The 461,373-nt window shown below is 53.5% G+C and carries 406 protein-coding genes, 11 pseudogenes, 1 riboswitch and 1 other annotated feature (1 of these 419 running past the window's edge); of the genes and pseudogenes, 153 read left to right on the top strand and 264 right to left on the bottom strand.

All coding sequences use genetic code 11. The features are described 5' to 3' along the window. Window positions 1–130: 130 nt before the first annotated feature. The 4 genes from DYE26_RS26190 to yiaY all read right to left on the bottom strand — a co-directional run bounded on the left by DYE26_RS26190 (window position 131) and on the right by yiaY (window position 4,022). Window positions 131–406: a hypothetical protein gene (locus DYE26_RS26190; RefSeq protein WP_051985215.1), complete on the bottom strand. Its 276-nt coding sequence runs from the start codon at window positions 404–406 to the stop codon at window positions 131–133. Between the two features lie 140 nt (window positions 407–546). Next, the gene (prmC, locus tag DYE26_RS26185; RefSeq protein ID WP_036619193.1) at window positions 547–1,428 is read right to left on the bottom strand and encodes a peptide chain release factor N(5)-glutamine methyltransferase; all 882 of its coding nucleotides are present in this window, start codon (window positions 1,426–1,428) and stop codon (window positions 547–549) included. A gap of 4 nt (window positions 1,429–1,432) precedes the next feature. Further along, complete coding sequence (gene prfA, locus DYE26_RS26180) at window positions 1,433–2,500, bottom strand: peptide chain release factor 1 (RefSeq protein WP_036619192.1); 1,068 nt, start codon at window positions 2,498–2,500, stop codon at window positions 1,433–1,435. Between the two features lie 388 nt (window positions 2,501–2,888). After that, the gene (gene yiaY / locus DYE26_RS26175; RefSeq protein WP_036627409.1) at window positions 2,889–4,022 is read right to left on the bottom strand and encodes an L-threonine dehydrogenase; all 1,134 of its coding nucleotides are present in this window, start codon (window positions 4,020–4,022) and stop codon (window positions 2,889–2,891) included. Between the two features lie 165 nt (window positions 4,023–4,187). Here yiaY and DYE26_RS26170 point away from each other — a divergent pair, with 165 nt between their 5' ends. After that, the gene (locus DYE26_RS26170) at window positions 4,188–5,069 is read left to right on the top strand and encodes a helix-turn-helix domain-containing protein (RefSeq protein ID WP_036619191.1); all 882 of its coding nucleotides are present in this window, start codon (window positions 4,188–4,190) and stop codon (window positions 5,067–5,069) included. Window positions 5,070–5,163: 94 nt separating this feature from the next. Here DYE26_RS26170 and DYE26_RS26165 read toward each other — a convergent pair whose 3' ends face one another. The 9 genes from DYE26_RS26165 to DYE26_RS34390 all read right to left on the bottom strand — a co-directional run bounded on the left by DYE26_RS26165 (window position 5,164) and on the right by DYE26_RS34390 (window position 13,418). Continuing rightward, window positions 5,164–5,628 (bottom strand): TM2 domain-containing protein, encoded by a 465-nt coding sequence (locus tag DYE26_RS26165; protein WP_051985214.1) that lies wholly within the window; start codon window positions 5,626–5,628, stop codon window positions 5,164–5,166. Then, window positions 5,628–5,972, bottom strand: coding sequence for a TM2 domain-containing protein (locus DYE26_RS26160; RefSeq protein WP_036619190.1), 345 nt, complete (start codon window positions 5,970–5,972; stop codon window positions 5,628–5,630). The genes DYE26_RS26165 and DYE26_RS26160 overlap by 1 nt, the downstream gene beginning before the upstream one ends. A 230-nt stretch (window positions 5,973–6,202) precedes the next feature. Continuing rightward, on the bottom strand, window positions 6,203–7,303 hold the full coding sequence (gene ychF / locus DYE26_RS26155) for a redox-regulated ATPase YchF (protein WP_036619189.1): 1,101 nt from the start codon (window positions 7,301–7,303) through the stop codon (window positions 6,203–6,205). Window positions 7,304–7,610: 307 nt separating this feature from the next. Further along, complete coding sequence (locus DYE26_RS26150; protein ID WP_036619184.1) at window positions 7,611–8,099, bottom strand: GNAT family N-acetyltransferase; 489 nt, start codon at window positions 8,097–8,099, stop codon at window positions 7,611–7,613. A 16-nt stretch (window positions 8,100–8,115) separates the two neighbouring features. Next, window positions 8,116–8,688: an ECF-type riboflavin transporter substrate-binding protein gene (locus DYE26_RS26145; RefSeq protein WP_036619183.1), complete on the bottom strand. Its 573-nt coding sequence runs from the start codon at window positions 8,686–8,688 to the stop codon at window positions 8,116–8,118. A 1,000-nt stretch (window positions 8,689–9,688) separates the two neighbouring features. Continuing rightward, on the bottom strand, window positions 9,689–10,717 hold the full coding sequence (gene fni / locus DYE26_RS26140; RefSeq protein WP_036619182.1) for a type 2 isopentenyl-diphosphate Delta-isomerase: 1,029 nt from the start codon (window positions 10,715–10,717) through the stop codon (window positions 9,689–9,691). Between the two features lie 203 nt (window positions 10,718–10,920). Continuing rightward, a complete protein-coding gene (cls, locus tag DYE26_RS26135) occupies window positions 10,921–12,429 on the bottom strand; it encodes a cardiolipin synthase (protein ID WP_036619181.1) in 1,509 nt (502 codons plus the stop codon). Window positions 12,430–12,724: 295 nt separating this feature from the next. Then, the gene (locus tag DYE26_RS26130; RefSeq protein WP_230877242.1) at window positions 12,725–13,231 is read right to left on the bottom strand and encodes a TorD/DmsD family molecular chaperone; all 507 of its coding nucleotides are present in this window, start codon (window positions 13,229–13,231) and stop codon (window positions 12,725–12,727) included. Window positions 13,232–13,277: 46 nt separating this feature from the next. Next, window positions 13,278–13,418: a hypothetical protein gene (locus DYE26_RS34390; protein WP_230877241.1), complete on the bottom strand. Its 141-nt coding sequence runs from the start codon at window positions 13,416–13,418 to the stop codon at window positions 13,278–13,280. A 477-nt stretch (window positions 13,419–13,895) separates the two neighbouring features. Here DYE26_RS34390 and moaA point away from each other — a divergent pair, with 477 nt between their 5' ends. Continuing rightward, on the top strand, window positions 13,896–14,903 hold the full coding sequence (gene moaA / locus DYE26_RS26125) for a GTP 3',8-cyclase MoaA (protein ID WP_036619179.1): 1,008 nt from the start codon (window positions 13,896–13,898) through the stop codon (window positions 14,901–14,903). Here the strand turns inward: moaA and mobA are convergent. Further along, window positions 14,900–15,547, bottom strand: coding sequence for a molybdenum cofactor guanylyltransferase (gene mobA / locus DYE26_RS26120; RefSeq protein WP_036619177.1), 648 nt, complete (start codon window positions 15,545–15,547; stop codon window positions 14,900–14,902). The genes moaA and mobA overlap by 4 nt on opposite strands. Before the next feature lie 128 nt (window positions 15,548–15,675). Between mobA and DYE26_RS26115 the strand changes: the two genes are divergently transcribed. Continuing rightward, on the top strand, window positions 15,676–16,887 hold the full coding sequence (locus DYE26_RS26115; protein ID WP_115311329.1) for an MFS transporter: 1,212 nt from the start codon (window positions 15,676–15,678) through the stop codon (window positions 16,885–16,887). 236 nt (window positions 16,888–17,123) lie between these two features. Further along, the gene (locus tag DYE26_RS26105) at window positions 17,124–18,104 is read left to right on the top strand and encodes a LacI family DNA-binding transcriptional regulator (protein WP_036619173.1); all 981 of its coding nucleotides are present in this window, start codon (window positions 17,124–17,126) and stop codon (window positions 18,102–18,104) included. Between the two features lie 836 nt (window positions 18,105–18,940). Here the strand turns inward: DYE26_RS26105 and DYE26_RS26100 are convergent. Then, complete coding sequence (locus DYE26_RS26100; RefSeq protein WP_036619172.1) at window positions 18,941–20,629, bottom strand: glutamine--tRNA ligase/YqeY domain fusion protein; 1,689 nt, start codon at window positions 20,627–20,629, stop codon at window positions 18,941–18,943. Window positions 20,630–20,789: 160 nt separating this feature from the next. Between DYE26_RS26100 and DYE26_RS26095 the strand changes: the two genes are divergently transcribed. Continuing rightward, on the top strand, window positions 20,790–21,050 hold the full coding sequence (locus DYE26_RS26095) for a DUF2164 domain-containing protein (protein WP_036619170.1): 261 nt from the start codon (window positions 20,790–20,792) through the stop codon (window positions 21,048–21,050). 88 nt (window positions 21,051–21,138) lie between these two features. On the opposite strand, the gene DYE26_RS26090 is transcribed toward DYE26_RS26095, so the two are convergent. From DYE26_RS26090 to DYE26_RS26000, 20 genes are all read right to left on the bottom strand, one after another. Beyond that, window positions 21,139–21,627 (bottom strand): GNAT family N-acetyltransferase, encoded by a 489-nt coding sequence (locus tag DYE26_RS26090; RefSeq protein ID WP_036619169.1) that lies wholly within the window; start codon window positions 21,625–21,627, stop codon window positions 21,139–21,141. A gap of 85 nt (window positions 21,628–21,712) precedes the next feature. After that, complete coding sequence (locus DYE26_RS26085) at window positions 21,713–22,939, bottom strand: MFS transporter (protein ID WP_036619168.1); 1,227 nt, start codon at window positions 22,937–22,939, stop codon at window positions 21,713–21,715. Window positions 22,940–23,100: 161 nt separating this feature from the next. Then, on the bottom strand, window positions 23,101–25,170 hold the full coding sequence (locus tag DYE26_RS26080) for a molybdopterin-containing oxidoreductase family protein (protein WP_036619167.1): 2,070 nt from the start codon (window positions 25,168–25,170) through the stop codon (window positions 23,101–23,103). A gap of 495 nt (window positions 25,171–25,665) precedes the next feature. After that, complete coding sequence (locus DYE26_RS26075) at window positions 25,666–26,511, bottom strand: formate/nitrite transporter family protein (protein WP_036619166.1); 846 nt, start codon at window positions 26,509–26,511, stop codon at window positions 25,666–25,668. Window positions 26,512–26,810: 299 nt separating this feature from the next. Continuing rightward, window positions 26,811–28,172, bottom strand: coding sequence for an FAD-dependent oxidoreductase (locus tag DYE26_RS26070; RefSeq protein ID WP_036619165.1), 1,362 nt, complete (start codon window positions 28,170–28,172; stop codon window positions 26,811–26,813). A gap of 679 nt (window positions 28,173–28,851) precedes the next feature. After that, window positions 28,852–29,658, bottom strand: a complete 807-nt coding sequence (locus tag DYE26_RS26065) for a hypothetical protein (RefSeq protein ID WP_036627405.1) — start codon at window positions 29,656–29,658, stop codon at window positions 28,852–28,854. 39 nt (window positions 29,659–29,697) lie between these two features. Next, on the bottom strand, window positions 29,698–30,561 hold the full coding sequence (locus DYE26_RS26060) for an ABC transporter ATP-binding protein (RefSeq protein WP_036619164.1): 864 nt from the start codon (window positions 30,559–30,561) through the stop codon (window positions 29,698–29,700). A gap of 394 nt (window positions 30,562–30,955) precedes the next feature. Then, window positions 30,956–31,897: a M15 family metallopeptidase gene (locus DYE26_RS26055; RefSeq protein WP_036619162.1), complete on the bottom strand. Its 942-nt coding sequence runs from the start codon at window positions 31,895–31,897 to the stop codon at window positions 30,956–30,958. Window positions 31,898–32,131: 234 nt separating this feature from the next. Next, on the bottom strand, window positions 32,132–33,553 hold the full coding sequence (locus DYE26_RS26050) for a DEAD/DEAH box helicase (RefSeq protein ID WP_115311328.1): 1,422 nt from the start codon (window positions 33,551–33,553) through the stop codon (window positions 32,132–32,134). Window positions 33,554–33,850: 297 nt separating this feature from the next. Beyond that, complete coding sequence (locus DYE26_RS26045; protein ID WP_036619158.1) at window positions 33,851–35,524, bottom strand: ABC1 kinase family protein; 1,674 nt, start codon at window positions 35,522–35,524, stop codon at window positions 33,851–33,853. 4 nt (window positions 35,525–35,528) lie between these two features. Next, a complete protein-coding gene (locus DYE26_RS26040; RefSeq protein WP_036619157.1) occupies window positions 35,529–35,837 on the bottom strand; it encodes a phasin family protein in 309 nt (102 codons plus the stop codon). Window positions 35,838–35,880: 43 nt separating this feature from the next. Continuing rightward, window positions 35,881–36,708, bottom strand: coding sequence for a uroporphyrinogen-III synthase (locus DYE26_RS26035; RefSeq protein WP_036619154.1), 828 nt, complete (start codon window positions 36,706–36,708; stop codon window positions 35,881–35,883). A gap of 81 nt (window positions 36,709–36,789) precedes the next feature. Continuing rightward, a complete protein-coding gene (locus DYE26_RS26030; protein WP_036619152.1) occupies window positions 36,790–37,863 on the bottom strand; it encodes a GerAB/ArcD/ProY family transporter in 1,074 nt (357 codons plus the stop codon). A gap of 32 nt (window positions 37,864–37,895) precedes the next feature. Further along, window positions 37,896–38,114, bottom strand: a complete 219-nt coding sequence (locus tag DYE26_RS33645; RefSeq protein ID WP_036619150.1) for a hypothetical protein — start codon at window positions 38,112–38,114, stop codon at window positions 37,896–37,898. After that, window positions 38,107–39,306, bottom strand: a complete 1,200-nt coding sequence (locus DYE26_RS26025; RefSeq protein WP_036627402.1) for a Ger(x)C family spore germination protein — start codon at window positions 39,304–39,306, stop codon at window positions 38,107–38,109. Before DYE26_RS26025 ends, DYE26_RS33645 begins: the two co-directional genes overlap by 8 nt. A gap of 5 nt (window positions 39,307–39,311) precedes the next feature. Continuing rightward, window positions 39,312–40,808 (bottom strand): spore germination protein, encoded by a 1,497-nt coding sequence (locus tag DYE26_RS26020; RefSeq protein ID WP_240534083.1) that lies wholly within the window; start codon window positions 40,806–40,808, stop codon window positions 39,312–39,314. A gap of 189 nt (window positions 40,809–40,997) precedes the next feature. Then, a complete protein-coding gene (locus tag DYE26_RS26015) occupies window positions 40,998–42,248 on the bottom strand; it encodes a methyl-accepting chemotaxis protein (RefSeq protein WP_036619147.1) in 1,251 nt (416 codons plus the stop codon). Between the two features lie 169 nt (window positions 42,249–42,417). Next, entirely contained in the window at window positions 42,418–43,236 is an 819-nt protein-coding gene (locus DYE26_RS26010) for a response regulator transcription factor (RefSeq protein WP_082207634.1), read from the bottom strand. Beyond that, window positions 43,212–43,607 carry a Fur family transcriptional regulator gene (locus DYE26_RS26005; protein WP_036619143.1) on the bottom strand — a complete coding sequence of 132 codons (396 nt, stop codon included), beginning with the start codon at window positions 43,605–43,607 and terminating at the stop codon, window positions 43,212–43,214. Before DYE26_RS26005 ends, DYE26_RS26010 begins: the two co-directional genes overlap by 25 nt. Before the next feature lie 346 nt (window positions 43,608–43,953). Next, on the bottom strand, window positions 43,954–44,856 hold the full coding sequence (locus tag DYE26_RS26000) for a transposase (protein WP_115311327.1): 903 nt from the start codon (window positions 44,854–44,856) through the stop codon (window positions 43,954–43,956). 569 nt (window positions 44,857–45,425) lie between these two features. Between DYE26_RS26000 and DYE26_RS25995 the strand changes: the two are divergent. From DYE26_RS25995 to DYE26_RS25970, 6 genes and pseudogenes are all read left to right on the top strand, one after another. Beyond that, window positions 45,426–46,995, top strand: a pseudogene (locus tag DYE26_RS25995) (FAD-dependent oxidoreductase). A gap of 174 nt (window positions 46,996–47,169) precedes the next feature. Beyond that, on the top strand, window positions 47,170–47,496 hold the full coding sequence (locus DYE26_RS25990; protein ID WP_036619136.1) for a PadR family transcriptional regulator: 327 nt from the start codon (window positions 47,170–47,172) through the stop codon (window positions 47,494–47,496). Continuing rightward, window positions 47,493–48,164, top strand: coding sequence for a DUF1700 domain-containing protein (locus tag DYE26_RS25985; RefSeq protein ID WP_036619135.1), 672 nt, complete (start codon window positions 47,493–47,495; stop codon window positions 48,162–48,164). Before DYE26_RS25990 ends, DYE26_RS25985 begins: the two co-directional genes overlap by 4 nt. After that, window positions 48,161–49,117: a DUF4097 family beta strand repeat-containing protein gene (locus tag DYE26_RS25980; protein WP_036619133.1), complete on the top strand. Its 957-nt coding sequence runs from the start codon at window positions 48,161–48,163 to the stop codon at window positions 49,115–49,117. The genes DYE26_RS25985 and DYE26_RS25980 overlap by 4 nt, the downstream gene beginning before the upstream one ends. A gap of 329 nt (window positions 49,118–49,446) precedes the next feature. Continuing rightward, window positions 49,447–51,537, top strand: a complete 2,091-nt coding sequence (gene abc-f, locus DYE26_RS25975; protein ID WP_036619131.1) for a ribosomal protection-like ABC-F family protein — start codon at window positions 49,447–49,449, stop codon at window positions 51,535–51,537. 16 nt (window positions 51,538–51,553) lie between these two features. Beyond that, window positions 51,554–52,219 carry a DNA-3-methyladenine glycosylase family protein gene (locus DYE26_RS25970; protein ID WP_036619130.1) on the top strand — a complete coding sequence of 222 codons (666 nt, stop codon included), beginning with the start codon at window positions 51,554–51,556 and terminating at the stop codon, window positions 52,217–52,219. A 357-nt stretch (window positions 52,220–52,576) separates the two neighbouring features. Here DYE26_RS25970 and DYE26_RS25965 read toward each other — a convergent pair whose 3' ends face one another. Next, on the bottom strand, window positions 52,577–53,029 hold the full coding sequence (locus DYE26_RS25965) for a V4R domain-containing protein (RefSeq protein WP_036619129.1): 453 nt from the start codon (window positions 53,027–53,029) through the stop codon (window positions 52,577–52,579). A gap of 177 nt (window positions 53,030–53,206) precedes the next feature. On the opposite strand from DYE26_RS25965, the gene DYE26_RS25960 reads away from it, so the two are divergent. Further along, a complete protein-coding gene (locus tag DYE26_RS25960) occupies window positions 53,207–54,883 on the top strand; it encodes a sensor histidine kinase (protein ID WP_155619341.1) in 1,677 nt (558 codons plus the stop codon). A gap of 107 nt (window positions 54,884–54,990) precedes the next feature. Here DYE26_RS25960 and DYE26_RS25955 read toward each other — a convergent pair. Beyond that, a pseudogene (locus DYE26_RS25955) lies at window positions 54,991–56,099 on the bottom strand (RNA-guided endonuclease TnpB family protein). Window positions 56,100–56,304: 205 nt separating this feature from the next. Here DYE26_RS25955 and DYE26_RS25950 point away from each other — a divergent pair. Continuing rightward, complete coding sequence (locus DYE26_RS25950) at window positions 56,305–57,030, top strand: LytR/AlgR family response regulator transcription factor (protein ID WP_036619127.1); 726 nt, start codon at window positions 56,305–56,307, stop codon at window positions 57,028–57,030. 120 nt (window positions 57,031–57,150) lie between these two features. Beyond that, window positions 57,151–58,404 (top strand): L-lactate MFS transporter, encoded by a 1,254-nt coding sequence (locus DYE26_RS25945; RefSeq protein WP_036619126.1) that lies wholly within the window; start codon window positions 57,151–57,153, stop codon window positions 58,402–58,404. Between the two features lie 465 nt (window positions 58,405–58,869). Here the strand turns inward: DYE26_RS25945 and DYE26_RS25940 are convergent, their stop codons facing one another. From DYE26_RS25940 to cidR, 6 genes are all read right to left on the bottom strand, one after another. Beyond that, window positions 58,870–60,798: an ABC transporter ATP-binding protein gene (locus tag DYE26_RS25940; protein ID WP_036619125.1), complete on the bottom strand. Its 1,929-nt coding sequence runs from the start codon at window positions 60,796–60,798 to the stop codon at window positions 58,870–58,872. Next, the gene (locus tag DYE26_RS25935; protein WP_036627397.1) at window positions 60,795–62,522 is read right to left on the bottom strand and encodes an ABC transporter ATP-binding protein; all 1,728 of its coding nucleotides are present in this window, start codon (window positions 62,520–62,522) and stop codon (window positions 60,795–60,797) included. The genes DYE26_RS25940 and DYE26_RS25935 overlap by 4 nt, the downstream gene beginning before the upstream one ends. 24 nt (window positions 62,523–62,546) lie before the next feature. Continuing rightward, window positions 62,547–63,011: a MarR family winged helix-turn-helix transcriptional regulator gene (locus DYE26_RS25930; protein ID WP_036619124.1), complete on the bottom strand. Its 465-nt coding sequence runs from the start codon at window positions 63,009–63,011 to the stop codon at window positions 62,547–62,549. Between the two features lie 557 nt (window positions 63,012–63,568). Further along, entirely contained in the window at window positions 63,569–64,327 is a 759-nt protein-coding gene (pdaA, locus tag DYE26_RS25925) for a delta-lactam-biosynthetic de-N-acetylase (protein ID WP_051985819.1), read from the bottom strand. 145 nt (window positions 64,328–64,472) lie between these two features. Beyond that, window positions 64,473–65,885, bottom strand: a complete 1,413-nt coding sequence (gene bcaP, locus DYE26_RS25920) for a branched-chain amino acid transporter BcaP (RefSeq protein ID WP_036619121.1) — start codon at window positions 65,883–65,885, stop codon at window positions 64,473–64,475. Window positions 65,886–66,007: 122 nt separating this feature from the next. Then, window positions 66,008–66,901, bottom strand: coding sequence for a cidABC operon transcriptional activator CidR (gene cidR, locus DYE26_RS25915; protein ID WP_036619120.1), 894 nt, complete (start codon window positions 66,899–66,901; stop codon window positions 66,008–66,010). Window positions 66,902–67,063: 162 nt separating this feature from the next. On the opposite strand from cidR, the gene DYE26_RS25910 reads away from it, so the two are divergent. The 4 genes from DYE26_RS25910 to gdhA all read left to right on the top strand — a co-directional run bounded on the left by DYE26_RS25910 (window position 67,064) and on the right by gdhA (window position 70,684). Further along, a complete protein-coding gene (locus DYE26_RS25910) occupies window positions 67,064–67,435 on the top strand; it encodes a CidA/LrgA family protein (protein ID WP_036627395.1) in 372 nt (123 codons plus the stop codon). After that, window positions 67,432–68,112, top strand: coding sequence for a CidB/LrgB family autolysis modulator (locus tag DYE26_RS25905; protein ID WP_155619337.1), 681 nt, complete (start codon window positions 67,432–67,434; stop codon window positions 68,110–68,112). The genes DYE26_RS25910 and DYE26_RS25905 overlap by 4 nt, the downstream gene beginning before the upstream one ends. Before the next feature lie 243 nt (window positions 68,113–68,355). Beyond that, a complete protein-coding gene (locus tag DYE26_RS25900) occupies window positions 68,356–69,006 on the top strand; it encodes a nitroreductase family protein (RefSeq protein ID WP_036619118.1) in 651 nt (216 codons plus the stop codon). Between the two features lie 304 nt (window positions 69,007–69,310). Next, window positions 69,311–70,684 carry an NADP-specific glutamate dehydrogenase gene (gdhA, locus tag DYE26_RS25895; protein WP_036619117.1) on the top strand — a complete coding sequence of 458 codons (1,374 nt, stop codon included), beginning with the start codon at window positions 69,311–69,313 and terminating at the stop codon, window positions 70,682–70,684. A gap of 72 nt (window positions 70,685–70,756) precedes the next feature. Here gdhA and DYE26_RS25890 read toward each other — a convergent pair whose 3' ends face one another. The 10 genes from DYE26_RS25890 to DYE26_RS25845 all read right to left on the bottom strand — a co-directional run bounded on the left by DYE26_RS25890 (window position 70,757) and on the right by DYE26_RS25845 (window position 83,708). After that, complete coding sequence (locus DYE26_RS25890) at window positions 70,757–71,935, bottom strand: NAD(P)/FAD-dependent oxidoreductase (protein ID WP_036619116.1); 1,179 nt, start codon at window positions 71,933–71,935, stop codon at window positions 70,757–70,759. A 15-nt stretch (window positions 71,936–71,950) separates the two neighbouring features. Next, window positions 71,951–72,394, bottom strand: a complete 444-nt coding sequence (locus DYE26_RS25885) for a DUF1641 domain-containing protein (RefSeq protein ID WP_036619115.1) — start codon at window positions 72,392–72,394, stop codon at window positions 71,951–71,953. A gap of 207 nt (window positions 72,395–72,601) precedes the next feature. Beyond that, on the bottom strand, window positions 72,602–73,513 hold the full coding sequence (gene gltC, locus DYE26_RS25880) for a glutamate biosynthesis transcriptional regulator GltC (protein WP_036619114.1): 912 nt from the start codon (window positions 73,511–73,513) through the stop codon (window positions 72,602–72,604). A gap of 1,249 nt (window positions 73,514–74,762) precedes the next feature. After that, entirely contained in the window at window positions 74,763–76,529 is a 1,767-nt protein-coding gene (gene cydC / locus DYE26_RS25875; protein WP_036619113.1) for a thiol reductant ABC exporter subunit CydC, read from the bottom strand. After that, window positions 76,526–78,262, bottom strand: a complete 1,737-nt coding sequence (gene cydD / locus DYE26_RS25870) for a thiol reductant ABC exporter subunit CydD (protein WP_036619112.1) — start codon at window positions 78,260–78,262, stop codon at window positions 76,526–76,528. Before cydD ends, cydC begins: the two co-directional genes overlap by 4 nt. Continuing rightward, a complete protein-coding gene (cydB, locus tag DYE26_RS25865) occupies window positions 78,262–79,278 on the bottom strand; it encodes a cytochrome d ubiquinol oxidase subunit II (RefSeq protein ID WP_036619110.1) in 1,017 nt (338 codons plus the stop codon). The genes cydD and cydB overlap by 1 nt, the downstream gene beginning before the upstream one ends. Further along, entirely contained in the window at window positions 79,265–80,671 is a 1,407-nt protein-coding gene (locus tag DYE26_RS25860; RefSeq protein ID WP_371861009.1) for a cytochrome ubiquinol oxidase subunit I, read from the bottom strand. Before DYE26_RS25860 ends, cydB begins: the two co-directional genes overlap by 14 nt. 198 nt (window positions 80,672–80,869) lie before the next feature. Beyond that, window positions 80,870–81,244 carry a nitrous oxide-stimulated promoter family protein gene (locus DYE26_RS25855; protein WP_306436767.1) on the bottom strand — a complete coding sequence of 125 codons (375 nt, stop codon included), beginning with the start codon at window positions 81,242–81,244 and terminating at the stop codon, window positions 80,870–80,872. Beyond that, a complete protein-coding gene (locus DYE26_RS25850) occupies window positions 81,241–82,917 on the bottom strand; it encodes an ABC transporter permease (RefSeq protein WP_036619108.1) in 1,677 nt (558 codons plus the stop codon). Before DYE26_RS25850 ends, DYE26_RS25855 begins: the two co-directional genes overlap by 4 nt. A gap of 2 nt (window positions 82,918–82,919) precedes the next feature. Next, the gene (locus DYE26_RS25845) at window positions 82,920–83,708 is read right to left on the bottom strand and encodes an ABC transporter ATP-binding protein (RefSeq protein WP_036619106.1); all 789 of its coding nucleotides are present in this window, start codon (window positions 83,706–83,708) and stop codon (window positions 82,920–82,922) included. Window positions 83,709–84,125: 417 nt separating this feature from the next. Here DYE26_RS25845 and DYE26_RS25840 point away from each other — a divergent pair, with 417 nt between their 5' ends. Both DYE26_RS25840 and DYE26_RS25835 read left to right on the top strand, forming a co-directional pair. Beyond that, complete coding sequence (locus DYE26_RS25840; protein ID WP_082207633.1) at window positions 84,126–84,932, top strand: IclR family transcriptional regulator; 807 nt, start codon at window positions 84,126–84,128, stop codon at window positions 84,930–84,932. Window positions 84,933–84,970: 38 nt separating this feature from the next. After that, window positions 84,971–85,795: an aldo/keto reductase gene (locus tag DYE26_RS25835; RefSeq protein WP_036619104.1), complete on the top strand. Its 825-nt coding sequence runs from the start codon at window positions 84,971–84,973 to the stop codon at window positions 85,793–85,795. A 47-nt stretch (window positions 85,796–85,842) separates the two neighbouring features. Here DYE26_RS25835 and DYE26_RS25830 read toward each other — a convergent pair whose 3' ends face one another. After that, window positions 85,843–87,204, bottom strand: a complete 1,362-nt coding sequence (locus tag DYE26_RS25830) for an ABC transporter substrate-binding protein (RefSeq protein WP_036619102.1) — start codon at window positions 87,202–87,204, stop codon at window positions 85,843–85,845. 28 nt (window positions 87,205–87,232) lie between these two features. After that, the gene (locus tag DYE26_RS25825) at window positions 87,233–89,065 is read right to left on the bottom strand and encodes an ABC transporter ATP-binding protein (RefSeq protein WP_036619100.1); all 1,833 of its coding nucleotides are present in this window, start codon (window positions 89,063–89,065) and stop codon (window positions 87,233–87,235) included. Between the two features lie 513 nt (window positions 89,066–89,578). Here DYE26_RS25825 and DYE26_RS25820 point away from each other — a divergent pair. Genes DYE26_RS25820 through DYE26_RS25810 form a run of 3 tightly spaced genes read left to right on the top strand, consistent with a single transcriptional unit; the run spans window position 89,579 to window position 91,304 of the window. Continuing rightward, a complete protein-coding gene (locus DYE26_RS25820) occupies window positions 89,579–90,088 on the top strand; it encodes a MauE/DoxX family redox-associated membrane protein (protein WP_164815256.1) in 510 nt (169 codons plus the stop codon). Window positions 90,089–90,104: 16 nt separating this feature from the next. Further along, window positions 90,105–90,674, top strand: coding sequence for a hypothetical protein (locus DYE26_RS25815; protein ID WP_036619098.1), 570 nt, complete (start codon window positions 90,105–90,107; stop codon window positions 90,672–90,674). Between the two features lie 48 nt (window positions 90,675–90,722). Then, window positions 90,723–91,304: an RNA polymerase sigma factor gene (locus DYE26_RS25810; RefSeq protein WP_036619096.1), complete on the top strand. Its 582-nt coding sequence runs from the start codon at window positions 90,723–90,725 to the stop codon at window positions 91,302–91,304. 10 nt (window positions 91,305–91,314) lie between these two features. On the opposite strand, the gene DYE26_RS25805 is transcribed toward DYE26_RS25810, so the two are convergent. Next, entirely contained in the window at window positions 91,315–92,712 is a 1,398-nt protein-coding gene (locus DYE26_RS25805) for a transposase (RefSeq protein ID WP_155621591.1), read from the bottom strand. Between the two features lie 392 nt (window positions 92,713–93,104). Between DYE26_RS25805 and DYE26_RS25800 the strand changes: the two genes are divergently transcribed. Further along, window positions 93,105–94,211: a serine hydrolase gene (locus DYE26_RS25800; RefSeq protein WP_127463483.1), complete on the top strand. Its 1,107-nt coding sequence runs from the start codon at window positions 93,105–93,107 to the stop codon at window positions 94,209–94,211. Window positions 94,212–94,257: 46 nt separating this feature from the next. Here DYE26_RS25800 and DYE26_RS25795 read toward each other — a convergent pair whose 3' ends face one another. From DYE26_RS25795 to DYE26_RS25780, 4 genes are all read right to left on the bottom strand, one after another. Continuing rightward, entirely contained in the window at window positions 94,258–95,298 is a 1,041-nt protein-coding gene (locus tag DYE26_RS25795) for a siderophore ABC transporter substrate-binding protein (protein ID WP_036619094.1), read from the bottom strand. 65 nt (window positions 95,299–95,363) lie between these two features. Then, window positions 95,364–96,125 carry an iron ABC transporter ATP-binding protein gene (locus DYE26_RS25790; RefSeq protein ID WP_036619092.1) on the bottom strand — a complete coding sequence of 254 codons (762 nt, stop codon included), beginning with the start codon at window positions 96,123–96,125 and terminating at the stop codon, window positions 95,364–95,366. Further along, entirely contained in the window at window positions 96,122–97,075 is a 954-nt protein-coding gene (locus DYE26_RS25785) for an iron chelate uptake ABC transporter family permease subunit (protein ID WP_036619090.1), read from the bottom strand. Before DYE26_RS25785 ends, DYE26_RS25790 begins: the two co-directional genes overlap by 4 nt. Further along, window positions 97,059–98,018, bottom strand: a complete 960-nt coding sequence (locus tag DYE26_RS25780) for an ABC transporter permease (RefSeq protein ID WP_036619089.1) — start codon at window positions 98,016–98,018, stop codon at window positions 97,059–97,061. The genes DYE26_RS25785 and DYE26_RS25780 overlap by 17 nt, the downstream gene beginning before the upstream one ends. Window positions 98,019–98,230: 212 nt before the next feature. Here DYE26_RS25780 and DYE26_RS25775 point away from each other — a divergent pair, with 212 nt between their 5' ends. Further along, the gene (locus tag DYE26_RS25775) at window positions 98,231–98,359 is read left to right on the top strand and encodes a DUF4023 family protein (RefSeq protein ID WP_036619087.1); all 129 of its coding nucleotides are present in this window, start codon (window positions 98,231–98,233) and stop codon (window positions 98,357–98,359) included. Between the two features lie 816 nt (window positions 98,360–99,175). Here the strand turns inward: DYE26_RS25775 and DYE26_RS33640 are convergent. After that, the gene (locus DYE26_RS33640; protein ID WP_164815302.1) at window positions 99,176–99,352 is read right to left on the bottom strand and encodes a hypothetical protein; all 177 of its coding nucleotides are present in this window, start codon (window positions 99,350–99,352) and stop codon (window positions 99,176–99,178) included. A gap of 181 nt (window positions 99,353–99,533) precedes the next feature. Here DYE26_RS33640 and DYE26_RS25765 point away from each other — a divergent pair, with 181 nt between their 5' ends. Then, entirely contained in the window at window positions 99,534–100,043 is a 510-nt protein-coding gene (locus DYE26_RS25765; RefSeq protein ID WP_082207631.1) for a hypothetical protein, read from the top strand. A gap of 301 nt (window positions 100,044–100,344) precedes the next feature. Here DYE26_RS25765 and DYE26_RS25760 read toward each other — a convergent pair whose 3' ends face one another. The 9 genes and pseudogenes from DYE26_RS25760 to DYE26_RS25720 form a co-directional block, all read right to left on the bottom strand. Then, a complete protein-coding gene (locus tag DYE26_RS25760; protein ID WP_036619085.1) occupies window positions 100,345–101,754 on the bottom strand; it encodes a sensor domain-containing diguanylate cyclase in 1,410 nt (469 codons plus the stop codon). A 224-nt stretch (window positions 101,755–101,978) separates the two neighbouring features. Further along, window positions 101,979–102,503 carry a hypothetical protein gene (locus DYE26_RS25755; RefSeq protein WP_063836292.1) on the bottom strand — a complete coding sequence of 175 codons (525 nt, stop codon included), beginning with the start codon at window positions 102,501–102,503 and terminating at the stop codon, window positions 101,979–101,981. Window positions 102,504–102,738: 235 nt separating this feature from the next. Beyond that, entirely contained in the window at window positions 102,739–104,220 is a 1,482-nt protein-coding gene (locus tag DYE26_RS25750) for an MDR family MFS transporter (protein WP_036619083.1), read from the bottom strand. A 235-nt stretch (window positions 104,221–104,455) separates the two neighbouring features. Beyond that, window positions 104,456–105,025, bottom strand: a complete 570-nt coding sequence (locus tag DYE26_RS25745; protein ID WP_036619081.1) for a TetR/AcrR family transcriptional regulator — start codon at window positions 105,023–105,025, stop codon at window positions 104,456–104,458. Window positions 105,026–105,097: 72 nt separating this feature from the next. Next, a complete protein-coding gene (locus DYE26_RS25740; protein ID WP_036619079.1) occupies window positions 105,098–105,958 on the bottom strand; it encodes a GNAT family N-acetyltransferase in 861 nt (286 codons plus the stop codon). 108 nt (window positions 105,959–106,066) lie between these two features. Next, entirely contained in the window at window positions 106,067–107,044 is a 978-nt protein-coding gene (locus tag DYE26_RS25735; protein ID WP_036619077.1) for an aldo/keto reductase, read from the bottom strand. A gap of 512 nt (window positions 107,045–107,556) precedes the next feature. Continuing rightward, a pseudogene (locus DYE26_RS25730) lies at window positions 107,557–107,895 on the bottom strand (ArsR/SmtB family transcription factor); the annotation flags it as partial. Window positions 107,896–107,897: 2 nt separating this feature from the next. Then, window positions 107,898–108,347, bottom strand: a complete 450-nt coding sequence (locus DYE26_RS25725) for an SRPBCC family protein (protein ID WP_051985209.1) — start codon at window positions 108,345–108,347, stop codon at window positions 107,898–107,900. A gap of 96 nt (window positions 108,348–108,443) precedes the next feature. After that, window positions 108,444–108,932 carry a MarR family winged helix-turn-helix transcriptional regulator gene (locus tag DYE26_RS25720; protein ID WP_036619075.1) on the bottom strand — a complete coding sequence of 163 codons (489 nt, stop codon included), beginning with the start codon at window positions 108,930–108,932 and terminating at the stop codon, window positions 108,444–108,446. A gap of 160 nt (window positions 108,933–109,092) precedes the next feature. Between DYE26_RS25720 and DYE26_RS25715 the strand changes: the two genes are divergently transcribed. After that, on the top strand, window positions 109,093–109,524 hold the full coding sequence (locus DYE26_RS25715) for an SgcJ/EcaC family oxidoreductase (RefSeq protein ID WP_036619073.1): 432 nt from the start codon (window positions 109,093–109,095) through the stop codon (window positions 109,522–109,524). 306 nt (window positions 109,525–109,830) lie between these two features. Here DYE26_RS25715 and DYE26_RS25710 read toward each other — a convergent pair whose 3' ends face one another. The 4 genes from DYE26_RS25710 to DYE26_RS25695 form a co-directional block, all read right to left on the bottom strand. Beyond that, window positions 109,831–111,930 carry an alpha-galactosidase gene (locus tag DYE26_RS25710; RefSeq protein WP_036619072.1) on the bottom strand — a complete coding sequence of 700 codons (2,100 nt, stop codon included), beginning with the start codon at window positions 111,928–111,930 and terminating at the stop codon, window positions 109,831–109,833. Between the two features lie 153 nt (window positions 111,931–112,083). Further along, window positions 112,084–113,409, bottom strand: coding sequence for an ABC transporter substrate-binding protein (locus DYE26_RS25705; protein WP_036619070.1), 1,326 nt, complete (start codon window positions 113,407–113,409; stop codon window positions 112,084–112,086). A gap of 146 nt (window positions 113,410–113,555) precedes the next feature. Continuing rightward, window positions 113,556–115,205 (bottom strand): response regulator, encoded by a 1,650-nt coding sequence (locus DYE26_RS25700; RefSeq protein ID WP_036619069.1) that lies wholly within the window; start codon window positions 115,203–115,205, stop codon window positions 113,556–113,558. Continuing rightward, the gene (locus tag DYE26_RS25695; protein WP_036619067.1) at window positions 115,198–117,027 is read right to left on the bottom strand and encodes a cache domain-containing sensor histidine kinase; all 1,830 of its coding nucleotides are present in this window, start codon (window positions 117,025–117,027) and stop codon (window positions 115,198–115,200) included. The genes DYE26_RS25700 and DYE26_RS25695 overlap by 8 nt, the downstream gene beginning before the upstream one ends. 207 nt (window positions 117,028–117,234) lie before the next feature. Between DYE26_RS25695 and DYE26_RS25690 the strand changes: the two genes are divergently transcribed. The 4 genes from DYE26_RS25690 to DYE26_RS25675 all read left to right on the top strand — a co-directional run bounded on the left by DYE26_RS25690 (window position 117,235) and on the right by DYE26_RS25675 (window position 122,625). Then, a complete protein-coding gene (locus DYE26_RS25690) occupies window positions 117,235–118,122 on the top strand; it encodes a carbohydrate ABC transporter permease (protein ID WP_036619066.1) in 888 nt (295 codons plus the stop codon). Continuing rightward, entirely contained in the window at window positions 118,122–118,952 is an 831-nt protein-coding gene (locus tag DYE26_RS25685; protein WP_036619065.1) for a carbohydrate ABC transporter permease, read from the top strand. Before DYE26_RS25690 ends, DYE26_RS25685 begins: the two co-directional genes overlap by 1 nt. 666 nt (window positions 118,953–119,618) lie before the next feature. Continuing rightward, window positions 119,619–120,737 (top strand): IS110 family RNA-guided transposase, encoded by a 1,119-nt coding sequence (locus DYE26_RS25680; protein WP_036619064.1) that lies wholly within the window; start codon window positions 119,619–119,621, stop codon window positions 120,735–120,737. A gap of 865 nt (window positions 120,738–121,602) precedes the next feature. Next, window positions 121,603–122,625, top strand: coding sequence for an LLM class flavin-dependent oxidoreductase (locus DYE26_RS25675; protein WP_036619063.1), 1,023 nt, complete (start codon window positions 121,603–121,605; stop codon window positions 122,623–122,625). Here DYE26_RS25675 and DYE26_RS25670 read toward each other — a convergent pair. Together DYE26_RS25670 and DYE26_RS25665 are read right to left on the bottom strand one after the other, a co-directional pair. Then, complete coding sequence (locus DYE26_RS25670) at window positions 122,592–124,109, bottom strand: response regulator (RefSeq protein ID WP_036619062.1); 1,518 nt, start codon at window positions 124,107–124,109, stop codon at window positions 122,592–122,594. The genes DYE26_RS25675 and DYE26_RS25670 overlap by 34 nt on opposite strands. A 21-nt stretch (window positions 124,110–124,130) precedes the next feature. Next, window positions 124,131–125,888: a sensor histidine kinase gene (locus tag DYE26_RS25665; RefSeq protein WP_051985208.1), complete on the bottom strand. Its 1,758-nt coding sequence runs from the start codon at window positions 125,886–125,888 to the stop codon at window positions 124,131–124,133. A 216-nt stretch (window positions 125,889–126,104) separates the two neighbouring features. Between DYE26_RS25665 and DYE26_RS25660 the strand changes: the two genes are divergently transcribed. The 3 genes from DYE26_RS25660 (at window position 126,105) to DYE26_RS25650 (ending at window position 129,218) form a co-directional block, all read left to right on the top strand. Continuing rightward, window positions 126,105–127,439, top strand: coding sequence for an ABC transporter substrate-binding protein (locus DYE26_RS25660; RefSeq protein WP_036627372.1), 1,335 nt, complete (start codon window positions 126,105–126,107; stop codon window positions 127,437–127,439). Window positions 127,440–127,515: 76 nt separating this feature from the next. Continuing rightward, a complete protein-coding gene (locus DYE26_RS25655; RefSeq protein ID WP_036619060.1) occupies window positions 127,516–128,388 on the top strand; it encodes a carbohydrate ABC transporter permease in 873 nt (290 codons plus the stop codon). Then, window positions 128,388–129,218 carry a carbohydrate ABC transporter permease gene (locus tag DYE26_RS25650; protein WP_036619059.1) on the top strand — a complete coding sequence of 277 codons (831 nt, stop codon included), beginning with the start codon at window positions 128,388–128,390 and terminating at the stop codon, window positions 129,216–129,218. The genes DYE26_RS25655 and DYE26_RS25650 overlap by 1 nt, the downstream gene beginning before the upstream one ends. Before the next feature lie 130 nt (window positions 129,219–129,348). Here DYE26_RS25650 and asd read toward each other — a convergent pair whose 3' ends face one another. Beyond that, complete coding sequence (gene asd / locus DYE26_RS25645; protein ID WP_082207629.1) at window positions 129,349–130,434, bottom strand: aspartate-semialdehyde dehydrogenase; 1,086 nt, start codon at window positions 130,432–130,434, stop codon at window positions 129,349–129,351. Between the two features lie 115 nt (window positions 130,435–130,549). Then, window positions 130,550–130,813 (bottom strand) — a binding site (T-box leader). A gap of 1,047 nt (window positions 130,814–131,860) precedes the next feature. On the opposite strand from asd, the gene DYE26_RS25640 reads away from it, so the two are divergent. From DYE26_RS25640 to DYE26_RS25625, 4 genes are all read left to right on the top strand, one after another. Next, a complete protein-coding gene (locus DYE26_RS25640) occupies window positions 131,861–132,541 on the top strand; it encodes a GntR family transcriptional regulator (protein ID WP_036619058.1) in 681 nt (226 codons plus the stop codon). Window positions 132,542–132,555: 14 nt separating this feature from the next. Next, the gene (gene uxuA / locus DYE26_RS25635; RefSeq protein ID WP_036619057.1) at window positions 132,556–133,638 is read left to right on the top strand and encodes a mannonate dehydratase; all 1,083 of its coding nucleotides are present in this window, start codon (window positions 132,556–132,558) and stop codon (window positions 133,636–133,638) included. A 13-nt stretch (window positions 133,639–133,651) separates the two neighbouring features. Then, window positions 133,652–134,506 (top strand): SDR family oxidoreductase, encoded by an 855-nt coding sequence (locus tag DYE26_RS25630; RefSeq protein ID WP_036619056.1) that lies wholly within the window; start codon window positions 133,652–133,654, stop codon window positions 134,504–134,506. Between the two features lie 104 nt (window positions 134,507–134,610). Next, a complete protein-coding gene (locus tag DYE26_RS25625; RefSeq protein WP_164815228.1) occupies window positions 134,611–135,525 on the top strand; it encodes a copper amine oxidase N-terminal domain-containing protein in 915 nt (304 codons plus the stop codon). A 99-nt stretch (window positions 135,526–135,624) separates the two neighbouring features. On the opposite strand, the gene DYE26_RS25620 is transcribed toward DYE26_RS25625, so the two are convergent. Further along, window positions 135,625–135,852 (bottom strand): hypothetical protein, encoded by a 228-nt coding sequence (locus tag DYE26_RS25620; RefSeq protein ID WP_051985207.1) that lies wholly within the window; start codon window positions 135,850–135,852, stop codon window positions 135,625–135,627. Between the two features lie 394 nt (window positions 135,853–136,246). Between DYE26_RS25620 and DYE26_RS25615 the strand changes: the two genes are divergently transcribed. After that, window positions 136,247–136,879, top strand: coding sequence for a polysaccharide deacetylase family protein (locus DYE26_RS25615; RefSeq protein WP_036619054.1), 633 nt, complete (start codon window positions 136,247–136,249; stop codon window positions 136,877–136,879). 418 nt (window positions 136,880–137,297) lie between these two features. Here the strand turns inward: DYE26_RS25615 and DYE26_RS34730 are convergent, their stop codons facing one another. Both DYE26_RS34730 and DYE26_RS25610 read right to left on the bottom strand, forming a co-directional pair. Next, the gene (locus DYE26_RS34730; RefSeq protein WP_326044744.1) at window positions 137,298–137,828 is read right to left on the bottom strand and encodes a hypothetical protein; all 531 of its coding nucleotides are present in this window, start codon (window positions 137,826–137,828) and stop codon (window positions 137,298–137,300) included. Next, window positions 137,805–138,731, bottom strand: a pseudogene (locus DYE26_RS25610) (endo-1,4-beta-xylanase); the annotation flags it as partial. The gene DYE26_RS34730 and the pseudogene DYE26_RS25610, both read right to left, overlap by 24 nt. Before the next feature lie 588 nt (window positions 138,732–139,319). Here DYE26_RS25610 and DYE26_RS25605 point away from each other — a divergent pair. Then, on the top strand, window positions 139,320–140,690 hold the full coding sequence (locus DYE26_RS25605) for a right-handed parallel beta-helix repeat-containing protein (RefSeq protein WP_240534081.1): 1,371 nt from the start codon (window positions 139,320–139,322) through the stop codon (window positions 140,688–140,690). Window positions 140,691–140,886: 196 nt separating this feature from the next. Here the strand turns inward: DYE26_RS25605 and DYE26_RS25600 are convergent, their stop codons facing one another. Genes DYE26_RS25600 through nirB form a run of 4 tightly spaced genes read right to left on the bottom strand, consistent with a single transcriptional unit; the run spans window position 140,887 to window position 145,001 of the window. Beyond that, window positions 140,887–141,273, bottom strand: a complete 387-nt coding sequence (locus tag DYE26_RS25600; RefSeq protein WP_051985206.1) for an SAM-dependent methyltransferase — start codon at window positions 141,271–141,273, stop codon at window positions 140,887–140,889. Beyond that, window positions 141,270–142,217 (bottom strand): formate/nitrite transporter family protein, encoded by a 948-nt coding sequence (locus tag DYE26_RS25595; RefSeq protein WP_082207628.1) that lies wholly within the window; start codon window positions 142,215–142,217, stop codon window positions 141,270–141,272. The genes DYE26_RS25600 and DYE26_RS25595 overlap by 4 nt, the downstream gene beginning before the upstream one ends. A gap of 15 nt (window positions 142,218–142,232) precedes the next feature. Beyond that, entirely contained in the window at window positions 142,233–142,547 is a 315-nt protein-coding gene (gene nirD / locus DYE26_RS25590) for a nitrite reductase small subunit NirD (RefSeq protein ID WP_051985205.1), read from the bottom strand. A 21-nt stretch (window positions 142,548–142,568) separates the two neighbouring features. Continuing rightward, a complete protein-coding gene (nirB, locus tag DYE26_RS25585) occupies window positions 142,569–145,001 on the bottom strand; it encodes a nitrite reductase large subunit NirB (RefSeq protein ID WP_036619053.1) in 2,433 nt (810 codons plus the stop codon). A 706-nt stretch (window positions 145,002–145,707) separates the two neighbouring features. Here nirB and DYE26_RS25575 point away from each other — a divergent pair. Then, window positions 145,708–146,313: an ANTAR domain-containing response regulator gene (locus DYE26_RS25575; RefSeq protein ID WP_036619051.1), complete on the top strand. Its 606-nt coding sequence runs from the start codon at window positions 145,708–145,710 to the stop codon at window positions 146,311–146,313. Between the two features lie 309 nt (window positions 146,314–146,622). After that, a complete protein-coding gene (locus tag DYE26_RS25570) occupies window positions 146,623–147,792 on the top strand; it encodes an anthranilate phosphoribosyltransferase (RefSeq protein ID WP_036619049.1) in 1,170 nt (389 codons plus the stop codon). A 555-nt stretch (window positions 147,793–148,347) separates the two neighbouring features. Here DYE26_RS25570 and DYE26_RS25565 read toward each other — a convergent pair. From DYE26_RS25565 to DYE26_RS25535, 7 genes are all read right to left on the bottom strand, one after another. Continuing rightward, window positions 148,348–149,361 (bottom strand): endo-1,4-beta-xylanase, encoded by a 1,014-nt coding sequence (locus DYE26_RS25565; protein ID WP_036619047.1) that lies wholly within the window; start codon window positions 149,359–149,361, stop codon window positions 148,348–148,350. A 240-nt stretch (window positions 149,362–149,601) separates the two neighbouring features. Further along, window positions 149,602–150,561 carry a carbohydrate ABC transporter permease gene (locus tag DYE26_RS25560; RefSeq protein ID WP_051985204.1) on the bottom strand — a complete coding sequence of 320 codons (960 nt, stop codon included), beginning with the start codon at window positions 150,559–150,561 and terminating at the stop codon, window positions 149,602–149,604. A 1-nt stretch (window position 150,562) separates the two neighbouring features. Beyond that, the gene (locus DYE26_RS25555) at window positions 150,563–151,525 is read right to left on the bottom strand and encodes an ABC transporter permease (RefSeq protein ID WP_036619045.1); all 963 of its coding nucleotides are present in this window, start codon (window positions 151,523–151,525) and stop codon (window positions 150,563–150,565) included. Between the two features lie 18 nt (window positions 151,526–151,543). After that, entirely contained in the window at window positions 151,544–153,229 is a 1,686-nt protein-coding gene (locus DYE26_RS25550; protein WP_036619043.1) for an extracellular solute-binding protein, read from the bottom strand. A gap of 129 nt (window positions 153,230–153,358) precedes the next feature. Further along, window positions 153,359–154,930, bottom strand: a complete 1,572-nt coding sequence (locus DYE26_RS25545) for a response regulator (protein WP_036619041.1) — start codon at window positions 154,928–154,930, stop codon at window positions 153,359–153,361. Window positions 154,931–154,932: 2 nt separating this feature from the next. Further along, a complete protein-coding gene (locus DYE26_RS25540) occupies window positions 154,933–156,744 on the bottom strand; it encodes a sensor histidine kinase (protein WP_036619039.1) in 1,812 nt (603 codons plus the stop codon). A gap of 18 nt (window positions 156,745–156,762) precedes the next feature. Next, the gene (locus tag DYE26_RS25535) at window positions 156,763–158,304 is read right to left on the bottom strand and encodes a response regulator transcription factor (protein ID WP_036619037.1); all 1,542 of its coding nucleotides are present in this window, start codon (window positions 158,302–158,304) and stop codon (window positions 156,763–156,765) included. A 241-nt stretch (window positions 158,305–158,545) separates the two neighbouring features. Here DYE26_RS25535 and DYE26_RS25530 point away from each other — a divergent pair, with 241 nt between their 5' ends. Both DYE26_RS25530 and DYE26_RS25525 read left to right on the top strand, forming a co-directional pair. Beyond that, the gene (locus DYE26_RS25530; RefSeq protein ID WP_051985203.1) at window positions 158,546–159,148 is read left to right on the top strand and encodes an RNA polymerase sigma factor; all 603 of its coding nucleotides are present in this window, start codon (window positions 158,546–158,548) and stop codon (window positions 159,146–159,148) included. A 70-nt stretch (window positions 159,149–159,218) separates the two neighbouring features. Further along, window positions 159,219–160,280: a DUF4179 domain-containing protein gene (locus tag DYE26_RS25525; RefSeq protein ID WP_164815227.1), complete on the top strand. Its 1,062-nt coding sequence runs from the start codon at window positions 159,219–159,221 to the stop codon at window positions 160,278–160,280. A gap of 532 nt (window positions 160,281–160,812) precedes the next feature. On the opposite strand, the gene DYE26_RS25520 is transcribed toward DYE26_RS25525, so the two are convergent. The 6 genes from DYE26_RS25520 to DYE26_RS25495 all read right to left on the bottom strand — a co-directional run bounded on the left by DYE26_RS25520 (window position 160,813) and on the right by DYE26_RS25495 (window position 166,078). Continuing rightward, window positions 160,813–161,430, bottom strand: a complete 618-nt coding sequence (locus tag DYE26_RS25520) for an alpha/beta hydrolase (protein ID WP_036619033.1) — start codon at window positions 161,428–161,430, stop codon at window positions 160,813–160,815. Beyond that, window positions 161,427–162,377 carry a ring-cleaving dioxygenase gene (locus DYE26_RS25515; RefSeq protein WP_036619029.1) on the bottom strand — a complete coding sequence of 317 codons (951 nt, stop codon included), beginning with the start codon at window positions 162,375–162,377 and terminating at the stop codon, window positions 161,427–161,429. The genes DYE26_RS25520 and DYE26_RS25515 overlap by 4 nt, the downstream gene beginning before the upstream one ends. A 35-nt stretch (window positions 162,378–162,412) precedes the next feature. Then, on the bottom strand, window positions 162,413–163,045 hold the full coding sequence (locus DYE26_RS25510; protein ID WP_036619024.1) for a nitroreductase family protein: 633 nt from the start codon (window positions 163,043–163,045) through the stop codon (window positions 162,413–162,415). A gap of 202 nt (window positions 163,046–163,247) precedes the next feature. Beyond that, complete coding sequence (locus DYE26_RS25505) at window positions 163,248–163,706, bottom strand: MarR family winged helix-turn-helix transcriptional regulator (RefSeq protein WP_036619021.1); 459 nt, start codon at window positions 163,704–163,706, stop codon at window positions 163,248–163,250. Between the two features lie 435 nt (window positions 163,707–164,141). Further along, window positions 164,142–164,534: a hypothetical protein gene (locus DYE26_RS25500; RefSeq protein WP_036619018.1), complete on the bottom strand. Its 393-nt coding sequence runs from the start codon at window positions 164,532–164,534 to the stop codon at window positions 164,142–164,144. A 74-nt stretch (window positions 164,535–164,608) separates the two neighbouring features. Then, complete coding sequence (locus DYE26_RS25495) at window positions 164,609–166,078, bottom strand: FAD-dependent oxidoreductase (protein ID WP_036619014.1); 1,470 nt, start codon at window positions 166,076–166,078, stop codon at window positions 164,609–164,611. Between the two features lie 258 nt (window positions 166,079–166,336). On the opposite strand from DYE26_RS25495, the gene DYE26_RS25490 reads away from it, so the two are divergent. Beyond that, window positions 166,337–167,539: an MFS transporter gene (locus tag DYE26_RS25490; RefSeq protein ID WP_036619011.1), complete on the top strand. Its 1,203-nt coding sequence runs from the start codon at window positions 166,337–166,339 to the stop codon at window positions 167,537–167,539. A gap of 24 nt (window positions 167,540–167,563) precedes the next feature. Here the strand turns inward: DYE26_RS25490 and DYE26_RS25485 are convergent, their stop codons facing one another. The 9 genes from DYE26_RS25485 to DYE26_RS25445 form a co-directional block, all read right to left on the bottom strand. Further along, window positions 167,564–168,250 (bottom strand): DUF1961 family protein, encoded by a 687-nt coding sequence (locus tag DYE26_RS25485; protein WP_051985816.1) that lies wholly within the window; start codon window positions 168,248–168,250, stop codon window positions 167,564–167,566. Between the two features lie 10 nt (window positions 168,251–168,260). Then, window positions 168,261–170,687, bottom strand: a complete 2,427-nt coding sequence (locus tag DYE26_RS25480; protein WP_036627361.1) for a glycoside hydrolase family 88/105 protein — start codon at window positions 170,685–170,687, stop codon at window positions 168,261–168,263. 7 nt (window positions 170,688–170,694) lie between these two features. Then, the gene (locus DYE26_RS25475; protein ID WP_036627359.1) at window positions 170,695–171,960 is read right to left on the bottom strand and encodes a hypothetical protein; all 1,266 of its coding nucleotides are present in this window, start codon (window positions 171,958–171,960) and stop codon (window positions 170,695–170,697) included. Window positions 171,961–172,831: 871 nt separating this feature from the next. After that, window positions 172,832–173,635: a polysaccharide deacetylase family protein gene (locus DYE26_RS25470; RefSeq protein WP_036627356.1), complete on the bottom strand. Its 804-nt coding sequence runs from the start codon at window positions 173,633–173,635 to the stop codon at window positions 172,832–172,834. Window positions 173,636–173,671: 36 nt separating this feature from the next. After that, on the bottom strand, window positions 173,672–176,707 hold the full coding sequence (locus DYE26_RS25465) for an exo-rhamnogalacturonan lyase family protein (protein ID WP_326067802.1): 3,036 nt from the start codon (window positions 176,705–176,707) through the stop codon (window positions 173,672–173,674). 608 nt (window positions 176,708–177,315) lie between these two features. Next, window positions 177,316–179,613, bottom strand: coding sequence for a helix-turn-helix domain-containing protein (locus DYE26_RS25460; RefSeq protein ID WP_082207626.1), 2,298 nt, complete (start codon window positions 179,611–179,613; stop codon window positions 177,316–177,318). Window positions 179,614–179,797: 184 nt separating this feature from the next. Continuing rightward, the gene (locus DYE26_RS25455) at window positions 179,798–181,381 is read right to left on the bottom strand and encodes an extracellular solute-binding protein (RefSeq protein WP_036619004.1); all 1,584 of its coding nucleotides are present in this window, start codon (window positions 181,379–181,381) and stop codon (window positions 179,798–179,800) included. A gap of 139 nt (window positions 181,382–181,520) precedes the next feature. Continuing rightward, the gene (locus DYE26_RS25450) at window positions 181,521–182,402 is read right to left on the bottom strand and encodes a carbohydrate ABC transporter permease (RefSeq protein WP_036619001.1); all 882 of its coding nucleotides are present in this window, start codon (window positions 182,400–182,402) and stop codon (window positions 181,521–181,523) included. Window positions 182,403–182,417: 15 nt separating this feature from the next. Then, a complete protein-coding gene (locus DYE26_RS25445) occupies window positions 182,418–183,350 on the bottom strand; it encodes an ABC transporter permease (protein WP_051985813.1) in 933 nt (310 codons plus the stop codon). A gap of 551 nt (window positions 183,351–183,901) precedes the next feature. Between DYE26_RS25445 and DYE26_RS25440 the strand changes: the two genes are divergently transcribed. Both DYE26_RS25440 and DYE26_RS25435 read left to right on the top strand, forming a co-directional pair. After that, entirely contained in the window at window positions 183,902–185,902 is a 2,001-nt protein-coding gene (locus DYE26_RS25440; RefSeq protein ID WP_036618998.1) for a beta-galactosidase, read from the top strand. An 89-nt stretch (window positions 185,903–185,991) separates the two neighbouring features. After that, window positions 185,992–186,765, top strand: coding sequence for a sporulation protein (locus tag DYE26_RS25435; protein WP_036618996.1), 774 nt, complete (start codon window positions 185,992–185,994; stop codon window positions 186,763–186,765). 477 nt (window positions 186,766–187,242) lie between these two features. Here DYE26_RS25435 and rlmN read toward each other — a convergent pair whose 3' ends face one another. From rlmN to DYE26_RS25420, 3 genes are all read right to left on the bottom strand, one after another. After that, window positions 187,243–188,301: a dual-specificity RNA methyltransferase RlmN gene (gene rlmN, locus DYE26_RS25430; RefSeq protein ID WP_036618994.1), complete on the bottom strand. Its 1,059-nt coding sequence runs from the start codon at window positions 188,299–188,301 to the stop codon at window positions 187,243–187,245. An 89-nt stretch (window positions 188,302–188,390) separates the two neighbouring features. Beyond that, a complete protein-coding gene (locus DYE26_RS25425; RefSeq protein ID WP_036618992.1) occupies window positions 188,391–189,587 on the bottom strand; it encodes an LL-diaminopimelate aminotransferase in 1,197 nt (398 codons plus the stop codon). Between the two features lie 37 nt (window positions 189,588–189,624). Continuing rightward, window positions 189,625–192,195, bottom strand: a complete 2,571-nt coding sequence (locus DYE26_RS25420; protein ID WP_036618990.1) for a DUF2339 domain-containing protein — start codon at window positions 192,193–192,195, stop codon at window positions 189,625–189,627. A gap of 388 nt (window positions 192,196–192,583) precedes the next feature. Between DYE26_RS25420 and DYE26_RS25415 the strand changes: the two genes are divergently transcribed. From DYE26_RS25415 to DYE26_RS25400, 4 genes are all read left to right on the top strand, one after another. Continuing rightward, window positions 192,584–193,726 (top strand): MGDG synthase family glycosyltransferase, encoded by a 1,143-nt coding sequence (locus DYE26_RS25415; RefSeq protein WP_036618988.1) that lies wholly within the window; start codon window positions 192,584–192,586, stop codon window positions 193,724–193,726. 12 nt (window positions 193,727–193,738) lie between these two features. Continuing rightward, window positions 193,739–194,953 (top strand): MFS transporter, encoded by a 1,215-nt coding sequence (locus DYE26_RS25410; RefSeq protein ID WP_051985202.1) that lies wholly within the window; start codon window positions 193,739–193,741, stop codon window positions 194,951–194,953. Between the two features lie 140 nt (window positions 194,954–195,093). Continuing rightward, entirely contained in the window at window positions 195,094–195,630 is a 537-nt protein-coding gene (locus tag DYE26_RS25405; RefSeq protein ID WP_036618984.1) for a phosphatase PAP2 family protein, read from the top strand. 30 nt (window positions 195,631–195,660) lie between these two features. After that, complete coding sequence (locus DYE26_RS25400; RefSeq protein ID WP_036618981.1) at window positions 195,661–196,254, top strand: YkoP family protein; 594 nt, start codon at window positions 195,661–195,663, stop codon at window positions 196,252–196,254. A 519-nt stretch (window positions 196,255–196,773) separates the two neighbouring features. On the opposite strand, the gene DYE26_RS25395 is transcribed toward DYE26_RS25400, so the two are convergent. The 6 genes from DYE26_RS25395 to DYE26_RS25370 all read right to left on the bottom strand — a co-directional run bounded on the left by DYE26_RS25395 (window position 196,774) and on the right by DYE26_RS25370 (window position 203,260). Then, window positions 196,774–198,117 carry a sn-glycerol-1-phosphate dehydrogenase gene (locus DYE26_RS25395; RefSeq protein WP_036618978.1) on the bottom strand — a complete coding sequence of 448 codons (1,344 nt, stop codon included), beginning with the start codon at window positions 198,115–198,117 and terminating at the stop codon, window positions 196,774–196,776. A 119-nt stretch (window positions 198,118–198,236) separates the two neighbouring features. After that, window positions 198,237–199,022, bottom strand: coding sequence for a glycerophosphodiester phosphodiesterase family protein (locus tag DYE26_RS25390; protein ID WP_036618976.1), 786 nt, complete (start codon window positions 199,020–199,022; stop codon window positions 198,237–198,239). A 35-nt stretch (window positions 199,023–199,057) separates the two neighbouring features. Continuing rightward, complete coding sequence (locus DYE26_RS25385; RefSeq protein ID WP_036618975.1) at window positions 199,058–200,392, bottom strand: ABC transporter substrate-binding protein; 1,335 nt, start codon at window positions 200,390–200,392, stop codon at window positions 199,058–199,060. A 76-nt stretch (window positions 200,393–200,468) separates the two neighbouring features. Next, window positions 200,469–201,287, bottom strand: a complete 819-nt coding sequence (locus DYE26_RS25380) for an ABC transporter permease subunit (RefSeq protein WP_230876966.1) — start codon at window positions 201,285–201,287, stop codon at window positions 200,469–200,471. A gap of 43 nt (window positions 201,288–201,330) precedes the next feature. Continuing rightward, window positions 201,331–202,209, bottom strand: coding sequence for a carbohydrate ABC transporter permease (locus tag DYE26_RS25375; protein ID WP_036627352.1), 879 nt, complete (start codon window positions 202,207–202,209; stop codon window positions 201,331–201,333). After that, complete coding sequence (locus DYE26_RS25370; protein WP_036618973.1) at window positions 202,202–203,260, bottom strand: ABC transporter ATP-binding protein; 1,059 nt, start codon at window positions 203,258–203,260, stop codon at window positions 202,202–202,204. Before DYE26_RS25370 ends, DYE26_RS25375 begins: the two co-directional genes overlap by 8 nt. A gap of 337 nt (window positions 203,261–203,597) precedes the next feature. Between DYE26_RS25370 and DYE26_RS25365 the strand changes: the two genes are divergently transcribed. Beyond that, on the top strand, window positions 203,598–204,359 hold the full coding sequence (locus tag DYE26_RS25365) for a DeoR/GlpR family DNA-binding transcription regulator (protein WP_036618971.1): 762 nt from the start codon (window positions 203,598–203,600) through the stop codon (window positions 204,357–204,359). A gap of 23 nt (window positions 204,360–204,382) precedes the next feature. On the opposite strand, the gene DYE26_RS25360 is transcribed toward DYE26_RS25365, so the two are convergent. Together DYE26_RS25360 and DYE26_RS25355 are read right to left on the bottom strand one after the other, a co-directional pair. After that, a complete protein-coding gene (locus tag DYE26_RS25360) occupies window positions 204,383–205,429 on the bottom strand; it encodes a 2,3-butanediol dehydrogenase (protein ID WP_036618969.1) in 1,047 nt (348 codons plus the stop codon). A 498-nt stretch (window positions 205,430–205,927) separates the two neighbouring features. Then, window positions 205,928–206,566, bottom strand: a complete 639-nt coding sequence (locus tag DYE26_RS25355) for a class I SAM-dependent methyltransferase (protein WP_036618967.1) — start codon at window positions 206,564–206,566, stop codon at window positions 205,928–205,930. Window positions 206,567–206,657: 91 nt separating this feature from the next. On the opposite strand from DYE26_RS25355, the gene DYE26_RS25350 reads away from it, so the two are divergent. Further along, the gene (locus DYE26_RS25350) at window positions 206,658–207,533 is read left to right on the top strand and encodes an LptM family lipoprotein (RefSeq protein WP_036618963.1); all 876 of its coding nucleotides are present in this window, start codon (window positions 206,658–206,660) and stop codon (window positions 207,531–207,533) included. 4 nt (window positions 207,534–207,537) lie between these two features. On the opposite strand, the gene DYE26_RS25345 is transcribed toward DYE26_RS25350, so the two are convergent. Next, window positions 207,538–209,259 (bottom strand): bifunctional metallophosphatase/5'-nucleotidase, encoded by a 1,722-nt coding sequence (locus DYE26_RS25345; RefSeq protein ID WP_240534080.1) that lies wholly within the window; start codon window positions 209,257–209,259, stop codon window positions 207,538–207,540. A 223-nt stretch (window positions 209,260–209,482) separates the two neighbouring features. On the opposite strand from DYE26_RS25345, the gene DYE26_RS25340 reads away from it, so the two are divergent. From DYE26_RS25340 to phnE (DYE26_RS25325), 4 genes are all read left to right on the top strand, one after another. After that, window positions 209,483–210,493 carry a phosphate/phosphite/phosphonate ABC transporter substrate-binding protein gene (locus tag DYE26_RS25340; protein WP_036618960.1) on the top strand — a complete coding sequence of 337 codons (1,011 nt, stop codon included), beginning with the start codon at window positions 209,483–209,485 and terminating at the stop codon, window positions 210,491–210,493. 179 nt (window positions 210,494–210,672) lie between these two features. Further along, window positions 210,673–211,473, top strand: coding sequence for a phosphonate ABC transporter ATP-binding protein (gene phnC, locus DYE26_RS25335; protein ID WP_036618958.1), 801 nt, complete (start codon window positions 210,673–210,675; stop codon window positions 211,471–211,473). Further along, window positions 211,473–212,288, top strand: coding sequence for a phosphonate ABC transporter, permease protein PhnE (gene phnE, locus DYE26_RS25330; protein WP_036618955.1), 816 nt, complete (start codon window positions 211,473–211,475; stop codon window positions 212,286–212,288). Before phnC ends, phnE (DYE26_RS25330) begins: the two co-directional genes overlap by 1 nt. Continuing rightward, window positions 212,285–213,091, top strand: a complete 807-nt coding sequence (gene phnE / locus DYE26_RS25325) for a phosphonate ABC transporter, permease protein PhnE (RefSeq protein ID WP_115311326.1) — start codon at window positions 212,285–212,287, stop codon at window positions 213,089–213,091. The genes phnE (DYE26_RS25330) and phnE (DYE26_RS25325) overlap by 4 nt, the downstream gene beginning before the upstream one ends. 91 nt (window positions 213,092–213,182) lie before the next feature. On the opposite strand, the gene DYE26_RS25320 is transcribed toward phnE (DYE26_RS25325), so the two are convergent. Continuing rightward, window positions 213,183–213,677 carry a glutathione peroxidase gene (locus tag DYE26_RS25320; protein WP_036618950.1) on the bottom strand — a complete coding sequence of 165 codons (495 nt, stop codon included), beginning with the start codon at window positions 213,675–213,677 and terminating at the stop codon, window positions 213,183–213,185. A gap of 241 nt (window positions 213,678–213,918) precedes the next feature. Here DYE26_RS25320 and DYE26_RS25315 point away from each other — a divergent pair, with 241 nt between their 5' ends. The 5 genes from DYE26_RS25315 (at window position 213,919) to DYE26_RS25295 (ending at window position 218,285) form a co-directional block, all read left to right on the top strand. After that, entirely contained in the window at window positions 213,919–214,359 is a 441-nt protein-coding gene (locus DYE26_RS25315; RefSeq protein WP_036618948.1) for a MarR family winged helix-turn-helix transcriptional regulator, read from the top strand. An 83-nt stretch (window positions 214,360–214,442) separates the two neighbouring features. Continuing rightward, window positions 214,443–214,625 carry a hypothetical protein gene (locus tag DYE26_RS25310; RefSeq protein WP_036618947.1) on the top strand — a complete coding sequence of 61 codons (183 nt, stop codon included), beginning with the start codon at window positions 214,443–214,445 and terminating at the stop codon, window positions 214,623–214,625. Window positions 214,626–214,862: 237 nt separating this feature from the next. After that, the gene (locus tag DYE26_RS34600; RefSeq protein WP_036627350.1) at window positions 214,863–215,693 is read left to right on the top strand and encodes an AraC family transcriptional regulator; all 831 of its coding nucleotides are present in this window, start codon (window positions 214,863–214,865) and stop codon (window positions 215,691–215,693) included. A 90-nt stretch (window positions 215,694–215,783) separates the two neighbouring features. After that, window positions 215,784–216,830 (top strand): ABC transporter substrate-binding protein, encoded by a 1,047-nt coding sequence (locus DYE26_RS25300; RefSeq protein WP_051985200.1) that lies wholly within the window; start codon window positions 215,784–215,786, stop codon window positions 216,828–216,830. Window positions 216,831–217,079: 249 nt separating this feature from the next. Next, window positions 217,080–218,285: an MFS transporter gene (locus DYE26_RS25295; RefSeq protein ID WP_036627348.1), complete on the top strand. Its 1,206-nt coding sequence runs from the start codon at window positions 217,080–217,082 to the stop codon at window positions 218,283–218,285. A gap of 759 nt (window positions 218,286–219,044) precedes the next feature. On the opposite strand, the gene DYE26_RS25290 is transcribed toward DYE26_RS25295, so the two are convergent. From DYE26_RS25290 to DYE26_RS34955, 3 genes and pseudogenes are all read right to left on the bottom strand, one after another. Continuing rightward, a complete protein-coding gene (locus tag DYE26_RS25290; RefSeq protein WP_051985198.1) occupies window positions 219,045–220,007 on the bottom strand; it encodes an N-acetylglucosamine kinase in 963 nt (320 codons plus the stop codon). Then, complete coding sequence (locus tag DYE26_RS25285; RefSeq protein WP_051985197.1) at window positions 219,994–220,695, bottom strand: N-acetylmannosamine-6-phosphate 2-epimerase; 702 nt, start codon at window positions 220,693–220,695, stop codon at window positions 219,994–219,996. Before DYE26_RS25285 ends, DYE26_RS25290 begins: the two co-directional genes overlap by 14 nt. Before the next feature lie 240 nt (window positions 220,696–220,935). Next, window positions 220,936–221,158 (bottom strand): annotated as a pseudogene (locus DYE26_RS34955) (IS4 family transposase); the annotation flags it as partial. Between the two features lie 257 nt (window positions 221,159–221,415). Between DYE26_RS34955 and DYE26_RS25275 the strand changes: the two are divergent. Continuing rightward, window positions 221,416–222,318, top strand: coding sequence for a transposase (locus tag DYE26_RS25275; RefSeq protein WP_115311325.1), 903 nt, complete (start codon window positions 221,416–221,418; stop codon window positions 222,316–222,318). A 427-nt stretch (window positions 222,319–222,745) separates the two neighbouring features. Here DYE26_RS25275 and DYE26_RS25270 read toward each other — a convergent pair whose 3' ends face one another. The 14 genes from DYE26_RS25270 to DYE26_RS25205 all read right to left on the bottom strand — a co-directional run bounded on the left by DYE26_RS25270 (window position 222,746) and on the right by DYE26_RS25205 (window position 236,980). Continuing rightward, the gene (locus tag DYE26_RS25270; protein ID WP_036618945.1) at window positions 222,746–223,777 is read right to left on the bottom strand and encodes a LacI family DNA-binding transcriptional regulator; all 1,032 of its coding nucleotides are present in this window, start codon (window positions 223,775–223,777) and stop codon (window positions 222,746–222,748) included. 164 nt (window positions 223,778–223,941) lie between these two features. Further along, complete coding sequence (locus DYE26_RS25265) at window positions 223,942–224,775, bottom strand: carbohydrate ABC transporter permease (protein WP_036618944.1); 834 nt, start codon at window positions 224,773–224,775, stop codon at window positions 223,942–223,944. Continuing rightward, complete coding sequence (locus tag DYE26_RS25260) at window positions 224,775–225,617, bottom strand: carbohydrate ABC transporter permease (protein WP_036618941.1); 843 nt, start codon at window positions 225,615–225,617, stop codon at window positions 224,775–224,777. The genes DYE26_RS25265 and DYE26_RS25260 overlap by 1 nt, the downstream gene beginning before the upstream one ends. An 81-nt stretch (window positions 225,618–225,698) precedes the next feature. Continuing rightward, window positions 225,699–227,078, bottom strand: coding sequence for an ABC transporter substrate-binding protein (locus DYE26_RS25255; protein ID WP_036618937.1), 1,380 nt, complete (start codon window positions 227,076–227,078; stop codon window positions 225,699–225,701). Between the two features lie 295 nt (window positions 227,079–227,373). After that, window positions 227,374–228,390: a potassium channel family protein gene (locus DYE26_RS25250; protein WP_036618934.1), complete on the bottom strand. Its 1,017-nt coding sequence runs from the start codon at window positions 228,388–228,390 to the stop codon at window positions 227,374–227,376. Window positions 228,391–228,416: 26 nt separating this feature from the next. Further along, entirely contained in the window at window positions 228,417–228,809 is a 393-nt protein-coding gene (locus DYE26_RS25245; protein ID WP_036618932.1) for a DUF350 domain-containing protein, read from the bottom strand. Then, entirely contained in the window at window positions 228,806–229,450 is a 645-nt protein-coding gene (locus DYE26_RS25240) for a hypothetical protein (RefSeq protein WP_036618930.1), read from the bottom strand. Before DYE26_RS25240 ends, DYE26_RS25245 begins: the two co-directional genes overlap by 4 nt. Next, complete coding sequence (locus DYE26_RS25235) at window positions 229,451–230,671, bottom strand: glutathionylspermidine synthase family protein (RefSeq protein ID WP_051985812.1); 1,221 nt, start codon at window positions 230,669–230,671, stop codon at window positions 229,451–229,453. Window positions 230,672–230,703: 32 nt separating this feature from the next. Continuing rightward, entirely contained in the window at window positions 230,704–231,444 is a 741-nt protein-coding gene (locus DYE26_RS25230) for a hypothetical protein (RefSeq protein WP_051985811.1), read from the bottom strand. Window positions 231,445–231,508: 64 nt separating this feature from the next. Next, window positions 231,509–231,712, bottom strand: a complete 204-nt coding sequence (locus tag DYE26_RS25225) for a hypothetical protein (RefSeq protein WP_036627339.1) — start codon at window positions 231,710–231,712, stop codon at window positions 231,509–231,511. Between the two features lie 147 nt (window positions 231,713–231,859). Further along, the gene (locus DYE26_RS25220) at window positions 231,860–232,117 is read right to left on the bottom strand and encodes a copper amine oxidase N-terminal domain-containing protein (RefSeq protein WP_036618928.1); all 258 of its coding nucleotides are present in this window, start codon (window positions 232,115–232,117) and stop codon (window positions 231,860–231,862) included. 734 nt (window positions 232,118–232,851) lie between these two features. Beyond that, window positions 232,852–234,273, bottom strand: coding sequence for a hypothetical protein (locus DYE26_RS25215; protein WP_036627338.1), 1,422 nt, complete (start codon window positions 234,271–234,273; stop codon window positions 232,852–232,854). 582 nt (window positions 234,274–234,855) lie between these two features. Beyond that, window positions 234,856–235,068, bottom strand: coding sequence for a hypothetical protein (locus DYE26_RS25210; RefSeq protein ID WP_127463460.1), 213 nt, complete (start codon window positions 235,066–235,068; stop codon window positions 234,856–234,858). Between the two features lie 52 nt (window positions 235,069–235,120). Continuing rightward, window positions 235,121–236,980 carry a sigma-54 interaction domain-containing protein gene (locus DYE26_RS25205; protein WP_036618925.1) on the bottom strand — a complete coding sequence of 620 codons (1,860 nt, stop codon included), beginning with the start codon at window positions 236,978–236,980 and terminating at the stop codon, window positions 235,121–235,123. Between the two features lie 257 nt (window positions 236,981–237,237). Between DYE26_RS25205 and DYE26_RS25200 the strand changes: the two genes are divergently transcribed. The 8 genes from DYE26_RS25200 to DYE26_RS25165 all read left to right on the top strand — a co-directional run bounded on the left by DYE26_RS25200 (window position 237,238) and on the right by DYE26_RS25165 (window position 246,835). Beyond that, the gene (locus DYE26_RS25200; protein ID WP_036618922.1) at window positions 237,238–238,152 is read left to right on the top strand and encodes a proline dehydrogenase family protein; all 915 of its coding nucleotides are present in this window, start codon (window positions 237,238–237,240) and stop codon (window positions 238,150–238,152) included. Window positions 238,153–238,177: 25 nt separating this feature from the next. Beyond that, window positions 238,178–239,755 carry an L-glutamate gamma-semialdehyde dehydrogenase gene (gene pruA / locus DYE26_RS25195; protein ID WP_036618920.1) on the top strand — a complete coding sequence of 526 codons (1,578 nt, stop codon included), beginning with the start codon at window positions 238,178–238,180 and terminating at the stop codon, window positions 239,753–239,755. A 50-nt stretch (window positions 239,756–239,805) separates the two neighbouring features. Then, window positions 239,806–241,068 carry a Glu/Leu/Phe/Val family dehydrogenase gene (locus DYE26_RS25190; protein WP_036618918.1) on the top strand — a complete coding sequence of 421 codons (1,263 nt, stop codon included), beginning with the start codon at window positions 239,806–239,808 and terminating at the stop codon, window positions 241,066–241,068. 2 nt (window positions 241,069–241,070) lie between these two features. Continuing rightward, a complete protein-coding gene (locus tag DYE26_RS25185; RefSeq protein WP_036618915.1) occupies window positions 241,071–242,474 on the top strand; it encodes an NAD-dependent malic enzyme in 1,404 nt (467 codons plus the stop codon). 198 nt (window positions 242,475–242,672) lie between these two features. Further along, window positions 242,673–243,440: a hypothetical protein gene (locus tag DYE26_RS25180; protein ID WP_036618913.1), complete on the top strand. Its 768-nt coding sequence runs from the start codon at window positions 242,673–242,675 to the stop codon at window positions 243,438–243,440. 116 nt (window positions 243,441–243,556) lie between these two features. Beyond that, window positions 243,557–244,324 carry a hypothetical protein gene (locus tag DYE26_RS25175; protein WP_036618910.1) on the top strand — a complete coding sequence of 256 codons (768 nt, stop codon included), beginning with the start codon at window positions 243,557–243,559 and terminating at the stop codon, window positions 244,322–244,324. A 6-nt stretch (window positions 244,325–244,330) separates the two neighbouring features. After that, entirely contained in the window at window positions 244,331–244,525 is a 195-nt protein-coding gene (locus tag DYE26_RS25170; protein WP_036618907.1) for a hypothetical protein, read from the top strand. A 399-nt stretch (window positions 244,526–244,924) separates the two neighbouring features. Further along, window positions 244,925–246,835: an S-layer homology domain-containing protein gene (locus tag DYE26_RS25165; RefSeq protein ID WP_051985195.1), complete on the top strand. Its 1,911-nt coding sequence runs from the start codon at window positions 244,925–244,927 to the stop codon at window positions 246,833–246,835. 78 nt (window positions 246,836–246,913) lie between these two features. On the opposite strand, the gene DYE26_RS25160 is transcribed toward DYE26_RS25165, so the two are convergent. The 6 genes from DYE26_RS25160 to DYE26_RS25135 form a co-directional block, all read right to left on the bottom strand. Then, the gene (locus tag DYE26_RS25160) at window positions 246,914–248,248 is read right to left on the bottom strand and encodes an extracellular solute-binding protein (protein WP_036618904.1); all 1,335 of its coding nucleotides are present in this window, start codon (window positions 248,246–248,248) and stop codon (window positions 246,914–246,916) included. A gap of 71 nt (window positions 248,249–248,319) precedes the next feature. Continuing rightward, window positions 248,320–249,480: an efflux RND transporter periplasmic adaptor subunit gene (locus tag DYE26_RS25155; RefSeq protein ID WP_036618901.1), complete on the bottom strand. Its 1,161-nt coding sequence runs from the start codon at window positions 249,478–249,480 to the stop codon at window positions 248,320–248,322. A gap of 16 nt (window positions 249,481–249,496) precedes the next feature. Further along, a complete protein-coding gene (locus tag DYE26_RS25150) occupies window positions 249,497–250,369 on the bottom strand; it encodes a carbohydrate ABC transporter permease (protein WP_036618898.1) in 873 nt (290 codons plus the stop codon). A 29-nt stretch (window positions 250,370–250,398) separates the two neighbouring features. Next, complete coding sequence (locus DYE26_RS25145; RefSeq protein WP_051985194.1) at window positions 250,399–251,316, bottom strand: carbohydrate ABC transporter permease; 918 nt, start codon at window positions 251,314–251,316, stop codon at window positions 250,399–250,401. Window positions 251,317–251,471: 155 nt separating this feature from the next. Further along, window positions 251,472–252,569, bottom strand: coding sequence for a HAMP domain-containing sensor histidine kinase (locus DYE26_RS25140; RefSeq protein WP_036618896.1), 1,098 nt, complete (start codon window positions 252,567–252,569; stop codon window positions 251,472–251,474). Then, window positions 252,562–253,263 (bottom strand): response regulator transcription factor, encoded by a 702-nt coding sequence (locus DYE26_RS25135; protein WP_036618894.1) that lies wholly within the window; start codon window positions 253,261–253,263, stop codon window positions 252,562–252,564. The genes DYE26_RS25140 and DYE26_RS25135 overlap by 8 nt, the downstream gene beginning before the upstream one ends. A gap of 195 nt (window positions 253,264–253,458) precedes the next feature. Between DYE26_RS25135 and DYE26_RS25130 the strand changes: the two are divergent. The 4 genes and pseudogenes from DYE26_RS25130 to DYE26_RS34950 all read left to right on the top strand — a co-directional run. After that, window positions 253,459–253,623, top strand: a pseudogene (locus DYE26_RS25130) (Tn3 family transposase); the annotation flags it as partial. 113 nt (window positions 253,624–253,736) lie between these two features. Further along, a complete protein-coding gene (locus tag DYE26_RS25125) occupies window positions 253,737–255,125 on the top strand; it encodes a hypothetical protein (RefSeq protein ID WP_036618892.1) in 1,389 nt (462 codons plus the stop codon). Between the two features lie 199 nt (window positions 255,126–255,324). Next, window positions 255,325–255,819 carry an AbrB/MazE/SpoVT family DNA-binding domain-containing protein gene (locus DYE26_RS25120; protein WP_051985193.1) on the top strand — a complete coding sequence of 165 codons (495 nt, stop codon included), beginning with the start codon at window positions 255,325–255,327 and terminating at the stop codon, window positions 255,817–255,819. Between the two features lie 392 nt (window positions 255,820–256,211). Continuing rightward, window positions 256,212–256,384, top strand: a pseudogene (locus DYE26_RS34950) (transposase); the annotation flags it as partial. Window positions 256,385–256,835: 451 nt separating this feature from the next. Here DYE26_RS34950 and DYE26_RS25110 read toward each other — a convergent pair. The 8 genes from DYE26_RS25110 to DYE26_RS25075 all read right to left on the bottom strand — a co-directional run bounded on the left by DYE26_RS25110 (window position 256,836) and on the right by DYE26_RS25075 (window position 267,794). Next, the gene (locus tag DYE26_RS25110) at window positions 256,836–257,396 is read right to left on the bottom strand and encodes a hypothetical protein (RefSeq protein ID WP_036618890.1); all 561 of its coding nucleotides are present in this window, start codon (window positions 257,394–257,396) and stop codon (window positions 256,836–256,838) included. 426 nt (window positions 257,397–257,822) lie between these two features. Then, on the bottom strand, window positions 257,823–258,497 hold the full coding sequence (gene pgmB / locus DYE26_RS25105) for a beta-phosphoglucomutase (RefSeq protein ID WP_036618888.1): 675 nt from the start codon (window positions 258,495–258,497) through the stop codon (window positions 257,823–257,825). Window positions 258,498–258,866: 369 nt separating this feature from the next. Beyond that, a complete protein-coding gene (locus DYE26_RS25100; protein ID WP_036618885.1) occupies window positions 258,867–261,074 on the bottom strand; it encodes an alpha-L-rhamnosidase-related protein in 2,208 nt (735 codons plus the stop codon). Between the two features lie 21 nt (window positions 261,075–261,095). After that, window positions 261,096–261,935, bottom strand: a complete 840-nt coding sequence (locus DYE26_RS25095; RefSeq protein ID WP_036618881.1) for a carbohydrate ABC transporter permease — start codon at window positions 261,933–261,935, stop codon at window positions 261,096–261,098. Window positions 261,936–261,950: 15 nt separating this feature from the next. Further along, window positions 261,951–262,847, bottom strand: a complete 897-nt coding sequence (locus tag DYE26_RS25090; protein WP_036618878.1) for a carbohydrate ABC transporter permease — start codon at window positions 262,845–262,847, stop codon at window positions 261,951–261,953. Between the two features lie 71 nt (window positions 262,848–262,918). Beyond that, window positions 262,919–264,217, bottom strand: a complete 1,299-nt coding sequence (locus DYE26_RS25085) for an ABC transporter substrate-binding protein (protein WP_036618875.1) — start codon at window positions 264,215–264,217, stop codon at window positions 262,919–262,921. Between the two features lie 73 nt (window positions 264,218–264,290). Beyond that, window positions 264,291–266,642 (bottom strand): glycoside hydrolase family 65 protein, encoded by a 2,352-nt coding sequence (locus tag DYE26_RS25080; RefSeq protein WP_036627329.1) that lies wholly within the window; start codon window positions 266,640–266,642, stop codon window positions 264,291–264,293. Window positions 266,643–266,783: 141 nt separating this feature from the next. After that, a complete protein-coding gene (locus tag DYE26_RS25075) occupies window positions 266,784–267,794 on the bottom strand; it encodes a LacI family DNA-binding transcriptional regulator (protein WP_036618872.1) in 1,011 nt (336 codons plus the stop codon). Window positions 267,795–268,036: 242 nt separating this feature from the next. Here DYE26_RS25075 and DYE26_RS33635 point away from each other — a divergent pair, with 242 nt between their 5' ends. The 4 genes from DYE26_RS33635 to DYE26_RS25060 all read left to right on the top strand — a co-directional run bounded on the left by DYE26_RS33635 (window position 268,037) and on the right by DYE26_RS25060 (window position 270,828). Beyond that, window positions 268,037–268,384, top strand: coding sequence for a DUF421 domain-containing protein (locus tag DYE26_RS33635; RefSeq protein WP_051985192.1), 348 nt, complete (start codon window positions 268,037–268,039; stop codon window positions 268,382–268,384). Next, the gene (locus DYE26_RS34945) at window positions 268,270–268,623 is read left to right on the top strand and encodes a YetF domain-containing protein (RefSeq protein WP_371861036.1); all 354 of its coding nucleotides are present in this window, start codon (window positions 268,270–268,272) and stop codon (window positions 268,621–268,623) included. Before DYE26_RS33635 ends, DYE26_RS34945 begins: the two co-directional genes overlap by 115 nt. Before the next feature lie 53 nt (window positions 268,624–268,676). After that, window positions 268,677–269,156 (top strand): DsrE/DsrF/DrsH-like family protein, encoded by a 480-nt coding sequence (locus DYE26_RS25065; RefSeq protein WP_036618869.1) that lies wholly within the window; start codon window positions 268,677–268,679, stop codon window positions 269,154–269,156. A gap of 133 nt (window positions 269,157–269,289) precedes the next feature. Beyond that, complete coding sequence (locus DYE26_RS25060) at window positions 269,290–270,828, top strand: aminotransferase class V-fold PLP-dependent enzyme (protein ID WP_036618865.1); 1,539 nt, start codon at window positions 269,290–269,292, stop codon at window positions 270,826–270,828. 195 nt (window positions 270,829–271,023) lie between these two features. Here DYE26_RS25060 and DYE26_RS25055 read toward each other — a convergent pair whose 3' ends face one another. Further along, window positions 271,024–271,923 (bottom strand): DMT family transporter, encoded by a 900-nt coding sequence (locus tag DYE26_RS25055; protein WP_036618863.1) that lies wholly within the window; start codon window positions 271,921–271,923, stop codon window positions 271,024–271,026. A gap of 692 nt (window positions 271,924–272,615) precedes the next feature. Between DYE26_RS25055 and DYE26_RS25050 the strand changes: the two genes are divergently transcribed. Then, the gene (locus DYE26_RS25050) at window positions 272,616–273,662 is read left to right on the top strand and encodes a hypothetical protein (protein WP_036618860.1); all 1,047 of its coding nucleotides are present in this window, start codon (window positions 272,616–272,618) and stop codon (window positions 273,660–273,662) included. Between the two features lie 89 nt (window positions 273,663–273,751). Here DYE26_RS25050 and aguB read toward each other — a convergent pair whose 3' ends face one another. Together aguB and DYE26_RS25040 are read right to left on the bottom strand one after the other, a co-directional pair. Beyond that, complete coding sequence (gene aguB, locus DYE26_RS25045; protein WP_036618857.1) at window positions 273,752–274,630, bottom strand: N-carbamoylputrescine amidase; 879 nt, start codon at window positions 274,628–274,630, stop codon at window positions 273,752–273,754. A 25-nt stretch (window positions 274,631–274,655) separates the two neighbouring features. Further along, entirely contained in the window at window positions 274,656–275,705 is a 1,050-nt protein-coding gene (locus tag DYE26_RS25040; RefSeq protein ID WP_036627327.1) for an agmatine deiminase family protein, read from the bottom strand. A 307-nt stretch (window positions 275,706–276,012) separates the two neighbouring features. On the opposite strand from DYE26_RS25040, the gene DYE26_RS25030 reads away from it, so the two are divergent. The 5 genes from DYE26_RS25030 to DYE26_RS25005 all read left to right on the top strand — a co-directional run bounded on the left by DYE26_RS25030 (window position 276,013) and on the right by DYE26_RS25005 (window position 282,883). After that, entirely contained in the window at window positions 276,013–277,089 is a 1,077-nt protein-coding gene (locus DYE26_RS25030) for a bifunctional transcriptional activator/DNA repair enzyme AdaA (protein ID WP_036618853.1), read from the top strand. Window positions 277,090–278,060: 971 nt separating this feature from the next. Continuing rightward, window positions 278,061–278,630: a hypothetical protein gene (locus DYE26_RS25025; protein WP_306436801.1), complete on the top strand. Its 570-nt coding sequence runs from the start codon at window positions 278,061–278,063 to the stop codon at window positions 278,628–278,630. Window positions 278,631–279,153: 523 nt separating this feature from the next. Then, complete coding sequence (gene serS / locus DYE26_RS25020; RefSeq protein ID WP_036618847.1) at window positions 279,154–280,440, top strand: serine--tRNA ligase; 1,287 nt, start codon at window positions 279,154–279,156, stop codon at window positions 280,438–280,440. A gap of 70 nt (window positions 280,441–280,510) precedes the next feature. Continuing rightward, window positions 280,511–281,563 (top strand): C40 family peptidase, encoded by a 1,053-nt coding sequence (locus DYE26_RS25015; RefSeq protein WP_036618844.1) that lies wholly within the window; start codon window positions 280,511–280,513, stop codon window positions 281,561–281,563. 570 nt (window positions 281,564–282,133) lie between these two features. Continuing rightward, the gene (locus DYE26_RS25005) at window positions 282,134–282,883 is read left to right on the top strand and encodes a guanylate kinase (protein WP_227872802.1); all 750 of its coding nucleotides are present in this window, start codon (window positions 282,134–282,136) and stop codon (window positions 282,881–282,883) included. Window positions 282,884–282,904: 21 nt separating this feature from the next. Here the strand turns inward: DYE26_RS25005 and DYE26_RS25000 are convergent, their stop codons facing one another. Further along, window positions 282,905–283,600 carry an ArsR/SmtB family transcription factor gene (locus tag DYE26_RS25000; protein WP_036618839.1) on the bottom strand — a complete coding sequence of 232 codons (696 nt, stop codon included), beginning with the start codon at window positions 283,598–283,600 and terminating at the stop codon, window positions 282,905–282,907. A gap of 141 nt (window positions 283,601–283,741) precedes the next feature. Between DYE26_RS25000 and DYE26_RS24995 the strand changes: the two genes are divergently transcribed. Beyond that, window positions 283,742–284,377: a flavin reductase family protein gene (locus DYE26_RS24995; RefSeq protein ID WP_036618838.1), complete on the top strand. Its 636-nt coding sequence runs from the start codon at window positions 283,742–283,744 to the stop codon at window positions 284,375–284,377. 124 nt (window positions 284,378–284,501) lie between these two features. On the opposite strand, the gene DYE26_RS24990 is transcribed toward DYE26_RS24995, so the two are convergent. Both DYE26_RS24990 and DYE26_RS24985 read right to left on the bottom strand, forming a co-directional pair. Continuing rightward, a complete protein-coding gene (locus DYE26_RS24990) occupies window positions 284,502–285,497 on the bottom strand; it encodes a hypothetical protein (protein ID WP_127463465.1) in 996 nt (331 codons plus the stop codon). A gap of 239 nt (window positions 285,498–285,736) precedes the next feature. Beyond that, window positions 285,737–286,798, bottom strand: a complete 1,062-nt coding sequence (locus tag DYE26_RS24985) for an LLM class flavin-dependent oxidoreductase (protein WP_036618833.1) — start codon at window positions 286,796–286,798, stop codon at window positions 285,737–285,739. A 696-nt stretch (window positions 286,799–287,494) separates the two neighbouring features. Here DYE26_RS24985 and DYE26_RS24980 point away from each other — a divergent pair. Beyond that, window positions 287,495–288,523, top strand: coding sequence for a CdaR family transcriptional regulator (locus DYE26_RS24980; protein WP_036618831.1), 1,029 nt, complete (start codon window positions 287,495–287,497; stop codon window positions 288,521–288,523). Window positions 288,524–288,698: 175 nt separating this feature from the next. Here the strand turns inward: DYE26_RS24980 and DYE26_RS24975 are convergent, their stop codons facing one another. The 3 genes from DYE26_RS24975 to DYE26_RS24965 form a co-directional block, all read right to left on the bottom strand. Beyond that, window positions 288,699–289,841 carry a glycerate kinase family protein gene (locus DYE26_RS24975; protein ID WP_036618829.1) on the bottom strand — a complete coding sequence of 381 codons (1,143 nt, stop codon included), beginning with the start codon at window positions 289,839–289,841 and terminating at the stop codon, window positions 288,699–288,701. A gap of 67 nt (window positions 289,842–289,908) precedes the next feature. Then, window positions 289,909–291,204 carry a GntP family permease gene (locus DYE26_RS24970; protein WP_036618826.1) on the bottom strand — a complete coding sequence of 432 codons (1,296 nt, stop codon included), beginning with the start codon at window positions 291,202–291,204 and terminating at the stop codon, window positions 289,909–289,911. Between the two features lie 1,132 nt (window positions 291,205–292,336). Continuing rightward, the gene (locus DYE26_RS24965) at window positions 292,337–293,353 is read right to left on the bottom strand and encodes an SDR family oxidoreductase (RefSeq protein WP_036618823.1); all 1,017 of its coding nucleotides are present in this window, start codon (window positions 293,351–293,353) and stop codon (window positions 292,337–292,339) included. A 278-nt stretch (window positions 293,354–293,631) separates the two neighbouring features. On the opposite strand from DYE26_RS24965, the gene DYE26_RS24960 reads away from it, so the two are divergent. From DYE26_RS24960 to DYE26_RS24950, 3 genes are all read left to right on the top strand, one after another. Further along, window positions 293,632–294,954, top strand: a complete 1,323-nt coding sequence (locus DYE26_RS24960; protein ID WP_082207999.1) for an MATE family efflux transporter — start codon at window positions 293,632–293,634, stop codon at window positions 294,952–294,954. A gap of 111 nt (window positions 294,955–295,065) precedes the next feature. After that, window positions 295,066–296,100 (top strand): phosphatidylglycerol lysyltransferase domain-containing protein, encoded by a 1,035-nt coding sequence (locus DYE26_RS24955; RefSeq protein WP_051985191.1) that lies wholly within the window; start codon window positions 295,066–295,068, stop codon window positions 296,098–296,100. Between the two features lie 538 nt (window positions 296,101–296,638). Continuing rightward, a complete protein-coding gene (locus DYE26_RS24950; RefSeq protein ID WP_051985190.1) occupies window positions 296,639–297,553 on the top strand; it encodes a transposase in 915 nt (304 codons plus the stop codon). A 468-nt stretch (window positions 297,554–298,021) separates the two neighbouring features. Here the strand turns inward: DYE26_RS24950 and DYE26_RS24945 are convergent, their stop codons facing one another. The 8 genes from DYE26_RS24945 to DYE26_RS24910 form a co-directional block, all read right to left on the bottom strand. Then, on the bottom strand, window positions 298,022–298,561 hold the full coding sequence (locus DYE26_RS24945) for an NADPH-dependent FMN reductase (RefSeq protein ID WP_036618814.1): 540 nt from the start codon (window positions 298,559–298,561) through the stop codon (window positions 298,022–298,024). Window positions 298,562–298,760: 199 nt separating this feature from the next. Further along, window positions 298,761–299,633 (bottom strand): M15 family metallopeptidase, encoded by an 873-nt coding sequence (locus DYE26_RS24940; protein WP_036618812.1) that lies wholly within the window; start codon window positions 299,631–299,633, stop codon window positions 298,761–298,763. Window positions 299,634–299,758: 125 nt separating this feature from the next. Then, window positions 299,759–300,694, bottom strand: a complete 936-nt coding sequence (locus DYE26_RS24935; RefSeq protein ID WP_227872819.1) for an alpha/beta fold hydrolase — start codon at window positions 300,692–300,694, stop codon at window positions 299,759–299,761. 132 nt (window positions 300,695–300,826) lie between these two features. Continuing rightward, window positions 300,827–301,603, bottom strand: a complete 777-nt coding sequence (locus DYE26_RS24930) for a TetR family transcriptional regulator (RefSeq protein WP_036618808.1) — start codon at window positions 301,601–301,603, stop codon at window positions 300,827–300,829. A 290-nt stretch (window positions 301,604–301,893) separates the two neighbouring features. Further along, on the bottom strand, window positions 301,894–302,304 hold the full coding sequence (locus tag DYE26_RS24925; protein WP_036618805.1) for a YjdF family protein: 411 nt from the start codon (window positions 302,302–302,304) through the stop codon (window positions 301,894–301,896). 244 nt (window positions 302,305–302,548) lie between these two features. Beyond that, window positions 302,549–303,568, bottom strand: a complete 1,020-nt coding sequence (locus DYE26_RS24920; protein WP_036618803.1) for a cytochrome d ubiquinol oxidase subunit II — start codon at window positions 303,566–303,568, stop codon at window positions 302,549–302,551. Window positions 303,569–303,589: 21 nt separating this feature from the next. Continuing rightward, entirely contained in the window at window positions 303,590–304,915 is a 1,326-nt protein-coding gene (locus DYE26_RS24915) for a cytochrome ubiquinol oxidase subunit I (RefSeq protein ID WP_036618802.1), read from the bottom strand. Window positions 304,916–305,293: 378 nt separating this feature from the next. Next, window positions 305,294–306,256 carry a hypothetical protein gene (locus DYE26_RS24910; RefSeq protein WP_240534078.1) on the bottom strand — a complete coding sequence of 321 codons (963 nt, stop codon included), beginning with the start codon at window positions 306,254–306,256 and terminating at the stop codon, window positions 305,294–305,296. Between the two features lie 233 nt (window positions 306,257–306,489). Here DYE26_RS24910 and DYE26_RS34595 point away from each other — a divergent pair, with 233 nt between their 5' ends. Both DYE26_RS34595 and DYE26_RS34370 read left to right on the top strand, forming a co-directional pair. Further along, window positions 306,490–306,909 carry a GerAB/ArcD/ProY family transporter gene (locus tag DYE26_RS34595; RefSeq protein WP_036618799.1) on the top strand — a complete coding sequence of 140 codons (420 nt, stop codon included), beginning with the start codon at window positions 306,490–306,492 and terminating at the stop codon, window positions 306,907–306,909. After that, a complete protein-coding gene (locus DYE26_RS34370; protein ID WP_255310220.1) occupies window positions 306,849–307,574 on the top strand; it encodes a GerAB/ArcD/ProY family transporter in 726 nt (241 codons plus the stop codon). The genes DYE26_RS34595 and DYE26_RS34370 overlap by 61 nt, the downstream gene beginning before the upstream one ends. An 8-nt stretch (window positions 307,575–307,582) precedes the next feature. On the opposite strand, the gene DYE26_RS24895 is transcribed toward DYE26_RS34370, so the two are convergent. The 4 genes and pseudogenes from DYE26_RS24895 to DYE26_RS24885 form a co-directional block, all read right to left on the bottom strand. Next, window positions 307,583–308,809: a Ger(x)C family spore germination protein gene (locus DYE26_RS24895; protein WP_036618796.1), complete on the bottom strand. Its 1,227-nt coding sequence runs from the start codon at window positions 308,807–308,809 to the stop codon at window positions 307,583–307,585. Further along, window positions 308,806–309,645: pseudogene (locus DYE26_RS24890) on the bottom strand (spore germination protein); the annotation flags it as partial. The pseudogene DYE26_RS24890 and the gene DYE26_RS24895, both read right to left, overlap by 4 nt. After that, the gene (locus DYE26_RS35060) at window positions 309,578–309,835 is read right to left on the bottom strand and encodes a hypothetical protein (protein WP_443093768.1); all 258 of its coding nucleotides are present in this window, start codon (window positions 309,833–309,835) and stop codon (window positions 309,578–309,580) included. The pseudogene DYE26_RS24890 and the gene DYE26_RS35060, both read right to left, overlap by 68 nt. 244 nt (window positions 309,836–310,079) lie before the next feature. Next, window positions 310,080–310,616 carry a hypothetical protein gene (locus DYE26_RS24885; RefSeq protein WP_036618794.1) on the bottom strand — a complete coding sequence of 179 codons (537 nt, stop codon included), beginning with the start codon at window positions 310,614–310,616 and terminating at the stop codon, window positions 310,080–310,082. A 104-nt stretch (window positions 310,617–310,720) separates the two neighbouring features. Here DYE26_RS24885 and DYE26_RS24880 point away from each other — a divergent pair, with 104 nt between their 5' ends. Continuing rightward, complete coding sequence (locus tag DYE26_RS24880; RefSeq protein ID WP_036618792.1) at window positions 310,721–311,635, top strand: phosphatidate cytidylyltransferase; 915 nt, start codon at window positions 310,721–310,723, stop codon at window positions 311,633–311,635. Between the two features lie 10 nt (window positions 311,636–311,645). On the opposite strand, the gene DYE26_RS24875 is transcribed toward DYE26_RS24880, so the two are convergent. The 5 genes from DYE26_RS24875 to DYE26_RS24855 all read right to left on the bottom strand — a co-directional run bounded on the left by DYE26_RS24875 (window position 311,646) and on the right by DYE26_RS24855 (window position 315,773). Next, window positions 311,646–314,030: a GH36-type glycosyl hydrolase domain-containing protein gene (locus tag DYE26_RS24875; RefSeq protein ID WP_036618790.1), complete on the bottom strand. Its 2,385-nt coding sequence runs from the start codon at window positions 314,028–314,030 to the stop codon at window positions 311,646–311,648. A gap of 87 nt (window positions 314,031–314,117) precedes the next feature. Next, window positions 314,118–314,639 carry an Hsp20/alpha crystallin family protein gene (locus tag DYE26_RS24870; RefSeq protein WP_036618787.1) on the bottom strand — a complete coding sequence of 174 codons (522 nt, stop codon included), beginning with the start codon at window positions 314,637–314,639 and terminating at the stop codon, window positions 314,118–314,120. Window positions 314,640–314,658: 19 nt separating this feature from the next. After that, complete coding sequence (locus DYE26_RS24865) at window positions 314,659–314,877, bottom strand: double zinc ribbon domain-containing protein (protein ID WP_036618785.1); 219 nt, start codon at window positions 314,875–314,877, stop codon at window positions 314,659–314,661. Between the two features lie 11 nt (window positions 314,878–314,888). Continuing rightward, window positions 314,889–315,326: a hypothetical protein gene (locus DYE26_RS24860; RefSeq protein WP_124332349.1), complete on the bottom strand. Its 438-nt coding sequence runs from the start codon at window positions 315,324–315,326 to the stop codon at window positions 314,889–314,891. A gap of 198 nt (window positions 315,327–315,524) precedes the next feature. Further along, the gene (locus DYE26_RS24855) at window positions 315,525–315,773 is read right to left on the bottom strand and encodes a hypothetical protein (protein ID WP_051985189.1); all 249 of its coding nucleotides are present in this window, start codon (window positions 315,771–315,773) and stop codon (window positions 315,525–315,527) included. 189 nt (window positions 315,774–315,962) lie between these two features. On the opposite strand from DYE26_RS24855, the gene DYE26_RS24850 reads away from it, so the two are divergent. From DYE26_RS24850 to DYE26_RS24835, 4 genes are read left to right on the top strand one after another with little or no spacing between them, the layout of a single operon-like run. Continuing rightward, window positions 315,963–316,412, top strand: a complete 450-nt coding sequence (locus DYE26_RS24850; protein ID WP_051985188.1) for an Hsp20/alpha crystallin family protein — start codon at window positions 315,963–315,965, stop codon at window positions 316,410–316,412. Continuing rightward, window positions 316,413–316,811 (top strand): hypothetical protein, encoded by a 399-nt coding sequence (locus tag DYE26_RS24845; RefSeq protein ID WP_051985187.1) that lies wholly within the window; start codon window positions 316,413–316,415, stop codon window positions 316,809–316,811. Between the two features lie 11 nt (window positions 316,812–316,822). Then, window positions 316,823–317,026 (top strand): hypothetical protein, encoded by a 204-nt coding sequence (locus DYE26_RS24840; protein ID WP_036618781.1) that lies wholly within the window; start codon window positions 316,823–316,825, stop codon window positions 317,024–317,026. Between the two features lie 2 nt (window positions 317,027–317,028). Continuing rightward, on the top strand, window positions 317,029–317,304 hold the full coding sequence (locus DYE26_RS24835) for a hypothetical protein (RefSeq protein ID WP_051985186.1): 276 nt from the start codon (window positions 317,029–317,031) through the stop codon (window positions 317,302–317,304). 95 nt (window positions 317,305–317,399) lie between these two features. On the opposite strand, the gene DYE26_RS34365 is transcribed toward DYE26_RS24835, so the two are convergent. Together DYE26_RS34365 and DYE26_RS24825 are read right to left on the bottom strand one after the other, a co-directional pair. Beyond that, a complete protein-coding gene (locus DYE26_RS34365) occupies window positions 317,400–317,519 on the bottom strand; it encodes a sporulation protein YjcZ (RefSeq protein WP_082207619.1) in 120 nt (39 codons plus the stop codon). Window positions 317,520–317,556: 37 nt separating this feature from the next. Next, entirely contained in the window at window positions 317,557–317,889 is a 333-nt protein-coding gene (locus DYE26_RS24825; RefSeq protein ID WP_036618779.1) for a hypothetical protein, read from the bottom strand. A 155-nt stretch (window positions 317,890–318,044) separates the two neighbouring features. Here DYE26_RS24825 and DYE26_RS24820 point away from each other — a divergent pair, with 155 nt between their 5' ends. Continuing rightward, the gene (locus tag DYE26_RS24820; protein ID WP_051985185.1) at window positions 318,045–318,767 is read left to right on the top strand and encodes a class I SAM-dependent methyltransferase; all 723 of its coding nucleotides are present in this window, start codon (window positions 318,045–318,047) and stop codon (window positions 318,765–318,767) included. Window positions 318,768–318,828: 61 nt separating this feature from the next. Here the strand turns inward: DYE26_RS24820 and DYE26_RS24815 are convergent, their stop codons facing one another. Then, a complete protein-coding gene (locus DYE26_RS24815; RefSeq protein ID WP_371861024.1) occupies window positions 318,829–320,304 on the bottom strand; it encodes a protein adenylyltransferase SelO in 1,476 nt (491 codons plus the stop codon). Window positions 320,305–320,501: 197 nt separating this feature from the next. Between DYE26_RS24815 and DYE26_RS24810 the strand changes: the two genes are divergently transcribed. Beyond that, the gene (locus tag DYE26_RS24810; protein ID WP_036618775.1) at window positions 320,502–321,239 is read left to right on the top strand and encodes a glycosyltransferase family 2 protein; all 738 of its coding nucleotides are present in this window, start codon (window positions 320,502–320,504) and stop codon (window positions 321,237–321,239) included. A 332-nt stretch (window positions 321,240–321,571) separates the two neighbouring features. Here DYE26_RS24810 and DYE26_RS24800 read toward each other — a convergent pair whose 3' ends face one another. From DYE26_RS24800 to fba, 12 genes are all read right to left on the bottom strand, one after another. After that, window positions 321,572–322,534, bottom strand: coding sequence for a hypothetical protein (locus DYE26_RS24800; protein WP_127463454.1), 963 nt, complete (start codon window positions 322,532–322,534; stop codon window positions 321,572–321,574). 23 nt (window positions 322,535–322,557) lie between these two features. Continuing rightward, window positions 322,558–324,156, bottom strand: coding sequence for a hypothetical protein (locus DYE26_RS24795; RefSeq protein WP_036618772.1), 1,599 nt, complete (start codon window positions 324,154–324,156; stop codon window positions 322,558–322,560). Further along, entirely contained in the window at window positions 324,153–326,462 is a 2,310-nt protein-coding gene (locus tag DYE26_RS24790) for a C40 family peptidase (RefSeq protein WP_051985184.1), read from the bottom strand. Before DYE26_RS24790 ends, DYE26_RS24795 begins: the two co-directional genes overlap by 4 nt. Before the next feature lie 631 nt (window positions 326,463–327,093). Next, window positions 327,094–328,632 carry a right-handed parallel beta-helix repeat-containing protein gene (locus DYE26_RS24785; protein ID WP_036618771.1) on the bottom strand — a complete coding sequence of 513 codons (1,539 nt, stop codon included), beginning with the start codon at window positions 328,630–328,632 and terminating at the stop codon, window positions 327,094–327,096. Between the two features lie 51 nt (window positions 328,633–328,683). Next, complete coding sequence (locus DYE26_RS24780; protein ID WP_115311374.1) at window positions 328,684–329,643, bottom strand: carbohydrate kinase family protein; 960 nt, start codon at window positions 329,641–329,643, stop codon at window positions 328,684–328,686. Continuing rightward, complete coding sequence (gene melA / locus DYE26_RS24775; protein ID WP_036618768.1) at window positions 329,643–330,944, bottom strand: alpha-galactosidase; 1,302 nt, start codon at window positions 330,942–330,944, stop codon at window positions 329,643–329,645. Before melA ends, DYE26_RS24780 begins: the two co-directional genes overlap by 1 nt. Before the next feature lie 18 nt (window positions 330,945–330,962). Further along, on the bottom strand, window positions 330,963–331,787 hold the full coding sequence (locus DYE26_RS24770; RefSeq protein ID WP_036618764.1) for a carbohydrate ABC transporter permease: 825 nt from the start codon (window positions 331,785–331,787) through the stop codon (window positions 330,963–330,965). A gap of 18 nt (window positions 331,788–331,805) precedes the next feature. Next, window positions 331,806–332,741, bottom strand: a complete 936-nt coding sequence (locus tag DYE26_RS24765) for a carbohydrate ABC transporter permease (RefSeq protein ID WP_036618761.1) — start codon at window positions 332,739–332,741, stop codon at window positions 331,806–331,808. A 16-nt stretch (window positions 332,742–332,757) separates the two neighbouring features. Next, the gene (locus DYE26_RS24760) at window positions 332,758–334,050 is read right to left on the bottom strand and encodes an ABC transporter substrate-binding protein (RefSeq protein ID WP_036618758.1); all 1,293 of its coding nucleotides are present in this window, start codon (window positions 334,048–334,050) and stop codon (window positions 332,758–332,760) included. A 261-nt stretch (window positions 334,051–334,311) separates the two neighbouring features. After that, window positions 334,312–335,112, bottom strand: a complete 801-nt coding sequence (locus tag DYE26_RS24755; protein ID WP_036618755.1) for a DeoR/GlpR family DNA-binding transcription regulator — start codon at window positions 335,110–335,112, stop codon at window positions 334,312–334,314. A 412-nt stretch (window positions 335,113–335,524) separates the two neighbouring features. Further along, window positions 335,525–336,454: a 1-phosphofructokinase family hexose kinase gene (locus DYE26_RS24750; RefSeq protein ID WP_051985183.1), complete on the bottom strand. Its 930-nt coding sequence runs from the start codon at window positions 336,452–336,454 to the stop codon at window positions 335,525–335,527. Further along, entirely contained in the window at window positions 336,451–337,419 is a 969-nt protein-coding gene (gene fba / locus DYE26_RS24745; RefSeq protein WP_082207618.1) for a class II fructose-1,6-bisphosphate aldolase, read from the bottom strand. Before fba ends, DYE26_RS24750 begins: the two co-directional genes overlap by 4 nt. A 733-nt stretch (window positions 337,420–338,152) precedes the next feature. Between fba and DYE26_RS24740 the strand changes: the two genes are divergently transcribed. Further along, window positions 338,153–339,199 (top strand): SIS domain-containing protein, encoded by a 1,047-nt coding sequence (locus DYE26_RS24740; protein ID WP_036618752.1) that lies wholly within the window; start codon window positions 338,153–338,155, stop codon window positions 339,197–339,199. 626 nt (window positions 339,200–339,825) lie between these two features. Here the strand turns inward: DYE26_RS24740 and DYE26_RS24735 are convergent. Both DYE26_RS24735 and DYE26_RS24730 read right to left on the bottom strand, forming a co-directional pair. After that, the gene (locus DYE26_RS24735; RefSeq protein ID WP_036618749.1) at window positions 339,826–340,935 is read right to left on the bottom strand and encodes an MBL fold metallo-hydrolase; all 1,110 of its coding nucleotides are present in this window, start codon (window positions 340,933–340,935) and stop codon (window positions 339,826–339,828) included. Between the two features lie 95 nt (window positions 340,936–341,030). Further along, the gene (locus tag DYE26_RS24730; protein ID WP_036618746.1) at window positions 341,031–341,756 is read right to left on the bottom strand and encodes a MerR family DNA-binding transcriptional regulator; all 726 of its coding nucleotides are present in this window, start codon (window positions 341,754–341,756) and stop codon (window positions 341,031–341,033) included. 160 nt (window positions 341,757–341,916) lie between these two features. On the opposite strand from DYE26_RS24730, the gene DYE26_RS24725 reads away from it, so the two are divergent. From DYE26_RS24725 to DYE26_RS24700, 7 genes are all read left to right on the top strand, one after another. Continuing rightward, window positions 341,917–342,801 carry an alpha/beta fold hydrolase gene (locus tag DYE26_RS24725; RefSeq protein WP_036618743.1) on the top strand — a complete coding sequence of 295 codons (885 nt, stop codon included), beginning with the start codon at window positions 341,917–341,919 and terminating at the stop codon, window positions 342,799–342,801. Window positions 342,802–343,100: 299 nt separating this feature from the next. After that, window positions 343,101–345,404 carry a hypothetical protein gene (locus DYE26_RS24720; protein WP_036618739.1) on the top strand — a complete coding sequence of 768 codons (2,304 nt, stop codon included), beginning with the start codon at window positions 343,101–343,103 and terminating at the stop codon, window positions 345,402–345,404. A gap of 18 nt (window positions 345,405–345,422) precedes the next feature. Next, entirely contained in the window at window positions 345,423–345,761 is a 339-nt protein-coding gene (locus DYE26_RS24715) for a hypothetical protein (RefSeq protein ID WP_036618736.1), read from the top strand. Between the two features lie 69 nt (window positions 345,762–345,830). Continuing rightward, window positions 345,831–345,992 (top strand): hypothetical protein, encoded by a 162-nt coding sequence (locus DYE26_RS33945; protein WP_170180931.1) that lies wholly within the window; start codon window positions 345,831–345,833, stop codon window positions 345,990–345,992. Window positions 345,993–346,284: 292 nt separating this feature from the next. Beyond that, on the top strand, window positions 346,285–346,788 hold the full coding sequence (locus DYE26_RS24710) for a hypothetical protein (RefSeq protein ID WP_227872800.1): 504 nt from the start codon (window positions 346,285–346,287) through the stop codon (window positions 346,786–346,788). Window positions 346,789–346,859: 71 nt separating this feature from the next. Next, window positions 346,860–347,078: a hypothetical protein gene (locus tag DYE26_RS24705; RefSeq protein ID WP_036618733.1), complete on the top strand. Its 219-nt coding sequence runs from the start codon at window positions 346,860–346,862 to the stop codon at window positions 347,076–347,078. A gap of 21 nt (window positions 347,079–347,099) precedes the next feature. Next, window positions 347,100–347,450, top strand: coding sequence for a pentapeptide repeat-containing protein (locus tag DYE26_RS24700; RefSeq protein ID WP_164815226.1), 351 nt, complete (start codon window positions 347,100–347,102; stop codon window positions 347,448–347,450). A 493-nt stretch (window positions 347,451–347,943) separates the two neighbouring features. Here DYE26_RS24700 and DYE26_RS34360 read toward each other — a convergent pair whose 3' ends face one another. From DYE26_RS34360 to DYE26_RS24575, 25 genes are all read right to left on the bottom strand, one after another. After that, on the bottom strand, window positions 347,944–348,954 hold the full coding sequence (locus tag DYE26_RS34360; protein WP_036618731.1) for a phage tail protein: 1,011 nt from the start codon (window positions 348,952–348,954) through the stop codon (window positions 347,944–347,946). After that, window positions 348,954–349,241 (bottom strand): hypothetical protein, encoded by a 288-nt coding sequence (locus DYE26_RS24690; RefSeq protein ID WP_036618728.1) that lies wholly within the window; start codon window positions 349,239–349,241, stop codon window positions 348,954–348,956. Before DYE26_RS24690 ends, DYE26_RS34360 begins: the two co-directional genes overlap by 1 nt. After that, window positions 349,238–349,828: a putative phage tail protein gene (locus tag DYE26_RS24685; protein WP_036618726.1), complete on the bottom strand. Its 591-nt coding sequence runs from the start codon at window positions 349,826–349,828 to the stop codon at window positions 349,238–349,240. The genes DYE26_RS24690 and DYE26_RS24685 overlap by 4 nt, the downstream gene beginning before the upstream one ends. Next, a complete protein-coding gene (locus tag DYE26_RS24680) occupies window positions 349,821–350,900 on the bottom strand; it encodes a baseplate J/gp47 family protein (RefSeq protein WP_036618723.1) in 1,080 nt (359 codons plus the stop codon). Before DYE26_RS24680 ends, DYE26_RS24685 begins: the two co-directional genes overlap by 8 nt. Then, on the bottom strand, window positions 350,893–351,297 hold the full coding sequence (locus tag DYE26_RS24675) for a DUF2634 domain-containing protein (RefSeq protein WP_036618721.1): 405 nt from the start codon (window positions 351,295–351,297) through the stop codon (window positions 350,893–350,895). The genes DYE26_RS24680 and DYE26_RS24675 overlap by 8 nt, the downstream gene beginning before the upstream one ends. Further along, window positions 351,294–351,767 carry a DUF2577 domain-containing protein gene (locus DYE26_RS24670; RefSeq protein ID WP_036618719.1) on the bottom strand — a complete coding sequence of 158 codons (474 nt, stop codon included), beginning with the start codon at window positions 351,765–351,767 and terminating at the stop codon, window positions 351,294–351,296. The genes DYE26_RS24675 and DYE26_RS24670 overlap by 4 nt, the downstream gene beginning before the upstream one ends. Then, window positions 351,768–352,751, bottom strand: coding sequence for an XkdQ/YqbQ family protein (locus DYE26_RS24665; protein WP_082207616.1), 984 nt, complete (start codon window positions 352,749–352,751; stop codon window positions 351,768–351,770). Continuing rightward, on the bottom strand, window positions 352,748–353,416 hold the full coding sequence (locus DYE26_RS24660) for a LysM peptidoglycan-binding domain-containing protein (RefSeq protein WP_036618716.1): 669 nt from the start codon (window positions 353,414–353,416) through the stop codon (window positions 352,748–352,750). Before DYE26_RS24660 ends, DYE26_RS24665 begins: the two co-directional genes overlap by 4 nt. Before the next feature lie 12 nt (window positions 353,417–353,428). Then, a complete protein-coding gene (locus DYE26_RS24655) occupies window positions 353,429–355,477 on the bottom strand; it encodes a phage tail family protein (RefSeq protein WP_124332341.1) in 2,049 nt (682 codons plus the stop codon). 192 nt (window positions 355,478–355,669) lie between these two features. After that, the gene (locus DYE26_RS24650) at window positions 355,670–356,089 is read right to left on the bottom strand and encodes a phage tail assembly chaperone (RefSeq protein WP_036618711.1); all 420 of its coding nucleotides are present in this window, start codon (window positions 356,087–356,089) and stop codon (window positions 355,670–355,672) included. A 46-nt stretch (window positions 356,090–356,135) separates the two neighbouring features. Next, on the bottom strand, window positions 356,136–356,612 hold the full coding sequence (locus DYE26_RS24645; protein ID WP_036618709.1) for a phage tail tube protein: 477 nt from the start codon (window positions 356,610–356,612) through the stop codon (window positions 356,136–356,138). 13 nt (window positions 356,613–356,625) lie between these two features. Continuing rightward, a complete protein-coding gene (locus DYE26_RS24640) occupies window positions 356,626–357,954 on the bottom strand; it encodes a phage tail sheath family protein (protein WP_036618706.1) in 1,329 nt (442 codons plus the stop codon). Beyond that, the gene (locus DYE26_RS24635) at window positions 357,947–358,153 is read right to left on the bottom strand and encodes a hypothetical protein (protein WP_036618704.1); all 207 of its coding nucleotides are present in this window, start codon (window positions 358,151–358,153) and stop codon (window positions 357,947–357,949) included. Before DYE26_RS24635 ends, DYE26_RS24640 begins: the two co-directional genes overlap by 8 nt. Then, window positions 358,143–358,586 carry a phage tail terminator family protein gene (locus DYE26_RS24630; protein WP_124332340.1) on the bottom strand — a complete coding sequence of 148 codons (444 nt, stop codon included), beginning with the start codon at window positions 358,584–358,586 and terminating at the stop codon, window positions 358,143–358,145. Before DYE26_RS24630 ends, DYE26_RS24635 begins: the two co-directional genes overlap by 11 nt. Window positions 358,587–359,027: 441 nt before the next feature. Then, window positions 359,028–360,728, bottom strand: coding sequence for an ABC transporter ATP-binding protein (locus tag DYE26_RS24625; RefSeq protein ID WP_051985180.1), 1,701 nt, complete (start codon window positions 360,726–360,728; stop codon window positions 359,028–359,030). A 41-nt stretch (window positions 360,729–360,769) separates the two neighbouring features. Then, window positions 360,770–362,065, bottom strand: coding sequence for a radical SAM/SPASM domain-containing protein (locus DYE26_RS24620; protein WP_036618700.1), 1,296 nt, complete (start codon window positions 362,063–362,065; stop codon window positions 360,770–360,772). Then, complete coding sequence (locus DYE26_RS24615; RefSeq protein WP_063836290.1) at window positions 362,049–363,149, bottom strand: radical SAM/SPASM domain-containing protein; 1,101 nt, start codon at window positions 363,147–363,149, stop codon at window positions 362,049–362,051. Before DYE26_RS24615 ends, DYE26_RS24620 begins: the two co-directional genes overlap by 17 nt. Before the next feature lie 19 nt (window positions 363,150–363,168). After that, window positions 363,169–364,326 carry a radical SAM/SPASM domain-containing protein gene (locus tag DYE26_RS24610; RefSeq protein WP_036618698.1) on the bottom strand — a complete coding sequence of 386 codons (1,158 nt, stop codon included), beginning with the start codon at window positions 364,324–364,326 and terminating at the stop codon, window positions 363,169–363,171. Between the two features lie 134 nt (window positions 364,327–364,460). Next, window positions 364,461–366,857: an ABC transporter permease gene (locus DYE26_RS24605; RefSeq protein WP_036618696.1), complete on the bottom strand. Its 2,397-nt coding sequence runs from the start codon at window positions 366,855–366,857 to the stop codon at window positions 364,461–364,463. Next, window positions 366,845–367,549 carry an ABC transporter ATP-binding protein gene (locus DYE26_RS24600; protein WP_051985178.1) on the bottom strand — a complete coding sequence of 235 codons (705 nt, stop codon included), beginning with the start codon at window positions 367,547–367,549 and terminating at the stop codon, window positions 366,845–366,847. The genes DYE26_RS24605 and DYE26_RS24600 overlap by 13 nt, the downstream gene beginning before the upstream one ends. A 171-nt stretch (window positions 367,550–367,720) precedes the next feature. Next, window positions 367,721–367,867, bottom strand: coding sequence for a pseudouridine synthase (locus DYE26_RS24595; protein WP_115311321.1), 147 nt, complete (start codon window positions 367,865–367,867; stop codon window positions 367,721–367,723). Between the two features lie 146 nt (window positions 367,868–368,013). Continuing rightward, window positions 368,014–369,066 (bottom strand): S8 family serine peptidase, encoded by a 1,053-nt coding sequence (locus DYE26_RS24590; RefSeq protein ID WP_036618694.1) that lies wholly within the window; start codon window positions 369,064–369,066, stop codon window positions 368,014–368,016. A gap of 1 nt (window position 369,067) precedes the next feature. After that, a complete protein-coding gene (locus tag DYE26_RS24585; protein ID WP_036618691.1) occupies window positions 369,068–369,823 on the bottom strand; it encodes a LytR/AlgR family response regulator transcription factor in 756 nt (251 codons plus the stop codon). A gap of 51 nt (window positions 369,824–369,874) precedes the next feature. Then, complete coding sequence (locus tag DYE26_RS24580; protein ID WP_051985177.1) at window positions 369,875–370,582, bottom strand: LytR/AlgR family response regulator transcription factor; 708 nt, start codon at window positions 370,580–370,582, stop codon at window positions 369,875–369,877. Between the two features lie 236 nt (window positions 370,583–370,818). Further along, window positions 370,819–371,817, bottom strand: coding sequence for a copper amine oxidase N-terminal domain-containing protein (locus tag DYE26_RS24575; protein WP_164815225.1), 999 nt, complete (start codon window positions 371,815–371,817; stop codon window positions 370,819–370,821). A gap of 200 nt (window positions 371,818–372,017) precedes the next feature. Between DYE26_RS24575 and DYE26_RS24570 the strand changes: the two genes are divergently transcribed. Then, a complete protein-coding gene (locus DYE26_RS24570) occupies window positions 372,018–372,236 on the top strand; it encodes a hypothetical protein (protein WP_036618689.1) in 219 nt (72 codons plus the stop codon). 319 nt (window positions 372,237–372,555) lie between these two features. Here DYE26_RS24570 and DYE26_RS24565 read toward each other — a convergent pair whose 3' ends face one another. Continuing rightward, on the bottom strand, window positions 372,556–373,965 hold the full coding sequence (locus DYE26_RS24565) for a helix-turn-helix domain-containing protein (RefSeq protein ID WP_036618688.1): 1,410 nt from the start codon (window positions 373,963–373,965) through the stop codon (window positions 372,556–372,558). A gap of 186 nt (window positions 373,966–374,151) precedes the next feature. Between DYE26_RS24565 and DYE26_RS24560 the strand changes: the two genes are divergently transcribed. Next, window positions 374,152–374,496 carry a helix-turn-helix domain-containing protein gene (locus DYE26_RS24560; RefSeq protein WP_036618687.1) on the top strand — a complete coding sequence of 115 codons (345 nt, stop codon included), beginning with the start codon at window positions 374,152–374,154 and terminating at the stop codon, window positions 374,494–374,496. Window positions 374,497–374,603: 107 nt separating this feature from the next. On the opposite strand, the gene DYE26_RS24555 is transcribed toward DYE26_RS24560, so the two are convergent. Together DYE26_RS24555 and DYE26_RS24550 are read right to left on the bottom strand one after the other, a co-directional pair. After that, complete coding sequence (locus tag DYE26_RS24555; protein ID WP_036618685.1) at window positions 374,604–376,193, bottom strand: DUF262 domain-containing protein; 1,590 nt, start codon at window positions 376,191–376,193, stop codon at window positions 374,604–374,606. 135 nt (window positions 376,194–376,328) lie between these two features. Next, on the bottom strand, window positions 376,329–376,691 hold the full coding sequence (locus DYE26_RS24550) for a helix-turn-helix domain-containing protein (RefSeq protein WP_227877070.1): 363 nt from the start codon (window positions 376,689–376,691) through the stop codon (window positions 376,329–376,331). Window positions 376,692–376,854: 163 nt separating this feature from the next. On the opposite strand from DYE26_RS24550, the gene DYE26_RS24545 reads away from it, so the two are divergent. Beyond that, window positions 376,855–377,190 (top strand): hypothetical protein, encoded by a 336-nt coding sequence (locus tag DYE26_RS24545; RefSeq protein WP_036618681.1) that lies wholly within the window; start codon window positions 376,855–376,857, stop codon window positions 377,188–377,190. Between the two features lie 306 nt (window positions 377,191–377,496). Here the strand turns inward: DYE26_RS24545 and DYE26_RS24540 are convergent, their stop codons facing one another. Then, window positions 377,497–378,261, bottom strand: coding sequence for a carbohydrate-binding protein (locus DYE26_RS24540; protein ID WP_036618679.1), 765 nt, complete (start codon window positions 378,259–378,261; stop codon window positions 377,497–377,499). A gap of 322 nt (window positions 378,262–378,583) precedes the next feature. Here DYE26_RS24540 and DYE26_RS24535 point away from each other — a divergent pair, with 322 nt between their 5' ends. After that, window positions 378,584–378,922: a helix-turn-helix domain-containing protein gene (locus DYE26_RS24535; RefSeq protein ID WP_036618677.1), complete on the top strand. Its 339-nt coding sequence runs from the start codon at window positions 378,584–378,586 to the stop codon at window positions 378,920–378,922. 192 nt (window positions 378,923–379,114) lie between these two features. On the opposite strand, the gene DYE26_RS24530 is transcribed toward DYE26_RS24535, so the two are convergent. Next, window positions 379,115–379,468 (bottom strand): helix-turn-helix domain-containing protein, encoded by a 354-nt coding sequence (locus DYE26_RS24530; RefSeq protein WP_227872799.1) that lies wholly within the window; start codon window positions 379,466–379,468, stop codon window positions 379,115–379,117. A 303-nt stretch (window positions 379,469–379,771) separates the two neighbouring features. Here DYE26_RS24530 and imm47 point away from each other — a divergent pair, with 303 nt between their 5' ends. Next, a complete protein-coding gene (gene imm47, locus DYE26_RS24525) occupies window positions 379,772–380,566 on the top strand; it encodes an Imm47 family immunity protein (protein ID WP_036618674.1) in 795 nt (264 codons plus the stop codon). A 16-nt stretch (window positions 380,567–380,582) separates the two neighbouring features. Here imm47 and DYE26_RS24520 read toward each other — a convergent pair whose 3' ends face one another. Genes DYE26_RS24520 through DYE26_RS24510 form a run of 3 tightly spaced genes read right to left on the bottom strand, consistent with a single transcriptional unit; the run spans window position 380,583 to window position 382,172 of the window. Next, complete coding sequence (locus DYE26_RS24520; RefSeq protein WP_036618671.1) at window positions 380,583–381,047, bottom strand: DoxX family protein; 465 nt, start codon at window positions 381,045–381,047, stop codon at window positions 380,583–380,585. 42 nt (window positions 381,048–381,089) lie between these two features. Further along, entirely contained in the window at window positions 381,090–381,551 is a 462-nt protein-coding gene (locus tag DYE26_RS24515) for a DUF2269 family protein (protein WP_036618668.1), read from the bottom strand. Between the two features lie 15 nt (window positions 381,552–381,566). Beyond that, window positions 381,567–382,172 (bottom strand): TetR/AcrR family transcriptional regulator, encoded by a 606-nt coding sequence (locus tag DYE26_RS24510; RefSeq protein WP_036618666.1) that lies wholly within the window; start codon window positions 382,170–382,172, stop codon window positions 381,567–381,569. Window positions 382,173–382,363: 191 nt separating this feature from the next. On the opposite strand from DYE26_RS24510, the gene DYE26_RS24505 reads away from it, so the two are divergent. Further along, entirely contained in the window at window positions 382,364–383,014 is a 651-nt protein-coding gene (locus DYE26_RS24505) for a MerR family transcriptional regulator (protein ID WP_036618664.1), read from the top strand. Window positions 383,015–383,555: 541 nt separating this feature from the next. Here the strand turns inward: DYE26_RS24505 and DYE26_RS24495 are convergent. Together DYE26_RS24495 and DYE26_RS24490 are read right to left on the bottom strand one after the other, a co-directional pair. After that, complete coding sequence (locus DYE26_RS24495) at window positions 383,556–385,313, bottom strand: ATP-dependent nuclease (protein WP_051985175.1); 1,758 nt, start codon at window positions 385,311–385,313, stop codon at window positions 383,556–383,558. 101 nt (window positions 385,314–385,414) lie between these two features. After that, window positions 385,415–386,971: a BCCT family transporter gene (locus DYE26_RS24490; RefSeq protein WP_036618661.1), complete on the bottom strand. Its 1,557-nt coding sequence runs from the start codon at window positions 386,969–386,971 to the stop codon at window positions 385,415–385,417. A gap of 128 nt (window positions 386,972–387,099) precedes the next feature. On the opposite strand from DYE26_RS24490, the gene DYE26_RS24485 reads away from it, so the two are divergent. Further along, window positions 387,100–387,363, top strand: coding sequence for a hypothetical protein (locus DYE26_RS24485; RefSeq protein WP_036618658.1), 264 nt, complete (start codon window positions 387,100–387,102; stop codon window positions 387,361–387,363). 56 nt (window positions 387,364–387,419) lie between these two features. Here DYE26_RS24485 and DYE26_RS24480 read toward each other — a convergent pair whose 3' ends face one another. Beyond that, complete coding sequence (locus tag DYE26_RS24480) at window positions 387,420–387,752, bottom strand: nucleotide pyrophosphohydrolase (RefSeq protein ID WP_036618656.1); 333 nt, start codon at window positions 387,750–387,752, stop codon at window positions 387,420–387,422. A 606-nt stretch (window positions 387,753–388,358) separates the two neighbouring features. Between DYE26_RS24480 and DYE26_RS24475 the strand changes: the two genes are divergently transcribed. Continuing rightward, window positions 388,359–390,653 (top strand): bifunctional 2',3'-cyclic-nucleotide 2'-phosphodiesterase/3'-nucleotidase, encoded by a 2,295-nt coding sequence (locus DYE26_RS24475; protein WP_036627283.1) that lies wholly within the window; start codon window positions 388,359–388,361, stop codon window positions 390,651–390,653. A gap of 97 nt (window positions 390,654–390,750) precedes the next feature. Here the strand turns inward: DYE26_RS24475 and DYE26_RS24470 are convergent, their stop codons facing one another. Next, window positions 390,751–391,239 (bottom strand): pyridoxamine 5'-phosphate oxidase family protein, encoded by a 489-nt coding sequence (locus DYE26_RS24470; RefSeq protein ID WP_036618654.1) that lies wholly within the window; start codon window positions 391,237–391,239, stop codon window positions 390,751–390,753. Window positions 391,240–391,504: 265 nt separating this feature from the next. Between DYE26_RS24470 and DYE26_RS24465 the strand changes: the two genes are divergently transcribed. Continuing rightward, complete coding sequence (locus DYE26_RS24465) at window positions 391,505–392,248, top strand: hypothetical protein (protein WP_051985174.1); 744 nt, start codon at window positions 391,505–391,507, stop codon at window positions 392,246–392,248. A 94-nt stretch (window positions 392,249–392,342) separates the two neighbouring features. Here DYE26_RS24465 and DYE26_RS24460 read toward each other — a convergent pair whose 3' ends face one another. The 8 genes and pseudogenes from DYE26_RS24460 to DYE26_RS24435 form a co-directional block, all read right to left on the bottom strand. Beyond that, window positions 392,343–393,305, bottom strand: coding sequence for a hypothetical protein (locus DYE26_RS24460; protein ID WP_036618648.1), 963 nt, complete (start codon window positions 393,303–393,305; stop codon window positions 392,343–392,345). Window positions 393,306–393,528: 223 nt separating this feature from the next. Further along, complete coding sequence (locus DYE26_RS24455; RefSeq protein WP_036618645.1) at window positions 393,529–394,551, bottom strand: SMI1/KNR4 family protein; 1,023 nt, start codon at window positions 394,549–394,551, stop codon at window positions 393,529–393,531. Window positions 394,552–394,935: 384 nt separating this feature from the next. Beyond that, window positions 394,936–395,766 carry a sugar phosphate isomerase/epimerase family protein gene (locus DYE26_RS24450; protein WP_036618644.1) on the bottom strand — a complete coding sequence of 277 codons (831 nt, stop codon included), beginning with the start codon at window positions 395,764–395,766 and terminating at the stop codon, window positions 394,936–394,938. Between the two features lie 292 nt (window positions 395,767–396,058). Further along, complete coding sequence (locus DYE26_RS34355) at window positions 396,059–397,006, bottom strand: fibronectin type III domain-containing protein (RefSeq protein ID WP_240534207.1); 948 nt, start codon at window positions 397,004–397,006, stop codon at window positions 396,059–396,061. Between the two features lie 27 nt (window positions 397,007–397,033). After that, a pseudogene (locus DYE26_RS24445) lies at window positions 397,034–398,728 on the bottom strand (glycoside hydrolase family 6 protein); the annotation flags it as partial. A 78-nt stretch (window positions 398,729–398,806) separates the two neighbouring features. Further along, a complete protein-coding gene (locus tag DYE26_RS33625; RefSeq protein WP_155619250.1) occupies window positions 398,807–398,944 on the bottom strand; it encodes a hypothetical protein in 138 nt (45 codons plus the stop codon). A 294-nt stretch (window positions 398,945–399,238) separates the two neighbouring features. Further along, a complete protein-coding gene (locus DYE26_RS24440) occupies window positions 399,239–399,895 on the bottom strand; it encodes an urea amidolyase associated protein UAAP2 (protein WP_036627281.1) in 657 nt (218 codons plus the stop codon). 32 nt (window positions 399,896–399,927) lie between these two features. After that, complete coding sequence (locus DYE26_RS24435) at window positions 399,928–400,644, bottom strand: urea amidolyase associated protein UAAP1 (protein WP_036618641.1); 717 nt, start codon at window positions 400,642–400,644, stop codon at window positions 399,928–399,930. 100 nt (window positions 400,645–400,744) lie between these two features. Beyond that, window positions 400,745–400,844: riboswitch (guanidine-I (ykkC/yxkD leader) on the bottom strand. A gap of 455 nt (window positions 400,845–401,299) precedes the next feature. Here DYE26_RS24435 and atzF point away from each other — a divergent pair. From atzF to DYE26_RS24390, 9 genes are all read left to right on the top strand, one after another. Then, window positions 401,300–403,048, top strand: coding sequence for an allophanate hydrolase (gene atzF, locus DYE26_RS24430; protein WP_036618639.1), 1,749 nt, complete (start codon window positions 401,300–401,302; stop codon window positions 403,046–403,048). 31 nt (window positions 403,049–403,079) lie between these two features. Further along, window positions 403,080–404,714 carry a PucR family transcriptional regulator gene (locus DYE26_RS24425; RefSeq protein WP_036618637.1) on the top strand — a complete coding sequence of 545 codons (1,635 nt, stop codon included), beginning with the start codon at window positions 403,080–403,082 and terminating at the stop codon, window positions 404,712–404,714. 29 nt (window positions 404,715–404,743) lie between these two features. Continuing rightward, a complete protein-coding gene (locus tag DYE26_RS24420; RefSeq protein ID WP_036618633.1) occupies window positions 404,744–405,550 on the top strand; it encodes an ABC transporter permease in 807 nt (268 codons plus the stop codon). A gap of 35 nt (window positions 405,551–405,585) precedes the next feature. Further along, complete coding sequence (locus DYE26_RS24415) at window positions 405,586–406,389, top strand: ABC transporter ATP-binding protein (protein ID WP_036618629.1); 804 nt, start codon at window positions 405,586–405,588, stop codon at window positions 406,387–406,389. After that, entirely contained in the window at window positions 406,376–407,749 is a 1,374-nt protein-coding gene (locus DYE26_RS24410) for an MATE family efflux transporter (RefSeq protein ID WP_036618626.1), read from the top strand. The genes DYE26_RS24415 and DYE26_RS24410 overlap by 14 nt, the downstream gene beginning before the upstream one ends. 61 nt (window positions 407,750–407,810) lie before the next feature. Next, the gene (locus tag DYE26_RS24405; RefSeq protein WP_036618623.1) at window positions 407,811–408,920 is read left to right on the top strand and encodes an ABC transporter substrate-binding protein; all 1,110 of its coding nucleotides are present in this window, start codon (window positions 407,811–407,813) and stop codon (window positions 408,918–408,920) included. A 63-nt stretch (window positions 408,921–408,983) separates the two neighbouring features. Continuing rightward, on the top strand, window positions 408,984–409,556 hold the full coding sequence (locus DYE26_RS24400) for a cysteine hydrolase family protein (protein ID WP_036618622.1): 573 nt from the start codon (window positions 408,984–408,986) through the stop codon (window positions 409,554–409,556). 28 nt (window positions 409,557–409,584) lie between these two features. Then, on the top strand, window positions 409,585–410,154 hold the full coding sequence (locus tag DYE26_RS24395; protein ID WP_036618620.1) for a cysteine hydrolase family protein: 570 nt from the start codon (window positions 409,585–409,587) through the stop codon (window positions 410,152–410,154). Window positions 410,155–410,160: 6 nt separating this feature from the next. Further along, the gene (locus DYE26_RS24390; RefSeq protein ID WP_051985173.1) at window positions 410,161–411,696 is read left to right on the top strand and encodes an amidohydrolase; all 1,536 of its coding nucleotides are present in this window, start codon (window positions 410,161–410,163) and stop codon (window positions 411,694–411,696) included. A 464-nt stretch (window positions 411,697–412,160) separates the two neighbouring features. On the opposite strand, the gene DYE26_RS24385 is transcribed toward DYE26_RS24390, so the two are convergent. Then, window positions 412,161–414,479 carry an endo-1,4-beta-xylanase gene (locus tag DYE26_RS24385; RefSeq protein WP_051985172.1) on the bottom strand — a complete coding sequence of 773 codons (2,319 nt, stop codon included), beginning with the start codon at window positions 414,477–414,479 and terminating at the stop codon, window positions 412,161–412,163. A gap of 835 nt (window positions 414,480–415,314) precedes the next feature. Between DYE26_RS24385 and DYE26_RS24380 the strand changes: the two genes are divergently transcribed. Then, complete coding sequence (locus DYE26_RS24380; RefSeq protein ID WP_036618618.1) at window positions 415,315–416,565, top strand: saccharopine dehydrogenase family protein; 1,251 nt, start codon at window positions 415,315–415,317, stop codon at window positions 416,563–416,565. 4 nt (window positions 416,566–416,569) lie between these two features. Continuing rightward, on the top strand, window positions 416,570–417,697 hold the full coding sequence (gene nspC, locus DYE26_RS24375; RefSeq protein ID WP_036618614.1) for a carboxynorspermidine decarboxylase: 1,128 nt from the start codon (window positions 416,570–416,572) through the stop codon (window positions 417,695–417,697). 111 nt (window positions 417,698–417,808) lie between these two features. Here the strand turns inward: nspC and DYE26_RS33200 are convergent, their stop codons facing one another. Then, window positions 417,809–418,051 (bottom strand): hypothetical protein, encoded by a 243-nt coding sequence (locus DYE26_RS33200; RefSeq protein WP_127463430.1) that lies wholly within the window; start codon window positions 418,049–418,051, stop codon window positions 417,809–417,811. Window positions 418,052–418,503: 452 nt separating this feature from the next. Here DYE26_RS33200 and DYE26_RS24370 point away from each other — a divergent pair, with 452 nt between their 5' ends. Beyond that, window positions 418,504–420,018: a phytoene desaturase family protein gene (locus tag DYE26_RS24370; RefSeq protein WP_036618611.1), complete on the top strand. Its 1,515-nt coding sequence runs from the start codon at window positions 418,504–418,506 to the stop codon at window positions 420,016–420,018. A 41-nt stretch (window positions 420,019–420,059) separates the two neighbouring features. Here the strand turns inward: DYE26_RS24370 and DYE26_RS24365 are convergent, their stop codons facing one another. After that, window positions 420,060–420,905, bottom strand: coding sequence for a LysR family transcriptional regulator (locus DYE26_RS24365; RefSeq protein ID WP_036618609.1), 846 nt, complete (start codon window positions 420,903–420,905; stop codon window positions 420,060–420,062). Between the two features lie 125 nt (window positions 420,906–421,030). Here DYE26_RS24365 and DYE26_RS24360 point away from each other — a divergent pair, with 125 nt between their 5' ends. After that, window positions 421,031–422,161, top strand: coding sequence for a Gfo/Idh/MocA family protein (locus DYE26_RS24360; RefSeq protein WP_036618607.1), 1,131 nt, complete (start codon window positions 421,031–421,033; stop codon window positions 422,159–422,161). A 415-nt stretch (window positions 422,162–422,576) separates the two neighbouring features. Here the strand turns inward: DYE26_RS24360 and DYE26_RS24355 are convergent, their stop codons facing one another. The 6 genes from DYE26_RS24355 to pnuC all read right to left on the bottom strand — a co-directional run bounded on the left by DYE26_RS24355 (window position 422,577) and on the right by pnuC (window position 427,894). Then, window positions 422,577–423,695, bottom strand: a complete 1,119-nt coding sequence (locus DYE26_RS24355; protein ID WP_036619064.1) for an IS110 family RNA-guided transposase — start codon at window positions 423,693–423,695, stop codon at window positions 422,577–422,579. A gap of 121 nt (window positions 423,696–423,816) precedes the next feature. Then, window positions 423,817–424,644, bottom strand: a complete 828-nt coding sequence (locus DYE26_RS24350; protein ID WP_036618600.1) for a TIGR02452 family protein — start codon at window positions 424,642–424,644, stop codon at window positions 423,817–423,819. Beyond that, on the bottom strand, window positions 424,641–425,207 hold the full coding sequence (locus tag DYE26_RS24345) for a riboflavin biosynthesis intermediates N-glycosidase (protein WP_036618598.1): 567 nt from the start codon (window positions 425,205–425,207) through the stop codon (window positions 424,641–424,643). Before DYE26_RS24345 ends, DYE26_RS24350 begins: the two co-directional genes overlap by 4 nt. Then, window positions 425,204–426,097 carry an NUDIX hydrolase gene (locus DYE26_RS24340; RefSeq protein ID WP_036618595.1) on the bottom strand — a complete coding sequence of 298 codons (894 nt, stop codon included), beginning with the start codon at window positions 426,095–426,097 and terminating at the stop codon, window positions 425,204–425,206. Before DYE26_RS24340 ends, DYE26_RS24345 begins: the two co-directional genes overlap by 4 nt. Before the next feature lie 115 nt (window positions 426,098–426,212). Further along, window positions 426,213–427,220 (bottom strand): AAA family ATPase, encoded by a 1,008-nt coding sequence (locus tag DYE26_RS24335; protein ID WP_036618592.1) that lies wholly within the window; start codon window positions 427,218–427,220, stop codon window positions 426,213–426,215. Next, window positions 427,217–427,894 (bottom strand): nicotinamide riboside transporter PnuC, encoded by a 678-nt coding sequence (gene pnuC / locus DYE26_RS24330; RefSeq protein WP_036618590.1) that lies wholly within the window; start codon window positions 427,892–427,894, stop codon window positions 427,217–427,219. The genes DYE26_RS24335 and pnuC overlap by 4 nt, the downstream gene beginning before the upstream one ends. Window positions 427,895–428,083: 189 nt before the next feature. Between pnuC and DYE26_RS24325 the strand changes: the two genes are divergently transcribed. Continuing rightward, window positions 428,084–428,803, top strand: coding sequence for a 3-ketoacyl-ACP reductase (locus DYE26_RS24325; RefSeq protein WP_036618581.1), 720 nt, complete (start codon window positions 428,084–428,086; stop codon window positions 428,801–428,803). A 60-nt stretch (window positions 428,804–428,863) separates the two neighbouring features. Here DYE26_RS24325 and DYE26_RS24320 read toward each other — a convergent pair whose 3' ends face one another. Then, window positions 428,864–429,046 (bottom strand): hypothetical protein, encoded by a 183-nt coding sequence (locus DYE26_RS24320; RefSeq protein WP_036618578.1) that lies wholly within the window; start codon window positions 429,044–429,046, stop codon window positions 428,864–428,866. Window positions 429,047–429,353: 307 nt separating this feature from the next. Between DYE26_RS24320 and DYE26_RS34350 the strand changes: the two genes are divergently transcribed. Next, window positions 429,354–429,482, top strand: coding sequence for a YjcZ family sporulation protein (locus DYE26_RS34350; protein WP_227872798.1), 129 nt, complete (start codon window positions 429,354–429,356; stop codon window positions 429,480–429,482). 209 nt (window positions 429,483–429,691) lie between these two features. Here DYE26_RS34350 and DYE26_RS24315 read toward each other — a convergent pair whose 3' ends face one another. Together DYE26_RS24315 and DYE26_RS24310 are read right to left on the bottom strand one after the other, a co-directional pair. Further along, a complete protein-coding gene (locus tag DYE26_RS24315; RefSeq protein ID WP_036618576.1) occupies window positions 429,692–430,171 on the bottom strand; it encodes a hypothetical protein in 480 nt (159 codons plus the stop codon). A gap of 322 nt (window positions 430,172–430,493) precedes the next feature. Then, window positions 430,494–430,985 carry an Hsp20/alpha crystallin family protein gene (locus tag DYE26_RS24310; RefSeq protein WP_036618573.1) on the bottom strand — a complete coding sequence of 164 codons (492 nt, stop codon included), beginning with the start codon at window positions 430,983–430,985 and terminating at the stop codon, window positions 430,494–430,496. Window positions 430,986–431,057: 72 nt separating this feature from the next. Between DYE26_RS24310 and DYE26_RS24305 the strand changes: the two genes are divergently transcribed. The 7 genes from DYE26_RS24305 (at window position 431,058) to DYE26_RS24275 (ending at window position 434,106) form a co-directional block, all read left to right on the top strand. Next, on the top strand, window positions 431,058–431,315 hold the full coding sequence (locus DYE26_RS24305) for a spore germination protein (RefSeq protein WP_036618571.1): 258 nt from the start codon (window positions 431,058–431,060) through the stop codon (window positions 431,313–431,315). 12 nt (window positions 431,316–431,327) lie between these two features. After that, complete coding sequence (locus tag DYE26_RS24300) at window positions 431,328–431,564, top strand: hypothetical protein (RefSeq protein WP_036618569.1); 237 nt, start codon at window positions 431,328–431,330, stop codon at window positions 431,562–431,564. Window positions 431,565–431,784: 220 nt separating this feature from the next. Continuing rightward, window positions 431,785–432,030, top strand: coding sequence for a hypothetical protein (locus tag DYE26_RS24295; protein ID WP_036618566.1), 246 nt, complete (start codon window positions 431,785–431,787; stop codon window positions 432,028–432,030). A 14-nt stretch (window positions 432,031–432,044) separates the two neighbouring features. Further along, complete coding sequence (locus tag DYE26_RS24290; RefSeq protein WP_036618564.1) at window positions 432,045–432,431, top strand: spore coat protein; 387 nt, start codon at window positions 432,045–432,047, stop codon at window positions 432,429–432,431. Then, window positions 432,428–433,564 carry a zinc-dependent alcohol dehydrogenase gene (locus DYE26_RS24285; RefSeq protein ID WP_036618561.1) on the top strand — a complete coding sequence of 379 codons (1,137 nt, stop codon included), beginning with the start codon at window positions 432,428–432,430 and terminating at the stop codon, window positions 433,562–433,564. Before DYE26_RS24290 ends, DYE26_RS24285 begins: the two co-directional genes overlap by 4 nt. Before the next feature lie 30 nt (window positions 433,565–433,594). Beyond that, entirely contained in the window at window positions 433,595–433,813 is a 219-nt protein-coding gene (locus DYE26_RS24280) for a hypothetical protein (protein WP_036618549.1), read from the top strand. Further along, window positions 433,810–434,106: a spore coat protein gene (locus DYE26_RS24275; protein WP_036618546.1), complete on the top strand. Its 297-nt coding sequence runs from the start codon at window positions 433,810–433,812 to the stop codon at window positions 434,104–434,106. The genes DYE26_RS24280 and DYE26_RS24275 overlap by 4 nt, the downstream gene beginning before the upstream one ends. A gap of 94 nt (window positions 434,107–434,200) precedes the next feature. Here the strand turns inward: DYE26_RS24275 and DYE26_RS24270 are convergent, their stop codons facing one another. Genes DYE26_RS24270 through DYE26_RS24260 form a run of 3 tightly spaced genes read right to left on the bottom strand, consistent with a single transcriptional unit; the run spans window position 434,201 to window position 436,459 of the window. Then, window positions 434,201–434,872: a GNAT family N-acetyltransferase gene (locus DYE26_RS24270; protein WP_036618544.1), complete on the bottom strand. Its 672-nt coding sequence runs from the start codon at window positions 434,870–434,872 to the stop codon at window positions 434,201–434,203. A 16-nt stretch (window positions 434,873–434,888) separates the two neighbouring features. Next, window positions 434,889–435,566 (bottom strand): GNAT family N-acetyltransferase, encoded by a 678-nt coding sequence (locus tag DYE26_RS24265; RefSeq protein ID WP_036627276.1) that lies wholly within the window; start codon window positions 435,564–435,566, stop codon window positions 434,889–434,891. Between the two features lie 35 nt (window positions 435,567–435,601). Further along, window positions 435,602–436,459 (bottom strand): carbon-nitrogen hydrolase family protein, encoded by an 858-nt coding sequence (locus DYE26_RS24260; protein WP_036618541.1) that lies wholly within the window; start codon window positions 436,457–436,459, stop codon window positions 435,602–435,604. A gap of 580 nt (window positions 436,460–437,039) precedes the next feature. Here DYE26_RS24260 and DYE26_RS24255 point away from each other — a divergent pair. From DYE26_RS24255 to DYE26_RS24245, 3 genes are all read left to right on the top strand, one after another. After that, window positions 437,040–437,303 (top strand): hypothetical protein, encoded by a 264-nt coding sequence (locus DYE26_RS24255; RefSeq protein WP_036618536.1) that lies wholly within the window; start codon window positions 437,040–437,042, stop codon window positions 437,301–437,303. Window positions 437,304–437,584: 281 nt separating this feature from the next. Then, a complete protein-coding gene (locus DYE26_RS24250) occupies window positions 437,585–438,478 on the top strand; it encodes a LysR family transcriptional regulator (RefSeq protein ID WP_036618535.1) in 894 nt (297 codons plus the stop codon). Between the two features lie 86 nt (window positions 438,479–438,564). Then, a complete protein-coding gene (locus DYE26_RS24245; RefSeq protein WP_036618534.1) occupies window positions 438,565–439,506 on the top strand; it encodes an NAD(P)H-binding protein in 942 nt (313 codons plus the stop codon). Between the two features lie 103 nt (window positions 439,507–439,609). On the opposite strand, the gene DYE26_RS24240 is transcribed toward DYE26_RS24245, so the two are convergent. The 3 genes from DYE26_RS24240 to DYE26_RS24230 all read right to left on the bottom strand — a co-directional run bounded on the left by DYE26_RS24240 (window position 439,610) and on the right by DYE26_RS24230 (window position 443,083). Then, entirely contained in the window at window positions 439,610–440,911 is a 1,302-nt protein-coding gene (locus DYE26_RS24240) for a glycosyltransferase family 2 protein (protein ID WP_036618532.1), read from the bottom strand. Between the two features lie 184 nt (window positions 440,912–441,095). After that, window positions 441,096–441,971, bottom strand: coding sequence for a GGDEF domain-containing protein (locus tag DYE26_RS24235; protein WP_036627275.1), 876 nt, complete (start codon window positions 441,969–441,971; stop codon window positions 441,096–441,098). Between the two features lie 20 nt (window positions 441,972–441,991). Next, on the bottom strand, window positions 441,992–443,083 hold the full coding sequence (locus tag DYE26_RS24230) for a glycosyl hydrolase (RefSeq protein ID WP_036627273.1): 1,092 nt from the start codon (window positions 443,081–443,083) through the stop codon (window positions 441,992–441,994). 658 nt (window positions 443,084–443,741) lie between these two features. On the opposite strand from DYE26_RS24230, the gene DYE26_RS24225 reads away from it, so the two are divergent. From DYE26_RS24225 to DYE26_RS24210, 4 genes are all read left to right on the top strand, one after another. Next, window positions 443,742–444,320 (top strand): sigma-70 family RNA polymerase sigma factor, encoded by a 579-nt coding sequence (locus tag DYE26_RS24225; protein WP_036618527.1) that lies wholly within the window; start codon window positions 443,742–443,744, stop codon window positions 444,318–444,320. Further along, on the top strand, window positions 444,310–445,434 hold the full coding sequence (locus DYE26_RS24220) for a DUF4179 domain-containing protein (RefSeq protein ID WP_036618524.1): 1,125 nt from the start codon (window positions 444,310–444,312) through the stop codon (window positions 445,432–445,434). Before DYE26_RS24225 ends, DYE26_RS24220 begins: the two co-directional genes overlap by 11 nt. 12 nt (window positions 445,435–445,446) lie before the next feature. Beyond that, the gene (locus DYE26_RS24215) at window positions 445,447–446,457 is read left to right on the top strand and encodes a hypothetical protein (protein WP_036618517.1); all 1,011 of its coding nucleotides are present in this window, start codon (window positions 445,447–445,449) and stop codon (window positions 446,455–446,457) included. Window positions 446,458–446,748: 291 nt separating this feature from the next. Beyond that, window positions 446,749–447,486, top strand: coding sequence for a hypothetical protein (locus DYE26_RS24210; protein WP_036618514.1), 738 nt, complete (start codon window positions 446,749–446,751; stop codon window positions 447,484–447,486). Window positions 447,487–447,926: 440 nt separating this feature from the next. Here DYE26_RS24210 and DYE26_RS24205 read toward each other — a convergent pair whose 3' ends face one another. Next, a complete protein-coding gene (locus DYE26_RS24205) occupies window positions 447,927–448,883 on the bottom strand; it encodes a helix-turn-helix transcriptional regulator (RefSeq protein ID WP_036618512.1) in 957 nt (318 codons plus the stop codon). Between the two features lie 107 nt (window positions 448,884–448,990). Between DYE26_RS24205 and DYE26_RS24200 the strand changes: the two genes are divergently transcribed. Next, window positions 448,991–449,701 carry an alpha/beta fold hydrolase gene (locus DYE26_RS24200; protein WP_036618511.1) on the top strand — a complete coding sequence of 237 codons (711 nt, stop codon included), beginning with the start codon at window positions 448,991–448,993 and terminating at the stop codon, window positions 449,699–449,701. Window positions 449,702–450,004: 303 nt separating this feature from the next. On the opposite strand, the gene DYE26_RS24195 is transcribed toward DYE26_RS24200, so the two are convergent. Further along, window positions 450,005–450,535 carry a C40 family peptidase gene (locus DYE26_RS24195; protein ID WP_051985171.1) on the bottom strand — a complete coding sequence of 177 codons (531 nt, stop codon included), beginning with the start codon at window positions 450,533–450,535 and terminating at the stop codon, window positions 450,005–450,007. 305 nt (window positions 450,536–450,840) lie between these two features. Between DYE26_RS24195 and DYE26_RS24190 the strand changes: the two genes are divergently transcribed. The 3 genes from DYE26_RS24190 to DYE26_RS24180 are packed head-to-tail and all read left to right on the top strand — an operon-like array spanning window position 450,841 to window position 452,443. Further along, window positions 450,841–451,323, top strand: a complete 483-nt coding sequence (locus DYE26_RS24190; RefSeq protein ID WP_036618509.1) for a DUF2975 domain-containing protein — start codon at window positions 450,841–450,843, stop codon at window positions 451,321–451,323. Window positions 451,324–451,333: 10 nt separating this feature from the next. Then, window positions 451,334–451,564: a helix-turn-helix domain-containing protein gene (locus DYE26_RS24185; protein ID WP_036627271.1), complete on the top strand. Its 231-nt coding sequence runs from the start codon at window positions 451,334–451,336 to the stop codon at window positions 451,562–451,564. Between the two features lie 15 nt (window positions 451,565–451,579). After that, window positions 451,580–452,443 (top strand): DUF817 domain-containing protein, encoded by an 864-nt coding sequence (locus DYE26_RS24180; protein ID WP_051985170.1) that lies wholly within the window; start codon window positions 451,580–451,582, stop codon window positions 452,441–452,443. Window positions 452,444–453,192: 749 nt separating this feature from the next. Here the strand turns inward: DYE26_RS24180 and DYE26_RS24175 are convergent. Next, window positions 453,193–455,071: pseudogene (locus DYE26_RS24175) on the bottom strand (TerD family protein). 362 nt (window positions 455,072–455,433) lie between these two features. Here DYE26_RS24175 and DYE26_RS24170 point away from each other — a divergent pair. Beyond that, window positions 455,434–455,935: pseudogene (locus DYE26_RS24170) on the top strand (kanamycin nucleotidyltransferase C-terminal domain-containing protein); the annotation flags it as partial. Window positions 455,936–456,009: 74 nt separating this feature from the next. Here the strand turns inward: DYE26_RS24170 and DYE26_RS24165 are convergent. Together DYE26_RS24165 and DYE26_RS24160 are read right to left on the bottom strand one after the other, a co-directional pair. Beyond that, entirely contained in the window at window positions 456,010–456,903 is an 894-nt protein-coding gene (locus DYE26_RS24165; RefSeq protein WP_227872797.1) for a polysaccharide deacetylase family protein, read from the bottom strand. A 103-nt stretch (window positions 456,904–457,006) separates the two neighbouring features. Next, window positions 457,007–457,363 carry a winged helix-turn-helix transcriptional regulator gene (locus DYE26_RS24160; protein ID WP_036618506.1) on the bottom strand — a complete coding sequence of 119 codons (357 nt, stop codon included), beginning with the start codon at window positions 457,361–457,363 and terminating at the stop codon, window positions 457,007–457,009. 171 nt (window positions 457,364–457,534) lie between these two features. Here DYE26_RS24160 and DYE26_RS24155 point away from each other — a divergent pair, with 171 nt between their 5' ends. After that, entirely contained in the window at window positions 457,535–458,131 is a 597-nt protein-coding gene (locus DYE26_RS24155; protein ID WP_036618497.1) for an NAD(P)H oxidoreductase, read from the top strand. Window positions 458,132–458,265: 134 nt separating this feature from the next. After that, window positions 458,266–458,961 (top strand): MIP/aquaporin family protein, encoded by a 696-nt coding sequence (locus tag DYE26_RS24150; RefSeq protein ID WP_036618495.1) that lies wholly within the window; start codon window positions 458,266–458,268, stop codon window positions 458,959–458,961. Window positions 458,962–459,033: 72 nt separating this feature from the next. Here DYE26_RS24150 and DYE26_RS24145 read toward each other — a convergent pair whose 3' ends face one another. After that, window positions 459,034–459,399, bottom strand: a complete 366-nt coding sequence (locus tag DYE26_RS24145; RefSeq protein WP_036618490.1) for a winged helix-turn-helix transcriptional regulator — start codon at window positions 459,397–459,399, stop codon at window positions 459,034–459,036. A 126-nt stretch (window positions 459,400–459,525) separates the two neighbouring features. Here DYE26_RS24145 and DYE26_RS24140 point away from each other — a divergent pair, with 126 nt between their 5' ends. Beyond that, the gene (locus DYE26_RS24140) at window positions 459,526–460,038 is read left to right on the top strand and encodes a dihydrofolate reductase family protein (protein WP_036618489.1); all 513 of its coding nucleotides are present in this window, start codon (window positions 459,526–459,528) and stop codon (window positions 460,036–460,038) included. A 177-nt stretch (window positions 460,039–460,215) separates the two neighbouring features. Here DYE26_RS24140 and DYE26_RS24135 read toward each other — a convergent pair whose 3' ends face one another. Together DYE26_RS24135 and DYE26_RS24130 are read right to left on the bottom strand one after the other, a co-directional pair. Further along, on the bottom strand, window positions 460,216–460,527 hold the full coding sequence (locus DYE26_RS24135) for an S-layer homology domain-containing protein (protein ID WP_036618488.1): 312 nt from the start codon (window positions 460,525–460,527) through the stop codon (window positions 460,216–460,218). Then, window positions 460,524–461,373, bottom strand: the end of a protein-coding gene (locus DYE26_RS24130) for a phosphatase PAP2 family protein (protein ID WP_082207614.1). 1,442 nt of this gene lie beyond the right edge of the window; 850 of the gene's 2,292 nt are visible here — the last part of the coding sequence; the start codon falls outside the window, past its right edge — the gene reads right to left on this strand; the stop codon is at window positions 460,524–460,526. Before DYE26_RS24130 ends, DYE26_RS24135 begins: the two co-directional genes overlap by 4 nt.

Below are 461,373 nucleotides of genomic sequence, written 5' to 3'. Positions count from 1 at the left end.
ACAAATGTTCCCGTGTGCCAATAAAATCCTACATAAGTACTGCGGCGCCTCGCCGCCGATACGCCATAAAACGGGAAAGGGCGCCGGCGATTTGCTCGTCGGCGCCCTCCGGCAGGCGGCGGAGAAGAGATTAGACGTTCGTAATCAGCGACAGCGTACCGGTTGCGGTTTGCAGGGCCAAAATACCGATCGTTTGGATGTTGCCGATGCTTACCGAAAACGTCGTACCGGAAGTGACGGTGGCGACAAAATCGGGAGCGTTGTAGCGGGTGATGCGCAGTTCCACGTCGCCGGTCGTACTAGCTACCGTAACGATCCCGGCAGCCCCCGGAGCGTCCGCGGCCACAAAATACCCCCGGCCGACTCCGGCCGCTTGCGAATAAGGAAACGTTAAAGTGACTGGCATAAATGAGTCCCCTCCTTTTCGTGGTATACCACAATCTATGAAACTACTTTACATGTGGTAGCGACGATTGAAGGAGAAGATTCGCCTTTTTAGCTCGTCTGGCCGGACCGGGCTTCTTCGTTCGTCTCAGCTCGGCCGCCTTAGCCGATCCCGATCACATGGCGGTCGATGCCGGCCAGGTCGGGAATCGTGACGATTTCCCGCCAATGGCCCGCCGCGCGGAGCATGTCCGCGACCGCGGCGGCCTGGCCCAGGCCGAGCTCGAAGCCGATCAGGCGAGGCGGCTTCGGCAGCAGCGCGAGCTGCGCCAGCATGGCCCGGTAGGGCGCCAGCCCGTCCGGACCGCCGTCGAGCGCGCCGCGCGGCTCGTAGTCCCGCACCTCGGGCTGAAGGTGCGGGATGTCCCCCGCCGGAATATACGGCGGGTTCGACACCACGATGTCCAGCGGCTCGCCGGCAAACGGTTCAAGCAGGTTCCCCCGCTTGAACTCCACCGCCAGGCCGAGCCGCCGGACATTGTCCTGCGCCACCGCGAGAGCGTCCGGCGAGATATCGCTCGCCGCGATGCGCCACGCCGGGCGCAGATGGGCCAGGGCAGCGGCGATCGCCCCGCTGCCGGTGCCGATATCGGCGGCGTAAGGCGCGCCGCCGGGCCACAGCGCATCGCCCTCGGCGGCGATGCGCTCGACGAGCAGCTCCGTTTCCGGGCGGGGAATCAGCACGGCCGGCGCGACCTGAAAGGTCAGGCCGTAAAATTCCTGTTCCCCGATAATGTACTGCGCCGGCTCGCCCGCCGCTTTGCGGCGGATAACCTCCTCCCAGGCGTCCTGTTTGTCCGCCGGGAACGGTTCGCGCAGCGCGGCCAAATACGCCGCCCCGGGCAGGCCAAGCACATGCCGCAGCAGCAGCTCGGCATTGGACTCCGGCTCACGCACACCCGCCGCCGCTAAAAAAGAAGAAGCCTCTTTGCGGGCTTCCCAAATGCTGATCGCTCCGGATAACCGATATCCTTCACTGTTCAATCTATTATTCTCCTTTTTCCATCAATTCCGCCTGTTCGGCGATCGTCAGCGCGGACACGATCTCGTCGATCTCGCCGTTCATGACCTGATCCAGCTTGTGCAGAGTCAAGCCGATGCGATGATCCGTGACCCGGCTTTGCGGGAAGTTGTATGTCCGGATCCGCTCGCTGCGGTCCCCGGTGCCGACCTTGCTTTTCCGCTCGCCGGCGTATTTCGCTTCCTCTTCCTGCCGCTTCATGTCGAAGATGCGGGCGCGCAGCACCTGCAGCGCCTTTTCTTTGTTGGAGTTTTGCGATTTGCCGTCCTGGCAGGTCGCCACGATGCCCGTCGGAATATGCGTCACCCGCACGGCCGACTTCGTCGTGTTGACCGATTGGCCGCCGGCGCCGCTGGAACAAAACGTGTCGACGCGGATATCTTTATCCAAAATTTCGATGTCGACGTCCTCGACTTCCGGCAGCACCGCCACCGTCGAGGTCGACGTATGGATCCGTCCGCCGGACTCCGTAGCGGGGATGCGCTGCACGCGATGCGCCCCGCTTTCGTATTTCAGCTTGCTGTACGCGCCGCGGCCGTTGATCATGAAGATGACCTCTTTAAAGCCGCCGAGGTCGCTTTCGTTCATATCCATCAATTCGACGCGCCAGCCCTGAGAATCGGCGTAGCGGGTGTACATGCGGTACAAATCCGCCGCGAACAAGGCCGCTTCGTCTCCGCCTGCGGCGCCGCGGATTTCTACGATTACGTTTTTATCGTCATTCGGGTCCTTGGGCAGCAGTAAAACGCGGATTTTTTCCTCCAAAGCCTGCTGGCGCGCGGTCAGCTCCTCGATTTCCATCTTCACCATTTCGCGCATCTCGTCGTCCAGCTTCTCGGCTTGCAGCGCCTTGGCCGCTTCCAACTCGCCGATTACTTGTTTATATTCGGTGTACGCCTCATAAGCCGGCTGTAAATCCGATTGTTCTTTGGAATAATCCCGCAGTCGCTTTGCGTCATTCGCCACGTCCGGATCGCAGAGCAGCTCGCTCAGCTTCTCGTACCGGTCGGCTAGGGATTGTAGTCGGTCCAACAAGGAAATCACCTCTCTTATCTCACAATTTCCTGAAAAAGCCCGCTTATCCCGCCTTTAGTCAAAGACTATAAAATGGATAAACGACTTTTTATTATATCATATCACAACGAAAATAACCAACCTTAATATCCGCTCCGTCGCACAAAAAAGACGCTTACCAGGATAAACTCCCCGGTGTAAGCGTCCTCGTTTTTCACAAAATATTAATGCAGTAAGCGCCGCCACTACCGCCAATAAGCTACATGCAGCTATCCTTCCTGTAACAATTATCAGTTTATCCGGTCGGATTTTGTCCTTCCGTTTCTTGTCGGTTGCAGCAACTATTAGTACAATGAGTACAAGTGAAAAAAATAACAAGACTCATATTTTTTATATCTAGCATCGGGTCTTACATGGCCTGGGCAAAAATTCCCTTGATTTCTTCATGCGTGGCTTGAACCGGGTTGGTGGCGCCGCAGGCGTCCTTGAGAGCGTTTTCGGCCAAAACGTCGAAATCTTCCGGCTTTACGCCAAGCTCGCGCAGCCCCGAAGGAATGCCGACGCGCCGGGCCAGTTCTTCGATGGCGCGGATAGCGGCATCCGCGCCCGCTTCCGGGCCTAGGCCGTCCACGCGTTTACCGAGCGTGCGCGCAACGTCGCTCAGACGCGCGGCGCATACCTTGGCGTTAAACCGCTCCACATGCGGCAGCAGCACCGCGTTGCACACGCCGTGCGGCAAATCGTAGAAGCCGCCAAGCTGGTGCGCCATGGCGTGCACATAGCCGAGTCCGGCGTTGTTGAACGCCATCCCGGCGAGGAATTCGGCATAAGCCATCCGGTCGCGCGCTTCCGCATCGTTTCCATCGTCATAGGCGCGCGGCAGATAGTCGCGGATCAGCGCGATGGCCTGCAGAGCGCAAGCATCCGTGATCGGCGTCGCGCTGTTCGATACGTAAGCTTCAATCGCGTGGGTCAGCGCATCCATGCCGGTGGCCGCGGTGAGCGATTTCGGCATGGCCATCATCAGGTCGGGATCGTTGACGGCAATGAGCGGGGTCGTATGTTTGTCGACGATCGCCATTTTGATCTGGCGTTTCTCGTCCGTAATAATGCAAAACATCGTCATTTCGCTGGCCGTTCCCGCCGTCGTGTTGACCGCAATCAGCGGCAGCGCCGGACGTTCGGATTTATCCACGCCCTCATAATCCCCGATTTCGCCGCCGTTGGCGGCGACCAGCGCGATCGCTTTGGCGCAATCATGGGGCGATCCGCCGCCAAGCGAAACGACGAAATCGCAATTTTCTCGTTCAAGCAGGGCAAGGCCGTCTTTGACGTTGGAAACGGTCGGGTTGGGCTGAGTCCCGCTGAAAACCGCATGTTGTATCCCGAGCGGTTCAAGAATTTGCGTTACTTTCTCAACCATGCCGATTTTGACCAAAGGCCCGTCGGTCACGATCAGCGCTTTTTCAAAGCCCAATCTGTGAATTTCCTTCCCCAGATCCTCAAGGGCGCCTGAGCCCATCAGGCTCATCGGGGGCATCATGAACTTCGTTTTGTTGGCCACAACAACCACCTCGTCAGATTTTGATTTTTGTCAATAATGTAAGCAGCTTAGGCTTGTCAAACTAAAAATACCGCGCTGCGGCGGATGAAAACTAACGCTTTCTGCGGGAAAATAATCGGAATTTTAAGCTAAAGGGTGATCGGGATGGAAAAATGCCTGCATCGTTTTGATCGTTATGACGAACTGCATTACGGCTTTGAAACCGAGTTCATTCGGATTCTATATTATGACTTGCCCGAGGCTTATGAGGAAAAGTACACTTCCTACGAATGCTCGAAGCTTTGCACGATTCTCGAAGGAAAGAAGGAAGTCGGCATCAACGGGGCCGACCGGTTCGCATACGGGTCCGAAGAGATGATCCTGCTGCCGCCGGGCTCGTCCGTAGAGATGACGATTCAAGCCCCGACCAAAGCGCTGGTCTTCGAGCTGAGCGGGGTGTTGATCGAGCGGGTAAAGGATACGGTCGCGGAAGAGTTCGACCTTACGGAGGATTCCGGGCCGGAAGAGGTCGTGTTGTGCCGGCCGGGGGAGGCCGCCTTGGTTGCGGAAACCGTCGCCCGGATGCGCCGGTATCTAAGATCCGGCCGGGAAGACAACCGGTTCCTGATCGATCTGGCCGCCCAGGAGATGGCTTATCATTTGCTGCGCCGCCAAATCTGCGCCAAGTGCCTGCGCAGTGACAGCAAGCACCCCGTTTTTCGCGCCATCCGGGATATTCGCGAGCATCTGCCGGCCATCCGGCATGTCAAAGATCTCGCCGATAATTACAATATGTCGCACACCCATTTTACGCATATGTTCAAGCGGATCACCGGGCTTACACCCCATGAATATATCACCAATCAGAAAATGATTTTGGCGCGCTCGCTGCTGCAAACGCAAACGGTTACGGAAGTGGCGTACAATTTGAACTACGAAAACATCTCCCACTTTATCGCCCTGTTCAAAAAAAAGTACGGCATCACCCCGAAGCAGTACCAGTTGAATCGGCAAACGCGTACAGGACACGGTCCGAGTTCTTCCTGACGAAAGCCGCAGGAAAATTTGTACAAAAAAAGAAAGACGCCATCCGGCGTCCTTCTTCAAGCTTATTCAATATAAGATTCAAGCTTACGCTCCATCACTTTGTCAGGTCAATTCCGTTCGGCTGCGGCTGTTCCGCATCACCGGGCCGGCCAGCGGACCGGGCCGCGGCGATTTGAGCGATCAGCTGGTTCTCAAGCCGCGCATTCCACTCCCGGACCATCCCCGGAAGCAGGCAAGCGTCTACGATAACCCATACGGTGAGGGCCAGACCAAAAAGAACAACGGGAATCAGGAACACCAGCGATCCCATGCTGTCGGGCGACTCCACGCTTTCGATGCCCGCCGCGATCGCAAACACAAAGTAAAACACAAACGCAAGAACAGACAGGCAGAGCTGGACGATTCCCGTAGCGATTTTTTTCAGATAAAAACGGTGAACGCCCAGATGGCCTACCAGCAGCATGAGATACGCAAGCACCAAAGACTTTTCCCGCTTGTTCATTTCCAGGTTCAGCACAAGCAATTCATTCGTGGACAGATCGTTTTTCGTCAGCGCCATTAGATAGGGTACTCCGGAGATCTGCCGCGGTCATAAAAAATTTTGTCGATCAAACGGTTTTCCACTTCCGCATTGTGTTGTTTTACCCAAGTGTGCACGAGGAACGCGTCAACGATCCACCAGATGGACGTAACGAACATCCCGATAAGCGTAAGCGACAAAATCAACTGGGCTACCGCCGAACCGGTCCGTCCCATATAGAAACGATGACCTCCAAAAATTCCCAGAAAATACCACAGGACATAAGCCACAACCATGTTTTTCCCCTGGGCTTTCACTTCCGATTCAAGAAGCAGCAGCTCCCGGGTGTCCAACTGGCTTTTTCTGGACATCAAGTAATCCATACTCACAAAAAACTCCTCCTAATCGATAAATAAAGCCAAAGCTGACTCCAGTATACTCATAGCTTTTGAGCAAAACAATACAAATTTTTCCCATTTCCGCGCTTAAATCGAAGGACCTAGGTAAATCTTCCTTAAAGACAAATTCGCAGTCTCCTTGCTGCGGAAATTCAAAAAGCCTTCAAATCCGCTTGAACAAGCGACTTGAAGGCTTCCGCCAGCCCGAATTTACATTATACGTTAAAACGGAAATGCATGATGTCTCCGTCCTGAACGACGTAGTCTTTGCCTTCCAGGCGCAGCTGGCCGCGTTCGCGGGCGGCGTTCATCGAACCGGCGGCGACAAGATCCTCATAGGATACGACCTCGGCCCGAATAAAGCCGCGCTCAAAATCGGAGTGGATAACGCCCGCCGCCCCCGGGGCCTTTGTGCCTTTACGGATCGTCCAGGCGCGGACCTCCTGCACGCCGGCGGTGAAGTACGTATACAAGCCGAGCAGCCGGTATGCGGCCTGGATCAGACGGTCCAACCCGGAGGACTTGAGCCCGAGCTCTTCCAGGAACATCGCTTTGTCCTCGCCGTCGAGCTCGGCGATTTCCGCTTCCACCTTGGCGCTGATCGGCACAACTTCGGCGCCTTCCGCCGCGGCGAATTCTTTCACCTGCTGCACATACGGGTTGTTGTCCGCGTCGGCCACACCGTCTTCGCTGACGTTCGCCGCGTACAGCACCGGCTTGACCGTAAGCAGATGCAGATCGCGCACGAGCAGCTTCTCTTCATCCGTAAGCTCCACGCTGCGCGCCGGCTGGTCGTTGTAGAGCGCCTCCTTGATCCGTTCCAGCACCTCGACTTCCTGGGCGTATTGCTTATTGCCGCCTTTCATATTTTTGCGGGCGCGTTCGATTCTTTTTTCCACGCTTTCCACATCGGCCAAAATCAGCTCCAGATTGATTGTCTGGATGTCATTGATCGGGTTGACCTTGCCTTCGACGTGGGTAATATTTTCATCCTCAAAGCAGCGGACGACGTGCACGATCGCATCGACTTCGCGGATGTGGGCCAGGAACTTGTTGCCGAGCCCCTCGCCTTTGCTTGCTCCGCGCACCAGTCCGGCGATATCGACAAATTCAAACGCCGTCGGCACCGTGCGGTTCGGGGTTACCATCTCCGTCAGCTTATCGAGCCGCTCATCCGGCACCTCCACCACGCCGACGTTCGGATCGATCGTGCAAAACGGGTAGTTTGCGGATTCCGCCCCCGCTTGGGTAATCGCGTTAAACAATGTGGATTTTCCGACGTTCGGAAGGCCCACAATGCCAGCCTTTAAAGCCATATTTATGACAACTCCTCATTCATGTAATTGCTCATCTTCCTTCAACCATAGTACCGATACGCCGGAGATATTTCAAGGACATCCCGAAAACCAGCGGTTTGGCGGCATACTCCGTCCAGCCGTACGGCCTGCCGGTTGGGCCTGGCAGTCGATCTGTCGGGACAAGGCTCCGGGCCGTGGCTGCCGGTTGAATCCGGCGTTTAGGCGCTCCGGTCAGGTGTACCGGTCAAACCTGTCAGCCGGACGCTTGCCTAGTTGCCTTTAGTTCGCTGACCGTTTTCCCTTCGCCCAAACTCGTTACCGTCCGTCAGGCCTCGGGTTCCCCCGCCAAAACTTTGGTCATCTGGATGTCCGTCACTTCGTACCCCATCTTCCGGTACAATTCGAAGGCTCTTTGATTGTGGCCAAAGACGTGCAGCGAAATGGTGTCCAGGCCCAGCCGGCGAACCTCTTCTTCCAGCGCGGCCATCGTCCTTTTGCCGTAGCCTTGGCCTTGATGCTCCTCGTAGATCAAAATATCCAAAATAAAAGCGATCCGCCCTTTTTCCTGTTCCATGACGTTAAACCACAGATGCCCGACCGCCTCCCCGCGCGAAGCGTCCCGGACAAGGTACAGGTAGGCGTCCTTCGTATTTGCGCCGTCCGGAAGAAAGCGGCGGAACGCCGCTTCCGCCTGCGCCGGCGCGTCCTCGGCCGTCCACGTTCCGGCGGCCACCTTGTCCTCCGCGTAATCGCGGACCGACCGGCTGCGGAAGCCGCGGTAATCGGCTTCGCTCATAGGAATCAATTGAACCATGAAGTCCCCTGCCTTATCATTTGTTTTGTATTCTGTCCACGCTCAAATTCGGGTTGCTCCGGTTGCGTTTGGCATAGGCCCATACGGACGGCAAACCGAGAATGAGAAACACCGCGGCATTGGCGAGCCCTGCCGTTACGGCTTCCACGACGATTTTATCGTGCGGCTCGCCCATGACGAGGATATCGAACAAGCCGGAAAAGGTCAGGGAAACGAAAATCCCCACGATTCCGCAAACGGCAAACGGGACCAAGTGGCTTTTATTCATCCGCCCTTCTCTAGCGTTGAAGTCCTTGAACATGTAAACCAACCCCATAAAGGCCGCCGTAATGCCCGAACCCAGCGCCCAGCTCCACCAAACGGCGCCGCTCGTAATCAGGTCGTTGAATACATGTCCGATAAACCCGGCGATAAAGCCGACGACCGGCCCGTACAACGCCCCGAGTATCGCCAGCAGCGCGATGGCCGGCCGAAGCTGGGTATCCGGCACGATCGGGACGTTGATCCAACTGGCCGCCCCGTACAATGCGGCCCCAATGCCGGTCGCCACCACCGTTCTTGTATTCCATGCCCACAATGATGGTTTCATCATCGCTCCTCCTTGTGCTAAAGAAAAAGACGAAAAGCCGGGAATTCCGGTTTTCGATTCCTGTTAATTGGCCGGCCAGTCGCCTGTTTGCGCCATATACGCCATTTCATGGAGGGGTGCCGTCCCGCAGGCCGATATTCCCCTTCAATATAATAGGTAATTTACGGAAATGCAATGAAAAATAGGGAACTAACCGCTGCCACGCACTAGCGTTGCATCAAATCTGTTTTCTAACAAGATACATTTTCTAGCCACACACAAATATTCTAACGGTTGCCACAAGCGCTATTTGTTCCATGAACGTTGATTTCAAATTGTAACGGTTGCCATGCTGCTTATTTCATTGAAAATCGGTAATTTTTGCTCGGATCCAGGCTAATAACGGCGTTCGCAACCGTTAGAATTTAGAAAAGGTCTTTTTTTGGAAAATAGCCGCTGCTGCAACCGTTAGATATCCGGGCACCTTTTACGGGAAATGGCCATCGCGCCAAAAATAGCGGTAAAAAAGGGCTCTATTACGCGCCAAAATGCAGCACGAGAAAAATAGCGGACTTTTATGTCGTTATTGGGTAGGGGCTACCGGAAAAGTGCGGATTTCAGCCCCTTCGCAATAAAATAGGTGAAAATTTTACCGTTATTCAGAGGTTTTTGGCTTCTCACATTAAAATAGCGACAAAAATTACCGCTAATCGCGAGATTTTTAAAAGGAAGGCTCTGGCTTGGGGCTATCCCCCCAACTTTGGGGTCAGACGAGCCCCTAGGGACGTTAGCCCATAGGCTAGCTGGCCCGACTTGTGACGAAGCGTTGGCCTCCTAACCTAAACCTGGGGCGCCCAACCCCGCCTGCACCAGGAGCGCCACCCCAATCGGCCCCGAGCAGGCCGGCCTTAAGCGCGGCGGAGCCAGCCAGCACTCCAACAGCGCGGCCCATCTAGCGCTCCAGCACGGCGCGGCCATCTAGCGCTCCAGCACGGCGGGGCTATCCAGCGCGCCGGTGCGCCTACTCCCGGCGCACGAGCCGCGCCGTGTTCCGCAGCGCCGGTATGCTCCCGGCGCCGATGCCGAACATGGCGGTGCGCAGTTCGAACTCGACGCGCTCCAGGAGCGCGTCGAGCCGCTCCTCCGAATGCACCGCCGGTTCCAGCAGCGCCCGGCCGAACCCGGCTAGGTCCGCGCCAAGCGCCAGCGCTTTGGCCGCGTCCACGCCGGTGTTCAGGCCCCCGCTGCCGATCAGGGCGGCGTCCGGGACCGCCGCCCGCACTTCGCGGATGCATTCGGCGGTGGGGATGCCCCAATCCGCGAATGCTTCCGCCGCCGCGCGGCGGACAAGATCGCCGCTGCGGAACTTCTCGACCTGGCTCCAGCTTGTTCCGCCCGCGCCGGCGACGTCGATAAAAGCGACGCCCGCGCCGCGCAGCCGTTTTGCCGTACCGCCGTCGATCCCCCAGCCGACCTCCTTCACGCCGACCGGCACCGGCAGCGCCTTGCACACCTGCTCGATGCGCGACAGCAGCCCGCCGAAGGACGTGTTTCCCTCCGGCTGGAACACCTCCTGCAAGCCGTTCAGATGAAGCACCAGCATGTCCGCCCCGGCGATATCCACCGCCCTTCTGCAGTCCTCCGGGCCGTAGCCGTAATTCAGCTGCACCGCGCCCAAATTGGCGATGACCGGAATGGACGGGGCGAACCGCCGCACCGCAAACGTGGGCGCCAGCTCGTCCCTTTCCACGGCGGCCCGGATCGAGCCGACGCCCATCGTCCAACCGCGCCGCTCCGCCGCCTCGGCCAGGCGCATGTTGATTTCCCCGGCCAGCTTGCTGCCTCCGGTCATCGAGCTGATCAACAGCGGCGTCCGAATCGGCGCGCCCAAAAACGTCGTTTTCAGGCTGATCTCGTCAAAATTGAGCTCCGGCAGCGCGTTATGCCGAAACACATATTTTTCAAATCCCGTGCGGATCCCCTCCGCATTGACCTGTTCTTCCAGGCATAAGCGGATATGCTCGGTTTTGCGTTCGGACGTATTCTCCATAATCCGCCTCCTTTGCCGCGATTTGCTTTCGTGAACTCAGTTCGTTTTGTTTTCTTCGGTCATCCGGCCGGTGAGCGGGTTAGCCTCTAGCATTTAGCATTTAGCATTTAGCATTTAGCATTTAGCCTCTGCATTTAGCCTTTACATTTAGCCTCTGCATTCAGCCCTTCCCCCCGGCGCTCCGGCCCTGGTCCAGACGCCGGCTACAGCAGCGGCGACAGCAGCCGGGCCGCGGATTCCGCGAAACGGACCACGATTTTTTTGTTCATGAAGCTTGCCCGGTCGATTAGTTTCGTCGACAACAGGTCGCGTTCGAAATTTTCCACGATTTTGGCGATGCTGTCGCTTTGCACGAGCAGCGCGTTCACCTCAAAATTCAAATGAAAGCTGCGCATGTCCATATTGGCCGTGCCGACGGTGGCCACTTCGCCGTCCACAATCAGCAGCTTGGAATGCAGGAAGCCCTTTTCATATTCGTAGATCTTCACGCCGACTTCCAGCAGCGACGGAAAATACGAATGCGACGCCAGAAACGGCAGCCATTTGTCCGGCTTCGCCGGGAACAAAATCCTGACGTCGATACCTGACAGCCCGGCCACCCGCAGCGCGGTCAAAATGTCCTCATCCGGAATAAAATACGGCGTCGCCAGCCAGACCGATTTTTTGGCCGAAGTGATCATGGCGAAAAAGATGTTTTTCAGCGTCCGGCTCTCGTTGTCCGGTCCGCTCGGCACGATCTGCACCGCGCCGCTGCAGCCCTGCTCCAGCTCCGGCGACAAATAAGCGAGGTCGATAATTTCTTCCCCGGTCACGTACTGCCAATCCTGCAAAAAAATAATCTGCAGCGACCGGACGGCCTCGCCTTTGACCAGCATATGCGTATCGCGCCAAAAACCGTACGTTTTGCTGCGGCTCAAATATTCGTCCCCGACGTTAAGCCCGCCGATAAACCCGGTGTTGCCGTCGATCACGACGATTTTCCGGTGGTTGCGGTAATTGACCCGGCTGGACAGCGCCAAAAAGCGCATCTGCCCGTAAATGCCGACCTTGACCCCGGCGTCCCGCAGCTCCTTGATAAACGATTTCGGCAGACCGATGCTGCCGACCGCATCGAACATGAACCGCACTTCGACGCCTTCCCGGGCTTTTTGGATCAGCGTTTTCTGGATTTCCCGGCCGATGTCGTCCGCACGGTAAATATAGTATTCCATATGAATATGATGCCGCGCTTTTTTCAATTCTTTCAGCAGCGTCGAAAACGTCTCCTCCCCGTTCGTCAGCACCCTGGTGCGGCTGGCCATGGAAAAAGGCGTGCGGGCCAGCCGCTGCGCCAATTGCAGCAGCCGCTGCTGGCTCGGGCTGAATTGCGACAGATCCCGGGGCAGCAAATGGCCGTTAAAGTGGATCCGTTCATAGCTAAGCTGGTTTTGCTCGGCCTTTTTATCGAACTTGCGCCGTTTGAAATAGTTTTGTCCCAGCAAAAAATAAAGCAGCAGCCCCACTACCGGCAGCAGGGCCAGCACCAGAATCCAGGCCACCGTACTGGACGGATTCCGGTTTTCCATAAATATCGCCAGACCGATTGTGATGACCGTGAGCGTCTGAAATATACTGACCAACGTACCCCCGAATTTCCCGAAGACGCCAAATCCGAAATAGTAAAAAGCAAAAAGAATCGCCACGATAATAATGATTTGAAGTCCCCGTCTCATGCCAGTACCCCTTTTTTTCTCTCTAATGATGCTGCTTCTATTTTACATGAAGCTTGCTTTTCTTCCTACTGACAAGAGTTAAATATTATAGAGATGAGAAATTTGGAGGGGGGGTTTTTTAAAAAGAAGGACGCTAGAGGAGGAAAAATACCGGGATCGGTCGGCACATAAACGGCCCTGCGGCCGGCCCGCGCGTTTGATGGGTTGTTCAGGGCCGTTTACGTTCCGGAAAATGGCCGGCTAGCTGTGACATATTCTTGCGATCGCTGCCCGTCCCGGATTTCTTTAGCTCGACTTATATAGGCCGCGCCTGCGTATCCCGCCATTGCCGGAGCTGCCGCAGATCATGATCGAGAAATTCATCCAGCAGCTCCGCCAGCCCCGTATATAACGGACTGGACGAGACCAGCATCAGTTCGTTCGCAAACGGCCGGGCCCATTTCAGCAAATGGGATTCCAGAAAACCGATCTGCGCGTCCGCCAGCGTCAGACAGGTGTGCGGCAGGCTGCTCTTGCCGAGCATACCTTCGGCCAGCACGGCCATGAACTCCAGCTCCAACGCAATGTGATCGTCGCGTTCCCCGTTTAATTTATTGAATACAATACCGTTTTCCATATAGATCTTCCGCACCTCGGAGATGCAGACAGCCGCGTCGGCTCCTTCCGTCCTGCAGCGAAACAGGCTTTCGCAGGAGGTCATTACGGCGTCACGGCCCGTAAACAGGCGTTCGTATTCCGCCGCCTCCCTGACGCAAACCTGGCGAAATTGCTGTTCGGGTATGCTTTTCAGATAGCCGATCAATTTGTGCCCGCCCCGGCTCGCCGGAATGAGGCCGATCAGTTCCGCTTTATATCGCCAAATGGGCGATCAGCGACATCCGCGGCGGACGGCTCAAAAAATCCATCAACACCCGGTACCCCCACCCGCGCCGCTCCAGCCACTGAACCTGTTCCTGCGTAAAAACAAACGGTGGATATGCCATTGCCATCGGTAGGTCATCTCCTTGCCAATATTTCTTCTTAAGAGGTTGTTCAAAAAGTCATCTTTTGATCACGAAGCAGGTCAAGAAGCGGACTCGACGTCGAATCTTGAATTCAGCCGGGCCTTCCGTTGCTCACGTACCCAAAACGTACGCTCCGCTACTCAGTCCCTAGCTTCATCCAATCTTCTCGGTCCTGAAAACCTGACTTTTTGAACTCGCATTTTCAAAAAAAGATGACTTCCTTCTATGCCGGAAATCATCTCAATCGCATATACCGACACATGATTAAGGGGGTCACGTATCGCTTACTTTCATTATAACAGCCAATGTAAGCGCTTTATGCGATTTTTTTTACACTTGTTTTTAATAACATTCTATCGTCCTGCGCCGTAAAATATACTTGAACAATGTGTGCCAACGCATTGACTGATCCTCGAGATATATATTAAATTTGAAGCACCAAAAAGAAAGGAGGCGCCCCGTATGGAGCAGCTTCTTGATTCCTTCGGCCGGGAACACGATTATCTCCGGATTTCCGTGACCGACCGCTGCAACCTCCGCTGTGTCTATTGCATGCCGGCAGAAGGAGTGGTTTTTCAACCGCACGATGAAATAATGAGCTATGAGGAAATTGCCGAAACCGTTTCGGCGCTTGCTCCGATGGGTCTTCGCAAACTCCGGATAACCGGGGGCGAGCCCCTGGTTCGCAAAGATTTGGACAAATTAATCGCCATGCTTTCGGGAATCCCGGGCATTGAAGATATCGCCATGACGACGAACGGGATGTTTCTGGCCGGCAAGGCGGCCGCGCTCAAACAAGCAGGCCTGAACCGGGTCAACATCAGCCTGGACTCGCTGCGCCAGGACCGCTTCGCGATGATCACGCGCGGGGGAGAAGTCCGGAGGGTGCTGGAAGGGCTGCAGGCGGCCGTTGAATTCGGCTTCGACCCCATCAAACTGAATGTCGTGCTGATGAAAGGGGTCAATGACGATGAAATCCGTGATTTTATCGCTTTGACGCTGGATAAGCCGCTGCATGTTCGGTTCATCGAATATATGCCGATCGGCAGCGCGACCGATTCCTGGCGCAGCACCTATTTGCCGCTGTCTACCGTTGACGAAGTATGCCGGGAAGCCGGCTGGGAAACGGAGGACGTGGCCGGCCCAAGAGGAAACGGTCCGGCCGAAAGCAAGCGGGTTGTCGGCGCGGCCGGCACGTTTGGCCTGATCCATCCGGTCAGCGAACATTTTTGCGACAACTGCAACCGCCTGCGTCTGACCGCGGACGGCCACATTAAAGCTTGCCTGTACTGGTCGGACGAGCTGCATGTCCGCCCGCTGGCCGCCGCCGGCGACCGGGAAGGCATTCGCGCGATGTTCCTGAAAGCGCTGGGCGGCAAGCCGAAAAACCATGAAATGGCGCTGGCGCTGGAGAAAAAACAGCAAAGCCATACGCCAACCGTGCGCCGCATGTCGCAAATTGGCGGTTAAAGCGGGCCTTTCATTTTTTCGAGCCAAGCTTTGGCTTTTTCATAATCCTCCGGCCGGTTCATATTGAAGGCCAGCCATTCCTGCGGTAGGCCCGCAACGGCGGCGAGCGTCTCCCCGCCGGCATATTCGGTCCGCAGCCCGTCCAGCCACGCGGTCATTTTGTAGCGTCCGAGGCGAAGCTCCCGCTCCAGTCCCGGCAGCACGCTGCGCCGGTATACCGCCAGCAGCGGGTGAACCCGCTCGCCCGTGCGGGCGATCACCGCTTCGGTAGCGAGGGCTCCGCCTTCCCGTCCGGCTTTGGCCTCCGACTGCCGGGCCTGCCGGAGCAGCGCCTGGAACAAACCGCGGTTGGCAAACGGCGTATCGCACGCCACCGCGATATTCCAGGTTGAAGCGGAGTTAGCCAGGCCGGCGTGCAATCCGGCCAGCGGACCCGCGCTTTTGTACATATCGGTCACAACCTCTTTGCCGAAAGGCCGGTACGCCTCTTTGTCGTCCGCCACGACCACGATGCGGGCGGCGACCGGCTCCAGCTCACGGATGATTTTTTCTATAACGGTGATTCCCCCCAGCTTCATGAGCGCTTTGTTTTCGCCCATCCGGCTGGATCTTCCCCCCGCCAGAACAATGGCCGTTGTCTCCACGAACAGCTCCCCTTTTAAAAATATTGGAAAATTTCATAAAACTTGGTTTGTATCCCTTTTCACCTCTGTGTTACATTGAGAACATAGTTAACTCTTCCCGGTTTCGTTACCGACTCGGACAGAAAGGAATGGCGCATTTGCGGGACAAACAACGATATTCGCCCTCCTCATGGATGCCGCTTGGGCTGCTTAACTTTTTCGTTTACGGAACGATGGTCATTTTCGCCGCCTTTTTTCAATTATATTTGCAGGACATCGGCATGGACAAGCTGGAGATCGGAAGCCTGATGGCGATCGGGCCTGTCATCTCTTTGCTTGCTCACCCGTTTTGGAGATACATCAGCGATCTGCGCCAAAATCCGCGGGCCGCTCTGATCGCTATGATGCTCGGCTTGCTCGTCATGGGCCATTTGGTGTTTAAAGCGAATACGTTTCATATGCTATATCTGACGATGATTTTGCTTTATTTTTTTCATAGCCCGCTTCTCTCGCATAGCAATGGCCTGGTTTTAAGCTACATGGAAGGCAGCGAGCGGAAATACGGCATTTTCCGGATATGGGGTTCGCTCGGCTGGAGCTTAGTCGCGCTGGGGGCCGGGCCGATCATTGACGCCGTGGGTCATAACGGCATCTCTTTGCTGTTCAGCATTTGCCTGATGCTGGCAATCGGGTCCGCGCTGCTGCTGCCATCCATCCGCCAAACGTCGAATACGCCGTGGCTGCGAACGGTTGAAATCGCGCGGACGCTGCAGCATAAATATTTCGTCGCTTTTACCGTATTCGGCCTGCTGGTGGCTATCCCAAACGCGATCAACGGCATTTTCCTCCCGCTGTTCATCACGGAACTGGGCGGTTCCCGCCTGCAGGTCGGGGGCGCTGTTTTTCTGTCCACGGCTTTTGAAGTACTCGCTTTTTCCGTGCTGAACCGCTACTTTAAGCGAAAAATCACGTTTTTGCTCGGCTGTATCACAGCGGTCAGCCTGCTGTTCGCGTTAAGATGGAACTTGATGTCCGATGCGACCCAGCCGGCGCAGATCATGCTGATTCAATTGCTGCACTCGGTCACGTTCGGCGGTTTCTTCTATGTCGGCATCAAGCTGATTGCCTTGCTGCTGCCCCGCCCGCTGCGTTCCGCCGGACAAGCGGTTTATACGGTTGCGCTCAGCGGACTCGCCGCGTTGATTGCCGGTTTCTTCGGGGGCTGGTTGTACCAGAACCTCGGCGGCGGCGTCATGTATCGTACCGGGATGGGGTTGTCCCTCATTGGCGCGCTCGGTTATGCGGCCATGTGGTATCGTATCCACAAAAACGGCTATTCGCCGATCATGGAACGGTACTAATATCGATAACCTTGGACAGGAAAAAACAATGCCTTCCAAGCGTCACGCCCTCCGCCGAGGTTACGCCGGATGGAATGCATTGTTTTTCTGGATGCATCATTATTGTAAAATATGAAATGCATACCAGAGCAAGCGTTTCTTTGGGATTTTGCGTCTGCTTGAAAGCTTTGCGGCGTTTGCAAAACCGGCTTTTGCCCGGGTGTACCGCCCTGCAAACTGGAAAGGAGTTGGCCCGCTTGCCGAACATCAAGCAAATCGCCGAGGCGGCCGGCGTCTCCATTACGACCGTCTCCCGCGTCCTGAACGATCATCCTTACGTGAGCGAAGCCAAGCGGAAAGCTGTTGAGGAAGCGATCCGCAAGCTGAACTATTCGCGCAATATGAACGCCGTTCATTTGATCAAAGGCACGACCCGGACGATCGGCGTCGTCCTGCCCCGCATCAATCTCTACTATTTCGCCCGGATGATGGAGGGGATGGCGCAGGAGGCGCTGCTTCACAACTACCAACTGATGCTCTGCCAGACGGATTACCGGCACGATGAGGAGCGGAAGGTGCTGGAGATGCTGCGCAACAAGCAAATCGACGGGCTGGTCATCTGTTCCCGGTCGCTGCCGCTGGACGAGGTGGAGGCCTACGCCGCCTACGGTCCGATCGCGTTATGTGAAGCCGTTCGGGACCGGCCGCTGTCGTCCGTCTACATCGACCATTACGCCATCTTTCAGAAGGCGATCACCTATCTATGGGACAAAGGACGCCGCCGGATCGGATTCACCGCGGGACGCCGCCGCAACAGTCCCAGCCTGCGCCGCCGGCTTGCGGCGTACAACGACACGCTGCTGGCTTTGGGCGGCAGCCCCCGCCAGGAATGGGTGCTGGACAGCTGTTACGACATCGGGGACGGCGCCGCGCTTGTCGAACATCTGCTGGCCATGCCGGAGCGTCCCGATGCCCTGCTGATCACCGGGGACCAGGTTGCCGCCGGCTTCATCCTGGCCGCTCGCAGCCGGGGGCTTGAGGTGCCCGGCGATTTCGCCGTCATCGGCTTCGACAATCAGCCGATCTCCGCCGTGCTGGGCATTACGACGATCGATAATCGGCTGTCCGAAATCGGCGCCCGCGCCTTTGCTCTCGTCCGCAGCCAGCTGGCCGGCCAGCGCCCCGGCCCGGCCAGCGAGGAGCTCGGCTTCCGCTTCATCGAGCGCAGCTCGGTGTGAGGGACGGGACTGATGCTGCGGAAGTACGTGAAGTTACGGGAAGTTACGGGAAGTTACGTAAATTACGGCCAGTTACGGCAAGTTGCCGCAACTTGCTCCAAATCCCGCGAAATGCAAAGGTGCATGCGATTTTTGTCGATAGCCCTCAAAACGGGCGGCCCAAATGCATAAGTGCAGTTCATTTCCGCTCCAAAGTTACTTTTTTATCCTATAGCCCCAATTCAAATGCACTTTTGCATTTCAGCCGCTCAAAATACGGAAATTTGTAGAATATGAAATGCACTTTTGCAGTTGATCCATCATTCACCCACCATTCATCATTCATCATTCATCATTCACCTATCATCTATCATTCATCTATCATCCATCCATTCCAGCCGTCGTTCCACCCAAAGTAACGTGCCAAAGCAAGACGCGCCTATTTCACCCACTCATGCTACAAAGAAGAAAAAGACGGCCCTCCCGGTTGTATCCGGGGAGAGACCGCCTTTTCGTTGAATTCCGGTATTTACTAATTGCATGTTGGCCGCTTCCATTGGCACTATCCAATAATTGCCGAAACTGCCTTAGAGCCGATACGACCGATACGCCGATTGAAAAAAATCCAATAGACTTCACTTATATCGCCCGTTTTGCGCCCTGCTGAGCCCCACCTATTGGAAATATCCAATCAAGCCGCTGTATTCACCACTAATCTTCCAGTTCCATTGGATGTTTCCAATCAGAACGTTGTGCGATTATGGCCGCCAGGCCGCGAGGAACCTACTGCGCAGCATTTCTTGAAACGCCGGTTCCCCGGCTTCCCCGTTACCGCCTACCGCCCCCTGCCGCCCGCATTACTTCGGCAATTGGAACGAGCTCTTCAGCGAGACGATCAGGTTGAACACCGGCTTGCCCGGCTCCGAATATTTTGTATCGACGTTGAAGTAGCCATGCCGGAAAAACTGGAATTTATCTTGCGGCTTCGCATCCTTCAAGCCCGGCTCGACATAGCCTTGCACCACCTTGAGCGAGTTCGGGTTAACCAAATCGAGGAACGACTTCTCCTCGATGGTGTCCTCATCCGCTTCCTCGTCCATGATCAGCGGCTCGTACAGGCGGAACTCGGCCGGTACCGCGCTGCTTGCATCCACCCAGTGGATCGTGCCTTTCACCTTGCGGCCGGTAAACCCGCTGCCGCTTTTCGTTTCCGGATCATACGTGCAGTGTATCTCCACTACGTTGCCGTCCGCGTCTTTAATTACGTCGTGGCATTTGATGAAATACGCATGCTTCAGCCGCACTTCGTTGCCCGGGAACAAGCGGAAATATTTGCTTGGCGGGTTCTCCATAAAGTCCTCGCGTTCGATGTAAATTTCCCGCGAGAAAGGAATTTGGCGATTGCCCATGTCCGGGTTTTCACTGTTGTTTTCGGCTTCCAGCATTTCGGTTTGCCCTTCCGGGTAGTTCGTAATGACCACCTTAAGCGGGTCAAGCACCGCCATCGTGCGCGGCGCTCTGAGCTTCAGATCCTCACGGATGAAGTGCTCCAGCGTTTTCGGATCAATGCTGCCGTAAGCCTTGGAAATCCCGGTTTCGTAAACGAACGCCTTGATTGCTTCCGGCGTCACCCCGCGGCGGCGCAATCCCGAAATCGTCGGCATGCGCGGATCGTCCCAGCCGTCCACATACCCTTCGTCCACCAGCATTTTCAGCTTCCGCTTGCTCGTGACCGTCTGCAGCAGATTCAGCCGTCCGAACTCGTATTGATGCGGCACCTTCGGCATTTCCGTTTCGGCGATCGTCCAGTCATAGAACGGACGCTGATCCTCGAACTCCAGCGAGCACAGCGAATGGGTCACGCCTTCGATCGCGTCCTCCAGCGGATGAGCGAACGCATACATCGGATAAATGCACCATTTGTCCCCGGTATTGTGATGAGACGCATGCACGATGCGGTAAATGACCGGGTCGCGCAGGTTGATGTTCGGCGAAGCCATGTCGATTTTGGCGCGCAGCACCTTTTCGCCGTCCTTGAATTCACCGGCCCGCATCCGCGCGAACAGATCGAGGTTCTCCTCCACCGAACGGTCGCGGTAAGGGCTGTTTTGCCCCGGCTCCGTGAGCGTGCCGCGCATCTCGCGGATTTGCTCGGCGCTGAGATCGTCCACGTAAGCCTTGCCCTTTTTGATCAGCAGTACGGCGCGGTTGTAAATTTCCTCAAAATAGTCGGAAGCGAAATGCAGCTCTTCCCATTCGAAGCCCAGCCACTTCACGTCTTCCTTGATCGAATTGACGTATTCGACGTCCTCCTTGACCGGGTTCGTATCGTCGAACCGCAGATGCGTCCGTCCCCCGAACTCGTCGGCCAGGGTAAAATTGATCCAGATCGCTTTGGCATGTCCGATGTGCAAGTAACCGTTCGGTTCTGGAGGAAAACGCGTCACCACGGTTTGCACTTTGCCGCTTTTCAGATCTTCCGAGATAATGTTTTTAATAAAATTGGGAGGGGTGCTGTTGTTTACCACAGGTATCAACCTTTCCATTTCATAAGTATCTGTATACTATCCCCGATTTTCTTCTTCTAAATATACCGATATCTCCGCAATTGTTCAATGGCTCGGCGCATTCGCCTGTTTTGACGGTTGTTTTCTGTTAAGATAAAAGCAAATATCACGTCATTACTCGAAAGGAAGCGACATAACCATGCCTTTAAAGCCCATCCATCTGACAAAAGAGCAGCGAAACCTGGTCATCCCCCAAATTCAGCAATTTTTCGAGGAGGAACGCGGCGAAACGCTGGGTGAGCTTGCGGCGGACGGGGTGCTCGATTTTTTCCTGACCCGCATCGGGCCGTATGTATACAATCAGGCGCTGGCCGACTGCCGCCAGGTGTTGAACGAGCGCATGGTCACCTTGGAAGAGGACATTTACGCCCTGGAGGTTCGTCCGCGCCTGCCGCGGTAACAAGCGCTGCCCGCCGGTGCCGGAGCAGATTGCCCAAGCACCCGCCCGGGGCGCGGGGCAGCTTCCGGTTTCCAGACGCCTGTCGCCACTATACCTTGCGCCACATTAAGATATCGTCCACATACTGTCCACCTATAAAAAACTCGCCGATGAGCCGTCCCTGCTCCACAAATCCGCAGCTTTCGTAAAAAGCCACGGCCCCGGGATTGCTGGCCAGCACGCGCAGGCACAATTTGCGTACGCCCCGCTGCGCGGCGAACGCCAGCAGCGCCTCCATCAACGCGCGCCCGATTCCCATCCGCTGGCATTCCGGATGGATGGCGATGTTCAACTCGAGCACATGGGCGTTGCTCGGCAGCGGCGTCGGCGGTTTAAAGCCGATGTAGCCGCAGACTTGCTCGCCGATTCCGGCCACGATTTGACTCCCCGGCGGGCAGCTTTGCAAAAATTGCTCGCGCGAATCCCAGACGAGCCGCTCGGACGGCGTGTTCCGGTCATCCCAGACAAGCCGGTCGATCTCCATCAAAGTGGGCGCATCGCGCATTTCCGACAAGCGGGTCCAAACCTCGTTTTTCATCCGCTTCCCTCCTTTTGTGCCGCCACGTTTTTTTCTTTATTTTACACGTTTCGCCAATTTTCTGCCCCCCTGCCCGGGGGACTCTTTACATTCCCGATGCGATGCCGGTCGTTTCCCGGCCTTCCCGGTTCATAAACGCATGGATCAGAAACGCGCCGATCGCCAGCGCCGCAATCACCACCGCCAGCCAGGCCACCGGGACCAGTCCGTTCCAGTCGAACAACACGCCCATCGCGTAAGGCCCGACCACCCGGCCCGCAACCCCCATGCCGCCGACCAGTCCGAGGTAAAAAGGAGCGCCTTTGCCCGTTTGGTCGGAAATAAACGACGGAATCGCCGGCGATATGAGCATTTCCCCAATCGTCGTCAGCACCATCGCCAGCACCATGCTAGGATAAGTGTGAAAACCTAAAATGGTCACGTAACCAAGCATATAAAACACAGCGCTGGCCGTCATCTGCGCTTGCGGCGAGCCGGCGAAGGTCCGCTTGATCCAGAGCACGAAAGGCTGCCCGACAAATATCAGCACCCCGTTCAGCGTCCACAGCACGCTGTAGTTCCATTCCGGCATCCCCCGGGAGATCGTAAACGGCGATACGCCGTTGTTCCAAATGCAATTGGCCAGCCATAGGAAAAATGAGCCAATGCCCATAAACAAATAAACCGGATAACACTTCATCAACGTCCACACGCTCTGGCCTTCCGCGACGGTTTTGCGTTTTTCCACATGCAGCTCGCCTTGGCTTTTTTGAACTTTGTTCAAATAAAACCAGAAAAAAACCGCAAATGCCGCCGACGTCAGCCCGTTCAGAATAAAGCTCAAATCGTAGGAAATCTGCGCCAAAAACCCGCTGAGCGCCGTACCTACGGCAACGCCGATGTTGTTCGCCACATAAATGACGTTAAACAGCTCGCCCCGCCGTTCCGCGAAGCGAAAGCCGATGAAGGCCTGGATCGCCGGCATGGACATCGCGTTAAAAAAGCCGACCATAGCAATCAGCAGCATAAACAAATGCCAGTTGCCGCTGCCGTAAGGCAGGAGCAGCAAAAACAACGCGTTCAGGCCAAGCCCGCCCACAATCAGCCGCGTGACCCCAAGCCGGTGATACAAAGCCCCGCCCAACAGCTGGCCGGCGATGCCGCCCAGGGACATGACCAGAATGACCAGACCGGCGTCCGTCACCGACCTGCCCAATATTTTGAACACAAACATCGTGATTAGCGGCCACATTAAAGAGCCGCCGGCTGAATTGATCAGACTGGCCACCAAAAAAACTTTAACCTCGCGCGGATAAGCACTCAGCCACTTCATTCCGTTACTCCCCCCTTTTGTACATGCGGTTCTCTATATAAAACAAAGGAGAGCCCCAGGGGCTCTCCATCGACGCTAGGATTACGGCGAAAATCCGCACCGGTTGCACATTGCCCAGATTACAATAGTATCGCTCAAAAGGGCAAGCCAGGCAAGTACATCTATTGCCGCTTTACATTAACAACGGTGGAAAAAAACACCGCGCCTCCGCCCAGATCGGCAAGCCGGTCGGGCGTGAGGGCATTGGCCCGCGTGCGGCGTCCGTCTTCCTGCTCCCACCATAGCCCTTGGCTGACGACGATGCCCGGCAGCATTTTGTCGGTGACAGAGGTTTTTACCCGGTAGCTGCCGCGGTCGTTCCACACCGTTACCTCGTCGCCGTCTTCAATGCCGCGCTCCGCCGCGTCCTGCGGATGGATTTGCAGGAGCGGGCTTTTCTCGAGCGCGGTCAGCTTCTCCACGTTGCCGAACGTCGAGTTCAGGAAGCTGTGGTTCGGCGGCGAAATGAACATCAGCGGGTAAGCGTCCCCCTCGCCCGGCCGGCGTTCGCCGTCATAGCCTTCCCGCAGCGGCACGTAAGTGGGCAGCGGCGGCAGGCCGGCTCTCTCCATCGCGGCGGAATACAGTTCGATTTTGCCTGAAGGCGTCTTTAAGTTGTCCAAATAATCCTTCTGGTGCTCCATGTTCAGCTTGACGAGGCGCTGCTCCTGCAGCTTTTCCAGTGTAACGCCTTGCAAATAGGGGTTGTGCGGGAACTGCAAGGCTTGCCGGATCATATCCTCCTCGCTGTCCCGGAACGCTTCCTCCTCGAAGCCCATCGCCGCCGCCAGCAGCTTGAACGTCTCGACGTTGCTTTTGCTTTCGCCCCGGGCCGGAATGACCGGCTCCTGAAGCTGGACATAATGATGCCAATAAGAGCTGTACAAGTCCGTATTCTCAAAAGAGGACGTCGCCGGCAGCACGATGTCGGCGTATTTGGCCGTGTCCGTCAGGAACAGGTCGTGCACGACGGTAAACAGATCCTCCCGCCGGAGGCCCCGCTCCACCTTCCCGGTATCCGGCGCGACCACCGCCGGGTTGGAGCAATACACGAACAGCGCGCGGATCGGCGGATCGAGCGTCAGCAGCGCTTCGCCAAGCCGGTTCATGCTCACCGTGCGGGCGCCCGGGTTCGGCCGCAGATCGGGCCGCTCCAGCGCGGCCGCGTTCATTTTCCCGTAAGCGCCGTTCGACTTGTACGCACCGCCGCCGGGCACAAGCCACTGGCCGGTCAACGCCGGCAGGCAGCTGATCGTACGCACGTTCATGCCGCCGTTATCGTGGTGCTGCAGGCCGTTGCCGATGTGAATGTAAGCCGGCGAAGTCTCGCCGTACAAGACGGCCAGCTTGACGATGTCCTCCGCCGGCACGCCGGTGATCGCCGAAACGCGCTCCGGTGTATACTGCTTCACATGCTCGCGCAGCTCGGCGTGCCCGATCGTATACCGCTCCAGGAATGTTTCGTTCACGAGCCCGCGCTCGAACAGCACGTGCATGATTCCAAGCGCCAAGGCGCTGTCCGTTCCCGGATACAGCGGAATAAACCAGTCGGCCCGCTGCCCGGTGCGGTTGCGGTGCACGTCGATCACGACCAGCTGCGCCCCTTGCTTGCGGGCTTTTTCGATCAAAGCGACCTGGTGCATGTTCGTGCTGACGAGATTGCCGCCCCAAACAATGATCAGCTTCGCGTTTACCGTTTCCTCCGGGCTGGTCCCGCCGCCGAAGCCCATCGTATATTTCCAGCCCGCGTTCCCCGCGGAATTGCAAATCCCCTGCTGCAGCTGCGTCGTACCCAGCCGGTGGAAGAAGCGCCGGTCCATCCCGTCGACGCTGAGAATCCCCATATTGCCGTAAAAGCTGTACGGCATAATCGATTCCGGCCCATGCTCGCGGATAAGCTCCTTGTATCGCCCGGAGATTTCCGCCACCGCCTCGTCCCAGGTAATCCGCGCGAATTTCCCTTCGCCTTTGGCCCCGACCCGCTTGAGCGGATAGAGCACCCGTTCCGGATGGTAGACCCGCTCCGCCATATTGCGGACTTTGTTGCAAATCGCCCCCTGGGTCACCGGATGATCGGGATTACCCGTCACCTTCACGATTTTTCCGTTTTCTTTGTGAAGCAGCAAGCCGCAAGTATCGGGACAATCCAGCGGGCACACCGCCGGAAACACCCCGTTCTCTTCGTGGATCATGTCTATCCCCTCCTGTCTTAGCTATTGTAGAAAAAAGCTTTTGCTTTTGTCTACTGCCGCAACACCTTGATTGGATATTTCCAATAGATCAGATTCACCAGAGCTTAAAATGCGCTAGCGTTACATTACCTCATGTACAAGACGACTTGTATTTCTAATATTTTTGAGATTTCCCGGAAAAGCTCAGGTTTTCGAATCGAAACTATCGTCCGCCGGATTTCAGTGAAATAAGCACCATGGCAACCGTTACAATTTGAAATCAACGTTTTTGGAGCAAATAACGCGACTTATGCGAAATCAATTGGATTATCCCAATGAAATTACACAAAAAAGGCCGCCCCTCACCAAACCCTTAATGAGAAGCGGCCTGTCATGCCGTCACGGATCATGCCGGCCAATACGGATCAAGCCAATGATAGAGCTACTCCGAGTACACCTTAAATCTTACACCCTAAATCTCACGCCTTAAGCCCTTACGCCCTAAGCCGTTACATCCTAAGCCGTTCTGCTGCCCGTCTTAGCGGATACGGAAGCCCCTGCCCCCTGGCCTGCGCCGGAATCGGCTTTCGTTCCCCTATCCTTCAAATAAGCCGTCCAATACGCCCCGGCCACGAACAGCCCGCCGCCGGTCAAATTGCCGAGCCAAACCGGGACGAAATTGCCGAGATATTCGCTCCAGGAGTAATACCCTTCGAAAATCGCCGCCGGAATCAGAAACATATTGGCCACGACGTGCTGAAAGCCGATGGCGACAAACGCCATCGTCGGGAACCAGATGCCGAGGATTTTGCCGCTCATATTATCGGCCCCGTAAGACAGCCAGACGGCCAGGGCCACCAGCCAGTTGCAGCCGATCCCGGAAACAAACGCCGGCAGGAAGCTGTCGTCCAGCTTATGCCCCGCCATATCGACCAGTTTATCCAAATACGGCCCGCTTGCCGTCAATCCGACGACATGGCCGAAAAAATAAGCGACAAACAGCGCTCCGACAAAGTTGCTTAATGTGATCAGCACCAGGTTTTTGCACACTTCGCCGGTCGATATCCGCCCCGCCATCCGGGCCAGGGGAACGGCCATCATATTCCCCGTCAGCAACTCTCCGCCAGCCAAAAGCACGAGTATAAGGCCGATCGGGAACACCGCCGCGCCGATGAATGTGGCAAAGCTCCCCCACTCCTCCGGGGCGCTGGCGATGACGCGGATATCCAGCAGAAAACCGAGAGCGATAAACGCTCCGCCGAGAAACCCGAGGATCAGCACGGTCAACAGCGGATTATGCGCCTTTTTTATCCCGTTCTCCACGGTCACTTCGGCAATCTGCGCGGGTTTATGGTAAGCCATGATCAAGTCTCCTTCTATTCGTCTCACTTTACTGCCCGAGTCTATTGTAGCGTCCCCGCTTCCTCCAAATAAATAACATAAATCACGGATGGTGAAAAAATTCACATTTAATCCGCCAGCATTCCTCCCGTTACCGGTGTCCCTCTCCCCTTCTTCCCGCCAATGGCAAAAAAAGGCCGGCATCCGAAGCTCCGGGGGTTGATCCCGCTAGGCTTCTTCCGTCGGCCGATTATGGCCGCTTCGCGATAACGGCGAAAACGGCGAAGATTAAATTAATGGCTCGCTTTCTTCTGCCCCCGTCAAGCGTGCACAGACTCCTTGCTTGGCACCTCCGGCAGCACGCCAAGGCCGGCGCTGTTCAGGAAGTTCCACGGCTTGTTGTAATGCGGCTGGAAGAAGAAGTCGACAAAAGCCAGTTCCTCCATCTTCATGCCGTTTTGAATGCATACCGACATCGTGTTGATCGACTGGGTCAGATCCGCTTTCGACATAATTTGCGCGCCCAGGATGCGCCGCGTGTTCGGTTCGAAAACGACCTTTAGCGTAACCTGTTCATGGGTCGGCATGAATTCAGGCCGGTAATTGTCGTTAATAAGCACCGCCTCAGCCTCAAGCCCCGCATCCTTGGCGGCCGCTTCCGTCAAACCGGTTGCCGCGATGTTGTCCTCGTAAATCTTGATGCCCGAGGTTCCCTGGGTGCCAAGGTATTTTACGGTTGGCGCCGCCAGATTGCGGGCGACCAGCGTCCCCATGCGGACCGCGTTCGTGGCCAGCGGAATGTAGGCGTGTTTGCCGGTCGGGTTGTAAAACACCGCGCAGCTGTCGCCAGCCGCATAAACGTCCGGCTTGCTGGTGCGCATATATTCGTCGACGATGATCGCCCCATTGTCGAGCATATCTACTTGGCCTTCAAGCAGCCCGGTATTCGGACGGAAGCCGATGCACATGATCACCATGTCGGCGTCGTATTTACCCTGATCGGTCACGACGCGGGTTACCTTGCCTGCCTCGCCCTCAAAGCGGGTTACCTTCTGTCCGAGCGCCAGCCGAATACCGTGTTCGCTAAGCGATTGCTCGATTTTGTCCGTGTACTCCGGATCCAGGTATTTGCTCAAAATCCGCTCCTCCGCGTCGATCAAAGTGACCTGCTTGCCGTTCAATTGAAAAGCTTCCACAAGCTCCACGCCGATATAACCGGCGCCTACGACGACGATATTTTGCGCCTGTTTGGCCTTTTCGATAATCGTATTGGAATGGTTGAAGTTTTTCGAAAGCACAATGTTTTCCAGCTCAATGCCCGCGAATTTCGGCACGATCGGCCACGATCCGGTCGTCACGACCAGCTTGTCGAACGTGTCCTCGAACTCTTCGCCGGTGACCAAATTGCGGGCCTGCAGAGTTTTGGCGTCCGTATCGACCACCACCACCTCATGGCGCATTTTCGTGTGGACCCCCAGCTCCGCCAGCTGCTCCGGCGAGGAGTAAAACAATCCTTGAGGGTCCTTCACCATACCGCCGACGTACAATGCGATCCCGCACGACAGGAACGAAATATTGTCGTTCCGTTCGTAGACGGTGATGTTTGCTTCCGGGTATAGTTTAGCGATATTGACGATAGCGGCCGTGCCTGCGTGCGTACATCCGATAACTGCTACTTTCATGATGGTTTCCTCCTCGAAATGTTTGTTTATTTTTCCACATATTCAGACATATAATGTGAAAGTGTTCACTTAAATAACTGGAATCTTGTGAAATGTTTCACCTTATGTTTTATATTATAGTGTGACATTTTTCACATTGCAAGAAAAAATAATTTTTTAATATTCACAATTTGACTCAAAACCGAGATCAGTGCTTGACAAAATAAATTATGATAGCGTTCGTGTCTTGGTATCCCTGCATGCTGCTTTGCACGATTATCCCTCTTGTTCAGGGGGTGGAGGGTAGGGGCTAATCACGGTCCTTTCATTTTTCCCGGTGTTTTGCCCCATTCCTCCTGGCATGTCTGCATCACTTCTCCTAAACCTCCTTCTCACAAACCTGTCTAACGATCTCGAACTAATGATCTCGAACATGTCTGCTTCTCCCAAACCTATTTTCTTCTCCTGAAATTATCTTCCTCTCTTATATTCCTCTCTGCTTCCGGATCAAATGGGATAATCGTGCAAAGCGTCCGGACAGCGGATATTGATCTGCCGATATTTCTTGCCACGATCGCTTACCGGCCCTCCCTGTCGAGCGCTGATTATTAGGTAACCTAAAACGCCGTCTTTTCAAACAAATAAGGCAGTTGGGGTCCGTTAACGCAAAATAAAGCCGCTCCCGAAAGCGGCAGCCAAGTTACTGCGCTTTGGAAGCGGCTATTTTTTCCATGATCTCAAGACGTTTGGCTTCCCTCTCCTGCTTGGTCAGCTTCGGGCAGCCGTAGCAATAGCCGTGCCCGGTATCCGTCCGGTAGGCCAGGCAGCAAGTCGGCTTCATCGGCGTTTTCTCGCCCGGCCGGTAAGGATCGTCCAGCAAAACCTCCTTAACGTTAAAAGGATTCCGCTTCAGTCCAAACCACGCGGCAGGCAGCTCTTTGGCGAGATAGCCGTAATCCTCCATCAGCCGGGAGCGCAGCGCCTCGTCCTCCAGCTTGCCGGCGATCGCGCGGATATAATACTGCACGCCCAGCGGAATCTGCCCCCACAGCTGCGTCAGCGGCACCCCGGATACGGCCGCGATGTTCTCCATCACCGGGCGCAGCGCCTCCGCGTAGAATCCGCCCAGCTCGTTTTCCCGCCACGCGTTCCGTTCTCCTTGCGGCCAGGGTGCTTCGCCCGGATCGTTCAAGACGAAATAAACCCACGGAAAATCATTGACTAGAACGACCTGAATAGTGAGATTTTCAAGCGAAAAACAAAGCCGGCCCGGCGCCGCGGACAGCATATACTGCATCGCCGTGCACAACGCCCGCCAGGTGGCAGCGAAATACGTCGCCGCCACCTGGATGTCGAGCCCCTTAATCTGCTCCCGGTACAATTTCAGAAAAGACTCCATAGGTTCGCGATCCGTCAGCTCGGCTGCCGGCATCGTGAGCAGGGCGTCTTGGCGTTTCTTCGTCACGATTCCCAATTGCTGTTCAAGCAGCTCATAATCGATTGGCATTCTTTTTTCCTCCAGCCCTGTTTCTCCCGCCGTTTTCAACTACAGGAACGAAACCACTTTGCGCTCGGGTTCCTCCCGCCCGTCTTTGGCCGCAGGGCGCACCTTGCCTTCGGCAGCGGCGCGGTAGAGCTCGTAAGGAAGACACAGCGGCACCCCGCTGCGCGGGTCCGTTACAATATCCGCTTCAATGCCGAACACGTCGCGCAGCACGGCGGAAGTAACCACCTCTTCAGGAGTTCCCGAAGCTACGGCCTGGCCCTTTTTGATTGCGATCATATAATGGGCGTACCGTGCGGCATGGTTTAAGTCATGCACAACCATCACAATCGTGCGTTGCGATGCCGCGTTCAATTCCTCCAACAGCTGCAGCACTTCCAGTTGATGCGCCATGTCGAGGAAGGTCGTCGGCTCGTCGAGGAACAGAATATCGGTCTCCTGTGCCAGCGCCATGGCGATCCAGGCCCGCTGACGCTGCCCGCCGGACAAATGCTCCAAAGCGCGATCGGCAAATTCGTTCATCCGCGTCGCTTCGATCGCCCACTCGACGATTTTGCGGTCCTCCGCCTTTAACCCGCCGAAGCCTTTTTGATGGGGAAAACGTCCGTACGACACCAATTCGTACACCGTCAGCCCCTCCGGCGCCGTCGGGTTCTGCGGCAGGATGGCCAGCTGCTTGGCGACTTCCCGAGTCGATTGTTTATGAATCGACTTGCCGTTCAGCAGTACAGTCCCGCCCTTCGGCTGCAAAATCCGGGCCATCGTTTTTAAAACCGTGGATTTGCCGGAGCCGTTGGCGCCAACCAGCGCCGTAATTTTTCCTTCCGGAATGGAAATATTCAAGTCCTCGACAATCAAGCGGTCCTCGTAGGCAATATCCAAATGGGAAGTTTTTAATGAAACCATGGCACTCTTCCTTTCCGTATGCAGCCCTTAATTTCTCATGCGTTTATGCGCTTAGATGCGTTTATCCGTATTCGTTAATTTTGCGCTCATCCACGCCAGTTTCCAACATCTATGTTCAGCTTCATCAAGACTTCATTTATTTTTCATCTTTATCTTTAAAGATACTGATAATCATTATCATTTGTCAACTGTTAAATTCACTTTTACCCCTTCAGCGGGCCTGCTCTCAAGCGGAATTCATTCAGCGGTTGCCGGCGGCGGCCGTTAATGCTATCAGCCATACAATTCATACATCCTCATATTGGAAAAATCCAATCAAGCCGTTATATTCCCTCAAACATGCGAAAAAGACGCCGACAGGCGCCCTTTTGTTTTGACGTTTATTCTTGTATATTCATTGTTGCTGGCCGGATACCGGCACGGCATCATAGTACTCTTCCAGCGTAATGCCGCGTTCGGCGATGTCCGCCGCAATCTCTTTACCGACATAGCGGAGGTGCCATGGCTCGTATTTATACCCGGTAATGTCCTCTTTGCCTTCCGGATAGCGGATAATAAAGCCGTATTCCGTTGCATGATCGGCCAGCCAGGCCGCTTCCTTCGTATCGCCGAAGCAGCTTTCCGCCGCGCATTTGCCGTCGCTGCCGGAAACGTCGATCGCCAGCCCGGTCTCGTGCTCGCTGTGGCCGGGAACGGCGCTGTAGGTTTTGGCTTTCTCTTCCCCGTCCTTCTCTACGTACCGGTTAAACAAAGCGGTCTGCGTTTTGTGCGAACGATACGCGGATACGCCGGCGAGATAGATTCCGTCTTGTTCGGCGCCGGCAAACAGCTCCTTCAAAGCCTCCGCCGCCTCTTTGCGCATCATCCGCTTTTCGATTTTTTCCTTGAACGTGAACCGGACATCAGGATACACGAGATCCTTCGGCTCGTAGTCGTCCGGCAAGGCAAACTGCTTATTAATCAAAACGGCGGTGCTGTACGGATCGGAGGCCGCGGCCGTATCCACGCTTTGGCCGTTGTCGGCGCCGGAATCGGCCGGGCCTTGGCCAGGCGAATTTTCAGCACCGGACCCATTTCCCGCGCCCGAACCCGCCGTTCCGGAATCAGCCGGGTTATTCGCGTTATCATCAGGATTCACCGCTCCATTGTCCCCGGTTTCGCCTCCCGCGGCGGCGTTTCCTCCAGCGCCCGCTCCTCCGTTTGCCTCCCCGGCATTCTCCGTTCCCGGTGACGAAACTTGCGGCGCGTCCGCTTCTTTATCTCCGCAGCCCGCAAAAAGCGCCGCCGCCATCATCAATATGACCGCTGCCGTCAGCGTGCCTTTCTTGCTGTACATCCTGGTTCCTCCCCATTAGGTCGATCGCTAGCAGCTTTAAGCAACAAACCTTGTAGTCTTGTTTTGCAATTCATCTATAATTTTAACGAAAACCTTAGGAAATTAGTTGCATGGAAAATAACGACGGCGCCGGGATTGGCCAAGGCGCACGGCTCCTGGCGCGCCGGATCGCATATTGGCGCAAAGCGCGCCGGGATCGCCGCACCGGCCGCACCGGTTGCCAATGGCGCCGGGCTACCGTCCCCGGCGCCCGTGCCCGCCGCCGCGGCGGCTCTGCCCTTGCGCGCGCGCAGCGCCTCCGCCGGAGCCGCGCTGCGTGCGCGCACTTTCGCCGCGGCGTTTCCCCGCGCCGCGGCTTCCCCGTGCCGGCGCCCCACCGTCGCCGGCCGAGCGCCCGCGCCCGCCGGCCGCTTCGCGGCCAGGGCGGCCGGGCGCGCGCTTCGCGCCGCCGTGCTTCGCGCGGCGCGCCGTTTCCTCCACCGGGGCCGAGTCCAGCCGGCCGCCGGCGGAGCCCCGGGCGGCGCCGCTCCCCGCGCCGCCCGCAGCATAGCGCTGCCGCTCCAGCTTGCGGTCGATACCCCGCTCGATCAGGCGCAGCGCCTCGATGTCCTTCGGCGCCGCAAACGTGACCGCCACGCCCTCCTGCCCGGCGCGGCCGGTCCGCCCGATACGGTGGATGTAGCTGTCCACGTCATGCGGGATGTCGTAGTTGAACACATGCGTGACTCCTTCGACATCGATGCCGCGCGCCGCCACATCCGTAGCCACCAGCAGCTCCAGCTTGGCCTCGCGGAAGGCGCGCATCACCTGCTCGCGTTTCGCCTGCGACAGATCGCCGTGCAGTTCGTCCGATTTAAATCCAGCCTCCTGCAGCGCCTCGTTCAGCTTGCTCGCCCGCCGCTTCGTCCGGCAAAAGATCACCGCCAAATACGGGCGCTCCCCGCGGATCTTCTCGATCAGCGCGGCCTGCTTCGTCCGGTCCGTACATTCCACCAAAACCTGCCGAATGCTGTCTAAGGTCACGCGCGGCGTTTCCGCAACGCGGATATCCCGCGGACGATCCATGTACGTGCGGGCCAAACGCTTTACACGATCGGGCATCGTCGCCGAGAACAGCATCGTCTGACGGCTGCGCGGCACCTGCAAAATGATCTCCTCCACCTCGGCCAAAAAGCCCATATGCAGCATCTGATCCGCTTCATCAAGCACCAGCATCCGCACGGCGCCAAGCGTCAGCGAGCCGCGCCGCAAGTGGTCGAGCAGCCGGCCGGGGGTTCCGATGACAAGCTGGGCGCCGCCCTTAAGCTTGCGCAGTTGCCGCTCCACATCCTGTCCGCCATAGGCGGCCAGCAAAGACAAGCCCTCCCGGGCTTGCGCCAGCTTGCGGGCCTCGGCCGTAATCTGCAGCGCCAGCTCCCGGGTCGGGGTGATGATCAGCGCCTGGGCCTCCTGCTTGTCCGGACGGATGTTCTCCAAAATCGGCAGCAAAAAAGCGAGCGTCTTACCCGTGCCGGTCTGCGCCTGCACGATTGCGTCCTCCCCGGCGAGCAGCGCCGGAATCGCCGCCGCCTGCACCGGGGTCGGATTGGCGATGCCTTGTTCCCGCAGCCTGCGAAGCAGCGCGGGCGAAATGCCCAGGTTTTCAAAAGTCGTCAACAAATTCACCTCATATTCTAGGATAAGCCGAACGAATGATGCCGACTAGGCCAGGGGGAGGCAGCCCCCATGCTCGCATCGCCGGTTTCAACCTATCGCCGGCGCACCTAATTCCAGTTCGTCCAATGCCGGTCTGTCCTATGCCAATTCGTCTTTTGCCAGTTCGTTCTTTGCCGATTCGTTCTTTGCCGGTTCATCCCGTTTCTGTTCAGCCATTTTCCGGTTCAACCGATTTAACGGCCGCCGTTTCGGGGCGGCAACCTTCTTATTGTAACAGACGATCCGCGGCACGGCGAGCTAAAACCGCCCCGAGCGGAAGATCGAATACAGCAGCCACAGGAACATCAGCAGCGCCACGACGAAGCCGATTTCGATCGCCGGAACGTCCCACAGTATCGTCGGCTGCCGGCTCAGTGACGAGCCGACGATCAAGCCGACCATGATGATGCTGAACGAAAGGAGAACGATGCTGAAGGACAAACGGTTGCTGATTTGATCCAGCTTGCGGAGAAACTGCTCCATCTCCGGGAAATCCATCTCCATCTTGATCTTCCCTTTGCCAAGCATCGTCGACAGCCGGCGCAGCTGCTGCGGCAGGTCGACCACAGAATCGGTCAATTCGGCCGCCCCTTCGATCAGCTTCTTCGTGAGCCGGCGCGACCCGTATTTCTCCCGCAGCAGCTTGCGCCCGAACGGCTCGGCCATGTCGAGAATGCGCAAGTTCGGGTCAAGGCTTAGCGCCACGCCTTCCACCGTAAGCAGCGCCTTCCCGAGCAGCAAGAGATCGGCGGGCAGGGTGATCCGGTGCCGCCGGGCGGTCACAAACAGATCGTTTAACGCCTGGCCGACCTGAATTTCGGCGAAGGGGATATCGTAATACCTGTCCCGCAGCCGCTCCAGATCCATGCGCAGCCCCGCCGTATCGGAGGCGTCATCCACCAGCCCCATGCGTAAGACAGCCCGCACCATACCTTCGGTGCTGCGCCGCATCAAAGCGATCACCAGCGAGGAGAGGTGGTCCTTCATGTCGCTGCTGAGCCGGCCGACCATGCCGAAATCGATAAACGCCAACTCCCCCCGCTCCGTCACAAGCAGGTTGCCGGGATGGGGGTCGGCGTGAAAGAAGCCGCCTTCAAAAATTTGCCGCAGCAGGGCATCCACGAGGCGCTGGGCGATCGTCTTCCGGTCGAAGCGGACTTCCGCCCGCCCGTTCAGCCGGTTCAAATGCACGCCGTCGACAAAGTCCATCGTAAGCACCTTGGACGTTGTGTAGTGCCAATAAACCCCGGGGATGTAGATCCCTTCCCCTTCCTTGAATTGCCGGCGGATTTTCTCCATGTTCCGCCCTTCATGGCTGTAGTCCAGCTCGGCCCGGATCGACCGGGAAAATTCCTCGACCATCTGCGGAATTTGATACTGGGAAACCCAGGACCACCGTTTATTCGCCAGCGCCGTCAAGTGCTTCAGAATGTCCAGGTCGCGCTCGATGACCGGAATAACGCCGGGACGCTGAATTTTGACGGCGACCCGCTCGCCGCTCGTCAGCCGCGCCCGGTGAACCTGCCCGATCGACGCCGCGGCCAGCGGCGTCTCGTCGAAGCTGGCCAGCAGTTCCCCGACCGGCATCTGCAGCTCCTGCTCCAAAATCGCCTTCGCTTCTTCGGCGGAAAAAGGCGGCACCTGATCCTGAAGCTTGACAAGCTCCTGAACGATCGGTTCCGGAAGCAAATCGGAGCGCGTGCTGGCCAGTTGCCCGGCCTTAATAAAGGTCGGGCCCAATTCCTCCAGCACCAGCCGGATCCGCTCGGCCAAAGTTCGCGTTTCCAGCGGCCCGGCCTTGCGCCACCACCGCAGCGGACCTCGAATGAGCCGGGTTAACCCGATCTCTTCGGCCATAAACCCAAAGCCATGGCGCACCAGCGCCATGGCGATTTCCCGGTATCTTCCGTTATGACGGACAAAGCTGCCCATGGGTCTACGGCTGCTGCAGCTCGGCGAGCTTCAGCTCCAGTTCGGCCACCCTGCGGGTCAGTTCCTCCACCTCTTTGGCCGAGGCGAGCCCCATGGTTTGAAGCGCGGATCTCACCTGTTCGTTAACGAGTTCCTTGAATCTTCCCTGTTCCTCGGCGCCTTTGTCGATCAGCTTCTCCACCAGCTGTTTCGATTCGGATGGAGCCAGTTCGCCGCGCTTCACCAGATCGTCCACAATCCCTTCGATCTTTTCCTTGCTCACGATCGTAAGGCCCCAACCTAAAGAAATCGCCTTTTTCAACAAATCGCTCATAACCAATCATCCTTTCCGTCATAGGTTTGGATATTGCTTATCATTACTGCATCAGCGGCGCGGCTTCTCCGGCATAATACCGGGCCAATTCGACGATCATGCTGCCCATTCGCTCTTCCTTGGGGGCCAGCACGCGCGGAACCCCGGCCTCCCGCAGCCCGGACGCCGTCACCTTGCCTACGGCGACGGCCAGCACCGGCCCCTCCAGCGCCTGCATCAGCGCCTCGAGCCGCCCCCTCTTCTCCGCATGCTCCATGAGAAAACGGACCTGCGGCCCGCTCGTGAACGTCACGGCGTCCACCTTCCCCTCCACGATGTCGGCAAGCAGTTCTTCCAGCGCTTCCTCCGGCGGCGCAATATGGCGATACGGCAAGACCTGGCGGCAGCTTGCCCCTTGCTCTTCCAGCCACGCGGTCAGCTGCGGGGCGGGGTCGCCGTGCAGCTGCAGCATCACGCTTTTTCCCGTGAAATCATGCTCCGCCAGTCCCCGGATCAAGCCTTCCGTACTGCCGTCGTCATCGCGGACGAGCGGCGTCAACTGCCGTTTTTTGAGGGCGTTTGCCGTCTTGTACCCCCGGGCGGCAATGGCATTCCTGCGCAGGTTCTCCCAAAGCTGCTGAGCCGCCCCCATATCCTCGGCCATCTCGAACACGGCTTCCAGCCCCATGCCGGTGGTGAAGATCGACCAGTCCGGCGGAGTCTCCACCCAGGCCGCTATACCGCTCCGCAGATCCGCGTCGTCCAGCAGAACCGTTCCTTGGGCCGGCCGGTACAGCGGAATTCCCCCGAGGTTTTCCACCAGCTTCCCCAGTTCCTCCGCCCGGCGAGGACCTGTCAACGCAATCCTTTTCCCTTCCAATCTCCGCGCCATATTTACCTCCCCAAAATCAGCCTGTTTTCTACTACCAGCTTATACGACCGAGGGGAGGAAGTAAATCCCAAGGCCCGCACGTCAGCCCGATTTCGGTTTGACCTTTCGCGGCCATAACGCGGCGAACAATACGATCGGCAGCACCAGTTCGAAGATCAGCGCCACCAGCGGCCATACGTAATTGAAGTTGAATTGCTGCAAGGCGTTTTTGAAAAACCAGATGGAGCACACGAACGCCAGCGCGCCCGCGGGGGCCGTCATAAGGCGGCCGGACAATTTCGGCACGACCATCTGCATTAAATAGCACAGCACGTAGATATCAAAGCCGATTTTGCCCAGCGCCGTCGGATACCATAGTCCTACGACAAGCAGATCGAAGCGGTCCATGAAATCGGTGATCTGCAATTGCCGGATAAGCTCGTATCCCGAATGCGTCAATTTGCCGGTCAGCGGCACACCCATGACCAGTTCGGTCATAAGCAGGGTGCCGAGAAGCAGCGCCGAGGTGGCGATCAAACCGGCAAGCACGCCCGCAGGACGGTAATACTTTCCCGAAATGACGAGCGGCAGGGCGATGATTTCCCCCAAATAAGGGACCGCGTACCATGCGCCCTTGGCGATGCCTATCCAATCGAAGGAAAAGTAAGGAACCATGTACTTGATATGTATATTCCTTAGCATGATGACGCTGACGGCGGTCAGGACGGAGATCATGATAGGCACATAGATTTCGCTGAGCCCGAGGAAGGCCCGGATTCCCCCCTGCGAAATATAGACTGCCGTGGCGGTGATCATGATCCCCAAAATCAAGATCGGCGTCCGGTTCAGCAGCACCGAATTCGTAAAATCGGCAAGGATGCGGATATCTCTGGCGGCGATGAACAGAAAAAAGAGAAGGTACATTCCCAACAGGACCCGGCCGCTCCCCGGAAATCTCTCCACGACCGCCTGCATCAGATTTTTGTCGGGAAACCGCTTCAGCACCGCCGACAGCAGCCACAGGGACAACACGCAAACCCCGCAGCCAAAGACGAAGGAGATCGCGGCATGCTGCCGGGCCACATCCGCCATTGGCGAAAATGTCTGCAAAAACGTCAAGGAGTTGATATACAGCAAGCCAAGCAGCGCGATTTGCCGCTCCGTTATTTTTCTCATCGTAATTAATGCTCTCTCCTTCCATAATCTCTTTAAGGAAAAGGCACAAGCGGCCGGAGCACCTTGCCCAGCCATTCGCTTGGGTAAAAGAGCTGAGGCGACAGCATGGTATAGAGCAGGATGCCGAGGGAAACGGCCATCATGCCGTAGGAAAACCACCGGTTTATGGGGGGCTCCTCCCTCATCGCTTCCTGGTCCCGCCATACGCCGAAGGCCATAAGCATCAGCAGCAGCAAGACGATATCAATCATTGCGGAGCCGATCCTCCCTTACGCCAAGCGAATTGATCAATTCGCCGGTATTTTCCAGATGAACGTGAGAGTGCACGCGGACTTCGACCTCCGGGAGCACATCGTTCCAGCGGTTATGCACTTTTGCCCATTCCGCCGGGTAGGCGTTGTGAAAAGAGTTGCCGATTCCGAATATGTCCGAACGGTACTCCTTCAGCACTTTGTTCGCCACCTCGCGAACGCGTTCCGCCACAAAGTCATTGCATTGCTTTTCCAGTTTGCCCATCATGGTGGACTCCAGGTTCACGTTCGACGTATTTTCCACAAGCAGCCCTTTGGCCTGGATATAGATGTCCGCGACAATTTGCGAGTTCTTCAGGCGAGTCCGGATTTTGGAATTCGTTTCGTTCAGGCTTACCGTGATCATTTGGTCGGGGTTGCCGCCTTCATACCGGACGCTGACTTTGGGATCGATCGCCTCGTTCATCGCCAGCAGCGCCATCGCTCCATCGTCCGTGTCCAAAAAACCGACCAGCTTGTCTGTACGGAGGACGCCCAGCCCATCCAGCCGAACGAGGCTTTGACCGTCGCCGACCTTGTCCGGGGCGCTTTCCCCCAAGGTAACGGCCGGAATCGCCGGGTCGATCCCTTCCGTGAGCAGCTGGTTGGACAGTTTTTGCACACTCATCGCCGATTTCATTCCCGATTTGGCGATTTCCCGGATCATCTCGGCGGGAACCTGCTCGATCGGGGCGTCCGCCCCCAACACTTTGTATGCGGGGCCGCGGGTAACCACAATGTAGGTGGTTAGGCGGTTTTGCGGAAAACGGGCGAACGTATCGATCTGCTCGCCGATTCCCGTCCGGGCAAATTCTTCGCCGTACAACGTTACCCGGCGGTGGGAATAGTTCAGCACGCGGGACAGGCTGGTCTGCATTTCCTTATTTGCGGTATAAACCGTCGGCGCCGTCTTGGACAGCATCAGAAACGTTTTGCTCCCGGATGTGCCGCCGCCTCCTCCCTCGCTTCCCGCCCCGCCCAATTGGCTTGGGAGAGCGATCTGAACCGTTGAGCGGATAAGGCCGTTTTCCTTATCGATGGAAGATCCGAGCACAAAAGCGATGTCGTTCACTTCAATCCGGTCCCAGCAGCCGGTCAGCAGAAGGGGAAGCAGCACCAACGTCAGTAGGAAACACGGTGTTTTTCGGTTCACCTTGTTCACCATCCCTCGGTGGTATCATTGCCCAGCCGCCGGGTTTTGCCGATTCTCCGGATATTGTCCGCCGCGTCGGCGGCCGGCCGTTTTTTCATCTTCCACATCGGGACGCGGCTGAAGATATCTTTCATATCCCTGGGCCGGTAAGGAGCGACCCCAGTCATATAGGGAACGCCAAAAGATTTTAATTGCGTCAGATGCACGATAATCCAAACCGCGCCGACCACGATGCCGAACAATCCGAAAGCGCCGGCTAATATCATGATCGGAAAGCGCAGCATGCGGATGGTGACGGCCAAGCTGAACCGCGGAATCGTAAACGAGGCGATGCCGGTGAGCGACACCACGATAACCATCGGCGCCGAGACGATCCCCGCCTGAACCGCGGCCTGGCCGATGACCAGCGCCCCTAAAATGCTGACGGCTTGTCCCACCGTTTTGGGCAGTCGGATGCCGGCTTCGCGCAGCGCCTCAAACGAGATTTCCATAATGAAAGCCTCGACGAGGGCGGGAAACGGGATTGCTTCCCGGGCGGCGGCAACGCTCAAAATGAGCGTCGACGGCAGCATATCCTGATGGAACGTCGTCACGGCAATATATAACCCCGGCAGAAACAAGGCGACGCACAGGAAAAAAATACGAATCCAGCGGATCATGTTGCTGATAAAAAACCGCTCGTAATAATCCTCGCTGGCCTGCAGCATCTGCCACAAAGTTACCGGCGCGATCAGCGCAAACGGCGTACCGTCGACGAAGATCGCCACTCTGCCCTCCAGGAGCTGGGCGGCTACGGTATCCGGCCTTTCCGTATATTGCATTTGGGGAAACGGAGACGACGGATTATCCTCAATCCATTCCTCGATATATCCCGTCTCCAGAATCCCGTCGATGTCAATCGCCTCGAGCCGTTGTTTGACGTCGTTAATCAGATGTTCTTCGGCGATGTTTTCGATATACGCAATGGCTACATCCGTCTTCGTCACCTTGCCGATCACCATGTCGATCAGCTTCAGCTTCTCCGTCTTGATTTTGAAGCGGATTAGCGCGGTATTGATCCGCAGCGATTCGGTAAAGCCTTCGCGCGGTCCGCGAATGACCGCCTCGGTCTGCGGCTCCTGCACGCTCCGGCGCGAACCGCCCTTCACGTTGAAGAGGAGCGCCTCATCCATCCCTTGGATAAAAACCGCCACGTTCGACGTCAGGACGGCATTAATCACCTTTTCCCAGTCGGAGCTCGCATCGGTTTGGCTGATGGAAACCCGCTTGAACGAAATCGGGTACGGATTGTCCGGCAGGACGCCGGCCAGCCCCTGAATGACGGGACGCAGAATATGCTCCTGCACGTCCTCCACTTTGATGATCCCTTCGATGTAGACGAGCAGGCCCTTAATGTAGTCCGTTAACTGGACCTCGCGGTAAATGACGTCCGAGCAGTCCTGGAATACTTTTTTGACGGTTTTCGTGTTTTTCGTCAGATCGCGGCTGACTTTCTCCCTCACTGCAACACAACTCCCTGCGGTCAACTGTTCATCGTTAACAAGATGTAGAATGTACCATTCGGGGAATAATATGTAGCCGGAGGGAAAGAAAAAAAGCTGCCCTACAGGCCGGCATGACCTTTCGGACAACTTTTTCAATGCGCGGTATTCTACTTGTGCGTGATCAAAAGCGGATTTTTTGAACTGCCTCTATTGTTTTCTAACGGTAAACTTGTCCAGCTGCCCCTTAAGCTGCTCCGCCATACGGGTCAAATCGGCGGAAGAAGAAGCTACTTCCTCGATGGAGGCGAGCTGCTGCTCGGCGGCCGCCGAAATCGTCTGCGTATTTCCGGCCGCTTCCTCGGAAATCAGCCGGATGTCCTTGATCGATTCCGTCACTTTGCCGGCTCCCGCCGCCAGTTCCTTGGCCGCTCCGGCCACGCCTTCCATCTTGGCGGCTGCGCCGCGAACCGCTTTGCGGATCCGCGAGAAGGAGCGCCCGGAGGTGTCGACGGCGACGATCCCTTCCTCGACCCCCTGCTTGGCGTTCTCCATCGATTGAACCGCACGCTCCATTTCGTTTTGAATGCCGGCGATCAGCTCCGCAATTTGCTGGGCCGATTGCTCCGAACCTTCGGCCAGCTTCCGTACCTCGGAGGCGACGACCGCAAATCCCCGCCCCTCTTCCCCGGCCCGGGCCGCTTCGATCGAGGCGTTCAGCGCCAGCAAATTCGTCTGCTGGGCTATCCCCGCAATGACCTCCACGATTCCCCCGATATTTTGCGTCTGCTCGCCCAGCGTTTGGATGACCGTCCCCAATTGATCGACCGTTTGCTGGATATACTCGATTTTTTCCACCACGCTAAGCACGGAGGCGTTCCCTTCCTCGGCAACGCCGTTCGTCTGCTCCATCGTTTCCGTGACCGCCCGGATATGCTCGGACATCGTGATCACCTGACGCGACATTTCCTCCACGCCGTCCGCGCCGGCTTCAACCTTCTGCAGCTGCTGCTCGCTGCCGGTCGCCATTTCCTGAATGGCCACGGTCACATGCTCAATCGCCTTGGTCGTTTGCTCCGCTCCGGCCGACAGCTGCTCCGCCGAAAAGGTAACCTGGTTCGCCGTTTCCCGCACGCTGGCGATCATCCCGTTCAGGTTGTCCACCATGCGCTGAAAATGGTTAGCCAGCACCCCGATTTCATCTTTCCGGTTCAAATAGTCGATGCGTCTTGTAAGGTCCCCTTCGCTGATGCGCTGTGTCGCTTCGCTCAGCCGGTCCAGCGGAACGGCGATCATTTGGACCGTGATCCAGGCGGCCGCGATGGCCACCGCCAAGGAAATTCCCGCGATCAGCAAGGAAGTGGAGTCAAAGATGCCCCTCAGCACTTGATCCAGCACGCACGGAACGATCGCCGCCAGCACCGTCGTGATCAGCAAAGTTAACCTAACACGCTTTGCCATAATGAACAGACCCTCTCTCTATCAAAATTTGGTAGGTATATCTGTATGTATTATAGATTTTAACGAAGTTTCCTGCTACGTAAGAAAACATTTATCGGCCGTCGTGCCTTTCGTAAAAAAAGAACCGCCCACCCAAACATGGATGAACGGTCCGGTGAACAACCGCAAGTTAATCGGCCAACCGGTAGCCCACGCCCCGCACGGTGGCGATATACATGGAGTTGGCGGCCCGGTCGCCCAGCTTTTTGCGCAGGCTTTTGATATGAACATCGACCACGTTGCTGCCGCCGAGAAACGATGTTCCCCACACTTCCGCCAGCAGCTCTTCGCGGGACAGAACTCCGCCCTCTTGCTCCAGCAGCTTAATCAGCAGCTCGTATTCCGTTTTCGTCAGCTCGATTTGAGCCCCGTTGCGGTAAACCGCCATCTTCTTGCGGTCGATCCACAAATCCTTGAAGATCGCCGGTGAGCTCCCGGGAAGCAGCCGCGTGGCTGCCCTGCGCGCACCGCTGCTTTGGATGATCCGCTGCGCGCGGTAGACGATCTCCATCGGGCGCGCGGGCAGCACGAGCAGTTCCTGATTCATCAGCCCCTGATCCAGGCGCGGCAGCATCGACTCCTTGATCAGCAGGAGGGAAGGAATGTCTCCGGTTTCCTGCTGCACGATGGACCGGATTGCCGCAGACTCCTCGCCTTCCTTATAGGAGGTCAAATCGAAAATCAGCAAATCCGCGGTCATCGCGTTGCGAATCCCTTGCTCCCAGTGATGGAACACCAGAACGTCGAAGCAGCCTTCCGACAAATCCCGCACCAGCTCATGAACATCGCTGGGGAAGGGACTGATCAGAATAACCCGCTGGGTAATCGGGCAAACCTCCCGCCCTATCGTCTTCTCCTCCTCATGAACGGCGGCCTCCAGGCCGGCAGGTCTGCGAAACGGCGTCACCGTGCTTACGATCTCTTTCAGTTTGGCTTCTTTTGCTGACACGACGGACACACCCCCCCAAATACGATATGAGCATGATGGACATCATACCCCGTTTCTTCGGCAACGGTCTTGCTCCATTCCTCGGGCAACCCGGACATCACTTCATCCACGCGCCCGCACACTTCGCACAAGATATGCTGGTGGTCATCCATCTTGGCGTCGTACCGGCTGGCGGACTCCCCCAGCTTCAACTCGCGGATCAATTCCTTTTCGGTCAAATAGCGCAGCGAATTGTACACCGTACCGTAGGCGAAGTTATAGCCCTGCTCCACAAGCCGGTTCATGACCTCGGCCGCCGTCGGGTGATCGTTCGCGTTGCGCACTACATCGTACACCGCTTTGCGCTGAGTCGTCAGATTTAAAGTTTTCATCTATTATCAATCCCTATTGTTTTTATTTTTAGAATTAGTATAAGTCTTATTTTAGTTTCAGTCAAATCTAATCTTTCGCAGAGCAAAAGTCAGCTTGAGGTTAGGAAAGTGGGGAGGGCGGCTCGCTGTCCGAATACTTTGCACGATTATCCCGTTTGATCAGGTAGCAGAGAAACAGACAAGCTCGGGAGAAGAAATATTTGGTGGAGAAGCAGATAGGCTCGAGATAATTTAGACGGGCTTAGGAGAAGGAATCAGGTTTAGGGGAGGTGAAACAGATCAGATAGGAATCAAGGACCCATTAAATTGATCTGCATCAAGTACCCCTACGGTTCAAGCGTCACGATCAGGCCGCAGCCGCAAGGGGCTGGTTCGGTTGGCGCGCGATTAGCCGACGGTAAGGGATCGCCGGAATCGCTACACACATGCGCAGCAACTTCTGCCGCATCGTTTCTTCCGCTCCGGGCAGGCGCAGACGGCGGCGTACGGTGTATTCGTTCAGATACGCCTGCAGATGCTTCAGTCCCAAGGCTCCATACGTACTCTTCAGCGATTCCCACGCCTCTCTCACTACTTTCCGCAAGGGCGCATACAGCCGAAAGGCCTGAGGAAACAACTGTACCGCCGATGTATGGACATCCACATGCCCATTGATGAACGCATCGAGTTCGTGACGGTTTGCCCTCTTTTCGCCTCCCCGCTTATGCGGCACCAGGCGGATTTTGACGTGCTCCGGCTCGCCCGACTCCGTTGCCGTGCAGCCGGCTACGACCGCCGAGGCGTACGGATGCGAAAGCTGACACCGGGATGGATTACGCCCATACTGATCGCTGTTCACTTTCACGTCTCCAGAGAGCAGCTCCCGGGCATCAAACTCCCCCACGGCATGACGTATTTTGTGCAGCATCGACCAGGCGGTCTTGTAGGCGACCCGGATCACCTGGCGCAGCCGCAGCGCCGAGATGCCATCAGGGAGTAGGAACAACTCCAGCGCCTGGAACCACTTCACCAGGGGGAGATGCGTTCCTTCAAAAATCGTACCGACCAAAGGGGATGTTTGATGCTTGCACTTTCCGCACTCGAACAAAGGGATGTGCCGGGAAGTCAGGCGGCTGCAGCGGGTGTAAGTGCAGCGCGGGCAGACGAAGCCGTTTGGCCACTTCATCGCGATTAGCGCTTCCATGCAGGCCTGCTCGCTGTTAAAACGGCTGCTGAATGGCTGAAGTTCCGTTCCCGCATTGATCTCCATGTTTACTCGCCCCCGAATCAAGAATATACGAACATAAATTCCATTTATTTCATTATACCAAACATGTGTTCTCTAATCAAGCCGAAAATCTCTCCTGAACCGCCTCATTTTGTCCTCAGCTTTTTTTGTGTTTTTTCTTCTCTTTTTTTGGAACCCTTGACTTGCTCTAACCCCACTCCCTGCTCCTTAACGAAGGGGATAATCGTGCAAAGGCAGGCAGCAGGCAGAGACACCAAGACACGAACGCTTTAGATGGTCCCATCCAGACAGCCCCCCTCACCTGGCGTCGATTTGTGACGCAGCTCGAAACGGCTACGGTGCAAAAGGTAGATACACCGCCCCGCCGGATCGTGACGCCTCTACATCGTTGACGCTTCCTCAACGAAGCAGCCCCAAAAGCCGGAAAGACACTGTCCGTCTTTGATTGAGCGTCAACTCCGGCAATGGATTGCTGCTTGCCCAGCTACATCCAGGCTTGCCTGCCGATTTTTTGCTGCGAAAGTTGAGTTTCTAACTACCCGGTGATGGAAATAATGAAAAAAAATGATTTCCCCAAGGAGGAACAAGGCATGTCAAACCATACTTCCCCATCCGGCCGGCTGCCGCAGCAACCGGAATCCATGTGGCGCAAAACGACCGCCCTGCCTGCTTTTGAACCATTAAAAGAAGATATCGAAACCGACGTGCTCATTGCGGGTGCCGGCATCGTCGGCATTACGACCGCCTATTTGCTGGTCCAGGCCGGATTGAAGGTCGCCGTGATCGACGCCGGAAAAATTCTCGACGGAACGACCGGCTATACGACGGCAAAAATCACGGCCCAGCACGGGCTGATTTACGACAAACTGTTGAACCATTTCGGCAAGGAAGGCGCCCGGCTGTATTACGAGGCGAACGAGGAAGCGCTCGGCTTTATTGCGGACACGGTGAAAAAGCGGAAAATCGACTGCCAATTCCGCCGCGAAGATGCTTATCTGTACGCCGATTCGGATGAGCAGCTGCAAGAAGCTGGAAGCCGAATGGAAGGCTTACAAAGAGCTTGATCTGCCTGCCGAATGGCTTGATTCCCTGTCCTTGCCGCTGTCCGCCAAAGGGGCGATCGTGCTGAAGAACCAGGCGCAGTTCCATCCGCTCCATTACTTGCGCGATTTGGCCGAGTTCGTGGCCGAAAGCGGCGGTACCTTTTACGAGAACACCACCATGAGGGATCCAGCCGAAGATTTGGAAGACGGCCGGCTCAAGCTATCCTCCGAGGATGGGCATACGGTCATCTGCCGCCACGCTGTTTCCGCCTCCCACTTTCCGTTCATCGACGGCAAAGGGTTGTACTTTGCCCGGCTCTATTCCGAGCGGTCCTATGCGGTCGCCTTCGAGCCCGAGCAGCCGTATCCCGGAGGCATGTACATCAACTGCGGGAACCCTAAACGCTCGCTGCGCTCGGCCGAGCTGAACGGGAAAACGGTGGTGATCGCCGGCGGAGAATCGCACAAAACCGGAAAAAACGACTGCACGATCAAATGTTACGAGGCGCTGGCGGAATTCGGGCAGTCGGTGCTGGGCGTTAAATCGATCCCCTACCGCTGGTCGACGCAGGATTTGGTCACGATGGACGACGTGCCTTATATCGGCCGCCTCACGGAAGATCGCCGCAACATTTATGTAGCGACCGGCTTTGCCAAATGGGGCATGACCAGCAGCACGGTGTCCGCGCACCTGATCCGGGATCTGATTTTGGAAAAAGATAACCGGTACGAGCGCTTGTTTACACCCTCGCGGTTCAAGGCGGAACCCACGATCAAAAATTTGGCCCGGCAAAACGCCGATGTGGCCAAAGAATGGGTGACCGGCAAGGTGGAGCTTGTCCACCTGAAACCCGAGGATCTCGTCCCCAGCCAGGGCGCTGTCGTCAAGCACCGCGGCAAAAGAGCAGGGGCCTACCGCGATGACGAGGGCCAGCTTTATCTTGTGGACACAACGTGCACTCACATGGGCTGCGAGGTCAAATGGAACGAAGCGGAACGCTCGTGGGATTGCCCTTGCCACGGCTCGCGGTTTGATTATAAAGGCGCGGTCATCGAGGGACCCGCAACCAAGGATTTACCTCGGCTGCACCGGCAGCCCGAACAAATGAAAAGCTAGGATGGCGCTTGCATCCGTTGAGATCCTTATTTTTTGAATTGAAAAAGGCTCGGCGGATGTTTTGTTTTTTGTTCACTACCTTGCTTTGTTCAGTACTGTATGATATTATGCTTTCAGTGATACTGATTATTGTTCAGTAGTGGAGAAATATCTTGAAATGAGGCGAACACCGGTATGGACATCAGCATCCAATTCAAGAAAGGCGCTTTGGAGCTTTGCGTGCTCGTGCTCATCCAGCAACGGGACCGTTACGGGTACGAGCTCGCCCAGTCCGTTTCCAAGCATATCGAAGTGGCCGAAGGAGCGCTTTATCCTCTGCTGCGAAGACTGGTCCATGAAGGCTACTGCACGACATACCTGCAGGAATCCACGGGCGGCCCGCCGCGCAAATATTACAAGTTGACGCCCGAAGGGGAAATATATACGAACAGGCTGGTGGTCGAGTGGAAACAGTTCGTCCAGAGCGTATCTACATTAATCGAGAAAGGAAGCCATTTATGAATAAAAATGAATTTATTGCGCTTCTTAGAGCCCATCTCTCCGTCCTTCCGCCGGAAGAACAAAACGAATTGCTGGAAGATTACGAAGCTCACTTCGAATTCGGCCTGCAAAGCGGGAAGACGGAGGAAGAAATCGTGCTGGAACTGGGCGAACCCGCGGAACTGGCCAAAGAAGCGCTCGGCAACCGCTACATCCCCCAAGATCATGTGTATTGGTACGGACCTGATCCGGCGGGCCGCGCCAACGCGCCTGAACCGAACTCCGCCGCCCGCGCGGGAAACGATCGTCCGGCGGGAAATACGCCGGCCTATACCGGACCGGGTTTGAAGGCCGTTAAGCGCCGCGGCGTGTTTGCCGGTGTGATGGTATACATCGGACTTTTTTTCTTAAACCTTATCGTCGTTCCGCTGCTTCTGTCCTTATGGTCGGCATTTGCCGGTTTTGCGGCCATCGCGCTGGGCGGGATTATCAGCCCGCTCGCCCTCGGACTGGAATTTGCGGTGCATCACCAGTTTAACCCGGGCAAGCTTTTTGCAGCGGTTGCCTGCGTAGGGATCGGCATCTTGCTGGCGGTCGGTTCACGTTATTTATTCATCGGAATGCTGCGCTTGAGCACCGGATATTGGAAGTGGAACGTTCGAATCGCAAAAGGAGGAGATGCGGCGTGAACAGCAAAAGATGGACGCTGCTTGGATTGTTTTTGATCGTGCTGGGGCTGGCCGGGATGGCCTACCAGCGGTTTGACTTCGGCGAGAAGCTGCCCGCCTACCAGCAAAAATGGACCTTCGGCGAAGGCGAGCTGGAAAATCTGCACATCGAAGGCGAATATGACGTAGATGTGGAGTTTATCGACAGCCCGGACGGGGCCGGTTATATCGAGGCCAGCGGCAACATGAAGCAGGAAGCGATCGATAAAATAAAAGCGGCCGCGATATCCGGCCAAACGCTTAAGCTGGAATTTGAGGAGCCATGGGACTGGTCCTTCTTCAGCATGAATTTCCAATCAACCAAACAGCATATTACCGTGGCCCTGGCCAAGGACAGCGGACTGAAGGCGATCAGCTACAAGTCGGTCGACGGGAACGGCAGCTTCGCTGGTTTAAAGGCTGAGAATATCGAGCTTTCCGTTTCCTCGGGCAACATCCGCGCCGATGCCGTCCAAGCGGAAACCCTGAAGTTTACCGCCACCACCGGGAATATTACCGCCGAACGGGTTGAGGTTCAGGGAAATGCGGAAATCAAGCTAGGTTCCGGCAACATCAAAATCAATGAGCTGCAGGGAGCTTTGACGGCAAAAGCGACTTCCGGGAATATTACGGCGAGCGGTGTGGAAGGACCCGTCGAGGCTTCGCTGGGTTCCGGAAATATCAAATTCACCGACTTCACAGGGAACGGCAAGCTTAAGTCGACCTCCGGCAACATCACTTTGGAAAATCAACGTTCGGACAGCCTGGACATCGCTGTGCAATCCGGCAGCGTAAAGCTGTCCATAGACCCGCAGTTCCGGGGAGTTTACGACCTAAGGACGAAATCCGGCAGCATCACGGCCCCCGAGTCGCCGCAGCAATCGGAAGACGTCGTCAAGGTGCGGACAACGTCCGGCGATATCCGGATTCGGTAACCTCCTTGATTTTTCAGATCATTAATTATATAATTCACATAACTAACATTTAAGGAGGTGGGTAGAGTGGATCGCAAGCTTGTATGGAATCGGATTAGCCAGCTGCCATTGGCAATGTCTGGCATTATCTTTGGCACAGCCGTTAACGGGATAGGTCTGTCCATTTTTAACGATTCGATATCCATACCCAATTGCGAAATGCCGCTCCTACCTTAACCTCACGTTAAACGTGCGTACCGAAGGCAGCAGGATTTCCTGCTGCCTTCTTTTTTTTGGATTTACGGGCTTAAGGCAGCGGACGGCATGGGACGAAGGAGATTAAATAACCCATGATGATCCAATGTCAAAACATACAGAAATATTACGGCGCCGAAATGGTGCTAAGCGATGTTACGTTTGAAATCAAAACGGGCGAGACCGTCGGCCTGATCGGCCGCAACGGCACGGGCAAAACAACCTTGATGAAGCTGCTGACAGGCAAAGAACAGCCCGACCGCGGACAGCTGCATATCCGCAAAAACGCCCGCATCGGCGCGCTGGCGCAGATTCCCGATTATCAAAACGGCGAAACCGTTCGCGGCGTGCTGCTGGAGGCTTTTGCCGGGCTACGCCGGGTGCAGGCGGAAATGAAGCAACTAGAGAACGAAATGTCCGCGGCCGGAGGCCATGCCGAGACTGCAGGCAACATGGATAGCTTGCTCCGCCGGTACGGCGAGCTGCAGGAGTCCTTCGAGCGCGGAGGAGGTTATGAAATCGACGCCTCCATCGACCGGGTGGCCGGCGGGCTTGGCATCCCGGCGGAGCAGTTTTCCCGCCCCTTCTCTTCGCTTTCCGGCGGGGAAAAAACCAAGGTCGGCTTGGCGGTCATCCTGCTGCAGCAGCCGGATCTGCTGCTTCTCGACGAACCGACGAACCATTTGGACATGGCCGCGATCGAATGGCTGGAAACGTATATCCGGACTTTTGCCGGAACCGTCGTCATTATTTCCCACGACCGTTATTTTCTCGACGCGGTGGCGGAGAAAATCGTCGAATTGGAAGACGGCGAAGCCTTCACCTACTATGGGAACTACAGCACGTACAAGGAAGAAAAAGAACGCCGCCTGCTCCAGCAATTTGCCGACTACCAGGAGCAGCAGAAGAAGATCAAAAAGATGCAGGAAACGATCAAGCAGCTGATCGAATGGGGCAACCGTTCCAATCCGCCGAACCCCTCGTTCCACCGGCGCGCCGCTTCGATGCAAAAAGCGCTGGACCGCATGGTGAAGCTGAAAAGGCCGATCCTGGAGCGCAAAAAGATCGGCCTCCAGCTGCAGCAGGCCGACCGTTCCGGCAATGACGCGGTCGTGCTGCAAGAGGTCGGCTGCGTCCGCGGAGCCCGGCGGCTGTATTCCGGACTGACGCACACGCTGCGCTACGGCGAAGCCGCCGTGCTGATCGGACCGAACGGGACCGGCAAAAGCACCTTGCTCAAAAACGCGCTCGGCCTTGAGCCGCCGGAGGAGGGGGAAGCCCGTCTCGGCACCCGGATCGACGCCGGTTATCTGGCGCAGCAATCGGCCCCCGCCGATCACGAGGAAACGGTGCTGCAGTATTTCCGCGACGAGATCGGCATCGAAGCCGGAGAGGCGCGGCATCAGCTGGCCCGTTTCCTGTTCTACGGCGCGGACGTGTTCAAGAAGGTGCGCAGCCTCTCGGGCGGAGAATGGACCCGGCTGCGGCTGGCCGTGCTGATGCATCGCAAGCCGAATTTGCTGGTGCTTGACGAACCGACCAACCATCTCGACATCGATTCGCGCGAAGCGCTGGAAGAAGCGCTGGAAGAGTATGCGGGCACCCTGCTCGTCGTCTCCCACGACCGCTACTTCATCAACAAGGTGGCGAGTCAGATCTGGGCGCTGGAGGGCGGACGGATGCACGTTACCCATGGCAACTATGAAGATTACCGGGAGGAACTGTCCCGAAGATCGGCCGCCGCGGAGGTTCACATCGGCGGTCCGGCCCCGGCTCCGTCCTCCTCTTCGGCTTCAGCGGCCGGGGTGTCCCCCGCCCTCTCCGCCCAAGCGGACGCTGCGGAACGGACAAAATCCGCCGATAGAGCGGATGGGACCTATGAGGCTTCGGCTTCAGATGGAGCCTCGCGAGGAGCCTCTGGGGGAGCCTCGGGAAGAGCTTCGGCAGAAGCGGTGAAAGCCGCCCGCAAGCCCCGGGCAAATCCGGCCTATCTGCGCAAGCTGGAGGCCGATATCGCCGCCGCGGAAGCCGAGCTGGCGAAGATCGACAACGCCATGCTCGACCCGGAAACGGCTTGCGACGCGACGCGTCTGATCGCGCTGCAGCAGGAGCGGGATGCGCTGCAGGGGCGGCTTGACGAGATGATGGAAGAGTATTTTGCCTTGCTGGATGAATCCGCCGAATAAAAGGAGAGCGATAACGATGAATCCCCCCAAATTCCAGCTTCACTCCGAAGACCCCCGCGTCCGGGCGCTGGCCGCCGCCGACCCGCGAATGGGGCGCCTGACGGCCTTGATCGGCGGCCTGGCGACCAAACCGCAGGGAGCTTATTTTGCCGAACTGGCCCGCTCCATTATCAGCCAGCAAATTTCGGTCAGGGCGGCGGCGACGATCCGCGGCCGGGTCATCGAGCTTGCCGGGGAACTATCCCCGGCCGCTCTCTCGGCGCAAACGGACGCCGGCTTACGAGCCGCCGGCCTCTCCGCCTCCAAGGTCGCTTATATCCGCGATTTATGCGGCAAGGTTTTATCCGGCGAACTCCAGCTGGAAAAGCTGGAGGACATGAGCGACGAAGAAGTCGTAGGCGCGCTCGTATCCGTGAAAGGCATCGGCAAATGGTCGGCGGAAATGTTCCTGATCTTCGCCTTGGGCCGGGAGGACGTCGTGTCGTTCGGCGATGCCGGCTTGCAGCGGGCCGCCAAATGGCTGTACGCCATGGAGGACCGGGACGACCGCAAATATTTGCAGCAGGTGGCCGCGCCATGGTCCCCCTATGGATCGATCGCTTCCCTGTATTTATGGGAAGCGATCAATCAAGGTCACGTCGATTCCGGCGAAACCTTCGAAGAGCGCTGTAAACACCTATGATTGGGTGTTATCCTTTGGCGTTTGCTAAACGGTGACAAAGAGGCGGGCGCTTGCGTAATTGATCCCGATCCGATGCTCCCCCCGTCGCCCGCAGCCCCTTCCACCTCTAACGGACTGAGATGACCTTATTCGCTCATTTCCCGGTTATTTCCCGCTGTAACGGACTCCAAAGGCGTTATTGGGCTGGAAATAAGGCGATCGGGGCGGAGTTGACCAAAATAAGGTCTCCTCGGTCCGTTACAATTTTTCTGCTCGAATTTTCGCCAGTTGAGCGTCATCAGTGTCCGTTAGCCCCTACGCCCGCGCCTTGCTCCCTCTTACCATGCGGTCCCGGAACCCAACCCACTCCTCCTGTCCTCACCCGTAAATTCTGATCTCATATTCGCAATGCTCGTCGCCGGATACGTTGCATTGGGTCTCACGGACGCTCACCTTGCGGTTCAATATACGGCCGAGCGCCCCTTCCAGAATTGCCCCCTCCAAGTCGCATACCTTTTTCTCTTCGATCACAGGCAGTCCTTTGCAGAAGCAATCGTCTACCGCAATCCGGATCAGCCGCTCATCCCGCTGCAAAACGCGCGGCAGTCCTATCCGCAGCTTGGCGAACAACTCCAACAATTCCTCCAGCGTCCCTACCGGGAGGCTCTCGCCGATTTTGCGGCCGATCGACGCCGTCGTTCCTTTGCCTTCCAATGGCAGACCCTGCTGCATACCGATCAAGCGGATCGCCCGAAACAGCTCCAGCGGCACCTCGTCTCCCAGACGGACGCGATTGATCCGCTGCAGATCCTCAAACGTAAAGCTTGTCATGGCTCATTCCCCTTTTCCTCGTTGGTTATATTTTTAATTTGCCATAAAACGCAATTCATTTCCTTGACTGAGATCAAAAATGCACAGCTATAAATGTGATATATATCACGAAATATGACGCATATCCTTGATAGGGTAAAAACAAGATCGTCTCGATTCCGGGTGGAGGGATGAATGATGCAACACACTTTGTTTATTTTGCTGCAGCTGCTGGAGCGGGCGGCGCTGCTGCAAATGTGTTTGTTTGTGCTGACCCGTCTGCCCCGCTTCAAGGAGCTTTTTCAGAAGAAAGAATACAACCGTCAGGAGCTGGCGCTGGCTACGGCCATTTTCAGTCTGTTCGCCATCTTCGGAACCTACAGCGGCATCAACGTTGAAGGCTCGCTGGTCAACGTGCGGATTATCGCCATCATGGCGGGAGGCATACTCTTCGGCCCGGCGGTCGGCCTGATCACCGGGCTCCTGTCGGGCGCGCACCGCTTCTTGATCGACATCGGCGGGGTGACCTCGCTGCCCTGCCTCATAACGAGCATGATTGCGGGCGTTGTTGCAAGCATCATATACGTCCGCACGCCGGCGGAACGGAAATGGGCGGTCGGCATCGCCGCCGGCATGGGCTGTGAAGCGCTGACGATGCTGCTGATTCTCTGGATGGCCGAGCCGTACTCGCTGGGGCTGAACATCGTTTCGCAGATCGCCCTGCCGATGATTGCCAGCCAGGTCTGCGTGGGATTGATCGTGATGCTGGTGCAGAGCGTGGAAGGAGAGAAGGAGCGGATCGCCGCCAGGCAGGCCAAGCTGGCGCTCGATATCGCCAACAAGACGCTGCCTTATTTTCGCTCCATCACGCCCGAATCGCTGCGGAAGATCTGCCGCATCATCCAGGCCGAAATCGGCGCGGACGCCGTGGCGCTCACCGATACCCGGTATATTCTCGCTTACGTGGGCTTGGGGGAGGAACATTATGCGAACCGGCATGAAATCGTGAGCGATGAGACAAAGAGTTCGCTGGCCAACGGGGAAATTACGATCCGCAATAATGAGGCCGCCCATATCGACCCCCGGATCAAGTCGCAGATCATTATTCCGCTCAAGGAAAAGGGGGAGGTAACGGGCGCGCTGAAAATTTATTATGCCAAGGCGCATAAAATCACTTACTCGCTGCAGGCGATGGCCGTTGGACTGTCTCAGATGATCTCCACGCTAATGGAGGTTTCGCGCATTGAGGACCTTAAGCAGATGGCCAACAAGGCCGAGCTCAAGGCGCTGCAGACGCGGATTCACCCGCATTTCCTGTTCAACGCGCTCAACGCGATCGCTTCCTCCATCCGTGTCGACCCGGAAAAGGCGCGCGAACTGATCGTCAATTTGTCCGGATACATGCGCTACAATCTAGAGCTGACGGACGAGATGATCGATCTCAGCAAGGAGCTGCAGCAGGTGCGGCAGTATGTGGAGATCGAGCAGGCCCGTTTCGGCAGCCGGCTGGAGGTGCGCTACGATATCGACGATACGCAGGTGCGAATTCCGAGTCTGATCATTCAGCCGCTGGTGGAGAATGCGATCGTCCACGGAATTTTGAAGGGAAAAGGCAAGGGTACGGTCACGATATCGGTCAAAGACCGCGGAGACACCGTGCGTATCGGCATTGTCGACACGGGCGCCGGCATCGAGCCGGAAACGATACGTAAGGTATACGAAGGCTCCATGGAAGACAACCGGATCGGGCTTTACAATGTACACCGCAGAGTAAAGCTGATCTACGGGGAAGGGCTTAGGATCCACAGGCTGGACAAAGGAACGGCGATTTATTTTAACCTCAAGAAGGAGATCTCATCAATTACTCATGACTAAAGTCATGAGCTTGTAACTGCCCGGAAGTGAATGCGACAAAAAGTCTCCTTCCTTAACATGGCGTTACTATAGGCAGGTTGACATCTGCCCAATTGTATAGGTATACCTTATACAATCCCTTTAGTGATGTACTTCATTCCAATACGCTGAAGGTTCATGGCGGCAACTCGATCATCACTTGAGCTATACCCGCATTCTTTACATTTGAAGTGATGCTTCTTCTTGTCCCGGTTCCCTTTGTTTTTACGGCCGCACTTCGGCAGGTCTGTGAGGTGTACTTGGGATCTACAGCAATCACTTTTCCTCCATGTAATGCGGCTTTGTACTCGATCATCTTTCTTAGTTGATAGAACGACCAAGATACCGATTCATAACGTTCGTTAAGTTGAATCTTTTCTGTTTTACTACGAACACCTTTTAAATTCTCCACCACCATCAAGGTTGCACCATACTTACGGACGAGTGCCTTCGATACACAATGATTGACATCATACATCCAACGGTTTTCTCGTCCTCCAATCCGCTTTAGTTTCCTTCTGGCGGAGGCTGTGCCGACTTGTTGCAGTTGTTTTCGCATATGCTTATACCTCGATCGCTTATCTTTGATCGGTCGACCGTGGAAGAACGTACACTTGCCCTGCGAATCATAACTGGTGGCGATAAAGTTGATCCCGAGATCAATACCGACGACTTGATGGATGGCTCCTGTTTCGATTTCGGCGATTTCTTTGGATACTGGAATATAGAGGAAGAATTTCCCCTTCTTGTGGACCAACTTTGCAGTGCCGTATGACCAAGATCCGTCAAAGTAAGAATCCATACCTTTCGTCATGTAGGGTACTTTAATCCGACCATACAGCGTGTTGATGGAAATGATTTGTTTGGAGAGCGAATAGTCCCGATTCCATACCAGGTCGTACTCGGGTTTCTTGAAAAGGACCGTGTCCAAGGGTGTTTGTTGCTGAGTAACGACTTGTATCTGGCGATGACGGTACTCATAACGGACTGGGCCATTTGCGACCGGAGCGAAAAAGCATAGCGCAGTTCTCGATACATCATGTTGTGGAGTAAAGTCTTCGAGAGGATCTTGTCTTTATGTACAAGTACAGACAAGTGGTTGCTCGCTTCGCGGTAAGCGCGCTAGGGTTTGTCGTAACCAATCCGCTTGTTGCTCATTAGGCAGTATTTTCACTTTCGCTGTTAAAGTAAGTTTCAAACCTGTCACCACACTTCAAAGAAAGGTGAAGTCAACACAAGGAAGCAACATCTATCTCATTCCATTATACCAAACATTTGTTCTCGTTTAAAGCGATAACAATGTCTTTTCAATATTTTGAAGGGAGGAAGTAAAGGAATATAGCTTGTCAGTGAGGCGTAAATTCCTCTCATGACTAAAATCTCAAGTATCCTTTACGTTATCGATGAAAGCGATCATCATCGAAGATGAAGAACTGGCCCGCCGGGAATTGGCTTACTTGATCGAGCGCTACAGCGCGATTGCGGTCGAAGCCTGCTTCGAGGACGGGCTGGAGGCGTTGAAGTTCTTGCAAAACCGGGAGGTTGATGTACTGTTTCTGGATATCAATATTCCCTCGATTGACGGCTTGCTGTTGGCTCAGACGATCAGCAAATTTTCCGCCAGACCTTTTATCGTGTTCACTACGGCGTACAAGGAGCATGCCGCGGATGCGTTCGAACTGGAGGCCTTTGATTATATTCTCAAGCCTTACAGCGAGTCGCGGATTCAGAATATGCTTGGCAAATTGGAGGCGGCCCACACGGCGCGAAGCGGAGGCACGGGAGAAGGAAGAGGCGCCTTCGGCAAGATCAATCTGTGGAAAAACGAAAAAATTATTGTCGTGGAAATCGACGACATTTATTATGCGGCCGCCCGGGAGAAGAGCACCAGCGTGATGACGAAGAGCGGGGAATACACGATGGCGCTCAGCATCAGCGACTTCCAGGCACGTCTGCCGCAGGAGCATTTTTTTCGCTGTCACCGCTCCTACATCGTTAATCTCGGCAAAATCAAGGAAATTATTCCGTGGTTCAACAATACCTATTTGCTGCGGCTGCGCGATCTGGACTTTGAAGTGCCGGTCAGCCGCGGTAAAGCGAAGGAATTCCGGCAGCTCATGCGTCTGTAGCCGCAATTCATTCCGTATTCGCGTCATTTCGTTCCCGTTCCCGTCAAGCGCTGCGCGTATTCGTTTACAATAAGAGTGCAGAGAGCTCTTGCGGAATCGAGAGAGAAAGAAGGAATGGCTATGAACGGCAAATCCGGAAAGCGGTGGCCGATCGTATTGGGCACCATTATTATGCAGATGGGTCTCGGCACCATCTATACCTGGAGTCTGTTTAACCAGCCATTGGCGAACAAATTCGGGTGGGATCTTGGCTCCGTTTCTACAACCTTCTCCATCACAAGTTTCGCGCTCGCCTTGGCCACATTGTTTGCGGGCAAGCTGCAGGACCGCTTCGGTCTGCGCAGGCTGACGATGGCGGCAGGCATTTTGTTGGGACTCGGCCTGATGTTAAGCTCGCAGGCAAGTTCCCTTCCGATGCTGTACCTGCTCGCCGGCGTGATGGTCGGCTATGCGGACGGGACGGCTTATATCACCTCACTGTCCAATCTGCTGAAATGGTTCCCCGGCCGCAAGGGTCTTATCTCCGGCGTTTCCGTCGGGGCTTACGGTACGGGCAGCCTGCTGTTCAAGTATGTCAACGGGGCTTTGCTTGAAACTGCCGGCGTTTCCGGAGCTTTTCTTTATTGGGGTTTGATCGTCATGGCGCTGATTGCCACCGGTTCCTTGCTGGTGCGCGAGGCGCAGCATTCGCCCGCCGTCCCGGCAGCCGAATCGCGCCCGTACGGCGCGGACAAGGCCGCAGATATGGAGCCGCGCAATTACTCCGTGGGTGAAATGCTGCGTACGAAAGAGGCTTACATGCTGTTCGCGATCTTTTTTACCGCCTGTATGAGCGGGCTTTATCTGATCGGCATCGTGAAGGACATCGGCATTCAGCTTGCCGGGCTTAACGAGGCCGCCGCGGCCAACGCGGTCGCGTTGATCGCTTTGTTCAACACGTCGGGCAGGCTGGTGCTGGGCGCGCTGTCCGATAAGATAAGCCGGCTGGGCCTGATCGGCGGAGCGCTGGCGGTAACGGCGGCGGCGGTGTTCACCCTGAGCTTTGCTCAGCTGAATTTCGGTCTGTTCTTCGCCTGCGTGGCGGCTATCGCCTTTTGCTTCGGCGGCAATATCACGATCTTTCCGGCGATTGTCGGCGACTTCTTCGGCCTGGCCAACCACAGCAAAAACTACGGTCTCATCTATCAGGGCTTCGGCATCGGCGCGCTATCCGGCTCGTTCATCGCCGTGATGCTGGGCGGCTTCAAGCCGGCGTTCATCGTCATCGGCCTGCTCTGCCTGGCCGCAGTCGTCATCGCGGCGCTCATAAAACCGCCTGTGGAAAACACGAAGAAAAAGGGGCTGCACCTAAAGCCTTTCAGGTCCGCAGCTTAAATTATAAAAAGCCGGTACGCACTGCTTTGCGGTGCGCCCGGCTTTTGCTAGTAGAAGGATCCGGAAATAATATGGCTTATCTGCGGACGGGGGTCATGGATCGCTTTGTTCTATATTAGTCTTGTGCTCAGTATCGCCCCTATAAAATAGCGGAACTTTCGGGTCTTATTTTCCAATTTGAGCCTATTTATCACCAATAGGGGAACTTTTGGGTCTTATTTTTTGATGAACAGGTCTAAAAGTGGCCTTTCGCCACTAAATCGTGAAAATAGCGCCATAAAATTCCTCTATTGCACGCAACATGGGGGTATCGGCTGAAATAGCGCCCTTTTTTTCCTTTATGCTGTCACCCGAGATCTTCAACAGACTAGTTTTGCCCTTTTCTCATGTCTTCACTTGCCATCATGCTAACGTTATTTCCAGAATCGTCTACTAGTTTATAGGATATTTAAATGATTGCCTCTTTTACACCGCCTCCGGCTCGAAGCTGCCTTTCGTAAACTGGCTGTTGTACAGATCGGCGTAGAAGCCTTTTGCAGCCAGCAATTGTTCATGCGTGCCTTTTTCGATCACCGAACCGTGATTCATGACCAGGATCAGATCGGCGTCCTTGATCGTCGAAAGGCGGTGGGCGATGACAAAGCTTGTTCTGCCCTTCATCAGTTCGTTCATCGCTTTCTGGATCTGCACCTCGGTCCGGGTGTCGACGCTGCTCGTGGCTTCATCCAAAATGAGAATGGCCGGGTCGGCCAAAATCGCCCGCGCGATCGTCAGCAGCTGTTTCTGACCCTGCGAGATGTTGGAGGCCTCTTCGTTCAGGATCGTATCATATCCGTCCGGCAGCGTGCGGATAAAGTGATCGGCGTAGGCCATTTTGGCTGCCCGCACCACTTCCTCCTCGGTCGCGCCTTCGCGTCCGTAGGCGATATTGTCGCGGATCGTGCCGTTGAACAGCCACGTATCCTGCAGCACCATGCCGAACATGCTGCGCAGGTCGCCGCGCTTCATCTCCGCGATGTTGACGCCGTCCACGCTAATCGCCCCGTCGCCCACTTCATAAAACCGCATCAGCAGGTTGATCAGCGTTGTTTTGCCGGCCCCGGTAGGTCCGACGATCGCGATCGTTTGCCCCTGCGATACATTAATGTTCATATCCTCGATCAGCGGATGCTGAGGATCGTATCCGAACTTCACGTGATTGAAGGCCACATCGCCGCGCGGCTCTTTGAGTACCTTCGGCCGGGCCGATTCCGGCACTTCCTCTTCTTCGTCCAAAATTTCGAATACGCGTTCCGCCGAAGCGACCGTCGATTGAATGATGTTGGCGATGTTCGCCGTTTGCGTGATCGGCATCGTAAACTGCCGCGCATATTGGATGAAGGCCTGCACATCGCCGATCTCGATCGTCCGTTTGGTGACGAGGATGCCGCCGACCACGGACACGAGCACATAGCCGATGTTCCCGATAAAGCTCATGATCGGCATGATGACGCCGGAAATGAACTGCGCCTTCCAGCCTGCCGTGTACAGCCGCTCATTAATGTCGTCAAACTGCTCAAGCGACGTTTTCTCGCGGCCGAACGCCTTAATGATTTTGTGGCCGGTATACATTTCCTCTACATGGCCGTTAAGTTTGCCCAGCTCCGCCTGCTGGCGGACGAACTGCTTCTGCGAGCGTTTGGCGACCTGGGTGATCGCCAGCACGCTGAGCGGCAGCGTCAGCACGGCAATCAGCGTCATCAGCGGGCTGATCGACAGCATCATCACGATGACGCCGATAAGCGTCAAGATCGAGGTGATCAGTTGCGTCAAGCTTTGCTGCAAGGTATTGCTGATATTGTCGACGTCGTTCGTGACCCGGCTGAGAATTTCACCGTGGGTACGAGCGTCGAAGTATTTCAAAGGCAGCCGGTTCAGCTTGGCGTTCACATCGCGGCGCAAGTCGTACACCGTTTTCTGCGCGACGCCGGCCATCAGGTACTGCTGCACATAACTGAACAGCGAGCTTAATACGTAAAGTCCCACCAGGACCATGATGATCTGCCACACGTACGCAAAATCGATCGCCGCCCCGGGAACCCCCTGAATTTTCGCCATAATCCCTTCAAACAGCTTGGTCGTCGCTTTCCCCATCACCTTGGGGCTTACGATGCTGAACACGGTGCTTAAAACCGCCATGACAAGCACGGCTGCCAATTGATATTGATGCGGCCGCAAATAACGGATAAGCCGCTTTAAAGTCCCTTTGAAGTCCTTTGCTTTCTCGGCCGGCATGCTCATGCCGGGTCCGCCGGGCCCTCCCGGTCCGGGATGTCTCGGAGCGTGTCCTCTTAGCCCCGGAGGTCTGCCGGCAGGCTGCCCAGAGGCGCCCGCGCCTTTTTGCTCCTGACTCATGCAATCTCCTCCTCCGAAAGCTGTGAATAAACGATCTCTTTATACACGTCGCAGGTTTCCATCAGTTCGCGGTGATTGCCGATGCCGGCGATCCGGCTTTCGTTCATGACGATGATGCGGTCGGCGTCAAGCACGGTGCTTACCCGCTGGGCCACGATAATGACCGTCGCTTCCCGGGTCTCCTGCTTCAAGGCGGCGCGCAGCTTCGCGTCCGTTTTAAAATCGAGCGCGGAGAAGCTGTCGTCGAAAATGTAAATTTCCGGCTTCCGCACGAGCGCCCGGGCGATGGAAAGCCGCTGCTTCTGCCCGCCCGACACGTTGGTGCCTCCTTGAGCGATCACCGATTCGTAACCATGCTCCATCTCGGCGATAAAATCGCTCGCCTGGGCGATCTCGGCCGCGTGGCGGATCTCCTCGTCGGTGGCGTCCTCCTTGCCGTAACGGATGTTGTCGTTGATGGTGCCGGAGAACAACACCGCTTTTTGCGGAACGAAACCGATTTTGCGCCGCAGTTCCTCCTGCTTCATCTCCCGCACATCGACGCCGTCCACCAGCACGCGTCCCTCATCGACGTCGTAAAACCGCGGAATCAAGCTGATCAGCGTCGATTTCCCGGAACCCGTTCCGCCAATGATCGCGGTCACCTCGCCCGGCTTGGCGCTGAACGTAATGTCCCGCACCGCCGGCTGTTCCGCTCCGGGATAGCTGAAGGAGACGTTTTGAAATTCCACGTAACCTTTTTGCCCGGACATCGCCGCCGCCACATCGGCATCCTTGATCTCCGGAACCATGTCCAGCACCTCGTTGATCCGCACGGCGGAAGCGGAAGCGCGGGGAACCATGACGAACATCATCGAAACCATGACGAGCGAAAACATAATCTGCATCGCGTACTGCAGAAAAGCCATCAGGTCCCCTACCTGCATTTGCCCGGCATCGATCCGCAGCCCGCCGAACCAAATGATCGCCACCGAAGACAGGTTCATCACCAGCATCATGATCGGCATCATGAAAGCCATGATTTTATTGACCCGAATCGAGGTATCCGTCAAATCGAGGTTGGCCGCGTCAAACCGTTTGCTTTCGTAAGCGGTCCGGTTAAACGAGCGGATAACCCGGATGCCGGTCAGACTCTCGCGCATGACGAGGTTCAGCTTATCGATTTTTTTCTGAATCGCCTTAAACAGCGGGATCCCTTTGCCGGCAATCAACCAGATCGACCCGGCCAGCACCGGAAGGACGACCACCAGCACCAGGGACAATTCCGCGTTCTTCGATACGGCCATGATGATCCCGCCCAAACACATGAGCGGCGCCATTACCATCATCCGCATCATCATGATCAGCACCTGCTGAACTTGGGTAATGTCGTTCGTCGTCCGGGTGATCAGCGAAGCGGTGCCCACCTTGTCGAACTCTTCCAGCGAAAAGTTGGACACATGGTTAAACATTTTGGCGCGCAGCCGCTTGCCGAATCCCGACGCCGCCTTGGACGAGAAGAAGCTCGCTCCGATGGAGCAGGCCATTCCGCCCAGCGCCACTAGCAGCATAAATCCGCCCACCCGCCAAATATACGGCGTGTCACCTTTGACGACGCCGATATCGACGATATCGGCCATCAGTGTCGGCAAATACAGCTCGGACAACGTCTGAAGAAAGACGAGGGCGAGCACTCCGGCGACCAGCCAGCGGTATGGTTTCAAATAGCGGAAAAGTTTGATCAATTCCATCATCTCCACTTATCCGAATCACTCGGTTTTATTTTGATTGATCTGCGATTCGAAATACCGGTGTACATCGTGCAGCAGCTCGATCAATTGGTTGCTTTTCTCTTCGCCCAAAAAATCGCATAAATTTTGAATTTGCTTGGATCGGTGTTCCGCCGCCGTGCGAAACGCCTGATGGCCTTGCTCCGTCAGCTTGACGCGCACGACCCGGCGATCCTCCTGATCGTTGTAGCGATGCACAAGCCCTTGTTCTTCCAGGCTGCGAATCTGCGGCGTGACGGTGGGCGAAGCCACTCCCATCCTTGTGCTGAGCTCGGAGACGGTGATGCCCCGCGGCTCCTGTTCAAGCCCTTGAAGAATAGAATACATCAGTCTGAATTCGCTTGGTTTGAACGTTAACGGCGCCATTTTGTTCATATCCAGTCTCCGCAAGCGGTGCAGCGCCAGCATAAGCTTATGCGCCTGCGAATTATCGCTGGAATGCACCGGTGATCACCTCAGCTTTCCATTTATTTTCATGATTTAATAATTAGGAATCCTATTTATTAGCAAGCCTAATTATAATTTCGCTTATCATGAAAGTCAAGCGAGCCCGAAGTTCCACATATTAGAAAGAAAAAGACGCCTGCCGGGGTAAAGCTACCGGGTGCTGGCGTCTTTTTTACACTTAAATAAGGAACTGGCTCCGTTTTCGGATAAAGCTTTGCAGGTGCGTGCGAAGGATATGGGATGGGATCGGGACGGGCAAACCACTGTTGCCGGAAATAACGGTAAATTGCGGCGCTATTTTCGTGATTTTGTCCCTCGGTCGCAGGATAGCGGAACTTTTAGGCCCTATTGGGGGCTGAACTTGAAAAAGAAGCCTTTTCCCGCTCATTTTCAAAAAATAGCGGTAAAAAGTTCCGCTAATATAGCTGGACCCCCTATCTCGGTAGGGGATAACGCCCTTTTTTACCTCTATTTCCCTCGATTCCGCAAAAAAGATCGTACCGGCGGGCTTGTAGAGCTAAAATTGTCCCCATGGCCGTTACGATCCTTTTCCATTACTGCCCTGCCCCGCCGCCTTGGCGGAGTTCATCCAGACTTTTGAACTCGTATCCCTGGCGCCGGGCTTCATCAATGATGGAGCCCAAAGCCGCCGCGTTGTCCTTGGACACGGAATGCAGCAGAATCACCGCGCCGGGATGCAGTTGAGAGACCACTTGCCGGTATGCGTAATCTGCGCCTCTTTGGGCCTTGACATCCCAATCCTTGTAGGCCACCGACCAAAATACGTTGGTGTACCCCAGCTCTTTCGTCACCCGCAGCGTTCTGTCGCTGAAAATGCCGCGGGGCGGCCGCAGGTATTTCATCTCCTGACGGCCGGTCACCTTCGCCGTCTCCTGCTTGACGCGTTCCAGTTCGTCGCGGATTCGCTCGTCGGAAATCGTGGTCATATCCGGATGGCTCCAGGAATGATTTCCGATAAGATGCCCTTCGGCAACCATCCGCTTTAACAGCTCGGGCTGATCCTTCACATAATGTCCGGTGACGAAAAAAACGGCCGGCACCTTCTTCGCCTTCAGCGTGTCGAGAATCGGCGCGGTATACCCGTTTTCATAACCGTTGTCGAACGTGAGAAACAATTCCTTCAGGGAGGTATCGCCGAGAAAAATTGCCCCATGTTTATCGACGATCTCTTTGAAACCCTCCTCGTTAATCGAAGGAAGACTTCCGTTTACGCTTTTTTTGAACCCGAAATGATGGGGCGAATCGGCGTTAACGGTTTGCGGTACCGCGGGGCCAAGCAGCATGCCGACCATTACCGCACAGATCAAGGCCAATCTCACAGAGCATTCTCTCCTTATTCTCCAAAATCCTAGCTGCAGCGCTCTCGTTTACTATTGCCTGTACTGCGGGAAATATACAACTCGCTTTTGGGCCGGCCGGGCCCCTCGCACCGCAACTTTAATTGCCCTGCTGTCTGCCCGCCGAACCGGACAGTTCGCTGTGCCGGTACCCGTACAGCACATACACCAATAACCCGAAAATCATCCAAACGAGGAAGGCGATCCAAGTTATCCGCGGCAGGCTGGTTAACAAATAGCCGCAGGTCAACACGGCCAGCAGCGGGATCCAGGGCACCAGCGGCACTTTGAACGAGCGGGGCAAGTCCGGGCGGGTCCGGCGCAAAATGACAACCCCGAGCGATACCGTGATAAAGGCAAAAAGCGTACCGATGCTGACCAAATCGGCGAGCCGGCCGAGTGGAATCAGACCGGCCAACACCGCGACCGCGATGCCGGTCGTCCAGATGCTGACGGAAGGTACCCCAGTCCGGGGATGCAGCCGGGCCAGCTTCCCGGGAAGCAATCCGTCCCGCCCGATCGCGTACAGGAGCCGGCTTTGGCCGAACAGCAGCACAAACAGCACGGTCGTTATACCGACGATGGCTCCCAGCGAAATAAAGCCGGCCGCCCAATTCTGGTCGATATACTGCAGGGCGAAGGCGACCGGATTTTTGACGTTCAGCTGCGAATACGGAACGATCCCGGTAAGCACCGCCGTGACGAGGACGTACAGCAGCGAGCAAATCGCCAGCGACCAGAGGATGCCGCGCGGCAGATCCTTCTGCGGGTTCCGCACCTCCTCGGCGGCTGTGGCGACGGCATCAAAGCCGAGATAAGAAAGGAAGGCCGTCGCCGCCCCGGTAACGACGCCGCTGAATCCAAACGGCATGAACGGCGTCCAGTTGCCCGGCTTCACGTAAAAGGCGCCGACAACGACAAACAACGCGATCACGGCGATTTTGACAATGACCATGATCGAGTTCAGCCGCGACGACTCCTTCGATCCGCGGGATACGATAAACGTAAGCAGCAGCACGATCAAAACGGCGGGAACGTCGACATAGGTCCCGGCTTTAGGATCAAAGGCGCTGCTGATCGCATGCGGCAGGGCTATGCCAAACCCGGCGGCAAGGCCCTGAAAATACCCCGACCAGCCGCTGGCCACCATAGAAGCGGCAAAACCGTATTCCAGCATCAAGTCCCAGCCGAGAATCCAGGCGACAAGCTCCCCGAAGGTAGCGTAGCTATAGGTGTAGGCGCTCCCCGACACGGGAACCATCGACGCGAATTCGGCATAACACAGCGCGCAAAAGGCGCAGATGATCCCGGCCAGAATAAAGGAAAGAATAAGTCCCGGCCCGGCATGCTGCGCCGCCGCAACACCGGTGAGCACGAAGATGCCCGTCCCGACGACGCATCCGATGCCAAGCATGGTTAAATCAAAGACGCCAAGCTCTTTTTTGAGCGTGGTGCCGGCCGCGTTTTTCTCCGCAAGCATGGAGGTTATCGATTTTTTTCTGAATAAATGCATTTAGGCTCTGTCCCCTAATTCAAATTTAAGACACCCATCCGGCAATTATAGAGTCCCCGTGCGGTACGGACAAGCGCAAATATTGCCGGTTGCGCCTTTAATTTCGAACATTTCAGGAAATATTATCCCGGGCCCCCCGTTAACTCCTGCTGCGCAAAGCGGATCCACTCCCTCGTCGCAAAGGACAAATAGCGGTCGTCCCGCCAGACGATGCCCAGCTTCCAGGGGATGATCGGCTTTACCAGCGGAATGATCCTTACGCGCTCGTCATCCACCTCGCGGCAGATCGTTTCCGGCAGCAGCGTGATGCCGAGGCCGACCGCGACCATTTCGCTGATAAGGTCCCATTGCGAGCTCTCGTAAATGACATGCGGCTGAAATCCGGCCTTGGCGCATTCGTTAATGATCCGGTCATGCAGCGTAAAATCCTCCCGGAACAGGACGAACCCGTCCTGGGCCAGTTCGGACAGTTCCGCCGCCTGCCGCTCCGCAAGCGGGTGGGACGGGTGCACGACCAGGTTGAGCTTCTCTTCCACGAACGGAAAACTGCTTAATTCCTCCGCCGTCGCCGGCAGCACGATAACGCCGACATCAAGCGCCCCGCCGACCACATCCGACTCCACCTTTTTGGCCCCGTCCTCAAACAGCTGGATCGAAATGTCCGGATATTTCTGATGAAACTGCCCGATCACTTTCGGAAAAAAACTCGATCCCACCATCGGGGGAAGTCCGATCCGGATATGCCCTTTTTTCAAATTCCGCAGGTCGTCCAGCTCCGCCACCAGGTTTTGGAACGAGGTGACGATTTGCTGCGCTTGTCCCACTATGATTTGACCGGCATCGGTGAGCACGATTTTTTTGCCGACCCGATCGAACAAAACGACGCCCAGTTCGTCCTCCATGCTTTTGATCGTCTTGCTGATGGTCGGCTGGGTGATATACAGCGCTTCGGCCGCTTTCGTAAAGCTTTTGAACCGGGCAACCTCGATCAAATATTGCATTTGCCGAATATCCAAATTTGGAGACACTCCTTTCACAACCTATCGATAGCCAATTGGAATGTTATTCATTCAGTATATTCATTTTACCCATGAAAACAATCGGTGTAATATTTTCATTATCAACGACGCAAAACCGACAGGAAGGAGCTTCCGTTCACCATGAACACGATGAAAATAATGAAAACGGCCGGCAAGGGCGTATTTCAAGTAGCGATTTTATTTTTATTCACCTTTGTCATGAACGAGGTTGCAAAGCTGCTTCATCTGCCGGTACCCGGCTCGATTTTGGGCATTTTCGTGTTGTTTGTCCTTCTGAAAACCAACATCGTCAAGCTGGCGTGGATCGAACAAGGCGCAAACTGGCTACTCGCCGAGCTGCTGCTGTTCTTTATTCCGTCCGCCGTTGGCATTATGAAATATATGCCGCTGCTGGAAAGCGAAGGCGTGCGGATTTTGATCGTCGTCATTTTCAGCACCTTGATCGTCATGATCAGCTCGGGGCTTGTCGCCTCCCGCATTTCCAAACGAAAGGAGCGTCACAGCTCATGATCACCGGTTTGCTTAGCCTTGTTTTTACATTGGTGATTTATTATCTGGCCAAACGGCTGTACAAAATCCGGCCTAAAGTTTATTTGTCCCCACTGCTGATTACGCCGCTGTTTCTGGTCATCGGCCTGATGTGGGCGCAGATTCCTTACGAAACTTACCAGGCCGGGGGAAAATGGCTTAGCACAATGCTGCAGCCCGCCACCGTCGCTTTTGCCGTTCCGCTATATAAATACTACAATGTTCTGAAAAAACACGCGGTGGAAATTCTCATCAGCGTACTGACCGGTTCGGTGGTGGCGATGTTCTCTTCGGCCTTCCTGGCCGAGTGGCTGCATCTGGACAACGATCTGATCACAAGCCTGATCCCCCGTTCGATTACGACGCCGATCGCTATGAACGTCTCCCAGGTCATCGGCGGCGTGCCGAATATTACAGCCGTCTTCGTCATTATTACCGGCCTGCTCGGAACGATGCTCGGGCCGCTGGTCGTGAAGCTGTTCCGCATCGAAAACGAGGTGGCGCGCGGCGTATTGTTCGGCACGAGCGCCCACGGCACCGGAACGTCCAAAGCGTTTGAGCTAAGCTCGCTGACCGGCACGATCTCCAGCATCTCCATGATTTTGGCCGCCTTGTTCACGTTGGGCGCCGCCCCGATGCTGATCTCGCTGCTGCAATAATGCAATAACCTTACGGTTCCTCCAAACTCAACATATAGTTTCCTCTTGAACCTCCGCCTTGGGCGGGGGTATTTTTTTGCGCGGTAAGTCTTTGCCTTGCGGCTTCCACCGACGGCCGGCTTTTCGCCCGTTTATGCCGAGTCAACATTTGGCCGGCATCATTTAAAACTGTACTTGAAATACTAACAGTTAGGCTTTATACTGTGATCGAGATCATTTTATAAAGAAAGGATGATTTTGGATATGAGTACGGCAGAGACAGTAAATCTGAACGATTTTTATACGGTACTTCGGGAAAGACATTCGGTTCGCGCTTACGACCCGTCGGTGAAAATCTCCCGGGAAGAACTGAAGGAAATGCTGGAGCTTTCGCTTTCCGCTCCTTCCTCTTCCAATTTGCAGCCTTGGCGGTTTTTGGTGATTGACGAAGACGAGCTGAAGCAAAAGCTGCTGCCGATCGCCAACAACCAGCAGCAGGTCGTGGAAGCTTCCGCCGTTATCGCGGTGCTTGGCGACCTGAAGTCCTATGAGCAGGCCGATGCGATTTACAGCCAGTCCGTGGCGATGGGCGCAATGACCGAAGAGGTGAAAACCAATTTTGTCGAACGTTTGCAACAAATGTACGGAGGTTTGGGAGACGAGCGGCTCCATCAGGTCAACTTGCTCGACGCCGGTCTGATCTCCATGCAGCTGATGCTGATCGCCAAAGCGAAAGGCTACGACACCGTGCCGATGGCCGGATACAATCCGGAAAAATTCGCCGAGGTCTTCGAAGTTCCGGAAACGCTCAAGCCGATCCTCCTCATCGCCATCGGCAAAGCGGCCAAACCGGCTCATGCCACACCGCGCCTGGGCGTAGATCAAGTGACGTCCTGGAACTCGTTCCAATCCTGATAAGCAAACAAAAAGCGGAGGAAACCGAAAGGTTCTTCCGCTTTTTTTTATGCCCGGATGGCTGCCCCTATTTTTTCGAAATTCCCAGCCGGTTTGGCCGCCGTTTGGCGCATACTATATCAGGTCATTTGCTTTTTTTCTGCATAAGTCCGCGGCTTGAGCGGCCGCTCGGCGAAGTTGATCTCAATTGCTCATGAAGTTGATCTATAATTAGCTTTGTTTAAAGCTTACATAGATATTACAATAAAGGTCATAAAAAACGTGAAAAGTAGAACATGTTTTTAGCGAGAAAGGGTGGATCCAAATGGCGATTACACAGCAAAACGAGGCACTGGAACAAGCCAGCCGCTATGTGGCTGAAGTTTATGAAGCCGTTCAAAAACGCAATCCGGGAGAACACGAATTCCATCAAGCGGTGAAGGAGATTTTGGATTCGCTGGTTCCGGTGTTTGCCAAACATCCGAAATACCAGGAAAGCGGCATCCTCGAAAGAATCGTGGAGCCGGAGCGTTTGATCAGCTTCCGCGTTCCGTGGGTGGACGATCAGGGCAAAGTACGGGTTAACCGCGGCTTCCGCGTGCAATTCAACAGCGCGATTGGGCCTTACAAAGGCGGGCTGCGCTTTCATCCGTCGGTAAATGCCAGCATCATTAAATTCCTCGGCTTCGAGCAAATTTTCAAAAATTCGCTGACCGGCTTGCCGATCGGCGGCGGGAAAGGCGGCTCGGATTTCGATCCCAAAGGCAAATCGGAGCTGGAGGTCATGAGATTCACCCAGAGTTTTATGACCGAGCTGGCCAAATACATCGGTCCCGACATGGATGTGCCTGCCGGAGATATCGGCGTAGGTGGACGGGAAATCGGCTACATGTTCGGCCAGTACAAACGGCTTTACGGCAGTGAAACCGGCGTGTTGACGGGGAAAGGCCTGACGTACGGCGGCAGCCTGACGCGCACCGAAGCAACGGGGTACGGCCTGGTGTACTTCACGGCGGAAATGCTGACCAGCAAAGGCGAAACCTTTGAAGGCAAAACGGTCGTCGTTTCCGGTTCCGGCAACGTTTCGATCTACGCCATCGAAAAAGCGCAGCAGCTGGGAGCCAAGGTGGTCGCGTGCAGCGATTCGAACGGTTACGTGTACGATCCGAACGGCATCGACCTGAAAACGGTCAAACGGTTGAAGGAAGTCGAAAGAAAACGGATTAAGGAATACGTGAACGAGCATCCGGGTGCGGAATACCATGAGGGCTGCCGCAATATCTGGAGCATCCCTTGCGATATCGCCCTGCCGTGCGCGACACAAAACGAAATCGATGAAGCTGCGGCAAAGCAGCTCGTCGCCGGAGGCGTGAAATTCGTCGCCGAGGGCGCCAACATGCCTTCGACGCTGGAAGCGATCGAGGTGTATCTGAACAGCGGAGTATATTTCGGCCCGGCCAAAGCGGCCAATGCCGGCGGCGTCGCCGTCTCCGCCCTGGAAATGGCGCAAAACAGCGCGAGATTGTCCTGGACCTTCGAGGAAGTGGACGAAAAGCTCAAAGGCATCATGAAGAACATCTATGCCAATAGTGTAAAAGCCGCCGAAGAGTTCGGCCATCCCGGAAACCTGGTGGTCGGCTCCAACATCGCCGGCTTCCTGAAAGTCGCCGACGCGATGCTGGCGCATGGGGTAGTTTAAATAGAATAAAACCAAAAAAAGCGCCCGGGATCTAATGTCCCGGGCGCTTTTTTTCGCTAGAGCCCGGCTAAATTAATAAGCCAGGGCGTCCAGAGCTTTAATGTGCGACAAATAGCGGATGTTGCTCGCTTCTTTCATCATCGTGGCCGGCAGACCGCGCAGCTCGGTGTTGTTGGCGCCGATCGTCGCTACGGCGTCCTTGCGGCCAAGGCTGGCCAGCGTACCGGAGTTGACCGGTTCGAACCCTTCCATCTTTTTGCCGCGCAAGAAAGCGAACAGGTTGTAGCCGGTCAGCTCGCCCATTTGCCAGGCGATTTGCGCCGTCGGCGGATACGGGCGGCCGTCAGGTCCCATAAATACCGCGCTGTCGCCGACCACAAACACGTCCGGATGGGAAACGGACTGCAAGAATTGGTTGACCGAAGCGCGTCCGCGGTTCACTTCCAGGCCGGACTCGCCCACGAGCGGATTGCCTTGCACGCCGCCTGTCCAGACGAAAGTGTTGGCCACGATTTTTTGGCCGTCCTTCAAATCGATTACATTGCCCGCGACATTCGTCACCGGCAACCCGGTCAAAAATTTCACGCCGCGTTTCTCCAGGCTCGCCGTCGCGCGTTCGATCAAAGAATCCGGCAACACCGGCAAAATCTTCGGCCCCGCTTCCACGAGCAGCAGTTTGATCGCCTCGCGGTCCACGCCGTATTTCTTCGTCAGCTTCGGCAGTTGGTCGGCGATTTCCCCAACCAGCTCGACGCCGGTCAAACCGCCGCCGCCGATCAGGATCGTGGCGTCCGCTTCATTGCCGGACTTGGCATACTCGCTGATCCGCTCCTCGATATGCTTGTAAATCGCGTTGGCGTCGTCGGCCGATTTCAGCACCATGCTGTGCTCCTCCAGACCCGGGATGCCGAAGTAGGCCGTTTTGCTGCCAAGCCCGACCACCAGCGCGTCATAAGTCAGGGTCGAACCGTCGGAAAGCTTAATTTCTTTATTATCCACCGAAAAGCTCTTGACCGTGGCGATACGCAGATCGATGTCTTTTCCTTTAAACAGCTTATCCAGCGGCAGCGCCACCGCCCGTTCGGAAATGCTGCCGGCAGCCAGACGATGCAGCTCCGTAATGATCTGATGCGTCGGATATTGGTTAACGACCGTCACCTGCGCTTCCGATCTGTCCATATATTTGCGAACGGTCAAAGCGCTAAGCACGCCGCCGTAACCGGCACCTAAAATTACAATTTCTTTTGCCATGGTTATTATCCTCCGTTATTTTTGTTGACTGTCGCGTGCGCCAGAGACTTGAAGATAAGCATTCACAAAGCGAAACAGCTTTTGCGCCTGCGGATCCTTAAGCATTCTAAGCAGACCGAACAAGCCGATTACCTCCTGGCTCTCTTCAGCCCGATCTCTGGCTTCGATGACGTTGGCGGCTACTTTCTTCACCGTGCCCACCACCGGTCCGGCCACCTCCGCGAAACCGCCGACCATGTCGTTTTTCAGCACTTCGTCCGTCGACAGTGATTTGAAAAAATCATACGATTTGGTCAGCGCGCCGACCATTTCCGTTAATTTAGGAAGCTGCTCTACCAGCACGCTCAAGGATTCCTGAACTTCCGGCTTCAACAGCTGCTCCAGAAGTTCACGCTCCTGCTGCCCGGCAGACAAGGCGCCGCCTTGCTCCGTCTTCGTTTCGGCAATTGTTTCTGACATTTCCGATTCTCCTTTGCAATAGATCTTAAGTACTTGCTTGTTCCTTAGTGTTCCAACCTTCTCTTACTCCAACCATTTTTGGTTAGTGAAAAAAGGCACATCTCAACCTGCAACAATCCCAATAAATTGTACCACATTTTCTACAAAAAAGGACCATGAAAGTGATTATTTTCACGGTCCTTAATTATTAAAAATTTTTCGGTTCGCTTAACCAGGGGATATATAACCCAGCGCCTGGGGCGAAAGCTCCTTCAGGAACTCATAAAACAGCTTCTCCGTCGGCGCCATTTCGCGCCCCGCCGGAACGATGACCCCGACATCCCGGGTGACCTGCGGTTCATTGATCGGCACCGTCACAATCGTCGGCGGAATCTGCTCGCTTAAGGCGATTTCCGGCAGCAGCGTCAGGCCAAGGCCCGCGGAAACCAGCCCTTTGATGGCATCCAGATCGTCCCCTTCAAAAGCGACCTTGGGCTGAAACCCCAAATTGGCGCAAGCCCTCACCACGATATCGCGCAGGATGAAACCTTTGGGAAACAAGACAAACACATCGTTTTTCAAATCGCTTAGTTTCAAAGAGGGCTGGTCGGCCATAGAGTGTCCGGCGGGAAGGAGCGCCACGAATTTTTCCCGGAACAAAATCTCGCCGTTGATTTGCGGTTCCTGCTGCGGCACCGGCCCCATCACCGCCAGGTTGATCTCCCCTTCGACGACCCAGTCCATCAATTCTTTGTACGAGCCGTGCTGCAGTTGAAAATGGACATACGGGTACTTTTTGCGGAAAGCCGAAACGACCGCCGGAACCATCCGCGCCGCCAAGCTGCTGGGGAAGCCGATCCGCACGGTCCCCCGCTCGGGATCCAAATATTCTTCGATCTCCTGACGGGCATGGTCGATGACTTTCATCAGCTGCTCCATCTGGTTTAAAAACTGCCGGCCGATCGGCGTCAGCTTGACTTTGCGCCCTTCATGAATAAACAAGTCCACGCCCAGCTCCGCTTCCAGCTTGAAAATTTGCCGGCTTACCGCCGATTGCGAAACGTGCAGAGCGTAGGATGCCTCAGTCACATGCTCAAGTTTGGCCACTTCGATGAAATATTGGATTTGCCTCAGTTCCATGCCACACCCTCCCTATTCCAGACGCCTCAGAAAAACCGGATTCACCTGTTTCGTGAAAAAGCCTTCTCCTAAGCCGTCAGCAGCCTTTGGCGCACTTGCCCGCAGCAAGCGATGCTCTACCGCCGGCAGGCCATTTAAATGGCTCCACCATTAAATCATTAAACTATTAAACCATTAGATTATTAACCCATTAAATCCCTTACATTCCGTGTAAATATATTAATCTCCATTATATAAGGGAAGCGACCGAAACGGAAGCATAGACTTCAGGAAAAAGCGCTGGAAACATAAGAAAATACCTGCATAATTTGCAGGCACTAGGACCAGGCTGCCGGAAAACGCCAGCGGAATGCGGCGGGGTGCCGCGAATGCTGCGAACTTCAACGGAATGTTGCGGGACGCGGCGAACTTCAGCGGGATTATACGGAATGCTGCGGAACTTCGGTTGGATTCCAGCCAAATCCAGCGAGTTTCAGCGGAATGCGGTTGAATGCGGCGAAATTTCGGTGACTTTAGCGAAACTCAACAAACTCCGGCGGACTCTAGCGAACTCGGTGAACTCCAACAGAAACCATAAGAGCAAAAAATGACGTTATTCCGGCGATATCGATCAATTTGAAAAAAATAAAGGCAATTTATGCCGCTATTTTCTCGAATCGTGAAGAAATATCCCCGTTTCGCACCATTCATAAGAAAATAAGGACAAAGAATGCCGCTAATGGGATGGATATGCCGGGGGGGCAGGAGAATAAGAACAAAAAGTGACGTTATTTGAAGGCCGACGGTCCTCGTCATTCCGGAAGCCGGCTGCTGTCAAACATACTTCCCAAGCCGAGCTGTTTTAGCTAGCTCAAAACTAAAAACGGCGCTTGACGATCAGAAAGACGCGGCCTCTCGGGCGAGCCGTCATTCTTACGGTTGCCAGCGCCGTTATTTCGGCATAATGTGACCAAAACAAAATTTAACGGTTGCCATAAAGCTAATTTTTGCTTTTTTCCGCGGATTCGAGCCTTTTTCACCCAAGTAAGCGCCGTTGCAACCGTTAGAAATTGAAACCCCCGCTTTTCAGCTAAATAACGGCTATCACAACCGTTAGCGAAAGACCCAAGCCCCCGGATGCCGAACCCGCTAACTCCAATAACGAATGAATCGAATGAAGTGGTAAGCAGCCGGTCTTGCCATTGCTACATCCGGTTTGATGCTGCCGCCGGAGTCCCTCGACATACAGCCTATAACCGCTGCCAAGCCGTTAATCCGGCCGGTCCAAGCGGTATAGATTGCGGTAGCGCGGTTCGGACTTCATCAGTTCGGCGTGGGTGCCCCGCATCAGGATGCGGCCATGCTCCATAAAAATAATCTCGTCCATCTTCTCCGCGCCGACCAGATGGTGCGTCACCCAGATGAGCGTTTTGCCCTGCGTCGTGCGGAAGATCGTCGCCAGCAGCTCACGCTCCGTGCGCGGATCGAGCCCTACGGTCGGCTCATCGAGGATGAGCACGGGCGTGTCCTGCAGCAAGATCCGCGCCAGCGCCACGCGCTGCCGTTCGCCGCCGGAGAAACGCTGGCCCGTTTCGCGCATCGGCGTGTTCAGGCCCTCCGGCAGCGCCGAGATCAGCGGGCCCAGCTGCGCAGCTTGCGCGGCCCGGCGGATCTCCTCGTCCGCAGCCTCCGGCCGGGCGAGCCTGATGTTGTTCGCCACCGTCGTGTCGAACAGATGCGGGCTCTGATTCAGAACGGACACGTACTCCGGCATCCGTTCGCCTAAGGCCGCGGCGGGGACGCCGTTAAACGTCACCGTTCCATCGCTTGGGGCAAGCGCCCCCTGGATCAGCTTCAGCAGCGTCGACTTGCCCGCGCCGCTGCGGCCGATCACGGCAACCCGCTTGCCCTGCGGGATGTCCAGCGACACACCGTCCACGGAAATGGCGCCGCCCGCCGCATACGCGAAGCGCACGCCCTGCAGCCGAATGTGGACGGCTTGAGCAGCCTCCGGGGCCATGCCGCGGAATCCCCCGCTCCCGCCGGCAACGCCCGCTCCGCCAGCGGCCTGCCGCTGCTCACCGCCGGAGTGCTCGATCCGCTCCAGCCGCGCCAACGACACGCCGTACTGCGGGATACGCTCCACCGCGTCCGAGACGGGCAAAAACGCGTCCGCCAGCGGAAACACGATCAGCACAAACGCGGCGATCAGCGTGGCGTCGATCTGTCCGGCCGCGGCCTGCCCGCCGGCCCAGTACACCATCGAGACGACGGCGAGGCCAACGACCATTTGTCCGATCAGGCTCCGCCAGCGCGCCCATGCCCGCAGCTTGCGGTCTTTGCGGGCCACGGCCGCCTCATCCCGCTCGTACGAGGCCAGGAATTCGTCCGCCCGGCCGCTGATCACCCAATCGCCGATGCCCATGACGGCGTCGGTCAAGGTGCGGTACAGCCCGCCACGCTCGCGTTTGACCTCTTCGTTGGTCCGCCGGGTCAGCCGCAGCGTCACATAGGGCAGCACCGCCACCAAAACAAAAATGTACCCCGCCAGCAGCAAAGCGAACGTCACATCGAAAAATCCCATCGCAATTACGGCCGCGGCATACAAAATCAAAGCGACCAGACCCGGAAACACGGTGCGGATATATACGTTCTGCAGCTGTTCGATATCATCGGCCAGCGCCCCGAGAATGTCCCCCGTCCGGTAGCGGGAGCGGATAAAAAGCGCCTGGGGTTCCAAAATCCGGTACAGGCGCACCCGCATCCGGGCCAAAATCCGCAGCACCGTGTCATGCCCGACCAGCCGCTCGACATAGTGGATGACCGCCCGGCCGATCCCAAATGTGCGCACGCCGACGATCGGCACGTACACCAGCAAAATATTGTAAGGCTGCAGCGCCGACTTCGAGATCAGAAAACCGGAAGTAAACATCAGCATGCCGGCGGAGAGCAGCGTAAGCACACCGAGGAGCAAATAAAGGGCAAACCGTCCGCTGTATAAACGAAAATAAGGGCCAATCCAAGACTCCCGCTTCATCCGATCTCCTCCCGCTGCGCCGCAACCATGCGGTAATAAGCGCCCCGTTTCTTCATCAACTCGCCATGCGTTCCCGTTTCCGCTACCCGGCCCTGCTCCATCACGATAATGCAGTCCATCTCCCGCATCCAATGCAGGCGGTGCGTCGCCAGCAATACAAGCTTGCCTTCAAACAAAGGCAGCATCGTATTCTTTAATTCGTATTCCGTCTCGATGTCCAAATGGGCCGTCGGCTCGTCGAGCAAAATGATCGGCCGTTTGCTGACTAAAGCCCGGGCCAGCGCCACCCGCTGCTCCTGGCCGCCGCTCAGCGTCCGACCGCCGCCGCCGATCGGCTCGTCCAGCCCGCCGGGCAAGCTGCGCGCCAATTCCCCGAGCCCGGCCGCCACCGCCGCCCGCTCCACGTCCCCGCGCGACGCCCCGGGCGCATGGAAGCTTATATTATCGGCCAGGCTGCCGCTGAAAATATACGGACGCTGCGGAATATAAGTGATTTGCTCCCGCCAGCCCGCGGCCGTCAAGTCGCCCAGCGCGCTGCCGTTCAGCTCAAAGCCGCCGGATGTCGGCCGCAAAAACCCGCCGATCACGTCGATCAGCGTCGACTTTCCGGCTCCGCTTTCGCCGATGATGCCGATTTTGCCCATGCCGCGTAGCGACAGCCGGACGTCCTCCAGCGAGGCCTTGGCCTCCCGCTCATGAATCATGCCTACGTCATGCAAGGCCAGCGTACTGTCCGCCGTCCACGCCCAGGCCACGCCTTCCGGCACCGGCGCCGCCTGGGACGCCTCCTCCTCCGCCGCCGTGATGATCGCCTGCATCGCTTCTCCGGCTTCTTTCCCGTCCAGGGTGGCGTGGAAGTCCGCCCCGACCATCCGCACCGGCAAAAAATACTCCGGCGCCAAAATCAGCACGGTCAGCGCGGGCAGCAGCAGCATTTCCCCGTTCACCAGCCGCAGCCCGAGGCTGACCGCCACCGAAGCGACCGACAGCATCGTAAAGAAGTCGAGCGCAAACGAAGACAAAAAGGCGACCCGCAGCGTGCGCATTGTTGCCGAACGGTAGGAGTCGCTCACCCGGGCGATCGAGTTCTGATGCGATTTGCTGCGCCCGAGGAATTTCAGCGTCTCCAGACCGCGCAGCGAATCGACGAAATGGTTCGCCAACACGCGGTACGATTTGAGCTGCCGCTCCGTTTGCTTCCGCGCCGCCAGCCCGAGCAAAATCATAAACGCGATCAAAATTGGCATCGTGATCGTCAGGATAACCCCGGAAGCGAGATCCAGCTTATAAACGTAGGCCAAAATCAGCACCGGCGTCAGCCCGGTCGCCAGCATCCGCGGCAGAAACAGCTCCAGGTAATTGCGGAATTTGGCCACGCCCTCCAGCACCAAGGTCACCAGGTTCCCTGTGCCTTCGGTTCCAGTGAACCGCGGACCCAGTTGAAACAGCTTCTCCAGCACCTGCTTCCGCAGGTCCCGCCCCGTCTCTTCCGCAAAGCGGTAGGCCGTCTTCTGCATCGTCAGCGCGCAAATTTGCCGCACCATAAAAGCAAGCAGGAACAAACCGGCCCCGCCGGCTTGTTCCTGCAGCTTGGCGCCGGCAAACAGGGCGGAGACGATCTCCGCCAGCCATTTAGCCTGCCCGATGATTGCGATGCTCTGAAGCAGGGTCAGCAGGGCCATGATCGCCATGACCGGCCGCACCCCTTGAAATTTCATCAAACCGCGTCCCATTAATATTCCAAATGCTCCTTCTCGTGTACGCGTTTATGGAAAACGAAATAACTCCAAATTTGGTACCCCAGCACAAACGGCAGCAGGGTTAAAGACACGATCGTCATGACCTTCAGCGAATACGGCCCGGAAGACGCGTTCTGGATCGTCAGGGAAAACGTCTCGCTGATCGAGCTGACCATGACGCGCGGGAACAACCCGATAAACACCGCCGCGATCGATAAGGCGATCATCGTTCCGGTCATGCCGAACGCCCAGCCGTCTTTTTGCTTGGAGATAAACCATCCCCCCAGCACAAAGGCGATAACGCCGAGCAACCCTACCAGCCCGAGCACCAAGCCGCGGACTTGGAACACGTCCGTCTGGAAGTAGGTCAACATGCCAAACAGTACGAACAATACGGCGAGCGGAATCAGCATTTTATGCGCCAGCTTGCGGGCCCGCTCCCGCAAGCTGCCCGTCGTGCGCAGCGAGGCGAACAGCAGGCCGTGCACAAGGCACAGCACCACGACCGTAATGCCGCCGACCAGCGTGTAGACGTTCACCATATCGAACAGGCCGGCCTTCATTTCCATGTCCCCGTCGATCGGCAGGCCTTTCATCAGACCGGCGAACACCACGCCGAGCAGGAACGGCGGCAGCAGGCTGCCGAGAAAAATCGCGGCGTCCCAGGTCGACTTCCATTTCTCGCTGCCGACCTTGCCGCGGAATTCAAACGCGACCCCGCGGGCGATCAGCGCCAGCAGCAGCACGACGAGCGGGGTGTAATATCCGCTGAACATCGTGGCGTACCAGTTCGGAAACGCGGCGAACATCGCGCCGCCCGCCGTCAGCAGCCATACCTCGTTGGCATCCCAGAACGGTCCGATCGAGTTGATCAGCACGCGGCGCTCCATATCATTTTTTGCCAAAAACCGGGTGCTCATTCCGATGCCGAAATCAAAACCTTCCAAAAAGAAGAAACCGATGAACAACACCGCGACAAGGATAAACCACAGCTCATTAAGAGACAGCATGATAACCCTCCTTACCAAATGGATCCGTCGAATGGTCGGCACCGGCGCCGTCCTCATTCGGCCCTTTCTTGATAACTTTAACGAACAGGTAGGCCATCACCGCTCCAAGCACCGCGTAAATCAGCGTGAACGCGATCAGGGAGAACAAAATTTGCCCGCCGGTGACGCTCGGCGACACGCTGTCCTTCGTCTGCATCAGGCCGAATACCGTCCACGGCTGACGGCCGATTTCCGTCATGATCCAGCCGGACGTATTGGCGATAAACGGCAGCGAGATCGACCACAGCATCGCGCGGTAGAACCATTTGTTCGGACGGTCCAGCTTTTTGCGCCAAGCGAGATACGTCCCGTAAAGTCCAAGCAGGATCATCAGACAGCCGGCGGCGATCATGATCCGGAAGCTCCAGAAGGTCGTCCGCACCGGCGGAATATAATCCCCAGGCCCATATGATTGTTCATATTCGGCCTGAAGCTCGTGCATTCCTTTTACTTCGCCGGAAAATTTGCTGTAAGACAGGAAGCTGAGCAGGTAAGGGATTTTGATTTCAAAGTCGTTTTTCCCGTTGCCCGAATCGATGTGCGCGTACAGCGTCCACGGCGCCGGGTCGCCGGATTTGCCCCACAGGCCTTCGGACGCGGCCATTTTCATCGGCTGCGTTTTGACCAGATACTGCGCTTGCTGATGGCCGAACAGCGCCGTGGCGAACGAAGCGATTAAAGCAACGATGATGCCGATCGTAAACGATTTTTTGAAAAAGGACGTATCCTGGCGTTTCAGCAGCTTATACGCGCTGACCCCGGCGATCATAAACGCTCCTGTGGCAAACGCGCCAAGCACGGTATGCGGGAATTCCACCCACAGCTGGCCGTTGCCGATCAGCGCAAAGAAGTCGTTCATTTCCGCACGGCCGTTATTGATTTCAAACCCGACCGGGCGCTGCATGAACGAGTTGGCCGCCAAAATCCAGAACGCCGATACCGTCGTCCCCAGAGCCACCAGCCAAATGCACAGCAGATGCACCTTCTTGGACAGGCGATCCCAGCCGAAGATCCACAGTCCGATAAAGGTCGATTCCATAAAGAAGGCGAACAGCGCTTCCACCGCGAGCGGCGCGCCGAACACATCCCCTACGAACCGCGAGTAATCGGACCAGTTCATTCCGAACTGGAATTCCTGAAGAATCCCCGTTACGACCCCGACCGCAAAGTTGATCAGGAACAGTTTTCCCCAGAATTTGGCCATCCGTTTGTACTCTTCTTTTCCCTTTACGACGTACATCGTCTCCATGATCGCGATCAGGACGACTAGGCCGATGGACAGAGGCACAAAGAAGAAATGGAAAATCGTCGTGACCGCAAACTGAAGCCGTGCAAGCAGAATCGGATCCAACATTTCATTCCCCTACTTTCGAATAATTATTATCTAATGTGAATTCTAGCACTCATTGATGAAAACGAACGCCGAAAAAATAATAATTTTGTGACAGAAATCACATGATGTATGTCACAAAGGCGGAATTGGAGCCGAAAACCCGCGCCATTACTGGACTTTTTAAATGCCACAAAAAGTTTGACATTATTGTGAATGAGATCACTTCCTATCGTCCAGCAGATGCCGGACCGTCAATATCGGATGCCGCAACAGCATTTTCGGTCCGGCGTAAGCCATGATTCTGCGGATTTTGTCCCGCTGTTTGGGCGCATAGCAGTGGACCGGACACGCCCGGCAGGTCGTTTTGTCTTCGCCGAACCGGCAGCGGGCGAGCCGCTCCAACGCGTATCGGTGCAGCTCCGCGCATTCCGGGCACAGGCCGGGTTCGCTTCCGGCGGCGGCTTCGTCCCGGCCGGTCCGTTCCCGGTGGCTATGCCGGCGCCGGCAATAAAGGGAAATCATCAGGGCCACCGTCGCCTTCTCGCGGCGGATCCGCGGCCCTTCTTTTTCCGATTGCATCCTTCCAACCTTCAATACTCCGCCCTCCCTTTTGCGAGCGTTCCGGGAGCAAACACTTTTCGCCACCCCAGCCAAATCGCGATGATCAGCAATAACGCATAGACGATAACGCCAAACGGAACCGTGGTCGCCGCCCAATGCAGTAGTCCCATGCCGCCAAGCAGGAACATAAGCGGCAGTAACTTCAATCCTTCGCTTTGCTGCGTGGCCTCAAACGGTTCCGAGAAGGGAAGCCCTTTGCGCAAATAGGCGAAGCACAGGATGGCGAACAATTGCAGCGCCAGGCCGGTGACAACCAGGTCGGGAATGATATGCGCCCCGAACAACAGGACGAAAATCAGGCCTTCCAGCACGAACAAAGGCAGCAGCAGCCGAACCAGACAAGCGAGCAGCGCCCCCTTGTATACCGGCCCCTCCTCCCGGATCGGCAGCACCCGGTAAATCCAGGCGGCCTTGTGTTTGCCGGAATATCGCAGCATCATAATGACGGTAGGCAGCATCAAGCCGCAGAAATAAATAAACAAATATTTGCGGGTTCCGGCCAGCCCCTGAAGTCCGTTTCCGAAGCCATCGGTAAACAGAAAAATAAACGGGAATATAATCGAAAACCCCAGCGTCGGGTACACTTTAAGCTTAAACTCCCGCTCATTCCCCAGCATCGACCAGGCGAACCGGAAAAATACTCTCTCCTGCGGGTCCCGGCACAGCCACTCGGCCAGCCGCTTCAATGCGGTTCCGGTCCGCTGTCCGCGCCGCCGTCCCGGCTCCGCCAGCTTCTGCAAATTCCTTTCCAGGGCAGGCGCCAACTTCAGATACAGGGCGAAAGCGGCCAGCGGCACGAGCAGAGACAACAGGGCGAGGGCCGTGTACGGCCTTCCGTTCCCCGGATCCAGCACCGTCTCGAACGCCGCTCCGAACCAAATCGGCGGGATGAAATACTGCCACCATCTTGGCTGGAACACGACGTTTAAGTCGGCAAAATCGAAAAGCCGGACCACCAGCTGATACCCGACCGTGATGCCGATCGTCAACCCGATCTGCACATAGTTGATGATGTCCTTCAGCTTTTCGCCGTCAAAGAAGCGCAGCACCGCCAAATACAGCAGCGCGGTGATGACAACAATGAGCATATCCATCAGCACCAGCCCCAACAGCAGCAACACCGTAAACCCGGCCCCGTGCTTAAGCAGCCCGACGGCCAGCGGCACCGCCGCAATCGCGCCGGTCAGAAAAAACAGGTAGAAAAAAATGTGCAGCGCCTTGGCCATGGCGATCGTCCGGCGGTTCACCGGCCTGACCGCCAGGATGCTCCGGTCCCGGATATCCAGCAGCACCGCGGAAAAATCGGAAATCATCGAGGTCATGACTATAAACATCATAATGCCAAACAACATGCTTACCTGAAACAGGTAGTTGTCTCCGGCCGCCACGATGATGCCACCCAGCGCGCCAAAAATAAAGTAAAGCCACAAGGAGCCAAAAAACTGGTTTCTCTCCTTTTCCTTCCCGAAGCGGTCTTTTCCCCGATCCGCCTCCTTTCGGGATTTTCCGACAATGGTGGGCACCCGCCGGGCATCCATCGTCAGCTTCACCTGCAGGATGCGGCGCATAACGGGATAGTCTACCCCCATTTGCTCGAACAGCCCGCGGAACCGGTCCAACACCTTCAGCGACTTCATCTCGTTCATAACTACACCTCTTGCACGATCGCCACAAACTGTTCGGCGATGCTTTGATGCTCGTTAAATCCGGTCAACTGGTTAAACACCTGTTCCAGGGAGCCCTCTTTAAATTGGCCTTTAAGCTGCTCGAAGCTGCCGTCGGCGACCACGATTCCCCGGTCCAGCAGGATGATCCGATCGCTGATTTTTTCCACCACGTCCATAATGTGCGAAGAATAAAAAATCGTTTTCCCCTGCGCGGCCAGCAAAGCGAGAATTTCCTTCACCACCATGACGCTGTTGGCGTCAAGCCCGCTGAGCGGCTCGTCCAGGAACAAAATGTCCGGGTTATGCAGCAGGCTGGAAATAAGCAGCACCTTCTGCTTCATCCCTTTGGAAAACGTGGCGATACGGACGTCGTAAACATCCTTAAGGCCGAAACGTTCCGCAAGCCGGCGCGCTTTGCTCTCCGCATCGTCCGCAGGCAAGCCGTAAAGCTCGCCGATAAACGTCAAATATTCCCGCGCCGTCAGCGTATCGTAAATTTCCGCCACTTCCGGCACATAACCGATGCGTTTTTTGTACTCCACGCTTTCATCCTGCGGGCTGGCGCCCAAAATCCGGACCTCGCCGGAATACCCTTCGATCAGTCCCAGCATGATTTTGACCGTCGTGCTTTTGCCCGCCCCGTTTGGACCGATGTAGCCGATGATTTGCCCCGGATACACGTCCAAATCAATTCCGTTTAATACAAATTTGTCTCCAAATCTCATACGCAAATCCCGCAGCGTGATGACAGGTTCATTGTTGCCGACCATTTTCTCCATCCCTTCTCAAGGTTAATCCGTCTAGAGTCTTACAGTCTTACAGTCTTAGAGTCTTAGAGTCCTACCTTCTTTCCTTCCACGTTTTGTACAATCCCACTAAACAAGCCACTGCTCCAAGCAAGCTAAGGAATTTATCATAGCCCTCATCGTTCCATGTTTTTAATGTAGCAGTTATTGTCACTAGAAGCAGTATCAGATAAAAAAGATATCTCCACTTATAATCATACCTCATCTTGAACCACCTCACGGCCCACCAAAATAGTGAATTTTATTACAAACTTAATAATATTATAGTTTTACACAAAATCCATATATTGAAATAAATTTATACTTTTTTCAAAATAAAATTCTCCGTTATGGATAATGAAAACAAATAAATTATCCTTATTTGCAAATTAAATTTTAATCGTGATATACTTTTACTGGAAATTAATCGCATCCGGGCTCCGAAGGAGGTGGTTATGCATTAACCGGAATGAAGTCCAAACGCTCAAAAAAGGACTGGATATCTTCCATTTGCTGATCGATTCGCCCGGCCTCACGGCCCAGGAAATCATCGAAAAGCTGCAGCTTAACCAAAGCACCGCCTACCGCTTGATCAGCACCTTGGAACAAAACCGCTTCATCGCCAAAAACAGCGGCAGCCGGTACGCCGTGTCGGATGTCTTCATCTCCAGGCTGTTTGCAAACTACCCGCAGAAACAAGACTATTTCAGGTGGCGCTCCGTTTCTCATCTCGATCAATTGAGCCGGGAAACCGGGGAGACCGCCTACATCGGGATGCTGCAGGGAACGGAAATGATGATCACGCAAGCCGTGCCCGGCAAATATGCTACACGTACCCATCATGAATCCGGAGACCGCCTGCCGCTGCATGCCGATGCCATCGGCAAATGCCTGCTGGCCTTTCAGGAGCGGGAGGAACAAAGCCGGATCATCGAGCAGTTGTCTTTGGAAAAACTGACGGAGCATTCGATCACGTCCCGGGAATTGTTCCGGGAGGAGCTGGAGCGGATTCGGCAAAACGGTTATTCGTTGGACAACGAAGAGGGGGAAATCGGCGTACGCTGCATCGGCGCCCCGATCCGCAAAGGAGATCAGGTTATCGCGGCGATCGCGTTATCCGGTCCATCCAACCGGCTGTGCAGGGACAAGGATCCCGTGCATATCCGCATGGTTAAGGATTGCGCCAGAGCGATATCGGAAACACTTTAACAGCAAAGCTATCAAATGGAGAAAGGAAGGATTTACATATGGATTTTGTCACATTAAACAATGGAGTAAAGATGCCGCAGCTCGGGTTTGGCGTATGGCAGGTCAAAGACGAGGAAGCCACTGCGGCGGTAGCCAAAGCGCTGGAAGTCGGATACACTTCCATCGATACGGCGATGATTTACCGCAACGAGGTTGGGGTCGGCAAAGCGATCAAGCAGTCGTCCGTTCCCCGCGAAAATCTGTTTATTACAACCAAGGTGTGGAACGCCGACCAAGGCTACGACAATACGCTGCGCGCTTTTGACGAAAGCCTGGAGCGGCTTGGTCTCGATTACATCGACCTTTATCTGATCCACTGGCCGACGCCGAAATTCGATCAGTACGTGGACACCTATAAAGCGCTGGAAAAACTGTACCGCGACGGCCGCGCCAAAGCGATCGGCGTCTGCAACTTCGAAATCGAGCATCTCGAGCGCCTGCTGAACGAAACGGAAATCAAACCGGTGCTCAACCAGGTGGAGTGCCACCCGCATTTGTCCCAAAATGAGCTGAAGGCGTTTTGCGCGAAGCACGATATTTTCATCGAAGCGTGGAGCCCGTTGGAGCAAGGCGGCGACGTGCTGAAGGACCCGGTTGTCAAGGAAATTGCCGAGGCCCACGGCAAAACAGCGGCCCAAGTCGTGCTGCGCTGGCATCTGCAAAACAACACCATCGTCATCCCGAAATCGGTCACCCCTTCGCGGATTGAGGAGAACTTCAACGTGTTCGATTTCAAGCTGGCGGACAGCGACATGGAGCGGATCAACAAGCTCAACATCAACCGCCGCAAAGGCTCGAATCCGAACGAAATGCACGTGCGTTAAGCATTTAAGAAGAGTTGTCCCATACGAGACAACTCTTCTTTTATTCCTCACTGAGCGTTGCTCATGTTTTTATCAAGCAAAAGTTCTTGGCCCTTTTGTTCTATAGAGGAAAGTGCTTCATCAAGCGTAATACTTCCTTCATACGCTTTTTCAATTTCAGTATCTGCATAAGCATTTAATAACTCATTAAAACGATGTGAGAGCCTTAAATTACTTTGCGGCTGGTACGGATTCATTTTAGGTTTATAAAAAGCATCCAGGTTATGACTGTCACCGGTCATTGCACTTCTTCTTAAAGGCAAGCTGTCCCGGAGCGTTGATTTTAACGTCACCCTGGTAAATTCCTCACTGTTAATATACTTCACCACTTCCCATGCCGCAGATAAATTCGCTGACTGCGAGTTAATAGAAAGCATGTATTGAATCCATATGGAGTCTTCACTAAACAGTTGGTCGTCGTTAGAGGGCAGGCTAACCACGTCCCAGTTTGGCACTTCTTCCGGCTTTAATTCTTCGGCCAGCCTCAAATCATTCATAAAGTAATGCCCTTCTATGGCCATAGCTACTTGATTGGTAATAAAAGGATTCAGCAATAACCTTTCCTGATATGTCATACCTGGCTTAAGCTTGTCTTGATCGGAATTTTGGTAAATAGCATCTTCTTTATAAGTGTCAAAAACGGATTGAAAAATATTTTTCCAACTAGGTGTGTTTAATGTCATCCTTTTATGCTCTAAATCGATATATTTCAGGTCATTGTTTGCCCCAATTTTTAGAGCCAATTGAAAAAGAGACGAATTGGCCGAGTTGAACCTTATTCCATAGGATGATGTACTACTAGGGGAAAATCTCCGGGCAAGCTGCATTAACTCCTCCCATGTCATTGCATCTGTAGGATACGGAACTTGGAACTTATCGAATAAATCTTTATTGTAATAGACTCCCGTGCCATAAAAGTTTGGGGTTAGCGCAAAAAGCTGTCCTGAACCGATAGAACGTATGTAATCGACGATAGCAGGATGCAATTTTTCAATATCGAAGCGATCCTGATTAATGAGTGAGTCCAAATTATATAATTGTCCTAAATTTCCGTATCTCTCTACTTGCTCCGGAAATAAAAATAGCACATCCGGTTGCTGCTCTTTGATTACTTGATCATAAGCAAGCTGAATTTCTTCACCGTCAGCCGAAGGAGCAACGTAAGGGAACGGAATTACAACAAATTCTATATTGGGGTATTTTGCGCTCAATAAGGACCCATAGTTCGTGAAAAAGGCCTCCTCGCTTTCATACAATACCTTAACAACTTCTTTGGTTTCGTTCTTTTGGGATTTGAACAAGTTAATATCAGTACAACCGACACAGAGTATCATGGTTAAAAAAGTGCAGAGTAATACTTTTATATTCATTAGCTCACCGCTTTCTATGGTATTTTACCTATGAAAGTACCGTTCCCTTCTGATAACTGTTAGCTTGTAACAAAAACATTTTGGCATAATATCCATTTTGAGCAAGAAGCTCTTCGTGTTTCCCTTGCTCAACAATTTTCCCTTCTCTCATCACTAAAATTAAATCTGCATTCACACAGCTACTTAAACGATGTGATATTAATATAGTAGTTTTCCCTTTTGACAAGTTTGCAAAATTTTCACAAAGAGAGGCTTCAGCAAATGGGTCCAATGATGCTGCTGGTTCATCTAGTATGATAACTTCGGAGTCTCGAATAAAAGCACGACTTATTGCAATCCTATGCCACTGACCGCCTGAAATTTCAGTTCCCCCATTAAAACTTCTTCCTAATTGAGTATTAAAACCGAAGGGGAGTTGATTAATAAATGTATATGCCCCGCCTTTTTTAGATGCTTCAAGTATTTTATCTTGGTCATGAATATATTTTATATTTCCAAAGGAAATATTTTCACTTACCGTCAACTCATATTTGCCAAAGTCCTGAAACAATGCGCTTACATGATTAAACACTCTATTTATCGGTAATTGCTTCAATTCTTTATTTCCATAGTAAATACTACCATCATATGTGCGATATAGCCCTAACAGACATTTGACAAGTGTGCTTTTTCCGGCCCCATTATCTCCAACAATTGCTACTCTTTCCCCTGGTTTAATGCTAAATGAGAGATGATCAAGTACTACCCGATTATTATCATACGAAAATTGAAGATCTTTTACAACAATACCATTCCCTATGAAATCTTTATCCTCATTAGAAAATGATTTATCAATATTGTTGTACTCTGTTGTTAACTCATCAGACATTTCAAGAAATTGAATTAATTCCTGTATTGCTAATGCGTTGGCATACAATGAAGAAACAGAATATGAAAGAGAAACTAATATACCTTGAACAGATACAAATGCTTGTGTTATAGCAGTATAATCCCCTATTGTTAACTTATTTTTTATTCCAACCCATATAATAAAACCTAAATTTACTGCAATTAGCAGTGTAGTAAATATCTCAGTACCTGTCCTTAAATATGTGCTATAAACCTCAAAAGAAAATTTTTTTCTTGTGTACGTAACATAGAGTCTTCTCCATCTATCGATCAAGTGGTTCTGTAATTGAAACACTCTTATCTCTTTAGCACTGTCTCTATGTTTTAACAAATTTAAAAAATAGTTAATTAGTCTTGTCAAAGGAGTTATTTCTTTATTGAGTTTAAAATTCAGTTTACTTACTTTTATGTTAATAATCAGTGGAAAAATAGCAAAAATCACAACTGATATACTTGTTATCCAATGGATCGTGGAAATAAGTCCAATAATAGTTGTGAGAGTAAGAAGATTTTGGAGTATATTTAATGGACCATTAAACATTTCTACAACCCTTTGACTCTGTCCAGACGATACACGTAATAATTGATCATAGAACTCACTTTTTTCAAAATGAAGAATAGGGATCGTCGAAGTTTTAGTAATTATTTTTTCTTCAGTTGCATACGTAATTTTATTTTGCATTTTAATACTATTTAATCTATCAATTGCAATTAAAATATGACTTAGAACCATGGTTATTGCTTGTAATCCTAAATACTTAATTACTATATCGATAGCAACGTCTCCTTGTAGAACATTACTTATTGAATCAATTAATAATTTTGTTACCAATAAATGTAGGCTTGGAATAATTGCCTGCCCAATTTTCAAAAAAATTGAAAATATAATTTCTAATTTTGCAACATACCAAAAGTATAGTACAAACCGAATGCTTACTCGGGTTATAAACCTTAGTTTGGATATAGTTAACATTCCCTGTATACCCCATTCAGTTGAATAAAATTGTATCGCTGATAAACAAAACGTTTATCAGCGATAATTTATCCCCGCATTAATAAATTTTAGATTATTTTTCCTAACAAGTTCCTGTACTACAAGTTTTGTCTCCTACACTTCTTGAAAAGCGATTTCTTCCGCTAGCAATTTCAGTCCCTCTATCAATTGGGCTTTCACATCCGCAACATGTGTACTGTACCCAATCACAATATTTGTAAGAGGAATCACTTGGGTCCGTGGTGCAGTTTGAATAATACGTACATGTTTTCTTTGTAAGATCCATTATTGTAATCATTTTAAATCCTCCTTATTTTTTGCGGGGATAAGAAGCTTATCTCGCTGTTGGTCTATTATATATAACCAATTTCTAATGTCGAATGTTACATTGAATTATAAAAAATATTAAATTATTATTTTTTTATTATTTTTGTAACAAAACCTCCTTTTTTGGTGTTATATGTTATAAAAATGTTTTTAAGGAGGTATTATATGACTTTAGTTATCTATTTTCGAGTCTTTCTTGCTGTCATTATGATTTCTTCAGGTATTTTAAAATTGTTTTCTTTAAAATCATTTAAGGTAACTGTATCAAAACTAATCCAATCTAGAAAATTAATATCATTCGGAACTTATCTCATTATTCTTTTAGAGTTACTTTGTGGCATTTTATTATTTTTAGATAATTTATCTTCTTACGGTGTCTATATTTCATTTTTATTAATTTCAAGTTATTTATGGGCTGTTTGGAGAGCTACAGCACTGAAATCAAAAATTACATGCAATTGCTTCGGTGACTGGGTTCCAGAAGAACTTGGGAAGTCTACATTGTACAGAATTTTCGCTCTTACTATATTATCTATCGTTCTACTATTTAGTACTGCAAGTTTGAACTTAGTTGATCCATATGAAGTTTTATTATCTGTCCTATTAAGTGTCTCATTTATATGTTTATATGCGGTCTCTAATTCTTTCTTAAAATTCAATAAAATATCAAAATAGGAGGATTGAATAAAAAATGAGTTTCTTACAATTATTCGAAGTTGCTCAATGGTTCATAATTATAATTATGCTTTTTTTTATGACCTATATTTTCAATAAGAGCTACGAAGCTGCTTCAGTAAATTATTCCATGACAGAATCTAATAGCAACAAACACCTTGAAATAGGAAGCTTTTTCCCAAGCCTCAGTCTTTTAACAATAACAAATGAAGTAATTGAACTAAATAATTCGAATCATTTAGGTTCTATCGTTCTTTTTAGTGTACATGGTTGTAATGCTTGTGAGAGACTCTATCCACAAATGGACTCTATAGCAGATAACTTGCCTAACTACCAAGTCATCTCCATAATGATAGCTCCATTAAATAGTGTTATTTACAATAAAAGTAAATATAAATTAAAACTTCCGATTCATCACGTTGAACTTGATGAAATGTACAAATATGGAACAAGTACTTTCCCTTTTTGTTATGTTGTTTCTAACACTGGGGAAATCATAAATAAGGGAATTATTCAAAATAGAGATGATATAGGTGTATTGCTTCAAAACAATATTTCTACTGTTAATATGGATGAAGTTAGTTAAAAAAAAGAGAAGGATCGAGAGGATATTTTTATTAAAAGGAGAAATCCAATGCTTTCAAAAAATGATCTTGAGAATTTCTCACTTTTGAATAATGATCGTCAAAAGAAAGTATTCAAACATTTTTATCGCTCATATTATAATTTTGTAAATTCAACTGTCCGGAATCATTACTCAACAGAAGACATTTTGCAGGAAGCATTTATTAGAATAATAGGGAGAGATTTAACTAAAATTAATGAGAATAAATTAAAACCTTGGTTACTTACTGTAACAAGAAACACAACTTTAAATTATATCAGAAAATATAGAAGAGATAGTTGTTCGGTAAACATTGATGACATAATAAATAAGTTGCATGACTCCAATAACATTGCAGAATATATGAAATTAAAAAGTCTGCTACATGATATAACAGAGCTTCCTTTAAAACTAAGAGAAACTATTTATCTCCGAGTTGTAAAGCAATTAAGCTATAAAGAAATAGCCAATATATTAATGATAACTGAAGGTTCGGTAAAGCAGAATATATATAGAGCTAGAAAAATAATTCAAAATAATTATAGAGTCAATTTCATAATTCGATTCGAATATAGAGCTATAATTACCGAAAATAAAATGCTGCTTGTTTAAAAAAATACGGTTATGCTGCTTGAGGCAGGCGTTTATTCAACTTATCGAGTGCAAACTTGGTTAGGTTGTACGCAAGTATACTGAGTTGGAAGTCGACGTTGGCTCGGACACCGCGGTGACGTGTTCGTTTCAATCCATAGTAACCCTTGAGATAGGCAAAGACACGCTCGACAGCCGTTCGCTTTTTGTACAGTTCTTTAAACCCTTTGCTGCCTCTTGCCGGATAGGTGTGCTTACGCACGTCCGTTTCGATCCGAATTTTAAACACCTTTTGGCAGCCGGATTCCGCAAACGGACATTCCTTGCACTCGCTTGGACGGGTATACCGAAGTGTCTCATACTTGGGATCAAAGCTGTCGTACCGATAGGCGTGGCCTTCTTTGCAAACCGGACCATAATCAAGATTCATCCCTTCCGGCGGAGCCGTATGGTGGATGATATCAATGATCGGGTAAGCTTGGAGCGAACGAATCAACTCGTAAATGGGCGTGCTGTCGTAGCCTTTGTCCCCCAACCCATATTTCACCTTCAGCATGGGAAACTTAAGTGGAAGACCTTTGAGCAACAGTACAGCCATGCGTTGGTCGTTCAAATGAGCCGAGCTCAGTACCCCGCTGAGCACATACTGACTATCGGTATCCACTACGATGTTGGCTTTATAGCCATACCAGGTGGTGAGCTTGCCTTTCGAATTTTTCTTGGTGCAACGCGAAGCAGACCTGGGCATCGCTTCAAACAGCTCGTCGTAGGTGAAGGGCAACATGTTTTCTATTTTCTTTTCGAAAGGGGGCAGGCTCGCCTCGTATGCTTCCCGTTCTTTACGGCGGCGCTCCTTTTCTTCGGCCGAGCAATTTCCACGCCCGTAAACCGGCTTTGTCGGCTTCGTGGGTTCGGTCTCAGACACGGGGAGAACGGGCTCCATTTCGAGCTGTTGCACCGAAGATTCCTTCTTTTGCTTCTGTTTCCTTGCGGCTCGGCGTTTGGCAGCAGATTCTCCATATTGGCAGTCCCACGCTTCAACCGCCGAGGAATCGACGGCGATATGAGCTCCCGTTAAGAAACCCTCGGCATGAGCGGCTCTCACCAAACGGTCCAGCACCTGTTCGAGCAGACCCTTTTGCTGCAGCGCCAGATTCAGCCGAGAGTAGGTCGATTCGCTTGGTATACGGTCCGAGCCGGTGAACCGGCATTGGATGCGAAACTCCTCGCTGCTTTCCAGACGTTTTATGATGGAAGAGACGAATTCTATACCCTCCATCTTTGCGATGAGCAGCGAATATACCATGGCTGGATAATTTAATTCTTCCTTACGCCCGCGACGTTTTGGTTTGCTGAGTGCCTGCATGACTGGGGCAAGATCCAAATGCTCGAAGATTTGGCTGTACTTATCTTCGGGGCGCATTTCCATTAATTCCTCGAAGGAAAACAACTCCGTTTGGCGAATTGAATAGATAGGGATTACCTCCGTTTCTCTTTCTCGAGTTTGGTTTGGTCACTATTACTTCGAGATTTGGGGAGGTACTCCTTTTTCTATGCCCAAAAAATCCAGTTATATCAAGCGTTTTGAATTATGAAATTGACTCAATAATTATATTGATACGAAATATTAATTTTCAAAAGGAAGCACTAGGCTATACATAATATTAAATGCTTTTTTAAGGAACATCCAGAAAAATACATCAAGGTTTTGCTTTTTCCAAATTAACGTGGTTACCCAAAGCCAACCTTTCGTGGAACCTGCACACCTTATTGTGCGTAAAAAGATTAAGAAATTTTTTATCCCCGATAAGGAGGTTCCTATTGATAGTACTTATTATAGTAGCCGCGGTGCTTGTTTTGAGTGCTGTGTCCTTTGGGCTGCTGGTATTCTACGCCAAGCGGAAAGACGAGCGCAAAACGGAAGCGGATGTCCTGCAGTTTCTGGCGGCTCATCCGGAGCTCGCCTCAATGTATGTCATGGAAAATGATCGGGTACTGATCGATTATCAGTCCGATGTCAAGCGGCCGCTGGCCAGCGTGCTCAAAATCATATTGGCCATAGAGTTGGCCGAACAGGCGGCGGAGGGGCGCATCGATATGAATGAAGCCGTGCCTCTTGATTCGCTTCGCCGCTTCTATATTCCGGGAACGGATGGAGGCGCGCACCCAAGCTGGCTGGACGCGCTGGGTCCTGCCGTAACCGCAGACGGCACGGTTTCCTTGATGGAAGCTGCCAAAGGCATGATCCACTACAGCTCCAATGCCAATACGGAATATTTCATGGAGAGGCTTGGCCTGGACAACATCAACGCCCGCATCCAAAAACTCGCCCTGTCCCGGCACGATCCGATATTTCCAGTCTCTTCGGCCATGCTGATGTACGGGTATATGACCAAATACGAGCATATGCCGCACAGGCAGGCGGAGCAAGCGATGAAAGGGTTGACGGACCAGGAATACGCCGCCAAAGCGCAGCTCATTTTCGATTGGATCCGGCAAAACCCGGAGTCGATTCCGTCGCTGCACGACCGCAGCACCCCTATACCGGTTCAGCGGATCTGGTCATCCAAACTGCCGGGCGCCACGGTCAAAGAATATGCCGTCCTGCTGCAAAACATCCAGAAAGGCGAATCGCTTTCCCCGGAAGCGGCCCGGATCGCCAGGGAGATCATGGAACGTAAGCCAAAGCCGGAATCCAGGTACATAACTATCGGGTCCAAGGGCGGCTCAAGCCTGAGCATTATGAATCAGACCTTATATTGCGAAGACAAACAAGGCAACCGGATTCAGCTGGCCCTGTTCATTCACGAACCCCAGGGGCTGGAAATCATGTGGCTGGGCAAGAAGCTGGACTTGTTTTTGCAAAAATACTTAACCGACGATCATTTTAAGCAGCAGGTCATCCAAACCCTTGGCGGCGCCGGTTAAGCAAAAAAAAGAGCAGGACTCCCCACGGAATCCTGCTTTGTTTACTTTATTTTATCCCTTCCTGGACTTCCTTCAGCATTTCCGGCATGGACAGCAGCCCGCCCCCGGAGAGGTACCAATAGTTCGCGTCAAGGTAAATGATCTTGCCGTTTCTGTAAGCGTTCGTTTTCTTCACCAGATCGTTTTCGACCAGTTTGGCGGCCGGTTCGGCCTGTTTGTCCTCCTCGGCAACAACGGCGTCGCGGTCTACAACGAACAGGTAATCCGGGTTTTTCTCGGCGACGTATTCGAAGGAGATGCTTTGACCGTGCGTCGAAGCTTCGATCGTGTCGTCCACCGCGGGCACGCCGAACACGTCATGAATCAAGCCGAACCGCGAGCCCGGACCATAAGCGCTCACTTTGCCGCCGGTCGTCAGGATGACGAGCCCTTTCTTACCGCCGGCCGCCGCCGTTTCTTTGACCGCTTGAATCGAATCGCTGATCGCCGCCAGCTCCTGCTCGGCTTCGGCTTCCTTGCCGAAAATCCGTCCCAGCGTTTTCACGTTCTCCGTAAACGATTCGAGGTAGTTTTTCGTATCGACGCCCATAAAGATCGTCGGGGCGATTTTGTTAAGCTCCTCGTACGCTTCCGAAGACCGGCCGGAAATGAAGATCACCCCGGGCTCAAGCGCGTTCAGCTTCTCGAAATCCGGCTCGAACAGCGTGCCGGCGTTCGTGTATTTGGCGTCTTCGTATTTTTTCAAATGCGCCGGCAAGTTCCCCTGCGGCACCGCCGCTGCCTCCACGCCCAGCTTATCCAGCGTTTCCAGTACGCCGTAGTCAAAAACGACGACATTGCCCGGGTTTTTCTTGACTTTGGCTTCCCCCAGCTGATGTTTGATCGACAGTTCCTCCGCCTCCGACCCAATTGCATCGGCGCTCGCCGGTTCGGCGGTATTCGTACTCCCCGCGCTGGCTCCGGCATTCGTCCCGGAGGCCGCATTGCCACCGTTCCCCGCCGCGCTTCCGCCTTGATTCGAGCCGCAAGCCGCGAGGATTGCCACCAAAAAGACCATCATCAACAACATTGAAATTTTCCGATTCATCGTTCATTCCCCCTCAAATATGTTCAAATGTGCTAAAGCCGGCCCGATGCCGAAGCCTTCGCACGTTAGCCCGCAAAATATACGCAAATCCGGTTTCCGCCGATGTTTTCGATCGGAATATCCATCTCGTACACTTCCCGCAAAACCGCGGGATCGATGATCTCATCCTTCATCCCTTCCCTGACCACGACCCCGTTTTTTAAAGCCACGATGTAATCGGAGTAGCAGGAGGCGAAATTGAGATCGTGGATCACCAGAACGACCGTTTTGCCGAGTTCATCCGTAAGCCGGCGCAGCACTTTCATGATCTGTACCGAATGTTTCATATCCAGGTTGTTGAGCGGCTCGTCGAGCAGCACGTATTCCGTGTCCTGGGCGATAACCATGGCGATAAAAGCCCGCTGCTTTTGTCCGCCGCTGAGTTCATCCAAATATTTGTGCTGCATCGGCGCCAGGTCCATATACTGAATCGCTTCGTCCACGTACCGTTGGTCCTCCTTCGTCAGCTTCCCTTGCGAATAAGGAAAACGCCCGAATGCCACCAGGTCGCGGACCGTAAGCCGCAGGTTGATATGATTGGACTGCTTTAAAATGGAGATTTTTTGCGCCAGCTCCCTGCTGTTCCAGCTGCCGATTTCCTTGCCGCTAATGATGATTTCGCCTTCGTCCTTGGCGATCAAACGGCTGACCATCGACATCAGCGTGCTTTTGCCGGCGCCGTTCGGGCCGATGAAAGACGTGATCTTTCCCTCCGCGATGTCGAGCGTTACGTTGTCGACCACTTTTTTGCCGCCGTATCGTTTGGATACTCCCCTGACCTTAATCACGACTTATTCTCCTTTAGCATTAAATAGATGAAGTAAACGCCGCCGATAAAGTTGATGATTACGCTTAGCGAGGTGGAGAACGTAAACACTCGTTCAACGAGCAGCTGTCCGCCGAGCAGGGCGATGAAGCTGATCAGGGAAGCGCCGAGGATCAACGTCTGGTGGCGGTAGGTGTCCAGAAACTGATAGGCGACGTTGGCGACCAGCAGGCCAAGGAACGTGATCGGCCCGACCAATGCCGTGGAGATCGAAATCAGGACCGCCACGACGATCAGCATTCTTTTGACGACAAATTCGTAACTGATTCCCAGATTCACCGCGTGATCGCGTCCCAAAGCAAGCACATCGAGATACTTGGAAAATCGGGCGAAGTACCACCCCACCAGCAGCACGCCGGCCAGCGAGATCATTAGCAGATCCGTATCCACGTTGTTGAAGCTGGCGAACATTTTATCCTGGATAACGAGAAATTCGTTCGGATCGATCAGCTTTTGCAGAAACGACGACAGACTGGAAAAAAACGTCCCAAACACTAAGCCGATCAGCAGCAGGTGGTAGATGTTGCGCCCTTCCTTTCGGAACAGCAGGCGGTACAGCAGCCCCGCGAACAGCACCATGAACCCGACCGCCAGCAGAAAGCGCAGGTTTTTGCTCATTAGCGTCAGCGCCGTTCCGCCAAACAGAAAAACAATGAACGTCTGCAGCAGCATATAAAGCGAATCCAGCCCGATGATGCTCGGCGTCAGAATCCGGTTGTTCGTAATCGTTTGAAACACTACGGTGGAAAAAGCAACCGCCGTTCCGGTAAGAAGGATCGCAAGCAGCTTTTTGCCGCGTCTCGGCAGTATGTAATCCCAATGTCCGCCCACGTCGATCGTCATAAACACGACCACGAGCAGAATGCCGATTCCGACGAGAATCGCAAGTTTCGTTTTATGGCTTAGGCTCATAGGCGTTTCTCCTCATCAGCAAATACAGGAAGATGCCGCTCCCGATCACCCCGACGGTTAGACCGATCGAAACCTCATACGGATAAATGATGACCCTTCCCAAAATGTCGCAAGCCAGCACAAAGACCGCCCCCAGCAACGCCGTGTGGGGCAGATTGTTTTTCAGGTTATCGCCCCGGTACATCGTAACGAGGTTCGGAATAATCAACCCGAGAAAAGGGATCGACCCTACCGTCAGCACGACGACCGAAGTCACCAGCGCCACCAGCATCAGACCGAGATTGACGACCCGCTTGTAATTCAGCCCCAGATTCACGGAAAACTCCTCGCCCATCCCGGCGACCGTAAATTTGTTAGCGTACCCATAAGCCGCCGCGACCAGCGGAACGCTGATGTACAGCAGCTCGTAACGCCCCTGCATGATCATCGAGAAATCGCCGTGCAGCCAGGCGGACATGCTTTGAATCAAATTGTATTTATAGGCAAAAAACGTCGTTGCCGAGCTGACGATTCCGCCAAACATCAAGCCGACCAGCGGAATGAAAATCGTATCCTTATATTTCACGCGATCCAGGATTTGCATAAAAATATAAGTGCCCGCGAGCGAGCAGACGAAGGCAACGGCGATTTTCGCCAGCGGCCCCGCCGCCGAAAACAGCAGCAGCGAGATCATGATTCCGAAGCTGGCGGAATCCATCGTGCCCGCCGTCGTCGGGGACACGAATTTGTTGCGGGTCAACTGCTGCATGATCAGCCCGACGATGCTCATGCTGACCCCGGCGATGATGATGCTGACGAGCCGGGGAATCCGGCTAATGCGGAAAATCTCCCACTGCTCGGCGTCCAGACGGAGCAGGCCCGGCAGGGAGATGCCCTTGACTCCGATAAACAAGGAGACCAGGGATAAGACAATCAACATTGCTGTTAAATATCTTGTTTTCATAATTCGTCCTTGCTTCCCTTCCTCTGGCCGGGAGGAAGTTCAAGTTTGACCACTGCCGGCAGGACATTTTTGATAATGATATTCATTATCAATTAAATTGAATTATATCGTCTCATTTTCCGGACTGTCAACCCTAACGTGATGAAAGTCTCCCAAACGGGGCATAGTATCACGGGAAGCATAATCTTTAATAAAGGAGTCGACGCAAGCTTATGGAAAATCTGCACGAATTCGTAGAAAAGGTGCATGATCAGCAGGAAAAACAGGAGAAAAACAAACAACGCGGCAAAGGCAATCCCGCCGGCCAACTGCCGACGAAACAGCACGGCACGCAGAAGTAAGGATCCCTCCCGATTGAAGAGCTATTTAAAAAGCCGCCCACACTACGCTGTGCAGCGGCTTTCTTGCAGCTTTGGAGGAATTATGATAGCGTTCGTGTCCTGGTATCCCTGCATGCTGCTTTGCACGATTATTCCTTTTGTTCAGGGGGAGAGGGTGGGGGCAATCACGGTCCTTTCATTTTCCCGGTGTCTTGCCCCATTCCTCCCGTCAGGTCTGCTTCACTTCTCCTAGACCTCCTTCTCACAAATCTGTCTAACGATCACGAAAAGGTCTGCTTCTCCCAAACCTATTTTCTTCTCCTGAACTTCCCCTCCTCTCTGCTTCCGGATCAAATGGGATAATCGTGCAAAGTGTCCGGACAGCGGATATTGATCTGCCGATATTTCTTGCCACGATCGCTTACCGGCCCTTCCTGTCAAACGCTGATTATTAGGTTGAGCCGCAATTTCCATTGAAAAATTAATGCTAATTTCTTATAGTAGGATTAGGAAAATTATTCCATACTACCTAACACATAATTATGGGGGGATAGCAATGGGCAACTGGGGAAAACAAGAAAAGGATAAGTATGAAGAGTATAAACGCAAGCCTTTCATTAATTTTGCTGATTCGATGAATCGTCTGAAATCGGTGATTGGAACGCCTTAGCAAAGGGCGGTTGTTTGACCACCATTGTCATCATTGTAGGACTTCTTCTTTTCTTAAACTTTAGATAGATTGATACAAAAAAAGAGATAGCACCTTCCGCTTAATCAAAGGCCTACCTCTTTTTGTCTTCAACCCGGCAAAAGCTGCTTTCAAGCCAGAGGTGATCCTTAGTTCTTGTCGTTTCCGCTAATATACTCATCCAGCGGCCCCACGCCCGTCGTGCTGTGGTTTTTGATTTGGGCGAGGCGTCCGTTGCGGCGTTCTCCGCCGTCTCCGGTCGTATCATTTTGTCCGTTGCTGCTGCCGTTGCCGGCTTGCCGCCCGCGGTTTTTCTCGTTTGCCAAGTGAGTACCCTCCTATTCATCCGAATTACTCGTTTCTAGCGTTAGCGTGTCTTTTATTGGCTGTTTTTATACTCTGACTGGACCTAAGTCCAGTTCACAACTTCCCCAGAGTCCGAAGAACCTGGCGGCGATTTTATTGTATGCTGTAGGTAATGAATACATAGGCAAAGGAGACCTTGGTATGAATTTGAATAAAAAATCATTAATCGGGCCGGCGCTTGTGCTGATCGGCATTTGTCTGCTCTTTTTCCGCAAGGAAGCGGTCAGCGCGGGCACGATCTTCGGCCAGTTCTGGCCAACCTTGTTCGTCATTCCGGTCGGACTGTTTTTCCACTGGATGTACTTCTCGATGACGGACCGGAGAGCAACGGGGCTGCTTATTCCCGGCGGCATTTTGTTCACGGCAGGCCTCGTCTGCCAGCTTGCCACCCTCTTTGACAGCTGGCAATACCTGTGGCCCGGCTTCATTTTGGCTCCGGCCGTCGGCCTGTTCGAGTTCTACTGGTTCGGCGACCGCAACAGATATCTGCTCATTCCAATCAACATTTTGACCGTGCTGTCGCTGCTGTTTTTTGCCGTCTTTTCGCTCGGCAACTTGTATAACCGCCTGATCTTCGGCCAACCGGTGCTGGCGATCGCGCTCATCGCCATCGGCGCCGGCGTGATGCTCGCTCCAAAAAGACGGCTGTAAACAAAAGCTGATCCGCTTTCCGCACAGGACGCTTCTTCCGAACCACTCGGGGGAAGCGTTTGTTCGCTTTCGGCGGTACCAGTAGACGATTCTGGAAATAACGTTAGCATGATGGAAGGGCGCTATTTCAGCGATATCCCCCATGTTGCGTGAAATAGCGGAATTTTATGGCGCTATTTTCACAATTTAGTGGCGTAAGGCCGCCTTTCGACCTGTTCATCGAAAAATAGGACCCAAAAGTTCCCCTATGGTGATGAATAGGCTCAAATTCGGAAAATAAGACCTTAGGTATTACCTATACCTACCGGACGCGTTCGGTTTCGTTCCGCCTGTCACCGTAAAACCGGTAAGCGCCCGTTGTTCCCCGCTTGGCGTCATACATCGTGGCGTCCGCCTGCCGGAGCATCTCCTCCAGGCTGCTGCCGCCGTCCGGGGAGAAGCTGACGCCGACGCTGGCCGAGATACCGAGCCGAACGCCCCGGTACTCGCAGCCTTCGGACAGGTTGGCCAGAATCCGCTCCACCACTTTCAAGACGCCATCGGTGTCCAGATGGGTCAGCAGGATGACAAATTCATCGCCGCCCATACGGCAAACCATATCGTTTTCGCGGATCAGGGAGGACAATTTGACGGCAATTTGTTTCAGCAGATGATCTCCGGCCTCATGTCCGTATGTATCATTAACGTCCTTGAAATTGTTCAGATCAAGGAACAGCAGCGCCAGGGGATAGTCCCCTTTGCTCACGCATTCCGCAAACTTCTCCCCGAACTTTGTCCGGTTGGGCAGGCCGGTAAGTTCATCATGGTACGCCAGATAATGAACCGTTTCCTCCAGCTGTTTCCGATCCGTAACTTCGATAATGATCCCCTCCAGACGAACGAGATGGCCCATGGCATTAAAATAAGGCGTGCCCCGGCTTTGAATCCATCTCACCTCGCCGTCCGGCCGCAGAATCCGGCATTCCTTCACCGAGCTTGTCCGGCCGAGAATCATTTCCTGTTGGGACTCGAAAAACATGTGCTGATCCTCCGGATGAATCATATCCGTGACCCGCTCCGGGGACTGCTCAAATAAACTGGCGGGATACCCGGTTATCTGTTCAAATCCGTCGGAAACCGTCAGCTTCATCTCGCCAAAATCATAGGTCCAAATGCCAACGGAGACACTTTCAAGGATCGCCTTGAGCCGTCCTTCGCTGTGCTCCGCCCGATCTGACAATTTTCTGGTAATCATGGTAGTAATGAGGGAAAACGTCAGAATGAGCACTCCGTATGCGGCGATGTAAGCCGTATCGGACACGTTGGTACTCTCGGCAAACATCGTATTTTGCAGCTTGTAGAAGAAGTACACCCCCGAGGACAAATAAAGCGCGCCCGCCAGCGCCACGGCCGTGTAATTTTGATAAAACAGGCTCAGCAGCGGCAGCAGTCCAAGAAAGATATAACTAGTAAAAGAACGCTCGTTCCATATTACAACGAAAAGATAGATAAACAGCAGAAAGATCGCAAGCAGCATCGTGGCCGTCGGCCAGCGCCCGTTCCAAACGAAGCCGGCCAAAATGAGCAGCAGGACGAAGCCAAGCAGCGGCTGCACCGCCATGGCGTTCCGGTTGATCAATATGTTCATGAACAGGCCTGCCGCAAAGAAACAACCCAGCAGCACCAGCATCCATACGTTTTTTTGATGAATCAGTTTGGCATCTCTACTCATTTCTACCACCTTTTTGCTTTGCAGTCAGCAGCAGACTTCGCTGGGAATTTTGCGTGGGTATAAAGAACTATGCCTAAGGAATTATTATACTACAAAGTATAAAATGTGGAATACGTTAATTTTATGCAGCGGCATCGCGTTTCCGTTTTTAATCGAGAAGAACTAAAAAAACGCGGGTCCAGAGGGTTAAGATTCCCCGCAACCCGCGTCATGGGTTTTTGTTCCTAAGGGATAAACTGTTGAACGATCCGCACCACTTGCCCGCCTTCGATGGTAAGGTGGTACGGAAACCGGCTTAAATCGATCAAATCGTTGTCGCCAAACAGCCGGCCGAACTTCTCCAGGCTTACCGGCTCGTTCCATTTGACTTGAATGTCCTCGATCCGCCCGGTTCGATCGTAAATCTGCATCAGCACTTCGGCATTTTTCGCTACCGGATACTCCACCGTCTCTTTGACGTCATTCACGATGTAGTAACCGTCCGGCGGTCCGTCAATCCCCGCGTCCGGCTCATGCACGGCGAACGCGGCCGCCGCCTCTTCCCCCTCGTACCAAAGAATCGGATCTGCGGCGAGGGTACCGCCCCGGGGGCCCAGTTCGAGCCGGTTCACATACACGGTAACCGTATGAGGTCCCTGCACGGGTCCGGAAACTGCCTGCGTTCCGGGCATCAAGGAACCGGATGCGGCAAACGGGGGCAACGCAACGATCAACAACAAAGGAAGCACTGCTACAAACCAATTTCTCATGTTTCGGGTCCGCCTTTCCCTGTCAGCACAAATTCAGCATTCAAGCTTACTAATATGCCTTACACCTTCATTATATGACGGCTGCTGCGAAAAAGGGTCACAGCAAAGTTAAAACGGGTTACAAATTGTTTAAAGTGCTTCGTATGCAGCCTCTTAAACGCAAAAAGCTGCCCGCAGGACCATTCTAAGATGATCCCGCGGGCAGACCTGGGTCACTCCGGCGTAAGGCCAAGGATTAAGAGCCCTGCTTCGCCCCGGAGCCGTGTGCTTCCGCCGGCGCTTGCGTCCGGCGCAAAAACAAACCGAGAATGAGGGCGATGACGCCGACAAACATCGAGATGGTAAAAGCACTGTGCAGACCGCTGACCAAAGCCTGGGCCAGCTCCCCCGGGTCCTTCGGATTGGCGGAAGAAGCCAGATAACGGGCCTGGCCGGAGGAATAGATGCTGATGAACAGCGCCGTACCGATCGCCCCGGATACCTGCTGGAGCGTGTTCATGATCGCGGTCCCGTGCGGATACAGCTGGCGCGGCAGCTGGTTCAGTCCGGTCGTTTGGCCCGGCATCATCACCAGCGAGATGCCAACGAGCAGCGCGATGTGCAGCCCGATGACGACCCCGGTGGAGGTGGTCGTTTCCAGCCCGCGCATAAACCAAAGCGTAATGATGACGATGAGCAACCCCGGCGTGATCAGCGCGCGCGGCCCGAATTTATCGAACAGCTTGCCCGCCACCGGAGACATCAGGCCATTGATCACCCCGCCCGGCAGCAGCACGAGTCCGGCGACGAACGGCGCCAGCAGCAGCGCCCCCTGCAGATACATCGGCAGCAGGATCAGCGTGGAGAACAACGTCATCATCATCACCGTCAGCAGCGCGGCGGACAACGCGAACATCGGATATTTAAAGACACGGACATCGAGCGTCGGCTCGGCGACGACCAGCTGGCGCCATACAAATAAGGCAAGTGCTACGAATCCGACAATCAGGCAGATGTAGACGATAGGGCTCGACCAGCCTTCGCCTTCCCCGGCGTGGCTGAAGCCGTAAACGATACCGCCGAAGCCGGCCGTAGACAGCAGAATGGAAATCAGATCCACCCGCGGCTTCGTGGGCTCGGAAACATTCCGCAGATAAACGGCCCCAAACAGGATGGAAAACAGGGCCAGCGGCACGACCAAAAAGAACAGCCAGCGCCAGTTCAGGGCGTCCAGAATCAGGCCGGACAGCGTCGGACCGATCGCCGGGCCGAACATGATGACGAGACCGATGGTGCCCATGGCCGCTCCTCTTTTTTCGGGAGGGTAAATCGTCAGGATCGTGTTCATCATCACCGGCAGCAGCAGGCCCGTACCAATGGCCTGAATCACCCGCCCGAACAGCAGCATCCCGAAATTCGGGGAAATCCCGCAAACGACGGTACCGATTAGAAACAAAATCATTGCGGACAAAAACATTTGCCTCGTCGTAAACCACTGAATCAACAGCGCCGTAATCGGCACGAGGATCCCGATCACCAGCATATATGAGGTCGACAGCCATTGTATCGTAGAAGCTCCAACCCCGAGCTCATGCATTAAATCCGTATAAGCCACGTTCAGAAGGGTTTCATTCAAAATGGACACAAAGGCCCCGATGATCAAGGCGATCGTTATCGGCAGCCGCCTAATCCCTTCTACACTGGCCTCCTTGACAGCGCTAAGCGTTGTTGTATTCATTTTTTTCGGTTACCTCCATACTATCCGGAATTGGATTGTTCTCTTTTTATTTTTTATATATAAACAAGGAGGGTCCAAGATCATTTGTATGTTTCCAGGGCCTTCCTTGGGGTGTGAGCGCCTTTCATCTTTTGTTGAAACCGTTTTTCTAGACCGTTCTATATATAAAATTTAAAGTATTACCAATGCATTTGTCACTGTCCTTTTTTAGCCAATCCATTACACCTTTCGTTCATTACGCCTGGAGCAGGCGCGGCACCAGTTTGGCAGCCGTTCGTAGCGGGGCGCTGTCCCGCTGGGTCATGCACATGATCATGGAGCCTTCGATCAGCGCATTGATCGACACGGCGATCTCCTTCGCTTCTTCAGGAGCGTATCCGCAGGCGACGAATTTGTTTTCAAATTCGGCAATCCAGGCGTTATATACGCCGCAGCAGGCTTTCCGGATGTTCTCGTTGCTTCCCGCCGTTTCATGGGCGATGACGCCAAGCGGAATGCCGAGCTCCGCGTTCTTGCGATCGACCTGTTCGGCAAGCACCATAAGCAGCTCCTGAACCGCTTGGGTGGCATCCGCCTTCGAATCCAGAACCGAACGCAGGTTGGCCAGCGTAACGTTTTTTGTATGGCTTACGGCTTCGCAGGCAAGCTGTTCCTTGCCCTCCGGGAAGTGGTAATAGAGCGATCCTTTGGGTGTGCCGCTCAGCTGCGTGATCTGATTCAGCCCGGTGGCGTTATATCCCTGGTTCTGCAGCAGTTTTGCCGTCGTTTCGATCAGTATTTGACGGGTGTGATTGCGGGTAGACATCCAACATCATGTACCTTTCATTCTAAGATTAGACCAATCGGTCTACATCATAAACGATAACCGAGGGGAGTGTCAACTCCCCAATGGCAGGTACATTTCATATTGACGCAAACTTTCCCGGACAAACCCGGTCCGCTCCAAAAAACCTTCCAGCAGCGCATTGCTCGGGGTGGACGCGGTTAATTTGGCGATCCCCAGCTCATCGCGGGCGGCGGCCAGCAAGCAGGTGGCGATCCCTCTGCCGCGATAACGGCGATCCACCAGCAGCATGCTGATTTTGCCGGACACGTTTACGCTCAGGCACCCCGCCAGCTCATCGTTTTGACTGATGCCGAAGTACGCGTTTCCCTCGCTAAGCTGCTGGTATTCCAGGTCATTTTGCCAGTTCACGTGAAAATATCTGCGCGCGTCAACCGCCTCGGAAAACTCCTCAAACGCCAGCCGCCGCAAGCGGCAGCCCTCCGGGACCGGCGGAGAGCCAAGCCTGGCCGCATCGGTCAGCGTATAATAGTGCTGGTCGTAAACTTTACGGTACCCCCGTTTTTGGTAAAAAGAGATTGCCCTGTCGTTCCCGACGATGACTTCAAGAAAAAGCTGGCGGCACCCCGCCTTTTCCGCCTCCTCGCGGTGCAGGTCCATCAGCTTGCCGCTTACGCCTGTCCCCCGGTATTCCGGGCTTACGGCCAGCGCCCCGCAGCGCATCGTTTTGACCGATTCGTACATTTTGACGCCGCCCAGAACGATCCCAACGGCCTTCTCCCCGTCCAGCGCGACGAAGGAATGCTCTCTCCGGTTCCCCTCCGGGCCAAAAAATTTGGCCGCAAAGCCGGGTTCGTCCAGCTTGAATTGAATAATATAGTCCGAAAAACCGCGCCGAAAAGCGGCGAACAATACATCCGTCCCCACTTCGGAGCCTCTGGCATAACGAAGCATTTCACACCTCCGAAAATCTACTCTCCATACACGCGCGGGCCTGCTATTTGCCTAAACAAAAGACAGCCGATCGTTCGACTGCCTTTTGCATATTATGAAAACCGCGGATTACCAAGCGTACGCTTTCGGAGCCTCCCCGCCCGGGCCCGGAAAAATTTCGTCGATCGCCTTCAGCGTATCTTCGCTCAGCTCCACATCGACGACGCGCAGCGTCTCCTCGAACTGCTGCAGCGTACGCGGCCCGATAATCGGCGCCGTGACGGCCGGATTGGCCAATGTCCAGGCCAAGGCCACCGTGGCTGCGGATTCGCCCAGCTCTTTGCACAGGCTGTTGAACCGCTCCAGCTGCGGGCGCAGCTTCTCGACCCGTTCGGCCTGCTTCTCGGTGCGGGATCCCGGCTGCGGGTTGAGATTGCCGCCGAGTATGCCCCCGTCCAGCGGGCTCCAGGGGATTACGCCGATGCCCAACTCTCCGGCCGCGGGCAGCACTTCCAGCTCCGGCAGCCGGCATAGCAGGCTGTATTTGTGCTGCTCGGAGACGAGTCCCAGCGCCCCGTGCGCCTTGGCTTCATACTGAGCCTTGACCAAATCCCGGGCGGCAAAGTTGCTCGAGCCGACATAGCCGATTTCCCCCTGTTTCTGCGCGATGTCAAAAGCGTTCCAAAGCTCATCCCACGTGACGTTGCGGTCGATATGATGCATTTGGTACAGTTCGATATGATCCGTACCGAGCCGCCGCAAAGAAGCCTCCAGATGGCGGCGGATTTTATAAGCCGACAACCCGGCCTCTCCGTTCGGGCCGTCCAGAGGATCGTCCATCGGGCCGTACACCTTGGTGGCCAGCACCACTTTCTCGCGGCGGCCTCCGCCCTGCGCGAACCAGCGGCCGATGATTTCCTCGGTCCGCCCGCGGTGTTCGGGGCCGCCGTACACATTGGCCGTATCAAAAAAATTGACCCCGGCATCAAGGGCCGCGTCCATAATTTTGAACGCCTCCTGCTCCTCCGTCGCCGGCCCGAAATTCATCGTGCCCAGGCAAAGACGGCTGACCTTCAACCCGGTTCTTCCCAAACTGGCATACTTCATGACTACAACCTCCTTAAGCGTTTTGGTAGCATGACTCTAACGGACATGTTTGCACAAAACCTTTCTAGGTGTATGAAGTCCATACCCATTATATACCATAGTCCGAACCGGTAAAAAGCTCGAGTTTCTGTTGTGATACCCTTCGGTGCTTGTTATCGGCAACCCTTGCCTTTCCAAAAAATAGCGGTAATTTTTGGCCCTATCCGCACCTTTTCGCCTCATTTTCGGGCCTTAGCGGAATTTTTTGTCTCTATTTCTAGAGTGACCTTCCTTTCTGCCGCCTCTCAACAGGCAGTTGCAAAAGTTAGCGACATAAAATTCCGCTATTCGTGCCACTTTCGCATGTCCGGTCAAAATAACGCCCTTTTTTACCGCTATTTCGGCGTACGGCCCCGTTTATTCGCTTTCCCTGCGCACCGGCGCTTAAGTCCCTCCGCCTGCCCCTGGCCTGTCCCTGGATTTTTCCCTTCTGCTTGTCCCGGCTTAAACTCGCTCGTTTCCGCCAGCTTAAGTCCTTCCGCCGATTGCCCCGGCTCGGATTCCACGTAATGCTTGAGCATGGACAGCTTGTTCTCCCAGAAGCGTTCGTAGTAATCAAGCCAGCGCTTCAGCTCCAGCAGCGGGTCGGCGTCCAGCCGGTAGCGCGTCTCGCGTCCTACCTTGCGCTCGTGGACAAGCCCCGCCTCCGCCAACACGCGCAGATGCTTGGAGACCGCCGTGCGGCTCATCGGGAAGCGGCCGCTGATGTCCTTGAGCGGCAGCTCCCGGTCGCCGAGCAAACGCAGCATTTCCCGGCGCGTCGGATCGGCGATCGCTTGAAACACGTCATGCTTCGCGGCAGCGCTCTCCATCGTTACGCTCCGACGTAAGCGGCCAGCTTCTGAACCAGTCCGGCCCAGCCTTGGTCCATCCGGCCGCGCACCAGCCCGTGGGCTTCGCCGAATTCGGTCACTTGTTCCGCGCTCCAGCCGCCGTGGATCAGGGTGAATTCCGTCCGATCGCCCTGCTCCTTCAGTTCAAACGTCAGCGTCCAGTCCTTGCCCCAGTTAAACGACAGGCGATGCGGCGGATCCACCAGCGTTACTTTGCAGGGCGAGTTGCCGAAAGGCCCGGCGTTAAGATGGAACTCGAAGCCTTCGACCGGCTGAAAATCGTTGGGCATAAACCAGGCGGCAATCCCTTCCGAGGTGGCCACCGCCTCCAATACCCGGGAGATCGGCGCGTTCAGCATAATTGTATGGCGGATATCCGGCAGTGCTCCGCTTCCGCCGGTTTGATGATGCGGGTTGTTGGTTTGATCCATGATGTTCGTCCTTTCGCGATTTGTTTTATGAAACCAAAAGGTTTCTCAATATCATTTTAAGCAACCGTTTGGTTTCATGTCAATACTGCGGAGTTACTATAAGCTGTTCTGTTTTAATTTGTCCATTTCTTCTAATGTCATGGCGTTGCATTGCTTAAGGAAATCAAGAATGATCCGGCTTTCCTGTTCATTATAACGAGTTACCAGTTCCTGAGTGGCCTTTAGCGCGGAATCGAACAGAGACGAAATCAGCTCCGATTTTTCGGAAACGGCTTTGACCAGCACCTTTCTCCGGTCGTTCGGGTCTTTGTCTCTGGTCGCAAATCCCGCTTGCTCCAGGCGATCGATTACACTTGTAACCGCTCCGGTGGTCAACCCCGTTAATTCGGCCAGACGCCCTGCGGTTACAGGGCCGGCTTTCAGCAAATAATCCAGGCATTTGTGATCGGTCGCATTCAAGCCGATCTTTTCAGAAATCGTCTGATGCAGCATCACGGCCCGGGTCCCGTTTTCGCGCAATTCCAGAACAATTTCCTGTTGCAGCGGCGTCAGGTTCGGCCATGGCCGATAATTATCGCTTGACATAAAGAAACCTCCTATATATGATTAATTTATCTTGATTAATTAAGATAATTATTTAATTAAGATTTCATCATGGTTAAGATTTTATTCGGCAACAGTATATCACAGCTCCAAAGTTTAACCAATCGATGATCAAACCTTAATGGAAAGGACAGGATCAAGTATGGAAAATCGGGAAAAAGACCTAGACGCAATCAGAGAACTCTTTACAGCGCTTAACGAGGCGTGGAACGACGGCGACGGGACCGCATACGGGGAATGCTTCACGGAAGACGCCGATTATGTTACTTTTATAGGCCAGCATATAAAAGGCAGAAAGCAAATTGCCGAAGTTCACCATTGGTTGTTTAACGGTCCGCTTCGCGGGTCAAAAATGGAATCCAACTTTACATCCGATCTTCAACCTCGTTATATTACGCCGGATGTCGCCGTTGTCCACGGGATCGGGGAAGTTAAGCTGGGCGATCCCGAACAGGATCCTAACGACAGAGGCTCCATCAATACGAATGTTATCGTTAGACAGGCTGATAAATGGCTCATTGCCGCCTTCCATAATTGCCGCATCCAGGAGATGCCGTCAGGACCGCGTTCATGATAAAGCAAATAAGAAAAACGCCTAACGGCGTCCTTTAGCGGCTCTGACTTTTACTTGGGAGCGAATAGGAGGGCTCTTCTTAAACTTTGGGCGCTGCTCTAACGGACACCAGCGACCTTATCCGCCCATTTCCCGGATATTTAATTTTATAAATTCTAGCTATAATGTCAAAAAGCAACACAGCGCCGGTTTTCCGGCGCTGTGTTGCTAGTATTCAACCAGTCTCAAAAGGCCTGCCTGAACACGACTTCGGTTCTGTTTCTGCGGATCAATTTTCTTCGTTTCTGTTACACATAATCCTTAGGTCTATCGTTTCGGGTGAATTTCAAACAGGCGCGCCGATTTCACACTCGCCAAGGTCACTTGCAGTTCGCCCCGCTCGGCGTCCCAGCTCCACGAGCAGTCGAACCCTTGCGGGTAAGCGCAGCGGATGTCAAGCTGCTCGCCCCGCAGCGCCGGAAGCGGAAGCGTCCGGGTCGGCGAAGCTCCGCCAATCCGCCACACGGCCAAATAAACCGAGCCGCCGCGGCGCAGCCCCAGGCTGATCCACTCGTCCTGCTGCTTCGGCAGCCCAAGCGGCCAGAACGGCAGCGCCTCCGGAATGTCCTTGCGGATCGTTTTGTAGTAATCCAGCGCTTCCTTCACAAGCTCCCGCCGGCGCGGACTCAGCTCGGCCAGATGCCCGCTTTGGTGGACCCGCAGCAGCAGCGCGTTCACCATGTTGAACACGACCTCTTCATCGTCGCCTTCCCGCAGCGGGTAGGACCAGATCGCCGACTGCTCCGGCGTCAGCGCCGAAGGCGAAGCGGCGGCAATGGCCGCGTAATTGACGTAGTTTTCCTGATCGCTCGTCGACTGAATGCTGTGGCGGCTGAGCATCGCATAGTCCATTCGCATCCCGCCGCTTGAGCAGTTTTCGATCACGAGGTCCGGGTACCGGGCAAAAATACCGTCCAGCCAAGCCAGATAAGCGCGGTTGTGCTGAAGCAGGCCGTCGCCGAAGCTGTCCGCGTCCGTCTCCGTGCCGATCCCGGCGTTGATGTTATAGTCCATCTTGATATAGCCTACCCCGTAATCCTCCACCAGGCGGCGGATCACTTCGTTCGCATGGGCGACCACCCGCGGGTTCCGGTAATCGAGCTGATAGCGGCTGCGGTCCTTGACTCTCCGCCCGTGGCGCATGAAAAACCAGCTGTCATCGGTGCCGGCCAGCTTCGGACTGTTGATGCCCATCACCTCCAGTTCAAGCCACAGCCCCGGAACCATCCCTTTGCCGCGAATGTAATCGAGCACGTATTTGATGCCTTCCGGGAACCGTTCCGGCGACGGCATCCATTCACCCACGCCGTCCCACCATTCGCCCGCCGCATACCAGCCGGCATCGATGCAGAAATACTCGCAGCCTGCTTCGGCCGCGGCGTCGATGAGCGGCAATAGCTTGGCCGTCGTCGGCGAACCCCAGAGACAGTTCATGTAATCGTTGAAAATTATCCGCAAATCGCGGTTGTCCGCGTTCGGGCGGCGAATCCGGCGGCGGTACGCGGTCAGCTGCCCGATCGCCTCTTCGAACCCGCCGAGCGCGGCGCCCACCGCGACGGGGACGCTGACGAACTCCTCGCCCGGCGCGAGCGAAATCCACCAATGATTATCGTGTTCCGTCGGCCCGCTCAGGAGAAGGGTGAGGAAGTCGTTCTGATCGATGATCTCCCAATGCCAGGAGCCGTTATGCTCGATCTGCCAAAACAGGCTGCTTCCGGCTTCCCGGTTCTCCAGCACGGCCATCGGGATATGCTCCGCAGCCGACCACGAACCGGTATTGCTGCAGGAAACCCGCTTGGAGCTGCGGTCCGTCAAATGCGACATACCCAGCTCCGGCAGGCTGTACGTGCGCCACTGCAGCTCGCTTTGCCAGCCGCTGTGCGGAATGTACAGCGCCATTTTGTCGTCGCGGTCAAGCGCGCCTTCCTTATCGAGACCGGTTAAGGCGAAGGAGGAAACGTATTCTACGCCCAACTCTTCCGTTCCCTCGTTGCTCAGCGTTACCCAAGCCTTGACAGTCTGAAGACCGTCGTAGAATTGAAAATGCTGCACCGCCCGCAGCGACGTGTCCGGATCGCGCAGCACGATCTCCAGCTTGCGGCCGGCCTTATTGCGTATATCGGCATGAGCCTCGTAGCGCATGCGCAGCCCCGGGAACGTGGCCCGGTGCGTCCGCCCGTGATATTCCGCGCGGTCCTCGCCCGTCAGCTGCAGCTCCATCAGCCGGAAGCCCGGCTTTTGCCCGTTTGAAATCGCGCCTTCCCGCAGCTCGCCCGTACCAAAGTGAAACAGCCGCACATCTTGCTCCGGCGTAACCTCCAGCACCAGGTGAAGTCCGTTTTCCTGAACATGAATAAGTTGGGACATAAGAATAAGCAGCCTCCCTATTAAAAAATCGCTGAACTTGCAGACCCTTGTTGATTGATTTCGTGAACCCGGAGCATTATCCTCTGCAAAAATTTAACTCAGCACCACCCGGGGTGCTGAGTTAAAAAGGATGGGTTCATTAATTTTGCCGGTTTATTGGGCGGAGCCCAGTTGAACCCATGCTTGTTCGATTTCGGTCACGGCTTGGTCCTTCGTTTTGCTGCCGCCGATGTAAGCTTGCATGATTTCACCGAATTTTTGGTGGAACGTATCCAGCGAGTAGTTAATCGCCAGATCGCCCGAAGGTTCGGATTGCAAAATTTCGTTCATTTGCTTCGGCATATCCAGCTCCGGAAGCGGAGCGTCCTTGATCGGCGGAATGACCTTCGCTACGTTGGAGAACCAGCTCTTGCCGTAATCGGAAGTATACAGCCAATTGAAGAATTCGATCGTTTCGTTGACGACGGCGGAATCCTTGTTGATCCGCAGCGCCTGGTCGGCGCCGGTGATGATCGTGGCTTGCTCCGGTTTGTCGCTGACCGGATATCCGGCGATCCCGATTTTAATGTCCGGGCTGATTTTCTTGATCGCTTCTTCGTCCCATGCGCCTTTACCTACCATGATCGCCGCCTTGCCGGTGGCGAAGTCGCTGATTTGCGCGTTGCTGTCGCGTTCCAGCGGTTTGTCGGTGCCATGTTTAACCGTTTTGTCAACGAAGTCAAAGAAGTTGTTGTAAAGCACCGGATAATCCTTGATTTTGGCGTCGCCGGCGATAAAGCTGTTCACCAGGTCCTTCGACGTTACGCCCTTGTCTTGAGCCGCCGCGTTGACGAAATGCTGGAATACGTGTTTCCATACCCACCATTCTTTATAGGCGTTGGCAAACGGCTTGATGCCTTTGGCTTCCAGCTTCGCGATAGCGTCGTCCAGTTCGGCCGTCGTTTTCGGGAAGGTTGTGATGCCGGCTTGTTCAAACAGATCTTTGTTGTAGATCAGCGAGAACAGATTGCCTTTAACCGGAAGGCCCAGCACTTTCCCGTCGGAAGAGGTCATGTTGGCGCGAACGGCGTCCGTCATCGCTGCCGCCAGCGGCTGATCCGTCAAATCGGCGCTGTATTCGGCAAACGTGTCGATATCTCCGCCGGCTGTCGTTTGGAATACGTCCGGCGTGCTGCCTGCGGCGATTCTCGATTTCAACACCGTATTATAGTCGGACTGCATGATTTCCAGGTTGATCGTAACGTTGGGCTTCACTTTTTTGTATTCAGCGATATAGGCGTTAAAAGCGTCGGTATATTCCGGAGAAGCCGTAAACATGTTGATCGTGACCGGTTTGGAATCATCCGTTGTGCCGCCGTTCCCTGCACCCGCGCCATTCGTTCCGCCCCCCGCGGCATTGTTTCCGCCGCCACCGCAAGCGGACAGCAGACCCATGAGCAGCACAAGGCTGAACGACAGGGCCAAGATTTTCTTCTTCATTCGTAACGCCCCCACTTTCTTGTCGTTGTTCATTCTTTGAAAGCAGTTTCACGCTTTCTATGTTCCTTATTCTAAAGAAAAGGTGCAGCGATAAAAATGTAGATAAGTGGTGACTTAAGGGTAAAAAAGTGGAGTGATCGTCCAGTTCACTTTTTGACCCCTTCCTCCTCTTTCGACCGGTATTCCGTCGGCGATAACCCGCAGTAATTGCGGAACGCTTTGCTGAAATAATTTTTGTCCTTGTAGCCGAGCATTTCGGAAATCTCCTGGATTTTCAGGGAAGGATCGTCCAGCAGCTCCTTGGCCTTGTCCATGCGGACCTTTTGCACGTATTCGTGGATGCCGTACCCGTACTGCTGTTTGAACAGCTTCATTAAATACTCGCGGCTTAAGAAGTATTTTTCGGTGAACATGGAAATTTTAATGTCTTCAAAATAATGATTGTCGATGTACTCCTTGATGTCGTCGACCTGAAACGGCCGGTTGGCCGCCAGCAAGCGGCGGATTTGTTCGTGATAGTACTCCGTCAGCCGCAGGAGCACTTCTTCGTATTCGTCGAAGCCGGCAAAATCGGTCCGCAGCCCCAGCGCGCGCAGCGCCCTTTCATCGCCGGAACGCGGCAGCGCGTCCCCCGGCACGCCAAGATCCAGGGCCATGTCGCTTAAGAGGACGACGATCTCGCGCAGCGTCCGGTCGGCCGCCCCGATGCTGAACGCGTCCGCAGCTTTGATCTTCTTGGCAAAATCCCCCATGACCGATTTGGCATGATGGAGATTGCCGGCTTCCAGCGCCCCGCGAAGGAGCGGCATCCGGCCGGTGAAAGAGTAGATATTCTTCGCGGCAGCTCTCCCCTTGTCGCCGATCACGGCCATTCCCTTCAGCTTTAATAGGTCGATGGCCAGGATCGAACTGACCGCCGTCTCATAGGAATCGGCCAGTTCCATGATGTTTGGGCTCGAAGGGCCGATCCCTCCCGCTGCCTGTAAACCAAACAGCTCGCTTAGGGTATTGATGATCTTGCGCATCATTTTTTCCGCGCGGAAAGCGACTTCTTCGGGATAACCGCCCCCCGCGGTATACACCGCAATAATCTCGCGCTCCTGCTTCGGATTGGCAAAGCTGAAGCAGAGCATGTCGCCCCCGCCCACGTCGCTCACCACATTGGCCACCGCAAAATAAAGCAGCTCGGTATCGCTGTTGAACCGGCTGTCCCTGATGGCTTCCATATTCATGATCCGCAGCACCAGCGCGCCGAAACGGTTCAGGGGATCGTCCGCCCCGATCAGCGGCAGGAACGCCCGGTTGCTATGTTGTTTGAAGCTTCGTTCAATGATCGATAGATAAATTTTCTCCTTCAGCTTCGGCAGCGACATATTAAACGCAATGTTGCGGGTAATCGATTCGGTTTTCAGCTGCCGCTTGGCGTTTAGCAAATCGATGCCTTTGCGGAGCGCCTGGTTGAGATCATGCCGGTTAATCGGCTTGAGCAAATAGTCCAATACCCTGGAGTGAATCGCCTGACGGGTGAACTCAAAATCGTTATAACCGCTAATCACGATCGTCAGCAGCTCCGGGTAATCGCGCTCCACGATTTTTAAGAACTCGACGCCGTTCAGCTCGGGCATTTTCATATCGACCATCGCCAGGTCGGGCTTGTGCCGCTCCAGCATGGCCAGTCCGGTTTTGCCATCCGTCGCTTCCAGCACTTCGTCAACCTCAAGGCCTTCCCAATCCCCTAAAATCCGGATCGCCTCACGGAGCGGTTCTTCATCGTCAATGATCAACACTTTATACATGGCTGCTGCCTCCCCGCGGTATCATCATTCGCATTTCCGCGCCGCCATCGCCGCTGCGGACCACCAGATCGGCGTCTTCGCCATAAAGCAGCCTGAGGCGCGTGTACAGGTTTTTGAGTCCGATGTTGTCACCCTCCTGGTCCTCCCATTCGGCGTGAAACGATTTGAGGATTTCCTCCAGCCTTTCCAGGGAAATCCCCGGTCCGTTATCCTGCACGGAAATTATCGCATGCGTATCGGCCAGTTCCGCCCGAATCACAATCGTAATGGCGCTCGACACCTTTTCCAGGGCATGCTTGATCGAATTCTCCACCAGGGATTGAATGGACAGCTTGGGGATCTGCAGCTCCATCAGCGATTCGTCCCATTCGATCGTCACCTGAAGGCGGCTGCCGAATCTAGCTTTTTGCAGCGCCAGATAACGATCGATATGTTTAAGTTCTTCCCTAGCGTTTACGATATCTTTTCCGCTTATGCAGTATCTGAGCGTCAAGGCCAAGGCATCCACCATATCGGCGACCTCGTCGTCCCCGCTTTTCAGCGCTTTGGTCGAGATCGCCTGGAGGGCATTGTACAGAAAATGCGGGTTGATTTCCGCCTCTAACGCTTTCAAAATCGCGTTTTTCTCCACCAGTTTCATCTTGTAACGCTCATTGATCAAATCGTTGGTCCGCCGCACCATCCGGTTAAAATGCCTGGACAAATAGGCGATTTCATCCCTGCCCTTGACCGGGATTTCCGCGTCGAACGTGCCTTCGCTGAAACGTCTCATCCCATAGGACAAGTCTTTCAGCGGTCTCGTGATCGCACTCGAAAGGAGCGTAACCAGAACGACCGAAATGAGCAAAAAAATGCCCCCGATGAGATAGCTCAAATCCCTCGTCGTCGTCGCCGCGGCGTAAATGTTGCGGTAAGGAATCGGCTTGACCAATTTCCAGCCTTCGTCCGGGAGCACGTTGTATACAATCAGATACTTGGTGCCGTCCTCGCTCGTCCAGGTTAATGGCCGCATGTCGCCGTCCTTGCCGATCTGCCTGAGCCAGGGGGCGTTCTCCACCTGCTTCAGAAACTCCGGATCGTCGACGTGAAACGGCACGTTGTCGGCATCGAGGTACAAAAGATGCTCCCCTTCTTCAAACGGGATATCCCGCAAAATTTCGTCCTTGCCGGCCGGCTTTATATAGAAGGAAATAACCGCTTTCGGGTCGCGGGAAACGAGCGAGCGCAGCACGCGGTGATATCCCATGAAGCTGGGCTCCTTGCTCATGGCGTACCCCGACTTGGCCCCGGGAACGATAAACGATTGAAACGAACGGTTGTGCGGGCTCTCCATGGCCTGCTTGTACCACGGCTGGTCGGGAATCCCCTCCTGGTAGCTGACGCGCACCGTAATGTTATAGGCTTCGCGGGTGATCGAATAATATTTCTTCTGATCGATGAGGTAGAAATAAATGCTTTCCAGATCGTCCCGCGAGTAGAACAGGCTCCGCAAATAATTTTCCAGATACATTTTGGACGAATAATCGTTTTCCTCCAGCTTAATCGCCCGGATGATCTCGTCATAGCGGATTTGCGGCAGGGACAACTGCTCGATGCCGGACAAATAATCCTCGAGGTTCTGGTTCACCAGCTTCAAATTGTTGGTCGTGCTGGCGATGCTGTGATCGACCGATTCTTTTTCGAGCATTTGATAGGAGATGACGGTCAGCGAGCCTACCACAAGAATAATAATCGTCGTAAACAGCAAAATAAGCTTATTGACCAATCGGCGCGAAACCCGGTCTTTAAGCGACAATGTCAAACGTTTCAGTCGGCTGAACATATTGCCCTCATTTCTATGACTGTGTAAGTTGCCTGTCCCGTTCTATTCCCTAGTTCAAAATATAAGTCATGACCCGCGCTTAACGCCAGTTCACGTTTTTACCCTTAACTGTTTTCTTAAATCCATTTTGGCGTGAAAACGGTTGATTTATAATCATTATAGCCGAATCACCTTATATAAACTATCGTTGCGAAAAAGAGGTGCATTATGTTGAAACTTGGGAGAAAACGCGCCGAGAAGCTGGAGTTCGGAATATTTACGCTGCCGATCCTTATTTCGGTCATCGCTGTGTTCTACTATCCGTTTATTATGACCATTCGCTACTCCCTGACCAAATGGAACGGGATTTCGAAGCACCCTAAATTTATCGGACTCGATAACTTCAAACAGATCTTCATGGGCGACGCCAACTTTACGCACGCCGCCTGGTTTACGGTCAAATACATGATTCTTTACATCGTTTTGATCAATGTGCTGGCGATTTTGCTGGCGCTCGTGCTGGACATGAAGCTGAAATCGACCAACTGGCTGAGAGCGGCCTTCTTTATTCCTTACATTCTTAGCTTGGTAATCGTAGGGTTTATCTGGAAGTTCATTTTCATGCAAGGTTTCGAATCGCTGGGGCAAAGCACCGGTTGGGGGGTATTCGCGCTAAGCTGGCTGGGTGAACCCGGACTAGCCTTTATCTCCGTGCTGTTCGTCTCGATCTGGCAATCGATCGGCTTCTACATGGTTATCTACATCGCCGGTTTGCAATCGGTTCCAGACGATTTGAAGGAGGCGGCCACCGTCGACGGGGCCGGACCGGTCCGCCGGTTCTTCAACGTCACGCTGCCGCTGCTCGCGCCGTCGATCACCATTTCCGTGTTTATGGCGCTGACCAACTCGATCAAGGTATTTGACGTGATCCTGTCGCTGACCGGCGGCGGACCCGGCGGCACCACATACAGCGTCGCTTACGACATCTACCGCGATACGTTCCAGAACAATCTGTACGGTTACGGCACGGCCAAGGCGCTGATTTTGTTCGTGGCGGTGCTGATCATCACCATTATTCAATTAACGCTCTTCAAACGCAGGGAGGTTGAGGCATAATGACTAAAAACAGAGCGGGGCGTTTTGTCCTGGAAATCGTTATGGTCCTCCTGTCCATTTTGTTCCTGTATCCGTTGTTCCTGACCATCATCAATTCGCTGAAAAGCTTCCAGGAGGTCATGACCGACGTAATCGCTTTGCCGAAACGGCTTGCTTTTGAGAACTACAGCTACGTGTGGGAATTCATCAACTACCCGCGGCTGTTTCTGAACAATGCGGTCATTACGATTCTCGGCCTGGCCGGGATCATCCTGATCTCCTCCATCGCCGCTTACAAGCTGGCCCGCACGAAATCGAAAGCCAGTTCGATCATCTATATGCTCTGCATCATGCCGATGCTGATACCGTTCCAGTCGATCATGCTGACGGTGCTGCAAATGGCCAAAAACTTTCACCTTTCCGACAGCACCTGGGGGCTGGGCATTTTGTACTGGGGTTTCGGCGCTCCGCTCGCCCTGTTCATCTACCACGGCTTCGTGAAAGGGATTCCGAAGGAAATCGACGAAAGCGCCACGATCGACGGCGCCTCCGGCTTCCGGCTGTTCTTCAGCGTGATCTTCCCGCTGCTGAAGTCGGTTACGACTACGATCATCATCATCGACGTGATGTGGATCTGGAACGACTTCCTGCTCCCGCTGCTCATGGTCAATGGCTCGCCGACGACCAAAACGCTGACCCTGGCCGCGTACACCTTCGTCGGACAATACACCTCCGACTGGCAGTACGCGATGACCGCCATGGTGATGGCCGTGCTGCCTTCGATCATCGTGTTCATCTTCCTGCAAAAATACATCGTCAAAGGCGTGGTCGCCGGCGCGGTGAAGGGCTGAAAGTGGTTTATAAGAACCCCCGGAGCGGATGCTCCGGGGGTTTGTTGGGTTGGGGGCTGGATGTGAGTAGATGTGAACTGGACGGGGGCTCGGCGTGGGCTGGATGTGTGCTGGACGAGGCTGGATATAAGCTGGATGTGTGCTGGATGTAAGCTGGATGTAAGCTGGATGTGTGCTGGTCGGGGGCTGGACGGGGCTGTCATCGCTCCGCCATCATGATCATTGCGGCAACTTGCCTCTTTATGCGGCCCTTGCCGGTTCCTTCCCCGGACTCCCTTCCGGGGCTTGCGAAAAATAGCGGTAATTTAGGACGTTATGTTGAGAATCTCTAGTTCCCGTTATGAAATAGAGGTATTTTATGTCGTTATTTTCCAAAAAGGTCCTGATTAGCCACTGATTCAGCCACACTGCCCGAATATAGCGACATTTTTTTCCTCTACTTTTCAGTTTGCTCACGTGATAGAGAAGATAGAGGCATTATTTTCCGCTATTTCGCTATTTGATGAAGGGGGTTGAAGGGAGAGCATTACTGTGACAGCATTCCCCATTCTAGCTATGATGAACGTAAACAAAAGACAGCCCTCCATATTGCTACATCTCGTAGGTTAAAATGGATAGTGAAAACCAAACCATTTCAGAGCTACATAGCAAAGGAGAGCTGATACTATGCAGTCTACCACAAAATTCGTCGGTTTAGATGTATCCAAAGAAAAAATTTCGGTTGCTATTGCAGATGCAAGCGGTGAAACTCCTCGCTATTACGGGAGCATTCCTCACACCCCGGCGGCGCTGCGCAAGCTGATCAAAGAACTGGGACCGGCCGAAACGCTATCGTTTTGTTATGAGGCAGGTCCGACAGGTTACGAAACCTATCGCTGGATCACCTCCATGGGAGCCCATTGCGTTGTCATTGCTCCGTCGCTTATTCCCAAACGCCCTGGTGATCACGTGAAGACGGATCGACGGGACGCCGAGCAGCTTGCCCGTCTGTTTCGTGCAGGAGAATTGACTCCTGTCTACGTCCCGGAGCGGGAAGACGAGGCTTTGCGGGAGTTGGTTCGCGCCCGGGAGGCCGCCAAAGAGGACACGCATCGGGCACGCCAGCGGATATTGAAGTTCCTGCTCCGCCATCACATCGAACCGCCGGCTACGATAAAGCGTCGTTGGACCCGGAAGTACCGTTCCTGGCTGGAGCAACTGACATTCCCTTATGAGCCCATGCAAGTAGCCTTCGACGAGATGCTCCATACCTTAAATGAGATCGAGCAGCGGATGGGGCGTTTGGAAAAAGCCTTGGTTCAGCAAGCCACGGTCGGCTCCAAGGCAACTCTGATTCGGGTGCTTCAGTCCCTGCGTGGGATTGGACTACTGACGGCCGTCACTCTAGCTGCTGAGATCGGTTCATTTACTCGCTTCCGCTCCCCGGCCCAACTCATGGCGTATTTAGGGTTGGTTCCTCGTGAGAGTTCAACCGGCCTGAGTACTCGGCGCGGAAGTATGACCAAAGCCGGTAACGGGCGCTTGCGCCGATCCTTGGTGGAATCCGCCTGGAGCTACCGTCATCGGCCTGCGGTGAAAGGAGATCTCGCCAAGCGTTTGGATGGCATGCCGGCCGATATACAACTGTTGTCGTGGAAAGCGCAAGAAAGATTGCATTACAAATACCGTCATCTCATTTTTGGAAAGAACAAACACAAAAATGTGGCCGTAGGCGCGGTGGCCAGGGAGCTAACCGGGTTCATATGGGCTGTTGCTCGAACGGTGGAACAACCGGTGGCTAACTAACGCCCCTTCCGTCCCCTTTGGGGAGACGCAGGGAGCGTTGCCCCCTGCACCCCCCACACTCGCCGTGAGGCGTTCCTCATTTCCAATGAGGAATAGGAAAAGTGTTGATTTGAACCTAACCGCTTGTCAAGAAAAGCGCTTGACAAGCTCACGCCTGAGCACGAGGCCCGGGAGCAAACGAAGGTTCCGGGAGAGAATTTGCGTCAACCGTTTGCACTAGGTGAGTAACTGAACGTGCGCTTCTAGCTTGCAAGAGCTCTCCTTGACGAAGGCATAACATGTGGTACCAACCCACGGATAGCAGCGTGCCGACCGTCGCTCGCATTTTTGCTCTCGCGCCACGTGCTCAGGCACCTCTCACACGGAGGGCTTGACAAAAACGTTCATAGCAACGGTTGTCACAGCCGCTATTTGCCCCAATAAGGCGGTTTTCAAATTCTAACGGTTGCCATGCGCTTATTGGGCAGAAAACCGGCTATTGGGGCTCAGATTAAAGCAAATAACGGCGCTCACAACCGTTAAAATTTAGAAGGTGGCTTTTTTCGTAAAATAGTGCCTGCTGCAACCGTTAGAATTCCGGCAGAATGTAATACCCGCCCGCAAATGTACCGGGGATTTTGCGTAAGCGTCAATGCGACGCCAGCTCAGGAGAAGAGTACCTAGCAAACTAGTAGCCTGCCAACTTACGGCCGTTTTGTTATAGGTTCGCCAATACTGCGTTTCCAATCTAGTCTGATACCGTTCATGCGCTTCCCGTATGGGCTTTTGTACCCTTTTCCTTCAAATTCGTTATAATAAAAATTAGGCTCCGCTCAAAAGCATTTATGCGAAGCTTGTTATCCGAAAATGAAGGGAGACCTGCTTCATGCCAAATTCATCTCATGACCGGAAAGGTCGTTTATCCGATATTCCCGTATCCATCCTGGACCTCGCTCCGATCACCGTCGGCAGCACGGCCGCCGAGTCGCTGCGAAACTCGCTTGATCTGGCCCGGCACGCGGAAGACTGGGGATATCACCGCTACTGGCTGGCCGAGCACCACAGCATGCCCGGCATCGCCAGCTCGGCGACGGCGGTCGCGATCGGCCATATCGCCGGCGGCACGGCCAAGATCCGCGTCGGCTCCGGCGGCGTCATGCTGCCGAACCATTCGCCGCTCGTCGTAGCGGAGCAGTTCGGCACGCTGGAGTCGCTGTATCCCGGGCGGATCGATCTCGGCCTGGGGCGGGCGCCAGGCTCCGACCCGGCGACCTCGCAGGCGCTGCGCCGCGGTCCGGGCAGCGACGGCCAGGACTTCCCGGAGCGGCTCGCCGAGCTCCGGAATTACTTCCGGCCCGCACCCGGCTCCTCGCTGGCGGTGCGGGCCATCCCCGGCGAAGGCCTGGACATCCCGATCTGGCTGCTCGGCTCCAGCGGCTTCAGCGCGCAGCTGGCGGCCCAGCTCGGTCTGCCGTTTGCCTTCGCCAGCCATTTCGCGCCGGATTATATGCTCCCGGCGCTCGATTTGTACCGCGGCCACTTCCGCGCCTCGGAAGTGCTGGCGGAGCCATACGCGATGATCGGCGTCAACGTGATCGTGGCCGATACCGACGAAGAAGCGCGGCGGCTGGCGACATCGCAGCAGCAGCAGTTCCTCAACCTGATCCGCCGCCGCACCGGAAAGCTGAACCCGCCGGTCGACCACCTCGACTGGTCGCTGCAGGAGCAAGCGCTGATCGAGCGGCAGCTCAGCTGCTCCGCGATCGGCTCGCCGTCCACGGTGCGCGATCAGCTGCAGCTGATCCTCGAGCAAACGAATGCCGACGAAATCATCGTAGCCGCGCAAGTCTACGATCATCAGGCTCGTTTGCGCTCCTATGAGCTGCTGGCGGAAATTTGCTCTTTATAATCCGTCGGGCTGTATCCCGTGTACTCCTTAAACACTTTGGAGAAATAGTGTTGATCGGTAAACGACAGCAGATCCGACAGCTCCTTGAATTTCATTTCCGGCTTGCAGGCCATCAGCCTGCAGGCCTCTTTGATTTTCAGGCCAGTATAGTACTGCACGAATGTGGCACCGGTAAATTTTTTGATCACTCGGCTGACATAGGAAGGGCTTACATGAAATTTCGCCGCGATATCGACCACCGACAGCTGGGAATACATATTCATTTTCACGTATTCGTCCATCTGCGCAAACAGTTCCTCGCCGCTTTTTCGGCTATGCGCTTGCAGCATATCGAAGCACTGCCTGGTCCACTCCAGCAGCTCACGGCCAAAATCGCCGTAGCTCTCCGCCTCGAACAGCTGCTTCGCTTTCACCTCCAGGCCGAGCCGGAGGGCCGTGCCCCGCTCCTCATACAAATGAGCGAACGTATCGACCAGCAGCCCGACAAATCGCTCCAGATCCGCAAGCCGGACGTTCTCCTCTCCCCATTTGGCCAGTTGTTCCATCAGTTTAAGCGCAAACTGCTCCTTGCGGCGCCCGCGGATCATATCCGCGAAACCGAACGCCACATGCGGCTCCATCCCGACTTCCCCCTGCTTCGCATCAGGAACGGGAAGTCCCGTATCCAGCACTCCCCCTTTCATGATCCGCTGCCGCTCATTCAGGATGGACGACACCCGATGGTACAGCTCGGGCAGCTTCTCCGGCTCGGGGGACAGCACCTGCCCTCCGAGCATCGCGTCAATGCCACAATCGTGCAGATGGCGCCGGGCCGATTCCAGACATTCATAAACCGAGGAGTACATGTCCAGCACCGGCCTGTTCACCAGAACAAGAAACTGCTTCGGCGTTTGCGCAGGGAAAACCCAGCAGCGGTGCGGGGCGAAAATCTCCGTTAAGCAAAGCTGGACCTCTTCCCGCGTCCAACGTTCTTCCCCTGCCGTAAACGGCTGGCGGCGCACGATCAGCAGCATCTTCGCATAATGATGAAACTCGTCATCCAAGCGCAAGTCCGCAGCATAACCGGGAGCCACGATATCTTTTAACATCGCCGCATCGCCGGGCGCCCGCTTGTTCAACTCCCCGATCGCCCGGTCCATCACTTCCGCCAGCTGCACGCGCTCCACCGGCTTCAGCAAATAGTCAAATACCTGAAGGTTCAACGCCTTGCGGGTATATTCAAAATCGCTGTACCCGCTGATCAGCACGTATTTCAGCTGCGGACTGATCAGCTTGGCCTGCTCGATCAGCGCGAGCCCGTCCATTTTCGGCATCCGGATATCGGTCAGCAGCAGATGGATCGGTTCCCGCCGCAGCGTCTTCAGCGCCTCTTCCCCGTTGGTCGCCGTCGCCGCGATGCGGATCGGCAAATCCATAGATTCCAGCAGCGTTTTTATGTTCCGCAATATCGGCTTGCTGTCCTCCACGATCATCACGTTATACATCGCCCGTCCCTCCTGTTATGCTCAATAGAAATCCTTCGTCAGCGATCCGATGATTTGCACCGTAGCGCCCGTTTCCCCGTCCGAATGATTGAAAATGTTAAAAAAAAGCCTGTTCTGGTACATCAGCTTCAGCCGGCCCACGCTGTTGACAATTCCCATGTTTCCGATGGCCGACCGGTGGTTCTGAATTTCGCTCACGCCCGCAGCGGACTGCTCAATGTTGTCCAAAATTTCGCGGATTTTGTCCGGCGGAAAGCCGTCCCCGTTGTCTTTGATTTCGACGGCCCACAGCCCGTTAAACTGCTTCACCGTAATTTTGATCCGCCATGGGGGATCCGTGTTCGTGAACGCATGCTCGACGCAGTTCTCTACAAAAGGCTGAATAACCAGCCGCGGCAGCTGGATTTCCCGGGACAATTCGTCCGCTTCGATTTCCCATTCCAAGTCATCCTCATATTTTTGCTGAACGAGAGACAAGTAGTGTCTCGTATGCTCCAGTTCATCGGCCAGTGTCACATGGGCGTAAGGCGACGACACGATATAACGCAGGCTGTCCGAAAGATGCTTGCACATATCGGACACGACCTCCGTTTTTCCCTCCTGGGCGGCGATGCTGATCAAATAAAGGACATTATGGATGAAATGCGGGGCGATCTGGGCCTGGAGCGCGGAATTGCGCGCTTTGACCTCTTCGTGCAAGGCCAGTTTCTCTCGTTCGATCGATTCCTGCAGCCGCTCCATGAGGTCCTGGAAAGCTTCGTTCAGCAGGATCAGCTCGTTGTTTTGCGGCCGGCTGTCAACCTTGACCTTCATATTGCTGTAGTTAATGCGCCAAATTTGGCTGCGGAGCTTGCGGATCGGCAGCAGCAAGTTGCGTGTCGACAAGAAAATATAGACGAACGAAACCACGATCAGCGAGGTAATCAACAGCATCGAAATGTATTGGACCGAATTGACAGGGCCGAGTACGGCCTTTTTAGGCGTCACGATATAAGTGGTCCAGCCGGTTTTTGGCGACTGGGAATAGGCCACGTAGTTATTGAATTTGTCGGCGTAAACCCCATTTCCGGTTAGCCCCCCGGTCAGTACGGCATGGTCCGTATCCGGGCCGGTGCGGGTAATTTCCACGCCTTGCCCGTCAAGGATATAAACGTCTCCTCCGGCGATTCCTTCGGTCATTTTTTCGATATAAGCCTGATCCATTTGAATGGAAAGATAACCGAACACTTTGCCGTTTTGGTTGTTGATCGCGCGGATAAACGATACCGTGTCACCCTCGCGGGTCAACATAAATCCGCTGCCGCTCCACCACCCGCCCCTGCCGCTTTTTCCCAAATAGGTTTCCAGAGTAAGCGGACTTCGCTGAGAGCCGATATAAGAAACGAGCAGGTTGCCCTGTTTGTCGTAAATGATCATGTCTTTGATGGCCATGCTCGGCCCGATCGCCTGAAACATCGTATCCCTAAGCTTTCGCGTGCGATTTAACATTTCGACACCGTTCGCCGGGTCTTTATCCAAAAGGGCAAAAATATCTTTGCTGGACAATATACGCTGCGACAGCTGGTTCTGACCGTCGATGTAAGCATCGACCTGTTCGCTGACTTTGGCCGCGGTCATCCGCGTTTCGCCGACCGTTTTCTCCTTCAGCGGCTTGACTACGATCAGATTGACGTATACGGTAAAGCAGCCGAGCACAAACAGAAGCAGGGCGACAAACGTAAGGAACACCTTCGTTTGCAGGCTGAACTGATATTTGCGCGGTACGGTTTTTACGATCATGGCTGCCGGTTCGCCTCCTCCATCCGCCAGGGCGCAGCTCGTGATGCTCTTTGACTCGTCCTAACTGTACCACGGCCATTCGCAAAATGACAACGGTTTCAAGTTCAGGATTTTACACATCAACTGTCATGTACAGACATGTACCTTGCCTCGGGCAAAATTTATAATCGGATTGTAAACGGATTCAAAACAAACGATTTACGGGGGGATTCATTTATGAACAGCAACCGCAAGAAAAAAATAACGGCCCTGGCCTTGGCCAGCTTGCTGTCCATCTCACTGGCGGCTTGCGGCTCGGGCGGCAGCGGCAGCGGCTCCGGCAGCGCGGCGGGCGGGGAGAACGGCGGAAACGGAGCCGGCGGCAAAAAAGTAACGATCGAGCTGGCCATTTCCAAAAGCTCGCAGGATTCGGCATTTATCCAACAGGATTTGCTGGACGAATTTGAGCAAAAAACGAACATTCACGTCAACCTGCAGCTGATCCCTGCCGAGCAGACGACGACGGTGCTGCAGACCAAATTGGCCGTCGAGGAAACGCCGGACATTATCCAGTACAACCTGGCGAGCGCCACGACCGACCTCAACCTGGAGCGGAACTTCGAAATTCTCGACAACGAGCCATGGGCCGGCCGGATCGTCAACAAGGACGTGCTGTCTGCCAACGGCCATCTTTACAGTTTCCATGTCAGCCAGGACACGGGCATGCAGGGGGTCGTGTACAACAAGCAGATTTTTGAAGACCTGGGCCTGTCGATTCCGAAAAACTTCGACGAGTTCCTGGCCGTGTGCGAAAAGATCAAGGCAAGCGGAATTACGCCGGTATTTATGCCATACAAGGACAATTGGGCCGCTAACATCTGGCCGGCCGCCGCGTTTGCCGATTTCGCGGCCAAAAACGATCCGACGTTCTTCGACGATCTGAACAGCAACAAGCGGAAATGGTCGGATATTCCGGAATTCCAAACGTTCCTGCAGCAGCAGTACGAAGTGTACAAAAAAGGCTACACCAACGCCGACGTGCTCAGCGACAGCTACGACATGGCGGTCGGCAAATTCCTGAACAAGGAAGTCGCGATGATATTTATGGGCGATTGGCTGATCGAAGGGGTGGCTCAGCAGGACCCTTCCATGCGGCTGGGCGTGTTCCCGATCCCGTCTTCTCAAGACGCTAGCCTCGGCGCAAGCCCGCTCGGCGGCCAGCTGTTCATTCCGAAGAAAGCCCCGCATATGGCGGAAGCGAAGAAGTTCCTGGATTTCATGGCTTCGAAGGAAGTGGCGCAAAAAATTGTCGATTCCAAAGGCTACGTATCCAATCTCAGCGACGTCACGACGCCGGAGCTGCCGGAATACAAGCAGGAAATCGTCGACAATTACATTACGCCAAAGAAAACCGTGCTGACGTCGGACGCTTACATGCTGGTTGACCGCAGCGAGCTGTACAGATTGCTGCAGGACCAATTCGCGGGCGGCTTGACGCCGGAAGAAGTGCTTAAAGCCTGGGATGAAAAATTCAGCCAACTGATGAAAGATAAAGAGGTTCCCGGTTTCTAAGGGACGATGGTGTAAGAAGGCAGCATAAAATCTCCGGATTTTATGCTGCCCCAGGCTATGATGGGGGTGTGAGAACATGAAAACAATGAAAAACCTATACTCGTATTATCTGATTTTACCGGCCATCCTGATTTACTCCGTATTTTTCGTGGTCCCGGCGGTGATAGGGTTTTACTATTCTTTTACCGACTGGCGTCTGGACCGGCTGGATATCCACTTTATCGGCTGGGAAAATTTCAGCAAAATTTTCTCCGACAAAACGCTTACCCTGGCGCTTAAAAATACGGTCATCTTCGCCGTCGTCACCGTCGTCGGCAAAAACGTGATCGGCATTTTGCTTGCCGTCGCTTTAAACATGCGCTTGAAAACGAAAAACCTGCTGCGCGCGCTTTTTTATTCGCCTTCCATCCTCAGCATTCTCGTCATCAGCATCCTGTTTACGCCGATGCTGCGCACCGAAGGCACGATCAATCAGATGTTTGAAGCGATAGGACTGCACTCGCTCAGCCAGGCTTGGCTGACCAATCCGCAGCTCGTCATCTGGACGATCGCCGCCGTGTCGATTTGGCAAAGCGCCGGTTTTCAGATGGCCATTTATTTGGCCGGCCTGCAGTCGATTTCCCAGGAATATTACGAGGCGGCCAGAATCGACGGGGCCAGCTCCTGGAAAAGCTTCTTTAAAATCACGCTGCCGCTCCTGCTGCCGGCGATCAATATCAATCTGATGCTGACGTTGATCGGCGGACTTAAAGTGTTTTCGGAAGTGTACGTCATGACGGGCGGGGGCCCGGGCAACGCCTCGCAGGTCGTCGGCACGATCATTATGCGGGCCTTCGGCGAAGGCAACTGGGGGCTCGGCACCGCGGTCAACACGCTGCTGTTCGTGGCCGTGACGATTATCGCCATTCCGCTGCTGATCTTCATGCGGCGTAAGGAGGTCGCAGAATAATGGGATACACGCGCAGACTCGCCATACGCAACTATATCGTCGAAGGCATCTTGATCCTGGCCTCGCTGCTGATTATATTGCCGCTGCTGATTTTGATCTTCGGTTCGTTTAAGACGAGCGCCGAAGTGCTCAGCTTTTCCCTGAAGCTGCCTGAGAAATGGCAGTTCGCGAACTACGTGCGGGTATTTGAAGAAGGCGGTCTGTCCAGGGCGTTCCTGAACAGCGTCTGGATTACGGGGATCTCGTCCATCATCAACATCGTCGCTTCCTCGGCGGCCTCCTTCATTCTGGCGCGCCGGGAGACGAAAGTCGCGGGTACGATTTACATGTACTTCTTCATGGGGCTGATCGCGCCGATGTCCGTGATCACGACGATCCGGGTCGTGCAGTGGATGGGCTTCTACGGCAGCATCACGAGCGTGATTCTCATTTATGCCGCGCTCAACACGGCGTTCAGCGTCTTCCTGTACAGCGGGTTCATCAAAACGATTCCGAAAGCGCTGGATGAAGTCGCTTTTCTCGAAGGATCGAGCGTATTCGGCGTGTTCTTCCGGATTGTCACGCCATTGATCCTGCCGGTGAACGCGACGGTGGCCATCATGGTGTTTATGTCCGTGTGGAACGATATCACGATTCCGGTGTATTTCCTGACCGACAGTTCCACCTGGACGATGCCTTTATCGATTTACAATTTCTACGGCAAATACAGCCGGGACTGGAACCTGATTTTCGCCAACCTCGTGCTGACTTCGCTGCCGGTATTCATCCTTTATTTATTCGGCCAAAAATACATCGTCAGCGGCCTCACGGCCGGCGCGGTGAAGGGATAAGGATAAGCTTCCTGCCTTTGCCGGATAAAGTGCTAACATCCCCTCTAATATAAAAGCGGCAGGCCAGCAACTTCTGTAGAAGTCCGGCCTGCCGTTTGTTTGTTCTTGTTAAGACGCTAAACTGCCTCTTTTATTTCGCTTGAATGTACCCTTCCGCTTTCAGCAGTTCGGCGATCAGCACGGCGCCGCCCGCCGCGCCGCGCAGCGTGTTGTGCGATAGCCCCACGAATTTATAATCGTACAAGGAGTCTTCGCGCAGGCGGCCCGCCGAAATGCCCATGCCGCGTTCCATGTCGCGATCCAGCTTCGTTTGCGGCCGATTTTCTTCTTCAAAATAGGTAATGAACTGCTTCGGCGCGCTCGGCAATTCGAGCTCCTGCGGCCGGCCTTTGAATTGCCGCCAGCGGGCGAGGACTTCTTCTTTCGACGGTTTGTTCTCGAAGGAGATGAACACCGTAGCCAGATGGCCGTCCGTCACCGGAACGCGGATGCATTGCGACGTAATCAAAGGCGCGTTGGCCTTGACGATTTCCCCGCCTTCGATGCTGCCCCAGATGCGCAGCGGCTCTTGCTCGCTTTTTTCTTCCTCGCCGCCGATGTAAGGAATGACGTTGTCCAGCATTTCCGGCCAATCGGTAAAGTTTTTGCCGGCCCCGGAAATCGCCTGGTACGTGGAGACGACCACTTGGGTCGGCTTGAAGTCCAGCAGCGGATGGATGGCCGGTACGTAGCTCTGGATGGAGCAGTTCGGCTTCACGGCGATAAATCCGGTTTTGGTGCCCAGCCGTTTGCGCTGCGCTTCGATCACCTCGATATGCCCCGGGTTGATTTCCGGGATGACCATCGGAACGTCCGGGGTCCAGCGATGGGCCGAATTGTTGGAAATGACGGGCGTGCCGGTTTTTGCGTACGCTTCTTCCAACGCTTGAATTTCATTCTTTTTCATATCGACCGCGCAAAAAATGAAATCGACCCGATCGGCCACTTCATTCACTTTCGAAGCGTCCTGCACGACGATATTTTTGACGGCTTCCGGAATCGGTGTCGCCATTTTCCACCGGCCTTGCACGGATTCCTCATACGTTTTCCCCGCTGAACTCGCACTGGCCGCGATGGCGGTCACCTCAAACCAAGGATGCTGGTCCAGCAGCAGCACAAACCGCTGGCCGACCATGCCCGTTCCCCCGACAATACCCACTTTCAACTTTTGCGTCATCCGGTATCAACCCTTTCCCCATGTCTTTTTCACATATTGATAAATAACTATTCAACCCGGCTGCGTTGGTGTATGGCCATACGCGCAAAAAAATCCCGCCCCCAAGACGATCCGTCTTAGGGACGAGATTTACGCTCGCGGTACCACCCCAAATTCGCCGAAATGTCGCCATTTCAGCCTCTTCGAGTACGGCATCGCCCCGGGCGACGCTTATACTCTAGCTCTGTAACAGGAGCCCCTGCCACACCACCCCCCGCTGTTCGGGTTCCGATGCGGTGCTCTGAGACTTTCTTCAATAAACAACTCTTTACCCCTTTTCAGCAAGCGGGGCTCTCTGGAAAAGAACTCGTCTATCTACTCTTCTCTTCATCGCATTTCATTATTACGTATTCAATTACGTATTTAAAATCGTAAGTCGCATTTCAATGTTGAAATTATATTATCAAATATTAGCCGGAACGTAAACAGGATTGAACAAATTCCCAGAGCGGCCGCAACCTCATTCTCGAAATCCGCACAAAATAGACGCGCACAGGTGGGCCCGGAACAACCGAGATTAGTGCTTGACAAAATAAATTATGATAGCGTTCGTGTCTTAGTATCCCTGCATGCTGCTTTGCACGATTATCCCTCTTGTTCCGGGGGCGAGGGTAGGGGCTAATCACGGTCCTTTCATTTTTCCCGGTGTCGTACCCCATTCCTCCCGTCAGATCTGCTTCACTTCACCTAAACCTCCTTCTCATAAATCTGTCTAACGATCTCGAACTAATGATCTCGAACATGTTTGCTGCTCCCAAACCTATTTTCTTCTCCTGAACTTCCCCTCCTCTCTGCTTCCGGATCAAATGGGATAATCGTGCAAAGCGTCCGGACAGCGGATATTGATCTGCCGATATTTCTTGCCACGATCGCTTACCGGCCCTCCCTGTCAAACGCTGATTATTAGGTTGAGCCAAAATAAGGGCAAAAAATGTCGCTATTCCAGAGATATCCATCCCTTTGAGAGAAATAGCGGCATTTTATGTCGTAATTTTACCTGGTAGGAAGGAAATTACTGGCGTTCTGGACCGTTCACAGGAAAATAAGTACAAAAAATGCCGCTAATGGTGCTGAACACGTTAGGCTCCGGAAAATAAGCACATAAAGTGCCGCTATTTTGAGGGCCAACGGTCCTCATCATTCCAGCAATTGGCTGGTGGTGGCTGACACTTGATGAGTCTATAGGTTGAGCTAAAAATAAACGCAGCTATTTTCGCATAAAGAAAAATTTAATAATTAAAAAAATGTTCTTGCAAATTAGTGCTTACCACACTACCATACAAGTATGGTAGTTACTCTTTAAAAACTAAGCCCACGCTTACGATGCGAGTTTTGCTCGAAGTTGTTTCATGCGGCATCTCACACAAAACTTTCAGGAGGTGATGAAATGAACGACATGTGGCTCCCGCAGCCGGGATCGGCCGGGAACGCGGTGTACGGCCAATTGAAGGAGCGGATCGTCACGCTGGAACTGCCGCCGGGGACGGCGCTTTCCGAAAAAGAGATGGCCGCGGCTTTCAACGTCAGCCGCACCCCTGTCCGGGAAAGCTTTGTCCGGCTGGCCCAGGAGGAGCTGGTGGTCGTTTTGCCGCAGCGCGGCACGCGCGTGTCGCTGATCGACCCGGAGCTTGTGCTGGAAGCGCGGTTTATGCGGGAACAGCTGGAGCGCGCCGTGATCCGGCTGGCCTGCGAGCAGTTCCCGGAGGAAGGCTTAACCGCGCTCGCGGACAATCTGGCCCGCCAGCAGGACAGCATCCGGCGGCACGACAATCACGCGATGTTCGCACTGGACGAAGAGTTCCACCGTATCCTGTTCAGAGGTTGCCGCAAGCTGGGCACCTGGAACGTCATTCAGCAGATGAACGCCCACCTCAACCGTACCCGCGTCCTTTGGCTGACCACCGATCCGCATTGGGAACATTTATACGACCAGCACAAAGCGATGTACGAGGCGATTCTGGCCCAAAACGCCGGAAGCGCCGACCAATTGATGAAGGAACATCTGAATTTGAGCATAGCCAATTTGCCTGTCCTGCAGGAGAGGTATCCGGATTATTTTAAAAAATAAATGGCGGTGATTACATGCGTATGGTATTTCGCTGGTTCGGCGAAGGCAATGACACGGTTTCGCTGGAACAGATCAAGCAGATTCCCGGCGTGGAAGGCCTTGTTTGGGCGCTCCACGACGTGCCGGCCGGAGACGAATGGCCGATGGAGAAAATCGAGGAAGTCCGCAGGCAGGCCGATCGCTACGGGCTCCATCTCGATGTTGTTGAAAGCGTTAACGTTCACGAAGATATTAAGCTGGGCTTGCCAAGCCGGGACGGGTACATCGAAAATTACAAGCGCACCATTGAAAAATTGGCCAAGGCTGGCGTCAAGGTCATTTGCTACAACTTCATGCCGATTTTCGACTGGCTGCGCACCGATCTGCATAAACCCACCGGAGACGGATCGACGGCGCTGTTTTATGAAAAAGCGAAAATTCATAACATCGACCCGTTTGAGCTGGTGCGGACGATCAACGAGAACAGCGCATTAACGATGCCGGGCTGGGAACCGGAACGGCTGGCGCATTTGACCAAGCTGTTTGAAGCATACCGTAATGTGACTGAAGAGGACCTGTGGAAGCATCTGCAATATTTTCTGGAAGCCATACTTCCGGTTGCAGAACAAAACGGCATCAAAATGGCGATTCACCCGGACGATCCGCCGTGGCCGATTTTCGGTCTGCCGCGCATCATTACGAATCAGCAAAATCTGCGCCGCTTCCTGTCGCTTGTGGACAGCCCGTCGAACGGAATTACGCTGTGCAGCGGTTCGCTTGGGGCCAATCCGGAAAACGATATTATCGCCATGATCCATGAGTTCCAGGAGCGGATTCCGTTTGCCCATATCCGCAACGTGCGCGTGTTTGACAACGGCGATTTCATCGAGACGTCACATCGCACCGCGGATGGCACGGTAGACATTGCCGGGATCGTAAAAGCTTACTTCGATAACGGCTTTAACGGCTATGCCCGGCCGGATCACGGCCGCCACATTTGGGGCGAAGAGTGCCGCCCCGGATACGGGCTTTACGACCGGGCGCTTGGCATCATGTATTTGTGGGGTTTATGGGATGCTTATGTCAAGGCCGAGCAAGCAGCAGAGTCCAAGCAATAAGGAGGAAAATGCGATGAATCCACTACCTTCACACCCTTCGCTGGCGGGCAAAACCGCGGTCATTACCGGCGGAGCCGGGGTGCTCTGCCAAGCGATGGCTCATGAGTTGGCCCGCCAAGGGGTTCGCGTCGCCATTTTGAACCGGACAGCGACGAAAGGCGAGGCCGTCGCCGAGCAAATCCGCCGTGACGGCGGAGAAGCCGCGGCCATCGCCTGCGACGTCACGGACGCGGAGAGCGTCAAGGCCGCCGAAGCCGCCGTACGCGAAAAATACGGTCCTTGCGACATACTCATCAACGGCGCGGGCGGCAACCAGGCCAGTGCCAACACGACAAACGAGACTTTTCGCCCCGAGGATTTGGAGAACCCGGAGGTGACGACCTTTTTTGATCTTAGCCTGGCCGGTGTCCGCGGGGTTCTCGACCTCAACTTCACCGGCGCGCTGATCCCGACGCAGGTTTTTGTCAAGGAAATGATCGGCCGGCCGGGCGCCGTCGTGATCAATATCTCCTCAATGAGCTCGGTGAGCCCAATGACCAAAGTGCCGGCCTACAGCGCGGCCAAAGCGGCGATCAACAACCTGACGCAATGGCTGGCCGTGCATCTGGCCGAATCGGGGATCCGCGTGAACGCGATCGCGCCGGGTTTTTTCCTGACCGAACAAAACAAGAATTTGCTGACGAACCCCGACGGATCGCTGACCGAACGTTCGCATAAAATCATCACGCACACGCCGATGCGCCGGTTTGGCGTTCCCGAGGATCTGCTCGGTACGCTGCTATGGCTGGCGGACGCCGACACCTCCGGCTTCGTGACCGGGACCGTGATCCCCGTGGACGGCGGATTTATGGCTTATTCGGGCGTGTAACGGGAAAACACGGTGTTTTTGCCAAGATTGCCCTGGCCGGGTTAGTATAGTGGTGTGGTGATTTATAGCGACGAAAGGATGGTCTCATGAGGTTCAAAGTTTGTTTGTTGGGTTTGCTTCTGTTTTTTAGCATAGTGCCGGCTGCGCTTGCCGCGGAAAACATTCAACTCGACTTCAATGGACAGCTTGCCGATACACCCGCAAGACCCGTGAACAAAGACGGTTCGGTATACGTACCCATTCGCGTTGTTGAGGAAATCGAAGGCTTAACGATCAGCCGTTGGGACCATGCGTCCAAAACCTTAACGATCGCCCAGCGCGGAACGGATGCAACGCTTACCCTGAAAGTCGGTGAAAAAACGGCCAAGAAGGGAGCGAAAACGATCGGCATGTCTCAACCTGCGCAGGTCATAAATAACAGGGTCATGGTGCCTTTGCGATTTGTTGCGGAAGCATTCGATGCCGACGTTGCCTGGAATCCGGCTACCAAGACGGTTTACGTTGCCAAAACGACAGAGCAGCAGAAAAAAAGCCTGCACAGCGGGGATTTGACCGCCGCACGGCTCGCGGCTTTGAATTTGCCGAAAATATCTTCTTTGCCGGACCTTGATTATTCCGGAGACAGCCTGGGGACCTGGAGCATTTATTTTCCTGAGGGAGATTATAAAAGCTTCTTCAGCATCTCGAATCAAGTCATCAGTTATTACCGGATTACCGATAACGCGGCTAAACTAATCTGGGAGGCGGCCTTGGACGCCAAGCAAGGCAAGGAATCCACTTTTTACGCTAAAGGGATCATTAAAGAACAAGGAACTCGCCCGGAAATAAAAACAAATTTAATCTTTTACGATATCTCCACGCACGCCGGGCAAGCGCAATACGGCCGCATCCATACGGATGGAACGGTGGAACAGCTTGGCACCAAAGAGATGAACAATTTGGATGCTCTGTTTCCTATTGAAGAAGAGAACACGGGAGTTTCGCCTCTGCGCTTAGAGGGAACAAACGAGGCAAAATGACGGGACATCGGGTATGAATAGAGGGTTGGTTCCAGGAGAATTTTTCTTGTAACCAGCCCGTTTTTTTCTTCAAGTCAAATACCTTGATCTATAACTGTTCTACCTCTTGTCGATATGTTTGTACTCCCCTTCGGGTTTTCTTTTATTAGATACCCCTTCAACGACCAAATGAGTAAATTGTAAAACTTCCCCGTCCCTAACTCTATAAAAATACGACGCCTCTGGTTCGTCTTTGAATATAACCATTGTTTTAAATAAAGGGGCCTTCCCAACTTTTGTTCTGATGAACTTAATATCTTCATTAAACTTACAGTTTTGCGTACCCACTATACTTCCTCCCAAAACAAAAAAGCAGGTAAATGGGCAAGAAATAACATAGATAATGTTGATGGCTATCTATTCAATATATGGTTATCCAATACGCAATATAATTATTGTTCAAAATTCGTTTGGCAAGCTTTTTTTTTACGGAACAAATAAGGATATTCTTGGAGAAGATATAGACGACAATACCATAAGATATATACTTCCATCGGAAATTAAAGCCTCTGACGAATTAGGAAGCTATACATCTTTTTATCCTAATTAATTAAAGACCCATTGAGGATATATAATAAATGTTTGACATGTCACTTTTGTAAACAAAAAAGGACTCTACCCTCAAACCACGAATAAATTTAGTAACCTAGCTAACAGATTTAACTGGAGGAGAGGTCCTGACATGTCAAGTCACGAAGTGATTTCTCGGATTGCCGTCCGGGAGAAGGCCGTCGCTTTTACGTTTGATGATGGCCCCAACCCGGAATTTACGCCGCAGATTCTCGACATTTTTCGAGAAGCGGGGGCCAAGGCCACCTTTTTTATGATCGGCACACAAATGGAAAAAAGCCTTGGCACCGCGCAGGCCGTGCATGAGCAGGGCCATGAGATCGGAAATCATACTTACACGCACCCTGCTATGCCTGAAGTCAGTCCCGATGAATGCCGCCGGGAACTGGCGCAAACGGAGGAACTGATCGTGCGGGTGACCGGTTCGAAACCACGCGTGTTTCGGCCACCGTACTTCGCTACCAACGCCGAAGTGGCCGCGATGGCGGCCGGCGAATTCGGCTACCACTCCATCGGGGCGGTAAACGGCGCAGCTACCGACTGGGAGATGCCCGGGGTGCGGCACATCGTCGATAAAACGCGGGAAGCGTTGACGCCGGGCAGCGTGCTGCTGTTCCATGACGGCTTCGATGACCGCTCACAAACGGTAGAGGCTGTACGGATTCTCGTCTCTGAACTGACGCGTAAAGGATACCGGCTTGTTACGGTGAGTGAACTGCTTGAAATGAGCGAGGACGCTTATTAGGGGAGCCGCGAGCCAGCCGACGGAACAGGGGCCAGGGGGGCAGGGCCCACGCAAGGGCCTCCCTCTTTCTCATATTGGAAAAATCCAATAGATTGACGGAAACCGAACGCTATTGGGAGCACTCATTGGAAATATCCAACAGAATTCGCTTAAACCTCCCGTTATGCGCCCTTCCGAGCCGAATCTATTGGAAATATCCAATCATGCTGCTGTACTTGGCGCTTACTCACCATTCTATTGGATAATTCCAATCAGAACGTTATGTTGCCCCACGGCCGCAGTAACCTGCCACCCGACTATATCGGCATATAGCCTATGTCGGCACCGCTCGCACTTTACGCCCTCAAAACGCAAAAGGTACAAAAGACGCAAAGGCAAGAGAACCGAACCATAGCTGCGGTTCTCTTGCCTTTTGCGCTTAATTCCATAAATATACGTTATCTACATATACCGAGGTTTGGCCCGAGGAGTTGTCGGCGTCGATAAATTGAACGCCGTATTCTTTGATATTGGACTTATCGACACCCGACAGATCCAGGTTTAAATCCAAAGTTCCGCCGGCGCTGATCGTCCGCCAGCCGCTGTCTTTCCACGTGTAGTTGTCACCGTGCTTCACATACAGCTTGACCCCGAGTCCGGAGCCATAGTTCCCCCAACTCGCCCCCTTCACCGTAGCCCTTAGCAGTGAATGGCCCGAGAAATCAAAATTGCCGCTCTTATACATATAGTGCTGGCTTCCGTTCGACATCGCAATGTCGACCTGCAAAGATTTCGAGCCTTTGGCGCTCCAGGCCGTGGTGGACCAAGGTCCGCCGGCAATATTGCCTCCGCTCCATCCGTCGGTGCCCGTTTCAAAGTCGGCATAAGCTCCGTCGGAACCGCCCCCAGGGCCACCAGGGTTGCCAGGGTTGCCCCCGCCTCCGTCAAGATACTGCCGGAGCCATTGCAGCGCCGGGCGTTCGGTGCCCGAACCGGTGATCAATTGCGTGCCCTCATGCCAGGTCTGGCCCTCAAGATAGCCCCACAGTGTGATCCCTTGTACTGCGGAATGCTCCCAAAGCACCGGGAATTTTTGTTGGTATCGGGCCAACTGCGTACTGTCGTCGCCGGTCATGTCCAGCTCCGAAACATAAATCGGCAATCCGGTAGCAGCCAGCGTGTTCAACACCGAATTCATCGTATTCACCGACACCGTATCCATATTAAAATAATGGCACTGGATGCCGATCCCGTCGATCAGGCCTCTCGCTTTCAGCAGATTGATAATCTTTACATAATTGGCCGCCGCATTCGGATCGCTGATGATCCCGTATTCATTGATCAGCAGCTTGGAGTTGGGAAAAGCTTGTCGGGCTTGTTCAAAAGACCAAATGACCCAATCCCAGCCCGTAGCTCCGTCTCCCCCGATCGCATTCCGATAGGAAGGTTTGGCGTGCAGCGGTTCATTAACGACATCGACGAATTGCGCGCCTCCATACCGCTGCCCCGCCGCCTGAATCCACTGCGTAACTTCCGCCCTCTGCTCCGCGGCCGACAGACCGCTGATCCAGCCGGGCTCTTGGCTGCCCCAAACCAACGTATGGAATTTGAACGGCATGTTGTTGCTTCGGGCATAGTTGTAAGCCGTATCGGCCGCGCTCCAGTTCATGCTGTTTCTTGTTCCTTCAACCGCTCCCCATTTTGTCGAATTTTCCGGTGTTATCTGATTCCAGTAGGTTGAAAAGTTGGAGGGAACACTGTTTGCTATGATATTGCCCAAAAACTTGCTTCCGCCCGCCAATCCGGCCCTGGCTTCCCCGCTGAGCGCGGTCGATAGCACGGAGCCCAGCAGCACAAAAGCGGCAAGCCCCATCATGAACCTTGATTTAAACATCATAATTCCTCCTTGATTATTTTTACTCGAAATCTTTACCTGGGACGACGCGCGGTATTGGATCTGTTATCGGAACCAATCACCTCCTTCAATCTAAATATGCAATCGCTTACATTTCCATATTATAATTGTTTAGTAATATCTGGAATTACCCAAATTAAAGCTTTTACCTTGAAAAGTTTAGATATTTGTTTATGCGGATTCAATCCTGTCACCCAACAAATAGGGAAATTTGTGGAAAATAGTCGAAAAGACTTATTGTTAGATTACATTTATTTACTATATAGTTAATTCAAGGACGCCGCTTAGAAATAATTCCACTCTCATTTCCCCAGAGTTGAGGTAAGACGCCCTGTAAATTTTTAGACGAGGGGGTGTGCCATGAACGGATTATACTTTCGAACTGGGCCGCTTTTTGTTGACCGGACTAGCCTTTTTTAGCGTGAATACCAAAGCCTCGCTTACGAACCCTGCCGTTACTGCCGTTATTTTTCCAACCCTGGTTTTTTCGCAAGTTTTCACCTGTTTGTTTGTGATTTACAAAATTTCCGTAAAGGAGCTGTTTGTATGAAAAAATCGAAATTAGGTTCATACGGAACGATGGTTACGCTTACATTTTGCCTTGCGTTGGGCGGATCGCTAACTTGGGGGTTGCCGTCCTCACTGGCGGTAAACGACGAATTTGGCGCGACCGGGATCGAAGAGTTCACTGCGCCGGCGACCCAGGATTTTGCTGCTGACGAGCGCGAAGAGCCCGTAACAGCGGCGGCGGAAGCCATTTATGTCTCCCCCAACGGCTCAAGCGGCAATCCGGGCACAATCGCTAGTCCAACCACGCTGGCTGCAGCCATTGCCAAAGTTTCACCCGGCGGCACGATATACTTGCGCGGAGGCACCTACAACTTTTCCGCTCCGGTAACCATCGAACGGAACAACAGCGGCAGCGCGGGCCAATACAAAACGATCGCCCCGTACGGGAGCGAAAAACCGGTCTTGGATTTCTATGCGCAAGCCTTCGCCTCCGACCAACGCGGACTGCAAATTTTCGGGCACTACTGGCATGTCAAAGGGCTGGAAGTGCGGGGAGCGGGGGATAACGGGATTTTCATCGGCGGAAATTACAACATCATCGAAAACGTGGAAACCCATCATAACCGCGATTCCGGACTGCAGATCAGCCGCTATTCCTCCTCTATGACGAATATCGCCGATTGGCCAAGCTACAACCAGATTATCCGGGTGTACTCCCATGACAATTTCGACCCCGACAACGGCGAAGACGCGGACGGCTTTGCCGCCAAGCTGACGATCGGCCCGGGCAACGTATTCGACAGCTGCATCGCCGCCTGGAACACCGACGACGGCTGGGATCTGTACACCAAGTCCGAAACGGGAGCGATCGGAGCGGTTACGATCAAAAACAGCATCGCCTACAAAAACGGCCAAACCTCGGACGGCAATTCGACATCGGACAGCGACGGCAACGGCTTTAAGCTGGGCGGGGACAAAATTGCCGTCAATCATATCGTGCAGAACAGCGTCGCTTTCCAAAACAAGAAACACGGCTTCACCTACAACAGCAACCCGGGCTCCATCGCCATGACCAATAATACCTCCTGGAGCAACGGGCAAAGCAATTTCGCCTTCGACAAAGGCACGCACGTGTTCACGAACAACTTGTCGTACTCCGGGGGATCCAGCGACAAAACGAGCGGAACCGACGTCGACAGCAGCAACGTCTGGTGGAAAAACAAAAAAAGCACCAACGCCAAAGGGCTGGTGGCCAGCGATGCGGATTTCGTCTCCCTGACCCCGTCCGTCACCAGAAACGCCGACGGTTCTTTCAGTCTCGGGAACTTTTTGAAGCTTGCCGCCGGCAGCGACCTGATCGGATCAGGAACGCCCAGCGGCACGAATATCGGCGCGACAATGCCGTAATTCATGGCAAGCACTGTGTGACAAGCGCCGTGTAGCAATCGTCATGTGGCACGCGCATGTGGCACGCGGCGCCGTGCCAACTTTCAATTTCAGTGAAAGGAAGCCGTCTAACGGAGTCCCTTAAGTAAATGCGACTCGGTTTATGCACACCCAAATAGCCGGATGCGGTAAACGATGGCATCCGGCTATTTTTGCGTCAGCCGCTACGGATGGATCTGGCCGACGTCCATGCAGATCGCCAGCGTATCGACGTTATGCGCCAGCAGATCCCAGCGGACGGGCGACCCCGTTCCCATGGCAGCGGCTGCCGGTAACGCAGGCAAAGGAAGCGGCCGCGCCGCGGTGCGTCAGCGGAACGCCGGCGGTTGATTTCCTCCTGCGGCAGCGCATGGTGCCCCGGCGCTTTGCCGCAGGAGATCAGCTCCGCCCCTTGGCCTGCATACCGGAGCTGCTCCTCGTTTACCAGCCGGTCGCACAGGATAACCTCCGCCTCCCGCAGCCGCTTCAACGCTTTGACCGTGATCAGCTCCGGAACCCCCAGCCCCGCGCCAACGATGCTTCCCCTACCGGCGGGGCCTGTCATAGGCTGTTCCCTGCTCCGGCCGGATTGGCCGGCACCCCGCGGCGTTCAGGCTCGTCCGGCGCATTTGCTCCAGAGGATGCCAGCGCCGACGGAGCCGTAGAGACCGCCGAACGCTCCGGGCCCGCCATAGCCGCCCGCGCATTGTCTTCCACGGCCAAGCCTTTTCCTTTCTGCGACACGTACAGCAGCAGTCCCGTAAACACGACGCCGCCAAGGAAGTTGCCGATCAGCACAGGAATCTGGTTCCATACCCACCAGTCGGCAAAGCTGACGTTCGCACCCAGCATCATCCCCGCCGGAATGATAAACATGTTCACGACGGCATGCTCAAACCCCTGCGCGAAAAAGATCAGGATCGGCAGCCACATCGCCGCGATTTTTCCCGCCGTCGAACGCGAAGTCATCCCCATCACCACGCCCAGGGTGACCATCCAGTTGCACAGCACCGCTTTGATGGTGACGAGGGCAAGCCCGCTGCCGCCCATATGCTTGTAGGCGACCGTTTTGGCCTCACTGGTTTGAATGATCGTCTGGATCAGCGGATGGCTGAAATCCGCGCCCATTTTCGTAATCGTCAGTCCATAAAGGATCGCATACACCGCGCAGCCGATCAGATGCCCGAGGATCACCCAGCCGAAATTGGCCAGCATCCGGGATAGCGGCACTTTTCGCTCCAGCACAGCCAAAGGGATCAAAGCAAAGCTGCCGGTCACCAGCTCAAGTCCAAGCAGTACAATGATGACAAAGCCGACGGGAAAAATCAGCGCCCCGACAATGCCAAGCGACGTTTGCTGCGTGGCCGTAAAAGCCAGCGTCGTGGCGAAGGCGAGAATCGACCCGCCCAAAAATCCTTTCGCCAGCATCTGCAGGATGCCCAGGCGGGCTTTGTTCTCTCCCGTTTCAATCATCGCAGTTAGCACTTCACCGGGTTTTACGTAGTCCATGGTGCGTCTCTCCTTCTACAGCGAAATATAGATAGCTCCGTCCTTTTCATCGATTTCGGTTTCGTAAACGGTCACTTGGCCATGATCCGGCTCACGCACTTGTCCGCTGTTTAAATCGATCTTCCAGTCATGCAGGGGACAATGCACGGCCGCGCCGCACACCATCCCTTCCGACAGCCGCCCAGCCTTGTGCGGGCAGCGGTTTTCGAGCGCCCGCACCGTGCCGTCGCTGAGCCGGAAAATCGCCACTTCTCTATCCCCGATCGTTACCGTCCGCGCCCCCAGCCGGTCGATCTCGTCCAGTCGGGCAACCTGTATTTTTGTCAGCATGGTGATTTCTCCCCTTATCAGTTAGTTCTGCAGCTGTGCGCTTTGCAGCGGTTCAAAGTTTTTGCGCAGCTCTTCGTTGTTTAAGATTTCCTTCCACGGATCGGTCGTGCCGCTGAGCGTCTCCTCGATGCGCGCGGCCAGCGCTTTGCGCTCCCCGGCGTTCTCCAGCACCGCTTTGATCGCGTCCAGCCCGACGCGCTCCACCCACTGGGCGGTGCGTTCGTTCCAGCTCGCCTGCTCACGGTAGTATTGGAGGAAAGCGGCCGTCCACTCCATCACTTCGTCCTCCGTCTTCACCGTGCAGAGCAGCTCCGCCGCCCGCACCTTCACGCCGCCGTTGCCGCCGATATAAAGCTCCCAGCCGCCGTCGATGGCGACGACGCCAAGGTCTTTGATCGTCGCTTCCGCGCAGTTGCGGGGGCATCCGGATACGGCCAGCTTCACCTTGCCCGGCGTATTCAAGCGTTCGAACGCTTTTTCCATGCGGATCCCCATCGCGATCGAGTCCTGCGTGCCGAAGCGGCAGAAGGTCGAGCCGACGCAGGTTTTCACCGTGCGCAGCGCCTTTCCGTAAGCATGGCCGGAAGCCATATCGAGCTCCTCCCAGATCTTTGGCAGGTCTTCCTTCTTGACGCCAAGGAGGTCGAGCCGCTGTCCGCCGGTGAATTTCACCATCGGCACGTTGTATTTCTCCGCCACGGCCGCGATCCGCTTAAGATCGGCCGGGGAAGTCACGCCGCCGTAAATCCGGGGCACGACGGAAAAAGTTCCGTCCTTTTGAATATTCGCGTGGTAGCGTTCGTTGACGAACCGGGATTCTTTTTCATCGACGTATTCCGCAGGCCAGAGCATCCCTAAATAGTAATTCAGCGCCGGCCGGCATTTGGAGCAGCCTTCCGGCTCTTTCCATTCCAGCACGTTCATGACTTCTTTGACGCTCTTCAGGCCCATCGTTTTGATGCTTTCGACGATTTCGTCGCGGGAAAGCGGTGTGCAGCCGCAGATGCCTTCCTTGGCCGGCTCGCCGATGTCGCCTTCGGCGTATAAGTGCAGCAGCCCTTCGACGAGCGGCTTGCAGCCGCCGCAGGAGCCCGACGCCTTGGTGCAGGCTTTGATCTCGCCGACGCTGGTGCAGCCGTTTTTCACCGCGTCGACGATCGTTCCTTTGGATACGCCGTTGCAGCCGCAAATGATCTCGTCGTCCGCCATCGCGGCGAGCCTGGCGTTCGGGGAGGCCCCGGAAGACTGCCCCGGCGCATAGCCGAGCAGCAGCTCCTTTTCCTTTCCGGCCACCGACTCCCCGCTTTTGATTTTGGCGAACAGCGAGGCGCCGTCCGTCGTGTCCCCGAACAGCACCGCGCCGACGATCCGGTCGTCCTGCAGGACGATTTTGCGGTAGATGCCTTCCAGTTCATCCTGGACGCGCAGTGAACGCGTTCCCGGAGCATCGTGAAAATAACCGGCGGAAAAAACGTCCACGCCCGACACCTTCAGCTTGGTCGAGGTGACGGACCCTTCGTAGCCGGCCGTCTCCACGCCGGAGAGCCGCTTGGCCAGGACGCTGCCCTGCTCGTACAGCGGGGCCACCAGGCCGTAAGCGATGCCGCGGTGCTCGGCGCATTCGCCGACCGCGTACACGCCGGGGGCGCTCGTTTCCAAATAATCGTTAACGACGATGCCCCGCTTCACCTCCAGCCCGGCCGACTTGGCCAGCTCCACGTTCGGCTTGATGCCGACGGCCATCACGACCAGGTCGGCTTCCAGCCGGCTGCCGTCGGCAAATTCCAGGCCTTCGGCCCGGCGATGGCCGTAAATGCTCGCCGTCTGCTTCTGCAGCAGAAACTTCATCCCCTGCGCCTCCAGCTCGCGCTGCAGCATCCGCGCGGCCGGCTCGTCAAGCTGCCGTTCCATTAAGAAGGGATTGATATGCACGACGGATACGTCCATCCCCAGATTCAGCAGCCCCCGCGCCGCTTCCAGGCCAAGCAGCCCGCCGCCGATCACCGCTGCCTTCTTATATTTTTTGGAGGCTTCAATCATCAGCTCGCAGTCTTTAATGTCGCGGAAGCCGATCACGCCTTCTTTTTGCGCGCCCGGGAGCGGAAGCATAAACGGGTCGGAGCCCGTCGCCAAAATCAGCGCATCATATTCCGCCTGGACGCCGGACGCCGAGCTGACCCGTTTGTTCGCCGTATCAAGCTTGGTCACCGCGTCGCCGAGATGCAGCTTGATGTTGTTTTCCGCGTACCAATCGAGGTCGTTAATGATGATTTCTTTCATATCGGCTCCCCCGGCGAGCACCGAGGACAGCATGATCCGATTGTAGTTCGGATACGGCTCGGCGCCGAACACCGTAATTTCATAAGCCTCCGGGGCCAGCTTCAGCACATGCTCGATCGTGCGCATCCCCGCCATCCCGCCTCCGACGAGCACCATTTTTTTCTTGTGGTTCATCTCCACTCTCCCCTTTCGCGTAATCGCCCTAAAAAACAGAAAAAGCCCGCTTCGCCCATAGAAAAACACACGCTTTTCTTACGGATTGCGAAGACAGGCTCCATTGCCGCTTCCATTCATTCGGATACCCCATTGTATCCGACGTTTCAATATTGAATTGAATAAAATTTAAAAATGTGATTGATTGACATTTACTATATAAAAGCTTTGTGGCAATGTCAATAATTATTACATAAAATTTAATAAATAATTTTTTAATGTCAGCTTTTTTAACATTTATATTGATTTTTTGGAGAAAAGACGAGAAAATACATGTATCATTTTCACACCTCGTTTCCATGTCAGTTTTCTTTCCGTTGCAAACGGCTCTCCATCGCCTTGCTCCTTGCTTGCTGCGGGCGTTCTTGCGCCTTCTTAATAAGTACATGTTCAAAAAGGACGGTTTTCAGCGCCGAAGCATATGCTAGGGCCCGGCTGAATTCAAGATTCGATGCCGAGGTACTTCTTGAATTCACTTCGTGATAAGAAAAACGTCAATCGACGTATATTCAAAGAAAACGGATCGCGATTAGCGATAGTTTTTCTTGCGATATAAGGGAGCTGATTCTTAGTAGTCAACTCTTTCTTATATCTTCAAAAGCGGCCTTTTTTGAACTACCTCAATAAGTTTGAAAAGATCGTCATGGATAGGAGGGAGTGCCTCTCGATGCGCTTTTTATTGGTCATACGCGATACTTCTTATACCGATGCCGGGCCGGGGGCGCCGGACGTGATTCCGCCTCTCCCCGATCCCGAGGCAAAGCTGAAAACGAGCGGTTATCTCGTCCTCGCCTCCAGACAGGAAGCGCAAATCCGCAAGCGGATCAGAGAGGTCGACGCCGCCGTTCTCGATATGCCGATCGATACGGTCCGGCGCTGGGGCGGGTTATTGCTGGAATGGAAGCCCCTGCCGCTATTGTGGTGGTGCAGCGCGGAAGCCGCCGCCGCTTCCCTGGAAGCTTGCGAAACCGACGTTCCGATCGACGGCATCCTGACTCCCTCGATGTCCGCGCAGGAGCTGCACTGGGCGTTGCAAATCGGCGCCAAGCATTTTTTGGAGCGCCAGGCGTGGATGGATGAACGCGCTCAACTGGTCTCGCGCTTGGAAGAACGCAAATGGATCGACATGGCCAAAGGCATTTTATGCGACGTGAACAAGGTGTCCGAAGCCGAAGCCTACGACATGCTGCGCAAGCGGGCGATGAATGAACGAAAACGGATGGTCGATGTGGCGACTTCGGTCGTTAGGGCGCACCAGCAATTAAAATTTTGAGCCCGGTCTTACTCGGGCCAGTCATATAAGGGAAAAAAGCGGCCCTAATTCAACGAGATTACCCATTTTGAGAGAAATAGAGGAATTTTATGTCGTTATTTTCTTGGAGCGCGGGAAAGTGACCGCTTGGGGTACCATTGATCGTGAAATAAGACCATTAAATTCCGCTAATGATGATGAACAGGCTTAGTCCTGAAAATAAGACCATAGAGTTCCGTTATTTTTAAAGAAACGCACCTTGGCAGCATAGGTTTCGGTGCCGAAAAACTGGTTTTTAAACGGAATTCTCTAGAAAAGGAGGGGCTGCTGATGTTGATGACGGATATTCTGAAGGAAGTGGGCCGGGGAAAAAGAGGCGCCCGAGATTTAAACTATGAGGAGGCGCTGGCCGCCGCAGAGCTAATCGTGAACGGCGACGCGTCTCCCGCGCAAATCGGCGCGTTTTTTATGGCGCAGCGTATCAAACTGGAAAGTGTGGATGAACTGAAGGCGTTCGTGACCGTGTTTCGCCGCCATGCGCACAGGTCGGAGGTTCCGGGCGGCCTTGACTGCGCCGGCCCTTACGACGGGAGAACCAATTCCTTTATGGCCACTTTCGCTACGTCCTTCCTGCTGGCCGCATGCGAGCTGCCGGTGACGCTGCACGGGACCAAATCGCTGCCCCCTAAATGGGGCGTCACGCTGTCGGACCTGTTGGGTGAAATGGGCATTCATGCCGAAAAGATGGAACCGCCCGCCGCGGCCCAACCAGCCGGCGCTGCCCGCTCAGGAGGTGCGGCTGAGATGGTCGGAGTCCGACCAGCCAGTGCGGCTGAGGTAGCCGGAGTCCGCCCAGGCTGCGCTGTCACGGCGGCCGGGGTCCGGTTTGTTCCTGCGGAAGTCTGGTGCCCGCCGCTGGCCCGTTTGCGGCCGATCCGCGAAGAACTTGGGCTGCGGTCGATCCTCAATACGATCGAAAAGCTGCTCGATTTCAGCCAATCTCCTTGTCTGGTTTATGGTATATACCACAACACCGTATTTGACCGGATAGCCCAGCTCATTCAGGAGCTCGACTACCGCCGGGCGCTTATCGTCCAGGGGACGCAAGGATCGGAAGACCTGTTTATCGACCGGCCGACCCGGACATACGTTGTGGACCAGGGATCAGCCAAGCTGCGCGTGATCGACCCGGAAACGTACGGGCTGGATACGCCGCTCCCGGAGGCGAACACGCCATGGTCGGCGCAGCAGCAGTTGCGCGTCACGGAAGCCGTGCTGCGCGGCGAAGCCCATCCCGCTTTCGTCAACCAAGTGCTGCTGAACGGAGCCGTGCGCCTGGAGTTGGCCGAACGGGTCAGTTCCGTCGAGGAGGGCGTCTACACCTGCAAAGCGCTGCTCGACAGCGGCGCAGCCTGGGACGCCTACTGCCTCTGGCAGGAGGCGATGCGGCTGACGCAAACGGCCGCCGCCGAACGCGAGCAAATCTCCCGCAAAGCCTGAATCCCCCGGCTTATGGCTTTTTTTCTATTTCCTCGGGATCGAGCCTCCCGGCGCTGGCGCTGGCGACTCCTTCCCCCGGGGAATTACTCGCCTTCTTTCTTCCACTCCTCCCCCTTGCTCATCCTAAATCGGGACAGTCGCTCCACCGGGCAGCGGGCGTAATTGACCCGCCCATTATTTTTCACCAAAATATCAGGCTGTAGCGCGGAAGCGGGTACGTCCAGAGGCTGGCGGGTACGTCCAGCGACAGTGGACATATCGAGCGGCAGCGGTCGCTATTTGCCCCCGGATGAGGCAATTTGGGCTGATTTGAAGGGAATAAGGCCAACTGAGTCCGTTACAATTTTTACTTCTCCATTTTGGGACAAGTAGGGTTTCTCAGGTCCGTTAGCGAAAAAAGCACTCCATCCCCCCAACTGATCGAAGCCCAGGGGAATGAAGTGCTTGTGAATGGAATGCTTGTGCGTAAAATGCTTGCGAGTAAATCGTCTTTCTGGAGCAGCCGCGTTTTTCAATACGCCCCGCGGATATGTTCGGTTGTGCAAACTATGCGGCTTATCCTAACGCTACCCCCGCCACGCGGTCGAACGCCGGTTTCGAGCGGTGCCGCTCATCGAACAGGAACGGCCAGTTTTTCCGCCCTCGGACCGGAAAATCGTCCAGCCACGTATAATCGTCCGCCGCTCCCCAGAAGGTGACTCCGCTGATGACGCCTCGATACTCCTTCAGCAGCCGGAAAACGGCTTCGTACCGTTCGGCCTGGCGCTCCAGCATCCCCGGTTCGGGCGCGGTCAAATCACTCCGTCTGTCGTCGAAACGGAAGACGGACATGTCCAGCTCCGTGAGCTGCAGCTGCAGCCCGAGCGACGCGTACTTCTCGATCGCTGCCCGGATCTCGTCCAGTGACGGATCGAACAGGTTCCAGTGCGCCTGCAGCCCGATTCCATGGATCGGCGCGCCTCGTTCCAGCAGCGATTTCGCCAGCGCATAAATTTTATCGCGCTTAAGCGGATGGGATTCATTATAGTCGTTATAAAACAGCACGGCGTCCGGATCCGCTTCATGGGCAAACGCAAACGCTTTGACGATAAAATCCAAGTCCGCTCCGGCAATTTCCGTCCACTTTGAGGCGCGCAGCAAGTCCCCGCCCTCGTCGGCAACCGCCTCATTGACCACGTCCCAGGCGTAAATGTCGTTTTTATACCGGCCCACGACCGTATGAATATGCTCGCGCATCCGCTCCAGCAGCACCGCTTTGCTTACGTGGCCTCCCCCGCTGTCTTGGAACAGCCAATCGCCCGTTTGGTTATGCCAAACGAGCGTGTGCCCGCGCATCGCCATCCCGTGCTTGCGGGCGAACTCCGCCAGCCGGTCGGCCTCCTCAAACGTATAGGTCCCTTCTTCCGGATGCAGGCTGGCGAACTTCATCTCGTTCTCCGCGGTAATGCTGTTAAAGTGACGGGCCAGAAGCAGCTCCTGCGTACCGATCGTAAGCGGATTTACGGCAGCCCCGACCTTGAAATCAGCCGCGAACAGCTCCTTAAGCGCCGGCTCTACATGTTCCCGCATCGTTTCCTTTCCCTCCCTACGATTTACGTCTTTTTTCGACTGTGGAGATAGATGCTTTTTTTCCGCAAAACTATTCTAACGGATGCCACAACCGCTATTTGCCCCAGCAACGGCGATTTCAAAGGGCATTTTTCGCAAAATAGCGGCTGCTGCAACCGTTAGATTACCAAGGAAAACCCGCAGCCTTCACACGTTAAACAACCTATGCAAGCGGCCCATGCAAACGCGCATGCTTATCCCCTACTCCTTGACGCTCCCCACGTTCAGCCCCACGACGAAATATTTTTGCATAAACGGGTACACCAGCAGGATCGGCACGGAAGCCACGATCGTCACTGCGGCCCGGATCGACAGCGGCGTTACCATCGCGGCCGCAGTCTCCTGGGTCATCCCGGCCCCCGCGGCCACGGCCGGATTGCTGTTCGCGTTCATGCTTGAAGACAGCAGCTTCATCAGCTCGTATTGCAGAGTGCTCAGTTCCTGCCGCGAGGAAGTGTACAGAAACGCGTCAAACCACGAGTTCCAGGCGCCGACGGCGACGAACAGGGCAATCGTGGCCAGCACGGGCTTGCACAGCGGGAAAATGATCCGCCAGAAGATCTTGAACTCCCCAGCCCCGTCGATTCTGGCCGACTCGATCAGGCTTTCCGGAATTGTGCCGATGTAGGTGCGGATAACGATCAGGTTAAAAGCGCTGACCATCGAAGGAACGACGTACACCCAAAACGTGTTAATCAGGTGCAGGTCCTTCATCAGAAAGTAGCCAGGAATCAAACCGGCGTTGAAATACATCGTCAATACGAAAATAAACGTAATCGGCTTGCGGAACACGTATTCCCGCCGGCTTAACGTATAGGCCAGCATCGTCGTCAGGAAAATGTTCAGCAGAGTGGACAACACCGTGCGCGCCACCGAAATCCAAAAGGCGTCGTAAATCGTCCCCGACACGAAGACGGCCTTATAATTTTGCAGCGTAAATTGCCTCGGCCACAGGTAGATCCCGCCCCGGATCGTATCGTTACCCGCGTTCAGCGACACGGCGATCGTATTCAGGAACGGATACAGCGTGACGACAACGAGAAAAATCATGAACAGCGTATTGAAGGTATGAAAAAGAACGGGCTCAACGCGGCCTGTCCCCAGACGCCGGTTCACGGCCGCAGCGGGAACCCGCTGCGGACTTGCCGTTTGGTTTGCCATGCTATAACAGCCTCTCTTCCCCGAGCCGCTTCGCGGTCCAATTCGCGATGAGCAGCATGATGACGCTTACGACCGTTTTAAAGATGCCGCCGGCTGTAGCTAACGAATAGTTGCCTTGGGCAATCCCATATTTCAGCACGAAGATGTCGATCGTTTCCGCCCAGTCGACGACCAGCCCGTTGCCAAGCAAATACTGAACTTCAAACCCGGCCTCCAAAATATGGCCGATGGACATAATCAGCAGGATGACGATTGTCGGCTTGATTCCCGGCAGCGTTACGTGGAGCATTTTCCGGTAGCGGCTTGCTCCGTCCATGTCTGCGGCTTCATACAGCGCCGGGTCGATCGAGGCCATGGCCGCCAGGTAAATGATCGTGTTCCAGCCGACTTCCTTCCAAACATGGGACGCCCCGACGACGCCCCAGAAGTACTTCCCTTCGCTGAGCCAGAGAATCGGTTCATCGATCAGATGCAGCTTGATCAGCAAATCGTTGACAATCCCGTCGGAAGCCAAAGAAGTGGCCACGATCCCCGTCACGATAATCCAGGACAAAAAGTGCGGAAGGTAGGAAATGGTTTGCACGGTTCTTTTCCAGAACACCTTCTTGATTTCATTCAACAGCAGCGCCAGAATGATCGCGGTAACAAATCCGAGAACCAGGTTGATGATGCTCATGCCCAACGTGTTGCGCAGCACGCGCAAAAAATTGTCGTCCTCGAACAGGAATTTGAAATGCTTGAACCCAACCCATTTCTGTTCGCTGAAATCCAACGCCGGCTTGTAGTCCTGAAACGCCATCGTCCAGCCCCACACCGGCACGTATGCGAACAAAACAATGTAAGCTAGCAGCGGCACCGACATGTAAATCAACTGCCGCTGGCTTTTGATGAGGTTCCACGTGATGCGCTGCTTGCCCTTTTTTGTTTTCCGGACAGTACTTCGTTCCATTAAGGTCTCATTCATAAAGTTGTTCTCCCTGCTTTATTTCACGGTCCAGGTATCGATTCTCCACTTCAGCACTTCATTGATCCGGTCCTCGTAAGCTTTCACGTTCAGCTTGTGGATTTCGGACGTATAAGCGTCCCAGGCCTTGTCGAACTCTCCCGGTTTCGCCATAATCGCTTGCGGCAAGTGCTTGGTCGACAGGTCGTTCAGCTTCGTACTGACGATTTTCGCTTCCGAGCCTTCCACCAGATCCACTGACCAGGCCGGGTAATAAATCGGATTTTCCGGCGGATCGCTGAAGAAGTCGACGTAGCTCTCATAACCGTAAGCCGCGAGAAACTCCTTATCGTAGTCCTTCAGGCCGGCCCGGTATTCTTCCGGTTGCGCGGCGGCGTCGGTCGCATTGCCGTCGCTGTAGTAACCTTCCATTTTCGGCATGAAGCCAAACAACGTGTCCGCTTTGTTGGCCAGCTTCCAAGTGGCGTCGGTCGTCTTATCGCGCTGTTCCTGCGTTCTCACAAACCGGCCTTCCTCATTGACGATATAATCCTCGCCTTCGATGCCCCAGGAGAGCACCTTTTGCCAATCCTCCTGAATCAAACGGTCGAGCAGCTTGATGATCTTGACCGGTTCCTTCGCATTAACACTGATGCCGAAACCGTTGTTGAGGTTGAGCGGCGGACGGTCCCGGTAATAATCCCTGGTGCTCGAATCGTAAACGAGCGGGAGCCCGACATAGGTTCTTTCCAGCTTCTGCTGCGTGATCAGGGCGTTCTCCGCGGTCTGGAAGTTCCAGTGTTGGTCGAACATCCCAAGCACGGTGCCGCTGGATATTTTGGCCAAATACTGGTCAAAGTTTTGCGTAAACGTCTCTTTGTCGATCAGCCCGAGCTGGTTGACTTCGTTCAACTTTTGATAATACCGTTTCGCATAATCCTTGTCGGCGAAAATTTCGGCTTTGCCGTCGTTCACCACGACGCCGCCGTCGTTCGGGTGCCCGATCAGATGCTGCGGCGCGTTGAACAGCCCCCAGTTTTTCCAGTCGTAGTTCAATATTTCAAAGCCGATCGTCGGGCTGCCGTCGATCGTCGGATATTTCTCCTTGTATTTGGCGATCAAATCGAAGTATTCGTCCAGCGTTTTCACCTGCGGATAGCCGAATTCCTTGAGCACCGCTTTTTGGATCCAGAAGGCCGGCCCCGAGTAATAGGTGCTGCTGACTTCGCCGTTGAAAGCTCCGTAGTTCGGCAAAATGTAGATATGGCCGTCGTTCGGGTCCTTCATCATGTTCCAGTACTTCTCGTAATGCTTCTTCAAATTGGGCGCATGCTCTTCGATCAGATCTTCCAGCGGAATGTAGGCGCCCGCCGCGGTCAGCTTGGTGTTCCCGGTCATGATATCCGGGTAATCGGAGCCGGCGATCATCACGCCCAGCTTCTGATTGATATCGCCCGCCAGGAACTCGAATTTGAACGTCGCTCCCAGCTCGTCTTTGATTTTCTTGTAGATCTTGTTGTCCGGCGTCGGCTGTTGCCCCGCTTCGCCAATAAAAGCGGTGATCTCAAACGGTTCCGCCTTGTCCCCGGCATTTCCGGACCCATTATCGGCATTGCTTCCGGAACCCTCTGTCCTGTTGCCTCCGCCGCACCCCGACAGAATAACGCTAAGCGACAGCAGCAGCAGGATGCCGAGCCGGAGAACCGACTTTGACTTGCCCCCCATGTAAAGCACCTCCGTAAAGTTTTAGTTGCTTGTCAAGGTTTGGAAGCCCTTACAAGAAACCCATCTTTATTGTAAAAGCGCTGCCACGGCCGAAACTATATCACAATTAAAGCATTACCCTTCAAAATTTTAGCTCCTGCCTCTGTATTCATTCGGAGACAGGCCCAGCCGCTTCTCGAACTGCTTGAGAAACTGCCCGTAGTTGGCATAACCGACCCGTTCCGCCACCTCGCTGTTGTTCAGTTTGTTTTCCCGAAGCAGCCGCGCCGCCTCCTCAATGCGGAGATTATGAATCATCTCGTTGAAATGAACCCCGTTTTTCTTCATCAGCAGTTGCCCCAGGTATACCGGATGGAGATAAAAAACTTCGGCCAGCTTTTTGATCGTCAGCCCTTCCCGGTAATGCTCGCCGATGTAGCGGTTGATGTCCTGAACGATGCCCCGGGAGCTCCGCGTCGTTTCCTCGAGCAGCAAATCGATGCTTTCCGCGCCAAAAGAGACCAGCGCCGTCAGGAGCTCCTCCACCGTCAGCGCCTCCTGGGCGCGGGGCGGCCCGCAGCGGCCGATGAGGGGATCAGCCTTGTCGCCCAAGGCTTCCCGCAGCTGATCGGCAATATTGTAAAAAAGATGGATCGCCAGCTTCATCACAATATCCGGGTCGGTGTACCGCTCGCGAAAGCGGACGGCCGCCTCTTGCCCGGCTTTCCGCAAACCGGCTTTATCAAGCAGCTGAACGGCTTCCAGCACGCGGTCAATCCACTCCGCCTGATCGTAGCGGGAGTCAAATGAACGAAGGCATACCTGCAGGTACCGGGCGATCGCGGGGTAAGCCTGGGCGTAAAAATTATGCGGCATCGCCCCAAGGGCGCTGCGGAAGCAGGCATGGAGCCCGCCGAGAGACGGCGCGCCGGCTCCCAGCGCCAGGAGCGCGGGCAACCCGGCATACCGCCGAGCCAGCTCCCGCATCCGGGCAAACCCGTCTTCCCCATCCGGGCCGGGAGCGTAGCCGAATACCAGACCGAAATCGCCCGTGTCCAGGTCCACCAGCACCATCGCTTCCTCCCCGGCGGCCAGCGAAGCCGCGATTTCCCGCAGCTCCGCGCGTCTGTCCGGCACGGTGCGGATCAGGCAGAAATTCCAGGCCTCCCGAAGGGAGGAGAGAGCTTCAAGCCCCCCGGCCGAGGCAAGCTGCACCGCAGCCTCCTCGGCATCGGGCTCCGGCTCGGGCGGCAACCCGGGCGGTTCGGTAAGCAGCTTCTTGATCCGGGATACCGTCTCCTCCAGGGACGCGATCCGGCTGATGCGCTGCAGCTCGCGTTCCTGCAAAAGCTCCCCGTAAATTACCGCCAATTCCTTGGCGGCCGCTGCTTCATCAATCGGTTTCAAAAAGTAATGGTTAACCCCGAACCGCATCGCCTTTTGCGCGTATTGAAAGTCGCTGTACCCGCTGACGATGGCGAACCGCACCCCGCGGGAGCCGCCCCGCTGCCACGCCTCGATCATCCCGAGCCCGTCAAGCACCGGCATCCGCACGTCCGTCACGACGAGATCCGGCTGCAGCTTTTCGATCATTTCAAGCCCCTCCGCACCATTGGCGCACGTTCCGCAAACGTCGAAGCCAAGCCCGCGCCAGTCGATCCACAGCTGCATTCCTTCGATCGCACCCGGCTCGTCGTCGATCAACAGCACTTTAAAAGCCATGTTCACGCCTCCCTGTCCAATTCTTCTTGATGCTCCAACAGCTTGATCGGGATTGCGAAGGAGACCTCCGTTCCCTGGTGGAGTTTGCTGCTGATGTCAAAACGAACCTGATCGCGATAATAAAGCTCGAACCGGCGGTAAACGTTGCGGATGCCGATGCTGCTCCCGGAGGCGTTCTCGCTGCGCACGGCCACCAGCATTTCCCGCAGCTGCCCGGGCTCGATGCCCTTGCCGTTGTCGGAAATGACGATGCGGAGCCTGCCGTCGCCCACGTACGCCTTAATCTGAACCAATCCGAGCCCTTGCACGGCTTGAATCCCATGCTTACAGGCATTTTCGACAAGCGGCTGGATGCTCATTTTCGGAATCTTGTAGTGCAGCGCCTCCTCCGCAAGGTCGAACCGGTATTCGAATTTATCCCGGAAGCGGAATTTCTCGATTTTCAGATACATGTCGATAAACATCATTTCTTCCTGCAGCGTCACCAGGTCTTCCTTCCAGCTGAGCAGCCGCCGCAGCAGCTTGGACAAGCTCTTGATGATGTCCGTTACGTCCGAATAATTGTTTTTCGTGCAGACGACCAGGATCGCGTTGAGCGTGTTGAACAGAAAATGCGGGTTCATCTGACTTTGCAAAAAATTCAGCTCCGCGCGCACCCGTTCCATCTCCAGGCTTTTCTTTTGGATTTCCAGCTTGTAGACATCGTTGATCAGCGTATTGATCCGCGCCGTCATGCGGTTGAAATGGCGGATCAGCCCGCCGATTTCGTCGCGCCCCTCATCGATCCGGATGAGATCGAACTTCTCGTTGCTGACCTTCTGCATATGCCGCGCCAGCCGCTTAACCCGGTAATGATAGGACCGGAGCATGACGTAAATAAACACTGCCGTAAAAAAGGCCGCAGCAGCAGCCAGTATCCCGACAAAAATCCGCATGTCGAGCATCGCGTTCGTGACCCGGACTCCCTGCGGAATGCCGATCAGCCGCCAGCCTTTGACATAGCGCGCGCTTCCGATGGCCACGGTTTTGACGCCTTTTTCCCGCATCTCCTCCGTCCATGCAAACTTGGCGTAACCGTTTGCGCCTCCGCTTTGGTAGCCGCTGGCCGCGGACATGATGACTTCGTCCTCCCCGTTGACCAGATACAAGTCCAGATAATCCTGCTCCCGCTTGATGACGTCATAAATTTTGCTGAGGTCAATGTCGATCCGCAACAGCTTATCGTATTCGTCGTAGGAATCATAGGAATCCATGCGTTCGATGACGCTCAAATACGGCTCGGTGTTCGCCCAATTGCTGGCCTGGGCCGCCCGGTACGCTGCGACGGAGACCTTATCGCCGGAGATCTGCCAAAGGCGGTACCAGGCGCTGTTTTTCACCTGCTCGTCGATGATATGGTAATTGCCGCCGGGAACGATGGTCGGATTGGCGGTATAAATCCCGATCCGCAAAATCTGGTTGTTGACCGGAATGTAGCTGGTCACCCGGTTGCGCAGCTGCTCGTCGAACGTCGTATAGAAATCGAGTTGGCCGGAGTATTCCCGGTCGAGCATTTCGTACAGCGCTTTGTCCGTATTCAGCGCATGGCTGACGGCGACGCCTCCGTCGATAAAATCGTGAATGTCTTTTCGGGCCCGCTCCATGGAGATCTCCAGGTTCTGCTCCTCCCGCTCCATGATGAAATCGGACATCCGGGTCATAAACAGCAAAATGATGACCAAAATCGGCACCAGCACGCCAACCAGATAAATCAGCAAAAACTTGTAGTTGAGCGGAATATCGTTCACTTTTCCCCGAAATTTCAATCTTGCCATGCGCGCACCGTCCCCCAATTAATCCGCCCGCTCGCGATCGGGCTCCTGCTTGTAAACCGAAGGCAGCACCCCGGTCGCCTGCTTGAACTTGCTGAGAAAATAGTCCGTATTCGGATATCCGACCTGCAGGGCGATCTCGGAAATTTTCATCGGAGTCCGCTTCAGCAGCCGTTTGGCCTCTTCGATCCGCTTCATGTTCAAATATTCGTTGAACGGTTTGCCCGTCTCCTTTTTGAATAATTGGCCCAAATAGGCCGGGTTCATATGGAACTTTTGCGCCAAAATCTGCAGCTTCAGCTTGCTTCTGTACGCCCCGTCCACATACCGGATCACTTGAAAAATCGTATTGCCCTCGCTCCGCCGCTTGAGTTCGCCGATCTGAGCCGCCGCTTCCAGGCACAGCCGGCGCACATACCGCTTCAACGCCGCGTAGTCGGCTATGCCGCCGAGGCTTCCGTATTCCGCCTGCATACGTTTCATGAAACCGTCGGGATCGCCGTGGAATCCGGCCATTTGCCGGCAAAGGGTGAGCTCCAGATTCGCGGCGTCCGCTTGCAACGCTTCGATGTCCGCCTGACCGCAGGTTAGCGCCGCGAACGCCTCCTCGATCGCGGAATCAATCATCTCCGGCGCGCCGGCTTCCACCAGCTCGGGCAAACGGCGGAACCAGCCCTTATAGGCGGCATCTTGCCAAGTCGCCGAGGCTGGGCCGTTATGAAAAAACAGCCCCGTTTTCCCCTGGCTGCGTTTTGCTCTGTTCAGATCGAGCGCCTGCAAATATAGCTCCCGAATCGCCCCCATCCCTTTTGCGATGCCGCTGACCGTCACCAGGACCCGCTGCTTACGCTCCGCAAGCTCGCGGTTGACGGCCAGCCCGGTCTCCTCCAAACGGGAATCCGTCATGTCCTCCGCGCGCAGGATCACGCCCGTCCGCCCGGCCCGGTCCTGAAAAAACCGGCCGGCATCCTGCGCGAAAAAGGCGCCGATCCGCTGGCTTAGGCCACTCCCATCGGCCCCGGTATCGATCAGCGCGCAGCGCAGCTCCGCCTCTCCCGGAAGGCCAAGCGACCTCGCGGCTTCGGATTGCAGTTCCGGATCGCCTTCCCCCTGAATCAAACGGTTGAGCAGATTGTTTACGAACAGCGACCGCTTCCGGGGCAGGCTGCGCTCCGCGGCCAACTCGTCCGTAATCTTTTGCCCGAGCTTGGCCAGAAGGGCCTCGATTTCCTCTTCGTCAATCGGTTTAAGCAAATAATCCACGGCGCGTTGGCGCATGGCCGTCAGCGCGTAATTAAAATCGTCATAGCCGCTTAAAATGACGAATTCGGGCGGCCTTTTCAGCGTCTGCCGGCTCCTTTCGATCAATTCGAGCCCCGTGACCGCCGGCATGCGGATGTCCGTGAAGACCAGCTCCGGCCGGAGCTCTTCGATCATCGCCAGCGCCTCCGGTCCGTCGTGGGCTTCCCCGCAAACCCGGAAACCGTGCTTTTCCCAGTTCACCATTGTGCGCAGCCCCTCCAGTACCCATGGCTCATCATCCACAAGCAGTACCTGCAGCATACCGCATCGCTCCTTCTTCTTTTCGGACGTTTCTTGTTTCTTATGTCAATGCTGAGTCAGCCAAACTTGTAAGCGTGTTCATGAAATAATTTAGCATAACTCCCGGAAGGTGGAAACCAAAAAATCCCACAATGGCCGCCAGCCTTCCGGTTATAAGCTTGCATTTTTTTATATTTCATGTCACAAATCGTTAAGAAACGGTAGTCGTATAAGCGAAGTTAAAACACAGGGAGGTGATGAATTGGATAGCAAAACAGCGACTTCGATAAACCGGGCTGAGCGAAGAGCTATGGTTGACGAATGGGCTCGCCAGGCGCAAACAGGCTCTCAGGAGGCATTTATCGAGATCACCCGCCATTTCGAAAAAGAGCTGTATACCTATTGTTACTACCTGATTAGAGATCGTGAGGAAACCAAGGATGCGCTTCAGGACATTTTTATCCGGGCCTATCGAAATATAGGCGATTACCGCGGGGACTCCCCATTTTCGGCATGGCTGTACAGAATCGCCTACAATCACAGCATGGATGTGCTGAAAAAGAAAAAACGGTACCAACGAATTGCGGACAGATACCAGAACGAAGCTAAATTATTCACCTACTCCGAACAGGAATCCGCCGTCATGGAATTGCTGGATCCGCTGACCCCCAGCGAACGGAATCTTGTGCTGTTAAAAGCGGTGGAGCAGTACACTTTCGAGGAGATTGGGCAGATTATGGACCGCAAGCCGGCCACATTACGGAAACAATATGAGCGCATCCGCAACAAACTAGTCCAATACAAACGGAATAAGGGAGGCCAAAAAATTGAAGCCAATATCCGATCCAGCAAAGCAGGTTACTGACAACCTGGAATATATGATTCAAAATACGGAAGTTCCGGAATTAAACTTGGGTGAAAGGATTGTTGAACAAATGAACCATACAAATGCAGAGTTGAATCGTCGCAGCCGCAGTAAAAGCAACCGGATGAAAAGAACGGTGGCGGTCTCGGGGATAGCCGCGGCTTTAGGTTTTGGGATCATCGGCAGCGGGTTCGTATCCCCGGTCATGGCCAGCGCGCTGAGCCAGGTTCCGCTCATCGGCAACATCTTTCAGCAGTACGGGGATACCGGGCTGCAGGCAAGCGTGGCCAACGGATTGTACCAGCCCGTCCAAGCTAAAGACAGCCATAACGATATGACCCTGGAAAGCACCGGATATGTTTATGATGGAACCCGCATCTCCATTGCCCTAAAAAGAGACGGTCAAGCGGACGCCAAACTGCTTGGCGAGCGCATGGACAACGGTGACACCGACAACAGCGGCAAAGGGGTCCTTAAAGACATCAGTATGTCCATTAACGGCGAGCGGTACTATCCGGGAGGTTATACTTTGACGGACGGAGATACCCGGGATACGGCCATTCTGGAATTTAACGACACCCCTCCTATCACCCTGCCTAATGCTGATCCGGATCTGGTGAGACGGCCTGAACCGCTGGGCGATTCCTTCGAATTGAAGCTTGAAGCGACCTTAACCGGTTCTGATCAGCCTTATGTGTTGACGTTCCCGGTGAAGAAAAACACCGAAAACGTCGTTTTGAAGCCGGAAATGGTTAAATCGTATGACGGATTCCGCTTTGCTCTGGACAAGCTGGAATTGACGCCGATCACGACGCGTTTGACCATGACCGGCAGCGGGGAACTAGCCAGCCTCGGGGAAGAGTACAAACTTCCGGCTGAAGATCTGTACGCCGGCAAATATCAGTTTGGATTCGATATCCGCGATGAGAACAACAACCTGCTGGAGAAACTTACGGACCATATGAACTTTATTGACGGGCAATATGTGATCGACTACAATTTCACGCCGTTTAAAGAGACGCCGAAATCGATTACGATCAAGCCTTATGTGCTGAACCAAGACAAATCTTCCGGCAAATTCCACGAAAAGAAATACCTCAGCGAGCTGGAATTCCAGGTGGATGTAAAATAGCGGCAAATCTCTAAAATTAGCAAAGGCTCGGCCCTTACACAGGCGCCGGGCCTTTGCATTTTTGGGACGAAGCTTCTTTGTCGGCAAGAGTAAAGTCAACCCATAGGTGATGTAAGGGTGTATCCGGCCTCAATCGCGGCTCCTCCGATGGTGGGGCCCGCTATGACACTGAGGCTCGCCAGCGCACGGAAATTTGTCTGCGCACGAAAATTTATCGGCGTACGGAAATAACGGTAATTTGTGTACCTATTTCTTAAGCTTCACCCTTCACTCGCGAATTAGCGGAACTTTTTGTTCCTATTCTTCTGCCAAGCATGGTAAAAGCGCCTTTGTCAGCTCATCGCTCACAATTAGCGGTAAAAAATTCCCCTACTTTCCCTGACCCACCTTTTTCGCCGAAAATAACACCCTTATTTACCGCTATTGCTGCGGTTCCGGGCAGCATCCACAATCATAACCATGCCCCCCGCCCCCTCCTTGCCCGAAATAAGAAATCCTCTCCCAAAACGGAAGAGGATCAAATTGATATCAATTACGAAAAGTTTTGCCGGAACCAGGCGGCTGCGGCATCCACTTCGGTTGGCGTCAGCTGATGGCCGTACGGTTCCCAATGCACGTGCACGTCGGCCCCAGCCCCGCTTAATAGCCGCTCCAGTTCCTCGGTTTCCCGCGCCGGGGACATGGCGTCGTAGCGCCCCGCCCCGATAAAGACCTGCAGCCCGGCCATGTCCGGCAGCTCGACGCCGCGGCGCGGCACCATCGGGTGGTGCAAAATCGCCCCTCCGAGCGCCTGCGGATAATGAAACAACAGGCTGGCCGCAATGTTCGCCCCGTTCGAGTAACCGACCGCGACCAGGGCGCGGCGGTCAAACCCGTATTGCTCCGACGCTTCGTCCAGGAAGTCGTTGAGCTCCCGCGTGCGGAGCACGAGATCTTCCTCGTCGAAGACACCGGCCGCCAGCCGCCGGAAAAACCGCGGCATCCCGTTTTCCAGCACGTTGCCTCTGACGCCGAGCACCGGCGACGCGGGCGAAATCAGCTCTGCCAGCGGCAGCAAATCCGTTTCCGTCCCGCCGGTGCCGTGAAGCAGGAGCAGCGGAGGAGCCGCCCGCTCGCCGCTCCCCGTACCCGGCTTGAAAATATGCTTCATCGCAGATCCTCCTCAAGCACCCGCACTTCGATCGGAGTTAAGTTCTGCTCGATCGCCTCGCGTTGCGGCTCGTACCAGGCCGGCAGCATCAGCTTTTCGCCCAAATGCTCCGGATCTTCATCATTCGCGAAGCCCGGCGGGTTCGTGGCGACTTCGAACAGGATGCCGCCCTCCTCCCGGAAATATAGCGCGTGAAAATACTGCCGGTCGACGATCGGCGTCGGCCGGTACCCATGCTCGGCGACCCGCTCTCTCCACTCTTCATGCTCGGCGAAATCCCGGGCCCGCCAGGCGATGTGGTGCACCGTGCCGGCGCCGCCCGCGCCGTATTCCATCGGCTTAACGTTCACGTCAATGACGTCGCCCAGGTCTCCCTCCGCTTTAAAGCGGGCGTAAAATTCGTCTTCGCCCAGCTTTTTCAGGCCCATCACATGCTCCAGCAGCCCGGCCGTTTTGCCGGGAGCCGCGCTGAACAGCACCGCGCCGCCAAAGCCTTTGATCGCTTTATCCGCCGGAACCCCGCCAAACGACCAGGTGCTTAGCGGTCCGGCCGCCCGTTCGACCAGCTCGATTTGCAGCCCGTCGCCATCGCGGAAATGCAAATACGTTTCGCCGAAGCGTTGCGTGTCGGTCGTGGAAATGCCGAATTTCCGCAGCCGTTCCCGCCAGAACGGCATCGCGCCCTCCGGAATGGCGTACACGGTAACCCCTACCTGACCGGCTCCGACCCGGCCGCGCCGGGCTCCCGCCGTCGGGAAAAAGGTCATAATCGATCCCGGATTGCCCGCCTCATCGCCAAAATACAGATGATAGACTTCCGGCGCATCGAAATTGATTGTTCTTTTGACCAGACGCAATCCGAGTACACCTGTATAAAAATCGACATTTTTCTGCGGATCGGAGGCAAAAGCCGTAATATGGTGAATCCCTGCCGTTGGTTGAATCATGACTGGTCACTCCTTTTTTTGTGGTTACGCTTATTTCAAAACTTGTCGTAGCTGACAAACTCTCCAACCGGTTTGCGGTAACCGCGCGGGCGAAAGCTGGAAGTATCCTCCTTGCCGATCGCGATGAGCATGGCCGGGACGTAATTGTCCGGGACCTGCAGCAGCTTGCGCATTTCGTCCGGGTTAAAGCCGATCATCGGGCATGTGTCCCAGCCCTTGTCTTTGGCGATCAGCATAAACTGCATGGCCGACAGGCTGGCGCTGCGGATCGCTTCATCCCGCATAAATTGCTCGCCCCGGCTCTCATAGAAACCGATCGTGGACGAGACGAGCTGATCGTATTCCTGCTTGCTGAGCACTCCCAGGTTAAGCAGCCCTTCGTTCATCGCCGCGGCGTCCTTGTGGGCGTCGAGTTTGCCCAGCACCAGGATCACCGCCGACGCGGTCCGGACTTTGTATTGTTTTTCCGCCGCTTCGTATACTTTCTCCTTCAGATCGGGGTCTTTCACCACCACATAATGGGCATGCTGCAGATTAAACGCTGACGGGGCGTATTTAACGAGGTTGAACATCTCGTCCAATTCCTTGTTATCCATTTCCACCCCCGGGATAAATTTATTCGCCGAGCGGCGGGATTTAAGTATTGATGTAAAATCATGATCAGCCATACTTGCTCCTCCTTCACCTTGGAAATGTCAAATGCGTACATTTAAAGAATCTCTATATTAAGATATTGGAAAGGCAGCAGGCCGGGGTCATCCAAAAGACGCCCCAAAATCCCATCCAACGAACCTATCCAACGATTCAGCGATCCTCCCCAATAAACCAATCGCTTCACCTTTGCCATCAAACCCATCGATCGATTCTCGCCTACTTAAAGCCCTCTTCCTTATAGCTCTCTTCAGCATGCTTGCCCAGCTTTTTCAACAGTTTAGCGGCCGTTTGCATTTCCTCCGGCGACAGCCCGCCCAGCACCTCTTCAATCAGTTTCGTATGCCGGGGGAACACTTCTTCAATAAATTGCTTGCCGCGCTCGGTAATTTCCGCATACACCAGACGCCGGTCTTCCTTGCAGGTTTTGCGGGCCACAAACCCTTTCTTCTCCAGCTTGTCGACCGTATACGTAATGTTGCCGCTGCTCATCAGCACTTTGTTGCCGATCTGCTGGGTCGGCTGGCGCCCCTTGTGGTACAGCAGCTCCAGCACGCCGAATTCGGTGCGGGTCAACCCGTACTCGCGGATCGATTTGTCGCTGTGCGCATGTACCCATTGGCTTGCCCGGGACAATACGACCAACAGGTGCAGCGCCTCGTTTTGCACTCTATCCACGCCGGTTCACCTCCAAACATTTGTTCATGCAGATACATTTTCTTAATTGATACGCGATTTTCATAAGTTTTTAAGACTCTTAAATCTATTTGTCTTAATATTAAGATATTATCTCGGCGATGTCAAGCCTTTCTGTTTAAAAGAAGCTGAAGCATTACCGCGAAATGCAAAAGTGCAGTTGAAATGAGCCCGAATTCCGGTTATTTGAGCGGTGAGATGCAAAAGTGCAGTTGAAAATGGGACTTAGAGACAAGTTTGCTCAAAAGGGTGAGAATGGCCTGCACTTTTGCAATTCGCCGGTTAGTTTCGAGAGGTTTTGACAAAATTCGCATGCACTTTTGCGCTTGATCCAACTGTCCTGTCACGTTCTATCATGTTCTGTCACGTCCTGTCCCCTGCCCTGCTATCTCCAAAGGAGTCCAGCAGCAATACTCATCACTGCTTGCCGCCGGACGCCTTGGGATGCACATGCAGCAATACATTGGCGGCGAACAGAACGACGCCGAGCACAACCAACATTCCGCCGATCGCCGCCAGAGGCTCAAATTGCTCCGAGCCCAGCTCCAGAAAGGCGAGGCTGATCATCATGATCGGCAGGCCGAGCGAATAAGTCCAAAATTGGATTTTGCTAAGCAAGCTTTCTCCAGCCTCCGGAAACAGCACATAAATCAGCCCCGCCAGCGCAAACGAAGCCCACCCCAGCAAATTGACATGCGCATGCACGCTCTCCAGTTCATGCGCATGCCCCATCGACATATACATGCCCAACAGTACCCCGGCGACAAAATAAATGACGGAAATTCTAATATACGCGATCCCCACGGCCATGCCTCCCGCTTGGTCAATTTTTTGCTTGTTCAAAAATATGTCCCAATCGGCAGGAATATTCGTGAAGATGACCGTTACTTCCCGGCGAGGACGATGCCGTAATCTTTGGCCAAATAATCGTGAATCCGCTCAAAATCGGCCGGCGTCAGCTGATTCAATCGCTTATGCTTCTGTTTCCATTCATGCCCGAGAATGATGCCGATCGTTTCCCCGGCCAAACCGGTGGTCGGAATGACTCTGGCGCTGCCGTAGGCTTTAATCTTGGCCCCGATGTTTTTCCCGGCCACCAGCACGTTGTCGTAAGACTTCAATTCAAAAGAGCGCAGCGGGATCCCGTACCGGTCCGGTTTGCCGTAGCCGATCCCCTTGGCAATGGCACGGGTGCCCTGCAAATCGATCGGATATCCGCCGACGCTAACATTATCCCAAAACATCCGGCTCGACTGCAAATCCGGGTAATCCAGCACGTATTCCGTTTCATAGCGGTCGAAGTCGCGGATGTACAAATATTCCGGATACCCGTTTAACTCGGCTTTATCGAAACCGGGAATATGCTTGCGCAAATATTTGACGATATCAGGCGCTTCCGCTTTGGCCCGGCTGACGGCCGACGTTACCGATTTGGGATCCGCCGGGTTCACGTCGTAAATCAGCAGGCTGTTGATGATCACCTCGCCGTCTTTTTGATATGTCGCATTAAGTCCCCGGAGCACGAGATGCGAGTCGCGCGGCTTATATTTAAACGTCAGATTGCTGAACCCCGTGGCGAAATGCCAATCCACATAAGTGTTGGGACCGTATTTCTCCTGGACGTTCGAAAGCGGATAATCCTCCAACACGGCTTGATGCAGCTTGTTCCAATTGACGTTTTTGACCGGAATCATGTAGGTGGCCGCCATATAATCCGGCTTCTTGCCGCCATAGATGCTCTCCATGCCGGGAATCCGCTTATTTCCAAGCTTGCTGGTCAGGACGGCGAAATCGGTGTTTTCCACAAAATAACCGGCTTCAACCGTATACCTTTTTCCATCTCTCGCCCGGTACGTCAGCGATTTGAGCGATTTCCCCTTGCCTTGGGGGACGATGCCCACCCCTTCGATCGCGATGCCGCTGCGCAGCGGGATGCCCTGGATCAACCGGCCGTAAAACCGTTCAAAGGCAGGCAGCTTGCGGATCTTTCCGGCTTTGTATCCGTCATACAGCGGCTTCAGTTCACCCTGCACCAAGCTGCGCTTGCGGTTGTCGTTCGGCTCGTCCAGCACCAGCATCTGCCCCTGGATCAATTCGCCGCCCGGTTTGCCGCGCGGATCCAGAATGAGCACGCTTAATCCCGAATCATGGGCCGCCTTGGCCAGCAAAACCCCTTCGATTTCGCTGCCGATCAGGACGACGTCATAACGGCTGCAGCCCTGCCCGCATTTCGGAGTTTCGGTTTGTGCGGAAGCCGTGAAAGCCCCCGTCAAAGGGGCTGTCCCCTGCAGAATAATGACAGCGATCAACATGGCCATAACGATTCGTATGTACTTTGGCAATCTTATTTTCATCAATCGACAATTCTCCCCTCGCCTATATGCTGCTATTTTATCGCTTCGGAAAATAGATATCCAGACGACATCTCTTGAAAGCGCATCAAGCTGCGTAAAAAAGCCTCCAAATACCGCCGTTAAGCGGTTTTGGAGGCTTTTTTCGCGCAAACGGTTACAGAAAAAAGTGCTTGATCTTCATCCGCCGACCCCTAATAATAGGAAACTGGACTTAAGCGAATCCATTCGAAGACTTGTACTTCAGAAAGGTTGTACAGCATGAATACATCTCCGGCAATACATAAACAAGCCACCACCGCAAAAGAACCGTTTCCCGTCGCGCTCCTTTCCCTGACCGTCGGCTCGTTTGCCATCGGCATGACCGAATTTGTCATTATGGGGCTGCTGCCGAATGTGGCGAATGACCTCGATGTCAGCATCTCCACCGCCGGGCAGTTGATTACCGCTTACGCTATGGGCGTGGCGATCGGCGCACCGATTTTGACGCTGCTGACCCAGCGGATTCCGCAAAAAGGCCTGCTCTGCCTGCTGATGCTTCTCTTCATCCTAGGCAACGGCATTTCCGTCGTGGCGCCCAACTATGAGGTGCTTATGGCCGCTCGGATTCTGACCGCCTTAACGCACGGCACCTTCTTCGGCGTTGGCGCCGTTATCGCCGCCAGCCTCGTCCGGCCGGAGAAACGCGCCGGTGCGGTATCGATCATGATGGCCGGGCTGACCATCTCGAACATCGTCGGGGTTCCGCTCGGCACGTTTGTCGGCCAGCAGCTCGGCTGGCGCGCTTCCTTCGGCGCCATTGCCCTGATGGGCTTGATCGCCCTCGGCGGCATCCTCCGCTTCATTCCGCGCCTCCGCCAGGAGGAGCCGAGCGGCGTGGGCCGGCAGATCCGCGCGCTGCTCCGCCCCAAGCTGCTGCTGTTTCTGCTGATCGCGGCGCTGGGAAATACGAGCTTGTTCGCCGTTTTCACCTATATCGCACCTCTGCTTCAGGACATCACCGGCTTTGCCGAGCATAACGTGACCTGGATTCTCGTTATTTTCGGCTGCGGCGTCACGCTCGGCAACATGATCGGCGGCAAGCTCGCCGACTGGAAGCTGATGCTGTCCTTGCTTGGTCTGTTTTTGGCCGTAGCGGTCATTTTGGGCATTTTCACCTTCACCGTTCACAGCCCTGCTTTGGCCGTCATTACGATTTTCCTATGGGGCATGGCCTCGTTCGGCGTTATGCCGGGGATGCAGGTGCGGATCATGAACCTGGCCAAAGCGGCTCCGGCGCTGGCCTCCACCTCCAGCCACGCGGCCGGCAACTTCGGCAACGCGATGGGCGCCTTCATCGGCGGCCTGGTCATTACCCATATCGGCCTGACGTCGCTGCCTTGGGTCGGCTCGCTGATCGTGGTCCTCGCGCTGGTGATCGGCGCCGTCAGCTACGCGCAGGAGCGGAAGCAAGGAACGGAATGACCGCGGCCTGCGTCAGCGCCTAAATCAAGGCCCATACACCGCCAAATCCGCATATTCCGCGATCAGCGGGGCCATCTGGCGGAAGCCGATTTTGCCGCCGGCCAGCAGCGGACCGTAAGAAAGCCCGTCATCCAGCCACGAAAACATGATCATTTCATTGATCGCAAACGTGATGGACGGGCCTTTTTTGACGATCAGCATCCGGTAGCTATCGGCGGCGTCGGCAACACCGGGCAGCGGGTCGGCGCCCTGCGCGACCAGATGGAAGCCGTAGCTTTTGCGCAAATTGCAGGTATGAAAGCTGCGCTCCTCGGCCCACATGCGGCGAAAATAAGAAACATGAAAGGCATCCATCGCCCCATGGTGGTACTGGTCGTATTCGCCTGTGCGCGGCGGCAGCGCCGGATCGAACAAATCCCTTCCCTCCGACCCCCTAGCGCTAAAAAACAAAATCGCGAGCCCTGGCTCCCGGATCGGCCGGAACCGCCAGGACACCGCCATATCCGCGGGAAACTCCTCCGGGCACCAGTACACCAGGTTGGCTTTTTGCCCCTCCTCCGCACTCCGCTTGCTCTCCAGGCGCAGCCGTCCAAGGGGAAAAGTCGCGGCCCCGTCCCCTTCCATCCTAAATCCCGCCGTATCCTGCGAAGACTGCAGCGGATTGCTGTACAATAAACGCCAACCTTCGGGGATGAACGGGCCGCTCTCCATCATAGGAGGATCAACATTCGCCAAAACCGGCAACCTCCCTTCCGCCCAGCAGCTGAAGGGCCTCAATCCCCGCCAGCAGCACGATGCCGATTCCGTGAGTATCGTTCAACCGCCACGTTAATTCATCCTTGTAGTAGTATTTGTTAAAAGAATACCCGGACCCGCGGCATACACCGTAGACGTTGCCGTCCTTGTCGATGCAGCTCTCGGTCAACCCCCGCCAGCCCCGCAGGGCCGACTCCAGGTAGGCTTCCGTCTCCTCCAGCCAGCCGCGGCGGACGCCCCGGGCAAACGCGTAAATGAACATCGAGGTGCAGGACGCCTCCTCATACGAGTCCGGCTCGGTCAGCACTTGATGCCAGAGCCCGTTTTTACCTTGCAGCCGCAAATATCCTTGGCAAAGCTCCCGATAGAACGCCAGCAGTTCGGGGTGAAGCGCATGCCGCTCGGGCATGGCCGACAGCAGTTCCGCCAGCGAAAAAACGACCCAGCCGTTCCCTCTTCCCCAAGCCACCCCGTTCGGCCGGCCAAACTTCATATCGTAGACATGGTGCATAATTTGGAGTTCGGGCATAAACAGCCTTTCCTTGTAGCGCAAAAATTGTGCGGCCGCATCCTCCAGGCAGGCTTCTTCTCCCGTCAATTCGTAATACTTACTTAAAAATGGCGTGCTCATGTACAGATCGTCGCACCAAAGGGTGTCTTTCATAAAGTCGGTCGTCCCCCGGGCCCGGTACAGCGTCCCGTCCGACAGGCGATCCTGCACATGACTAATGTAACGGGCAATATGCGCCGCTGCCTCGGCGGCTCCCCGGATCGGACGCAGCTTGTTCGCCTCCAGCATCGCGGCGCCAAACGAACCGCAATCGTCCAGCGAATCGATCATCGCCAGCTGGTGGTTGATGCCGGGAGCACCGTAGCGGTCCCGGTCCCAAAGCGCGTACTCGTGCAGTTTACTGCACTGTTCGATATGCTCGGCCGCGTATTGGGTAAAATGCGGGAACTTCAGGACGCGCCCCGTTTTCAGCAGACCGTAAAGCGTCACCCCGAGCGGATAATTCCATCGGCCGTACAACGGGCTTTCCGTAAAAGGCCTAATCCAGCAATCCGGCCGGTCAATCCGCCAAAACGTTGCTTCTTCCCCGCGGCCCAGCAAGGTATCCATAACGGTCGCCGCGGCCGCCTGCGGGGCGTTTTCCCCGGAAAAAGGACCGGCATACAGCCAGGTTTCCGTCATCCCTTCCACCGGATAGGGCCTCAGCAGACGGACGCGATTCCGGCGTGCAAAAGCCGGCGTTGCCTTCGGGGCCCGCCGATACTCGGTAGCTTGGGCCGTGGCGATTGCGCCTGCGCCCTCCCCGGAGGCCTCCCCCGTATCGCCCTGCTCCAGTTCCCGCACCTCGTCTATCCCGAACCCCCAGTTGCCGCCTCCTTCGCAAACCGATTCCACCACCAGGTCATGTATACCGTAATCGACGCCGCGCAAAACGATCCCGAAGCGGCCCCGTTCCTCCATGCCGCGGAAAACCGGGCGGCCGTCGATATACACGGTTGCGGCGCCCTCATAATGGCCGGCGATCCGCACGTCCGCCGCCGGAAACTTTCGCGTCTCCAGCTTGCACCATGCAAACACTTTGTCGCCGGGCTTTGCTTCCGAACCAAACAGGCGGGCGAAGCAGCCCGCTTCCAGCTCCTGCGGCGACCATCGGTCCTGCGGATGCCACGCGCCATAGATACAGCCCTGGTTCATGCCAACAAGGTTCTGGCAGTTTTCGTGATTCTTGGCGTTCTCAGCGTTCCCAACGTTCTCAGCGTCCTCTCGCTTCCCGCTGCCGCGGCTACCGCCCCACCTTTCGCCTTCAACCGCTCCCGGCAGCCGATCCCAACGGTTCGCTTGCGGCCCGCTGTACACCCACCCTTCGCAACCGCGCCCCTCCGGCGTCGGATTCAAAAAATGCAAGGGCGCTCCTTTCACGCTGCCTGTACCGAACACGCCGCCGCAGCCGGTGCCGGCCGCCGTGAATTCCAGCACGATGTCGTTCCGCCCTTTCCCCGTCTTTGCGCGGAAGAAGGCTTTCCGGTCGGGAAACACGTCATCATTTAAATTTGATTGAAAGGCAAGCGCGCCGTTGACATAAACTTTGACCGGGCTGTAACAGCTGACGGAAAAGGGCGTCTCCCCTTCCTGCTCGCACCACAGCATGCCCCACACGTATACAAATTGTCCAGGCGTCAAATCGGGCCATCGCCGGGCCAAATCCATATCGTAACGGCAGTCCGCCAACCGCTTGAACCCGCGCCGCGAGTGCACACGGTACACCGGGAGCTGCGGCGGGTTCGCTCCAACAAACCTGCCGGCCACGGCGGACAGCACCGGCTCCACCCGGCCCGCCGCAACCCGCGCTATCGCATCATACTCATGAAAATAAGGCGGCACCAATGCCTCACCCCTTTCTCCAATCGACTTCTCCTCCCGGGTACAAGGTGGAATTGTAAAGCCGTTTCGGTTGCGGCAGCGGGCCAGGCGGCCGTGAGCCTTGAACAAGGCTTCCCCCCGAGGGGGAATCAAAGCTTTCAAAACCGGCGGCAAAAGCCCCGCTTAACTCCAGCGGTTCGCTCGCAAACAAAACGGCCAGTTCATCGTCATAAATGATCACCTGCTCCGTACCCCGCCCCAGCAAATCGCCATGCACCGCATACCCCTCATGGCCAAATTGGGCGACGATCCGCTGTTCCCCGTCATAAAGGGCCGGGAATACGCCTCCGCCGCGGCGGTACGCCAAAATATAGTCCGGTGCCCCCGGATGCCAGCCGCTTAACGTTTCGGCGATCGTCAGCCAGCCGCTGGTTTGCCGCTCCTCTTTCCATAATTCCCGGCCTTCGCCGTCCAGCATAAACAAGGCGTCCTTGCCTTTTAAGCCTTTGCCGTCGTCCTCCCGGACCATACGGTCCAAACCGGCAACCTGCAGGCCGGGCAGGTCGCTTCTGAACTTGCCAAGCGCGATGTGCTGCGACTCGATCGAGCCATCGTACCGCCACAGCTCTTTGCCGTCCCGGCTGTACATCACCGTCACGCTGCCGCCGATCACCAGCTCGGGAGCCCCGTCGCCGTTCACGTCCCCGACCCAGATGCAGTCCGCGTGATCCTCCAAATCCCGGCAGCTCCACAACACATGGCCTTGGTGATCCAGCAAATCGTACCCCGCCATCACCTCATCGTATCCATCCCCGTTCAAGTCGCAAGCCCAAGGGTAATGCCCCGTGTTCCCCTCATGCGTCCACAGCAGCTCAAAATCGTGGTTCAGCGCCCATATGCGCCGGTAACGGTCTTTCAAAATAATATCGGAAGCCCGCTCCCCGCCGCTTAAATTGGCGATAACGATACAGTCATGCGCTTCCGGGTCCGGCAAATCGCAAACCTTTTTTACCGAACCGTCCTCTCCGGCCAGCATATAAAATCGCCCATTTATCACGCTCAGCACTTCCAGCTTGCCGTCCCCATCCAAATCATAAATTTGAGCCGGATAATCCGAACCCTGACTGCCCGCCCCGGGATCGGGTTTGCCGTGCTGCCACAGCAGCCTCCCGTCCAGGTCAAACGCCGTCAAGCACTGCACCTGGTGGGGGATATACCGCACATCCTGGCGATTGTCGGGCTGGACGAGCAGCAGCTCCATCCGGCCGTCGCCGTTTAAATCGCCCAGCAGCATTTTACAGCGCGGACCGGCCGCCGAGATATCGATTTCGGCTAACCGGCAAGCCTCCGGACAGGCCGCTTTCCCCTCGCCCCGTTTTTCTCCCTCCACGCGTGTACACGACGCATTATCCACCGTCCCCGCTCTCCCTGTATCCATCGCTCTCTGCTTCACAGGTTCCAGTCCCATCGTCACTCTACCTCCGCTCCACGTTAAAAACCGCTCCTGCACAAATTTCCATCATACATCTCAATCACACATTTCCATACACACTTTCATACACACTTCCATCGCAAGCTTACACTGCAAACTTACACCCAAACTTAAACCGCAAACTTAAACCGCAAACTTACACCACAAATTCTCACCACAAATCCTCATCACAAATCCTCATCACAAATTCCGGCTTAAACCCAAAACCGCACTTGACAAAACAATTAGACAGAATCCATAACATCCAGGCTGTCTGAGAAACTCCAGCGAAAAATATAAGAATAAAAAGTGTCCCTATTTCAGCAATATCACCCATTTTGAGTGGACTAGAGGTAATTTATGTCGCTATTTTCCAGAGTCTCGAGGAAATGCCCGTGTCCCGGGACATTCATAGGAAAATAAGTACAAAAAATGCTGCTAATGAGGATGAACATGCTTGGCTGCGGATAATAAGTACATTAAGTGCCGCTATTTTGAACGGTTCAGCTGTGCTGCTGACGATTGGCTGTTCAAGCAGCCGGCAGTTGGCTATTCCAGCCAGACGACGGTTCGTTGTTCCAACAGCCGGTTGCCAGTTCCGATTTCCTGGTTGAGCCCAATTTCCCGCCACACACCCCGCCTCAAACTTTCAGCACAACTCCACCCCTCCACCACCAAGCACCTCAACAAACTTTCAGCGCAGCTCCACCAGGCCACCGCCAGGCACCTCGACGCTGCCACCATCGATGCTAAGCCAAACCGGGGACGCCCCAGGATTTTGCACAAACTCCCGCCCCGCGGCAAACCGCAGCCATTTGCAGGCCTTCATATAGTCGACGATTTCGATGTTGGTCGCGTACCAAACATCCTCCCGTCCGCCGGTCGTCTCGCAAAATCGCTCGATCAGTTCCCAGTTGTTGTCGTTATCGAACTCGTAGCTGTGCCCCCACACATACATCAAATACAAATATTGCGTTTTGTGCAGCCCGATGAAGGTTTGGGCATGCTCCAACAAGCGATCCTTATGGTGGCAGGTCGCCTCCCATTCCAGCCAATCCTCCGGCAATCCGAAGCCGCCGCGGGTCGTCTTCACCGTCCGCGCGTATTCGATCCCGAGATGCGGCAGCAGCTCCTTGATCTCCCGGCTGTAAGAGCCGTTCGGGTACGACATCCCCCGCACCGTCGTCCGAAACAGCCGCTCCAGGTTGCGGCGGTCCTCCATCACCTCATCGACGATCTGCATCATCGGGCAGCGGGCCATCGTCGGATGCCACACCGTGTGCGCGGAAACTTCATGCCCCCGGTACAGCGCCACCGCCTCCTCCGCCGTCAGGCGATCCTTATCCCCGAGCAGACCGGAATTGAGGTGAAACGTCCCGCGAATCCCATGGCGGTTGAAAATGCCGACCAGCCTCTCATCCGCCCTTCGCCCGTCATCGTAGCTCATCGTCAGCGCCTTGTGCTTCCCTCCCGGAAAGCAAAAATAAATGTTCGGCATCCTCATGCCTTCATCCGCCCCCTGGCTCATTGTTCGTTATGTTGCCGCGCTAGCAGACTCATCCGTGATTTGCTCCGGCAAAAACTGATCGATCAACTCCAAGCTAATGATCGCATTAAGCGACCACTGCGAAGCCTCGTTCGTATTCATCCAGTCCACTTCCAGCACTTCTTCCGCATGCAGCGCCGGAACCTCCGCCCGGCTCAGATCGACGCGCCCGAAGTCATTGTCCAGCAAAATCGACCAGCACAACGCCGCTGTCGCCGCGTCATTGTGGTAATACGCCCCGTAAGCGGCGATCGCGACGCTCAGCACCGGGTGCTCAAACCGCAGGCGGCCGCCGCCGACCGCCCCGCCGGTGCGGACCAGCTTTTCCTCGGACGGTAAATTGTAAAACAGGCCGAACTCCGCCAGCATTTCCTCCCACTCCGGGTCCTCCAGCATCCCCGCCAGCTCGAACCATACCTGCGGACCGCCCATGCAAATCGCCAAATGCCGTCCCCAATTGTCGTCGCCCATGCCGGTCAGCACGCCGGTCCGCGGGTCGTACCCGTAGGTTGGTCCGGAAATGAGCCGAAAGTTGGCCGCTTTCAGGCAGCCTATCCCCGTGAAGATCTTGTCGCGGTAGACTTCGTCCTCATAGCGCTCCCAGCGGGTCATCCAGTTCGAGCTGAAAGCCGCCCAATCCGGCCCGACGCGGATATGCGTGGGGTGTTCGTCCTTCGGAAAATACGCCCTCATCGGATCCAGCGTTACGGTAGAATAATCGGCATCTTTCACCTCATCCATCATGTCCCCGATCCGCTCATCCGCGGTCAAATAATAGTAATACCGGTGCAGCCCGGCCATCGCGATCCGCGCCTCCTTGCAGCCGCAGCCCCAGTGGACGACGTTGTGACGCGAACCGAGTCCGGCGTATTCGCCGAAATGGTACGCGTCCACCTCGCACGTATGCCGGGTCATCGCCTCCGCCATTCTGAACACGTCTTCCCGCCCCGTGCGGAGAAACGTAAGCCACAGCCACATGTTCGGAGCGAGTTCGGTATTTTGCCAGGCGCAGCCGCCGAGATCGTAATTCCACACATGCCGGACCGGGTCATAGCTATGCATAACATCGCCGTAATCCCAAAAGCCGTACCATTTCCGCTGCTCGATCTCCCGCCGGTAAAAAGCGATGATCCCGTCAAGACGGTCCTCGAGATAAGCTTTGGCCGGCGTGCTCCGGTCGGGCAGGCTCCATATGCCGAACGCGCCCGCCGCGTAAGTATACTCCGGCCCGCAAACAAGCCGGGAAGGCGCGCCGGCCTCGCGCGCCATGCGGGCGACCGCTTCAGGCTCCGGCGTCCCCCCGGTGCACCACACCGTCAGTTCGCTCGTGTTGGCGATGCCGTAGGGCGTGGCCCGCAGCTCCTCGGCGCCCTCATACGAAGACTCCACATGCGTTTTCGTATCGTAATGCCGCAGATCCATGGCCCCCGCATCCGGCGACCAGAACCAGACGGTGAACTTCGCCTCCTCTCCGGCCATGCCGGAGATCTCCATCGCGGAAGGATGCTTTTGCCAAAAGTCTTTAAGTCCAACGGCAAGTCCGCCACCCTCGCTCCCGGCATATCCCAAACCGCCGGCCCGCCGGCCGTCCGCCGCCTTCACCCAGCTGCAGCCTGCCCCGGTCCGCTTGGCGATGCGGTAGTGCTCGGAAGAGTCCTGCACCAGCTTAAAGGCGTCCCAGGTCGCCGAGTCGTCCAGCAGGCCGAGGAAATAAGCGTCCTGCTCCGGGTCAAACGCGATCGCCCGCCCTGCCGTCTGCTCCGCAAACAGCTCGCGGTAACGCCCCTTCGTGCGGCGCGTGTGCAGCGTTTTCGGCGACTCGCTGAACAGGCCGCGTCCGCCTGTGAAACGCACATGCCGGTTGTACAGCGGCCCGCGCATCGGCAGGGCAAAGGAAATGCCCAGCCCTTTGATGAAGTCCTGATGCGGGTTGCCATCATAATGGAACGTATAGACGAAGCGGATCGACTCCAGCCTGGCATAAAAATACAACCGCAGCGTGAACGGAAGCCACTCCCTGCTCCCGCCGGACGCCGCCGCATGCCGCCCCTCCAGCTTCACCACCGCGCGGACCGGACCGGCCTGCTCCACCTTGGCCCGGTGAATGCGGCCAGCGAACGGCTCTTCACGCCGGACGCGCCCCCCGCTTACGGCGCTTTCCGCTTCCCGGAGGCAGACGAGTGTTCCTCCGCTGCACAGCTCCGCCCCGCCCCGCATGATGCTGCCGATCACCTTTTGGCCCCGCGTGCCGATCAGGCATGTGATAGCTCCCGTATCTACGCGGATTGCACCCTCCAGCTCTTCGACAGACAGCGCGCTGCCTGCCGCTAAGGCAGGGCGCTGTCCATTCGGGTTCAGCCGCACGGCTGCACAGCCCGAAGGGGGGCCTCCCGCTGCCAGTGCCGCATCCCTCATGCTTCCGCCCTTTCCGAACACCGCCGCATGGGCGGTCCATTTCACGCTTCCGTCCGGCCAGAAGGCCGTGGGCCAGCTTTGCAGGGGTACAAGCTCTTCGTCCGGGATCACGTCCGGGATCATCTCCCCCCACGCCGCATGTGCCCGGACCAGCACAGCTCCCGGGGCAACGCCCGGCACCGGCAAGCCAACCATGCTACCCGCGGTGCCGCCCGTGGCGCAGCCTGCGTTGCCCAAACTGCCCGCACATCCTCCCCCCGCAGACTCGGCAAGCCTGGAGGGCTCGGTAGATTCGGTAGACCCAGCAGACACGCCAAACCCGCCGGACACGACAGACTCGTTGGGCTCGTTGGACTCGGCAAACACGGCTGGCCTGCCAGACCCGGCAGTCTCAGTAGATCGGCTGTGCCCGCCGTACCCGGTAGACCCAGCAGACACGCCAACCCAGCCCAGCCTAAGCCCCGGCACCTCCTCCCGGGCGAGCGCGCCTTTTTTCCAGGGGACGCCCCAGGTGGTGCCGACAGGCAGTTCCGGTTCGCCCCGCTCGCTTAGCCACCGCAAATGGACCGGCCCCGCTCCAGACAAAACTCCAGGCAAAGCTCCAGACACGGAAATCATCTCCTTTTCTGGTATGTGCCCTGATTGTAGGCACAAGCCGGTTTGCCGGCAATGAGACATTTTTGCCCGCGCTTCCCCCTGGCCCCGGCCCGCCGGAGTGAGCTGAATTGCACATTTTTATTCACTTTGGACTTTGTTGCGCCCTGGAATTCCGCCGCTTTATCACTAGCGTTGTATCCTAACGGTTGCCACAACCACTATTTGTCCCAAAAACGCTGCTTTCAACTTCTAACGGTTGCCATGGCGCTTATTTAGCTAAAACCCGGCTATCTGGACTCAGATTAGAGCAGATAACCGCGCTCACAACCGTTAAAATTTAGAAAGGGGCTTTTTCGGCAAAATAGCGATTAATACAACCGTTAGATTTTGGCGTGATCTCAAATGGAATAGCGGGCAAGGTGTACCTGAGATTTCGTGTAGGCGTTTATGCAACGCCAGTGTAGAAAGCGCCTTTTTTCGCATAAAAGCCGCTGCTACAAACCGTTAGATTCTCGGCGGGCGACAATATCGCTTCGAAAACCTGAGCAATTGCGGAAATCCGAAAAGTATCAGGGCTACAACTTGTCTTAAGCAAAAGTTTATGCAACGCTAGTGCCGTTTTACTGGCTAAGCTCGCGGTACCGGGTCGGCGTCATCCCTTCCAGCTTCTTGAAAATCCGGTTGAAATAGCTGTGCTGGTACCCAACCTGTTGGGCCACATCGCAAATCCTTAGGCCCGTGTCTCGCAGCAGCTCCTTAGCTTTCTCCATCCGCAGCTCGGTCAAATAATCGATGAAATTGTGACCCGTCACCTGCTTAAACGATTTGCTCAGAAAAAACGGGTTCGTGCCGACGTGATCGGCGCAGCTATCGAGCGAAATGTCCTTCATGTAGTTTTGCTGCAAATAAATCATCGCCTGCTCGATCAGCAGCTTAACCCCCGCGTTTGCACGGAGGGACAACTCTTTGAGATAGGGGGCGAGCACTTTTTCCCGGAACCAGGTCAGGATCAGCTCCGGCTCGCGGATTTGCGAAAGCGCTTCGTACAGATTGACGCCTTTAAACAGGCGGTTCGGATGAATGCCGGACTGCATGATGGCGTGCTGGATATGGCCGAGCAGCTGCAGCATCCCCTGCTGCACGTCGATCGTCTTGGCGCCTCTTGCGCTCAAGGCGGCGAGGAATTCGCCCAGCAGCCGGTACGCGTCTTCCTCCTGGCCGGTGCGCATCGCCTGAATCAGCTCCCGCTCGAGCGTAAACGAATAGGCCGGCTCTCCCTCCTCGGCCCCTTCGCGGTCCAGCTTCTCCATCTCGATGATCTGATTCTCGCCGTCAAATGGCCGGTAGCTGGCGGCCTGCCGTACCCCCTCAAACGCGAACGGAATGTCCGTAACCTGGGTCACGGCCCGGCTGACCGCCACTGTGACGCGCATCTTCAAGAACAGGTTCACCGTCCGGATCAACTCTTCGCTATAAGCTTGAACTTCTGGCATGTAGGACGTTTCGTTCGGTACCAGCAGCACAATCCCGGTCGATAAATTGTGAAAATGAATCGTATCGCACTGGCTGAAGCGCTGCGCGGCGAGCTCGCTGATTATGTTCGCCGCCGCGTAGGATACGAGCCCTTCATCGCCGTTTTTGAATTTCCCGCCCAAGCTCGTGATGCCCGTCAGCTGGACATACAGCAAAACAAAGCGGCGGTTCTCCACCTCCCATTTAAAACGCTCCATCCGGCCGCGCAGCTCCTGCTCGGAATAGGCGTATAAATGACCGTGCAGCAGCTGGTGAAGAAAGCTCTCCTTCACATGGGGAAGCTGCTCCGCCAGCTTCCGCTGCAGGTCGTGGCTCTCCCAGTGCAAGTTCAGCCACTGCCGCTCGATCAGCGCAAACTCGTCGTCCTCCCGGCCCTCCACCGCCGCATGCTCCGGCAGCAGCGTCTTGAACAGCCGCCGGATCGGCGAGTACATCCGCCTGGACGCCAGCCAGGACAGCAGCGCGGCCAACACCAAGGCGCTGAAGCTCACGATAAAAATCAGCTTGGATACAAACATCACCGGCGCCGTGATGCTGGAAATCGGCGAAGCGGAGACATACACCCATTCATTGGCGATCCGGGAAAACGCGCCGTACGTGACGGCATAGGTTTTCCCCTCCCACTCGAAGACAAAAGAAGCTTTATCGGCGCTTCCCCGCTCGCGGATTTCGGCCCGCAGCCGCTTCACGAACGGCGAATCCGGCGCGCTTCCGCCGGCCGAAGCGAACAGCCCGCCGGTCGTTTGGGCCAAAAACGTCTCCCCCACGTTATAAGGCGTCATCGTTTTCAGCATATCCGCCACTTTCCCGGTGTCCATCCGAATCAGCAGCGCCCCGAACGGCTCCTGGCTGCCGCCGGGGATGTGGTGCACCAGCGTCAGCTCCTTTTCGCCGGGGCGGCTCGGGTCAAAGGCCCACTCCGTCCAATAGGTGCTCTGCCGCGTCCCGACCAGCTTGTCGTACAAGCCGGTCACCGCCGCGGACTTGATCTCCCCGTATTCGGGGTCAAACAGGATTGGCTCGTTCCCTCCTAAATACAACTCCACCTGCTTGATCATCGTATTGGAGCCCTGCATGACGACCAGCGTTTTCGTAATGTCCCGCGCCCGCTCGAAATCGATGGTGAAGTCTAGTCCGTTCAGACTATAATCGAATTTCGGATCAAACGCCCAATGGGACAACATCAGCTCCAAATTGGCCAGCTGCTCGTCGATGTTGCGGGCCCGCTGCTCGATTTGCCGGTGATGCATCTGCAGCAGCTCGTTTTCCAGCCGCCCGCCGATCATGCCGTAGACGAGCGCCCCGGTGATGATTCCCGGAATGGCCGAGACCACCAGCATCAGGATCAGGTTTTTGCGGTAATACCGCCCTTTCCCCATTTTCATTTCCTCACCAACCGAAATAAGATATACCCAAAATGTAAACGCATACACGATAAAATGCAATGTGTGTTACATGTTTTGGGAATATAAGTGCGGGAAGCTGCCCGCAAAGGCTCGTCACGAACCTTCAGGGCAGCCGCTATCCACGCCTCCATCCGATGATCTTTTTGCGGTGAGCTTGATGCGCTTACGGGTTCTCCTTGCTGTAAAGCTCGTTCATTTCCTTGACAAGATCGGCTCCGCCGGACTTTTTCCACAGCTCGAAGGCCGACTTCAACCCAGCCTCGTCGATCTGGCCGACGATAAACTTGATGCGGGCATCGTTGATGATGTTGTCGAGCTGCTGGCCCTTTTGCGAATATACCGTGGAAATGAACGGCTCCGCCGGGTTGGAAACAATGTACTGCTCGTTCGCCTTTTGCACCTCCGCCTGCTTCACGCGCAGCGGCGTCTGCTTCACCTGTTTGGAACGATCCTCGGGAATAAACGCGAGCATCTGGTTCAAACCTTCAACTTCCGATTCCAGCTTCGCCGTATCCTTGATCGGTTCGACGTAATCATTCACCAGGTTGTAGTGGGCGCCTTCCAGACCGAAGTTAAGCATCGTCTGCATCTCCGGTTCGTTCAGTTGATCCAGAAAAGCGAGCACCCGCTTCAGTTCCGCTTCGGTTTTAACCGACGATTTCGGGATCGCCAAAATGCCGGAATACCCGGAGGTCGGTAAAGTACGGAGCTGGCCGTCCGTGCCCGTGACGCCGCCCGTCACGTCGATATAATGCTTCTCCGGCCCGTCTTTGCCCTCCTTGGCCAGCGCGGCGTGGATTTTGTCGTCAATCCGCGCGCCGACGTCCACAACGTCGACGATGACGCCCGCTTTATTGTTGACCACCGGGTCGACCCATTTGGCGCTGTCCATGACGGCAAAGTCGGAGTTGATCAGCTTTTCGTCGTACAGCTTTTTCATAAATTTCAGCGCTTCCAGATATTCGGGGTATTCGTGCTCGGGGACGAGCTGGCCGTCCTTTACCCCCCACTTGTTCGGCGCGCCGAACCACAATTTTATGGTGTCGAAGCCGCTGGCCCACTGCCCCGTCCATTTGACCAGAACCATGCCGTACGTGTCGTCTTTTCCATTCCCGTCCGGGTCTTGCTCTTTGAAGGCCTTCAGCATATTGTAAAAATCGTCAATCGTTTGCGGTGTCTGCAGCCCGACCTTATCGAGCCAATCCTTGCGGAACGCGATTCCGTTGCGCCCAAGCACCCGTCCGCGGTAAAGCCCATAGTTTTTGCCTTCGATAGACGAGTTTTTCATGATGACCGGGTTCGCCCCGCTCAGGTTTTTAAAGTCCTTGAGATAAGGCCCCAACTCCCAAAACCCTCCGGACTTGGCCGCGCCCACAAAGCTTGGTCCCTTGACGTCCCCGACGTAAATGATGGTCGGCAGCTTGCCGGAAGCGAGGGTGATGTTGAACTTGTCGGCGTAGGAAGCGTTCGGCACCCACTCGAAATGGATCTGCGTGTTGGTCCGCTTTTCGATCTCTTCGACGACCGGGCCGTCGTCCTTCGGATAGTTTGTTTTGAAAACCGGCAGCATGATCGACAATTTCAGGGGCCCTTCCGACGAGGCGTTCCCTCCCCCGCCTGAGGTGGCGGCCGGGGACGCTTCCGGTCCCCCGCCTCCGCCGTTCCCCCCGCCGCATCCGGCGGCCGCGAACATCAGCGCTGCCAGCGGCAGGGCGGCCCAGCGCTTCCAACTCGATTTTACAGTCATATACGTTTTGACCTCCTTTTAATGGTATGAGCCTGGTTCGGCATATATTGCAAAATCATCGGACCTTTCAAGAAAAGTCCATGAATTTACACAAAGGATTTTCAATGATGCGGAATGTTGATGCGATGGCGGCAGCCGGTCAGCCTTTGATCGAACCGAGCAGCACCCCTTTGGCGAAGTGTTTTTGCAGGAAAGGGTACACGCACAGGATCGGAATCGTGCCGACGACGATCACGGCCATCTTGATCGATTGCTCCGGCGGCTGCACGAAGGTCGGGTCCATGGAGTTGATGTCCCCCGCCGCTTGGGACAGCATGACGATCTGGCGCAGCATCACCTGCAGCGGCCATTTCGCGGGATCATTGATGTACAGCAGCGCCGAGAAAAAGTTGTTCCAGTGGCCGACGGCGTAAAACAACGTAAAAGTAGCCAGCACCGGCTTGGATAAGGGGAGCACGATGCGCCACAGCAAGCCCAGTTCGTTGCAGCCATCGATTTTGGCGGCGTCCTCCAGCTCCGGGGGGAGCTCCTGGAAAAAATTTTTGACGATAATCAGGTTAAAAGCGCTGATCGCTCCGGGCAGGATAAGGGAGTTCAGCGTGTCCAGCAGCTGGAGATCGCGGATGACCAGGTACGTGGGAATCATGCCGCCGCCGAACAGCATCGTGAAAATGACGAGGTTTAAAATCAAATTCCGGCCCATCAGGTTGCGCCGGGCCATCGGATAAGCCATCGTCACCGTGAAGAACAGATTGACGATCGTGCCGACCAAGGTGACATAGATGGACACCCCGATGCTGCGGACGATCGTGTCCGTCGAAAAAATAAACTTGTACGCGTCCAAGGAAAACGTCCGCGGGATAAGAAACACGGCGCGTTTCGTAATTTCCGCATCGGTGGCGAAGGAGCCGGAGATGACGAAGATGAACGGCAGGATCGCCAGCAGCCCGAAGAGGCTGAGAAAGACGTAGTTGAACGCGTCAAATACCTTTTCGCCCGTGCTTTTGTATTGTTTGGCCATAAGCGTCCCTCCTTTTTAATAAAGTCCCGATTCTCCGGATTTTTTGGCCAGCCAGTTCGTGCCGAGCACGAGGGTGACGCCGATGACCGACTTAAACAAGCCGACGGCCGTACTGTAGCTGAACGCCCCCTGGGTGATCCCCAGCGTGTACACATACGTGTCGAACACTTCGGCCACCTCGCGGTTCAGCGCGTTCATCATGAGGTAAATTTGTTCGAAGCCGTTATCGAGAATCGTCCCCATGCGCAGGATCAGCAGGATGACGATCGTGCTGCGGATCGACGGCAGCGTAATATGCCATAGCTGCCGCCAGCGGCTCGCCCCGTCGACGATGGCTGCCTCGTACTGCTCCACGTCCACCCCGGCCAGCGCCGCGAGGAAGATGATCGTCCCCCAGCCGCACTCCTTCCAAATCGTCTGCAAAATGATCAGGGGCCGGAACCAGTCCGGGCTGGACAGGAAATCGATCTTTTCTCCTGTAAACGTATACAAAAATTCGTTTACCATGCCGCCCTCAGTCGTCAAAAACACGTAAGTCAAACTGGCCACAATGACCATCGAAATAAAATGCGGAACGTAAATCATCGTCTGAATCGTCCGTTTGAAGAAGGACCGGCGGATTTCATTCAGGAGCAAGGCCAAAATGATCGGTGCCGGGAAGAAAAAGATCAGGTTGTAAAGCGACAGCACCAGCGTGTTGCGCAGCAGCATAAAAAAGTCGGGGTTCTGGAAAAAAACTCTGAAGTGCTCGAAGCCGACCCATTCGCTTTTCCAGAATCCGAGGAACGGCTGATAGTTTTTGAAAGCCAGCAGCACGCCCCACATCGGCACATATTTGAAAATGATAAAATACAGGACCCCGGGCGTCAGCAGCAGATACAGCCACTTGTCGCGCCTGAGGCGTCTCCATCTCGTTTCCCGTTTGCTTTTTATAGGCGGTTGATTCATTCGGATGCTTGCCGCAGCCGTTTGCTTCACCCCGTTCACCTCCCAAAACGTTCTGCCGAATCGTCAAGCCGGCTTCGCCGCCATTTGGCTGCGGGCTGCGCCGCCGGTTTGCGACCGATGTAGTCTCATTATGAAGCGGCCCTTCCTTTCCGGCAATTGGACTTTCTTGAAATCGCCCGCCGCCTCGAGGAGGTCCCGTTTTTTCAAAAAAGTGCGAACCCCGCAAAAGATTGCTATTGCGCCGCCCCCGGCAACTGGCGCAGACTGACGGGGAGAGAAGCGGGCGGCTGACAGGGGGCTGAGCGCGACACGATGAAGGCACGGCGTGGTATACGCGCTGAGCCGGTTTACGTGTTGATTCAGGCGGCTGAACGCACTACGGCGCGATATGCGGGTGGAAGGCGCTAAACCGGATTGCTAAACGCGGTGCGGCGCTGGGCAAGGAAGAGTATTACCGTCCAAGAGTATTGCCGCCCGGTTCACGGTTATCGCCAGGTCCGCCCGACGTTCCCGCCGCCCAAGCGATTTTTTTCTAAAAAGGAGTGGATTGGATGATCAACGGCAAACTTTATCACGGCGCTGCCCTGTATCCCGAGCTGTGGAGCCGGGACGTGCTGATGCGGGATATCGCGGCCATGAAGGAGGCGGGCATCAATGTCGTGCGGATGGGCGAATTCGCCTGGTCCGTACTGGAGCCGGAGGAAGGCCGAATCGATATCGGCTTTTTTGTGGAGGTGATCGGACTGCTTTATGATAACGGCATCGAAACGGTGATGTGCACGCCGACTCCGGCGCCGCCGATCTGGATGAGCCACGGCCATCCGGAGCGGATGCACGTGAACGAACGAGGGGGCGTCATGAACCATGGCGCTAGGCAGCACGTCTGCACGAACAACGCCTATTTCCGCGAGCGGGCCGCGATCATTACCGAACGGATCGCCCAGGCCGTCGGCCGGCTGCCCGGATTGGTCGCCTGGCAGCTCGACAACGAGTTCAAAGCGCATGTCGCCGACTGTCTGTGCTCGTCCTGCAAGAAGCTGTGGCAGCGCTGGCTGGAGCGGCGCTACGGCACGATCGAAGCGCTGAACGCAGCGTGGGGAACCAACGTCTGGAGCCAGACGTACCGGCGTTTTGAGGAGGTGCCGCAGCCCGGCCCAACGCCGTTTCTGCACAACTCGTCGCTGCGCACGATGTACCGTCTGTTCACCATGGAACAAATCGCCGAATTTGCCGACGAGCAGGCGGCCATTATCCGCCGTTACTCCGCTGCGCCGATCACCCATAACAGCAACATTCCGTTTCATCTGGACAACGAAAGACTGTTCCGGAATCTCGACTTCGCCTCCTTTGATTCGTACGCCTCCCGGGAGAACGCCCACGCCTATTTGTTCAACTGCGATCTGTGGCGCAACTTGAAGCCGGGAAAGGCCTTTTGGGTGATGGAGACGAGCCCGTCGTTCGCCGCGTCGCTTGAAAGCTACGCCTCCCCGCACCCGATCGGGTACGTCAAGGCCGAAGCGGCGGCCGCCTACGCCCTGGGCGCGGGCGGGTTCTGCTACTGGCTGTGGCGGCAGCAGCGCACGGGCAGCGAGCAGCCGCACGGCTCCGTCGTCAGCGCCTGGGGCGAGCCGACGATCGGCTACCGCAGCGTGCTGGAAGCCGAGGCAGCGCGGCGGGAGCTGGAGCCGGTGTTGCTGGCGAGCCGGCCGGCGCGCGCCGAGGTCGCGATCACGTACTCCGACCGGGCCAAAGCTTTCCTGCAGACGGAGCCGCACCGGAAGCTGAATTACCGCGGGTTGATGAACGATTTTTACAAGCGTTTTTTAGCGCTGGGCTTTTATCGCGACGTCGTTCCCGAAGGCGGCGAGCTGACGGGGTATAAACTGCTGTTCACCCCTTTCCTGCCGTACGTGTCTTCGGAATTTTTACAGCGGGCGCTTAAATGGGTTGCCGAGGGCGGGATCTGGGTGGCCGGGCCGCTGACCGGCGGACGGACAGCGGAGCATACGATTCCGGTGGAGGCCGGTTTGGGCGAGCTGGAGGGTTGGGCCGGCGTCAAAACGGTGTACACGTATCCGATGGACGGGACCGGTTCGGTTGGGGAAGCTTTCGGCGTCACCGCCCCGCTCTCCCTGTGGAGCGCCGTCTTTGCGCCGGCCGGCCGGGAAACCGCCGTCGTCGGCACCATCGCCGCGGGCCTGACTCCCGGTATGGCCTTTGCGACCGAACGCCGCCATGGGCGCGGCAAAATCGTCATGCTCGGCTCCCTGCCGTACGGCGAAGCGGGCGACCTGCTGCTGCAAAAGCTGATCGGACATTATGCCGGCGAAGCGGGAGTTGCCCTGCAGAGCGACGTCACCCCCGGCACGCTTGTTGTCCCCAGAACCGGAGACGACGGCCACGATCTTTGGGTTATTATTAATATGGACGGCTTGGGAGGAACCGTCACCCTCCCCCGCGAAGGCCTGGATGCCGTCACCGGGCGCAAGACCGCCGCCGGGGCGTTCGCCGTTGCCGCGTATGAATGCCGGGCAATCCGTATGGAAAAGTGAAACCGCAACCGTCCAGAGAGCGTATTAACCTCCGTAACCGCTGCATTCAAATCCTGCAGACGAAAAAATGTTGAAGGAAGGTTGATATCATGTCCTTTTTTAAGAAAATGTTGGCCAGCGTGGGAATCGGGGCGGCGCGGATCAATACGGAGCTGGATACGTTGGAGGTCGCCGTCGGCGGGGAAATCGGCGGAACCGTCTATTTGGAGGGAGGACAGGCCGACCAGTCCATCGACAACATTTATCTGAAGCTAAAAACCCATTACATACGCGAGCAAGGCGACAGCAAGCTCAGGGAAACCGCCACGATCGCCAAATACCTGGTTACCCAAGGCTTCGAGCTGAAGGCCGGCGAGAGGAAGCAAATTCCGTTCCGCTTCAGGCTGCCGGACCGGATGCCGGTGACGCTGCGGAACGTACCGATCTGGATCGAAACCGGGCTCGATATCGACATGGGGGTCGATCCGAAGGACGAAGACCTGATCCACGTCGTACCGGACCGGAAAATGCGAACCGTGCTGGACGCGGCGGAGCTGCTCGGGTTCCGCCTGCGCGAAGTGACGAACGATTACGCTCCAAGGCTTGGCGGGGCCCTGCCGTTCGTGCAGGAATTCGAATACGCGCCCGGAGGCAGATTCTACGGATACCTGGACGAGTTGGAAATCCTGTTTTTCCCGAAAGGCGATACGCTCGAGCTGATACTGCAGGTCGATCGCCGCGCCCGCGGCTTAAGCGGCTTGTTCGCCGAAGCGCTGGAGCTGGATGAGCGGTTTGTGCGGGTCCGGTTGTCCAGAGACGACCTCCTTCGCGGTCCGCAATCGGTAGCCGCCCAGTTGGAAGCGGTCATTGCCAGGCATATTTAAGGCATTTATCGCCCCAGGGGTCCGGGCCGCCGCAAGGGATGATATAAAGGAAAAAAGCGCCGTTATTTCGGCGTTATCCCCATCCCCCGTTCTGAGGAGCCTGGACCGCGTTTGGCGGCAGTTGCAGAGCTGATTTTTGTTACGGCATCAGGCGGCGGTTGCTCCCGAATTCCACGAAATGCAAAAGTGCATGCGGTTTTCGCCGAAATGGACCGAATATGACCCGTCAAATGCAAAAGTGCAGGCCAGTATCGCCATGTTGAGCAAATTTGTTTCTACGCGCCATTTTCAACTGCACTTTTGCATCTCATCGCTCTAATAGCCGGAATTCGGCTCATTTCAAATGCACTTTTGCAATTGGCCCGGTTAAGCGGCCGTTCCCTCGGCAAGTTGCGCTGCCTTCAACGACTCAAAAAAGGACTTGGAGCTCAGCTCCAAGTCCTTCCTTATTGGTCCGGCGCCACGCCGTCCGCCTCTTCAGCTCGGCAGCTTCAGCTGCTTGCTGCGCAACTGGCCGCATGCCGCGTCGATGTCGGTGCCGTGCTCCAGCCGGATGCTGCAGCTGACGCCTTGTTTTTTCAGCACATCGTAAAAAGCCAGCACCGATTCCTGCGCGCTTCTTTGATACTGGGCGTGTTCGTCCACCGGATTGTACGGAATCAGATTGACGTTGACGAGCCGATCGCCCATTAGTTCCGCCAGCTCCAAAGCGTGCTCTTTGCCGTCGTTCACGTCCTTCAGCAAAATGTACTCGATCGTGATCCGCCGATTCGTTTTCTCCAGGTAGTAGTCGATCGCCGCCAGCAGCTTCTCGATCGGAATCGCCCGGTTGATCTTCATGATCCGGGTGCGCAGCTCGTTGTTCGGCGCGTGCAGGGATACTGCCAGATTAACCTGCAGGTCGGAGTCGGCGAATTCGGTGATTTTGTCCGCCAGCCCGCTCGTCGATACGGTGATATGCCGCGGCCCGATGGCCAGCCCTTTCGGATCCTGGATGACGCGCAGAAAATCGGCCATATTGTCGTAGTTGTCGAACGGCTCGCCGATCCCCATGACCACGATATGGGTGACCTTCTCCCCCCGGCCCTTGCGGTCCAGGTGAAGCTGCACCTTCATGACCTGCTCCACGATCTCCCCGCCCGTCAGGTCGCGGCTTTTCTTGAGCAGTCCGCTGGCGCAGAAGCTGCAGCCGATATTGCAGCCGACCTGGGTCGTCACGCATACCGACAGGCCGAATTTATGGCGCATCAGCACCGTTTCGATCAGATTGCCGTCCTGCAATTGGAACAAAAACTTGATCGTGCCGTCGACGGATTCCTGCCGGGTATGTTCTTTCAGCGTTTCGACCGCAAAATGCTCGGCAAGCACCGCCCGGCACTCGGCGTTTACATCGTCCATCGCCTGAAAATCGGTGACCCGCTGCCGGTACAGCCAATCCCAAACCCGTTCGGCCCGCCCCTTTTTATGTCCATGATCCAGCAGCCAGGCGGCGAGCCGGTCCTTGGTCAAACCATATATCGAATATCGTTGATTCATCGTAATATCCTCGATCCTCTTTCGCTATATTTTAAAATTTTAGAAGTTGACCTTCACCTATTTTAACACATGTTCGAGGATATTCCGCCCTATGGTTGATTTTGACTGCCAAGACCGTCCCGCCGCCGCAGAAACCGGCCGATCCGCTCGACCGCCTCGGCAAGCCGGCCGGAAGGCTGCACAAGCGCGATCCGCACGTACCCTTCCCCTTGACGGCCAAACGCATCGCCCGGCACCACCGCCACGCCCGCCTGCTCGATCAGCGCGAACGCCAGCTCGCGCGAAGTCCAGCCTGCCGGGATTGGGGCCCACACAAACATCGTGGCCGGGGACTTCGCCACCTGCCAGCCTACCTTCGTCAGCCCGGAAATCAGCGTATCCCTGCGCGCTTCATACTCTTTCACCTGGGCCTCAAGCAAACGATCGTCCGCCATCAGCGCGGCCGCGGCGGCCTGTTGAACCGGAAGAAAAACGCCGTAATCGATGTTCGATTTCAGCGTGCCGAGCGCCCGCAAAACTCCAGGGTGACCGACGGCATAGCCGATCCGGCAGCCGGCCATATTAAACGTTTTGGACAGCGAGTTGAACTCGATGCCCACTTCCCTGGCGCCGGGAACCGCCATAAAGCTTAGCCGGGGGCGCCCGTCGAAAATCAGTTCGGAATACGCGAAATCATGGACGATCAAAATGTTATGCCGCTTCGCAAACCGGATTGCTTCCTCGAAAAAAGAAACGTCCGCCATGGCCGGCACCGGGTTGCCGGGATAGCTGAGAATCATCATTTTCGTCCGCGCCACAATTTCACCCGGAACCTGATCCAACCGCGGCAGATACCCGTTTTCCTCGCGAAGCGGCAGCGGATACACCTGGCCCCCGGCCAGAACCACCCCCGCCTCGTAAATCGGATAACCCGGGTCCGGAATCAATACGTAATCCCCGGGATTGACGACCGCCAAAGCCAAATGGGCAAGCCCGTCCTGCGAACCCATCGTTTGGAGCACCTCTTGCTCCGGATCGAGCTCCACTCCGTACCGTCTGCGGTAAAAATGACTCACTGCTTCATGAAACTCCCGGGTCCCCCCCAGGGCATATCCGTAGTTTTCCGCATGCTGCGCCGAGGCCGCAAGTTTCTCCGCGACCAGCGGCGGCGGCGGAAGATCGGGGCTGCCCACGCTCAGGTCGATAACTTCGATGCCCTGACGGGAAGCGGACCGTTTACGCCGGGCCAATTCCGTAAATATGCCGGTGGCCATTTGCTGCACTTTATCCGATGGGGTAAATTCCATAGCCAAGCTCCTTCAGATTTTTAAACCATTATACCAATTACTCCGGCGAATTCGATACCGCCGATTCCTCTGGAGATCCTTGTTCCTTCACACCCTCCAGCCGGAGGGAGACCCGCTGATAGATGTAGGAAATGGCCAGCAGCACGACGCCAAACCCGAAAAAGGCGAGAATTTTGCTGCCCGTCGTCAGCAGCGACAGGTCGTACAGCAGCATTTTTCCGGTGGACAGCAGCGTCAGCCCCAGGCCGATCCGCCGGATGTACACGTATCTGTAGCGGAAGCCGTAAACGATGTAACCGATCGCCAGCAGCAGGTACACCAGACTGAACCATAAACCGGCGTCTCCGAGCCGGAACTGCACGCTCAGAAAGGCGGTAATGACGGCAAACAGGTACGCCCCCATGATGACCGGGTACCATTCCGCGCTGCGGAAATCGCGGCGGATCGCCGAAAACAGCATGTCTTTGCCGCTAAAGAAAACGATAATATTAAAGGCGATCAGCACGATCAGCGCAATATACTCGGCCGCTCCGTTCCGGGCCGCGTCTTCCTGCAGCGCAGGCAGCGCCACCGTGACAATGAAACAAATGAAATAGCTGATCGAATACAAGACCAGCGTATAAATTTTGACGAACCGGTCGTAAAGCAGCCTGAACTTGGTTAACGCATAGGCCAGCACCATCGTCACCGCCGCGATGAGCAGCCATTTGTACAAAGCTTCATGGCTCATCGACGCCGGAACGAGCCGATCGTAGACGAAGCCCGCTTCATAAACCAAATACAGCCACAAATTGCACAGCGTGACGTATTTTACCCAGGAGATGAACGTGTGCTCCCAGGCAAGATAACGGCCGTTTTCCTCCGGGTTTCGGAAACGCAGCGCGTAATACAGCATCAGCAACAGCGGCCCCAAAGAGATGGAGCTGTACTGCAGATTGAAATCGCCCGGGCGAACGACACCCACCAAATAGCGGATAAAATCCACCCAGAAGAACGCGCCCGCACAGAGCAGCACAATGCCCCATCCGCCGCGTTCCAGCGGCTTCAAACGGCTGCGGCCGGCGAAGACGGCGAGGGCCATTCCCTCGATGAGCCAGCCCATGGAGACCCAGCGGACATCGAGCTGGAACGGGATCATCAGAACCGCGAACGTCAGCGCCGTGGCGTAAAACAGGACGCGGATCGCCCGTTCCTGCGGCAGTTTCTTATGCGCAAACCGTCCCAACGCCGTGTAGACCAGGCAGAACAGCAGAGCCAGCAGCCCCCTGAATCCGGTCAGTTCCGCTTTGGCGATCAGACCGTACAAAGTCCCGCAGCTGACGACGGTATTCAGCGCAAGCAAAGAGAAGTCCCACCAGGTTAGCTTCGACTTGTGCCTAAACGGTATCCAAAGGGTGATGCCCAAATACATCAAAAAGATGCAAACGGCGTACAGCATGGCGATCCACGCCTGCTCCGCCAGCGCCGCCAGAGCGATCATGGACGGCGTATGAAGCAAAAAGCTGATATAGGTGACGGCAGGCCACCGTTTCCGGAACGAAACGAGCAGAATCAAGCCGTTGAGCAGCAGCAAATACCCCATGCCCGCATAAACGGCGGCGCCCTCAAGTCCAAATGCGCTTATGTATGATAGCAAGGGCAGATAACCGCCGATCAGTCCCAGGGAACAAATCGTCCGCGACCTGTACCTGAGCGACAAGAACACGGCCGCCGCCGTGATCAGGACGCATACGGCAAACCCGGCATACATGCCGATGATGTGCAGGAGAAAATAGCTGTAAAAAACCGAGCCGTACAATACCGAAATCCCGCCGCCGAGCAATCCTAAGGCGAAAATCTTTTTCCCTTTGCGGAACAGCCATTCCCCGCCCGCGATCATCAGCGCCCCGAGCAGGAAGAAAACCAGCCCCTTCATATACCCGCTGAACCAGGCCGTATAGGAATATTTGAACGCCGCGCCTACCCCCAGAACGATCAGCAAAATGCCGATCTTGTTGATCCAGTTCAAGCCGATCTTCATTTCGATCTGGTTTTGTTTCTTGCGGCGCTGTACCGTTTCCTCATCGACGCCTTCCGCGGCAAGCTTCTCGTACCCGGCCCAGGTCTCCTGGCGAATGCGGTTCTCCTCTACCAGCAGCCGCTTCCGGTGCTCGGCCATGCGCTGTTCCAATTCCTCGTGAAATTGCTTCAAGCGGGCCTTGATTCCTTCTTGGTCGGCATCCAATTGCCTTTCAGCCTGATGGATCAAATGATCGATTCTTTGTTTGGCGAAATTCTCCAGACTTTCAAGCCGGTTCCCCTGTCCGATCACCTTCTCCGAAAAATAGGTGTACAGCTTCTTCCTCGATAAGGCCAGCAATCCGAGCTTTTCATCCAACATCTGCTCGGAAAGCGCCCGGCGCAGCTCCCGGTTCTCGTGATCGAGCTGCCCCAGCCGTTCCTCCAGCGCGTCCGCCCGCCGCTTGAGCTCCTCGCATTGCCGGCGGAGCGCGCCGTTTTCGCGTATGTAATCATAGGATTCATATTCCTCGACCAACGCTTGGTATTCTTTAAGCATCCTGGCCTGATCCTCCTGGAGTTGAACCAGGCGATCCCTAAATTCCTTCATCGCAACCTCCAACCTGTTTCCGTCTGCAACCAAATGACTAGAGTGATAAAAAATCGACTTCCATTATACCTAATAAATTCCATTGTTAACCAGTGTAAAAAGACTCAAAACTGCAATGTCCCGTTAAGTCCGCTCCTTTGTTAACAAAGATCGGGCGCTCTGTTGAAACCGTGAAAACACTGGGACAATACAGTGGAATATGTTCGGCGGAGCGATTTGGCGGACGGTTCGGAGGTCAGTCCAGCCCGCTACTGGACTTAAGTCGGAAGCGAAATCTCGACGCGCGGCCAGTTCGGTTCCTCACGCGCTTCCCTTATACTGAATAGCGAAGTGCAATAAAGGAACGGAAAAACGCGAACGATTTTAGCAAAAAAGGCAGGTATAAACCATGAAGCAGGACATTAGCATCGTTATCCTGACCGCCGGTTACGGGAACGGTCATATTCAAGTGTCGCGAACGCTGCAGCAAGCCTTCGCCCGACTCGGCGCCGCATCGGCAAGCATTCTCGATTTGTATCGGGAAGCCCACCCCGGCATGAATTCCATTTCCCGTTATTTATATTTATACAGCCCTTTTTTCTCCAATTACGGTCTGGACTATTATGGCTGGTCGTATTACGCCACCCGGAATATCGAAGAGACCAGCGCTTTGGCCAAGTGGGCCGGGGTGCTCGGAATGAAAAAATTGATCTCCGTCCTGAAGGAACGAAAGGCGGACGCCATCGTAAGCACGTTCCCGTTCGGAGGAATTTCACATCAGCTGCAAAAGCACGGTATTCACATCCCGCTATTTACCGTAGTGACCGATTTCAGCCTGCACAGCCGCTGGCTGCATAACCGCCCGGACCGGTTTTATGTGGCCACCGATGACCTCAAGCAAGAAATGATCCGGCGGGGAGTACGGCCGGGAACGATTACCGTCAGCGGCATTCCGCTGCGGGAACCGTTTTACGAGCCGCCCTTTCCGGTGCCGCCGGACGCGCAGCGGCATCCCCGATCCATTCTTGTCATGATGGGCGCCTGCGTGCCTTTGCCGGATATTCAGCAGTTGACGGCAAGCCTGCTGTCTTTGCCGGACGTGCGGGTCGACATCGTATGCGGGGGGAACGACAAGCTGCGGCGGAAACTGGAGCGCCGGTTCGGCGGTCATCCCCGGCTGCGGCTGTTCGGGTTCGTGGACGCGGTCCACGACCGCATGCGGCGCGCCTCCTGCATCATTACGAAGGCCGGCGGCATCACTTTATCCGAAGCGATCCAAATTCGTACGCCGATCGTCGTTTACAAGCCGTTCTCCGGGCAGGAGCGGGAGAACGCCCTTTATCTGGAGCGAAAAGGCGCCGCGGCGGTGGCCAAACACGTGCGGCAGCTCCTCCCGCTGGTGAGCGAAATCCTCGACTCCGAAGCTACCCGGGACAAAATGATGCGGCAATGCGACGCGCTCGCCGCCGGGCATGCCGCCGATATGATCGTCAAGGACGTGCTGCGGCTGGTCCGCGGACTGCCCGCCGCGGAAAACCAATTCATAGTATAGGAGTTCGAAACGATGAAAAATTCCGCGCAAGGAGGATTTTGGAGCAAGCTGCCCCCTTCCTTTCTGCATTGCTCCGCTATTTTGTTCCTGACCGAAATGGCCCGCAGCGCTTTCCTGATTTCATTCCTGCCCGCCTATGCCAATGACCGGCATATCACGCTGGCGGCGGTCGGCGCGGCCGTGTCGATCCACTATTTGGCCGACACCCTGATCAAGGTCGTCGCAGGATACGTGCTTGACCGGTTTCCGGCGCGGCTCATCCTCAACGCATTTTTGCTGCTCGGACTGCTTGGGCTGTTCGTATCCTTCGGCATCAGCGCACCCTGGGCGATCATTGCCGGCTCCGGGCTGCTCGGGATAGGCGTGTCCCCGATCTGGCTGCTCTGCCTCTCGGAAATCCGGGAGGACCACCGGGGTTCGCAAATGGGCGCGGTATACACGGTTTGGCTCGTTTCGCTCGGCCTCGGGCCGGTTGCCGTTAATTTTCTGATCGACCGGAGCTACTCCTTGTCGTTCTGGCTGTTGGCCGGACTTTGGGCGGGAGGCTGGGCGCTGGCGGCCGTAAAGAGCGGCGTATTCCGGTCCAGGGATTTGATCCGAACCGTTCCTTTTAAGCAGCAGTTGCGGCAAATGCAGCAAAAGCTGTCGCAAATAAAACCGCTCGTACCCGGCATGATTTTGCAGACGCTGGCCGCCGGACTGCTGGTGCCCGTGCTGCCGAGCTTCGCTTCCGAATATCTGGCTTTGGATTATTCGGCATACTCGATCGTGCTGCTCGGCGGAGGGTTGATGACGGTGCTGCTTCTCATCCCCATGGGCCGCCTGGCCGACAAATGGGGCCACAAATGGCTGCTCGTCGCCGGCTTCGGCGCTTTGGCCGCCTGCCTTGGGCTGCTCGTTTATTCCCGGCAGATGATCAGCACGATGCTGCTGGCCCTGGGCTTCGGCGCGGCTTATGCCGCCGTGCTTCCCGCCTGGAACGCCATTCAGTCCTACTTCGTTCCCGCCGAGCAAAAAGCGACCGGCTGGGGGGTATTGTCCGGCATCGAAGGAATTGGCGTGATCATCGGGCCGATTTTAGGCGGGTGGGTTGCCGAAAGCTTCGGCGAAACGGCCACGGTCGGCGTCAGCGCTTTGCTGTTGTTCGGCATCATGCTGTTCTACTGGATCCGGCCGGTCCGGTACCAGGCCGGACAAATGCTTGAGCGCTACGGGCAAGAGCATTAAACCATCCGTTTAAGCGTGTGATAAACCGGAAATTTCCGGCGGATAGCGGACTCGTTTGAATGTCCCGCGCGGGCGGGAAATTTTCAAACGGCACACCACGAACACGTCCGTTATTTTTTTAAGGGAGTGGAGTGTTTTACATGAGGTATCGCTATTATGAGCGGCTGCGCGAATATGATAACCGGCTGTTTTTCTGGTGCAATCATAAGCTCAGCCATCCCGCGCTCGACCTGGTCTTGAAGGGAATCACCCATTTGGGCGGCGCGGCGTTTACGATTGCCGTCACCCTTTCGGTGATCCTGTTTGCGGCGGGACCTTGGCCAAAAGCAGGCTGGAAGAGCTTGTGCGCTCTGGCGCTCAGCCATCTGGCGGCCGTCCTGGTCAAAAGGACGTTTCAGCGGACCCGTCCCTACGCAGCGCTCCGGGGAGCCCGGATCTCGATCCGCCCGCTTAAGGATTACTCCTTTCCGTCCGGGCATACGACGGCCGCGTTTTCCATCGCCGTTCCATTTCTGTTCACCGCCCCCGGCCTGGCTCAAATCCTGCTGCCGCTTGCGTTTATCGTCGGGATGTCGCGGATTTATCTGGGCGTTCATTGTCCTTCGGACTGCCTCGCCGGCGGCCTGATCGGGGCGCTGACCGCGCTGCTTGTCGTGTTGCTCGCGGGAGCCGCTTGAATGAATAATATTTGAAAGGAGATAGTTGAAATGCGTCCAGTTCCGATAATCAAACGGGCCGTCCAATGGGGTTGGATGGGCTGGGAGCAGGTATTCGAGGCGTTTAGCCGCCTCCGCTCCAAATATGCCGGGGAATACGGCATCTGCAAAATGTTCGTCACGAAGTATCGCGGCAAGTGTATGTTGTGCGAGGACGGAACGTGGATTCATGACGGAGACTGGATCGGGGAACTGCATTTGGACAACCGGAAAATCCTCGCGCTGCTGCAGTCCCACGAAGCAAACCGGGTCGCGCTCATGATCGCCCGGTTGATGCGGGGCACCATGCGGCAGATTTGCGCGGAAATGGTGAAAAACCCGCAGCTGAGCCAAGTCAAGGCGCTGCAGGGCGTCACTTTGCTGCATCGCGGCATCACGCACGGGTTGGGCTTTGAGACGCATCAAATGGAAAGCAGCACCTTCCGCGCGCTGACGACTTCGTATCTGCGTCTGCTGCTAACGGTGTTCCACCCGAGCAACCGCAGCCGCATCGTTCCCCATGCGGAGAAGCTCGTACCGATGCGGCTGGTGATGACCCGCTCGGCGCTGATCCGGCGGTTCTCCGGGCAGAATCCCGCCGTTTAGGAGGAAGCCCCGGCGGGGCCCCCGGCTAGGCTTCCGGCGCGCACCCTGCTTGCGTTCACGTCTACGTTCACATCTCCCGTCCATGTTCACGTCCCGTCCACGTTCACATCCCGTCCTCGTCCTCGCCCCGTCCACGCCAACGTTCACGTCTTTGTCCACCGCCCACGTCCCTTTCACGCCCCGTCCACTCTTCTGACGAAATGCAAAAGTGCAGGCGAATGATGTCGAAGGCTCCCGAAAAAAACCATCAAACTGCGAAAGTTCAGTTCATTTACGGTTATACACCCTTATTTTTCCATAAGCACTCAACGCAACTGCACTTTTGCAGGCCAAGCGACTCGGAATGGGTAAATCACGATCTACCAAATGCATTTTTGCATTTGAACCCTGCCAAACAGCACAAGCAGACCCAAAAAAGTCCCAAAGCTAGTCTACGCCCCCCCACCTGACTTCCGCCTGGCCCCCACCTGGCTCCCGCTTTGACCGGGGGCCGCGGCTGCGTCTTAGGGCCTGGAATAATCATTTTGCGCGCATCTCATTGTACGCCCGCAGCAGCGTGTGCCGGCCGGGCCGCACGAGATGCGCTTCCCGCAGGCTGCGCTCCAGCAGCTCCGGCGATACGCCAAGCTGCTTCACCGAGACGGGGCCGCCTACAAGGGCCAGCAAGCCGCCAAGCTCTTGCGGATCGGGAATTTGCCCGATCTCCCGGCGGATCCGCTCCCAGTCGGCCGCCGGCGCCGGTTTCACATTTTCCGCTCGGATGAAGTCAGCTGTGGATCTGCCGTTTGCCCGTCCCCGTGCCGATCCAACGTTCCCGGAAGACACCGGTGTCTTCCCGCTACCAGCCTGGCTCTGGTTTCGGCTCTGCCCCTCCGCCTGCCGGTGTGCCGCCCATTCGTTCAGGGGCAAACCTTCCGCCGCGATCCGGCGGTACAGCTTGGCGATCTCCATGCTGGCCACGCCCACCTTGGCGCCATGCAGCAATTGGCGGCGTCCGAGGCGCAGGTATTCCATCTCCCAGTAATGGGAGAGATGATGCTCGGCGCCGGAGGCCGGGTGCGACTGCCCGAACAGCAGCATCGCCAGCCCGGACTCGATCAGCGCGGACATGAGCGCGTGAATCCCCTCCTCGCTGCGGCTGGCGATCAAACCGGCGGCAGCGACGCATTTTTGCAGCGCCGACCGCGTGATCTCCGCCGCCGCCGGCAGATAAGGTTCGCCCGCGGCGAGCGCGCCGAAGCTCCAGTCGAACAGGGACGTGTATTTGCCCAGCATGTCGCCGAAGCCGGCGGCGGCCAGCTCCGCAGGCGCTTGCACCAAGATGTCCAGATCGGCGAAAATCGCCATCGGCCCGATCGCCGGGATCGTTGTTTTCTCGCCCCGCAGCAGGATAGGAGCGCCTTTGGAGTTGAACCCGTCCACCGACGGGGCGGTCGGCACGGAGATAAAAGGGATGCCCGTCGTGTAGGCGGAAAATCGGCAGATATCGTGCAGAGTCCCGCCCCCCACGGCGATGACGGCGTCCGCGCCATACCGCTGGATATCCAAGATCAGCTGGATCAGCGAAGCCTCGTCGGCGATGACGTCGCCTTCCGCGTCCGGGCGGATCATCGTCGTATGGACGGCCGTTCCGCTAAGCCCTTCGGCCCGCTCCATTGACGCCAGCAGTAGTTTCCCCGCCGCCTCGTACGTATCGCGGTCGGCCGCAACGATAACGCTGCGGCAGTTTTTTCGTTCCAAATAAGCGGCCATCCGGCCAAGCGCCCCCGGCTCGACCCGGATTTCGTCCAAATCGATCGCCTTAAGGTACTCTTCCCCCAGCGCAGCAGCCTGCTGCCTGATGTTATGCAAAAGCTGTGTCATGAGTAAAAATTCCCTTCTCTTCCCAGTGAGTTCGTACCTCATCAGTTTATCCCGCATCGTTTGATCCCGCGTCGTTTATTTTGCTTCCGTTTATCGCGTTTCGGTTGATCAAGCATCGTTCATTTCGCATCTCCGGGCAGCCGCGCCGCCATTCCCCGGCGAAAATGCAGCGCCGGCAGCGGATTGTTGCACGTCATCCCGGTGACGCCGCATTCCACGCTGTACTGCACCTGCTCGGTTTCGTCCGGGCAATAGCTCCAGACGAGCAGGCCCAGGCCGTGAAATTCCCGCACGCGCTCGGGGGTCAGCAGCTTCATTTCCAAGCCCAGTGCCCACATTTTCGAGTAAGTGCCGGCTTCGCCGGGCACGAACCCGGACATCAGCTCGGCCGGAAACCCCTGCGTTTTCAACCCGTACGTGTCGTGAATATGCGCAAGCACCGCCGCATCAAAGCAAGTGAATAGGCAGCGCGCCAGGAACCCGGCCCGCTCCAGCAGGGCGACCGCCTGGTCGGCGGCTTGTTTCGCGTCCTCGGCCGGCTTGATCTCCACGTTGAGCAGCACGTCCGGATAGGACGCCAGAAGAGCGATAAGCTCCTCCAGCGTCGGTATTTGCAGCCCGGTAAATTCCCGGCCGAACCAGCCGCCCGCGTCCAGTTTTTTCAGCTCTTCCAGAGTGTGGCCGCCCACCGGCCCGGTTCCGTTCGTCGTCCGGTCCAGCGTGGCATCGTGAATCACCATAAGCACGCCGTCCTTGGACAGCCGGAGGTCAAACTCCAGCATATCCACCCCCAGGTCCAGCGCCTTGCGGAACGCCAGCAGCGTATTTTCCGGATAAGCTGATTTATAGCCTCGGTGCCCCGCCACCATGAGCGGGGAATCAGCGGACTCCAAACGTCCGATCATTGTCGGTCCCTCCTTTTATAAACGCTTCCCGCTTTTTACGATTCGGACAAAATCCGCTCCGTCTCCTTATTAAACGTATCCAGCGTAGACTTGATATCCTTGCTGTCGTACATAATCGCCTCGATCGCGGAGAAGAACTCGTGCATCACTTCCGGCCAGGCGACGTCCATGTTGGTGTCGACGGCATATTCCAGCTGGTCGTAAGCGACTTTGCGGTTCGGCTCCTTCGCCCACAGATCCTGCATTTCCTGGGATTCGACCATCTGTTTCGTAAACGGCAGGTATCCGGATTGCAAAATGAACTGCAGCCCGCCCTCCGGGTCCGTTTCCATCCAGCGGATAAATTCCCAGGCGGCGTCTTTGTTTTTGGAACCGGACATCAGCGCAATGTTTGCGCCTCCGGTCGGGCTTGCATACACGTCGTTTTTCGGCAGGAAGGCGGTGACATAGTCAAAATCCACGGACTCATTCAGTCCTCCGATCGAACCGGTCGATTGGAACATCATGCCGACTTTGCCTTCCACGAACATGCTGTTGACGATATTGCCGGAATCCTGCGCCGGAGGATAATACAGCGCCCCGGTGTTTTGCAGGTCTTTCAAATAACCGAACACTTCCTCGCCGACGCCATTGTCAACGAACCCTGTCGACGTCTTGTCATCGTTAAAAAACTTGCCCCCGGACTGGGAAATCATCGCGATCGGATACCAGGTGTCGTACGGCATCGTCAGCCCGTAGCGCTTCACTTCTCCGCCTTCCTTGACCACCAGGGCGTCCGCCGTTTGCTTCAGCTCCTCCCAGGTCGTCGGCACGGCCAGCCCCAGCTCGTCCAGCAGCGTTTTGTTCACGTGCAGGATCGGCGTCGAGCGGTTTAGAGGCAGCGATACCAGCTTGTCGTTAAAATAGGAATGCCCCATCAAGCCTTTCGTGAAATCGTCGGCGCTCACGCCGGACTGCTCCATATAAGGCGCCAGGTCTTCCAGCACGTCCGAATCGGCAAACATCTGCACATAGGCGCGTTCCAGCATCGTCACGTCCGGGGCCGTATCCGAAGCCACTGCCTGCTGCAGCTTGGTGACGGTCTCGTCGTATCCGCCTTGATACGTTCCGACGACCTCGATGTCGTCGTGGGTTTCATTAAAGCGTTTGATGATCGCGTCCATGTATTCGCCGTTTTTGCCGCCCAGCGAATGCCAAAATTGCACCGCCGTTTTGCCGGCGGCGCCCGCCGAAGCCGTCCCGTTTCCGTTCGCCGCTGCGCCTTCCGCACCTCCATTTGCCGAGCCGGTGCCCGAGTTCCCTCCCGCACAGCCGGCCAACAGGCCCACCAGCAGCGTTAATGCCAGAAATACGCCCAATCTCGTTTTCATGTCTTGGTTACCCTCCGATTTTTTAAATTGGTGTTGTATTTAAAAAGGGAACGTGAGTGACGGCCGCAGACGGAACTCACTTAATCCCTGAGTAGACAAACGCTTTGACGATATGGCGCGAACAAAACACGTACACGATCAGGATCGGCACGACCAGCACGACGTTGCCGGCCATGATGATATGCCAGTTGCTGATTCCTTCCGTCTCCCGCAGCATGGCGATGCCGAGCGTCAGCGGCCGGATCGCCTCGGAATTCGTCATGACGAGCGGCCAGAAATATTCGTTCCAATGGCTGACGAAGCTGAACAGCGCGATCGTCGCCAGCGCCGGCCCCGCCAGCGGGATCATGATCTTCCGGATCAGCTTCAGTTCCCCGGCATTATCCAGTCTAGCCGCCTCGATGATCTCCTCCGGGATCTGCATGAAATACTGGCGCAGCAGGAAGATCCCAAACGCGTTGGACATAAACGGAATGATCTGCGGCCACAGCGTATGGATCAGCCCGAAATCGGCCATCATCAGGTACACCGGAATAAACGTGATCTGGCCCGGGATCATGAACGCCAGCAGCACCAGGCCGAACAGGAGGTTTTTGCCGGCAAAACGGTATTTGGCGAAGGCGTACGCCGCCGGAATCAATACGGCGAACTGCAGCACGATGATCGATAACGTAATGACGGCCGAATTGCGGAAGTACATCAGGAACGGGCCGGCGTTCATCGCCTCGGCGAAATTACGCCACTGCGGCACGGCCGGAATCCAGGTCGGCGGAAAAGCCAGCGTCTCCCGGAACGTCTGCAGGGAGGTCGAGATCATCCACAGGAACGGAAACACAAACATGATCAGGACCGCCAGCTTGAGCAGCACGCTTAGCGCCGCAAGCAGAGGACGCATAGGACTCCAATCGAACGTTTTCACGGGCATGAAGCTCCTTCCATCATTGATAGTGCACCTTCTTCGCCAGCAGGCGGAAATAAATGAAGGTCAGCACGCCGATGATCGCCATCAGCACGGTGCCGGTGGCCGCCGAATAGCCGATATTGGTCGTCCGGAAGCCGTAGATATAGTAGACCAGCGTATTCGTCGCATCGTTCGGACCGCCGCCGGTCATGATTTTGACCGTATCGAACACCTTAAAGGACCCGATCGTCATAATGATCAGGATGAAAAAAAGCTGGGGCGAAATCATCGGCAGCGTGATCTTCCAGAACACCTTGAACCGGCTGGCGTTGTCCAGGGCGGCCGCTTCGTAAATGCTCGGCGGCACGCTTTGCAGCGCGGCGACGATGATCAGCGCGTAATAGCCGACGCTTTGCCAGACCGATACGATGATGACGGAAAAGAGCGCGGTTCCCGAGCTTTGCAGCCATTCGGAAGGGGGCAGGCCAAACGTCCTCAGCACGAAGTTGAGCAGCCCCTGATCCGGGTCCATCAGCCACAGCCAGACGAGCGCGATCGACACGATCGAGACGATGTGGGGCGTGAAAATGCCCGCCTGCACGAGCGCATTGATGCGCGTTTTCCGGTTCAGCCAAACCGCGATCAAGAGCGACAGCGCCATCGTCAGCACGACAACGCCCAGCGTGTACACCGCCGTATTGCCCAGCGCCTTGTAGAAATCGCCCCGCGTTAAAATTTGCTCAAAGTTGTCCAAGCCGATGAATTTGCTTCTGGCTTTGTTCATCAGGTTGTATTTGAAAAAGCTCAGGTACACAAGATAGGCGACCGGATAAATGACGAACAGCCCGATGCCCGCCATGGCGGGCGCGATCAGCACGTAGGGACGCAGCTTCCCCCAAATGACGGACCTACTCATGGCTTCTTCCCCGGAGCGCTTCAAGATAAGCGCTTCTGCGCGGATCGCTCTCCTCCAGGCGGCGTTCGTCCGCGCCGAAGAAGTGGATGTTCGCGGCGTCCACGCCGAGCGCCACCTCCTGGTCCACCGCGAACCGGTCCTCGGCGCTCTTCACCATAAACGATAGGCCGCCGCCGGACCGGACCTGGTAAATTGTTTCCGAGCCGAGCATCTCGCGGGTGACGATCGTGCCGCGCAGGGAAAAGTGCGGTTGGCTTCCGTCCGCCGGACACAGCACGGCATGCTCCGGCCGGAAGCCGAATTTGGCCCCGTCCCGGCCGAGATCGCCGATATTCATGGGCGGCACGCCGATAAACTGGGCGGTGAACAAGTTGCGAGGCTGCTGGTAAATGACGTGCGGCGGCGCTTCCTGCTGGATTTGCCCCTGGTTCATCAGCACGATCGTGTCCGCCATCGACATCGCTTCCACCTGATCGTGCGTTACGTACACAAATGTCGCGCCCAACTTCTTGTGCAGCTCGATCAGTTCGATACGCATCTGCACGCGCAGCTTGGCGTCCAGGTTGGAAAGCGGCTCGTCCATCAGGAACACGGACGGCTTCTTCACCATCGCGCGGGCCAATGCGACGCGCTGGCGCTGCCCGCCTGACAACGCGGACGGCTTGCGGTCCAAATAATCCAACAGCCCCACCGTCGCGCCGATGCTCTCGACCAGCCGGGCGCGCTCGGCTTTCGGCACTTTATTGTTTTTTAGACCGAATTCGATATTTTCGCGCACCGACATCGTGGGATAAATCGCGTAGTTTTGGAACACCATCGCCACGCCGCGCTGCCCCGGCGGAATCCGCGAAACGTCGCGCCCGTCGATGAGCACCTGTCCGGACGTTTGCGGGCCCAATCCCGCAATCATCCGCAGCAGCGTCGTTTTGCCGCAGCCGGACGGGCCGACCAGCACGGTGAACGAACCGTCCGCGATCGTCAGATTGAGGTCCCGGATGACCGCATTTTTCTCGAATGTTTTCGCCACGTTCACAAATTGAATGGATGCCAAGAGCCACCCTCCTTATCGCAAAATCCAAAATGCGCATTTTTTTGATCCATTTTGCTCATTTGAGCTTAATTCGATTTTAAAATCCGTTCATTTCGGGAGTATTAGAACAAATCCGCGGAAATGTAAACCTGCCCGCCGGTCGCCTATCTTGCCGAGGTACGGGGTTTGGCACGCTATGAAAGGAACTGTCCCTTCAGATCGCCGCAAATGTTTACTTTGCTTTAACACCGGCCAAACATGGCTTTGATAAAATGAGAGCAAATATTAAATCAAGATTATTTCAGCACGGGCAATTGCGCATTTTTGCGCACTTGTCCGGAAGGAAGGAAGATACGCCTTGTTGGCAGCCGAAAGAAAAAGACGCATTGTGGAATATGTGAGGCAATACCGAACAGCCACCGTGGCCGCGCTGGCCCAGGAGTTTGGCGTGCACGGGGCGACGATCCGGCGGGATTTGGCGGAAATCGAACAGGAGGGCGTGCTGAAAAGAACGCATGGGGGCGTCATTATGGAGCAGTGGACGCATGACGAGCCTTCTTTTTACGATCGAAGAAATCAGCATTTGGAGGAAAAGATGCGCATCGGCCGCCGCGCCGCCTCCCTCGTGGAAGACGGAGAGAACATTATTATCGACTCGGGGACGACGACCCTGCACATCGCCACCCATCTCGTGGGGCGTTCCGACATCACCGTGGTCACCAACGATATGAATGTGGCGGTAGAGCTGCGCGATGCTCCGGGGATTAAGGTGATTTTGACCGGCGGGGAACTGTATCCGTCCAGCTACATGCTGAACGGCATGTTTACGGATCATGTTTTGAAGTCTTTACACGTGGAAAAAGCTTTTATCGGTACCCCGGCGCTGCATCCCCAGCACGGGCTGATGCATCCCGAGGCGTTGCTGGTTCCGGCGAAACAGGGCATGATCGCCGCGGCGGGGGAGATCATCGTCGTGACCGACCACACCAAAATCGGCAAGCTGTCGCTGCACACGGTCGCGCCGAACAGCGCCATCCATACGCTGATTACCGGAACCGAAGCCTCCGAATATGACGTCAAGCCGTTCCAGGAGCGGGGAATTACCGTTTACCGGGTATAATCACCCGCCCGCGGAACGCCTTCCTACTCGGCCTTCACCAAGATTTTGACCTGATTCCGTTCTTTGAGGAGCCCTTCAAAGCCCTCTTCAACGGCTTGATCCAGCTTGATGCGCTTGGTTACAAGCTTGTCCGCCGGGAAGTAACCTTGAGCCATCAGGCTGATCACCGCCGGAAAAACGTCGCGGTAGCCGATAATGCCGGTCACGGTGCGCTCTTTCATGACGATGTTTTGCGGATGAATCGAAGCTTCCTTCTCGAAAATGCTGACGATCATCGTTTCTCCGCCGATTTTGGTGGAGTTGATCGCCTGGGTCAGCACCGGCGGAACCCCGGTCACCTCATAGGCTACGTCCACTCCGCCCTGCGTGCGCTTGTGAATTTCCTCGACGGCATCGTATTCCTTCGGATCGATGACGATCGCTCCCAGCTCCGCGGCTTTCTGTTTCCGCTCTTCCGACAGCTCAACCGCGTAGATTTCCGCAGCCCCCGAAGCCTTAAGCGCCTCGATCACGAGCAGGCCGATCGGCCCTGTGCCGAACACGGCGGCCTTGTCGCCGACTTTCAATTTACTGGAGCGCACCGCGTGCAGCGCCACCGCGGACGGTTCGACCAGAGCGCCTTGCTCGAAGGAAACCGAATCCGGGATTTTATGCAGCATTCCTTCCGGCACGGACGTATATTCGGAGAAACCGCCGCCTCCGCCGGCCAGGCCGTAAAAGCCCATTTTATCGCAAAGATTGTATTTACCTTGCTTGCAAGCCTCGCAGGTTCCGCAGGCATAGATCGGCTCCACGACGACGCGGTCGCCGACGGCCACCCGGGTCACTCCTTCGCCGACTTCCACCACCTGTCCGGAAAATTCATGCCCCATTACTACCGGCGCTTTGTCTCCGCTGAGCGGGTGGGTTTCAAGCGGGATGAAAATCGGGCCAGCCGTATATTCGTGCAAATCGCTGCCGCAAATGCCGCACCATTCCACCTTTATTTTCGCTTGACCCTTAGCCGGTTTCGGCTCCTCGATGTTTTCCAGTCTCAAATCCTTGACGCCATGCCATCTCAAAGCTTTCACTTGCACTCATCTCCTAGTCAAATTATGAAGCATATGAATCTTTCATTCACTTCCATTTACTAGGGTACTCCTAATTTTAGAATTTTTAAAGTTAGTTGATTAAAATTAATTAATTTATTTTTATTGGGCTCAAAACCGAGATCAATGCTTGACAAAATAAATTATGAAAGCGTTCGTGTCTTGGTATCCCTGCATGCTGCTTTGCACGAATATCCCTCTTGTTCAGGGGGTGGAGGGTAGGGGCTAATCACGATCCTTTTATTTTTCCCGGTGTCTTGCCCCATTCCTCCCGTCAGGTCTACTTTACTTCTCCTAAACCTCCTTCTCACAAACCTATCTAACGATCTCGAACATGCTTCCGGATCAAACGGGATAATCGTGCAAAGCGTCCGGACAACGGATATTGATCTGCCGATATTTCTTGCCACGATCGCTTACCGGCTCGGCCTTTTTCCATCAAATAGTCCAAATCCAAATCGAGAATCAACTCGACCGGGTTTATTCTATTTTATAGACGTAAATTTTAGTCCGGTACATGTCCCGGCAGGTGATGATCTTTTCCGCTTGCCAGCCGGGAAGGGCGAAGCAAATGCTGACGACCCGCGCCCCCGCACGAAGCTGCCGGCGCAGCAGAGGATCAAGCCGCTTCATGGCCCCGGGATAAAGATAACAGATTACCGCATCGGCATGTTCATAACGGTAATCGTACAGATCGCTCCGGTGAAAAACGGTGTTCCCGCAGGCGCTCAAACGCCGAGCCAGCCGCGAAACCGTCCATGGAATCAGAGAATTTTCGATGCCGGTGATCCGCCAGTCCGGGCGGCTTTTGGCGAGATGCAAGGCGAGCGTCCCCCAACCGGAACCCGCCTCCACGATAGAATAAGCGGAGTCCGGCGAAGCCGGTTCGGCGCCCGCCGGCATCCGGCCATCCGTCGGCATCCGGCCGCCCTTTGGGTACCTGCCGCCGGCCGCCCCAGTCAGCCGGTTCAGTTCCGCGGCGACAGCCCTGCGCACCTCCGCCGAAGCGGGCATCGGCGATATCCCGTTGCGCCAGCTTTTATATACGATGGACAACATGGCCAAAAGTACAAAAAGCATAAGTAATGCGGACAGGATTGAACTCGCTGGCACGGTCATGAAATTTCCCCTCGACTTTATGTAACTTTCCGTTTTTTATTGCGTCTTTCAATTATATGCGTTTTTATACAAAACCCAAAGGAGCTGCAACATGAAACGAATGACCATGGTCCTCTTATTAGGTTTGGTTTGCGCGGCCATTGCCGGCTGCGGAAATACCAGCACCCCCGGAAGCAAACCTAGCGAACCGCAAACGCAGGATCAAACTGTAAATTCCCCGGCACAAAACACCGCGGAGCAGCCGGAAAATCAAAACGCCGATGCAAGCGGCGATCAGGTCGATTTATCGGTTTATTATTCTCGCGATTTAGCCGCGGAATTTAGCGAAGATGACAGCAAGCTCACCTGGACGGCCGGCGGCGTTACCGTAACGGCAAAGAAAAAGAAAGGGGAGTTCGGAACCCCCGTCCTCGCTTCCATGGCCGTCAAAACGAAAGGCCGGAGCTATCCCGTCAAGTTCGATGCGGAACCCAAAGAGATCAGCTCGCTGGCCCTGTCCGCCGACGACCGGTATTTGGCCATAAACCTGTTCTATAGTAATATCGGAAATAAATTGATCGCGGTGAACCTCGAAAGCGGCAAACAAATCGACATCAACGCCGAAATCGGATCCCTGCAGAAGGAATATGGCGAGACGGTCGTCGAAACGGTCCATGCTTATAACTGGGCGCCCGGCGGCCATACGCTGGCGCTTTCGTTTGGCGACACCAGCAGCGCCATCCCGGCGTTGTACGACCCGGAAGAAAACTCCCTGCACAAAGTCGGCGGCGATAAAAATTACATCACGACCGCATATGCATTATGGCATAAGGACGGCAATATCGTGGACTACATCAGCGAACAGCCATCCGACGAATACCATCTGTACCGGTGCGATGTTGAAAAAAACACGACCACGGATATAACCGCGCTTAGCGCGGAGGATTTGTCCGTTTTTGTTCCGTATAGCCCCAGCCGTCTGCAATAGCCGCTCACTGGCTGGAGGCGACGACCTTCCAATTATGATCGCAGGCCGCCGTAATGGTGCCGCGCTCCCGGATATATTCCGCCACGAGTTCGGCCATGTCGGTCTGGATTTCTTTGACTACCGGTTTGCGCCGGTACATGTCGTAATCCCCTCCCCCGCCGGCGCGGTAGCTGTTCATCACCACATCGATCTCCGCGTCGTCCCGCAAGGGTTCGCCGCCGTAACTCAGCAGCGCCACGCGCCGGCCGGGGGGCCGGGACACGTCCAGCACGTATTCGATGCCCTCCCACATATCATAGTTGTAATGCTGCGCCTTAGGCTCCACGTATGCCGGATTTACGGCAATTTTCCCGTCTTCCCCGACGGTGAAATAATTCGCCGTCTGCTCCAGCGCCTCCCGGATATCCTTCCCCTTAAGCCGCAGCACGGCCAAAGTGTTCGGATACATAAAGTTGGTCAGCACATCCCGCATCGTAATGCTCCCGCGAAAACCTTTCGAGGCATTGCTGAGCAAAGCCGCGTTCGACACCCCCACCCCGGCAGCCTCCATCTGTACCTTGTTCACGAATTCCATAAAAGGATGATCGGCCAGCCGGCAAGCCAGCGGGCTGCGGATTTCCATATCCCCGCTGACCTCCCCAATCGGCTGATCCAGCCAATTTTGAGTTTCCACTTCAAGTCCGCGGACCAAATCCAGCACCTTGCCGTCGGCTTCGGTCGTTTCATCCGGGATCAGCAGCTCCGCCTTCCTCTCCCGAATCGCCCATGCTCCGTCCGCGCTTTTTTGGAGGCGAACGGAGATTTTCCCCAGCGCCTGACCGTTCGAGCCCGGCTGAATCACCGTGACCCCGCCGGCCTCGGCCGCGATTAAACGGTGCTGGTGCCCGGTAATCAGCACATCGATCCCCGGCACTTCCATGCACATGGCGTATCCCTGGTTTTCCCCCGTCAGCCGCTCAGCCGGTTCCCCGGTGAGCAAATCCCGTTCGAAGCCGCCGTGATAAGCTACGACCATCAGATCCGGCCGCTCCTGCTCGCGGATGCGGGGCACCCAGGTTTTTACGGTCTCCAGCGCGTCCCGGAACTTCCAGCCTTCGATATGCCGCGGATTTTCCCAATGCGGGATATAATGTGTCGTCACGCCCAAGACGGCGATTTTGACGCCGGCCTCGGTCGTTTTGACAAGATAAGGCCGGCCAAAGACCGGCACACCTTGCCCTGCGTCCACAATCCCCGCCGACAACCAGGGAAACCGCGAATCCTCCATGACCCGGCGCAACACCCGCTGCCCGTAATTGAATTCATGATTCCCCGGGACCGCCGCGTCATAACCCAGCTCGTTCATGACAAGCACCGCCGGATGCGACCCTTCCTGACGCTGTTTTATATAGAAGGAACAAAGCGGCGACCCTTGAATGACATCCCCGTTATCCACCAGCAGCAGGTCTGGCGTCCGCTCCCGTTCCCGGCGGATCATCGCCGCCAGCTTGGCCAGACCCAAGGGAAGCTCCTCATGCGTCCGGTAATCGGTCGGGTAAATATGCCCGTGCACATCGCTTGTGACGAGAATTTCGCAGACCGCTTCGCTAACCGTACCGTCACCCAAGCTTCCCTTTTGGCTATCCTCCGCATTGCTCCCCTCCACGTTGCCGGCCCGCGGCAAGTCCGTCCCGGTATCCGGCCTCGTTTCTGTGTCTATCCGCCGCCACTCCATACGCTTGCTCATCTTCTGCGTCCATCCTTTTCAAAATCCCCCATTTTTGCGCATGATCCGGCGCCAGCCGGCTTCTGCACATGATCTTATTTTAGCAAGCCTTTTTTAGGGCCATGTTAAAAATTGCTGCTCAAAAATTTACAAAACTCGGCCGATCCCCTGACTGCCCGTTAATAAACCTCTTATATATTAAACAAGTGAATTCAAAAAATAGAATGTGTGGAGGTCATACGTTTTGAAAAAGCTTGCTAAGTTCATGTTGCCTTTATTGTTTACGGTTGCCCTCATCAGCGGCTGCGGAAGCAACGCCCCGGCGAACACCAGCGGCAACGCCTCGGCGGACGGCAGCCAGCCGGCCAACTCCGCAACGGCTGGCGGAAACGCCCAGACGGACAAAGCCGCGGAACCCGCCGACACCGGTTATGTTCCCGAGACGCTGACCGTGCAGTTCGTGCCTTCGCAAAACGCCGACACGCTGGAAGCCAAGGCCAAGCCGCTCGAAAAACTGCTGTCCGACCGCCTCGGCATCCCGGTAAAAGTCAGCGTGTCGACCGACTACAACACGATCATTGAAGCGATGGCTTCCAAGCAGGTTGACGTTGGCTTCCTTCCTCCGACCGCTTACGTGCTGGCGAAGGAAAAAGGGGCGGCGGAAGTCATTTTGCAGGCGCAACGTTACGGAGTTGACGACGCCACCGGCGCTCCTACGAATGAGCTAGTCGATTTCTACAAATCGATGTTTATCGTCAAGAAAGACTCGCCGATCCAATCGGTGGAAGATCTCAAAGGCAAAAAGATCGCCTATCAGAACGTAACCTCTTCCGCGGGATATGTATGGCCGGCCGCTGTTCTTCAGGAAAAAGGAATCGATCCGCTGTCGGATGTCGAACCGATCACGGTGAAAGGCCACGACCAAGCCGTTATCGCCGTGCTGAACGGCGACGTCGACGCCGCCGCCATCTTCCAGGATGCGCGCAACACCGTGAAAAAAGACTATCCGAACGTCTTTGAAGATACTCGCGTCATCGCTTATACGGAGCCGATCCCGAACGACACGATTTCCGTCCGTTCCGATATGAGCGCCGAATGGGTGCAAAAACTGAAGGACGCCTTCATCGAAATCGGCAAAGACAGCGAAGGCCACAAAATCATCGCCGACATTTACACGCATGAAGGCTACGTCGAATCCAACGACAGCGTGTTCGACATCGTCCGCGAATACAACGAGAAAGTAAAAACCGAGTAGTTCAAGACGCCGCGATTGCCCAAATCCCGAACAATCAAGTCTTGAACAATTAAGCCTGAAACAATTAAGCCTCAAACAATCAAGTCTTCAAGCCAAAGTGCAAGCCAGTCGGTGCCCCCTCCGGGCCCGTGCTGGCTATGCGTTTTTTAAGATATTTCATTTAAAGGATGGTTATTCACGTGATAGAACTTCGCAATATATCCAAAATTTATCCGAACGGCACCAAAGGGCTGGATCAAATCAACCTCAGCATCGAAAAAGGCGAATTCGTGGCCGTGGTCGGGCTGTCCGGGGCCGGTAAATCGACGCTTCTCCGCTCCATCAACCGGCTGCACGACATTTCCGAAGGCGACATCCTCATCGGCGGCAAGTCGATCACGAATGCCGCGGGCAAAGAGCTGCGGACGATCCGCCGCGACATCGGCATGATTTTTCAAAGCTTCAACCTCGTCAAACGCTCCACCGTGCTGCGCAACGTCCTGGCCGGGAGGGTCGGCTATCACTCCACCTTGCGCACGCTGCTTGGGCTGTTTCCGAAAGAGGATATCGAACTGGCATTTGGGGCGCTGGATCGGGTGAACATCGTGGAAAAAGCGTACGCCCGGGCCGACGAGCTGTCCGGCGGGCAGCAGCAGCGGGTGGCGATCGCCCGCGTGCTCGCGCAGGAAGCGAAAATCGTGCTGGCCGACGAACCGGTGGCCTCGCTCGACCCGCTGACGACCAAGCAGGTGATGGACGACCTCAAGCGCATCAACCTCGAGCTGGGCATCACCACGATCGTCAACCTGCATTTTATCGACTTGGCCCGCCAGTACGCGACCCGCATCATCGGCTTAAGAGCGGGCCGGGTTGTCTTCGACGGCCCGGTCTCGGAAGCAACCGACGAGCGGTTTGCCGAAATCTACGGGCGGCAGATCGACCGGGAAGAGCTGCTCGCCAGCCGGCTGCCGGCCGAAGCGGTGTTGGGGGCGCGGGCCTGATGAATACGAACGCAAACCGGCAACCCCAAGCCGCCGCGCTTGCCCGGCGCCCGAAGGCCCCAAGCAAGCTGAAGCATTATTTGACGGCCGTGATCATTATTTTGCTGCTATGGGGCAGCGCGGCAAAAACCGAAGCAACGTTCGGCGAACTCATCAAAGGGGCGCCCAACATGCTCGACCTGCTGCGGGAAATGTTCCCGCCGAAGTGGAGCTACTTCGACAACATCGTACCGGCGATGCTGGAGACGATCCGCATGGCGCTGATCGGCACTACCTTCGGCGCTATTCTCGCCGTTCCGGTAGCGCTGCTGTGCGCCGGCAATCTGACCCCGAGCGCCTGGATCCGCCAGCCCGTCCGCTTCGTGCTGAACCTGGTGCGGACGATTCCCGACCTGCTGCTGGCCGCCATCTTCGTGGCCATCTTCGGCCTCGGGCCGCTGGCCGGCATTCTGGCGCTGACCGTTTTTTCGTTTGGCTTGATCGCCAAGCTGGTGTACGAAGCGCTGGAGACGATCGACCGCGGGCCGCTGGAGGCAATGACGGCCGTGGGGGCCGCGCCGGCGCAGCGCATTATTTTTGGCGTCGTTCCGCAAATCCAGGCGCATTTCATCTCCTACGTGTTGTATGCCTTTGAAATCAACGTCCGCGCGGCGGCGGTGCTCGGCCTAGTGGGAGCCGGGGGCATCGGGCATTATTACGAGGTGACGCTAGGGTTTCTGGAATACGACAAAACGTGCATGATCATCCTGTTTACGTTGGCGGTCGTGCTGATCATCGACTATTTAAGTGCGAAAGTGCGGGAGAAATTGTTATGACGACGAATACATGGCGCGAAAAAATAACCAAACCGAAAAAAAACCGCTACCGCTGGCTCATCTACGTTCTGCTTGTTCTCGTTTACATTTGGGCTTTTGCCGGCATTCCTTTGGACGGCATTAAGGAAACCGCCGGCCAGATTACGAAGTCGATTTTTGCCGGCCTGTTCTCGCCGGATTGGGGTTACGTCTATTTGCCGGACGGCGAAGACCTGCTGCGGGGACTGCTCGACACACTGGCGATCTCCATTTTGGGCACGGTGATTTCCACCATCGTTTGCCTTCCGTTCGCCTTTTGGGCGGCGGCCAACATGAGCCGCACGCGCTGGATTTCCGGTCCGGGCAAAATAGTGCTGAGCTTCGTCCGGACGTTTCCGGAAATCGTCATGGCGTTGTTGTTCATCAAAGCGGTGGGGCCCGGTTCCTTCGCCGGCGTGCTGGCCCTGGGGCTGCACTCGGTCGGGATGCTCGGCAAGCTGTTCGCCGACGAAATTGAAAACATGGATCAAGGGCCGGCCGAAGCCCTAACCGCTGCGGGCGCCACAAGGCTGCAGATCCTTTGGTTCGCCGTGCTGCCCCAGGTGCTGCCGGGATTTCTGTCGTATACGCTGTACCGGTTCGAGATTAACCTCCGCTCCGCCACCATTCTGGGGATGATCGGCGCCGGGGGCATCGGCACTCCGCTGATTTTCGCCCTCAGCTCGCGGGATTGGGATCGCGTAGGCATCATTATGCTCGGCATTATCGTGATGATCACGATCATCGACCTCATCTCCGGCGCGCTGCGCAAAAAACTGGTGTAGCGGCCCGGGGCAGCTTGGAAATATCCAATGGATTGCCTAGATCAACGCAATAAAACCTCCACCCGGGAAGTGGAGGTTTTATTGTTCCTGCTTACGCCCGTACTTCAGCGCCAAGCAGCTCGCGGATATGGCTTTCGATTTTTTCCGGTTCCTCCGCCGGGGCAAACCGCTTCACGACCTTGCCGCTGCGGTCGACCAGAAACTTCGTGAAATTCCATTTGATCGCTTTGGAACCGAGCACACCGGGCGCTTCGTTCGCCAGCAAGCGGAACAAAGGATGGGCATTTTTGCCGTTGACGTCGATTTTGGCGAAGAGCGGGAATGAAACTCCGAAATTCAGCTCGCAGGACTGGGCAACCTCCTCGTCGGTGGCCAGCTCTTGATTGGCAAATTGCCCGCAAGGAAAGCCAAGCACGGCCAAACCCTGATCCTTGTAAATGTCGTGCAGCTTTTGCAGACCTTTGAATTGCGGAGCAAAACCGCATTTTGTGGCCGTATTGACGATGAGCAGCACCTGCCCGCGATAAGGCTCCAGCGTCTGCACCTCGCCTTTAATCGTTTTAACCTCTATTCCGTATAGGGACATCATGATCTCCTCCATTTTTTACAAATGTGATATAATTAAATTGTATACAATTTAATTGGCGATGTCAAATTACTCTCTTGCCCGTAATTACCCTGTAACCCCCGCCGTTCTCGCTCTCCCCCTGCTTCGGCCTTTTGCCGCCCGGTGCCTTCCGCTTCCCGAACTTTTGACTTGCCGCGCCCGCGGGTGCTATAATTACGCGAATAAAATTGCATACAATTCAATGGCAGGTGATACTCTCATGCAGCCGCATGAATGGATGAAATTGGACAATCAGCTCTGTTTTGCTTTTTATACATGCTCCCGGGAGATCATGAAGCTGTACCGCCCGCTGCTGGCCGAATTCGGACTCACTTACACGCAGTATATTACATTGCTTTCTTTATGGGAACAGGACAACGTTACCGTCAAAGACCTGGGAGCAAAGCTGTTTCTCGACTCGGGAACGCTGACGCCGCTGCTCAAAAAGCTGGAGAATATGGAGCTGATCACAAGAACGCGGGATAAGGCGGATGAACGCAACGTCATTATCGCGTTGACCGAACGGGGGCGGGCTTTGCAAGAGCAAGCCGCACAGGTGCCGCTTAAGCTTTACGAGGGCACCAAGGTGACGAAAGAGGAGATCATGGAGATGCACAACCATATTAACGACTTTCTGCGCAAAATCGGATCGGCTGAATAAGTTCAGCCAAATCCTCCATAATAGGGAAGTAACCATAGGAGGACCGCCTGAAGTCCCCCGGAGAAAATGGAGGAGGTTCGCTGATGCTGGAAAATCTCGAAAGCAATTACGATTGCGCCCGCGCGGGAGAAGATCTTCATACGTTGAAACAGGAGCTCGCCAAGCTGCGCGGCTCGGGCGCGGGCGATCCACATACGCAAGAGCAAATCAACCGCATTGAAAATCAAATCTCGTTCATTATGAACAAATGCGATATCAACCACTAGCCACACTCCAAAAAAACACCCGTTCATCCGCTAAAATACCGGCGGCGAACGGGTGTTTTCTAGGCTATTTGCTCCCCGTCCCCGATTTGTGTCTTCTCCTCCGGGTTTAAGGGAATTCCAAACGAAGCGTTTATATTATGGATAAATTTGCAGGTTCATTCCTTTCTTAAGTCCCGTTCCTCCGGTAAAATAGAGCTGCAGCCACCCCTATTTTTCAGGAAGCAGGTGACGCCGGTCGTGGATCTGAACGAACTAGCGAAGCAATTTGCCGCAGGAGAGCTCTCCCTGCAAGGGATTTATTTCACCCAATTGCAGCCCGGCATTTACAAGGGACATACCAAATCCCGCCCGACGCCGCATGCCGGCCTGGTTTTCGCCCTGCGCGGACAGGCCGTCTTTACCTTTGACGATACGCCTTACGAGCTGCAGCCCGGCCTGATCGCCCATGGCCCCAAGGGCGCGGCGCTGCAGGTCGAGGCCGGACCCGGCGGGTTCGACTACGCCCTTATTCACTACACGCTGGATTCGCCGGCGGGCAGCCCCGATGTTTATACGCGGACCCATTATTTGCTGGACACCGGCGAACAGCCCCGGATCATGGAATTGCTGCGGCTGCTGCAAACGTCCATGACGACGCCCGGCCCTCTGCAAGCCGTCAGGTCCAAAGAGCTGTTTTACGGGACGGTCTATGAAATGCTAAGCTGCGCGCGCAGCCGTTTGAACGCCGGAAGCCGAAGCATGATCGAGCATGCCCTGGGCTACATCCATGAGCATTATATGGAGCCGCTCAATCTGAAAACCTTGGCCGGCTTATACGAAATGGACGTCAAAAAATTCGCTTACGCATTCCGCAAATACGCTGGTATTTTTCCCATCGATTATCTTATCCAGCACCGCATGAGCCGGGCCCGCCTGCTGCTCGTCGCTACGCGCTGCAGCGTAAGCGAGATCGCCGAGAGCGTCGGTTACGGGGACGCCCATTATTTCAGCAGGTTATTCCGGAAACATACCGGCTGCTCCCCGAGCGAATTCCGTTCCCAAAGCGGAAATAATCCACCTGCCTTTTGACAATTGTCTATTTCAAACCCCGGGATCGTTCATTATAATGTGATCTGAAAATGAAAATCATTATCAACAGTACGAAGTGGGGGAAAACCGATGCTTGCATCCTTTAAACGCTGGGGCGTCCTGCCCATCATCGCCATCCTGTTCATCGTCGCCACGGCGGCCTGCGGAACGCCATCCGCTGCCACCCCGCCCAACGGAAACGACGCAGCAGCCGCGCAAAACTCCAGCCCAGACAAAGCCAATACGGGGGCCGGTCAGCCGGGGGCTAACGGGGGCGGGAACGGGACCGATTCCACCGCAGACGCAGGAGGAACCAAGGTCCCGATAACGATTCACCATGACAAGGGCGAAACCGTACTGGAGGAAAAACCGAAAAAGGTCGCTATCACCTACTTCCCGTATGCGGAGCACCTTTTCGCCATCGGGGAACAGGATGCGGTGGCCGGCGTGGTCGGCCTGAAGTCGCTGCAAAATTTCCCGGTATACGACAGCTTCACGAAGCAGGGGAAAATCGCCGACCTGGGCGACACGGCCAATATGGAGAGCATTTTGGCGCTGGACCCCGACGTGATCATCGCTTGGGAGGACGATCTGAAAATTTACGACCAACTGGCCCAAATCGCCCCCACGATTCTGATCCATCAATCCGAAAACTGGCAGGACACGATCACGAAAGTAGCCGCGGTTTTGGGCGAAGAGGAAAAAGCGGAGCAATATATCGCCGGCTATGACGCCAAGCTGGACACGCTGGCCGCGAATATGGACAAGTCCGGGGTAAAAGGGAAAACCGCGATTTTCATGATGACCTGGGGCAAAGGGTTCAATTACTACGGCGGCGAGCGGATGGAGCCGTATTACGAACGCCTGGGCTTTGCCAAATTCCCGGATATGCAGGATTGGAGCGAAATCAGCCTGGAAGGCGTGGCCGCCATCGATCCGGATTATATTTTTCTCGGCGAGGATTTTACCGGTTCGGCGGAGCTGTCGCTCGGTGAGCTGGGCAAAAACCCAGTATGGAATCAGCTGAAAGCCGTCAAAAACGGCAACCTTTACGTTATCGACACGGAAATCGTCGGGCCGCTGGCCATGGGCCAATCCAAAGGGCTTGACGTCATGGAGCAAATTTTGCAAAACTAAGCGGCACCGGGACTCCCCTTCTCTTCCGGAATTTTATATGGAAGGGGAGTTTTGCTATATGGCTGCCCGCCCGGAAGTGTGTTACGATTCTTCTGTTCGCTTATGAACTCATTCATAACACTACTTGTCGGATCGACATTGGGAGGGCGTCACTTGAAAGCGCAGTCTGATACCACGGCGCAAGGCGCGGAAACAACCCGTAAGGAAGCTGGCCGCGCCAAACCACGTTTCGCGAAGCGGAATTATTATTTGCAGCTGGCGACGGTGTTTGTCGGTTTTTTTATTTTTGGATTCTCCGAAAATATTAAAGGGCCTGCGATTCCGCGCATCCAAACCGACTTCGGCATCGACGAAATGCAGGTCGGAACGCTGCTGTCCCTCAACTCGCTCGGCTATTTGCTGGCCTGCTCGTTTACCGCCTATCTGGCGCGCAAATGGGGAGCGAAAGCAGTCACCCTGCTGGCCTTCGGATCGATGGCCGCCTCCGGCGTACTGATCTTCGCTTCACGCACCTACCCGGCCTTGAGCGGGTCCTACTTCTTCATGTACGTTGGCAACGGCATGCTGGAAATCGCGCTCGCCGTGCTGGCGGCGCGTATTTTCGTCGGCAATACCGGGACGATGATGAACCTCGCTCATTTCTTCTACGGGCTTAGTTCGATTGTGGCGCCAATGATCGCCTCCGGGCTGATGAGCGTAACGATCGGCGGCCACATGCTCGATTGGCGCGGCATGTATCTGATCATGTTGTCGCTGTCGGTCATTCCGATGATTCCGGCGTTTATGAGCCGGTTTCCGGGGGAGGAAGAGCACGGCGGCGAGCGCGTGCCCGTGTCGCAGTTGATGCGGGACCCCGCCATTTGGCTGATCGTACTCGTTTTATCGTTTGGCGTCATTTCCGAAATGGCTGTCGGCGGCTGGCTGGTCAACTTCCTGGAAAAAGCCTACCACTGGAACACCTCCAGCGCCTCGGGCATGCTGTCGGCGTTTTTCGTATGCTTTACGTTCGCGCGCCTGCTGCTTGGACCGGTCACGGATAAAATCGGGTTCACGCTGTCGCTGATCCTTTTCTCCGGCTTTTCCGGACTGTGCACCCTGGCCGCCATCTGGGCCGGCGAGCCCGGAGCGTTCCTGTTCGCCGCCGCCGGGATCGGGATCGCCCCGATCTACCCGACCGTGATGGCCTTGATCGCCAAGAAATACCGCTCCGGCAGCGACTCCGCCATCACCTTTATCGTGACGCTGATGGGGGTGGGCAGCGTGATCGGCAATTACTTGATCGGCGCCATCACCGACGGCATTAAGAAGCTGTTCGCGAACGCCAGCGACCCGGAGCTCGGCTTGCTGCGCGGCCTTCAGGCCGGATACGGCTTTATCGGCGTGTGCGCGCTGCTGTGTACCTTGGCCAGCGCCGTATTATTCGCATATTTGCGGAAGCGGAACGAATTGATGTGATATTCCGCCGAGCATAAACTGCGCTGAGTAATTATTGCGCCAAACAACCGCTAAGCAATACTGCGCCAAACAACGCTGGAAAAAAATCCGCCACGCATGCATCAGGCATGCATCAGGCATAGGCTTGGCATGCGCCAAGCATAACACCAGGCATAACACCAGGCATAGGGCTGGCATGCATTAGGCATGCGCCAAGCAACCTGTGGGAATCCGGGGGCCTGAGAGCCACCCCAGCGAAAAATAAGAGCAATAAGTGTCGTTATTCCGGCGATACCCATCCATTTGAAAGAAATAGAGACAATTTGTGTCGTTATTTTCCCCCATCGCAAGGAAATGCCCGCGCTCTGGACTATTCATGGGAAAATAAGTACATAAAATGCCGCTAATGGGGATAAACACGCCTGGCTCCGAATTATAAGTACATAAAGTGCCGCTATTTTGAAGTCCCAGCCCACGGTTGGCTATGTCCGCGCCATTCCAGCGGCCGTATTCCAATATCACACACTATCAACGACTATCTCAAACTATCTCACGGTAACACACACTAGCTCACACTCTCTCACTACCTTTACCTAATCTCACCTATCTCACGCTACCTTACGCACGTAAAAAAGGGCCCGACCGGGCCCCGATCATTTCCCTCCTTTAAACCACTTCGAACTACTTCGTATCTATGCTTGCCAAGCCTTCAACTCCACCTAAACCTACTTTAACCACTCATGTCCGCGCCTTTCCGGCCCCGGGCTCCCTTTTCGGCCTTCAGCTCGGCTCCGGGCCTTGCTGTCTTTCCGCCCCTTTCAGAGCCAGCAAAAAGATACCTTCCGCCGGGCGGACGGAGCTGACCTCCGTGCAGCCCGCCAGCCCGGCTTCGCCCAAGGCAGCTTCCAACTCGTGCATCAGCCGGGAAGCTTTAAACACGCCGCCGGACAAGTACACGGGCACGTCGCCCAACTGCCGGCGCGCCGCAACGGCCAGCTCGCACAGATGCCCCGCCGCCGCCTGCATGATGCACAAAGCGGCTCGGTCCTGCCCCTCGGCGAGTTCATTGACCAGCGGTACCAGCAGGGCCAGGTCCTGGTCCGTAATCTCGCCGGAATAGCAGCGGGCCAGCAGCACGCTCTCCTCTTCGCCCTTCAGTGCGCGCAGAACCGGGCGAGCCAGCCCAGTCGGCGGCTCCAGGCCGGCTTGCGCTCGCAGCGCCGATTTCAGTGCTGCGAGCCCGATCCAGTAGCCGCTGCCCTCATCGCCTAGCTGATGGCCCCAGCCGCCCAGCCGCAGTTCCCGCCCGGCTGCGTTTTTCCCGTAAGCAACCGTGCCGCCGCCGGAGATGATGACGAGCCCCGGGCCGCCCCGGGTGGCGGCGTACCAGTTCCCCCAATAATCGGGGACGACTTTTAAGCTCGCCAACTCAAAGCGGCGGCCGCTCATCGCCTTCCTAATCGCTTTCGGAATCGCCGCCACATCCCCGTGGTAGCCGCTCAGGCTGAAACAGATGCTGACCGGCGGCCCAACGTCTGCATCCACGCTCGTGCCTACGCCCGTGACCCGCTCATTCAGCCGCTCGCAAACCTCGGCGGCGATTTTGGAGTAGCTGCGCAGCCCGCCCGGCTTCGCGTAATGGATGATCGGCGGCAGCATCCACTCTTCCAGCAGCCGGCCCGATTCGTCCAGCAGCTCGACCGCCGTTTTCGTTTGTCCCCCGTCAACGCTAACGATAAGCACGCCGATCACTTCCCTCTCGGTAGGGTTGCAGCTTGCCGGCAAACTGCCGCGTGATCGCGATCGGGTCGGTGATCGCCGTGCCGACCACGACGAAATACGCTCCCGCTTCGATGGCGGCAAGCGCCTGCCCCGGCGAACCGACATGCCCCTCGCATACCGCCCGCACCCCAGCCTCCGTCAACTGCTTGACCAGCGCGATGTCCGGTAGGGCACGGCCTACGCTTGCGTCCGTATACCCTGACAGTGTCGTACCGACGAAATCGGCGCCCAGCCGCCAGGCTCGTTCGCCTTCCGCGAAAGTCGACACGTCGGCCATTACCGGCGCATGCAGCTCCTCCTTAACGCGGCGGATCAGCATCCCCAGCGCCTCGGTATCCGGCTGGTTCTGCACGCTCGCTTCCAACGCGACAATGTCCGCCCCCGCTTCCACGATCGCCCGCACATGCTCGAAGGTCGGCGTGATAAAAAAGCGGTGATCATATTGATGAACTTTATAAATCCCGATAACCGGCAAGCCGACCTGCTTTTTGATTTCCGCGATATGCTCCGGACCGTCCGCCCGGATTCCGGCCGCGCCCCCCAGCTCCGCGCTTTTGGCCATCGCAGCGATCATCGGCGCGTGATTGAGCGGGTGGTCGAAATGCGCCTGGCAAGAGACGATAAGCCCGTGTTTCATGCTGTCGATCACATAGACATCTCCTTTGACATTCAATATAAATTTTGCTGCTGGCTCGCGCCGTCAAGCGGCGAAGCGGCCCCCCAGCCGATATCCACCGCCTTGAACGCGGCTTGATAAATAAATATGCTTAGCATCTCGGAGACATATCCGGGACCGCCGTTCGTCAGCACATAAGAAAAACGTCTATCGACGTACTTTCAAGGAAGCCAGACCGCGTAAACCGGTATTTTTTGCGATTACAGGATTGTTTCAACTTTCGCAGCAAAAAAACGGCAGACAAGCCTTGATGTAGCTGGGTAAAGCAGCAATCCATTGTTGGAGTAGACGCCGAATCTGAGGTAAACTGGGTTTTCCCGGCTTTTTGGGCTGCTTCGTTGATCAATCCAAGCAACTGTTATAAGGCAACCAGCCAATCGAGTGTGCCGACTTCGTCGCACAGCAAGGAAAACAAGCCGCTGAAGGAACGTACGTTGTACTTTACCGGGTTCGTGTCTTGGTGTTCCTGCCTGTAGCCTTTGCACGATTATCCCCTTCGTTAAGGAGCAGGGAGCAGGGGGTGGGGCTAGAGCAAGTCAAGGATTCCAAAAAAAGAGAAGAAAAAACAAAAAAGATGAGGAAAAAATGAGGCGGTTCAGGTGAGATTTTCGGCTTGTCAAAGGAACGTATGTTTGGTATAATGAAATAAATGGAACTTATGTTCGTATATTCTTGATTCGGGGGCGAGTAAACATGGAGATCAATGCGGGAACGGAACTTCAGCCATTCAGCAGCCGTTTTAACAGCGAACAGGACTGCATGGAGGCGCTAATTGCGATGAAGTGGCCAAGCGGCTTTGTCTGCCCGCGGTGCGCTTACACCCGGTGCAGCCGTCTAACCTCCCGGCATATCCCTTTGTTCGAGTGCGGAAAGTGCAAGCATCAAACATCGCCTTTGGTCGGCACAGTTTTTGAAGGAACGCATCTTCCCCTGGTGAAGTGGTTTCAGGCGCTGGAGTTGTTCCTGCTCCCTGACGGCATTTCGGCGCTGCGGCTGAGCAAGGTGATCCGGGTCACCTACAAGACCGCCTGGTCGATGCTGCACAAAATACGCCATGCCGTGGGGGAGTTCGATGCCCGGGAGCTGCTCTCCGGAGACGTGAAGGTGAACAGCGATCAGTATGGGCGTAATCCGTCCCGGTGTCAGCTTTCGCATCCGTATGCCTCGGCGGTCGTAGCCGGCTGCACGGTCACGGAGTCGGGCGAGCCGGAACAGGTCAAAATCCGCCTGGTGCCGCATAAGCGGGGAGGCGAAAAAAGGGCAGACCGTCACGATCTAACCGCGTTCATCAATGGGCATGTGGATGTCCGTACATCGGCGGTGCAGTCGTTCCCTCAGGCCTTTCGGCTGTATGCGCCCTTGCGGAGAGTGGTGAGAGAGGCGTGGGAATCGCTGAAGAGTACGTATGGAGCCTTGGGACTGAAGCATCTGCAGGCGTATCTGAACGAGTACACCGTACGCCGCCGGCTGCGCCTGCAAGGAGCGGAAGAAACGATGCGGCAGAAGTTGCTGCGCATGTGTGTGGCGATTCCGGCGATCCCTTACCGCCGGCTGATCGCGCGCCAACCGAACCAGCCCCTTGGGGCAGCAGCCTGATCAGGACGCTGGAACGGTGGGGGGAGTTTGATGCAGATTAACTTAATGGGTCCTTGATCTCCTGTCTTGATCGCTTGTCCGGTCTGTTTCACCTACCCTAAACCTCATTCCTTCTCCTAAGCCCGTCTAAATTATCTCGAGCCTATCTGCTTCTCCACCAAATATTTCTTCTCCCGAGCTTGTCTGTTTCTTTGTTACCTGATTAAACGGGATAATCGTGCAAAGCCTCCGGAAGGGAGTGTTGATCTGCCGCCCACCCTCTTCCCTGTCCCCGAGCTTTCAACGCCCTTCCGCGTTTCTTGCCACGATCGGTTTTGAAAGCCTTCAGTTCAAGGACTCAAGCTGATTGTTAAAGTTGAGTTATAAAAAGATGACCCTGAATAATTCAGAGGTCATCTTTGTCGGTATGGATTAGCCGGCCGCCTCGTTACGACGGAGGGGTCGTGGATTCGCGGATCAGCAGCTCCGCCGGGAAAATTTTGTGGGCGTGCGTTATTTTTTTGTTGATCAGATCAAACAGGATTTTGATTGTTTCTTCGGCGATTTCCTCCACGGGCTGCTGGATCGTCGTGATCGACGGATTATAATAATAGGCGATGTCCAGGCCGTCATAACCGGCGACGGAGTAATCCTGAGGGACCGATTTGCCGCATTCGAAAATCGCCCGGCAGGCGCCGACGGCCAGGCTGTCGGAAATGGCAAACAGCGCCGTGAAGTCTTCGCCCGACTCCAGCAGCTCCTTGGTGACGACGTAGCCGTTTTCCATCGAATAGCTCTGGATATGCTCCTTCATCGTACGCACCAAATTTTCGTTCAGCTCCAGGCCGTGGTCCTCCAGGGCTTTTTTGTAGCCTTCGTACCGCAGCCTGCCGATGCTGGCGTCCGACATCGGAGCGGAAATAATTGCGATCTTCCGGTGGCCGAGCTTGCACAGGTAATCCACCATCTTGTAGCTTTCCTTAAAGTCGTCGACGGAGACCGAAGAATATTCCTGCGGATCGTACTCCGACGTCATGCCGATCGTACTGAGCACATAAGGCACGGTCAACTGCTCCAGCTTTTCTTTGGCATGCGCGAAATAACCGCCGAGGAACACGATGCCCTTCAGCCGCTTTTCCTTTTCCAATTCGATCGCCACTTCGATTTCATCCTGATTTTCGTCGACCCGCTGCAGGATGAACGAGTATTTTTTGCGCTGAATTTCTTTTTCAAAGACTTGTATCATCCGGTTAAAAAAGGGGTTGGTGATCCCCTTGATCAAGACGGCTATCGTTTTTGAGGCGGAACGCTTCAGATTTCGGGCGCTGTTGTTCGGAACGTAATGGTTCTCCTTGATCACTTTCATAATCATCGCTTTCGTCTCTTCGCTGATGTCCGGATGATTATTGATTGCCCGGGAAACCGTCGTTACGCCAACCCCGCATATTCTGGCAATATCGATAATTGTCATTGAAGCCATATCCGATCTTCCCTTACATCGTAATTTCCGCTATTCTCTTCAAAATATAGCAACATACGTAGTAGAAAACAAGGGAAGGCGGAGAAAGCAAGGGGGCCGGTTCACACTTCCCCAATCCCAAAAAGCCTTATCCCCTGTATCCCTTTGGCCTTGCCCCGTGCGGATTACCCCTTCACGGCGCCGGCAACGACGCCTTCGATAATGTATTTTTGACAAAGCAGGTAAAACACGACGATCGGCAAAATCGCCAGCACCAGCATCGCCATCATCGCGCCCATATCGATCGAGCCGTAGCCGCCCTTCAAATATTGGATCGCGATCGGAATCGTCCGGTATTCGGTCCCGATGACCAGCATCGGCAGCAGGTAGTCGTTCCAGATCCACATCACGTTGAGAATCGAGACGGTGATCGCAATCGGCTTCAAAATCGGCAGGACGATATGGAAAAAAGATTGCACCGGGTTGCAGCCGTCGATCAGGTCGGCCTCTTCGATTTCCAGCGGGATCGACTTGACGAAGCCGCTGAATAGGAACACCGACAAGCCGGCGCCAAAGCCGAGGTAGATGACGATGATCCCGGCAGGGTTATCCAAATGCAGGATATTGGCCGTTTTGGTCATGGTGAACATCACCATCTGGAAAGGGACGATCATCGAAAACACGAAAACGTAGTACATCAACTTCGTAAATCTCGTTTTCACCCGGGTGATATACCAGGCGGTCATCGCCGTCAGCAGCACGATCACGGCCACCGAGCAGACGGTGATAAACAGCGACATGCCAAACGCGTTGAAAAAGCCGGTTTTGACCACGCCTTCCGTATAGTTCTTCAGGTTGACGAACGTTTGACCGTTCGGGAACTGGAACGGCGTATCGCTAATAAAGAACTTGCCCTTGAAGGAGTTCATCAGCACGATCAGAATCGGAGATAAAAACAGCACGGCGAGAACGAACAGGACGGCAAATTGCAGCACGTCTCTTCCTTTCGTTTTTGGCATCAGTTTTCAACCTCCTTGCTTCTCGTAGCCAGCAATTGCACCAGGGCGATCAAAGCGACAAGCACGAAAAATACGACCGCTTTCGCCTGGCCGACCCCTTCCCAGCCGACGCTGCCGTAGAAGGTGTTGTAAATATCGAGCGCCAGCATCGAGGTTTGCTTGGAAGGCGCCCCTGCGGTCAAAGCGAGGTTCTGGTCAAACAGCTTAAACGAATTCGACAGCGTCAGGAACAAGCAGATGGTGATGGACGGCATCACCAGCGGGATGGTGACGTTCTTCAATATGCCGAAACGGGTGCATCCGTCGATTTTGGCCGCTTCAATTACTTCTTTGGACACGTTTTGAATGCCGGCGATATAAATGATCATCATGTACCCGATTAATTGCCAATTCATCAGAATCACAAGCCCCCAGAACCCGTACGTTGCACTGGAGGTCAAAGTAACTTCAAACTTGTACAAAATCCCGTTCAAAATGAGCTGCCAGATGTAGCCCAAGACGATGCCGCCAATCAGGTTCGGCATGAAAAAAACGGTGCGGAACAGGTTGGTGCCCTTCTTCCCCCGGGTGAGCAGCAGCGCCAGGAGAAAGGCGAACACATTCACGCTAATGACGGCCACGACGGTAAAGCGAACCGTAAACCAAAGCGCATTGAGAAAATCCTGATTCGAAAAAGCTTTGACATAATTGCTAAGGCCGGCCCATTTGGCGTCGGTTACGGTCGTAAACTCCGTGAACGACAAATAGATGCCGAGCAGAAACGGAATGATAAACATGACGGTAAAAGCCAGTATCGTCGGTAATGCAAAAAGGGCGAAGTATTTTTGTATCGATTTTTGCATGGGGCTCTCTCCTTACCCGGATTAAAGCGGCGGCGCACCCGGCCGGAAGCGCCGCCGCATCGCAATCGCAATGCTTTACTACTATTTGGCTCTTTCGGCTTTCCAGGAGTCCTTCACGGTCGTCACAACGTCATCCCACGTTTTGTTGCCCTGCGCGTATTGCAGCAGCGCATCGCCGAATACGTTTTTGAACTCTTCGCTCGGGAAGGCCGCAAAAGCCCACGGCACCGAGGTAATGCCGTCTTTGTTCATCCAGTCGGACACTTCCTTCGCCAGCGGATCCGCCGGTTTTTCGTTGTCTTTGAACGTATTGAACGGCGCGATGAACCCTAGCTCATTCGTAACGTACGCTTTGCCTTTATCGCTGGAGAACAGCCATTCCAAGAACGCGATCGAAGCCTGCTGCTTCTCGGGCGACACTTTGCTGTTGACCGCCAAATAGTTTTCCGTACCGACGGCCAGACCCTGGCTTTCTTCCCCGGACATCCCGGTGTAGATCGGCAGGAACTTGATGTCTTCCGCCTTCACGACGTTGCCGTCAACTTCGTTGATCTGCGCCCAGGCCCAGTTGCCGTTTTGCACCATGGCGGATTGGCCCAAAGCGAACTCGGCCATGGAATCGGTGACCGATTTGCTTCCAAGCATCGTCGGTTTCGTCACCGAGTTGTTGATGTACAGGTCGAACAAGTTCTTGAAGTTTGAATTGTATTTGAATTCCACTTCCGTTTTGGACATCCCCGCCAAAATCGGGTTGTCGAAAGCCGTATCCTCTTTAAACTCATAGAAGAATGGGTAGTTGGCCAGGTGAGTCTGCCATCTCCACTGCTCGCCGGAAGCGAGGGAGGTCGAGGAGAATACGCCTTTGATGCCGAGCTTGTCCGCCTTTGCCGTCATATCTTCTACAACCGCTTTCAACGTATCGAAGTTGTTCACTTCCTCCATTGACGAAATCGAAACGGCTTTGTCCGGCAATGCAAAATACTTCTGCATAATGGCATTGTTGTAAATAATGCCGTAGCCCTCCACGACATAAGGAATCCCGTAAACGCCCCCATCGTTCGTGACGGCCAGACTTTGGTCGGACAGATAGCTGTACAGCTTCGTATCCTTCAAATCCAGGGCGTAGTCCTTCCAGTTTTGATAGCCGACGGGGCCGTTGATTTGGAAAATCGTCGGCGCTTCCGACTTGGCGATCTCCGATTTCAGCGTCGTTTCGTAAGTGCCGGCGGCGGCCGTCACCACTTTCACCTTCACGCCGGTTTCCGCCTCGTAATCTTTGGCGATTTTCTCGTAAATCGCGGCGATCTCCGGCTTAAAGTTGAGGAAATAGATTTCTTCCGCTTTCCCCGAATTTCCGTCTCCGCCGTTGCCCGCTTGGCCGCTTCCGCCCCCGCAGCCGGCCGCCAATCCGGCGAACAAAGTCAAAGCCAGCACAAGACTCCACAGTTTTCCGACCTTCATGTTCGTTCCCCCTTGAGAGAATTGTATAAATTTCAGCGGATTGAATACGCTTCCGAACAATTATGAATGCGCTCTCGGTAACGATTCCGAAAACCGTTCCGGCATCCTTATCGGTAACGTTTTCAGTCACAACGCAATAGTAGCACACTTGTCTTGAGGTCGGCAATACATATTTTTCTAAAAAAACAAAAAACGCCTGACGGCGTTTTGTCTGAAGCGGGATTCGTTTTAACAAACATAAGGCTGTGATGGCGTTAATCTCTAGGGAAAAAGGTCTTCTCGAGTCGCTTCCCATCTAAGCTCCGCTAATCCGGCGGTAAGTCGCCTCATCAGACACGATGTATAGCCGGGCCTCCGCCGGAATCGGCTGGTCGAGCTTGCGGTTGATGCCGAGATCCCCGCGGTCCGCCAGCAGCGTGGCCCCTTGACTCAGCAGATCATCAAACGCTTCGCGGTACGTTTTCCACTCGGCTTTCGCCCGGACTTCGTAAATGTCGTCGCCATGCTGGCGGCTGAGAAGTTGACGTATCAACTCCGAATTCCCTGCCTGCAGCGCGGAACGAACCGCCAGCCTGGAGATGGCGTCATGGGAAAGGACAAACTCGTTTACTTGAACATGGCGGAAGTTCTGGATATTTTTCTCCTGCGTGATCTCAACAGTTGTATGTATGTGCGGAGCCAGGCGCTCAATGCTGGAGGCGATCAGCAGCGACTTGCCGTCGATCAGCGAAAATTCGTCAATCCGCGCATCAGCGAAAATAATCGCCGCTTTGGCCTTGCCGATGCCCGCCTTGAGCAGCGTTTCGTCCGCGGCCGGGTCGCCGCTCACGAAATGAACCTGATGCATATGCGCCAGCGGGTGCTGGCCGATCTCATCGACCAGCACAATCCGGTTGCCGGGGGAATAACTCAAAATTTCCTCCACCGCCGCTTGCGCTTTTTTGCTCCAGTTGATCAGAATGATATGATTTTCGCCCCGAAAGCTCAAAGCTCCCGCCCCTCTCTGCCGCTGAAGGCTTCCTATGGAATCGATCACTTTGCCGATCACCAAACTGAGCAGCCCGATCCCGAAAATGTACAAAAAGATCGTAAACACTTTCCCCGGCACCGTTTCGGCAAAAAAGTCCCCGTAGCCCACGGTGGCCATCGTTGTCAGCACCCAATACAGCGCATTGAACCAGGTCCCGAACGTAGCCGGCTCCAGACCGTAAGCGATCGTCGCGCTCAAGGTGACAAACAGGACGATCAAGATTGCCAGGGAGGTTTTGCGCAAACGCATCAATCGCGCCGTGATTCTAAGCAAAAAATGCACGAGGGCCGCTCCTTCCCCGGATGCTATTAAATAATCAGGCTGCTTACGGCAAAAGCCATACCGATGAACACCAGGCAAAGCAAGGTGCCGACGGCGACGTTGCCCTTCTTGAGCTGATCGGAGATTTTAAACCCGGGCGTCACCAATTCAAAAATCCAATACGAAGCGATCAGGCACACATACCCCACGGCAAACCATAACATCATGTGCCAAATCGAAGTGTTCGTATAAGCCGCCACCCCGAGAATGATCGCCGTGCCCAAAAATTTGCCGCCCAGCGCCAAGGCCACGGCCACATTTCCCTTTTTCAGCTCATCCATGTCGCGATACGGTGTCATCCAATTAAAAATGACCATCCCCACCAGCTGGAGCAAAATCATGGCGATCACGCTCACGACAATATTAATGACTACCGTCAATTCGCCCACCCCCGAAATTTCGCGTACGCCAAATCATAATCGGCAAAATCATGCACTTCCTCCAATACGACCGACGCGGTTTTGGCCTGCTTCAAAGCCGTGTAACGTTCGTCGTCGATCGGCTGCTTGATGCGGTTGCCGGTCGGCAGCTCTAGCACGGCAAAATTCCGGGTCTTCCCCTTGTACTCCGTTTTGTACACGCCGACCAAATCAACGTCCGTCGTTACGGACACCTTGAGTTCGGCCAGGTCTTTTTCGGCCGTGGCCTGATCGGGGTAAGACTTCAACGTCGTCCAGGAGGACAGACGCACCTCGTTTTTCTGGTTCTCGTCGGTCGTCAGCTCGGCATCCATAAACTGGAGCACCCAAACCTTGTCGCCCGTCGCATAGTTATTGTCGTTCGGCAGCAGATCGTTATCGGGTAATATCGTCATGTCGCTCCCGACCAAATCGCCCACCGTTCCTTCGAGGATCCGGTAGTCCCACGGCACGCGCGAAGTCGTTAAGGTCGCTTCCGCCCCTCCGCTGTCCGTGCTCAACACGCTGTTTTGCCCGCCGCAGGCGCTTAGCGCCAGCACGGCCAAAACGGCGACGGCCGCCGCCAGGAAACGCCGGACCCAGGCTCTATTACGCAATTGCATTTATCTCACTCCCAACGCAATAAAATGACTGGCGTTGCCGGTAATCGGCCCGCCGGCCCGGCCAAGCAAACCGCAGGGCGTTCCGTTCAAAACGAACATGCCGGTCAACAAATGGAGTTCGCCTTCCGCCGTTTCGATGCGCGCCAGCTCCGCTCTTTTTTGATACACCGAGGGGAACAGCACGCTGCTGTCGAAGCCTTCCCGATCCTCCAGCTCGAGCCGCCCTTCCGCATCAAACATGCGCACGGAACCGCCCTCACGCCCAAACATTGATTTGGACACGAAGCTGCCCGAAAAGACCGGTTTATTGTAAGTCGGCAGGACATAGCGGGCGATCGCCTCGCGTTCTTCCGCGTCGAACAGCAGACCCAACTCATACAGCCCCCAAGCCGCGGCGAGCAAGCCTTTGGACTGCAGCAAAATGCTGTGCGGCGAATTAAACAGGGTCAACCGTCCGGTTTCGATCGCGTAGCTCAGCGCTTCGCCCCCATCGTCTACCGCCATCCACTCTTTGGGATACAGGGCGAACATCCGTTCAATCACGCGACCGTCTTTGTTTTTCAGAACGCCTTCATCCACCCAAAGCTCCAGGCAATCCTCGTAAAAAAGCTCCAGCCCGCTGTGTCTGCCCAACGCTTCGATTGTCCCCGAGTCCTCAAGATGGCGGCCGTACCATACACAAGCTGCGGTGTCCGGGCGTTCGAGCGCCCAAGCTTCCTTAACCAGCTCTTTCATCCGTATGTTGGGCGAAGCGTACCCGGCCTGCTCCAGCACCCACGGCGTGGCGATCGAGGCTTCTACGTATCCCGTGGGCGTATCGGCGTTCAGCTCCAGCAGCTTGATGGTGCCGTCGTTCGCCACGGCGAAATCAAACCGCGCGTAACGGCTGATGAGCCCCGGCTCCGGCAGCGGCAGATCATCGAGCATGTTCCACAGGATCGGCGGAATTCCGATCAGCTCATACAAATCGCGGCGGCGATGCACGTAACGTACGGTTTTGTCCAAAATGCGCCAGATGGCGGACGCCGCTTGCTCCAGTTCTTCGTAAACAGCCTTGGGCATTAGGACGATCTGATCGATCCAGTACTGCTCTTCTTCGATATCCGCCCATGTAAATCCGAGCTCTTGCAGCCGCTTCACCCGTTCGCTCCGGTCCGGATGGGGCTGGCCGATCACTTCGAACACGCAGCCGTTCGTTCCGTCATTCGTTCCGCCGTTCATTCCGCCAGTCGCCCCGTTGGGTATCCCGCCGCTCATCCGCCGAAAAACCCTTTGCCGCCGCCGGATTTCGAGCCGGAAATCGAGCTTTTGCTCGACGAAGAACCGGAGGACGTGCCGGAAGACGAGCCCAGTCCGCTCGATTTGCCGCCGATCCCCCCGGCCGGCGACGAGGTGGAGCGTCTGACGATCGACCCGGTGGATGAGGTCGAGGTTTTCGGCCGCACGACGGAGCCGGCTACCTGCTTGTTTTGGAACGTTCCGCTGGAATACGTGCGCGGAGCATACGGCGTATTGGTGCCCGCGTAATAACCGCGATGGTTGTCATACCAGCGGCTGGACGAATAAAACGAACCGTTGTTGAACAGCAGATGATACAGCAGCATATCATCCCAGCCGAACCCCGAGCCGTAATGGTTAATGACGGTCGTGCCGCCGGAGGAGCCGGAAGTTCCGTCCGTCCCCGCACCGCCGCCGGCTTCAGCGCCACCCTGCTGCTCTTCGTCGGCCGGAAGCGGAATGCTCCAGTCTACGTTTTTGTCAAAATACTGCTTCACTTCATCCGTCGACCATTCGACCAGCTTCGGTCCGTCCCCCGAAGAATCGCTGCTGGTGGCCGAAACCCCGGGGGCGGGAATCAAAAAGGCGTTAGCCAGCAGAGCGATCCCCAGCGATGTGGACAATACGCGCAGCGGTTTGCCGTCCGGTGTGAAAAATTTAGAGCCGGCCGGCTCTTCCGGTGGCGACGATGGCGATATGATCTCCGTCGGTTGCATTTGCTTTTTCGTTACTTCTTCCTCTTCTTTCGCCAAATCCGAACCCTCCTTACGAAAGCATCCTTTAATCGTGCGCAATCGGAATGAGCAGAAGCTCCAATTTCCCCTCGTCGACGTTCAGACGGCCTTCCACCGCTTCATATTCGCGGTTGCCGACAACAAGATAATTCACATGCTCAAGCGCGGCGACCATGTTGGCGCTCCAGGTGCGCTCTTCCAGCTCCCGCAGCTCCCCGTCCGGCAGTTTCTCGTATAATTTTACGCTCATGCCTTGGTCCAATCGACTCACCCTTTCAATTTAAAACAACACTATCTAATGATACGTAAAGGATCTTCCCTAGTTTCATGAAAGATCAGGAAAAATCATAGATAAGGGATGATTAAAAATTTTAGATTCCACGGTGGTTCCACACAGTTAGAAAGCGATCCGCACGGTATAGTCGTCCGCAAACCATTCGACTTTGGCTCCCAGCGTTTCCAAAATCAAACGCAGCGGCACATATACGCTATCGTTCCCCGCGAAGACCGGCCTTTGCTCCGAGACAATAGCCTTCCCGTTGACGGTGGCGGACCCGGACACCGAATTCAGAACGATCTTCGTTTCGCCCTTCTCCGCAATGACCGATCTGGTCGAGACATCCCATTTCGGGGTAACACCCCGTTGGATCCCCAAGCTATCACATGGCCGCCCTTCAAAAGCACATAATGATTCCGAACGTCTCCCGTAATGGAGACCGCACCGGAAATCCCTTTCACTTGCGTTACTCTAATTTTCCCGTCGCCCTCCCTTGTCCATGTCCATACTGTTCCGTCCGCTTTTACCGCCGCATCTCTCGTAACCGACACAATGTCCGTCAATCCGGGAATTCGCGAAGGAGCTAACGTGTTGTCCGCTTCATCGATCCAGAAATAATTCTTCCAGGTCCATACGCCGCCATCGGTATCCAAAGCGACACCGTCTTCAAAATCGACCGCCGCAGCTTTAAACTTGCCGCTTCCCTGGAGTTTGGCCGGTTTGCGAACCTCCACCGTCTCGGCATTCCTTTTCAGACCCCATACCCAAATTTGGCCATCGCTATCAATCCCCAGGGCAACCTAAGTCCCGGCCTCCACAGCCACCGCCTGTGGAATTCCCTCAACCTTAATCGGCTTTAAGGCGCTGGTCCGCAAACCGTTTCCAAGTTGGCCTATAATTCATTACTAATATTGAGGCTGATGCGGAAGGAACCAACAAATTAAAAACAGGATCAAGTAGACGGAAAGCGCCCCCTTGATCCCAAGATAAACCTGATTTCGATTCCATCAACATCAGTGCAGGCCTCTCCGGCGCTCCCCCGTATTTCCTCACCGGCACGATCCAAAGCCATTGTGCAGCACGCAAGGCGAACCGGGAGAGACGTTCGTTAGCTAGACCAAAAACATCGCCACCACCGTCGTCACAGCAAGCCCGATCAGCACCGGCTTCAGGTTGCGCCGCGCCAGCTCAAACGGGCTGACGCCGCAGATCGCCGCGGCGGGGATGAGCGCCCACGGGATCAGCGTACCGCCGCCGACCCAGATGGCGGCCACCTGGCCGAGCGCGGTCAGCGTCGCCGTCCCCGAGCCGATGGCGGTGCCGAACAGCTGGGCGATCGAGCCGGCCAGCGAAATGCCCGAGAAGCCGGAGCCGTCCAGGCCGGTGATCGCTCCGGTGACAGCCAGCGTAATCGCGCCGACGATGCCGTTCAGCGGCACGATGCCGGCCAGGGCCGCGCCAAGGTCGTTGACGATGCCATGCGATGTTTCGGACAGCACCTGTCCGAATAGCTCCGCAAAAGCGGCATCACCAAGATAAAAAAAGGCGGCGATCGGAATGACCGGGCCGAACACCTTAAAGCCGAAGACCAAGCCGTCGATCAGGTAGGAAGTGACCTTCTCCAGGCCGCGGCTTTGATGCGCCAACAGCGTCACCGCGATCAAAATCAGCACAGCCGTCCCGCCCACGAGCGCCGTAGCATCGCCGCCTTGAAGGTGGAGCAGGAGCATCGCGACCACGTCGGCGGCAAACAGCAGAGGGATCAGGACGGCAAGCCATTTGCGGGCTTCGGGGGGCAGCGCGGCCCGGTCCTCATGGCCGGCCGAACGCTCCTCCCCCAGCACGCCGCCCGCGCCGGTTTTCGCCGCGGCCAGCCCGTCTCTCCAGGCTCCGCTGCGCATGTCCCGGCGCATCATCCAAAAGGCCGTGACGGTGCTGACCAGCCCCATTACGATCACCAGCGGCACGCTTTCCGCCATCACGCTGCCGACCGGGAGCCCGGCGGCATCCGCCGTCAATTTCGGTGCGCCTTGTATAATATAATCTCCGGACAAGGCGATGCCGTGTCCGAACAAGTTCATCGCGACGGCCGCGCCAAGCGACGGCAGCCCGACGCGAAGCGCCACCGGCAGCAGGACGGCCCCGATCAGGGCGACCGCCGGCGACGGCCAGAAGAAAAAGGAAGTCACCATCATAATGAGGCCGATGCCCCAATACGCCATCGAAGGTGTGCGCAGGAAACGCGTGAGCGGCGCCACCATCGTTTCGTTGATGCCGGTCCGCATCAGCACCCGGCTCATCGCCACGATGATCGAGATGATCATGATCGTGCTCATCAGCTCTTTGGTGGCGTAGATAAACGAGTTAAAGATGCCCGACACCGAACCGCTGAGCGTTCCCGTCGCAAGCAGCCCGAGCGCAAATATGCCGGTCACGCAAATCATCGTCGTATCCCGCCGCTTGATCATCAGCACCAAAATGAACACGATGAAGGCCAGATACACGTAATGAATCGCCGACAGCTCTATTCTCATCATGATGTCACGCTCCTTTTCCAAGCATATTGTGCTATATGCTATGCAGGAGCCCAAGCAAGAGTTCGACCCATAGCGCTAACTGATGTTTGGTTGTGTCGAAGCTTGGCGTTCAAAGTATGATGGCAGTGAGGTAAGAGTAAGGTAAGAGTGAAGTGTAGGAATGAGATGGGAATGAGATTGCAGAAAGGCGGCAGTGGGAGAGCGTGAGGTAATAGTATAAGCAAGACAGAATAGTTTAGGCGACAAGTCGATAAGGGAGATTGAAGTCACGCAAAATCTTGCGAAATGTGAAACCCATAAAATGTTATAAATCCTGCGAGGAAAAAGCAACGTCCTGCAAAGTAGTAACATACTGCGAAGTAGCAGTATCCTGCAAACTAGCGTTATGCTGCCAAGTAGCAGTATCCTGCAAACTAGCGTTATGCTGCCAAGTAGCAGTATTCTGCAAATTAGCATCTTGCGAAATAGAAATCTTCTGCAAACTGGGATCATTTTCCCGAGCAGCAATATTCCTCCAGGGTAAAATCTCACAAAATGCAAAAGTGCATGCGAATTTTGTCAAACCCTCGCGAAATGGACCTACGAAATGCAAAAGTGCATTTCAATTCCGCCAGAAACATCAAAAATTTCTGAAACGGCCCCGGTCAACTGCACTTTCGGCTTTTGCAGGCGAATCGCCTCAAGGGGGGCATTCGCCGAAAATAAGATGCACTTTTGCATTTGGTCCAACAAGCGGCTGGGTCCATGTACTACTGAAGCGAAAACTAATTTCAAACCAACCATTTCTAACAATCCAGCTGCTTCTAACAAACCAACTGTTTCAGACTAAACCAGCAGTTATAGATTAAACCAAATTGTAGTCCCTGATTTTTTTGTACAAGGTTCCGCGGGAGATGCCAAGCAGCTTGGCGGCATTGCTTTTGTTCCCGGCAGCGCGCTCCAGCGCCTCCTTCATCAGCTCGATTTCTTCCTCGGGCGTAATCCGGGGCTTCAGCATTCTGGACGGAGGTTCAAAGCCTGCTCCTCCCGACTCCTCCATTCCTTGCCCTCCGGCCTGACCGGAAATGGAGCGAGCCCCCATGACCCGGCCGGAAGCGGAGCGAGTCTCCCCGCCAAAGCCTTCGCCGTCAAGCTCCAACTGAGCCTGCCGCTGCTGCAGCGCCTCGGGCAGATGCTCAAGCGTAATCCGGTCGTTTTCGCTCAAAATGACGCAGCGCTCCATCACCGCCCGCAGCTCGGTCTGGTTGCCCGGCCAGTCGTAATTCATAAAAGCCAGCATCACTTCCGGGGCCACCACCGGCACCGGCTTTTGATATTGCAGCGAAAAGGTGCGCAAATACGTCTGGATCAAAGTGGACAGATCCTCCTTGCGTTCCCTGAGCGGCGGCACCTTTAGCGAAACAACGTTCAAGGCGTAGTACAAGTCCGCCCGGAATTTCCCTTCCTGCACCAGCCGCTCCAGATCCTGCGCCGTGGCCGCGAAAATCCGCGTGGATACGGGCGTCTCCTCACCGCCGCCGATCCGTGCAACCATACGGCTTTTCATGAACCGGCACAGCTTATCCTGAACATCCGGCGAGAGGCGGTCGATTTCGTTCAAAAACAGCGCCCCCCCGTCGGCCGCTTCCAGCTTTCCGGCCTGACCGGACGGCCTGCCGGAAAAAGCGCCCCCCTGATAGCCGAACAGCTCCGCCTCGGCCAGCCCTACGGGGATGGCGCCGCAATTGACCGACAGAAACGGCCCCTCGCTCCGGCGGCTGGCCCGGTGAATCACCTTCGCCAACTGTTCTTTGCCCGCGCCGGTTTCGCCGATGAACAGCACGGGCGAATCGGTTTCGGCGAATTTTTTGGCGATTTTCACCACCTTGCCCATGCTTTCGCCGCGGGCGTGCAGCAGCGCAAACGGATCCCGGTCGCCCATTTTGTGGGTCAGCAGGCGCGATTGCGCGGCCCCCAGCTCGTCGTTCAGCTTGACGAGATGCGTGATGTCCTGCTCGGTCGCTACCCCGCCGATGATTTCGCCGCCATCCGCTAGGATCGGCGAAGCATTGATCAGGACGTGAGTGTCCGGCCGCGGACGGTGATACGCTCCCTGCAGCCGCCGGCCTTCGTCCAGAATCTTCAGCACGACCAGCGCCTCCGGATCGAAATGCTCCCCGATCGTTCGCCCGGCAATGTCCTCCTTGGCAATCCCATATACTTCTTCGGCCACCGCATTCCAGCCGACCACCGTCCCGTTCCGGTCCACGACCGTCACGGCGTCGCTAACCGTCTCCAGCAGCGTCCGGAAATAAGCCTCTGTCTGCCGCCCGGTCTCCCCCACCGCCCGCAGCATCTCGCCAAACGGGCAGTATCCGATCGGCCGCCCCTTCTCGTCCGCGACAACGATGGCCGTCCGGCCGCCGGCTTCAGACAGCTTGACGATCAGCTCATGCAGCGGGCCGCTCACGCTCAACTCCACCTCGTGGACAACAACCGCCGCAAAAGCCGCGCCATGCGCAGCCAAATACTCGCCGATGCGGCCCGTCACCTCCTCAAGCAAGCTGGCGTCGCGGGGGGCAAACAGGCACACTCCCCCGTCCCCCGCCGCCGTAACGACCATCTTGCCCTGCCGAAGCGCCGCCAGCAGTGCAGAAACTTTTTCTTCCGGCTTCAGTTCTACGAAATCCCGGCGAATCAGCCGCTCCCGTTCAACATTGAACATTTCGATTACCTCGCACGTCGTTGCAATTTATTTGTAAATCTAACATGAAAAAAGCGGCGTTTCAATACTCGTTTAACGAGATTAGCTTGACGCGTAAAGGGGAGAAGACGCAGGAGTCGAAGGCTCAAACTGTTCATTTTTGAACATAATTAAGATTTCCACAATAAAATTTTGTTTATTTCTCGGACACATATTGTTCATTTATTTAAAATATTGTATATTTTGTGTACAACGACATATGGAAAAGGATGGGTGCCATGGATGCGTTAATGAGAACGCTGTTTTTGGCCTTGGCCCAAAACCGGTCCGTGAGCAAACTGGCCCGCCGATACGGCCTCCGTTTCGGGGCTAGCCGGTTCGTCGCCGGGGAAACGCTTGAGCAGGCCATCGAAACCGTACGCCGATTAAACGGCTCCGGACGGGAAGCGACGCTCGACCACCTGGGCGAATTCGTTTCGAACGAAGCGGAAGCCAGCCGCTCCACCGAGATGTGCCTGAGAACGCTCGACGCGATCGCAGCCTCCGGGGTACGGGCCAATCTGTCGCTGAAGTTGACTTCGCTTGGCCTCGGCATCAGCGAGGAGCTGTGCATGCGCAACATGACGGACATCCTGGAGCGCGCCCGCATCCACGGTTTGTTCGTCCGCATCGACATGGAGGATCATGCGCAGTGCGAAAAAACGATCGCCATCTACAGACGCCTCCGCCGGGAATTCGACCATGTCGGCATCGTCATCCAGGCTTATTTGTACCGCTCCGTGCAGGATCTCGCAGACCTCAAAGAACTGAAGCCCAACCTGCGCCTCGTTAAAGGGGCTTACAAAGAGCCGCCCGAAGTGGCTTATCCGAACAAGCCGGACGTCGACGAAAATTTCAAACGCCTCATTTCCACTCACCTCAAGAACGGCAACTATACCGCTATAGCAACACATGACCCGCAAATCATCGGCTTCACCAAACAGCTCGTAAAACAACTGAATATTCCGCTTAACCAATTCGAGTTCCAAATGCTGTACGGGATACGCGAGGAACTTCAGCTGCAGCTCGCCCGCGAAGGCTACAAAGTACGCATCTACGTTCCTTTCGGCCGAGATTGGTTCGGCTACTTCATGCGCCGTCTCGCCGAGCGTCCGGCCAATGTCTGGTTTGTGTTGAAGAACCTTTTTAAATAATCCCTCTGAAAAGGAGACTTCCCTCATGAACAAAACGGCAAAACCCGCTGTATTCCGCAACGAGCCTTTTACCGATTTCAGCCAGGAGCCCGGCAAGCGGGCCATGCAGGAGGCGATCGCCAAGGTCAAGTCCGAGCTGGGGCGCGAATATCCGCTGCGAATCGGCGGCGAGCTTATTTTTACGGAAGACAAGATCTGTTCCTTCAACCCGGGGCAAACCGGCGAAACAATCGGATGGGTAAGCAAAGCCGACCGTGTACTTGCCGAAAAGGCAATGCAGACGGCGCTGGAGACGTTTGAGTCGTGGAAAAAAACAGCGGCGCAAACGCGCGCGGAAATTCTGCTGAAAGCCGCCGCCATCATGCAGGAGCGCAAGCACGAGTTCTCCGCCCTGATGGTCCTCGAGGCCGGCAAAAACTACGCCGAAGCCGATGCCGACACGGCGGAAGCGATCGATTTCCTGAATTTTTACGCGCGGGAAATGATCCGGCTGAGCGAAATCAACGAGACGATGCCGCTCACCCCGGTGGCCGGCGAAGAGAACCGTCTGACGTATATTCCGCTTGGTGTCGGCGTCATTATCCCGCCCTGGAACTTTCCGCTGGCGATCTGCGCCGGCATGACCTCGGCGGCCATCGTCGCCGGCAACACCGTCCTGCTGAAGCCCGCTTCCAACACATCGGTGATCGCCGCCAAGTTCGCCGCTTTAATGGAAGAAGCAGGCCTGCCGGCCGGGGTGCTCAACTTTGTTCCGGGCAGCGGCGCGGAGGTGGGCGATTACTTGACAACGCACCCCCAAACCCGGTTTATCAGCTTCACCGGCTCAAAGGAAGTGGGCCTGCACATCAACAAGCTGGCGGCCGGCGTCGCCCCGGGGCAGCTCTGGATCAAGCGGGTCGTGGCGGAAATGGGCGGCAAAGACGGCATCGTGGTGGACGAAACCGCCGACCTGGACGCGGCCGCCCAGGCGATCGTCACCTCGGCGTTCGGCTACCAGGGGCAAAAATGCTCCGCCGGATCCCGGGCTTTTATCGTGGAGGCGGTGTATGACGAGGTCGTGAAAAAAGTGGTGGAGTTGACCCGGCGGCTGACGATCGGACTGCCTGAGCACAATTTCCCCATCGGCCCGGTGATCGACGAAAGCTCTTACCGCAAGGTGCTGAAGTACATCCAGATCGGCAAACAAGAGGGCGAGCTGCTGACTGGGGGCCGTCAAGCCGAAGTGACCGGCGCGCAAGGGTTTTATATCGAGCCGGCGGTTTTTGCCGGCGTGAGCGGTAAGGCCCGGATCATGCAGGAGGAGATTTTCGGGCCGGTGCTGGCGATCGGCAAAGCGCAGGATTGGCGGGAAGCGGTCCGGCTGTTCAATGACACCGAGTTCGGTTTGACGGGAGCTTTTTTCTCACGGGATGAAGATCGGATCTCCGAAGCGCTGGAAACGATGCATTGCGGCAATCTTTACGTGAACCGGAAATGCACCGGCGCCCTGGTGGGGGGCCACCCGTTCGGCGGGTTCAATATGTCCGGCACCGACTCGAAAGCGGGAGGCTACGATTATTTGCTGCTGTTCACGCAAGCCAAGCTGACCTCGCGAAAAAAATAACGCCGGTGCGAATATAGTGCGAATATGGACATGAAAAGGGGATAAACGTCATGAAGGGGAAGCTCATTAACGCGGAAAGCGGGAACGTGTTTACCAGTACGCAGCAGTTGATCCGGACTGCCCTGCAGACGATGAACGAGCCCGCGGCGATGTACGAACTGCTGAAGGAACCGCTGCGCACGCTGACGGTGCGGGTTCCCGTCAAAATGGACGACGGCTCGGTCAAAGTGTTCACCGGATACCGCGCACAGCATAACGATGCGGTCGGTCCGACCAAAGGGGGCGTGCGGTTTCATCCCGACGTCACGGAGGAGGAGGTTAAGGCCCTGTCGCTGTGGATGAGCATCAAATGCGGCATCGTGAACCTGCCTTACGGCGGCGGAAAAGGCGGGGTCATCTGCGACCCCCGCACCATGTCCCTGCGCGAGCTGGAGGGGCTCAGCCGGGGGTACGTCCGGGCGATCAGTCAGATCGTCGGTCCGACCAAGGATATTCCGGCGCCCGATGTTTACACCAACTCGCAGGTCATGGCCTGGATGCTCGACGAATACAGCCGCATCCGCGAGTTCGACTCGCCCGGCTTCATCACCGGCAAACCGGTCGTGCTGGGCGGCTCGCTGGGCCGGGAGTCGTCGACGGCGCTCGGCGTGACGATCGTGCTGCAAGAAGCGGTCAAAAAAGCCGGCATGACCGTCGCAGGCTCGCGCGTCATTATCCAAGGCTTCGGCAACGCCGGCGGTTACCTGGCCAAGTTCCTGCACGACGCCGGGGCGGTGATCGTCGGAATCGCCGACGCGCGCGGAGCTTTGTACCACCCGGACGGACTCGATATCCTCGAACTGCTGGACCGGCGCGACTCGTTCGGAACCGTATCCCACCTGTTCCCGGGCCGGATCACGAACCGGGAGCTGCTGGTGCAGGATTGCGATATCCTGATCCCGGCGGCGATCGAAAATCAAATCACGGAGGAGAACGCTCCCGACATTAAGGCGAAGCTGCTGGTGGAGGCGGCCAACGGCCCGACGACGTATGCGGCGACGGAAATCCTGACAAAGCGCGGCGTCCTGATCGTGCCGGACGTGCTGGCCAGCGCCGGCGGCGTGGTCGTGTCCTATTTTGAATGGGTGCAAAATAATCAAGGCTACTATTGGACGCTGGAGGAAATCAACAAGAAGCTGGCCGACATCCTGACCGCCGCGTTCGAAACGGTGTACCGGACCTCCAGGCTGCGGGGCGTCAATATGCGGCTGGCCGCTTATATCGTTGGCCTGAAAAGAATGACCGAGGCCGTAAAATGGCGGGGGTGGATCTAACTATGGCAACTACGCTGATCATTATCCGGCTGGAGCTGGATCACGAGCACGCCAGCTTCGGCGATGTCGCCGCCGCGGTCAGCCAGGCCGGCGGAGACATAACGTCGATCGACGTTATCTCTTCGGCCAAAGGTTCGTCGATCCGCGACATCACCGTGGACACGGGCGACCGTGATGAGGCCGCCATCGTAGGCGCGCTGCGAAGGCTGCCCGGCGTCCGGCTGATCAATGTGTCCGACCGCACGTTCCTGATGCATCTCGGCGGCAAAATCTCTATCAAGCCGACGCTGCCGATCCGCAACCGCGACGATTTGTCGCAGGTGTACACTCCCGGCGTCGCCAAAGTGTGCAAGGCGATCCACGAAAGCCCGGCCAAGGCGTTTTCGCTGACGATCAAGCGCAATACCGTCGCCGTGATCACGGACGGCACCGCCGTGCTTGGCCTTGGCGGCATCGGCCCGTACGCCGCCGCGCCGGTCATGGAAGGCAAAGCGATGCTGTTCAAGCAGTTGGCCGGGGTGGATGCTTTTCCGCTATGCCTCGATACGAGCGACACGGAGGAAATCATCCGCACCGTCAAAGCGGTCGCTCCGATTTTCGGCGGCATCAACCTCGAAGATATCAGCTCCCCGCGCTGCTTTGAAATCGAGCGGCGGCTGGCGGAGGAGCTGGATATCCCGGTGTTTCACGACGATCAGCACGGCACCGCGGTCGTCGTCACCGCCGGCCTGATCAACGCGCTGAAGGTGGTCGGCAAACGGATGTCCGAGGTGCGGGTCGTCGTAAGCGGTGTCGGTGCGGCCGGCGTGTCCATCTGCAAAATGCTGCTCGCCGCAGGCGTCACCCGGCTTGTTCCGGTGGATAGAGCCGGTGCCATCGTGTTCGGTGGCAAATACGAGCACCCGATGTGGCAGTGGCTGGCGGAGCAGCCGCAGGTGGAGGCACGCGCCGGCGCGCTGAAGGACGTCCTGCCCGGGGCCGACGTCTTCATCGGCGTCTCGTCCGGCGGCCTGCTCGCCGGCGCCGATATCCGAGCGATGAACGAGCGGCCGATCGTGTTCGCGCTGGCCAATCCGGAGCCGGAGATCAAGCCGGAGGAAGCGCTGAAGCATGCGGCCGTGGTCGCCACGGGGCGAAGCGACTATCCGAACCAGATCAACAATGTGCTCGTTTTCCCCGGCTTGTTCCGCGGCGCGCTCGACTGCCGCGCCAGACGGATCAACGAGGCGATGAAGCTGGCCGCCGCGGAGGCGATCGCCTCGTCCGTGACGGACGAGGAGCGGAATGAGCAGTACATCATTCCAAGCATTTTCAACGACCAGGTGGTCCCCCTCGTCCGTAAGGCGATCGTGATCGCGGCGATATCGACCGGAGTGGCCCGGCGCATTCCGCCGGATTTCCGGTAAGCTGGAGCCAGTTGGCGGTGCAACGACGGATGATCCGGTTGTACTCACTTGCCGCATACCACCAACGGATCTGAATACAAACCGAACATTAACTCCAATTCATAATTTATCCATGGTAAATTATTGAATAAAATATATAATTATGCTATATTAAAACTATTCGGCCGGTTTATATCAAAGAAGTAAGGAGGTTTAAAAATGAGCATTTTAAAATCTTTAAAACTCACTTTTCCATTACTATTATCCTGTACCTTACTGCTTTCTAACGGAGGAACTGTATTTGCAGAGGGGAGTCAAAATGGGGACATGGAACCGACTTCTGAGATATCTTCTCAATCAACCTCTGTTATTAAGATGTCCCTTGATCCAGAATTAAACAAGAAATTTGCTGAACAACAAGGATATGGCCTGATTCCATTATCGGAGCATCCAGATTTTTTCACTAATTCTGAAACTTATGCCTCCTCTGAATATAAACTTATACAAACAATTACTGGAGGTGGAACAACTACTGGAGCAGAATCCTATGCAGTTTACAAAATGTATAAGTCTGTAACTAAAGGTGATGACATTATTACTTTTGAGTTTCAATCGAATGCGAAACCAAAATCAGGATATAGTTTAGTTGGGTTTACAGAGTCTCATTGGATTGGAGAACCTGCATATGAGGTAATAGATTGGTCACCGAAAGGAACAACAAAAACAACAAGTGGCAGCACTATAAAATGGGAAATAAACCCAAGCTATAAAGGTTTTTCTCTAGGGAAACTAGCAGGTGAATTTGGAGGGAAAAATGGTTCAATAACGGGCTACGCAGATCAGTTAGAGTTTGAAGCTTCCTGGAATGGGACAGCAATCAAAAATCCAGACGTTGTTTATCTTAGCGGAGCTATAGCTTGGGGACAGCTTTATCAACCTCAAGAAACACCTATCTGGTATTTTCAGCACACTCATTATACTAAATAGACAATTAAGTTTGTAAGGCTGACAAACTATACCCGTCAGCCTTACAAATTCTTTTTAATACCCTCGCTGAAATTCTTTTCTTTATGTCAACCACAATTATGATAGGCTGTGTGAAAATGAAAAAAAAATTAATCATTATAGTTATTTCTATCTTTATAACTTTTATGTTAACTAGTTGTAAGCCAACAGGAAATAATATTCATCTTGAAGAAAAAGAGTTTCCTTTTCATTATGTGACATATAAAATTTTTGAAAAAAATAGTAAGGTTGGGGAACTAGAAATCTCTTTAAGAGATTCCAATAAAAAAACAATTATAAAAGAAGTTAAATTTTTAGATGGAGATAAATTACCAGGGATTGGATTGAACATTAAAAACATTAGAGAATATGAATTTTCTAAAAAATTGATTTTACAAAGCTATACCGAAAGGGAGTATCTGGATGATAATTTGAGGTATGAAGATATCAAGAAAGTACTCAATATTAATGGCGCCAAAATTGTCGAATCAACAATAACCGAATTTAAACAACAAGTAGATAATACCAACGTAGATAGAAAACTAGTTCTGCCTCCAGACTCTAATCTTCAAGAAGGGTCAATTTATTATGTGCTATTTTCTTATCTTGAGAAACAAAGTAACGAAAAATACCATTTTTATACTGATTTAGATGGATCGTCAGGATACCTAGAAAGTTATGGTCAAGAGTTAATAAATGTAAATGGAAAAAACAAAAAAAATACCATTAAGCTAGAAACAAATGTTCCAGTGAAAACCGAGCTATGGTATGACCAAGATACTGGTGTCCTTCTGAAAAAAATTGAGTACTTTAATCAAAATTATATCCTTCGTTACGAAATCAATTTAGATTCCTTGAAGGAGTAGCTACCTATGAAAAAAAGAATTATCTATTTACTAGCAGCTATTTTTGCCTTAATTGTACTTTTTAGTATCTTTATTTATCCTTCTTTTTATAAATATATGTATATAGAAACTGACAATGGTAAGTTTCCAGTAAGAATTAATGTGATAACTCAAAACGCAGAAATTTTGACTTTAGATGGTTGGTTGGATATTGTAAATTAATAAAGCAATTTCACAATTATATTGAATAAATAGCAGTTACCAAATAAAAAAACAGGTTATTCCTGCAAACAAATGAAATCAAGTGCAATTCATCAAAAAATAGTTTATCCGTATCTGTAAAAAGTCCTTCCTTTCAAAGTGGTTGATGGATAAATAGAATTTCCTCCTTCTCCGTTACAACCCCATAAACAATCGGTCTTCCTAGATAGTAGCTTTACGATTTATTAGGATAAAAGGAGCAGAGAAAGACCCTATCCTCAGCAAACATGGAGGCAGGGTCTTTTTATATATTCAAAATTTTGATTACATATTTTTTAAACTATTATATATTTACTTTAACTAGACTTTCAGACAGCCAGAGGGGAAATGAAAGATTACAAGTTGAGGGGAAGAGCTTTCTTGAGCAAAAAGCTTTATATCAAGGTAATCACCACGGCAGCCCTGCTTAGCGCCTGCGCGCTGCCGGCCCATGCGGCAACCACTTTCACGGACATCGACGGCTCCTATGCCAAAGATGCGATCGTGAAGCTTGCGGAGTCCGGGATTTTGAACGGCAAGGGCAACGGGAAATTCGATCCGACAGGAACCATTGAGCGCCAGGATTTTGCTATCATCCTCGCCAAAGCGCTGGGACTGGATGTGTCGGCGCCCCCGGCGTCGGCCACCTTCCAGGACGTGCCCGCGGCCAATTATGCCTATAGTGCCGTGGAAGCCGCGGTCAAAGCCGGTTTGATAAACGGCTACGGTAACGGCGTTTTCGGCAATGGCAACAATTTATCGCGGCAGGATTTGGCGGTTATTCTGGTGCGGGCGCTTGGGGTTGATGCGGCCGGTAAAGCGGCGGACCTGAAATTCAGCGACGCGGCTTCCATTTCCGGTTACGCCAAAGATGCGGTCGCAGCAGCCGTTGAATTGGGCCTCATCTCCGGCTATCCCAACGGCACGTTTAAACCTGACGGCAGCGCGCAAAGACAAGAGGTGGCTTCGCTCACCAGCAAATTCATCGAAACGCTGGACACTCTTAAAGGCGAGGATTCTTCTCCGGACACGAAGCCTTCCGAAGGTGATACGGACGCATCGAAGCAGCCTGAAACAACTCCTGCGGCAAGCGGGACGGACAGCGGCGGCGGAACTTTGATTGCCGGCCGCGGAAACAGCAATAGCAGCGGTGGCGGCAGCGGTACAAACCGGCCGGATACAACCGCCCCCACGGTCACGGTTGTATCCGCTTCACCGGTGAAGATCGGACAAGCCGTTGCCGTCAAATCCAGCGAAGCCGGCTATGTTTACCTTGTCCCGGCCGCCAAAAATCCGTTGACCAAGGCAGATTTGGATGCCCTGGTCTCCGCAGCATCCGCCAGCGGGGCGGCCGTTTCCGCAGCCGGCGGCATGGCCGAAATCCCTACCTCCGGCCTCACGGAAGGGGATTATAAGGTTTACGCGGTCGACGCCGCCGGCAATGTGTCGGCACCTTCGGCACCGGTGTCATTGACCGCCGCCCAAGAACTGCCGCTTGAAATCAAGCTGGCGGAGGGAGCCGCGCTTTATCTGAACAGCGTTCTTTTACCGGATCAGGCTGCCGTTACGATTTCATCCGGGGATACATCCGAATCCGAAAGAGCGGAATACTCCTACAACAAGCGGAATATCAGGGACTTCTTGCAAGTCAAGCGCGGTGAAACGGCCGGAAGCATCAAATACGCTCCGGAAAAAGGCGCCTTCAACGTGGCCGATTCGTCCACCCATGCCGTGATCGCTACGGTTACGCTGAGCACATACTCCGATCTCGTTTCTATTATTCCGTCCAACGACGGGATCATCATGATTCCTGTCAAGGAAGCGACGGAAAACACGGAAGCGTCCCTGTTCTTTAATCTTTGGGAAAACGGCGTCGTGCTCGGCAGTCAGGAACTCCGGATTACGTTTGACGAGACGCCGCCAACCGTAACCGGCAGCACGTATAACGAAGACGGAACGATTAGCTTAACCTTCAGTGAGGATTTGTCGGTTTCGCCGGACTTTGGCGGCATCACGCTTGATTTTTCGGCCAGCGGCGACTTCACGGACGAGGACACGAAGCACTTGAATCCCTTCGGAGATTACACCGTGACGATGCTCAGCCGCCATGAATTCAGAATCGAGCTGAACCCAAGCACGGCTGCTTACCTGAAGCTCCAGAGCCCAGGCAGATTCCGCATCGTCGCAATCGGCGGTTGGGATTTTGCCCGGAATCCCGTGATGCTGTCCGAGCCTGTCTTTATCGATATCCCGGGGGAGGCGGAGATCACGCCGGAGGAAGCACCGAAGTAATACCTGAACGTGATCTTCTTCGTGGAGGCGGAAAACGGGGATATGGTCCGGTTCATGAACCGCCATATCCCCGCTGCTTTATTCGTTCAAAAAGGTCGTCGCGCGGTTTTGAATCAATTTTGCCGCTTCCTCCGCGGATTTTTGCCCGCTAAAGAACGCCAGCGATTCCTCGCCCACGATGGCGATCACCTTCCCGTCGAGCTGCGAATATTGGTCCACCTTATCCAATAGCTGCTGGAACCGGGTGAATTCCTCATTCTCCGCCTTCACGGCTTTTCCGTCAGGCAGTTTGTAGGTGCCTTCCCCGATTTGCTGCTTGATCTCGTCCAGCTTTTGCCCGTTCACCGATTTGAGCAGCGAAAATCCGCTGCGCTCTCGCATAGATTGCGCCTCTTCGGACAGGAGGAAGCTCACCAGCTTCCAGGCTTCTTCCTGGACGGGCGTCTTCGCACGGATGCCAAACTGGGTAAGGGGAATGATCCGCATCGTGCCGGATTGCTCCGCGCTGTGGGGCTTTTGCAACAGCTGCGGGTGGTCGAAGTACGTATGCGTAACGTTGATTACATCGGCCGGTTCGAACAAGACGGCGGAATAGAACAGCTGCTTGCCAAGTTCTGCCGGATTCCCGGTCATGATACCGTCATCGTACATCTTTTTCACTTGCTGCAGCAGCGCCACGAATTCTGGCGAATCGAACTTCGCTTTTTTTGCCGCCGAATCTACGTACGTCCCGTAGCTGTCGACCACCATTTCCTGCGTCAGCATCTCCGGCGGGTAATCCGCCATTGCATAAATGCCTTCCTTGCCCTGCGTCAACGTCTTCGCAACATCGGCAAAATCCTGCCAGGTCCAGGTTCCTTCCTCGATGCCGGCGTCTTTCAACACCTCGCCGTCGCCGATAAACGCCCTCAGGCTAAAGCCGGCCGGAACAGCGTACAGGCCGCCGCTTTCCTTCATCGCCTCCAGCACATTCATTTGCACATCGTCCGTGTTCACAGTCTTATCCTGGCTCAACAGCGAATCCATGTTCAAAAGCAGGCCCTTTCCGACATAATCGCCCACCGGCAAGTTATCGAGCTCGAACACGTCTGCTCCTTGCCCCGAGAGCAACTCCGTATTGATCGACTTCCGGTACTCGTCCAAATCGCCGGGCTCACTCTCTTCTCCGGCTTGCTTGTAAGCCTGAACGTTCAAATCGATGTCCGGGTATTTCGCTTCAAACTTACGCTTCAACGCTTCATAAAAAGGAGTCATTTCCTGAACCGATAAGGTCAGCCGGGTTTTGCCCCCTTCCTGGGCAGGCTGCTCTTTCTTCCCGCCCGTCTCCGGCCCTCCGCCGCCGGCTCCGCATGCGGTCATCGCCACCGAAAGTATTAAAGCTCCAATTAGTGTCATTGCCAACCGTTTTTTCATGGGATATACCTCCTTGTTCTCCTCACATCTTTATTTAAAGTCCGTGTTCAAAAAGTCAGGTTTTCAACAATTTATTGCAAACGAATCTGGTTGCCGTCCTGCAACGGCTCGCTGCTTTCCAGGATAATCAGGTCTCCTTCATACAGGAGATCCGCCGGAATCATCGTTTCCCCTTCGTTCACGGCGCTCGTTTCGATCGGCACCTTGCGGGCCACAAACACATTGCCCAAAGCGCCCAGCTGTTCCTCCACCTTGAAAATAAACCGCTTTTCGCCGTCGCGATGAACCGCTTCGTTCGGAAGCACCCAGCCTTTGTCGGAGGAAACCTGCTCCAGCTTGACCGAAGCCTGCTCGCCCCCTTTCAGGCCGGGATCGGCCACATGGATGCGCAGCAGCTTTTGCGGCACAGCCTCCTGCGTTCCGGTACCGTTCTCCGACGAACCGTAGATCCGCGATCCCGCATCGGCTATTTCTTCGATCGTGCCCTCCAGCCTGTACGCCAGTTGATCGGCGGCCTGGGCAACCTCAACCTCGATGTTCTGCCCGACCCTGGTCCCGAGACGGCCGATCAGCGGCCCGTCGACGGCAATCTCCAGCAGGTATCCCGCGCTGCCGCTCGATACCACCGCATCCGGCAGTCCCGCCGAGGCCAAGCCCTCCACCGCATTCACTTCCTCAATCACCCCGTCAAACGGGGCCAAAAGTTCCCGCTCGCGGTTTAACTGCTCCTGCAGCCCCGCGATTTTCCGCTCCTGCACCGAGATATCGAGTTTTCGCGTTTCCAACTCGCGTTTAGTCGTACGAAGGGCGGAATCGTCTCCGCTAACCGTCGCCTGAATAAATTGATCCTGAACGTTTTGCAGCGCGATTCGTTGCTTCTTTAGCTCTGCGAGCTCATCCTCAAGCTCACGCTCGGCGGCGCCGCTGTCGTAAAGCACAAGCTTCTGCCCTTTTTTAACCGCTTCGCCTTCCTTCACGAGCACTTCCCGGACCTTCCAGCCCGCCGGATTCGCCAGCTCCGCCTGCTTTGCCGGCCGCAAGATCCCGCTGCCCTCCAGCTTGTATGTAAGCCCCCCGGCCGCCGCCTGCACCGTCCGGACCTTCGGTAAGGTCACCGATTGGAGCGTGTTGCTGAAAAACGTGAAAAACAGCAGTCCCCCCATCAGCAGCATAAAGACGGTGAAAATCAGTTTTTTCCGTTTACGATCAGCCTGCTCTTTCCCTAACTCCATCGTTTTGCATCCCCCCTTATCCCTTGATCCCGGACAACTGCACGCCTTCGATGAAATATGTCTCCGCATAGAGGAACAACAGCACCATCGGAGACATGTACAGCATGGATGCGGCAAAAGCCGTCCCCCATTCTCCGCTTAATCTCGATAGAAAGACCGATAAAGGCTGCTTGAGCGGGTCCAAAAAGATCAGCGGCTGCTCGACCATATTCCAATAATCGACGAACAGCAAGACCACTAGCGCCGCCAGTCCCGGTTTGACCATCGGCAGGATGAGCGCCAGGAATATCCGCGGATGGCCGGCGCCGTCCATTTTGGCGGCTTCGATATAAGCGTAAGGGATATGCAGCATGAACTGGCGCAGCATGAATACCCCGAACGCGGCGAACACGCCCGGCAGGATCACCGCTCCCGGGCTGTGCAGCAGCCCCAGCTTATCGGCCATGATATAGTTGGGGACCAGCGTCACCTGAAAGGGCATCAGCATCGACAGTAAATAGACCAGGAAGAGCGCGTCACGTCCGCGAAACCGCAGTTTGGAAAGCGCATAGGCGGCCATCGCCGCCACCGCCGTTTGTCCGGCGATGATCGGCAGCACCAGTCCCGCGGAATTCCAAAACATCACCAAATATTTCGGGGTATACACCAACAGCCGGCCGTACTGCTCCAAGGTGACCTGGTCCGGCACCCATTTCAGATTGACGAAGGTTCCGGCACCGGTCGAAGTCACCTCCGTGAGCTTTCCGATCACCCCGTAATTGATCTCCAGCTCCTGTTCCGTCATCAGCGAATTGGTGAACGTAATGACGACCGGGAACAGCAGCAGCAAGCCGATCACCCCCAGGAACGCCGTCAGCAGAGCTTTTTGCACCGCTTTGATCACTTGCACGCCGTCCGCCTCCTATTTGTACAAGTTCTCTATTCCATAAACTTCCGGTAGCGGCGCTCCAGCCCGAACAAGACCAGGACGATCGCCAGGATGGCGGCGACCATCAGCACCGCCGCGGCCGTCAGCTTCTGGATGTTTAGCGAAACAAACATGTTGTTCATATAGTGCTGCAGCATGTAGATGCTGTCATGCGGGTAATCTCCCGCGAGCAAATACGTCTCCCGGAACACCTTAAACGAATTGATGATCGATATGATGACCACGAAAAACGTCGTTGTCGTTAAGTAAACGAGCGTGATGCCCAAAAACCGGCGAAAGGGTCCGGCGCCTTCGACCCGGGCGGTTTCGTAGTAATCCTGCGGAATTTGCTGCAGGCCCGCCAGGAACAAAATGACGTTGTAGCCAACGTTCTTCCATAAATACACGACGATGACTACATACCGGGCGGCGGGGGTTTTCATCCAGTCCACGCGCTGGATCCCGAAATGGCTGAGCGCATAGTTCAAAACGCCGTTCCAGTCGAACACCACCTGCCAGATGATGATGACCGAGGCGACCGGCACCACCAGCGGCAGCACGTAGGAGGTGCGGAGCCACTTCCGCAGATAGATTTGCCGGTTCAACAGCAGCGCCAGTCCCAGCGACAGCACCAGCATCAGCGGGACGCCAAGCGCGCTGAAATAAAACGTGTTGGCCGCCGCTTTCCGGAACGAATCGCTGGACAGGAGCTCACGGTAATTCGCCAGGCCGACGAAACTTCCGCCGGAAGTGCCGCTCATGAAGGAATACATCAGACTCATCCCGAACGGAATCAGATAAAACACCGCAAACCCGGCCGCGCTCGGCGCCAGAAACAACCACGCCGCCGCCCCGTCCCCGCGCAACGGGCGAGCGAGGCCCAGCCGGGTCAGGCCGTTCGGCGCACGCAAAAACCCCCACTTCTTCATCTTCCAGTCCTCCTGCATTCATGCCTTTAAGCATAGGGCAGACTTTTAAAATCAAAAGTGGGGTAAATCTTAAATTTTTCTTAATTCGATGTCGAATCTTGAATTCAGCCGGATGGGGCATATGCTTTCATAAAACCTACTTTTTGAACACGTATTTAAATCCCTAACTTCGGCAAGCGCACTTCAAACTGCGTGCGGATGATATCGCTTTGCGCTGAAATGGAGCCCTCATGCTGTTCGATGATATTTTTGGCGATGAACAGGCCGAGACCGGTGCTGCCTCCCTGATGCGTCCGCGCCCGGTCGCCGGTGAAAAACATGTCAAACAGATGCGGCAGCTCGTCCGGCGGAATGGAATCCCCGTAATTGATGACGCGAATGACCGCGTTTCCGCCTTCCAGCCGTCCGTGGATATCGATGAACCCGCCATCTTTACCGTAACGGGCGGCATTGGTAAATAGGTTCTCGAACACGCGGGCCAGCAGGTCCCCGTCCCCGGAGATCGTCAGCTGCGGCGCGAGGTCAAGGCGGACGGTCAGCCCGTTTTTTTCGAACAGGGGGTACAACTCTTCAGCCAATTGGGCCAGCAGCTCGCCGAGGTCGAGCGGCCCGCGGTTCAGCTTCAGCTTGCCGTAGTTCATCCGCGTGATTTCGAACAGCTCGTCGATCAGCTTCTCCAGCCGCTGCGATTTGGTGTAGGCGATAGAGGTGTAATGCTTCATCTGTTCGGCGCTCAGATCTTTGCCCTGCAGTATGAAGTCCAGGTACCCGATCACAGAGGTCAGCGGCGTTCGTAAATCATGGGCCAGGTTGAGCACCAGCTGCTCTTTGCTGGTTTCGGCGAAATCGCCCCGCTCCACGGCCTGCTGCAGTTTTTCGCTGGCCAGGTTGATGTCCCGCGCGATATCTCCGAGTTCGTCTCTCGACGGAACATGGACCCGGCTGGTGAAGTCGCCTCCGGCCAACTGGTTGATTCCCCGGGAAATCTCCCGGAAATAAGCGACGTAACGCCGGGTCAGCAGATAGAAATAAAAAAACGAGATCGGAAAAAAAATGATCAGGAACACGTTAATATCGCCGATCTCTCTGATAGATTCGCGGACTTCGAACATCGGGTTTTCTCGTAGCAACGTATGGTAATACTGCTGCAGCGCCAAGTAAATTATAAAAGTGGTGCCGGCGGACAGCAGCATACTCAGCCCAAACAGCTTGATCATTTGAAAACGGAAACTGCGGAATTTGGATTTAACCATCGAACGTGTAACCTACCCCCCAGACGGTTTTGATCAGCCTGTGTTTGTATTGGTCCTCTCCCAGCTTCTTGCGCAGGGTGCGGATGTGCACCATCACCGTATTTCCGCCTTCGTAATAAGCCTCGCCCCACACCTGCCGGAAAATATGCTCCGAGCTGAACACCTTCTTCGGATGGCTGGCCAGCAAATATAAAATATCGAACTCCTTGGGCGTCAGCTCGACCCGTTCGCCGTACAGGAATACGGTCCGCTCCTCGGGATGGATGACGAGCCCGCCGGCCTCCAGCACGGGAATGCCCGCCTGCGCTCCCGCCGACGGGTTAAGCTGAATGAAGCGGCGCAGCTGCGCGTTCACCCGGGCCACCAGTTCCATAGGGTTAAACGGTTTGGTCATGTAATCGTCCGCGCCGCGAACCAGCCCGGTAATTTTATCGAGGTCACTGGCCTTGGCGCTCAGAAAAATAATCGGCAGATGATGCCGCTCGCGAATTTGCCGCGTAGCCTCGTACCCGTCGAGCCTCGGCATCATGATGTCCATAATCGCCAAATCGACCGGCTGCGTCCGCACGGCGTCAACCGCCTGCTGCCCGTCGGATACCTTGATGCAGCGGTAGCCCTCTCTGACCAGATGCAGCTCAATCAGATCGGCGATCTCCGCCTCGTCATCAGCAATCAGAATCGTGATTGGTTTCATCGCTTGGCTCTCTCCTTTTCATGGATAGCATAACCGAGATCAGCCTGCGATTTCAAATGGTATTAGTGATAATCATTTACTACTTCCGTTCTGTTTTTCATTGATAGTTTCGTTGGTTGCATTTGTTTTGTTGTTAATAGAGTGGTTTTTTGGAAAAAAATAAATTTATATTAATGATTAGCGAAGAGCTGGGGAGATTCGGGCTTGAATGTTGTGGAGAATTGAAACTCGGCAGACAGTTTCATTTTTTACGGAAAAGGCGAAGAAATAGCTGCCAACCGGTTAGAGGATCAGGAGATGACCGTACTGTCGCTTCACCTCCTGAAGAACTGTTTGATCTACATCAAATCCAGCGTGCTGACTAGGGGGAGTACCAGCGAAGCTGACACCTTCTCTAGTCAATTATATTGACCATTGTTTAAAAGATGGCTATATTTATGATATATTCCCAAAATTTATCAGAGGTGGTTAGTTTGAATGATACAACCACGATTCTCGGAGCGCTGGAGCAATTTTCAAAACAGAATGGGTTAAATATTAGTCAACTATCCAAGCAGGCCGGATTGAATACGGGCACGATGAGTGCTATTTTACACAGTCAGAGAGTGCTTTCCGTGCATCAACTTGACCGGATTACTACGGTGATGAATCTCCCCGATGGGCATTTTTATGAGCAGTACATCCAGGAGTGCTTGAATGAAGTGGCGCCGAATTGGCGCAGAATCAAACCTTTCTTGTACCGGTGCGCAGAGTTGGACAAACTGGATTGCATTAAACAAACCGTAAATCTATTGCTGGATAACCTTGTATATTCATCTCCCTTATTTGAGGTAGCGGAAGATTTAATTGCGCAAGGAAAACGGATGGCAGCAGCGATTCTTTACGAGAGTGTAGCGCTAAGCGAAAAAAGTCAGCATTCAGAGCGGTTGGCTTATTGCCAGTACAAGTTGTTCCTAACTAGACTCGGGTCCGATCAGGAACAAAACTACCGGGCTGCGATCCAGTTTGAGCCTTTCGTGGAGCGGCTTGATGAAATCGACCAACTGGATGCATTGAAGAATTTGGCGGACACTTATCGTTCTTTGCGTCGCTGGGATAAGGTCTATAAAATTTGCATAAAGTTAAAGCAGCTGGCTAAAATTCAGTACTCTTTGCCCCACTCCCGGAAAAATAATAACCAGGACATTGTTAAGAAACTGCCTAGACCATTATTTTTTTATGTTGCCTTTAGTAATTTGCTAATAAGTAACACTTATTATGAACAAGGAGATTATGAATTGGCTTTGCAAATACTCAGCGAAGCTGCTGATTTAGCATGGGTTAAAGAGGCGGATAAAGATACACTATACTGGAGGAACCTGTTCCAGGAATGGACTCAAGCGAATATTTTATTGACCAAGTTAATGGCTGGCAATATAGAGTTGCTTCCGGAATACGTGAATTACTTTGAAAAGAAGGAAAATGAAATACTTACGGGTTTATGGAATATCATGATAGTAGCTAACCGTTACAAGATTAACGTCGATCATGTCCTTACTAAGTTTGAAACCGTGTTATCTAATGTCCTGGAACAGGAAGAAAACGAAATCTATAACCAACAAAATACCGATAATAAGCTCGTTGGTTTGCTGTGTGAATTAGCCGATTATTACTTATTCAGAGAGGATTATGAACAAGGCTTTAAATCATTGATGCATGGCCTGAAAAAATCTACTATGATAAATAACGAAAGCTCTATGCTTCGGTGTATGAGATTGTTTGAACGTTTTAGAAACGTTGCGTCGGCTGAATCGAAAGTAGAGTATCATCAATTAGTGGAAATGGGGGAAGGCCATGAAAAAGAATGTTCTGTACGCCATTAATTTTCTATTCGTATTGGTGATAAGTGTAGGAGTAAGTGCAGGACCACTTATGGGGACGCTCGACTTTCATGTTGGAGGGTAATTCGAATCTCTACCATGATTTTTAGATGGCAAGTCGCTATAATTTACATATCAGCTAAAACCACCGGATTCCACACAAAGCTCGGTGGTTTTTCTGCCGGAGGCGGGGGAATCAGGAATGATAAGAAGTATCGGGATTGTCAGGCCACTTGATGAGCTTGGGAGAATCGTTATCCCTATTGAATTACGCCGTTTTATTGGGATAAGCCAGGGCGATACCATAGAGTTTTTTATTGACAATGCATCCCAAAGAATCATGATGCGCCCGTACCGGACACAAGAGTGCCTGTTCTGCCAATCGATGGAGCAGCTTATATACTTCCGGGAACGCTTCATTTGCGCGGCATGCTTACAGGAACTGTTCCCTGAACAGCAAGCAGGGAGTCAACAATCGGCTAACCTGGAAATTGCGGTGGTGTTAGAAAATCAAAGCAATCTAGACGCAGGAGCTGCACGGCGGCCCCGGCAAAAGACGAGTGAATTAATCCGAAAGCTCAATGAAGTAATGGCTATCTATCCATCTGAAAATCAATCCAAGTGGGCGGAAAGGATCGGAGTTTCGCCGTCGAGAGTCAGTCAACTACTTCGTGCTATGAAATCAGCAGAGAGCTAATAGAAAATGTATGTTTGAGACATACATACGAACGTATGCTATGTAACCCGGCTGGAATGGAAGCGAATATTCATCAACGGAAAGGCGTTCCTGGAACATGGGGAACGCCCTTCTTTAAGTTTCTCTGGAAATGGAATAAAAAAAATCGTATAACCAAACCAACGGACCAAATATGGCCAATAGTATGTTGTAGCCATCATTTACCGAAGTATTTACAACAATAACGAAAAACGGAATTAAAACTAACCAAAATCGAAATGATTTCATTAAAAAACGAATGGACTTCATTATTTATACCTCCAATTTACATTTGACCTAATATCGAATTGTCTAACTGGCTACACAAATATTATACAGAAGTTAAATAAGACCGTTGTAACAACTGTTACTTCTCGCTGAAAACGATGCAGAATTGGCAAGAAGAGATCGTGAACTACCATCCTGTCGCTGGACAAACGCAACAGTCGAAGGGCTCTATAATCGCATCAAGGTTTATCGACGTCGTCATTACTTCACAAGACACTATGGGCGCTACAAAACCGGCATTCTTGTTGAATGTAACCGATCGTGGCAAGAAATATCGGCAGATCAACATCCACTGTCCAGACGCTTTGCACGATTATCCCATTTGATCCGGAAGCAGAGAGGAAGATAAATTCAGGAGAAGAAAATAGGTTTGGGAGAAGCAGCATGTTCGAGATCGCTAGACAGGTTTGTAAGAAGGAGATTTATGGAGAAGTAAAGCAGACCTGACGGGAGGAATGGGGCAAGACACCGAAAAAAATGAAAGGACCGTGATTAGCCTCACCCTCTCCCCTCTGAATAAAAGGGATAATTGTGCAAAGCAGCATGCAGGGGTACCAAGACACGAACGCTATAGACAGCCACCTCAGAGCCAAAGTCATAATTTATTTTGTCAAGCACTGATCTCGGTTTTGAGTCCCTTTTTCCGCTATTAATTTTAATTGGTGCTACGCCAGGGGTCTTACTATTTTCTTAGCCCCACAACAGTTGCTTTAGTATACAATCTTCCATTTACCGTCGATTTTCCTTACTTCGAAGGTATGATCTGTCTCCCAACCATCCATATTTATATATGTCGATACGTAATAAATCTTCTTGTCTATTTTTGAAGAGCCTTTAATTTTGTACTCGATCAATGGATCGCTGTATACACTCTCTTTGTACGTCTCAAAATATAATCTACTTTTACTGTTTTGGATATACAACATTTGATAGGCGTCTTGAGCATTTTTCTTTTGAACTAACATTAGATAGTGATTAACTGCTTTTACAGGTTGTGGCGTCCCGCTCCAATCAATCGTGTACACTCCAAATAGAAGAATTATGAAACCTAAAATAATTAAGTTTCTTTTCCTTAAAATTTTCACCATTTTGAAAATTTGCCCTTTCTCGTTGCTATCATGGTAAATATATTCTGTAATCAATATTGTACCATAATATTCCTTCATTGGGAGAGAGTTGCTCGTGAAAGGATTTAAAAGAAGAGTAGTAGCTACAATTGCATCTGCTTTAGTGGTATTTTCATTGGCTGGACCTATTCCTGCATCTGCCAATGACTCATTCATCCCTCGTGACAATAATTCTCGTTTGACAGGGAAGGCCGGTTGGTCGGCAGATTAACATCCGCTGTCCGGACGCTTTGCACGATTATCCCGTTTGATCGGGAAAAGGACCTTGATTAGCCCCTCCCCTCCACCCCCTGAACAAGAGGGATAATCGTGCAAAGCAGCATCCAGGGATACCAAGACATTTATTTTGCCAAGCACTGATCTCGGTTTTGAGCCTCTTTATTTAAAGAAAATCAATATATTCCGATAAATGAAGACGTTGATATCTTTAGAGAGGAAGCTAATCAGGGATTTGTAAATTTATTTTTATTGGCATCTAAATCGTAGCATAGATTGTTTTATTTTTACTCCAAAAAGGGGCTGGCCGAAGTGATGATACTTCGGTCCGCCCCTACACTTGGTTCGAACAGTTCAGCTTTTGAAGTCCAACGTTTTCCGTAAAAAGGCTACATTCAGCCCTGTGGTATCCGGCAGGACAACGTCCGCCCCCGACGCGGTGAGCGCGGCTTCCTCGCCGATGCCCACTGCGGTCATGCCCGCTGCCTTAATCGCTTCGATCCCGGCCTGGGCGTCCTCGACGCCGATGCACGCCTTCGGCGGCACGCCGATCTCCTCGGCTCCGCGCAGGAACAGATCCGGGGCGGGTTTGCCCCGCTTAACCGAATCCGGCGGCACCACGTAACTGAATAATTCCGTGAGCTCCAGAGCGTGGAGAATCTGCGGCGCGTTTTTGCTGGCCGACGCGATGACCGCCGGAATCCCCTCGCGCTGCATTTCCAGCAGCAGCTCACGTATGCCCGGATACGTATCCTCCGGTTTCAGGCGCTCCAGCAGTGAAACGTAATGCTCGTTTTTCCGCCTCGCCATGTCCTCTTTTTCCTCCGGCGTATAAGCATCCGCCTTCCCGCCGTGAATAAGAATCCGTTCCAGCGATTCCATCCGGCTGATGCCTTTAAGCTGCTCGTTAAACGCCCGGTCGATGGCGATGCCCAGTTCTTCGGCAAGCTGCTTCCAAGCGATGAAATGATACTCGGCGGTATCGGTGATCACCCCGTCCAAGTCAAAAATGACCGCTTTCAATTCCATATTGTCCAGAACACTCCTATCCACTTTTTTCAATAGTACCCCACGTTGGATAAATCCAATAGAATTTCCAGCTACCAAACGCATTTTGAGCTCTTATTGGAAAAATCCAATAGATTTTGCCCGAATGGCGCCGTTTTGCGTCTGCTGAACCTCATCTGTTGGAAATATCCAATCTGGGCATTGTATTTATGACTGAATTTCCATTCTATTGGATTTTTCCAATCAGAACGTTGGGCCGGGCGGTGAATTTTAAGGATCGGCGCCAGGTGGAGTTTTTTAGTGAAAAACGCCCCAAATCATCGAGCATCTTCCCTCTCCTCCCCTCACCTCACCTCCCCTCTTCTTCCTTCTACTTCCTTCTACTTCCCTCTACTTCCCGCCAACTTCCCACTCGATCCAAGGCTCGTCGCTTTCCAGGCGCTCCCCGTTCAGCTCCAGCACCACGCGCCATCTTTCATCATTGCGTACGGTGACTACACGGCCCTGCCCGTCCGTTCCGGGCCTGATCACGATATCAAACCGGACGCCGGCGATGTTCAGCCCGCTGAGCTTGCATTCGCGGTCATGCCAAGCGGCCGGCAGCTGCGGGTTTAAGCGCAGCACGCGCCGGTGCGCCTGCGGCCGGACGCCGAAAAATCCGCGGACGACCGGCACCGCCAGCGCGTAAAGGGTCCAGGCCTGCACCACGCAACCGTAGTCCGGGGACATCTCGGAAAAAGAGCCGGGCAGCGCCGAGGAGAACGTGCGCAGCATCCGGCGCAGCAGCTCCAGCGCCTCGTCCGGGTGCCCGTTTTCCGCTTCGGCCACGGCATGGACGCCGGTTGAAATCGTCATCGTCCCCTGCTGGAGGATGCCGGACAGATAGGTGCCATACTCGCCGACAAAAACGTCCGACCGCATCGTTTCCAGCGCTCTGGCGGCTTTGTCCGGATCGGCGATGCCCGCCTCCATCGGCGTGACGATCACCCAGTTTTTGTTCAGCAGCCAAGGGATGTCTCCTTCCTGGCCGGCGGTGTCCTGAAGGATCCGCTCCATGTACTCCCCGTACCCGGCAACCCCGTGTTTCTCCGCCAGGGACACCATGGCCTCCCGCTTGGCCGCGACCATTTCGCGGGGCGCTACAGCGTCGGCGTACAAGCCATCCGCTTCGCGCCAGAAAACCCGATTGACGGCCTCGGCCGCCCGCTCGGCCAGCTCGCCGTATTTCGCCGACCGCTCATGCTCGCCAAAGAACCCGCTCATGGCGGCCATCGCCCGCAGCGCTTGGGCGGTATAAACGGCGCTGTCGATCAGCTCCATGTTGAGCCCGGCGATTTCGATAATCCCGTAGCCGGAAGGGAACAAATCACCGTCGGGGTCCATTTCCCCCAGCAGCCAATCGATCCCTTTCACACAATAGCCATAGTGGCGGCGCAGCAGCGCTTCATCGCCGGTCCATTGAAACAGCTCCCACACAAACGCGATATAATGCGCAGTCTCCTGGGTATTGCCCGGATTGGCCACCGCCCCCAGCGTCGTGATCTCATGCACGACTCGCCCGTTGCCGTTCGTTTCCTCCGACTTTTTCAGCAGCAAATCCAGCGTATCCTTCGCCAGCACGGGGTCGCCGATGGCCAACACGCCCTGCAGCGCATAGGTGCTGTCGCAGCCGAACCACCAGGGATACGTCGGTCCCCCGGCGGTCAAGCCGCGGCCCAGCCCGTCGACCGTCTGCACCAGCCACTGATTGTTCCACTTGGCCCAGGCAAAAGCTTCGTTCAATCCCGGTTCGCCCTCGATTTCCAGGTTGGCCCTTTCCGCGATTTCCCGGTACAACGCCTGTTTCTCCGCAAGCAGCGCTTCATGCCGCTGCGAAATCAGCTCGTAGGAACGGTCGCACTCCTCCCGCGAGGTATACGAACCGGCCGCAAACAGCCGGAAATCGAACGTTCCCCCCGCCTGAAGCTCCACCTCCGCGGCAAAAGCGATCCCGCAGCCGGCCCCCGCCGTAAATTCAGGTCCGTACAACTCCGGACCAGCCTCCGCGGCATCGCCGGGCAAGTCCGTCCCCACCCGTACGAACCACGGATGCTCCTGATCCTTGACCAGCGCCTGGCGGCCTGCGATCTCCACCGGCACATCCCGTTCCCCGTCCACGACGCCGGCCTGCTCCGAAAACCAAACCGGTCTAAGGTCCGTCCGCACGAGCAGCTCCAACCGCAAACGTACGGGCAGCCCGGCATTGGCAAAGACGCGGTAATCGGCGACGAACCCTTTTTCCCGCTCCGGCGCGAATTGAGAACGCTCGATGGAAACCGGAATATGGCCCAGCCAGTGATCGTATTCAAAACGGCCGCCCCAAGGCTCGCTCACAAAAGCGTCGGCTCTTGCCCAAACGGAAATGCCCCGCTCCAGATCCGTCACCTTCAGCCAAAAACCGTCCAGCAGCTTGATCGGATGCAGCCATACGCCTCCCATCTCGCCCGCGAGATGATGGCCGAAATCGGGGAAATACCCGTCCTGCGAGCCGCAAATTTTGACGTATTCGCCGCCGTGATAATAAAGATTAAGTGGGTGTCTGCTCGTTAATCGGCTCATGAACTTCCTCCTTGATATAAATCAGCCTTTAATCGCCGAAGAGATGGAGATGCCTTCGATGAAGTATTTTTGGGCGATAAAAAAGACGATCAGCGCCGGCAGCATAATCAGGATCGTAGCCGCCATCAGCATGTTCCATTCGACATTGTAGAGCCCCTTGAACATCGAGAGGCCCAGCGCCAGGGTGTATTTTTCCGTGGAATTCAAATAAATCAAAGGTCCTTGGAAATCGTTCCAAACGCCCATAAAGGTAAAAATGGCTACGGCGATCAGCGGCGCCATGGACAACGGCAAAATGATGCGCAAGAAGATCTGCATCCGGTTTGCCCCGTCCACAAACGCCGATTCGTCGAGATCGCGGGGGATCGCCCGCATAAATTGGCGGATCAGAAAGATATTAAACGCCCCGCCCCCGAAAAAAGACGGCACGATCAGCGGCAAAAACGTATCGACCCAGCCCGCCTCCTTGAACATGATAAACATCGGGATCAGCGTCACCTGGGAAGGCAGCATCATCGTCGCCAGCAAAACGAGAAACAGCGCTTTTTTCCCTTTGAAGCGGAATCTGGCGAAGCCGTAAGCGCATAGAGCCGCCGAAAACACGGTTCCGATCAGCACCGGAAGCAAAATGATCAGCGTGTTGAGCAAAAAAGTGAAAAACGGGATCGCCCGCACGGCGTCGGCATAATTGCTCCACAGCCAGGTCGTCGGGAAGAAGTTGTCCTTGAACACCTCGGCCGGCGTTTTCAAAGACGTAAAAAAGGTCCACAGCAGCGGAACAATTACCACCGCCGCCCCGGCAATCAGCACCAACTGGCTTATGATCCCGGATATGCTTATTTTTTTGAGATTGCGTTCCATTCGCTTGCGCCTCCTTTAATCCTTTTCGTCGTCGCCCTGGTAGTACACCCACATGGAAGAACTGCGGATGACGAGGAGCGTGAAGACGAGGATGATCACGAACAAAATCCAGGACAGCGCGGAAGCGTAACCCATTTCATAATCCTGGAACGCTTTGTTGTACAGATACAAATTGTAGAACAGCGTCGAGTTGAGCGGCCCGCCGTTCGTCATGACAAAGGCCTGGGTGAAATACTGGAATCCGCCGATAATCCCCATGATCAGATTAAAAAAGATCGTCGGCGAGATCATCGGCAGCGTAATGCTGGAAAAACGGCGCAAACGGCCCGCCCCGTCCAGTTCGGCCGCTTCGTACAGCTCCTCCGGAACCCCTTGCAGCCCGGACAAATAAATGATGATCGTGTTGCCGATCCCCCAGATGCCCATGACAATCAGCGCCCCCAGCGCGTAGGAAGGGTCCTGCAGCCAAGCCGGTCCCTGGATGCCGAACAAGGCCAAAGCCCGGTTCAGAATCCCGTATTCCGGGTTAAAGATCATCACCCACATCATCGACACGGCGACCGCCGGAATGACCGAAGGCATAAAGTAAATCAGCCTGAACAGCTTCATGCCCCGGCTTCGCATGTTCAGCAGCATCGCCGCGAGCAGGGAGAGAATCTGGTACAGGGGCACGGAAACAAGCGCAAACACAAAGGTCACTTTTAAAGACTGGTAAAACAGATCGTCCTGAAAAATCGCCCGGAAATTGTCCACCCCGACCCACTCGATCGATTTGACCCCGGTGATGATGTCCCACTTGCTGAAAGCCAGCAGCAAGGAGAACAGCATCGGACCGATGGTGAACAGCAGCAGCCCGAGCAACCAGGGAAGAATGAACAAGTACCCGGCGCGTTCCGATTTTGAATTACGCATGGAAAAACCTCCTTGATGAGACGGGGTGAAGCGAAGAGCGCTGCACGCCCCCCGCTTCACCCGCCGGTCGCTTACTTGATTTTGCCGTCCACATTTTTGGCGGCTTCATCGAGCGCCCCCTTGACATCCTGTTTGCCCAGCAAGATTTTCTCCAGCGCCTTGGTGAACTCCTCGACGAATACCGGGCCGTTGGCCGAACGCATCGTGACCGGTTTTTTCGCGTAGTTCATCATTTCGATCACCGGTTTGTCGGCTACTTCCGCCTCCTTCACCTGATCCAGTTCGGCGACGGTGGCGGGCAGCACCTTGCTGTTCTCCGCGCGCAGCTTCTGGGCGTCGGTGCCGGACAGCCATTTCACCAGCTCGTAGGCTTCCTGCTTATGCTTGCTGGCGGCGTTGACGGCCCAGCCGGCGCTGGCGATGATGCTCGTTCTAGTCCCGTCTTCCCCTTTGGGGATCAAAGCCGAGCCATACTGTACGTCCGACTTGTCCAGATCCCCTTTGATCCAGCGTCCGGTCACCATCATCGCCAGCTTGTCGGTCATGAACATCGAAGAGTCTCCGCCCATCGTTTCCGTATCCTGCGGCGTCGGGGAGACGCGGCCTTCTCCTTTGGACAAGGCCACGTATTTTTCCAGGGCGGCCACGGTCTTGTCGCCGTTGATGTAACCTTCCGCTTGGGTGCCGTCCTCATTGGCGATGTCCGTTCCGTGATCCCACAGATAAGTGTAAATCGGATACTCCCATTTCGTGGCGTTGAAGCCGAATTGCGTATATTTGCCGCCGTCTTTTTTGGTCAGTTTCTGCGCAGCAGCAATCAGGTCATCCCAGGTCCAGTCGTCCGTCGGATACGGCAGCTGCGCTTCGTCGAACATCCGCTTGTTGTACCACAAGGCCAGCGGATTGAAATCCTTCGGCAAATAATACTGCTTGCCGTTGATCTTCATGTTGTCGATCAGGTCCTTCTGGAAGATGTCCAGGGAGAAGGAGCTGTCGTTCTTCAAATAATCGTCAAGCGGTTCAATGACACCCTTATCGACATATTTGAAATAATCGCCTTCACCGATCAGGAACACATCCGGGGCCTGCCCGGCGGCCAGCGAAGTGGTCAGCTTCGTGCCGTAGCCGTCGCTTGGAATCGGTTCGAATTTGACCTGGATATCCGGATGCGCCGCGTTGAATTCATCCGCCAGCTTCTGCTCGTTGGCGCCGGCGTTCACGTCTCCCCAGACGGAGAAGGTCAAGTTTACTTTTTCTTTCCCGCCTTCCGCGCTCCCGCCGCCGGAAGCGCCTTTTCCGCCTCCGCATCCCGATAAAACCAGCGCCGCAACCATAACCAAAATAACTGCTGCCGACCATTTTCTGTTCATTTTTAATGACCTCCCTTAATTAGCCTGTAATCAAAAACCGTTGATTCTGCCGAAATACCGGAGCTGCAGTCCGTTAAGATTGCTTGATCAACTCGTAATCGTAGTGCAGCTCTCCGCTGAACTGTACGCGTTGTCCGTGTACGATCAGCGAAACTTCCGCTTCCGCGTCCTTCGCTTGGATATGGAGGCGCTGGCGGTCCAGCGTAAACCGCAGGCGCTCGCCCCGCCAATACAGCGGGAAAGATAGTGTCTCCCACGCCTCCGGCAGTCTGGGGTTCACATGCAACTCTCCGCCCAGCATCCGCACACCGGCAAAGCCCATAACTACGGACTCCCAAATTCCGCCCAGCGAGGCCGAGTGAATGCCCGCGTCGGACGAATGCATATAAGGGCCGAGATCGATTTCGGCGGCCCGCCGGAACAGCCGGTAAGCCAGGCTGCGATCCCCGAGATCGTTGGCCAGAATGCAATGCGTCGACAAGGACAACGAGGAATCGTGCAGCGTTTTTTCTTCGTAGTAATCGTAGTTGGCTTTTTTCACTTCCGGGGAAAACCGGTTTTCCAACAGGAAAAACAGCATCATGATGTCCGCCTGTTTGGATACCTGCATTTCTCCCACCTGGTCGAGATTGTAATCGTCGAAAATACCGCCGACCCTCTCTTGCTGTTTGTATGGGGTGAGGTCGATAATCTGTTTCTGCAAATACGTATCATCCTGCGGGATGATCCCCGTTTCGTTCGGCTTAGGCAAATAAATGCGCGGAGCCTTGGCCGCCCAATCGGACACGGCCTGCTCCAGGCCAAGCTTCGCGTTCAGCTCGGCGAACAGCTCCTTGTCTTCTTCCAGCAGCACGTTATAGTACTCCATGGCCAGCTCCAGATTAAAGTGGGCCATATAGTTGGTGAACGCGTTATTGTCGACATGTTCTTTGTATTCGTCGGGCCCGACAACTCCGTTGATTTCGTAGCGGCCCCGGTCCTCGTTCCATTCCAGCCGGCTGGCCCAGAATTTGGCCGTATCGAAGATGATCTCGTACCCGCAGCAGCGCATGAAATCCCGGTCTCCGGTCGCCTGGTAATAATGCCAGACCGCGTACGCAATGTCGGAGGTAATGTGCTGCTCGATAAACCCGGACCAGATTTTGGTCTGCTCGCCGGTAACCACGTCCACCGCTCCCCAAACGGGAGTCACTTCGCCGTCGCTCGGCCAGGCCGCTTCCCAAGGATACATCGCCCCTTCGTAACCGTTGTCGCGCGCCTTGGCCCGCGCTCCTTCCAGCCCCAGGTAACGGTATTCCAGCAGCGAGCGGGCAACCTCCGGATTCGAATAAATATAGAACGGCAAAATAAAAATTTCCGTATCCCAGAAGGAGTGGCCTTTGTAGCCTTCCCCGCTTAAGCCTTTGGCGCCGATCCCCATGCGGCGGTCATGGGCGGGCGTCATGGCGACCAGATGGTAGACCGCGAAGCGGACGGCCAACTGATCGAAATCATGGGCCGATTGAATCGACAGGTCGTACCGGTTCCAGACATCGGCCCAGGCTTCCCGGTGACGGCGGAACAGCTCATCGTATCCGGCGCGGTGCATCTCCTTCAGTTCGTTCAGCGCCGTCTCGCGGAGCGCGCCCAGCATCGCGCCTTCGGCGAACTCGCGGTCGCGGCTGGTGTAAACGGCGGCCAGCTTTTCAAACACGAGCGCGTCCCCTTCCGCCAGGTCAAGCGAATAGGTGACGGCTACCTTGCGGCGGTCGATGTCCATTCTCGGGGCGATATCGGCCTGGCTGCCGTTAACCTCCAAGCGGTGGGCCGCCCCAAGCACAAAGTCGATTTTCGACTCCGTTGTCGTCTGAATGAGCTCCAAATACGTTTTGTCGTAAATCCGCTTCTCGCCTTCATGAAAATGCTGGCTGCCGCTGTTGCCGGCCTGGCCGTCGATGCCCGAGTTGATCGAGAGGCGCGCGCCTCCTTGCAGCAAACGGATTTCCACCTGCATGCCGATCTGATGCAGATGGGCCAACGAGACGAACCGCCGGAACGTGAAGGCGATTTTTTTGCCCTGGTGCTCCCATACGAGGCTGCGAACCAGCTCCGCATCCCGCAGATTGAGCCTGCGTTCATACTCGGTCACCATTCCGAGCTGCAGCGACAAGCGCGTGCCGTCGATCCGGATGTCGAGTTTGGTCAGGTCGGCCGCATTCGGCAATTCGCTCACTTCGAACTCAGCGAACTTGTTGAACGTGCCGTTGACGAACAAATTTCTTTTTTCCCCGATGTAGGGTTCTTCCGTCGCCGAACGCAGCCCCATGTAGCCATTCCCAAGCGACATTACGGCCTCGCACTTGCCGAGGGCCAGCGGATCAAATTCGGTCTCGGAGAACGTCCAGTTTCGCAGTTCTTCCGTACTTGCCGGATTGTAGTTTAGCATTGCAGTCATCCACTCCATATCACTTTCTTTTTTTGAAAGCGCAATCGAAATCGTTTTCGAAACGATGAAAAAAATCGAAAACGATTTCGATTGCAACAAAATAAAAAAGACATTACTTATTCGAAAACGTTTTCGAATCAATTATTGCACCTTAATCGTCTCTCTGTCAACAATTTCGAACGGAAGAATTTTATGATAGCCGGCTGTTTGCTTTTCCAGCATGTTAACCACCTGTTCAAAGGCGGAATAACCGATCTTGGTAAAGTCCTGTTTGACGGTCGATAATCTGGGCGTCGTATAGCTGGACAGTACGATATCGTCAAATCCCATGATCGAGAGCTGATCAGGAATGGCTATGCCCAGTTCCCGGCAGCGGGTCATAAATCCGATCGCCATCAAATCGCTGACCGCAAAAACGGCGGTGATTCCGGGATTGTCCCGCAGATAGCCGTCCGCGGCTTCATAGGCTTCCTCCTCGTTAAAATTCGCGTCGATCACGCGTTCGGGACGATACGGCAAACCCGCTTCTTCCAAAGCTTGGCGGTACCCCTCGAGACGATCCACGCTAACCGCGGCAAAAGGATGCCCGTTAATCAGGCCGATCTCCCGGTGGCCTTTGCCGATTAAGTATTTTACCGCCTCCCTGGCGGCGCTGAGGTTGTCCGTGGCCACGGAACCCGAATGCGGGCCGACGATATTCGCATCGACGACAACGCTTGGCAGTTCGCTGTTCACCAATTCTTCGAAATAAGGGTCGCTGGTGCGCAGGCCGGAAATGACCACCCCGGCGATTTTGTTTTCCTGGCAAAACTGCCAGTAGGATTTGTCCTGCTGCTCGGACAAACTCCGCGTATAGATGACGACTTCATACTGGTAATGCTGGGCGGCCGCATAAACCCCGCTCATAATCTGGAACATTACGCCGTCTTTGCCGTTGGCCTGCTCAAAGTTGGAAATGATCAGCGCGATCGTTTTCGTCACTTTGTGCTTCAAATTTTTGGCCAGCATATTCGGGAAATAGTTCAATTCCTGCGCGGCCTTCATCACCTTTTGCCTTGTCGACTCGCTGACGTCGGAATAACCGTTCAACGTCTTGGACACCGCCGAAATCGACACATTGGCCCGCTTGGCCACATCTTTGATCGATACCATCTTTTCACCACAACATTTCTATTAAGAGGTAGGTCAAAAAGCCGACTTTTTGAACCCGCACTATAAGGTTCAAGTTCTATTGTATAGAATGCCGGCAAAATAGCAACCGATTGGTTAACCGCTTACCTCGATTTGTTTATGTTCGGCCGAGCTGACGAGGGACGGGTTGCTTTCTGTATAAAATTAAGCAAAAAAATCCAACTTAACCATGAATTCTTGGATTGGATAAGGAGGAACTGCTGATGAACTGGTCTTGGGTATGGGAATCTTCGGTCCTCGTCCTGGCCGGGATCACACTGCTGCGGATTGCCGGCAGAAAGTCGATCGCCCAATCGACCGCCGCAACCACCGTAATCATCATTTCGATCGGGACGATGGTCGTGCAACCGGTAGCCTTCGATCCGCTGTGGAAAGCACTCGCTTCCGCGTCGGTATTTATCTTCTGGCTGATTGTCGTCGAATACTTGCAGTTGAAATGGAACTGGTTCGAAGGCTTGCTCAGCGGCCGTTCCATCACCATGATCGAAAACGGACAAGTGGTGCCGAACAACATGCGCAAGCTGCGCATAAGCGGGACCAGTTGGAGGTGAGGTTAAGGCAGATCGGCGTATCCAACATCGCCGACGTAAAAACGGCCACTCTGGAACCCAACGGGCAGATCGGATACGAACTGACGGAGTCTGCCCGCCCCGTTACCGTCGGCGATCTGGAGCGTATTTTCGGGCTCAAACCAGGCATGTCCCTGGACCAATCCATCATCCCACCTCAGTCAATCCCAAATTGCAATAAAGGAATTCCCATGTATGGCCAATTCATGAATTCGGCATAACCGGCCGCTACCAACAACATACTAGAGTCATCTTGTGATGGAGGCTGGAAACGATGGGACAAAAAAGAATGAACCTGCTGATGTTCAGCGGTGAATACGACAAAGCGATGGCCGGACTGATCCTGGCGAATGCCGCGCGGGATATCGAGGTGGAGGTGACGATGTTCTTCGCCTTCTGGGGGCTGTTTCTCGTGCGCGATCCCGACAAAATGACCCTCGAGGACAAAACGCTGTACGAAAAACTGATGACCTGGATGACGCCCAAAGGTCCGGAGGAACTGCCGTTGTCCAGGATGAATTTCAGCGGGCTCGGCAAACGGATGCTGACGGAGATGATCGAAGACAACGAGGCGCCGAAGCTGATTCATTTTTTGAAAGGCGCGCGAAAAAAGAACATCAAATTCTACGGCTGCAAGCTCTCCGTGGAAATTATGGGCCTCAAACCGGAGGAGTTCATTCCCGAACTGGAGATCATCGATGCTCAGACCTATCTGCGCGATGCGCTGGAATCCGATATCCAGTTGTTTATCTAAAGGCATGAAGCAAGGTGGATAACTTATCCAAATTATTACAATTTCCCGACAATTCTAACTTCCGCTTAACCCCTTTGGGCGAATGTACGTAACCTAAACCGATCTTAAAAGAAGCCTAAAGGGGAGACACGGCATGCTGCAGGCCAAAATCGGTACCGCCGCGCACGAACACGGGTTGAACGGGCGGCGCAACATCGCGGAGGAAAATGAGTTCCATTTTTATCGGGAAAATACGATCGGTTATCGCCAGAGCTTTATTTCTCCGTACGGAAGGCAAAGGCTGCTCTACGCCGATTGGGCGGCCAGCGGCCGTCTGTACCGGCCGATCGAAGCGAAACTGGCCGAGGAGTTGGGCCCGTTCGCGGGAAATCCGCATACGCATTCCAATCTGACCGGCACGGCGATGACCGCCGCTTACGAGGAGGCGAAGCGCATCATCAAGCGCCACGTCAACGCCGGACCGGACGATATGCTCCTGCTTGCCGGGACCGGGATGACCGGCGCGGTGAACAAGCTGCAGCGTTTGCTGGGACTGAAAATGCCGCGGCGCTGGCGGGCGGCGGCCTTGTCCACGATGGCCGAGCGGGACCGCCCGGTCATCTTCGTCACGCATATGGAGCACCACTCCAACCATATTTCCTGGGGGGAAACGATCGGCGAAGTGGTCTGCATTCCCCCAGGGGCCGACGGGCGCGTTAACCCGGAGCACCTGGAGCGGCTGCTCCACCGGTACCGCGAGCGGAAGGTCAAGGTGGGGGCGTTTACCGCTTGCTCCAATGTGACGGGCTTTGAAACGCCCTATCACCGACTGTCGCGGATCATGCACGAGCACGGCGGAATCAGCGTGGTCGATTTCTCCGCCAGCGCTCCTTATGTACGCATCGATATGCATCCGCCGGGAGCCCCGGAGGACCGGCTCGACGCCGTTCTGTTCTCCCCCCACAAATTGCTCGGCGGCCCGGGCACAAGCGGCGTACTGGTCATGAATGCGAAGCTGGGCGCCGAGCCGGTCCCCGATCATCCCGGGGGCGGTACGGTCTCCTGGACCAATCCTTGGGGAGAGTACCAGTATTGGCCCGACCCCGAAACGCGGGAGGACGGCGGCACGCCGGGAGTGATGCAGGCGGTGCGCGCGGCGTTATGCCTGAAGCTAAAGGAGCGGATGGGGACCGAACGCATGCTGCCCCGCGAGCGGGAGCTGACGGAGGTGCTGCTGCGGCAGCTCGAATCCGTTCCGGGGCTGCACATTCTCGGCGGACCCGGCCGGAACCGGCTTGGGATCGTGTCCTTTGTCACGGAATCCGTTCACTACAACCTGATGGTGAAGCTGCTGAACGACCGCTTCGGCATTCAGGTCCGGGGCGGCTGCTCCTGCGCGGGGACGTACGGCCATTATTTGCTGGGCATAGACCGCGCTTCGTCCCGGCAAATCGCCGGCCTGATCGCCGCCGGCGATTTATCGCGGAAGCCCGGTTGGGTCCGCGTGTCCCTTCATCCGATAATGACGCACCGGGAAGCCGCATTTATCGGCGCCGCGGTCCGGGCGGTCACGGAGAATATCAAGGAGTGGAAACAAGACTACATCTATGAACCGCGAACGAACGAATGGCGGCATGTTCGCGAACAGCGGCCGGCGTTTGGCGAGGAATGGTTCGAATTCTCCAGAGGATAGGCATATTCCGCCGGAAAGCGCATAACGTATGGCGATGCCAGTGATCCTGCGAGAAGGAGTGAGTCGGATGGGGTCCGGATACCCTACCTATCTCCCGCCGGGCAGCGCCCATTATCAGCACCGCCTCGCGGATCGCCTATGAAGGCGATAAGTCCGCGGGCAGGCGGCCTGGAGGCCGGGCAGGAGGCCAATCGGTCAGGCCGCCTTTGACATGCGGGTTGACCGCGCCCCTTTTTTGTTGGCGAGGTAGACACCGCCGAGAATAAACACAAGCCCGGCCAAGAGACGCCAGCCGACCGCCTCGTGCAGCAGCGCGAAGCCCCAGATAATCGCGCTGGCGGGCACAAGATAAGTGACCGTCGTGGCGAACTGCGCGCTGCCTTTTTGCACCATGAAATAGAAAAGAATATAAGCCAAGCCCGAGCCGAATACGCCCAGACCGATGACCGCGCCCAGCGTGGCGGGCGAAGCCAGCGGCGCCAGAGAGACGCCTTCGGTCGCCGCGGCCATGACGCCGCTGCCGAGCATGGCGCACAGCAGTGTGCCGAACGTCACCTGATACATCGACAATCCTTCGGAGAGCTTCTTGGACAAGTGCGAGCCGATCGCATAACATAGGGTGGCCGCCAGCATGCAGGCGAAGCCGAGCCCGTCGACCGAAACGATCGAAGTAGGACTTACGCCGAGCAGGACGATGATTCCGATGAAGGCGATGCCCATCCCCAGCCACTGCCTCCGGCCCGCGGCGGCGCGGAAGAACAACACCCCTACGGCCAGCGTCCACAGCGGCGTCGTGGCATTTAACACCGAGGCCATGCCGCTCGTCAGCCGCGTTTCGCTGAAGCCGATAAACGCCCAGGGAATCGCGGTATTCACCAGCGCCATGACGGCCATCGGCGGCCAGGGAATGCTGCGGAAGCCAAACGGCTTGCGCAGGATCAGCATCACCGCGGAGATCGTTGCCAGCCCGAAGGCCGACCGCAGGAAGGCGATCGCCCATGGGCCGTAGTCCGGCAGCAAAATTTTGATGAAGAAAAAGGAACCTCCCCATATCAGGCTTAATAGAATCAATGCAAAATAAAGCGGACGCGCCACTCCCAATCCCTTCTTTCTTTCAGCGTTTGCGCTAAAGTATTTTTATCTATAGTAAGTTGAGCTGCATGTTCTAACGGTTGCCACAACCGCTATTTGTTCAAAAAACGCTGATTTAAAATTGTAACGGTTGCCATGGCGCTTATTTTGCTTAAACCCGGCTAATTTAACTTAGATTCAGGCAAATAACGGCGATGGCAACCGTTAGAATTAAGAAAAGGTCCATTTTCGTAAAATAGCAGCTGCTGCAACCGTTAGATTTCCGGCGGGCGATAGAATCGGCTCGAAAACTTGAGTTTTGGCGGGAAATCCAGAAAACATCAGGGCTGCAAGTTGTCTTGTGCAAGAGTTAACGCAAACGCTAGTGCTCAGGCGGAAACTAAGGACCAGAAATGGCGTTAATTCGGCGAGATCACCCACTTCAAGAGTAATAGAGGGAAATTATGTCGTTATTTTCTCAAACTGCAGGGAAATGGCGCTTTTCACCCTGTTTATTGGAAAATAAGAACATAAAAGTCCCCTAATGGGAATGGACATGCTCACCTCCGGAAAATAAGGACATAAAAGTCATTTATTTAGAGGGGCTCGGGCAGACTGAGTTTTCTTACCGCGGTGTACCGATTGTGATTGTAGCACGGATTCGCTTCGACTATGATCGAAATATCGATGTTGCATAAAAATGGAGGAAGATGCTCATGAATGTAGGGTCCGCACGAACGGCAGCCGCCAGATGGGTGGCGGAGCATGCAGCCCGGAAAGCGGATTTTCTGGGAGCCTATTTTAGCGGTTCAACGGTTGGTCTGCCGGATGACGCGCCCATGTCCCCAAGTTCCGACATCGATGTTATCGTTGTGACCGCTCAAACCGAACCACCGCTCAAGCCGGGAAAATTTCTCTTCGAGAAAGCGCTCCTGGAGGTAACATACCTGCCCTGGAGCCAACTGGCCTCCGCCGAAAATGCCTTGACGGATTATCATCTCGCCGCAAGCTTCCGGACGGATACGATCATCGCTGATCCGGCGGGACGATTGCGTAAGCTGCAGACGGAAGTGGCCCCCCGTGTCGCCGAACGGCCATGGGTACGCCGCCGCTGCGAAAACGCCCGGGAACGCATAGAGCGTGGACTTCGCGGCATCGACCCTTCCGCACCATGGCACGACCAGGTGACCGCGTGGCTGTTTCCGACCGGGATCATGACCCATGTCCTGCTTACGGCCGCGCTGCGCAATCCTACCGTACGGCTGCGTTATCTCGCCGCCCGGCAGGCGCTGGCCGACTACGGGCTCAGCGCCAGATACCCCGAGCTGCTGCGGCTGCTCGGCTGCACTCAGCTCGGGCCGCAGCAGGCGGAATCCCATCTGGACGCGCTGGCCCGGACTTTCGACGCGGCCGCTGCGCATGCCCGTACGCCGTTCTTCTTCAGCAGCGACATCACCGCCGCGGCGCGCCCGGCCGCGATCGACGGCAGCCGCGAGCTGATCCGGGGCGGCCGCCATCAGGAGGCGGTGTTCTGGATCGTCGCTACCTTTGCCCGCTGCCTCAAAATTTTGGCCGCCGACGCTCCGGCCCTGCACAAAAAATCGCTCCCCGGCTTCAACGAAATGCTTGCCGACCTCGGCATATATAGCTCCGCCGACCTTCTCGCCCGCGCCGGGGAGGGGCTGCGCTATCTGCCCCGGCTAATGCAGACGGCGGAAGCGATCATGGACGCCAACCCCGAGATTAAGACCGGGCAAGGATGAACCTGCCTTGCGCCGCATGCTGCTGTCAAAAGCCCCCAATCACGGCTTCGGGCGAAATTGGGGGCTTGATTTTCTATGAAATTACGTGCTTAGTCAATACGCAGCTCGCCGTCATAGGAAGTGATGATTTTGTACAAATCCGGCCGGCGGTCGCGGAAAATTCCCCACTCGATGCGCTGGGTCTCCAACTGATCAAGGTCGAACTCCGCCACCAGCACGGTCTCCTCGGTGCGGTTCGCTTCGGCGATTTTGTTGCCCTGAGGTCCGGCGATAAAGGACGAGCCGTAAAACGTGATGCTGGAATCCTCATCCGTTTCCACGCCAACGCGGTTGGAAGCGACGACCGGCACCAGGTTCGCGGCGGCATGCCCGAGCATGCACATCTGCCAGTGATCCTTGGAATCGATCGAGCCGTCCTGCGGCTCGGAGCCGATCGCAGTCGGGTAGAACAATAGCTCGGCCCCCATCAGCGCCATGCAGCGGGCGGCTTCCGGGTACCATTGATCCCAGCACACGCCGACGCCGATTTTGGCATAACGCGTCTTCCACACTTTAAAGCCGGTATCGCCCGGGTTAAAATAAAACTTCTCCTCATATCCCGGCCCATCCGGGATATGGCTTTTCCGGTAGCGTCCGAGCACCTCGCCGTCGGCGTCGATCACGGCCAGCGAGTTGTAGCGGGCGTTGTTCTTTTTTTCGTAGAAGCTGATCGGAAGCACCACTTTCAGCTCCTTGGCCACCTGGCGAAAATGCCGGATCGCCGCGTTCTCCTCCAGTTCTGTTGCATGGACGTAATAGTCCGATTTTTCTTTTTGGCAAAAATAAGGCGTCTCGAACAGCTCCTGCAGCAAAATAATCTGCGCTCCCTGCCGGGCGGCTTCCCGGACCAGCTTATCCGCCTTAGCGATGTTTTCTTCTTTATTTGTGGAGCAGCTCATTTGCGTGGCCGCCACCTTTACATTTCTCATCAGGGGTCCTCCTTTATTATTGATTTTAGACGCGTACCCGTCCCGCCGGCATTTGCTGGGTCGTGCAGTGCACATTGCCGCCCTCGCGGATGATCGCCATGCCGTCCACCGTGCTGATTTTGCGGTCCGGAAACGCCTCGCTTAAGATTCGCTCCGCCTGCCGGTCGGTTTCCGCCGCGGCGCCGCCAAACACTGGCAAAATGATGCCGCCGTTGACGAAATAAAAATTCAGATAGCTCAGCGTCAAGCGGCTGTCTTCATACATGGTGCGCGGCGGCTGCGGAATTTGGATGATCTCCGGCTTGCGTCCCTTAGCATCCACCGCGGCGTTCAGGATCGCCAGGTTTTCCTGGGTGATCTCATAATTTTCATCTTCCGGGTCCGTGCATACCTGCAAAATTACCTTGCCCGGCGCGGCAAAGCAAGCCACGTTGTCGACATGGCCATCCGTCTCGTCGCCGCTTAAGCCCCGCTTCAGCCAAATGATTCGATCGACGTTGGCGAAATTTTTCACCGCCGTTTCGATCTCTTCCCGGCTCATCTGCGGGTTCCGGTTCGCGTTCAGCAGGCACTCCTCCGTCGTCAGCAGCGTGCCTTCGCCGTCCGTATGGATGGAGCCGCCTTCCAGCACGAGCGGCGCGTCAAACCGCTTCACGCCCAGCGCTTCGAGAATTTGCGGCGCGACCGCGTCATCCAAATCCCATGGCGCATATTTGCCGCCCCAGGCGTTAAACCGCCAGTTGACCCCGGCCAACTCGCCTTCGCCATTCACGAGAAAGGTCGGGCCGTTGTCGCGAAGCCATGCGTCATTGTGCGCGATCGGCAGGCATTCGATCGGGTGGCGGTGATTGCCGCCGCTGAAGATTTCCTGCACCCTCTGCAAATCGTCCGGATTGACGACTACCGTCACCGGTTCGAATTCGGCGATCGCCGCGATGAATTCGGCATAACCCCGGCAGACCGCGTCGTGCTGCCCGGGATAACACATCGACGCCTGCACCGGCCAGGAAATAAACGTGCGCTCATGCGGCGCCCATTCGGCCGGCATTTTATAGTTCAAGTCTCTAGGATACATCATTTCCCTCACACCCTATATTTAAAATCATTAGATCATGAATTCCTGGTTCACCATGATATCATATAACAAAACATACCCGCCCACAATGGAAGTGTTGACCGCCTGCGGGACAGGCCGGAGCGAAAAAAATCGCTGCCCGATTTTCGGCGGCGGCGCGGGCCGGTGAGCGGTATAATTTATGCGATATGACGTATTGGGATAGGACAGGACATTTTGAACAGTAAGCATCTATACAGAAAGCATCTATAACAGGCAACATCAAGACGGTAAGTACGGACACAATCCAATTTCAGGGAGGCCGCGCATGATCCCCACGGAACGCAAAGAGGAATTTTATAAAGCTTTGTTGGAGAAAAACACAGAATACGAAGGTTTATTCTACGTCGGCGTGAAAACGACCGGCGTCTTCTGCCGGCCCACTTGCCCGGCGCGGAAACCGAAGCTGGAGAATTGCGAATTTTTCGAGACCGCCAAAGAAGCGCTGCTCGCTTCTTTTCGGCCATGCCAGCGCTGCCGTCCGCTGTCTCCCCCAGGCGAGGCGTCCGATCTCGTCCGGCGGCTGGTGGCAGCGGTGGAGCAGCATCCCGAGAAGCGTTGGAGGGACGAGGATTTCCGGCAGCTTTCCGTCGATGCGTCGACGGCTCGCCGCCAATTCAAGAAGCGCTTCGGCATGACCTTCGTCGAATATGCCCGGGCCCGCCGCATGGGCCTGGCGATGAAGCATATTCGCTCCGGCCAGCCCGTGATCGATGCCCAGCTTTCCACAGGCTACGAATCGAGCAGCGGGTTCCGCGACGCGTTTTCCCGGATTATGGGCGCGCCGCCGACCCGGCTGGATGAGGGCCGGATTTTACGGGCGGCCTGGCTCGATACGCCGCTGGGGCCGATGATCGCCATCGCCGACGAAGCGGCCTTGTATCTGCTGGAGTTCGTGGACCGCCGCGGGCTGGAACGCGAGGTGGAGCGGCTTCGCCAGCGGACCAAGGCGGCGGTCATCCCCGGCGTCACCGCGCCGATCCGCTCGATTGAGAAAGAGCTGGCGCTTTATTTTGACGGCGGGTTAAGCGAATTCAAGACCCCGTTGTTTTTGCTGGGGTCGCCTTTTCAGCGGCAGGTGTGGGCGCAGCTGCAGCAAATCCCGCCCGGGGAAACCCGCTCGTACGCCGAGCTGGCCGCTGCCGTGGGGAATCCGGCGGGTTACCGCGCCGTGGCCCAGGCCAACGGAGCCAATCAGCTCGCCATCGTCATTCCCTGCCACCGCGTCATCAACTCGAATGGCGAGTTGGGCGGCTACGGCGGCGGCCTGTCGCGCAAAAGCTGGCTGCTGAACCATGAGAAACGCAGCGGCAGTGTGAAGGCGGTCACGAATTATACCAGTTGAGCAGGTGGAGCTGATTAAGCGGATTGAGTAAATAGAGCTGGTGGAGTTTGTGGAGTTGCGGAGGTAGGGGAGGTAGTGTGAGGTAGTGGCAGAAGTAGCGGGAGTAGCAGAAGTAGCTGGAGTAGCAGAAGTAGCTGGAGTAGCAGAAGTAGCTGGAGTGGCAGGAGTGAGCTAGCGGAGGTAGTGGGACAAGTTGGGTACGTTGGGCAAGGGGAGCGAGTTTAACTAGTTGACCTGGTGAGAGAGTTTAACTAGTTGAGCGAGTCAAGTTAGTTGGGTAGGTGGAGCGAGTAGAACTATTTGATCGTATGGAGTGAGTGGAGCAAGTTAAGCAAATTAGAGCTAGTTGGAAAAGCGCTGCCCGTCTCGAAGAAGTCATAAGGGCATAAAATGTCGTTATTCTGGAGATATCCGTCCCTCCGAGGGAAATAGCGGCATTTTATGTTGCTATTTTCCCCGGTCACAAGGAAACGGCCCCGTTCTGGAGCGTTTACAGGAAAATAAGTACATAAAATGCCTCTAATGGGGATAAACGTGCTAGGTTTCGGATAATAAGTGCATAAAGTGCCGCTATTTAAAGGTCTAAAGCCAGCCGACGATCGGTCTTTCCAGTAACCGGCTGTCATCACCGTTTTTTAGCCCCAAGTCCCATTTTTGCCGTTATTTCTCCTAATGTCCTTTCCACTAACGGCCTCCCTTCCACTGCATCTTTTGGCCGCTTCCTTCCATTGCTTCCTTGCTCTGCTTCTTACGCTTCTACCTTCCGCTTTTTCTTGCGCTGCTTCTTGCGCTGCTTCCTTCCGCCCCATCCCGTGCGGTTAACCGCGGGCAGTTTCGCTGCCTGTAAGGACAGTTTCTCTCTCATGCCCTATTAGCCTAAGGGGCAATTGCCCCTTACCGATTCACGGCTCGGGCCATAGGTTAGTTTAAAAGGAGATGTTCAATTGTCTCATCAAGACAGTAAACTGACGATCATCCTGGAAAAAGGCAAGCAGCGGTTGATTGCCCAAACTCCTCTGCTGGGCGTGCACCGGATTGTATTCGTGGTAAACCGCCAGTTTACGAACGCGCCAAACACGACGCAAATCGCTAGCGGTGCGGGGCGCAGCAGCGCCGCCGGCAGCAATGCGGCGATCAATTCACCGCATACGCGGCAGCAGCAAAGCGTGGGTGCCGGAGGAAAAGCGAAGAACAAAGAGCTGAAGGGAGAGCCGGTGAGCTGGTTTCATCCCGGTTATGCCTCATTCGGAAAGCACGCGAAAGGGAGAAAAGGCCGCCACGGCAAAGAAGTGGTGATCGTCATCAATGATCAGATTGCGAAGCTGCCACGGGGGCAGAGAACCTCAGCGGCCACGCAGGTCGCGAGCGGAGCTGGAGCTTACAGCACGGGCGGCACCAACTCGGCGATCGGAAGCGCAGGCACTCGGCAGCAGCACGCTGTCGGCGGAGGCACCGGGAGCAAGGCGATAAACGAACGGATTCGCCGGGGAAAGAACGGCAAGCTCGGGGAGAGTCCGAAAAGCCGCCTGAAGAAACGCTAAGTGAGATCACGCCGGAGCGGCTTAAATAATGGCAAGCCGGATTAAAGCAACGGCGGGGATAGTCAAAACCAGGAGAGGTGTTTGTACCCGACGACCCGCCTGGATCGAAACGATCTGCCTAGACTGAAACGACCTCCTAAACCGAAACGACCTGCCTAGACCGAACCCGCCATGAAGTCCTCGGCGCCAAAAGGAGCGAATCCGGTTGGCATATTTTTTTTCATTAAATCCCCTCCTCCCCCTTGAATAAATAACGTCATCTACGCTATACTGTGAAAAATATATCGGAATCATGCCTATGAAGAGCATCCAACTCGGAGGCGTTTTCGTCAAGGGGAAGCCGGCAAAAGACGGCTCCTTCTCCCTAAGTTAACCGGATCCGCCCGTTACCGCGGAAGCAAGTGGATTGAACGGCATCACACCGTTCGGTCAATTTGGGTGGCACCGCGAGAATACAAGCGCTCCTCGTCCCAATCGGACGAGAGCGCTTTTTGTATTTTTATAACCAAAGGAGCGGATAGCCATGTTAGACATCAAGTGGATTCGGGAGCATCAGGAACAGGTTCAATTAATCGCGGAGCAAAAGGGGATTGATCTTGCGATCCCCGAGCTGCTCCGCCGGGATGATCAGCGCAGGGCGCTGCTGCTGGAGGTCGAGCGTTTGCGGCAGGAACGGAACCGATTGACCCAGCGTATTCAAGGGTTTATTCGTGAGCGTGCGGTGGAGGAGGCCGAATCGTGCAAAGGGGAGGTCAAAACGCTGAACCGCCGGCTCACCGGTCTGGAGCATGAACTCCAGGAAGCGGAGCGGGAATATCGGGACCTCATGCTGCTCGTGCCTAACCGGATTTCGCCGGACACGCCCATAGGCCGGTCGGACCGGGACAATGTGGAAGTAAGGCGAGCCGGCGAGCCCCCGGCGTTTGGCTTTGAACCGCGGGACCACGTGGCGCTCGGCGAGCTGCACCGTCTCATCGACATTCCCCGCGGCGTCAAAACGGCCGGAAGCCGCAATTACTACCTCACCGGCATTGGCGTTTTGCTCCACCGGGCGGTGCAGCAGTTGGCCGTCGACCTGCTGGTTGCCAAAGGGTTTGCACTGTTCGAGGTCCCGTTAATGGTTCGGCCCGCGGCGATGCTAAACACCGGTTTTTTCCCGCTTGGCCAGGATCAGACCTACCGGATCGCCGATGAAGACCGCTATCTAGTCGGTACGTCGGAAGTGCCGCTTGTCTCGTATTTCGAGGATGAAATCGTTGATGTCGCCCGCCCGCTCAAGCTGGCCGCGGCGTCACCGTGCTTCCGGAATGAGGTGGGCTCGGCCGGCAAAGACGTGCACGGCTTGTACCGGGTCCGCCAGTTTGCGAAGGTGGAGCAAGTCATCCTCTGCCAAAACGATCCGGGGGTGTCGGAACAGCTTTTTCAGGAAATTACAGAAAACGCCGAGGAGCTCTTGCAACTGCTGGAACTCCCTTACCGGGTAATGGCCGTCTGCAGCGGCGACATGTCGCAAAAAACGTACAAACAATACGATATCGAAACGTGGATGCCGAGCCGGGCGGCGTACGGGGAAACCCATTCGTCGTCGCAGCTTCTCGATTTTCAGGCCCGCCGGTCGAACATCCGGTTCAAGGATCACAGCGGCAAACTGCAGTACTGCTACACATTGAACAACACGGCGGTGGCCTCGCCCCGCATTCTGATCCCGCTGCTGGAAAACCACCAGGAAGAAGACGGATGCATCCGGATTCCGCAGGCGCTGCGCAAGTACATGAACGGATTGGAAAGGATCGCACCACCATATAGGTAATATTTACTATAAAACTAATCCGCACCGGCACCGTTTAAATATATAAGACTATCCAGAAATAGGTGATCTTATGACGAAACGAAAACGCACGATAACGTGTATGCTGGCGGCCTCCTTGGTATTGTCCGCCTCGGCGGAGGCTGCCGCCGCCGGTACGGCCCAGCAGGGGCAAGCCGGTGCGGACAGCCGCATTGCCATAGAACTGGACGGGAAGCCGCTTGTGCCTGAAGTCCCGCCGGTCTTGGTCAACGGAACCGTGCTCGTCCCCATCCGCGACGTATTTGAACCTTTAGGCGCAAAGCCGGCATGGGATGGGGAGAACAAAACAGTAACGGCGGCCAAAGACGGCACGACCCTTGTTTACCGGATCGGCGAGCGGGAAGCGCAGCTGAACGGTCACACGCTGGCGCTCGCGGTTCCCGGACAAATCGCGGACGGTCACACGCTGGTTCCGCTCCGCTTCGTGAGCGAAGCGCTGGGCAGCGAGGTGGAATGGGACGGAGCCGGACGGACAGTGCGGATCGCTTCGGCTTTCGATTACGATACGACGATTAAGCAGAGTGTTTACCTTCGCAGCAAGCCTGACGCGGAAGGCAACGCCGTTAAACTGCTGCCCGCCGGCAGCAAGATTCACGTAGCCCGTGAGGTCGGCGCCTTCTGGCTGGAAGCGCGCACTCCGGACGCACTTAGCGGATATGTGTCCGCCAAGCCGAAATACACCGATTACACCAGCGACGCGTTAGCGGAAAAACAAGCGGACAAGCTGATCGCTTACGGCAAAACCTTCGAGGGAACGCCTTACGAATTCGGAGCTTCGCCGGATCAAACGAATACGTTCGATTGCTCTTCTTTTGTCAAGCACGTATTTGAGAGCGTGCTGTCGATTGAGTTGCCGCGCGTCTCTTATGACCAAGCCAAAGAAGGCAAAGAGGTCGGCGAAAACGAACTGCGCAAGGGCGATTTACTCTTTTTCAGCTCACGCGGGCTGGACATCGGCCATGTCGGCATTTACGCCGGGAACAATAAAATCCTTCACACCTATTCCAATGAGAAGGGCGTACATATCGGGGAGTTTGACGGCCAATGGAGAAAACGGTTCGTAACCGCGCGCCGGGTGTTTTAGAGAGGCGGCGCCGGGCAGGCGAATCCTGAGACGCAAAAGACCCGTGGAAGTGTTTTTCAAGCCTCCTCCGCGGGTCTTTTTTAGATTATTTAATTGGGCCAACACCAAGCCAAATTGGGTCAAGGCCTGCAGCCGGGTTTGCCTGTTTTTCACGGGAAGAAGGGCGACCCGATGGGATCAACTGCAAAAGTGCATTCTATTTCCCGCAAATCACCATTTTAGAGCGATTGAAATGCAAAAGTGCATCTCTTTTTAGGCTATCCGATAAAAAAAGTAGCTTATGACCGGAAGTGAACTGCACTTTTGCATCTGAACCACCTGTTTCGGGGAAATTTGGCGAAAACCGCCTGCACTTTTGCATTTCGCCACCCTTCCCCCGCTTCCTCAGCGGAGCTGAGCAATTTCATAATCACGGGAAAAACTATCGCTAAACGAGGTCTGTCTTCCTTGAGCGCGTCGATGACCGAATCGCATGCCAGCACTACAATTTCACCTGCAAACGTAACGAATTTACCAAAATCTGCCGAAATATATGATATAGAGAAAATTTTGCCGCAAGGAGGTGAATCCGTGCGCCGCAGGGCGAAAGTCCGGTCCTCGCCGCGCGCACGGAGAGCGATGTGGAAATGGCTGAAATCGTCAAAAACGTCTCCCGTTCCCCCCGAATCAATCGGCAAGCCTGAAGCAACGGGCATAACCGCCGAAACCTCTAAGGCCGGCGAGGCTAGCAAGGCCGGTGAGGCTAACGAAGCTGGCGAGTTTGGCGGCGCCGCGAAGCAACAGGTCATTGTCATCACGGGAACAAGCGGCTCGGGACGCAAAGAAATTGCCATGCGATTGAGCTCCGAACTGGGTATTCCTTATGTGCTTCCTTATACGACACGCGCGCCTCGACCGGGCGAACGGGACGGAGAGCATTATCATTTCATCTCCGACGCGGAATTCCGGGCGCTTCAGGACAAGGACGAGCTGTGCGAGGCCGTTCGCCTCGAACGGGGCGGCTACGGCATCGCAAAGCTTGAGCTGGAGCAGGCGCTGCAGCAGCGCCAGGCCGCAATCGTCGTCGTAAACCACGAAGGCGTCCGGACATTCCGGAAGTTATACGGCGATGACGCTATCCGGATTTTTCTGTATGTCACCAAGGAAGATATCCGGCTTCGCCTGGAGCGGGAAGGAACTCCTCCCGAGGTGCTCGAAGAGTATTTGCGGAATTACTCCGACCAGGTGATTTACAAGCGGGAAAGCGATTTTTTGCTGCAAAATATCGAAACGGCCGCAACGCTGGAAAAAATCAAATTATTTCTGCAGGGGCGAATATAGGAACTAAGCAGGCGGAGGCTGTTAATCCTCTACCTCCAGCGCGAAAGTTTCTTTCAACCCGGCTTTGCCTTGCGGCGTAATTTTGACCGCTCTCGTATTCGGCAGACGCTGCACCCAATTCAGCTCCAGCAGCCTGTCCAGCAGGGCGTGGCCCAGCGCTCCGGCCAAATGATGACGCCGTTCGCTCCAATCCAGGCATTTGTGGGAAAATGAGCGGCGTTTTCTTTTTACCCGGTTCAGATCGATTTGAAAATTTTCAAAAAAAGCTTCCCCATTTTTCGTTACTTCAAATCCGTTCTCGCCTTCCAGCAATATCCCCTCCCGGACCAGGCTTTGGGTTAAGCTCACCCCCAGGTTTCCGGCCAAATGATCATAACAGGTGCGGGCCTTGCGCAGCGCTTGTTCTTCCGCCGATTGCCTAAGCGATTTGATCTTCACCGGCGGCGCGATGGACAATAGCGATTCCATCACCTGCGCGACCTCCGGATTCCGGATGCCGTAATACCGGTGCCTGCCCTGTTTTTCGACGGCAATCAACCCGGCATCAACCATTTTGGCCAAATGAAAACTTGCCGTTTGCGGCTGGATGCCCGCCATCCGGGCCAACTCCCCGGCCGCGTGGAATCTTCCGTCCATCAGGGCGTTAAGTATGGCCGAACGGGAGGCGTCGCTGACCATCGAGGCGATAAGCGCCACATTGGTGTTTACGATTGCCATATAAGTTGCTTCCTCCTTGTCGTGGATTTTCGTATGACGGCTTTATTTTGCTATGCAATCCATACTTCGATCATAGTGGAAATGTCCTTATTATACAATTGGGAAAGCAGTTCGAAGAAAGTTACTAAAGGAGGAGCTAAGATGAAGCATTACACGGACAATACGGAAGCAGGGCCGGCTGAAACCAAGGTAATCCGGCCTAAAATTTTATATTACGGAACCCCGGTGATTTTGCTGAATACGTTAAACGAGGACGGCACCGTCAATATCAGTCCGATCTCTTCCTCGTGGGCGCTCGGGGATATCATCGTGCTGGGCATCGGGCTGAACGGAAAAGCGGCGGAAAATTTGGACAGGCACCGCGAATGTGTCATCAATCTTCCCAGCCCGTCCATGTGGGAGAACGTGGAGCGCTTGGCCCCGACAACCGGCAAGAATCCGGTGCCGGAAGCCAAGCTGGATATGGGCTTTAACTTCGAAAAAGACAAGTTTGCGGCCAGCGGCTTAACGCCGGCGGTATCGCATCAAGTAAAACCCGCGCGCATTCGCGAATGTCCCTTGCAGATCGAAGCCGAGGTGTTGTCCCTGCGCGTCCCGGAACATTCTCCGGATTTCGCCATCGTCGAAACCCGGGCAGTGAGGGTTCACGCCCACCGCAGCATCCTCCTGGACGAAAACCGCATCGACCCGAGCAAATGGAGCCCGCTCATCTACAATTTCCGCCACTATTTCGGCTTGGGGGAGCGGCTGGGGAAGACGTTCCGGGCGGAGAGCTGAGAAGATTAAGGGGATTCGGAATTCATCATTCCGAGAACCCCGGTTCAGAATCGCCCAACGCTTCTCTATTCAACAAAATAAGCCCCTAACCAGGAAGTAATCCATTGAAGACCGAAGCCATCATTTAAAAATCAAGCTGCCGGCCTTTTCCCTTATCTTGATAGTCCGATATCTCTTTGGCTTCAGGAGATAGTCCCGGTTCCTTGATCGAGGGCTCGAAATCGGGCAAATCCAGATGACGGATTACCGGCCGCGGCGCTCCGTTCGAAAAGCTGGTGTGGGCGGGAGCGGGTCGATTAGCCTTCACAAGGACAACCTCCTTGGCCTTAGTTCCCGCTTCCATATTGACCCGGTCCAAGGAATTCAGCAGGGCATAAATGAACTGCTCCGGGGAGTCCTGGGCGCTTTCCCCCAAGAGAGTTAAGCGAATGCTTGTTTCGTTTGCCATTCTAAATGTTAAGATCATGCCTTGACCGTATCTTCCATCGGCCATAATGAAGAGGCCCGCAATCTCTTTCAAACGCAATTCATACCGCTCCCCCTCTTCCGGGGTGACCATGCGGATCAAAATCAGATGATCCGGCGTGAGCACGACGATTTTGGCCCCCTCGTGAACGTCACTCCAAGATGTAAAGTCTTTGTACAAGCCAACTACCGATTCTTCGGAAGCAATGATTCCCAACTCCTCAAGTTCGAACAGACTGGCGTCATCCACGGGCGTATGCAGCTTAATTCGCCGCTTGATTACAAACTGTATATAAACGATACCGCCCAGGGCGGTGAAAGTCGCGTACCACGTACCAAGATCGAACAGCCAAAAAACGATGAGGAGCAAGAAGAAAACCAACTGGCTTACTGATAGATAAGTTATTTTGTCCTGAGGAGACAACCGGTAATACCAAAAGCCCTTCCTGGGAACATAAGGACGAATGTCTCCTTTAAGCAGTTTGCTGTACATTATCATAGCCGGCACCACAACAATAATAAGAGCTCCGAGTAACATCCCAAGAAGAACTTCTCCCATTACAAGAAGAAAAATTGTTAGAATCGCACATAATACAGACCCGGTCCATAGGAGGATATATCTGGACTTTAATTTCTTTATCGCCTCTTTATCCATAGCCCCGCCAGTCCTTAACCAATTTTGAGAGCACCTGATCATCAACGTGCAAGCCGCAACACCTTCAAATCCCGGCCCTTCACCGAATCGGGTACCGGTCAAAAAAAGCTTTTCCTTTCCGTTATTTCTCTATTATCCAACAATTTCCCTGCTTCCGAAGAACTATTTCGTGTATAAAAAAGCGCGAGCATAGAGGACAAGGACACCTTCCCCTATTACTCGCGCTTTTTGGCTTTAACTTACTCCACTTCCTCACCTTCCGCTTCCCAGCGGGCGATTTCCTCGCGGACGCGAGGCGCCACCTCGGTGCCGAGCAGCTCGATCGATCTCATGACGTCCTCGTGAGGCATCGTGCCGAGCGGACAATGCAGCATAAACCGGGTGATGCCGACGTTTTTGCGCAGGTGGATGATTTTGGCCGCGACCGTCTCCGGATCGCCGACGTACAGTGCGCCTTCCAGGCTGCGGGCCGCATCGTAGGTGGCGCGGCTGTAGTAGCCCCAGCCCCGCTCCCGGCCGATGATGTTCATGCCGGCCTGGGTCGGCGGGAAAAACTTCTCGACCGCCTCGTCCAGCTTATCCCCGACAAACCCGTGCGAATGCGAAGCCACCGTCAGCTTGGAAACGTCGTGTCCGGCCTCGGCCGCCGCACGCTTATACAGCTTCACCAGCGGCGCAAACTGGACGGGACGGCCGCCGATGATCGCCAGCACCAGCGGCAATCCAAGCACCCCGGCCCGGACGACGGACTCGGTATTGCCGCCGCTGCCGATCCATACGGGGAGCGGATTCTGTACCGGACGAGGGTAGACGCCCAGGTTTTGAATCGCCGGGCGGTGTTTACCCTGCCAGGTTACCTTTTCCGACTCCCGCAGCTTGAGCAGCAGGTCCAACTTCTCATCAAACAGTTCGTCGTAATCGTTCAAATCATATCCGAACAGCGGAAAGGACTCGATAAAAGAACCGCGCCCCGCCATAATCTCCGCACGTCCGTTGGAGATGCCGTCGAGCGTGGCGAAATCCTGAAACACCCGGACCGGATCGTCCGACGACAATACGGTCACCGCGCTGGTGAGGCGAATCCGTTTCGTTTGCGGCGCAGCCGCCGCCAATACAAGGGTGGGCGAAGACGCTGCATAATCCTTCCGATGATGCTCACCGACGCCAAAAACGTCAAGCCCCACCCGGTCGGCCAGAATAATCTCCTCCACGACCTCGCGCAGCCGCTGCGCATGACTGATGACTTCGCCGGTAACAACGTCCGGCGTGGTTTCCACAAACGTGCTGATTCCTATTTCCATGATCGGTCCCCCGCTTCAATATATTAACTATACTTTTGTATTCTACTATACTTTTCTCATTAAGGCAAAAAGAAAAGCGCTTGATTATAAACTGTACGCTTCTGCATACCTATATTCGAAATTTGCCATTAGATACATTTTCTTGCCACAAATATTCTAACGGTTGCCATTAGCACTATTTGTCTTAAAAACGTTGATTTCAAATTGTAACGGTTGCCACGGCGCTTATTTCACTGAAATCCGGTTATTTGGATTAGATTCAGGAAAATAACGACGCTTACAACCGTTACAATTTAGAAAGGGGCCTTTTTCATAAGATAGCAGCCGCTACAACCGTTAGATCTCCGGGTAGCTTTTACGGGAAATCTTAAGCAGAAGTGGATGCAACGCTAATGGTATTTCCTGGTTATTCCCTATCTTAACGGACACAACTGACCTTATTTTGCTCTAAACGAGGCAATTTTTACGAATCTGCAGGAAATTACACCTCCTGTGACCGCTGCAATTTAGGACCCGCTTTTTCGGGCGAACAGAGTTTTTAGCGTCCTTTTCGGACTAACCCGATTTCTAGAGTACCGGATTTAGTACCGGATTTACGTCTTTTATCATTTCATGCAAATGCACAAATGATGTATACTTCTTTGCCGAAGGATAGAATGGTTGTAGGCAGATTTTTTTCCGAAGGAGGACCCCGAGTTGTTCCAGCTTTCCGAGAAGCAGGCCCAGGAAATCGTAGATAAAATGATGATGGACATTCCCTATAACATCAATATTATGAACGACCGGGGGATCATCGTCGGCAGCGGCAAAAAAGAAAGGGTGGGCACCGTCCACCAAGGCGCCGTCAAAGCGTTGGCCACAGGACGAATGGTGGAGGTATGGGAGGACAAACGTTTTGAGAAAAAAGGCACCAACGAACCGATCGTCATCGACGGCCGGCGCGTCGGCGTCATTGGCATCAGCGGCAATCCGGACGAGGTCCGGCCTTTTTGCAATATCGTAAGGACGACCGTAGCGCTGCTGATCGAGCAGAAAACCGCCTTGGAAAATCTGGCGCATGAAGCCACCCGCAAAAAAGCGTTTTTGGAAACGCTGCTTGCCGCGCAAGGGCCTTACACCCAGAAGCTGAAAAAGGAAGCCGCCGCCTACAAGCTGGACCTGCTGTTAAAAACCGCGGCGCTCTATCTAAAAAATCTCCAATGGGACGAAGAGACGTCCAGGCTGCTGCGGCCATATCCCTCTTTTCTCCTGGAGGAGGACGCCTGCCTCATCCTCGTGCAGCATGAAGCGGACACAGAGCCGCTGATTCGCCAGCTGCTGAAAAAACAACCCGAGGTATTGATCTCCGTTGGCCAGTTTGCGAGCAGCATCGCGGAAAGCCAGCGGCAGGCGAAGTCAGCTATGGGCGTACTGCTGGCATTAAAGCTGCCGGTGCGGACGGTCTATTATGAGCAGGCTCCGTTTCTGGTGAAGCTGAGCCAAGTGAAACTGTCCGACGACCTGCATGCCGTCGGCAAGCTAGAGGATTCCGCAGAATTGCTGGAGACGCTGCGCAGCTTCATCAACAACAACTGCAGCGTTTCCCTGACGGCGGCCGAACTAAATATCCACCGCAACACGCTCCAGTACCGGCTGAAACGGATCGAAACCGTGACCGGCAAAGATCCGCGGAACGTGCTGCAATTGTTTGAGCTTATTCACGGCTTGCTGTCGCTGTACAGCTAAAGGGCAAGGAAAAAAGAAAGGGCGCATACGACGCAACCTTTCTCCCTCGGCTTTCCATGTCGTACAAGGGCGGACTCCATTCGCCCGCCCACGTCGGCTCTCGCAAAGCTTCAGCACTCAGGATACTTGCTCAGCCTTAGCACTCTGGACTACTCGCTCAGCTTAGCACTCTGGATCACTCGCTCATCCTCAGCACTCTGGCGATGTTTTCGCAGGTGCGCTCCACGTTTTGCGGCCCTTCGGCCAGCAGCTTCTCCAATTCGCCCGCGCCCGGGACAATGCCAAACACCGCGTCGATCCCCTCCTCGTACAGCGCTTCGATCCCTTCGCCGATGTAACCAGCGACGGCGATGACTTTTTTACCCGCTTCTTTGGCCGCTTTGGCTACCCCGTAAGGAGTTTTGCCGAATTTCGTCTGGAAGTCGATGCCGCCTTCGCCGGTAAACACCACATCCGCCTCCGCCACCTTCTGTTTCAAGCCGGTGTATTCGATAACGATTTCGATGCCCTTCCGCAGCACGGCCTGCGTAAAAATCAGCAGCCCCGCTCCCAGCCCGCCGGCCGCCCCGGCGCCGGGAATATCGCGCACATCCTTGCCGAGCTGCCGTTTCGCAATGTCCGCGTAATGGGCCAGGCCGGCGTCGAGCTGCCGCACCATCTCCGGCGTGGCGCCCTTCTGCGGTCCAAACACATGGGACGCGCCATGCTCGCCGCACAGCGGATTCGTCACGTCGCAGGCGACGATCAGATTCACCTGCCGCAGCCTAGGATCAAGCGCGGAAATATCGATCCGCTCCAGCCGCTTTAGCGCTCCGCCGCCGCGGGGCAGATCCCGGCCTTCCGCATCCAGGAACCGGGCGCCCAGCGCCTCGGCCATGCCCGCCCCGCCGTCATTGGTGGCGCTGCCGCCGATGCCGATGATAATCCGCTTGATGCCTTTATCAAGGCATTCGCGGATCAGTTCGCCGGTGCCGTAAGTGGTTGTGATCAGCGGATTTTTCGTCTCCTTGCTCACATGGTGAATTCCGCTGGCCGAGGCCATTTCGATCGCGGCGGTCTCTCCGTCGCCCAGAATGCCGTACCGCGCCGTCACCGGCTCCCCGAGCGGCCCGGTTACCACCTGCGTATAGATCCGTCCTCCGGAAGCGTCCACCAGGGACTGCACCGTGCCTTCGCCGCCGTCCGCCATCGGAACGTGGATATAGTCGGCATGCGGGTAAACTTTGCGCAGCCCCTTTTCCATCGCAGCGCACACTTCCTTGGCCGTCATGCTCTCTTTGAACGAGTCCGGCGCCAGCACAAATGTTTTCGCTTTCATTTTCTCACCCCGTCTATGATTGTAAAAGCAAACTTCCGCTATTCTCGTATTGTGTTAAAATTTGACTTTAGAACAAAAATCCGTAAATCAATGTCGCCGCAATGGCCATCGTTCCGCCGACAATGGCTTCGTAAGGAATGAGGCCCATCCGCTGCTTGATCGTCATTTTCATCGCTCCCGCCGTGACGTGGAAATAGTTGCCCTGCGGCAGAGAATCGATCACGGTGGCCCCGGTATGGACCATCACCGCCGCCGCCAGCGGAGCCGTGCCCATATTGAGGATGGCTTGTCCGAACGAACCGGTCGCCAAAATGACGCCCGTCGATGTGGATGCGGTGGCCGCGGCCATCAGGATACCGGAAATCGGCGCCAGGAAAGTGCCCGAAATGCCCGAAGCTTCAATCAGAGCCACCACCTGCGTCGACAGATCCGAAGCGGAGATCAGCCCGGCGATGCCGCCCGCGCCGATCAGGATCAACACGGTTGCCGTCATTTTATTCAAGCCGGAGGCGGTGTACTCCAAAATCTTCTTGCCCTGGCCCATGGCCAGCATCCCGATGATCCCGGCAATCGGCAAAATGTACATGGCGTCCACTTTAAACTTCGCCAGCGCCTCGATGCCCGACAGCGAGCCGATCGGATTGATCATCAGCAGGACGACGGCGACCAGCGGCGCTACGATCGCTTTACCCAGGGGCGGATATTTCGACATGTCCACCGCCTCATCTACTGCTTCGGCATCAGCTACTTTGGCTCCTTTATTTTTCAGCAGCGTAGCGACGATAACCGTGACGATCAGGCCGCAAACCGCCGGAATCAGGCCGGCCAGCATGACTTGGCTTAAGTCCAGGTTGAAGCCGCGCGCGGCGGCAATCGCATTCGGGTTCGGGGAAATGATGTTCCCCGCTTTCCCGCCGCCGGACAACGCCAGCAGCAGCGAAATCTTGGAAATGCCCATCTTGTTCCCGACCGACAAAGCGATCGGCGCTACGATCAACACGGCAACGGGAATAAATACGCCCACCGCGGTAATGATCATGGTCGCCAGCGCCAGCGCCAGAATCGCTTTGCCTCCACCGAACTTTCTGACGATCGCCTGGGCGATCGTTTCGGCCGCCCCCGACTCCATCATCACCCCGGCCAGCACGCCGGCCGCAAGCACCCGGATGACCGTCCCCATCACGCTTTGCGTCCCGCTGACCAGCACGCCGACAGTCTCTTCCAGGTTGGCTCCGCCAATTAAAGCGCCTACAATCGCGCCCAAAAACAACGCATAAACCGGATTCAACTTTCTTAATATCAGAATGATGGCTATAGCGAGCCCCGCCAAAGCGCCAATCCAACTGATCGTTAATCCTTCCATCTGTCTTCCTCCCATGCATTTGTTGAACACGCTTTCAGTATAATCGGCCCCCGCCGGAAAAAATATTGATAAAGGGACGAAATGTATTGTGCAAATGCACTATGAACTGCCGCGCGTTTATCCTTCAAAAGAGGCTTTCATGAACAGTAGCGTCGGGTACCTCGCCCCTTTCCAACTGTAGTCTACATCCCGTGGACGTTGCTCTAACGGACACCAGCGACCCTATCCACCCATTTCCCGGGTATTTCCCAGCCTAACGGACACAGACGGCCCTATTTCGCTCTAAACCCGTTCATCCACGCCGATTTGAGGTAAATAAGATCATCTGTGTCCGTTACGTTTTGCAAACCTCCGTTTTTCCTCAAAATAACGGCGCTGGTGTCCCTTAGCCCCATGATCATTGCGGTAAGGTAACTTGCCTCTTCTCGTGACCCTTTGCTGGTTCCGCGGACTCCCTTCAGGGGCTTGGCGAAAAATAGCGGTAATTTAGGGCGTTATTTCGAGAATTTCTAGTTCCTGTTCTGGAATAGAGGAATTTTATGTCGCTATTTTTCCCAGAAGCTTGGATTTGCAGCAAATAACACCACTCTGCCCGAATATAGCGACACTTTTTTCCTCTATTTTTCAATTTCCTCGCGAGTAGAGAAAATAGCGGAATTATTTTCCGTTATTTTCTGAAGGGGAGCATGAAGGCGAGCATTACTGAATAGTAGCGTTTCTATTCTAACGGTTGCCACAGCCGCTATTTGCTCCAATAACGCCGATTTCAAATTCTAACGGTTGCCATGGCGCTTATTTCACTAAAACCCGGCTATTTTTGCTCAGATTAGAGCAAATAACGTCGCTCACAACCGTTAAAATTTAGAAAGGGGCTTTTTTCACAAAATAGCGGCTGGTACATCCGTTAGAATTCCGGCGTGACGCCGGTCCCCGCCTGCAAAGCGGACCAAAGATTTTGTGTAAGCGTTAATGCAACGCAAGTGCCTTAGCCCCAGATTCCTCTTCTCCCCCCCCCTTTCTACCTGCGCATCGCCCCCTACCCTATCCGAAATTTTATAAAATAAGGTCAAAAAAGGACGCCAAGCTGGCGTCCCGGGGCCTGAAAATCAGGCGCTTTCATGTTTTGAACGTACTATTCGGCTACTGCTTTCGCGGCCGTCTCGAGCGCTCCGATCACTTTATCGCACCAGGCGTCGAACTCCGGATCCTCCGTCTGATGCTCGGGATGCGCCAAAATGTATTCCACCGTCCGTTTGATGCCCTGATCGGCCCGTGTTGTGGCTGTGAAACCGGGCACCAGTCTTTTCAGCTTGGCGTTGTCGAACACGACGGTGTTGGCCTTGTCGCCGAGCAGCCCGCCCCGCAAATCATAAGGACCGCCGGCCGCCAGAAATTCGGAAGCGACATGCACCGCGCGCAGCTTGACGCCAAGGGCATCGGCGATAATTTCATAAATTTGATTCCAGGTGACGCTTTCGTCCGAGGTAATGTGCACCGACTCGCCGATGGCGTGGATATTGCCCATCAGCCCGATAAAACCTTTGGCGAAATCGCTGTTGTGGGTCAGCGTCCACAGCGACGTGCCGTCCCCGTGAATGATCACCGGCTTGTTCTCCAGCATGCGTTTGGCCACCTGCCACGAGCCTTTGCTACCGTGCACCCCCAGCGGAATGGACCGCTCGCCATAAGTATGGCTTGGCCTGACGATCGTCACCGGAAAGCCCTGCTCCCGGTACTGCTTCATCAAATACTCCTCGCAGGCGATTTTGTTCCTGGAGTAAGCCCAATAAGGGTTCGATAGCGGCGTTCCCTCCGTAATGCGGTAATCCGACAGCGGGGTCTGGTATGCGGACGCCGAACTGATAAATATATATTGTTTCGTCTTCCCGTTGAACAAGCGGTAATCCCGTTCCGCCTGCGACGGTTCAAAAGCGATGAAATCGGCCACCACGTCAAAGGTTTGGTCCGCCAGCAGCCCCCTGACTTCGTCCTCATGATTGATATCCGCTTGAATGACTTTTACGCCGGCCGGCAAATCCCCGTTCCGGGTTCCCCGGTTCAAAAGGTAAAGCTCGCAGCCCTGTTCCGCCAGCTGCCTCGTAATCGCCGAACTGATCGTCCCCGTTCCCCCGATAAACAGCGCTTTCAAAAAAATCCCTCCCCTATGGCTTTGCCTTGCTTTTTTTATGGTATCATTTAAAAGTATCGGTTGAAAGCGGGCAAATTTCGGTGATCCATCCGACTTCATTGACAGATAGCGCCGGTGATGTTATCTTCAACCCTATCGCTAATCTTGCGATTCGTTCAAGCTCTTCGTCCGAAGAGTTTTTTCCATTACATGAAAAGAATGTGATTCCTTTGAAACAGGTTCTGGCCCGTCTGCAAAAAGAGGGCGGCTTACTCGACAAATATTTATCCGGCGAATCGATGGATTACCGGCAGGTGATCGCCTTGTTTTTGCCGATTTTGGTGGATCAGGCCTTTATCGTCGGCCTTAATCTGGTGAATACCGCGATGATCAGCTCCTCGGGCGTCGCCGCGGTCAGCGCCGTCAACATGGTCGACTCACTGAACGTGTTCCTGATCAATGTTTTTGTCGCCGTGGCCACCGGGGGAACAGTGGTCGTAGCCCAATACAAAGGCAGCGGCAATGACCGCATGGTCTCCCGGGCCGCGGCGGGCACGGTCACCTCGGTATCCCTGATGGCCCTGGCCATCGGCCTGCTCCTGATTGGGCTGCACAACCCCGTCATGAGCCTGCTGTTCGGCTCCGCCTCCCCGGATGTGCTAGACAGCGCCCGGGTCTATCTGATCGGCAGCAGCATTTCCTACATGGGCTTGGCGCTTGTACAGGCGGTGTGCGCGGGACTGCGGGGAATCGGGAAGACCCGGGCCTCGCTGGCCCTCTCCCTCATCATGAATTTGCTGTACGTGCTGCTGAATGTGGTGTTCATCAGCGTGTTTCACATGGGCGTGGTCGGAATGACCCTTTCCGTGAACATCGCCCGGTATGCGGGCGCTATTTGCGCGTTGTTTTATTTGTTCAAAATGGAGGAGACGCTGCGGCTGCACCTGCGCGACCTGTTCAAGCTGCCGTTGTCGATGCTGCGCAAAATCATGTTCATCGGGCTCCCGTTCGCCGCGGAGCAGATGTTTTTTAACGGCGGGAAGCTGCTCACCCAGGTGTTCATCGTCAGCCTGGGCACCTACGCGATCGCGACCAACGCCATCGGCGGTTCGCTGGCCATGGTGTTCCAAATCCCCGCGAGCGCTTTGTCGCTGACGATCGTCACCGTCGTCGGGCAATGCATCGGGAGCGGAAATATTGCCGACGCCCGGAAGTTCATCAAATCGTTCCTTTGGCTCGGCTCCGCTTCCCTGGCCGTGGTCGGACTTCTGCTGATGCCGTTCTTCCGGCCGCTCGTCGGCTTGTTCGATCCTCCTGCCGAAATCGTCGGCGATATATTTGCGGTCCTGCTGATCAGCACCATCGCCCAGGTTCCGCTGTGGGCGGTCAGCTTCATCCTCCCTTCCGCGCTGCGGGCGGCGGGAGACTCGCGGTTCACTTCGCTGACCTCGATGCTGACGATGTGGCTGTTCCGGGTCGTGTTGGGATACATTCTCGGCATTACGCTGGGCTTCGGCATTACCGGCGTCTGGCTGGCGATGTGCTCCGAATGGGGCGTGCGCGGCGCGGTTTTCCTGTGGCGGTTCCGCGGGAAGAAGTGGTATGCCCATAAAGTGATTTAAAGCGCGGCAAGTCCCTCTAAAAATGCCTGCGGAAAATGCCGATGATTAATCTGTTCGACGCAAATTGGCGTCCTTCATCACATAGAAATTACCAGTTTAGGAGAGGTGCCTTTGATCGACGCCACGCAAGAGCGCCGCTTGCAGCGCCTGCTGCAAAGCTGCGGACACAACTCGCATACGCACTTATACTACCTTGGCGATAAAAAATGGTTTTGGGATTCCGAGCACGAAGCTTGCATCGTCTACCGCAGCCTGGGGAACCGCAGAATCGCGTTGGGCGATCCCCTGGGCAAACCGGAGGCGATTCCGCGGGTGATCGGCCAGTTTATGAACCACTGCCGCGAGCACGGGTACATCCCGGCTTTTTATCAGGCCAAGTCCTCCTTTTTGCAGCTATACAAGCAGTACGGGCTCCAGTATGCCAAAATCGGGGAGGAGGCCCAGGTCGATCTGGCGAAGTTCCATTTGCACGGAAAAGCGTGGCTGAAGCTGCGCGGCCGGATCAATAAATTGAAACGGGCCGGCTTCACATTTGCGGTGCTGCACCCGCCTTTTGAGGACCGGTTCCTGGACCGGCTGCACAAGATTTCCGGGGAATGGCTCGGTGAGCGGAAAGAGAAAAGCTTCTCCGTGGGTTCGTTCTCCCGGGAGTATGTCAACCGGTTCCCCGTCGCCGTCTTGATCGGCCCGGATGGAGAATACGAAGCTTTTGCTACGCTTGGCGGCGATCCGCCCCCGTCCTTGCCGGATTCGCGGGATGCGGCCGTACCCCGTCAGATCACCGTGGACCTGATGCGGTATACGAAGGCCTGTCCGCATGGCGCCATGGATGTGCTGTTTGCCTCCCTGTTTTTGTGGGCGCAAGAGCATCGATACGATTTTTGCAGTCTGGGCATGGCTCCTTTGGCCAACGTAAACGACCTTCTTTTTGCCAAATGGGTTTATAAATACGGGAACAAGTTCTATAACTTCAAGGGGTTGTACGATTACAAGAACAAGTTTGCCCCCGCATGGAAGGATGTGTACTTGGTCTATCCTCCATCGGGCCTCCCGGTTACGCTCACCGTACTCATGCTGATGATCCATACTGCTCCCGGGAACAGGAAGCCGGCAAAAGACAAGATGCTTTCCAACTTCGTTTCTTAAATCGGGCTCCAATATGAAAGCAAGCCGGCGCATACGCGCCGGCTTCACTTTTACGGGGCATCCGTCGTATTCGATTCTTCGCCGGACTGCCGGTTGGCGGGCGGACCGCCTTGCGGTCTCGTGCCTTGCGGTAATGTAGCTGGATAAAGCAGCAATCCATTGCCGGAGTTGACGCTGAATCAGAGGCAGATGTAGAGGCGTCACGATCCGGCGGGGTCAGCGTATCTACCTTTTATACAGCCGTTTCGAACAGTGTCACAAATCGACGCCAGGTGAGGGGCTGTCTAAAGCCGTGTCTTAGTGTTCCTGCCTGCTGCCTGCCTTTGCACGATTATCCCTTTCGTTCATGGAGCAGGGAACAGGGGGGGCTAGAGCAAGTCAAGGGTTCCAAAAAAAGAGAAGAAAAAACACAAAAAAGATGAGGAAAAAATGAGGCTGTTCAGGTAAGATTTTCGGCTTGATAAGAGAACGTACGTTTGGTATAATGAAATAAACGGAACTTATGTTCGTGTATTCTTGATTCGGGAGGTAAGCGGATATGGAAGCCAATGCGGGAACGGAACTTCAGCCATTCAGCAGCCGTTTTAACAGCGAGCAGGACTGCATGGAGGCGCTGATCGCGATGAAGTGGCCAAACGGCTTCGTCTGCCCGCGCTGCGCTTACACCCGGTGCAGCCGTCTGACCTCCCGGCATATCCCCTTGTTCGAGTGTGGAAAGTGCAAGCATCAAACATCGCCTTTGGTCGGCACGATTTTTGAAGGAACGCATCTCCCCCTGGTGAAGTGGTTCCAGGCCCTGGATTTGTTCCTGCTGGAGGGCGGCATCTCGGCGCTGCGGCTGCGCAAGGAGATCCGGGTCACCTACAAAACCGCCTGGTTAGTGCTGCACAAAATACGTCATGCCGCCGGGGAGTTCGATGCCCGGGAGCTGCTTTCCGGAGACGTGAAGGTGAACAGCGATCAGTACGGACGTAATCCGTCCCGGTGTCAGCTTTCGCATCCGTACGCCTCGGCGGTCGTAGCCGGCTGCACGGTCACGGAGTCGGGCGAACCGGAGCACGTCAAAATCCGCCTGGTGCCGCATAAGCGGGGAGGCGAAAAGAGGGCAAACCGTCACGATCTAACCGCGTTTATCAATGGGCATGTGGATGTCCGTACATCGGAGGTGCAGTTGTTCCCTCAGGCCTTTCGGCTGTATGCGCCCTTGCGGAAAGTGGTGAGAGAGGCGTGGGAGTCGCTGAAGAGTACGTATGGAGCCTTGGGACTGAAGCATCTGCAGGCGTATCTAAACGAATACACCGTACGCCGCCGGCTGCGCCTGCCCGGAGGACGGCCCGGAGCGGCAGAAAATATGCGGCAGCAGTTGCTGCGCATGTGTGTGGCGATTCCGGCGATCCCTTACCGCCGGCTCATCGCGCGCCAACCGAACCAGCCCCTTGCGGCTGCGGCCTGATCGTGGCGCTTGAACGGGTAGGGGCCACTTTATGCAAAACAACTTAATTGGGTGTGGATTAGCATGAACAGTACAGGCATTGCTGCAGATGGAAGGGCTCAGGTTACAGCAAAATCACGGTCTTTTCGTTTCCTTCGCGTCTTGTCCTTAATCTCCTGTCTCTTGATCTCTTGTCCGGTCTGTTTCACCTCCTCGGAACCTGATTTCTTCCCTATGTCTGTTTAAATTATCTCGAACCTATCTGCTTCTTCACCAAGTATTTTTTTCTCTTGAGCTTGTCTTTCTCGCTGTAACCTGATCAAACGGGATAATCGTGCAAAGTCTCCGGACAGGGGGTGTTCGATCTGCCGCCCCCCCACTTTAACGCAGGGACTCAAGCTGATTTTTGCTCTGCGAAAGTTGAGTTATAAATAATCTTAGAAAAAGGGGCCGCTCCAGTGGGGCGGCTCTTTTCATTCGTTTATACCATTAACGCAGCGTCTTCAAGGCGCCGCTCCAAGCGAGCACTTGATCCAGCATGCCGTTCAGGTTAGTCAGGTGCAGATCAGCCGGTTTAAATACGCTGTAGTTTTCGAAATCGGTGAACAGCGACAGCGCAACATGTACGCGCACGTCGGCCACGGACAATTCGCCAAGAATGCCGCGCAGGTGTTCAGCCGCGCGGGCGCCGCCGACCGAGCCGTAGCTCACGATGCCGGCCGCTTTGTTGTTCCAGGCTTCGCGCGCGTAGTCGAGCGCGTTTTTCAGTGCGCCGGTGATGCTGTGGTTGTACTCCTGTACGATAAACACAAAGCCGTCCAAGGAGTTCAGTTTTTCATTCCACTTCGCCGCTTGCTCGGAAGCGTCGGCTTCACCCAGAAGCGGCAGCTTATAATCGGCGATATCGACGATTTCATAGTTCGCGTCTCCGCGCGCGTCGGCGATTTTTTTCACCCATTCTCCCACTTGCGGGCTGACGCGGCCATCGCGGGTACTTCCCAAAATAATCCCAATGTTCAATTTTGACACGTTTGTCTCCTCCTTATTCGTTGTTCTTCCAAATATTCTGTCCAACAGACCCATGAGTTTACACCGCCATGTATATTGCTTGCATCCCTAAAATATTATCTTTATATTGAGATGCTTGATTCTGAAACAATCATAAACCCAGGAGGTTCCATTTGTCAAGCTGCTTACAAAAAGTTTGTTAAAAATATATTCGCCCGCTCTATTCCTCATGCACAGTTACAATCACACCGTCCACATTATTTCCGGAAAGCTCATAACTCCCTTCGACCGGAACGCGGATTGTACCGCCATCGGTGACGGGAAAATAAAATACGTGGTAGGTCCGGCCGTTGACGTCGGCCTTAACGGCTTGTTTCACTTTCAGGTAGTTGAGATACTCTTCCAGAACCATGTCGTTTCTCTGCATAATGGCGCTGTGGGGCAGGCCTACATAACGGAAATGCCAGGGCTCGTATTGAATGCCGGTCACCGCGGTTTTGTTCTCCGGATAACGCAGTACAAACCCGTATTTCCATGCGTTCTCTTTTAACCATTTGCCTTCCGGCGCAACGTTCATCTCCGCTTCTGACGAGCCGATATCTAGCGACAAACCCAGGTTATGCTCGCTATATCCCGCCGGCATCGCATATTCCGCTCCCATTTGACGATACAGCTCATCCTGCCGCCGCTCGTCCCGGTACCCGCTGGTGATCAGGAAATGATTCACTCCGTCCTCGCCTGCGGCGGCGGCCATCTCGGTAAATTTTCCAGCCAATCTTTCCGACAGCCGAACCGTGTTATCCATCACGCCAAAACCTTGGAGTAATTCATCATGTTGAACCAGACTGAGCGCTTCCTCTTCCGGACCTTGATCCGGAACCGGATGGTCTTGATTGACCAGCAGCAGATCGCCCCGATAAACCTGCTCCCCCGTGATTTTTATCGTGAATCCCCGGTCCGCCGGGGCTTGGGGGTTATCGTCGGTAAGCGTTATTTTATCCAACGGAATCGCGGATAAATCGCTGACTTTAAATTTAACGAAAGCGAAGCCCAGCAGCAGCAGGACCAGCACACAAAACGCCCATTTCTTCATGGCTCGTATTCCTCCTAACCTTTCATTCCTTAAAGATAGTCAAAATTTTTTAAGAAGAAATGGGTATAAAAATAAAGTTTTTCTTAAGTTTCCGCTTATCCCGCCGGAGGGTGGATTCAGAAGGTTCATTCGCGAGCCAGCTTCTCCACGGCATCGATGACAGCTTGCGGATGATGATGGGGGATCATGTGCGCGGCGTCGGGGAGCTCCATCAGCGCCGCATTCGGCAAGTCCCGGTGCAGCCGATAACTGTGTTCCTTGGTCGGAAAAGGATCCCGCCGCCCGACGACGATGACGGCAGGCGCCTGAATCCGGCGATAGTTCGGGGATATTTCGGCGGCCGCCGGAGCAAAAGCCAGCACGTCCTCCCGGTTCGCCCGGAACTGGGACGGCCGGAGCCACAGCGCCAACGTTTCCTGTTCATAAGCGGAGGGAACCGGCTCCGGGGCGAAGGTCGCTTTCATGATTGGTCGGGCCATGACTCTCCCTAAGGTCGCCAGCATAAGATTCATCACGATCCGCCCCGCCAGCGGCATCATCACGATTCTGGAGATCGGATCGCCTTTTTCCGCCGGATACCCTTCTTTATACATGCTGCCCCCCAGCGTCACGATCCCCGCCAGATCATCGGGATACAAGACCCCGTATGCAAGGACCAGCAATCCGCTCCAGGAATGCCCGACCAGAATCGGCCGCTCCACTCCCAGCTTGTTCAAAGCCTCATGCAGCAGCCGGGCTTGATCGGCCGGTGTAACCGGGCCGTGCTTCGGGCGGCCGCTGTGCCCGTATCCGGGGCGGTCAAAAGCCAACGCCCGATATCCCTTGGCCGCCGCAAGTTCCATGACCCGCTCAAAATCACGGCTCCATAAAACTCCCCCATGCAAAAACACCACCGGCCTGCCCTGCCCCCGTTCCAGGTAATGCAGGCGGATTCGGTCCGCCTCCACAAATTTTCCGGATGGCGGGAATTCCATTTCCGCCTGCCGAAACTTCAATTGGTTGTAGCCGTAGAACGCCGCCAGCATTATCGCAGCAAGTCCCAGCAATACAGTTAGTATCACCAATTATCCCCTCTCCTCCTTTTGGTTTTCCGAAACGCCAACGCAGCAACGTACTAATCAGTATGTTAATGTTATAATTAACGGCTTACATCGAATTAAATTTCCGATGAAGCCGGAAAAAGTCTTCCGCCCTTATCGCGGCGATAATCCGTCCCACAGCAGCCTTGCGGCATCCCGGGCGAATTGATCCAGCTTTAGCTCCTTGGGGGCCACCAGCCACGAAAGAACGATTCCGTTCATAACCGTCTGGGTGTACAGCGTGAGCGAGCCCGGATCGATATCGCCGCGCAGCCACCCCTGCGTTTGGCAATCGCGGAGCAACTCTGCGACTTTGGCGTAAAACCCCGCGAACAGCCCGCGAATCTTGTCCTGGACCTCCGGGTTGCGGCTGGAGGTTAAAAACTCAAAAAACAGCATCGGCCGATCGGGGGTTACCATACAGGCGGCCAATTGGCCCTTCAGCCAGTCCGTCAAAGCCCGGACTTTATCCTCCGCGCGAGCGATCGCTTCGATTTGGGCGGGCAGCAGCTGCTCCTGCTGCCTTAGATTCCTTTCACAAATGGCCAGATACAGCTCGCTTTTGTTCGCGAAATGCCAATATATCGCGCTTTTCGTGAACCCGGCCTCGGCCGCCACCTGGTCCATCGCGGCTTTGGCATAACCGTGCCGGGCGAACACCTCCATGGCGGCATCCAGCACGCGTGTCCGCGTATCCGCAGGCAAGCCCTCCGGCTCCGCCCCGCGGCCGGCCAGCATAGCCCGCATATCATCCTTGCCGCCCAAATGTCTGCGCACCGTTGTCCAATGCACGCCGGCGGCGCGGGCCACTTCCTCATAGCTGATTTTGTCCGCAGGCAGCCGCCCGGCCAGCTCCATGAATGCCTGAATGATTTTATCGCGATGGTTCAACGTTCATTTCTCCTATCAGTAACAAGTTTGCAACATCCAGTAACAAGTTTGCAACATCGCATACCAACAAGTATGTAAATATCATATTTTAAACAAATAAAATTGTCAAAAAGGTAAAACTTAAAGTTCGTTTCGCATTTGTTTACTAAACAGCCGGTCGACGCTTCCGCGCGCAAAGTTTTCGCGGACCTTGGCTGCCCCGCCGATTGCGAATCCGGCTGGACCGCCCGGTAGTCTCCCGAAACATGGCAAAAACCCCTTTCCGTAAGTCCGGAAAGGGGCCTTGTCCGTTAATGCCCGCGACGCTTCGCCTTGGCCTTGCGGATTTTGATTTCCCGCTTGCGTTCCCTCTCGGCCTCCCGCTGTTCCTTCGCGGTCGACCGTTTGGCCTGCTTACGCTGCTCATACTCCAGCCGCATCGCTTCATACGCCATGGTAGAAGCTCCCCGGCGTTTTAATTCCGCGGCGGCCTGTCTGGCCAACCGCTTCGGATTCACCCTTCCGGCATCCGGCAGCTGAATGGCGACGCCCTGCGAAATGCCGTCAAGCAGCCGGCTCAAATCGCTTCGGATAAACGCAAGAACCTCCTCATCCTTAGGCTCCGCCCCGAAAATATGCCTTCCTGCCCGCAGCTTTCCTTGGCTGCGCTCTTCAAACACGCCGATCCAATACTGCCCATCGTGGTAAATCGTAAGTTTCAACGCAAACATCCCCCTCTTGTTCAATCGGAAGCGATGGACATCCCGAGGGGGGAAGGTTACTGACACGCCGCCGGATTCAAGCGTTCCAAGCCGCGTGCGCCCGGACTACCAACCGGGCCGTGTTTTTTCGCTCCAAACCTATTATATTTTCAAGAGCGAGGGGTTGGCAATGCCGGCATCGGGTAATATCAAGGCCTATCAAGGCCGTGGGCAGTACCGGTGCTTCGTACACACAACAGGCGGACTATTCAGCCCGCAAATACCGTTTGTCCCTTAAGAACAGCCACCAGAACAACACGAACACCGGCAGCAAAATCACCGTCCCTACCCCGTAGCCCCACAGCAGGGACACAAACATCGAGTGATTTGTAATCCCCTCTTCCACCGTTAAGAACGGATAGACGATGTAGGGCATATGCGCTTTCCCGTAAGCATAACTCGCCAAGGCGAACTGGATCACCACGAAAACAAACGCGAGCCGTGGCCAGCCGAGCCGGCCTTTCCGTTTGATCCACAGCGAACCGTAACCGACGACAAAAGCCGCAGTGGACAGCATAAACCAAAGCCCCTGCTGCTTCATCCGGGCCACCATCCACATCGCTTCCCCTTCCATGGTAAAGGTGGTGATGACGGCGAGCAGCATCGCCAAAGGCCCGAAGACAACCGCCAGCGTCCGGTAATGCCGGTAGGAGGTTTCATCCCCGGCCTGCCGGGAGAAGTCGGAGAGGAACAAGGAGGACAGGAACAGCTCGGTGGCGATCCCGAACCCCAAATAGGCGTAGAGCGAAGGGCTCGCCAGCAAAGCTCCGTAGTTCAACTGAGGGTAGCCGCTCTCCCCTTGGATAAAACCGCCGAGCGTAATAGGCAGCACGCTGACAAGCAGCCCCGGAATGAGCAGCCCGGTAACTCCGGACACAAAACGCAGGCTGCGGACGTTCCGCTGCGCGGAATAGGCGTACACCATAAAGGCGCTGCGGAACAGCAGGAGCACCAGCACGAAGCTGACGGGGAGCAGCAGCAGCGTACCGAGCAGATAAGCGGCACGCGGGAAAAAACCGACCAACGCGACGACCAGCAGCACCAGAAAAACGTTGGTTACCTCCCAGGACGGGGACAAAAACCGGTTGGCGAGGCTGGCGGCCTGCGGATTTTTTTTGCTGAAAACAAGCGACCAGAACCCGGCGCCGAAATCGATGGAGCCCATGATCGAGTAGATGAACAGGAACCCCCAAAGAATAGAAATCGCTATCGTGGAATCGCTCATATCCTCTTCACCCCCTTCTTCTTACCCTGCTTCCAGCATGTCCGGCGTCACCGGATGACGCTTGAAATAATAACGCAGCACCAAAGACGTTACGACCAGCATAAACACGTACAGCCCGATAAAAGTGACGAACAGGGTGCCGAGATTCTCCGATTGGGTAGCCGCGGACGCGGTCGTCTGAACATGGTAAATCGTCCAGGGCTGGCGTCCCGTACAGCTGAAGATCCACCCGGTCTCGATGCCGATCAGGGCGAGCGGGCCGGTCAGCACCAGCCCCCTGAGCAGCCAGCGCGGGTACTCTCGCTTCTTGACCAGCCGATAAAAAATAGTGCCGGCCGAGACCACAATCAGCAGGGAACCGATCCCCACCATCAGGTTAAACAGCGTATGCACAAACAGGGGAGGCCACTCCTCCTCGGGAAAATCGTTCAACCCCCTGACCACGGTGTCAAAGCGGTTGCCGGCCAAAAAGCTGAGCGCCCACGGAACTTCGATCGCCCCCCTGATCGTCCGGGTTTCCTTATCGGTAAAGCCGCCGATCGCCAGCGGGGCGTAAGCCTGCGTTTCAAACAGGCCCTCCGCGGCGGCCAGCTTCTCGGGTTGATGGCGGTGCAGCATCTGCGCGGTTTCATGCCCGTTGAGCGCGGTCAGCAGCGACATTACGCCGCCGATGGCGAGCGATAGGATCAGGCCCTTGCGGTGATACTGCCGCTCCCGCTCCGGCCGTTTTCGGGCGAGCAGTTTGACGGCGGCCACGGAAACGATGGCGAAAGCCCCCAGCAGATAGGCGGAAAACAGTACATGCGTCGCGGTCGTAGGCCAGCTGGGATTGAATACCGCCGCCCACGGGTCGGCATCGACAACTTGCCCGTTCTCCAGCCGGAAGCCCTGCGGGGTGTTCATCCAGGCATGGGCGTCGGTGATCAGCGCGGCCGAAGCGCTTGCTCCCAAGGCCACGAAAGTGACGCTGGCGATCCGCAAAGCCGCGGGCAAACGTTCAGACGCGTAGACGTAAATCGACATGAACAAGGCTTCCAGCAAAAACGCCCAGATTTCGATTTGGAAAGGCAGCGCGATCACCTGGCCCACAATTTCCATGAAACCGGGCCAGAGCAGCGACAACATAACGCCGACCATCGTCCCCGACGGAATCCCCACCCCCAGGAGGATCGCCTGGCATTTTGTCCACCGTTTAGCCATCAAAGCGTAATCCCGGTCTTTTTTGACCTGATAAGCGATTTCCGCAACAACGATCATGAAAGGCAGCCCCACCCCCAAGGTGGCAAAAATAATATGAAAGGCCATCGACGATCCGAACAAGGCCCGGGCCAGCATCACGTTATCCATGAATAACTCCTCCATCTTTTGGATTAACGTGAGTATTATGAATAAAAATTTCCAATATTATTCTTTTTCGGATTTTACTTCGCACGTTGTTCACGTTTGTTGGCGGTGCCGAATAGGCCGCGAAATGCAAAAGTGCATCTCATTTCCCCCGAAACCGGGCCGTTTATGCGTACCAAATGCAAAAGTGCAGGCCATTTTCACCATTTCGCTCAAAGTCACCTCCAATCCTCAGTTTCAAATGCACATTTGCATCTCAGCGCTCTAAATGCCCGAGTTGGGGCACATTCCAACTGCACTTTTGCATTTGGTTAAGCACGCGTCCATAAAAAAAGGGACCGGTTGCCCGGCCCTTAATTTAAGAGTTGCTTTTAGAGCTCCTTATTCGATTTTGTCCTGCGTTTCCTCGGCCGGGGATGCCAGCAGCGGCTCCCAGGCGAGGCCTTCTCCGGTTATTTTTTTCCGCTGGTCGGAGATGCTTTGCAGCGTTTCGTTCCGCTGTTTTTCGAGCGCGCTGACCGTTTCGAGATACAGCTGCTGAATCTTCCGGTCCGCGGACGCGGCGGTTTCGGCGATTTCTTTCTTATGAGCCGCGGTATCCTTGGAAATCTGTTCGGTATATTTCTTGTACAGCTTGTTGTATTCCTGCTGCGCCTTCGTTTTGCTGATTTTCCCCCGCGAATACTTATAAATTGGACTTGAGATATAGTTGGTGCTGGAGCTTTTCATCAGCGTGTTCATCGGGCTGCTCAGATAGCTGTCGGACACCGTCTTTTTCAGCGAGTTGGCCGGGCTGGACAAGTTATTGGGATTGACCGCCTTTTTATATTCCGCCATGTAGCTGCTTAGCAGGTTCTCATTAAGCGCGCGGGCGTAGACACCCAGCGTGCTGCTGAGCAAATTGCGGTTGGCCGCCCGGGTATAAAGCCCCATAGGACTGCTGAGCAGATTCGGATTGATATCGCGTTCATACTCCTTGAGTTCTTGCTTCAGCTCGCGATCGTCCCCGTAACGTTCCTCCAGTTCCGCCAAATCCGCTCCCAGCCGTTCGTTCCACTGTTTTTGGTCTTCAAGGACAATGCGCTCCAGCTCCGCCAGCCGGTCGTTTTGCTCCTTGAAATACGCATTGTATGTATCGGTTGTCTTTTTCATGTAAGCATCATAGCTTGCAACCGTCTTCTTGTTATACGTTTCATATTTGCTCCAAACCTGACCTATCCATTTGCTGTCGGCAGCCTGGGCGGAACCCGCCGGCAGTAAAGCCAGCGACACCAGCAGCAAACTTAAGGCCAACAGCCAACTTTTGCGCGGAAACGCGCTTCTCCTCTTCTTCATACTCATCATGCTCCGTGTTTTCTCCTCCATTAAAAAATATTAAGAATTTTAAGGGTATTTTATCCAAATATACGCCGGGTTCCAATAGTTCATACCGCCTATGAACCTTATGGACTATTATAATTGAGCATCAAGAATCACCTGCGGTCCGTTGCTCAGCGTTTGCTGCAAACACCCTATGGATACAATAAATACCGTGTGCTCTCTTTGTTTTGGATTCTTAATGGGGGTGAGGAGAGGAGATGACATACAAAATTTCCGCGTACCAATTATTCACGATTACCTTCATTTTTCAATTAGGTACGACCATCATCTTTGGGTTTGGCGGCTTGGCCGGCCGGGATGCGTGGATTGGCGATCTGACGTCACTGGGGCTGGGCCTCTGCGTGATTTGGGTATATACCGCCTTAATGCGCATGAACCCGGGCTTATCCCTGGTTGAATGGTTTCCGGCCCAATTGGGGCGCTGGATCGGGACGCCCATCGCGTTTTTGTACCCGCTCATGTTCTTGTATCTTACAGGACGAATTATTGCGGACATCAGAGACATGGTTTCGACCACCATCTTGCCCGGAACGCCGCCTTTGCGGGGTTATTTGCCATTATTATCGCTTACTGCGTCTATGGCGGCATTGAGATCATTGCGCGGCTGGGAGAATTGATCTTCCCCATCGTCGTCGTTATGTTCATTATAGAGACGGTTCTGCTCTTTGGCTCGGACGTCCTGCATTTCGATTATGTCCAGCCGATTTTGGAAAGGGGATGGGAACCCGTCTGGAAGGTGGTTTATCCAAACGGGATCACCCAACCGTTTGGGGAAACCATCGCGCTCGCCATGTTCTGGCCGGACGTAAAAAACCGTGAAAAGATCACGAAAATTACCTTTCTCGCCACCTTACTTGCCGGATTTATGATCACCGGTTTTGATTTTTTGGCCATTTTGGTTTATGGCGATCTGTTCTCGCGTTTTCTCTATCCGCTTTACACTTTATTGAGCATGATCAGCATCGGAAAATTCATCGAAAACTTGCAGATGTTCGGGGTCATGTATTTTTTCATGACGGCGTTAATAAAAAACGTGGTCAACCTGCTAGTGGCGCTGAGAGGCATCCAGCAGCTGACGAAGATGAAGGATTACCGCGTGCTTGTCATCCCGGCAGCCGCGATCGCCTTGTTCCTGGGAATGACCATGTCAAAAAACATCGCCGAGCATATTTATTTCCAGCATTATAAAATACTGGTTCCTTATTTCTGGGTGCCCATGTTTTTGGTCTTGCCGGCGATTCTGCTGATCGTGACGTGGACCCGGCAAAAGCTGCGAAAATAATGATCTATTCATTTTTGAATGTTGTCTTCTTGCAAATGCAACGACGGTCCCGTTACGCCTATTCGCCGGATCGTCAGATTCGCTTTGACGGAAACCTCGGCCTCCCGAAACTCCTTGTTCCAGTCGTTTTTTAAAGATCTCCAACGGGATAAATGTTTTCTGTGTACGGTTTCGCCAAATCCGAAAACATCCACCCCATATTCTTTTTGGACCTTGGTAATGGTTTGAAGCGTTCTCTCTTCAACGTGTTTTTCCAACGCGTCTTTTACGCGGGCTATATTATGGAGTTTCGTGAGATCCAAATTTGTATTGTTTTCGCGAATCATGCCTTCCCCGATTAATGTGACCTGGAATTTTAGCTTGTCTCCTTGAAACATGGGCTGAATCTTGCTGCCTATCTTGTTCATCTCCAAACTGGCGTAGCCGTTAACTTGCGGCACGGTTGCCGTTACCACCAGCTTCCTTAGCTGCCCGTTAATCCACCGCAGCGCTCTAGCCTCATTCCCATTCAAGAACCCGAGCAATTTCAGATCTTTGTCAAAAATTCCGGTTCCCGCGATACGAAACCCTTTCGCATTGGAATGATCTTGCCGCCCTTCGCCTTCTTGATCGGCCGGATCGAAACCGACGGCAACCGCCGGCAAAGCCGAGCAGCTTTCTTCACTGGCTGCGGAGATCATCAGGTTGATAAATCCCATTTCCTGCAGCGATCCGATCTGATCATATTCTTTTAAAGCACCGAGGCCGGGAATTTTCTCCAGTGGGTAGGATACTTTCAGAAAATCCTTGGCGGTGCCTTCCTTGACGATAAATACATCGGTCCGCAGCTTGAGGTTCGGGTCCCGGGTATACGTATCCAATACATCTTTGATGCCTTTTCTGGCCAGCGGTTCTCCGATCACGATGATCCGCCGATGTCCGCGGAATACCAGCCGGGAAAGCTTCGTTTGCATTTGCTGCACCGCATCCAGCGTATCTCTTCCGGCGCCGGATACGACAAAATAGGGCTTTCCCGGACCCCCTCCGCTTCCGCCTCCTTGTCCCTGCACACTGCTGATCTGGGACGGAATGATCACCTGCGCGCTAATCAGAATCCCCTTGTCCTTCGCTTCGTCGATTCCCCATGCGAGCTCAAGCGCAAGATCATTGACCTCCGAACTATCCCAACACCCCGTCGTTAAAAACAAAGGCAGAATAGCCGCCAAAATCAACCGTCCTCTTCGACTCCAGTTCATCTGTCTTCTCTCCCTCGTCTCGGACTCGGCTGCTGGCCTTCCGGCACTCGCTTTTTGTTTGCCCCGGAGCTGAGCAGGGGACGGCGAGACACGCTCCATCTGGGCGCGCGTATGAAGACATCCGCCAGGTTTCCGGGAATTTGCGGGGCAATCGGACTCATATAGGGTACTCCAAACGAACGAAGGCCGAGGAGATGGATGGCTATGATAAAAATGCCCGCTATGACGCCGTACAAACCCAGAACTCCCGCCAAAATCAAAATGGGAAAACGGAGCATCCGGTACGCCGTCCCGAGATTATATCGCGGGATGGCAAACGAAGAAATGCCCGTCGTGGCCACGATAATCACGACCGTGGCCGACACGATGCCGGCCTGTACGGCGGCTTGTCCAATGACAAGCGCCCCCACAATACTCACCGCCGAACCGATCGGCTTCGGCAGACGAATACCCGCTTCGCGCAGACCTTCGAACATAACTTCCATCAATAGGGTCTCGATCACCGTGGGAAACGGGACGCCTTCCCTTGCGGCAGCAATGCTGATGAGCAAATTCGTAGGAATAAGCTGCTGATGAAATGTGGAAAGCGAAACGAACAAAGACGGAAGCAACAGGGAAATATTCAATAAGGAGTAGCGGATGAAGCGAATGAAGGTCGTATAAATGGATCGCTCGTAATAGTCCTCCACCGCTTGCAAACCGGACCAGAATGTCATCGGCACGATCAGCGCAAACGGAGTGTTGTCGACGAGAATGGCAACTTTGCCTTCAAGCAGGCTGGAACATACGACATCGGGCCGCTCCGTGTTTTGAATTTGCGGAAACGGGGACCAAGGGATGAACCACTTTTATCCGGGATATAGAGACAAGCTGTTCTTCTATAAGCTCCTCCAGCGGATCGGCGTTCTCCAATCCTCCCGGCACGCCTTCGAGCGTCATCAGTTTTAACACGACCTGCTCCAGCGCTTTCGCGTTTACCAGCCCATCGACATAAATCAGAAGCAAACGGGTTTGTCCATGGATCATAACCGGACGGAACACAATATCCGAACAATCGGCAAAAATTTGTTTGAACATCTGTTCATTGTCGGAGACGGCGGCAGCGAGTGCATCCGTTTGATCGTGGCCAGCCGATTCGCCGGAGTTTCCTATCGGATCCGCTTTTTTTAAGAATTTAAGCAGCTTAAGAATATCCATCTTTCCGCTCCCTAACTCATGATGTGTATATTATTCCAGTTGGAAAGCGGATCATTCAAAATATGGGCAGGTTTTAAGGCTCGTATTCGCTCAATTTTCCTTCGTAAATCAGCTTCAGCCGATCGCACTGCCGGAAATCGTCCGGCGTCACGAGCGCGGGCAGCTTGTTCCACAGCTTGATGCCGGAACGCTCAAGGATCTCCGCGACGAACTGCGAGCAGAAATAAGAGTTGCTGAACTCCACCGGCTCCTTGAGGACGATGCCGATCACCCCCAGCAGATTGTACAAATATTTGTTCCGCTTGCGGATAAACAGCCGCAGCACCCGCTCCATTTTTTCCACCTCGCGCCCGGTCACCCGAAGCTCGTAAAGAACGCACGTCGTATTCGGATATTTGCTGAACGTGCCCGTCTTGATGTCCTCCTTCACGAACCCGCCGTTCAGCGGGTTGTTCGGGTTCTTCCGGCCGAAGCTGTACAGCTCGGAAAGCTCGCGGTCGAAAGAAATCGAAGCATGATTATAAGGCGCTCCCGTGTACCCTTTAATCACCCTCGTAAACAGCGTCCCCGTATTCGTAAGCAGGATATAAACCGATCTTTCCCCGTCCATGTCCGAAAATTCCCCTTATCAAGTGTGAACTATTCCTTCATAATAACATAGTATCCCTCTCCAGGATTCAGGGATTCTACCACGCTGCAAGTTGGTGATAAAAAATGAACAGTTTGCAATTCACGCTGATGATTCTCTTTTTTGCCTTACTCGGGATCCACGCCGCATACCTCGTTACCGGACGCGTCCGCCCGGAACGGGACTACGCCGCGTTGGGGCTGCGCCTGCGGACCTGGTGGGGCATGTGGCTGATTTTATGCCTTGCCACCTTGTTTAACCGGGCCGCTTCTCTGCTGGCCCTGATGATCCTATGCTTCTTCGCGCTGAAAGAATATTTCTCCATGATCCGCTCGAACAAAGCCGAACGCCGCCTGTTCCTGTGGGCCTACCTCGCGATTCCCGTACAGTTCTACTGGATCTACATCGGCTGGTACGGCATGTTTATCGTTTTTATTCCGGTCTACGTTTTCCTGTTCCTGCCGGTTCCGCGCTTGATCAACAAAGGCACGGTCGGGTTTCTGCGCAGCGTCAGCCGGGTGCAGTGGGGGCTGATGCTGATGGTGTTCGGTCTCAGCCACCTCGCCTATTTCCAGGCCGCCTCGCCGGAATACGGGGCCGGACTGGTGCTGTTTCTCGTCTTGCTAACGCAGCTGAACGACATCGTGCAATACGCGGCCTCGTTTTATTTCGGCCGGCGCAAGGTCGTCCCCACCGCCAATCCGTATTTGACGTGGGAGGGCTTTGCGTGCGGGCTGCTGGCCACCACCGGGGTGGCGTGCCTGATCTCCCCTTATCTGACGCCGCTCGGCGCGGGGTTCGGGCTCTTCTCCGGCATGCTGATCGGCCTTAGCGGCTTCTTCGGAAGTTTGACGATTTCCGTACTGAAGCGGGACCTGCTCATCGGCGATGACGACAAGGCCCAAGCGCTTAAAAAAAGCTACTTGAGCCTCGTCGACAGCCTGACCTACACCTCGCCGGTGTTCCTTCACGTCATCCGTTATTTCTTCGATTTTATGTAAGCCCGCCGCTTTAGTTGACGGCCGGAAGCTTAACCAGCACGCGATATTCGGCGCCCGGCCGCACATTCCGCAGGATGCCGTCCGCCATAGGCGCGCCGTCGGCATAAACCTCGGTCTCGCGGACGCCGGCATCGCGCGCCATCTCGACGCGGATCTTGGCCCCGCGGAAATTCCGGGTTACCTTGGCCCCGCTCCAATGGGACGGAAGCTGCGGCCGGATGCGGAGGCCTTCGGGGCATCCCTGCAGCCCGAACAGTCCGTCGATCAGGCAGCGGTAAACCCAAGGCGCCGTTCCGGTGTTGAACAGGTGGCTGGAACGCCCCGCCGTGCGCGGGAACTGCCGGTAGGCGCCGCGATAGTAGTTCGGAACGAACACCGGGAGCTGACCCCGCTGCACGATATCGTCCAAGTCCGGGCCGGGGATCATTTTGCGCAGCAGCCGGTAGGCATCGTCCTTCTCCCCTACGGAATACAGCCCGTAGATATAGAAGGCGGCCGCATGGTTGTACACCGCGCCGTTTTCGGCCGATCCCGGGTGCTTCTGGGTGACCCGGCCGACATCCTCGCGCATCGCGGTGTAGGAAGGGGCCAGCTTTTCTACGCCATAAGGCGTTTCCAGCTGTTCCCGAACGGCCCGCATCAGCTTCTCCCGCTTGTCCCGGTCGGCCGCCCCGCTTAACAGCGACCAGCCCTGCGGATTGATGAAGATGCGTCCTTCCCGGTCCGCGCTTACGCCGAACACGACGCCCGCATCCGTGATGCCGCGCGCATACCACTCGCCGTCCCATAAATATTCGTTGACGGTCTCGTTCGTCGCTCGGGCCGCCAAGCGGTATTCCTCGGCCATGCCTTCCCGTCCGCCCCGCGCGCATATCCCGGCCCAAACGTTAAACGCGTACGCGGTCGCGATGGTCAGCCAGCCGGATACGCCTTTTCCTTGATAGCCGACCATGTTCATCGGATCGCACCAGTCGCCCTGGTTAATATAGTTTAACCCGCGTTCATCGCGATCCCGGATCAGCCACTGCAGCGCCCGGTGCACATGCTCGAATACGGAACCGCTTTCCTCCCCGCCCGCATAAGGAACCTGTTCTTCCAGCAAGGAGTAGTCGTTCGTTTCATCCAGGTATGTGCTTAGACAGATCGGCAGCCAAACGCAGTGATCCGTGTGTGGAACCTGGTTGATATACTTCAGCTCGGCCTCGGGGTGCAGGATGATGCCGTCCGGCATCGCGCCGCTGGCCTTTTGCTGGCTTAAGGCCGTCAGGAAAGCCACTCTGACGGTTTGCGGTTTGATATAACTCATCCCCATATGGTCCTGCAAATAATTGCGCGTTTGGGGATCCGTCGTCAGGCGGTTGGTCTGCCCATGATAGTACATCTGCCGCGGGAGCCAGTGATTCACGAAGTTGTCCAGATGCGGGTCCGGGGTGGCGATCTCCAGGCAGCCTCCGCCTTCCCGGATGTAGCTGTTATACTCCCGTTCCGCCAGGACGAACCCGTCATCGCCGCAGGCATGTTTGCTTCCGAAATACTCGGCTTTGATTCCGGCGATTTGCTCCTCGTCCCGGGCCGGGCCGAATATAAACCGGTAGGCTTCCTCCTGCCCCGGCTCCAGCGCGATCCGGTACTGCAGCACGGCCACCGGCGTTTCGTACAAAGCGTCTCCCCGCGCGAGTTCCTCGCGGTCCAGCGCGGACGGCCGCATGATGCCGCCTTCGCCTTCGAAGGCTTCCTGGTTCACCTCCCAGGAATCGGCCGGACGGTCGGGGATCAGAAACGTTTTATCGCGAAAATGCTTGATTTTATCGTAGTCCTGATATTTCTGGTAAGGGGTGACGGAAGAGCATACGATCGACTGCAGCGCCTCGTTAAACTCCCCCGACTGGTTCATCCACGACATATAACCGACCGTAAAATAGGGATAAATGCTCAGCTTGCGCTTGGCCGGCGAGAGGTTTTTCACTCGGATGCGCCACAGCTCCAGCGGTTCTTCTTTCGGAAGGGTCAGGCTCATTTCAAGAGCGATGCCTGCAAATTCCACTTTCCAAACGATGCGGCTTTTGCCCACCGCAAAGGTGTATTGGTCGGCCGGCACGCGGACCGGCTCATAAGGCGCGGAGAAGATTTCCCCGGTCTCCTCGTCCTTCACGTACACGAAACGGCCGGGATGATGCGCGTAATAAGGCTGCTCCGGCTGCATGAACGTCTTCGCTTCCAGATTGGGCGCATGTGAATATTTCGCGGGCTCCGGCTGCATAAACTGGGCCACCGTGTAGCCGCGGCAATTCACATGAATCATCATGCTCTCATTCCACAAAAATCCCGATGCCTTCGGAAGCAATGTGGGACTGGCCAACTCGTAATACTCCTGATCCTCGGTCGCTTTTAACATCCTGGATTCTCTCCCCATTCAAACGCCTATGATTTTCCAAAAATAACTGCAGGTTTATTATACAACATAGGCTTGCAAAAATGGGCTTTAACTGAATTTGATGGAAATTTCCCGGTAAAATTCATCCCCCGTTTCCTTGGGCATTCTGATCTCAAAAACGCCGTCCTTATATACGCCCTTGCTGTCTTCCACCCTGACGCGCCTTGGCAGCGGATTCCGCTCCTCCTCGCCGTCCGGCAGCCGAACCTTCACTTCGCCCGCGCCGACCCAAACCGCGATATCCTGCGGGTCCACGTTCGCCGGCGCCCGAAAACGGGTAATCACCGATTGGTGGGTTTCGAAATTTTCAAACTGGACTTTTCCCGCCGCCCATCCCGATACCGAAGCCTGCGGAGTCATGCCTGCGAACGAATTCATCGAGTCCGGCAGCGTCTTTTTTAAAATGTCGCTGACATACTGGGATATGGACTGCGGATCGGGGGGCGCCATGTTGGAGCCGTTCAGGGCATTTTGGCCGGATAGGGATTTTTGAATGAGATCGTTGATAAAACTCGCAAAGCTCTGTTGATTTAGAAACGGGAATTTGTCATCAAAAAAAGGCTTGTGCACGCCGCTCATCTCCTTTCCGTTAAATTAATCCTTGCTTTCGGAACGTGGTCTGGCATCCGCACTTCGCGCAAAAGGCCGCGTCCAAATCGTTCACATAGGAGCAGCCTTTATCGATCCGCCCCCCCTCGTCCGAGCAGCGGTTGATCAAAGGCGCGCCGCATATTTTGCAATATTTGTCCTTGCCGTTAGCTTCATAGAAACAGCGCACGCACGTTCGAGTTTCTTCTTCCTTGGCCATATGAACCTCCGTTACATGTTCTTGATGGGGGAGTCGACAATATCGCCGTCAAATACATACGATTTGCCGTCCCGCGTGATGTTGATTCCTTTGGATCCGCCTACTCCGGCATTGCGTTTGCTGTGCGAGCTCCAACCGGTCTGCTCGACTTCCCCCACCGCCACGGCGGCATTCGCCGCCATTCCGTTGACGTTAATATCCGCCAAGGAGATGCCCGTCCCGGCATGAACCCCTTCGGCCGGGCAGCCCCCATGATGAATCAAAAACTGATCGGCATCGTCGATCAGCGTATCGATCACGTCATTGTCGATGACGATGCCCACGCAGTGGGAAAGCTCCACACCGGACAAGCTGCCGAATCCGGCATTCGACTTGCTATGGGAGCTCCAGCCGTCCGCATGAATCACCGTGCCTATAAATACGCCGGAATTGGATTCTATGGAGTTCACCGACAATTTATCCAGTGAAATCACGGTTCCCAGCGGTGTTATTTTCAGAGAAATCCCTCCGTTCCTTCAGCTTAAATTGCATGTTCAAAAAGGCCGGTTCTTTCAGTGCCGAAGCTGATGCTTCCGATATGCGTTTTTTCAAAACGCTTTAGGTCGGATGAAGCCAGGCTCCGAGGAGCCAACTTTTTGAACAACCACTCATAGGGTTTGATTTTGGCCGGTGGGTCCCACGATATCATTGTCGACAATCGGCGCATCCACGACTTCGGGATCCACGATCGTGCTGACGAACATAATCGTGTTGTTTATGCCGAACTGAATCCCCTGTCCGATATTCAGCTTGGCGTGAGCCGACCATGTATTCTGCAGGACTTCCCCGATGGATATGGTGCTGTTGGTTTTCTGCCCCGCTACGTTGATCGCGTTGAAGACAATGGAAACGGCCACTCTAAATCACTCCTTTATTCATCCTATGCAGCCATGAACTGTCCCGATTCCCGGGATGAGCCATGGGCCTTCGTCCCAACGCCGGGCCAACTTAAGCGCGGGCCCCAACTCATAAAGTCGCCCCGGGAATAATAAGCTTTAAATAAGCGTCATCACCTGAAAGTCTTTGCCAAAAAAGGGGGATTGGCCATGGAGGTTGACCCTTCGAAGCGAATGCTCCGCAAATTGCGTTCGCATATGCACGAGACGGTTGGAGAGAATTTCTGGGAGGATATGTCCGGCTTGATCCCGCCGCTGTTCCCCCGGATGGATATGTATCGTCAAGACGGTCGATTTATCGCCGTCATCGAGCTTCCCGGCGCCGCTTCACCCGACAAGATCAAAATATCGACGAACGGAAAAACCTTGAAAATCACCGGGGTCATTCCGTACGATTACCCCGTTCATGAAGACCGGTTATTGCGATCGGAACGTTCCCTCGGCAGCTTTAACCGGACGGTCTCCCTGCCGGTCGAGGTCGAGCCGGACAGTGCAGAGGCCGTGTTCGAAAGCGGTCTGTTGACCGCCATATTTCGCTGCAAGCCGGACATTCCCGAACAGGACGTTCCGATTTTGCCCAAGAAGGAGGAACAAACGTAAATGGGCTTCCTCTTCCGACGCAAGGCCGCCGGCAAGCCGCCTCCCCCGCAGGACCTGCTGGCGCGCCTGGAGAAGATGGAGGCCCGATTGAAGGAGCTGCCCCAGGCCAAAACCGAGTACCATATCCGGATCGACCAGGTCCATATCCATCATCCGGCGCTGGATCAGCTTACGTTTAAATTGGATAGCCTGGATATCGACGAACTCAGCGGTTCCCTGAATCTCGGGAACAACTTTGGGACCGGGGGGCATCAGCCCAAGAAGCCGGACGCGAAGCAGCCCGGCGAGTTCCCGAGTCAGGGCGGGCCGCAGGAAACGGATGAGAAGGGGGCCATCCCGCCGCAAAGTCCCGGTTCCGGGTTCAAGCAGACGCCTAAAGGGTTTTCATTCAGGAAATAAGGAGGTCTATAATGAAGCTGCATATTGTCGGAGAGATTCAAGTGGACCGGATTCAACGTACTTCGGGCGTTTTTGCCGGAGACAACCGGCAGTCGGGATGGAGTTCAGCGGCGGTGGACAATCAGGCCGCGGCCGCCGCGCAAGGCCAGGGAAACCGGATTCAGGGGCTTCGCTCGGTGCTGGTCGGCCAGCATGTTCCCGGGAAGAAGGTGTGAGCATGGAGCTGGTGCTTGCGCCCAATTTCGTCATTGGCCACATTCGGGTGGGGACCGTCGAAGGCTCCTCCTGCATCAATATCGGCAACAACCTGCCGAGCGGATTTACAAGCCACAAGAAACAAAACCAGGGACTTTCCGTCTCCGGAGATCATAATGAATTAAAGGACATCGAATCGCTGCTGGACAACGCAGGCAGCGCCGAACTGCTGGGAAGCGTGTTCGGCGAGGACACGGCGGCGCGGATCTACCCGAAGCATCGCCGTAATGCCGTCTGACCGAACGCTCGCGAAAAAACGCATCCAAGAGCAAAAAGAAAAAGAGCCGCATTTCGTTATGTCGAAATCGGCTCTTTGCTCCTTATGGATCGGCATTAGATCCAAGTGCGGAGAACGATTACCAGGAGGATAAACAGCACGAGAATCACACCCGTAGAAGTCCACAATCCGAAGCCTGCACAGGATCCGCCGAATGCAGCATTAGGGTAACCCATGTTTTTTTCACCTCCTTTTCAGAAATACATCTCAGCCTCAAATCCAGAAGAACGGCCACAGGAACAACAGCGCCAGGAGCGCCCAGGGAAGCCAAAAACCGCCGAAGCCGCCAAAGCCGCCAAAGGGGCCGAACCCGAAAGCCTTCGTTTTTGCCTTGGATTTTAAATTGGAAACTTGTTTTCTGACTTTTGGGGACTGCTTGGAAAGAACCGAAGCGCCTCCGGGTACAACCCCATCAAATTGAATGCCTTCCGGGCCAACGGCGCTTATCGTTCCAACATAACAGTTTCCGTCACGAAGGACCGCACAGACCGGTCTTCCAATATAGGGTCTGCAACCAGCTTCGGTAATAGGGTAGATCTGCTGCATGCATCTCTGCCTCCCTTCTCGGTGCTTTCGGTTCATCCTATGCTTTGCCTACGCGGGTGGATTGGGTCATTCGTCCATATACAGCCAACTAATCAGCGTCCGCCTATCATTTTTGATTGCCTGGGGCATATGCTACCCTAGAAAGGGCTGATGGAATGAACTATCATGAGATGATCGCGGCGATGGGTGAAGGAGCGGCTCATCCGGGAGGATATAAAGGGACACTCGCTTTTCTTGACGGGGTCGACATTCCCCCGGGGCTGCGCGTATTGGAGGTTGGGTGCGGCACCGGCAGAACGGCCTGTTTGCTGGCCCAAAAAGGGGCTAAAGTTACGGCTATGGACCGGAGCTCCACCATGGTGGGGAAGGCCAAAAAACGGGCCGAGATGCAGGGGATTGACATTGATGTGGTTCAAGGGGATGTTTGCTCCATTCCGTTTGAAGCGGACACCTTCGATGTCGTGTTTGCGGAGTCGGTTACGATTTTTACGGATCCTGCGGCAGCATTTCGGGAGTATTGCCGCGTGCTTCGAACCGGGGGACGGTTATGGGACCGGGAGCTCTATGAAGCGGCGCCTCACCCGGAGCTGTATCCGGAAATGTTCAAGCTGTACGGCAATTCCCAGCTTCCGGAGCTGGACGCATGGATCGGGCTGATGCGTTCGGCCGGATTCCGCAACGTTCGGCCGTGGAAACCCGATGCGGCTTCCCTGATTCCTGCGGATTCGGACGGGGAATTCCTTTACGACCCGTACCAGCTTTTTGATTTGGAAACGCTGCAGGACCCGGACACGCTAGGTTTCTTTGCACAAAATCACGCTTTTTTGCTGGAATTTCACGAGCATCTTTCGTTTTGCGTTTTTATGGGGGAAAAATGACTTCAGTTTGCGCGAAAAAGGGACCGGAGCCCAACCGATCCCTTTTTTCGTCCGAATTTCATTATGTCCCGCAGAAAGTCCGGTACGGGCAGGCCGTGGGGGCGGGCGGCGCGGCGTATTCGGCCTGCTCCGGAGCGTGCGCGAACGGGTTGGCGAGCGCCCCCAGGAACCGTTCCATCACGCTGTAGTCTCCGCGTTCCGCCGCGGCCTCCAGCGCTTCCTCCACCCGGTGGTTGCGGGGAATGAGCGCGGGGTTGCTGCGACGCATCAGCTCATGGGAGGCCTCCCTGGTCTCCTGCTGCCTGCCGAGCCTTTCCTGCCACCGCTCCCGCCACCGCGCAAATTCCGGCGCGCCGAACAAAGCGGAATCGTCCGGCCGGTCAAAGGTAAGCGCCAGAAAAGCATTGGTGTAGTCCGCCCGGTGCTCATGCATCAGTCCGAGCAAATCCTTGATCATGACTTCGTCCTGCGCTTCTTCGCCGAACAGCCCCAGCTTGGCGCGCATTCCCGCAAGCCAGCGGGATTGGAACAGGCCGGTATACCGAGACAGCTCCCCCTCCGCCAGCTTCACAGCCTCGTCCTCGTTGTCGCTCAGAAGCGGCAGCAGGCTTTCCGCCAACCTCGTCAAATTCCAGAGCCCGATGTAAGGCTGGTTGCCGTAAGCGTACCGGCCGCCCGTATCGATGGAGCTGAACACCGTCGCCGGGTCGTACACATCCATGAACGCGCAGGGGCCGTAATCGATCGTTTCCCCGCTGACAGCCATGTTATCGGTATTCATGACGCCGTGAATAAAGCCGATCAGCTGCCAGCGGGCGATCAGGGACGCCTGGGCTCCGATTACCGCTTGAAGCAGCGCCAAATAGGGGTTCTTCGCCTCGAGCGCTTGGGGATAATGGCGTTTTATCGCATAGTCCGCCAAAGCGCGCAGCTCCTCCTCGTTGCCGAAGTTTGCGGCGTATTGGAACGTGCCGACCCGAATATGGCTGGCGGCGATCCGGGTCATCACCGCTCCCGGCAGCTCCGTTTCGCGGTACACGGGCTCCCCGGTCGTCACCACCGCCAGGCAGCGGGTGGTCGGAATCCCCAGGGCGTGCATCGCTTCGCTGATAATGTATTCGCGCAGCATCGGGCCCAGCGCGGCCCGGCCATCCCCGCCCCGGGAATAAGGCGTTCGGCCGGAGCCTTTCAGCTGGACGTCCCAGCGCCCCCCGGAAGGCGCGATCTGCTCGCCGACCAGCAAAGCCCGGCCGTCCCCAAGCATCGTGAAGTGACCGAATTGATGTCCGGCATACGCCTGCGCCAGGGGGAAGGTCCCTTCGGGCACCCGGTTTCCGGCAAACACCGCCACGTTTTCCTCGCTTTGCAGCGCCGCAGCGTTTAGCCCCAATTCCCCGGCCAGCGGCTCGTTTAAAACGGCCAGCTTCGGCGAACGGACAGGATTCAGGCCAACCCGCGAATAAAAGACGTCCGGCAATTCGGCATAGCTGTTATCAAGGTTCCATCCTGTGGTAGGAACGGTTATTTTCGTCATCATAAGTATCTCCCTGCTCTAAACGATGGTTTGATCTATTATACACAATTTTGGGCGCACGCCATTCATCCGTCCCCAGGGGCATTCGGACCGTTGTCCCCCGCGATGTGGATATGCCGTTACCGTTATATGCCTCGTACATATTGTAAGAGTGAGATATGGACTTGATGAATGAAATTACGGATAAGGGGAGTGATGAAATGGGAACCGGCCATAAAAAATCGATCTACCCGCAGGGAATTTCCATTATCACCTGCACGAACCGACGAAGCTCTATCAAAAACCTGTTCAACAACTTTGCCAGGCAGCTCCATCCCAAAAAAGAGCTGATCATCGTCGTAAATAACGATAAAATTCCGCTTGAACCTTATTTAAACATGGCAAGGCGATATCGAAACGTTTACGTCTACCGCTTGCCGGGGCGTTTCTCGCTCGGCGCTTGTTTAAACCATGCCGTCAAGAAAGCGAAGTACCGCTACATTGCCAAGTTCGACGATGACGACTACTATGCTCCTTATTATTTGACCGCCAGTTTGCGGGTCTTTCGAAGAACCGGCGCCGACGTCATCGGAAAGCGGGCGCATTATATGTATTTACGCGGATCGAAGACGCTGATCCTTCGTTTTCCGCAGGATGAAAACCGGCCTGTCACCGAAATTCCCGGCGCTACCCTTGTTTTTAAGCGGCAGGTATTAAGCCGGGTTCAGTTCCCCAATCAAAGCGTGGGGGAAGACGATCTTTTTTGCCTGCGCTGCAAAAGGAAAGGATACAAAGTTTATTCCGGAGAAAAAACGAATTTTGTTGCGATCCGCCGTAAAAATTCCTCCAACCATACGTGGATTATCAGCGATAAAGAGCTGCTCGCCCATCATAAAAAGATCCCGAACGTGAAAAATTACAAAAAATTTGTACAAAGTAAACCGAAGGGGGAGCGATAATGGCACATCTTCCTTCTTCATCCTGGACCAATAGTCGAAAAATAAGGACAAAAAACGGCGTTATTTATAGGATATTTGTCCATTTAGAAAAAATAGAGGAACTTTATGTCGCTATTTTCCTTAATCGCTTGGAAATTCCCGCGTTTGGGACCATTCCTAGTCAAATAAGGACAAAAAATGCCGCTAATGGTGATGAACCTGCCTGGCTCCGGATAATAAGCATATTCTAGCTCTAAAAGTTCCGCTATTTTGTCTTTCAAAACCCGAAAAGCACAAGGAGCCTTTCCTTGAAACATCGTTCAAGAGGGCTCCCTGTGTTTTGGATATGACTCTTACATATTATGCAACTCTTTAATCTCTCCGCCTTTCAGTTCCACAAATACTTGGGCAGCGGCAGTATTCTGGCCAAACCAATCGGCGGAAACCTCGGCATCATATAAAGTCCAGTTTTCGGTATTCATTTCCTCGGTATTTAGATATGTTGATTTTTTCAGTTCAATTTCTTGTTCATTGGTTTTCATCCACACTCGAACAACCTGAAGGTTCTTACTGTAAAGGTGCACGGCAATATTCATCAAACCGGAATGGTCCGTATCATAAGCTAGTACATAAGTGTCATACAATTTCAAGTATTCATCATGGTAACCGCTAAAAAGGCTCATCACATTTCGGAATGGATACGTATCCTCAGTCCACTCCGTATCCGCCTCATCCCCGCTCTTGATCGCAACGGGATACAGGCGCTCTGAATCCATGTCCTGCAACGGCTGACATGAGCTGCTCAGCTCTTTCGACGCGGCCGGGCCGCCTCCTCCATCTTCCGGTTCAGGGGCTAATTTCGTAAGAAAGGATTCCCGGTTGGAATAATAGTTGCCTTCATCCAAGATGGTTAAATCTACGGGATCGTCAATGTATCCCGAATCTTTGTAAAAAAGCCTTCTGCTTTCATCCGAAAAAACAGGGATAATGGCAGCCAGATCCAAGGTGTCCGAAGTCCAAACCGGATTCGTTCTAAAAGCCACCGTTCCCTTAAACCCTGCGGAATTTAACCGCTCATTGGTCCAGTAACGATACATTGTAAACTCGTACGGAGCAACCACGGTATTTCCCCAAGTATCCAGATTGCTTCCCTCTAGGGAGATGTAGGGAAAATACGGGACAGGGTCGTTAGCGACTTCTGCATCCAGCGCTCTAAAACATGCCGTGGCCACACTAGCAAGACCTCCATTATTCTCCAAGCAGCCCGATAGCAGGATAAACACGACGACTGCTAAAGGTATAATCAACTTTTTCACAATAACACCTTCGAGGTTCAGACTTATTCTCCCTCATCATACCCTACCAAAAACTGCAACAAATCCACGCCGGCTTGATTCGGAGCAATACCTTTCAAAACGGTTGCAAGTCTATCGTACGAGCTTACCAATCTCTCTGAAACCTCTTCCAAACTCGTTTGATCTTCGTCGTTCATGGCCTGGGCGGAAGTTTGATTGTAGTGCTCCCGATATTCGGACAGTTGTTGCAGTAATTCGCTATATTTTTCTTTATTAGCCCTCTGGCCTTCATTTGACTGCAGTTGTACCAGGTGCCCATAAATAGCCGCATCAATCATGCTTCCTTGTCTTGTTGACATATGCGACCACATCGTTCCTCCGCCATTCAAATAATATTGATATTCATACCAATCCGAATTAAGATCTGAGATGTTTGCTCTCAATTTGTTCACCAAGTTATTCAGGGTGCCATCATCTGCTACCATTTCATTTACTTTTGTTGTAAAGCACTTTCCAAACTCCGAATAGGCTTCATCCATACCCGCTTCGGATTGATCTTCCCATTTTTCCAGAGAGAACTTTTCAAATATTTGTGAAACTTGCCCCACTTGAGTCAATTCGGCCATGTTTTCATTGTTGCATGAGTAAGAAGCAATATTATTAGAACCATTCGATTCATCTTCCTGATTATCCGGTTTAAAAGTAGCCAACATTCCTTTAACTTCTTTCTGCATGGACTGGTAAACTTGAGCATCTTCTTTATTACTTGGTTCCTGAGATAAAATCTTGGCAACGACGACCCAGTCATCACCTTTTGAAACGATCTGATAGCTGTCTCGTTGATTTGGTTTGAGATCATTCCATTCCGTTAAATTTAATGATTCGATTTGAATTAATGGAAACGATCCCCGCTCATTTAAAAATGAAATCACTTGCTTATTTACTAAATCCTCAAGGGATATTCTCCCTACCCATGTTTCGGGGATTGTAAATAAACCATAAAGCGTATGGATCTCTCTCGGACTAAGCAATGTAGGCTCAACATCATAGTACCCCCAGGAGCTAACTTTCATTTTTGAGGAGTTATCATATACGTTATCCGCAATAAAAACAACACTTACTCCTTGTAAAGGATAAATGATGCTAAACTGTTTCCGATCTTCATTTTCTGTAGATGGCTCGGCCAAGATCATGGTTTCACCGGCTCGTTTCATAATATCCGAAAATGACATATTACTTCTAGCTTCAGTGTAATGAATAGGACTGGCGCCGTTAATATCAACATGGCTTACCGGCACCCCATCATCACCTGTCAAATGAAATATCATACCGGCCTTTTCAAGCTTGAGTGAAGTTAGGCCTGTATCCGAATCCGTTTCTTCTATAGGAAGTTCCTCATAATCTTGTGCTAACTTTTCAATCAGCATGTCTTTGTCCATATCAAAATATGCTATGAATTTCTTTAAAAAAACCGGATTGTTAAGATCATAAGAGGAATCGGTACCGAACGTTTCCGTGTCAGTAGGAATGTTGGTATTGCTACCTGCCTTTTCCCCTCCGGATTGAGAAGTCTTTGGCTCACAAGCCGTCAGGGTAAATAAACACAGGGTAATCAGTACTAATATCATTGATTTAAATTTCATTTGATGCTCCCCACCTTTTTACCGTTTTGACTATAAACAATCCCATCATCGCCTATAATTCTACGGACGGCTATAGGCTTTTGGGTCGTCAGCCAATATCCTTTAAGTTCAGAGACCTTCACATTTCCACCCTTTTTGTTTGTTCCGCTCTCGTGAATAAATTTCCCGTCTCCCAGATAGAACCCTACATGACCAACCTGGGACGAATTGGGCGAATTAAATAAAACCAGGTCACCCTGTTTCAAATCAGAGACATCGAATGCTCCCGCACCCTCTTTTCCTTTCGTCCATACTTCTAATCCGGATTTAATTTGAGTGCCGGTATTGGCCCCAATGTCGATATTCGATCCAACTTTCAGGTCGCGCAGAACCGTCCGGTAAATAGCCGAAGTAAAGTCCGAGCAATCCATTGCTTTTGGCGGTGACTTTGGATCCATATATTTGGGTCTGTTTCCGTCCATATAGTATGGAACCTTTCCCTCGAACTGTTTGGCTAATTCCAGTACCTGCTCCCTTGCAGCTTCAATCCCTTTAACGGCAGCTTGAAGTGATTTACTTGTTTCCGAAGGCAGAGGCTGACTGGATGGAGCACCCGTTTGGCTTGGTACTTCCAAAATGGACAATAACATGATTGCTACACCAGGATTTTTATCGACTACAGGACCGTAGGTAAAAACTCTATCTTTATAATACTTCCCTTCTAACGGTATATTTGTACCGCTAAACACATATACACTATTTACCTTGTGATTGATATATCCTAGGCCATTGTAATACTCCGCAAAAGTCATCATTTTAGCAATATCCTTAGAAGAACCGTCAATCCCGACAGTATCTCGGACGTATTTTTTTAAATTCAGAGCATGAATTGCCGCATCCTCCCATTCCGTAAAAAATATTCCCTTTGGAACGTTTACTGTTTTTTTCCCGAGCGGATCTCCATTATGTAGATACTTACTAAAGTCACCGGAGCCCTCCCGCCAGTGGATGGCCGCTATTAATTCAGGGGGCACGCCGGTTTTTTGGGAAACAGACACATATCTCTGTTTGTATTTTGAATAATGCTGCTGAAATTTCTTCAAGGAATTCATAACATCCTTATTTGAAAGATCCTTTGTTATATAAGGCAATAGCCACTTATTACGCTCGTATAACGCCTGAACTTTTTCTTTTTTATTCTTTATTTTTTTAATATTTAGGTTCATTTTACTTAGTGCGGTCAGATCCAATTTTTCTAAAACTTCTGTCTCTCTGGATTCATCCTTTAAGGCCTTCCCCGCAACCCCCGTCCACAGTATCTTATAATCGGCATCATCCACCATTTCCGAAGACATGGAATGCTTTTCCTTCAATGTTAATCTGAGTTTCTCCGCGTACGCATGCGCGCCGTTCATTTCGTTTTGCATGTTTTTCGCTTTATATTCATGCCAAGCTGCTTGGGCCCGGCCGATTTCGGTGAGCAGTTTATGTATTTCGTTCAGCTGAGCCTTGGCCCAGGCACCTTCGGGCCCCTCCTTCATGGCCAAGCCTAACAAATATGTATACTGGTTATCCTGCGGAATCAGAACCGGTACAAACTTATCGTCTTTCGTGATCCGAAACGAAGGATCGTAAGAGCAAGCCGAGATAGGCGATTCTTTATAAAGTCCGCTTAAGTTTACGTTTTCCTCGTAAAAGCCTTCACTAATTCCCAGGTCCTTCAACACTTTTCTAAGCCTTTCCGCCTCTTTATGCGCCCCATCCATCAATGGCTTGTTATTAAATGCTTTATAAACGGAATAGGCTACTTGCGCCCGGGCAATGTCGTATCTGGCTTTAAAAATCTTGTCCAGTTGCTGCTTGGCTTCTTCCTGCCCCTCTTCCGTACCGTTGAGGGTTTGTGCGTGCAGCTTTTGCACCACCGGGTCTTCGAACAAGGGATCCTTCAAGTAGGCTGATGAGCCTTCACCGGCGATAACTCCATCCTTCGAGTAGTAAGAAGAAGGCGGGATAAATTTCTGTTGTGTAGCTCTGTTGGCTGCTTCCTCACTATCCAGGTAGGCCTGTGCCGCTTGTTTTAGTCCGCCAGCTTTTTCGTAAAGTTCATCGGTTACTAATTTCGCCAATTTCGTAATATTCCGCAGTCTATTGTTCACTTCATCCAGTGCTCGTTGAACAGACCGTTCATCGTATTCGCTTCGTACATCTTGCACTAACCTGGATAAATCTTGATAAACCCTGCGCTCGCTGTTCTCTACTTGATTGCCTAGTGTTTTCAGCTTCGCGGAGAGCTCTTCTAATTTCCCGGTATCCACCTTCATGCTCATCGTTTGCTTTCCTTCCCGAAAACTAGGTTTTATTTCACAATAAAAAGGTAATATTTACCTCTATGGCTCTTGATATTATACTCACAATGCATATCCCAAACAATGGAAGTATCAAGAAATAATCCCTTTGGAGTAGCAACTTAAAGTTTATAGCGGGACATTTGTCTCATAGCAGCAGATAACTTTTTTGAATGAGGTACATGGATTAACATAAGAAAAACGTCTATCGACGTACTCCCTAAGAAGCCAGACCGCGCTAAATAGTAGCAAAATGTACAGTTACTTATCCGGAGATCCTGCCACAGTGCTTGATTAAGTGTAAAACCTGCAATTACTCCACAATCTTTCGAAAAAAAGGCAAAAAGACGAGGATATAGTTGTACGAAATGCAATTAAACGAATGATTAGACAAATGGATATAAAGTTAGTTGTATGATTTGCAATTAATGGTCAGAGTAGGGCCGGTCAAGCACACTTTTACCCGCCATCCGACCAGGGGAAATAAATAATCAGCGGTTAAGACGATTTTGGTACTGCGAAAGTTGAGTTATAAATTAAAAACTAAAAAACAAAAGCCCTCTTGAGGCAGAGGGCTTTTGAGGTAACCAAAGTAGCTGTGCTAAAATAAACTTTATTCATCGGCGCCGATATTCACGGCGCTGCCTTTCACGCGGGGCTCCCCGTCAATATCCTCGGTTCCGATGATGGCGGTGTCCGTGTTCCCGGCATCGATCGCCGGAGACGATGACTGCAGATGGAAGTCGCCGTTCGCGGCGTTCACGAATTTGGGATCGGCAAACAGCGAATGCGCATCATTGCCGGTTCCCTTTTGATACGAGGAGAATCCCGTATATTCTTTATTTTTCCAGGTCCAAGTCGCTTCCGAGCTGCCGCCCGGAGCAAAATACAAATTGTAATCCACAACGTTGCCGGTGTTTTTGGTGTATTCATTGTAGATCAAAACATCCGTGGAGTTGGCCACGAAAATATTGTTTTTGATTACGTTGTTTTGCGTATCGTACTGCACAAGAAGCTGGCCGTTATAACCGTTTAAAGTGTCGTTTTTGTACACTGTGTTGTTGACGATCTTGCAGTTTACGGTAGAGCCGCGCTCTTCGTCGTAACCGCCCATGGCGATGCCGGTCAGCCGGTTGTTATAGATCACGTTGCTGCGCACCGTAATATTGCTGGTGGATTTGCCGGCATGTTCGGAGGCGATTTCGAGGCCGATGTCGTTGCTGTAGCTGTAGTTCTGCTCGATAATGCTGTCCTTGCCGCCATCCACATAAATGCCGCCGGCCGAGTTGTCGTCTTTCCCGTAGGACGGGTTATTTTTAACGGAATTGTTGTACACCCGGTTGCCTTTCACGAGCCCGTTCCGCGCCTGATCGTAAGCGGTCTTCGGGGCGGTTCCCTCAAAGCCGATCAGATCGATCCCGATGTTGTCATTGTCGTGAACGAGGTTGCCGGTCACCGCAAAGCCGTCTACGTTGCCGTTTAAAACGAGCGCTTCGCTGGAGCCCAGCACGAGATTGTACAGCTCATTGCCGCTGATCGTCAGGTCGTGTATCGAATCGGGAGCTTTCGTGCCATAAACCGCGATGCCGTGGGCGTCCCGGCCCAGCCGGCCGCTGCCGCTTGGGGTGGCCGTGTTTTTGATGTCATGGACTTTGTTGTTGGACAGATTAATGAAGCCGCCTGCGCCATGGACATAAATACCTATAGGTACCGCGTTCTTGGATGCCGTGGTAAACCCGCGGACTTCAAACCCCTGAACAGTAACGTAATTGACATCCTCCAGCTCGATCAGCCCTTCGCTGCCGTTGACCGAAAGTCCGGTGCCGTCAATGACGGGGGTCTCGTTGCCATAGTTGGTGAACACAATGGGACCCTGAGAAGCGGAGCCGGAGCGGGTAATCTTCAGTTTTTGATTGTACACGCCGCCCCGGACGTAAACCGTGCTGCCCGCGGGGGCCACATCGGCCGCATGCTGCAGCGTCTTCCACGGTGCGTTGCTTGTTCCCGCGTTGGAGTCGCTGCCGCTCGTCGCCACATAGAATTCCGTGCCGGCCGCGGAGGCGGAAGGGGACTGCGCATTTCCGGCCGCCAAACCAAGTCCTAAAGCCAACCCCAGACTCAAACTCGCCAGTAAAATTTTCCGGAATTTCATTATGATTCCTCATCTCCCTTTGTTTGGTATAGTCATTATACCATAAATTCACTACGCCTGTCCTGCTTGCAAACGGAGGACGGCCTCCACCGTGGGCAGGCTCCCGGTGCCGCCAAGGCCTAGCGTCGACAGCGCCCCGCAGGCATTGGCGAATCGCAGCAGCTCCTCACCGCGGCGGCCGAGCAGATATCCGTAAATGATTCCCGCGTTGAAGCAATCGCCCGCACCCGTTGTATCCACCGGGGTCACCGCGTACGGCCCGGCCGAGATCACGCTTCCGTCAGGCCGGCGCAGCGACGCGCCTCTGGAGCCCTGCTTGACCGCCACCATCCCCGCCACCGGAGGAAGCTCGGACTCAAGCACACTGGCGACCCGGTCGGCCGGGAAAATATGCAACAGTTCATCCTCGCTCGGAATGAACAGATCCGTTTCCGCCAGCAGCGCGCCGATGCCGTCGCGATCCCACCGGTTAGCCACATCCCAGCCCGTATCAAAGGACGTGCTGGTCCCGTCCGCGCGCAGCCGTGCAAAAAGCTCCAGCCAATGCGCTCTCATGCCGTCCTGCAAATAATAGGAGCCGAAATGCAGATGACGGGCCTGCCGCAGCAGCGTGTCCGGGATATGCTCCGGGGTCAGCAGCGGGATGCTGCCGGCGTAGGTTAGCAGCCCGCGGTCGGCGGGCGTAGAGAAGGAAAGCGTCACGCCCGTCTTCACGCCCGGCAGCCGGGTTACATGCTCGGTGTTAACGCCCATCCGCCGCAGTTCGCCCGTGCAGAAGACGCCGAAGTCGTCGTCCCCCACCACGCTGACGAACCTCACGTCCGCCCCCAGGCTGGCCAGCGCGCAGGCCGTGATCGCCGAGGAGGAACCAAGCACGACCTCGAACCCGTCGACCATCTTCTCCCGGTTCCATTCCGGCATGACATCCCCGCCGGACACAATGATGTCCACGTTCAGCTCGCCGGCGACAACAACAACGGGCTTTGTCTCCTGAGCCCCTTGGGAGCGCATCATTTCAATACCGGAACAAAGCCTTGTTCCGCCTCATACAGCTCTTCGAACATGCGGCCGATTTCGTCCAGGGAGCAAACGGCCGCGGTCAGCGGGTCCACCATCAGCGCGTGGCGGGCCATGTCCTTGTCGCTCCGGAGCACGGCTTCCACCGCCAGGTCAAAAAAGGCCATGTTCGAGCGGCACAATGCGGCCAGATGCTCCGGCAGTCTCCCGAAACGCGTAGGCTGCACGCCCCTGCGGTCGACCAGGCAGGCCACCTCGACCACGCCGTCCGCCGGCAGATTTTCGATCAGCCCCCGGTTCGGAACGTTGCCGTAAATGACCTTCGGCTCGTTATTCAATACGGCTTCGATAATCACCGCCGCGTATTCATTGCTCGACCGCATTTCGAGCGGCAGCGTGCCTTCGAGCTGCTGAACGATCTCTTCATCGTTCTCTTTGCGCCAGATCGGCCAATTATCGGCATAGAAACCCGTGGCCCCGTTATAGCCGGCATTGCAGTGCAAATCGATAAGCGACTGGCGCTTTCGATAGTAAGGTATATACTCCGAGAAATGGCCGCTCGATTCCGAGACGAAAGCGCCCAAATATTTCATCGCGTCAAAGCGGACCGGATCCTGCCGCAGCAGCTCGGGGTCCTTGATTTTTTCCAGCAGCACGGGATACAGGTCTTTCCCGGCATGGGTCAGCTCCACGAACCAGGACATGTGGTTGATCCCCCCGGCTCTCCAATGCATTTCTTCGTAAGGAACCCCGGCATATTCCGCCAGCTGTGCGGACGTGTTCTGGATGGAGTGGCAGAGGCCGACCACCGGCAAATCCGTGATGCGGGAAGTCAGCAGCGTAACTGCGGACATCGGATTGGTATAGTTCAAAATTATGCCGTCCGGACACAGCTCTTCGACGTCCCGGACAATCTCGATCCAACTGGGAAGCGTGCGCAGCGTTTTAAACAGCCCCCCTGGTCCCAACGTATCGCCAATGCATTGATTAACCCCGTATTTCAGCGGAATTTCATATTCGTAGCGAACCGTCTCCAGCCCGCCGACCTCAATCTGGTTGATCACAAATTGCGAGCCGCCGATGACCTCCCTGCGGTCCGTAGAGGCGATCACCTCCCACCGTTTCCCCGTCATTTCCACGATTTTGAGCACCAGCCTGCGCGCCAGCTCCAGCCGCCGCTCGTCGATATCGACCAGGGCGATCGTGCCGCCCTCCAAACCTTGGATCAACAGGATATCCATGGCGATGTCCCGGGTAAACGCGCTGCCTGCGCCGATAATTGAAATTTTCGTCATATCTCTTCTCCTCGCTCCTTATTTCATGCCTGTCATGGTCAGGCCTTTTATGAATTGCTTCTGGAAAATCAGGAACACAATAATAACCGGCAATGTAATCAGAACCGCCGCGGACATGACGACGTTGTAATTAACCATATGCGTTCCGTTAAAATAGACCAACGCGAGCGGAACGGTCATTTTGCTCTCATCATTCAAGACAATCAGCGGCCACAGGTAGTTGTTCCAGGAGTTCATGAACGTGAATATCCCCAGGGCCGACAGCATCGGCAGGATCAGCGGCGAAACGATGCGGAGCATCAGCCTGAACTCGCCGGCGCCGTCCATTCTGGCCGCTTCCAGCAGCTCCTGCGGAATCTCCTCTATGAATTGCTTGGCCAGAAACACCCCGTAGGAGCTGACCAGATTGGGCAGAACGATCGCCATCAGATGGTTGACGAGCCCCAGCTCTGCCGTAATGAGATAAGTCGGGATCATAATCACCTGGAACGGAATCATCATCGTCGCCAGGATCAAGATGAACAACAGTCTCTTTCCCTTAAATCGATGTTTGGCAAAAATATATCCGGCCAGGGAACTGGTGAACAAGGTCATGACCGTAATGATGACGGAGGTCGCCAAGCTGTTGAACAGCCAGGTGACAAACGGCGCGTCGCGGAACACCGTCCGGTATCCCTCCAGGCTGGGCTGCCGGGGAAACAACCCGCCGGTGCCCGAGACGATCTCCATATTGCTTTTCAGCGAAGACAGCACCATCCAGGCGTAAGGCAGCAGCATGATACAGGCTGCAATGGCCAAGACAGCGATAAGAACCCCGTCCCAATACTTGCGTTTATACGGCATAGGCTTCTTTTCCCCCTCTCAATGCTCCCACTGGGTGCGTCCCCATCTCAGCTGCAGCAAGGTCACGAGCAAAATGATCATAAGAAACACGGTCGCCATCGCCGAAGCGTACCCCATATTCGAATTGGCAAACGCCTGATCGTAAATGTGCAGCGCCAGCACCCGCGTCTCGTTGAACGGCTCCCCCTTCGTCATGATCTGGAACTGGGGGAAGGCCTGGAAATAGGAAACGACCGTGGTCACGGAGACGAACAGCAGCGTTCTGCGCAGCAGCGGCAGCGTGATGTGGAAAAAGATATGCCGCCTGCCCGCGCCCTCCAGAATCGCCGCTTCATAGTACATGTCGGGAATGGAATCCAGCCCGGCGATGAAAAGAACGATATTATAGCCGATATCGGCCCACAAGGTCATCATAATGACGGAATAAAGCGCATAATGCGGATCGCTGAGCCACTGGATCGGGGCCATATGCAGCTTGGCCAGCAGGATGTTGAACAAGCCGTTGTTGTAATTGAACATCGTGCTCCATACGATGGCCGTTCCCGCCAGCGGGGCGATCGTCGGAAGAAAAAACACGGTGCGGAACAAACTTTTGAGCCAGGGGATTCTGACCCGCTGAATGGCCGAGGCGATCAACAGCGTGATGACGATATTGATCAGCACGGTGATCGTTACGAATTTGAACGTGACCCATAGCGACTTCAGAAAAACGGCGTCCCGGGCCATGCGGATATAGTTGTCCGCCCCCACGAACAGCGCCTTGGAGCTAAGCGGGTCATACTTAAAAACGGACAAGCCCAGGCTCCAGGCGATAGGAAGAAACGCAAACACCCCAAACAGGAGCAGGACCGGCACCAATGAAATGAGGATGAACCTCCGCTTGGCTCTGTATCCCGCCGCTTTTCCCGCCGATTTTAGCTTACCCGTCTTGTCGGTCGGTACAACAACACTCATGCCCGAACACCCCTATTCACTTATGTTGATCCTGATTATCGTTGATGGCCTGTTCGATTTTCGCCAATCCGTCCTCCACGCTCAGGCTTCCGCCGGCCATCAGCTGAAAATGGTCGTTGACCTGCTTGAAGAAGTAATCGCGGTCCGCTACGGGGCCGATCCATTGGCCAAGCGACAAAATTTCCAGCGAGGTTTTCATATACGGATTGTTTTTCAGGAATTCGGGGTCTTCGGCGATTTCTTTTTTGGCCGGAACGGTGAAGGTGTCCGTATTCCACTCCTCAAGGTTGTCCTTCTCCGTGATGAAGCGGATAAACTCAAGCGCGGCCTCCGGCTGCTTGCTTTCCTTCGCCACCGCAAGGCCCCAGCCGGATTCGGCGGCAAAGGCGGGCGGGTTCTCCGTAAAGGACGGTACGGGCACATATTCAAAATCGCTGACCTTATAGTTGTTCAATCCGGCGGATATCGTCCAAGGGCCGCGATAGGTCATAGCCGAGTTCCCGCGGAAAAAATAATCGGAGGTATCCAGCTCCCCGCCAAACGTGGTCAAATCGGCGACCTTGTCGTCGGCCACGAGCGAGACCAAAGCGGACATCGCCTTTTGCGCCTCAGGAGTGTGGAAGTTCACATGCCCGTCCTTTCCCCAGAAACCGGCGCCCTGCTGCAGAATCAGCGACAGAAAAGTAAACGTGATATTGTCCGACGATACAAAGTCGAAACCCTTTACTTTAATGACATTGCCTTCGCGGACGGTCAGCTTTTTGGCGTAATCGACCAGTTCCGCCCAGGTGGAAGGCGGCTGGTCGAAGCCCTGTTCCTTCAGCATTTGCGGGTGGATCAGCATGCCGCCGTTTTCAATGTTGTATTCAAGCGGCAGACCATACAGCTTGCCATCGCGCAAATACCCGCCGAGGGGTGCGTCATAGTACGCTTTTTGTACAGTTTCGCTATCGGGGATTTCAACGAGCAGACCGTTCTTGGAATATCCGGGAACCCAAGTGCCGAACAGCTCGGCGATATCGGGCGGTGTGTTCGCAGAAAATGAAGCTTTCAGCTTTTGGTTGTACACGTCATAAGGAAAAGTCTGATATTCGATCGTCACATCGGGGTGCAAGGTTTGATACTTCGAGATCTGTTTTTTGTATGCGTTTACAATTGCATCTTCCTGATGGCTCCAAAAGACCAGTTTCACCTTGCCTTCCGTGCCTGAGGATGTATCGCCGCCGGAAGCGGAGGGGCCTGCACAGCCCGCTGCGGCGAATACAACGCAAACCGCCGCAATGATCAGCATAAACTTCGAAAACCGCATTCGCATATCCCCCTTATCTCCTGCAAATTAGCCAGCATTTGAAGGGGAGGTTGCTTGAGAATTGGGGCGCCTTTAAGTGAGAGTTCAAAAAGTCGGCTTTTCAGCACCGAGAAGGTTGGATGAAGCTAGGGACGTCAGGAGCGGAGCGTACGTTTTGGGTACGTGAGCACCGGAAGGCCCGGCTGAATTCAAGATTCGACGTCGAGACCACTTCCTGACCTGCTGCTTCGTGATCAAAAGATGACTTTTTGAACAACCTCTTTAAATAGGAGCAGTGTGGTCTAAGGGTGTATATACGGCAATCTGCTGCTCCCGGCACGCTTGCTCAAACCATCCCTCCGGCTGCTTATTCGTGATTACCCCCGTCACCTGATTCAGGGGAGTAATGGTAAACAAAGCGCTCTTCTCCAGCTTGCTTTGATCGAATACAGCATACACTTCGCTGGAACGTTCCATCATCAGTTGGGCAATCCGGGCTTCAAGCTCGGAATGCATCGTAAAGCCATGATTCAGCGATACGCCGTCCACCCCGAGGAACATTTTGGTAATGTTGATTTTATCGATCACATTCTCCGCCAGCGGACCGCTGAGCTCGTAGCTTTTGGCCCGCATTACGCCGCCGATCACCACAACCTGAATGCCTTCGGCGTCGGCCAGGTCGAAAGCGATGTTCACCGCATTGGTGACAATCGTAATATTGCGGTGTTTTTTCAACGCTTTGGCAATAAAAAACGTCGTCGTTCCCCCGGTCAGGCAGATAATGTCTCCCTCCTGAACGAGGGCGGCCGCGGCTTCGGCAATCCGCTCCTTATCCTGCCGTTTGAAATCGCGTTTGGCGGCAAAAGGCAGCTCCGCCGCCGACGGTGTCAGCGCCCCTTCGTAAATGGCTCCGCCGCTCGTGCGGATAATCCCGCCCGCTTTCTCCAGCACGTCCAAATCGCGTCTTGCGGTCGCTTCCGAGCAGCCGACGGCTTCAATAATTTCCTGCAGCGATATTTTTCCGTGCGCCTTAATCAGTTCCAGCGTTTTCGCTCTGCGCAGCTCACCCTTTGAATATTGCATAGCTCTCTCCTTTAAATGCGAGTTCAAAAAGTCAGGTTTTCAGCACCGAAGCCTATGCTTCCGATGTACGTTTTTTCAAAACGCTTTAGGTCGAAAGAAGCTTAGGGACTGAGCAGCGGAGCATAGGAAGATCCTACGTGAGCAACTGAAACGTTTCCGTAGGAAACATGCTTCGGAAGCATCCGCCCCACCCGGCTGAATTCAAGATTCGATGTCTAGTAAGCTCCTTGATTCTACTTCGTGATCAAAAGATGACTTTTTGAACATCCTCTTTGATATATCTGAGCCGTACAGCCCGTGTTAGCTCTATTGTGGAGGATGAAAGGATAGATTGCAATACGCCGAAATGAACCCGCATCCTGCTGCAAAATCCGTTAGAAAAACGCGCTTCCGCACGCTTTTGCCGGCCCCTTCACAAAGCTATGATTTGTACCTGACTCTCGTACTCCCGGAAAAGATGGCAATCGATATCCCCCGCTTTGGCGGACATCGCATTGGCCGCGGCCGCCGCAGCGGCGGTGCGCAGTCTGTCTGCGGCCGAATCGCCGCGTTCCTCCGCATACGCCATGCCGGCCACAAAAGCGTCGCCGCAGCCCACGGTATTCACGGGACGAATGGCCGGCGGCGTCACCACATACCCCGCTCCATCCAGAACCGCCACGGCTCCGCGGCTGCCCAGCGTGACGCACACCTCGGCGATTCCCTGATCGGCCAGCAGTTGGGCAGCCCGGACCCATTCGCTTAGCTCCCGCGGTTCGCGTCCCAGCCATCCGGCCAGTTCCTGCTCGTTGGGCTTCACGAAGCGGGGCGACGCGGTCAGCCCGGCGCTGAAGGCCGCTCCGCCGGTATCCAGAAAGGCCTTGGCGCCGGCGGACCGGACGATGCCGATCAGTTCCGCGTACATATTTTCCGGCGCGCCCGCGGGCAAACTGCCGGAGAGCACGACTATGCTGGAATTTTGGGCCAGATCGTGCAGCGTTTCCTTAATTGCGGCTGCCTCCGTCTCCGTCATGGCCGGTCCTTGCCCGAGCAGTTCGGTGGAGCTTCCGCTGGACTCATCCAGGATGTTGAGGCAGACCCGCGACTCTCCCGGGGCGTGGACAAAAGCGGTCTCTATGCCCCGTTCGGCCAGGCCGCGTTCAATGAACGCGCCGCTCGCGCCGGCGATGATGCCGGTGGCGGTGACCTGGCCGCCTAGCTGGCGGATCACCTTGGCGACATTGTTGCCTTTGCCACCTGGCTCATCTACTTGCCGGGCCACCCGGTGCACCTGGCCCAGGCTGAACCTGTCGACGTAACACGTCCGGTCGATGGCTGCGTTGAGTGTGACCGTGGTGATCATCGGGCTGCGCCGGCCTTGCCGGTTGTTCCGGTTGCGTCAACAATCCCGGATGTTGCGGTCGTGTCGCTCGTTGCGGTTGTTTTTCCTGCTGCTATGGTCGTGCCGGTTTTCCCCGCTTTTCCGGCGGAGCCGCAGAGCCGCATTTTTTCCATTGCCAGCCGTTTGACCGCTTCCTTCGCCGGAACCATGTATTTGCGCGGGTCGTTTTCTTCGGGATCGGCCGCAAACACGCCTTTGATCGCGTCGGAGAAGGCGATGCGCAATTCGGTGGCGATGTTCACCTTGGACATCCCCAGCGCGACCGCCTGATGGATCTGCTCGGCCGGAATGCCCGACCCGCCGTGCAGCACCAAAGGAACGGACACGCGGTCCGCGATCCGCGCAATCCGCCCAAAATCAATGTTCGGCCGGCCCTTGTAAATGCCGTGGGCGGTTCCGATCGCGGGCGCTAGCGTAGGTACGCCGGTGCGTTCGATGAACAGCGCGCATTCTTCGGGATCGGCCAACGACGCTTGCCGCTCATCGACGACAATGTCATCCTCGACACCGCCGACCTTGCCGAGCTCCGCCTCCACGTTTACGCCGGAGGCCTTGGCGATCTCCATCACTTTGCTGGTCCGCTCCACGTTTTCCTCAAAAGGAAACATGGAGGCGTCGATCATAACCGAGGTGTAACCGGCGCGGATGCATTGGATGATCGTCGGAAAATCCGTGCAATGGTCCAAATGCAGCGCCATGGGCAGACCCGTCCGGTCCGCCGCGGTTTTGGCCGCATGGGCGAGGTAATCCGCACCCAGATGTTTGACGGTGCCCACCGTCGATTGAATAATGAGCGGGGAGTCCATTTCCACCGCCGCTTCAACGACCGCCTGAAGCATCTCCAGGGTGTGCACATTAAAGGCGGCGACGGCGTATTTATCCCTGCGGGCCGCTTGCAGCATTTCAGTAGACGAGATAAGTGGCATATCCTTTCCCCCTTAAAAGGTTTCGCCGCGCAGCGGGTGTGAAGGGAGCACCAGGGCCTCGTTATTGGAAAGAGACGTTGAGAGCCCGTTTACACGAAGGCCATGTGCCCCTTTTATACGCGGGCCTGGCAACCCCTTTTATGCGATGGCATTGCCCCCACCTATTTGGGCTCGGCTGGCGGCGGTTTGAACGAGTTTAACGCCCTCCTTTCGTGAGTGGGGCGATTCGGGAATAACGTGAGTGGTGAGACTGGTGCGACAGCAAAGCTAATCCTAACGGACACCACAGACCTTATTGGGCATGGATGAGCACGTATCCGAACTTTTTGAGCAAATAGAGGCTCTCCTGTCCGTTAGAAATGAAAACGGCGTCTTTTCTGGCAAATAAGGTCGTTCAGGTCCGTTAGCCTTCGTGCGGTATGCGGTAAGCTGTATGCGGTCGATCCACGGCACACCAACGTTCACGTTATTTTTGAATCGGTCCACATAGACAAATGATTGCAACTGCCGGTTGATAAATCGGATGATTGATGCTTGGATGAATCTTGTGCTTGTGATCATAATAATCGTTTATTTTGATTAAATCAATCATTTTGTAAAATTTTATCGCTCAGTTCGCAAATTTTATTCCGTTTTATTGATTGAAGCAATCTTTTTTATTGCATTTTTGATCGAAATGATTATAGAATTGACATAAAGCGTCATTTCAATTCATTTACGGGAGGTACCTTTTATGAGTTTGACGTACAGTGAAATAAAAGGCCAATACAAGGCCTTGCAGCAGACTTACGATTATATGCTGGCCAAGCGTGCTGAGTTTACGGCATTTGTTCGAGCGCAAGGGGTGAACTCTGTGACCTTCGTTGGCTCCGGTTCCAGCTACTGCTTGAGCGAAGCGGCCTCCTTCTCCTTCCGGTTGCGCGCCGGACTGCCTGCGGTTTCCCTGGCCGCCGGCGACCTGATGCTCCATGCTGACCGCTACCGCCCTATGTTGGCGGGCACCCTGGCGATCGCGCCGTCACGGTCCGGCAGCACCAGCGAGGTGGTTGAAGCGTTGCGGTTGATCCAATCCGATGAAAAGCGCATTCCCGTGTTGGCAATTTCCTGTATGGAAGATTCTCCGCTTTCCTTAACGGCCGATTTTTCTCTCGAACTGCCGTGGGCTTTTGACCATAGTGTCTGCCAGACCCGCACAGTCGTCAACCTGTATGCGGCCAACCTCCTGCTCGCCGCCTTCCTGGCCGGAGACGAGGCGCTGATTGCCGATATGCAGGCGGCTATTCACCAGGGCGAAGCCTACATGGCGCGCGTGGAGGACGGCATCCGCCGGGTGTGCGATTTCACCTGGACAAACGCCGTTGTACTAGCGGACGGCGAGCTGCAGGGACTGGCCGCCGAGGGCGCGATCGCCCTGACCGAAATCGCCAAGACGCAAGCGCACGCCTACCATCTCCTTGATGTCCGCCACGGACCGATGGTGACGGTTGGACCGGATACGCTAGTGATCGCGGCCCTGTCGGATACCGGCATCGACCATCAGCGCAACCTGATGCGCGATATCAAAGACCGCGGCGCCACCGTGATCGCGTTTGCCGATCGGGCGGCGGCAGTGCCGCATGAGATCGTTGACCTCGCGATCACGACGGAGCGGCCGCTGGACGCTGCGGTGCGGGGCATTCCGTTCATTTTCATCCCGCAAATCGCCGCTCTGACCAGCGCAGAACGCCACGGCATCAACCCGGATCAGCCCGACGGGCTGGTGGCCTGGGTTAAGCTGTAAACGAAACTGTCGCCGCATGCCGTATGGTAGGGGCCGGGACCGAGTGGTTCCGGTCCTTTGAACTGATGAGTCGAGTCCTTTTGGTTGATGAGTCGGCTACTTTGAGCTGGCCTGTCCGGTCTTTTGGGCTGGAGAAAAAGTCATGGCGCCCAAAGATAAACGAGATTCGGCCTTCCGTGGCCTTTCATGGCCTGCCATAACACCATTGATCCCGATATCCCCGGAAATAACGGTAATTTATGTCGCTATTGGGACGGATTTTCCCTCCGTTCTCCAAATAGCGGACATTTATGTTCCTATTTCCCCCGGGGCCCGGAGATATTAGCCTTAGACCACCCGCCCACTGAAATAACGACCAAAAAGTCCTCTATTAGCCCCAGCTTCCGCTCAATGACGAAAATAGCGCCGAAAAAGGGCGTTATTTTCGCTCGGCGGCACTAAGCGGCTACTAGGCAGCACTAGGCAGCACTAGGTGGCACGCAACACAGAGCAGTATTGAGCAGCACTGGACAGCACTCTGCCCGCACAAAAAAAGCTTTTCCGCAAGGGATCGTAGATTTCAATCTTGATCGCCCTCATCCTCAAGGAAAAGCTCCTGCTTATGCGTCCGCCTCTGCCCGCCATCGCTACTTCCACCACGCCTCGGCCGGATATTCGGACGCGCCCACCTTGACGGGCTCCCCGATTTTCGGCGTTGTGATCGGGACGCCCCGCCGCCCGGCCTCTTCGGTCAGCCGACGCACCGGATCGTACCAGCTGTGCATCGCCAGCGTAAACGCGCCCCAATGCACCGGAAGCAGCACGTTCCCTTTGACGTCCAGATGGGCCCGCACCGTCTGCTCGGGAAGCAGGTGGACATCAATCCACCGTTCATCATACTGGCCGCACTCCATTAAGGTGAGATCAAACGGGCCGTATTTTTCGCCGATTTCCTTGAAATGGGGTCCGTACCCGCTGTCCCCGCAGTAATACACCCTCGTCTCCGGCGTCGCGATGACCCACGAACACCATAGTCCGCCGTCGCGGCTAAACAGCCCCCTGCCGGAAAAATGACGGGCCGGCGTACAGGCTAGCCGAACGCCTTGAAACTCCAGTTCATCCCACCAGTCGTGTTCGCTGATCCGCTCGGGCGCGACGCCCCACCGTTCCAAATGACAGCGGACGCCCAGCGGCACGATAAACCGTGTCACCCGGTCCTTCAACCGCTTGATCGTACCGTAGTCGAGATGATCGTAATGATCATGCGACAAAACGATGGCATCGATTGCCGGAAGCTCGTCCAGGCCGCCGAATGGCAGCTCTTGGTTGTACCTTTTTCCGCCCATTCCCTTGATCGGAAATGAAGAGGGACCAAACATCGGGTCCAGCAGCATCCGCGTCCCCCCAAGTTGCAGCAGCAGGGCCGAATGGCCAAACCAGATCACCGTGTCCTCCTTGATCCCTTCAATCGCCTGCCGATCCAGCTTGACCTGCGGGAGGGGCCGGTCCGGCCTCAGATGAGGTTTGCGTTGCAGGTATTCGCGCAGAGCCGTTAGAAGACTGCCGGGGAGCGGCGCCATCAACTGTGTGTGCAGGGGGTACTCGAACTTTTTTCCGTTATAGTTGGGAGACTGCCGGTAACGCTCCATCTCTGCGGGCGACGGCTTGCCGCCAAAGGGCGGGTACAGCTTCATAAACAAATCGAAGCCGACGGCGATGAGCACCACGAGGCAAATGAGGGTAAAGAAAACAAGCATACGCTTGTACCTCCTTCTTTTTAGCGGCTGATGAGAGATTTGTTGCCGGGCTTGAGCTGACCGGAAGGGCTGAGGAATACGGCATTCGGGAGAGGTCAAGTTTGCCCAGGCGAGGTTTGCTCACGATAAAAAGTTACATATTTCATCAATTCGGCGATGCCTTGGAATCGAGTCGTAAGTTGATGATTTAATTTTTGCAGAGCCAGTTGAAAAGACCGCTCCACTTTCGTGTAGTGCTGTGTTTCGAGTTCATTTAGCAACTGTTTCATATTTTCGATGTAATGGATCGTTTTTCGCAGGCTGCTGATCACAATGACTTTCTTCAGTTCGGATGTGGTGTACATTCTGTACCCGTTCCCCCGCTCTCTCTCCGATTTGATCAGTCCTTCCTTCTCCCAGTGCCGGATCGCCGAAGGATTAACGCCGGCCAACGCGGCAACTTCCCCGATTTTCATCGTTTCCGTAACCTTGACGTTGCAGTATTTGGAGAAATCCGCGTTTTTGATCATCATTAAAACTTCCTCAACTCTATGCTTCTCCTCCTGTAGGATGTGCAGTTGCCGGTTGATTAACCAGAAAGCCTCCACCGTGTTCCCCTTTTTAATATTTTGCATCGCCTCATAGACCACCGGGATGTCATACCCTTGAAGCAACATTCGGATAACGGTGAAAGCCTGTACGTGAACAGGCCGGTAGCATCTGCGGTTACTGGCCGTTCTATGGACATGTGGAATTAGCCCCTGTTCCTCGTATCTTCGCAAAGTTGTGGTGCTGATGTTTAACATTTTTGCTATTTGTTTCGGTGTATATACTTCGTTCATTCCTGCCCCCCCAGTGAAAAGATTAAAGTTAAACCCTAAAGTGCTGCGTTAATATTGACCATTAATATAACACGAATACCAAGGCATGATGAGCGGCAAAGCGAAAGATTGCATGAATGTTATACGATGATAATATAACCGCCCTAAGGAGTGATTTGTGTTGAAAAAAACGATAACTCTGCCCGATAATTCAGTCATCGAAGTGGGGCTGCTTGCCGGACAATCGAACCCCAAAACGATCATGCTGCCCGTCGCCAAAAAACCGGTATACGGTCAAGAGGCCGAAAGTTTAAAGCAGTGGGGCGTTGACCCGGAATTGGGAAAGCGCTTGGTAGAAGGGCTCGCCGACCGGTTTCAGGTTTTATTTTTCGATTATGAAGGGCACTTGTTTCAAAATCCCGTTCCGGACTACCTCACCCCGGAGCATATCGTGAACGATTTCCTGCACATCGCGGATGAAATGAACATCCGGCAGTTTAGCTACTACGGATATTCCTGGCTGGCGCTTGCTGGATTGCAGCTGGCGGTCAGGACGGATCGTTTGGAAAGTTTGATCATGGGTGGCTTCCCGCCTTGCGAAGGGCCGTACCGTGAAATGCTGGCCGTCACCGAAAAAACCTATCAGCAAGCGCTGCAGCAAAAGCAAAATGCGGTTCCCCAGCAAGCGGACTCCGAAAATCCGGCGGATTTCGATTGGGATAACGTCAACGTCACGATCGATCCGTCCGTAACCAAGCAGTTTATGACGTTGTACCGTAGCTTGATAGGCTTTGACGGCCGAAGCGTACTGGAGAAGCTGCCGATTCCCAAGCTCGCTTTTGCCGGGGAGCAGGACACAATCGTTTACGGCGAAAACTTCGGCAATGTTACGGTCGACATCGTTGGGCGCTTGAAAAAGAACCAGAGTCTGTTGGGGCAAGCGGGGTGGGATGTTGAAATTATGCCGGGGAGCGGCATGGATCATACAAAGGCAATGCAGCCTGACGTGGTGTTGCCCGTGATCAAACCTTGGCTTGTGGAAAAATTGTTGGGCGGAAAGCGCTGATAGGCGGATTCGGGTGAGGAACGCTGATGCGGGGAATCGGGTGAGCAAAAGACAGGGCCGTGAACGTCATGTTCGCGGTCCTGTTCGCTGTTAATCGGCTGTTAGTCGATTGTTAGTCGATTGGATAGCCTGCGGTTGGCACACCATGTTGAGCCGCAATAATGGGACTTTCGTATAACGAAATTTGTACGATGTATCTATTGTCCGGCCTGGTTCATATTGGTAGAATACCCGTGAATATACTGGGTGGTGGTAAATTTTACCGAGTACATACGTCCACCTAAAGGCGGAGATCAAGCATGTTGCAAAAGGTAAATCCCGATCAAATCGAGCAGTTGTCTCGCCAACTGGACCGGTTAAGGCAGACCTTTGAAGAGACAAACACCGGGATGTACCGGGAACTGAACCGGCTGATCGGCAGTGTGGAATCGGCTTATCATGAAAATAACGTGCGCTCGGCGGCGCGGGCGGCAAGGGATCGGCTGCAAAAGATCATGTCGCTGTCGATGCAGTTGGACGATCATATGAGGAGCAAGGCGAAAGCTCTGACGATGGCCGCCGGCCAATATCGCCAAACCGAAAAAGAGATGCTGGCGTTAACCCGTGCCAAGAAACCGCCGGTGTTTACTTTAAAGGGGCTGCTCCAGAGCGGGTTGAACCGGTTTGCAGGCATTGCGGCAGGGGATGGAGCGGGCCCACAGACGGCTACGGCAGCGTATCCCTCCATCCTGCAGTTGATCAAAGAGTCTTTGCTGAAGATTCAGGAATGGTCGCTTGAAAGCCGTCTTGCCCCGGTCAAAGAAGATGCGCGGATCGCTGCTCTTTTGGCTAGCTTGGACACCGGAAGTGCAGAGGAGCAGTTGAACGCAAGAAGAGAACTCGAGATTATCGCGAAAAGTTTCGAAGAAATCGCCCGCAGCCAGGCGGCCTACCGTATTTACATGGTATATGGAAACCGGATGTACATGGAGCAGACCCATCAAGAGGCTGAGAAGTATCGCAAGGTGTTGGCCGATTTAGGCGTATCGCAGGAGTGGTTCAAGGAAGAAGTCAGCTTGGCGGAGTTCCAAAAAGGCTCGCCTTTGGACGCCTGCGCATACAATCCGCTCAAACAGGACAGATCCCCAATGCCAAAGGAAAGCGAACTGCGGCTTGTCATCGCAGCCGGAATGCTGAACGCCGTGTACCGGGAATGGGCGCGTAGCCACTACGATCAAATCGAAGCTGCTGTTCTTAAGGCCGCCGAGCAAAGACGAAATCTTCAGGAACAACTTGATACGTATAACCGGGAGGTTCCCGAGGAAGACATTCGCAAGTTGCAGCAATATTTGAAAGACATGAACATCTATCACGGCGAAATCACCGGAAAGTACAACGAGGAATTTTTGATCGCGGTCGCGGGCTACCAACACATTGCGAATACCGTCAGTTCCGTGGCCGCGGTGCGCCGGGACATGTTCGGCCTGGACGGCTACCAATTTGAAGTGGACGGCAAAATTACGAAAGAGCTGCTGGAATTGGCTTATGCCGAGAGAGGGCTGGGCATCCGCAATAATCCGGACCTGGACACCCGCGGAATGAGCACGGCTTTCACGACGGTAGGCGTCGGGGAGGGCATCGTCAAGCAACTTGGTGAAGATGCCAAAGATTTGATTGAGTACGCAATAAGCGTTCAGCCAACCAGCCTGCAGTTCTGGACAGAAACCATCCCGGGATATTACGATCTGGGTAAAGCGATCGCCGGCGGCGAGATCACCTACGATGACGTTAAAAATACAGTCGGCGAAGGGTTAGCCCAAGAATTCGTCGTTCCTTTTGAACAAATCAATGAGCTGTCCGACAAAATCTTCAGCGGCAAAGCCACCTACGAAGAGAGCGTAACCTATGGCCGCGCTTTGACCAAAGCCGTTATGGCGCTAACGCTGGTAAGCGGAGCGGCCAAATCCGGCGCCAAGATTTCGGCGAAGACGTCGAAGAAATTGGCTGAGTTGTTGCCGAAGATTTCCGATTCGGTGAAGGTCGAAAGAGGACTGACCTCCGGGGGCATGATGGCCCCCATCCCCGGAACGAGCGTCGATGATATCGTCCTCCCCAGAACCCCGGCGCAGGAGAATTACCTGAAGTTTATTGAGGAGAGGGAGCGGGGAGTTGGGGGGACGCCAAAAACCCCCGAATATAATACAAAGATAAAATGGGGCATCAATGATATTAATGCACGTCCATATGGTAAAGGTTTCTTTGGTGAAAGAATACCTCAGAATAATCCAAGAGTAGATGACTTTGAACTAAAAATAAATCCTAACAACGAAAGTTATTATTTACCTCATCCAAAAGGGGGGTATGTACAGTTTGAGAACCTTTTAGAGGATGTTTTGCAGGATGGCAAGCTTATAATAAAACCGAAATCATTCTATCACGTTGATGAACTACCTGAATTTGCTAAGAATAAAGTAGTACAAGAGGCATTAAGACAGCAAGAGGCGGCAGTTACTGCAGGTTATAAGGTAGAATGGTTAGTATCTGATGAGAAGGCTGTAGAACAATTGACAAACTTATTTAATTCTAGAAAAATCGATATTGATGTGAGGTTCTTTCCTGAATAGTCACTAGGGGTGAGATGTATGAGAATTTTAAAGGAAGAAGAAATTAAGAAATATATTTCTGATGAAGAACTACAGAATTTCTACAATGATTCTATAAATGATGCTCATTTAAACGAGTTGTTGGCATATTATTCTTATTTAAAGAACAATGTTAGCGCAATCCCTCTGGATAAACAAAGTATTTATTACAGTATTTATTATTGGTATGTACAGTTTAAAGAACGGTACTTTCAAGTTTATGGGCATGATTCAGGAATCGAACAAGAAGGATTTAAATTATTAGAAGAGCTGGACTATCAACTTGAGGATGGTGTAAATTGGGGGCTAATTGAAAAAATAGAACTCAAGGATATTTAACTCTTAGAGTAAGAGAGAGCTTATATAACCTAGAAAGACAAAATCTAAAGAAGAGATTCGGGATGTTAAATGTATAAAGAATTGGATAATCTATTATCTGCCGATACCTCTGAGGACTCATGGTACGATTATGGTTGTATTATTGCAGGCCTGGTACGTGATTTGCTGCCTAAAGTAGGCTTACCAGTAAAAAAAGTTCTTGAGGACTTCCTTGAGAAGATTCATTCTTAACAATATAGTGATGTTCATAGGTCGTCTTTGGTCAGGGTGTGCCGAAGTCGGCCTTTTCTTATCAAGCTAAAAATTCTTATTGAACAGAAACATCCTCTGAGAGCATTAATACAGGCCGAGACTCAAAGCAGACTTAGAATAACTTGAGAATGATAGATCTACTTATTGAAACTGCTAAAAGAGAATCGCGTTGATAATGAGGGAACTCAATGAATGCAGACATTAGATTAAGTTCTTTCCCGTCTGATAAAAATAGGTTGTTTCAAATTATAAAAATCAGACGCTTTGCCAATTGACAAGATTTAGCTGGTGGGAAGGTAGTGATGCCTTAGAGCAATGTGAGATTGAAGAAGAAGACGTTTTCTCATTAACCGCAGGACCAGTGTTAATGTATTTTCAATCGGGGTTAGTCATTGGGGCCGCCAGCGACCCATCGCAAAATTCGGTTATTACATGGGTTGAAAAAGATGATATAGGCTACACCACTAATGAGCCCCTCGAAAACGATCCAGAACTCTACGCTATTAGTGCCCTGGATAAACAATACAGCAATTCCTATTGGAGCCGAATAGTAGGGCAGAAAATAAGGATGGTAAATATTATTAAGCGCGATCCGCAAAATGCCTTGCTCGCCGAATTACCAAATGTGGTTGGTGTTGAGATAGTTATGGATAACGGAGAAAAATTTATACTGTCGCATGGTCTCCACAACAATTCAGACGATTTTTCAGTAATAACAGACTTATATATTGACCGGAGACTTTTGGAAAGTTTAAGGCGGGAAAATATGCTGTAGTTTATTTTAAAACAATAACCTAAGTATATTTTTAATTGTTATTCAGAGGTATGCCCGAAAAGGAGTATTGCATGGATATTAAAGATATGTTTTTGAGCCATCACCTCTGGGCACAGTCGGATGGGAAAAGTGGAAGAAAGTTAGAAATAGTAAAAAAAGAGATATGTGAACTAAATCTAACAGAGATTAATCTAAGTTGTTCTGAAATTGTTGATTCAAACGCAAGCAACTCCTTCCTGACAAATAATGATATGAGCGATTGCTACTTTTTAGGTTCTTCGTTTGATTAATCGAATTTGTCGGAATGTATGTTGAGCAAAACTGTATTCGATTATGCATCATTAAAAAATTCAATTTTGAGAAATTGCCTTGGTATAAAGGCGTCTTTTGACGACGCAAATCTTAGCTTTGCTGACTTATCCGGATCAGATATGCACCGTGCTTCTTTTCGAAGAGCGAATTCAAGTCATGCAAATTTTTACAATGTGGATCTAACAAGCGCTATATTTGATGGAGCACTTCTATGCGGGACAAGTTTTAAAGATGCAAAAGGAATTGAGGAAGTATCAGCTCAGTATATTTTTGTTGGAACAGAAGACGAACCAATAAAGCTAGAGGGCGATAATATACAGAAATGGTTGTTAGGATTTAGAAAAGAGTGACATAGTCAAAAGAGGCATACGGTATTATAATCAGATCTCCTCAAAAACTGAGCCCCCAGATACAGTTTGAAAATATCCATACTCTTGCTTGTAACACAACAATTTGATGTATGAATTTAACGTTTTTTAAAGACATGTTAAAGCCCACCTCCCATTTTGGTTAGTGGGCCTTATGATTATCCATTATTTTGTAATCATGACCGTCTTTGTCTTGTGTCCCAGTCTACCTCAGTGCCGAGCGTGTCTTAAAACTCCAATGGCCCCGGTGTTGTTTTTGTAGATGAACTGTCCTGGAATGGCTACGACAGGCTTCTTCCCGTTTTCGATAGTAATCGATCGAATGAGCCATCCATATCGAATTTCACTGTGGCCACCATTCCCGTAAACCGGATAATTTCCTAAATCAATTTAAAATCTTTAAACTCGATTGCTTCGACATAAGCCTTTATTACTTTTAAACATCCTGATCATGTATATCTCCCCTTTGTTTTGGTCAATTTAGCAACATCTTCTCTAACCACAATTTTCCTGATACCCCTCTAGCATGTACTCTTAAATAGTACCAACCAGTTAATCCTTTTGTATATATATTGAACTCTTGCCGATATCCACTACCATGATACGGTATATCACTCGATGCGATGACGCTCCCTCCGCTGTAACTTCCGTGCTGCACCGGGTCAACAACCACCCTAGCGATGTCGCTGCCCAATCTGTTGATTTGCTGTACTCCGAGGCAATAGAGTTGTGTCACGCCAGTAAAGTCTATAGGTGTTAGGGTATATAGATAACAATCTTTAGTGTCGGTCCCGGAGCCTAAATCTAGCTCAACCCTATAATAACTTGGCGGGTAATTTGCACTTGCGTATCCGGCATTTCTTTGGATACCCCACTCCACAGATGATCCAAAACCAAAGATAGATCGTACCGCTTTCGAGTCTGTGATCTTTTGAGCTATAGTAGCCCACGGATCGCTTGTGGACGCTCCTGCGCCTAGCTTGGAGTTGACGGCGCCCACAATCTGATTTTTAGCGTCAACTCCAGATTGAAAAACCTCGTTTATGGCGGCAACCGCGTTCCCCTTTGCCGACGTAAGCAGGCTTGAGAGGGGACCTACGGCGTTGCTGGCGGCATCTGCCTTGCTTTGAGCGGTAACAGCCGCACTGCTTGCCGCGCTAGCCATTCCCTGAGCGTTAGCAGCGGCAGAATTCGCCGCGTTCGCCGAGTTCTGCGCATCTGCAGCAGCCGTATTTGCAGCGTTCGCTGTATTTTGTGCCGCCACTGCTGCGTCGTATGCTGTTTTCGTGGCTTTCGGCGTCGAAGCTTCAATTTCGCTGGTGCTATTCACGGCGTTGGAGAGCTTTGTGATACCTTTTTCGGTCAGGCCTGCATCCGGGATATGAATATTATCTATAGCATTTTTCAGGCTGTTAATTTCTTCGCCGATGTTGTTCATGTCTTGTGCTTTAACCACATCTGAAATTGTCCAATCCGTTTTGGCCATTACTTTAATCCCTCCTTAAATTCAATTGTTTGTAACATTAGGTGGTCTGCCGTAATCGGGATGTTCACAGCGTTTGACGTAAACACGACGTCTGTCGAGTCTTTGAGCTCAACCAACGTGATCAAAGATACTTCTTTGACCGGCACTACATAATTGAGAGCCAGCACGTTGTTAGTAACAGCCTTTACTTCAAAATTCGTAATGACATAAGTCCCGTTGATGACCACTTTGGCTACCCGGCCATTTACATACTCGGCAACATCGTGTAGCAAATTTGAAGCTATCATTTAATCGGCACCTCCGGTCCATAAGTAAGGAATGGTTTTTCCCCGAGCTTCCAAGAGCCGTCCAGCTTGTAATTCCATGTCATTTCCCGCGCGCTGATATGCTCTTCCAGCGCAACGGCTCCCTCTAGCGCCGTGTTTTGTTGGTACACGAGGTTGGCCGGCTTGATCGTCTCAATCGTCCGGAGCACCTCTTTGAAGACGCTAGCATTGTCAATGTTGGCCGTCACCGTCAAAACCCGATTGGCATAGTCCACCGACGCGATCGTCATCCCTTTGCCGACCAGTGCGTCGAGCTGCCGCTGCAAATATCTGACGGTAAACGGAGGTTTGGTCTGGTAGCGGTTAAGAATGCGGCGCCGGCGGAACTCCAGCGTCTCTCTCGTGGGGTCCGCCTGGATGCCAAGCATCTGCTCGCGCCGTTTGATCGCCTGCAGCGCGGACGTTTCAACAAACTGGTCATCAAAAAGCTGGTCGATGGCTCCCTGAGCCAAATCAAGCTCGATGGTCTCCGTTTCGGCCAGCCGGATAAAATCTTCAATGCCGCCGTAAAAGGCCGGCAGATGGATCAAAATGCGATCATCAGACACGGAGGGTCACCGTCCCCGGCTGCGGCACCACATCGGCCTCCAGCGTTAAGTTGGCTGCCGATCCATTAACGGTCGTCCCGGTCACATCCTCGACGCCGTTCACGGTCAGGATTCGCGCATCGATCTGCGCGGTCCGGACGATGATCTGCTGCTGATTGGCCCAATCTTTCCGGAGCTCCAGCAGATAAGACGCAATCACAGCTTCAACATCTGCCTGCACCTGACCGGGCGTGACTCCTGTCGCTAGAGTCAGCGTCGTCTCGACATTGATCGGGAGGCCCGTCACTCCGGCAATGGTCACTTTATGGTCGATCGGCGCCTGACCAAATCCTTGACCGCTATTGACCGTGGGGTCGATGATCGTTTGCACCTCATCGATCAGCGCCGGCGACGGAGGCGTCCAGTCCGCGGCAATGATGGTGCACTTAACGGTCCCTCCGCCCTGCCAGACCGGGTAAACCTTGGTCGCACCGACGCCCGGGATACGATTGATCCGCTGCTTGTAATCGGCGACATTGCCGCCAAAAGCCGGTTCGTTGACGGTCTCGTAAAATCGATTGCGGAGTACATCGTCCGGCTCCTCGTCTTCCCCCGGCACCAGCACTTCAGCCAACACGGCCCGGGTCAGGTTGGCCACATAATCGATCGGCAACAGTGGACCGAACTGCGTATTACCGATCGTGCCAGGTGTCTCACAGGACATTTTATATATGCCTGTGCTGATCTTCTCTTTGACCGTAAAGGACAAATCGGCAATCGCAAACCGTGTACCCAGAGGTACATCCATGAGGTCATTGGCCGAGTTGTAAAACATCGCTTTTCGCTCCGCCGGCGTCGCCGGTATGCGGTTCACCCCGAATTCAGCCGTTTTCCGGCTCAGATATTCGCCGCTGGCCGTGTCCACGAATGAAAGAGTGTAGTTAACGTCCAATTCAATGTACATTTGGGCCAGCTCGGCCGCGGCCGGTGCGCATGCGTCATAAATAACGCTGCCCTCCCTTTTGTCGATCGTATCCGGTACCCGGGAGAGCATTCGCTGCAGTATAAAATCAAAAGTCATGTGTTCATACACTACGTCTCACCTCCTGCTCAAAACTGCCGTACGCTGTCACCACGGTAAAACGGATGATGAGTCGATCGCCATCTACTTCAACCTCCACATTTTCCAGCGAGTCGATCCGGTCATCAGGCAATAATGCCTCCCGAATCATCCGGTTCGCCTCGGACCGGGCAAATACTGGGCTGCTGCCGAGCAGCAGCGTTAGCTCGTGGCCATAATCGAATGAATAGATGTCATACCAAAAGCGATCCGTCTGGAAAACCTTGAATACCGCCTGTTTGATGGCGTCCAAGCCGTCCGTCTTCCCGGCGATGCGTCCCCTGCCCAAATCAATTTGCCAAGTCAGGGACGGCATGGGCTGGTCCACTAACGGCTCGTTTAACAGATTCTCGTCTGTTTCCGGTATCATGATCCGCTCACCACCCTATCCCATACGACATATTTTTGACCGCCTTGTACTCTCAGCAACAGAACCGCATCACCGGCTTGCAGCCCTTCGCGGATCACAATTTTTTCCGGCAAAGCGTCCCCCGTCATTCCACCGTTGTACGCGTGGTTGTGTTTTAAATCGAGTTTGTCCGGCAGCGCGTCGCCGGCAATTCCGCCATCGAATGTGTGGTTATGCTGGAGATCGATCTTTTCCGGCAACGCATCGCGGGTAACTCCTCCGTCAAACGTATGGTTGTGTTTTAGATCGATTTCATATCGGGTTAAGCGTTCTGTCACATACAAAAAATCCGCAGTGAGTGTAAACCGTTGATCAACGATTACCTCCAGCGGATTCACCTTGCTTATTTCGCCGAACAGCACTGCGACAGGGTTGCCGGCATGGACGGCGTCTGTTGCAGCTTTTTTCAATGTACCTAGTAAATCCGCCATTCACACCACCCTCAAATCCAGTGTCATTGTATGCACCGCCCCGTCGAAGTCGTGAGAACACTCATCCACCAGCAGCGCCTGATCGACGCCGTATTCCGATATGATAATCCGGACGCGCATGCCGGCGCGGACGCGGATATCCCCCAGGGCGTTTACCTTAAGCGACTTGGTCTCACGGTTCTTAAGCTTGGCCAGTTTATCCAGAAGCTCGCTGATCTGCGCCGTGTTGTAGTCTTCATCTACCGACTGGTAGTGCTGCAGCAAGCCCCAGCGCTTAATATTGACGCTGTCCTTGGCCATGTAAATTTCACGTTTACCGGTCTCCTTGTTGTCCTTATATAACTTAATCTGGTTGTACGTATCGCTGTCGATCGAGCGTTTAACCTCATAGTCGTACATCAGACTGCCGTCGCCGATAATCAGATCCAACCCGGCATCATTCACCTCGCGCAGGCAGAGCGAACCGAAATCGTCGTAGAGGCAGTAGTCGCGGCCTGTATGGTGAAGGGTCAAGGTGATCGCCTTGTCGATGATATCCAGCAGCTTTTTACCATCCTCGGTCATCGTCGGGATTCGGTGCTTCGTATCAGCCACCGTCCCGAGCTTCAGATTGAAATCCTTGGCGATCCGCTGCACAACCTCCGTCGCCGTGACGCCCGTAAATACGTAGGTGTCGGTGTTCATTAGATACCTGATCTGATCGTACGCGGTGATCTTGACGGCTTCGTCCCGGCCCTCGTCAATGCTGAAAATATAGCCGTGGAACACATTCGTGTCATTCACCCGGACCCGCACGATATCCCCATTGTTGTACGTAAAATTAGTGGTTTGAAAAGGAGAACCTTTAATCAGCGTAAAAGAAACGCTCCCCGCCTTGCCGATCCGGGATGTCTTCCAGGACAGGCCTTTCACGATTTCGCTAACATCCCATTCGGCGTCGTTGCCGGTCCCCTGCCGATTGATGATTTTCACAGCCATGGTCATGGCAGCTTCAGCACCTTTCCTACAGGCAGCCGTTTCAGGTCGGAGTCCTTAATTCCGTTTAGCTTCTGGATTTCCTTCCAAAGGGCTCCATTGCCGAGCTTCGTCTGAGCCACCTTCCACAGACTGTCGCCGGCAACCATCGTATAGTTCTTCGGTTGCTGCTTATCATTGGGCCGGGTTTTGGCCGTTTTCTTTTGTACCTGGCCGCCCCCGTTGGTGGTCTCCCGGGTAATTTTCTGGGCGGCGTAAAAAACATATTTTTTAAGCTGGATATCGTATTCAATGTCTCCGCCGCTGCCGGCCACCTCTTTCCAAGTAAAAGACTCGATGCTGGCCGGTGTATTAATGTCGTAAGTGTCACTGGTGAAAATAAACCGGATCGGCCGCTTGGCGATCATCCATTTTTCGATCATCTTGATATATTCAACCGGGTGCAACAGGTCATCCGTCGCCACAAACTTATACCATTGGGCCGGGAACAAGCCGCTAAAGCTGTATTCCGTCAACCCCCGATCCTTAATCACATTGATCTGGCCCAGCCCGGCCACATCATACGAGCTGCCTTGACCGGACTCACTGACTTTGATTTCGGAAGGGTTGATCGGCAGCTTCAGTACCTCGGCCCTGTTGTTAAAACTTAACTCAACGCCATATACTCGCACCATCCATCCCTCCTACTAACCATAGACAGCATCCGCCGAGGTGACGATATCCTGTTCTAATTTTTCTGTGATATGCGCAATGATCGTATTGATGTCGCTCTGCTGACGGACATGGGTATCCCCGAAACTGATCGACGGCTGCAAGGTAACGTAATTCTGGATATTTTTCAGTTCGGCCAGCTCACGCATCATTTTTAAATCCTCCGAGGAAATATCCACGGTTTCATTAACACGGTCCACGCTGCCGACGTTCCCGACGCTGCCGATGTTGGTGATGTTTCCGCCTCCCAAGCCTGAAATCAGAGCATCTTGGGACTGGTCTTTCCCGAAGCCGGAGGTCAAGGAATTCGTCTTATTTGCAAGCTTATCAAATTGTTCCACTGCTTTCTTGCTGCCTTTTTCAGCCTCTTCGGCAGGATTCTTATACTGCATCTTGTCTAAAGTAATGACACCATCCGGCTTCTCCGGAGCCGGTATTCCGTTCATGAAGCTTTGTACCCCATCGCTGATTCGATGGAAATTCCAGTCATCAATCATCGGGACATCTTTTCCGGACACTTTATTAAACGCCTTGATTAAGCCGTTTGCCAATCCTTTTACGCCCTGGAACGATTTAAGAAAACCTTCGACGAAGTCTTCCGCGGAGCGCAGCATATTGTACATATACCCGCCAAACGCCATCGCCAGATCGTAGATCAGCTTTTTGATGGCATAAACCGGGTCATGGAATACGTTGAGCCAAAATTCAACAAAGCTGCTTATTACATTGTAGAGAAGTGCAAACTGGTTATACAAATAGGCAAAAAAACCGTAAAATGCTCCCGCGATAACACCGACAATGGTCTGGGCGGAGACTCCCAAATTCATCAGCACACCGATGAGTAAGGCGATTCCGGCGGCGATGAGCAGTATCGGCCAATAAACGCCCAACCATGCTATCGCTTGGGCCACAACCGGTGCAACCATCGCCCAGAGCATGATCGTCATCAGCCCCAAGGCCGCTATGATTCCGAGAACGATAAAATAAGAGGAAGAACCGTTGGACGTGAATGCTCCAAAGAACGCCGCCAGCCCATCGGCCACCTCGCCCAAAAAAGACCCCACGATGCTTAAGCCTGCCCCCAAGCCGTCGATAAAGCTCTTGAACGCATCGCTGTTCAACACTTCCAGGAAAGAGTCAAACATTGGCCCAAGCGCGTTTAGCCCCTGACGGCCTATCGATCCGAGCTGGAAGTTAAAGGTGTCTACCACCCGCTTCCATTTCACCGCCGGGGAGTCCATCATCATTTCAAAAGTTGCCTGCGTCATCCGCTGTTTGTTCAGCAGCTCATCCATCGCCGCGATGACGCCGTTCACGTTACCCTGCTGCCCCGCCGTTTGAACTCCGCTGTTATCGATCGCCCCGGCCGAAATATCGAAAGATCCTAAGCCTTCCGTACTTCCGGACAGTACTTGCGAAAGCGCATCGGCGGCCCCTTCCAACCCTTGCCCGGGGTTAAGCCGCTCAAGCCGCATCGCCAGCATATTCAGTTCGGCGAGCTGTGCGGGATCAGTCGTTATCGACATAAATTTCTGCGTACCGGCCATTGCGGTGTCCACATCTTGCCCGTACCGCAGCGCCTGCGAGGCTGTCTGGTCAAAAATCTGCTGCCCCGCCCCCGGACTGCCGGCACTGAAGGAAAGTTGATCGATTGCGGTTTGCTGCTGGGCGCCGTCGCTTAAGATCCGCCCGAGGAACTCTTTACCCGTCGATGCGATCTTACTCAGGTCCATCTTTTTAAAAGCTTCGACAAGCTTGTTCCCCTTCTTGGCGGACTCGTCCAGCTCCTGGTTAAATTCCTCTTGCGCTTGCGTGGCCTGCATCGCTTCCCGATGCGCCTTCAATTCGCTAGATATAATTTGCTGGAGGGTCTGTAAGAACTGCAGCATCACATTAACGTTGTCGTTCATCGCCCGCGCGGAGGCCTCCCAGACGACAATCGACTGCTCGGCAGGCTGGATGACTTGAGGAAGCAGATTCCTCATTCTGTCGTACACTACTATCATGGAATCTGGAGTTGCCATGGCTTCACCTTCTTTCCAGGCAGGATGTTCACTTTTTCTTCGCCGCTTTTTTCTCGGATTTGATGGTCTCCTGGATCATCGCGATGAGCGCTGCCTTTTGCTTTGCGCCCAACGCGGCGAACTCCCAGGGCATCAAGTGGTAGCGGTTCAGGGCGAAGAGGGCGCAGACCGTTTCGCCGTCGCCCTCATCGATCAGTTTTTTACTTCATCCGCCAGTTCGTTGATGCTCTTGTCGAAGCCGTTGATCTCCTGGACCTTCTGCACAAGTGTGGCGTATTCGCCCGGGAGCAGCATCTTCCGCAGGCATTGATCCGCGCCCATCACCTGATAGGATTGCTGAAGCTCGGCATTCTTCAAATCCGGGAATACGACGCTGGCGACCGCCAGCTTGGCCAGGTATTCATCGGTGTTCGTCTCGTAGCTGACCATTCCTTTGTCCTTCACCTTGCGCTGGCAGGATTTGCGGATCGTCTCGTTCTCCTCCTCGGTCATGCTGCGCAGGCGCCACGGGACCGGCTGGCCCTGCTCATCCTTGAAACGTTCGGACACGACAACTTCCTCCACCAGTCCGGCGGCGGCATTTTGCGCAAAAAAAGCAGATAAAGAGCTCATTCGTGAATCTCCTCCTGAATGGTTTTATTTTTCCGTTAAAGAATCGTTAGTTGGTCGGCTGAATCGCGTTAAAGGATTCCATCACGTCATAATCCTCGAAGGTAAACGGAATCTCTTCCTCAAGCATATCCTCGCTGGACGCGTCGAATTTGGCCGCAATGATGCTGTCGAGGTTGCAGTTCCGCAGGAACACGGTTTGTTTGCCCGCGCTGCTTCCCGGCTGCTCGTTCGTAATCATCAGATCGAACCAGAAGTCGTTCCCGTTCTTCACGTAGTCCTCCATCAGCTTGCGGAAAAAGGAGGAGACGTAATAAATGGTCAGCGTGCCTGTGCCTTTCCAGCCGGCCGACCGCTGCGGCGTCCCCGTTCTGCCCAGCGTCGGGACGTCCACTTTCGATTTTTCGATCGTCGACTCCAACGTTTTAGCGTAGAACAGCTCCTCCGTCCGGTCGCCGATTTTTACGAAGGCTTTGGCCTGTTTGCCGCTTATCGCATCTTTCACATTAAAAAAAGAACCTGCCATGTTTTCGTCCTCCTTAGTTGACCGTGACGGTCATGTAGATTTTTTCGATACTATCCACCGGCTGCACGCTCAGATTGATGACAACGGCGTCCCCGTCGATGCCCGGCAGCACTTCCAGATCGGTCTCCGCGTTGAAATTCTGAATCGCTCCAATGCCCTGCAGGGTTCCCAGATAGCTGAGCACCTCGCCTTTCAACAAATTGCGGCCGTCCGCGTTGTTTCCGACTTTCCCGATGTAACTTGCGCCGAAAGTACGCTGAATGTCCCGCGCGATCGTGTCCAATACCCGCACGACGCGGTTTTTGCTGAAATGTTTGGCTTTTTCGGGCGTAAATGTCTTGAAGGTGTTGATATCCTGCTGGATCTGCACCTTGCCGTTCGCCGCCGTCAGCACCAGCTCGCCGTTTTGCAGCGCCTTGATCGTCTCGCTGTACGTCAGTTTCGGCGTTACGTCAACCGCATTCGGAATCTCCGCATAGGTGAGCGATTCGTTGACGGCTGCTCCCGCTTCCATCGCGGCGATTTCCCACAACAGGGAAATCGGCTCCACCGTCAATCCTTCGGCGGTGATCACGCTATTCTTCAAGCTGATGACCCCTTCGTAGTCCGCTTGCGGGTAATTGTAGAGGACGGTGACGAACTTCTTGCCTTCATCGTCCCGCAGACGTTTTGTATACGCCACGGCCAACTGCTTCAGCGCGGAATCGTCGGTCGGCAAACCAAGCACGTCGAACTCCTCCGCTTCCAAAGCCGCCAAAGCATCGGTCCAGTCGCCGTTTCCGCCGGTGCCTTCCTTGCCGCCCGCCAGCGCCGTTCCCGCCGTTTCGGTCAACTCACCGCTGCCCGCGAACGTGACGAAGTCATTGCTTACGAGCGCCTCGGCCGAACCGACGATCTGGGCGTCGACTTCCTCGCCTTCCAGCAACGTGCGGACTTCGTAAGCGTCCGGTTGATCCACGCTGGCCTGCACGACGATTTGCAGGTCATTGCCGCGCGAGCCGCCGTATTTGGCGGTAGCCGTCAAATTGCCGATAGCGGCCGTAGCCTTTACGGCGTTTTTGGCCCCCAGCCGATAGATCAGCACCTGGCTGGCGTGCGCCATCGCCGCTGCAATGTGGCGGATTCTTGCGTCAGCCGCGTTAAAGCCCAGCAGCTTCAAGGCGTTCTGCAGAAAAGTCGCCGCCTCCAGCTTGATCAATCCGCTTGGCCCCCAAGGCAGCGATGCCGGAAAAGCCGCTACCCCGCGCTCGCCGACCGTGCCTAGCGGGCGAGCCGCCGATTTAAAATTAATGTAAACCCCCGGAGATACTTTATTTTGCGTTGTCCATGTGCCGTTAGCCATGTTCCTTCACTCCTCTTTGGATAAATGATTGTAGCGCCTGCTCGGCCTGGGCTTCCGTATAGGCCGCCCCGTCCTCCAGCGTCACGTGCAAAATGTCCTTTTCCACGCCGCTAAAGCGTTTGGCCGCCAGCAGCTGGGCCTTGGAAAAAGTCCGTTCCGCCGGTGCCACAGGCTTGTCCGCTTTCTTCTTAAACACCATCTTTAACCTTCCCCTCCTGCCGAAGTTTTCTCATCTTGATCTCTTCGCTGGCCGGCGACCAGACCCATTGGCGGAATGTCAGGTACAGATGCAGCGTCCCGTCGTCCTTGATTTCGGCGTTTATGCCCGCCCCATGCGACAGCCCGTCATCCGCCGGAAAATCCGCAAACAGCTCGCAGAGCTGCTCCGCCATGTCGTAGGCGGACTCTCGGCTGCGTTCCGCCGCGGGGAAAAACCCGACATCAAGCGAATAGGTCCGCTTAAAGCGCCGCCCCAGCTCCTGATTCTGCTCCGATTTAAGCAGCCGCACGAAAAAGCACGGCCCCGTGAATCCTTCCGGACTCGGCTCGGTATAAACCGGCAGATCCCGAAACCGGGCCGCTACCGCCGCAGCCACCCGCTGCACCACGTCGTTCATGATCGACTGTGACAAATGCTCACCTGCCTTCGCTTAGGCTTGTTTTTCCCGCCGATTTTCAAGGACGCAGCATTCCGGACAGCATTCAACCGGCATCGAACGGCCGACGCTTCCAGAACACTTCACGGCTGGCCCCATCCGGCGTCCCTTCTATTGCACAATTGTTCGAACGCCCTTCCTCTATAGCGCCTACCTGGTATCATCACCCGCTGCAATGAGGGTACGCCCGTATGGGATGCCTGCCGCTGCCTCTGAAACCGGCGAGAAAAAAATAGGGCCGTGAAAGTCTCATTCACAGCCCCGTTCGGTATTAAGTTTTTATCTTTCGACACTATCATTTTATCTCGGATTGGCGGCCATCATCGGCCCTAAAGCGGACATGGAAAGGACAATGAGCGGACAAGTGGGAGGACAGGAAGAGGACAGGTATTTTGGCTTCTGGGAAGAATACGGTGACTAACTGCAAACCACTGACGGTTTACTCACATTGGCTTGCCATTCTTCGTTTGTTAAGCTTAAAAGGGTTCCGTCCTGAACGGCATAGATTTTATCAAAGTACTGCATCTCATCCGTGTTATGGGTTATCAAAATAATGATTTTATCGTTTTTTATCTCTTTTAGTAAATTTAAAAACGCGCCCCTTCTTTCCGCATCCAAAGAAGCGGTCGGCTCATCAAAAATGATAATGTCCGCATTTTTTACCAAGGCCCTTAAAATATCGAGTCTCTTTTTTTGACCGCCTGAAATATTGTTTCCGCCGACACTCAAGATCGTATCCCATTTGTTGGGCAAGTCCATAATTTCATCGTACAAATCTATAGTTTTAGTGTAGTCATCCAGCAAATTCAGGTTAACATTTGTTCCAAAGCCTATGTTATTTAAGATCGAGTCATGAAAAAACAAGGAATCTTGAGGAATATAGGCCGTCCTTCTTCGGAATAAACACAAATCCATGCCGTCCAGCCTGTCATGATTGATCCGAATACAACCTTGCTGTGGTTTATACAGCCCGAGCAGCAGCTTGGTTATCGTTGACTTTCCGCAACCGCTTGGCCCGACAAAAGCCGTAATTTCTCCCTTCTTTATAGCTCCTTTGGCATCCAAAAGCACCGGTCTGTCGTTTACATCGTAAGAAAAAGATACATGATCAATAATGATCTCGTAAATTTGCTGAGGCGGAGGGGCACCTTTCACGTTCTCTTCCGCTTCATTTAAAATTTCATCCAATCTGCCGATCGCTGTTACTGTCCCTTGGTAACTGTTGTTGAATTCGCTAAAAAACCGGGTCGACCCTAGCAGCATACTCTGGTAATTTATAAGCGAAACGATCGTTCCGATTGTATATCTATTTGCAAAAACGCCCAACCCGCCAATGATCCATATCACTCCCGATAGCAGGTATACCAATATACCGCCAATATTGATATTGATTGAATAAGCCAGTTCCAATTTCATCTGATGGTCGTATTGCCTTTTATAAGCTTTTAAAAAATTTTTTTCTACATAACCGAATGCATTATAAATCTTGGTCATCAATACATTATTATACGTCTCCACCATTTGATTCATCGATTGCTCGTTGCTTTTCATCGTTTTTTCCGCATATTCTTTTACTTTTTTTCCAAAGCATCTGTTGACCAAGATGTATAGTGCGATGATGAGCATGGAAACGGCGAGCAACTTCCAATCAAAAAAAAGGATCATACTGCAAGCAAAAACAGTAGTAACCGCATTACTGAAGATGCTGACCGTCATATATCCGCAATTTTGTTTGATGGTATCTATTTCTTTGTTATACCGGGATAAAATGTCGCTTAACTTATGATCGTCAAAAAATTTGTAGGGCAGCCGGCTGAGCTTGTCGTTGAGCCCTCTTCTCAAAGAAAAGCTCAGATTCTCGACAATCTTTGCCAGCAAATAATCTTTTAAAATATTCAATAAGGAATTCGTAAAAAATAAAATAAGCATACCCGAAACACAAATCATAAACAGATTAAAGTCACGTTTCGGAAATGCTTGATCAATAAGCCCTTTATAGGTTAATGGAATACAGATGGTAATGAGGCTTTGAAGTACCGTTATAGCCAACACTACGATGATAATTTTTTTTTCTTTAAGCAAGTATTTGTTCAAAAAAGCAATATATGCATTATGCATAAGAGAGACAACCTTCCCTCAATAAAATTACAATGGGTACCTCACTTTGATTCAAAAACTAGCTTCTTTAAATGGTCGTTTGCGTTGTCATTCAAATATTCCAAGAAGCTGCCCAGATTTTCTTTGCTCGTTTTCGTACGGTCATAGTGATAGAGCATAAAATTGACCAGTAATATTTTCAGTTCGCAATCCCCGTATATGTCTTCGGATTTTTTCTCCTTTTCCACAATTTCGGCAGCGCACGGGCCAGTACAAAAATATTGGATATCGCACTTACTGCATCTCTCCCGCTTGCTTACCAAAAAAAGATTTTGAATCTCCTCGTTTTGTTTCTTCACATTGATTAGGTCAGTGATCTGATCAGGAGTATGTTCCCTAATGTTCCCTATCTTGAAGTTTTCATCATGAAGGTTTGAACACATCCGTATTTCACCGTTGGCATGAATTCCCCAGGTTCTCCCGAAACCGCCGCACTCTGTTTTCGTCTGAACCGTGCTGAAAAACATATTGGTAATGTTATCATTGAAATATTCATGCTCAAGAACATAGTGGACCGTGCTTCGATAAATATCTATCTTTTCAAAATAACTCATAGTGGATGGATAAGCCGCCGCGCGCCCTACATCGCTTACAAACCTGATTAAACACGCTGCGTTATATTTATATGTTAGAGCGATCGCCCTTTGCAGAAATTGAGCGGTATGCTTGTTAATGACGAAGGAAAATTTCAAACTGCAATCGTTATCAATAATCTGGTTGAACGATGTTATCATCTTATTCAGCAATTTATCGTGTTCGAATATATTTTCTATGCTGATCTCAACAGCTCCAACGTATTGCGCGAAGTTATCGATAAGCTTTTTGCTAAGCAGCAGTCCATTCGTTTGAAGAAGGATGCGTTCCTTTCCGAAGGTATCGCTGAAGGCCTTTAAAATTTCGATGATGTCCTTTCTTACAAAAGGCTCCCCACCGGTAATAATGACTACTTTGGGGCTAACTGCCCTGATTTTGGGGATCAAAGTATGTTTTATCTCCTCCAAGGAAAGGTCCTCTTTCGTGCTGACATGTGTTCCCGAATTCATGCTGCAAAAATCGCAATTCAAATTACATTTGCCCGTAACTGAATAGTATACGTTATTGATCGATTGTTTTTTGTCGATCGTCTCAAAAAGGCTGAATCTTTTGTTCAAATATTCACAAAAAACCGTCCAATGAGTGCTATATTTATTAAAAACACGCTCATCCATCTTTACCCAATGGGAACTTTCCGGGTTCAACAGGATTACTTTTCCATTCTTTTTTACGATTTTGATTTGGGGACTAAAGTTCGTATTCATAGGCACGACTTCCTTCGGCGATTTTTTTTAATCGGTCTATATTTTTATAATAGAAAGAACTTTTAAACTTCTGCATATAACAGAGCGTTGGATCCGGCAAATTCACGTCGCCATTCGTTTCCAAACTTTGCATAATACAGCCCTTTGCCCCGCACACTTCGTAAATTTCACACCTATTGCAGTTTTCATTATCGATAGAATTCAAATTTTTTAAGTATTCAATTTTATTCCGGTTTAATCCTTGATCGGCGTTTCCCAGGCTTTCCTCTTCTACCATGTAGGCGTGACACGGGTAAAAGGTTCCGTCCGTCCGGACATAAAGGCTAATGATCCCGGCGCCGCAGCTGTAAAATTTCCTCTTTTTCTCCACGGAACTGAAAACTTCATTAATAAAGCTCCATCCAAAAGCTTTTCTTTCAGCGGCACATTGTTCATAAAAGGAAAATACCTTATTTATTTCATCGCAAATGACCGTCAGCTCATCTTTTTTCCAGTCGACGGACAAATCAATAGCCGTGTCAACGATTTTGATGCCTAATTCTTCAACCAGAAACTTCACGGTTTCCCCGTAATGCATGTAATTGTTTCTCGTAATAACATTGGTCGCCTGGATGTATTTTCCCGCTTTCCGTTCATATTCACGTACATGTTTCCAGTTTTTCAAAATAGCATCAAATGAACCCCTGTTATGGATGGTAACCCGATTCAGATCGTGGACGTCCTTTTTTCCGTCAATGCTTACTTTTAAATCAAAGTTGTTTTCCGCCAACCAATCGATAATTTCCGAATTCAGGAGCGTAGCATTCGAGGTCATCGACAATTTAACATGGTACTGCTTGTCCTTATTTTTATCCTGGATATACTGCAGTATTTGGTTCAGCAAAGGAAAATCGATCAGCGCTTCCCCGCCGATAAAATCAAACCAGATTTTTTTGTCCCTATGAATCACCGCTTGATCAAATGCCAAATCTACGCTTTGTTTAGCCGTTTTCAATGACATGACGGAGCCTGCTTTATCCCCTAAATAGCAGTATTTACACCTCAGATTGCATTTCTGATTAACTTCCAGCGATATTGAATACATGGTAGGATACCCCTTTATTTTATGATTTGGCAGCCGCCGCTTCACGGATGATGGATTCCATCGTCTTTCCGATTTTAATTTGATTGGCCTCGGCAATCTCAAAATATCTCATTAATCTGGGGATTTTCCGCTCATACATCTTTTTAATCACTTGGTAATTATGTTTATACAATATCCGTTCCAGTTTGCACGTAATGTCCGAAGGTATATTTAAAGAACCCGTCAGCCGGTAATTTTGAAATCCGCACTTTCGCCCACTGCACGTAAAGGCGATATCGCAATCATTGCATTTGTTCGAAGGTTTCACAGACGCTTTGATACAACTTATTAGTTTCGTTCGGTCAATACCCTCCTGAAAATTTCCGATGTTCCATTTCATATCGTTCAGTACATACCCGCAGGGAAAGATATCCCCGCTGCTATTTACCGTAAAGTGCCCGATTGAACCGGCCGAACAAAACAGCGGCTTCCTGCTGGCAAAAAACGTTGTTAACTTGAGATCATGCAAATTAAAGAGGCGATCTTGAGTGTTTGCCACCGAATTTAAATAGTACTCGTCCAGAAGCTCCATCTGTTCATCCAGCAGGTTCAGGGTTTCTCGTGTCCACGCTCCGAAATCATCGTAAGCGGCGTGAACTCTTTTCACGCCCATCTCGTAAAAATAAAGTACATTTTGATGAAATATGTGTACATTATTGCAAGTCACCGTCATCCGAACGCCAAACTGGACTTTTTGCTCAATTAACTTTTGTAGATTGCGCAGAATCGTGTCGTAGTAATTCCTCTTATTGCCGCTTGATCTGTTTAAATTATGCGTCTCACGGTCCCCATCGATGCTGACATAAAGTTTGAAGTTATTATTTCTCACGATTTCCATGATCCTGTCATCGAGCAATATCCCATTGGTGGTCATCTCGAACTCAAACCTTTGTTTTATTTCGCGGTATTTATCATCTATATAATCAAAAAGACGGAGGAGCACCTTTTTGTTTAATAATGGTTCTCCACCTAGCAAACTAAGATGAATTTTTTCTTCTTTCGGGTTATTTTCCACCATAAAATCGATAGCTTCCCGCATCACTTCTTCGCTTAAGACCGAGTTCCGTTTTTCATTGCCTTCATAACAATAAGTACATTGAAGATTGCAACCATCCGCCAGGTTTAAGGTGCACTCCATAAGCACTTTCCTTTCATTCAGGTTTTGCTTTAACTGTATGCTCCTTTGAGACCTGGCGAAATGGTTTTTGTTTAAATGTACTCTGAAGTAGCCTAGATGGTTAGCATATGTGGTTAGCTTAACCTCATCCCCATTTATCGTAATCTCTCCACTACAGTCTGCCTTGACATTGAGCTCCTCATGAACCGGAGTACGCAAACTTGAATCAGCAACGTAGCGAATACATATAAGAAAATGGCAAGCCACGGAAATTTATAATGAATAAAAGAAAGTCCGCCAACGTTCCCTAAAGATTCGCTTATCCCATACCCGATAAGATTCCCTGCAAGAAGAGAAATCACGAAGCTTCCAACAATTAAAAACCCGGTTTCGCAACCCAACATGGCGAATAACTGTTTCCGATCCATGCCTATGGCTTGCATAATTCCGATTTCGACTCTTCTCGCATTAATTGTGGTCATAACCGTGTTCAACAGATTAATAACGCTAAATAAGGCTATAAAAATCATAAAACTGTACACAGCAATCGTGATCATTCGAAAGCCCGCCTTATTGGACTTCACCATGTCAGAAAATGAAAGTACGTTTAAAGTGTCCTTGTTTTGAATCAGACGTTGCAGCTCCTCTTTCACGATTTGTTCATTCGTATTTTCCTTGAGAACCACTTCAAAACTTTGATTCGGATTAAAAGGGGCTAAGGATTGCATGACTTTGGACGGCAAGTAAAACTCTGTTCCCATGTTTTTATCCGCTATATCGCCAATGATCTCGAACTCATGTTCAACCTTGTCCCGATCATTGCCAATGATAAATGAAATTCGGTCGCCAACGGCGTACTTAATGCCATAAAATTCGAAAGCACTACTGGCGCTGTTCATCAGAATATAGGAATCATCCGAAGAATCAACTTCAGGTATTTTTCCTTGAACCAGGCGCTTTCGTAATGGCTCTATATTATTCGGAGAAATGTTTTCTACGCTTACCACCGCAGGTCCTTCACTTTCGCTCGTTCCTTTAATAGTGGCTTCGATATACTGACGTTCTATAACACGATCGACTCCGCTTATGGAGAGGATGCTGCCCTTTAAAGTCCCGGAGAGCTGATTCTCGCTTTGCAGATCGCTTAAATTCACCGTTTCAGAATAAAGTTCACTGTTGATTTGAATCACGAACTTCCCGTTATTCGGGAAGTTCGGCTGAGTTCTGGAGACCGCATCAACCGAATTCAGCAGTGTCGCAAATGAAATGAACAGAACGCCGCTTAAGATCAACGATAACAACGTCAACAGCGTTTTTTTTCGGCTTCTTGTTAAATTCATCCCGGCCAAAGCAAAGGGGGTTAGCCGTTTCGAGCTTTTCTTCTCTTTCCTCTTATAGATATAGATTTCCGCTCCGATGTAGCGAATCGCTTCGATCGGGGATATTTTCGCTGCAAACTTGGCCGGCGCGTTTAATGAAAACCGTACCGTTATAACCGTAAACAAACCTGCCGCTATAGCGAGAAGCAGGCTGGGAAGGAACGTCCAAACGGAAGGATTCATGGCCCAACTCATCAAGCATCCTAGGAGAACGCCAACCGGGATAAAATTACGGGATACATATCCCCCTTCATATTTCACCATCTTTTTAATTTGCTTGCGCGTTGCTCCTAATGCCCGTAGTTGTCCATATTGTTTGATTTGTTTGATAATCGATATATAAAAAATGTTGTAGATTACGACCCAGCATGCCAATGCAATGACCACGATGATGCAAAAAATCATCAGGATGGTGCCGCCTGATAGATTGTTGGTATCTACGTTCATATTATTGATCTGAACGTTTTGCTCAGGAAAGCCGATTTGATTTCCGATATCTTTGATTTTGGATTTCAGTTCTTCATTGGCATAGCTGCCGGCATTTTGCACTTTAATGGCTGCGGAATATTTTGCCTTGGAAAGGTGCGGATCGGCCGCGATAAACGCCTTTGATACCAAGGCGTTGTAGCTGATCCGATTTGCCTCTCCGGACGCAGTCGTTTGTAACAAGCCTGAGATCACAAATTCGTTCGTCTGCATTTCTTTGCTGGCGTTGTTTCTAAACTCCACTACGATGCGATCCCCGATACCGGGTTTGGGAGCATCGGCCGAAAAGTAGCCTTCTTCTATCGCCATTTCATTGGGCTGTGTCGGAAACTTGCCCTGAACGATGCTGGCATTCGATAAATCCATCATCGTCTGATCCGTATACAAAATCGATAATGATCGCTCCTCTTGTTTCTCCCTGCCCACCTCCAGGTAAAGCCCAACCTTGTCGATCTCCTCTACTTGTTGTATTCGAGAAATTTCATCAGGGCTGACATTATAAAAAATGGCCTGAAAATCGGAATCATTTTGCAAGTTCGTAAAAGAGTTATATCCAAATGTCAATACAACCGTTAATAAAAATGCAGCCAAAGCAATAATACTGCCGGCAAAGTAATATTTAACTCTATCCGCCTTTAAGTTCGCTTTGGATAATCTTTTTATCCCTGAAGTATTTAATTTCGCCATTTTTCTACCACCTTATTTTCCGGAACTGCTGGCATTATTTTTCCGTCTTCGATGCGTACGATACGATCAGCAAGTTTGGCGATATCCGGATTATGCGTAATCATAATAAGAGTTTGATTAAACCTTCTGTTGCTCATCCGCAAAAGTTCCATCACGCTGGCACTTGCTTTGCTGTCCAGGTTGCCCGTCGGCTCATCGGCCAGAATAATCGCCGGCTTCGTTGCCAGTGCCCTTGCAATCGCCACCCTTTGCTGCTGTCCTCCGGACAATTGATTCATTAATTTCGTTTGTTTATCGGATAAATCGAGCATCTCTAAAATACTTGTTAAATAATCTTTATCAATCTTCCCATGATCCAGTTCAACCGGAAGTATAACGTTTTCGTAGACATTCAAAGCAGGGATCAAATTGTAATCTTGAAAAATAAACCCGATGTTTGTTCTCCTAAACACCGTGAGTTGATCATCGCTAAGTTTGGACAATTCGCATCCGTTGATGACCACTTTTCCTTCCGTAGGTTTGTCGAGTCCGCCGATTAAATTTAACAAGGTTGATTTGCCGCTTCCCGAAGTTCCCTCGATCGCGACAAACTCTCCGCGGCTCACTGATAAGTTGACGCCATCCAAGGCTTTGATCAGGTTAGGGGCAACTCCATAATACTTTTTTAAATACATAGCCTCCAAGACTACCATGATATTACATCCTTTCTCGGCTTACTGGACGAATTAATCTATTTAACTTTTATATATGTAAAATAAAAGGTTTTAAACTACTTGGTTTCAAATCGTAGTTTAAAACCTTTTATTTTTAATTTGCGTCTGCAATAAAAGCATCAGGATTCCAGGTCTTTCATCCGCTTTTTGTTAATTTATGTCTGCGATCATAGCATTAGGAAGCGGGTTGATACAATCGTTCAAGCATTTGTCCTTATGCGTGCTGCAGTAGGCATAGCCTTCGATTTCCTCGAGTTCGTCCAAAACGTTGAGTTCTTTTTCCAGCTCTTTGCTCATCGTTCTCCCTCCTTTCATGCACTTACTCAAGTAAGTTTTATGTCTTAACTATAAAACCATATTCTTCCTGTACATAGCGCTTTTGATTAAATGTATCATTATTTGGGCTAATTGGTCAGTTTCATAAAATTGCAACCTTTTGGAGGCTAGATATATGCGCTCTGTACGTAAATTTTATACTTTTCCGACACCTGTAATCGTTGATGAATGCTCATAAAGGGCACCATCATCACCAAATGTATGCCTTGCCTGGCGGCGGCGTTAATTAGTTTTGACAATACGGGTTCACATTGCATCGCTTCACCTTTGCTGATTTCTCCAAAAAATAAAAAGTCCAAACCGGAAATAGAGCATTGGTCGATTTCTTCGGCCATATGAAATAAACGAACGGTTGCAAATTGATGGAGCCGGTTAAGCAAATGAATGTCGTTAGCGGTTTTTTTCATATAAAAATAACCGACTTTTTTGCCATGGAACTGGCCGTAACTTTGACTCTTGTTTCTATAGAAAAACAGGTTCGTATGGTTGCACTGAACATGCTCCATGAACGATAAAAAATCGCGGTGAATGTCGGAGCGATCCACCGTTTCCTTCAGAAATTCACTATACAAGCCGGCTATGATCGGCGCCAAAAAGCTGTTTCCTTTTTGAAGTATCACCCTATTTCGGTCAGGGACGCTGACAATATTGTCGGAGAAAATGATTTTATTCGTTTGGCGGTCGAATTTTATTTTTTGCTCAATCCCCAGGGAACTGGAAACCCCAATAACTTCGTCAAAAGCATACGGATAGGACGGAAGGTCCGTATTTCCGTCGTTATGGTTGGAAGAGACAATAGCCACTCCCTTTTTCACCGCTGCATCGCAACAGGACTTTAATTTTTGTATGGTCTCGCTGCTTGTATTTCGCAGCCCTAAACTTAGGTTGATTAAATCAACCCCGGTTTCAGCACAGTGGTTTATGGCTGCGCATAAGGCATCAACAGAGCCTTTATTGTCGCGGTTGAGCACCTGGATGGAAACGATGTGCGGAGCCATGGTCTGTCCGCAAATAATTTTTACGATATCCGTTCCATGTCCGCTATCGTCGATTGAGCATGATTGATAACGGCCTTGTCCCATTGCGATGGTTTCAATAGTTTGGTCGAGCAGTAGTTCATCTTTTAGGTTAACGCCCGAATCGATTACCGCTATTTTCATTTCACACCTGCTTTGAAAAAGTTGACCCTGCACCCGGATTCATGGGTTCACATCTGCTTGGGCTCAACATAAGTTGAATCAAACCTTTTCTTCGGTAACGGCTTACGGGTATCACTTTCTTATTAATCATGCTCAATTCATGATCGTGTAGATTGGCAATATAATTCGTATTCACAATAAAACTCGTATGACATCGAAAAAAAACAGGCTCCCGCAGTTTAGATTCGTACTCCTTCATTGTTCTGCAGCTATTGATTTCTTCAGTATTCGTATGAATGATGACGCTCTTCTGACAACGCTCTAAAAATATAATGTCGCAACACCTGATTTTAAAAATACCCTGATCATTTTTAACCAACAGGCTTTTTCTTTCTCTGTATGATTTCACATTTCTGATTTCGTTAACTAGAAATTCAATTTTCCCGTAATTGATCGGCTTTGTTATAAAAACAACATTCGCCAAGTTAGGCTCCTTTACGATAATGGAGGCGGAACTTATAGACACAAAAGCTATAACTGCATCCGGGACGATTTTTTTTACTTTCTCGACGATGGCAAATTCCTGTTCCCCGGACTTAGGGAGATCCATAAAAACCAGATCGAACGCTTGATAATAAATGTCTCTCAAAAAGCCGCGAAAGTTATAATATTTTCTGACATCCAGATGCGTATCGTTCAAAGTGCAGTAATGCTGCATGTAGCCGTGGATCTCCTTCAATAATTTGGGGCTGTCCAAACATATAGCTATTTTTATCATGTATCCATACCTCCGATACTTGCCAAATCTAGCTCTGAATGATCCACACTTTTAAACGTTTTCAATATAACTAGTCAAGCTCTCTACAACGTTTTTCCTCCTCCATTTACTGACTAGAATTTTATCGCGATTCTCGAGCTCGATCTCGTTATTCGTAATTCTCCTAATGTAATCCATATTGACGATGTAACTACTATGGCATCTTATAAATGGATAATTGATTAACTCGTTCTCAAGTTGTTGCATTTTTTTGAAGCATAAGTAATTGCCGTGATCCGTATGGATCAACAAATTTCTGTTAAAGGTCTCGATATAATAAACCCCTGGCAAAAAGACTTTAAACAATCCGTCGTGGTTTTTAATGAACATATAGTTGTTGGCAATTTTCTCAGTATGTCTTATCGCCCTGTCCATTTCCCTCTCCAGCGCAGTTTGATGGAGAGGTTTGGTCAAATAATTGATAATCGGAACAGGGTAAGTATCTTTAGCCATCTCAATAGCCGATGTCAAAAAAATCAAATAAGCGTACTTGTCCATTTTTTTTATGGAATGTACCAACCTCATTTTTTTCCTTGAAGTCATGTTAAAATCAAAAATGTAGATTTGAAAATCTGTATTCATCGTTTCAAGCAGAGGGACGGCACTGGTAAAACTGTGAATGGAAAACGACAGCCTATTCTTGCAAGCATAGTCATTCAGCATCTTTTCAACTTGATCTAAACAATCTGCATCATCACCACACATAGCCACTTTTATCACGATCCACACCCTCTATCCTGGATTTATCTCGTCATAAAAATGCAAAATATAACATTTTAATTAATTTTATATATTATTCTCCATAAATATCCTTTATCCTCTCTTTTTCTATACTTTTAACAAATTATCCATAATTATTTGAAAAACAATTGTCGCCTTATCAAACCTCGTTAAAAAACAAAAACAGAGCACTCAAGCGAGCGCCCTGTAATCGAACGAACCGTTGACTCAGAAAATCAGGACAACTCAAAGCGTTCTTCCTGCTCTATTTCCGAACCAATAAGCCCTACCTTTTTTAAATCTTCAAGATTCAAGTACATGATATTTTTATATTTTTTGACGCGCAAATCTCCTAATACAAAATCGCCTTCTTTGGCGTTCTTGTATTCGTCGGTTAAGGGGATTTCGTATCTGACAACCTCAGTACCAACATATTTGCCGATCGAAAGCTTACTTTTATCGCTGCTGCCCAAATTAACAATTTTTTCGATTTCCGAGAGCATAGCCAGTGAGATCCAACCTTCGCTCATCAGCGGCGGCAGTTTCTCATTGTTATCTACCGCAGCAACATAATTGGCATCAAAATAATCGGGGTACCCTTTATACCCGGGATCCTTCGATTCTTCAGCGGTTGGAGGTTCGCCGATAACACGGTATTTCGGAGAGTTCTTAGCCGCATTGTAGTCCGACTTGATCTCGGCCAGTTCTCTCATCATATTTAATTCCTCTTCGGCTTTGAGACCAATCTCGACGGTTCCATAAGAAGTGAAAAATACCTCAATTCCCTCAACGCTGTATGAGGCCCCTCCAAAAGAAGGGCTTGTGATTAAAATACCATTCACTTTCGACGAGTAATTGACGGTGTACCCCGTCATTGCCCCAACAAATTGAAGCGGAATATAAGTCGTGCCGTTCCGAGTAAAGGGCGCTGCCTTCAGAGATTTCTTTTTTCCATTAACATATGCGGTTTTGCTGCCGACTTTAAATGTTACCTTTAATTGATCCGCGGTTCCCGTGGTTTGACCGGATTTCTTATCGTACCCGATGTTTATATTCAGCTTCTCAAATACTTCCCGGAAAGGTACGAATGATTCCCCGTTCCGGTTTATGGATTTCGAGGAAAGCGGCTGCCCATCAACAAAAACATTTGATCCATTGGTTGCCGCTGAAGCGGATACAGCACTTAAACTAAATAACAACACACATACAATAGATATAATAGATAATCTTTTCAACAAAGAGCCCCCCATATACAATTAATTCCCACTAATTACTAGTCTAATGGGATTAGGACTTGTGTCAAGATGTTTAGTATATGAGTACTAGAATGGTTCTTGGCCCGATATGAGTTGCCTATTTACAATTGCACTTCCAGCGAGAATTTCTTATGATACAAATAAGGAATTGATACTAAATATTGCCATAGGAGGTTGTGATGAATTCAAACCTGCCCAACGAAAGCAAGCATGAGGATGTTAAGGAAGATATTCATGAGCTTAAACAGCGATTACATGATGTTGAACAGCAGCTAAGCCAATCCCGGAATGCCTCACGTAAAATACAGAAGGCAGTCCTGATATTCGTTGCGATTATTTTGGGTATATTTCTACTGTTGATTATAGTAGGGGTTATTCAATTCATGAGCTTTTCTTAAGTGCTCCTATTAGTTTGATATTTGCACTTACGAATATTCAAACGTACACTGGGAATAGAAATAACAGGGACCTTTAGATCATCGGGGAGGCGACCCTCGATTCCACGCCGTGGGGACGTTAAATAAGACACGGAAACCTTTGTCGCTTTGTCACATTTACTTGCTCTGATGCGGACTACATCGGGGCTTTTTATTTATTGAAGAAGAAGAGCCCCAAAAATGGGACTCTTCATATCTCCCTCCTAACTAGCCCCCCAACCCGTGAATCAGAATCCGCACCATCCCGCTGTCCAAACTCCCCATAGTGGCAAGCAGAAAGCTAAGCATAATGAACAGCAACATTCTTTTTCTCATTTCTTTTCACCTCACAAATTAGATTTTTATATTGATCCTGTCTTTCCTGGGAAGCCACGTGTCGGAACTGCTCGAATAACTGTACGCAACGAAAAAGCATGGATTCATGGTTAAGTCTTATGGCAAGCTCCAAACTATCTAATAAATTCCGGATCCCCAAATCATGCCGCTGCCTATGCAAATCGTAACAAGCGAGCTCCGTTAAGAAACGGACATAATGATCGGCCACAATCTGCGCATTGTATTTGCCAAAACGGTAGAGCCGTTCTTTTAGCGCAAAATGCGGTCTGAAACGCTCCAGAAGATCATCCACATTCAACTGGTATCGGTTAGCCGCCTGCAAAATCCGGTACATCGCCGGAATCATCTCGTGCTCCTTGGCAGCAACGCACTCCGCATAATCCGCCAGCACCTCAACCTCACCGGACATCAAACGGTATAAATAAGTGTTTGCTTTTCCCCAATCCCGAAACTGCTCGGCAATCTGCCGCTCTTGTTCGCTCAATTCCTCACTACTACGCACCTCATAATTAGCATACCGTCTTACATATCTCAAAGCCTGTTCATACTCTTGACGAGCGTCGCAAACATTCGCCTTTAACAAATAAGCATAAAGGAAGTAAAAAAGCGGCGGCCTGGACGTAGACATGTTCTTGCCTTCCCTGCCTTCAGGTTTTATCTTGCGCAAACGCTTAGTACGAAGAGCTAGTGCCGCTTTCTCCCCCAACTTTACCGCCAAGCCGTTAACACGATCCCACTGATGAAGAGAAGCATACACATCCGCCAAATCCTTTAGCGCCTCCAACTGAGCCACTTCTTCCAACCGCTCAACATAAGGCTCAAATTGTACGGCCGCACGCATATTTTCCTCTTGATCGTCGCCGAGGCCGATCGTAAACAGCCGATAGCGGCTAAACGCCAAACGTTCGGAGTGCTGATACCTTTCGCACTCGGCGACGCAGTCATACAGTAGTGCCGCAGCCTCTCTTTTTCCCTCCCGAAAAAACTCCTCCGCCGTTTCAAACAACATCGGTACATACGCCAAATGATCCGCTACCGCCTGAACTAGCCGTTCTATGCAATCCAGCTTCCCCAATTCCGCACATCGCCGCAAAAACGGGCCCAAGCGCCGCCAATCCAGAGGCAAATTCAGCAAACAGTCCTCCAAATAGACCTCGTAAAGGCTGCCTTCCCCCCGCCCCATTCCCACCGTGATCAGATCCAGATTATGAATGGAGATTTGGCGATACCCGCTTAACATCGAGCTGATTGTCCCCACGTTAATCCCGGAAATTTCCGAAAACTGATGGAGCGTTAACCCTCTTTGTCTCAGAAAATCCTCCAATTCTTGTCTGACCGTGGTTGCAGGTTTCATAGGTAAACCTCCTTTAATGGCAGAAACCTACGGTAAGAATCATTGCAGAAACTACGTACTCACCCACATATGCCCACTTTTGATTCAATTATACTATATATAAGTAGTATATTGCATGCAAAAAACTAAATTTACTGCCCTGCATAATATCTTCCCAGTCACCTAAGCTTATACTGAGGTGACGAAATGGCACAATTGCGCAATTTTCTAGGGAATCGAATCAGAGCAATCCGAAATGCAAAAGGCCTCACCCAGCAAAATTTAGCGGATATATCCGGTTTGGATTATAGATATATCGGAGCCATCGAACGTGGGGAACGAAATTTCTCCATAGATAATTTGGAAAAGGTGCTCGTTGCCTTAAACGTTTCGCTCCATGAAGTTGCTTACTTAAGCGTCGAACAAGGTAAAGTTGAAACAGCACGTTGGGAAGCCATTGATCAGTTTATTGCAAGTACTGAGGGGTTGTCGGAGGAACAGATTGAGATTTTGCGGCGGGTTAATCAGGAAGTTATAAAAGCGTTTAAATAGCCTTTTCCCAGTAGGAAAAGGCTATTCTTGATAAAGCAGGTTGACAGATGATAAAAGTTGAGGGGAATAAAAAGTCCATTCGAAGCTAATCGAATAAATACTATAAACTATACAAGTTGGTCAATCCTCATTAGTTTATTTGCAAAGTTCGATAGAATTTCAGAACGAAGTTTAATGAAATCATCATAATTATCATTAAAAAGCTCAATAGGACATAATGCTCGTTCTAGAATATCATCAATTTGACTAGGCATTTTTTCCCTATATTTACTTGGAGCCGCACCACCAATTTGATTATTATCCGACCTAGATAAAAAGGCAAAGTTGGCTAAGCAGTTTTCACTGTAAGTACCATTTTGTTGGCTTGCGTTTATAAAAGCACGAGGGTACAGATGATGAAACTCGTTTCTATTGTATTCTTTTAGTACATTACGTAGGCTAACTGGAGCACCTGTAATAAAGCTTTTTGGTTGCTTCTGGGCGAGCGGAAGTATAAAAGTTGCGGCATTAACTGTATTTAACCTAAATATCTCTCGCTGGAAGAATTCCGATGTAATTATAACCGGAAAATCAGAGAGCCTAGAATCTTCCCCTCTTTTCAATTTTGACATTTCCTCAATATCTGTTTTAAGATTTCTTAGAACTCCGCTACTATATCTTCTTGAAAAACAACACTTCCAGAACCAGCTAATAATTGTCCTTCTTTGACTATCGTCATATTTAATTTGAACATTTCCGCCAGCTGCAAAAAAAACAGATAGTGGGACAAGTAATGTATTAAATGGTAAGTTTGAAAGAACTTGAATATTAAGATTTTCCCTTAAAAAATCAATTGCTCCTTTTACACCATTTTCAATTTCATTGAATCTATCCCTTACAACCGCTCCATCTAAACCAATTAAAGACTCTGGAGAGGCATCCCCTACCGTAATTGCAGCACAACAACGCAACAATAAAGTCATATCATCCCCTACATCTTTAAAACCAAAAGGCGCGAGTTCCTCACCAAATTCCCTGAAACGTTCTTGCAGGGTAAATTCCTCACTCCAAGTCCATGCAGAAAGTAACTGCATGGTATCAAGTTCTACTCCCATTCTATTAATTCTTTCAAAAATAATTGCCACAGTAGCACGATCTTCCGTAGTAATCGTTTGAATGGGTATTCTGACTTCCTTAAATACTGATTGCATTCTATCAATCTTATCTGCCAGTTCTTCACTGAAGTTAGCAGTGGCTCTTCTATAAGAAGTTGTATCAAAAAGAGCTTTTAACGGGAAGTGTCTAGTTAAATCAACTTGGTCTTCAGACAATGCAATGAATTGCGGCTCTTTTATATTAGGATCAGTTTGAAAATCAAAATATATTTTGGTCCACTCATTATTGTCTTCCTCTTTAATTTCTGTTTGAAACACACCAAAAATTGAAGTGATTCTTTGTTGCCCGTCAAGTACATAGTCTATTGGAAAGTCAGGGTCATTTTCTGGGAGTTTAAACGGCCCAAGTTGTCTTTCCGTTTTAAGCGGCTCTTTGGTTCTCCAAAAAAGTAAAGAGCCAAAAGGATACCCTTTATAAATACTATCCATAAAAAATGCTACTCTATTAGCATCCCAAACAAAGCCTCTTTGAAAAGCTGGGATCCTAATTTGCCCTCGCTGAATATTCTCTACTATTTGTCTTATTGTAAGCCCTTCTGACATTTTGCAATCCTCCAAATAGGTTTATTTTTCCATCTTTCAACTTATACATACCCATTTTTAAGTAACTTTATTAATCTGAAGTGTTATACTATTTGAAATCAACTTGTTTGTCATTCCAAGACAGGAAACCTTTGTTCAACCCCCTCTAAACTTTTCCACATCCATCGTATCCAAAATATCCCTAATCACACGAAAAATAAGCTTGTTCTCTTCCAATGAACGGCTATACAACAGCGAATTGATTACCTCTATAATCTCAGCCTTATCCTTCCATGAATTCACGTTCTTCATTTCATGGAACTGAAACATCACCGCTAAAGGCACATCCAATCCTTGAATGATTTTCTCCAGCGTTTCGATGGAAATGTTGCGCACTCCACGCTCGACTGTTCCTATGTATGATGCATTAACTCCAGCTTTTTCTGCCAGCTGTTCTTGTGTGAGTCCTTGTTCTTTCCTCAATTGTTTTATCCGTTTACCTATGATTTTCAGCAGCACCATTAACCACCTCTCTATCAGATTAGAGAAGCATTGTGCCCATAAACAGAACATTATATACACTGTATTATTGAAATTAATGCTTATATGCACTAAAATAATAATTACAACTAGATTCTTTCACGAGTCCCTTGAACTTCCAAATATGAAGAAGGGAAATTCAATGAAGTATCTTAACATTTCCATAGAACCCTTGGATGATACAAATACGGTTTATTTTTATGGAGGAGCCCTGCCCATAGACTTTAACTTGCTAAATATAACTCTTTATGGCTGCCCCGAAAGTGAGTTCCTTCAAGCGAGTGAAGCCATGCAGCAGCTGGTGAATCGAACATTGGAACGGACTCATATTAATTTGTTTGTGAAGCAAGTCAATTTTCCGACTTACGGAGCTATCCATGGATTCTTAAAGTTCAGTCCGAAAAATAGACGGCTAATGGTTTGGGTTTTCGATAAAAAACTTCGAGATTGCCGTGCTTTAGGATTCTACGAGCTATGACTTAAAATCCACATTCGAACGCCTCTTTCCCTCCCCATAAAACGTTCAAAACCGCAGTAACACTGCTCCTCCATCCTAGCCAAGTTCTTGGAGAAAACAACTTTAAGGGACAGGCATCACTGTATTTCAAATTTGTTTCATAGATAAGAGGCGGAAGCTGATCTTCAACTTTATTTCCCTTCCTCGTTGACCGTCTGCCGATCGTCCGTGTACAGTGTGGTTCGATTATGTAGCTTTTCCAAGTGAAAACCGCCCTCCCATGCCAAGAAGGCAAGACGAAGGGCGATTTTTAGGGCCGGTTTTCACTTAGCGATTTACGGTGTGGTTTTTCCCGTAATTATTATCCCAGTAAGTTTGTCCATTGACGGTGTAGGCAATAGCGTACTTAATTTGTGAAACGCTGGAGTCGATATTGTTAAAGCTGAAATGCCAGTTTTCTACGCTGTCGTCAGAGTTTGCGGGTATGGAGTAACTGGCGTGTCCTTCCCGGGTTGTATTCCAGTTGTCGGTTGTATAGACGATTTTGACCTCTTTGCTGTAGTTTAAGTTTTTGACGTATACGCTCCCCTCGAAATTGTTCAAATATAAGGAGTCGTATGCTCGAAGCACGTTTGGTTTACCAAGGATGGTTGAGCTTTCAGTGTAACGGCTGACCGAGTAGTTTTGTCCATTGTTGTTGTCCCAGTAGGTTTGTCCGTTAACTTCATATTTGATTGCGAATTGAATCGTTTGGGCATTAATGAGTTCCGGATGAGTATTGTTCATGCTGTTGGTGGACACCAGGAACTTCCACTGTTCGTGCATGGAATCCGTTGGTCCTTCATAGGATGCGTCCGTATCGTACCATCGTCCATCTCCGGGAGTATAGTGAATGGTTACGTTTTTTTCAGGGCTGAGGTTGCTTACTTCGACGTTACCGCTGAAGCCCACGTAGCCATACTTGTAAATATAGAGATTGGCCGAAATCAGTTGAACCGGCTGGTCGCTTGCAAACGCAAATTGCGCAAACGTTAGCACAAAAACGACTATCAACGCCAAACCCGACAGTATCTTCTTCGCTTTTCTTAACACTCTCTACCATCTCCTATTATTTGGTATAACTTACACTATTAAAATATCACAAAATATACCAATAATAAACAGATATTTCTTAAATTTTCTGAAATAAATGAAAAGTAATTGGTTTATTAATTAAATTTATATTCAAACGTTTGCTCAAAACCGTCTTGCTCTCCAGATACCCCACAGGGGCTGGCAGAAGCTAAGTATAATGAACAGCAAGCACTCGGTTTATCGTTCATATTTTTGTACTTATAAGTACTATTAAATCGCTTATATTTCTATTATAATTATATATGTGCCTTACCAAAACTAAAAGAAGAGGTGGAAATCCATGAGTTTACCAAAAATTGTTGGAAAACGAATACGCGAATGTAGAAGAAAGAAGAATTGGACCCAGGAGCAGCTAGCCGAAGCTGCTTCGCTTCATAACAGTTACATAGGCAGCGTGGAGCGTGGAGATCGCAATATTTCTTTGGAAACATTGGAAAAAATCACTTTGGCTTTAGACGTACCTGCAGGAGATCTAGTTCAGTCGGAAGAAGCATTGGACAAGCAGCGTTTGCTTGATGAACATTTGAAGTTGGTAAGTGGTAGAAATGCGGAAGAGATCGCGTTGATTACGAAGATCACTAGGGATGTAATTTGGGGGATGGAGATGAAGGGTAACTAATTAACGGAAGTAAGGAGACAATTACTAGCATACACGGCATGAATGGAAACTATCTGCAAATTCCAAGTTACTGTCCTGGATACAACGATTTTTTAATACAATAAAACCACTCCGCTAAACTGAAGTGGAGTGGAGTGGTTTTATTAGTCCAAATATCTAAGTCCGTATCATTATCAGTTCACTCGCCCCAGTCTATTTCTCCTTCACGTCCATTGTATCCAAAACATCCTTTATCACGCGAAAAATAAGCTTGCTCTCTTCCAAGGAACGGCTATAAAGCAGCGAATTTATTGCCTCTATTACCTCAGACTTATCCTTCCATGAATTCACGTTCGTCATTTCATGGAACTGAAACATAACCGCTAGAGGCACGTCCAATCCCTGAATGATTTTCTCCAGCGTTTCGATGGAAATATTACGCACCCCACGCTCAACTGTTCCTATGTATGATGCATTAACCCCAGCTTTTTCAGCAAGCTGTTCTTGGGTAAGTCCTTGTTCTTTCCTCAATTGCTTAATCCGTTTACCTATGATTTTCAGCAGCACATTTACCACCTCTCTATCAGATTAGAGAAGCATTGCACCCATAAACAGAGCAACATATGCATTTTATCATTAAAAGTAATGTTTATATGCACTAAAAATTGAGTGCTCGATAAAAAAATTCAAGATTGCCGTGCTTTAGGATTCTACGAGCTATAACTTAAACCTCAGATACCTCCCAAATTTCTGTACGTCGATGTCGGTAACAAGTTTATAGTAAAATAAAGATCAAACATATTTTTTTCGGTAGTTTACCACTGCTACATTAGCAATTTAGTTTCTACTACATAACAAAGGCTGTGAACCATGACAAACTTTCAGAATCTTATGAATGGTATTTGGTACGGGGAAATATCGGGCAACACCTGTGCGGATATTAAGGAGCGTATTTTACGGGCATCCACCGAGCAAGAAGTTTTGTTTTATCTTATCGAGTTGTTCAAGTTGGGGGATTTTTCGCAAAAGCCTCTGCTGATTCAGTTAATGAATCATACCGAAGATCGGGCTGTATTAAACCATTGCATTCGGGTGTTCTGCTCCATCGCCACCCATGAAGATTTAAGGGATCCCGATCATCTGCGGTTTCTGGCAAGTGTCCCGGCGGATATGGTTCATACCTTCGCGTCGGCTGTGGTTACTTCGCTTTCGCTTGAGGCCGTTCCTTACTTGTTGGCCCTGCTTGAGGATTGGGATGAGGTGCCCGAAACTTCCACGGTCCTTAGAGAGGCCATCGATGCGTTTATTGATTATGAAGAACCATTGGGCTTGGGCGCTTCGATTGAAGAGATCGGGCATTATTACTGGAAATACTATGACGCGTGCGATACGAAGAAATATTATTTTAATCAGAAATTGGCTTTTCCCGGGAATTTAACGAAAAAATTGATCGAACGAGTGCTGATCGCCGCAAACGGACAACAACAGCTCGAAATGCAGCTTATTCCGTCATTATTGTCGATTTGGTCTGGACGGAAGGTGCCCGGGGAGTATCACACCGTGATCAACGAACACAACTACAAGGACTTCATCGATTATGTCAGAGAGCTCTCCAGAGGAGATTGGGAGGCTGGGGAAAAATATTTTTACGGGCATAAGCTATAGCCTCCCGAATCACATTTTATGTTCTCCGTACAGATCGATGACGGAAGTAGAATATCATGATTGCAAGGGTCGCTGACAGGAAGACGATTTGCATTAGGGTGCGGGGAATCAATGCATCTAACGGTTTCGTCGCAAGGCCTGAAAGGGCATAGTGGACATTTGCCGGGAACATGCAGATGAGTAGAAGCGAGAGCCCTGCAGCTGCCCAAGGGGCCGTGGGCCGCCACAGCAAACCTATAGCCCCTGCCAACTCCAGCAGACCGGTGATCGTCACGATTAGACCGGGATAGGGCAAGCTGGACGGTACCATGCCAATAAGTTCTTCCCGCATCCATACAAAATGAACCGTGCCGGTCAACACAAACATAGCTGCAACTCCGCCTCGAAGCGCAACAGGCCAAGAGCGCAGACGTTTTACTCCAGCAGCTCCCAGAGCAAAAATGACAAGCGTGACGACAACAAGAACAATAAGGGGTTCCATCGTATGACCTCCGTTATTTTCGGTTTCGAGAGTACCCGCAGTTCAGAATCCTTTTGTTACCATCAGGTAAAGAATAACGAGCGGCAGCAAAGTAGCGGCCGTGCCGTATATGGCCCATATACGGGAAGCGCGGCGATATTGTGCGGAGATGGTGCCGCTCTCTATGCAATCGGCGCTATACCCGATCATTTTGCGCTGCATCGGAATCAGAACGGCCAGCCAAACGAGTCCGGTAACGGCGAACAAGCTCAGGGAAAGGGTAAGCCAGTTTAAACCCGACAGCGAGAATCCCGATAATCCGGCCATTGTACCGCCTGAGAGGACGATCAGGATGAACCCGGGAATGGTAAAAACATAATCCGCGGACATCACGTTCTTAACAGCATGGTGAATGACCTGCGGGTTACCGGTCAGATCGGCCCGAATTTTCCAAAATGCCGCCGTCACGATATTTCCAACCATCAATAAAACGCCGATCAGATGCAAGGTTAACCAGAGTCCCACTTATCCTCACCCTTTCTATTCCCGTTCTCTACGGGGGTTTAGAATATCCGTCATCAATGCCGTTAAGTCCTGCGCTTTAAGAATCGCCCGAACATTCGGAATGCTTGAGCGGATGCGGAAACCGAGCGTCATCAGGGTGAACATTTCCGCCGTTTTTTCCGCATCCACCATCTCTGGAATGACTCCGTACTTCTGGCCCGTTTCAATCCATACCTTGGATAAATATACGGACCGATCGTAATACTCCTTCAACGCTTCCGCGACTAAGGGGTCTTCCTCCTTGCCGAGTAAATACAGCAGCACTTTGTTGGTAATGCTATATGGGCTTTCATACTCGATAATACTCTCCTTGATTTTCTGCATCGGGTCGTCGAAATTCCGGCGGCCATGCTCAACCTCATTCATGAAACGTCTATTGGTTTCTTCGAGAACTTCTTGCAAAAGCCAAACAAAGATTTCGTCTTTGCTTTTGACATAATGGAATATCGCCCCTTTGGACAGGCCGGATCTGTCCATGATGTCCTGCATCGTAATCGAATAGCAGCCTTTTTCCTCAATCAATGCCTTGGTTGCGTCGATCAGCCGTCTTGTTGTCTGTTGTCTGCGTTCCTCCTGTTTCAAAGCCGCCCCTCCATGTAACCATTTAAATTTTATATGTTTATTATAAATACAGACCGTCGGTTTGTAAATATATATTTAGTGTTTACAGCAAACTCATATCGGATAAAATACGAACATATACTAGTTGCAGTTTAACTTGCAGTTTAGTTGTAATTCAACTTTTAGTTTGCTATGATGGGAGGTGAATAGACATGATGAGCAAAGGGGTGTGGCTCATGACAACCATAGAACTCCGGATGCAGGCAAGAGAGCTTGTCAGGGAGATTGCTGCTAAATCCGATCAGGAACTAATCACGATTGACGCCGGCTCACTTAAAAACTTAATCCACCTAATGAGAGATTACGCTATCATTACCCATGCAACAAATCCGGAAGCGGAAGTTGAAACCGTTATGGAATCGTTAATCGAGTATGTAGATTTTAATGAAAGCGCGTCTACCGCTCGCAAGGGAGGTATTACCTATCGCACTACCCAACTTGCCGAGATTTTTGATGTCTCCGTAACCGCGATCAATAACTGGATTGATGAAGGCCGGTTTATTGGATACAAACGGCAGCCTCGCAGACATGCGCGAATTCCGCATTTCACGCCATTCAAGCACCGTGACGGAAGTGTGGAGCCTCTTGGACTTGTTGTAGAAAGATGCAAACACCAAAAAAGTGATTCGTTCGCGGACGACGACGAAAAAGCAATGCTAATTAGTGAGATCAGACTTCTTCAACAAAAATACGGTGGGAAAGCCTTCGATGAAGCTTTTGATTTCGAAAATCTGACAAGCGAACAGGAAAGCGATGCTTCCCGTTGGCGCTTTTACTTGGCTAGGCTTAAAGAACTTTCATGAGCAGATATAGCGAATATGTCGAAAAACACGTACCGAAGCCTCCCATTGTCCCCACCGATTGGGATTACGTCAGTTACGAGTTTGATGATATTATAGACGGCTCGATTCTTGACGGGAACAAAGAAGGGCCTAGCCGATACCCCCAAATCCGGAAAACGATCCGTATCAAATATAGCGGAGGCACCTTGCACGCCTCTGAGTACATACAGGATCGTAGGGGCGAAGCCCCTAAAGTGATTGGTTTTGAATATGATTGGCAGTACAACCGGGATAATCCGGATGCGTGTTGGAAGTTCCACTATGATACCTATCATCCGGAACAATATTGGCCAGCGACAAAGCACTTTCACCAACATGACCAGCCAAATCCGCAAAAAACGAGTCATGGGAGGATGTCCAATTTCTCCATACGGGATACTTGTGCCGTACTGGAAACGATCCGCGTTGTACTCCGTGTATCCGGTAAATTGCCCATGTCCTGATTCAATACATAATAGACTGGCCGCTCATTGAGCGGCTTTTTAAGTTTTCAACTATAATACTACTCATTCACCACCGTAATATCCTCATCCCTAATTTTCCAAAGCGGATCATGGCTTAGCCCCTTTTGCGCAATAAATCCGCTCACCTTCTTCGTTAGCTCAAATAGATTTGCGTATTCCAAGCTGCAATGCCGCTCTTTTTCGATAATTCTGTTGATGATAGTCATGAACTTTTGGGCAGCCTCATTTTCTTCCTCAGCGAAAACTTTCCATGCATTATACGGTTTTAAACCGTCGGCCTTTCCCTCTAGGTACTCGGCTTCAAAATTCGGTATGGATACAAAAGATTTGATGTTAAGGCCCTTCGTCCGCCCTGCCTCAACTTCTCTCATCATTTTTTGGTTCATCGTCCACATGGAATTTATGATGTACTTGCCGTTTCTTTTGATTTTCGGGCTATCCGCGTCATGAAGAATACTGTAGTTTACTTTAAAATGATTAAGTATTTTTGACACGGTCACGATATTCGCTTTGCCCAAGCAATTGATGACGTGAACCGAGTCCTGTGCGATTTTTCCGGTTTGCATGAGTGATTTTACAACCGTAACTTCGGTTTCCCCTTCGACCAGCAAGTTATGATTTGCAAAGAAAAATTCGTTGAAATATGGGTTGCAGAAATTCAGCATTTTTAAGTTTTCTTTATCATCGGCTGTAAACTTGGCATCACCTGTGGAAAAAGTGTTCACCGTGTGGTTAACGCCGGGATCTTTTTCAATTCTGATGATGGTTGTATGGTCTTTCGTCAGATCGATAAAAACAGGGGAATGCGTGGAAATCATCACCTGCCAATCGGAATGCTCTGCAATCGTGTAAAGTGATTCCATGGCGCTTCGAATCGCCGAGGGATGCAGAAAAGCCTCCGGTTCCTCCAATAGTAGAATTTTTTTCGTGCCTACGCCGACCGGCTTCTTTTTCACCTGGTGTCTGCCGGTTTCCGCAAGCATCTTTAAGGCCGACCACAGAAACGTTCTCTGCAGACCCGTACCATGATTGGAAAGGGGTGCTAAATGCTGTTCACTGCTGCCCAGCCGGATAAAGCTGCCGCTTCCGATCAGCTTGTCCGGTTCGATTTTGCTGGCCTGCGGATCAATCTGGACGATGCTTGCTTCCGGAAAAACCTTCATGATTTCTGCGGAAACCATAGCGCATGAACGATTCAACTCTTCCGAAATTTCCGTTTGTACGTCCTCAGCTAATTTCTTAATGTCGGCTAAAAGCTGCTGAACCTTCGTATTATCCCTTTTGGTGTTTTGTTTAATCGCATCGATGAGGATTTCGAGGATTTTTTTCTCCAATTCTGAGGGATCATCGAGTGGGGATATTTTTAATGGAGTTGGGATCTTGCTCGTCAGAATACTGTCAAAACCGCCCATGCCCCCTTTTTCGAAATCACCAGTCGCGGGATTAAAGGAAAATTTCTCACCGCCCATATCAGGCGAAGACCAGCGGTATTGCGCTTTGATGCAATTTTTGTACCCGGATTCCTCGTCGTCATGGATCCACTTTTGGGCTAACTCCCCTTCTTCAACATCCACAAATATCCCGGTTATTACGGGCTTATGGTTGATATCTTCGTTGTGAAAATCTTTCAATTTCAAGGGCGCACCTGTCGACGCAAAGGCCTCATAGGCGGATAGGACGGTGGTTTTGCCGACGTTATTTTTACCTATGAGTACAATAATATTATCGATTTTTATCTTTACGCCCTCCGGACCGATCCCCCGGAAGTTTTCGATGATTAGCTCCGCCAACTTCATTACCGTTCCTCCCGAATGCCTGCGAGATTATTAGAATAAGAGATTCACTAAAATCATTATCTCCTGTCCTCCTTCCTAATATCCCTTCACTTCACCTGTTCTTATTTCCTTCTTTCCTCGTTGGCCGCTTTTTCCAGGCGGCGGAAACGTTTCAGGTCCGCCTTCCGGATTGGTAGCGGTTCTTGTCTGACGAGCCGGACGACAGCCACCATCAACAACAGCAGCAGGATCGTAAACGGCAGGGCCGCAATAAGGGAAGCGGTTTGCAGCGCTTCAAGCCCGCCCGCATAGAGAAGGACGCCGGCGATCACCGCCATCAGCCCTCCCCATACAAACTTGGCGAATTGCGGCGGATTCAGGCTGCCGAACGTCGTCATACTGGATAAAATGTACGTCGCCGAATCCGCGGAGGTCACCAGAAACACGAAGATAAGCAGAATGGACAGTACCGACATGAACGTGGAGAACGGCAGTTGATTCAACGTCTGGAATAGAGCGACAGTAACGTCTTCATTGACGGCCGAAGCAATTCCCGATCCATGGTTTAGATCGCTCCATAACGCCGTACCGCCGAACACCGCGATCCAGAGGCAGGCGATCACCGGGGGGATGATCATGACCCCCATAATGTACTCGCGAATCGTGCGCCCTTTCGAGACGCGGGCGATAAAAGCGCCGACAAAGGGCGACCACGCTATCGCCCAGGCCCAATAGAAAATCGTCCAGTCGCGCACCCAGGTGCCGCCCTGATAGGGCTGCATCCGCAAACTGTATCCGATAAAATTCGAAAAATAATCTCCCAGCGCCAGCGTAAAAGTTTCCAAAATGAACACGGTAGGTCCGGTGGCAAATACGAATACCAAAAGAACGAGGGCCAACCCCAAGTTTAAGTTGCTTAAATAACGAATCCCTTTATCGAGGCCGGTGGTCGATGACAGCATATAACCCACAAAAATGATGGCGATAATCCCCAATTGGACCGCGATGGATTGCCCCAGGCCAAACACCGCTTTGAGTCCGCCATTCATTTGCAGAGCCCCTAGACCAAGGGACGTGGCGACGCCCATCACGGTGGCTATAACCGCGAGCGTATCCACCGTATTCTTGACGGCGGGTTTACTCCCCAGTACGGGTTCAAGCGCTGTGGACATCAGACCGTTTTTTTGTTTGCGGAACTGCAGAAATCCGATCACCAGCCCCGCCAGCGCCAAAACCGCCCATTGGCTGACACCCCAGTGAAAAAAGGCATACCCCATCGCAATTCTGGCCGCCTCGACCGATTCGCCCTGTACTCCGGAAAACGGTGGCGTAAAGAAGTGGCTCATCGGCTCGGCGACTCCCCAAAACACCAATCCGACGCCAAAACCGGCCGAAAACAGCATGCCGATCCAGGTGAAAAAAGGAAACTCCGGCTTCTCCTTTTCCCCGCCCAACCGGATAGCCCCATACTTACTAATCGCCAGCCAAATCAGAAACAGGATGATCGCAAATACCCCCAGCAGGTACAACCATCCGAAATCCCTTGTAGTGAACTCAAACAAGCGGCTCGAAACCGCGCCAAACCTCCCGGGCATGATCGCCCCCAGCAGGACCAGGGCAAAAATGATCGCGGCGGATACGGAGAACACGGGATTTTTCCAAATCGATTTATTGTTCATGATGTTTGCACCCCTTAGCTGGCCAGTTTCTCCGCTTTATTTTTCCTGATCATGCTAAGTAATATACGGTCCTCGGTGGAGCGCTGGCGAAAGAAACAGCCCCCGATAATGCGAGCGGGGAAACGGCTGTGATTACGGTAACGTCCGATACGAAGCTGGTTTCCATAACTTTTTCGGACAATCAGGTAGTGGAAAGCGAAATTTCTCTGCCCGATCTGCAGGAAGGGGCCATGATCCAGTATACGCTGGCGGAAAATTCAACAGATGCGCTTAAAATTACAGTAAGGCCGGCCGGCGGACCCGAGGATATGAGCGCCAAGGCCCGGAAAAAAACGCGGAGCAAACGACATCGTCAGGAGAATAATACCGGTAAAACTACACCACCTGCATAACGGATGTTTTTTGTTTCGCACGCTTCGCGGGCTCAACTGGCTGAAGCCATTAACTATCACAGCTCCGTATACTTCTCCCTTTTCCCGTAAGCCTTGTCCACCGGATATTTGGCTGCGTTTTGGCGCATTTTGCTGCGAATAATATCCTCGATGTCGAGGTTCAGGGCATCAGCCAAATAAACTGCGTAGACCAGTACGTCGGCCAGTTCGTCCGCGATATCCGCTTTTTTGTGCAAAACGGCTTCCGCGGAGGTTTTCCATTGAAAGTTCTCCAGCAGCTCGGAGACCTCCAGGCTTAGAGAAATCGCCAAGTCTTTCGGATTATGGAACTGCTCCCAATTCCGCTCCTCCCGGAAAGCGAGGATCATTTTTATCAGCTCTTCATTCATGTTCGGCGCTCCTATCATCGTCTTACTTCCAACTTATTACGGAATGCGCCGTTCGTCAAACGTGCGGTCTGGAGACAAGGGGTATGAATCGGCTGGACAAAGAGAAAAATAACTGACATCTCCCTATCATCAGTCCAAAAAAACCATGACTTTTCCCGCCCCATCCCTTAAAATAAAAACAATTTCATAAGTTTACTTAGTTTTTACGTTTGCTCGGAAGTACCAAAAAAGGCTCAAAACCAAAAACGGCGCTTGACCAACCAATCATGTGAACCTCCAGAAAGAATATAAAGCCAATAAATGTCGTTATTCCGGCGATATCCGTCCATTTGAGAGAAATAAAGGAAAATTATGTCGCTATTTTAGTAAATTACATGGAAATGTCCGCGTCCCAGACCAGTCTTAGGAAAATAAGGGCGAAAAATTCCGCTAATGGGAATGAACACCCCCGGCTTTCTGATAATAAGCGCATAAAATTCCGCTATTTTCAAGGCCGGAGGTTCTTCGTGTTCCTGCAGCAGGCTGTCAAGCGCCGATTTCTAGGTTGGGCCAAAAAAAGAGGGAGGAATAAAATTGATCAAGCACCGAAGTCCAAAGCTTATCCTGATGTCGGCGATCCTGACCGCCAGTCTCGCGGCCATGCCTTTCTCGGCCTTTGCGGCCGACAGCGCCGGGACTACCGTGGAGCTCCGCATCCTGGAGACCACCGATTTGCACGTCAACATCGTCAACTACGATTATTTTGCGGATAAGCCTACCGATGAGTACGGTCTGGCGAAAACGGCGACGCTTATTAAGCAGGCCCGTGAAGAAGCCAAAAATAGCGTGCTTATCGACAACGGCGACCTGATTCAAGGGAACCCGCTGGGCGATTACGTGGCCACGGTGGAGAAGCTGCAGGAAGGCCAAACGCATCCGGTCTATGAAGCGATGAATCTGCTGAATTACGATGCGGGCAACCTGGGCAACCACGAGTTCAACTATGGGCTGGATTTCCTCAAAACTGCGCTGAAAGGCTCCAACTTCCCCTATGTGAACGCGAATATTTACATAGACGACAAAGATGGGGATCCCGCAAACGACAAAAATGCGTTTAAGCCATACATCATTTTGGACAAGGAAGTAATCGACAACAACGGAGCGAAGCACACGCTAAAGGTTGGGGTTATCGGTTTCGTGCCTCCGCAAATTATGTCCTGGGACAAGGCCAATCTGGAAGGCAAAGTCATCACCAAAGATATCGTGGAAACAGCCGAAAAGTTCGTGCCGCAAATGAAAGCGGAAGGCGCCGACATCATTATCGCGGTACCGCACTCCGGCTTCGAGGACATCCCGCAAACACCGCTGATGGAAAACTCGGTGCTGTACCTCAGCAAGGTGAAAGGGATCGACGCGATCCTGTTCGGCCATGCGCATAAAGTGTTCCCGGACGCTTCCTTCGAAGGCAAAACCGGCGTTGACCTGAAAAAAGGCACGATCAACGGCGTTCCCGCCGTCGAGCCGGGCTACTGGGGCAACCATCTGGGGATCATCGACCTGACGCTGGAGCAAACGGACGGCAAATGGACGGTCAAGGATTCCACCGCTTCCGTGAAGCCGATTTACGACACCGCCAACAAAAAGCCTCTCGTCGAAGCCGACCAGAAAATCTGGGACGCGGTCGCCAAGGATCATGAAAACACGCTGAACTACGTGCGCGGTCCGGTCGGCACGACGACGGCGCCGATCAACAGCTGGTTCGCGCTGATTCAGGACGATCCGTCCATTCAAATCGTGAACAACGCGCAAAAATGGTACGTGGAACAGCATCTGCAAGGAACGGAATACGAAGGTCTTCCGATCATTTCGGCGGCGGCTCCTTTCAAAGCGGGCGGACGCCAGGGCGCAAACTACTACACGGACATTCCGGCCGGCAACATCGCGATCAAAAACGTCGCCGATCTGTACCTGTATTCGAACACGGTTAACGCCGTGCTGGTGACGGGCGCCGAGCTGAAGGAATGGCTGGAATGGTCGGCGGGACAATTCAATCAGATCGATCCATCCAAAACGGAGGAGCAAGAACTGGTCAACTACGATTTCCCAACGTACAACTTCGACGTGATTGACGGAGTGACTTACCAAATCGACGTCACGCAGCCAGCCAAATACGACGCCAAAGGCGGACTTTTGAACGAAAAGGCCAGCCGTATCGTCAATCTCAGCTACCAAGGCAAACCGATCGATCCGCAGCAAAAATTCGTCGTGGCCAGCAACAACTACCGCGCCTCGTCGAACAAGTTCGCCAACCCGGACGGAAAGCGGATTATCTTGGCTTCGCCGGACGAAAACCGGCAGGTTGTCATCGATTACATCCGCAAAAACGAAACGATCAATCCGAGCGCGGACGGCAACTGGTCGCTCGCTCCGTTCGGCAGCGCCAACATAACGTTCGCCACTTCGCCGGCCGCCAAAGACGCCCTGGCCGCGAGCGCCGCATTGGCCGCGAAGCAAAACGTTCTGACGTACCTGAAAAATACGGAAGACGGCTATGCCAAATTCAAGCTGAGCGTGAATGCCGAAAAGGCCTCCGCCAGCCCTGCTTCCGAACCGGTTGCGCAGCCGGCATCGCCAGCGGCGCCGCAAGCCGATCCGGCGGAAACGCCGGCAACGACGCCGGAGCAGCCCGCTCCGGCAGAAGAGCCGCAGGCGGAAGCCAAACCTGTTAAGACGCCGTCTAAACAGACAATTTCCCAACCGGCAGCCTCCAAAGATACCGTCTATACGGTGGAAAAAGGCGACAACTTGTACCGCATCGCCATCAAACACGGCACGACCTGGCAAGCTTTGGCCAAGTACAACAAGCTGGCGAATCCGCATCTGATCCATATCGGGCAGAAAATTTTGATTCCGGCGAAGTAACCTGTTTCGATAGAACAACCAAAGGCGCGGCCATCATGGCTGCGCCTTTGGTTTTATTTTTTCAGGATGACTTAGTGCTTCCCAAACTTTACCGGGTTTAGACCAAAGTCACCGTCTTGTTCACTTCCGCTTCGGAAGCGGCCCCGGTGAACTGCGAGAACATCCGCTTCATCATTTTGGTCCAATTGCCGGTTTCCCAATATTCGGCCGCTTCGGCCCTCACCTTGATCAAAGCAAGCTGCGGATCGTCGCTGGTCGTATTCAACAGCTTCGCATAGGCCGGGTTCCAGAGCTCCTTGATTTTCGCCCGGTCTTCAACAAGTTCGCCTTTTCCGCGAATGGACACATACGATTTCCCCGCATAGGCTACATTCACATTCGGATTGTCCCGGAGCTGACGATACTTGTCCGTATCCTCTTTGGTCAGGAACCAGAGATCCCCGTCAAACTCGACTTCCTGCGTTTTCATCGGACGTGACACTAATCCTTCCTTCGTTACGGTGGTAAGCATCGCTATCTCGATCCCTTTGATCAATTCCCGAACCGTCTCAACGGCCGCTTGATGCGCTGCCTGATCGTTTGTCATTTTGGTTCCCTCCATTTAGGGTTTTGGACTGAATGTTGCTTCCCCGTTAGGTTAAACAGGAAGGCCGGAAAATAAACAGACCCAAGAGGCTGGTTCACATGAACTTAACTATTTTGTAAAGTTTTGTTGTTTTTATGTAAATAACCTGCTTATTTTCTCTGGTATCATTTTTGCTAGACAAGCTGAAAGGGGTACATACCGTTGAAAAAAACTGGGCGCATGGCTGTTGTTGGGGGCCATTTTGCTTGCGGGATGTAGTTCGGATATGCCGGAAGCAGCTTCACAGGCACCAAACGAGCCTACCGGCAATCAGGCATTCACGCAGCCGGAACAAGAGACGAACCAGGGTACGACCAATCCCGAGCAAGGTACAGCGGCAACGGAGCCGACACAAGAGGCTGAAGAAGGTCCAGCCTGGTCTTCGGAAAACAAAGAAGTGAAGCTTAAGCCTGTGAAGGTCACCGATACTTCCTATGAGGGCCTGACTGTGGAAATCAATGGCGTGAAAAAAGAATTCGACTGGAGCTTTCCTACGCTCTATGAGCCTCAGGTTTTTTATGCGGATGTGACGGGAGATGGCAAGCAAGAAGCGGTTATCATCTATAGTATAGGAAAAGGTACTGGTTTAAGCCTTGATGAAATCCATGTGCTGGACAGCAGCGATTTTTCGGAAATCAAAGTGCCGAGTTACGAGGAAACCGTTGCCAACCATATCGAAACGCATATTACGAACCATGATGATATCTTAGACATTAAAGTGAACGCCATGGAAAAAGAACACAAATTCCGTTACGAGTCCCCCTATCCGGATTTGGATCAAGATCAGCTTGGGTTCGGCGGCGTAGTTTATTATAACGTGAAAAATCAAAAGCTCACCTCCACCTTGGGCGCAAGCATCGGAATGGCAGTGTACGTATGTGATGTCCACATCACCTATAAGTTCGACCCTGCCAAAAACGAATTTGTTGCCGATCAAATTGAAGTCGAACCTTTCAGCAACATGAAGTAGAGCGAGCGCCTGCTTGTCACTGACTCGCTTTTCTGATAAAACAAGCCTTCCCCGGCGGTTCACTTGGCCGACAGAGAAGGCTTGTTCACAGTTTTCACATCACTTCGAAATAATAAAATTGACCTTTGGAATTAAACTTGCCTTGTACCTTTGGAGCGCCCTTTTTAGTGAACATCACGGTATCCTCATTGCCTTTGACCTTTTCGGCGGCATATCCCGAAAGATCCAGATTCATGATCGATTTGGCCTGCTTGGCGGCAGTTTTCAGCAGTTGATCCAAAGTATAGCTTTTGATCTTGTTTTCGATAGCCTCCCTATCTTTGGTGTCTTTTTTATGAAGTTGATCGGTCAGTGCCAGCGCGTTGACGGTCATGATTTTGTTGGTTCCTTGCTCGACGTCAATCCATGCGTTCCCCTTGTCTGTCGTGTAGGCCAAATTATAAACCGGCTTTTGATTCGGTTTTATCGTCATACCGCTTACGCTGCGGGCTTTCTTTTTTAGTCCGCCGATTTTGGCAAGGGCCGCGTCCGCCGCCGCCTTGGCCGGCTGAGGGACATCCTTGTCTTTAATGTCTACGGTACTGTACTCCAGCTTTCCGTTTGTAAGGAAAATGGTCCCGGCATCGTTTCCTGTATTCACTTTCAGCCCCTCTGAATTCATGTAGTTAACGATAACTATGTCAAGCTCCTGGCTGTTCTTCGGGAATGCCTTTTTCCATGCATCTTTCAATTCTTTCTTAAACTTTGCGTTTTGCAGGTCCTTGTATTTGAATTGGGCCGAGATGAAATTAACGGTTCCTTCAGCATCTACGATCACTTGGCTGTATGACTGTCCCTCGATCTCAAACGCCACATCGTTTCCGAACGGTTCGGCTTTCGAGAACGAGTAGGTATTTCCCGTGATCTCTTTCAGCTTGTTCTGCGCAGCTTCGATTAAAGCTTGATCCACGTTCTGGATAGTTACAGCCGAGGCGGCATGGGCAGAAGCGTCCGGTAAACCGCTCACCAGCATGGCGGCCAGTGCAACGGAGCCGATTATTTTGTGAATTTTGTTCATTGGTGTTATCCTCCCTGATCCTTAATCTGTTCACTTATATAACAAATAAGGACAGGCGATTCGTGACAAGGCGCAAAAAAAAGCCGCCCTTCGAGCGGCGGTGTTATTCAAATGAGCGAGCAGTTCACGGGGAAAGGCCTTCCGCCCCATAAAGCACAAGGCCGCCTATAAGAAGGCGGCTCTGCCGTTCATTCTTTTTCCCGGGGGAAGAAATGGTTTACGCTTAAACCTCACTAACCAGCCCACGAATAAAAGTCTCAAAACGGGAAGCGAGTTTGGTTATTTTGAAGTTGTTCGCCTTATCGACATGCACAACCTCGGGTTCGCCGTCGTTTCCGGACTCGCGGTAGTCCAGCATAATCGCCCCGGACTCCGCCGGACAGTCGCCGATGATTACGCCAAATTCGGGATAACCCTCGTTGTCAATACGGAATCGGCTGCCCGCTGCCCCGCATAGGGAATGTTTTTTCTCTCTGCCGATGCCCAAAATGCCCGTAATCTCGATAGGGCCTTCAGCCCGATCACCAGCTTGCCCTATAGGAAAAAACCGGCTCCGCGGAATGCCGCCGTTATGTATTTTCATCATCTGAATATAAAAAGCAGGCAGCTTGAAAACCAGTTCTTCTTCCACGGAAGCAATCAGTTCGTCGCTGGGCGGTCCGGATACGTACTTCTCCGCGTCCGGGGCGCCGTCGTCCCAAAAACCCGCCAAATCCAACTCGCCGTCCGCGCCGGAAACGGCGTAACCGCCTGGTCCAGCGGGGCCGCCTTCAGCACTTCCATCGGCTCGTCCGGCACCGCTTCCCCGATCATTATCGCCGTCCGCATCGGCATCCGCCCCAGTTGAAGCCTCAGCTTTGCCCCGGTCGCCGTCTCCCGATTCGCCAGGCTCCTCCGCAAGTTTTTCCCGGATCCAGCCCAGGAATTCCAGCGTGTCTTCATCCCCGGGGTCCAACCGGTCGGCGGCTTCGAACGCTTTCAAAGCTTCGTCATACTGCTCCAGATAGTAATAGGCAAGTCCCACCCGGTAATGCCAAAGCGGGTCCTCCCGCCCCTCGTCCGCAACGGTCATAAACTGTCCAACCGCTTCTTCATACCGCTCCAGATTGTTTAACGCCCGCCCCAAATGGCTGACCAGCTCATAATTCCTGTCCTCGGCGGGAATCTCCGTAATCGCATTTACGATATTCTCAAACTCATCTTCCTCATGCCACGTCTCCAACTGCGCCAAAAGATCTTCTCTCAACACGAACTCCTCCTACGCGAAAGCCTTTTTCAAATTATACCATTCCGAGAGGAGCGTTCTCCAGCGCGGCACCTCTTACTGATCATTTCTTCCTGTTTATCTCTCTCCGATCACGGGAGGGGCGGTAATATTCCGCGAAATGCAAAAGTGCAGGCGATTTTTGTCGAAACCCTCTATAACAGGCGGCTCAAATGCAAAAGTGCAGTTCAGATTCAGTCATTCGCCCATATTTTTCCAAAAACTCCCCAACCAACTGCACTTTTGCAGGCCAATTGCCTCGGAAGGGGAAAATCGCCGAAATGAGATGCACTTTTGCAGTTGGCCGACCAATGAGGCCTTCTATAATAGAGAGCACGAAATAGAGAATCCGACTGTCCGCCTACATCACACTCTCGCCTTCGCCCGCCCTTCCCGCACAAACCTCGCGGCGGCGGAGCATTGCTCCTCCGTCACCTGCTCCAGCGTGACAAACCCGTGCGGCTTGTACTGCTCGAGCAGCCGCCAGAAGAGGGGATAGTCAAGCTCGCCCAGGCCGGCGGCCGCGACCGTTAACCCGCCGCCGTCCGCTTCACGCTTGACATCCTTGGCATGGGCGCTGACGATCCGCGAGCCGAACAGATCGAAGGCCGTACGGATAATTTCATCGTGCCGGTCAAAGTTGGAAGCGTTTAACATATTGCACGGATCAAGCAGCACGCCTACACACGAGGACGGGAACCGCTCGATGGTCTCGGCCATCGTTTCGGGGGAATCGATGAGGTGGCCCTGCGCGGCTTCCAATCCGATCGTAACGCCCCAGCGTTCCGCTTCTTCCACCAGTTCCTCCAGCGCCTGGTTAAGCCGTTCCCAATGCTTGGACAAATGGCTCCGGTCCGCAGGCACGCCCACCTCGGTCGCAACGATCGGCGCCCCAAAATGCCGCGCGTTCCGCAGATGCTCCTTAAACCGCTCCACATTGTGGCGGAAGCTCTCGTCGTCAAGCTCGATCAAGCTGGCGTAGCAGCCGAGCACGGCGATCCGTACGCGGTTGTCCGCGAACGCCCCTCCCACTTCGTTGGCCAACCCCGGACTTATTTTTCCCAGCGAAAAATCAACGTCCGAAATCGCCTTGGACAACGCCAACTGCACGTAAGGAAAATGAAATTCGGCCACCTTCGCCGCCAACTCTCTAAAAGGCTGCTTTCCCAGCAAATGCGCTAAAATTCCGACAGACACTCGTTTCTCCTCCTTTTTACTCACCCACTCAGGATTAAAAACTCATTTCTTCCAGTTCATTCGCCATTTCCGGGCGTATTCCTGCAAAAATTAAGGTTAATTATGAATCGTATGAATCAACGGAAAGACCCGGGCCTTTAAGGCCCGGGCCGTTTATTCCAAAGCAACAAGCAATGCTGCCTCAAATCCTTTGCCGCAGGTACAATGCTGCGCAAAGCACCAAAACTTTGATCACAGAGCTCTTTGGAAAGTTTTCAACTCGCTCCGGCTGTTTAGTGCTTACCGTTTGCCATCATACCCCCGGTTCGATCCCCCACACCAGTTCTCCGTTTTGGTACAGCGTCACTTTTTCCCAGTTAGCGAACGATGTTTGGGTTGCATTGTAAGAGTAATCATCGGTTTCGTCAAAGTTGGTCCAGCTTGATTTGGCCGCGCGAATCTGGATATCTCCGGTTTGTCCTCCCGGAGCAAGCGAGCCCGCGCCGCTGGTGAAACCAACCTCCATATAACTGTCCGTGAAGGTTACCACTACGTTGGAAGAGCCGACTTGCGCCCAGTCAACCCAGGCTTGCATCGCATCGCTGCCCTCTTTGGTGAAGTAGTAGCGAAGCTTCACATCGCTCAGCTTAACGGCTGTCGAACCGTTGTTCTTGATGTTGAACTGAGGACGGATCTGGTTGTCGGTCGCGCTGGAGTCGCCGTTGCGGTATTGCGCGACCAAATCGCCTTTAGGCAATTCCCGGGGAGCTGCGCTGACCGCATTGGAATCAGAGCTCTCGCCCGATTTATTGTTGGCGCTCACCACATAGTAGTACGTGCTGCCATTCTTCACATCAGTATCCGTAAAGGAAGTTCTCGTTACGGAATCCGCGATCGTCTCAAACGGACCTTGCGCGCTATCCGCACGCTTCACATTATAGCTCTCCGCACCTTTTACCGCGTTCCAGCTCAGCTTGACCTCGGCGTTGCCGGCCGTCGCTTTCAGTCCCGCGGGCGTATCCGGGGCCGGTTCCGCGGCAGGAGTCGCGCTGACCACGGTAGATTCAGGGCTCACCCCGGCGCCGTTTACAGCGCTGATTACATAGTAATAAGTAGTGCCGTTAATCACATTCGTATCCGTATAGACGGTCCCCGTTACGGTTTCGGCGATAGGCTCAAACGGCCCTGCCGCGTCAACCGCGCGCTTCACGGTGTAGCCCTCGGCTCCGCCCACGGCATTCCAGTTGAGCTTCACCTGCATGTCCCCCGCTTTAGCGGTCACCTTCGCAGGAGCGGCCGGCACGGTAGGAACGGAATTGCCGTAGCTCGTCGTTACGATGACCTGCACGGCGGAATCCACGCTTTCCCCGGCTTTGTTAACGGCGCTGACGACATAGTAGTAAGTAGTGTCGCTCTTCACGCTTGCGTCCGTGTAGGTCAAGCCTTTCACATTGGAAGCGATGACGGCAAACGGACCTTCCGCGCTGGTCGCGCGTTTAACGTTGTAACTTTTCGCGCCTTCCGCCTTCGACCAGTTCAGCGTTACTGCGGCCGTCAGCGTATCCGGAGCTACAGGAGGCGTATCTTCCCCGCCGCCGTTGTCGGACAGCGGAATCGCCGGATAAGCGTTTTGTACAAGCTCTACAAACTGTTCATGGAACCAGTGACCCGACAGCGGAGCGTTCGGCAGAGCTCCGGTCAATGTACCGTCGGCTGTCGTGTAAGTCGGATCGCACATCCGGTCAAAACCCTTGCCTTCATCATTCGGGATTAGGGTACTCGAACCGTCCGAATCTCCCGGCGGCTTCACCCATACCAGCGCATCGACATGCGGATAAGCTTGCGGAGCGGCTTGCGGCGGCATGCCCATCCCCGCGCCCGCCGCATTACACCAGTTGCCGCGATGCAGGCGCTTATCGATACGTCCGGAATCTACATAAGTATTGATGTCCGATCCGGATGCCCCGGTCGGACGGTTAGGTCCGCCCCATCCGTTACGCGAGGTATCGATCAGGAAACCGATGTCGGACGGCCAGCCCTTGGCCACAAAACCGGAGTACAGCGCCGCCGTAAAGTCGGCCTCATCGAAGTACGGATTCCATTCATAGTATTTCGCCGCACGAATCGGCTGCCCGTTAATCTGCAAATTCGCGTTCGGCAAGTTCGGTTCTTCCAAAGGCGTGGTGTTGGCCGTATTGGTGACGAAACCGTCAACGCTGGAGAAACCGCCTTTGGTACCTTGAACTACGGAAGTATACAGATTGACTGCAGGCTGCAGGTTGGAATCCCATCCGAGCCAGCCGGAGTGCCCGATGTCCAGATATTTGTAGACGTTCGGGATGTCATGCAATTGGTCCAGCGCATAAGTGATCCCATCCCGGTAAATATTGCTGGAATTTGCCGCCGCACAAGCCGGGGTGCTCAAGTTCGTCACCAGGTTAGGCAGCGAGTCAGGTTCGATCACGGTGACGATGCGGATATCTTTATACTTCGGATTGGAGAAAATATCCGCGATTACATCGATATATTCCTTCTTGTATCTTTCCAACGCATCTTGCGTGAGCGGCAGTTCGCCGTTGGAAGCCAAAGCGTGACAGTCGCGTCCCGGCATATCGTAGATAACGAAGCTGGCCGTGATCGGCGTGTCGCCTTCTTTTTGCGCCAGCGCGTTGTCCAGGTGTTCTTCCAGACTGAGGCGTCCGTCACCGCCTTGAATCGCCGAAATCCGATCGAGCCAGACGGCCGTCGGGTACGACTTGACCGTCTCCATCTTGGCGGCCAATACATCGTCAGTCACCTGCGCGATCGACGTGTCGACAAAGTTCGCGTAATCGGGGTTAATATAAGCCGTAGCGCCGACAAACGGGTTGTCCACATGAGCGGAGTCCGCCGCCGAAGCCGGCAAAGCTGCCGGAACGGTTAATGCTGTAATCATACTAGCCATGAAGAGGGTCTTCATTTTGGCGAAAAGCTTTTTCTTCATTTCCTTTACTCCCTTCGTTGTTTCGACAATTTCCTCATACAAAGCAGCAGCAGTGAACAGTCCTTACCGCGTCATCATTCACGCCCTCTCTCTAGCATTTTGGACGGGAAACGATAGAAAAAGGGAATTACGGCCGCTCTGCAGCCTGAATTCCTTCTCTCCCTTGGCCGACTCGCCTCCCGCGTTTTCCGCATCGTTCAGCCATCCGATCTCCAACTTTTAAACATCCCCTCCCATTGTTAGATTAGTAGTTTTTGGGCGTCATTTAAACGCTTCCAAACTATTTCTATCGTATACATAGGAGGAATAATTTGTCAATTAAGAAAAATACTCTATTTTCCATCGAATCTTATATACTGGTTTTACCCCATTATTTTACATTCAGTTTACAATCGATACGTTCCCCCGCCCCGTTTTGACAAAAAATGCCCGCCCCCATAGTTGATAGAGGCAGGCATTTGCTCGACTGCATTTCGCAAAATTCTCCCGGTTCTTTTGAATACCCGGCTTTTATTCGTTCCAGATCAGCACGCGGATCGGCGTCGGATTGTAGGCGTTGCACGGATTATTGAGCTGCGGGCAATTGCTGATCAGCACCATGGAGCGGCAGCTCGACTGAACTTCCACATAACAGCCCGGCCCCGATACGCCGTCTTCGAAGGTCAGCCCGCCTTCCGGCGTAACCGGTACGTTCATAAAAAAGTTGATGTTCGGCGACAAATCGCGTTTTCCGTACAAATGGCCTTCCGGATGCTTCGACAGTTCCAGCATAAACGTATCGCGGCAGTTGTGCATGTAGCCTTTCTCATGGGCGTAGCGGACCGTGTTGCTCTGGGACGAGCACGCCCCGCCCAGCGTATCGTGACGTCCGCACGTATCGGCGACGATCCGGGCCAGTTCCTTGCCCGATTCGGCAAGCAGGGCGGAGCCCGTTGTCAGGTAAATGTTATTCTGCGCATGAATCGTCCGCACGGCACTGTAATGGTCTTCCGGATTGTCGGCATCGTAAAACAGCGTATCCGCCGCCTGGTTTCCCTCCAGATCCACGATGCGCAGCACCTGCCCCGGCCCAAGCTCATGCATCCAGCCCTGGCCCGCCGGGATCACCTCGTCATAAATCGCCGTCTCGGCCATCCGTGGACTTTCCACCCGATAAAATGCCTTCATCATTTTTAAACCTCCCTTTTCTTTTTAGTCAGTCAGCTTTGCAGCGCATAATAATTCCACGTGTTATCAAAAGCACGGCGGTTCTCCGGACGGTAGTTGACGCAGGGGTCCTGCGAATCGGCCGGCAGCCCGGGCAGCACTTCGATCTTGACCGGCACCGACGGGTACGGCTCTCGCGGGTCCAACGGATGGGGCGTATTCGAAAAGATGACGAGGACATCCATTTCCGTACGCAGTGTGACCGTCTGTCCCGCGGCGCAGTGGTTTTGGACGAAATTCATATTCCCTTCCTCGTCGCAGAACACCTTGGAGAACCAGTTGACCACCGGCGACAAATCCCGGTTGCCGAGCCCGCTGCGGGTAAGCTCCACCGCCAAATTTTCCTGGCCGCTGCGCAGCCATTCGTTGCGCTTCTCCTGATACCGGCTTAGGCCGTATTTCGCGTCGGTGGATTCCCGCGTCGTGTAACCCCCTAACGGGTCATGCCAACCCAAATCGTCCTGAACGATGCTTGCCAGCACCCGGCCGTTGTCGCTCATGAGCACGTTTCCCTTCGTTAAATGCGCGGTGTGTTGGGCTTTAAGCGTGTCCGGCATATTGTACCGTTCCGTCAAATCGCGGGCGTGGTACATCAGCATTGCCACATTCGCCCCTCCTTCCAGGGCCGTCAGACGAATCAGTTTGCCCCTGCCGATCACTCCGGACCATTTGCCTCCCGGGTGCATCGTTTCGCTCCAAATCACGTTCATGGCCATCCACTCCTTTTTCCTGGCGGTTCGCGCCGAACTTTCGGAAGGTAAAACAAAAGGAAGACATCTTTAAACGCAGCCAGACGCTCGTCCTTACGATATCTCCCAGGTTTTTATCCTTCCGTGTAGTCCCCCATGCACGGGACCGTTTACTCTCGGACCAGACTCTGTTTCCAGACGGAACCCTAGTAAACTGTTAAACTATTTTATTTTTATGTTAGATAACATAACAACAGAATCATCACCTTGTCAAATCAAATAAATGTAAATATTTCTGAAAAAAAAGCACCCGCTCACCTAACCGAGGATATCTTCAGAACCCGCGCTACCAGCAGGTTTTCCCGCCCCTCATTGAATCCGCCCATAATTCTACGGGCATTTTCTTGTGGATCGTACACAAATTTTTTAGGGAGGAAAGCACCATTTCTGTGGACAAACCATGAAAATATCGAGTCCAATTCGTGGTATCTTGACAGTCTTCGACAACAGCGACAATAATAAAAGCCATAACACTATGTCAATTTACATCACACAAATTTGCAAACTCAAGAGATTCATGGCATCTAAATAACATTTAGAGTCATATAAAATGACACAACAAAGTTTTATATTTTTCCATTATGGTTGCAAATTTTGAGAGAGAGGGGTTCACACCTTGGAAAAGCTGACCATCGCTACGTTGAAGGCCATGTACAGGAGCCAGAAGACGACGCCGCAGGCACTGATCAAAGCGATTATTGAAAAGGCCGAACGCGACAAGTCTTTAAACATCTGGATCGTTCCTCCGTCCCTGTCGTTGATCCAGCCTTATTTGGATGGCTTGAAGGACAAAAGCCCGGAACAATATCCGCTGTGGGGCGTCCCCTTCGCCATTAAAGACAATATCGACTTGGCGGGCGTCCCAACCACGGCGGCTTGTCCGGCCTACGCTTATACGCCCGAGCAAAGCGCTGAGGTGGTGGAAAGGCTTGTCGAAGCCGGGGCCATCCCGATCGGCAAAACCAATCTCGACCAGTTCGCGACCGGGCTTGTCGGCACCCGCAGCCCTTACGGCGAAACGCACAACGCCCTGCTGCCCGAACTGATCAGCGGCGGCTCCAGCGCCGGGTCGGCGGTGGCCGTCGCCCGCGGGCAGGCCGTCTTCGCGCTTGGCACCGACACGGCCGGGTCGGGGCGTGTTCCCGCCGCGCTGAACGATCTGATCGGCTACAAAGCCGCGATTGGCGACTGGCCAACCAAAGGCGTCGTTCCAGCCTGCGCCAGTCTCGATTGCGTCACGGTGTTCACGGCCGCGCTGGAGGACGCTTATCTCGTCGATTCCGTTGCCCGGGGAATACAGGAGCAGGATGCCCACAACGGCGGCGGATTCCGCTTCAATCCGCCCATCGCTTCGGGCAAGCCGCGGAAGCTGCTGCTGCCGAAGGAGCCGCTGTTCTTTTACGGCGACTTCAAAGACGCTTACCGCTCCGCTTGGGACAAAGCGGTAAAACGGCTGGAGCAATGCGGAATTCCCATCGAATACATCGATTCCGGCATTTTCCGCCAGGTGTCCAGCATCCTGTACGACGGCCCGTGGATCGCGGAGCGCTGGTCCGATTTGGGGGAATTCGTCGAATCGCATCCCGGCGGCATCTTCCCGGTGACGGAACAAGTCCTTCGCTCCTCGCATGATCGGGGGTACGACGCCGCCTCCGTGTTTACGGCGCTGCACCAGCTTCGCGGCTATAAAGAGCAGACCGGCGCGCTGATGCAGGACGCCATTCTCGTCATGCCGACCTGCGGCGGAACGTATACGCGGGAGCAGGTCGCCGCTTCGCCAGTTGCCGCCAACAGCGACATGGGCTACTACACCAACCACTGCAACCTGCTCGATCTGACGGCCATTGCGCTGCCGTCCGATTACGCCGGCGAGCGGCTGCCTTTCGGCATCACGATGTTTGCCTTGCGCGGCCAGGACCACATCCTGAAAGGCGCCGCCGCCGAGTTTATGCAGACCGATTCGATTGAGCTGGCCGTCTGCGGCTTGCATATGCGCGGGTTCCCGCTGGAAAAACAGCTGCTGGAATGCGGCGCCTCCTTCCTGCGGCCGGACCGGACGGCTCCCTGCTACCGCCTGATCCGGCTGCAATCGAACCCTCCGAAGCCGGGCCTGATCCGCTCCGCGCCAGGCAGCTCGATCGAGCTGGAGGTTTGGCGGATTCCGCTGCACCGGCTTGGCGAGTTCATCCGCAAGGTGCCCGCGCCGCTCGGGCTGGGCAAGATCGAGCTGCACAACGGAAGCGAAGTCACCGGCTTCCTTTGCGAGCCTTACGCCGAGCCGGGCGGAGAAGACATCACCCGTTACGGCGGCTGGGCGGCCGCGGAGCGGAGCAGGAGCCAAAGCGGCGAGCCCGCGACGGGATAAAAGCAAGTATGAGAGAAGGGAGCGAACAATCATGAACATGACCCGTCGTTTAACGGAGCCTCCGGCCCGCGAATTCCGCTGCGCAGATCTGTTTCATATGAACTCTCTCCCCAACCTGAAGCTGTTGGCGGGCGAATGCCGGCTGGACAACGCCATCAGCCGGGTCAACATTATGGAGGTTCCCGATATTCAGAATTGGGCCCAGGCCAACGAATTTTTGGTGACGACCGGCTACTCGCACCACCATAATATGGACGCCTTCCTGGAGATCATTCCGCGGCTGGTCGAGCGCGGCGTGGCCGCGCTCGGCATCAAGCCCAAGCGGTTCATTACGGACATCCCCCGGCAGATTATCGACTGCGCCGAGGCGTATGAACTGCCGCTCTTCGAGCTGCCGGAGTCGACGATCTTCTCCAACGTCGTACGCGAGGTGATGGAGAAGGTGATCTCACTGGAAACGAAAAACGTCCTGCTGCTGCAGCAGCGGCTGGAGCAAGTGGCGGAGCTAATGCTGCACGGCCGCGAAATGCCGCGGATCGTGGAGGCGGTCGAGACGATGGTCGGCAATCCGCTCTGCATCTTAGGAGCCGAAGGCCGGATGATCGCCTCGCCGCGGCATGCCGCCTACTTCTCCCCGTTCCGCGAGCGTCTGGCGGCCCTGAATTCCAGCTCCCCCCAAAGCCGCAGCGTCATCACGGTCCCGGGCAAGCCGCCCAAGGGCAGCGACGTCCGCCTGCATGTATTCAATCTTTGGGAGGCGGAAAAGGACCCGATTCTCGTGCTGCTGGCCGAGAAAAACGGCACCTGCAGCGAACTGGACCTGTCCACCGTATCGCGGATTTTGCCGCTGATCAACATCAGGCTGAGCGGCGAAAACACGTACAACCTGGTAAAAGCCAAATACTTCGACGATTTTATTAAGGACTGGCTGACCGGAGTCGTTCCCAGCGCGGAGCATCTCGATATTAAAGGCCGGCTCTACGGGTACGAGGGCCTCTCCTCCAAAACCTACCGGGCAGCGATCGTCAAATTTCATGCCGGCTCGCCGCCCGCTTTGGATAGCGGTTTGATCGCCGAGCTTACCCGCTCCGCGCCAAACGATTGCCTGTTTACGAGCATCGGCGGCAAAATCATCGGGCTCCTGCCGCAAACGGCCAATAACGGGGCCGGACTCACGCCGGAGGATACCGAACCGTTATTCCGCCACATCGCGGACGTATGCGGAACGGACGCCTTCTCCCTATGCGTCGGCGAAGCGAGTGAGCCGCTGGCGGTGAACGACAGCTATATCGATGCGGAAAATCTATACACCGCCTCCTGCATCAGCAAAGAGAACGCTAGACTGATTACGTGGGAACGGCTCGGCATCTACGCCGTCCTCAGCCTTTTGCCCAAACATGCCAACGTGGACAAATATTTGGGCCGCTATGTGAAGCCGCTGGTTGTATACGATGAAGCGCATCACTCCAGTCTGATTCAAACGCTAAAGGTCTATTTTCAAATGGGCTGCAACATCAAGCTTACCGCTCAAAATATGTACACGCACTACAATACCGTTGTGTACCGCCTCGATAAAATCAAGTCCTTGCTGGGCATCTCGTTCGACGATCCGGAAGCGCGGCTTCAACTGCAGCTGGGCTTGAAAATTTATGAAATGGGAGAGTAGAGCACTAACTCACAAAGGGGGAATTTAAAATGAACCACCGAAGCCAGCCGCGCACCCTGTTTCGAATTCGCCGGGACATCCCTCCGCGCCTGTTCAATACGATCATGGCGGTCACGTTTCTGCTGCTGATTGCGCTGTGGTATGCCGGGAGCCATTTTTCCGGCATCAATCCGATTTTTTTGCCAACGCCGGAGGCGACCTTCGCTTACTTGTTCTCCGTCCTTCAAGACGGAAGCCTCTGGGGAGACATCGGCGTCAGCTGCTACCGGGTGTTGATGGGCTTTCTGATCTCCGTTCTGATCGGCGTTCCGCTGGGCCTGCTCTCGGGCGCCTACAAAGTCGTAAACGCAGTGATGAAGCCGCTGATCGAGTTTTTCCGCTACCTCCCGGTTTCCGCCTTGATCCCGCTTATTATGGTCTGGACCGGCGTCGGCGAAACCGCCAAAATCACGATCATCGTCGTCGGAGCCGTTTTTTCCATGACAGCCATGATCGCCGACATCGTAAAAAACATCCAAATCGACCTTATCAATACCGCCTATACGCTCGGTGCCACACAAGGGCAGGTTATTCGCAGCGTGATCATTCCCGCGATGATGCCAAGCGTGATGGACACGATGCGGATGGTTATGGGCTGGGCCTGGACCTATTTGATTATGGCGGAAATGCTCGCCTCCAGCTCCGGCCTCGGTTACAGCATCATGATCGCGGAACGCTTCATGAAAACCTACATCATTTTCGGCGGCATCTTCGTCATCGGCCTGTTGGGACTGCTGTTCGACCGCATTTTCGCTTACATCAACAAGCGGCTGTTTCACTGGGCCGAAGACCTCTAAACCTTTACTGCGATCCATGAAAGGGGGAAATAATCATGTTGCAACCCGCGTCCAGCCCAAAAATCTCCTGTAAAAACCTCAACAAAATCTACCGCTCGAAAAGATCGGAAACGTACGCACTGAAAGACATCAACATGGACATTGAGGACAATGAATTCATTTGCGTCGTCGGCCCGTCCGGCTGCGGCAAATCAACCCTGCTCCGCATCTTTGCCGGGCTCGACGAGGCCACTTCCGGCGATGTGATGCTGGGGGACCGCGTCATGACGGGGCCGGGCGCCGACCGCGGCATGGTGTTCCAGGCCTACACACTGTTTCCTTGGCTGTCGGTCGAGCAAAACATCCGCTTCGGTCTCAAGCTGAAAAAAATGCCGAAGGACGAAGCCGACCGGATCACGGAGAAATATTTGAGCCTGGTCGGATTGACGGATTTCCGGGGCCGGCTGCCGAAAGAGCTGTCCGGCGGGATGAAGCAGCGCGTGGCCATCGCCCGGGCGCTGGCGAACAGCCCCGAGGTGCTGCTGATGGACGAGCCGTTTGGGGCGCTGGATCCGGACACGAAAGGCAATATGCAGCTGCAGCTGCGCGAGCTGTGGGAACAAGAGAAGCACACCGTCATTTTCATCACCCACGATATCGAGGAAGCGGTGTTTCTCTCCCAGCGCGTATACGTCATGAGCGCCCGTCCGGGGCGGATTATCGCCGATATTCCGATCGACCTGCCGGCCCGGCGCGATCTTGAGCTGAAGGACACACTCGAATTCATCCAAATCCGCAAAAGGATTCACGGCCTGCTGCACTCCGGCGATTTCAGGAATGACCTGTATGCGGCAACCTAATCTCTTTTCGACCTTTCGCAAGGATGTTCCGTTTCTGAAAAGCTTCCTGCTTCTGTCGCTGCCGATCGGTCTGCAAAGCATGATTACGAGCATCACGAACACGCTCAGCTCGGTGATGGTGGGCCAGCTTGGCGACCTGCAGGTATCCGCCACCAGCCTGGCCGGCCAAGTCTTTTTCATCCTGAATCTGGTCATCGTCGGCATCGTCAGCGGAGCCACCATTTTCCTGTCGCAATTTTACGGCAAAGGAGACCGGCGGCAGCTAAAAATCGCCTCAGCGCTCGCCTTCGTCCTCATCCTGGGCGTCAGCGGAGCGTTTACGGCGATCGGGCTGTTCTGGCCGGAGCAGGCGCTGCGGGTGTTCTCCAACGAAAGCGAAGTGGCCGCGGCGGCGGGGCGCTATCTGCAAGTGGTCTGTCTCAGCTATTTGCCGACAGGACTATCGCTCGCCTGCACGATGATTTTCCGGAATATCGGCCGGCCCGGGTTCCCGCTGCGCATTACCGTGCTGACCATCTTGATTGACATCGCGCTGAGCTATGGGCTGATCTTCGGGAAATTCGGTATGCCGGCGCTGGGCATCCAAGGGGCAGCTTACGCGATCGTCGCCGCGAGATGCGTCGAAATGCTCATTATGACGGCGGTGCTGTACGGCAAATTCCGCGACTTCGCGCCAACGGTCGGCGATTTGTTCGCGGCCAAGCGCGATTTCCTGGCTGTTTTTTTCAAAACCTCTTTTCCCGTCATCATCAATGAAACGGTTTGGAGCATCGGCTACGCCCTGTACAGCGTCGTCTTTTACCATATGAGCTACACCGTCGGCGCGGCCGTGGGGATCGCCAAAGTGCTGGAGCAACTGCTCATCGCTTTCTTCATCGGCACCGGACAGGCGGCCGCGATCATGCTGGGACAGACGATCGGCGAAGGCCGTCCGGAGAAGGCGCCCTATTACGTCAAGCGCATGGAAGCTTATACCGCTCTGTTCGGCGTTTTGACCGGAGCGGTCATGGTTTTGGGGACGCCGCTGATGCTCCAGCTTTATCAAGGCATCTCGGATACGGTGCGGGACAATGTCATGCTGATCGTCGTTTACCTCGCCGTCATCATGCCGATTAAGGGAATGAACTTCGTGCACATCATGGGGACGCTGCGCGCCGGCGGGGACACGAAGATGTGCTTCATCATCGACAACGCCGCCCTGTGGTGCGTCTCGCTTCCGCTGACGTTTCTCGCCGGCTACACGCTGAATCTCGGCATCGAAGCCGTTTATCTCTTCGTCGTCATTGACGATGTTTGCAAATACGCGCTTGTCCGGCTTCGTATCCGGAGCAACAAATGGATTCACAATCTGGTAGGTTAGCGGGCTAATGGCTGATTCACCGGATGTAATCAAATAAAAAAATAGTTGGAGGCGAGAAATCATGACGAGACAAAAGAAACGCGGCTTGATGAAAACGGGGGCAACGCTGCTGCTGCTAACGGCCATGATGTTCGGGGTGATCGCATGCGGAAACGGCAATTCCGCCAGCGGGACAACCGGCGGCGGAGGCAAAAGCCCGGCCAACGCCGCCGGGTCGGCGCAAGGCTCGAACGGTGCGGCGGGCTCCTCCGCACAGAACGGAGCACCCGTGACCGTCAAAACGGCGTATGCGCCGTTTATCGGAGGCATCGGGGTCTACGCGCTTGATGACAAGGAGTTTGACCTGGCCCACGGCGTGGATGTGCAAATCGGCGCTTTCGGCGCCACTTCCCCGCTCATGAGCGTAATGACCGGGGACGTCGATATCGCTTTTACGACGCTGCAATCCTATCTCATTTCGATAAACGCCCTCATTGAAGAGGGCACCGACATTGCCGATCTGCCAAAAATCGTGTACCTGCACAACGCATCAAAGGGAGCGGACGGCATCGTGGCCGATAAAAGCATCAAAACGGTCTCTGATCTGAAGGGGAAGTCGGTCACGGCCCAATACGGCGAAGTCACCCACTACATGCTGGCAAAAGCGTTAGCAACGGCCGGACTGACCGTGGATGACGTCAAGCTCGTCGACATGGGGCCGGGCAAAGGCGGGGCCGCCTTCGTCGCCGGCAGCGTCGACGCCGCCACGACGTTTGAGCCATACCTGTCTCAAGGCGTAAGCTCCCGGGGCGGCAATGTGATCATCTCCACCGCCGACTTGGAGAACACGATCCTGGACGTGATCGTCGTCTCCGCCAAAAACGCCGAAGAAAAACCGGAATGGCTGCAAAACACGCTGAAAGCCGTGGAAGACGCCACGCAATACGTCAACAGCGATCTGGACGACGCTGCCGAAGTAACGGCCGATGATCTGCAGGTCAGCGCCGCGGAAGTCAAGGAAATGTTCCCGACCGTCCACCTGTACACGCTGGACGACAACCATGAAGGGATGGACGAAGGCGGCTGGTTGTACAACACGATGAAGGATGTCGTTTATTTCTATCATTCCATTGGCGTCATCAAGAATAATTTTGATGTGAAGCAGCTGGTATCCACCGATTTCCTCTGGTAACCCGAAAAACTTGGCCGGGGCGTCAGCGCCCCGCCACCCCATTTTAATTAGGAGGCGACCATAATGATTGCGATTCCCGAACACAGCGTGCTTATCCTGGTTGACGTGCAAAACTCCGACCCTGCCAAGCATCCGCGCGGCATTCCGGAAAAAAGACTGGCGTATTTAAAAAACGTCGAACGGGTCACCGAATATTTCCGTCAGCGCGGCGACGTGCCGATCGTGCACATCCGCGAAATCCACCGCAAGGATCTGGTCGATTTCGGCCGCGAGCTGGACGGCGCGGAGAACATTCACTGCGTGGAAGGCACGCCCGAAGCGACGTATTACGAGCCGACCGCGCCGATCGAGGGCGAATATACGGTGGACAAACGCCGGTACAGCGCCTTTTTCGGAACCGATTTGGAAATTCTGCTGCGCGGGCTTAAGGCCGAGCATCTGTTCCTCGCCGGCGGCATGACCGACATCTGTGTTCACTATACGGCCGTGGACGCCCATCAATACAACTATCACGTTCACGTGTTCAAGGAAGCCTGCGGGACGCCGAGCAGCGACGAGGTTGCCCAGGCGGCGCTCGACAATATCGAATATTTCCAAACGGGCTCGGTCATTTCCGTGGAAGACTTATTCAACTAAAATCCAATAATGAGGAGGAGAGCCGATTATGGCAAAAATCCCCGAACATAGCGCATTGCTCGTCATCGACATTCAAAACGACACGGAAAGCGACGCCATTCCCGTGATGGAGGGCGGCACCTGCCTGCTGAACGCGCCGAAGGTCATCCAGCAATTCCGGAAGCTGCAGGTGCCGGTCATCCAGATTCGCGAGCTGCACCGCGCCGACCACAGCGACTTCGGCCGCGAGCTCGACGGCGTGGAGAAGGTCCACTGCCTGGAAGGGACGCCCGCCGAGGAGTTTCACCCTTCGACCGCCCCGATCGAAGGCGAATACATTATCACCAAACGCCGCTACAGCGCCTTTTTCGCGACCGACCTTGATTTGCTATTGCGCTGCCTTGGCATTAAGCGCCTGTACCTGATCGGCGGCATGACCGACATCTGCGTCCGCTTTACGGCCGTGGACGCCCATCAGCACAACTACCATTTCCATGTCGTGTCCGACGCCGTCGTGGGCACGAGCCGGCAAGCCCATGATATGGCGCTGCTCAACATGGAATACTTGCAAACCGGGGCCAACATCACGACCGAAGACGTGCTGGCGCTCACCCGCTAATCGGCCATGGTACAGGAAAGAGGCGCAAAAACGGCCGCTTGGAAGCGGATTGCCGAGCTGGTCGAGCGGCGGCGGGAAGCGATGACGGAGCTGAGCGACCGGTTATGGGAGCTGGCCGAAACGAAATTCGAAGAGTTCGAGTCGGCCGGGCTGCTCGCGGAGCGGCTGGAGCAGGAAGGGTTCACGGTGGCGTTTGGCACCGGCGGGCTGCCGACGGCATTTACGGCTTCGTACGGCAGCGGCCGGCCGGTTATCGCCATCCTGGGTGAATACGACGCGCTGCCGGGGATGAGTCAGATCGCGGGCGCCGCTTTCCGGGAGCCGCTTAAACCCGGAGGCAGCGGGCACGGCTGCGGCCATCATTTGCTGGGCACGGGTTCGCTCGCCGCGGCGGTGGCCCTGAAAGAATATATGGCCGAAGCGGGGCTGCCCGGAACGATCCGCTATTACGGCTGCCCGGCCGAGGAAGGCGGTTCCGGCAAAACGTTCCTGGTGCGGGAAGGCGCATTTGCCGACGTCAACGCGGCGCTGACCTGGCATCCCGGCTACGGCAACGCGGTCGTTTCCCAGACGTCCTCGGCCAATTACCAGGTGCGCTACCGGTTTCAAGGACGCAGTTCGCACGCGGCCGCCAGTCCCCATACGGGAAGAAGCGCCCTGGATGCGGTGGAGCTGATGAACGTCGGGGCCAACTATTTGCGGGAGCATGTCCCGCGGGAGGCCCAGTTCCATTACGCGGTCACGGATACGGGCGGATTCTCCCCGAACGTCGTGCAGGCGGCCGCGGAAGTCGTATATTTGATCCGCGCGCCCGAGGTTCGCCAAGTGGAGGAAATTTACGCGCGGATCAACGATATCGCCAAGGGAGCGGCGCTGATGACCGGAACGAAGGTGCAGATCGGCTTCGAAAAAGCCTGCTCCAATCTGATCCCGAACGTGACCGTGGAGCGGATCATGCAGCGGTGCTTCGAGGCGCTTGGCGTGCCGGCGTTTACGGAGGAAGAGCAGCGTTACGCCCGCGCTATACTTGAGGCGCTGCGGCCGGAGGCGAAGCCGGGCACGGACGGCGGACTGCAGGTGGATTCGGGGCAGGAGGCCGCTCAGATCGGTGATCCAAGGCCGGAGGCCGGACCAGAAACGAACCCCGAGCCGAAATACGCTCCGGATCAAGCCGCCCTGCCGGAGACACTCGATCCGTACCGCCCCTTGACCGGCCGGATGCTCGGTTCCACCGATGTCGCCGATGTCAGTTGGGTCGTCCCGACGGCCCAGCTTGAAACGGTCTGCTTTGCCGCCGATACGCCGTTTCACTCGTGGCAGATGGTCGCGCAAGGGAAGGCGGCGGCCGCCCATAAAGGCATGCTGCATGCCGCCAAAGTGCTCGCGGCGACCGCGGCGGAGCTGCTGAAAGACCCGTCCGTTCTCGAAGAGGCGAAACGGGAGCTGCGCAGCCGGGGTGGTCTGGAGGGATACGCCTGCCCGATTCCCGCCCATATTTTGCCCCCGGTAAAGGCCTGCCGGGGAAACGGGCAGCTCCCCTGAACCAAAACACAAAGCACCAAAGCCGTCATGCGTTAATTGGCGGCTTTGGTGCTTTGCCTTTAACTTGAAGCTAACGGTTGCCACAATCGTTATTTTTTCCAAAAACGTTGATTTCAAATTCTAACGGTTGCCATAGCGCTTATTTCACTTAAAACCGGCTAATTTCGCTTAGATTCAGGCAAATAACGACGCTGACAACCGTTAGAATTTTGAAAAGGCCTTTTTTCGCAAAATAACCACTGTTACAACCGTTAGATTTTTTTGTGCTTTAAGGTACTTCAACGTGCTTTAACCCTTCAACGTGCTTCAACGCGCTTCAATGCACTTTGGCGAATTAATGAACTTTACCGCTTTAATCCACTTGAACGATCTTTTACGATCTTTTACACTCTTTTACCCACGCGTACTAATTCCCTTAGACTGCCTAAGCGCACCGGAAGCTTCCGCCCCCCCTACGCGCTATATCACATCCCCGGCTCAATCCCCCAAACGAGCGTGCCGTTCCGGTACAGGGTCACGCGATCCCAATCGGTGAACGACGTCTTTGACCCATCATAAGAGTAATCATCGCGCTCGTTATAGTTGGTCCAGTCGGTTTTGTTGATCCGCGTCTGGATCTCGCCGCTGTTGCCGCCCGCCGCGATGCTGCCGGCCGCCGGGGAGAATGACAGCTCCAGATAATAGTCCGCTCCCGAGCGAGCCTCGTCCAGCTTCACCAGACTGCCGCTAATGTTCGAGCCGCCGATCTGCGCATAATCGCAGTGGAATTGCTGCGGCTTGTCCCCGTCGATCGTGTACCAGTACCGGAGCGTCAGCTCGCTCAGCGGCACCGCTTCCTCGCTCTGGTTGACGATGCGGAAATGCGGCTTCAGATGGTTGTCGCCCGCATTGGAATCGGCGGAACGGTACTGCACCGCGAACTCGCCGGGCTCCGGCGTCGGCGTCTCCCGCGGCGTCGCATTGACTTCCGCCGAATTCCGGCTTTCGCCCACATTGTTGACGGCGCTGATCACGTAATAATACGTCTTGCCGTTGACCAATCCGGCATCGCTATACACGGCGGCCGTGACCCCTTGGGCCACCGTCACATACGGCCCGCCGCTTTGCTCCGCCCGCTTCACATGGTACCCGGACGCCCCATTGGCCGCATCCCAGCTCAGCGTCACCCGCTGATCGCCGGCCGCCGCCTTGACGTTTGCCGGCACCGCCGGAACCTGCGGCTGCGCAGCGTCGACAATCGCCCAATACGCCGGTTTGGACTGCAGCCGTTCATCGAACAGCAGCGGCCAATTGTTGCGGTTCACCGGGTATTTGCGGAGCCAGGAGTTTCCGTCGTCTTTGCCCCAGACCGTCACGTTGTCGATCAGGTCGCTATGTTTTCTGAAAATGTCGAACAGCTGTTTATAACGGGTCACTTGCTTTTGCGCGATGCTGTCCGGCAATGTGTCGTAACGCTGATTGGTGTTCGTGTACACATCGATGTCCAATTCGGTGATTTCCGTCTTAAGCCCGAGCTCGGCAAATTTAAGAATTGAATTTTCGATCTCGCTCATCTGCGGCCAGTCGATGTTGATATGCGTTTGATGCCCTACCCCGTGAACGGGAATGCCTTTCTCCTGCAGCCGCTTGACCAGGTTGTACAAAGCCTGGCTCTTGGCCGGCTCGTGCGTGTTGTAGTCGTTGATGAACAGCACGGCGTCGGGATCGGCTTCATGCGCATAAATGAAGGCCTTCTCGATGTATTCTTCGCCGGCGATCTGGTACCACAGGCTGCGGCGCAGTCCGTCCGGCTGGCTCGGATCAATCACCTCATTGACAACGTCCCAGGCGTAAATCGCATCCTTATACCGCCCCATGACTGTCTTGATGTGGTTCTCCATCCGCTGGAACAGCACATCCTTGCTGACCAGATTTCCGTTCTCGTCCCGGAAAACCCAATCCGGGGTCTGATTGTGCCACACGAGCGCATGGCCCCGCACCTGCTGGCCGTTGTCCAACGCGAACTGAACGGCCGCGTCCGCCCCAGCGAAGCGGAACTGGCCTTCCTCCGGCTCGGTGCTGTCCCACTTCAGCACATTGCCCGGCGTTACGCTATTAAAATGCTTGGCCAAAAGCTGTTTGTCCGGCTCCTGGTAAAGCTCGGAATTTTCAAAAGCGGCCCCGAACAGGAAATCGCCGGCGAATACGTCCTTCAGCGACGGAATCCCGTCCTCGATGACGATCGGGTCGGAGTCCGGCAGCCGCTCCAGCGCAAAATCGTCCAGATAAAACGACAGCGTCGGCTGATCCGGGATTTCAAAGTATATGGACAGTTGATCCCCCGGTTCGCGGTATTTGTACTCCGCCCGCAGCTCTAACCAGCGGCTGGCCGAAGCGGTGCCGTTCGCGATTTGCTCGTAGTGCGCATCGCTCCCCGCCGTTCGCTGCATCGTCATGTACACCCGGCTGTCCGGAGAACCGGCCGGCAGCTTGATCCAGCCCGAAAACACGTACGTTTTCCCTAATTCCATCTGCGCCGTCACGTCCAGCGTCACCCCATGCCACCCCATGCTGCGGTCCGCCACCTTCAATCCGTAAGCACCGCTGCGAGCCGCTTCGGCCGCCGCCGTCAGCGTCTCCTCAGAACTGCGTCCGGTCCACCCCTGGGCCGTGCCGTCCTCAAAATCGCTTTGCACCAGAACGGTGTTCGCCGCCTGGGCGTCCGGCTGTGCAGAGAAGTACGCCCCGACTAAACTTAAAATCCAAAACAAGCTAAGCACTTTGCGCAACAACCGTTTTCTCATCGTCATTCTCCTCCATTCACAGAAAAAAATCGTTTTCCAGTCTCGTTCAGCATGAACAGGAAACAAAAAGAAGTCCTGCTAATGAACATCACCCTCCCTCCGGTTTCATCGTTATAGACAAGACGGGCCCCCGCCTCGGCTACCGTAAACCGTCATCCGGCCAACCATCACATAAAACGCTTCCATTTCTATATTTATCCTATAAGGTTTGTACAGGATTTGTCAATCAAATTTTACCAATTAACCCATATATTAAATATCCAAAATTATTCATAACAATTTTTTATTTTTCTCTTGCCCTTTCCCATATGTCCTGCTAATATAAGGACAGCGTTAATTTGGAAAGCTAATATTCAAGTATATTTTCGGGTCTTTCCAAGCAGATAATTTTTGACCACTTTCCTCGGAGAGTTAAGGCCATACGGACAGCCGGGTCAAATGCCGATTGGCAACTTTTGTTGCCTTATTGATTGAGTTAAAAGCTCAAATTTTATAAGTTGGTTACTTTACAACCGGTGCATATCGCACATCAACTTGTGAAACGGTCAATAAGAGTGGTAAAGGCGATTATTTGCTAAATAGACTCTGATCCTAACATGATATATTTGAATATTAAGAACTTTTTCATAAAAAGCGCGCGTTTTATGGCTGGTTGGCGAGCGTTTTACGGACGCTTATGTCGTTCGTCCCGTCATGACCAGAGTTATCTTAATATTTGACTATATCGAAGACAAGTGGTGCGCACCTATGCGTTCATTACTTGTTTTTTTATTTGCAAATTTCGCGGAACCAACAAAGCAGCACAAAAATTCACTGGGTTAGGAGAAATGGAACAATGGGAAAAGCGCTTATTATCGGAGCCGGCGGAGTTGCTTCCGTGGCCATTCACAAATGTGTTCAAAACAGCGAAGTGTTTGAGGAAATCTGCATCGCCAGCCGCACGAAATCCAAATGCGACGAGCTCAAAGCCAAGCTGGACGGCGGCAAAACAAAAATTACGACGGCTCAAGTAGACGCCAACAATGTTGAAGAACTGATCGCCCTGATCAACGAGGTGAAACCGGACATCGTCATGAACCTGGCGCTGCCTTACCAAGATTTGACGATCATGGACGCCTGCCTGGCGACGAAAACGCACTACATGGATACAGCGAACTATGAACCGGAAGACACGGCGAAATTCGAATACAAATGGCAGTGGGAATACCGTGAGCGCTTTGAGAAAGCCGGCATTACCGCTCTGCTGGGCAGCGGCTTCGACCCTGGCGTGACCGGCGTATTTTCCGCCTATGCCCTGAAGCATCATTTTGACGAAATTGAATATATCGACATTCTTGACTGCAACGCCGGCGATCACGGCTATCCTTTCGCCACCAACTTCAACCCGGAAATCAACATCCGCGAAGTCTCGGCTAATGGAAGATACTGGGAAAAGGGCGAGTGGGTCGAAACCAAACCGATGGAGATCAAACGAGTCTACAACTTCCCTGAAGTCGGCGAAAAAGATATGTACCTGCTGTACCATGAGGAATTGGAATCCCTTGCGGTTAACATCCCCGGGCTGAAACGGATCCGCTTCTTCATGACGTTCGGCCAAAGCTATCTGACGCACCTGAAATGCCTGGAGAACGTAGGCATGACGTCGATCGAGCCGATCGAATTCGAAGGCAAGCAGATCATTCCGCTGCAGTTCCTGAAAGCCGTGCTGCCGGATCCGGCTTCCCTGGGACCGCGCACGAAAGGCAAAACGAACATCGGCTGTATCTTTAAAGGCAAAAAAGACGGCAAAGATAAAACTTACTACGTATACAATGTGTGCGACCATGAAGCGTGCTATAAGGAAGTGGGCTCCCAAGCCGTTTCTTACACTACCGGCGTTCCGGCCATGATCGGGGCCATGATGATCCTTCAAGGACACTGGAACAAACCGGGTGTGTACAACATTGAACAGTTCGATCCGGATCCGTTCATGGACGCGCTGAACAAATGGGGTCTGCCATGGCAAGAAAACTTTAATCCGGTGCCTGTAGACGAGTATCCTTCGGAAGAAGATACGAAAAAAGTGCTGGAAACGGAGCTCGTTTAATCCGATGCGTTTTGAGGAACTGCCTACCCCTTGCTACGTAGTGGATGAAGCCCTTTTGGAAAAAAATCTCCGCATCCTCAGCGGGGTCATGGAGCGCACCGGCGCCAAAATCATTTTGGCCCAAAAAGCGTTCTCGATGTACACCCTGTATCCGCTGATCGGAGAGTATTTGAGCGGTACGGCGGCCAGCGGGTTGTATGAAGCGCGGCTGGGGCACGAGGAGATGGGGAAGGAGAACCACGTCTTCTCCCCGGCCTACCGCGAAGATCAGATCGACGAAATTATCGGGCTGTGCGATCATATTATTTTCAATTCGTTTTCCCAAGTGGAAAAATATCGCGATAAAGTGCTCGCCGCCGGTAAAAAAATCGGCCTCCGCATCAATCCCGAATGCTCCACGCAGGTCGGGCACGATATCTACAATCCGTGTGCGGTAGGTTCCCGGTTCGGCGTGACGATCGAGCATTTCCGGCCCGAGCAACTGGGCGGGATTTCCGGTCTGCATTTTCACACGCTTTGCCAGCAGAATTCGGATGATTTGGCCACCACGCTCGATGCGATCGAAGAGAAGTTCGGACCGTGGCTGTCGCAGCTGGAGTGGATCAACTTCGGCGGCGGCCACCATATCACCCGGGAGGATTACGATATCCCCCTGCTGGAACAATGCATCAAACGGATGCAGGACAAATACGGCTTGCAGGTGTACCTGGAGCCCGGAGAAGCCGTGGCCTTGAATGCCGGTTACCTGATTACGACCGTGCTCGACACAATGCAAAACGGCATGGATATCGCCATCCTCGACACGTCGGCCTCGTGCCATATGCCCGATGTGCTCGAAATGCCTTATCGTCCGCCGCTGTTCGGTTCCGGGGAACCGGGAGAGAAGCCGTACACGTACCGGCTTGGCGGGCCGACCTGCCTGTCCGGCGATACGATCGGCGACTACTCGTTTGATCAGCCTTTGAAGAGCGGCGACCGGCTGGTGTTCGGCGACATGGCGATTTATTCGATGGTGAAGAACACCACGTTCAACGGCATGCCGCTTCCCGCCCTCGTGGTTCAGCACAAAGACGGCGATTGCGAAGTTCTGCATGAGTTTGGATATGAGGATTTTAAGATGAGATTGGCATAAAAAAGCAGCGGCAATTCCAATCCCCTTCAAATTATTTGGAGGGGATTTTTGGGCGTTCAACCTGGAAAACGGTGCATGACGCGGCTGGTTACCGGAACGGAACGGGAACGGTCAGGCTGCGCCGATAGCGTCGGGAGCGCCGGGTTGGGCCAGGTTCCCCCATGCATTGTCGGGCTGCTTCGGGCAGCCCGGGTTGGGCCGGGTTGCACCAGGTTGCGCCGGGCTTCTCCAAGTTGCCCGGGCAACTCCCGGTTCCGCCACGCAGCGTCGGGCTGCATCCGGCAGCCCGTTGGGCCGGGATACGCCAGGTTGCGCCGGCTCCGGGTTCCCCCGGGCAGCATCGGGTTGCGCCATGCAGCTGCATGCAGCGCCAGGCCGCTCCCAGGCTGCGCCAGCTACCCGTCGGGTAACGTCAGCCTGCAAAATAGCGACATTTCATGTGCTTATATGCTGAACCCGGGTATGTTCACCCCCAATAGCAGCCTTTCATGTACTTATTTTCCTATGAATGGTCAGGAACGCGGTCATTTCCTGGCGACCGTGGAAAATAGCGACATAAATTGCTTCTATTTCTCTCAAATGGACTGATATCGCGGGAATAACGACACTTATTGCTCTTATTTTTTGGTGCTGAATCCCCGCTCAGCCTTTCAGCTTGATACCAGCATGGTTTTGACGTTTCGCGACTATACATATTTTATCTTGACACTCATCGGAAGGAATACGTTACCTTAAAAACAAACCGATGGTTTGTTTTTAAGATTATCCATTGTACGGGATGAATCAATATAAAAGGGGATGGGACTATGAATCATTACGATGTGGTTATCGTAGGCGCAGGGATCGGGGGATTAACCTGCGGGGCGAGACTGTCCGCCCTGGGTTATAAAGTCGGCGTGTTCGATCAGCATTATTTGCCCGGAGGATATGCCACCAATTTCCAGCGCAAGGGATACACCTTTGACGCGGCTTTGCACGGGGTCGGCGCGCTGGGCCAGGGACAGGGTTTTTATCAAATTTTGCAGGCGAGCGGGGTGATGCAATACATTCAACCTCTGCCCAAAGAACATCCTTATTCGATCCGCTGGAAAGGCGAAAAGTTCGACATCCCCCAAGACGCCGGCGCGTATCTGGCGCTGCTTCAGCGGCGTTTTCCGGAGGAGAAGGAGGGGATTGCCCGCTTGTTTGATGCAATCCGCCGGCTTTCCGCAGAAATGAAGTTCCTGAACGATCCCGGCATTGCCGGCTGGATAAAAGCCTTGGGCTTTTGGGCCAAATGTCCGACGCTGGTCCAATGGTCCAAATTAACCACCGCGCAGGTGATCGAGCGGTATGTGAAGTCCGCGGAGTTCATGAGCTTTTTTACCGTCCTCTGGCCTTATTACGGGCTGCCGCCGCAGCGGCTTTCCGCGCTTTATTTTTTCATTCCCTGGCTGGGGTATCATTTCGAAGGCACTTACTACATTCAAGGCGGCGCCCAGGCATTATCCGATGCGCTCGTCTATGTGATCGAACAAAACGGAGGCAAGGTGCATCTGCGGCAGGAAGTAACCGAAATCCTGATTCACGAAAAAAAAGCCCGCGGAATCCGCACCCAAAAAGGGCTGGAATTCACGGCCGACTGGGTCGTTTCCAACGCCAGCCCCGAGCATACGCTGGGGCCGTTGATCCATCACCATCCACGGGCCGAGAAATATCGAAAGCGCCTTGTAGAGCACGAAATCGGCCCATCGCTGACGCAGCTTTATATCGGGCTTTCCTGCCCTCCGGAAGAACTCGGCATCGTGGAAGAAGACCTTCTTTTGGCGGAGGAAACGGATCATCAGGCCGATTACGATAACGCGATCCAAGGAAAATATGCCGCCGCCAATTTGGGATTAACCAACTACAACAAAATGGATCCCGCCTTAAACCGCAGCGACCGCGGCGTGCTGGCCGTTACCTTGATCGATGATATCGGCAACTGGCCGGAGCGGGGCGAAGCCTACACGCGGAAAAAGCAAGAGGTCACCGATATTCTCCTGCAGCGTCTGGAAAGCAGCTATCCCGGCATAAAGGAACGTATCGCCTTGCTGGAGCTCGGCACGCCGCGCACCATGGAGCGTTACACGAAAAATCCGCGCGGCGCCGTTTACGGTTTTGCGCAAACCGTCAACCAATCCGGCATCAAGCGCACCCCGCGGAAAACCCCTTTTGCCGGCCTGTCTCTGGTCGGGGCCTGGACCCAGCCCGGCGGGGGTTTCCAGGGGGCGGCCACCTCGGGTTTCCTGGAAGCCCAGCGCATTCACAAACAGCTGCAGCTGCGGAAAAATCGGGGATAGGCGGCGGGAAATCCCATCGTCCAGAAAATCAATCCTTGCTTTTATAGGAAGTGGCTCGTTTCCACGAAGCTTTTTTCCAGGGGAGACAACTCATACCCCGCGCGGGTAACCAAATACTTGTCCACATAGCGGAACGGTTCGGGAAGCTGGGTATATGCCGAAAATCCGTGCTGCATCACGATATTCTTGGACATCAAGGAGATGCCCATGCCAAGGGAGGTCAGCTGAAGGAGGGTATCCAGGATCCCAACTTCCGTGACTTCCCCTTTTTCAAGGTCAAGCTCGGCATACAGCCGTTCCAGAATCGCTGCGTACAAGCAGTCCCGGGTCAAAATGATCCAGTTCTCCCCGTGCAGACAGCTCTCCAGGCTCAGCCCGCTGGCGAACCTTTTGCCGATGAGCACCATCTCCTCCGTCCCCAGCTTTTTGTAACTCAGCTGCGGCGAATCGGCCTTGCCAATGGTGAAGGCCAAATCGATGTTGCCTTGGATCAATTCGTGCTCCATCGACAGCGTGGTCCCGGTCTTTAGCGTTACGGATAAATCGGCGTGGCTCTCATATAAGCGGGTCAGGGCGTCCGTGAGATCTTTGCCGAAGACGGATTGCATAGTGCCCAGCCTGAGCTTCATCTCCCTCCGGCTCATATCCAGCTCGGTCTCTTCCCATAAAACGAGCATTTTTTTGTACTGGCGGTACAGCTTCCGTCCCTCCGACGTCAGCTCCATGCCTTTGGCACTCCGAATGAACAGCTGCTGCCCGTAATGGGCTTCGATTTTTTTGATCTTGGCCGTCATGTTGGACTGCAGATGGTTCATTTTGATGGCTGCGGCAGACAGGCTTTTTAATTCGGCGACGGTAACGTAAGCTTTCATATTGTCGATATCCATACGGACCTCCAAGGTATCAAAAAAGATGATGACTCCATTAATAACATGCATTATTCGTGATGGCTCAATCCCAGTATACTGAAACGGCAAAGGATCATAAAGACGGAAGGAGATATAAGTTAGACATGAAAACGCTGGGTTCAGCAGGTTCAGCAAAAATACGCACTGGGATCATCGGAGGGTCGTTAAACAATCAATGGGCCAGCCGGACTCATATTCCGGCCCTTACCCAAAGCACATGCCATGAAATTACCGCCATTGCCACCTCGAATATGGCATCCGCCAAGGAGAGTGCCGCTGCACTGGGTGTCACCCAGACTTTCGACGACTATCGGGAACTGGTGCGGTCCGAAAATGTGGATTTGGTGGTCGTCAGCGTCAAGGTTCCCCATCATTACGAAATGATCAAGGAGGCCATCGCCGCAGGAAAACATGTGTACAGCGAATGGCCGCTTGCCGTCACATCGGAAGAGGCGGAGGAACTGGCGGAGCTGGCTTCCCAAAAAGGGATTCATCATGCGGTCGGCTTGCAAGCTAGACAGTCGCCTGCGCTGCTGGATGCGAAGAACCGCATTTCGCGCGGAGACATCGGCCGGGTGTTATCCGCCTCCATGGCGGTATCCACCCCGGGCAAGGGAGGGTTTACGGAACAGAACGCCATCTATCTGCTCGAGGAAAAGTACGGGGCTACCTTGCTATCGATTAACGGGGGACACTCGCTTGACGCGCTTAGCTTTGTGCTGGGAGATTTGAAAGAAGTTTACGCAACCATGAACAGCAATTATTCAGAGGCTAAGGTGCTGGGAACCGGAGAAACCGTGCCGAAAGATACGGCCGATCAAATCATGGTTCACGGCATGCTCGAAAGCGGGGCATCAGTATCGGTCCATATTCAGGGCGGCACCTATCCCAAATTTGAATTGGAGATTCAAGGGGAGAAAGGGGTCATTCGCATTTCCCAGCCCCAGTCCCAAGGTCATGTTCAGTTCGGGGGATTGGTGGTCGAGCAGGCGCTGTATCCGTTAGGACACCTTGGGAGTTACGGAGATCACGAGACTCTCCAAAGGGTGTACGATGAGACCGAAGATGGTTCAGTAACCGTGAATCAAGTTCTGAAGGCTCACCGGTTGCTGGCAGAGGATATCCGCCAGGGGACGTTTCAGGCCCCCGGCTTTCATGAGGCCGCCCGCCTGCACCGTCTGCTGGAAACGATTCGGCAATCCGCCCTTACCGGCGAACGGCTCAGCACAATCTAATCGGGACGAGCCGATTTCAACCGTTGCTATGAACGTTTTTGTCAAGCCCTCCGTGTGAGAGGTGCCTGAGCACGTGGCGCGAGAGCAAAAATGCGAGCGACGGTCGGCACGCTGCTATCCGTGGGTTGGTACCACATGTTATGCCTTCGTCAAGGAGAGCTCTTGCAAGCTAGAAGCGCACGTTCAGTTACTCACCTAGTGCAAACGGTTGACGCAAATTCTCTCCCGGAACCTTCGTTTGCTCCCGGGCCTCGTGCTCAGGCGTGAGCTTGTCAAGCGCTTTTCTTGACAAGCGGTTAGGTTCAAATCAACACTTTTCCTATTCCTCATTGGAAATGAGGAACGCCTCACGGCGAGTGTGGGGGGTGCAGGGGGCAACGCTCCCTGCGTCTCCCCAAAGGGGACGGAAGGGGCGTTAGTTAGCCACCGGTTGTTCCACCGTTCGAGCAACAGCCCATATGAACCCGGTTAGCTCCCTGGCCACCGCGCCTACGGCCACATTTTTGTGTTTGTTCTTTCCAAAAATGAGATGACGGTATTTGTAATGCAATCTTTCTTGCGCTTTCCACGACAACAGTTGTATATCGGCCGGCATGCCATCCAAACGCTTGGCGAGATCTCCTTTCACCGCAGGCCGATGACGGTAGCTCCAGGCGGATTCCACCAAGGATCGGCGCAAGCGCCCGTTACCGGCTTTGGTCATACTTCCGCGCCGAGTACTCAGGCCGGTTGAACTCTCACGAGGAACCAACCCTAAATACGCCATGAGTTGGGCCGGGGAGCGGAAGCGAGTAAATGAACCGATCTCAGCAGCTAGAGTGACGGCCGTCAGTAGTCCAATCCCACGCAGGGACTGAAGCACCCGAATCAGAGTTGCCTTGGAGCCGACCGTGGCTTGCTGAACCAAGGCTTTTTCCAAACGCCCCATCCGCTGCTCGATCTCATTTAAGGTATGGAGCATCTCGTCGAAGGCTACTTGCATGGGCTCATAAGGGAATGTCAGTTGCTCCAGCCAGGAACGGTACTTCCGGGTCCAACGACGCTTTATCGTAGCCGGCGGTTCGATGTGATGGCGGAGCAGGAACTTCAATATCCGCTGGCGTGCCCGATGCGTGTCCTCTTTGGCGGCCTCCCGGGCGCGAACCAACTCCCGCAAAGCCTCGTCTTCCCGCTCCGGGACGTAGACAGGAGTCAATTCTCCTGCACGAAACAGACGGGCAAGCTGCTCGGCGTCCCGTCGATCCGTCTTCACGTGATCACCAGGGCGTTTGGGAATAAGCGACGGAGCAATGACAACGCAATGGGCTCCCATGGAGGTGATCCAGCGATAGGTTTCGTAACCTGTCGGACCTGCCTCATAACAAAACGATAGCGTTTCGGCCGGTCCCAGTTCTTTGATCAGCTTGCGCAGCGCCGCCGGGGTGTGAGGAATGCTCCCGTAATAGCGAGGAGTTTCACCGCTTGCATCTGCAATAGCAACCGAAATTTTTTCTTTGGATACATCTAAACCGACGAATTTTGTGGTAGACTGCATAGTATCAGCTCTCCTTTGCTATGTAGCTCTGAAATGGTTTGGTTTTCACTATCCATTTTAACCTACGAGATGTAGCAATATGGAGGGCTGTCTTTTGTTTACGTTCATCATAGCTAGTCATTTAGTCATGAAACGCATGCTCGAAAGCGCGGATGCATTTGCCGTCTTTCGAGCTATCCAATACCGCGAACCGGATTTCCGCGAACAACGATCCCCAGCCCTCATCATCCAGCAGCTCCAGCCACCAGCGGGCCACCTGCACCGGATCATTCCGGAACACGCCGCAGCCGTACGCGCCCAGAATGAGATGCGTATCGCCTTGGTTGGCGAAGATCGCCAAAGCTAGCCGCATCCGGTCTTTCATCACCCGCTTTGCTTCTTCCGGATCTTCTCCTTTGAGCAGAACCTGCCCGTAGTTGACGGCGGGCAGCGTCAAGACCGAAGCCGTAACCGGCCGTTCCAACAGGTTAAACCGCTCATCGCGGAAGAAGACCACATCAGGCGAGTAAATGGCATGGTCCGTGTACATCATGGAACGGTAGGCGCGATTTGCGGCATAGTAACCTTCGTTGCGCAGCTGCGTTTCGTACAGCCCGCTGGAGGCCGCCAAACTTTCTTCCTGGGCCATCGCGCCGTTCAAAAATCCGCCGCCCGGATTTTTCGCGCTGGCGAAGTTCAGCACGCCGACCCGGTCTTGGCCCGCTGCCGCAAAATCGAGGATCGCTTTTACGGTGGCCTCGTTCGCGACGGAATACTTCGCAGCTTGCTGTGATCGTGGCTGCATACGATAAGTTTTTACCAGTTCCGCCCCCTGGCCGGGAGTAATCAACTCGCTTCCCTCTTCCGAGCGCTTCTGCACCGCGGCAAAATCAACCCGGCGCCCTTCAAATTCATAGAAGCCTTGCCGCTGAATCCGCAAGGTATCCGCGGCAATTTCTTTTCGATTCATAGTTTATCCCCTTCTTCTCTCAGCATTTCGTCCCGCGCTTCGGTCAGTGCGAACCCCAGCAGGTTTTTGCCCCGCCATTTCAGCGGATTCTCCACATCCGGGTTGGACTGGCCCATGCCGATCCCCCAAATGCGGTCCCGCGGGCTGGCTTCCACCAGAATGCGGTTTTTCGTTGATTTCAGGTAATCCCCCAGTTGCGAATTCTGTGAAAATTTCGCCAAGCTGGCCCGCTTGACGATACCGTAGCACTCTCTGTCCCAGACATCCTTGTCAAAGTTTCGGACCGCGCGCCCGTACGCTTTCATTTCCTTGGGATGTTTCGCCTGCATGATCGCCGCCAGCATCTCATCATCCCCGAACAGCCGGGCCTTTTCCGCCATCATAAACTGCTCTGCGCAGGAGTACTCCGTCCCCTCTACAGTGAACGGACTCATCCACCACTGGCTGAAGCAGCTCTTATCCACGCTTCCGTCTTTGGGCGGCGTATGCCCCCAGAAAAACACGAACTTGAACGTTTTTCCGGCCACGTAAGCTTTTCGCAATTCTTCAATTCCGTAAATCATCGGTAATCCTCCATGTTTCTTCGATATAAACGCGATGGCCGGTGGCCCGCATTTTCCGTGTAATGATCCGTTTCCGTGACAAGGTCGGCCACTTTGCGCCGGAAGGCCGCCTTCAGCAGCTCTTTATCCAAAATTACCTCGTACACCTGCTGCAGCTCCGTTAAAGTAAACAGCTTCGGCATCAAATGAAGCGCGATATCCGTGTAATTCACCTTTCCCCGCAAGCGCTCAATAGCATAGGCGATAATCTTCGCATGATCAAAAGCCAGTCCGTCGTTGGACACGATGGAATATGATGTAGCCGTCGAAGCCGGCTTCGCGGTCACCGTCCGCTCCACAACCGCGGCCAGTTCAATCTCGCCGGAGCTGAGCCGAAGCTCATACTGCAGCGCCTTGATGAAACCGCCGTCGATCAGTTCCTTCCGCTCCCGCAGCAGCCGGTAGGATACCTTGAACCAGGCGGCAGCGTCAGCGTCGTCCCCCGCCTGCAGCTGCAATTGGCCGCTGTCCACCAGCGCCATATAACTGCAGCTCATTACCCAGGTGCGGGGATCGCGCCCCACGTCGCTGAACGTGTACAGCTGCTCCAGGTAAACGTCTTCTACGCCGGTCTCCTCCCGCAGCTCCCGCGCCGCGGCTTGCTCCGTCGTTTCATCCGGCCGGACAAAACCGCCCGGCAGCGCCCATTGGCCCAGAAAGGGATGCCCGCCCCGCCGAATGAGCAGTACTCTCAGCTCCTTCTCCGGAAGCTTGCGGTAACTGTCCGCATCCGCGTCCGTCACGGTGAAAATTACCGTGTCCGCGGCCACCGAGGGCCGTTCGTAATCCCCCGGCGAATACCGCCGCAAAAATTCGCTTTCCGTCAGTCCGTTGCGATCCAACATATCCACTAACTCCACCCGCCTTTTTTTGTTCTAATATAAGTTGAACTAATAATTTTGCGGCCGTTTCTTCAGAATCATTTCCCGCTTTTGCCTCTCTCCGCTCTTTTCTTTAGTTCAACTTCTATAAGAGCTCGCCAAAATAATTGCTGTAGGGCTTAAAGCCGGCCAGCACTTCGTCTACTTTGCGCATCCGCTCCTCCAGGCTTCCCCGCAGTGTAATGAAGGGAATCCGGCGTTCCTTCAAGTCGGCGATAATCTGTTTATGAAAAACATGCCGCTTCTGGTCGCCGCTGCGGTCCCACGTATCGTCGTACGGGATATCGTCGTCGCACAGGAAAAACAGGTCGTATCTCTGCGCGTTTTCCAGGGCGATCCGGGTCAGCAGCTCCGGCGCCCTTCCATGATAGTCCAAGGCGAACATATACGTGGTAATCGCATTGGTATCGACAAAAAGATACCGGTTCGCCCGAAGCAAAGCCTGCTCCTCCCGCTCGATATGCCCGAGGGCGATCTCGTCGAACGCCTCCAGGCCGATCCGGCGGTTTACCTGGTGCTCGGTCCAGTAGTCGCGCCCGTACTCGCTGGCGAACGTCGTCCCATGCCGCGCCGCGAGCGCCTCGGTGATCGTCGATTTGCCGGTCGACATCGCTCCCACGAACACCACCTTCGTGATTAAGTCCCGGTATACGATGTCGCTGATAAACTCCCGGTATTTATAAGGATCGGAACGGATCATCGTCGCCGAAATCGGGACTTCCTTGCGCGCTTCATCCACCCTTCTGTCCACCGCGCCCAACGCCAGGCTCATATGCTCCCCGTAAAACTCGCTGGAATAAAAATGCGTCACCTGCTCCCCATCTAGCAAGCCTAGAATATATTGCTCTTCGCGGATTTCATGTTCGCGGTCGTTCGAATAGCCGTCCGGGCCGTCCCAGGCTTCAATCACCCTGACCGCCGGATAGAGCTTGCGGATCCAGCCGGCCCGAATATGCAGCGGAATCGGCGTCACATCCGTCTCATAAATGACGACGATCAGTTCATCCACCTCTTGCAGCGCCGTTTCGATCATAAACTGATGCCCTTTGTGCAGGGGCGCAAACTTCCCCAACGTTAATCCCAGCGTCTTCATGCCAGACTCTCCTTTGCCCCTTTGTTCCAATTATAGTAGCCGTATACCGCGTTGATCAGATAGGCGCTCCACATCACGATCATCAGAACGCCGTCCGGGCTCCCCTCCAGCGTTCTGATCGCCCACAGCAGCACCGTGAACATGTTCAGCACAATATAAACGAGCCATTGCTCTTTGAACCGCTTCACCATTAACATCGTCGCCACAACCGACAGCACGGTCGTAACGGCATCGATATACGGGGAGTTCTGTCCCGGAATGAACGATAACCCGAACCCGAGCAGCACGCTGCCCAGGACGCAGGCGACGGCTACGAGCAGCAGGCCTCTGGCATCCATCTGCCGCATCGATAATTTACCCCCATCGCGGTGATTCCTCCACATCAGGAAACCGATGACGTTCATCGGCACAAAAAACAGCAAATTCAGCATTACTTCGCCAAACAAACCATTCACATACGCCAGATAAGCGTAGCCGAACGTGTTGTACATCCCGAACGCGTAGGTCGTCAGGTTGCCTTTGGCCGCAAAAACCACGCACAGCACTCCCGTAATAAACACCGTAAAACCAAACAAAGAGTCCTTCATCAGCACCGTGAGCGCGATCGCGATTCCGGTGAATAAAGCCAACCAGGTTAATTCGAATAAGCTCCAACCGCCCAACCCTTTTTTCACGTTGCATCCCCTCGGCTTTCGCACTTGTTAGTATATTTTTGATAATAACATTTTGTTAATATCAAAAATAGCAGAAGAGGAAGCAAAGGTCAAGCGATTTTTATGGAGGCAGTGTTGCATAATACTTTGAAATGAAGATCGACGCTGTAATATAATGGATGATAGCCATTTTAAGGAGGATGATAGACGATGGATTTACAAAACAAAACGGCGATTATTACCGGAGCGGGCAAAGGAATCGGAAAAGCGGCCGCGTTGGACTTGGCGAAGGAAGGGGTTAAGCTCGGCCTGCTCGCCAGAACCGGCGCCGACCTCGAAGCGCTGCAAGGCGAGTTAAAGCGTACATATGGCGTGGACTCTTATTACGCCGTAGCCGACGTCTCCAATCAAGAGGAAGTTAACTCGGCGGTTGGTCAGTTGATTGAACAGCTGGGTGCGGCCGATATTCTCATCAATAACGCGGGGATCGCCCAGTTCGGCACCTTGCTCGAGATGGACCCCGCCGAGTGGGAACGGATCATTCAAGTAAATCTTATGGGGACGTATTATGTTTCCCGCGCCGTACTGCCGACGATGATGAAGCAAAACCAGGGAACCATTATCAATGTGGCCTCCACCGCAGGGGAAAAAGGCTTTGCCACCGGCTCCGCCTACTGCGCTTCCAAATTCGGGGTGCTTGGATTGACGGAGTCCCTGCTGCAGGAAGTGCGGAAATTCAACATCCGCGTCACCGCCTTGACTCCGAGCACTGTCAATACGGAATTGGCCGTCAAAGCCGGCCTGAAAATCGGCGACGAAGACCGGATGATGCAGCCGGAAGACGTGGCCGAATTGATTACCGCCACCCTGAAGCTGCCGCAGCGCGTGTTCATCAAATCCGCCGGCATCTGGACAACCAACCCGCAATAAACGGAAAACGCCAGGAGCTCAGGGGCAACCCTCGGGCACTGGCGTTTTTGGTTAATTTTATTATATAGGGGCCCAGTATCTTCCGCCATGCAAACCGGTTTCCTGAAGGGCGCCGTTCGTTTCTTTCGTATTTTTTTCCACCGCCGATGACGGCTTGGCCGAGCTCTCAACGTCCGTGCTGCCGCATCCGGCCAGCAATGACAGGAGTATAACCCCTCCGATCCAAAACCTTCGTTTTCTCATCGTTCCCCTCCAACTGTTCATGATGGATAGCCCTGCCAAGCCATTTTTCCTCCATTATGTCGGATTAAGGCAAAAAAGGAAACCGCCTTGGCCATGGATATTATATTGAAGAATTTGAACCTGGTGAACCAGCCCGGAAAATTCCTTATTTAAAAAAAGGCACTAGTCCAAACCGTTAATCCGGAAAGACCATACACTAGACTAGATTGAAGCGAGGGGAGATAAAGAAAAATAGCTCTTAGGGGATTTGGCTTGCCTTTATACGGAAAAACGCGGGTGGAAAAAATGAAGAATGGAGTGAAAAAATATGGGATTAGGATTAGGAGCGGGCGCAGGATTTAGCTGCGCAGGATTTGGCGGTGGACTCTGGACTAGTACGGGAGTAATCCTGGTACTGTTTATTCTCTTGGTAATTATTAGTGTATCCTGGATTTAAGTAACGAGTACACCTCCCTTCCTTTATCTGTTGATTAGGAAATCACTTCAGATTGAACTGACGTCGCATATTGGCGTCAGTTCGTTTTAGTTCATCCTCTTAGTGAAATTCTTTGGGTACAGGGATGGAGCGCCTTTTCCGATCGACCTCGGCGAAAAGCCCCCCATCTTATGCCGGGAGTTCATTGCATTTCGTTGACATAGAAAATTTCAGGCCCTCGTTGACCGCCCCTTTATATTAACGGCAGGCGGTTCGTTTGATTTGCCGTTTGTCAGGGGCTTCTCCCCATAGCTCTGCAAAAGGGCGGCAACCTTTTCTTTATTCGGCATTGCCGCCGTTTCCGCCCCTTGTCCATAATTGGCGCCGATGTTCAGTCTTCCGGCCAGCTCTTTAACGCCCAAGGCCCCGATATTGTTGTTGGTCACCACCCGGTCAATCAACACCTTCTCGATATCCAGCGTTTCGATGTGAATGGGGGGCTGTTTTTGCCTTTGTTCCTCCGCCTCCGCCAGTTTAACCATCGTGCGGCGAAGCTTTTGGAGCTCTTCGATAATGCTGCGTCCGATATCCTGAACTTTCAGCTTTTCCAGCTCTAATTCCAGCTTCCTCAGCCGATCGTCCACTTCGTTTACTCGATCATTTACTTGATCGTTTGCGCCAAACCACTTTCTCCAAAATTGCCCCGCCATTTGTGCGATCACCTTTTTCTTATCCGGTTATGTATGTAGCCAGATCCGGTTGCATACTTTTTTAGTAAATCTAGCGATGAAAAAGAGGGATTGCCATGAAGAAAGTAAGGCAAATCAATTTGGGCTTAATCAAAGTCAATTCCATCGATTATGTTTCCTAGCTCTCCATAGGCGGCGTCAATCAAAAGCAAGCCTTTCAAAACTCCATGAAGATCAGTCAGTTGATTCGCCAACAAGCGGACCGATCGGTGGCTTTTCATTCCGTCATGAACATCGATGACCGGGATTTGTTTGATAGTCCGACCCGCATGTCAGACGAAAGCTAATCAATGATGACCTTCCTCCCTTGTACGGGTTTAATCGGAAACCGGATGAGCAGCAGCCCCTTATCCATGAAGGAAGTAACCTCCTTCGTGTCGACGCGGCCGGGCAAGCCGATAACTCGCTGGAAAGCGCCGTTATGCCTTTCCGATTTAATGAATGTAAATCCGTTGTAATTCATGTTCGGTTCTCCTTGTATCCTTAATTGCCTGCCCTCGATATATACCTCGATTTGGTCCTTGTTATAACCGGGCACATCAACAACGATCAGCATCTCATGCTCGCTTTTCAAGACATCAATCGGAGGATATTCCATTTGGGGAGAATCGGGCTGCTGCTCCATACCGGAAAAACTTTCGTTTAAATTTGAAGTATAGGCTTCGGAGGAATTTTTAAAGGGCTTTATTTGTTCGCGAAAGACGTCATCCCAAAATTCCTTGCCATGAAACTGCTGCGCGATTTCGAACCATTTTTTGAGCCTATCCATGTCCATTGATGCCCCCCCTTACTAAAATACATATTCAGAAAATATCCTCATATACATGTCGAAAAGGAGGGAGCGGGAATGTACGGAAGGCCTTCCATCATAACCAACAACATCTATATCCTTAAAATTAACTCCATTGAAAACGCATCTGCCGTGAATATAGGCGAGAATTATTTGATCGATTGGAACAATTCGTCCAAACATACCCATGGCTTCGGCAATAATTCCGGTGATGACAGCGGTTTCTTCGGCTTACGATCGGCTATCGACGATCGGGACCTAATCGATGCCCCGTCCTTCTTCAATAAGGTTAAGGAATTAAATTGCTGCAGCTAAGGAGGAAATGGCATGAACAAGAATTTTAGCCCGATGTTTGTGAATGTATTTGCTTTTAAGGTGAACACGCTAGATAGAGCATCGTCCCTTAGCCTTGGGTCCACGCTGCAGGAGGATGTGCTCGTATCAACGAAGCGAAGCCAGGGCGTAGAGTCTATGGGCGACTTATCCCCGTTTTATCTGACCTTTACGAACATTATGGACGCCGATCTGCTCGATTCCAATACGTCGAAGTCAAGCGTTGTGTAGGGCTCCGTACCCATTCTTGCAGAGCGCGGCAGCGGGAACCTTCAAGATCTCATCCCGCTGCCCCTCCAATGCCATATCAGGGCGTATCGGTCTTTTCACCTAAGTCTCTCCGCCTTCATTTCAGCGCCTTCGCCTCGTTTAAATAGCGGATAAGCCCAAAGCATAACTCTCCGGCCCAAGGGCATGCTATCTCTAAAAAAATTGGAGGCATGCTGTCCCGATGAATACACAAACTTTGGCGCCCCATGAATCCATGGACCTTCATGAGATGCTTAATTTCAAGACGCTTTGTCTGGCCAAATCCAAACTGATGCAAGGTCTCGTGTTTGACCAGGAGCTTAAAGATTTGATGCAAAAAGACGTCGTTCAATCCATTCAGGCAATTCAAGATCTGCAGGCCATTTACGCAAAAGTTCCTTTCCAGTCCCCCGTCCCCGAAAGCCGTCCCGAACCGATTTTGAATTAAGGGGGGAGCAAAACATGAATCACGATGATTTGGATCCGATCAACGCGCTGAATATGCCGGAAATGGCGGACATGACCTTCGCTATGGACTTTCTGATGCGGGCGAAGGAAGGGGTAAGAAATACGGCGATCGCTCTCACGGAAACGGCGTCTCCGGAAGCCCGCGTTCTGCTCCGCAATCAACTCCGGCAAGGAATCGCGCTGCACCAGGAAATCTCCGAACTAATGATACGAAAAAAATGGTTTCACCCTTACGAGCTGCAAGAACAATATCAGCTCGATCAGCTTTCGGCCAAAAACACGGTCATGATCGGGCAGATGAATTTATTCCCTGCGGATACGCGCCGCAAGGGCATGTTCGATCGGACGCCGGACGAACACCTGGGAGGGCATCAAGCATGAAAGCCGTCACTTATCAAGGAATCAAAAATATTGCCGTCAAAGAGGTGCCCTCCCCCAAAATCGAGAAACCCGACGATATGATCATCAAAATCACCAGTTCGGCCATCTGCGGCTCCGACCTCCACCTGCTTCACGGGATGATCCCCAATCTTCGGGAGAATTATATCATCGGACACGAACCGATGGGAATTGTGGAAGAGGCCGGCCCCGCGGTTACGAAGCTGAAGAAAGGCGACCGGGTGATTATCCCCTTCACGATCGCCTGCGGAGAATGTTTCTATTGCAAAAACCATCTGGAAAGCCAATGCGACAATGCCAATGAACACGGGGATATGGGAGGTTACTTCGGCTACTCCGAAAACACGGGCGGCTACCCCGGCGGACAAGCCGAATATTTGCGCGTTCCCTTCGCGAATTTTACCCATTTCAAAATCCCGGAAAACTGCGAAGAACCGGATGAAAAGCTGTGTCTGATCGCCGACGCGATGCCGACGGCGTTTTGGAGCGTCGATAATGCCGGAGTTAAAGACGGAGATACCGTGGTCATATTCGGCTGCGGTCCCATTGGGCTGCTGGCGCAGAAGTTCGCCTGGTTGAAAGGGGCAGGGCGGGTGATCGCCGTCGATTACGTCGACTATCGTCTGCAGCATGCGAAGCGCACGAACAACGTGGAAATCGTCAATTTGGAGCAGCATGAGAACGTTGGAAACTATCTCAAAGAACTGACCAAAGGCGGCGCGGACGTCGTCATCGATGCGGTCGGCATGGACGGGAAAATGAGCGACCTGGAGTTTTTGGCCAGCGGGCTGAAGCTGCAAGGCGGAACGATGAGCGCTTTGATTATGGCCGCCCAGGCGGTCCGCAAGGGTGGAACGATCCAAGTCACCGGGGTGTACGGCGGACGTTATAACGGCTTTCCGCTTGGCGACATCATGCAGCGCAATATCAATCTCCGCTCGGGACAAGCCCCGGTCATTCATTACATGCCGTATATGTACGAACTGATCACCACGGGCAAAGTCAATCCCGGCGATATCGTCACGCACGTCATTCCGCTTAGCGAGGCGAAACACGGGTATGAAATGTTCGATACGAAAACGGAAGATTGCATCAAAGTCATCCTGAAGCCTTAAGTACAAAATCAATATAGGAGGAGAAGCCAAATGAATCCGACGGCATACGGCCTGCACGAAACCTTGGAAGTCCATGAACTGGCCGCGTTCAAAACGCTTTGCATGACCAAGTCCAAAACGATGCAGATTCTGGTTGCGGACCCGGAATTGAAGCAGATTTTGCAGCAAGATGTCCTGGTGACCACGCGGCAGCTTCAAGAACTCAGCGGAATTTTATCCAATTCGGGCTTAGGGGAGGTGAGCCCATGATTCCTATTCTGGAACGTATGATGGGTGTGGACACGTTGACCGATGAAATCATCGCCATGGATTTTTTACTGAGCGCCAAAACCGGGGTCAGAAACTACGCCATGGCCGTGACGGAATGCGCCACTCCGGAAGTCAAAGCCATTTTGGCCAAACAACTGGAGGAAGCGATCAACACGCATGAGATGATCGTCGACTACATGATGAGACGCGGATTCTACAAGCCTTACGCGATAGACGAGCAAATCGGGCGGGACCTGCAAAACATTCAAACCGCTCTGAACATCCCGTCCTGACCTTTGCAAGTGTGCCCGAAAACAAGGAAAAGTCCCTCCTGTCGCTGAACAGACGAGGGACTTCCCAAGTGAAACGCTTTTGTATTCCGTTACGTTAAATCGGCAGCAGCTTCACGGTTTCTTTCGCTTTCAAGCTTTCAACCATGTCGTACCAGGACTGCGGCTTGTTCGGCAGTACGGTATAGTAACGCTGCAAAAACTTCACGATCAGATCCGTTTGCAGCGTCTCCTCGTTCCCGCCCATCGGAAGGAAACAAAGATCAAGCCCGGTGACCGCCTCCCCGTCATTGTTCCAGGACGGATGGACATAAGGGAAATCGAGGCGCTTATATCCGAGATGCGACAACACCTCGCGGCGCACATAAGGGTCCATCGGTTTTACGCCGCCGAATTCATGGTCCTCCACCCGATACGGATCGTAAATTTCCGCAAACATGCCGAGCAGCTTTTTCCCGTTCGCTTCGGCCAAGGCGTGCAGATCCTTTAATCTTTTGTCCGCCAAAAACCGTCCGATCCCCAGCCCCGCTTGGCCGATGATCGTAAAATCCGTCATCGCAACGTTGAAGTCTTCGTAATACCGGTACTCCGTAGCGCCGACCACTTGACCTTCATGCACCGCGACAAACACGCGGATGCCCGGGTCTTCCAGCGGCTCTTTCCAGAGATCGAATTCCAGCACTTCTTCCGGCGGAAAAATGTTTTGCATCAGCTGATGCATTTGCTTAAATAAAGGGTCCTGAATATTCGTAATTCGCGTATATTCCATGAGTTTAGGCCTCCTCCTATTTGAATGTTACGGGATAAAAAGGATTTTTCCATTCCATCAGCGCGGCATAATTGCGCGATTCCTCATCCTCCAAATAATCCGCTACGACGGTGACGGGAGTTCGGCCGCAGCGAAGGAGGAAGGTAATGACGGGGTCCTTTAATTCACCTTTGAGCACCGTCTCCAGGTACTGCTCCGCCGTCATTTCATCCGCCTGCTTGTGATAGCCGGGCATTCTTCCTCCGCCCAACAAGCGTTCCAGCTCTTTATGCACGACAAGGTCATACATGGACAACATCAGCCATTTGCCAAGCCCCAGCTTGCGGTAGGACGGCCGTACGCTGATATCGACGACGTACAGCGTATTCCCCTTGGGATTATGGTTGCGGATATAGCCGTTATCGGTAACCTCCGCCCAGGAATGCTCCGGTGCGCGCGGGTCAAAGTCGACCAGCAAACCGGTCATCGATCCGGCTATTTCCCCATCCGCCTCGACGCATAAAGCCCCTTCCGGAAACAGCTCAACATGCTTGCTTAGCTGCTCGGTGTTCCACCATAATTCCGCAGGAAACGGCGGCGGAAAGCTTTCCTGCTGAATGCGGATCAAGCCCGGAAAATCCTTCTCCTTATAATTTCGGATGACCGCCGGAACCGGCCGGTCCCCGTCAAACACAAACAGCTCTTTCCGATACATCGCTTGCGCCTCCATACGCTGAAGTGGTCCTCCGCTTATTTCCAGTCGGTGTAAAGATCCGTCCGCCGGTCGCGCCAAGTGGTGACAGAGCCTTTTTCCCGGACCTGGTACAACAGCTCCAAGTCCAGATCCGCGGTGACGATCATGTCGTCGTTGATCTCGCCTTCCGCCAGGATGCCGCGCGGCGGGAACGGAATATCGTTCGGCGTAATCACCGCCGCCTGCCCGAAATTGGCCCGCATGAAGTCCACCGTCGGCAGCGAGCCGACCGTACCGGTCGTAACGACGTAGACCTGGTTTTCGACCGCTCTGGCGTGGCTGGTATAACGGACCCGGTGAAATCCGTGACGATCATCCGTGCACGAAGGACAGAAAATCACATCCGCCCCTTTGGCCTTGGCCATCCGGACGATCTCCGGAAATTCAATGTCATAGCAGGTCAACATGGCGATCGTCCCCTTCTCGGTTTCGAACACCTGGAGGCCGTCGCCGGGGGTCATTTTCCATTCGTTCACCTCGGTCGGCGTAATGTGCAGCTTGGCCTGCTCGGCGATTTTTCCGTCCGGATAAAACAAGTGGGCCACATTATACAGCCGGTCTCCCTCCCGGGTCACATGCGTGCCGCCGATAATATGCATCTTGGTCTGTTTGGCCAATCCGGAAAACAAAGACCGGTACTGCTCCGTAAAGCCAGGCAGCTCCTGAATCGTTAGCGCCCTGCCTTCACTGTTCCCGATGGACATCAGCTGGGTCGTAAAAAACTCCGGAAACAACACAAAATCCGCGCCGAACTCCTCGGCGGTTTTGATATAATGCTCGACCTGCCGGGCGAATTCCGCGAACGAGTTTATCGTATGAAGATGATACTGAACGGCGGATACTCTCAGTTTCATGCGTTTGCTCCTTTCGATTCCATTCATAAAGGATGTATTTTTGTTAAGCTCAATCTCGAAATCGGCGCCTGACTTCAAGGTCAGTTAGCCAAACCATTCGTTTGGTTAACGAGGAAGTTTCCGGGTCCCCAATCTTTCGCTAACGGTTGTACACGCGCTTATTTAACCGAAAAGACGGGAGTTCAATCTCTAACGGATGCAGGCGCGCTTATTGTGGTGAAAAAGGATCGAATCCGCAGGAAAAAAGCAAAATAAGCTCTACCGCAACCGTTAAATTAGTTTTCCCCTACATTTTGCCGAAATAACGAGGCTGACAACCGTTAGAATAACAGCTCGCTTTAAGGGCTGCACCTTACCGATCGTCAAACGCCGTTTTTGGCTTCAATCCTCAGTTACTCTCCAAACTTTCTTATTGCGACAACAATATTTCTTAAAATATAAATGTTTCCCGGTTCGTAAGGCAAGCAAATTATTTCAATTATCGAAAATATAATGAAGATTCCATAGAACATGAATATGGTAAAATGAGGTATATCTTCTAGTTGCCCAAATATACTTCTTTTTTCATGAGGTGAAGAACATGACCCTGTTGAAGGAAAGTGAAGCCATCGATGAACTCAAATTAAAGTACGACCAAATTTGGAACAATATTTTGCATTGTGAAGTAAGTGAGGCCAAAAGATTGGTTAACGGATTTGCTGAGCAAGTGAATTTCCATTATATCAAGAAATCCGAGACTCGCGAATTCAAAGATTACCTAAAAACTCCTTATCCGTATATTGCCATACTGGTTGGAATCGCCATTCCGGTCACTGCGTTCCTGCTCATCCTCCTCTTGCCGTAAGGAAGGCAAGGCTAACGGACCTGGACACCTTTTTCACCTGTAACGTTATTTCCGGTTCGGTCCACTAGCTGATCCCTTCATGACGCGAGACTCCCTCCTCTATGCCCTCCCTGTCATTATACCCGGAAATTTCCGGAGCCAGTTAGAAGCAACAGCAATCGCAATGGATCGTCATAAGATCATAACATTGGTTTGTTAAAGTAAACATCAACTGAGTTATTTACCTGTTAAAAATTTTCAATATCATTTAAATTAAAAAGAAACGACTGCCGGAGGATAAAATGAATATCAAAAGGATCAAATATTTCATCGATCTCGTGGAATGCCGAAATTTTACGGAAACGGCCAAGAAAAATTTTGTGTCGCAGACGACGGTCAGCCAGCAAATTGCCGCGCTTGAAGACGAGTTCAACACCCAATTAATCGATAGAAAGCAAATTCCGATTGAGCCGACGAAAGCGGGATGGCTTTTTTATGGCGAGGCCGTTGTGCTCTGGAAGCATTATAACCGTATGAAAATGAATATGGAAAACTTTCAAAAATACAACATCCAGTTGTTGAGCATAGAATACGCCGCGATTACGGATGTCCAAAGTTTGTTGAAGTTGATTCCCTCGTTCAAAGAAAAGCATCCGAATATCAAACTTGAACTCCATAAAGTGTTGCTTAAGGATATCGCCGAACTTCTGCAAAAAGGAGTATATGACGTGGCGGTTGCCTTCGACTCGGAGTTTGAAGGAAAAAAGGATATTCGCACCTATCCCCTGTACAGCGGCCGGTATTGCGCGGCTGTTAGTAAACAGCATCCCCTTTTCCATTATGAATCGATCTCGAAAGATAAGATATATGAATATCCGCTTGTCATGCTGAGTCCCACGGCTATTGGAAACTCCTATTATTTGATGATCCGGCATGCGATTGCAGACGGCTATCATCCCAACATCCAACGTACCGCCGACGATGTCGAAACAGAGCTGTTTTATATTATCACGGAGAATTTAATCGGCTTTTTCCCGGATAACTACCATCTCGCTTACCTGAAGGAAGAAGTCCGGTTAATCCCGCTCGAAGATTCACACCATACCTTTAAGATCGAAGCCGGTTATCTGAAAAACAATACGAACCCGGCATTACAAGCCTTTCTGCAGCAGATCCGGCATTCGTTTTCCCAATAGCCCATAAGTTTTTTGTGTTAGATATTGTTATTTTTTTCACATACTATATAAGTGTAAAATCATTTCAGCAAGGAGTGGCGACGATCATGGGTAAATTGTTGTTGACCGGCGTGGACGGAAATCTGGGGAAACAAGCGGCGAAATATTTATTGGAACTGGTGGATAAAGATCAAATTATTTTTTGCGCCTATGATCCGGTATCTTTACAAGAGTACGCGGAACAAGGGATTGAAACGCATGTGACCAATTTTAATCAACCGGACGGCCTTGCGGAAGCTTTTGCTTACGCCGACAAACTTGCTTTGATCTCCATGCCTTTTGTCGGTACGAAACGTCAAAACGCCCACAAAAACGTGGTCGATGCCGCAAAAGCAGCCGGCGTGCAACAAATCATCTATACTTCGCTGGTCAACGCAGCCGATGATTCCAATCCAAGCGTTGAGAAACTGGACCATGTTTATACCGAAAACTATATTAAAAGTGTCGGGTTGGACTATATTTTCCTTCGTAATTCGCAATATGCCGAGGCCATGATTACCAATTACTTCACTTATGTGAAGGGAGACGGGGTGTTAAAAAACAACCAAGGCGACGGCAAGATGGCCTATATCTCACGCAAAGATTGCGCAAAAGCGGTCGCTTACGCACTGGCCTCGGGCGATTATCATGAAGCGATTCTAAATATCAACGGTCCCGAGTTAATGACGATTTCCGACTTTATCGAAATCGGAAATGAAGTAACGGGGAATCACGTCACCTACAAACAGATCACGGATGAAGAAAATTACGCTGTCTTTGATGCCATGGGCGTTCCGAGAACAACGGACGGCGAATTTAAAAAAGATTCCGAAGCGCCATACTCCTCCGATGGCATGGTTACTTTCGGACAAGCGATCCGCCTGGGAAAAATGGATGCATTCACGGACGACTTCCGGAAACTGACGGGCCAAGCGCCAGTGACCGTGAAATATATGTTCGAACATGCCGATGAATTCCAGGTTGGCGAGCGGCACTCGAAAGATAATTAAATAAAACAGAGGTACAGAAGGCACAAAAAAGAGGGGGCTTCCCCTCTTTTTTACTGTACGCTTTTGGTTTGGCTGCCTCGTTGGATGTTTAAAGCCGTCCCGCTCACCCAAACCGCTGCGTTTTGTACCATTTGGTTTTTCTGCCCGTTATTTTGTCGATGATCATGGAATAGCAAGCGCGCAGGGAAATCACCAGAAACAGCTGGGAATAAGTGAAATAGGATACGCAGGATAAAATAAAGTTCTCTTTCGTGCTTTGTCCAATATCGGTGGACAGCGCCAGGTTGATTTGCAGCACAAAAAGGTAGTACATCAACCCGGACGCAATCACCAGGTGCACATACACATCCCCCGCAAATTGAAAAGGCGAAACCACCCCCGGGTTGAACAAAGCGATCGCCCCGTAAGCCAGATTGACAAGGAAGATGATATCGGCGACGATCAAGGCAAGCAAAAACCAGAAATAACTCGCCGCGAAATAGAGCACATGCAGCTTAATGCGCCAGCTTGACCGGTGAAACAAATGATGGATATTCTCCATCACCACGGAGAAATTCCCTTTGGCCCACCGTGTCCGCTGCTTCAGATACACGCCGAGCCGCTCCGGTTCCTGCTGATAGGCTTCCGCCTGGGGCGCCAGCGCAATGAGCTGTCCCCTCGCCATAATTTCAAACGAAATGGCCGTATCCTCCGTTATCGCCTCCGTATCCCAGCCGCCGATCTCGCGGATCAGCTCCGTTTTGATGATGAAATTCGTTCCCGGGATCGTCCCCAGCTTAAACAGCTCCCACAATCCGGTATGATAAATCCGCTGGGCCGTCACCAACTCGAGATTGATGCATTTGGTCAAAAAATTTTGCCCGCGGTTCCTCGCCTTATTCCGCCCGAAGACCGCTCCGTAGGTCTCGGGGTCTTCCAGCGCTTTTTCAATCAAAAAGTATAACGCGTTCCGCTCAGGCGCCGCGTCGGCGTCAAAAATACAGATCCACTCGTTGTTGACATACTGCAGCGCATCATTAAGCGCTCCCGATTTGCCGCCCGTTCCCGTCCGTTCGAAGATCATAAAATCCCGGTCCCGAAACGCTTCCTTATGCTTGAGCGCCTGCAGTTTGCCCGCGGTATCGTCGCTGCAGTTATCGGCAATGACGATAAGCTGGACTTTGTCCTGGGGATAATTCAACCGCAAGATATTTTCCGCCGTGGCGGCGATCACCAACTCTTCATTATGCGCGGGCACCATGACGGTAACCCTGGGAAAGTGCTTCATCCCCTCCGGATCGGGAACGGTCCATTCCTGACGGCTCTGCCTGAAAATAAACCGGACCGCCCCGCACATAATCAAAATCGCCTCAAAGACGGCCGCCCAAATGCTTATAATGGAAAACAACAATAATAGATCAGCCACTGACTTTCCTCCGGTCGTATTTTCGAGTTACACGGGACCGAAAGACCAGTGTCGCGATAAACAGTCCCAGAACCGCGAGGGCGAAAATCAGGCTGACCGCAGTGCATAACGGGATGAACCATGCGGTATAAGACATCTCCTTCTCCTCCTGCTGCCAATCATCCAAAACGAACTCGCTATGGGTTCAAATGTATTCCCCGATCAAATCCGTTTCGGTATTGCGTTCGAGCGCGGCAATGACCGCGTCCGCATTTTCATACTTGCTGAACTGCTCCTTGTTAAAAACCAGCGCCCCGGCCCGGATTACCAGATTCAGCTTGCGGCCTTTCCGGTCCTCAAGCGGAATGTCCGTCAGCGTACTTTTCATCCGTTCCGTCAGCGCCTTTAAATACGCCTGGTTTGTCATCGGGAGCAGAACGATAAACCTTCCCCGGTCTAACGCAAACTTGTAATCCTCGTAACGGATTTGTTGCTGGATGGCTTCCGACAAAGAAGCGAGCAGCCGGGCATACCCTTGCGAACCGAGGGATTCCTGCACCATCGGCAGAAAATCAATTTTAAACATGGCCAGGCAAAAGTTGTATACGTCCGAATAACGATGAGCGAGGTTGGACTGCTTCACCAGCGTTTCCGCAAAGGCCTCCTTATTGCCGAGAGAGGTATCCGGATCCACTTCCGGATTTCTGCGCTGCAGTTCCTCAAGCCGCTCCATGAGCCGCTTATTGCGGATCAACCCGGCCTTGATAAACGCGGCTGCGGCCGCATTGGCCGGAAGCAGCCACCACCAGGAAAACGACAGCACTCCCGCTTCGGCATAAGCCGAAAACCATACGAAATACGCAACCATATAAACAAAAATAAAAACGGCCGAGGCCCCGGCCGGAGCCAGAAAGCCCAGCAGCAGCGCGGCCAGGCAGCCGATACTGAACCCCAGATCGACGATGGCTAACGATTGTTCTCTAAAGACATGAATATACACCAGCAGTTCCTGCAAGATCGCCAACCCGATCAGCAGCGCGTACCCCCAGACCATGCGCTGGACCAATCTTTTATTCCTCATGTTTACCTCATTGATGTTTCTCATTTGTTTTCTAAAGCATATTCCCCTAACAATGGAAGCAGGTTATCAAAAATATGGGTATTGCCTGCAAATACGTACCCGCCGGGATACTTTGCATCGCGCCCTTTGAGGGTCAGCATGTGCTTATACAAGGCTTTCGCAAAAGGCCTGTCCCCTCTGTCGAGTGCAAACTTAATGGCGAGACCGTAGACCGAAGGGGACTCATAATTTACCGCGGCCGTTCGGTCGGCGCGCACGTACTGTCCGGACAGTTTCCCCGTTTGCTTGAATTTTCGTTTCAGGAATTGAAGCAGCGGATCTTGATTCCTTTCCGTTTCCCGGGCATGAATCGCCACCAGCAGCTGGTCGATTAAATTGACGGTTGTTTCATACGTATACTCCCCGGTTTCCACGTTAAAAGACTTGGGGTAAAACACGCCGTCATCCGGCATATCCTGCAGCAGGCCATAATACCGGCCGTACGTTTCCTCGTCCAGCATCCCTTCTTGCACAAGCTCTTTCAGTGCCGGCAGATCCACATAGGCGAGAGACAAAGTATCGGGAGCTTCCTGCCTGGAGAAATCGTAGAAATCCGTCAGGAACCCGTTTTTTTGCGACCGGCTTAACAACGTCTCCGTTAAAGTCCTGGCCGTCGTCTTCCACTCGGGGTGGCCTTTCCAAGTTCGAGCCCCCTTCAACAGAGCCTCGATAATCCGCAAATCGTCGCCAAGCGCGTTCGTGCTGACTTCCGTACCGCCTTCGGGGTTTAACTTCCACGCAATATAATTTCGATCCGCTATGAAATAGCGGGTTAACGTTTCATAACTTTTTTCAAATGCGGCAAGATCACGGCTTTCCAACGCCGCCTGCATCCAAAACCCAAGCGACTCGGAGAGCGCCTCCCGCCCTGCCGCCAATACAGGACTGACCGGTTCCGCCCCCTGCAAATAGGTGGCCAGTGTGCCGTTTGGGTTGGTCAGATTTATTTGAACAAACCGTTTCGTCGATTCTTTTCCTGCTGCAAGGGAACGGCATCCCCCGATCCCCATGGATGCAACCAAAAGGATAACGATCGCCGCCCGCAACGTTCTACGCCTGTTTCTCCATTCCAAGCTGTTGACCTCCATTCTGCTGATCCCCCACCCTCCCGCGCATTGTATCATTTATTTCTGAACAAAAACTGTACAAGGGATTAATCGCTGCTTGACCGTCAAGCCGGCAACCGATCGTGGCAAGAAAATGCCGCAAAGGCGTTGAAAGCTTGAGGACAGGGTAGGCCAGTGGGTTTTGTCGGCTGGATCAACATCCGTTGTCCTGACGCTTTGCACGATTATCCCATTTGATAAGGAAGCAGAGAAGAAGATAAATTCAGGAGAAGGAGATATGTTTGTGAGGATCAGATATATTTAGGAGAAGCAAATATGTTTGTGAGAAGGAGGTTTAGGAGAGGGGAAGCAGACCTGACGAAAGGATGGGGCAAGACACAGGAGAAAATGAAAAGACCGTGATCTTGCTGCAGCCTGAATCCGTTTACAGCAATGTCTGCACCGTTCAAGCATTTCTATTAGGCTGCAGCCGGCAATATCCCGTTCACTAGCCCCTCCCCCCTGCCCCCCCTGAACGAAAGAGATAATCGTGCAAGGCAGCATGCAGGGATACCAAGACACAAACGCTATCTCGGTTTTGAACCCCATTTTTTTCAATTTTACTGAACCTTTTTTAAACTCGGAGCGAATATACGGGTGAGGTCACACTGAAGGAGGAACGGACTTGCAGGGCATAGACCTTATACCATGGCTGCAAAAATTAAGAGAGGGTGACGAGGAAGCGTTCCGGTATGTGTACGACGCCACGGTCCAGGATGTGTACCGCATTGTCGCGCTGCTGATCCCCCGCGGGCAGGACATCGAAGACATTATGAATGAAGTGTATATCCAATTGTGGACCTCCATAGCCAATTACGACCCCGAGCGTCCTTTTAGATATTGGCTGCACGGCATCGTTGTCCGGCAGGTGCAGGATTGGAAGCGGAAAATGTGGCGCAAGTTCCGTTTATTTGAACGGCACACCTTGCTGGAAGTCAAGGAGGAGGCTCCCGGGACCGACCGCTACGCCTTGATGAACGAAACTGGCGAGGAAATGAGGAAAATCCTTCAACGACTGTCTTACAAGTTACGAATCGTGATTGTGCTCAGGTACTATCATGAGTACAGTATCGCCGAAATCGCCCAGCTGCTTAACCTTCCGGAGGGAACCGTGAAATCCCGGCACCATCTGGCGCTTAAAGAACTGCGTAAATATTCCTTATTTCTCAGCGAAGATAAAGGCGGTGATTGCTTTGTCCATTGAAGATCAGCTTAGGGAGCGAATTCAGCGCGCCGCCGGGGAGATGAGCTGCCCGGACGACCTTTACGAGCGCGTATGGAAATCCAACAAACGCTATATCGAAGCGGCTTCGTCCAAACGTTCACGGACCGTTCCCGACCGGCGGAATTTCGCCCGGAGGGCCGTCATGGCCTGCGCGGCAGCCGTTGTTCTGACAGCCGGCGTGCTTGCCTCCGGATTCGTATCCCCCGCAATGGCCGAGGCGCTCAGCCGCATCCCATGGGTTCGAAACATCTTTAAATTTGCCGGGGATATGGGGTTACAAAACGCAGCACAGCAGGGCTTGGTGAATGAGGTTCATTTCAGCGATTCACATGATGATTTTACTTTAACAGCGCTGCAAGTCGTATATGACGGTACGCGCGCGAGCATCGCCTTGCAACTGGATAAAGCAGGGGAGCCGGCTGCACTCTACTCTTACCTGGAGAATGGCGCCCTCAAGCAGCTTCCAAAGAGTCAGGGCTACTTTAAACGCTTAAAGGCGCGTATTGACGGGGCCGAAGCTGTTACCTGGGACATCGGCCCAGGGGTGGATACGTCGTCCGCCATCATCACCATTATCGCGGTTTCCGATGATCAAACCCGCCGCGCCGTTTTGCCCGAACAGTTCGACTTATCTCTGGAAGTCACCTTGACAGGCGTTCGCGAACCGTTCAGGTTTAATATCCCGATTCGTAAAAACACCCGGAATCTCCTGCTTTCGCCGGATGCCGGCAAGTCGTTTGGGAATCTGAGCTGGAAACTGCAGAAACTGGAATTGTCCCCCATTTCTACCCGAATGTCTTTGCTGTCCGAATATAAGGCTGCGGACGGGCGGGTACTATACTTCGATTTGGCGGACGACCAAGGGAACATTGCGGGATGGATCGATGTTGCCAGCGAAAGATTACCGGATGGCAGCAGACAGTTCGATCTCCTCTACGAGCCGCTGCCTCCAGATGTCAAGAACGTGGTGATCAAACCTTTTTTGTATGTATACGAAGGCCCACCCGCCAACCGGGTTGCAAAAATAGACAGCCAGGGCCGGTTGATCAGAGAATATATTAAAGAGTTAGAAATGACGATCCCCATTTTTTAGGAGGTTATTTTGATGAAGAACTACCAAAAAGCAATCGCTCTATTGACGGTCGCAGGCGTTCTGTTAGGCACAGCGTCCCCTCTGGCGGGTCATGCTGCCGCAGCTGCAACGAAAGCCAGCACGAGCACACAGGCTTCTTTAAAAGGAGTAGACGCCAAACTTATTACTGCGGCGCAAAAGAAACTGCAGGAAGTCTCGGGAAAAACCTACACCTTCAACGAAGCGGAGAAATGGAGCATAGACAATAACACCGGGTGGGATCTGCAAATCAAAGAAGCGGCCCACAGTTATGTCAGCATCGGCGTAAACGGTCAAGTGGACCGGATCATGCTGGATCAGAAATGGTCCGATCTGAAGGAAGAATACAAGCAGCAGATTAAGGACGCCTTGCAAAAATCCGCTCCGGGTTCAACCTCGGTTCCTGAGACCGTGACCCTTACGATCGGTTATCCCGACGTATATATGCATGCAGGCAAGCTGGAATTGTTTACGCAAGTCGATGATCAATTGCTGACTCTTTTGGATGGAAAAATAGAGCGGATCATGACCTCCCTCAATCCGGAGGATGTCCCTGAAGCGGTCATGCAAGCGGCGGACGCAATCAAAGAAGGTTTAGGAAACGTAGAAAAGGGCGAATTGACGAAAGCTTCGGCCGCCATCGATGGAAAAGGGGAAAAAACATATGAATTGATGTTTGCCAGCCAGGATCCTAAATCGCCTATATTCATAAATGTCAAAGAAGCGACCGGCCGGATCTCCAAAGCGTATATCTCCCCCCTTGAAGATTCGGTAACCGAATATACGCAGGGCTACAGCCAACTGAAAAACTATACCGTTAAGCAATTGAGCGAAAATGCGAAGCCTTCGGCCCAGCATTTCCTGAATATCGACCTGACCGGCTATACCGCGATCAAGGATGAAGAAAAGCCGGGAACCGCCGTCTTCAGCAAAAAGAACGCTCCTTCTATAAAAGGGCAGTACAATACCAAAGGGCAGTTCTATAATCTGGAGTTGGCGGAGTAAGCACTCGAAAGAGGATTAATCCGCATAAGAGAGAATTTTAGAGGTTGAAATGAACCGCGTCTCCGTTGTGCTAAGCACGAATCACAACGGAGACGTGTTTTTTTTGCTTTAAACTATTGTTAAATATGTGCTTGCAAGAAGTATGATTAAGTGCTAGTGTGAAAGGAAATAGGGAAAATAAGGAAAAATTGTATCATTATTCGAAATTTTTAAGTAATTTTTATAAAGTATTATTTCCACCATTCTCTTTTTTACTTTGTGAATATTTTTGTTTCTTTAGGAGGAGGCACTATGAATATCAATAGTATTAGCAATACAGCAGGCAATGCAATTGGGGGAAAATATAAAAAGAGGGAAATGTCTAATTTTAAAGACAATTTAGATACTATAATGAAAAATGCCCCGAAGCTTGATACATACATACCTGAAGAGAAATTAAACGGGTTGGACAATAGCGGTGTGTACAATAAAACGAATGATATGATGGAAGCTGCAAACAGATATCTGGGAATAGATAGAGAAGAAAGTGAGTTTGATGTAAGCGTATCAGTTAATGAAGAGAAGCTTGAAGAGATTACCCAAGAATACTTCAAGTACCCTCAAATTGCAGGAAGTTACGAGGACGCTAAGTTTCGGGCAGCACTAGAAGCTTCGGGCAACGCAACTCGCTGTGAAAATGGTATTTTGACGATTATTGATGGATATATGATTTTCACTTCTTTTGATGAAAAAAAGGCAAGTAGTTGGAATAAGTCATTGGATAATAGAGAAGTCTACGAGGATACCTGTAAAAACATATTAAAAAGCGGAAAATCTAAAGATTTGGAACAAGAACAATTTTGGCAAGGAGTATTTCAGATTTTAGATAAAGGCAGTGAGCAGCAGGCAGCTAAAACTGAGTCAACTACTGATTCTAAAGTAGTAGTTAAAGCAGATGGTTCAAGGGTTTTGATGATTACTATCAATGTTAAAGACAATGAGCTTAGAAATATCAAAACCGTCGGATACAACAACGCTCAATGCAAGTGATTTACAAAGTGTTAATTCAGAATTGTAAGTATATACGCAAAGAGTAATTACTTTGCTAATGCGCCGGACAGTTATTTTTCTGTCTGGCGCTGTTTTTTATGAAAATAGTACATAAATGCCGCCTAATGCACGGCGAAAGTCCATACCATCCGCCTTTTATTGAGTACGATAAATAAACCATTATTTTAACGAATCGAGGGAGTTTCATGAACGGATCGTATAGAAAATCACGGATAGAACGAATAACACGATGCTTTGGTCTAACTCCCTTAAAATATAAATGGTTGCCTTCCGTTTATCGAAAACAAGCCGTCATCCGTATAAAAACAAGCGGTGGATACTACGCATTAAAACCTTATGTCCGGAGTCCGCTGTTTAAAACAAGTACGATTCAACAAATGAGTAAAACCTGGTCGGACCGGCTAAAGGCTGCCCAATGGTTAGATGAGTGGGCCCGTTTGATAAAGTAATCGCATGGATTCGATTTTTTGGTTCATGTAGGCAATTCCCTCCGCAGGCGCTGCGAGTTTGACTTCTCCCCCCAGCTGCCAGATCAAGTCCACGTAAAAATTCAAGTCCTCCGCCGCTATTTCAACGGTTGCCATTCCGCTGCCGTCTTCGTTCCGCTGTATAAAAGGAGCAAACCGGGGATTGGATTCCAGCAGCCACACTCCTTTTTTCGTCATCTCCAGTTGAAGGGTCGTCTGTTCCAGCTGGTCTTTATTGGGCTTATCCAATAAAGTCATGGGGCTTATATCTTCTCGGCAAGGAATCGTTTCGTTCAACGCAGCGGAGAGAATCCGGTCGGCTCTGAACTGCCTGATGTCTTCTCTATGGAAACAATACGCGGGACAATACCAATAGCCGGAACTGGCATAGAGGCCGATGGGTTGAATATTCCGCTCTGATACTCCGCCGCTGGATTTGTATTTTACGGTAACTACACTACGAATCATAATGGCTTGCAGCAGAATTTGAAGAATCTCCGCAGACATCGGGCGATAAGGGCTCCAGAACATGATCCGGTTCTTGAGCCGGTCGATCTGTTCTCTAATATCGGCAGGCAAGTAATGATAGAACTTATGGAGCGCAGAATCGGCCCCCTCGCCAAAAGGAACGGAACCGAAATAATCCAAAGTTTGACCGGCAAAAAACATGGCGAGCGCTTCACCTTCGGTAAAGCTGATGGGCGGCAAAAGTCTTTCTTGAAGAAGCTTGTACCCTCCTCCCCTTCCTTGAACGGAATAAATGGGAATGCCGAGTTCGCTGAGTTCTTGCAAATCCCGCGTAATCGTTCGCGTGGACAGCCCAAATTCATCGGCCAGCTCCCTGACGGTAAAGGATCGTTTGGCGTTGATCCGCATAATCAATTGAATGAGACGCTGTGACTTTGGCAATGGCTCCCCTCAATTCCGTAAATAAGACATAACTTGTCTTGTTTAAATGATATTATCATCCCATAAGTTATCCGAACTGACAACCTTACGAGGGGAGCATAAATAAAATGCAAAACAATCCGCAGGAAAAGATCGGCGTGGTATTCGTCCATGGAGCAGGCTTGGGCAGCCGAATTTGGAGTAGAGTTGTGAAAGGGATGGAACATCCTTACTTACTTGCCGAGTACCCTTCCCGGGATAGTTCGGTGGATTCAAGGCGCCGGCTTTCGATAGAAGATTATGTGACGTATATGAAAAAACAAGTGGATGAATGGGGGGTTCGCAAATTCGTGATCGTGGCGCATTCACTTGGGGGAGTTCTTGCTCTCAAACTTGCTTCCGAACTGAACGATCGTTTGGCGGGCTTTATCGCTGTTGGGGCGGTAATTCCCAAAAATGGCGGCTCATTTTTGTCCGTAATGCCATTTCCCCAAAAAATAATTATGTCCGCGATCCTGCGAACCATAGGTACGAAACCGCCGGAGTCCGTCATCCGTACGGGGTTATGCAACGATCTCTCACCGGATCAAGCCGCGGAAATCGCCCGAGGATTTACCCCCGAGGCCGTACGCGTATATACTGATCGAATCCACGTGTCCGTTCCGGATGTACCAAAACTATATGTGAAGCTAACCCAGGATAAAGAACTCAGTCCGTCCTTGCAGGATCAAATGATCTCAAACCTTTCCCCGCAATCGGTTCGCAGCCTGGAAACCGGACATCTCCCCATGATAAAGGATCCGGACGGGTTAAGAGCGATCTTGGAAGATTTCCTATAATTTCCTATAGCCAAACCTGCCTGCACACGACAATCGAAGAGCTTTTCTTAGCGGCTTCTCAGGGCATGTTCGATTCGCTTATCCGGCAAGAACCAGATAATTGTAATGATAATCGCCAGCACGCCATCGCTAAACGCTTCCATCCGGTTCGCTTTCAGAGGGTTCACCTTTTCTCGCTTTTCGCGTTCTTTTAGTCTATTCGACATCAGTAACATTGCATAAAATGATTTATTCTGTCAAGCAAAACAAAGCAGAGTCCAAGAAGCTCTGCTCTGTTTTGCTTTGTTTGGTTTCTTAGTGTTCTTATCCATTGTCGGGAAGCACACGGCGAGCCGTCACAAACGTCCGATCCCAGGCGCTGCCCGCGAAGTCGGAAATCGTGACGCCGATGCCAACCCGATACGTGTGCAGCAATTGGCCGTTCCCGATGTAAATACTTACGTGATTAATAACGCCGTCCCGATTCGTATCCGAGAAGACCAAATCGCCCGGCTGCAATTGATCTTTGGACACCGGGGTGCCTACCGTCGCCTGTTGTCGCGACGAACGCGGAAGATTGATGCCGTTTTGCTTGTACACATATTGAACAAAAGAGGAACAATCAAACGCATCGGTTCTTCCCGATTTGGCACCGAAGCGATAAGGAACGCCCATAAATTGTTCGCCGGTGGCGGCAATATGATCCGCAATGGATGTGTTGGACGAAGCCGCCGCGGCTTGGGCAGGTTGGCTCGTAAACGCCACGCTCCCGGAAAAGATGATCGAAAGGCAAAGACCGGCACCCAACAATTTTTTGCCAATCCGACTTGTCTTGAGTTCGTTATGGAAGTTCATAATGTCCTCCTTATAAGTGGGATTGGGGCCCCACGAAAACCATAACATATATTTTTGAACCCAACACTTACCAAGGGGGGAGCAAACCCTTGGGCTGCCTATGATCGCGTTTTGTTATTAAACTTAGATTAAAATCAACTAATCCAATCCCCTTTAGAGCTATAACCACCAAGACAATATAGAGGGGACGGTCGTCCAGCCCACGCCAAACGATATTTATATCATATAAATTGATAAAAATTTATTGTAAGACGATAAATTACATGTTAAGTTTAAGTCGACATTAACTACGTGAGGTGTTTTTGATGAAACGTGAACAAGGTTCAACGCTGTTCTTAAAGGGTGTTGTTTTCCTGATGGGCATTGTGGTATTGGCTTTGTGTCTGTTTGGGGTGCCCGGGATCGTCAATGAATTGATCGAATATTACCCCGCGATGATTTACTTGCCTATTCTAATTGGTATGTATGGAGCGGCGATTCCGTTTTTCTTTGCGCTGCATCAGACGTTGAAGCTTTTAAGTTATATCGACAAGAACACCGCTTTCTCGGAATCGTCGGTGACGGCTTTAAAAAATATTAAAAATTGTGCAATCGCCATCAGCATCTTGTATGCGGCAATTCTGCCGGTTCTTTATATCATCGCGGAGAAAGACGACGCCCCGGGGCTCGCCGCGCTCGGATTGGTCATTGCTTTTGCGTCCATCGTGATCGCCGTCTTTGCGGCTGTGCTTCAAAAGCTATTAAGAAATGCCATCGACATAAAATCGGAGAACGACTTAACGATCTGAGGTGAATAACGTGGCCGTGATCATCAATATTGACGTGATGCTGGCGAAAAGGAAAATGAGCGTCACGGAACTTTCGGAGAAGGTCGGCATCACGATGGCGAATCTTTCCGTATTGAAAAATGGGAAAGCCAAAGCGATTCGATTTTCCACGTTAGAGGCGATTTGCAAGGCTTTGGATTGTCAGCCTGGAGATATTTTGGAATACAGAAATGATGAAGAGACTCAAGGATCAAATGGATAGATGGGGGAGACACTTATGAAAAACCGCTTATGGCATGCCCTGCAGCAGTTGGTTCGCTTCGGCTGGCAGCAAGCTTTGTCCTGCGTATTTCCCGTGGCCATCTTTGCTTCGCTGGCTCTGACCCAGTTCATCCCTCTTCCCTGGCTGCACCGTTACGATTGGCTGCTGATCATCTGCCTAACCATGCAAGTATGGATGCTGCGTGCCGGACTTGAAACCCGCGACGAACTGAAGGTGATCACCGTCTTCCACCTGATCGGTTTGGCTCTGGAAATGTTCAAGGTTCACATGGGGTCCTGGTCTTACCCGGAAGAAGGCTGGACGAAGGTGAACGGGGTCCCCCTCTACAGCGGATTTATGTATGCCAGCGTGGCCAGCTACTTGTGTCAGGCCTGGCGGCGTCTGAAGGTTGAACTGGTTCGCTTTCCGCCGCTCTGGCTGGTCATCCCGCTCGCCGCTTCCATCTATCTGAATTTCTTCACCCACCATTATTGGATCGACGTTCGCTGGTGGTTGTCCGCGTTGGTGCTGATCGTATTTTGGCGAACCTGGGTGACCTATGAGGTTGGGCGCCATCGCTACCGGATGCCGCTAGCCCTCGCCTTCGTGCTGATCGGCTTCTTTATTTGGATTGCGGAGAATGTCGCCACCTTCTTTAGCGCGTGGAAATACCCGAATCAATCCGACGCCTGGCATCTTGTCCATGTCGGCAAGATCAGTTCCTGGCTTCTGCTCGTCATCATCAGCTTTCTGATTGTCGCCGCATTGAAGCAAGTCAAGGAGCAGCGGCCCGCGATTGGCCAAGATAGCCGCGACTCCATTCAAAGCGGAAGCCATTTGCCTTTAGAGGCCCGACGAAGCGGTAGACAATTAGATTAGGCACCATTTTCGATTTTCTTATCCAGTTTCGGCAATACATGACTCCTGGAGACAGGCAGTTTGAACCGATGCTTGAAACCGCAATGCAAAAGGAAGTTCAGCGGCTCCTGCTCAGCATCGTCCCCATAAAATAGAGGGACTTTGGGGTCTTATTTTCCGAATCTGAGCCTATTCCGCACAATAGGGGAATTATTGGGTCTTATTTTTCGATGAACAGGTCGAAAGGCGGTCTTTCGCCACTAAATTGTGAAAATAGCGCCATAAAATTCCTCTATTTCACGCAACATGAGGGACATCGGCTGAAATAGCGCCCTTTTTTTCCTTTATGTTGTCACCCGGGATTTCAATAGACTAATTTTGCCGTTTTTTCAAGTCTTCACTTGCCATCATGCTAACGTTATTTCCAGAATCGTCTACTAGGGGTATAGGCGGAAATTGCTAGAAAAAACGCCTCATCGTCCTGTGAAAATTCGTCACTTTGATCGCTATTGTTGATGTTACGGGCAGGAATATATTTTCGACCAACTATCGCCTTATGTAGATACGATTTCACGTATGCTTACTTAAAGGCGATTAAATTGGGCCGGGGCCATCCTTCTCGAATTTAATATGCTGGATAGAACAAGCAACACTTACTTTAAAGCCGAAAAACAGCCTTTACAGGTTCCAATAAAATAAATCAAATCATACTCATTCCCACAGCCATCCGGTTTTTCGTCGCGAATATGTTCCTCCAGGCATAACCGTGATCAATATCTGGTTAACGATAAATCCGTCCAGATCACCGTCCGCTCTACTAAATCCAGGATGACGGGAATGGCAATCTGCGTATCGGCGGCGACGTCGATTTTGTTCACCACTGTCGAAGGCTCGAAAATCTCGCCGGAACCCGGTTTTTTGCGCATCATCCAGCCCACAAAGCATTCCGGCAAATCGCAATAAGGCTGACTCGTAAACGAATGCAGGGTAGCCACAATATAACGGCCGCCATAATCGACGATGGAGGGAATGTGCAGGTCGATGAACTCGCATGCGCCCTGAGGGGCCGATACGATATCTCCGCTGTGGACGGCCCGGTATTTGGAGGAGCGCAGATGGGTATAAGAAATATGCTCCACATACTGCCAGTTGCGGTCATACATGACGGCGGACAAGTCAATATCTACGCGGCCGGTAGGCTTGCCGTCAACGATCCCCTCTTTCCACCAACTGAAAAAACGAATCGCATCTCCCTCTTCCATCGGTACGCGGCTTCCCCTTACAATCGTACGCAGGGCCTTGCTCGCCGATCTCTGGGAGAACGGTACAAGATAGTCCGCTAAGCGTTGATCGACATATACCTTCCCCAGCGGAAGGAAGCGCGGAGAACCGCTGAACCAGCGCCTGCTTGCACCATTGCACGATATCCCGGCATAATGCCTCATCGATCTCCGGGAGCGTATTTGAAATCGCGAGGGCTTTCGCCACGTTTCCTTTTGGGAAAAAGACGCGAAGAGCCTGCAGTTCGTTTCGGCGGGCAAAATGATTTTTCACTTGCAGCAGCACGGGTGTCGATACCTGATCTACGATATCGCCAAAGGCTTGCACTACATACTCCGGGTCTTCGGCGGTTCGCAGCAAGTGATCCAATCTTCTGGCAAATTCGCCCGGACGCTGCATCAATAAATCAAGGAGAGTCCACGTATTTTGATATTGGAACGCAAGCTCAACGCTGCCGTTAAAAGTCGTGAAAGGCTTGTTATTGCGCAAAATATCAAAAGCTTCCTCACACCGGGCAAACCGGTGCTTAAACTCGGAGGGGTGCAGAATCTCGCCTAAACGAATCCAGCGGTCCTTAAACTTAAGCATATCCTCCGTTATCTGTCCGCATTGTTCCAGCAGTCCAAGGAGCAGCCGCCGCTCGGGCCGCTTGAATTTACGGAAGCGCGTTGCCTCGGTCAGACTGACATCGCCATCCGACCAAGCCGCGGCCAGCCGGAGAACATCGGAGGCCGTTTTGAAATACCTCCCGATCAGCCTCATGTTCGCCTTGTCATGCTTCAATAAGGAAGCAGCCACGAACCCGGCATTCTCCTTGAACGGAATCTCGGGCGGCAGCATCGCATCCAGCTCATCCGGGTCCGCGTATTCGATCGCCGTGTCGATATCTTGTTTGTCCGTCTCGGAGATGGAGCCCTTTGCTTCGATTAACCGGCGAATCAGAGTATGGAATTCTTCCTTGCTTCCGAGATCAATGACTTTTAGGGCTATCCTATCCGGCAAAGGCGCTCTATCGGCCGGCTCCCGCTCAGGCAATTCTAAAGTAAGGTAATGGTATAAGGCATTCAGATAAAGCTCGGCGTCATCCTCCTGCATCACCTGCAGTGGAAATTCGGAATACATCGGCTTGTATTCCACATGAGCCCCTACCATGACCCGCAAATCGACCACCAGTTGATCATATAACGCTTTGAATCGCTCTCTGGATAAAGTGTGCACGGCGCGCATCAACTGATGCGAAAACGTAAATCCAAGCGATTCGATATTTTTTAAGGCCGTTGCCAAATAAGCCTTTGGGAGCCGTTTCTCCCCTTGTCCTTGTTCCACAATAAGTTTGTTTGCTCTTCGCAAATAGATGGTGTTTGTCATGATCAAAGAGTCCAGGAAAGCAGCGGCCCTAATTTCGCCAAACGAAGTAGAAGGAAGGACCGCGGGTAGCCTGAAGGTCAAGGTTCAAAGTCCGTAACCCGAACCTTTGATGCACTCATCTTCTCAAAATCCACGGCATGCCAACAGGGTGAAAGTATTACGACTTATAAACCGGGCTTGTACCAGACTTAGCTCCGGCTCCACACCTTGCCAAAACCAATTGGATTGGGTATTATTCCCATAAGGAAACTTGTAGGAGGAAAATCGTATGCACCCCAAAAAAGTCCCCCGTTAAGCCCGTGCCCCCCAACCATGCGTTAGCAACTGCTTAACCTCAATCAATTAGAAGGAGATGCTCGCTAATGCATATGAACGGACCTGTGGAAATTACTCGGGGCGAACGGCTTGAAACCTGCCGCGAAATTGCTGCGAGATTGCATGAGGTGTACGGAGAGAACATCCGGGCCATTGGCGTCTACGGCTCTGTGTCCAGAGGTACGGACGGGCCCTTCTCGGACATTGAGATGTTTTGTGTTCTCAAGGGAGAAGGCGAACCCGCGGAATTTAGCTACGAATGGTCGGCGGGGCCTTGGAAAGCGGAAGTGGATGTCTGTAGTGCGGACGTTCTGCTTAGAACTGCTTCAACAGTTGAGGGGGATTGGCCGTTGACGCATGGGCCGTTTTTTTCCCCGCTGAGCCTGTATGATCCTGAAGCATTTTTCTTCAGATTAAAGGAAGCGGCCGAGTCGCCAACAAAGGAGGACTTCAGGCGTGCAATCAACGAGGTGCTTGTCGGGGAAATGTACGGAATTTGTTGGCAAGCTCAGAAATGCCAGTCTAAACGGCCCACGCACCTACTTGCCAATTAATTTTCGCCTGTATGCCCCTGCAGGACACCAATACTCCTGTAGGGGTATTTTTTCGTACCCTAGACCGGATCACTGTTTTGACCCGGCCCGAATATTTTCTTTCGCATTCTTGTTCAGGTTCAGCAGGTCTTCAACCGTAACGAACTCAACGCCATCGCTTTTCAGAGATTTTACGATCCGGGGGATCGCAGCGACAGTACCGCTCAAATCCTCGCCTTGTCCACCGGCGGCATGCTGCAGAATAATCGCGCCCGGCAGAATATGGCCAAGCACATTGGTACTCACCTGATCCGCATTAAGCCCTTTCCAGTCAAGTGAATCGACGTTCCATCCGACAATCCTTTTATCTTTGCTCGCAAGCCAGAGAATCTGATTTTCATCCGTATTGCCGTAGGGCGGCCGAAATAGGGCAGGCACGGAACCAGTGTAATTGCGGATGATCTCGTCCGTCCGGGTTACCTCGCTCCGGAACTCGGGATCGGTAAGCTTCGGCAAATTCGGATGACTGTATGAATGGTTTCCGACCTCGTGCCCTTCTCTAACGATCCTGGCCATGATGTCGGGATGTGCCTCGACTCGGTTGCCGATGACAAAAAAGGTGGCCTTTACCCCAGCCTGCTTTAGCGCATCCAACACTTGCGGCGTGAATACGGCATCCGGCGCATCATCGAATGTAAGCGCAACCTGCCGTTTACTCCGGGGCCCGTTCAGCACGTAGTAAGTAGGATACTTATCGTGCAGATCGGCAAGCGACATCGGGTGAGGCATACGGACACGGCCCTCCGGGCCGCCTTGGAGTTCAGGCGTGCGGTTAGGCTGTTGATTCTGTTGCGTCAAACGTGCCTGTGATATCTTTTGGGTTTTAGCCTCGGGACGATTGTTGCCTTTTTCCTGGTTCTGTGCACATCCTTGGCACAGGGTCACTACAAGCAGACAAGCAGCCAACATTCTTAACGGTTTCACGTTTCATATAACCTCCCGCATGAAGCGATAGCATTTTGTGCCATAGCATTCCATAGAAGGCGATGATTTATGCGAATTGAAGGAGCAAGCGAGTATTTTACCGTCATCCGGAGCAGGAGGATTTCCATTCCCGCTGATGGATATATTGCTCGCCCCACTCGTCCAGTTGGTCCAATATGGATTTCAGCGACAATCCAAGTTCGCTCATTCCATAGACCACCTTCGGCGGCACCTGATTATATACCGTTCTCGTGATGATGCCGTCTTCCTCCAACTCCCGAAGCTGCTGAATTAACATTTTTTGCGTAATCTCGGGAATCGCCTTTTTTAATTCGCTCGTTCTCATGGGACCGGGTCCGCAGTTCAAATGGCATAAAATCAATAACTTCCACTTCCCGCCTATGACCTCCAGCGTCGCTTCCGCAGGGATGTTATACGTCCTTGTTGTCTGCTTTTCCATAGGATAACCATCCTCTCGCCAATCAGGGTAAACAGTTACTTATAAGTGACTATATCACTTTCGAGTGATTATATCACATTAAAGTAAGTACTTCCTATTTCTTACTGCTTATTAGATAATTTTATCGTAGCTTATTCGAAGTAAAAATTTTAGATCTGGAAGGTGACGTTTATGAAAATTTTGACCGTTGTGTCGCACCCAAGAGTGAATTCCCTAACCTTTGCCGTTGCGGACAGATTCATACAGGGGCTTACTGATGCGGGACATGAGACAGAACTGCTGGATCTGCACCGCAGCGGCTTCAATCCTGTTATGTGGGAAGCGGACGAACCGGATTGGTCATCGAATCGCAAGATCTATTCACCAGAGGTGGAAGCCGAGATGGAACGAATGAAAAATCACGACGCGCTCGCCTTTATTTTCCCGATATGGTGGTACAATCTGCCCGCTATGCTGAAAGGATACATCGACCGGGTATGGAACGATGGTTTTGCTTACGGCTCCAATAAATTGCATCATAAACGAGTGCTATGGCTCGGCCTGGGAGGAGCTCCGCAAGAAGACTTTGAGAAGAGAAAGTACGATAAAATGCTCTCTCAGCTTCTAAACACCGCAATTGCCGAATACTGCGGAATTTCTAACAGCAAGGTTGAGATCCTTTATGACACCCTGGATTCAAGGCCGGAAATTTTCGAAAATCTCCTGATGCGAGCTTATCATCTAGGGCTATATTATGACAACGATTCAAAGGACGTACGTCCATCCTAACAGTAAGATCAAGTTCGTAACCACGCTCTGTAAACCTCCTGAAGCGCCAATCCCACTCAATCCCACTGTATGTTCAGTTTTTGTCAATCTGCCTGATTTACAATGGGATTCACTTAAATTTTTAGGAGGTAGTTATGAACGCTTCATTCAAAAAGTATGCGGCCGAATTCATTGGAACATTAGTGCTTGTTCTGTTCGGCTGCGGCAGTGCCGCTACGGCGGGAGGAGAACTCGGAAATTTGGGAATCGCCTTGGCATTCGGGCTGTCAATTGTGGCGATGGCCTACGTTATCGGTCCGATTTCGGGATGTCATATTAATCCGGCGGTTTCTCTCGCCATGCTTCTTAAACGTAAGCTAACCGGTACCGATTTCATCGGATACGTTGTGGCGCAAATCGCCGGTGCTATTGCAGGATCTGCCATTCTGTACGCCATCCTCGTCTCCGCGGGCATGCCAACAACAGGGCTTGGTCAAAATGGCTTCGGCCCCGGCTATGGGATCGGAATTTCAGCCCTGATGGCGGTCATTGTCGAAATCGTGTTAACCTTCGTTTTTATCTATACCATTCTGGGCGTGACCTCCACTGAGAGCAACGTGAACGTAACCGGCCTGGTCGTCGGACTCACGCTTGCTTTCGTACATATTTTAGGCATCGCCTTAACGGGAACGTCCGTCAATCCTGCAAGAAGCCTCGCGCCGGCGCTGCTGGTTGGCGGAACGGCTTTATCCCAAGTTTGGGTGTTTCTTATCGCACCGCTTGCCGGCTCGGTACTGGCCGTTGCCGTATATCAGTGGTTGAACAGCAGCCGCAGGGGGAAGCAAGCGTAAAAATGGCTAACTTGAGGGGCTGCCCCAAAGTCACTGAAGATGACTTAGGAGGAGTTGCCCTCCTTTTTTGATTTACCAGCTAGCCTTTTCTCCTTCTTCATTCATCTCGTTCGCCCCTTTCTTTAGATATCCGCCATACTCTTGAGTCCACGTCCACATAGCTGCAAAAATCGGCTGCAGACCTTGCCCGGCCGAGGTGAGTTCGTATTCGACATGCAGCGGCACACCGGGGAAAATCGTCCGCGTGACGATCCCCTTCTCCTCTAACAGCCGCAAGCGATCTGTCAACGTTTTCGGACTAATCGGCTGCAACTTGCGGCGTAATTCCCCAAACCGGCGGGTCCCGTTAAATAGTTCGAACAAAAGAAGAAGCATCCATTTGCTATCCAAAATCTCCAAGATAGGTTCAACAGTGCCGGGACAGGATTGATCCATCATGAATTATCACTCCATAGTTCATTTTTTGAAACTATTGCACTTAAATGTAACTACTTTTCAAATGTACCATAGATCAATTACGATGTGAATCGAAGGCAGGAACAAATTCTAAGGAGGAATATTACTATGAAAACTATTTTATGGGCAACGTTAGCCGCCAACGGCAATTATGCGCAATCAGGTCCCGAAAACCCGCCGACAAAAGAAGCGCTGGCCGACTTCGCGGCACAAGCCAAAGCTGCGGGAAATTTCATCGTTGGACGCCGCACTTTCGAAAGCATCGCCGGAAACGGTGGTGGCGGAGGTCCCTTTGCCGATCTCGATATCGTTGTCATTTCCAACAGCATCCCTAATATCCCGGGGGTCACGGTTGCAGGATCTCCGCAAGAAGCCTTGGACTACTTACAGCAAAAAGGCCATCAAACCGCGCTCATCAGCGGCGGTGCGAATATCCACAATTCGTTTCTCGGCCAAGAACTGGTAGACGAAGTGATTTTCAATGTGGCGCCTGTGTTGGAGGGTAAAGGATTGAATCTTTTAATCGACAAAGACCACTACCGCTGCAAACATGTGGAATTGCTGGACTGCAAGCCCCTCGGCGGCGGCGTGGTTCAACTGCGGTATGCAATTAATCGGTAACCATTAATTTGCTCTCCCGGTGATACGTCAGCGTTAACAATCCATATAACCTCGAGTTTCTATGCAGCCTGCAAGCAAAAAACCCTTCTGCACGGACGCAGAAGGGTCAGAGGTTAACCAATGATCAAAGTCTCGCGTTTTTTGTGTTTAATTTGTGTTTAATCCGTCTCTTCGCGATTACAAGCCTTCGATCATCGCTTTGATTTTGCTGTCGCTCTCCAAAGCGCGGAGAATGAGCGTCACGGCTTCGGCGCGGGCGGCCTTTCTGTCAGGTGCGAATGAAGAGGCGGATATCCCTTGAATCAGCTTGGCCGACGAGGCCTGTTCAATCGCATCCGCCGCCCAGTGTCCGCTGCTTACATCGCTATAGCTGGCCCGCGCGCCTGTGGAAAGCACGCTAAGATTCATAACACGCGAAATCATCGTCACCATCTCGGCACGGGTAATGGTTGCATTCGGCTTAAAGCTGCCGTCCGCATAACCGTTCACGATCCCCTTCTCCGCCAATGCGCCGATGTAACCGGCAGCCCATGCGAGCCCGTATCCTTGAATACCGCCGCAGCTGCACTTGGGGTCAGCCCGAAAGCACTGACGATCATGGCGGTAAATTCCGCTCTTGTTACTGATCCGTCAGGACGGAATGTACCGTCCTTATATCCATCGACAATCCGCAGCTTCACGGCTTTTGCAATGGAGTTTTCACCCCAATGATGACTCGTATCGCTGAACGTCTTGTTCTCGTTTTTCGTTGCGGCAACCGCATCGCCGACCGCCTTCAGAACCGCTTCCCGGCTAACCGCGTCCGCTTTGAACGGGCTCACTGCGGTAGCCGGCTCTGCTGCGGCTGGCTGTCCCGGCTTAGCATCCGGCTTTTGCGTGCCCGGCACTGGCTGTTCCGGTTTGGCCGGAGAATCCGTACTGCCGCTGACTCCCCCGCCGCCCGAAGAGTTATTCCCGCCGGAATTTGAATTGCCGCCGTTCGACTTATTCTTAATAGACAAGGCGATGCGATCGTTTTGATAGACCACTTGAGCCGTATACTTGCTCGGCAACCCGCCGATCTCAACCTGGCCGAACTCTCCGCTCCGCTGACCGGCGTCATGGGCTACAAGAGTGATGGTTCCGGAACCAGGCACATAGTTATTGGCGAATTTTACGCGCAGTTTCCCGCCTGTTTGCACCTTGCCTTTGATTTCAAGCACGTCACCCGCGCCGGTAAGATTAAGCTCAAGGATGCCGCCCGCAGATTGCGCAAAGTTTCCGTTAATGGTCATTTTTCCATATACGCTCTCCACAACGGAGCCGCCGGCATTCACCACATCCCCGCTGCCGAAA

This window comes from Paenibacillus macerans (genome assembly GCF_900454495.1).
Taxonomy (GTDB): Bacteria; Bacillota; Bacilli; order Paenibacillales; family Paenibacillaceae; genus Fontibacillus; species Fontibacillus macerans.
The sequence above is the reverse complement of the archived record's forward strand: the minus strand, read 5'-3'. Positions and strand labels throughout refer to the sequence as shown.

Bases quoted from the DNA above. Each gene is read 5' to 3' on its own strand.
- DYE26_RS24665 (WP_082207616.1), bottom strand. From the start codon at position 352,751: ATGACCATGGCTGTGAAAATCATCAATCGGCAGGGGACCGGCAACGAC.
- DYE26_RS26170 (WP_036619191.1), top strand. From the start codon at position 4,188: ATGGAAAAATGCCTGCATCGTTTTGATCGTTATGACGAACTGCATTAC.
- rlmN (WP_036618994.1), bottom strand. From the start codon at position 188,301: ATGAATCAACGATATTCGATATATGGTTTGACCAAGGACCGGCTCGCC.
- DYE26_RS25960 (WP_155619341.1), top strand. From the start codon at position 53,207: ATGCAACACACTTTGTTTATTTTGCTGCAGCTGCTGGAGCGGGCGGCG.
- DYE26_RS24360 (WP_036618607.1), top strand. From the start codon at position 421,031: ATGAAAACGCTGGGTTCAGCAGGTTCAGCAAAAATACGCACTGGGATC.
- DYE26_RS24840 (WP_036618781.1), top strand. From the start codon at position 316,823: ATGAAGCTGCATATTGTCGGAGAGATTCAAGTGGACCGGATTCAACGT.
- DYE26_RS25515 (WP_036619029.1), bottom strand. From the start codon at position 162,377: ATGATTCAACCAACGGCAGGGATTCACCATATTACGGCTTTTGCCTCC.
- DYE26_RS24820 (WP_051985185.1), top strand. From the start codon at position 318,045: ATGAACTATCATGAGATGATCGCGGCGATGGGTGAAGGAGCGGCTCAT.
- DYE26_RS25945 (WP_036619126.1), top strand. From the start codon at position 57,151: ATGAACGGCAAATCCGGAAAGCGGTGGCCGATCGTATTGGGCACCATT.
- cydC (WP_036619113.1), bottom strand. From the start codon at position 76,529: ATGAAGCGGGAGTCTTGGATTGGCCCTTATTTTCGTTTATACAGCGGA.
- DYE26_RS25225 (WP_036627339.1), bottom strand. From the start codon at position 231,712: ATGAGCGTAAAATTATACGAGAAACTGCCGGACGGGGAGCTGCGGGAG.
- DYE26_RS26060 (WP_036619164.1), bottom strand. From the start codon at position 30,561: ATGGTTTCATTAAAAACTTCCCATTTGGATATTGCCTACGAGGACCGC.
- DYE26_RS25095 (WP_036618881.1), bottom strand. From the start codon at position 261,935: ATGGAACGCAATCTCAAAAAAATAAGCATATCCGGGATCATAAGCCAG.
- DYE26_RS25500 (WP_036619018.1), bottom strand. From the start codon at position 164,534: ATGGCCGTGGGGATCGCGTATATTAGAATTTCCGTCATTTATTTTGTC.
- DYE26_RS25490 (WP_036619011.1), top strand. From the start codon at position 166,337: ATGAATACATCTCCGGCAATACATAAACAAGCCACCACCGCAAAAGAA.
- serS (WP_036618847.1), top strand. From the start codon at position 279,154: ATGTTAGACATCAAGTGGATTCGGGAGCATCAGGAACAGGTTCAATTA.
- DYE26_RS25950 (WP_036619127.1), top strand. From the start codon at position 56,305: ATGAAAGCGATCATCATCGAAGATGAAGAACTGGCCCGCCGGGAATTG.
- DYE26_RS26040 (WP_036619157.1), bottom strand. From the start codon at position 35,837: ATGAGCGATTTGTTGAAAAAGGCGATTTCTTTAGGTTGGGGCCTTACG.
- DYE26_RS33200 (WP_127463430.1), bottom strand. From the start codon at position 418,051: ATGGCGCAACCCGATGCTGCCCGGGGGAACCCGGAGCCGGCGCAACCT.
- DYE26_RS25820 (WP_164815256.1), top strand. From the start codon at position 89,579: ATGACTTTAGTTATCTATTTTCGAGTCTTTCTTGCTGTCATTATGATT.
- DYE26_RS25715 (WP_036619073.1), top strand. From the start codon at position 109,093: ATGGAAAATCGGGAAAAAGACCTAGACGCAATCAGAGAACTCTTTACA.
- DYE26_RS24250 (WP_036618535.1), top strand. From the start codon at position 437,585: ATGAATATCAAAAGGATCAAATATTTCATCGATCTCGTGGAATGCCGA.
- DYE26_RS25270 (WP_036618945.1), bottom strand. From the start codon at position 223,777: ATGGCTTCAATGACAATTATCGATATTGCCAGAATATGCGGGGTTGGC.
- DYE26_RS24200 (WP_036618511.1), top strand. From the start codon at position 448,991: ATGCAAAACAATCCGCAGGAAAAGATCGGCGTGGTATTCGTCCATGGA.
- DYE26_RS25650 (WP_036619059.1), top strand. From the start codon at position 128,388: ATGGGATACACGCGCAGACTCGCCATACGCAACTATATCGTCGAAGGC.
- DYE26_RS24810 (WP_036618775.1), top strand. From the start codon at position 320,502: ATGGGAACCGGCCATAAAAAATCGATCTACCCGCAGGGAATTTCCATT.
- DYE26_RS24300 (WP_036618569.1), top strand. From the start codon at position 431,328: ATGAACAAGAATTTTAGCCCGATGTTTGTGAATGTATTTGCTTTTAAG.
- DYE26_RS25345 (WP_240534080.1), bottom strand. From the start codon at position 209,259: ATGAGCAAGCGTATGGAGTGGCGGCGGATAGACACAGAAACGAGGCCG.
- DYE26_RS34355 (WP_240534207.1), bottom strand. From the start codon at position 397,006: ATGCAGGTGAAGCTCAACTGGAATGCCGTGGGCGGAGCCGAGGGCTAC.
- DYE26_RS25795 (WP_036619094.1), bottom strand. From the start codon at position 95,298: ATGAATCGGAAAATTTCAATGTTGTTGATGATGGTCTTTTTGGTGGCA.
- fba (WP_082207618.1), bottom strand. From the start codon at position 337,419: ATGCCACTTATCTCGTCTACTGAAATGCTGCAAGCGGCCCGCAGGGAT.
- DYE26_RS26005 (WP_036619143.1), bottom strand. From the start codon at position 43,607: ATGAAAACTTTAAATCTGACGACTCAGCGCAAAGCGGTGTACGATGTA.
- gdhA (WP_036619117.1), top strand. From the start codon at position 69,311: ATGGCGATTACACAGCAAAACGAGGCACTGGAACAAGCCAGCCGCTAT.
- DYE26_RS25910 (WP_036627395.1), top strand. From the start codon at position 67,064: ATGAAAACGGCCGGCAAGGGCGTATTTCAAGTAGCGATTTTATTTTTA.
- DYE26_RS25985 (WP_036619135.1), top strand. From the start codon at position 47,493: ATGAATAAAAATGAATTTATTGCGCTTCTTAGAGCCCATCTCTCCGTC.
- DYE26_RS24265 (WP_036627276.1), bottom strand. From the start codon at position 435,566: ATGTATCGGAAAGAGCTGTTTGTGTTTGACGGGGACCGGCCGGTTCCG.
- DYE26_RS24570 (WP_036618689.1), top strand. From the start codon at position 372,018: ATGAATTCAAACCTGCCCAACGAAAGCAAGCATGAGGATGTTAAGGAA.
- DYE26_RS34350 (WP_227872798.1), top strand. From the start codon at position 429,354: ATGGGATTAGGATTAGGAGCGGGCGCAGGATTTAGCTGCGCAGGATTT.
- DYE26_RS25275 (WP_115311325.1), top strand. From the start codon at position 221,416: ATGGAGATCAATGCGGGAACGGAACTTCAGCCATTCAGCAGCCGTTTT.
- DYE26_RS25655 (WP_036619060.1), top strand. From the start codon at position 127,516: ATGAAAACAATGAAAAACCTATACTCGTATTATCTGATTTTACCGGCC.
- DYE26_RS33945 (WP_170180931.1), top strand. From the start codon at position 345,831: ATGTATAAAGAATTGGATAATCTATTATCTGCCGATACCTCTGAGGAC.
- DYE26_RS24405 (WP_036618623.1), top strand. From the start codon at position 407,811: ATGACGAGACAAAAGAAACGCGGCTTGATGAAAACGGGGGCAACGCTG.
- DYE26_RS24370 (WP_036618611.1), top strand. From the start codon at position 418,504: ATGAATCATTACGATGTGGTTATCGTAGGCGCAGGGATCGGGGGATTA.
- DYE26_RS35060 (WP_443093768.1), bottom strand. From the start codon at position 309,835: ATGATCCATGGACAAACCCGTTTGCTTCTGATTTATGTCGATGGGCTG.
- DYE26_RS25100 (WP_036618885.1), bottom strand. From the start codon at position 261,074: ATGAGCCGATTAACGAGCAGACACCCACTTAATCTTTATTATCACGGC.
- DYE26_RS24555 (WP_036618685.1), bottom strand. From the start codon at position 376,193: ATGTCAGAAGGGCTTACAATAAGACAAATAGTAGAGAATATTCAGCGA.
- DYE26_RS25860 (WP_371861009.1), bottom strand. From the start codon at position 80,671: ATGTTGGATCCGATTCTGCTTGCACGGCTTCAGTTTGCGGTCACGACG.
- nirD (WP_051985205.1), bottom strand. From the start codon at position 142,547: ATGCTGACAAAAATACAGGTTGCCCGACTGGACGAGATCGACCGGCTG.
- DYE26_RS25390 (WP_036618976.1), bottom strand. From the start codon at position 199,022: ATGATCGGACGTTTGGAGTCCGCTGATTCCCCGCTCATGGTGGCGGGG.
- DYE26_RS25080 (WP_036627329.1), bottom strand. From the start codon at position 266,642: ATGCTAAACTACAATCCGGCAAGTACGGAAGAACTGCGAAACTGGACG.
- DYE26_RS25510 (WP_036619024.1), bottom strand. From the start codon at position 163,045: ATGGCTGATCATGATTTTACATCAATACTTAAATCCCGCCGCTCGGCG.
- DYE26_RS24910 (WP_240534078.1), bottom strand. From the start codon at position 306,256: ATGATGAGTATGAAGAAGAGGAGAAGCGCGTTTCCGCGCAAAAGTTGG.
- DYE26_RS25215 (WP_036627338.1), bottom strand. From the start codon at position 234,273: ATGAGAATAGAGCTGTCGGCGATTCATTACGTGTATCTGGCCTTCATC.
- DYE26_RS25015 (WP_036618844.1), top strand. From the start codon at position 280,511: ATGACGAAACGAAAACGCACGATAACGTGTATGCTGGCGGCCTCCTTG.
- DYE26_RS25520 (WP_036619033.1), bottom strand. From the start codon at position 161,430: ATGAAGCATATTTTCAAGCCGGGTACGGGGAGCGGCGAGCGGGCGGCT.
- DYE26_RS24255 (WP_036618536.1), top strand. From the start codon at position 437,040: ATGACCCTGTTGAAGGAAAGTGAAGCCATCGATGAACTCAAATTAAAG.
- DYE26_RS24950 (WP_051985190.1), top strand. From the start codon at position 296,639: ATGGAAGCCAATGCGGGAACGGAACTTCAGCCATTCAGCAGCCGTTTT.
- DYE26_RS24535 (WP_036618677.1), top strand. From the start codon at position 378,584: ATGAGTTTACCAAAAATTGTTGGAAAACGAATACGCGAATGTAGAAGA.
- DYE26_RS24315 (WP_036618576.1), bottom strand. From the start codon at position 430,171: ATGGCGGGGCAATTTTGGAGAAAGTGGTTTGGCGCAAACGATCAAGTA.
- DYE26_RS24190 (WP_036618509.1), top strand. From the start codon at position 450,841: ATGAAACGTGAACAAGGTTCAACGCTGTTCTTAAAGGGTGTTGTTTTC.
- aguB (WP_036618857.1), bottom strand. From the start codon at position 274,630: ATGAGAAATGTAAAGGTGGCGGCCACGCAAATGAGCTGCTCCACAAAT.
- DYE26_RS25825 (WP_036619100.1), bottom strand. From the start codon at position 89,065: ATGTTAACTATATCCAAACTAAGGTTTATAACCCGAGTAAGCATTCGG.
- DYE26_RS25415 (WP_036618988.1), top strand. From the start codon at position 192,584: ATGAAGCAGGACATTAGCATCGTTATCCTGACCGCCGGTTACGGGAAC.
- cydD (WP_036619112.1), bottom strand. From the start codon at position 78,262: ATGGGACGCGGTTTGATGAAATTTCAAGGGGTGCGGCCGGTCATGGCG.
- DYE26_RS25000 (WP_036618839.1), bottom strand. From the start codon at position 283,600: ATGGCAATCGTAAACACCAATGTGGCGCTTATCGCCTCGATGGTCAGC.
- DYE26_RS25400 (WP_036618981.1), top strand. From the start codon at position 195,661: ATGCGTCCAGTTCCGATAATCAAACGGGCCGTCCAATGGGGTTGGATG.
- DYE26_RS24720 (WP_036618739.1), top strand. From the start codon at position 343,101: ATGTTGCAAAAGGTAAATCCCGATCAAATCGAGCAGTTGTCTCGCCAA.
- DYE26_RS25145 (WP_051985194.1), bottom strand. From the start codon at position 251,316: ATGAAGAAGTGGGGGTTTTTGCGTGCGCCGAACGGCCTGACCCGGCTG.
- pgmB (WP_036618888.1), bottom strand. From the start codon at position 258,497: ATGGAATTGAAAGCGGTCATTTTTGACTTGGACGGGGTGATCACCGAT.
- uxuA (WP_036619057.1), top strand. From the start codon at position 132,556: ATGCGTATGGTATTTCGCTGGTTCGGCGAAGGCAATGACACGGTTTCG.
- DYE26_RS25890 (WP_036619116.1), bottom strand. From the start codon at position 71,935: ATGGCAAAAGAAATTGTAATTTTAGGTGCCGGTTACGGCGGCGTGCTT.
- DYE26_RS33645 (WP_036619150.1), bottom strand. From the start codon at position 38,114: ATGATTGATATCGTCTTGCTGCTGCTGATGCTTATGGCCTTCGGCGTA.
- DYE26_RS25740 (WP_036619079.1), bottom strand. From the start codon at position 105,958: ATGCTTCGTTATGCCAGAGGCTCCGAAGTGGGGACGGATGTATTGTTC.
- fni (WP_036619182.1), bottom strand. From the start codon at position 10,717: ATGGAGAATACGTCCGAACGCAAAACCGAGCATATCCGCTTATGCCTG.
- DYE26_RS25775 (WP_036619087.1), top strand. From the start codon at position 98,231: ATGGAAAATCTGCACGAATTCGTAGAAAAGGTGCATGATCAGCAGGAA.
- DYE26_RS24940 (WP_036618812.1), bottom strand. From the start codon at position 299,633: ATGAAGAAATGGGCGTTTTGTGTGCTGGTCCTGCTGCTGCTGGGCTTC.
- DYE26_RS24365 (WP_036618609.1), bottom strand. From the start codon at position 420,905: ATGGATATCGACAATATGAAAGCTTACGTTACCGTCGCCGAATTAAAA.
- DYE26_RS25905 (WP_155619337.1), top strand. From the start codon at position 67,432: ATGATCACCGGTTTGCTTAGCCTTGTTTTTACATTGGTGATTTATTAT.
- DYE26_RS25665 (WP_051985208.1), bottom strand. From the start codon at position 125,888: ATGATCGTAAAAACCGTACCGCGCAAATATCAGTTCAGCCTGCAAACG.
- DYE26_RS24480 (WP_036618656.1), bottom strand. From the start codon at position 387,752: ATGAATGAAGAGCTGATAAAAATGATCCTCGCTTTCCGGGAGGAGCGG.
- DYE26_RS25570 (WP_036619049.1), top strand. From the start codon at position 146,623: ATGTTGATGACGGATATTCTGAAGGAAGTGGGCCGGGGAAAAAGAGGC.
- DYE26_RS24235 (WP_036627275.1), bottom strand. From the start codon at position 441,971: ATGAGGAATAAAAGATTGGTCCAGCGCATGGTCTGGGGGTACGCGCTG.
- DYE26_RS24565 (WP_036618688.1), bottom strand. From the start codon at position 373,965: ATGAAACCTGCAACCACGGTCAGACAAGAATTGGAGGATTTTCTGAGA.
- DYE26_RS24790 (WP_051985184.1), bottom strand. From the start codon at position 326,462: ATGAGCATGAAGGTGGATACCGGGAAATTAGAAGAGCTCTCCGCGAAG.
- DYE26_RS26015 (WP_036619147.1), bottom strand. From the start codon at position 42,248: ATGGCAAAGCGTGTTAGGTTAACTTTGCTGATCACGACGGTGCTGGCG.
- DYE26_RS24410 (WP_036618626.1), top strand. From the start codon at position 406,376: ATGCGGCAACCTAATCTCTTTTCGACCTTTCGCAAGGATGTTCCGTTT.
- DYE26_RS25090 (WP_036618878.1), bottom strand. From the start codon at position 262,847: ATGCGTAATTCAAAATCGGAACGCGCCGGGTACTTGTTCATTCTTCCC.
- DYE26_RS25545 (WP_036619041.1), bottom strand. From the start codon at position 154,930: ATGGCTTTTAAAGTGCTGTTGATCGACGACGAGCCGGGTGCGATCGAA.
- DYE26_RS26150 (WP_036619184.1), bottom strand. From the start codon at position 8,099: ATGGTTCAATTGATTCCTATGAGCGAAGCCGATTACCGCGGCTTCCGC.
- DYE26_RS26165 (WP_051985214.1), bottom strand. From the start codon at position 5,628: ATGGCGCTGACGAAAAACGATCTGTCCACGAATGAATTGCTTGTGCTG.
- DYE26_RS25160 (WP_036618904.1), bottom strand. From the start codon at position 248,248: ATGAAAAAACGGTTGGCAATGACACTAATTGGAGCTTTAATACTTTCG.
- DYE26_RS24335 (WP_036618592.1), bottom strand. From the start codon at position 427,220: ATGAAGACGCTGGGATTAACGTTGGGGAAGTTTGCGCCCCTGCACAAA.
- DYE26_RS24915 (WP_036618802.1), bottom strand. From the start codon at position 304,915: ATGGATAACGTGATGCTGGCCCGGGCCTTGTTCGGATCGTCGATGGCC.
- DYE26_RS34595 (WP_036618799.1), top strand. From the start codon at position 306,490: ATGACATACAAAATTTCCGCGTACCAATTATTCACGATTACCTTCATT.
- DYE26_RS25135 (WP_036618894.1), bottom strand. From the start codon at position 253,263: ATGAAACCAATCACGATTCTGATTGCTGATGACGAGGCGGAGATCGCC.
- DYE26_RS25550 (WP_036619043.1), bottom strand. From the start codon at position 153,229: ATGGGGGGCAAGTCAAAGTCGGTTCTCCGGCTCGGCATCCTGCTGCTG.
- DYE26_RS24210 (WP_036618514.1), top strand. From the start codon at position 446,749: ATGAATATCAATAGTATTAGCAATACAGCAGGCAATGCAATTGGGGGA.
- DYE26_RS25085 (WP_036618875.1), bottom strand. From the start codon at position 264,217: ATGAACAGAAAATGGTCGGCAGCAGTTATTTTGGTTATGGTTGCGGCG.
- DYE26_RS25260 (WP_036618941.1), bottom strand. From the start codon at position 225,617: ATGCAAAAATCGATACAAAAATACTTCGCCCTTTTTGCATTACCGACG.
- DYE26_RS25355 (WP_036618967.1), bottom strand. From the start codon at position 206,566: ATGACCGTGCCAGCGAGTTCAATCCTGTCCGCATTACTTATGCTTTTT.
- DYE26_RS24975 (WP_036618829.1), bottom strand. From the start codon at position 289,841: ATGAAAGCGAAAACATTTGTGCTGGCGCCGGACTCGTTCAAAGAGAGC.
- DYE26_RS25065 (WP_036618869.1), top strand. From the start codon at position 268,677: ATGGGACAAAAAAGAATGAACCTGCTGATGTTCAGCGGTGAATACGAC.
- DYE26_RS25565 (WP_036619047.1), bottom strand. From the start codon at position 149,361: ATGCGGGAACATGTAGAGCCGGCGCTTAAGGAGCTGTTCGCGGCTGAT.
- DYE26_RS25705 (WP_036619070.1), bottom strand. From the start codon at position 113,409: ATGAAGAAGAAAATCTTGGCCCTGTCGTTCAGCCTTGTGCTGCTCATG.
- DYE26_RS25495 (WP_036619014.1), bottom strand. From the start codon at position 166,078: ATGAAAATAAGATTGCCAAAGTACATACGAATCGTTATGGCCATGTTG.
- DYE26_RS24490 (WP_036618661.1), bottom strand. From the start codon at position 386,971: ATGAACAATAAATCGATTTGGAAAAATCCCGTGTTCTCCGTATCCGCC.
- DYE26_RS24195 (WP_051985171.1), bottom strand. From the start codon at position 450,535: ATGAACTTCCATAACGAACTCAAGACAAGTCGGATTGGCAAAAAATTG.
- DYE26_RS24825 (WP_036618779.1), bottom strand. From the start codon at position 317,889: ATGCAGCAGATCTACCCTATTACCGAAGCTGGTTGCAGACCCTATATT.
- DYE26_RS26035 (WP_036619154.1), bottom strand. From the start codon at position 36,708: ATGGCGCGGAGATTGGAAGGGAAAAGGATTGCGTTGACAGGTCCTCGC.
- DYE26_RS34360 (WP_036618731.1), bottom strand. From the start codon at position 348,954: ATGGCCAAAACGGATTGGACAATTTCAGATGTGGTTAAAGCACAAGAC.
- DYE26_RS24145 (WP_036618490.1), bottom strand. From the start codon at position 459,399: ATGATGGATCAATCCTGTCCCGGCACTGTTGAACCTATCTTGGAGATT.
- DYE26_RS25395 (WP_036618978.1), bottom strand. From the start codon at position 198,117: ATGACACAGCTTTTGCATAACATCAGGCAGCAGGCTGCTGCGCTGGGG.
- DYE26_RS24475 (WP_036627283.1), top strand. From the start codon at position 388,359: ATGTCGGCGATCCTGACCGCCAGTCTCGCGGCCATGCCTTTCTCGGCC.
- DYE26_RS24520 (WP_036618671.1), bottom strand. From the start codon at position 381,047: ATGGAACCCCTTATTGTTCTTGTTGTCGTCACGCTTGTCATTTTTGCT.
- DYE26_RS25375 (WP_036627352.1), bottom strand. From the start codon at position 202,209: ATGAGTAGGTCCGTCATTTGGGGGAAGCTGCGTCCCTACGTGCTGATC.
- DYE26_RS24640 (WP_036618706.1), bottom strand. From the start codon at position 357,954: ATGGCTAACGGCACATGGACAACGCAAAATAAAGTATCTCCGGGGGTT.
- DYE26_RS25695 (WP_036619067.1), bottom strand. From the start codon at position 117,027: ATGTTCAGCCGACTGAAACGTTTGACATTGTCGCTTAAAGACCGGGTT.
- DYE26_RS24600 (WP_051985178.1), bottom strand. From the start codon at position 367,549: ATGGTAGTCTTGGAGGCTATGTATTTAAAAAAGTATTATGGAGTTGCC.
- DYE26_RS24560 (WP_036618687.1), top strand. From the start codon at position 374,152: ATGGCACAATTGCGCAATTTTCTAGGGAATCGAATCAGAGCAATCCGA.
- DYE26_RS24295 (WP_036618566.1), top strand. From the start codon at position 431,785: ATGAATACACAAACTTTGGCGCCCCATGAATCCATGGACCTTCATGAG.
- pruA (WP_036618920.1), top strand. From the start codon at position 238,178: ATGAACAAAACGGCAAAACCCGCTGTATTCCGCAACGAGCCTTTTACC.
- DYE26_RS25460 (WP_082207626.1), bottom strand. From the start codon at position 179,613: ATGAAAATGGGGAAAGGGCGGTATTACCGCAAAAACCTGATCCTGATG.
- DYE26_RS25805 (WP_155621591.1), bottom strand. From the start codon at position 92,712: ATGGAAATGCGCCCCGAAGATAAGTACAGCCAAATCTTCGAGCATTTG.
- DYE26_RS24285 (WP_036618561.1), top strand. From the start codon at position 432,428: ATGAAAGCCGTCACTTATCAAGGAATCAAAAATATTGCCGTCAAAGAG.
- DYE26_RS25850 (WP_036619108.1), bottom strand. From the start codon at position 82,917: ATGAACGAGATGAAGTCGCTGAAGGTGTTGGACCGGTTCCGCGGGCTG.
- DYE26_RS24140 (WP_036618489.1), top strand. From the start codon at position 459,526: ATGAAAACTATTTTATGGGCAACGTTAGCCGCCAACGGCAATTATGCG.
- DYE26_RS25050 (WP_036618860.1), top strand. From the start codon at position 272,616: ATGAATGTAGGGTCCGCACGAACGGCAGCCGCCAGATGGGTGGCGGAG.
- DYE26_RS26065 (WP_036627405.1), bottom strand. From the start codon at position 29,658: ATGCCAATCGATTATGAGCTGCTTGAACAGCAATTGGGAATCGTGACG.
- DYE26_RS26070 (WP_036619165.1), bottom strand. From the start codon at position 28,172: ATGAAAGTAGCAGTTATCGGATGTACGCACGCAGGCACGGCCGCTATC.
- DYE26_RS25965 (WP_036619129.1), bottom strand. From the start codon at position 53,029: ATGACAAGCTTTACGTTTGAGGATCTGCAGCGGATCAATCGCGTCCGT.
- DYE26_RS26085 (WP_036619168.1), bottom strand. From the start codon at position 22,939: ATGAAGTGGCTGAGTGCTTATCCGCGCGAGGTTAAAGTTTTTTTGGTG.
- nirB (WP_036619053.1), bottom strand. From the start codon at position 145,001: ATGAACCACAAGAAAAAAATGGTGCTCGTCGGAGGCGGGATGGCGGGG.
- DYE26_RS24970 (WP_036618826.1), bottom strand. From the start codon at position 291,204: ATGGAAGGATTAACGATCAGTTGGATTGGCGCTTTGGCGGGGCTCGCT.
- DYE26_RS25615 (WP_036619054.1), top strand. From the start codon at position 136,247: ATGTCAAGTCACGAAGTGATTTCTCGGATTGCCGTCCGGGAGAAGGCC.
- DYE26_RS25180 (WP_036618913.1), top strand. From the start codon at position 242,673: ATGAGCATTTTAAAATCTTTAAAACTCACTTTTCCATTACTATTATCC.
- DYE26_RS24545 (WP_036618681.1), top strand. From the start codon at position 376,855: ATGAAGTATCTTAACATTTCCATAGAACCCTTGGATGATACAAATACG.
- DYE26_RS25485 (WP_051985816.1), bottom strand. From the start codon at position 168,250: ATGGAGAGCGGCCCGTTCATCCCCGAAGGTTGGCGTTTATTGTACAGC.
- DYE26_RS24835 (WP_051985186.1), top strand. From the start codon at position 317,029: ATGGAGCTGGTGCTTGCGCCCAATTTCGTCATTGGCCACATTCGGGTG.
- DYE26_RS25540 (WP_036619039.1), bottom strand. From the start codon at position 156,744: ATGGCAAGATTGAAATTTCGGGGAAAAGTGAACGATATTCCGCTCAAC.
- DYE26_RS25255 (WP_036618937.1), bottom strand. From the start codon at position 227,078: ATGAAGGTCGGAAAACTGTGGAGTCTTGTGCTGGCTTTGACTTTGTTC.
- DYE26_RS25660 (WP_036627372.1), top strand. From the start codon at position 126,105: ATGAACAGCAACCGCAAGAAAAAAATAACGGCCCTGGCCTTGGCCAGC.
- DYE26_RS26100 (WP_036619172.1), bottom strand. From the start codon at position 20,629: ATGGAAAGGTTGATACCTGTGGTAAACAACAGCACCCCTCCCAATTTT.
- DYE26_RS24495 (WP_051985175.1), bottom strand. From the start codon at position 385,313: ATGAAGTTGGCGGAGCTAATCATCGAAAACTTCCGGGGGATCGGTCCG.
- DYE26_RS24270 (WP_036618544.1), bottom strand. From the start codon at position 434,872: ATGGAATATACGCGAATTACGAATATTCAGGACCCTTTATTTAAGCAA.
- DYE26_RS25300 (WP_051985200.1), top strand. From the start codon at position 215,784: ATGCTTGCATCCTTTAAACGCTGGGGCGTCCTGCCCATCATCGCCATC.
- DYE26_RS24740 (WP_036618752.1), top strand. From the start codon at position 338,153: ATGAGTTTGACGTACAGTGAAATAAAAGGCCAATACAAGGCCTTGCAG.
- DYE26_RS24320 (WP_036618578.1), bottom strand. From the start codon at position 429,046: ATGAGAAAACGAAGGTTTTGGATCGGAGGGGTTATACTCCTGTCATTG.
- DYE26_RS24390 (WP_051985173.1), top strand. From the start codon at position 410,161: ATGGTACAGGAAAGAGGCGCAAAAACGGCCGCTTGGAAGCGGATTGCC.
- asd (WP_082207629.1), bottom strand. From the start codon at position 130,434: ATGACGCAAAAGTTGAAAGTGGGTATTGTCGGGGGAACGGGCATGGTC.
- DYE26_RS25190 (WP_036618918.1), top strand. From the start codon at position 239,806: ATGAAGGGGAAGCTCATTAACGCGGAAAGCGGGAACGTGTTTACCAGT.
- pdaA (WP_051985819.1), bottom strand. From the start codon at position 64,327: ATGGTCGGCATGCTGCTTGGCCCCGCGGTACCGCAAACCGTTAACGCC.
- DYE26_RS25205 (WP_036618925.1), bottom strand. From the start codon at position 236,980: ATGTTCAATGTTGAACGGGAGCGGCTGATTCGCCGGGATTTCGTAGAA.
- DYE26_RS25600 (WP_051985206.1), bottom strand. From the start codon at position 141,273: ATGACAGGCCCCGCCGGTAGGGGAAGCATCGTTGGCGCGGGGCTGGGG.
- phnE (WP_115311326.1), top strand. From the start codon at position 212,285: ATGACGACGAATACATGGCGCGAAAAAATAACCAAACCGAAAAAAAAC.
- DYE26_RS25885 (WP_036619115.1), bottom strand. From the start codon at position 72,394: ATGTCAGAAACAATTGCCGAAACGAAGACGGAGCAAGGCGGCGCCTTG.
- DYE26_RS25030 (WP_036618853.1), top strand. From the start codon at position 276,013: ATGATCCCCACGGAACGCAAAGAGGAATTTTATAAAGCTTTGTTGGAG.
- DYE26_RS24675 (WP_036618721.1), bottom strand. From the start codon at position 351,297: ATGATACCGGAAACAGACGAGAATCTGTTAAACGAGCCGTTAGTGGAC.
- DYE26_RS25780 (WP_036619089.1), bottom strand. From the start codon at position 98,018: ATGAAAACAAGATATTTAACAGCAATGTTGATTGTCTTATCCCTGGTC.
- DYE26_RS25440 (WP_036618998.1), top strand. From the start codon at position 183,902: ATGATCAACGGCAAACTTTATCACGGCGCTGCCCTGTATCCCGAGCTG.
- DYE26_RS25575 (WP_036619051.1), top strand. From the start codon at position 145,708: ATGCGCTTTTTATTGGTCATACGCGATACTTCTTATACCGATGCCGGG.
- DYE26_RS25350 (WP_036618963.1), top strand. From the start codon at position 206,658: ATGAAACGAATGACCATGGTCCTCTTATTAGGTTTGGTTTGCGCGGCC.
- DYE26_RS34945 (WP_371861036.1), top strand. From the start codon at position 268,270: ATGGAACTGGTTCGAAGGCTTGCTCAGCGGCCGTTCCATCACCATGAT.
- DYE26_RS25785 (WP_036619090.1), bottom strand. From the start codon at position 97,075: ATGAGCCTAAGCCATAAAACGAAACTTGCGATTCTCGTCGGAATCGGC.
- DYE26_RS25170 (WP_036618907.1), top strand. From the start codon at position 244,331: ATGAAAAAAAGAATTATCTATTTACTAGCAGCTATTTTTGCCTTAATT.
- DYE26_RS24705 (WP_036618733.1), top strand. From the start codon at position 346,860: ATGGATATTAAAGATATGTTTTTGAGCCATCACCTCTGGGCACAGTCG.
- DYE26_RS25450 (WP_036619001.1), bottom strand. From the start codon at position 182,402: ATGGCCAAACAATACAAAAGCACGGGCGAAAAGGTATTTGACGCGTTC.
- DYE26_RS26055 (WP_036619162.1), bottom strand. From the start codon at position 31,897: ATGTACAGCAAGAAAGGCACGCTGACGGCAGCGGTCATATTGATGATG.
- DYE26_RS24260 (WP_036618541.1), bottom strand. From the start codon at position 436,459: ATGAAACTGAGAGTATCCGCCGTTCAGTATCATCTTCATACGATAAAC.
- DYE26_RS25815 (WP_036619098.1), top strand. From the start codon at position 90,105: ATGAGTTTCTTACAATTATTCGAAGTTGCTCAATGGTTCATAATTATA.
- DYE26_RS26075 (WP_036619166.1), bottom strand. From the start codon at position 26,511: ATGGCTTACCATAAACCCGCGCAGATTGCCGAAGTGACCGTGGAGAAC.
- DYE26_RS24395 (WP_036618620.1), top strand. From the start codon at position 409,585: ATGGCAAAAATCCCCGAACATAGCGCATTGCTCGTCATCGACATTCAA.
- imm47 (WP_036618674.1), top strand. From the start codon at position 379,772: ATGACAAACTTTCAGAATCTTATGAATGGTATTTGGTACGGGGAAATA.
- DYE26_RS24590 (WP_036618694.1), bottom strand. From the start codon at position 369,066: ATGAAAATAGCGGTAATCGATTCGGGCGTTAACCTAAAAGATGAACTA.
- DYE26_RS24460 (WP_036618648.1), bottom strand. From the start codon at position 393,305: ATGAACAAAATTCACAAAATAATCGGCTCCGTTGCACTGGCCGCCATG.
- DYE26_RS25720 (WP_036619075.1), bottom strand. From the start codon at position 108,932: ATGTCAAGCGATAATTATCGGCCATGGCCGAACCTGACGCCGCTGCAA.
- DYE26_RS24470 (WP_036618654.1), bottom strand. From the start codon at position 391,239: ATGACAAACGATCAGGCAGCGCATCAAGCGGCCGTTGAGACGGTTCGG.
- DYE26_RS25320 (WP_036618950.1), bottom strand. From the start codon at position 213,677: ATGTCCCTATACGGAATAGAGGTTAAAACGATTAAAGGCGAGGTGCAG.
- DYE26_RS24595 (WP_115311321.1), bottom strand. From the start codon at position 367,867: ATGAGCAAAGAGCTGGAAAAAGAACTCAACGTTTTGGACGAACTCGAG.
- DYE26_RS24180 (WP_051985170.1), top strand. From the start codon at position 451,580: ATGAAAAACCGCTTATGGCATGCCCTGCAGCAGTTGGTTCGCTTCGGC.
- DYE26_RS34365 (WP_082207619.1), bottom strand. From the start codon at position 317,519: ATGGGTTACCCTAATGCTGCATTCGGCGGATCCTGTGCAGGCTTCGGA.
- DYE26_RS25230 (WP_051985811.1), bottom strand. From the start codon at position 231,444: ATGCAACCGACGGAGATCATATCGCCATCGTCGCCACCGGAAGAGCCG.
- DYE26_RS24995 (WP_036618838.1), top strand. From the start codon at position 283,742: ATGAAGCATTACACGGACAATACGGAAGCAGGGCCGGCTGAAACCAAG.
- DYE26_RS25060 (WP_036618865.1), top strand. From the start codon at position 269,290: ATGCTGCAGGCCAAAATCGGTACCGCCGCGCACGAACACGGGTTGAAC.
- DYE26_RS24985 (WP_036618833.1), bottom strand. From the start codon at position 286,798: ATGGAAATAGGAATCAGCACGTTTGTGGAAACCACGCCGGACGTTGTT.
- DYE26_RS25630 (WP_036619056.1), top strand. From the start codon at position 133,652: ATGAATCCACTACCTTCACACCCTTCGCTGGCGGGCAAAACCGCGGTC.
- DYE26_RS24505 (WP_036618664.1), top strand. From the start codon at position 382,364: ATGATGAGCAAAGGGGTGTGGCTCATGACAACCATAGAACTCCGGATG.
- DYE26_RS24635 (WP_036618704.1), bottom strand. From the start codon at position 358,153: ATGGTGTTTAAGAAGAAAGCGGACAAGCCTGTGGCACCGGCGGAACGG.
- DYE26_RS24670 (WP_036618719.1), bottom strand. From the start codon at position 351,767: ATGGCGGATTTACTAGGTACATTGAAAAAAGCTGCAACAGACGCCGTC.
- DYE26_RS25120 (WP_051985193.1), top strand. From the start codon at position 255,325: ATGATAAGAAGTATCGGGATTGTCAGGCCACTTGATGAGCTTGGGAGA.
- abc-f (WP_036619131.1), top strand. From the start codon at position 49,447: ATGATGATCCAATGTCAAAACATACAGAAATATTACGGCGCCGAAATG.
- DYE26_RS24245 (WP_036618534.1), top strand. From the start codon at position 438,565: ATGGGTAAATTGTTGTTGACCGGCGTGGACGGAAATCTGGGGAAACAA.
- DYE26_RS25835 (WP_036619104.1), top strand. From the start codon at position 84,971: ATGGATTTTGTCACATTAAACAATGGAGTAAAGATGCCGCAGCTCGGG.
- DYE26_RS25750 (WP_036619083.1), bottom strand. From the start codon at position 104,220: ATGAATACAACAACGCTTAGCGCTGTCAAGGAGGCCAGTGTAGAAGGG.
- DYE26_RS24850 (WP_051985188.1), top strand. From the start codon at position 315,963: ATGGAGGTTGACCCTTCGAAGCGAATGCTCCGCAAATTGCGTTCGCAT.
- DYE26_RS24760 (WP_036618758.1), bottom strand. From the start codon at position 334,050: ATGCGGTTTTCGAAGTTTATGCTGATCATTGCGGCGGTTTGCGTTGTA.
- DYE26_RS24310 (WP_036618573.1), bottom strand. From the start codon at position 430,985: ATGGACATGGATAGGCTCAAAAAATGGTTCGAAATCGCGCAGCAGTTT.
- DYE26_RS25845 (WP_036619106.1), bottom strand. From the start codon at position 83,708: ATGGTCGGCAACAATGAACCTGTCATCACGCTGCGGGATTTGCGTATG.
- DYE26_RS24150 (WP_036618495.1), top strand. From the start codon at position 458,266: ATGAACGCTTCATTCAAAAAGTATGCGGCCGAATTCATTGGAACATTA.
- DYE26_RS25555 (WP_036619045.1), bottom strand. From the start codon at position 151,525: ATGAATGAGACCTTAATGGAACGAAGTACTGTCCGGAAAACAAAAAAG.
- DYE26_RS24415 (WP_036618629.1), top strand. From the start codon at position 405,586: ATGTTGCAACCCGCGTCCAGCCCAAAAATCTCCTGTAAAAACCTCAAC.
- DYE26_RS24785 (WP_036618771.1), bottom strand. From the start codon at position 328,632: ATGAAATTCCGGAAAATTTTACTGGCGAGTTTGAGTCTGGGGTTGGCT.
- phnE (WP_036618955.1), top strand. From the start codon at position 211,473: ATGAATACGAACGCAAACCGGCAACCCCAAGCCGCCGCGCTTGCCCGG.
- DYE26_RS25175 (WP_036618910.1), top strand. From the start codon at position 243,557: ATGAAAAAAAAATTAATCATTATAGTTATTTCTATCTTTATAACTTTT.
- DYE26_RS26090 (WP_036619169.1), bottom strand. From the start codon at position 21,627: ATGAAAAACGAGGTTTGGACCCGCTTGTCGGAAATGCGCGATGCGCCC.
- DYE26_RS24465 (WP_051985174.1), top strand. From the start codon at position 391,505: ATGCCGGAAGCAGCTTCACAGGCACCAAACGAGCCTACCGGCAATCAG.
- DYE26_RS25235 (WP_051985812.1), bottom strand. From the start codon at position 230,671: ATGAACGGCGGAACGAATGACGGAACGAACGGCTGCGTGTTCGAAGTG.
- DYE26_RS25265 (WP_036618944.1), bottom strand. From the start codon at position 224,775: ATGCCAAAAACGAAAGGAAGAGACGTGCTGCAATTTGCCGTCCTGTTC.
- DYE26_RS25675 (WP_036619063.1), top strand. From the start codon at position 121,603: ATGCCAAATTCATCTCATGACCGGAAAGGTCGTTTATCCGATATTCCC.
- DYE26_RS25755 (WP_063836292.1), bottom strand. From the start codon at position 102,503: ATGAGAAATTGGTTTGTAGCAGTGCTTCCTTTGTTGTTGATCGTTGCG.
- DYE26_RS26095 (WP_036619170.1), top strand. From the start codon at position 20,790: ATGCCTTTAAAGCCCATCCATCTGACAAAAGAGCAGCGAAACCTGGTC.
- DYE26_RS24305 (WP_036618571.1), top strand. From the start codon at position 431,058: ATGTACGGAAGGCCTTCCATCATAACCAACAACATCTATATCCTTAAA.
- DYE26_RS24765 (WP_036618761.1), bottom strand. From the start codon at position 332,741: ATGAGTGTTGTTGTACCGACCGACAAGACGGGTAAGCTAAAATCGGCG.
- melA (WP_036618768.1), bottom strand. From the start codon at position 330,944: ATGACGAAAATTTCAATTATCGGCGCAGGCAGCGCGTTTACCCGGGAC.
- DYE26_RS26115 (WP_115311329.1), top strand. From the start codon at position 15,676: ATGGCGCATTTGCGGGACAAACAACGATATTCGCCCTCCTCATGGATG.
- DYE26_RS25760 (WP_036619085.1), bottom strand. From the start codon at position 101,754: ATGAGTAGAGATGCCAAACTGATTCATCAAAAAAACGTATGGATGCTG.
- DYE26_RS25155 (WP_036618901.1), bottom strand. From the start codon at position 249,480: ATGGAGTTAGGGAAAGAGCAGGCTGATCGTAAACGGAAAAAACTGATT.
- DYE26_RS24795 (WP_036618772.1), bottom strand. From the start codon at position 324,156: ATGAAATTTAAATCAATGATATTAGTACTGATTACCCTGTGTTTATTT.
- DYE26_RS25745 (WP_036619081.1), bottom strand. From the start codon at position 105,025: ATGTCTACCCGCAATCACACCCGTCAAATACTGATCGAAACGACGGCA.
- DYE26_RS25940 (WP_036619125.1), bottom strand. From the start codon at position 60,798: ATGAGTCAGGAGCAAAAAGGCGCGGGCGCCTCTGGGCAGCCTGCCGGC.
- cydB (WP_036619110.1), bottom strand. From the start codon at position 79,278: ATGCTGTCTCTTAATGAGCTGTGGTTTATCCTTGTCGCGGTGTTGTTC.
- DYE26_RS25535 (WP_036619037.1), bottom strand. From the start codon at position 158,304: ATGCTGCAGGTACTGCTTGTGGATGATGAGCCATGGGTACTGGAGGGG.
- DYE26_RS25900 (WP_036619118.1), top strand. From the start codon at position 68,356: ATGAGTACGGCAGAGACAGTAAATCTGAACGATTTTTATACGGTACTT.
- gltC (WP_036619114.1), bottom strand. From the start codon at position 73,513: ATGGAACTGAGGCAAATCCAATATTTCATCGAAGTGGCCAAACTTGAG.
- DYE26_RS25385 (WP_036618975.1), bottom strand. From the start codon at position 200,392: ATGAAAACGAGATTGGGCGTATTTCTGGCATTAACGCTGCTGGTGGGC.
- DYE26_RS24690 (WP_036618728.1), bottom strand. From the start codon at position 349,241: ATGATAGCTTCAAATTTGCTACACGATGTTGCCGAGTATGTAAATGGC.
- DYE26_RS24345 (WP_036618598.1), bottom strand. From the start codon at position 425,207: ATGATTTACGGAATTGAAGAATTGCGAAAAGCTTACGTGGCCGGAAAA.
- DYE26_RS24440 (WP_036627281.1), bottom strand. From the start codon at position 399,895: ATGAAGGCATTTTATCGGGTGGAAAGTCCACGGATGGCCGAGACGGCG.
- DYE26_RS25810 (WP_036619096.1), top strand. From the start codon at position 90,723: ATGCTTTCAAAAAATGATCTTGAGAATTTCTCACTTTTGAATAATGAT.
- DYE26_RS25475 (WP_036627359.1), bottom strand. From the start codon at position 171,960: ATGCTGCTGGGCGATTTAAACGGCGACGGCCGGATGGAGCTGCTGCTC.
- DYE26_RS25310 (WP_036618947.1), top strand. From the start codon at position 214,443: ATGCTGGAAAATCTCGAAAGCAATTACGATTGCGCCCGCGCGGGAGAA.
- DYE26_RS25240 (WP_036618930.1), bottom strand. From the start codon at position 229,450: ATGCAATTGCGTAATAGAGCCTGGGTCCGGCGTTTCCTGGCGGCGGCC.
- bcaP (WP_036619121.1), bottom strand. From the start codon at position 65,885: ATGCATTTATTCAGAAAAAAATCGATAACCTCCATGCTTGCGGAGAAA.
- DYE26_RS24280 (WP_036618549.1), top strand. From the start codon at position 433,595: ATGAATCCGACGGCATACGGCCTGCACGAAACCTTGGAAGTCCATGAA.
- DYE26_RS24880 (WP_036618792.1), top strand. From the start codon at position 310,721: ATGAACAGTTTGCAATTCACGCTGATGATTCTCTTTTTTGCCTTACTC.
- DYE26_RS25075 (WP_036618872.1), bottom strand. From the start codon at position 267,794: ATGGTATCGATCAAAGATGTGGCCAAGCGGGCCAATGTGTCGATTTCG.
- DYE26_RS24645 (WP_036618709.1), bottom strand. From the start codon at position 356,612: ATGGCAGGTTCTTTTTTTAATGTGAAAGATGCGATAAGCGGCAAACAG.
- DYE26_RS26045 (WP_036619158.1), bottom strand. From the start codon at position 35,524: ATGGGCAGCTTTGTCCGTCATAACGGAAGATACCGGGAAATCGCCATG.
- DYE26_RS24275 (WP_036618546.1), top strand. From the start codon at position 433,810: ATGATTCCTATTCTGGAACGTATGATGGGTGTGGACACGTTGACCGAT.
- DYE26_RS24160 (WP_036618506.1), bottom strand. From the start codon at position 457,363: ATGGAAAAGCAGACAACAAGGACGTATAACATCCCTGCGGAAGCGACG.
- DYE26_RS24615 (WP_063836290.1), bottom strand. From the start codon at position 363,149: ATGTATTCAATATCGCTGGAAGTTAATCAGAAATGCAATCTGAGGTGT.
- DYE26_RS24990 (WP_127463465.1), bottom strand. From the start codon at position 285,497: ATGGATAAAGAGGCGATAAAGAAATTAAAGTCCAGATATATCCTCCTA.
- DYE26_RS26145 (WP_036619183.1), bottom strand. From the start codon at position 8,688: ATGAAACCATCATTGTGGGCATGGAATACAAGAACGGTGGTGGCGACC.
- DYE26_RS24425 (WP_036618637.1), top strand. From the start codon at position 403,080: ATGAACATGACCCGTCGTTTAACGGAGCCTCCGGCCCGCGAATTCCGC.
- DYE26_RS25405 (WP_036618984.1), top strand. From the start codon at position 195,094: ATGAGGTATCGCTATTATGAGCGGCTGCGCGAATATGATAACCGGCTG.
- DYE26_RS26160 (WP_036619190.1), bottom strand. From the start codon at position 5,972: ATGGATTACTTGATGTCCAGAAAAAGCCAGTTGGACACCCGGGAGCTG.
- DYE26_RS24780 (WP_115311374.1), bottom strand. From the start codon at position 329,643: ATGCGCTCCCAAGGGGCTCAGGAGACAAAGCCCGTTGTTGTTGTCGCC.
- DYE26_RS24715 (WP_036618736.1), top strand. From the start codon at position 345,423: ATGAGAATTTTAAAGGAAGAAGAAATTAAGAAATATATTTCTGATGAA.
- DYE26_RS24290 (WP_036618564.1), top strand. From the start codon at position 432,045: ATGAATCACGATGATTTGGATCCGATCAACGCGCTGAATATGCCGGAA.
- DYE26_RS24815 (WP_371861024.1), bottom strand. From the start codon at position 320,304: ATGATGACGAAAATAACCGTTCCTACCACAGGATGGAACCTTGATAAC.
- DYE26_RS25380 (WP_230876966.1), bottom strand. From the start codon at position 201,287: ATGCGTCCTCTGCTTGCGGCGCTAAGCGTGCTGCTCAAGCTGGCGGTC.
- DYE26_RS24730 (WP_036618746.1), bottom strand. From the start codon at position 341,756: ATGAACGAAGTATATACACCGAAACAAATAGCAAAAATGTTAAACATC.
- DYE26_RS25680 (WP_036619064.1), top strand. From the start codon at position 119,619: ATGCAGTCTACCACAAAATTCGTCGGTTTAGATGTATCCAAAGAAAAA.
- DYE26_RS25830 (WP_036619102.1), bottom strand. From the start codon at position 87,204: ATGAATATAAAAGTATTACTCTGCACTTTTTTAACCATGATACTCTGT.
- DYE26_RS26000 (WP_115311327.1), bottom strand. From the start codon at position 44,856: ATGGAGATCAATGCGGGAACGGAACTTCAGCCATTCAGCAGCCGTTTT.
- DYE26_RS24605 (WP_036618696.1), bottom strand. From the start codon at position 366,857: ATGGCGAAATTAAATACTTCAGGGATAAAAAGATTATCCAAAGCGAAC.
- DYE26_RS24585 (WP_036618691.1), bottom strand. From the start codon at position 369,823: ATGATAAAAATAGCTATATGTTTGGACAGCCCCAAATTATTGAAGGAG.
- DYE26_RS25425 (WP_036618992.1), bottom strand. From the start codon at position 189,587: ATGGAATTTACCCCATCGGATAAAGTGCAGCAAATGGCCACCGGCATA.
- yiaY (WP_036627409.1), bottom strand. From the start codon at position 4,022: ATGATGCCCCCGATGAGCCTGATGGGCTCAGGCGCCCTTGAGGATCTG.
- DYE26_RS25710 (WP_036619072.1), bottom strand. From the start codon at position 111,930: ATGTCCCAACTTATTCATGTTCAGGAAAACGGACTTCACCTGGTGCTG.
- DYE26_RS24770 (WP_036618764.1), bottom strand. From the start codon at position 331,787: ATGCCGTATAAACGCAAGTATTGGGACGGGGTTCTTATCGCTGTCTTG.
- DYE26_RS24895 (WP_036618796.1), bottom strand. From the start codon at position 308,809: ATGAACTGGAGTCGAAGAGGACGGTTGATTTTGGCGGCTATTCTGCCT.
- DYE26_RS24875 (WP_036618790.1), bottom strand. From the start codon at position 314,030: ATGTTAAAAGCGACCGAGGATCAGGAGTATTACGAGTTGGCCAGTCCC.
- ychF (WP_036619189.1), bottom strand. From the start codon at position 7,303: ATGGCTTTAAAGGCTGGCATTGTGGGCCTTCCGAACGTCGGAAAATCC.
- DYE26_RS24400 (WP_036618622.1), top strand. From the start codon at position 408,984: ATGATTGCGATTCCCGAACACAGCGTGCTTATCCTGGTTGACGTGCAA.
- DYE26_RS24755 (WP_036618755.1), bottom strand. From the start codon at position 335,112: ATGCAATATTCAAAGGGTGAGCTGCGCAGAGCGAAAACGCTGGAACTG.
- DYE26_RS25725 (WP_051985209.1), bottom strand. From the start codon at position 108,347: ATGGATCAAACCAACAACCCGCATCATCAAACCGGCGGAAGCGGAGCA.
- DYE26_RS25605 (WP_240534081.1), top strand. From the start codon at position 139,320: ATGAAAAAATCGAAATTAGGTTCATACGGAACGATGGTTACGCTTACA.
- DYE26_RS25420 (WP_036618990.1), bottom strand. From the start codon at position 192,195: ATGAAGGAATTTAGGGATCGCCTGGTTCAACTCCAGGAGGATCAGGCC.
- DYE26_RS24380 (WP_036618618.1), top strand. From the start codon at position 415,315: ATGGGAAAAGCGCTTATTATCGGAGCCGGCGGAGTTGCTTCCGTGGCC.
- DYE26_RS25185 (WP_036618915.1), top strand. From the start codon at position 241,071: ATGGCAACTACGCTGATCATTATCCGGCTGGAGCTGGATCACGAGCAC.
- DYE26_RS25040 (WP_036627327.1), bottom strand. From the start codon at position 275,705: ATGTATCCTAGAGACTTGAACTATAAAATGCCGGCCGAATGGGCGCCG.
- DYE26_RS25595 (WP_082207628.1), bottom strand. From the start codon at position 142,217: ATGGACTACGTAAAACCCGGTGAAGTGCTAACTGCGATGATTGAAACG.
- DYE26_RS24750 (WP_051985183.1), bottom strand. From the start codon at position 336,454: ATGATCACCACGGTCACACTCAACGCAGCCATCGACCGGACGTGTTAC.
- DYE26_RS25455 (WP_036619004.1), bottom strand. From the start codon at position 181,381: ATGACTGTAAAATCGAGTTGGAAGCGCTGGGCCGCCCTGCCGCTGGCA.
- nspC (WP_036618614.1), top strand. From the start codon at position 416,570: ATGCGTTTTGAGGAACTGCCTACCCCTTGCTACGTAGTGGATGAAGCC.
- DYE26_RS24865 (WP_036618785.1), bottom strand. From the start codon at position 314,877: ATGGCCAAGGAAGAAGAAACTCGAACGTGCGTGCGCTGTTTCTATGAA.
- DYE26_RS25990 (WP_036619136.1), top strand. From the start codon at position 47,170: ATGGACATCAGCATCCAATTCAAGAAAGGCGCTTTGGAGCTTTGCGTG.
- DYE26_RS34390 (WP_230877241.1), bottom strand. From the start codon at position 13,418: ATGGCAATGGCATATCCACCGTTTGTTTTTACGCAGGAACAGGTTCAG.
- DYE26_RS24420 (WP_036618633.1), top strand. From the start codon at position 404,744: ATGAACCACCGAAGCCAGCCGCGCACCCTGTTTCGAATTCGCCGGGAC.
- DYE26_RS24650 (WP_036618711.1), bottom strand. From the start codon at position 356,089: ATGAGCTCTTTATCTGCTTTTTTTGCGCAAAATGCCGCCGCCGGACTG.
- DYE26_RS25690 (WP_036619066.1), top strand. From the start codon at position 117,235: ATGTTGAAACTTGGGAGAAAACGCGCCGAGAAGCTGGAGTTCGGAATA.
- DYE26_RS33635 (WP_051985192.1), top strand. From the start codon at position 268,037: ATGAACTGGTCTTGGGTATGGGAATCTTCGGTCCTCGTCCTGGCCGGG.
- DYE26_RS25560 (WP_051985204.1), bottom strand. From the start codon at position 150,561: ATGGCAAACCAAACGGCAAGTCCGCAGCGGGTTCCCGCTGCGGCCGTG.
- DYE26_RS24155 (WP_036618497.1), top strand. From the start codon at position 457,535: ATGAAAATTTTGACCGTTGTGTCGCACCCAAGAGTGAATTCCCTAACC.
- DYE26_RS24435 (WP_036618641.1), bottom strand. From the start codon at position 400,644: ATGAACGTGATTTGGAGCGAAACGATGCACCCGGGAGGCAAATGGTCC.
- DYE26_RS25200 (WP_036618922.1), top strand. From the start codon at position 237,238: ATGGATGCGTTAATGAGAACGCTGTTTTTGGCCTTGGCCCAAAACCGG.
- DYE26_RS25410 (WP_051985202.1), top strand. From the start codon at position 193,739: ATGAAAAATTCCGCGCAAGGAGGATTTTGGAGCAAGCTGCCCCCTTCC.
- DYE26_RS25640 (WP_036619058.1), top strand. From the start codon at position 131,861: ATGAACGACATGTGGCTCCCGCAGCCGGGATCGGCCGGGAACGCGGTG.
- DYE26_RS25445 (WP_051985813.1), bottom strand. From the start codon at position 183,350: ATGAATCAACCGCCTATAAAAAGCAAACGGGAAACGAGATGGAGACGC.
- DYE26_RS24610 (WP_036618698.1), bottom strand. From the start codon at position 364,326: ATGGAGTGCACCTTAAACCTGGCGGATGGTTGCAATCTTCAATGTACT.
- DYE26_RS24620 (WP_036618700.1), bottom strand. From the start codon at position 362,065: ATGAATACGAACTTTAGTCCCCAAATCAAAATCGTAAAAAAGAATGGA.
- DYE26_RS25700 (WP_036619069.1), bottom strand. From the start codon at position 115,205: ATGTATAAAGTGTTGATCATTGACGATGAAGAACCGCTCCGTGAGGCG.
- DYE26_RS24355 (WP_036619064.1), bottom strand. From the start codon at position 423,695: ATGCAGTCTACCACAAAATTCGTCGGTTTAGATGTATCCAAAGAAAAA.
- DYE26_RS26030 (WP_036619152.1), bottom strand. From the start codon at position 37,863: ATGAGAAAAATAACGGAGCGGCAAATCGCGCTGCTTGGCTTGCTGTAT.
- DYE26_RS24215 (WP_036618517.1), top strand. From the start codon at position 445,447: ATGAAGAACTACCAAAAAGCAATCGCTCTATTGACGGTCGCAGGCGTT.
- DYE26_RS25525 (WP_164815227.1), top strand. From the start codon at position 159,219: ATGAACCATACAAATGCAGAGTTGAATCGTCGCAGCCGCAGTAAAAGC.
- DYE26_RS25735 (WP_036619077.1), bottom strand. From the start codon at position 107,044: ATGAAGTATGCCAGTTTGGGAAGAACCGGGTTGAAGGTCAGCCGTCTT.
- DYE26_RS25670 (WP_036619062.1), bottom strand. From the start codon at position 124,109: ATGTATAACGTGATGATCGTGGAGGACAGCAAGCCGATATTGCGGAAC.
- DYE26_RS24960 (WP_082207999.1), top strand. From the start codon at position 293,632: ATGGATTACCGGCAGGTGATCGCCTTGTTTTTGCCGATTTTGGTGGAT.
- DYE26_RS24655 (WP_124332341.1), bottom strand. From the start codon at position 355,477: ATGGCAACTCCAGATTCCATGATAGTAGTGTACGACAGAATGAGGAAT.
- DYE26_RS25970 (WP_036619130.1), top strand. From the start codon at position 51,554: ATGAATCCCCCCAAATTCCAGCTTCACTCCGAAGACCCCCGCGTCCGG.
- moaA (WP_036619179.1), top strand. From the start codon at position 13,896: ATGGAGCAGCTTCTTGATTCCTTCGGCCGGGAACACGATTATCTCCGG.
- DYE26_RS25315 (WP_036618948.1), top strand. From the start codon at position 213,919: ATGCAGCCGCATGAATGGATGAAATTGGACAATCAGCTCTGTTTTGCT.
- DYE26_RS25140 (WP_036618896.1), bottom strand. From the start codon at position 252,569: ATGGTTAAATCCAAATTCCGCAGTTTCCGTTTTCAAATGATCAAGCTG.
- DYE26_RS25435 (WP_036618996.1), top strand. From the start codon at position 185,992: ATGTCCTTTTTTAAGAAAATGTTGGCCAGCGTGGGAATCGGGGCGGCG.
- DYE26_RS24885 (WP_036618794.1), bottom strand. From the start codon at position 310,616: ATGGACGGGGAAAGATCGGTTTATATCCTGCTTACGAATACGGGGACG.
- DYE26_RS24920 (WP_036618803.1), bottom strand. From the start codon at position 303,568: ATGAGCGATTCCACGATAGCGATTTCTATTCTTTGGGGGTTCCTGTTC.
- DYE26_RS24660 (WP_036618716.1), bottom strand. From the start codon at position 353,416: ATGGTGCGAGTATATGGCGTTGAGTTAAGTTTTAACAACAGGGCCGAG.
- DYE26_RS24625 (WP_051985180.1), bottom strand. From the start codon at position 360,728: ATGCATAATGCATATATTGCTTTTTTGAACAAATACTTGCTTAAAGAA.
- DYE26_RS26190 (WP_051985215.1), bottom strand. From the start codon at position 406: ATGCCAGTCACTTTAACGTTTCCTTATTCGCAAGCGGCCGGAGTCGGC.
- cls (WP_036619181.1), bottom strand. From the start codon at position 12,429: ATGAGACGGGGACTTCAAATCATTATTATCGTGGCGATTCTTTTTGCT.
- DYE26_RS25470 (WP_036627356.1), bottom strand. From the start codon at position 173,635: ATGCCGAACATTTATTTTTGCTTTCCGGGAGGGAAGCACAAGGCGCTG.
- DYE26_RS25765 (WP_082207631.1), top strand. From the start codon at position 99,534: ATGAATTTGAATAAAAAATCATTAATCGGGCCGGCGCTTGTGCTGATC.
- DYE26_RS24735 (WP_036618749.1), bottom strand. From the start codon at position 340,935: ATGCTTGTTTTCTTTACCCTCATTTGCCTCGTGGTGCTCATCGCCGTC.
- DYE26_RS24350 (WP_036618600.1), bottom strand. From the start codon at position 424,644: ATGAATCGAAAAGAAATTGCCGCGGATACCTTGCGGATTCAGCGGCAA.
- DYE26_RS24845 (WP_051985187.1), top strand. From the start codon at position 316,413: ATGGGCTTCCTCTTCCGACGCAAGGCCGCCGGCAAGCCGCCTCCCCCG.
- DYE26_RS25685 (WP_036619065.1), top strand. From the start codon at position 118,122: ATGACTAAAAACAGAGCGGGGCGTTTTGTCCTGGAAATCGTTATGGTC.
- DYE26_RS24385 (WP_051985172.1), bottom strand. From the start codon at position 414,479: ATGAGAAAACGGTTGTTGCGCAAAGTGCTTAGCTTGTTTTGGATTTTA.
- DYE26_RS26080 (WP_036619167.1), bottom strand. From the start codon at position 25,170: ATGATCCACGAAGAGAACGGGGTGTTTCCGGCGGTGTGCCCGCTGGAT.
- DYE26_RS24325 (WP_036618581.1), top strand. From the start codon at position 428,084: ATGGATTTACAAAACAAAACGGCGATTATTACCGGAGCGGGCAAAGGA.